Below are 461,373 nucleotides of genomic sequence, written 5' to 3' on the forward strand. Positions count from 1 at the left end.
CCGGCGGCGGACGCGGCGACGTACCGGTTCAACCCGTTCGACCTCACCAAGGTGTGGCCGCACGAGGACTACCCGCCGATCGAGATCGGCAGGCTGGAGCTCAACCGCAACCCGCACAACGTCTTCGCCGAGGTCGAGCAGTCGATCTTCTCCCCGGCGCACTTCGTGCCCGGCATCGGCCCCTCCCCGGACAAGATGCTCCAGGGCCGCCTCTTCGCCTACGGCGACGCCCACCGCTACCGCGTCGGCATCAACGCCGACCACCTGCCGGTGAACCGCCCGCACGCCACCGAGGCGCGCACCAGCTCCCGTGACGGCTTCCTGTACGACGGCCGTCATGGCGGTGCGAAGAACTACGAGCCGAACAGCTTCGGCGGCCCGGCCCAGACGGACCGTCCGCTGTGGCAGCCGTTCACCGGCTTCACCGCCGGCACCGGTAGCCACGAGGCCCCCGCGCACGCGCAGGACAACGACTTCGTGCAGGCGGGCGACCTGTACCGCCTGATGTCGGAGGACGAGAAGGAGCGGCTGATCGCCAACCTGGCGGGCGCCATGGCGCCGGTCTCGCGCCAGGACATCGTCGAGCGGGCGATCGACAACTTCCGCCGTGCGGACGACGACTTCGGCAAGCGGCTGGAGGCCGCGGTCCAGGCCCTGCGCGGCTGACACCAGCACTGGATCGCCTGCCGTGGCGGACGGGCCGGGTTCCCTCGGGGACCCGGCCCGTCGGGCGTGCTCAGGCGGGCACGTGCTGTCGTACGGGTGCCCAGCAGCGGATGATGTCGCGGACCGAGACGATGCCGACGGGCTCGCCGCGGTCCAGGACGATCAGATGCCGGAAGCCGCCGTGCGCCATGGCGCGGGCCGCCTCCTCCAGGGTCCAGGCCGGGGCGGCGAACACGACGTCGGTGGTGGTGTGGTCATGGGCGCGTTCGGCGTCCGGGCTCTGGCCGAGGCCGACGGAGATCAGGATGTCGCGTTCGGTGAGGATGCCGATGCCGCCCGCGTCCGGGTCGTGGACCACGGCCGCGCCGACTCGGCGGGTGGACATGAGTGCGGCTGCCTGGCGAAGGGTGTGGGTGGGGCCGATGGTGAGGACCACGGTGCTCATGGCGTCACGTACGAGCATGGATGGAGCCACCTCCTGAAGTGCCCCCGCACCGATTGTTCATGGATTCACAAATTCACAAGTGGGGGGACTCTCAGAGTGACAGGTAAAGAGGGGGTCAACAAGGGGGCGCTCAGTAGCGCTCGTTGAGGTACCCCAGCAGCTCGTCGTGGAGCAGGCCGTTCGAGGCGGCCGCGTTGCCGCTGTGCGGGCCGGGGCGGCCGTCGAGGCCTGTGAAGGAGCCGCCCGCCTCCGTCACGATGATCGCGTTGGCGGCCATGTCCCACAGGGACAGCTCGGGCTCGGCGCAGATGTCCACCGAACCCTCGGCGACCATCATGTACGGCCAGAAGTCGCCGTACGCGCGCGTGCGCCACACCTCGCGCGTGAGATCGAGGAAACCGTTCAGCTTGCCCTGCTCCTCCCAGCCGCCGAGCGAGGAGTACGCGAACGAGGCGTCCGTCAGTTTCGAGACCTGCGAGACCCGCAGCCGGGACGCCGAGGACAGGCTGCGGCCGGCGAAGGCGCCGTGCCCCTTGGCGGCCCACCAGCGCCGGCCGAGCGCGGGTGCGGACACGAGGCCGACGACCGGCTGGAACCCGCCCTCCACGGCCTCCATCAGCGAGATGAGGGTCGCCCAGACCGGGACGCCGCGCACGTAGTTCTTGGTGCCGTCGATCGGATCGATGACCCAGCGGCGGGGCCCGGTGCCCTCGACGCCGTACTCCTCGCCGAGGATCGCGTCTCTCGGACGGGCCCGCTGCAACTGGCTCCGGATCAGCTCCTCGGCGCCCTTGTCCGCCTCACTCACGGGCGTCATGTCCGGCTTCGTCTCGACCTTGAGGTCGAGGGCCTTGAATCGGTCCATGGTGGTGGCGTCGGCGGCGTCGGCGAGGACGTGGGCGAGGCGAAGATCGTCGAGGTAGTCCGGCATGGGACGAACGCTATCTGCCGTGGTCGGGCTGGGGCTACTAGGCCGGGGGCTCATGGGCGGGTTGCCCACGGTTGGCGGGGTGCCGACGTGCATACGATCGGTGCGCGCGACCCGCGACCGCCCGCTCGGGCCTCGAACACCCGCGCACCCCGGCCGAATGGCGCCCCCGCACGCCTTCGCGAACCCTTGACAGTGACGCTGTGCGCGTCAAATCTGGGCGCAGAGCCGCTCGTCTCCGGGAGGCGATGATGCCTGCAGCGCGGGAATCCCTGCTGGACTCCGCTTACACGGCGCTGGCGCGCCGGCCGTGGTCCGCCGTGCGGATGGTGGACGTGGCCGCGGCGGCCGGAGTGTCCCGGCAGACGCTGTACAACGAGTTCGGCAGCAAGGAAGGGCTCGCGCGTGCCCTGGTGCGCAGGGAGGCCGACGGCTACCTCGCCGGCGTCGACCGAGCCCTCGCCACCCCGAGCGACGCCCGCGACCGACTCACGGCCGCCGCGGAGTGGACCGCCGGCCTCGCCCGGGACAACGCCCTGGTGCGGGCCATGCTCACCGGCTGCTGGAGCGATCGCCTGCCCTCGCCGACCCTGTCCGCCGTCCCGTCCTCCTCGGCGGTACCGGCGCAGCGCCGCGCCGACGGCCCCCTGCCGTCACCCGGCGACTTCGTGGCCATCGTGCGCGACCGCGCCGTGGTCGTCCTGACCGGGCCCGGCACCGCCAAGCCCGACACCGCCGAGCTCGCCCGCTCCTGCGAACTCGTCGTGCGGCTGGCCCTGTCCTGTGTCGCCGCCCCGCCCGGCGAAGGAGGCGTCTCCGACCTCGTACGCAGCGCGCTGTACCGGCAGTTGCCGGGCTGAACCGGCGTGGCCGGTACGGGTCTCAGTGCGCCGATCCGGACAGCTGGAGGCCGATGACGCCCACGATCACCAGCGTGATCGACAGGATCTTCAACGTCGACACCAGATCCCCGAGGAAGATCATCCCGTAGATCGCCGTGCCCGCCGCGCCGATCCCCGTCCACACCGCGTACGCGGGCCCCACGTCGAGCTTCCTGAGCGAGATCGTCAGCAACCCGAAGCTGCCGAGGGCGAAGATGCAGAAGGCGACGGTCGGCCAGAGCCGGGTGAACCCGTGCGACAGTTTCAGACAGACGGCGAAGCCGGTTTCGAGCAGCCCCGCCACGATGACCAGCAGCCACGCCATGTGCTGTCCTCCCGTATCCCCACGTACTGTGACCGCTTCGTCAGGCTTGGATCCGGCTCGGTGCGATTATGCCTTTACCGGACTCACAGCAAGACAAACAACGCGAAGGTCAACCGCCTTCCTCAGTCGCCTTCCGTGCGTTCACGCGTGGCCAGCAACCGTCGCAGCGAGTAGAGCCGCGCGGGATCGGCGTGACCCTGTGCGACCCAGTCGTCCAGCGCGCAGTCCGGTTCGTCATGACTGCACGCACGCGGACAGCCCTCGGTTCCCGATTCCAGGTCGGGAAACGCGTGGATCACACGCGAGGGATCGACGTGCGCCAGGCCGAACGAACGCACCCCGGGGGTGTCGATCACCCAGCCCTCCATCTCCGGCAACGGCAGCGCAAGCGCCGACGTCGTCGTGTGCCGGCCGCGTCCCGTCACCGCGTTCACATGTCCTGTCGAACGCTGCCGGTCCTGCGCCACCAGCGCGTTCACCAGTGTCGTCTTGCCGACTCCCGAGTGCCCGACGAACGCCGTGACGCGGCCGCCCAGTTGTTCGCGCACCCGGTCCGCGGCGCCCCCGGTCTCCAGTTCCTCCCGGCTGGTGACGACATACGGGATGTCCAACGCTCCGTACAGCTCCAGGATTTCGTCCGGTGATGCCAGGTCCGACTTGGTCAGCACCAGCAGCGGTTCGAGGCCTCCGTCGAACGCCGCGACCAGACAGCGGTCGATCAGCCGGGGCCGCGGCTCGGGGTCGGCGAGGGCGGTGACGATGGCGAGTTGGTCGGCGTTGGCGACCACCACCCGCTCGAACGGATCGTCGTCGTCGGCGGTGCGGCGGAGCACCGATTCGCGCTCCTCGATCCGCACGATGCGCGCGAGCGTGTCCTTCTTGCCTGACAGGTCGCCGACCAGTGCCACCCGGTCCCCGACCACCGCGGCCTTGCGGCCGAGTTCGCGTGCCTTCATCGCCATCACGACGCGGCCGTCGACGAGGCAGGTCAGCCGTCCCCGGTCGACGGTGAGGACCATGCCCTCGGCGGCGTCCTCGTGCTTTGGGCGGATGTTCGACCGGGGCCGGGTGTTCCGGCGGCCGGGGCGGGTGCGGATGTCGTCCTCGTCGGTGTGCTTGCCGTAGCGGCGCATGGCGGTGTCCCTACGCCCCGAGCATCCCGGTCCACAGCTCCGGGAAGTCCGGCAGGGTCTTCGCCGTCGTCGCCACGTTCTCGATCCGCACTCCCTCGACCGCGAGGCCGATGATCGCGCCGGCGGTCGCCATGCGATGGTCCTCGTAGGTGTGGAAGACGCCGCCGTGCAGCCGGCGCGGGGTGATGTGCAGGCCGTCGGCGGTCTCGGTCACGTCACCGCCGAGTTCGTTGATCTCCTTGGTGAGCGCGGCCAGGCGGTCCGTCTCGTGCAGCCGCAGGTGCGCGACCCCGCGCAGCGTGGAGGGGGAGTCCGCGAGGGCCGCCACGGCCGCGATGCCCGGTGTGAGTTCGCCGACCTCGCTCAGGTCCACGTCGATGCCGTGGATCGCACCCGAACCGGTGAACACGAGCCCGTACTCGGTGAGTTCGCAGGAACCGCCCATCTCGGTGAAGATCTCGCGCAGCCGGTCACCGGGCTGCGTGGTGCGGGCCGGCCAGTCCGGTACGAGGACCTTGCCGCCGGTCACCAGCGCGGCGGCCAGGAACGGCTGGGCGTTGGACAGGTCCGGCTCGATGGTCAGGTCGCGGCCGAGCAGAGCGCCAGGCGTGACCCGCCAGACGTTGGGCTCGCCGCCCGACTCCGGGGTGTCGACCTGGGCACCGACGGCCCGCAGCATGTCGACGGTCATCCGGATGTGCGGCATGGACGGCAGCGAGGAGCCGATGTGCCGGACCTCGACGCCCTGGTTGAAACGCGGGCCCGACAGCAGCAGGGCCGAAACGAACTGGGAGGACGACGAGGCGTCGATCTCCACCGTGCCGCCCTCCAGCGCACCCCCGCCGTGGACGGTGAGCGGCAGCGCGCCCCGGCCGTCGTCGTCGATCCGGGCACCGAGGGCGCGCAGGGCGTCGATCACGCCGTGCAGGGGACGCTCGTAGGACCTGGGGTCGCCGTCGAAGCGGACGGGGCCGTCGGCCAGCGCGGCGACCGGCGGCAGGAAGCGCATGACCGTGCCGGCGTTGCCGACGTCGACCGTGGCCGGGCCGCGCAGGCCCGCGGGGAGCACCCGCCAGGCCTCGCCGGTGCCCTCGGGGCCGACGCCCTCCTCGATGCCGACGCCCATGGTGCGCAGGGCACCGGCCATCAGCAGGGTGTCGCGGGAACGCAGCGGGCGGCGCAGCCAGCCGGGCTCGCTCGCCAGGGCGGCGAGGACGAGGGCGCGGTTGGTGACCGACTTGGACCCCGGCACGTGGACCGTCGCGTCGACGGGTCCGCTCGCGTGGGGGGCGGGCCAGAGGGCGGTGTGTGCGGCGGGGTTTTGGGCCATGGGTTCACTTTATAAGGAGCGTGTGGTTCGGGTGCGGCACCGTTGGGGCTGGTCGCGCGCACGCGGCGGAGCCGCACATCGATACAGGTCCCGCGCCCCTGGAGACGCTGCCCCTCCGGGGCGCGTCACAGCTCCAGCAACCACCTTCCCCCGCCTATCAGCGAGCACAGCGACACCGCGTGGAACAGGAACAGCCACAGGCCCGCCGGCACATGCGTCAGCCGGGACAGCTGGTCCGCGTCCGAGTCGCCCGCGCCGCCCCGCGACCTCTTCGCCTGCAGTTCGAAGGCGGGCCGCACTCCGCCCACAAGGAGGAACCAGACCACGGTGTACGCGAACGCCGCCTGGACCTGGGGTCCCGCGAGCCACGAGACCACCACGAACGTGCCGCCCGTGAGGAACACCGTCAGGGCGCCGTACGCGTTGCGGATCATCACCAGCATCGCCACCAGCAGGGCCGTCGCCAGCCACAGCAGCAGGGTGATCCGGCCGGTGGCCAGCAGCGCGGCGCCGCCCAGGCCCAGCAGCGGGGGAGCCGTATAGCCCGCCGCCGCGGTGAGGATCATGCCGATGCCGTGCGGCTTGCCCCGGCTGACCGTGAGGCCGCTGGTGTCGGAGTGCAGGCGTATGCCGGTCAGCGTCCGGCCGGTCAGCAGCGCGACCAGGCCGTGGCCGCCCTCGTGGGCGATGGTGATGGCGTTGCGCGAGAGGCGCCACAGGCCGTGCGGGACGACCACGACGAGCGCGACGACCAGTGTGGCGATCACCACCCACAGATCCGGGTCGGGCTGGGTACCGGAGACCTCGTCCCAGAGGGAGGCGAGCGAGGCGGATGCGGTGCTGTCCATGTAAGGCTTTGGCTCCCTTGGGGTCGGACGGAATCTGGCAGTGTGGCACGCGTGCGTGGGCGTTGGCTGAGACGCCGGCCAGGCAGCGATCGTTCCTGGGCGCCGAACGCGCAGGTCACGGCGTTGGGAGTCGGCAACGATCCGAGAAGTACGGGGTCACTGCCCGTCGGTGTACCGGCGGGCCAGGGCGATCAGGGCGGCCCGGCCGCTCCGGTCCGTGCGGTTCCTGAGACTCGCGAGGTGTTTCTCGACGGTCCGCGGCGAGAGGAAGAGGTGCTCGGCGATCTCCTGGTTGCCGAGCCCCCGGCCGAGCAGGCGCAGCACCTCGTACTCCCGCGCGGTCACCCCCGCCCGCCGCAGCTCCTGCGGAATCGTGCCGTGCCCCTGGCGGCGGCGGGAAACGGGCGAGCCCGACTCCCGCAGCAGGGCGCGGCAGGCCGCCGCCACCCGTGTCGTGCCCCGGTCGTGGAAGAACTGCTCGGCGGCGGACAGCCACTCGACGGGGTGCCCCCAGCCGTCGGCGAGCGCCGCGGAGGCGCCAAGACGCAGACACAGGTGACGGGCCAGGGGTATGGCGTCGGTCCCGGCCAGTGCCTCCTCGGCCGCCTTGGCCGCCTCTCCGGCCCGGCCCTCGCGGCCCAGCAGCACGGCTCGGGACCAGCCCGCGAAGGGCCGGTCCCAGTGGACCTGACTGAGCCGGTCAGCGACCGCCCCGTCCAGCTCCGCCCAGCCGGCCGCGCCCCGCACGGTGCGCAGGAGCAGGTACGGGCCCAGGAAACCGGTGACCCCGCGGGTGCTGGGCAGTGCGCGCATGGCCCGGTCCGCCTCGGTGAACTCGGCCAGCGCACGGTCGGGCTCCTCCCGCAGCAGGGAGCAGATGCCCTGGGCCCAGCCCCACACCGAGGTGTCGGCGTAGCCCCAGAGCGCTCCGGCGCTCCGCCCGGCCAACGCGCCCTCCATGGCGTGCAGCGCGGCCCGGAGCTTCTCCCGCTCTCCTCGGGAGGCGGCGATGATGGCGTCCACTCCGACGCCGATCAGCTGAACCTCCCCCAGCCGCAGTCTGCGGGCCGTCGTCCGCAGCCGTCCGGCGGCCTCCAGCGCCTGGTCCTGCTCGTCGCGCAGCACATGGGCCTGCGCCAGATGCATGTCGGCCCAGGCCGTCATGAGCACGGCACCGGTCTCCTCGGCCGCCCTCCGCGCGGCCAGCAGCCGATCGGTCCCGGTGATCCGGATCCGGTCCAGTACGCCGAGTTCCAGCAGGCCGCGTATCCGCCAGACCGGCAGCGCATGGGCGTCGGCCGTGGCCACCAGGCGTTCGAAGACCTTCTCCGTCTCGGCCAGGTCCAGGGGCCGCAGGCAGTACCCCAGCATGTTCAGCGCCTTGCAGCTCACCTCCGGCAGCCCGACCGCCTCCGCGGTCGCCACGGCCCCTTCGGCCAGGGCCCTGGCGCTCTCCAGCCGGTCCGGGCGCTGCGAGTTGAGCACCAGGTGCGCGGCGACCGAGTCCAGGGCGGCGCGGGACGCCGGGTCCGGCTCGGCTCCGAGCAGCTCCCGTGCCCGCCGTACGGAGGTCAGGCCCGCCTCCCACTGCTGCGCGGTGGCCGCGGCCCTGGCCCGGATCAGGAAACCCGCGGCGCGGCGGGCGGGCGGCGCGCCCCACACGGTCAGCACACGGTCCAGCCGGTCGCCGAGTTCCGGTACGCGCCGGACGTCGCCCGTCAGGACGAGCGTCCCCAGGAGCTCCTCCAGCAGCCCGGCCACGGCCTCGGGCGGGGCGTCCGCCGCGTCGGCGGTCAGTTCCAGGCCCCGGTCGAGGAGTTCCACGGCGGTCAGCAGAGCGCCCCGCAGGACCGCCTGCCGGCCCGCCCTGGTGAGCAGCACGGCCGCCCGTGCCCGCTGCCCGCCGGTGACGCACAGCTCGGCGGCCAGGCGGTACAGGTCGTCGCCCGGGTCACCGCCGATCAGGCCGTCGGTCTCCCCGGCCCGCCCGGCGCCCCGCGGCAGCGGCCCCGTCGCGTCGGCGGACTCGATCGCGTCGGCGGCGGCGAGGCAGAGCGCCGCGCGCTCCGCGGGCAGCAGCCGGTGGGTGATGGCGTCGGCGGTCAGGGCGTGCCGGAAGGAGTGCCAGCCGGGCTCCTCCGCGGTCGCGCCGTCGGTGACCAGATGGGCGTGTGCCGCCTGCCGCAGCCGGCGGAGTGCCGTCGGCCGGTCGATCCCGGCGACGCGGGCGGCGATGTCCACGGGGAAGCGCCTGCCCAGAACGGCAGCGGCTTCCAGAAGGGCGACGCCGGGCGGGCCCAGGCGGTCCACGCGCTGCAGTACGGCGGCGGCGACCGTCGCGGGCACACCGGAGTCCAGCGAGCCGGTCACCGCCCAGCCGTCGCCCCGCCGCCGGACGAGGCTGCCGCTGTCGACCATGGCGGTCAGCAGCTCCTCCACGACGAAGGGCACGCCCTCGGAGACGGCGTGCAGCCGGTCCAGTACGGCTTCCGGCACCTGGCCCGCGTCGTCGTGGCCCAGACAGCGGGCCGCCAGTTCCGCGGTGTGCGCGGGGCCGAGCCCGGCGAGGCGCAGGGTACGGGCCGTACGGCGGGACGCGGCGGCCTCGGCGAGGTCGAGCGCGGGACCGGGCCCACCGCGCAGGGTGGCCAGCAGGACGGCCCGCCGGCCGGGAAGGTTGTCCGTGAGGTAGTCGACGATGGTGAGCGTGTCGGCGTCCGCGTCGTGCAGGTCCTCCAGCACCAGGACACAGCCGCCGGAGCGTCCGAGGCTCTCCAGGAGTCGCAGTACCGCCTCGGCGTAGCCCACCAGCGGCGCACCGTCCTGCGGCGCCAGCCCGCACAGCCGCGACAGGAGCGGTTCGTAGGGGCCAAGGTCTCCGTCCCCGGGTGCCCCTTCGCCACGCAGTCCGGAGAACACGGCCTCCGCGAGCGGCCGCAGCGGCACCGCGCGCCCGGCCGACGCGGCCCGCCCGCGCAGCACCCGGAATCCGGAGCCGATGGCGGCGGCAGCGGTCTCCTCGACGAGGCGTGACTTGCCGATGCCCGGCTCGCCCAGCACGAACACGGACGAGCCCCGCCCCTCGCCCGCCGATGCGACCGCCGCGGTCAGAAGGTCCCGCTCCGGTTCTCTGCCGACCAGTGCCGATGACGACAACGACGACACTCAGGCCCCCTGCGCCCTTTTCCGGGATGTCCCCGCCGGTCCCCGTCGAATACTCCTTCGAGCGCGTACAGCGTAGTACCCACAAGTCACAGGGGCCGCACAACTACATGGGGGCTCTTCCCCGATGTACGCGGTGGCCGGCGGGCGGCACGCTTTCCTCCAGCAGGGCACGGGGGACAGGGCATGACTCGGGGGACATGCCCTGCCTGCTGTTCTTTCTTCGATCGGGGGTTGCCGACATGTCTTCAACGCCGCGTGGCGTCGGATGGATCACCGCCGGGCTTCTGGGCGTGGCGCTGTGCGGGTGCTCGTCGCTCACCGCCGGTACGGGAGGGGATTCCGGCGGATCGTCGTCGACGGGCTCGGCGGCGGACGGCCCGGACGTACCGGCGTTCGCCGGGGACCTGGAGCGGGTGTGCACGGAGGGGCTCGGCTTCTCGGGGCTGCCCGCCTACGACCGTACGAAGAAGGCCGTGCACCCGGCGATGCTCATGAACAGGTCCGGTGACGACTGGTCGCAGTCCGAGCCGTCCGCCGGCGACTACCCCAAGGGCTGGTTCCTCGGCTACTCGGCCAAGCCGGCCAGTGCCGAGCTGGTCGTCTGCGTCGAGCGCACCAAGGCGACCGCGACCGGCAAGGTGTGCGACATGGAGGGCGACGGCGGCAAGCCGTTCAAGGTGCGCACGTACAACACCTCGTACCTCCTGAAGGTCGTCGAGGCGCGCACCGGCAAGGAGCTGTACCGGCACACGGGGGAGGCCAGGTCCGACGAGTGCCCGGTGTACATGCTCACCTCGAAGGGCGAGGACGCGGACAAGTACTACAACGAGGTGCGGCCCAAGGACTTCCGCAAGAACGTCCGGCCCTTCATCGCGCCGTAGGCTGCACCACGGCCGTCCCGTCCACGCCCCTCCCGCGGAGGACCGCATGCCCGTCACGACCACCACCGTCGACCTCACCGGGCTCAGCGCCGCCCGCGGCGGCTCCCGTCGGCTCACCGGCCACCTCACCCGGCCCGCCGGGCCGGGCCCCTGGCCCGGTGTCGTCGTGGTGCACGAGGCGCTGGGCGTCAATGACGTGATGCACCGTCAGACGGACCGACTGGCGAGCGCCGGATACCTCGTCCTGATGCCGGACCTGTTCACCGACGGAGGGGCCGTCCGCTGCCTGGTGCCGACCTTCCGGGCGGCCCTGTCCGGACAGGGCCGTGCCTTCCGGGACATCGAGGCGGCCCGCACCCGCCTCGCCCAGGATCCCGACTGCACCGGGCGGATCGGCATCATCGGCTTCTGCATGGGCGGCTCCTTCGCCCTCCTCGCCCTGAGCGACGGCGAGTTCGACGCCGCCTCCGTCAACTACGGCCGTCCGCCCAAGGATCTCGACAAGGCACTCGACGGCGCCTGCCCCGTCGTCGCGAGCTACGGAGCCCGCGACCGCACGCTGCCCGGCGTGGCCCCCAGGCTGGAGGCGGCGCTCGACCGGCTCGGCGTCGTCCACGACGTCGAGGAGTACCCGGAGGCCGGGCACTCCTTCCTCAACGACTCCGAGGTCGGACCGCGCGCCCTGCGTCCGCTGATGCGTGTCGCCGGGATCGGGCCGCACCCGGAGTCCGCCGTCGACGCCTGGCGGCGCATCGACGACTTCTTCGCCGCACACCTCACAGCGGACGGCCGCAAGGGCTGACCGACGGCGGAGTGCCGTGGCCCGTGCGGAAGCGGTCTGCCACCCTTGGACGTCAGCTCGGAGGGGTGATTGCAGATGTGCGGACGGTATGCGGCCAGTCGTGGGCCCGAGGATCTCGCGGGAATCTTCGAGATCGAGAAGTGGGAGCCCGAGGAGACGCTCGAAGCGGACTACAACGTGGCTCCGACCAAGGAGGTCCACGTCGTCCTCGACCGCCCACTGAAGGACGCGGACGACCCGCGGCCGGTCCGGCAGCTGCGCAAGCTGAAGTGGGGACTGGTGCCCAGCTGGTCCAAGACCCCCGAGAGCGCCTTCAAGATGATCAACGCGCGCGCGGAGACGGTGCACGAGAAGCCGTCCTACCGGCGGGCGTTCACCTCCCGGCGCTGCATCATCCCCGCCGACGGCTACTACGAGTGGGTCACCGGCAAGCAGGAGCGGGACCTGGAGGTCGAGGGGAAGCGGAAACGACCCCGCAAGCAGCCGTACTTCGTGCTGCCCGCCGACGGCTCGGTGTTCGCGATGGCCGGGCTGTACGAGTTCTGGCGGGACTCCACACTGCCCGACGAGCACCCGCAGGCCTGGTGGGTCACCTGCTCGGTCATCACCACGGAGGCCGAGACGACCCCGCTGGCCGTCGCGCCCGAGGAGGGCCCGCACACGCTCGCCGAGATCCACCCCCGAATGCCGCTGATGCTGACCCCGGACCGGTGGGACGCCTGGCTGGACCCCTCCCGCAAGGACCCCGAGGAACTGCGCACGCTGCTCACCCCGCCGCCCGTCGGACTGATGCGCGCCTACCCCGTCTCCACGCTGGTCAGCAACGTCCGCAACAACGGCCCGGAGCTGCTGAAGGAGCTGGACGGCCCGGAAGAGGGCACACTTTTCTGACGTGACGACCGAGTCTGATGTGACGACCGAGATCATCGGTACGGATGCGGGGGACGCCCGCATCACCTGGCACCGTGCGAAGAAGGCACGGCTGGTGCTGGCCGCGAGCCACGGCGCCGGAGGCGGCATCGGGGCGCGTGACCTCGTGGCACTCGCCGAGGTCCTGCCCGCCCACGGCGTGACCGTCGCCCTCGTCGAGCAGCCCTGGCGGGTGGCCGGCAAGAAGGTGGCGCCCGCGCCGAAGACGCTGGACGTCGGCTGGCGGGGCGTGTGGCCGGCGCTCGCCGCACCCGGGCTGCCCGTGATCTCCGGCGGCCGCAGCGCCGGCGCCCGTGTCGCCTGCCGTACGGCCGTCGAACTCGGGGTGCACGCCGTGCTCGCCCTCAGCTTCCCCCTGCACCCGCCCGGCAGGCCCGAGAAGTCCCGCGCCGAGGAACTGCTCGGCGCCGGGGTGCCCACCCTCGTCGTCCAGGGCGGCAACGACCCCTTCGGCAGCCCCGAGGAGTTCCCGGCCGGTGACTACGAGCTGGTCGAGGTGCCGTACGGCGATCACGGGTTCGCCGTGGCCAAGCGGGCGCCCCTCGGCCAGGACGAGGCCGTGGCGATCGTCACGGACGCGGCTCTGAAGTGGGCAGGGTCACTGGGGTAAAGCTTCGGGAATGTTGCGGACCCGGCCTTGGTTGTGGCGGACACGGGTGCTGAAGCACCAGCGCCGACGTCGTGGGAGAGGAAGTCCGCCGCATGGGTTCGACCCACTGCCAGAGCCGCAGCAGCCGCGCCGACCTGGACTGGACGGTGCTGCACGCGGCCAAGACCGCTCCTATTCGAGGGGCGGCGGGTACGGCAGGTCGTCTATCCTCCGATTCAGGTGGGACCGGTTTCGGCCCTGCCCGCAATCTTGAGGAGGTGGGTCCGGTTCCCGGTACCGACGCAGGGACCGACAACGGCCAGGCGGAGCAGCCCGAGGGCCAGGGCACGGGCGTGGACACGTCCGCGGAGTCGACCGCCGAGCGCAGCGCGCGCTTCGAGCGGGACGCACTCGAATTCCTCGACCAGATGTACTCGGCCGCACTGCGCATGACGCGCAACCCGGCCGACGCGGAGGACCTGGTGCAGGAGACGTACGCCAAGGCGTACGCGTCCTTCCACCAGTTCCGCGAGGGCACCAACCTCAAGGCGTGGCTGTACCGGATCCTCACCAACACCTTCATCAACTCGTACCGCAAGAAGCAGCGCGAACCCCAGCGCTCCGCGGCCGAGGAGATCGAGGACTGGCAGCTCGCGCGCGCCGAGTCGCACATGTCGACGGGCCTTCGCTCCGCGGAGTCACAGGCACTCGACCATCTGCCGGACTCGGACGTGAAGGAAGCACTCCAGGCCATCCCCGAGGAATTCCGAATCGCCGTGTATCTGGCCGACGTCGAGGGCTTTGCGTACAAGGAGATCGCGGACATCATGGGGACACCCATCGGTACGGTGATGTCCCGGCTGCACCGGGGCCGCCGTCAACTGCGCGGCATGCTCGAGGACTACGCCCGCGAGCGCGGGCTGGTCCCGGCCGGCGCCGGAGAGTCGAACGAAGCGAAAGGCTCGGGCTCATGAGCTGCGGAGAGCCGCACGAGACGGACTGCTCTGAGGTACTCGATCATCTCTACGAGTTTCTCGACAGCGAGATGCCGGACGTCGACCGCGACAAGTTCAAGCAGCACTTCACGGAGTGCTCGCCGTGCCTGGAGAAGTACGGGCTCGAAGAGGCCGTGAAGAAGCTGGTCAAGCGGTGCTGCGGACATGACGACGTGCCCACCGACCTGCGTGCCAAGGTCCTCGGACGGCTCGACCTGATCCGTTCCGGACAGGCCGTGCCCGAGCACGACGTCACGGCAGCGCCACAGGAATCCTGAACGCACGCCCGTCACTCGAACGTGCTAATCCCCCGGTCGTAGGACCGTGAACCTCCCTCGCCGCCCTAGGCTCCCTGCCTGAAGCGCGCGGCCGGGGAGGGGCGTATGGAGTCGACACCCTTACGGGCCCGTGTCTGTATCGGCATGGTCGCCCTCGGCGGCCTGTGCTCCATGCACGCGCTGGTGTCGACGCACATCCCCTGGTGGGCCGTGGCCCTGCTGGCCGCGCTCTACGCCGGGGGCGAGCGACTGTCCGGCTCGTTCTACCCGGTGCTGCTCGCCGGTGCCTTCCTGCTGCCACCGTCCGCCGCCGCGCTGGTCGCGGTGCCGGGGGCGCTGATCGCCCCGGCCGGCGGCCGGCCGCAGCCGCTGCGGCGGGTGTGGCGCGCTTCCCAGCTGGCGGTCGCGGTGTGGCCGGCGGCTTGGGTGTACCGGCAACTGGGCGAGCGGGACGCCGTGACGGCGGCCGACTTCCCGCATGTGCTCGTGCACGCCGGTGCCGCGGTCCTGGCGTTCTGCGTGGTCCTGACCGCGCTGGACGGCGGGATCCTCGCGCTCGCCGAGCGCCGTCCGCTGCGCCGGACCTGGCACGAGCTGTTCCTGAGATCGCTCGCGCCGATCGCCGTACACGGTCTCGCCGGACTGATGATGGCCGTGCTGTGGCGCAGTGCCTACGGCCCGGTGTCCGCGCTGCTCGTGCTGCTGCCGATGTGCGTGTCGTGGTGGGCTTTCGCCCAGTACCACCGGGAACACGCGGCCCACCAGGCCACCATCAGGGCACTCGTCCAGGCCGTCGACATCAAGGACGGCTACACCCGCGGCCACAGCGAGCGCGTCGGCCGCGCCACCATGATGATCGCCCGTGAGCTGGGCCTCGCCGACGAGCGCGTCGAGGTGCTCCGCTTCGCCGGGATCCTGCACGACGTCGGCAAGCTGGGCGTACCCACCCGGCTGCTCCGCAAGAACGGGCCGCTGACGCCCGAGGAGCGTCGGGTCATCGAGCTGCACCCCGAGTACGGACACGAGATGGTCCGCGGGATCTCCTTCCTCGGCGAGGCACGGGCCGCCGTACTGCATCACCACGAACGGCTGGACGGCACCGGTTACCCCTACGGGCTGAGCGGGAGTCAGATCCCGGAGTCGGCACGGGTGGTGGCGGTCGCTGACGCCTTCGACGCGATGACGTCGACCCGGTCCTACTCACGTGCCCGGCCGGTGTCCGTCGCCCTGCGCGAGCTGGAGAAGTGCGCGGGCTCCCAGTTCGACCCCCGGATGGTCGGCGCCCTCACCCGCGCCGTCGACCAGCACGGCTGGCACCCCGCCGTGACCGCCGACGAGACCGCCGTGCCCGCGCTTCGCCCGCAGGCCGCGGGCGCGCCCGGAGCGCCCCGATGAGCGGCCCGCGGCCACCGGTCCTGCTCACCGCCGTCCACGGCAGCGCCGCCCTCCTCGCCACGGGCGCTCTGCTCGGCATGCTCGGGAGCGGCCTGGTCGACCGTGGCACCGCCCTCGCCTTCGGGGCTCTCGTCACCCTCGGTGAGCTCACCCGCTGGACCGGCGCCGAAGGCAGGGAGGCCGCACCGCTCGGAGCCGCCGCCGCGCTGTCGTACGCCCTGCTGGGGGAGAGCGGCGGCGAGCCCACCCGGCACGGTGTCGCCCAGGTCGTCGGAGTCGTCCTGGCCGCCTCGCTGCTCGGCAGCGTCCCGCACATCGCGCGCGGCCGTCCCGTGCTGGACCACCTCGCCCGGCGCATGCTCACCGTCGGATTCGCCGCCGCCTGCTTCCAACCCCTGTTCAACCAGGGCACGTTCCACGGCTGGGGCACCTCCTACGCCCTGCTCCTGCTCGCCATCCTCACCCTCACCGCCCTGTGCGACGCCGTGCTCGCGGCCGCGCTGGCGCACGCGCGCACCCGGTGGCCGTTCGGGCCGCTGCTGCGGGACGAGCTGCGGGCGACCCTCGGGGTCGGATCGGCCGTCTGCGCGACGGGCGCGGTGATGGCGCTGGCGGTCGCCGTGGTCGGGCTGTGGGCGCTGCCCGTCTTCTCGCTGCCCCTGCTGCTCACCCAGATGTCCGTCCGCCGGTACGCCGCCGTGCGGGCCACCTACCGGCAGACCATCGCCTCCCTCGCCCGGGCCACCGAGATCGCCGGGTACACCCCGGTGGGGCACGCCCGGCGGGTGGCCGCGCTGAGCCGGGAGGTCGGGCGGGAGCTGGGCCTGTCGGAGGCCGAGCTCACCGTGCTGGAGTACGCGGCCCTCATGCACGACATCGGGCAGCTCAGCCTGGTCGACCCGGTGCCGGCCGGTGCCACCGCCGTGCTGCCCGTTGAGGAGCAGCGCAGGATCGCGCTGCTCGGCGGGGCCGTCGTACGGCAGACCGGGGTGAGTCCGCAGGTCGCGACGATCGTGGAGCGGCTCGCCGACCCCGGTCCGGAGCAGCCGGTCGCCGCGCGGATCGTACGGGCGGTCAACGCCTACGAGGAGAAGTCCCGGGACGCGGGGCCCGAGGGGCCGCTGAAGGCCCTGGAGGAGCTGCGGCTGGGCACCGCCGGGGACTACTCGCCGGAGGTGGTGGGATCACTGGCGATGGTCCTGTCCAGAGACTGTCTGACAAGGCCTGGTGCTGGGTAACCCATGGGTAATGAGCGCCCTTCCAGCCGTACGTGGTTGGATGCGAATGAGAGTGTGTCCGGGGGCGAGCACTAGCCAGCCCACTCCACGGAACTGGCAGGCGGGAATCGTGAGGATCTTCGGCAAGGGACGGCACCGGCCCTCCGCCTCCTGGCGGCAGGCCACCGACCGGGCGTTCACGCTCATCGGCGACGGCCGGTACGAGGACGCGGGCGCGCTGCTTACACGTGCCGCCGATCTGGAGCCCTGGCTTTCGGAGTCCTGGTTCAACCTCGCGCTGCTGCACAAGTTCCGGCACGACTGGGAACAGGCCCGGGCGGCCGGACTGCGTGCCGTGGCGCTCCTTGACCGGGAGACCGGGGCGCCCGACTGGTGGAACGTCGGCATCGCGGCCACCGCGCTCCAGGACTGGCCGCTGGCCCGGCGGGCCTGGCAGGCGTACGGGCTGCGGGTGCCCGGTGGGGCCACCGAGTCCGGTGAGCCGGTCGGCATGGACCTCGGCAGCGCGGCCGTACGGCTGTCCCCGGAGGGGGAGGCCGAGGTGGTGTGGGGGCGGCGTCTCGACCCCGCCAGGATCGAGGTGCTGTCGATCCCGCTGCCGTCCTCCGGGCGGCGCTGGGGCGAGGTCGTGCTGCACGACGGCGTGCCCCACGGCGAGCGGACCACGGCGGCCGGGCACGCCTTCCCCGTCTTCGACGAGATCGAGCTGTGGGCACCGTCACCCGTGCCCACCTGGGTGGTTCTCCTGGAGGCCGCCACCGAGGCCGACCGGGACGCGCTGGAGCAGCTCGCTGCGGACGCCGGGTTCGCGGCGGAGGACTGGTCGTCGTCCGTGCGGCTGCTGTGCCGGATGTGCTCCGAGTCGCGGATGCCGTCCGACGAGGGCGACGGGGAGCATCTGGATCCGCACGACCACAGTGAGCCGGGGCACCCCGGGCCGCTGGGGCATCGGACCGACGGGCAGCTGTGGGTGCCGGAGCGCGAGTGCGGGGTGGCCGCGCCGGCTGCGCTGGTTCGGGGGTTGCTGGACGGGTGGGTTGCGGACAGCCCTGACTCCCGGGACTGGCGGGATCTCGAAGAGGTTTGTTAGGACCGTTGCCCACCGCGGGTTCGTCGTGGTTGCTCGCGCAGTTCCCCGCGCCCCTGCCGGGGCGCGCTCCCCGTACCCTGTATCAGCATCACACCCTCTTTTCTTGTGCAGGAAGGCATACGTCGGTCATGGCCCAGCAGGACACCGAGCAGCAGCACGCGGGCGTGCTCCCCGTGGACGACGAGGGGTTCGTCGTCGACACCGAGGAGACGGAGGAGCGCGAGAACGCCTGGCATGAGCGCGGCACCTCCCGGCCGATCACCGTGGTGGGGAACCCGGTTCTGCACAAGGAGTGCAAGGACGTCACCGAGTTCGGCGCCGAGCTGGACCAGCTGGTGGCGGACATGTTCGCCTCGCAGCGCACCGCCGAGGGCGTGGGCCTGGCCGCCAACCAGATCGGCGTCGACCTGAAGGTCTTCGTCTACGACTGCATGGACGACGAGGGCAAGCGGCACGTCGGCGTGGTGTGCAACCCGAAGCTCGTCGAGCTGCCCGCCGACCTGCGCCGGCTGGACGACAGCAACGAGGGCTGCCTGTCCGTGCCGACCGCGTACGCGCCGCTCGCGCGGCCCGACTACGCCGAGCTGACCGGGCAGGACGAGAAGGGCAACCCGATCAAGGTGCGCGGCACGGGCTACTTCGCTCGGTGTTTGCAGCACGAGACGGACCACCTGTACGGCTACCTCTACATCGACCGGCTCTCCAAGCGCGAGCGCAAGGACGCGCTGCGGCAGATGGCCGAGAACGAGCCCCGCTACCCCGTGGTCGCCAACGACTGAGACGGCCCTTCGGCCCCACAAGTCACTTACGCACGGCGCCTGGTCAGGTTCCCCCTCCTGACCAGGCGCCGTTCGCATGTCCGTCGCATGTTCGAACCCATACACGCAAGTTGTGATCCAGATCCAGTCACAAAGAGGGAGAATCTCGGCACTCAGGGGTAGTGAAAGAAGCAAATGCGTTCCCAAAACGGTCAGTTATGGTGCTGAATGGAAGTGCGGGGATACGCGACGGCGCACGCCCGGCACAGCGGGAGGGGCGTGCACGACTGCACAACTGGCGGCTGAGAGGAGTTTGTTCGTGCATGCTTTCTCGGACAGCACCACAGCGACACCGACGGCGGTCCCGGTTCCACCGTCGCTCTCTCTCCCGATGATCGAAGCGGCCTTTCCGAGGCAACTGCATCCGTATTGGCCCCAGCTCCAGGAGAAGACCCGCGCCTGGCTGCTGGAAAAACGTCTGATGCCGGCCGACAAGGTCGAAGAATATGCCGACGGCCTTTGCTACACGGACCTGATGGCGGGGTACTACATTGGCGCCCCCGACGAGGTGCTCCAGGCGATTGCGGACTACAGCGCGTGGTTCTTCGTCTGGGACGACCGGCACGACCGCGACATCGTCCACGAGCGCCCCGCCGCCTGGCGGCGTCTCAGAGGCCTCCTGCACATGGCGCTCGACTCCCCGCAGGACCATCTGCACCACGCGGACCCGCTGGTCGCGGGGTTCGCGGACAGCGTGACGCGGTTGTACTCGTTCCTGCCCGACTCCTGGAACATCCGGTTCGCCCGGCACTTCCACGCCGTGATCGAGGCGTACGACCAGGAATTCCACAACCGCATCGAAGGGATAATACCCACCGTCGAGGAATACCTCGAACTGCGCCGGCTCACATTCGCCCACGCGATCTGGACCGATCTGCTGGAGCCGAGCGCAGGAATGGAGCTTCCGGACTCCGTACGACAGCATCCGGCATTTCGGCGGGCGGCCCTGCTGAGTCAAGAATTCGCCGCCTGGTACAACGATCTGTGTTCATTCCCGAAGGAAATAGCGGGCGACGAGGTGCACAATCTCGGAATCAGTCTCATCACCCACAAGGGGCTGACGCTCGAAGAGACGGTGACGGAAGTCAGGCGACGGGTCGAGGACTGCGTCTCCGATTTCCTGGTGGCCGAACGAGAGGCCCTGCAATTCGCGGACCTGCTCGCCGACGGCACCTTGTGGGGAACGCAACTCGCTGCCGCCGTGCGCGCCTGTGTCGGCAATATGCGCAACTGGTTCAGCTCCGTCTACTGGTTCCACCACGAGTCCGGCCGTTACCGGGTCGACAGCTGGGACGACCGGTCCACGCCCCCGTACGTCAACAACGAAGCGGCAGGTGAGAAATGACCGTCGAGTCGGTACGTTCCGAGGCCCAGCCGGTTGCGGCTGCCCAACTGCGTGAACCGCCCCTCGCGGGCGGGGGAGTTCCGCTTCTCGGCCACGGCTGGCGCATGGTGCGCGGCCCGCTGGCCTTCATGACGACGCTGCGCGATCACGGCGACGTCGTACGGATCAAGCTCGGACCGAAGACGGTGTACGCCGTCACCACGCCGGAACTCACCGGCGCGCTGGCGCTGAGCACCGACTTCGAGATAGCCGGGCCGCTGTGGGAGTCCCTGGAGAGCCTGCTCGGCAAGGAGGGCGTGGCCACCGCCAACGGGCCCCGCCACCGGCGTCAGCGGCGCACCATCCAGCCCGCGTTCCGGCTCGACGCGATCCCCGGGTACGGGCCGATCATGGCCGAGGAGGCGCATGCTCTGACCGGGCGCTGGCAGTCCGGCGAGACCATCGACAGCACCGCCGAGTCCTTCCGGATCGCCGTGCGGATCGTCGCCCGGTGTCTGCTGCGCGGCGCGTACATGGACGAGCGGGCCGACCGGCTGTGCGCCGCGCTCGACTCCCTCTTCCGCGGTATGTACCAGCGGATGGTGATCCCGCTCGGGCCGCTTTACAAGCTGCCTCTCCCAGCCAACCGCACATTCAACCGAGCCCTGGCCGATTTCCATCTCCTGGTCGACGAGGTCGTCGCCGAACGCCGGGCATCCGGTCAAAAGCCGGACGATTTGCTGACGGCATTGCTGGAGGCGAAGGACGAGAATGGCGACCCCATCGGGGAGCAGGAGATCCACGATCAGGTCGTCGCGATATTCACCGCGGGCGCCGAAACCGTGGCCTCCACGATCTTGTGGCTGCTCCATGTGCTCGCGGAACATCCGGAACACGCGGACAAGGTGCGCGCGGAGGTCGAATCCGTCACCGGCGGGCGGCCCGTGGCATTCGAGGACGTCCGCAGCCTGCGGCACACGAACAATGTCGTGGTGGAGACGATGCGTTTGCGCCCGGCGATCTGGATTCTCACGCGACGGGCGGTGACCGATACGTCACTCGGTGGCTATCGCATTCCGGCCGGAGCCGACATCGTCTACAGCCCCTACGCCGTCCAGCGCGACCCGAAGTCGTACGCGCGCAACCTCGACTTCGACCCCGATCGCTGGCTTCCGGAACGCGCGAAGGAGGTGCCGAAATACGCCATGAGCCCGTTCGGTGTCGGGAACCGCAAGTGCCCGAGCGACCACTTCTCCATGGCGATGCTGACGCTGATCACGTCGGCCCTCGCCACGGAGTACCGCTTCGAGCAGGCGTCCGGCTCCGACGACGCGACCCGGGTCGGGATCACGCTGCACCCGCACACCCTGCTGCTGCGGCCTATGCGGCGCTCGGCCCCCGGAACGTCCGCCGGTACGCCTGGGGTGTCGTCCCCAGCGCCGTGACGAACTGATGGCGCAGCGCGGCCGCGGTGCCGAAGCCCGTTCGGCCCGCGATCGCGTCCACCGTCTCGTCCGTCGCCTCCAGCAACTCCTGCGCCAGCAGGACACGTTGACGCAGGATCCAGCGGTACGGAGTCGTCCCCGTCTCCTGCTGGAAGCGGCGGGCGAAGGTGCGCGGGGACATGAGCGCGCGCTCGGCGAGCTGCTCGACCGTGACGTCCTCGTCGAGGTGGCGCTCCATCCAGGTCAGCACCTCGCCGACCGTGTCGCACTGGGAGCGCGGCAGCGGGCGCTCGATGTACTGGGCCTGTCCGCCGTCCCGGTGCGGCGGCACCACCATGCGCCGGGCGATCTTGTTGGCGACCTCCGGCCCCTGCTCCTGGCGCACGATGTGCAGACAGGCGTCGATGCCGGCGGCGGTGCCGGCGCTGGTGACCACCGGCCCCTCGTCGACGTACAGCACATCGGGCTGGACGATCGCTCCCGGGTGCTGTCGGGACAGCTCATCGGCGTGCTTCCAGTGCGCACTGCACCGCCGCCCGTCGAGCAGCCCGGCCGCGCCCAGCACGAAGACGCCGGAGCACACGCTGAGCACCCGCGCACCCCGCTCGACCGCTCTGACCAGGCAGTCCAGCAGCTCGGGCGGATAGTCGCGCACGACATAGTCGCGGCCGGCCGGCAGCGCGATCAGGTCGGCCTCCTCCAGCCGCTCCAGACCGTACGGCGTGGAGACGGTGAGTCCGCCGACATGGGTGCCCAGCGTCGGCCCCTCCGCCGAGACGACGGCGAAGTCGTACGTGGGCAGCCCTTCGTCGCTGCGGTCGATGCCGAACACCTCGCAGACGACGCCCAGTTCAAAGGGGTGAACACCGTCGAGGAGGACGGCGGCGACGTTCTTCAACATACTGCCAGTGTGCCTCGCCAGTGGCAGTAAATCGAGGGTACGCGGCAGTCCTGCCACTGTTCGTAAGGAGTGTCCGGCGCGACAGTGGTGTCATGAATACAGAACAGACACAGACACTGCTCGCCATGGTCGTCGTGCTGGGAATGTTCGCACTCCTGGTCCTCCCGTCACTGATCGGGATCGTGCACGACCGGCGCATCGACCGTCAGATCAGGGAGGCCCAGGAGCGCGACCGGGCCGAGGCTCAGAAGTCCTCGTCCAGGTCGACGGTGCCCTCCACCGCGACCTGGTACGCCGACGGACGCCGCTCGAAGAAGTTGGTGAGCTCCTGAACACCCTGGAGCTCCATGAAGGAGAAGGGGTTCTCGGAGCCGTACACCGGAGCGAAGCCGAGCCGCGTCAGACGCTGATCGGCGACACACTCCAGGTACTGCCGCATCGAGTCGGTGTTCATGCCCGGGAGGCCGTCACCGCACAGGTCGCGCGCGAACTGCAGCTCGGCCTCGACGGCCTCCCTCAGCATGTCGGTGACCTGCTGCTGGAGCTCCTCGTCGAAGAGCTCCGGCTCCTCCTTGCGGACGGTGTCGACCACGTCGAACGCGAAGGACATGTGCATGGTCTCGTCGCGGAACACCCAGTTGGTGCCGGTGGCCAGACCGTGCAGCAGGCCCCGGCTGCGGAACCAGTAGACGTACGCGAAGGCGCCGTAGAAGAACAGGCCCTCGATGCACGCGGCGAAGCAGATCAGGTTCAGCAGGAAGCGACGCCGGTCGGCCTTGGTCTGCAGGCTCTCCAGCTTCTCGACCTCGTTGATCCACCTGAAGCAGAACTCGGCCTTCTCGCGGATCGAGGGAATGTTCTCGACGGCGTCGAAGGCGGCCGCCCTGTCCTCCGGGTCGGGGAGGTAGGTGTCCAGCAGCGTCAGATAGAACTGGACGTGCACGGCCTCCTCGAAGAGCTGGCGCGACAGGTACAGGCGCGCCTCCGGGGAGTTGATGTGCTTGTACAGCGTCAGCACCAGGTTGTTCGCCACGATCGAGTCGCCCGTCGCGAAGAACGCGACCAGCCGGCCGATCATGTGCTGCTCACCCTCGGACAGCTTCGCGAGGTCGGCGACGTCCGAGTGGAGGTCGACCTCCTCCACGGTCCAGGTGTTCTTGATGGCGTCCCGGTAGCGCTCGTAGAAGTCCGGGTAGCGCATGGGACGCAGGGTCAGCTCGAAGCCCGGGTCGAGGAGATTGGCGTTACGGGTACTCATTACTGGCAGGCCTCGCAGGACTCGGGGTTCTCAAGGGAGCAGGCGACGGCGTCGGGCTCGGCGACCTGCTGGACGGGGATGGTCTTCTCGGACTGGGCGGCCTGGCCCTGGGCGGCGCGGGCGATGCGGGTCGCCGGGCGCGAGCGCAGGTAGTACGTCGTCTTGAGGCCCGACTTCCAGGCGTACGCGTACATCGAGGAGAGCTTGCCGATGGTCGGCGTCTCCAGGAACAGGTTCAGGGACTGCGACTGGTCGAGGAACGGGGTGCGGGCCGCCGCCATGTCGATCAGGCCGCGCTGCGGGATCTCCCAAGCAGTGCGGTACAGCGCCCGGACGTCCGCCGGGATCCAGGCGAAGTCCTGCACCGAGCCGTTGGCCTCGCGCAGCGCCTCGCGGGTGCGGGCGTCCCAGACGCCCAGCGCCTTCAACTCGTCGACCAGGTAGGAGTTGACCTGGAGGAACTCGCCGGAGAGCGTCTCGCGCTTGAACAGGTTGGACACCTGCGGCTCGATGCACTCGTAGACACCGGCGATGGAGGCGATGGTGGCGGTCGGCGCGATGGCGAGCAGCAGGCTGTTGCGCAGGCCCGTTGTCGTGATCCGCTCGCGCAGCGCCGCCCAGCGCTCCGGCCAGGTGAGCTCGACGCCGTAGTGGTCGGGGTGCAGCACACCCTGGGCGGTACGGGTCTTCTCCCAGGCCGGCAGCGGTCCGCTGCGCTCGGCGAGGTCGGCGGACGCCTCGTACGCGGCGAGCATGATCCGCTCGGCGATGCGCGTGGAGAGCTCTTTCGCCTCGGCCGAGTCGAACGGCAGCCGCAGCTTGAAGAAGACGTCCTGGAGGCCCATCGCGCCAAGGCCCACCGGCCGCCACTTGGCGTTGGAGCGGCCCGCCTGCTCGGTCGGGTAGAAGTTGATGTCGACGACTCGGTCGAGGAAGGTGACGGCCGTGCGGACCGTCTCGTCCAGGCGCTCCCAGTCGATCTCGCCGCCGGTCACGAAGGCGCCGAGGTTGACCGAACCCAGGTTGCAGACCGCCGTCTCGCCGTCGTCGGTGACCTCCAGGATCTCCGTGCAGAGGTTGGAGGAGTGCACGACATGGCCCGGCAGGGCCGTCTGGTTGGCGGTGCGGTTGGCGGCGTCCTTGAAGGTCATCCAGCCGTTGCCGGTCTGCGCGAGGGTGCGCATCATGCGGCCGTACAGATCGCGGGCCGGGATGGTCTTGCGCGCGAGCCCTCGCTCCTCGGCCTTGCGGTAGGCCGCGTCGAACTCCTCGCCCCACAGGTCGACCAGCTCGGGCACGTCGGCGGGGGAGAACAGGGACCACTGGGCATCGGCGTTGACCCGGCGCATGAACTCGTCCGGGATCCAGTGCGCGAGGTTCAGGTTGTGCGTACGGCGGGCGTCCTCACCGGTGTTGTCCCGCAGCTCCAGGAACTCCTCGATGTCGGAGTGCCAGGTCTCCAGGTAGACCGCGGCCGCGCCCTTGCGCCGGCCGCCCTGGTTCACGGCGGCGACCGAGGCGTCCAGCGTCTTCAGGAACGGGACGATGCCGTTGGAGTGCCCGTTGGTGCCGCGGATCAGCGAACCCCGGGAGCGGATGCGGGAGTACGACAGGCCGATGCCGCCGGCGTGCTTCGACAGGCGGGCGACCTGGTGGTAGCGGTCGTAGATGGAGTCGAGCTCGTCCTTGGGGGAGTCCAGGAGGTAGCAGGACGACATCTGGGGGTGCCGGGTGCCGGAGTTGAAGAGCGTGGGGGAGGACGGCAGGTAGTCGAGGCGGCTCATCAGGCCGTAGAGCGCGGCGACTTCGTCGACGGAGCGGGTGGTGTCGTCCTCGGCGAGACCGGCGGCGACACGCAGCATGAAGTGCTGGGGCGTCTCGATCACCTTGCGGGTGATGGGGTGCCGCAGCAGGTACCGGCTGTGCAGGGTGCGCAGGCCGAAGTAGCCGAAACGGTCGTCGGCGGCCGTGTCGACCAGGGCGTCCAGGCGGGCCGCGTGCAGACGCGCGAACTCGGCCGTGCGGTCGGCGATGAGGCCCTCGCGGTGGCCGACCGCGACCGACTCGGTGAAGGACGTCACACCCTGCGAGGCGGCCTCGGCGGCGATGGAGATGGTCAGCAGCCGGGCGGCGAGCCTGCTGTAGGCGGGGTCCTCGGAGATGAGACCGGCCGCCGCCTCGGTGGCCAGCTCGCGCAGCTCCGCCTCGTCGGCCCGGGCGGACCGGCCGCGCAGCGCGGCGGCGGCGACCCGGCCGGGGTCGGCGTCGGGGAGGTCGGCGGTCAGCTCGGCCAGGAGCCGCAGCAACGCGGTTCCGGGGGCGTCCGCGTCGGTCGGGACCGATGGGACGACTGAGGCCGGATCTGCTGGCGCGATGGTCACGTGGGGGCTCTCCCTCGCTCGGCACGGGGGCCTTGCGGAGGGCAGGGGGCAGCACACGAGCGCACGCGGCGTCGCGTCCACCGGCCCATTCCACGAGGCCCGGACGTCAGGGCGCACCGGCCGGTCGGCCGGGCGCGCTGTCGGCAGGTCCTCGGACTGACTCCTGTGCACAACTGTGGGAACAGACATGCACAAGTACACCGTTGCGGGACAGTTCCGGATTCGCACCGGATTCCCCTGCGGCGACAGCGAGCATGAGCATACATCTTGTGCTCACCCGCCACGCCACCCCCAGATGTTGTGTCGCGCTGGTTTCAGAGCGTCAACTCATAGGTGAGGAGAGTGATGTCGACGAGCTGCGGGATCGGATTCCAGTCCCGCTCGGGTGTACGAACGAAACCCAGCCGTTCGTAGATGCGGTGGGCGCCGTGCATGGTGCGCTGGGTCGACAGGACGATCCGTACGCAGCCCTCCGTGGCCCGGGCGCGGTCGACGCAGGCGCGGACGAGGGCCTCGCCGGCGCCGCGTCCGCGGCCCGCCCGGTCGACGGCGAGCATCCGGATCTCGGCCTCGCCGGAGCGCGCGATGTCGGCCATGGGGCCGCCGCTCGGCACGAAGGTCACCCCGCCCAGCAGCCGGCCGTCCGCGACGGCCACGAGCACCTCGGCGGCGGCCGCGCGCTTGGCCACGTCCCTGAGCTCGCCGAGGTACTCGTCGCTCTCGCCGAAGTCGAGGAGTCCGTCGTGGAGATAGGCCCGGGCGGTGATCTCGCCGAGCGCGTCGAACTCGTCGGGTTCCGCCGGGCGGATCGCGATGTCCATGGGCCCGAGTCTGCCGGACGGCCGGGTGGGCGGGCCCGGGGTTTTCCGCCGAGGGCCGCCGGGTTGCGGGGAGTTCCGGGAGTGCTTCCATGGAGATAGGTGTCGGCGCCCCGCGGTCGCTCCGTTTCGAGAGCCGTTCTCGGAAGGAGACGAACGATGACGAGGGTCGTCGGCAGTCCGCCCGGCAAGAAGCGGCCGCGCAACGCGCCGATGGCGACGCTGGCTCCGAGGCGGGCGGCCGACCGGGTCAGACAGGGGTTCGTGGGCCACCGGCACAAGATGGCGATCCGCCTGGAGGCACGCGGTGGAACCGCCCGCCCCAAGAAGTGGCGCCGGTGGTTCACCTACACCAACGTCACCCGGGCCATCTGGACGGTGGCCGCGCTGGCCGTGCTCGCGTGGGTGGTGGAGGGCCTGTACATCGTGATCGCGGGCCACACGACCGGCTTCGAGAAGTGGCGGCAGGACAACGACGGCTTCGAAACGGTCATGCGCTTCGTCGGCCCGGTGCTCGCCGCGTCGCTCGCCGCCACGCTCTTCCTGTTCTGGTGGTACCGGTGGACCAAGCGGCGCTATCTCGCCAAGGCACGGGACGACCCTCACGGGATGGTCCTCACCGCCGGCCCGGACACCGCGGAGATCGTGGGCCGGGAGGAGATCGCCCAGGTCATCGCCGAGCGGCTGCGCGAGCGCGCCACGCGCCGGCCCTATCTGCTGGTCGGCGGTGTCGGCGTCGGCAAGACCGCCGTCCTGGTACGGCTCACCGAACTGCTGGCGGAGCACAACGCCGTACCTGTGCCGATCCGGCTGCGGGACGCGAACGGCGCCACCGACCTGAACTTCGAACGCATGGCCAAGCAGCGCTTCACCGAAGAGGCACCCAGGGGCATCCTCGCCCGCGGCAAGACCGAGCGGGTCTGGCAGCAACTCCTCGCCGACGACAAGCCGGTCGTCATAGCCGACGGACTGGAGGAGGCGCTCCTCGGCGACGGCCTCGAACAGAACCGGGACAACATCATCCGGCGGGCCATCGAGCGTGCCTACGAGGAGAGGCTGCCCCTGGTCATCGCGTCCCGGCCGCACAGCCCGCTGGAGAGCACCCCGGCCGCGATCGTGGAGCTGGAACCGCTCAGCGAGGAGGAAGCGCTGCGGTTCGTGCAGGCACGCGTCCCGGAGACGGACGAGCGCCGCGTCGACTGGATCGTGGAGACGGCGGAGGTGACCGAGTCGCCCGTCTACCTCCAGATCGCCCGTGAACTGCACCGCCACGGCGCCCTGGAGCACGACCGGCCGGACAACGACCCGCAGCACATGAACACCCGCAGCCGTGACCGCGGCATGCTGCGGCTGTGGCTGCTGGAGACCTGGGACGAGGCGCTGTGCGAGGGCCGGCTGCGCCGGGACGTCGCCCTCAGCCGGCGCGAGCGCAGAGACGCCGTCGAGGTGGTCTCCGCCCTGGCCTGCGTGGGGTTGCTCCAGGACAAGCTGGAGGTCGGCCTCGGGGAACTGCTCGACTCGGACGTCCACCCCGGTCCGATGCGGCGCGCGCAGGCCCGCGCCGAGCACCTGTGGGCCGGCGGACGCGGCTTCGACCGGTACGGCAGGCGCGGGAACGTCTTCTCCGAGTGGCACCGGCAGCAGATCTGGGACGTGCTGTGCCGGCGGATCGGCGCGGACGAGAGGAAGCGGCTGCGCGGGGGCAACATGGACCAGTGCCGCGCCGCCCTCGCCCGCATCGCGCGCAACGCGGACAGGCTGGGCCTGGTGGAGGGCTTCGAGCGCAGGGTCCGTTTCCCGCACAGCATCATCCAGGCCTACTTCGGCTACCGCGTACTGCGGCAGCTGGGGGAGCGGGGCGCGGGGGAACTCGTCGAGCACGTGCTCCAGCCGCCCGGACCCAGCCGTGAACTGCTCATGGCCCTGGTGCTGTTGTCACGCCGCCGGGCCGCAGGGGTCAGGGCCCGCCGGGAAGGCGTCCGTGCCGAGGTGACCAAGGAGATCGAGGAACGGCTCCGCCGCTCACGGGTGCGCGGGCACACCCTGGCCCACCGGCTCTGCCGGGCCGCGGAACGCCGCACGGACGATCCGAAGGCACTCGACCTCTACGCGGCCGCCGTGGAGATCGAGAGCGTGGAGGACGCGCCGCGGCTGCTCGGCCACATCCTGGACGAGGTGCTCGGGACCTGGGCCGGTTTCAAGGGCGACCGGCGCAGCCTCGACGACGCCAAACTGAGGCTGCTCAGGCAGCTCGGGGCCGCCTTGCGGAGCGTCTCCGACCGGATCGACACCACACCGCTGTACGAGCAGTTCGTACAGATCGGCGTGAAGGAGCCCTCCTACTCGATACGCCTGGCTGTCGCCCAGGAGTTCGGCACCGGCGGCAACGCGGCGTTCGCCGTGATCCGCGGCCGGATCGGGCTGAGCACCGACCCCGTGGAGGAGTACAACGACCGGCTCGGCGAGCTGCGGGCCTGGAAGCGGCGGGAGTACGAGCAGTGGGCCGAGCGCATGGCACGGGCACGGGCCGCGGGTGTGCCCTCCCGGGCCAGGACCGAGCGCATCGCCCGGCTCCAGGAGGACCGGCGCACGCTCAACCAGGAGTACCGCAGAAAACGGGTCGTTCTGTTCCGGGAGTTCGTGATGCGTGCCTGGATGATCCCCATGCTGCTGGGCTCCGTCGACGAGGCGCACCGTGACGAGGCCCGCGAACGCCTCACCAAGTGGCTGCGCCACCTGGACCCCAAGGCCACCGGCGGCACCCCCGATCTGCCGCTCGCCCTGGAGGCCGCGCTGGCCCAGGGCTTCAAGTACGCGGCCAACCGCCGGATCCGGCATCCGCAGGCCGACCAGGGCGGTCGCGACGACCTGATCCGGCAGGCGGAGACCGTGCTCCAGCAGTCCCGCTGCTGGTACGCGCAGGTCATGCTGCTCCAGGCGCTGTGCCTGTGGGAGCTCCCCGACATCGTGGGCGTCCATGAGCAGCAGGCGCACACCACGCCGGGCGGGGACGGGCACCACGGCGGACGCGAGCCGCGCCGGACGCTGGGCGGGGCGACCGCCGTGCAGACCGTGGAGCGCTGGCTGTCGATGGCCGGCACCGTGAACCGGCCACCCGGGCATCCCGAGGCGAACGGCGCCTCGCCCCGGCAGTCCCTGCATCCGTTCGTCGCCGAGGCGGGCGACCTGGTGGCCCTCGCGCTGGAGACCGGGCAGCCCGAGCGGTACCTCTGGATCGACGAGAAGGGCGTCGCCGACAACATCGGCGCCCGCACCGGCAGCCGCGAGTGCTACCGCAGGCACAACCTCTGGATCCCGCCCTCGGTCGGCTGGAGCACCCTGGACGCGCGTGCCCAGTGCCTGGTCGCCGATGTGCTGGTGATGCTGAACCTCATCGAGCGGGACGGGCATCCGGACGAGGTCGAGGAGCGGATGACCCGCGCGGAACAGCCGGGGACGTCGCTGCCGCCCTGCATCAGCGGCGACCGCGGCCCGCTGCGCCCCGGCCTGCGGGCCGGCATGGGGGACCCGCCCACACCCGGCGCGACCTGCCTGCCCGACTGCAAGTTCCAGCTCTGTCCCTACCCGCCCCGGGGCTGTGTGCCGCGCGGGGAGATCCGGGAGCCGTTCTGCCGTCAGCAGCAGGCCCTGCTGCCGGGACGGATGCGCCGCCATCTGCCACGGCTGCTGCACAGGAAGACACCGAGCTGGGTCAGCATGCGCGTCCGCGAACTCGACGCCTTCTGGCAGCAGATGGCCGGGCGTACCCGCAACTAGTGCGGTACGCCCGGCCGTCGTGCGGGTCAGTCCCGCGTCAGTGACCGGTGCCCGCCGTCGCCGGGGGCAGTTCGACCTGGACTCCGGGGTCGCCGGCGTCCGCCGTGTAGTCCTCCGGCTTGGTCTCGTCGACGCCGTCCGGGGCCTTCGCCGCCCTCAGCACGAAGGTGAGCACGACCGTGACCACCACGTTGAGCACGAACGCCGTGAGACCGATGTAGCCGATCTCGCCGATGCCCGGGATCTCCTTCGCCGAGCCGCCGAAGTGCTTCTGGGTCGGGGAGGCGACACCGTACGCGGCGACCGTGCCGTAGATCATGCCGACCGCCCAGCCGGCCAGCAGGGCCCAGCGATGGAACCAGCGGGTGAACAGGCCGCCGACCAGGGCCGGGAAGGTCTGCAGGATCCAGATGCCGCCCAGCAGCTGGAAGTTGATCGCGACCGTCTTGTCCATCGTCAGCACGAAGACCAGCGCGCCGACCTTCACCAGGAGCGACACGATCTTGGAGACCTTGGTCTCCTGCGCGGGCGTGGCGTCCGGCTTGATGAAGTCCTTGTAGATGTTGCGGGTGAACAGGTTCGCCGCCGCGATCGACATGATCGCCGCCGGCACCAGCGCGCCGATGCCGATCGCCGCGAAGGCCACGCCCGCGAACCAGTCGGGGAACATGGTCTCGAACAGCTGCGGGATCGCCAGCTGGCCGTTCTGCACCTTGATGCCGGCCGCGATCGCCATGAAGCCCAGCAGTGCCAGCAGACCCAGCATCAGGGAGTACAGCGGCAGGATCGTGGTGTTGCGGCGGATCACCTCACGGCTGCGCGAGGACAGCGTCGCGGTGATCGAGTGCGGGTACATGAACAGCGCGAGCGCGGAGCCCAGCGCCAGCGTGGCGTACGTCCACTGCCCCGCCTCGGCCGGCACCAGCGCACCGCGCGGCGCGCCCGTGGCCGGGTTGGTCTGGCTGTACGCCTCGCTCGCCCTGGCGAAGATCTCGTCGAAGCCGCCCAGCTTGATCGGGATGTAGATGATCGCCACCGCGATGACGATGTAGATCAGCGTGTCCTTCACGAATGCGATCAGCGCGGGGGCGCGCAGACCGGACGAGTAGGTGTACGCGGCCAGCACACCGAAGGCGATGAGCAGCGGCAGGTCCTTGATGAACCAGTTGGTGTTCTCGCCGCCGCCGACGCCCATCACGTCCAGGACGGCCTGGATGCCGACGAGCTGGAGCGCGATGTACGGCATCGTCGCCAGGATGCCGGTCACCGCGACCGCCAGCGACAGTCCCTTGGAGCCGAAGCGTCCGCGCACGAAGTCCGAGGTCGTCACATAGCCGTGCTTGTGGGACACCGACCACAGCCGGGGCAGGAACGTGAAGATCAGCGGGTAGACGAGGATCGTGTACGGCACCGCGAAGAAGCCCGCCGCGCCGGCCGCGTAGATCGCCGCCGGGACCGCCACGAAGGTGTACGCCGTGTACAGGTCGCCGCCGAGCAGGAACCAGGTGACCCAGGTGCCGAACGACCGTCCGCCCAGGCCCCATTCGTCGAGGCTGTGCTCGTTCTCGGCCTTGCGCCAGCGCGCGGCCAGGAAGCCCATGACCGTGACGGCCAGGAAGAAGAAGATGAAGACGCCGAGTGCGACGCCGTTCACGCCGTCGTTCATTCCGCCGCACCGCCCTTCTGCGAGGCACGGGCGCGCTGGTCACGCTGCCACAGCTTGTACGCCACCATCGTCAGCAGGGTGGAGAGCAGCACCCACAGCATCTGGTACCAGTAGAAGAACGGGATGCCGGCGAACGCCGGATCGGTCTTGGCATACGAACCGACCCACAGCATCGCCACGAACGGCGCGACGAGACAGAGCGCGATGACGACCCGTACGGGCGTCACCACCGGCTCTCTGTTCACTTCTGGGGCATCTGACATCTGACGGCTCCGTCCCCTCACTGATCACCTGAGAAACGCCCGGGCAATGTAGGTGACGGCGCAACGACAGCGGAAGACCTTGTCCGCATATCGGATGTGGAGGATTGGTGTGCATGGCAACCGTCGCGCGGGGGTGCGCTCAGCAGCAGCGGAACCCCCCTCGCGGGTCCGCCTCCTGACGGTCCGTCCGCATCCGCTCGAAGTCGCGCCGGGAGGGCACCCGGGCGTCCGGATGCCCCTGCCGTACATGGGCGACATAGCGGTCGTACGCCGACTCGTCGGTCAGCTCCCGCAGATACCAGCGGACGCTACCGAGTGCTCGCCGAAGCGACCGCATCGCGCTCCTCCTCCTTCTCCGCCTTGGTCGGGAACAGCCCCGCCGGGGCGGTGATCCTCGACTCGACGTACGGAGCCTCGCTGAGCGTGGACAGGGCCGGGCGGCGGATGTGCCGGACGCAGACGCGGGTGGCGTCGGCGATCACGACGACGATCAGGAGTGCGAGGAACGCCGTGAGGACGCCGTCCACCGTGGAGTTGGTGACCACGGTGTGCATGTCGTCCATGGACTTGGCGGGCGGCAGCACCTCGCCGCGGTCGATGGCGTCCTGGAAGACCTGGCGCTGCTTGAAGAAGCCGACCTTCGGGTCGCTGGAGAACACCTTCTGCCAGCTGGCGGTCAGGGTCACCGTCGCGTCCCAGACGAGCGGAACCCCGGTGATCCAGGCCCACTTCAGGCGCCCGGACTTCACGAGCAGGGTCGTGCAGACGGCGAGCGCGACGGCCGCGAGGAGCTGGTTCGAGATGCCGAAGATCGGGAAGAGCTGGTTGATGCCGCCGAGGGGCTCGTGGACGCCCACCCACAGGAAGTAGCCCCACAGGCCGCACACGATGGCGCTGGTGATGGCCAGTCCCGGCTTCCAGCTGACGTTCTTGAAGGGCCGGTGGACGTTGCCCAGCATGTCCTGGAGCATGAACCGGCCCACCCGGGTGCCGGCGTCCAGCGCGGTCAGGATGAACAGCGCCTCGAACATGATCGCGAAGTGGTACCAGAAGGCGCGCAGGCCGCCGCCGGTGACCTGCGAGAAGATCTCCGAGACGCCGATGGCGAGGGTGGGCGCGCCGCCGGTCCGGGAGAGCAGGGACGCCTCCTCGACGTTCTCCGCCGCCCGCGCGAGGGCCTCGGGTGAGATCTGGTAGCCCCAACCGCCCACGACCTGCGAGGCGTTCTGCACGGTGTCGCCGATGACCCCGGCGGGCGCGTTCATCGCGAAGTACAGGCCAGGGTCGATGATGCTCGCCGCGACCAGCGCCATCACGGCGACCGACGACTCCATCAGCATGGAGCCGTAGCCGATCATCCGGACCTGCGTCTCCTTCTGGATCATCTTCGGCGTCGTGCCGGAGGAGATGAGCGCGTGGAAGCCGGACAGGGCGCCGCAGGCGATGGTGATGAAGACGAACGGGAACAGCGATCCCGCGAAGACCGGGCCGTCGCCGCGGGAGGCGAAGTCCGTGATCGGGTCCATCTTCAGCGTCGGCAGGGCGACGATCACGCCGAGGGCGAGCAGGAAGATCGTGCCGATCTTCATGAAGGTGGACAGGTAGTCGCGCGGCGCGAGCAGCATCCACACCGGCAGGATCGAGGCGATGAAGCCGTACGCCACCATCCAGACGACCAGCGTGGCGGGCGCGAGGGTGAAGGTGTCGGCCCAGGACGACTCGGCGACCCAGCGGCCCGCGACCAGGGCGAGCAGCAGCAGGGCGACGCCGATGACGGAGACCTCGGTGACCCGGCCGGGGCGCAGCACCCGCAGGTAGAAGCCCATCAGCAGGGCGATCGGGATCGTCATCGCGATGGAGAAGGTGCCCCAGGGGGACTGGGCGAGGGCGTTGACGATGACCAGGGCCAGCACGCCGAGCAGGATGATCATGATGACGAACGTGGCCACCAGCGCGGCCGCGCCGCCGAACGGGCCGATCTCCTCGCGCGCCATCTGCCCGAGCGAACGCCCGTCGCGGCGGGTGGAGAAGAACAGCACCACCATGTCCTGGACCGCGCCCGCGAAGATGACGCCGGCGATGATCCAGATCGTGCCCGGCAGATAGCCCATCTGCGCGGCCAGCACGGGTCCGACCAGCGGTCCGGCGCCCGCTATCGCCGCGAAGTGGTGGCCGAGCAGGACCCGGCGGTCGGTGGGGTGGAAGTCGATGCCGTTGTTCAGGCGTTCGGCCGGGGTGGCCCTGGTCCGGTCGACCTTCAGGACCTTGTACGCGATGAACTTGGCGTAGAAGCGATAGGCGATGGCGTACGAGCCGAGGGCGGCCGCGACCATCCAGGCGGCCGAGACCTCCTCGCCCCGGGACAGCGCGAGCACGGTCCACCCCGACGCACCGATCAGTGCGACCAGGGTCCAGATGACGACGGTTCGGGGGTTCGCGGTACGCACCGGGTGGTCCTCCCGTCCATGCGGCGACGGGAGGAACGTAGAACAGGAAAGGTGGATGCGCTACACCGCGTGCATCAGTACAACTCGCCTAATCCTGCGGTCGCTTGAGTCGCGCCACGAACTTGTACCGGTCGCCGCGGTACACCGAGCGCACCCACTCCACCGGCTGTCCGTCCCGGTCCAGGGAGTGCCGCGAGAGCATCAGCATCGGCAGGCCCACGTCCGTGCCGAGCAGGCCGGCCTCGCGGGGGGTGGCCAGCGAGGTCTCGATGGTCTCCTCGGCCTCGGCGAGGTGGACGTCGTAGACCTCGGCGAGCGCGGTGTAGAGGGAGGTGTACTTCACCAGGCTGCGGCGCAGCGCGGGGAAGCGCTTGGCGCTGAGGTGGGTCGTCTCGATGGCCATCGGCTCGCCGTTGGCCATGCGCAGCCGCTCGATGCGCAGCACCCGGCCGCCTGCCGTGATGTCGAGCAGGTCGGCGAGCCGGTCGTCGGCCGTGATGTAGCCGATGTCCAGCAGCTGGGAGGTCGGCTCCAGGCCCTGGGCGCGCATGTCCTCCGTGTAGGAGGTGAGCTGAAGCGCCTGGGAGACCTTCGGCTTGGCGACGAACGTGCCCTTGCCCTGGATGCGCTCAAGGCGCCCCTCGACGACCAACTCCTGGAGGGCCTGGCGGACGGTCGTGCGCGAGGTGTCGAACTCGGCGGCCAGGGTCCGCTCGGGCGGGACGGGAGTACCCGGCGCCTGGGTCTCCGTCATGTCCAGGAGGTGCTTCTTCAGGCGGTAGTACTTGGGCACGCGGGCGGTACGGACTGTGGCGCCGTTCTCGTTCTCCGCACTGCTGACGTCGGTGCTCATGCTTCGCCTTCCCGGCTCCGGATGCGGGTCACATCGTGATCCCTTCTATATACCGTCGCCGTCTCTTTTGGTCTAGTCCACAGTGCCAAGTGGTCTAGCGGACGAGGGTACTCCGGCATCGCTGTTTTCGCTGCCTTCTTACTTAAAGGTTCCTTCATATGTAGGTCGCATAACGGCTGGTCAGACCCCATTCCGCGCCCCTTGACACGCTTTCTGGTCTGGTCCAAGCTCCCCGTACTGGTCTACACCATTGGTCCAGGTCCCGGCCCAACGCTCGTGCGGGGAGGCAGGGGGGTTTGTGGCATCCCTGAGGAGGGTGGCGTGAAGCGCAAGCTGATTTCCGCGATAGGTGTCGCGGGCATGATGATCTCCCTGGCGGCGTGCGGGGGCGACAACGGCGACGGCGGCGACAAGGCCGGCGCCAACGGGTACGCGGGTGAGACGCTCACGGTGTGGGTGATGGACGGCTCCTCCCCCGACCAGTGGCAGAAGGACGTCCAGACGGCCTTCGAGAAGAAGACGAAGGCGAAGGTCAAGTTCGAGGTCCAGCAGTGGAACGGCATCCAGCAGAAGCTGACCACCGCCCTGTCCGAGGAGAACCCGCCGGACGTCTTCGAGATCGGTAACACCCAGACCCCGGCCTACGCCAAGACCGGCGGCCTCGCCGACCTCGCCGACCTCAAGACCGAGATCGGCGCCGACTGGACCGCGTCGCTGAACGAGTCCTCCATCTTCGAGGGCAAGCAGTACGCGGCGCCCTGGTACTTCGCCAACCGTGTCGTCCTCTACAACAAGAAGGTCTGGGCCGACGCGGGCATCAAGGACACCCCCAAGACCCGCGACGAGTTCTACGCCGACCTCAAGCAGATCGGTGAGAAGACCGACGCCGAGCCCATCTACCTGCCCGGCCAGAACTGGTACCACTTCGTCGGCCTCACCATCGGCGAGGGCGTCCAGCTGGTGAAGGAGCAGGACGGCAAGTACGTCTCCAACCTCGACGACCCGAAGGTCGCCGCCGCCATGGAGACGTACAAGAAGTTCCAGGCGCTGTCCAAGGCGCCCAAGGACAAGGACGAGGCCACCCCGCAGCAGGGCGAGGTCTTCGGCAAGGGCAACGTCGGTGCATTCATCGGCATGGGCTGGGAAGCCGGCATCGCCATCAAGGCCAACCCGAAGATCGAGAAGGAGATCGGCTACTTCACCATCCCGGGTGCCACGGCCGACAAGCCCGAGGGCGTCTTCCTCGGCGGCTCCAACCTCGCGGTCGCCGCGGGCAGCAAGAAGCAGGATCTCGCCAAGGAGTTCCTGAAGATCGCCCTGTCCGACAAGTACGAGGGCGAGCTGGCCAAGCTCAACGGCGTCATCCCGAACAAGGAGGCCCTGCAGAGCAACCTGAAGGGCAACGTCGTCGCCGAGGCCGCCGCGCCGGCCGCCGCCGGCGGTGGCACCACGCCGCTGATCCCGGAGTGGGCGGCCGTGGAGAACGCGCCCAACCCGGTCAAGACGTACATGACCGCCGTGCTGAACGGTAAGTCGCCCGCCGAGGCGGCCAAGCAGGTCGAGGACGAGTTCAACAAGCGTCTGGCCCAGCAGCAGTAGACGCACCGGGGGAGGGGGGCCGCTCATGGCGGCCTCCTTCCCCGCGTATCGGCAGGTCTAGGAGGAAGAGAACGCGAGCATGACCGTGCAGACCGAACGGCCGCCCTCCGGCCCGGCGGATGTCCACAAGTCGGCGGGCGGCGGGGGATCCGGAAGGCCGAACCCGAGAGCGTCCCGCATCGGAGCGCTCGCCCCCTACCTTCTGCTGCTGCCCGCCTGCGCGGCCTCCGTGCTGCTGCTCGGCTGGCCGCTGCTGAAGGACCTGCTGCTGTCGTTCCAGAACCTCAACATGGGGCAGCTGATCCAGCATGTCACCGAGTGGAACGGCATCGACAACTACACGGAGGTCCTCACCGGCGAGGAGTTCTGGCGCGTCACCCTGCGCTCGATCCTGTTCACGGCGGTCAACGTCGCCCTGACCATGTTCCTGGGCGGGCTCGTCGGCCTGCTGCTCGCGCGGCTCGGCAAGCGCATGCGGTTCACCCTGATGATGGGCCTGGTGCTGGCCTGGGCGATGCCCGTGGTCGCCGCCACCACCGTCTACCAGTGGCTCTTCGCCCAGCGCTTCGGCGTGGTCAACTGGGTGCTGGACAAGCTCGGCTGGCACTCCATGGCCGACTACAGCTGGACCAGTGACCAGATGTCGACGTTCTTCGTCGTCACCGTGCTCATCGTCTGGATGTCCATCCCGTTCGTCGCGATCAATCTCTACGCCGCGACGACGACCATCCCGGCCGAGCTCTACGAGGCCGCCGCCCTCGACGGTGCCGGCGCCTGGAAGAGCTTCACGACGGTCACCCTGCCGTTCCTGCGGCCCTTCCTCTACGCGACCACGTTCCTGGAGATCATCTGGATCTTCAAGGCGTTCGTGCAGGTCTACACCTTCAATCAGGGCGGCCCCGACCGCCTCACCGAGATCCTGCCCGTCTACGCCTACATCGAGGGCGTCGGCAACCAGCACTACGGCATGGGTGCCGCCATCGCCTTCCTGACCATCCTGATCATGATCGGCCTCACCGCCTACTACCTGCGAATCGTGCTCAAGCAAGAAAAGGAACAAGAGGAGGCCGGGCTGTGAAGCGTTCGCTCTTCGGCCGCGTCTGGCCCAACGCCACGGCCGTCGTCCTGTGCATCGGCTTCGTCTTCCCCGTGTACTGGATGATCGCCACGGCCTTCAAGCCGACCGGAGACATCACCTCCGAGGACCCGGTCTGGTTCCCGACCGACATCACCCTCGAACATTTCAAGACGGCGACCGGCGCCGACCACTTCTGGACGTTCGTCACCAACTCGCTGACCGTCACCGTCCTGGCCGTTGTGTTCTCGCTGGTCATCGCGCTGGCCGGGTCCTTCGCCCTGGCGCGGATGCGGTTCAGGGGGCGCCGCGGCTTCATCATCGGCTTCATGCTCGCCCAGATGGCACCCTGGGAAGTCATGATCATCGCGATGTACATGATCGTCCGGGACGCCTCGATGCTCAACAGCCTCGTGCCGCTGACGGCCTTCTACACGATGATGATCCTGCCGTTCACCGTCCTCACGTTGCGCGGCTTCGTCGCGGCTGTGCCCGCGGAGCTGGAGGAGTCGGCCATGGTCGACGGCTGCACCCGTATGCAGGCATTCCGCCGGGTCATCCTGCCGCTGCTCGCGCCGGGCCTGATGGCCACCTCGATGTTCGGTTTCATCACCGCCTGGAACGAGTTCGCCCTGGTCCTGGTGCTGAACAAGGACGCCGAGGCCCAGACGCTGCCGCTGTGGCTGACCAGCTTCCAGACCGTCTTCGGCAACGACTGGGGTGCCACGATGGCCGCCTCGACCCTCTTCGCCGTCCCGATCCTGATCCTCTTCGTCTTCCTGCAACGCAGGGCTGTCAGCGGCCTGACGGCCGGCGCCGTGAAGGGATAACGCCACCCCGATGACGACATTCGCCAGCGGTACCGACACCCTCACGCGCGACGCGCTGACGGTTCTCCAGCCCGGCTTCACCGGCACCACCGCCCCCGACTGGCTGCTGCGCCGACTCGGCGAGGGCCTCGCCTCCGTCGGCCTGTTCGGCCGCAACATCGCCACGCCCGAGCAGGTGACCGCGCTGACGGCCCAGTTGCGGGCCGAGCGCGACGACGTCCTGGTCGCGATCGACGAGGAAGGGGGTGACGTCACGCGGCTGGAGGTCAGGACCGGCTCCAGCTTCCCCGGCAACCACGCCCTCGGCGCGGTGGACGACGTGGAGCTGACCCGTGAGGTGGCCGCCGAACTCGGGCGCCGCCTCGCCGCCTGCGGCGTGAACCTCAACTGGGCCCCGTCCGCGGACGTGAACTCCAACCCGGCGAACCCGGTGATCGGCGTGCGCTCCTTCGGCGCCGACACCGCCCTGGTCGCCCGCCACACCGCCGCCTACGTCACCGGCCTCCAGTCGGCCGGCGTCGCGGCCTGCACCAAGCACTTCCCGGGCCACGGCGACACGGCGGTCGACTCCCACCACGCCATGCCCCGTATCGACGCGGACGCCTCGGTCCTCACCGAGCGCGAACTCGCCCCGTTCCGCGCGGCGATCGCCGCCGGCTCGCGGGCGGTGATGAGCGCGCACATCCTCGTCCCCGCCCTGGACCCGGACCACCCGGCGACCCTGTCCCGCACGGTCCTGACCGACCTCCTGCGCGGCGAACTCGGCTACACCGGCCTCATCGTCACCGACGGCATGGAGATGCAGGCCATCGCCGCCACCTACGGCATCGAACGCGGCAGCGTCCTGGCCATCGCGGCCGGCGCGGACGCGATCTGCGTGGGCGGCGGGCTCTCGGACGACGAGACGGTACGGCGCCTGCGGGACGCGCTCGTCGCGGCGGTCCGCTCCGGCGAACTCCCCGAGGCCCGGCTGGCGGAGGCGGCGGAACGCGTCCGCGAGCTGGCCCGCTGGACGGCGACCGTGGCACCGGCGGCCGACGGCACCGGGCGCGAGGACATCGGCCTCGTCGCGGCCCGCCGCGCCCTGCGGCTGACCGCCCCGTCCCCGTTCACCCCGCTCACCGAGGCGCCTTTCGTCGCCGCGTTCACCCCGGTCGCGAACATCGCGGTAGGCGACGAGACCCCGTGGGGCGTGGCGGCCGAACTGTCCCGCCTCCTCCCCGGCACGGAGACGGGTGGCTACACCGGCGAGGAAGCGGCCCGGGCCGCCCTCGAAGCGGCCGGCGACCGCCGGGTCGTGGCCGTGGTCCGCGACGAACACCGCCACCCCTGGATGGCAGCCGCCCTGGACGCCCTCCTCGCCTCCCGCCCCGACACGGTCATCGTCGAGATGGGCGTCCCCCAGGCACCGGCGCGAGGCGCCCTGCACATCGCCACCTACGGAGCGGCCAGGGTGTGCGGGCGCGCGGCGGCGGAGGTCATCGCGGGGAAGTGAGACCGCTCGACATCCGATGGTTGCAGCCCTGCTCGCGAATGTAGTACTTCTTATACATGAGCGAGCAGGTGCACAACAGGTTGGCGATGGTGCGTGCCGAGCGCAAGGTGTCGCGCCAGAGCCTGGCCGAGGCAGTGGGTGCCCACTACCAGACCATCGGCTACATCGAGCGGGGGCAGTACAACCCCAGCCTCGACCTGGCACTGAAGATCGCGAAGTTCTTCGATCTGCCGGTCGAGGCGCTGTTCTCCCTCGAACCGTTCCGCCCGCTCACGGACGAGGTCTACGGGAGGAAACAGCCATGACGACGACGCGGATGACGCGCTACGACCGCAGCATGCTCCGGGTGATGAACGACCGCCGAGGCCGCCCCCTCTACGCCACGGCACCGCGCCGGCGCATGGTCGTCGCCGCCCATGTCGCGCTCACCGTGGCCGTCGTGGCGCTGCTCGCCCACTTCTGCCTCTCGCGGGCGGAGCCGACCTGGGCCGCCGTCGCGGGGGCGGTGCTCCTGCTGCCCTGGATGGTGGCGACGGGCGCGATCAACGGCGCCACGCGCGGCCTGCTGGAACTGCGCGAACGAGCCCTGGACGAGCGGCAACTGGCCGAGCGCAGCCGGGTCCTCGCCCGCGCCCACCGTCTGATGACCTGCCTGCTTGCCGGGTCCGTGATCGGCCTGCTGGCAGCGGGCGCCCTCGACGGCGACGCCCTGCGCACCTACACGGCCCCCGCCCTCGCCGCCGTCCTCGTGGCCCACTGGCTGATGCCCCTGTGGGTGGCAGGCCTGACGGCCCAGGACGAGCCGACCGAGGACGAGCCGACCGCGCTTTAGGGCAGCAGGCCGGCGGAGAACGCTCTTGGGTGGGCCCATACGCCGACGGGTGCTCCTGGAGAGGGCCATGCGGCGCGGGCTCGGGCGGGGCGGGCCCGCGCGTCGTCGGGTGCTCCTGGAGAGGGCCTTGCGGCACGGGCTCAAGCAGAGCGGGCCCATGCGGAACGGGCGCTCTCGGTGGTGGGGTCCGTCGCCGAGAGCGCCCGTCGGCGCACCCGGCCGCCTCGGCTCGCGTGCCGCAGTCGCAGCCGCAGCCTCGCTCAGATCCCCTGCCAGTCCGGCTTGTTGACGTAGGTGTGCCGGAAGTAGTCGGCCAGCTTCAGCTTCGACGCGGCGGCCTCGTCGACCACGACCGTGGCGTGCGGGTGCAGTTGCAGCGCCGAGGCCGGGCATACGGCCGCGACCGGCCCCTCGACGGTCGCCGCCACGGCGTCCGCCTTGCCCTCGCCGGTCGCCAGCAGCACCAGGTGCCGCGCCTCCAGGATCGTGCCGATGCCCTGCGTGATGACGTGATGCGGCACCTGTTCGATGTCCCCGTCGAAGAACCGCGCGTTGTCGATCCGGGTCTGCTCCGTCAGCGTCTTGATCCGAGTCCGCGAAGCCAGCGACGAACAGGGCTCGTTGAACCCGATGTGCCCGTCGGTCCCGATCCCCAGCACCTGGAGGTCGACGCCCCCGGCGGCGGCCAGCGCGGCGTCGTACGCCTCGCACGCGCCCTGCACGTCCTCGGCCGTACCGTCCGGCCCCATGAACGCGTCCATCCCGATCCCGAGCGGCTCCAGCACCTCGCTCCGCAGCACCGAACGGTAGGACTCGGGGTGCTCGGCCGGCAGCCCCACGTATTCGTCGAGCTGCGCGATCCGCGCCCGCGAGACGTCCACGGCGCCGGAGTGCACCTTGGCCGCCAGCGCCGCGTAGATGGGCAGCGGCGTCGACCCGGTGGCCACGCCGAGCACGGCGTCGGGCTTGCGCCCGAGGAGCTGAGCCATGGCCTCGGCTATCAGCTCGCCACCCGCCTTGGCGTCCGGAACGATGACAACTTCCACGCTGGGCCTGCCGATCTGAAGAGGGTCTCGATGGGCACCCTGAAGGGGGCATGTGGTTTAGACCAATCTAACAGAGCGGACCCTACGAGGCCCAGGTGAACGCAAGCCTCACGGACATTTCGATGCGGACATTTCGAGAGCCCGTCGGGCAGGCGTCATGCCCTGTGGGGGAGTGGAATGGAGAGTGTCCGTCCGAACCCGTCCCACCGAACTGTCCGTCCCAACTCCGTCCCACCGACCTGTCCGTCCGAGCGGTCGGCCGCCGGGCACATCCCGAGCGACGAGGCCGCAACCCAGCCAACACCGAGCACCGGCCACAGCCGACAGCCGACAGCCGGCAGCCGGCAGGCACAACCGACAACCGGCAGGCACAACCGACAACCGGCAGGCACAACCGGCAGCGCCGGCCGGCGCGAGAGCAGGAAGGGCCCATGACCACCGTGACCCCGTACCCGCCCGACCCCCAGGCCCCGCACAACGAGCTTCCCGGCCGGATCATGGCCCGCGAGATGGCCGAACAGCCAGCCGTGCTGCGCCGGATCCTGTCCCAGGGCGCCCCCGCCATTCACCAGGTCGCCCGCGAGATCGCCGCCCGCTCCCCGCGCTTCGTCCTGCTCACGGCCCGAGGCACCTCCGACAATGCCGCTCTCTACGCCAAGTACCTCCTTGAGATCCGCCTCGGCCTCCCCTGCGGTCTGGCCTCGATGTCGACGATCACGGCCTACGGCGCCCGCCCCGACCTCACCGACGTCCTCGTCATCACCGTCAGCCAGTCCGGCGGCTCCCCGGACCTGGTCGCCTCGACGCAGGCCGCCCGCGAGGCCGGCGCGATCACCCTCGCGGTGACCAACAACCCCGACTCCCCGCTGGCCGGCGTCTCCGAGTACCACCTCGACATCATGGCCGGACCCGAGCGGGCCCTCCCCGCGACCAAGACTTATACGGCCTCCCTCCTCGCCCTCTACCTCTTCGTCGAAGGTCTGCGCGACGGCGACGGCTCCGCAGCCGAGGCCCTCCCGGACATCGCCGAGCAGCTGCTCGCCCGGCAGGACGAGGTCCGCACCCTCGCCGCCCGCTACCGCTTCGCCGAGCGCATGGTGATCACCTCCCGCGGCTACGGCTACCCCACGGCCAAGGAAGCCGCCCTCAAGCTGATGGAGACCAGCTACATCCCGGCGCTCTCCTACTCCGGGGCCGACCTCCTGCACGGCCCGCTCGCCATGGTCGACAACGTCTCCCCGGTCATCGCGGTCGTCCCCGACGGCAAGGGCGGCGAGGCGCTCCGGCCTGTCCTCGACCGACTCCGGGGCCGCGGCGCCGACCTGGTCGTCATCGGCCCCCGGCAGCAGGTCGAGCAGGCCTCGGCCGGCTTCGTCCTGCCCACCGAGGACGTCGCCGAGGAACTCCAGCCGATCCTGGAGATCCTCCCGCTCCAGCTCCTGGCCTACGAGGTCACCATCGCCCGCGGCCAGGACCCGGACGCACCGCGGGCTCTGGCGAAGGTGACGGAGACTCGTTGACGCCGGACGCCGGACGCCGGACGCCGGACGCCGGACGCCGGACGCCGGACGCCGGACGCCGGACGCCGGACGCCGGACGCCGGAAGGAGGAAGCCGAGAGCCGGGAGCGGGACGCCGGGTCGTGCCGACGGCGACCGGCAGCGCAAGCCAAGGCACCCCGCAGGCCACGGCACCCCGCAGGCCACGGCACCCCGCGAGCCAGGCCACCCCGCGGGCCAGGGCACGGCAGGCCAGGCCAGAGCAGGACCAGCGGTAGAGGCGCAGCGGCGGCCGCGTCGGAGCCGGCGTCGGGCTCGGACAGGCCGGGACGGCCCCAGCTGTCGCCACCCCTAATGCAGGCTCAGCAGCGATCCCCCCGTCGCATCGATGTGCTGCCCCGTGACCCAGCGGGAGTCGGGTGACGCCAGGAACGCCACCACGTCCGCGACGTCGGACGTGGTCCCGACCCTGCCGAAGACCGAGACGCCCTCGGCATGCGCACGTATGCCGGGGTCGGCGAGCGCCCCGCTCGTCAGGTCCGTGTCTATGAAGCCGGGCCCGACCGAGTTGGCCGTGATGCCGCGCGGCGCCAGCTCGGCCGCGAGAGAGCGGGTCAGGGTCGTGACCGCGCCCTTGGCCATGTGGGTGGCGGCGATCGGTGCGATGGCGGCGTCCGTGGCCGCCGTGACGTTGATGATCCGGCCCTCGTCGCGCAGCCGTCGCAGGCCGTGCTTGACGATGAAGAACGGTGCCTTCGCGTTGACCGCCTGCGTGCGGTCGTAGGCCTCCTCGTCCGTCTCGCCGATGGAGGCGAAGAGGGCCATCCCCGCGTTGTTGACCAGGACGTCCACGCCCTGTGCATGGCGATCGAAGGCCTGCCACAAGGTCTCGGCGTCACCGGGCACGCCCAGTTCGGCGCGGATCGCGAACGCGCTGCCGCCCACGGCCTCGATCGCGGCCACCGTCTCCTTCGCCGCCGCCTCGTTGCTGCCGTAGTGCACGGCGACCCGTGCCCCGTCGCGCGCCAGCCGCTCGGCGATCGCCCGTCCGATCCCCCTGCTCGCCCCCGTGACCAGTGCCGTCCTGCCCGTAAGCACGCCCATGTCGACGCCCCCTCGTCATTGTCTAGCGGTCGCTACAGAAAGAACGTACAACAGTCGACCGACGTTTCTCTAGCGCCCGCTATAAAATGCACTCCATGGTGAGCGGCAAGGAAACGAAGCTGACGGAACAGGGGGAGGCGGGGGCGCGGGAGGCCGCTGGCAAGACTCGGGGCACGGCGCCGACGAGCGACCATCCCCTCGGGGCCGCGAAGACCCGTGACCACCCCCTCGGCGCCGCGAAGACCCGCGACCGCCCCCTCGGTGCCGCAAAGGCTCATGACCGCCCCGTCGGCACGGCCAAGACCCGTGGCCGCCCGCGGTCCTTCGACCGCGAGACCGCCCTGGAGAAGGCGATCCTGGCCTTCTGGGAGCGGGGCTACGAGGCGACCTCCGTCTCCGACCTCACGCGCGCCATGGACATCGGCGCACCGAGCCTCTACGCCGCGTTCGGCGACAAGCGCTCCCTCTTCGAAGAGGTCGTCCGCGTCTACTCCTCGCGCTACGCCGCGTTCGCCGACCACGCCCTCGCCGAGTCGCCCACCTCGCGGGACGCCGTAGAGCGCACCCTGCGGGAGGCCGCCGGCGCGTACACCGAACCCGACCGTCCGCACGGCTGCCTGATCGCCCACGCGGCCATCAACTGCACCACCCCGGAGGTCGCGACCTCCCTGCGGGACCGCCGCAACGCCACCATCGCCGCCTTCGAGGGCCGTATCGAGGAGGACATCGCCGCAGGGGCCCTCCCCGCCGGCACCGACGCCGGCGCACTGGCCCGGCACACCGGCGCGATGATCCAGGGCATGTCACAACAGGCGCGCGACGGGGCGAGCCGGGAGGAACTGGAGGCACTCGTGGAAATTGCCATGGCCATCTGGCCCCGCACATGAACCCACACGGGTTAGGCTGCGTGATGTATGCCAGGGCGTCCTACCAGTTCTCCAACTGGTCCGGAGCCCGCGAAGAAAACGTCAACAGCAAACACGCTCCAACGCATGGACACACCAGAGTGGTCTAGTCCACAATGCGAAGGAGTGCGTGGCTACGAGAACGCACCGACTTCCGTCTTCCCCGCACAGGAAGGCGGACCGAGGAACCGGAGCTCTCTGCCCTGACTGCCCCGGGTCCTCATCCTCGGCCGACCGGGACCGCACACCCCACGGCCGATATTGCTCCGGGCTGCGGTGCCGGGAGGGTTGAGGGTCCCTCCCAGGCGCCGCGGCCCGCGGGTGTTTTCAGGGCCTGATCCCTTCCCCGGTGGCTGGTTTCCAGCGATGTCCGTACCGCCAGGTACGCTCGGCCCCGTGCCCTCCATGAACGAACTCGTACGCCAGCACACGGCCCTCGACGACTCCGACCTCGAGTGGCTCCACCTGCTGGTCTCGGAGTGGCAGTTGCTCTCCGACCTCTCCTTCGCCGACCTCGTGCTGTGGGTCCCCACCAGTGACGGCACCCGCTATGTCTCAGTGGCGCAGATGCGGCCCAACACCGGCCCGACCTCGTACCAGGACGACATGGTCGGCCACCTCGTCCCGCGCGGCCGGCGCCCGATGCTGGACGCCGCGCTCGACGAGGGCCGGATCGTGCGGGAGGGCGACCCCGAGTGGCGCGAGGAGGTGCCGGTCCGCGTCGAGTCGATTCCGGTACGACGGGACGGGCGCGTCCTGGGTGTCATCGCGCGCAACACCAACCTGCTGACCGTGCGCACCCCGAGCCGGCTGGAGCTCACATACCTCCAGAGCGCCTCGGACCTCGCGCAGATGATCGCGGCCGGATCGTTCCCGTTCGCCAATCAGCAGGTCGACATGGACGCCTCGCCGCGTGTCGGCGACGGCCTGATCCGCCTCGACGCCGACGGCCTCGTCCAGTACGCCTCGCCGAACGCGCTGTCCGCCTACCATCGCCTCGGCCTCGCCTCCGACCTCGTCGGCCAGCACCTGGGCATGACCACCGCCGAACTCGCCCCGACCCACGGGCCGGTGGACGAGGCGCTCGCCAAGGTCGCCAGCGGATGGGCGCCCCGCGAGTTCGAGATCGAGGCGAACGACGGGGTCATCCAGTTCCGCGCGATCCCGCTCAAGCCCAAGGGCACTCGCATCGGTTCGCTGGTCCTGCTCCGGGACGTCACCGAACTGCGCCGCCGCGAGCAGGAGTTGATCACCAAGGACGCGACCATCCGGGAGATCCACCACCGGGTGAAGAACAACCTCCAGACGGTCGCGGCCCTGCTCCGTCTCCAGGCCCGGCGCATCGAGTCCGAACGCGGCCGCGAGGCACTGGAGGAGGCGGTCCGGCGCGTCGGTTCGATCGCGATCGTGCACGAGACGCTCTCCCAGAACCTCGACGAGCGCGTGGAGTTCGACGAGATCGCCGACCGGGTGCTGGCGATGGTCGCCGAGATCTCGCCCGGCAAGGTCAACGGCCGGCGCACCGGCCGGTTCGGCATCCTGGACGCCGAGGTCGCCACTCCGCTGTCGATGGTCCTGACCGAGATCCTCCAGAACGCCCTGGAGCACGGCTTCCGCGAGGGCGAGACCGGCACGGTCGAGGTCGCGGCGGTCCGCGGCGGCACGACGAAGCAGGTGCGCCTCCTGGTCACGGTCCAGGACGACGGCGTGGGCCTGCCCGAGGGATTCGACCCGCACACCGCGGGCAACCTCGGCCTCCAGATCGTACGGACCCTGGTCGAGGGGGAGTTGGGCGGCACGTTCGACATGGTCCCGGCGCCGGAGCGGGGGACCAGGGTGATACTCGACATCCCGGTGCGGGCGCACAAGTAGGTCCGGGGTCAGGGTGCGCGCACAGACCCCGGGTCCGGGGTGTGCGGACAGCAAAGAGCCCCAGCCCGTTCGGGGGCTGGGGCTCAACATGCTCGTTGCCAGCATTCGCTGCGCATCGGGGGTACTGCGCGCTGCGGCTCGGGGGCGGGAGATGCGTACTCGCTGTACGCGCCGCCAAGCTCAGGCTGTTTTAGCGGGGCGGGTGTGTCAGGCGGAGGCCTGACGGGCCCGGTTGCGGGCGGCGCGGCGCTTCATGGCGCGGCGCTCGTCCTCGCTGAGACCACCCCAGACGCCGGAGTCCTGGCCGGACTCGAGCGCCCACTGCAGACACTGATCCATAACGGGGCAGCGGCGGCAGACGGCCTTGGCTTCCTCGATCTGCAGCAGCGCAGGACCGGTGTTGCCGATGGGGAAGAAGAGCTCGGGGTCTTCCTCGCGGCAAACGGCGTTGTGACGCCAGTCCATGGCTGCTACCTCTCCTTGGTATTACGTGCTGATTGCTTGTGAATGTGAACGCTTTCACGAATCCCTCAACAAGTGAAGGGCCGACCGCCAGGTTCCCTGGCGAGGTCCTGTGATTTGAAGAGGGGTTCCGGTGATCAGTGGAGGCCGGTCTTGCGGGCCGTCCCGATCGCCACGTAGAGACTCGCAAACCTCAGCGACGGATACAACCCCTTCCGGAAAGTTTTTTTTGATTCCTCGGTGTCGACTAGGTCACAGCCGTACTTCCATGGGGTGGATCCTGGCCTAAACGTTCGAGTGAAAGGACTTTAGCCCGTTCCGCTCACACAATCACACGCAGTGCACGGCGTACGCCTGTGAACGTCACGCTCGTACGCAGCCCTAGGTGGTCGCCGTCCATCTGAAGGGGCAACGGCACCTTCGAATGCAAGGTGAACTGGTCAAGGTCGTGGAGCGTGACCGCATGCTTCCCGTGAGCCCCCCGCTCGGGGGACGAAGTGAGCAACTGGGTCGCATAACGGGCAACCGCGACCGTGGACATCCGGCTGAGACCGAGTACGTCGAGGCCCGTATCGAACGAAGCCTTAGGTGCCGCGTACACCGGACGATTACCCAGATACGTCCACGGAGCGGTGTTGCAGACTATGGACAGCACCAAATCGGTCACCGGGTCCTCGCCCGGCCGCTCCAGTGTGATAGTGCCGTGCCGGCGGTTGGGCTCCTGGATGAACTGGCGTACCACCTGGCGCAGATAAAGGGCGTGCGTGGACTTCTTTCCGCGCTCGCGCTGCTGCTCGACCCGGCCGACCACGCCCGCGTCGAAGCCGAGCCCCGCGCAGAAGGTGAACCATCTCTCCGGGACGCCCTCGTCCTCGGTGCCCGGGGTGCCCGCCGCGATACCCATGCCGACCGTACGTTCGCTGCCCTCGCGCAGCGCGTCGAGCAGGGCGCCGGTCGCCTCCACGGCGTCGTTGGGCAGGCCGAGCGCTCGGGCGAAGACATTGGTGGAGCCGCCGGGGACCACGGCGAGGCCGGGGAGGCCCTCCGGGTCGGGGCCGTTGTGCAGCAGTCCGTTCACGACCTCGTTCACGGTGCCGTCGCCGCCGAGGGCGACCACCAGGTCGATCTCGCCGCTCTCCGCCGCCTGCCGGCCGAGGTCCCGGGCGTGGCCGCGGTACTCGGTGGTGACCGCCTCCAGCTTCATCTCGCTGGCGAGCGCATGGATCAGGACATCGCGCGTACGTGCGCTTGTGGTGGTTGCTGCCGGATTGACCACGAGAAGTGCACGCATGGGTTGCAGCGTACCTACTGGGGGGTACCGGGCACAGGCCGAGGTAGGGATCAAGTAAGAGATGGAGCGTGAGCCTCGACACGGGTGATCGCGACGGCCGGTTCATGCGGGAGCCTCCGCCGAGGTGGCCGTAACGGGGACGGCTACCCTTCAGGGGTGACCAAGGAGCAGAACCCCACCACCCCGGAAACCGCCGGCCCGCGCCCGCGGCGGCTGACGTACGCGGCCGTGCTGACCGCGCTGGAAGGCGTCGGCCTCGCCGTCGGGGGAGTCTGGGTGCTCGTGCTGGGGCTGACCGGTGATCCGGACGACCGGCAGCAGGCCGTCACCCTCGGCGTGACCCTGGTCGCGCTCGCGCTGCTGCCGCTGCTCGCCGCGCGAGGGCTGTTCGCCCTGCGCAGCTGGAGCCGGGGGCCGTCCATCATCACGCAGATCCTGGCGCTGCCGGTGGCCTACAGCCTGTTGCAGGCCGACAGCATCGCCATCCCGGCGGGCATCGCGATCGCTGCGATGGCGATCGCCACGCTCGTGTTCCTGGTCAATCCGGCGACGACCGAGGCCCTCGGGATCCGCGGGCCCGGCAACGCACCGGATCAGAAGTAGCCGACGGCCGCTGTTCCTCGGCGGCCGCTACTCCTCCACCAGCAGCTTCTCCCGCAGCTGTGCCAGGGTGCGGGCCAGCAGGCGGGAGACGTGCATCTGGGAGATGCCGACCTCCTGCGCGATCTGCGACTGGGTCATGTTGCCGAAGAAGCGCAGCAACAGGATCCGCTTCTCGCGCGGCGGGAGGTCCTCAAGGAGTGGCTTGAGGGACTCGCGGTACTCGACGCCCTCCAGCGCCTCGTCCTCCGCGCCCAGGGTGTCCGCGACCGCCGGGGACTCGTCGTCGGTGTCGGGGACGTCCAGGGACAGCGTGGAGTACGCGTTCGCGGACTCCAGGCCCTCCAGGACCTCCTCCTCCGAGATCGCCAGCTTCTCGGCGAGCTCGTGGACGGTCGGGGAGCGGCCGTGCTGCTGGGACAGCTCGGCGGTGGCCGTGGTGAGCGCGAGGCGCAGCTCCTGGAGGCGCCGCGGGACGCGCACCGCCCAGCCCTTGTCGCGGAAGTGGCGCTTGATCTCACCGACGACCGTCGGGGTCGCGTAGGTCGAGAACTCGACGCCGCGGTCGGGGTCGAAGCGGTCGACCGACTTGATCAGACCGATGGTGGCGACCTGGGTCAGGTCGTCCAGCGGCTCGCCGCGGTTGCGGAAGCGGCGTGCGAGGTGCTCGACGAGCGGCAGGTGCATACGGACCAGCCGGTTGCGCAGCTCCGCGTACTCCGGGCTGCCGTCCTGCAGCTTGCGCAGCTCGACGAACAGGGCGCGAGCCCCGCTGCGGTCCTGTGGGTCGTGCTGCGTGGCCTGCGCGCTGTGCGCGGCCGTCGCCTGCTGATCGGCGTCTCGCTGGTGCTCGCTCATCGTCCCGCCCGTCGCCCTCTCCCGAGCCCTCGCCTCCGTCCTCACTCTCGACTTCGGTCGAGCGGGAGGACCCCCGGGGACTGGGGAGACCCCGATTCGCCCGCCCAGAGGCGCGCCCTGCACAGCACCGTCGTCCCCCGGGCCGCCCTGGAGGCCGGTCACCACGGAGTCGTCCTCCGGGTGCGGCCGGGCCTGCTCGGGGATGCCGTCGATGCCGTCCGCCATGCGTCGGGAGACGCTCGGGCCGTCAGGGCCCGCTCCCGCACTCCCGGTCCCGCCCGAGCTGGGGGGAGTGTCCGGCAGCTCCCGTGTGCCGCGCTCTTCGTCCCGCACCGGCCCGTCCCCGTTCCTCACGCCGGCCCGGGTCCCGCGCCGCGCTGTTTGTAGAGGCTGATCGAAACGGTTTTGTCCTCGTCCACGGCGGAGGAGACCTTGCCCGCGAGGGCCGACAGCACGGTCCAGGCGAAGGTGTCCCTGGAGGGGGCGTGGCCGTCCGTGGTCGGGGCCGAGACGGTGACTTCGAGCGAGTCGTCGACGAGCCGGAAGACGCAACTGAGCACGGAGCCGGGCACGGCCTGCTGGAGCAGGATCGCGCAGGCCTCGTCCACCGCGATGCGCAGGTCCTCGATCTCGTCGAGGGTGAAGTCCAAGCGGGCGGCGAGGCCGGCGGTCGCCGTACGCAGCACCGACAGGTAGGCACCCGCGGCCGGCAGCCGGACTTCCACGAAGTCCTGGGTCGCGGGCTCGCCTGCGATCTGGGACACCCTCACCTCCAAGGTGGTACAAGCTTTTCGGGGCCGAGGGTCGCCCCCCGGGGTAACGCGATGTGTGGTTCAGCGGTGACGCTATCGCGCTCTGAACTTTCCTGTCCCCAGGACCCCAACCCCTTGCTGTCACTCATAGTAAACACACGGATACGCTCCGTGGCTAGGGGGTCTGCGGGCCCAATTGGGAAGAGCGCGCGCCGGTTTGACGTACCCAGACGTCAGAGGGTCGAACCGTCCGGATCCCCAGTCGTCCAGCGTACGTCGGTGTCACACCAGTACGTGGTCGACAAAGCACCAGCGCCATTCCTCGCCGGGCTCGAAGGTCCGCATGATCGGATGCCCGGACTCCTTGTGGTGCTCCGTGGCGTGCCGGCCCGGCGAGGAGTCGCAGCAGCCGACGTGACCGCAGGTGAGGCACAGCCGCAGCTGCACCGGGTGCCAGCCCTCCGCCAGGCACTCGGGACAGGTCTCGCCGAGCGGACCTGGTTCCGGGTGCGGCAGCGCGTCGGCGTGCGTGCACTGTTTCATGATTGCCAGGTTACGACGGCCACGCGCACACCCGCGCGGAAAATCGACGGCAGGCGGGCGGCGACGACGAGCGAGGACGGGCGAGGACCATGGACGGGCGCGTCGGCAGGGCCGCGCGCGGGCGCGGGTGTCGTGCCCTGTTGAGTGGTGGGCAGCGGCGCGGTGGCGCCGGTGACGGTGCGGGTGAGGGTGGGCGAGTCGTATGGATGTGATGCCGCTGCTGTTGCTGGTGGCCGGGAGTGCCGCCGTGGCCGCGGCCGCTCGGCGCTCGCCGGTGCCGGCGCCGCTGCTGCTGGTCGCGGCCGGGCTGGCCGTGTCGTACGTGCCGGGGGTGCCCGAGTACACCCTCGACCCGCACATCGTGCTGCCGCTGGTGCTGCCGCCGCTGCTGCACAGCGCGGCGACGGACAGCTCGTATCTCGATCTGCGGGCGCAGCTGCGGCCCGTGATGCTGCTGTCGGTCGGATACGTGCTCTTCGCGACCTTCGCCGTCGGCTGGGTGGTCTATCTCGTCATCCCGGAGCTGCCGCTGACCGCGGCACTGGTGCTGGGCGCGGTGGTGGCACCGCCGGACGCGGTCGCCGCGACCGCGGTCGCCCGCCGGGTGGGGCTGCCGTCCCGGATCACGACGATCCTCCAGGGCGAGTCCCTGGTGAACGACGCCACCGCGATCACCGCCTACCGGGTGGCCCTCGCGGCCGCCGTCGGGGAGGGCGCCACCTGGGCCGGCGGCATCGGGGAGTTCCTGCTCGCGGCGTTCGGCGGCATCGGCGTGGGGCTGGTGCTGATGGTGCCGATCCACTGGCTGCGCACCCATGTGAAGGAGGCGCTGCTCCAGAACACGCTCTCGCTGCTGATCCCGTTCGTCGCGTACGCCGCGGCCGAGCAGGTGCACGCCTCCGGAGTGCTGGCCGTCGTGGTCGTCGCGCTTTATCTGGGGCACCGCGCGTGGGAGGTCGACTTCGCCACACGGCTCCAGGAGGAGGCGGTGTGGAAGATGGTCGCCTTCGTGCTGGAGTCGGCGGTGTTCGCGCTGATCGGGTTGCAGCTGCCGGTGGTCCTCAAGGGCCTCGGCGAGTACGAGGGCACCCGCGCCGCCTGGTACGCGACCGCCGTCTTCCTCGTGGTCGTCGTCTCGCGGTTCGTGTGGGTGTATCCGGCGACGTTCCTGCCGCGCATGATGTCCGCGCGGATCCGGGAGCGTGAGGCGAATCCGACGTGGCGGGGCGCGTTCGTCATCGCCTGGGCCGGCATGCGAGGGGTCGTGTCGCTGGCGATCGCCTTCTCGATCCCGCTCACCGTGCACGGCGGCGAGGAGTTCCCCGAGCGCAACCTCATCCTGTTCCTGACCTTCACGACCGTCATCGGCACCCTGGTCGTCCAGGGCGTGACGCTGCCCCCGCTGATCCGCGTGCTGAAGCTGCCCGGCCGGGACTCGCAGGCCGAGACCCTCGCCGAGGCGAACGCCCAGGCACAGGCGTCCCGTATCGCCGAACAGCGTCTGGAGGAGCTCCTCTCCGACGAGCGCAACGCACTGCCCGAGCCATTGGCCGACCGGCTGCGAGCCGTCCTGGAACGCCGCCGCAACTCCGTCTGGGAACGCCTCGGCCAGGCCAACCCCATCACCGGCGAGTCCGTCGACGACACCTACCGCAGGCTCTCCCGCGACGTGATCGGTGCCGAACGCGCGGTCTTCGTGCGGCTGCGCGACGGTCGCTACATCGACGACGAGATGCTGCGCACGATGCTGCGCAGGCTTGACCTGGAGGAGGCGGCGGCCTACCGGGAGGCCGAGTGAGGGCCGGTCACGCGGGGAACGGCGATCCGGTCACGACCGCCGCGATCGCCGTCCCGCGCGGGAAGGCGCCCTCCTCGGCGAGCGCGACGAGTCCGTACAGCAACTTGGCGACATAGAGACCCTCGACGGGTACCGAATGCCGCTGTTCGAAGTCCTGCGCGAAGGCGTCCAGTTCGGGAGCCGTGCGGGCGTACCCCCCGAAGTGGAAGCGGTCGTCCAGCCGCCAGTCGCCCCGGGGCCCGCCGAACGCCTCGGCCTGCAAGCGCCGTACGTCGGCCTCCAGGAAGCCGCCCTTGAGGACGGGCACGCCCAGGGCGCGCTGACCGGGGTCGAGGCCGGCGGCCAGGCCGGCCAGTGTGCCGCCGGTGCCGCAGGCGACCGCGACCACGTCGGCCTGCCCGCGCAGCTCCTCGCCGAGCGCCCGGCACCCCCGCGCGGCAAGGGCGTTGCTGCCGCCCTCCGGGACGACGTACGCGCCCTCGGCGTCGGCCGCGTGCAGGACGGCGGCCAGAGTGCTGGGCTCGGTCTTGTGGCGGTAGGTCGATCTGTCGACGAAGTGCAGCCGCATGCCGTCGGCCACGCACCGGGCCAATGACGTATTGAGGGGGCGATCGGCCAGCTCCTGGCCGCGCACCACCCCGACCGTGGGCAGAGCCAGAAGGCGGCCCGCGGCAGCGGTGGCGCGCAGATGGTTGGAGTAGGCGCCGCCGAAGGTGAGGACGGTGCGACCGGCGGCGGCTTCGAGGTTCGGCGCGAGCTTGCGCCACTTGTTGCCGATCAGCTCCGGATGGATCAGGTCGTCCCGCTTGAGCAGCAGACGCAGGCCGCGGCGGGCGAAACGCTCGTCCTCCGGCTCCTGCAAGGGAGAGGGGAGCCGGGGGCGGAGGGTGGTGAGGTCGGGCGTGGTGTCGGGGCTGGGCACCTGTTCATTGTCGCGCGCACGCCGCCCTTGCCCTGCTTCGGGCGCACGCCGTGATCACCCTGCTCCTAACGCACGCCGATGGAGCCCTACCCCAGCCGCTCGCCGATCCGCGCGCGCATCGAGGCCATCGTGAACCCGCGCGGATCCACCTTCCCGGGCTGCCATTCCAGATGGCCGATCACCGAACGTTCCGTCCAGCCGTGATGGCGGCAGATGGCCGCCGACACACGCTCGATCGCCTCCAGCTGGACCGCGGGCCAGGGATCGTTTCCGTCGCCCAGGTTCTCGCACTCGAAGCCGTAGAAGTGGCGGTTGCCGTCGGTGTTGGCCTCGTTGTCGGGCGGCAGGGCCGTCTCCGCGATGACCGCGCGCAGCACGTCGTCGTCGCCGAGACCGGCGTGGTTGGCGCGGCCGTAGCCGACCAGGTGGACCCTGCCGTCCTTGGTGATGACGCCGTGGCAGAGGGGGCCCGGCAGCCCCTCGTAGCCGTTGCGGCAGAGCTCCACCGTCTGTGCGCTGCCCCTGGTCACCGTGTGGTGGATCATCACGCCGTGGACGGGGCCCCACGGGCCCACGTGATTGCGGTTGTGGTGCTCCCAGTCGCCGACCTCGACGACGGTCGCACCCTCTGTACGAAGTCTCTCCAGGAACCTGCTCGCGGACATGGGTGTGGCCATGGCCGCTCCCTTCGTGCCGTGGCGTCGGCCGCCGTGCGCGGCCGCCTCGTACCCGTGCTGTACCGAAAACGGGCAGACGGGACTCCTCGTGTCGCACGGTGTGCGAGCGGTTTTGGACAGTTGCAGACGGGACCATCAGGGACCATCAGTGGACAAGGTCCCTCTATTTGCCCAGTGGTCAGTGATCCATTCCCGCTCTTTCGTGTAATAGCACCGGCACGCTCTGTGATGAAAGGCTCGGTGCCGCACATGGCGATGCGTGGCGTCAGATCGGCGTCGGCGCATGACCGGGAGGGCAATTCCTTATGTCGGTAGGCGAAGAGGTCCGCACTGAGCAGGGCAAGCCGCAGCAGAGTCTCGGCACGGCGGCCGCGCGGAACCTGGCCACCACCACCAAGTCCGCGCCGCAGATGCAGGAGATCAGTTCCCGCTGGCTGCTGCGCATGCTGCCCTGGGTGAACGTCCAGGGCGGCACGTACCGGGTGAACCGGCGTCTGACCTACGCCGTCGGCGACGGCCGCGTCACCTTCGTCAAGACCGGTGATCGCGTCGATGTCATCCCGGCCGAGCTGTGCGAGCTGCCGGCGCTGCGGTCGTACGAGGACGAGGAGGTGCTCTCCGAGCTCGCCCAGCGCTGCCAGCAGCGGGAGTTCACGGCGGGTTCCGTGATCGCCTCGTTCGGCAGTCAGGCCGACGAGGTGCTCCTGATCGCGCACGGCAGGGTGGAGAAGCTCGGCACCGGCCCCTACGGGGAGGACGAGTCCCTCGGAGTCCTCGCCGACGGCGCCTACCTCGGCGATCAGGCCCTCCTCGACGCCGACGCCATTTGGGAGTACTCCGTCCGCGCGGTCACCGCCTGCACGGTGCTCGTGCTGCCCCGCCAGGACGTGGAACGGGTCGCGGAGCGCGCCGACTCGCTGCGCGAGCACCTCGAACAGCTCCGGGCGATCCCGGAGCAGCGCACCAACAAGTACGGCGAGCGGGAGATCGACCTCGCGGCCGGCCACAGCGGCGAGCCCGACATCCCGCACACCTTCGTCGACTACGAGGCCAGGCCCCGTGAGTACGAACTGAGCGTCGCCCAGACCGTGCTGCGCATCCACTCGCGCGTGGCCGACCTCTACAACCAGCCGATGAACCAGACCGAGCAGCAGCTCCGGCTGACCGTGGAGGCCCTGAAGGAGCGCCAGGAGCACGAGCTCATCAACAACCGCGAGTTCGGGCTGCTCAACAACTGCGAGTACGACCAGCGGCTCCAGCCGCACGACGGTGTGCCCAGCCCCGACGACATGGACGAACTGCTGTGCCGGCGCCGCGGCACCAAGCTGTTCCTCGCCCACCCGCGCGCGATCTCCGCGTTCGGGCGTGAGCTCAACAAGCGCGGACTGGTGCCCGAGACCATCGAGATGGCCGGCAACCGCATCCCCACCTGGCGCGGTGTGCCGATCTTCCCGTGCAACAAGATCCCGGTCACCGACGCACGTACGACCTCGATCATCGCCATGCGCACGGGCGAGTCGGAGCAGGGCGTCATCGGCCTCCAGCAGTCCGGCATCCCGGACGAGATCGAGCCGAGCCTGTCGTGCCGGTTCATGGGCATCAACGAACAGGCCATCATCAAGTACCTGGTCACGGCGTACTACTCGGCCGCGGTCCTGGTACCGGACGCCCTCGGTGTGCTGGAGAACGTCGAGATCGGGCGCTGGCGGTGACCATTCACGCCCGGCGCCGCCCCGCCCGGACACTCGTCGGAGCGGTGCCGTGTCCCGGGTCCCCGGCGTGGGTAGACCCTCGGGGTAGGCGCCCAGCCGTAGCGGAAGTGCCACTGTCCGCCGACTCTCCGAGGCGATGCCATGGGTGAGTTCATGACGGAGACGCAGCAACGCCCCCCGGGGGCGCGGCCGTCCATCGAGACGCTCGAGAGGCGGGGGCCCATCGCGACCGACGGGGACGGCACACCGGGTCTGCTCGACGGTCCCGAGGCGGCGGTGATCCTGGAGCGTGCGCGGGCCGCGGTCGATCCCGAACTGCGTGCCGCCATCGAGTCGTTGCCGCCGTCCATGCGCCGGATCGCGCTCTACCACTTCGGCTGGGTGCAACCGGACGGCAGCCCCGCGGCGGGCAACGCGGGCAAGGCGATCCGTCCCGCCCTCGTCCTCACGGCGGCCGCCGCGCTCGGCGGACCGGGGGCGCGGGCGGCGGCCGTGCCGGTGGCGGTCGCGGTGGAGCTGGTGCACAACTTCACGCTGCTGCACGACGACGTGATGGACCAGGACGCCACCCGCAGGCACCGGCCCACCGCCTGGGCCGTGTTCGGCCAGGCCGACGCGATCCTCGCCGGGGACGCCCTCCAGGCGCTGGCCCTGCGGCTGCTCGCCGAGGATCCGCACCCGGCGTCCGCCGCCGCGGCGGCCCGGCTCGCGGACTGTGTCGTCGAGCTGTGCGCCGGACAGCACGCCGACACGGCGCTGGAGCGGCGCGGCCCGGCCGAGGTGGGCCTCGAAGAGGTGCTCGCCATGGCCGAGGCCAAGACCGGTGCGCTGCTGGGGTGCGCCTGTGCCGTCGGCGGACTGTACGCGGGCGCGGCACCGGAGGACGTGGCGGCGCTGGACGCGTTCGGCCGTGAGGCCGGGCTCGCCTTCCAGCTCATCGACGACGTGATCGGTATATGGGGCGACCCGAGCCACACCGGGAAGCCGGCCGGTGCGGATCTCGCCGCCCGCAAGAAATCCCTGCCGGTGGTCGCCGCGCTGACCTCCGGCGGTCCGGCCGCGGCGGAGCTCGCCGAGCTGTACGAGCTGCCGTACGACAAGGAGGACCTGCATCGCACGGCGCTCGCGGTGGAGCGGGCGGGCGGCCGTGACTGGGCACAGGCCCAGGCCGCCGACCGGATGGCCCGGGCCATGCAGGAGCTGGCCCGCGCCGTGCCGGACCCGGAGGACGCGGGAGGGCTGCTGGCACTGGCCGAGTTCGTGACACGACGCAGCAACTGAGGGCTGCGGTGGCCGCCCACCGTGCGAGAACGGCGGGCGACGGCCGTACCCCGTGACACCGCGGCGGTCGACGACCGCGCTCGTCGAGGGCGCGGAAGCCGGCGGTCGCAGCGACTCCGGAGCACCGGGGCCGTACGGTTCCTGACCCCGTACGGCCGTCCGGCGGCTTCGGACCGGCGGGTCCCGCACATCCCCACGGTGTGCGGGGCCCGTTCTTTCGTACCGACGCGCGGCCGGATCTCGCCGGGGCGGCCGGATCTCGTCAAAATGCCGCCCCGGACGCCGTGTTCCCACCGTTCGCCCTACGATCAAGGCCGGTTGAGACGAAGGGGCGGGTACACATCATGGGCGTCGCGATCCGGTCGGCGGGCGAGGAGGACCGGGAGCTGGTCGTACGGCTGCTGGACGCGGCCTTCCAGGACGACCCGGTCAGCGGCTGGGTGTTCCCGGGTGACGAGCACCGCCGCACCACGCACCCCAGACTGATGGCGGCCTTCACCGACATCGTCCTCGCCCACGGCCGGATAGACGTCACCGAGGACGGTACGGCGTGCGCGTTGTGGATGTCGGTGCCCGCCGAGGCGCACGGGCAGGACGACGAAGGTCCGGTCCAGCTGCGCGAGGCGGTCGATCCGGCCAACGAGCGCGTCGAGCAGATAGGCCGGCTGACGGCCGCCATCCACCCGGAGGGCGAGGCCCACGAGTACCTGTGGATGATCGGCACCGCGCCCGAGCGGCAGGGCGAGGGGCTCGGCACCGCGCTCATCACGGCCGTCCTCGACCGCTGCGACCAGGAGGGCGTGGCCGCCTACCTGGAGGCGTCCAGCGCGCGCAGCCGGCACCTGTACGAGCGGCTCGGCTTCGCGCTCAAGGGCAGCCCCCTCGACCTCCCGGACGGCCCGCAGATGTGGCCGATGTGGCGCGAGCCGCGCGGCTGACCGGCCGTCACCCGTGGTCCCGCGCGGCTGACCGGCCGTCACCTGTGGTCCCGCGCGGCTGACCGGCCGTCACCTGTGGTCCCGCGCGGCTGACCGGCCGTCACTCGCGGTCCCGCGCGGCCGACCGACCGTCACTAGTGAGCCCGCGCGGCCGACCGGCCACCACCGTCGTCATCGCCGTGCCCGCCGCCGCTACTTCTCCGGCACGATCGTCTCGGCGATCCGCTCCACCAGCCCGTCCGGCACGCCCACTCCTGGCAGTACGCCCTCCAGCACGTCCGGCAGGGTCAGATGCTCCAGGAGCAGTCCGAGCATCGCGAGGTACAGGACGGTGACGACCTCGTCGCCGCCGGGCAGCCCGGCGCCGCGATGGAACTCGATGGCCTCGTCGAGGTCGCCGCGCACCGACTTGGTGAAGGAGGAGCGCAGCTCGGGGTGGCGGGAGGCCTCCAGCCGCATCTCCAGCATCGCCAGATAGCCCGTGCGGTCGCGGGTCGCGCGGGCCATCAGGTCATGCATGAAGGCGGTGACCAGGGAGCGGTCCTTGGGCCGGGCCAGCAGCCCGGCGATCACGTCCGGGTCGGGCGCGAGCCGCACATGCAGCCGGGTGTCGATCTGCCGGAGCAGGTCGTCGCGCCCGGTGAAGTAGTTGGAGGCGGTGCCGACCGGCACCCCCGCCTCGGCGTCCACCGCGCGGAACGTCAGCCCGCGCGCCCCCTGACGAGCGAGCACCTCGACGCCCGCGTCGACCAGAGCGGCCCGGCGTTCCGGATTGCCCGCCATTCGGAATCCCCTCTCTCACTTCAAGCCGTTCCAGGAAAAGCCCTTGCAACCACTACAGGCGAAGTACTACAACTGAAGCACTACAACCGAAGTGGTTGTGGGACACCCTACGAAAAGAGACCGGTTTGCGAAAGCTCACCTACTTCATCGCCTGCTCGATCGACGGCTTCATCGGGGACCCGAGCGGCGACGCGACATCGATGTACCGCTTCGTCGACGAGGAGTTCCTGGAGTTCCTCAAGACGGACCACCCGGAGACCGTGTCGACCCCCGGCCGGCGCGCCCTCGGCTTCGACGACCTGCCCAACCGGCGGTTCGACACGGTCATCCAGGGCCGCAGCAGCTACGACCTGGCCCTCAAGGAAGGCGTCACCAGCCCCTACGCCCATCTGCGCCAGTACGTCGCCTCGCGCACCCTGACCGAGTCGCCCGACCCGCAGGTCGAGATCGTCGCCGACGACGTGGTCGGCAAGGTCCGCGAGCTGAAGGCGGAGGACGGCGAGTTGGGCATCTACCTGTGCGGCGGCTCGCAGCTCGCCGGCGTGCTGTTCGACGAGATCGACGAACTCGTCATCAAGACCTACCCCATCGTCTACGGCAGCGGCATGCCGATGTTCGGCTCGGACTTCGCCGTCACGGAGTTCGTCCACGAGGAGGTGCGCGCATTCGGCAACGGAGCCGTGGTTCGTACGTACAGCAGGAAGCGCTGAGCCCTGACCCGCCCTACTCTGAGGACATGGGCAGCCAAGAGCACGTCTGTCCCGACTGCGGACAGCCCGTCGACACGGTCGTCAAGCGCCACAAGACACTGGGCGCCTGGGTCCCCACCTGGGTGGGCGGCCCGTGCCGGAATCCCGATTGCGCCACCTACGTCGACGAAGGCGCCGCCGAGCACGAGGAGCGGCACGGGCCCGACGAGGAGCCCGAGCAGCCCGGAACGGCCGCCGCGAAAAATTCCTGAACCCCATGTCGAGAATCCCGGCCCGGCTCCGACGTCCCCTGTGAGAGCCGCCCCCGAGGGTGGCCCGAGCCGACGCAAGCGAAGGAGCGGACTGATGAAGTACCTGGTCATGGTGCAGGGCACGCAGGCGGACTACGAGGCGATGCAGGGCAAGGGGTCCGAGGGGTCCGTGGCCTGGAGCCAGGAGGACATCCAGGCGATGTTCGCCCATATGGGCGCCATCAACGACGACCTCGCCGAGAGCGGCGAGATGATCGACGCACAGGGACTGGTCGAGCCCGCGAAGACGCGGCACGTCACCCTGGGCGACGACGGCAAGTCGGTGATCACCGACGGACCGTACAGCGAGACCAAGGAGCTGCTGGCCGGCTACTGGGTGCTGGACTGCGCGAGCCTGGAGCGGGTCACCGAGATCGCCGAACGCGTCCTGCAGTGCCCCCAGCCCGCCGGGGCCCCCGTGTACCCGGTGGTGATCCGGCCCATCGGCGAGGCCCCGGCCGACATCGGCTGAGCCGTACGACAAGTCGCACACCGAGCCGTACATGAGCGTCACACCCGAGACCGAGGACCTGCTGCGCCGGCACGCGCCGCAGGTCCTCGGCGCGCTGGTGCGCCGGTACGGCCACTTCGACTTCGCCGAGGACGCCGTACAGGAAGCACTGCTCGCGGCGGCCGAGCAGTGGCCGCGCACCGGTGTGCCGGACAATCCGCGCGGCTGGCTGATCAGGGTCGGTTCCCGTCGGCTGACCGACGCCCTGCGTGCGGAGGAGGCGCGCCGGGCCCGGGAGGAGAAGGCCGCGGCGCTCGCTCCGCGGGACGCCTTCACGGCCCCGCCACCCGGGGCGGACCGCGCGCCCCGCGAGGACGACACCCTCACGCTGCTCTTCCTCAGCTGCCATCCGGACCTCACCCCGCCCGCGCAGATCGCCCTCACCCTCCGCGCGGTCGGCGGTCTGACCACGGCGGAGATCGCCCGCGCGTATCTGGTGCCCGAGGCGACGATGGCCCAGCGCATCAGCCGGGCCAAGCAGAAGGTCCGCGGGGTGCGCTTCGGGCGCCCCGACAACTGGGAGAACCGGCTGCCCGCGGTCCTCCAGACCCTGTACCTGATCTTCAACGAGGGCTATACGGCCACCTCGGGCACGAGCCTGACGCGGCGCGAGCTCGCCGGTGAGGCGATCCGGCTGACGCGCGAGGTGCAACGGCTGCTGCCCGACCACGGCGAAGTGGCCGGTCTGCTCGCCCTGATGCTGCTCACCGACGCCCGCCGCGAGGCGCGCACCGGCCCCTACGGCGAGCTCGTCCCGCTCGACGAACAGGACCGCGACCGCTGGGACAAGGCCGCGATCGACGAGGGCGTCGACCTGGTCACGCGGGCCCTGACCCGGGGGCCCGCCGGCCCGTACCAACTGCGTGCCGCCATCGCCGCCGTGCACGACGAGGCGCCGTCCGCGCAGGAGACCGACTGGGAGGAGATCCTCGGTCTCTACGACGTCCTGGTGCGCATCCTCCCCGGGCCGGTCGAGCGCCTCAACCGCGCGGTCGCCGTCGCCATGGTCCGCGGACCGCGTGCCGGGCTGGCCGAACTGGCGTCGCTGGAGGACGAGCTGGGTGCCGGGCATCGCCTGGACGCGGTCCGCGGGCATCTGCTGGAGCGGGCCGGCGCCCATGACGAGGCGCGCGCCGCCTACGAGGCCGCGGCCGCGAAGACGCTGAGCCTGCCCGAACAGCGCTATCTGCATGCGCGGGCGGCACGGCTGAGGCCGTAACCTCACGCCATGCCCGAAGACACCCACATCCTCCACATCACCGAACGCTCCCTGTGGGAGGCGGCCCGCGAGCGCGGCACGTACGAGATGTCGACCCGCGGCCGATCCCTGAAGGACGAGGGCTTCATCCACTGCTCCACCCGCGCCCAGCTTCCGTCCGTCGCCGCCTTCCTGTACGGCTCCTACGACGGCCCCGACGACCTCGTCGTGCTGGTCGTCGACCCGGCCCGGCTGGACGCACCACTGCGATACGAGGCACCGAAGCCCGGCGGCGAGGAGTTCCCGCACGTGTACGGGCCGATTCCGGTGGCGGCGGTGGTGGATGTGGAGGTGTGGCGGTAACGGAGCGGGCGGTCGCTCGGCTCTGTCAGGACGCGTCGGCGCGGGGCAGTCCGCCCGTTTCCGGGTCGCGGGCCGTCAGACAGTACGTGGCGCCCGTCGGGTCGTGCATCACCGTCCAGTGGGGGCCCTGGGTGATGAACGTCGCGCCGAGTCCCTCGTGGCGGGTGCGGGTGGTCGGGATGTCCGCGCAGGCCAGGTCCAGGTGGGCGGATGCCGGTCGGTCCTCGTCGAGGCGTTGGAGCAGGATACGGATCGGGAGTCCGGTCGGTGGCCGCAGTACGTGGAACTCGGGGCGGGAGCCGGGTGTCGACGCCCAGTCGGGCAACAGGCCGCTCCAGAAGGTGACTTCGGTTCCGTGGGCGGACGGCGGCACGTCCAGGCAGACCTGGTCGAGCCGGTTGCCGCGCACCACGGGCGGCCGTACCGACTCCCCGTACCAGGGCACCGCGCAGAACAACTGCCCGGCGGGGGACCGCAGTACGGCCCAGTCCTCGTGGTCGGCCACGAGGGCGGCGCCCTGTGCGAGCGCCGACTTCACGAAACGCCGTACGTCGTCCACGGCGAAGTCGAGATGCGCGCCGCCCGGACCCGAGTCGACGCCCTGCACCTTCAGGCAGGGGTCCGCCCGGCCGCCGGGCAGCAGGGTCGCGAACTCGCCCTGATCACCACGGAGTTCCGACAGCTCGGTGTCCGTCACGGCGGTCCAGAACGCCTGCGCCCGCCCGAGGTCCGCGGCGGGGCGGTCGATGAACGCGTAGGTCCAGCGGATGCTCATGGAGTGATCGTAGAACCCGCTCAGGTGTTCTCCGGCGGCCCGATCCGCTCGTACACCGTCACCCGCCGGCCCCGGACCCGCACGTCCGCGACGACCTTGAAGTGCTTCTTCAGTACGGCGGTCTTCGCCTTGTCGCGCTCGGCCGTCACCGCCCGTGCCACCTCGGGCACGTCGGTGACCAGCAGGATCCGCCGCTGGGCCAGCATCGCGGCCCGGATGCGCGCGGGGTCCGCCTCCTCGCCCTTCAGCGTCCCCGAGGCCACCGGGCCGCGTACGAGCGCCACGTCCCGCAGGCCCGCGAAGGCCTCGGGGGAGACCAGGGCGGTGTCGCGCCGGGCCGCCGGTACAAAGACCACCGCGTCGCCGGTCTCCTTCAGCCGCCGTACGTCCGTCGCGACGGCCAGGACGTCGTCCACCCGGCTGTCCGGGGAGCGCTTGGCCAGCGACTGCGGCAGCAGCGCCACGAACGCGACGGCGACCACGACCGGGACGAGCCATGCGGAGGCGCGCGGATGGCGGGGCCCGGCCGCCCGGGTCGCCGTGCCCAGCGCCGTGCCGATCAGCAGGGCCAGGCCCAGCATGCTGAACAGGATGTAGCGGTCCAGGAAGAGCGGCCGGACCAGGGAGAGCCCGAGCAGGCCGAGCTGCGGCACCGCCAGCAGCGGCAGCCCGACGGCCGCGACCGACAGCCGCCCGGTGTGCGGCCGGTCCAGCAGGGCCCCCAGCCCGCCGATCGCCAGCAGGACCGCCGGGCCGATCAGCATGTGCCAGGTCAACGGGGGGATCCAGGAGACCTGTTCGGACTGGCGCCGGCTGAACAGGATCAGCGGCAGCACCGCCGCGACGGCCAGGGCCGATGCCACCGCCCAGCCTGTCCACGTCCGTCGCCGGGCCCGCGTCCACACCAGCGTCGCCAGGTGCGCGGGCAGGATCAGCAGCGACAGCCAGTTCAGCAGCCCGCACACCGCGACCGTCCCGGCGTACCCGAGCCAGTGCACGGCACGGCCGCGTCCCTGGAGGACGGTCACCAGCAGCAGCGTCGAGAACCCGGCGCCCGCCGCGACCAGCGCGTACGGGCGTCCTTCCTGGAGATGGAACTGCACGGCCGGCAGCAGTCCGAGCGCCAGCCCGGCCGCGAGGCCCGCCCGGATCCCGGCCAGTCGGCGGCCGATCTCGGCCACGCAGACAGCCGCGACCGCCATACCCAGGACGGAGGGCAGACGCAGCGCGGTGGTGCCGGGGCCGAAGCACTCGAAGACGGCGTGCATCAGCAGGTAGTAGAGGCCGTGCACCGCGTCGACCTGCGCGAGCATCTGCCAGATGTCCCCGGTGGACCGCCGCGCGACCTGCCAGGTGGCGGCCTCGTCACGCCACACGCTGTGCTGCCGGGACAGACCCCACAGACCGAGGGCGAGGGTCCACAGGAACGGGACCAGCCGGAGGGGAGCCCTGCCGAGCAGGCGGGAATTCGCGCGTATCGGGGCCGAGTTCAAGCGGGCGTTCTCCAAGGGATCGACGTGCAGTCCGGCGGGGGCCGGCCGCCGGGTGAGGTGATCCCACTCGCCCGCTCTCGCGGAGCACGGCGAAAACCGTCACGGCCGCAGGCCGGGACGGGATCCGAGTGCTGGTCCGCTTCCCCCGTACGCCACCCGGGCACAGCTCGGCACAAGGGGTGGACATGCCAGAACCTACGGGACCGCGGCGATCTCCGGCCACCGCTCGGCACGTGAAGACAATCACCGCCGATGCATGGAACCTTGAGCGCGGCCGGCCGTCGTATAGGTCCGTTTCATCAGTGAATCGGCGGTTCTTCGGTCAGGTTCGTGCGAACAGCACGACGTCCACGAAGTACAGCCGCCAGAAGCGGGAGTAGTCCCGCCAGAGCCACGGCACGCGGTCGTCCTCCCAGACCACCTTCAGCCCCCGCTCACCCGCCGCCCGGCGCAGCGCGGAGGCGGAGCTCTCGTCCGCGGCACCGCCGAGCCGGCGCTCCTTGGCGACGCCGGACCAGCCGTAGGGCGAGGTGATCAGCACATGGCCGCCGTCCGCCGAGGTCTGGGCGGTGAGCATGTCGAGGAGCCGGGCCGGGTCCGGCACCAGGTCGATGAGGTTGACCGCGCAGGTGAGGTCCGACGGGCCGCCGGTCGTGCGGTTCAGGCCGGATCCGACGACGAAGTCCGCATGCCGGGGGTCGGCCCCGATCGTCAGTGGGCGCTCGTCGTGCAGATCGCCCTCGCTGTAGGCGCGGTAGCCGGCCAGCCCGCTCGGTGCGGAGAGGACGGCGCGACGCGCGGCCAGTACCGACAGGAACGACGTGTCGATGCCGAGCGTGCGGCATCCGCGCTGCGACAACAGGGCGGAGAGGCCGCCCACACTGCTGCCGACGTCGAGGGCGCTCCTGGGCCGCACCCGGTCGAACAAGGTGGCCGCGGCGGCCCACAGGTCGCGCCCCGCGCTCGCGGCCAGCAGGGTCGCGACGAGTTCGTCGGTGGCCCCGTCGATCGCGTGCCGGTCGTAGTGCGCGCCCAGGAACGCGTTCACGTAACGGTCTTCGAGCTTCATGCTGCGGTGGACGTGCCGGGCGTCGACGGTGCCGGGGGCGCGGGCGGTCAGCCAGCGCTCCATGTCGGGGGTGGGCCGGTGCTCGGGGAGGTTCACCATCACCCCGAGGTGGTCCTTGAGATAGGGGGCGAGGTCGTCGACCAGGATCAGCACGCCGGCGACCACCGGGTAGACGGTGCCGCAGGACTCGCAGGAGACGAGGCCCTCGACGACGTCCTTCTCGCCCGTGCCGAGGGTTGCGGTGTCCCAGGCGTCGAGGGACAGGGTGGCCGGAGCGCAGTCGTCCTTGGGGCACCGTACGCGGGTGAGAGTCGACTCCTTCATCGCCGGGCTGTCTCCGTTTCGTGCGGCTCGCCGCCGAAGGCGTGCGGGAACTTCCGCAGATAGATGTCGTCGAGTTGCTCGTCCGGCAGGTCGAGGAACGTCGTGAGCACCCGGTCGCGCGCCGCGACGAGCGCGCAGCCGCAGATCAGCGCGCCGAGGGCGATGAGCGCCCACAGTTCACTGGCCGTACGGGAGATGAAGCCGCTGCTCAGCGCGCCGAGCGGCATCACGATCCCGGACAGGAAGGACGACGTGGCGACCATCCGATTGCGGTGCGAGGACGGCGTCGCCAGCAGCCGTACGGTCCCGGTGTTGGTGGTGATCATGCACAGACCGGCGCCGGACAGCGCCAGGAGCAGCGCACTCGCGGCGGTGAACACGAGCGCGTCGCCGAACCCCACGGCCATGGCCACCAGTCCCGTCCCCACGAAGCCCGCGCCGAGGACCGCGAAGCCGGCCAGTACCGTGCGGCGGCGGCCGAACAGCCGGTCGCTGAGCCCGACCAGGGCGGCACTGCCCACGAACAGGCCCACGGCGAAGGCCGATTCGACGATGCTCAGCACCCAGGTCTGCTGGGGGTAGCGCTGGGCCACCAGCACCGGCACGATCACCGCGAAGACGGGGTACAGGGCGAAGTTGACGACCATGGTCAGCATCGCCAGCCGCCACTCCGGCGGGACGCGGCGGATGGAACGGAAGCCGTCCCGGGTACCGGACGCCCAGGCGGCGAGGCCCCGTTGCGGCTCCTGCCCCGTCCGGTGCTCGTCGGCCGGCGTGGGCAGGAGGACGACCATGAGCGCGGACACGGCCACGACGGCGCATGCCGTGCCCAGCACCGCCGCATGGCCGAGCGGGCCGATCAGCGCACCCGCCGCGATCGGCCCGGCGAACGAGGAGAACGACATCACCGTGCTGCGGATGCGAACGGCACTGGCCACCGACGACGTCCGCACCATGGAGCGGATCATCGACATGAGCAGCGGCTCGCGCACACCGAGACTGACGCCGAGCAGCGCGATGCCCAGCACGACCGCCCACAACTGGTAGACGCCGGAGAACGCCAGCCAGGTCAGCACCCCGCTGACCAGTGCCGATCCGACGAAGCAGCACAGCACGACCGTACGCGGCGCGAACCGGTCCCCGAGCCAGGCCAGGGTCCCGCGCGACAGGACGTCCGCGCCGATGGCGAGTGCGAGCAGAGCACCCAGCAGGGCGTCGTTCCCCGTCTCCGCCAGCACCCACCAGGCCAGCGCGATCTCCACGCAGCGGGTCGCGACGGTCCCGCACAGCGCGGCGGTCTGGAGGAGCGCGAAGTCCCGGACTCCGCTCTGCGACCGGCCCGTCGGGCCGGCCTGTGGATCAGCGAGCAAGTCCGTCACCGAGTTTCCGCCGGGTGGGCCGGCTCCTTGAGCAGTTCGTCGAGCCTTTGCGCCAGCGCGTCCTTGACCAGGTCGCCGGTCTCGCTGCCGTGCGGGCGCCGGTCCATCTCGACCAGGCAGCCTTCGAGATAGCGCGTGAGGTACCGGAGCCTCTCATCCACCCCGCCCTCACCGCCTGCCCGTCGCCGAGAGAGGGCCCAGGCAGCGGCCGCCGCGAAGTGCGCGGCGAACACGACACCTCGGTACGTCTTGCCGTCGGTGCCGGACGGCAGGACGTAGTCGTTCGGCGCCCCGGGGGCCTGGAGGTCGTAGACCTCGGCGATGAAGTTCAGCCAGATATGGGCGTGCTCGTGGATCAGGGTCTCCCGCAGCGTCTCCTCGTCCCGGAACGCGCCGGGGCCGAGGTAGATCGTCTGCGGTACGAGGACGGAGGTGCTGCTCGTGCTGGTCGCCATGCGCCGGTACCGCTTCGGCATCGCGAACAGGGGCCGCCAGTCCGGCATCGCCCCCACGACCAGCTGCGAGGCGTCGTCCACGGACGTCACCTCGGCCGCCGGGAGTTCGTCCCAGGCCACGTCCTCGACCCTGGACACCGCGTGCCGGTCGAAGATCCGCTTGGCGTTCTCCGGGTCGAGGTAGGCCGCGAGCGACGGGTGGGCCTCGGGGTCGGCGCTGCGCCGTACCAGGGCCACGGCGGTCAGCAGCGCCTTCGGCCTGAAGGCGGCGTCGACGAACGGCACGCCCCCGATCTCGGCGAGGAATTCCCGGGGATTCACTTCTGCGTCTCTCCTTCCGCAGCGGTCCAGGGCCGTTCGGCCAGGAAGGCTTCGAGGTCGTGGGTCTTGAGCCGGAAGCGGTCGAACTCCCTCATGTCGCCGCGGGCGTCCCGGTGACCCAGCTCTTCCAGGCTCCGCGCCAGCGCCGGCAGGGTGCGCTCGCCATACCAGCGGTTCCTGAAGTCGTCGAGCACCTTGTCGAGCCGGGTGCGGGGGAGGACCTCGGTCTGCGCCAGATGCGTGAGGTAGGCCCGGATGTGGACCAGTGGTTCCGAGACCGCCCGGAACGGCGGCTCCAGTCCGTGCACCAGCGCCACTTCGTCGTCGGCGAACTCCGGGTCGTCGACGAACCGCTGGAACACCGAGCCGTAGCCGCGCATGCCGAGCGTGTGCATCTCGGCGGCCCGGATCGCGCCCATGGAGCACAGGCCCCACACCCGCCAACCGAGTTCCAGGGCGTTGCGCAGTTCCCGGTGGCCGACGGAGGGATAGCTGTGGAAGGTGCCGTCCGCCAGGAGGATCACGCCGGGCTCGGCGTGCGCGGCGTGCTCGGCAGGATCGGCGTACTCGGCGACGAGCCGGTCGACGGAGGTGCGGCGGGCCGGCGGGTGGACGCGTACGTCCTGCGGAAGCGGGGTCCGCAGACCGTGCGCGGAAGGCCCGACGAAGAGATGGACGTGCGTCACGACAGGGCTGCCTCCGTCCGGCTGTCGCGCGTCGCGTGGGCCGCGAGCCGCCGTCCGACGCGTTGCAGGGCGGGCTGGAAGGATTCGAGGCCCGGCGCGATGACGCGTACGACCCGCAGCTCGACCTCGGGCACGGGCGTCAGATCCACCGTCAGCACCTGCCGTACGCCTGCCGATTCGGTACGGGCACGCAGCAGCTCCAGCGCGGCGTGCAGCGAGCCGATGTCGTGGCTGTGGTCGGGTATCTCCGCCATGGTGAGCGCGCCGGAGGGGTCGCACACCTTCCGGCGCAGTTCGGCGGTCGCCCGGAGCTCCGCGTCCCGCGCGGCCCGGTCGAAGTAGTCGTGGCGGTCGATGATGTCGTCGCGCCCGCCGTGGATATGGGAGAGCCGCGACTGCGCGGCCTCGGAAATGGCCCGTACGGCGGCGATGTCGCGGTTCACATGGAGGCCGGCGCCGAACGAGATGGCCACGGGCGCGGTGTCCTCCGGCTCCAGCAGATAGGCCTGGAAGAACGGAAGTCCGAACGCGTTCGGTGTCGTCCGCAGAGCGACGTCGAGACCCGCACCGCGCACCCGTCCGACGAGATCGGCGACATGCCCCGAAACGCTCTCGATTCGCACCGGCAGGGAAGTGTCCCGGATGAGGTGGAACGCATGGACATCGCGCTCCAGGAGTTCCGCGAGGCCGTGGACGGTGGCTTCGAGTGTGCTGTTGCCCGAGCTGAGTCCGTTCGTGCTGCTACCGAACAGGCGCTGCCCGTCGGGCCAGTAGAAGGGCGAGAAGACCAACTCGGCCGGCACGAATACCGGAATCCCTGTTTCCATGTCTCGCGCCGCGACACAGGGCAGCTTGTCGCTCGCAATCGCCTTGCGGCCCAGAATGGGGCAGAGGTCGACGAAGTCGAAGAGCGCGCCGTCCTGCGCGGCGATCTCCCGCGGAGACAGAAGCCTTATGTCCCATTTCTCAGGGGTGAATTCAGCCGCGGCGAACTCGATCGCCTCCATGTACGCCCCGACCTGAGCCTCCCGCGGCCGGAGCCCTTTCCCCGCGTTCACGCAGAGCGAGCCGCGCTGGGCCGAGGGCCGGATGCTCGCGTACACCGGGATTCCCACCCGGTCGAGCCAGGTGGTGTCGGTGACCCGGGTGATTCCCAGTCGCGGGGCCACCGCCCGTGCCTTTGCCAGCGTGTCGTCGAGCGAGCACTCGCGCAGGCTGGAGGTCATTCGATGCACAGCAGCCAACCTTCTACCCGATCCGGTGCCGTCAGTACTGCGGGGAGGCCTTCGAACAGGCCTCCCCGCAGGTCCGCACTACGCGGTGAATCAGGCCTCGTTGAGGTTGTTGGCCTCGTGCGCGACGAAACCGGCGCGCATGACGCCCTCGTCGTTCACGAGCATCGAGAAACGCTCGGTGGTCTCCTCGTCGAGGAAGAGCGAGTTGTCGATGGACTGGTCCTGGTCCATGGCATTCCTTCCGTTCGGCTGATCAAACAATGCCGGACGAGGGAACGTCGAAAGTGCATTGATTCCCCCGTTCCTGATCGCTGACCGTAAGTGCCTCAGGAGCGCACCGTCAACGCCCTGTTGACCCTGCGTGGCCGGATTGCTTAGGTCTCGGGCGAGCTGCATTTGCCCGCTTTTGTTGAGCTCCCGCATATGACTCCGGGAGGTCGGAGGCTTGGTTGATGCTGCAACTTGTGCGTGATCCATGGACTGTTCGTGGCTCATTTCCGAGAGGTGCCGGCCGGGTGCGGAGTATTTCTGGAGTATTTCTTCGCACGCGTGGGAGGTTGGGGTTGAATACGCCTGGGTAGGCATGGTGCCTTGCCTTGTCCACGGGATGCATGGGATACGAAACTTTGCTGGATCCTGACCTTTTGGCGATTGCCTTCCGGGAGCGGGGGAGCCTACGGGCCGACTTCGTGGAGATATACGCCGAGCGGTCGGCGGCATCCGCGATGACGATGAAGGACGGCCGCATCGTCGACGCGACGTCCGGCCGGGAACGAGGCGCCGGGGTCCGTGCGCGGCTGGGCCCCACCACCGGCTTCAGCCACACCTCGACCCTGTCCCCGACCGCCGTCCTGCGCACCGTCCGTGAGGCCACGGCATCGCTGGACCCCGGTCGGGTTCCCGGCGCCGGCGACGGCGACGGTTGTCGGGCCCCCGCCGCGGGCGCCACCGACGTCGTGGACGGCACACCGGACCCCCGGGAGACGGACGGTGCGGGGAATCGGAGCCGGCACGCCGAACTGCTCCACGCCGTCGCGGACTTGGCGGCCGCCGAGACCGGCAAGGTCGTCTCCGTGTCCGCGGTCCTTCGCACCGAGCGACGCGCCTCGCAGGTCGCCAACTCGGGAGGCGTGCACGTGTCCGGTGACACGGCTCGCGAGCGGCTCGCGGTCACCGTCGTGGTCGGCGCACCCTCGGCACCCGTCAGCGGGCGGGCGTCCCTCGGGCTCAACACCCCTGCCGCCCGGCTCACCGAGGAGCATGTGCGCTCCACGGTGGCCGAGGCCGTACGCCGGGCACACGCACGGGAGTCGGCCGCTCCGGCACCGGTCGGCGAGATGCCGGTCGTCCTGGCGCCCGGCACGGGAGCCGTGCTCATCCACGAGGCGTGCGGGCACGGACTCGAGGCCGATCACCTGACCCGGCGCAGCTCGGTGTTCCACGACATGCTGGGCAAGCGGGTGGCGCCCCCTGGGATGTGGCTCGTGGACGACGCCTCGCTCTCCGGCGCCTGGGGCAGCTTCGCCTTCGACGACGAGGGCCACGACGGGCGGCGCACCGTGCTGATCGAGGACGGGATCCTGGTCGACTTCCTCTGGGACGAGGTGCATTCCCTGGGCCGGGACGGCGCCGCACCGGCCAACGGGAGACGGCAGAACTACCAGTGCCTGCCCATGCCCCGGATGTCGAACCTCCTCGTCCCGGCGGGTGACACCGCACCGCAGGACGTCATCGCCGACACCGCTCACGGCATCTATGTGGCCCGGTTGGGCAGCGGCCGGGTCAACACCGCCACGGGGGACTTCGTCTTCGCCGCGAAGGAGGCGTACGTCATCGACCGCGGGCGGCTCGGCGAGGCGATCGCGGACTGCAGCCTGATCGGCAACGGCCCGGAGGTGCTGCGCGGGATCGACGCCATCGGCACCGACTTCGCCCTCGGACCGCCGGGGACGTGCGGCAAGGACGGCCAGACGCTCCCCGTCGGCTACGGCCAACCCACGCTGAGAGTTCGGCAGGGGCTCAGGGTCGGAGGTACCGCGCGATGACGTGGCAGGCCGATGGTGCCGTCGTACGGATCGGGCGTGAGGTCGTCTCGTGGGCGCGTCCCGGGGAGCGGGTCGAGGCCTTCGTGGCGCGGGGCATCGACTCGCAGATCGTCGTCCGTGAGCAGACCGTCGAATCCGTGACGCGGTCCGACAGCGGCGGGGTCGGCGTCAGGGTCATCGCCGACGGCCGCGTCGGCTTCGCGTACTCGGGCAGTCTGGACCCCGCCGCACTCGGACAGGTCCTTGCCGACGCACGCGACAACGCCCTGTACACGGACGTCCGGGGCGACGCCGTACTGCCCCGCCCGGACGGTGTGCCCGCCGCGGACATCGACCTGTGGAGCGAGGACTGCGCGGCGCTCTCCACCGAGGCCAAGACCGCCCTGTCGCGCGAACTGGAGCGTGCCGTCACGGCGTCGGCCAAGGTGCGCGGCGTGAAGTCCGTGCGCTGGGGAGACGCGGCGGCCGAGTCGGCGGTCGTGTCGACGGAAGGCGTGGAGAGCTACTCGCGGCGGACGTCCTGCTTCGTCTCCACCTACGTCCTCGGTGATCCGGGCACCGGAGGGACCACGACCTCCACGGGCTACACCGTCGGACGCTCACCCGCCGAACTCGACGTGGCCGCCGCCGCCCGAGAGGCACTCGCCGCCCTTCCCGAGGCGGCGTACCGGCAGCCGCGCTCCCAGCGCCTGCCCGTCCTGTTCGACCCGTCCGTCACCGCGGCGTTCCTCGCGGTCGTGAGCGGAATGCTCAACAACCCCGCCACGCACGCGGATCAGGCCCTCACGGCGGCGGAGCCCGGCCACCGCGTCGCGCCCGAGCACGTGACCCTGGTCGACGACCCCACCGACCCCTCGGCCTACGGCGCGGCACGCCACGACGCCGAGGGCCTGGCGACCCGACGGAACGTCCTGCTGGACCGGGGGTGCCTGGCGCAACGCCTGCACGACTCGACCAGCGGGCACCGCGCGGGCGTGCCCTCCACCGGATCCGCCGTCCGAGCCGGTTACAAGAGCCTGCCGCGGGCCGGCGCGCGGGCATTGAGCCTCGTACCCGGAGACCTCGATCGCGCCGCGCTCCTGTCGGGCGTGACCCATGGCTTCCTCGTCCAGGCCATCAGCGGACTCCAGGCCGGCACGGACCCCCTGAGCGGCAGGTTCTCCGCCGCGGTGAGCGGCCGGATGGTCCGTGACGGCGAACTCGCGGAGCACGTCCACCACTGCACCCTCGCATCGAGCGTCCCGGAGGCGCTCGGCGGCCTGCTCGCCGTGGGCTCCGACGTCAGGTCCTTCCCCGGCAACGCCCGGGGGATGACCGTACTGATCGCCGACATGTCACTCGGGGCCCGCTAGCCGGCCCGCCCGCGGCCCCGCAGACACGGCAGGGGCCCGACCGATGAACCGGTCGGGCCCCTTGAGGAAGCCAGGAAGCCCTGGGTCAGGCCTTCTTGGTCTCCCAGAAGATCTTGTCGATCTGGGCGATGTAGTCCAGCGCCTTCTGGCCGGTCGCCGGGTCGGTGGACGCCTTGGCGGCCGACAGGGCCTTCAGGGCGTCGTTGACGAGCTGGTGCAGCTCGGGGTACTTCTCGAAGTGCGGGGGCTTGAAGTAGTCGCTCCAGAGCACCGAGACGTGGTGCTTGGCGAGCTCGGCGCGCTGCTCCTTGATGACGGTGGCACGCGCCTGGAAGTGCGGGTCGTCGTTGGCGGCCATCTTTTCCTGCACGGCCTTCACCGACTCCGCCTCGATGCGGGCCTGGGCCGGGTCGTACACGCCGCAGGGCAGGTCGCAGTGCGCGCTGACCTTGACCTTGGGGGCAAACAGGCGGGAAAGCATGGAGCATTCCTTCCTCGTGATCGTCTTCTCAGGTGGGACATTACTCCCTGCAAGACGGGTTTTCGCGAGTGCCCCCATGGGCTTAGGACAAAAGTCCGGGGTGAGACTGAGACTGGTGGAGGACCCTACCGGGGAGGTGCCGGGGATGCCGGAGTTGTCGCAGGAGACCGAGCGCGGGCGGGCGGACCGGCCCTTCGGATGGGCCGAGGTGACCGGGCCGTCGATGGTGCCCACGCTGTATCACGGCGACCTGCTCGTGGTGTCGCACCGGGGACGGATCCGGCCGGGGGACGTCATCGTGCTGCGGCACCCGTTCCAGCAGGACCTGCTCGTCGTCAAGAGGGCGGCGGAGCGCCGCGAGGGCGGCTGGTGGGTGCTCGGGGACAACGCGTACGCGGGCGGTGACAGCACCGACTACGGGGTCGTCCCGGACGAGCTGATCCTGGGCAAGGTCCGGCTGCGCTACCGGCCGCGCAAGCCGGATCAGCGCTCCCCGTTCGCGCTGGCCCGCTGGGCGCTCTCGGCCGTGCGGCCGCTGTTCGCCGACCGGTCCGCCTCCAGGCGTTTGCGGGCGCGGTAGGCGGCCACGTTGGCGCGGGTCGCGCAGCGGTCCGAGCAGTACCGCCGGGAGCGGTTGGTCGAGGTGTCGAGATAGGCGTTGCGGCAGGGCGCGGCCTCGCACAGGCCCAGGCGGTCCACGCCGTACTCCGTCAGGTGGAACGCCAGGCCCATCGCGGCGATGGCCGCGTAGCCCGCGGTCGCGTTCGACGGGTGGTCCGCGAGATGCATGTGCCACAGCGGGCGGCCGTCGTCGTCCCGGAAGTCGTGGCCGGAGATCTGCGGGCTCACCGGGAACTCCAGCAGCAGCGAGTTCAGCAGGTTCACCGCCAGTGCCTCGTCGCCCTGGTCCGCCGCCTCGAACACCGCCCGCAGCCGGGCGCGGACCGAGCGGAAGCGGGTGACGTCGGCGTCGGTGGCCCGGCGGCCCGCCTCCTGGCTGACGCCGAACAGGTCGCGGACGGCCTCGACCGAGGTCAGCGAGTCCTTGCCCCGGGCCGGGTCCTCGCTGTTGACGAGTCGTACGGCGTAGTCCGAGTAATAGGCCAGTTCCACTTGTAGTCCTTACGGAGGCGTTCTATCGTCGGGGTGCGGTCGGGTAACAGCTGATCGTGCTTCCAGGGTATTACGTGATGTGCGCGACGGAGGGGCTCGATGACGGACACGGACACCACCACCACGAACGCCGACTGGTCCGCCTGGCAGGAGAGCTGGGACCGGCAGCAGGAGTGGTACATGCCCGACCGCGAGGAACGCTTCCGGATCATGCTCGACATGGTCGAGGCCCTCGTCGGACCCGCCCCGCGCGTGCTCGATCTCGCCTGCGGCACGGGAAGTATCACGGCCCGGCTGCTCGCGCGGTTCCCCGAGGCCACCAGCACCGGCGTCGACCTCGACCCGGCGCTCCTCGCCATCGCCGAGGGCACCTTCGCGGGCGACGAGCGGGTCTCGCTGGTCACCGCCGACCTCAAGGACCCGCACTGGACGGCGAAGCTGCCGCACGACTCCTACGACGCCGTCCTGACCGCCACGGCCCTGCACTGGCTGCACCGTGAACCCCTCGCGGCCCTCTACGGTCGGGTCGCGGAGCTGGTCCGCGACGGCGGTGTCTTCATGAACGCGGACCACATGATCGACGACTCGACGCCCCGGATCAACGCCGCCGAGCGCGCCCAGCGCCACGCCCGTATGGATCAGGCCAAGGCGCGAGGCGTCCTCGACTGGGCCGAGTGGTGGCAGCTGGCCGCCCGGGACCCGCTGCTGGCCGAGCCCACCGCCCGCCGCTTCGAGATCTACGGCGAGCACGCCGAGGGCGACGCGCCGTCCGCCGAGTGGCACGCAGGCGTGCTGCGCGAGATGGGCTTCGGCGAGGCCCGGGCGGTGTGGTGCTCGCCCTCGGACGCACTGGTGCTCGCGCTGAAGTAGCGGCCCCGACGGCAGCCGCACGGCCGCGTTGAGGCGGTACGAGAAATTCGTACCGCCTCTTCTGCGTCCAAAAAGCCCTCCCACCGCACTGGAAGGAGTGAGACGGTCCCTGCCGGAGGGGCGGGAGAGGGGGCGCGATGACGGGGGGCGCGGAAGCGTCACTGCATGCCTTCGTCGAGGGCAGACGGACGGCCTTGTTCCGCAGCGCCTATCTGCTGTGCGGCAACCCGGACGAGGCGGAGGACCTCGTCCAGACCACGCTGGTCAAGGTCGTCCTCGGCGCACGCCGGCACTCGCGCCTGGACAACCTCGACGCCTACGCGCGCCGGACGCTGGTGAACACCTTCATCGCCGGGCGCCGCCGCTTCTGGCGCCGCGAGCAGGCGTACGGCGAGCTGCCGGACGTGCCGGAGCGGTCGGTGGACAGCGACACCGGCGTCATGGTCCGCGCCGCCCTCGCGCAGCTCGCGCCCAGGCAGCGGGCGGTGCTGGTGCTGCGCTACTGGGAGGACCTCAGCGTCTCCGACACCGCCGAGCTGCTCGGCATGCGCGAGAGCACGGTCAAGAGCCACACGGCGAGGGGGCTCGCGGCGCTGCGGGCCGCGGTGCGGGAGGAGCACGTATGAGACGGCACGACGACGTGAGCGACGTACCGCGTGCGACGGAGCTGCTGGGGCGGGCCCTCCAGGGCGTTCCGATGCCGTCGGGGTCCGGTGCGGACGCGGTGTTCGCGCGGGCCGCACGCGTGCGCCGGCGCCGGCGGGGCGCGGCGACCGGGACCGCGGCAGCCGTCGCCCTGGTGAGCCTGGTCGGTACCGGGGTGCTGCCCTGGAACGGCCCGGAGGGGCCGGGGACCGCGCTCAGTGGCGCCACGTCCAGGGCGGAGCGGCTGGCGAGCCTGCTGCCGCCCGGGAGCGGCGAGATCCGCGAGGTCGGGAACGTCGTGGGCGAAGGGCCGTACGACGGGCTCTACGCCGTCCGCCGGGACGGCGGCGTCGGGTACCTCAACATCCAGGTCCTGTCGAGCCGGCGGGAGGACTGGCCGGTGTGCTCCTCGGACGTCCCGGGGGCGTCGGCGACCTGCGTCCCCGAGACCCTGCCGAACGGCGACGTGCGCGAGTCGACCGAGCCGGTGCGGGAGAGCCGCGGGGAGGGGTCCTGGCGTTCCGTGCGGCTGTTCACGAAGGGCTACGCGGTCATGATCAAGGCCGCCGACGGGTTCGACGCCAGGTGGGCACTGGGCCCTCGGCTCGACGCCCCGCCGCTGACGGCGGACCAGCTGCGTGCGGTGGTCATGTCGCCGCGGCTGCTGCCGTAGGCCGGGCACATGGCGAAGGGGCGGTACGAGGATCTCGTACCGCCCCTTCACCGTCGTACGGTCAGAGCACCTTGGACAGGAACGCCTGAGTCCGCTCGTGCTGCGGGTTGGTCAGGACCTCGCGCGGGTCGCCGGACTCGACGACCACGCCGCCGTCCATGAAGACCAGGCTGTCGCCCACCTCGCGGGCGAAGCCCATCTCGTGGGTGACGACGACCATCGTCATGCCGGACTCGGCGAGGTCGCGCATGACGTCGAGGACGTCGCCGACCAGCTCCGGGTCGAGAGCCGAGGTCGGCTCGTCGAAGAGCATCAGCTTCGGGTCCATCGCCAGCGCCCGGGCGATCGCCACGCGCTGCTGCTGGCCGCCGGAGAGCTGCGAGGGGTAGTTCCCGGCCTTGTCGGCGAGGCCGACGCGGTCGAGGAGCTCCCTGGCACGGTCCTTGGCCTGGCCCTTGCTCACGCCCTTGACCTGGATCGGCGCCTCGACGACGTTCTCCAGCGCCGTCATGTGCGGGAACAGGTTGAATCGCTGGAACACCATGCCGATGTCCCGGCGCTTCAGCGCGACCTCGCTGTCCTTGAGCTCGTAGAGCTTGTCGCCCTTCTGGCGGTAGCCGACCAGCTCGCCGTCGACGTACAGCCGACCGGAGTTGATCTTCTCCAGGTGGTTGATGCACCTCAGGAAGGTGGACTTCCCGGAACCGGAGGGGCCGATGAGACAGAACACCTCACCCTGCTTCACCTCCAGGTCGATGCCCTTGAGGACTTGCACGAGCCCGAAGGACTTGTGGACGCCCTCGGCCTTCACCATGGCGGTCATGCGGTGCCTCCCGTCGACGAGGAGCGGTTCGACAGGGACAGCAGGTTCGCCCTGATCTTCTGGAACGGAGTCGCCGGCAGACTGCGGCTGGACCCGCGGGCGTAGTACCGCTCCAGGTAGTACTGGCCGACGCTGAAGATCGACGTCAGCAGCAGGTACCAGGCCGCGGCCAGGAACAGCATCTCGGCGGGGGCACCGGACGTCTGGCCGATGTCCTGAGCCACGCGCAACAACTCGGAGTACTGGACGACCGAGACCAGCGAGGTCGTCTTCAGCATGTTGATGACCTCGTTGCCCGTGGGCGGCACGATCACGCGCATGGCCTGCGGGATGACGATGCGGCGCAGCGTCTTGGAGTGGCTCATGCCGAGCGCGTGCGCGGCCTCGGTCTGGCCCTCGTCGACCGCGAGCAGACCGGCACGGCAGATCTCCGCCATGTAAGCGGCCTCGTTGAGGCCGAGGCCCAGCAGCGCCGTCAGGAACGGGGTCATGAAGTCCGACCACTCGTTCTTGTAGAACGGGCCGAGGTTGATGTACTCGAAGACCAGGCCCAGGTTGAACCAGACGATGAGCTGGACCAGGACCGGCGTGCCGCGGAAGAACCAGATGTAGAACCACGCGATGGACGAGGTCACCGGGTTCCGCGACAGGCGCATGACCGCCAGCACGATGCCGCCGATGATGCCGATCGCCATGGACAGCACGGTCAGCAGCAGCGTCTTGCCCACACCGCTGAGAACGCGGTCGTTGAAGAAGTAGTCCGGGATCGCGCCCCAGTTGATCTTGCCCTGGGAGAACGCGTACACGACGGCGCCCAGCAGGGCGAGCGCGACGACGGCGGTGACGTACCGCCCGTAGTGCCGGACCGGGATGGCCTTGATCGCCTCCGCGCCGGCCGGCGGGGTGTCCGCCGGGCCGTCCGTCTTGTCGATGTCAGTCACAGGTGTTGCCTTTCAGTGCCCGCTGTTGGGTGCGGTCACTTGCCGCCGTTGACGGTGGCTTCCTTCACCGATCCGTCCTCGACGCCCCACTTCTTGATGACCTTCTCGTACTCGCCGTTCGCGATGATGGCGTCGAGCGCGGCCTTCAGGGCGTCCCGCAGCTGCGTGTTGTTCTTGGCGACCGCGATGCCGTACGGCGCCGCCTCGACCTGCTCGCCGACGAGCTGGAAGTCGTTGCCGCCACCGGAGGTCTTCACGGCGTACGCGGCGACGGGGAAGTCGGAGGAACCGGCCGCCGCACCGCCCGCGCGCAGGCGGGTCTGGGCCTGCTGGTCGTTGTCGAAGGCCTCGATGGTGATCGTCTTGCCACCGGTGCACTTCTTGGCCTCGGCCTTGGCCAGGTCCTCGGAGACCGTGCCGCGCTGCAGGACGATCTTCTTGCCGCACAGGTCCGACCAGGTCTTGATGTCGGTGTTCTTGCCCTTCTGGGTGTAGATCGAGACACCGGCGGTGAAGTAGTCGACGAAGTCGACGCCCTCACCGACCTTCTTGCCGGTGTCCGAGTCGATGCCCTCCTGGCGGTCCTTGGTGTCGGTCATCGCGGACATGGCGATGTCGTAGCGCTTGGAGCGCAGACCGGTGATGAGGCTGTCGAACGTGCCGTTCTCGAACTGGAAGGTCACGCCCAGCTGCTTGCCCATGGCGTCGGCGAGGTCGGGGTCGATGCCGACCGTCTTGCCGGAGCTGTCCTTGAACTCGACCGGCGCGTAGGCGATGTCCGAGCCGACCTTGATGACGCCCTTGTCGCGGATCGCCTGCGGCAGCTTGTCGGCCAGGGGCGCGGTGCTCGCCGACCCGGTGTCGTTGCTCTCGGAGCCGCTGTCGTTCGTCTGGTCACCGCAGCCGGTGAGAATCAGGGCGCCTGCGACCGCGATCGAGCCGACCGCTGCGAGCCGGGAGCGTGCTGCGGTGGTACGACGGGTGGTGCTTGCGGTCATGGTGGGTTCCTCCGGCGGATGGGTGGAGTTGCCGATGGGGCCGGCACCTGCCTTGGGACCGGCAGGGCCTTGTATTCCTAGGTCGACGAGAGCACACACCTTCGAGTGCCGCGACCTCGTGTGATTACGGCATCTTGCCATTCGGACTAAGGCATTCAGGGCGCTCGGCATGTCAAAATCGGATAACGGGTTACCCCCGAACCACCGCAGTTCGTTACATCCTGACAACACCTTCTGCGGGAATCTGTCCTTCCGGCCGGAAGATCTTCGGTGCGTCTCGGGATGCGGACCGGTCGTGCGTAGGTTTTGCGGCTGACGGGCACCCTTCGCGGTTTCTGACATCGATTGTCCGCTTATTTGGTCACGAATGACACCGGTGTCATCGCCGGGTCGTGTCTGATTCGTGTCCGTCGGTCCGAGTGTTTCCATTCCCGTCATGTGATCTTGCACGTATTGGACTCGTCGTCAGCGGCGTCCGTCCGGTAAGAAGGTTCTTTACACCCCTCATCCGGGGCTCAGGGCGCGTGTGCGGCGCGCCCGTCGCGTACTGGTCCGTACGTCGTACGTCGTACGTATCAACGAGCAGGGCCTTACGCGGTCCCGCCCACTTCTCACCAGGAGTGGTCCCACCCTCAAACCATGAACACTTAAGGGGTCAGACAAAGTGGCAGCGGAGATTGTCAATCCTCGCAGCGGGAGCAATACCGATCAGGACGGCGGGGTCGAGCCCCTCGATTCCTTCGATCCGGCGTTCGCGCTGCACCGTGGCGGCAAGATGGCCGTGCAGGCCACCGTGCCGGTCCGCGACAAGGACGACCTGTCCCTGGCGTACACGCCCGGCGTCGCGCGGGTGTGCACCGCCATCGCCGAGCAGCCGGAGCTCGTCCACGACTACACGTGGAAGTCGTCCGTCGTGGCCGTGGTCACCGACGGCACCGCGGTGCTCGGACTGGGCGACATCGGTCCGGAAGCCTCCCTCCCCGTGATGGAGGGCAAGGCGATCCTGTTCAAGCAGTTCGGCGGCGTGGACGCGGTCCCGATCGCGCTCGCCTGCACGGACGTCGACGAGATCGTCGAGACGGTGGCGCGCCTCGCCCCGTCCTTCGGCGGCGTCAACCTGGAGGACATCTCGGCACCCCGGTGCTTCGAGATCGAGCGCAAGCTCCAGGAGCGGGTCGACATCCCGGTCTTCCACGACGACCAGCACGGCACGGCCGTCGTGACGCTGGCCGCGCTGCGCAACGCCGCGCGGCTGAGCGGGCGGGCCATCGGTGACCTGCGCGCCGTCATCTCGGGCGCCGGCGCGGCCGGTGTCGCCATCGCCAAGATGCTGGTCGAGGCCGGCATCGGCGACGTGGCCGTCGCGGACCGCAAGGGCGTCGTCTCGGCCGACCGTGAGGACCTCACCCCGGTCAAGCGCGAGGTCGCCTCCTTCACCAACAAGGCCGGCATCACCGGGTCGCTCGAGGCGGCTCTGGAGGGTGCGGACGTCTTCATCGGCGTCTCCGGCGGTACGGTCGCCGAGGAGGCCGTCGCCTCGATGGCGAAGGGCGCCTTCGTCTTCGCCATGGCCAACCCGAACCCCGAGGTCCACCCCGACGTCGCGCACAAGTACGCGGCCGTCGTGGCGACCGGGCGGTCCGACTTCCCGAACCAGATCAACAACGTGCTGGCGTTCCCGGGCATCTTCGCCGGCGCGCTGCAGGTGCGTGCGTCCCGGATCACCGAGGGCATGAAGATCGCGGCCGCGGAGGCGCTGGCGGGTGTCGTCGGGGACGACCTCGCCGCGGACTACGTGATCCCGTCGCCGTTCGACGAGCGGGTCGCTCCGGCCGTGACCGCGGCGGTCGCGGCCGCGGCGCGGGCCGAGGGTGTCGCCCGGCGCTGACCGCGCTCGGGCCGACAGGCTCGGAATCGGCCCCGCCCATTCGGGCGGGGCCGATTCTTTTGCCCGCCGAAGCGTCCGTTCGGGTGAGCACTCCTTGGCAAGAGGGCGTGTGTCACAGCCCCCTCCCGTTCCGTCGGCTGCAAACGCCACCTATCGTCGACGCCATGTTCGCCGTCTACGCTGCCCGAATCGACCGCGACCAGCCGCTGAGCGGCCTCGAGTTGGGGGAGCGTCCCGCTCCCGAGGCCCGGCCCGGCTGGAGCACCGTCAACGTCAAGGCCGCTTCCCTCAACCACCATGACCTCTGGTCGCTCCGGGGCGTCGGCCTCCCGGAGGACCGGCTGCCGATGATCCTCGGCTGCGACGCCGCCGGCGTCGACGAGGACGGCAACGAGGTCGTCCTGCACTCCGTGATCGGTCAGACCGGTCACGGGGTCGGCCCCAGGGAGCCCCGTTCCATCCTCACCGAGCGCTACCAGGGCACGTTCGCCGAGCAGGTCGCCGTGCCGACCTGGAACATCCTGCCCAAGCCCAAGGAACTGTCCTTCGCGGAGGCCGCCTGTCTGCCGACCGCCTGGCTGACGGCGTACCGCATGCTGTTCACCAACGCGGGTGTACGGCCCGGGGACTCCGTGCTGGTGCAGGGCGCCGGCGGCGGGGTGGCCACCGCCGCCATCGTGCTCGGCAAGGCCGCGGGACTGCGGGTCTTCGCCACCAGCCGTGACGAGGCCAAGCGCAAGCGGGCCCTGGAGCTGGGTGCCGTGGAGGCCGTGGAGTCGGGGGCCCGGCTGCCGCAGCGGGTCGACGCCGTGATCGAGACCGTCGGCGCCGCCACCTGGTCGCACTCCGTCAAGTCGCTGAAGCCGGGCGGCACTCTGGTGATCTCCGGTGCCACCAGTGGTGACCGGCCCTCGCACGCCGAGCTGACGCGGATCTTCTTCCTGGAGCTGAAGGTCGTCGGCTCCACGATGGGGACCAAGGACGAGCTGGAGGACCTGCTCTCCTTCTGCGCGGCAACGGGTGTGCGGCCCGTGATCGACGAGGAGCTGCCCATGGACCGGGCCCGGGAGGGCTTCGAGCGGATGGAGTCGGGCGAGCTGTTCGGGAAGGTCGTACTCACCAACTGACGGCTCTCGCCGAGGCGCTTGCGGCGGGTCCGGGGTTCTGCCCCGGGCCCGCCGTTCCATTTGTCAACTAGGGTTGACGGTGACCGGTGTGTCAACCTAAATTGACATCATGACCGAAGCAACAGATCTCGCCGAGCGGGCGGGAGATCGCGATCCGCGGATCGGACTGCGGGCCGTCGCGGCGCTGCGCCGGCTGCTGGAGCAGTTGGAGGCGGTCCAGGTGCGCAGTGCGCGCAACCAGGGGTGGTCGTGGCAGGAGATCGCCGCGGAACTCGGGATCAGCAGGCAGGCCGTGCACAAGAAGTACGGGAGGCGTTGATGTTCGAGCGGTTCACGAAGGATGCCCGTGCCGTGGTGACGGGCGCGGTGGAGCAGGCCGAGAGGGGCGGGGCGCCGGCCGTCGACGCCGAGCACATGCTGCTCGCGCTGCTCGACAAGGAGGGAGGCCGTGCCTCGTTCGCGCTCGCCGCGCTCGGGGGCGGCCAGTGGCTGGAATCCGTACGGGACGCACTGGGCGAGGCCCGGCGGCGGGGCGGTCTGTCGCAGGCCGAGGCCGAGGCGCTCGCCGGGCTGGGGATCGATGTCGGGGAGATCGTGGCCCGGGTGGAGGAAGTGCACGGGGTCGGGGCGATGTCCGGCGACCGGGTGGGACCAGGGGCTGACACTGGGGCGGGCAAGGGTTCGCGGTCGAGGCATCGGCCGTTCGGCCGGGATGCGAAGGACGTTCTGGTACGGGCCCTGCGGGTGGCCACGTCCCGCCGCGACCGGCACATCGGCGACGAACACATCCTGCTGGCCCTCACGACTCGCCCCGGCGTGCCGGCAGAGGTGCTCGCCGATCACGGGGTGACGTATGAGGCGGTCGTGCGGGTGCTGTACGGCGGGGGAGAGGCCAAGGCCGGGTGAGTGACGGGCGGGGCGGGCTGCCCCTGCGGGGCGGCTTGACGTGGTTGGCCTTGGCCTCGGACTCGGACTGATACGGGCGGTGCGGGCTGCGGGCGGGTGCGGGTTGTGGGTGGTTGCTCGCGCAGTTCCCCGCGCCCCTTGAGGGCGTGCAGCTGACGCCCATTCAGGGGCGCGGGGAACTGCGCGACCAGCCCCCACGCACCCGCACCCGCACGGCCCCCGCAGTCGCGGTCGTGCCGCCCGGCGTCGGTGTCACGGCTTCGGTGTGCGCAGCAGCGCTCCGATGTGGGCCGCCGCCGTCGACAAGTGGCGCCGGGCGTCGCGGAGTTGGTCTCCCGTCACACCGTGGTCCCGTGCCGCGTCGCGGATGTCGTCGCGGAAGCGGTCGAGCAGGCGGTCCAGATCGCGGGCCGGGTCGCCGCTGGGCGGCTCATGGGCCCAGGTGGGCTCGTAGTCGGCGGGGAAGTCCTCAGGCGTCTCGGAGTACTCGGGCCGCTGCTGCGCCGACTTGGGAGCGCCCTGTGCGCCGCCCTGCCGGCCGAAGCCGAACTCCTTGCCGAACTCCCTGCCGTAGTCCTTGCCGAAGTCGCCGAACTCCTTGGCCAGTTCCGTCAGGCCCTCCCGCACACCCGTCGGCCAGTCGCCCCGCGCGAAGTGGTCCTGGACGTGTTCCTGGACCCGGCGGGCGATGCGCTGGACCTCCTCCTGGGCCTGGGCCCGGGCGTGGTCCTGTGCCTCCTTGGCCTGGCGCCGGGCGCGCTGGGCCTCGTCGCGGGCACGCCGGCTCTCGTCCTTGGCACGGCGGGCCTGCTCCTTCCACTCCTGCTTGGCCCGGCGCATCTCCTCCTTGGCGGCGCGCCACGCCTCCTTGTCCGTGAAGTCGGAGAAGTCTCCGAAGGGTGTCTCCGCCTTGGCGCCGTTCCCCTTGCGGGCCTCGGAGGCCGCCGCCCGCACCTCGCGCCGCAGGTCGCCCGCCGCGCCACGCACATCGGCCTGGATCTCGGCGGCCAGTTCGGCGACCGACTCCCTGATCTCCAGCTCAAGGTCGGCCAACTCGCCGCTGCGGTCGGCCAGCTCGGCGCGGCCCGCGTCCGTGATGGCGTACACCTTGCGGCCGCCCTCGCTGGTGTGGGTGACCAGACCCTCGGCCTCCAGCTTGGCCAGGCGGGGGTAGACGGTGCCGGCCGACGGTGCGTACAGCCCCTGGAAGCGCTCCTCGAGGAGGCGGATCACCTCGTAGCCGTGGCGCGGGGCCTCGTCCAGCAGCTTCAGCAGATAGAGACGGAGGCGGCCGTGGGCGAAGACGGGAGGCATGTCAGAGCACCTTCTTGTCGGTCGTGCCGTCGGCCGGGGCGCCGGTTTCCTCGTCGCCCCCGCCGGAGACGGAATTGTCCCCCGAGCTGTGCCGGGTGCCGTTCACCGGGTCGGCCGTCGGGTCCGCGGCGGCCTCCGGGTCCTCCCACGCCTCCGCCTCCCACGGCTCCTCCTCGCGCGGCGGGCGGCGCAGCAGGGCGATCGAGCCGGAGACCGTCGTCGCCCGGAGCTTGCCGGTGCCGTCGCCCAGGCGGCCGGTGATCTTGTGGGCGCCCCACTGGCCGTGCACCCGCAGGCCCTCGAAGGCGTTGGAGATCGTGCCGCTGGCGGTGTTGGCCTCGACGTCGGCGTCCGCCGGGGCCGGCAGACGGATGGCGATCTCGCCGGAGACGCTGGTCAGCCGGACGTCGGTCGGGCCGCCCGGGTCGAGGTCGATGATCATGGAACCGCTCACCGAGTCGGCCTTCACGGCGGAACCGGATCCCTCGACGACCGTGAGATCGCCGGAGACGGAGTTGAAGCGGAGGTCGCCGGTGACCGCCTGTGCCTCCAGGTTCCCCGAGACGGTGTCCGCGCGGACCTGGCCGGACAGACCGACGAGGGTCGTGTCACCGGTGACCCCCTTGACGACCGACGGGCCGCGGATCCCGGAGACCACCGCTCCGGCGCCCACCACGCCCACCTCGACGCGGGTATCGGCCGGCACCGCCAGGGAGACCACCGCGCTGCGGCGCCAGCCCTTGCGGTCGAGCCACTTGAGGAAGCCCTTCCAGGGCAGGTCCTCGTAGGCCACCGTCAGGGTGCCGTCCTGCTGGGTCACCACCAGGGGCGGCCCCTCGATCTCGGAGACCTCCAGACGGGCGGAACCTTCGTCCGTCCCCACGACGTTCACCGTTCCGTTGACGATGCGCACGTGGAGCTCGCTCACCGGCTCGTCGAAGGTGAGCTTCCTGCGCTCTGCTACGGACCACTCGGGCATGGTGCGGACCTCCTGGGCGACCGGACACGGCCGCACGGGCCGGATCTGACACGAAGACAAGACGGAGACGCGAACCGCGACGAGTCACGGCACACGACCTACCACGCCGCATGACGACTCACGACGACACGCGCCATATCGCGTCTTCCAAGAAACACGATATATCGCGGACGTCGAAAGTCAAGGCACTCGTTCTGGTGATCACAAATCACGCGAGGTGGACAAAGCGGCCTAGCGTGTTGTCATGTCGACGGAACAGCCCCGGTCCACCGGCCAGGCCCGCCCCGCCCCAGGCGCCCTGCTGATCTGCCGCGCCGGACCAGAGTCCGTCGCCCCCGTCGCCCGGCTGCTGCGCGAGGACATGCTGCTCGCCCCGGCCGGCGACGAGTGGAGCGTGCTCGTGCCCGAGGGCGGCCCCTGGCTGGACGGCGACGAGCCCGTGGACCGCGTCCTCACCGGCTGGGCCACCGCTCTCGCCGTCGGCGCACCCTGGCCCGTCCTCGCCCTGTGGTGGGACGCCGACCGCGCCGGCTACACCCTCGCCTCGGGCTTCCGCCGCCCCGTCGGCTACATCTGGCTCGCCAACGGCACCCCGGCCGGCGAGGACGAGGCCATGCACACTTTCGCCGCCCGCCTCGGCCTCGACCCGGTCCTGGACGTGCAGTCCCTCGACGGACTGACCCGCCCCGACTCCGCGGCCGACGCACGGGCACGCATGCGTGGCCTGATCGCCGTCCTCACGCGCGCGGGCGTCACCCTGCCCGAAGGACTCGTCCCCGGCGAGGGCACCGAGGCCCTCCAGGCCGCCGCCCGCGACCAGCCGCACATCCGCCTGATCGAGTGGTCGGGCTGGCGCGATGCCGTCCGCGCGGAACTGGACGCCGTGGAAGGCAGCCGCCTCGGCCCCTGGCTTCCCTGGGCCGGCGGCCCCAAATCCCGCCCCCTGGCCCTGGCCCAGGTCGTGGTGGGCCTGCCCCTCGCGGTCTGGGCCCTGCGGCACCGCAGCGCCGGCTGGGCCGCGGCGGGCGCGGTACTGCTGGTCGACGGCGCGCTGGGGCTGGCGTACAGCGTGGTGCGACCCCTGGACTGAGGGCCGTACGAAAACAAAAAGGGCGCCCCGAATCGGGGCGCCCGGGCGGAGGACCGCGCTGCTACACGTCGTCGTCCTCGTCGTCCAGCCGCGCCAGCCACGTCGCCAGCCGCTCCACCGGCACCTCGAAGTCCGGGTTCAGGTCGACGAAGGTGCGCAGCTGCTCGGCCAGCCACTCGAAGGAGACCTCCTCCTCGCCGCGCCGCTTCTCCAGTTCTTCGATGCCTCGATCGGTGAAGTACATGCAGCGAGGATAAGTCCTGCCCACCGGCACGTGCTCACGCCCCGGAGTCCTTCGCCGTCCAGCCCAGCTTGACCACGATGTGCCCTTCGACGCCCGCCTTCGTCAGTACCGCTCCGGCGCTGGCGTTGAGCTTCACGCCGAACTCCAGCTCCACCGTGCTGGGCCGGGCCGCCTGGAAGGTGCGCAGGGTCGTCTCGGCGGCCCGTCGGATGGGGGCGAGGGCCTCCTCCAGGGAGACCGTGGCCTCGTGCATACGGTTGCCGACGCGGGAGGCGCGGACCATGCCGGGCTCGTCGTCCTCGACCTCGACGACCAACCGACCCTCGCCCTCGTCGTCGTCCATGGCGATCCGCAGCAGTTCGGCCATCGTTCCCCCGTTGCGTCGCGACCCGCCCGGCGGCCGGTCGGTCCGTGCGTCCGTACCTCTCAATTTACCGGTGTGGCGGGGGAGTTGACCGGGAACGCCGGAAGGCCCGGCCCCCAGTCGCGTGGACTGGGCACCGGGCCTTCCGAACGGATCGCCGCGGAGCACGCGGAGGCTTACGCCTCGAACACCTCGCGCACCAACTGCTCCTGCTCCGCCTGGTGGCGCTTGGCCGAGCCGACCGCCGGGGACGAGCCGTGCGGGCGGGAGATCCGCCGCAGACGCTCGCCGTGCGGGACGTCGGCGCCGACCGCCAGGTCCAGGTGGTCGATCAGGTTGAGCGCGATGAACGGCCAGGCACCCTGGTTCGCCGGCTCCTCCTGGGCCCACAGGTACTTCTCGGCGTTCGGGTACTTGGCGATCTCGGCCTGGAGCTCGGCACCCGGCAGCGGGTACAGGCGCTCGATCCGGATGATCGCCGTGTCCGTGATGCCGCGCTTGACCCGCTCGGCCTCCAGGTCGTAGTACAGCTTGCCCGCGACGAAGACGACCTTGCGGACCGCGGCCGGGTCCACCGACGCGTCGCCGATGACCGGGCGGAACTGACCCGACGTGAACTCCTCCGTCTTCGACGCGGCGGCCTTGAGGCGCAGCATCGACTTCGGGGTGAAGACCACCAGCGGCTTGTGGTGCGGGTTGTGCACCTGCCACCGCAGGAGGTGGAAGTAGTTCGACGGCAGGGTCGGCATCGCGACCGTCATGTTGTTCTGCGCGCACAGCTGGAGGAAGCGCTCGACTCGGGCCGAGGAGTGGTCCGGTCCCTGGCCCTCGTAGCCGTGGGGGAGCAGCAGGGTGACGCCGGACGTCTGGCCCCACTTCTGCTCCGCCGCCGAGATGTACTCGTCGACCACGGTCTGCGCGCCGTTGACGAAGTCGCCGAACTGCGCCTCCCACATCACGAGCGCGTCGGGGCGGGCCAGCGAGTAGCCGTACTCGAAGCCCATGACCGCGTACTCGGAGAGCAGGGAGTTGTAGACGTTGTAGCGGGCCTGGTCCTCGGCGAGGTACTGGAGCGGGGTGTGCTCCTCGCCGGTCTCCCGGTTGATGAGGACCGCGTGCCGCTGGCCGAAGGTGCCTCGCTGCGAGTCCTGGCCGGAGAGGCGGACCGGGGTGCCCTCCAGGAGGAGGGAGCCGACGGCCAGCGTCTCGCCCATGCCCCAGTCGATCGTCCCGTCCTCGACCATCGTCGCCCGGCGCTGGAGCTGCGGCAGCAGACGCGGGTGGACGTGGAAGGTGTCGGGGATGTTGACCTGGGACTCGGCGATCCGCTTCACGGTCTCCGAGGAGATCGCGGTGCTCACGGCGACCGGGAACTCCGCCTGCGGGTCCGAGACGGGACCGGCGGCCGGCTGGGCCGTGACGGCCTCGCGGACCTCGGTGAAGACCTTCTCCAGCTGGCCCTGGTAGTCCTGGAGCGCCTGCTCGGCCTCTTCCAGGGTGATGTCGCCGCGACCGATGAGGGACTCGGTGTAGAGCTTGCGCACCGAGCGCTTCTTGTCGATCAGGTCGTACATCAGCGGCTGGGTGAAGGCCGGGTTGTCCGACTCGTTGTGACCGCGGCGGCGGTAGCAGATGAGGTCGATCACCACGTCCTTGTTGAACGCCTGACGGAACTCGAAGGCGAGCCGCGCGACGCGGACCACGGCCTCCGGGTCGTCGCCGTTCACGTGGAAGATCGGGGCCTCGATCATGCGGGCCACGTCGGTGGCGTACATGGAGGAGCGCGAGGACTCGGGCGCCGCCGTGAAGCCGACCTGGTTGTTGATGACGATGTGGACCGTGCCGCCGGTGCGGTAGCCCCGCAGCTGCGACATGTTCAGGGTCTCGGCCACCACGCCCTGGCCCGCGAAGGCCGCGTCGCCGTGCAGGGCGACGGGCAGGACGGTGAAGTCCGTGCCGCCCTTGTTGATGATGTCCTGCTTGGCGCGGGCGATGCCCTCGATGACCGGGTCGACCGTCTCCAGGTGGGAGGGGTTCGCGGCCAGCGAGACGTTGATCTGCTCGCCGTCCAGGCCCGTGAAGGTGCCCTCGGCGCCCAGGTGGTACTTCACGTCGCCGGAGCCGTGCATCGACTTCGGGTCGAGGTTGCCCTCGAACTCGCGGAAGATCTGGGCGTACGACTTGCCGACGATGTTGGCGAGGACGTTCAGGCGGCCGCGGTGGGCCATGCCGATGACGACCTCGTCCAGGCGGGACTCGGCGGCCGAGTCCAGCACCGCGTCGAGCAGCGGGATGACGGACTCGCCGCCCTCCAGGGAGAAGCGCTTCTGGCCGACGTACTTCGTCTGCAGGAAGGTCTCGAAGGCCTCCGCGGCGTTCAGCCGGCGCAGGATGCGCAGTTGCTCCTCGCGCTCCGGCTTGGTGTGCGGGCGCTCGATGCGGTCCTGGATCCACTTGCGCTGCTTGGGGTCCTGGATGTGCATGAACTCGATGCCGGTGGTGCGGCAGTACGAGTCGCGCAGGACACCGAGGATGTCGCGCAGCTTCATCAGGGACTTGCCGGAGAAGCCGCCGACCGCGAACTCGCGCTCCAGGTCCCACAGGGTGAGGCCGTGCTCGGTGATGTCGAGGTCGGGGTGCTTGCGCTGGCGGTACTCCAGCGGGTCGGTGTCGGCCATGACGTGGCCGCGGACCCGGTAGGAGTGGATCAGCTCGAAGACGCGGGCGGCCTTCGTGACGTCGTCGTCGTGGCTGGCGTCGATGTCCTTGAGCCAGCGGACCGGCTCGTAGGGGATGCGCAGCGCCTCGAAGATCTCGTCGTAGAAGTTGCCCTCGCCGAGCAGGAAGTTCGCGACGACCCGCAGGAACTCGCCGGACGCGGCGCCCTGGATGACCCGGTGGTCGTAGGTCGACGTGAGCGTCATGACCTTCGAGATGCCGAGCTTGTTCAGGGTGTCCTGGGAGGTGCCCTGGAACTCCGCCGGGTAGTCCATGGAGCCGACGCCCATGATGACCGACTGGCCGGGCATCAGACGCGGGACGGAGTGGACGGTGCCGAGGCCGCCGGGGTTGGTCAGGGAGACCGTGACGCCGGTGAAGTCGTCCATGCCGAGCTTGCCGTCGCGGGCGCGGCGGACGATGTCCTCGTAGGCCTGCCAGAACTCGAAGAAGTTCAGGGTCTCGGCCTTCTTGATGCCCGCGACCACGAGCTGGCGGTCGCCGTTGGGCTTGACCAGGTCGATGGCGAGGCCGAAGTTGATGTGCTCCGGCTTGACCAGGGTCGGCTTGCCGTCCTTCTCCGCGAAGGAGTAGTTCATCGACGGCATGGCCTTGATGGCCTGCACCATCGCGTAGCCGATCAGGTGCGTGAAGGAGATCTTCCCGCCCCGGGCGCGCTTCAGGTGGTTGTTGATGACGATGCGGTTGTCGAACAGCAGCTTCACCGGGACCGCGCGCACGGACGTGGCCGTGGGCACCTCCAGCGAGGCGTTCATGTTCTTCGCGACCGCGGCGGCCGGGCCGCGCAGCGTGACGAGCTCGGGGCCCTCTGCAGAGGCGGCGGCGGGCTCGGCCTTCTTCGGCTGAGCGGGCTTCGCGGCCGGAGCGGGTGCGGCGGGCTTCGCCGGAGCGGCGGCAGCGGCCGGGGCCTGCGCGGCGGGCGCGGGCTGCGCGGCCGCGGGGGCCGGCGCGGGCACCGACGGGGCGGCCGGAGCAGCCGGGGCGGCGGGCGCGGGCTTGGGGGCCGTGGTGGTGTCTGCGGCCCCCGCGGCCGCAGTACCCGCCGGCGCCGCGGCGCCGGCGCCGGGCTTGTAGTCGGCGAAGAAGTCCCACCAGGCTCGGTCTACCGAATTCGGGTCCTGGAGGTACTGCTGATAGATCTCGTCGACGAGCCACTCGTTCGGACCGAACGCGGCCGCGGGGTTCTTGCCCGCTTGGTCGGTGTCGGTCGAGATGCTCGAGTTACTGGGGGACTGTGGCGACACGGCGGCAACCGCCCTCTTCCGCTTCACAAGGTGATGGACAGCGGGAATAAAGGCTACGCCCCCATGGCCGGGAAGGTCAGGTCGAGCAAGGTCATCGTCGCGTAAGTCACATCAGAAAGCGTGTTTCGGGCCCGGAAATGGCGGGAAACAAGCGTGGTTCCGCTTCAGAAGGGATGGGGGCACCGAGACCCGGCGCACCGAAAGCGCAGGTCTGGACCTGATCACACGTGTCCGTCAGGCAGGACGACGTGGATCTTGAGACTCCGCTTCGAACTTTACGTCAACTTTGAACGGAAGGCTGCCCTGGAAGTGTGACAAGAATCCGGCAGCCCCGATCGGATTCGGCCACACCGATCCCGCCTCCGTGCAGATCCACGGCCCAGCGCGCGATGGCCAGCCCGAGCCCCGTGCCGCCGTCGCTGCCCGGCCCGTGCGGCCGGCGCACCGCGCCCCGGTTGAAGCGCTCGAAGACCTTGTGCCACTCCGACTTCGGGATGCCCGGACCCTCGTCCAGGACCTCCAGCTCCAGCGACTCCGGGAGCGGCCCGCGCCGCGCCTTCACCGTCACGCGGCCGTGCGGCGGGCTGTGCTTGATCGCGTTGTCGATGAGATTGGCGACGACCTGGTGGATGCGCTCTGGGTCGGCGTGCGCGGTCAGCTCCGGCGGGGAGACGTCGAGGTGCAGATGGACGTCCGTACGGGTGTGGCTGCCGGAGCCGGAGGCCATGCCACCGCGCGCGGAGGCGACCATGTTGGCCTCCTTCAGAACGCCGGACAGGTACGGCCAGACCTCGAAGCGCCGCATGCGCAGCGGTACGACGCCGTTGTCCAGGCGGGACAGGTCCAGCAGCGTCTCCACGAGCCGGCCCAGGCGCTCGGTCTGCTTCAGGGCCGTGCGCATGGTCTCGGGGTCGGCCGGGGCGATGCCGTCGACGACGTTCTCCAGGACGGCCCGCAGTCCCGCGATGGGGGTGCGCAGCTCGTGCGAGACGTTCGCCACCAGCTCCTTGCGCTGCTGGTCCTGGGCCTCCAGCTCGTCGGCCATCAGGTTGATCGTCTCGGCCAGGTCGCCCAGCTCGTCCCGGCGGTTCTCCTTCACCCGGCGGGTGTAGTCGCCCTGCGAGATGGACCGGGCCACCGTGTTCATCTCGTCCAGCGGCGCGGTGAGCGAATGGGCCACGAACTGCGTAATGAGCAGTGTGGCGATCATCGAGAAGACCGTGATGAAGCGGAGCTCCGTCTGCGTGCGCACCGCGATCATCGACAGTCCTGTCGTGATCAGCACCGCGATGACTACAAGAGCGCCCAGCTTGGTCTTGATCGAGAACGGACTGACGCCGCCCCAGGGTTCCCCGGGGCTTCTCCGCGCGGCCGGCCCGTCGCTCATGGCGTCGGTGTCTCCAGGGCGTAGCCCACACCGTGCACCGTGCGGATCCGCTCGGCGCCGATCTTCCGGCGCAGCGCCTTGATGTGGCTGTCGACCGTGCGGGTGCCGGAGGCGTCCGCCCAGTCCCAGACCTCGGCGAGCAGCTGCTCGCGCGAGAGGACCGCGCGCGGCGTGTTCGCCAGGCACACCAGCAGGTCGAACTCGGTCGGCGTGAGGTGGACGTCCTCGCTGCGCACCCGCACGCGCCGCTGCGCGTGGTCGATCTCCAGCTCGCCGAGCCGCAGGATGCCCGACCGCGGGGTGGTGGCGGCCAGCGCGGCCCGCTCGACGCGGCGCAGCAGTACGTGCACGCGTGCCGCCAGCTCGCGCATCGAGAACGGCTTGGTCATGTAGTCGTCGGCGCCCACGCCGAGCCCGACCAGCATGTCGGTCTCGTCGTCACGCGCGGTCAGCATCATCACCGGGACCGGCCGCTGGGCCTGCACGCGACGGCAGACCTCCAGACCGTCGAAGCCCGGCAGCATGATGTCGAGGATCAGCAGGTCGGGCTGCCATGCCTCGGCCGTGTCGACCGCCGCCGGACCGTCTCCGGCCGTCTGTACAAGGAATCCCTCGGCACGCAGGCGGGCCGCGATGGCGTCCACGATGGTCGGATCGTCCTCGACCACGAGAACCCGGCGCTGCGCGCCCGGGGTCGCCGCCGTGCCGTTGTGGGAGGTGTGTGTCTGCTCCATCGCCCGCCCCAAAGTTGCTTTCCGGAATCCGTGGGGTGATCCCGCTGACTGGCTATGCCTGCTCATGCTTGCGATTGACGCTTGAATGATCCGCGTCAGGGAAGCAGAGTACGGGGAGTCACCGCGCCACGGCTATCCAGGTCGTACGGCGAGGTGTACGACGTCCGGAACGCCCCGGGCAACGGGGATCTCTTCGGTACGCACCTGTTGGAATCCGGCATTACGCAAGGTTTCTTCGAATTCCGGAGAGGGTTGTGCGGACCATACCGCGAGTACCCCTCCCGGCCTCAACACCCGTGTGCAGGCGGCGAGTCCGTCCGGTGAGTAGAGGCTTTCGTTGCCCTCGGTGACCGTCCATCCGGGGCCGTTGTCGATGTCGAGACACAGTGCGTCATACGTGTCGGAAGTCTCATGTACGTACCCCACGAGATCCGTTTCCAGAATCTCGGTGCGAGGGTCGGCGACGGCGCGGGCGGAGAAGTCCGCCAAGGGGCCGTCGAGATGCCAGCCGATAATCGCGCTCTCGCGCTCGACGACGGCGATCCGTCCCGGGCGGCGATCGGCGGCGGCGTGTGCGAGCGAGAAGCCGACGCCGAGTCCGCCGATCAGCAGGTGCGGTGCCGGCCGTCCGTCCAGCGCGTCGAGTGCGGCGTCGACCAGCAGCCGCTCCGAACGGCCGTCGGAAGTGTCCATGAGGAAGCAGCCGTTGGCGATGATCTGAAGCAGTTCGCCGTGCCGCCGCAGCACGATCTCGCCGTGCGGGCCCTCGCGGCGATCCAGGACTTCGGGGATGTCGTACGAAGTGGGCATCCGGCCATCCTCGCAGCTCAACTCGGGCCGCCCCAGAGAAATACCGCAGCGGGCGGGCCCGACCGCAGCGGAACACGGGGGCCTCGGGCGACCTCGGGGAGTACCGCGGGGCGCTCCGGGTTGACGCGGACCATGGGCGTGCGGGGGAGGGAGCCTCGACCTGCTCGGCGCCGGGGCGGTTCCGGTGGCGTGCGTCTGTGCGGGCGCGTCTGGTGAGGACGCGAGAGTTTCTTGAGAGGTTGCTGAGAATCGGCTGTCGTGTGGCGAGGGTCACAGACATGGGGGGCGAGGCGGGCCAACGCTGAGGGGAAACGGAAGGAGCGCCTCAGCGTGGAACGGACTGTGGCGGCGGGTGCGACGGGGCCGGCCCCGGAGCGGGCTCCTTCGAGTGAGGCCGGCCGTACCGGTGACGCGGTTCTTCCCGATGTGGCGGGGCTGCTCGACGGGATGCCGCAGCAGCGGGTGCCGGTGGGTGCGTCCGCCGTGTCCTCCCCGGCGCCGGGCCTTGCAGGGGCCGGCGCGGGCGTACGTGAGATCGCGGCGCCGCGGGCCGGAATCCTCGCCCTCCGCCCCTGGCGTCTGCTCCCCACCCCCACCGGTACACCGTTCACCTTCGCCTACGCCGTCGTCCTGACGGCGACCTCACTGATAGCCGCGTACGCCGACCCCGCCCTGGTCCACGCCCTCCACCAGGGCTCCAGCACCGACGTGGCGCACCTCGTGCACACGCCCCTGACGGTGCTGCTCGCCAGTGGGCTCTGGACAGCCGGCGGGATCGTGACGCCGTACACGATCTGCTTCCTGCTGGTGCTCACCGCGCTGGAGCGGCGCATCGGCGGTGCCCGCACGGCCGTCGTCTTCCTGCTCGGGCACGTCCTGGCCACCCTCGTGACCGAGGTGCCGGTCGGGCTCGCGGTGCTCGCCGGGCACCTTCCCGACAGCTCGCTGCACCGCCTCGACTACGGCGTCAGCTTCGGCGTCGCGACGAGCATCGGTGCGCTGACCGGGCTGCTCAGGCCGTGGCTGCGGTGGCCGGTGCTGGCGCTGTTCGGCGCGCTGCTGGTCCAGGACCTGCTCGGCCTCACCGATCCGCTGACCAACTGGGGGCATCTGATCGCCCTGGTCATCGGGGTCGGGCTGTGGCCGCTCGTGCGGCGCTGGCGCGCGGCCTCCGCGCACTGACCCTTCCGCATCCCGCACGCTCTGGTTCTTCCGCAGCCTCCACGCGCCGGCCCGTCCGGGTGTCCGGAAGCTCTGGGCCCTGTCGGGCGTTCACCTACAAAAGCCGAGGTCACGGCCTGTGCAGTAGCTGATCGCTCACAGCGAACGGAGGCCGGGGAACATTCGAGCCGCCCCAAGCATTGAGTCGGCATAACTCAACTTGACTGCCGAAGGGGAGATCATGGCTTCGACGTCCACTTCGCTCACCCTGCCCGTGCTGCCGCTCGACGACGAGGTAGTGCTGCCCGGAATGGTGGTCCCTCTGGACTTGAACGACGCCGATGTACGCGCCGCGGTGGAGGCCGCCCAGGCCGCCGCCCGCTCCACACCCGGAAAGCCCCGGGTGCTGCTGGTGCCACGCATCGACGGGACGTACCCGGGCACCGGTGTGCTCGGAACCGTCGAACAGGTCGGCCGGCTGGCCGACGGCGACCCGGGCGCCCTGATCCGCGGTCGTGGCAGGGTGCGCATCGGCGCCGGGACGAACGGACCGGGTGCCGCCCTGTGGGTCGAGGGGACGCGCATCGACGAGAGCGTGCCCGAGCCGCTGCCCGGACAGGTCGGCGAACTGGTGAAGGAGTACAAGGCCCTCGCCACCGCCTGGCTGCGCAAGCGCGGCGCCTGGCAGGTGGTGGACCGTGTGCAGGCCATCGACGACGTCTCCCAGCTCGCCGACAACTCCGGCTACTCGCCGTTCCTGACCACCGAGCAGAAGATCGAGCTGCTGGAGACCGCCGACCCGGTCGCCCGCCTCAAGCTCGCCACCCAGCAGTTGCGCGACCACCTCGCCGAGCAGGACGTCGCCGAGACCATCGCCAAGGACGTCCAGGAGGGCGTCGACAAGCAGCAGCGCGAGTTCCTGCTGCGCCGCCAGCTCGAAGCGGTCCGCAAGGAGCTGCGCGAGCTCAACGGCGAACAGGACGGCGAGGAGTCCGACGACTACCGCGCCCGCGTGGAGGCCGCCGACCTGCCGGAGAACGTCCGCGAGGCGGCGCTCAAGGAGGTCGACAAGCTGGAGCGGTCCAGCGACCAGTCCCCCGAGGGCTCCTGGATCCGCACTTGGCTGGACACCGTCCTCGAACTGCCGTGGAACGAACGGACCGAGGACGCCTACGACATCCAGGGCGCCAAGGGCGTGCTGGACGCCGAGCACGCCGGCCTGGAGGACGTGAAGGAGCGGATCACCGAGTACCTGGCGGTGCGCAAGCGGCGCAGCGACCGCGGCCTGGGTGTCGTCGGCGGCCGGCGCGGCGGTGCCGTGCTGGCGCTGGTCGGCCCGCCCGGCGTCGGCAAGACCTCGCTCGGCGAGTCCGTCGCGCACGCGATGGGACGCAAGTTCGTCCGGGTCGCCCTCGGCGGCGTCCGGGACGAGGCGGAGATCCGCGGCCACCGGCGTACGTACGTCGGCGCGCTGCCCGGCCGGATCGTCCGGGCCGTCAAGGAGGCCGGTTCGATGAACCCGGTGGTCCTCCTCGACGAGATCGACAAGGTGGGCTCCGACTTCCGCGGCGACCCCGCGGCGGCCCTCCTGGAGGTCCTGGACCCGGCCCAGAACCACACGTTCCGCGACCACTACCTGGAAGTCGAACTCGACCTGAGCGACGTGGTGTTCCTGGCGACGGCGAACGTCCTGGAGGCCATCCCCGAGGCGCTCCTGGACCGGATGGAACTGGTCCGCCTCGACGGCTACACCGAGGACGAGAAGATCGTCATCGCCCGTGACCACCTGCTCCCGCGCCAGCTGGAGCGGGCCGGCCTGAACAAGGACGAGGTCGCCATCGGCGACGACGCCCTGCGCAGGCTCGCCGGCGAGTACACGCGCGAGGCGGGTGTCCGTAACCTGGAGCGCTCCATCGCACGGCTGTTGCGCAAGGTGGCCGCCGAGCACGAACTGGGCGACCGGAAGCTGCCGTTCACGATCGGCCAGGACGATCTGCGCGCGCTGATCGGCCGGCCGCACCACGTGCCCGAGTCCGCCCAGGACCCGGCGGAGCGCCGCACCGCGGTGCCCGGCGTGGCGACCGGTCTCGCGGTCACCGGTGCGGGTGGTGACGTGCTGTTCGTGGAGGCGTCGCTGGCCGACCCGGAGACGGGCGCGGCGGGGCTGACCCTGACGGGCCAGCTGGGTGACGTGATGAAGGAGAGCGCACAGATCGCCCTGTCCTTCCTGCGCTCGCACGGCGCCGAACTGGAACTGCCGGTCGCCGACCTCAAGGACCGGGGCGTGCACATCCACTTCCCGGCGGGCGCGGTGCCGAAGGACGGTCCGAGCGCCGGCGTCACGATGACGACGGCACTGGCGTCGCTGCTCTCGGGCCGTCTGGTCCGCACGGACGTGGCGATGACGGGCGAGGTCTCGCTGACCGGCCGGGTCCTGCCGATCGGCGGCGTGAAGCAGAAGCTGCTCGCGGCGCACCGCGCGGGCGTCACGACGGTCGTGATCCCGAAGCGCAACGAGCCCGACCTGGACGACGTCCCGGCCGAGGTGCTGGACAAGCTCGACGTCCACGCCGTGACCGACGTCCGCCAGGTCCTGGAACTGGCCCTGGCGCCGGCCACCAACGGCGCCGCCCCCGAGGTTCCGGTCGCGGCGTGACGGACGTGATCGGACAGGCAAGGCCCGGGTCCCGTGAGGGAGGCCCGGGCCTTCGCCGTGACAGGGGGTCTAGCCGTTGGCGAGCGCCACGACTCTGTCGAGGGCTCCGTTGAATCTGTTGTGGTCTCCGACGGTCGGGCCGGAGGACGTGTACTGCCACATCGTGTAGTAGCTCCAGCCGGCCGGGAGTTCCCCGACCTCGGCCGCGTACCGGGCGACCCACAGCGGGTTGGCGGTGGCGAAGCCGCTGTGGTTGCCGGTGCACTGCTTCCACCAGCTCGTCGCCGTGTAGATGACGGCGTCGCGGCCGGTGCGGGCCTTGTACTGGTTCAGGAAGTCGCGGATCCAGGTGACCATCGCGGACGTGGACTTGCCGTAACAGGCGTCGCCGTACGGGTTCCACTCGATGTCGAGGACGCCCGGCAGGGTCTTGCCGTCGCGGGACCAGCCGCCGCCGTGGTCGACGAAATAGTTCGCCTGGGTTGCGCCATTGGTGGTGTCCGGGGTCGCGAAGTGGTAGGCGCCGCGGATCATTCCGACGTTGTAGGAGCCGTTGTACTGCTGGGCGAAATAGGGGTTGGTGTAGTAGGTCCCCTCGGTGGCCTTCACGTAGGCCCACTTCACCCCGCTGTTCCACAGGGTCGACCAGGCGACGTTGCCCTGATGGCTGGAGACGTCGACGCCTTCGGTCTGAGCGGCCAGCTCAGAGACTGGGGCACCGTCCACGCCGTCGTGGGCGGCGACGCCCATGCCCATGTGCGCGGAGCCGCGGGGCGGGGTGTCGTCGGCCGACGCGGAGGCGGGCCGGGTGGTCAGCACGAGGAGGGTCAGGGTCAGGACGGCTGCGAGCAGAGCCCCGGCGACGTGGGTGTGCCGGGGGCGGAGCGGTTCGGGTCTGTGCACGGGCATAGCGTGCCTCCGAAGGCTCGGTGACGCTCGGTGGGGAAATCGCGCGTGTCCGTGACCGACCGTCGCCGGACACGTGTGGCGTGGGCATGTCAGTCACGTTCTGATAGAGAAGCTAGGCAGCGAGAAGAGCAGGTGGAAGGGGGTCCGGAGGCTGCCGTTGGTCTACGCCTGCGAAATACTGACGGAGCTGCGGCAATGACGGCGGTTGGCGGAAACTTTCAGGACCGGGAAACCGAGGCAGGGGCTGACGTGCACGAAGACGGAAACGGCGACGGGCCGCGAGGCGGATCCGGCGTGTCCGGTGGTGGTCTGGACCAGCCTGAATTCCTCGACCTGGAACGCGAGCTGACGGTCCTGTTCCGGCGCGCCCGGGCCAAGCAGGGCGAGATGGCCCGCGAGGTCCACCCCGACCTGGAGTCCGCCGCGTACGGCCTGTTGGTCCGTCTGGACGACGCCGGCCGCCAGCGGGCCACCGAACTCGCCGCCTACATCGGCGTCGGCAAGGCCACCATGTCGCGGCAACTGCGCGCCCTGGAGGACCTGGGCCTGGTCGCCCGCGAGCCGGACCCGGCCGACGGCCGGGCCTGGCTGGTGCACCTCACGGAGGTGGGGCGCGGACGGGTCGCCAAGGTCCGCGAGGCCCGGCGTGCCCGCTACGTGGAGCAGCTCTCGCACTGGGACCGCCGCGAAGTGGCGGAGCTGGCCCGACTGCTGAACCAGCTCAACCTGGGAATGGAGAAGTAGGGACGGAGGGAAGGGGAGAAGGGGGGCGGCGGCTCAGAACTCGACGTACACGACCGTCGCGTCGTCGTGCGTCTTGCTCCGCCGCAGATACGTCCGCTCCTCCGCGTCGGCCGCCTCCAGCGCCCGCACCCGTTCCACCAGGGCCCGCGCCCCCTCCTTCCGGATGAACCGGAACAGGTCCTCCCAGTCCCCCTCCCGGAACTTCTCCACCCACCTCGCCGCACCGTCCGTGAGCGCCGCCAGCGCCCGGACGTCGGCCCGCGGCAGCACCCCGGTGACCGCCCGCGCCGCGACCGACGGATCCGCCGCGGCCGTGAAGAAGCCGCCCTCCTTGTTGCGGACATGAGCGTCGATCAGGGCGTCCGTGGCGAGCGAGGCGCGCGGGAGGCGGGCCAGGCGGTCGTCCAGGTATGGCGTGATCGGGCCGTCCGGGGACTCCGTCAGCAGGGCCGAGTCCGACAGGACCAGGTACTCCACCGTCTCGGCGGACCAGCGCGCCAGAACCACGGTTGCCTGTGGTGTTCGTGGGTGAGAAAGGTCACAGGTTTGTGAGTGTGACTCAGCGGTACGCGTGATGGCGCGGGCGAGCGCGTCCGCGAGGGGAACATCGGGGAGTGAAACGGTCAGTTCGGTCAGGGCTCCGCCGAGCCGCGCGGTGAACCAGGGAACGGAATGCAGACAGCCCGTCTCACCCCGCGGCGGGGTCACTCCGTCCAGGACGACCAGTGCGCCGCCCTGTCCCGAGGCGGAAAGGCCGACACTTGCGAAGTCCTCGTTGGGGCGGGCCGGAACGCCGGGCTCCGAAACAAGCTCAGTTCGCATCCGGCCAGTCTGCACGAGCCCTTCACAAGGTTTGCGAAGGGGGCGCATCAGTTGCCGGACGGGTGCACACGCGCAGGTCAGACGCCTGATTTGAGATGGAATGCAGTGCTCCGGGGAGGCGTGGCGGCGAATCCTGCCATCGCCCGCCGCAGACGTCCAACCGGCCTGCCGCACAGGGCATGTGACTGCGCCAGAGGAACTTGCCCGCCAACTCTCCTCCGGGGTTCACTCCTTCGAGTGGCGGGGCAGGTGATGCGCGGCCGTCGCCCACCGGCACTGGGAGGGTCGGGGTCCGGTGAGGACATCCCCTGCTCAAGCCAAGTCGAGAGCTTGGGGGAGGGGTGTACGTACCGTCGAAGGAAATTGACGGAGCGTCATCCGGACCCATGGGTATCACGAGTCAGGAATGCGAGCACCGGTGCAGAAGATGCGGCCACGTCGCTCAGGCAAGCAGACGGCCTCCGCGGGAGGCCCGCAGCCCGCTCCCGGCACCAACGCCGACATCGCGCCCGCGGGCAAGGGGCGCCCGACCCACGTGCGGAACCGGCTGATCGTCGCCGTGGCGGTCGTCGCCGCCGCCATCGCCGGCGCCGGAGTCCCCTCGATCGTCGCCGCCTCGGGACAACTGCACGACTCCCAGGCACTGGTGACCCTCGCCGAACAGACCGAGGACGCGCTCACGCTCGCGCACTCCCTCGCCGACGAGCGTGACGAGGTCACCGCCTACATCGCCGCAGGCCGCCCCAAGTCCAAGGCGCCCAGCGAGCAGCGCAGCGCCCGTGTCGACCGGCAGGTCGAGGAACTGCGTGCCGACACCGACGCCCCCGCCTCACTGCGTGAGGACCTCGACGGCATCGCGGCCCTGCGCCGCTCCTCGCTCACCGGCAAGGCCACCGCGCTGGAGTCCCACCAGGCCTACTCTGCCGCCATCACCGAACTCCACCGGCTCGCCGAGCGGCTGGCCGAGCAGATGCCGCCGCGCGCGGGATCCGGCGCCTACGCGCTGGCCGAGCTGGACTCCGCCGTACAGCAGGCCGCGGCCGCCCGCGGGCTGCTGCTGGCCGCGCTCAGCGTGCCGACCACCACCGAGACCGTCATCGACCCGGTCACCGGCATCGCCACCACCCAGGAGACCTCCTCGGGTGCCGACGCCAAGCAGCGCGACGCGCTCAGCGCCGCCGCCCAGCAGGCCCGGCTGCGCTCCGACGCCGCCCTCGACGACTTCCGCGACACCGCCCCCAAGAGCGCGCGCACCTCGTACGACTCCACGGTCACCGGCCCCGAGGTCGACACGGCCGAGCGGTATCTCGCCTCCCTCACGGACCAGTCCACGCTCTCCGGCCGGGACCTGGCCACCGACACCCAGCGGGCCGAGGCCGCCCTCTCCGCCCGCGTCGACTCGATGCGCGGCGCCGAGTCCGCGCTCTACGACCGGCGCACCAAGGCCCTGGAGCAGCTCCGCGACGACGACGTCACCGCGCTGGAGATCCGGATCGCGATCCTCGGCGCGCTGATGCTGCTCGCCGTCGGCGTCGCCACCGGCATGGCCCGCAGCCTCACCCGGCCGCTCGCCGTGCTGCGGCTCGGCTCCGCGCGGCTGGCGGGGGCCGAGGACCCGGCGTCGGAGGAGCCCGTCAAGTTCACCGGCCGCAAGGACGAGTTCGCGCAGGTCGTCAACTCCGTCAACGCCCTGCACGCGCACGCCGTCGCCCTGCACGAGCGCATCGCAACCCTGGAGTCCGACCGCAAGCACCTGGTCGGGCAGCGGCAGAAGATGGCCGACGCCCGCGAGGGGCTGCGCGCCGAGCTGAGCGAGTCCGCGGCCCAGCTGGAGCGGCTGCGGGGCAGCATCGGCGGCTCGTTCGTCAATCTGGCCCTGCGCACCCTCGGCCTGGTCGAGCGCCAGCTCGCCGTCATCGAGGGGCTGGAGGAGCGCGAGCAGGACCCCGAGCGGCTCGCCACCCTCTTCAAACTCGACCACTTCGCCACGGTCATGCGCCGGCACAGCGAGAACCTCCTCGTGCTGGCCGGCACCGAGCACGTCCAGCAGCACGCCGGGCCGGTCCCGCTGGTCGACGTCGTCCGCGCCGCGGTCAGCGAGATCGAGCGGTACGAGCGGGTCCGTATCGCCGCGCTGCCGCCGCACGCGCACGTCGCCGGGTTCGCCGCGGACGACCTCTCGCACCTGCTGGCCGAACTGATGGAGAACGCGACGTCGTTCTCCCCGCCCGACCTTCCCGTCGAGGTCTCCGCCTGGCTGCTGGAGAACGGCGAGGTCATGCTCTCCGTCCAGGACGAGGGCATCGGCATGACCGCCGAGCGCCTCGGCCGCCTCAACACCCGCCTCGCCGAGTTCGACCCCGAGGCCTCCTACGACCAGGAGGGCGAGCAGGGTCTCGGCCTCGGCCTCTACGTCGTCGCGCGCCTCGCCCACCGGCACGGCGTCCGCGTCCAGCTCCGCGAGCAGAAGCAGGGCGGAATCGCGGCGGTCGCCGTCCTGCCCAAGGGCCTGCTGGCCCCCGCCCCCACCGCCGCGGTCCCCTCGGACACCCCGCACCACACCACCGGCCACGCCTTCTCGCTCCCGGGCGCCGACGCGGAGGCCAACTCCAACGTCCTGCGCGGCCGCCAGAAGAACGCCGACCCACTGGTGGCGATGGCGGAACGCGCGGTACGGGAGACGGAGGAGGCCGAGGAGGGGGTACGGGAGTCGGGGCCGAGCGCGGAGGAAGCGGCCCGGACGTCGAGCCCGAGCGCCGACGAGGTCGCACGGGAGTCCGGCCCGACCGCCGACGAGGCCGTGCAGGAGTCCGCGGGCGCCGAAGAGGCCGCACCGCAGGCCGGGCGCGCCGACGCGGCCATCGAGGTCGAGCCGGAGCGCGAGCACCCCGCCGAGACCACGATGGAACTCCTGATCCCGGTGCAGCCGACGGCCGAGGCTCCGGTGCGGGCCGCGGCCGAGGACTCGGTGCGGCCGACGGCCGACGCCCCGGTGCAGCCGACGGCGGAGGCCCCGGTGCGGCCGACGACCGACCTCCCGGTGCGGCCCGCGGGCGACCTGCCGGTGCGGCCGACCGGTGGCGACGCGGTCGCCGACGGTGCGGACGGCACACAGGGGCCACCCGCACCCGGCGGCGAGAGCCGCACAGGTGGTGCGGGCGGGAACCCGTACGCCGAAGGCGGGGCCGAGGCCGAACACACCCGCACCCCGGACGAGGAGCAGCTCACCGACAAGGGCCTCCCCAAGCGCACCCCGAAGATCACCACCCCCACCCAGGCTCCGCGCCAGCGAACCGGCGGTGTCGACGCCGAGGCCCTCCGCAAGAGGCTCGGCGGCTTCCGCCAGGGCGCCCAGGCCGGTTACCGCGACGTAGCGGCGGAGATCGCCGAACAGACGGCCCAGAACAAGGCGCCGGACGCCGAACCGGCCGTATCCGAGGAAGCCACGGGGGGCACTGTCGAGGAGGCAAGCAGTTGACCGCGCCCAGTACCTTCGGACTGAGCAGTGAAGCCCGCAACCTGCACTGGCTGCTGACGAACCTGGTCGAGGAGGTGCCGGGCATCCAGTCAGTGGCGGTGGTCTCCTCCGACGGCCTGCTCCTGCTCTCCTCCGACCCGGATCGGAATGACGCCGCCCGGACCAAGTCCCCGCAGCCCAAGGGACCCCGGGGATCGTCGGCCGACCTGGCCACCGTCGTCTCCGGCATCGGCAGCCTCACCATCGGCGCGGCCAAGCTGATCCAGTTCGGCGGCGTGAAGCACACGATGGTCGCGATGGACGAGGGCAGCCTGTTCGTGATGTCCATCAGCGACGGCTCGCTCCTCGGAGTGCACGGCTCCGCGGACTGCGACATGAGCGTGGTGGCGTACCACATGGCGCTCTTCGTCGGCCGGGCCGGCCATGTCCTCACCCCCGAACTCCGCAGCGAGCTAAGGAAGTCGCTCGAGGACGCCTCGGCAGGGAGCACCCGATGAGCAACGCCCCGAAGAACAGGTCCCAGCTCCCCGTCCGCGGCGGTGAACGAAAACCCGCGCGCGTACGGCCCTACTCGCTCACCGGCGGCCGTACCCGGTTCGGTCACGTCCTCCTCGTGGAGACGTTCGTGGCCGCGCTCGAAGCCCCCCAGGAGCGCAAGGAACTGACGAATGGTTCCCTCAGCACCAAGGTGATGCCGGAGCTGCAGGCCATCGTCGAACTGTGCCGCCGTATGCGCACGGTGGCCGAGATCGCCGCGCTGCTGAAGATGCCGCTCGGCGTGGTCCGCGTGCTTCTCAGCGACCTCGCGGACCAGGGAAAGATCCGGGTGTACGGCACGGGAACCGGCCACGGCACGGGCCGGCCGGACCGCGCTCTGCTGGAAAGGGTGCTGAGTGGACTCCGTCGTCTTTGAAGACACCGATGAGGACCTGAAGTCCTGGCAGACGGACCGCAACCGGGCCCCCATCGCCACGAAGATAGTCGTGGCCGGTGGCTTCGGTGTCGGCAAGACCACGCTGGTCACGGCCGTCTCGGAGATCACGCCCCTGCAGACCGAGGCGCTGATGACCGAGGCGAGCGAGGAGACCGACGACCTCACCGCCACGCCCGGCAAGCTCACCACCACCGTGGCCATGGACTTCGGCCGCCTCACGCTCGACGACGACCTGGTGCTCTACCTGTTCGGCACGCCGGGCCAGCAGCGGTTCTGGTTCATGTGGGACGACCTGGTGCGCGGCGCGATCGGTGCGGTCGTCCTGGCCGACACCCGGCGGCTGAAGGACTGCTTCCCGGCGCTGGACTACTTCGAGAGCTGCGGGCTGCCGTACGTCGTCGCGGTCAACCACTTCGACGGCAGCGACCTGTTCGAACCGGCGGACGTGCGAGAGGCATTGACGATCCCCGCGCACATACCTGTAATGATCATGGATGCGCGGCGCCGGATCTCGGTGATCGAGACCCTGCTGGCCCTCGTCGGCCATGCCCTGGACGAGACCCCCGAGTAGCCACGTCCTGCCCGAGCCGTCCCCGATCCCCGTAGGAGACACCACCCGCATGCGGAAGATACTCGTCGTCGGAGCCGGCCAGGCCGGACTCCAGATCGCCCTCGGACTCCAGTCGAACGGGTACGAGGTCACCCTGATGTCCAACCGGACGGCGGACGAGATCCGCTCCGGCCGGGTCATGTCCACGCAGTGCATGTTCCACACGGCGCTCCAGCACGAGCGCGACCTCCAGCTGAACTTCTGGGAGTCCCAGGCCCCGAAGATCGAAGGGCTCGGCGTATCGGTCGCGGCCCCCGGCTCCTGGAGCGAGGGTCCCGCGGCCCGCGCGATCGACTGGCTCGGGCGCTTCGACGCGTTCGCGCAGTCCGTCGACCAGCGCGTGAAGATGGCCGGCTGGATGGAGACCTTCGCCCAGCGCGGCGGCCAGCTGGTCATCCACGGCGCGGCGGTCGGCGACCTCGACTACTTCTCCCGGACGTACGACCTGGTGCTGGTGTCGGCCGGCAAGGGTGAGCTCGTCCAGATGTTCGAGCGGGACGCGCGGCGCTCCCCGTACAGCGAGCCGCAGCGCGCGCTGGCCGTGTCGTACGTCCACGGCCTCGGCCCGCGTCCGGAGCACCCGGACACCGAGGGTGTGCGCTGCAACCTCGTCCCCGGCGTCGGCGAGCTCTTCGTCATGCCGTGCCTGACGACCTCCGGACGCGCGGACATCCTGTTCTGGGAGGGCATACCCGGCGGTCCGCTCGACGTCTTCGACGGCGTGAAGGACCCGGCCGAACACCTCTCCCTGACCCTGGGACTCATGGAGCGGTACGTGCCCTGGGAGTACGCCCGGGCCACCAAGGTCGAACTCACGGACGCCGGCGGCACGCTCAGCGGGCGGTACGCGCCGACCGTGCGCAACCCGATCGGCCGGCTCCCCGGCGGCGGGCTCGTGCTCGGCGTCGCGGACGTCGTCGTCGCCAACGACCCCATCACCGGCCAGGGTTCCAACTCCGCGTCCAAGTGCGCCGCCGCCTACCTCGCCTCGATCCTGGAGCACGGGGACAAGGAGTTCGACGAGACCTGGATGCACGCCACGTTCGACCGCTACTGGGACACCGCGCAGCACGTCACCAAGTGGACCAACGCCATGCTGGCGCCGCCGCCGGAGCACATCCTGAACCTGATCGGCGCCGCCGGCCAGCTCCAGCCGGTCGCCGACCGGTTCGCCAACGGGTTCAACGACCCGGCTGACTTCGAGAACTACTTCTATGAGCCGGAGAAGACCGCGGCTTATCTCGGTGAGGTGGCCGGGGCTTGACCTGCGGGCGTACGGCGCCCAGGACCGGGTGGGACGCGATCGGGGAGATCTTGATCTTCTCCCCGGTGCGCGGGGCCTGGACCACCTCGCCCTTGCCCACGTACAGGGCCACGTGCGTGGCGTCCGGGAAGTAGATGACCAGGTCGCCGGGGCGCAGCTCGGTCAGCGGGACGTGGTCCAGCCGCGCCCACTGCTCCTGGCTGGTGCGCGGGATGCGCGTCCCGGCATGGGCCCACGCCTTTGACGTCAGTCCCGAGCAGTCGTACGACTTCGGGCCCTCCGCGCCCCACTTGTACGGCTTCCCGAGCTGTCGTTTCGCGTAGCGGATCGCCCGGGCGCCCTCGGAGGACGGCTTCTGGTCGTCCTGGGCGAGGGCGCCCGAGGCGAGGAACGCCTGCTGCGCCTCGGCCGTGTCCTCGTTCTCCAGCTGGGCCAGCGCGGCGAGCTGCGCGGGAGTGAGGGAGGCCAGGAGTTCCTCCACTCTGCGCAGCTTCTTCAGGACGGCATCGCGGTCCTTCTTCTGTCGTTCGGCGAGGACGAGTTGGCTGTCGAGGGCCTCGCGGGCCTTGCGGGCCAGATCGGCGGCCTCGCGTTCGCTGCCGGTCAGTCGGCCGACCGTCTCGGCGCGCTCGCGGGCCAGGCGGCCGATGACATGGCCCTGGTCGAGGGCGTGCTGCGGGTCGGCGGCCAGCAGCAGCCGGACGTACGGGGAGATGTCGGTGGTGTTCTGGTACTGCTGCCTGGCCAGCCGGCCGGCCGCGCCCCTGCTGTCGTGCAGGGACAGGCGGGCGCGGGCCAGGGCGGTGTCCAGGCGGGCCACCTCGGTGCGCTGCCCCCGCAGCTTCTCCGCGGTGGCGTTGTAGGTCTCCGTGGCCTGCTCGGTCTCCCGGTACAGCTGCTGAAGTTCCGTCAGGAGGTCTGCGGTGGAGCGCTCCTGGGGTTCGAGGGGTTCGCGGGGGCTGAGTGGTGCGGGGGCCGTGGGGGCTTTGGGGGGCTGGAGGGTCGGGGGTGCCTGGAGGATTCGTGGAGTCGCCAGTGTGGGTGTCGGGGCGAGGAGGGTGACGGCCGTCGCGGCCGCCGCCGTACACACCAGACGCAGAAGCCTTCCTGACACGTCATCACCTCCGATGCGGGCAGGCTCTCCGCTCCGCATCGTGAGCATCGGACGGTCACTCCGGGTTCGCGCGTCGGATGTGCGCGGTTCGGCGCAGCGAGGTCACTCGTCCGAGTCGTGCGGCTTGCCGGGCGGCGTGGTGTCTGGCTTGGACCATGGCCACTTCAGGCGGCTGCTCTGCCCGCCCTCGGGGTCGTACTCGTACTTCCAGCGGCGGCTGAGGCCGGGGCGGGCGCCCTGCGTGCGCGGTACGCGGCGATAGACGAGGACCGTGGGCGGGCCGCCGTGCGGGTCGGGGACCGGGATGCGGTACGTCTTGGGCGGGTGGCTGGTGATGCCCAGCAGGACGGGGAGTACGCGGCCGTCCATGGGGCCGCCCTCGAAGGGGGTGTCTTCGGTCTTCACTGCACCAGTGTCGGCTATAGGCCGTCGGCGAGCTTCTGCGCCAGGGCGGCCGTCTGGGAGTCCCGGGCCGCCGTCACGGCGAGCGCCGCCGCGAACTGGTCGACCAGCCAGTCGCGCAGGTCCGGCATCGGGGGCTGCTTGCCCTCGTCGAGCCAGATCAGGGAGGCCGCCTCGACCGTGGTGATCCACACCCGCACGGTCATGCGCAGGTGGAGGCCGGGGTCGGCGACGTCGAGGTGGCTGAGGATGTGCTCGGCGGCGGCGCGGCGTACGCCGTCGACGATGGCGGTGGTGCGGGAGGTCTCCACGACGCTGCCGCCCTGGAGCAGGGCGCTGAATCCGGTGTCGTGCTGGTCGACGAAGGCGAGGTAGCGGTCGAGGGCGCGGGCGAGACGGGCGAGGAGGGGGCCGTCGCGGGGTTCGTCGAAGCAGTTCTGGAGCTCTTCGGCGGCGGAGCGGAGGGCGGCCTCGTAGAGCTGTTGCTTGCCGCCGGGGAAGTAGCGGTAGACGAGGGGGCGTGAGACGCCGGCCGCTTCTGCCACGTCGTCCAGGGACACTTCCTCGGGGGTGCGGTGGGCGAAGAGGCCGAGGGCGGAGTCGAGGAGTTGGCTGCGGCGCTCCTCGACGCTGAGGCGACGGTAGGCGGGGGTGGGGGCCGAGGGCGTCATGACCAGCAGCGTAGCTTCCGGCGGGTGGGCCGGGGGTGCCTGCGGCGGCCTGTGGCGGAGAGTGGGGGGTGCGCGTGGCGCGTGGCGGTGCGTTGTGGGTCGGGGCCGCGCCGGGGGGTGTCCGTCCTCGGTCGGGCGGTCGGCCGGCATCGGAAGGGTGCTGTTCGTTGACGCCCGCCGCTGCGGGCGGACACCCCCCGGCGCGTCCCCTTGCCGCCGTACGCGGCTGCCGGGCTTCGTCGCGTCCCCTTCGCCGTGGCGGCTGCCGGGGTTCGTCGCGTCCCCTTCGCCGTGGCGGCTGCCGGGGTTCGGCACGTTCCCTTCGCCGTGGCGGCTGCCGGGACTTCTACGCCAGTAGGCCCGATGACTTCCACAGGCGGCGGCCCACTCCTCGCAGTACGCCTATGTCGTCCAGGAAGTCGGTGAGGCGCTTGGCGCCTGTCTGCATGACCTCTCGGCGGTGGCCGCTGGCCTTCACCTGGGCCAGGGCCTCGCGCTTGTCGAGGCCGATGTTCGTGTAGACCTCGGGGTTGACGAAGGCGACCGAGAAGACGCGGGCGAACTCGCCGGAGGTGACGCGGGTGAACTCCTGGGACCACCTCGGGGCGGTCAGCATCTGGCGGCGGAGTTCCTCGCGGGCGTAGCGGACGTGGCGGGCCTCCTCGACCACGTGGATACGGGTGACGCCGCGGATGAGGGTCTGTACGCGCTCGTCCGGGAAGGTCAGGCGCTGCATCCAGTCGAGGACCTCCTCACCGAGCAGCGTGGCAGTGAAGGAACCCGGGGTGGTCGAGATCGTCTTGAACAGGCGGCCCAGGTGCTGGTGGGCCCGGCTCACGGGGTACCAGGGGGTGCCGCCGTGGGAGATCAGGCGGGCGAACATCTTGGAGTGGCGGCACTCGTCCTCGATCTCGGTGAGTGCGTAGCGGACGTGGGCGCTCGTCGCCGACTTGTCGTAGATGTGGCGGACCAGGAGCTGCATCAGGATGATCTCGAACCAGATGCCCAGCGAGGCCAGCGCGGCTGCCTCGTGCTGGGAGAGGAGGATGCGCTGCTCCTCGCTCATCCGCTTCCACATCGGGGTGTCGTACAGCGAGACGAGCTCCGGGGGCCAGAACCACTTGCCCTCCTCGAAGGGCGCCTCCCAGTCCAACTCCTTGTCGGGGTCGAAGGAGTGCTTGGCGGAGGAGGCAAGGAGGCGTTCTGCCACCTGTTCGCGGTCCTTGAGCAGCCCGAGCGCGTCGCGCAGGCCGTCCAGCGCGTCGGCTTCCGTCAGGGTCGTCATCGGTCCCTCACCTCTGTTACCGGGGGTACGTCGTCCGACTCTTATGAGACTGCCTGTCAGCAAGGGCGTCAATCCCTTGCGCAGGACTTGTTGACCCCGCGTCTACCACGTGTGAGCCTGCCGAACATGCCGACATACGACCTGTACGCGAACGATCCGGGAGAACCTCTCTGGCAGGTGCCGGCCGCCGGCTCGGCCCGTTTCGGCTGGGAGTACGACAACGGGCGCGAGCGGCTCCTGGCCCTGTACCAGAAGGGCAAGGACAAGCAGTGGGACGGGCAGCGCAGGATCGACTGGGACCTGGAGGTCGATCCGTACGACGCGCTCGGCACACCGGAAGAGGCCATGGCGCTCTACGGGACGCCGTACTGGACGAAGATGAACGAGCGCGAGCGGGGCGAGCTGCGGCAGCACTACGCCTCCTGGCAGTTCAGCCAGTTCCTGCACGGTGAGCAGGGCGCGATGATCTGTGCGGCGCGGATCGTGGAGTCGGTGCCCGACATGGACGCCAAGTTCTACTCGGCGACGCAGACGATGGACGAGGCGCGGCACGCCGAGATCTACGGACGTTTCCTGCACGAGAAGATCGGGATGCTCTACCCGATCAACGACAACCTCCAGTCGCTGCTCGGTGACACGCTGCGCGACAGCCGGTGGGACATGCCGTACCTCGGGATGCAGGTGCTGATCGAGGGGCTGGCGCTGGCCGCGTTCGGGATGATCCGCGACACGACGACCAAGCCGCTGCCCAAGCAGATCCTGGCCTATGTGATGCAGGACGAGGCGCGGCACGTGGCCTTCGGGCGGATGGCGCTGCGGGACTACTACAAGCAGCTGACCGATGCCGAACTGCGTGAGCGCGAGGAGTTCGTCATCGAGGGCTGCTATCTGATGCGCGACCGGCTGCGGGGCGTCGAGGTCCTGGAGAACTTCGGCATCCCGAAGGCCGAGGCGGAGCAGATCAGCGAGCGCTCGGAGTTTCTCCAGCTGTTCCGGCGGCTGCTGTTCTCGCGGATCGTCCCGTGCGTGAAGGACATCGGTCTGTGGGGGAAACGACTTCAGCAGGCCTATGTCGACATGGGGGTGTTCGAGATGGGCGACTCCAACCTGGATCTGCTGATGGCTCAGGACGAGGAGATCGCCGAGAAGCTCGACGCCGAGCGGTTCGCGGAGGAGGAGCGGGAGCGGGTGGCGGAGGTCGAGGAGGCGATCGAGGCCGGGGCGGCCGACGGCCGGGGCCGAGGGTTCTAGACCGAGCACCCCAGGTCGTCCGGGACGTCGCCCGGTACCGGCTGTGCCCCCTGCGGCTGGAACGACGTGCGCAGGGTGAAGGCGTACGGGGTCGGGCCGTTGGTGCGGAGGTGGAGGAGGCGGGACTCGGCTTCTGCGACCGTCGGGCGGTGGCCGGCGGGGACCCACCACAGGGCCGTCATCGCCTCCTGGACGCGCTCGAACCACTCGCGGCGGCGGGCCAGCATCTCGCGGTGCCGTCCCTGGTACATGTACGCCGTCAGGGCGTTCGTGTCGCGCCACACCGTCAGGTTGATGATCAGCCACTCGTCGCCGAAGACCGGCACGTCCGTCGCGTCGCCGGAGTCGTCCTTCAGTCGCCAGACGAAGCCGTCCGCGGCCTCGGCGTCGGCGTTCACGGGGTCGAGGTTGTCGACGAAGTCCTTCAACTGCGGTGAATCCAATGGGGCCTTGAGACGGCCGATGTTGACCTGGGCGAGTTCGAAGGCGGGGTCCGGGGTGGTGGATGTCGGCATGGACCGAACGATAGGTCGGCTGGCGGCGGTGGCCCAGGGGGCGTCTCAGTACGTGGGCACATGTCCCTCTTTCACAGCCGCGACGGGGTTCGGGTGAGTACCTGTGTACCGCTGTCTTACGGGCGGGAAACCGTGCCCTGACCGGCCCGCCCGTAGCTTCACGGAGCATGACGGGGAACGTACTGACTGCCCTTCGACCGATCGTCCGCCGCCCTTCCGCGCTGCCCGGCTGGAGCTCCATCCGGGGCCGTATGGCCATAGTGCTGGCCGTTCCGACGTGTCTGCTGCTCGCTCTCACCGGGCTAGGCGTCGCCGACCGGGCCGCCGACTTCTCCGCCGCCCGGGACACCGAGGCGCATGTCGGGGTGCTGCTGAGGGTGCAGGGGCTGGTCCGGGAGGTGCAGCGCGAACGCGGGCTGACCAACGGGCTGTTGGGGGGTGAGAAGGGGTACCGGGACGATGTCGTCGCGCAGCGGGCCCGTACCGACCGGGCACGGGACGCGCTGAGCGCCTCGCTGGAGTCCGAGAGCGGTCCGCTCGTCTCCGCCCTGCGTGCAGCCGACATTCCGCTCGCCGCCCTCGCCGCCACGCGCGAGCACGTCGACGCCGGCATCGCCGAGCGCGCCGCCACCCTGCGCACCTACACCAAGGCCGTCACAAGGCTCGTCGACGCCGAGTCGGCCGGTGTCCCCGACGGCGACCGGCGTATCGCGCAGGGCGTGCAGGCCCTTCAGGCCCTTGCCCGGGCCACGGAGGCCGTCGCGCTCGAACGCGGTTCCCTCAACGGGGTGTTCGCGGCGGGGCGCTTTCGCTCCGGTGAGTACCTCGACTTCACTGAGGTCCGCGCCACCCGGGTGGCCGCGCTGGGGCAGTTCCGGCAACTCGCCCGGGGAGAGCAGGAGTCCGCGCTCGACGACGCCTTCGGCACGGGCGCCGCACGCCGGGTCGCCGGGTACGAGACGCGGGCCGGGCGAGGGGCCGACGGGTCCCCTCTCGACGTGGCCCCCGCCCGGTGGTGGGCCGACATGACGACCCTCGTGGACGATCTGCACGGCGTGCAGCGGGAGGTCGGTGACGACGTCCGTGCGCGGGCCGCCGACGCCGGGTCCGCCGCCACACGGCAGCTCGGCGGGTTCCTCGCCCTCGGGGTGCTGATCCTGGGCGTGGCCGTCGCGCTCGCCGTCTTCTCGGCCCGCTCCATCACCCGCCCGCTCGGCGCCCTCGCCGACGAGGCGGACGCCGTCGCCGGGGCCCGGCTGCCCGAGGCGGTCCGGCGGATCCAGGAGGCCGACCCCGGCAGCCCGCACGACGACGGGGCCGGGCGGACCCGACTCCCCGGCGGCGCACGGGAGATCAGCCGGCTGGCCGCCGCCCTGCGCAACGTGGAGGACACCGCCGTCGGCCTCGCCGCCCAGCAGGCCGTCCTGCGCCGCACCAGCACCGAGTCGCTGGCCAGCCTCGGCCGCCGCAACCAGAGCCTGCTCAACAGACAGCTCGGCCTGATCACCACCCTGGAGAGCCAGGAACTCGACCCGGACGCCCTCGCCGAGCTCTTCGAACTCGACCACCTGGCCACCCGGATGCGCCGCAACGCCGAGTCCCTGCTGGTGCTGGCCGGTGAGGAGTCGCCGGCCCGGTCCTGGAAGGGCACGGTCGCCGTCACGGACGTGGTGCGCTCGGCGGTCGCCGAGGTCGAGCAGTACCGGAGGGTGGCCGCCGTGGACGTCCGGCAGTGCGGCATCCGCGGCCACAGCGTCGCCGAACTGTCCCATCTGATCGCCGAGCTGGTGGAGAACGCGCTGATGTTCAGCCCGCCCCAGCAGCCCGTCGAGGTCCACGGCTGGCCGGACGGCAGCGAGTACTGCCTGGCCGTGGTGGACCGGGGCATCGGGATGACACCGGAGCGCCTGGCCGAGGCCAACGCCGTGCTGGCGGGGAAGGGCGACTCCCTGCACACCGCCCCGACCCGGTTCCTCGGCCACCACGTCGTCGGCGCCCTCGCCGCCCGCCTCGGTGCCCACGTCGAGCTCCGCCCCACCCAGGGCACGGGCGTCACCGCCTACGTCGCCCTGCCGGCCGCCCTGATCCAGGAGCCGACGTCAACCGCGGTCGCCCGAGGGTGACTTCAGCACCGCCTCCATCACCGCGCGGGCGATCGGCGCGGCGTCCCCGCCGCCGCTGATCTCCCCGCGGTCCGCGTCCGCGTCCTCCACCACCACCGCGACCGCCACCTTGGGCTCCAGATCGCGGTCGCCCTTGGCCCAGGAGACGAACCAGGCGTACGGCGTACCGGAGTTGCCGAGGCCGTGCTGGGCCGTGCCGGTCTTGCCGCCGACCGTCGCGCCCGGGATCCAGGCGTTGGTGCCGGTGCCCTCGCGCACGACGTCCACCATCAGTTCCTTCAGGAGCCTCGCGGTCGACGGACGCATCGCCTGCCGGCTCGGGCGGGACCCGGCCGTCGCCACCGTGGAGCCGCCCGCCCGGGTCGTGCGCTCCACCAGATACGGCGAGCGCACCTGGCCGCCGTTGGCCACGGCCGCCGCGACCATCGCCATCTGGAGCGGGGTGGCGCGGGTGTTGTACTGCCCGATCGAGGACAGCGCGAGCTGCGCCCGGTCCACCTCGGAGTCGAAGGTGCTCTCGGCGACCGAGTAGGGGATCTTCAGGTTCGCGTCGTTGAAGCCGAAGGCGTCCGCCGTCCGCGCCATCCCGGCCACGCCCGTCCTGACCCCGAGGCGCGCGAACACCGTGTTGCAGGACCACTCGAACGCCTTGCGCAGCGGAACGTCCTCGCAGCCCTCGGACTCGTTCGTCAGCGAGGTCCGGGTGCCCGGCAGGGTGTACGGGTCGGGGGAGTCGGTCGGCTCGTCCAGGTCCTCGACCACCCCCGCGTCCAGCGCCGCGGCCGCCGTGACCACCTTGAACGTCGAGCCCGGCGGGTACGTCTTGCGCACCGCCCGGTTCAGCATCGGCCGGTCCCCGTCGCGGTTGAGCGACGCCCAGGAACGGGTCACCGAGGCGCCGTTCCCGGACAGGGCGGACGGGTCGTAGGAGGGGGCCGAGACCAGCGCCAGGATGCGACCCGTCGACGGTTCGATCGCCGCCACCGCGCCCTTGCGGCCCGCGAGCCCCTCGTACGCCGCCTCCTGCGCCGCCCGGCGCAGCGTGGTGACGACGTCACCGCCGGGGTTCCGGTCGCCGTTGGCGCCGCTCCACGGGAACGGGGAGAGCAGTGGGTCCGTGCCGGCGAGGACTCCGTCCTGCGCGTGCTCCAGGAACGTCGTGCCGTATTCCTGCGAGGCGAAGCCGGTGACGGGCGCGTACATCGGGCCGTTCGTGTACGTCCGCTCGTAGCGCAGGTGCTCGCCGGTGTCGTGGGAGCCGGTGACCGGTTCGCCGTCGACCAGGATGTCGCCGCGGGGCTGGCCGTAACGGGAGATCGTGGTGCGGCGGTTGGCGATGTTGTCGTCGTAGGACGGGGCCTCGATGACCTGGATGCGGGTGGCGTTGACGAGCAGCGCGACCAGCAGCAGGGCGCAGAAGATCGCGGCGTGCCGGATGTGCCGGGTCATCGGGCGGCCTCCTCGCCCTTGGGCACGCCGAGTCTGCTGCGGGCCTTGTCGCTGACCCGGATCAGCAGCGCCACGATCGCCCAGTTGGTGACGACCGACGAGCCGCCCTGCGCCAGGAACGGCATCGCCATGCCGGTCAGCGGGATCAGGCCGGTCACCCCGCCCGCGATCACGAACACCTGGAGCGCCACGATCGAGGCGAGCCCGACCGCGAGCAGCCGGCCGAAGGGGTCGCGCAGGGCGAGGCCGGCCCGGTAGCCGCGCTCCACCAGCAGGCCGTAGAGGATGAAGATCGCGGACAGTCCCGCGAGGCCGAGTTCCTCCCCGGCCGTCGCCAGGATGAAGTCGGACTTGGCCGCGAAGCCGATCAGGATCGAGTGGCCGAGGCCCAGTCCGGTGCCGAACGTGCCGCCCGCCGCGAAGGCGAACAGCGACTGCGACAGCTGGTTGGGGCCCTCGCCCGCGGCGATCGACGCGAACGGGTGCCGCCAGTCCTCGACCCGGCCGTGCACATGCGGCTCCAACTCGCCGACGGCGATCGCGCCGAGCGCCGCGAGCAGCAGGCCGAGGGCGATCCACCCGGTGCGCCCGGTGGCGACGTACAGCAGGACCACGAACAGGCCGAAGAACAGCAGTGAGGTGCCCAGGTCGCGTTCCAGGACCAGCACGCCCACGCTCAGCAGCCAGATCGCGACGATCGGTCCGAGGACGCGGCCGGTGGGCAGTTGGAGCTTCTCGATGCCGAGGACGCGACGGCCGGTGTACGCCAGGGCGTTGCGGTTGGCGGCCAGGTACGCGGCGAAGAACACCGCGAGCAGCACCTTCGCGAACTCGCCGGGCTGGATGGAGAATCCGGCGATCCGGATCCAGATGCGGGCGCCGTTCACGGAGGGGAAGAAGATCGGCAGGGTGAGCAGGACGAGCGCGGCGACCACACAGACGTAGGAGTAGCGCTGGAGCACCCGGTGGTCGCGCAGCAGTAGGACCACCACGATGAACAGCGCCACTCCCAGCGTGGACCACACGAGTTGGGTGGGCGCAGCCCGGTCGCCCGGTGTCTCCAGGTCGAGCCGGTAGATCAGCACCAGGCCGAGGCCGTTGAGGAGCACCCCGATCGGCAGCAGCAGCGGGTCCGCGGACGGGGCGCGCAGGCGTACGGCCAGATGTGCGACCAGCGCGAGCACACCGAGCCCGGCGCCGTATCCGGCGGCGCCGGGCGGGACGGTGCCGCTACGGGCGAGGCCGACCGCGCAGTAGCCGTACACGGAGAGCAGGACGGCCACCACGATGAGGGCCAGTTCGATGCCACGGCGCCGGGGGAGCGGTGCGGCGGGAGCGGGAGCGTCCGCTGCCACCAGGGTGGTTCCGGCCTTGGTCATGTCCGGAACTTACCCAAATAGTCCGTCTTGTGTGCCTAATGGATCAGCACCAGCGCGGCGTGTGCCGGGTCTCGATGAAACGGGCCGAGCCCCAGGCCCAGGTGCCGTCCGCGAGCAGGTACCAGAAGCGGTTGCCCTGGACGCTCTCGCCCTCGGTCTTGCAGAAGATCCTGACGATGTCCCCCTGGTGGACGACCCGGATCACCTGGCTGCCGCGGTTCGGCGCGGAGCGCAGCAGCAGCGAGCTCGCGGTGACGCGGCCCCGGGTGAACTGCTGGCTCTGGTTGCCGCCTTGGCTCCAGTCCCCGCCGGATCCGCCCCAGTCGCCGCCCCCGTCCCCGCCCTGGCCTTGCTGGCCGCCCCCGTCTCCTCCCTGGCCTTGCTGGCCGCCCCCGTCTCCTCCCTGGCCTTGCTGGCCGCCCCCTTCTTCTCCTTGGCCCCCGCCCCAGTCGCCGCCCTGGGACTCGCCGGTCGAGCCGCCGTTCTGGGAACCCCACTCGTCGTCGGCGACGGCGGGAGTTGCGGCGGCCGCGGCGGCGAGGACGCCGGCGGCTATGGATATCGCGAGTCGGGATCGCAGTGCCATGTGTACCTCCAGGACAAGGGAACGAACCTGACTAATCGCCACATTAGGGGGCTGATCGGGCGTTCGCTCGTCCTAATGGGCCATAGGAGAAGCGCTGCGGAACTGCCGCGGGAAGGGCGGTGCCTATCGCAGGACGAGCGTCGCGACCGCGCCGCCGTCCGTCGCGTTGCCGAACGACAGCCGCGCCCCGAGCACCTCGGCCTGCCCCAACGCGATGGTCAGCCCCAGGCCGTGCCCCTTCGCCCCGCCCTCGGTACGGAACCGCTGCGGGCCGTGCGCGAGGAGGTACTCCGGATAGCCGCCTCCGTGATCCCTGACGGTGACCTGCGGACCGTCCACCGTCAGCGACACCGGCCCGCGCCCGTGCTTGTGCGCGTTGGCGACCAGATTGCCGAGCACCCGCTCCAGCCGGCGCCGGTCCGTCTCCACCACGACGTCCCGCAGGACGACGACCTCGGTCTCGGTGCCGGACGCCCGCACCACCCGCTCGGCCAGCGCCGCGAGCGGCTCGCTGTCCGGCTCGGAGCGCTCGCGCCCGCTGTCCAGCCGCGAGATCTCCAGCAGGTCCTCGGTCAGAGTGCGCAGCGCGGACACCCGGTCCTGCACCAGCTCCGTCGGCCGCCCCGCCGGCAGCAGCTCGGCCGCCGCGTGCAGCCCGGTCAGCGGAGTGCGCAGCTCGTGCGCCACGTCCGCCGTGAACCGCTGCTCGGCGAGCAGCTTGCTCTGCAACGAGGAGGCCATGGAGTCCAGCGCCGCGGCGACCACGGCCACCTCGTCCTGCGGCCGCGTCGAGTCCTCCTTCGTACGGGGGTCGTCCACCCGCGCGTCCAGGTCGCCCGCGCTGATCCGCCGGGCCACCCGGGCGGTGGCGTGCAGCCGCCTGGTCACCCGAGTCACCGCGAACGCGCCCACCAGCGCCGTCACCCCGATCGCCAGCGCCGACGACCACACGATCGCCCGGTCGAGACCGTCGATGGTGCGGGCCTGCTGCGAGTAGTCCACCTCGACCGCGAGGGCCCTCTCGCCGTCGGCCGGACCCGCCGCCCACATCGTGGGCCGGCCGCGGTGATCGGCGACCATGGTGCCGCGCTCCCCGGACACCGCCACCCTCCGCAGGGACTCGGGCAGGTCCGGCGGGTCGAGTTCGACGCCGGGCCCGGTGGGGTCTCCGGCCTCGAACGCCGCCGTCGCGTCCTCCAGCCGGGACAGCGCGAGCTCGCGGGCCTGGCCGACGGTCTGGTTGGTCACCGAGACGTGCACGAGGATGCCGAGCAGCGCGGCCAGCGCACAGCACATCACCGTGATGAAGACGGCGGCCTTCACGGCCAGCGTGCCCGCCCACTGGGGCAGCGCGAGCCTCATGGCGTGCTCGCCGAGGGGGTGAGGGAGGGGGAACCGGACGGCGAAGGGGACGGATGGGCCGTCTTCTTGCGGTGTCCGGTGCGCAGCATCTCGTCGTGCGTGAGCAGCATCGCCTTCTCGTCCGCGTCCCAGGTCCACTGGAGCCGGTACTCGTACCCGGCGACCTCGGACGGCGAACGGATGATCACCGAGCGGCCGGCCAGCTCGACGCTGCTGATGGCGTCGTCCCAGCTCATCACCTGCATGAGCCGGTGCTTCTCGACGGTGTAGACACGCACCGCGGTCGTCTTGCCGGGCATCAGCCGGAAGCCGAGGGTGAGCTCGGGCCGCCCGTCGCCGGTGAGGTCCCGGTAGTAGGGCCGCAGCACCGGGCACTTCCCGTGGCCGGCGCCGCCCCCGCACTGCGCCATCAGCCTGCCGGTCTCGCGGTACTGCGCGTTCTGGCCCTCGTAGTCCCCAGGGCTCTTGTCCATCTCCTTGCGCACGACCGCCACCGGGTTCACATCACGGATGTCGTCGCCGGGGAGCATGACGCCCTTCACGGCCTCCCGGTTCACCTCGCCGATCTCATAGGCGGGGCGGGACGCCGGCGTCAGCCTCGGCCAGAGCTTGTCCGGGCTGACGGCGGTCTCGGTCGGACCGGCGCCCTGGAGCTCCCCGGCGTCACCGCAGGCCGTAGCCGCCGCCAGCAGCAGTGCGACCAGGGCACTGAGCGCGACGATGCGCGTGAGGCGGCTGCGGGGCACGGTTCTCCTGGGGCTCGGGGTGTCGTCGGCCCGTACACCCTATTCGTACGGAAGTCCTTTTTGCGCACCCGGTGGGCGTACGGGCGACGGGCTACTCGGCTAGCTCTTCCAGGAGCCGGGCGGTCGACAGTCCGGCCCGGAGGTAGTCGACGAACAGCTCGTTGTGCAGGGCCCACGGAGAGCGGCGGGAGCGTATCAGCCGGATCGCCTGCTCGGCGGAGTGGCTCCGGCGGACCAGGGCGTGGGCGACGACGAGCCCCGAGCGGTTGTAGCCGTGGTAGCAGCGGACGAGGACCCTGCGGCCCGCGTCGACGGCCTCGCACGCCGCCTCCGCCAGCCGGATCACCCCGGCGAGCTGGGTGCCGTCCAGCGGCCCGTCCGGGATCGGCCACACATGGTGCTCCACGCCGGGATCGGGACCGTGCCCGGGCAGCCTGAGCAGCGTCTGCACGAGATCGAACTCGTCCCTGACGACGGCGAACTCCAGTTGCCCCGAGCGGCCCCGGAACTCGTGCCCGCCCATCCACAGGCCGGGCACGATCTCGCTCCAGGGGCTGTCCGGAGCGGGTACGTCGGGTTGCTTCCTGCGGGTACGCAACGGCGCCTCCCCAACCACACCTCGCGAGGGGTGTGCCCAACTCCTCTCAAAGGTAACCGGGTTCTTGCCCCCGCAGCACCCCGCCTGTTCCCATGGTCGTGGGGTGATGGTGCATGAACGGACTGCGCGTCATACCGACCTGGCGGCACGGCCGGGAACGGCTCTACGTCTGTCTCACCGACGGGCGCAACCTCGCCTGGTACGACCGTGAGGCGGGCCGGATCAACCTGCTCAGCGACGCGAGCAGAGAGGATGTGCTGGAGGCCCTCGGCCCCTTCATCACCGGCTCGGTGACGGTGGGCCCGCCCCCGGTGCCCACCCCCGCCGAGCTGGCCGGGCTGACCCTGCACCCGGACGACGACCTGGCGCCCAACCGTCCCGGCGAGGCCCTGCTGATCGCCCTGGACCGGGACCCGGGACCCTCCCACCGGCTGCGGCCCGACCCGCGGCGCCGGGCGCTGACGGCCGAGCAGACGGTCGGGGAGGCGCTGGACCGGCTGGACGGCGCGGGCTGGCACGCGCTGCACTCCGTGCCGCTGCCCGGCGGTGACCGCATCCATCACCTGCTGATCGGTCCCGGCGGGCTGTTCGCGCTGCACACGCTGTACGCCCGCAGGGCGAGGGTCACCGTCGCGGACCCCATGGTCGCCCTCGGCCGCCGTGAGACCCATCCGCTGCTGCGCCGTGTGCGCTCCGACGCCGACCGGGCGTCCTACGCCCTGACCGCCGAGGTCCGTCCCGTGCTGGTCCTGGTCGCCCCGGCCGCCGTGGCGATCACGGCATCGGTGCGGGAGGTCCGGGTGCTCAGGGACACCGAGGTGGACGGGCTGAGGCGGGCCGGCGGGGTGCTGAAGCCGGCGGACGTGGAGGCGCTGCACGCGATGGCCCGGGACCGGCGGGTCTGGCTGGCCGCCGGCTGAACGGTGCGAGTCGGTTCCGGGTTACCGTCCGCGGGGGCTGCCGCCCCCGGACCCCGCTTCGGCCCTGAACGGGCCTCGTCCTCAAACGCCGGACGGGCTGAGTGGGGCCGGTCCCCGTCCATCAAGGCAGCGTGCCCGCCCGGTCCGCGTCCAGGAGCGGTGCCAGCAGGTCGCCGTAGTCCTGGAGGCGCGGTGCCAGGTCGGGTGCGGAAAAGGTCAGGGCGTCGGGGGAGCGGCAGTCCACCACCTCCTCCCAGGTGACCGGCGTCGACACCGTCGGCTCGCGGCGGGCGCGCAGGGTGTAGGGGGTCGCCGTCGTCTTGCGGGCCGCGTTCTGGCTCCAGTCGACGAAGACCTTCCCGGGCCGCAGGCTCTTGGTCATCCGGTGGATCGCGAGTCGCGGCAGCGCCTTCTCGGCCTCCACGGCGAGGTCCTTGGCGTACTCGGTGGCCCGTTCGGAGGAGGCCGGGCGGATGGTCGCGGCCAGATGGAGGCCCTTCGAGCCCGACGTCTTGGCGTACGCCTCGATGCCGTCGGCGGCCAGCCGCTCCCGCAGCCACAGGGCGACCTCGCAGCACTCCACGACGGTGGCCGGTGAGCCCGGGTCCAGGTCGAAGACCAGACGGTCGGCCTCGCCGGGCGCGTCGATCACCCACTGGGGCGTATGGAACTCGGTGACGAGGTTGGCGGCCCACATCAGGCTCGCGAGGTCCTGCACGAACACCATGCGCGCCGGCCCCTCGACCCGGGGGACCTCGGCGGTGGTGACCCACTCGGGGGTGCCGGGCGGGACGTTCTTGGTGAAGAACACCTGGCCGTCCGGACCGTCCGGATAGCGCAGGAAGGACACCGGCCGGTCCCGCAGATGCGGCAGCAGTACGTCGGCGGTGGTCGCGTAGTAGTGCAGCACCTCGCCCTTGGTGAACCCGGTCGCCGGATACAGCACCTTCTCCAGGTTGCTGAGCGCGAGGCGCCGCCCCTCCACCTCTGTGATCGGCGTCATACGATGAGAATCACATGAAATCGGCCTGAACCGCCTCGAAAGGTTCTGAACGTGCGATCCATATGGAACGGCGCCATCTCCTTCGGCCTGGTCAGCATCCCGATCAAGGTGGTGAACGCGACCGAGAGCCACTCGATCTCCTTCCGCCAGATCCACACCGAGGACGGCGGCCGGATCCGCTATCGCAAGTTCTGCGAACTGGAGGACCGCGAGGTCGGCCAGGCCGAGATCGGCAAGGGGTACGAGGACGCGGACGGCTCGATCATCCCCATCACCGACGAGGACCTGGCCCAGCTGCCCATCCCGACCGCGAAGACGATCGAGATCGTGGCCTTCGTCCCGGGCGACCGCATCGACCCGCTCCAGATGGACGCGGCGTACTACCTCGCCGCGAGCGGCGCCCCGGCAGCCAAGCCGTACACGCTGCTGCGCGAGGCGCTCAAGCGCAGCAACAAGGTCGCCATCGCCAAGTTCGCCCTGCGCGGCCGGGAACGGCTGGGCATGCTCCGGGTCGTCGGCGACGCCATCGCCATGCACGGTCTGCTCTGGCCCGACGAGGTCCGCGCGCCCGAGGGGGTCGCGCCGGACGCCGGTGTCACGGTCCGGGACAAGGAGCTCGACCTCGCGGACGCCCTGATGGACACCCTCGGCGAGGTCGACCTCGACGATCTGCACGACGAGTACCGCGAGGCCGTCGAGGAGGTCATCGCCGCGAAGGCGGCCGGCGAGGCCCTGCCCGCCGCCCCGGAGCCCGCCACCGGCGGCAAGGTCCTCGACCTGATGGCGGCCCTGGAGAGCAGCGTCCGCGCCGCCAAGGAGTCGCGCGGCGAGGAACCCGAGGAGGCCGAGGTCAGACGCCTGCCGCAGCGCAAGTCCGCCCGCGCGGCCCCGAAGCAGACCGCCGGCAAGAAGTCGACGTCCGCCGCCAAGAAGACCGCCGCGAAGAAGACGACGGCCTCGGCCAAGAAGACGACGTCGAAGTCGGACCGGTCCACGAAGAAGACGGCTGCCAAGAGCACGGCCAAGAGCACCGCCAAGAAGACGGCGGCGAAGAAGACGACTGCACGCAAGCGCACGGCGTGACGGCGGCGGCCGGCCTCACGGCGGTTGCCCGGTGAGGCGGCCCGCCTCACAGCAGCCGTGCGGTGATGAACCCGACCAACTCCTCCTGCCTCGGCGTGAGATAGAAGTGATTGCCCTCGAAGACCCGGACGTCCAGCCCCTCGGTCGTGACGTCCGACCAGGCCGAGAGGTCCTCCACCGGGCACGCGGGATCGCTGTCGCCCCCGCAGGCCGTGACGGGAACGTCCAGCCTGTGCAGGTGTGCCGGGCGGTACGCCGCGAGCAGCCCGAAGTCCCCGCGCAGCGCGGGCATGATCACGCTCCGCAGCATGGGGTTCTCGTAGAGCGCGGCGCCCTCGGGGTCCAGCCTGCGGACGTGGTTCAGGATGTCGGTGTCCGTCGGTACCGGCCGGGGCGCCAGCTCCTGCGCGAGACGCGGCCTGGTCCGGCCGGACACGATCAGCCGGGTGAGGGTGCGGCCGGGGATCCCCTCCAGCCGGCGGGCCACCTCGTACGCCACCGACGAGCCCATGCTGTGGCCGAACAGCGCCAGCGGCAGATCGTCCGTCAGCTCCGCCAGCAGCGCCGACGTGATCGCGTCCGCCAGCTCGTCCATCGTCGCAGGACACGGCTCGGACAGCCGGTCCTGGCGGCCGGGGTACTGCACCGACAGCACCTCGATCTCCGGCGGTGTCAGCGCGGCCCAGCTGTGGAAGGTGCCCGCCGCGCCGCCCGCGTGCGGGAAGCACACCAGCCGGACCTTCGCGCCGGGCGTGCTCACGCCCCGCAGCCAGCGGGTGTGGATGTCGGGGGCGGTCACGACTCCGCCTCGAACTCGGCGAGCAGGGCGTCCAGGGCGCCGTCCGCCCCGCCGCCCTCCTTGATCTCCACGATGCGGATCGTCATCTCCTTCAGCGTGATCGGTTCCAGGAACAGCTGGATCGGTACGTCGATGTCCAGCTCGTCGCGGAGCCGTCCGGCCAGATGCACGGCCGTCAGCGAGTCGCCGCCCGCCTCGAAGTATGTCTTCTCCAGACCGGCGGGGCCGTCGAGGTCCAGCGCCTCGATCACCAACCCGGCGACCTCGGCCTCCAGTTCGCTGCCCGGCGCGGGCGCCGCGCTCTCGGCCGGCTCATGCGCGGCCGGGCCGCGCAGCGTCAGCGCGCCATGGCTCTCGCCCGCGAACGGATACGCCGGGAGCCGGACCCGGCGCACCTCGCCGTCGAGCGTCGGCCAGGCCGCCTCCTCGCCCCGCAGCCACGCCTCGCCCGACGGGTCCCGCACCGGATCCGGTCGCCCCTCGGCCAGCGCCATGAGCTTGTCCGACGCCTCCCGCGCGCCGGCGGCGACCACGTAGGCGCGCACGGGCATCCCGACCCGGCCGGTGCGCAGGGTGTGCGCGACGTCGGCCAGGGCGGGGGCGTCCGCCTCGCGCAGACGTGCCGCCAACCGGGATGCCACGAGCGCGAGTTGACGCTCAGTGCGGGCCGACAGCGGCAGGACCGTCGGGCGGGCGCCGACCGCCGCGCGCGGCTCGCGTGCCGGTGCCTCCTGCACCACCACGTGCACGTTCGTGCCGCCGATACCGACCGACGTCACGCCGGCCAGCCGGGGCAGGTCCGGCCTGGCCGGCCACTGACGGGCCTCGGTCACCAGCCGCAGCGGCGAGTCCGCGAGGGCGGCGACCGGGCTCGTGACGTCCACCGTCGGGGCCAGCGTCGCGTGCTCCAGCATCAGGACCGTCTTGATCAGCGCCGCCGCACCGGCCGCCGCGTCCGCGTGCCCGATGTTCGACTTCACCGAGCCGAGCGCTATGCCATCGGGGCCGGCTCCGGCGGTGAACGCCGCCCTCGCCGCCTCCAGTTCGATCCGGTCGCCCAGCTCGGTCCCGGTCCCGTGCGCCTCCACGTACTGCGCAGCCGACGGTTCCAGACCCGCCGCCGCCCACGCCTGAGTGATCGCGGCCGTCTGCTGGTCCACGCCCGGAGCGGTGAAGCCGACCTTGCCGGCCCCGTCGTTGGTGACGGCCGTGCCCCGGATCACCGCGCGCACCGGGTCGCCGTCGGCCAGCGCGTCCTCCAGCCGCCGCAGCACCAGCACGCCCACCCCGCTGCCCGGCACCGTGCCGGCCGCCTTCTCGTCGAAGGGGCGGCAGCGGCCGTCGGGGGAGAAGACGCCGCCCTGGTAGTGGACGTAGCCCTGTCTGCGCACGGTGCCGATGGCGACGCCGCCCGCGAGCGCGGTGTCGCACTCGCCGAGCAGCAGGGCCTGCACGGCGAGATGGACCGCCGTCAGCGACGTCGAGCAGGCCGTCTGGACCGTCATGCTCGGCCCGTCCAGCCCCAGCCGGTAGGAGATCCACGGCGCCAGGAACTCCCGGTCGGTGAGGATACGGACCTGGAGCGCGCCGATCGACCCGGCGAGCGCCGGGTCGGTACCGGCGGCCAGCGCGTGCTCCGTCGGGCTGCCGCCCACGTAGACGCCGGTCCTGGAAGGGGCGTTCAGCGGGGCGTACCCGGCGTCCTCCAACGCCGACCAGGCGGTCTCCAGGAGCACCCGGTGCTGCGGGTCCAGGGCCGCCGCCTCGGTGCGGTTGAAGCCGAAGAGCTCGGCCTCGAAGCGGTCCGCGTCCGCGAGATGCCCCTGCGCCGGGACGTACGCGGGATTGCGCAGCTCGGCCGGGTCCGCCCCGTCGGCGAGCAGTTCCTTCTCCGTGAACGCGGACAGCGAGCAGACGCCGTCGCGCAGGTTGGCCCAGTAGGCGTCGAGGTCGGGGGCGCCGGGGAAGCGTCCGCTCATCCCCACGACGGCCACCGCCGGCTCAAGGTCGTGCTGTGCGGCTTCCTCGGTCGTCATCGCGTCGTGCCCTTCCTGGAACGGAGCTTGTGCAGGGCGGCCCGGCGGTCGCTGCCGCGCCGGGCCGCCTCCTCGTGGGGCGCCCCCTGCTCGGCCGCCCGGTCGAGATGGGCCGCCACGGCGGCGACCGTCGGGTGCCGGAACAGGTCGATCAGGGTGAGGTCGGTGTACTCCGGGTGTTCCTGGAGCGCCGCGAGCACGGCCAGCAGCCGTACCGAATTGCCGCCCAGGTCGAAGAAGTTGTCGTGGACGCCGACCCGGTCCAGGGTCAGCACCTGCTGCCACACCCGGGCCACGCGCCGCTCGGCCGCGCTGTCCGGCGCGGTGTACGACCCGCTCAGCTCGGGGCGCGAGGAGGGCGGTTCGGGCAGCCGGGAGCGGTCGATCTTGCCGGAGCGGTTGAGCGGCAGCTCCGGCAGCCGTACGAAGACCTCCGGGACCATGTAGCCGGGCAGCCGGCCGGCGAGCAGGGTCCGCAGCACCTCGTCCGAGGGGGCCGGGTCCTGCCCGACCACGTACGCCACCAGCCGCTGCTCGGCGCCCTCGCCGCGCACCGCCGCCGCGGCCACCGTGACCTCCGGATGGCCCGCCAGGACGGCCTCGATCTCGCCGAGTTCGATCCGGTAGCCGCGCAGCTTCACCTGCGAGTCGCTCCGGCCCAGGTAGTGCAGGACGCCCCGCGCGTCGATCCGGCACAGGTCCCCGGTGCGGTACATACGAGCGCCGGGCGGACCGTACGGATCGGCGACGAAGCGCTCGGCCGTCATGCCCGGCCGGCCGAAGTAGCCACGGGCGAGGGTGGCGCCGGCGACGTACAGCTCACCGGTCACGCCGACCGGGGCCGGGCGCAGTCGGCCGTCCAGGACGTAGGCGCGGGAGCCGGGCACCGCGTGGCCGATCACCACCGGCTCGCCCGGCCGCAGATCGGCCGTGGTCGAGTACACCGTCGCCTCGCTGGGGCCGTACGCGTTGACGATCCGGCGGCCCTCCTCACCCAGCCGCTCGACCAGCTCGGCCGGGCACGCCTCGCCGCCGACCGCGAGCGTGCGCAGGTCGGGCAGCGCGCCCGGGGCACGGGGCAGCGTCATCGCGGCGGACGGCGGCAGGAACACGTAGGTGATGCGGGAGTCCCGCAGCCGGGCCTGAAGCGCCTCGCCGAGCCGTTCGTCCTCCTGCGCGATGTGCAGCTCGGCGCCCGCGACCCACGGGAAGAACAGGTCGGACACGGCCACGTCGAAGCCGAACGACACGAACTGCAGGACCCGGTCCGTCCCGGTCACCGGGAACACGGGGCGGACGTTCACCGCGAGGTTGAGCAGCGCCCGGTGCTCCACGGCAACGCCCTTGGGGACGCCGGTGGAGCCGGAGGTGTAGAGGACGTAGGCGAGGTCGTCGGGGGCGCATTCCACGGGGGTGAGCGGGGGCGGCGACGATTCCGTCTCCTGGTCCACCCGTAGTTCCGGTACGTCGATTCCTGCCGCGCCCGTGGTCTCCGCCGCCGTCAGCAGCAGTGAGGTGCCCGAGTTGGTGATCATGTAGGCCAGGCGGGCCGGGGGGTGTGCCGGGTCGAGCGGCACGTAGGCGCCGCCGGCGCGCAGGACCGCGAGGGCGGCGATGCCCATGTCGGCGCCGCGGGGGAGGAGGAGACCGACGCGGTCTCCTCGGCGCACGCCGTGTGTCTGGAGGCGGGCGGCGAGGCGGTCGGCCCGTGTGAGGAGTTCGGCGTAGGTCAGGTGCAGGTCGCCGCAGACGAGTGCGGTGGCCTCCGGCCGGGTGGTGGCGCGACGGGCCACCAGGTCGGGTACCAAGTGGGCGGCTGCGGGATCGTTGTGGCTGGTCGCGCAGTTCCCCGCGCCCCTTTGGGGCGCTGTCAGCATGCGCTCCTTTTCGGCCGCCGGGAGTATGTCGATCGTCGACAGCGGGGCGTCCGGGCGGTCCAGCAAACCCTCCAGCAGGGTTTCGAAACAGCGCACCCAGCGTCGTACCGTCTCCGCGTCGAACAGGGCGGTGCGGAAGATCAGGTACGCGGCGAGGTCCTCGCCCCAGCGTTCCACCTGAAGGTGGAAGTCGAACTTCGCGGTGTCCAGGCCGACATGGACCCGGTCGACCTCGGCGCCCGCCAGCCGCAGGCTCAGCTCGGTGTCGTCGTCGTAGCCGAAGACCACCTGCACGACCGGGTCGTGGCTGATCTCGCGGGCCGGGGCCACCTCGTCGACGACCGCCTCGAACGGGGCGTCCTGGTAGGGCTGGGAGTCCAGCAGCGCGGTGCGCAGACGGTCGATCAGGTCGTGGTACGACGGGTCGCCCGACAGGTCGACGCGCAGCGCCAGCGTGTTGGTCAGCATGCCGACCATGTCCTGGAGCTCGGGACGGTCCCGGCCGGAGACGGGGAAGCCGATCACCAGGTCCTCGGAGCCGGAGAGCCGGCTCACGAACGCGGCGTACGCGGCGAACACCGCCATGAACGGGGTGCCGCCGCGCGTCCGTGCCGTCCCGGCGATCCGCTCGCGCACGCGGGCCGGCAGCGTGAACCGTTCGGTGCCGCCCGCGGCCGTGCGTACCGCCGCGCGCGGCCGGTCCAGCGGCAGCGCGACCGTCTCCGGAGCACCCCGCAGCCGCTCGGCCCAGTGCGCCACCGAGCCGGCGTACTCGCCCGCCGCCTGCCGCTCCCGCTGCCAGGCCGCGAAGTCCGGGAACTGCAGGGGGAGTTCGGGCGGGCTGTGGGTCAGGCCCTTGGTCTCGTTCTCGTACCCGGCCGACAGCTCGCGCAGCAGCACACCCAGCGACCAGCCGTCGCAGACCAGGTGGTGGGCGACCAGCAGCACACGGTGGCTGCCGTCGGTCATGGCGTACAGCGTGCAGCGCAGCAGCGGTCCGGCCGACACGTCGAAGGGGCGGGCCGCCTCCACGCGCATCCGCGCCTCCACGTCGGCCACCGGCACGTCGTGCTCCGCGCGCGGCTCGACCCGGCCGGCCGCGGACACGATCTGCAGCGGCACCCCGTCGGGGCCGGTGCGGAAGACCGTGCGCAGCGACTCGTGCCGGGCGACGAGCGCGTCCAGCGCCCGCCCGAAGGCCGCCGCGTCGAACGACCCGCGCACGACGAAGGCCGCCGGCACGTGATAGGTCGCGGCACCCGGGTCCATGTGGTCGAGGACGAGCAGCCGGGCCTGCGCGTCCGAGGTCGGGAACTCGTACTCCTCCGGCTCCCCGAGGGCCTCGTCGTACGCCCCGGCCGTGCCGATGTCGTCAGCGGTCATCTGCCTGTGCTCCGTCCCCCCGTGCGGTCCCCGGCCGGTTCCGCCAGGTCTGCCAGTACGTTCTCCACGACCGCGGCGATCTCGCCGACCGGTCCCGGTGTGAGCACATCGCTGTGCTCGCAGTCGAGTTCGTGCACGTCCACAGCGGCCGCGCACGCCCGCCACGCCGCGCTCTTCTCCCCGGTCGTCGCCTCGGCGGCGCGGGTGGCGGAGAAGAGGGTGACCCGGCCGTCGTACGGCGACGGCCGCCAGGCGCGCGCCATCTCGATGTACCGCTCCATGGCGCCGACCAGCGCGCCGATGCGCGGCCGGTCCAGGTCGGCGAGGAGCGCGCTGTGCGCGTGAACGCGGGCCACCACCTCGGCCCGGTCCAGCGGGCCCGGTCCGGCCGGGACGCCGGGCAGCGCGTTGCGCAGCAGGTTGCCCAGCGCCGCCTGCTCCACGACCGCTCGGTCCAGCGGCACCCGCGCCACCTCGGGCGACTTCGGCATCGCGTCCACGACGGCGACGAGCGCGACCTCCTCGCCCGCCGCGCGCAGCCGCACCGCCAGCTCGTGCGCCAACGGTCCGCCGAAGGACCGCCCGAGCAGCAGATACGGCCCGTGCGGGCGCACCGCCCGGAGAATCGGCACACAGCTCTCCGCCAACTCGCCCAGCGACGCGGGCAGTTGTCCGCCGTGCAGCACCGGCGTCTGGAGCGCGTACACCGGCCGCCCGGGGGCGAGATGCGGCAGCAGGGCCGCGTAGGCCCAACCGAGGCCGAGCCCCGGGTGCAGACAGAACAGCGGGGGCAGGTCGCCCTCGCGGCGCAGCGTCAGCAGCGGGGCGTACGCGTCCTCCTCAGTACGGCCCGCGGTCAGACGGGCGGCGAGCGCGGACGGCGTCGGCGCCTCGAACAGCGTGGCGGGTGACACCCGGGTCCCCAGCTCCGTGTGGATGTTCGCGGTCAGCCGCAGGGCGAGCAGCGAGTGGCCGCCGTGCCCGAAGAAGTCGCCGTCGGGACCGATCGCGTCGACGCCGAGAGCCTGCGCGAACAGCGCGCACAGCCGCTGCTCAGGCCCCGGCCGGGCGATCCGCCCGTGCCCCGACCGAGCACGCTCCGGCTCGGGTTCGGGCAGCGCGGCCCGGTCGACCTTGCCGTGCCCGGTCAGCGGGACGGAGTCCAGGCGCGCCCACGCCGACGGCATCAGATGCGCGGGCAGCGTGCGCGCCGCGTGCTCGCGTACGAGGTCCAGGTCACCGCCCACGACATAGGCGACGAGCCGTTTGCCGCCGCCGGGTCCCGGGCGCGCGGCGACCACGGCCCGCTCCACACCGGGGCAGGCGGCCAGCGCGGCCTCCACTTCGCCGGGCTCGATCCGGAAGCCGCGCACCTTGACCTGGTCGTCGCCCCGGCCCACGAACTCCAGCTCACCGCCGGGGAGGCGGCGCACCAGGTCGCCCGTGCGGTACATGCGGGTGCCGGGCGGCCCGTACGGGTCGGCGACGAAGCGCTCGGCGGTCTGGCCCGAACGGTTCAGATAGCCGTGGGCGAGCCCGCTGCCCGCGACGTACAACTCGCCCACCGCGCCGGCCGGTACCGGGCGCAGCAGACGGTCGAGGACGTGGGTGCGGGAGTTGTCGAGCGGCCGTCCGATGGGCACGGTGGCGCCGATCGCCCCCGTCACCGGGTGGGCCGTGGCGAACACGGTCGTCTCGGTGGGCCCGTAGCCGTTGATCACCCGCGTGCCGGGGCACCGCTCGCGCACCCGCCGGACCGCCTCGGGGTCGAGCACGTCCCCGCCCGCCCACACCTCGCGCACACCGCCGAGCACCTCGGGCGCGATCTCGGCGACGGTGCGCAGCAGTTCGGCGGTCAGCCACAGCCCGGTGACCCGCCCCTCGGGCAGCAGCCTCTTCAGCAGATCGGGAGTGACGGGTCCGGGCGGCGCGAGCACGACCGTGCCGCCGTTGAGCAGCGGAACCCAGGTCTCGTAGGTCGCGGCGTCGAAGGTGTGCGGGCTGTGCAGCAGCACCCGCTCGTGCGCGCCGCCCGCGAAACGGCCGTCGGACGCCAGCTCCACGACGGCTCGATGCGGGGTGACGATCCCCTTGGGCTCACCCGTCGACCCGGACGTGTACATCACGTACGCGGCGGACTCGGGGTGCACGGAGGGGGGCAGGGGAACGGTCGACTCCGGGCGGCCCGAGGTCGCCAACACCTGTGTCCCCGCCGGAAGTTGTACGTCCCCGTCCGCCACCGCCACCCTCGCGCCGGCCGCCCCCACCAGCGCCGCCAGCCGTCCGGCCGGAGCCCCCGGATCCAGCGGCAGACAGCACCCGCCCGCCTTCAGCACCGCCAGTTGTGCCACGACCATCGCCACGGAACGGGGCAGCGGCAGCGCGACCGTGTCGCCGGGCCGAACTCCCGCCTCCCGCAGCCGCCCGGCCAGGGCGTCGGACGCCGTGTCGAGACGGCCGTACGTCAGCACCTCGCCGTCGGACTCGACGGCGGGCGCGTCGGGTGTGCGGGCCACCTGCTCGGCGAAGCGGCCGGGGATGCTCAAGGCGCCGGACGGCGCACGAGTCGGGCCCTCGGCCTGCGCGAGCAGTTGCCGCCGCTCCTCCCGCGGCAGGACGTCGAGCCGGTCGGCGGGCGTGTCGTGCGCGGACGTCAGCGCCTCGAAGGCACGCACCAGGCGCGCGCCGACCGTGGCGGCCGGGACGCCCCCGCGGCAGCCGACCCGCAGCAGCATCCGTTCGGCGGCGACCACGGCGATCGTCACCGGGTAGTGGGTCGCGTCCCGTGTCCCGATCAGCTCCACCGCCGGGGCGGGGCCTTCGGCGCGCGGGAAGTTCTCGAAGGCCAGGACGGTGTCGAAGAGTTCGCCCGCCCCGGCCGCCCGCTGCACCTGCGACAGCCGTACGTGGTGATACGGCGCCAGCCGCAGCTGCTCGCTCTGCACCCGGGCCAGCAGTTCGTCGACGCCTTCGCCCGCACGCAGTGCGATCCGCACCGGCAGCGTGTTGATGAACAGCCCCACCATCCGCTCGACGCCCGGCAGATCGTGCGGCCGGCCCGAGACGACCGCGCCGAAGACCAGGTCCTCGGCGCCGGTCGTGCGGGCCAGCACCAGCGCCCACGCCGTCTGCGCCACGGTGTTGACGGTGACGCCGGCGTCGGCCGCGCGCCGGGTGACCGCCGCCGTCAGCTCGGGGGTGAGCTCGACGTCGACCGTGTCCTCCGGGGCGTCGGGGTCGTGCTGAGCCGACGGCACGGGCCGGGTCAGCCCTCCCAGCGCCGCCTGCCAGGCCGCCTCGGCACGGTCGTGGTCCTGGCCCTTCAGCCAGACCAGGTACTGCTTGAAGGGCACGGCGGGCGGAAGTTCGCCGTCCTGTGCCGTCAGCGCTTCCAGATCCCGGGCGAGCAACGGCAGCGACCAGCCGTCCAGCAGGATGTGGTGGAGGGTCAGCAGCAGCTCGGCGCCCTCGTCGTGCCGGACCAGGGTGGCCCGCAGCAGTGGCGGGCGGGCCAGGTCGAAGCGTACGCGGCGGTCCTCGGCCATGAGCCGGGCCAGCTCCGCCGCCACCTCGTCACGGGTCTGCCCGGTGCCGTCGATCTCCGTCCACGGCAATCTCACCGCCCGCGGAACCACCTGCACCGGCCGCTCCACGTGCTCGTGCCGGAAACACGCCCGCAGGTTCGGGTGCCGCTCCAGCAGTCCCGCGACCCCGGCCCGCAGGGCCTCGCCGGTGACGCCGGGCGCGATCCGGAACCGGGCCTGCACCAGATACGGGTCCGGCCGCTCCGGATCGCGCAGGGCGTGGAAGAGCAGGCCCTCCTGGGCGGGGGAGAGCGGCAGCACGTCCGCGATACGGCCGCCCATCAGTCGTCCCCTTCTTCGTCGAGGTCCTCGAACCCCAAGTCGTCCTCCAGCAGGGCGAGCTGATCCGAGGACAGGTCGACCAGTGGGAAGTCGGAGCTGGTGTGACCGCCCGAACCGTCCCGGCGGGCGTGCTCGACCAGCACCTCGATCGCCTCGCACCACAGCCGCGCGAGCGCGAGCACCTCGTCCTCGCCGAGCACCCCGCGCGCGTACGAGAACGCCGCGCTCAGACAAGGCCGCCCGGCTCCCCGCTCCAGGACGACCGCGTCGATCTCCACGGCGTGCCCGAGCGGCAGCGCCTCAGCGGCCATGCCGAGCAGCTCGCCGTCGGCCGTGTCGCCGCCGGAGAACCGGCCCAGGTAGTTGAAACGCAGGTCGGGGACCGGCAGCAGGGCCAGCTTCGGGGCCGTGTCCGCGTTGAGATGGCGCAGCAGACCCCAGCTCAGGCCGCCCGACGGCACGGACCGCAGCCGCTCCTTGACCTGCTTGAGCGCCGCACCGGCCGCGTCCCGCGCGGGCTGCCAGAAGTCCGCGCCGAGCGCCGCGCCCGCGTCCAGACGGACCGGGTACTGGGTGGTGAACCAGCCGACGGTACGGGAGACGTCGGCCGGCCGGGAGAGCCCCTCGCGGCCGTGGCCCTCCAGAGCGACCAGCAGACCGGTGCCGTTGCCCCGGTGCCGTACCGCCGCCGCGGCCAGCGCGGTCAGCAGGACCGCGTCCGGGCCGCAGTGGAAGACCTCCGTCACCTCGGACAGCGCCGCCCCGGTGACCTCCGGCGTCAGTTCGACGGTGAGCACGGCACGGCTCGCCCCGGCACCCCGGCCGCCCGCGATCCGCGCGTCCGGGCCGCCCAGCATCCCCTCCCACCGGACCGACTCCACGTCGGCCGTCCCGGGCCGCACCGCCTCCTCGGCCAGCAGCCGGGCCCAGCGCGCGAAGGACGTGCCCGGCGGCTCCGGCAGCCGCTCCCCGGCCAGCGCGGCGGCCAGTTCGGGGCCGAGCAGCCGCCAGGACACCCCGTCGACCGCGAGATGGTGCACCGTCAGCAGCAGCGGACCCGGCCGCTCGGCGTCCCCGTCGAACCAGGTCGCCCGCACCATCTCGCCCCGCTCCGGGTCGAGGCGTACCGCGGCCGCAAGTTCGTCGGCCAGCTCCCGGACATCGGCGCCGGCGGGCACCTCGACGCGCGCCACGGTCACCTCGGGGTGGGCCTCGCCGATCTCCAGCTCCCCGTCCACCAGCCGCATCCGCAGCACCCCGTGCCGCTCGACCAGCGCACGCACGGCCGCCTCGACCCGCTCCGGGCCCGCGCCCGCCGGCACCGGGAACAGCATCGACTGCGTGAACGCCGACGCGTCCCCGCCCTGTTCGCGCCACCAGCGCATGACCGGCGTCAGCGGGAAACGTCCCGTGCCGGCGTCCTCGCCGAGTCCCTCGGTCTCCCGCGCGGTCAGCGCGAGCGAGGCCGGCGTCCGGGCTGTGAACACATCACGCGGCGTGATGCCGAGCCCCGCCCCGGCCGCCCGCCCGGCCAGCTGGATCGCCATGATGCTGTCGCCGCCCAGCCGGAAGAAGTCGTCGTCGGCGCCGGCCCGTTGGACGCCGAGCACCTCCTCGAACAGGGCGCACAGGGCCACCTCGCGCACGCCCTCGGGTGCCCGCCCGGCGCCGTCCGGCCGGCTCCCCGGCGCGGGCAGCGCCGCCCGGTCCAGCTTGCCGTTGGGGGCCAGCGGCAGCGCGTCCAGCACCACCACGTCGCCGGGCACCATCGCGGCGGGCAACCGCCCGGCGGCGTACGCCAGCAGCGCGTCCGGCACCGGCCCGTGACCGTCACGACCGACGACGTACGCGACCAGCCGCGGCCTGCCCGGCCGGTCCTCCCGCACGACGGCCACCGCCCGCTCGACCGACGGATGCCCGGTGAGGACGGCCGCGATCTCGCCCGGCTCGATCCGCTGCCCCCGGATCTTCACCTGGTCGTCGGAGCGGCCCAGGTACTCCAGCTGCCCGTCGTCCCGGCGGCGGGCCAGGTCCCCGGTGCGGTACATGCGCGTGCCGGGCGCCCCGTACGGGTCGGCCACGAACCGCTCGGCACTCGCCGCCGCCCGGCCCAGATACCCGTACGCCACACCCGGCCCCGCCAGATACAGCTCACCGCACACCCCCGGCGGCACCGGCCGCAGCCGCTCGTCGAGGACGTACGCGCGCGTGCCCGGCAGCGGGGCGCCGATCGGCGGGGGCGTCCCGTCGCCGGTGAGCGGCCCGGAGACCGTCGCGGCGACGGTGAACTCGGTGGGACCGTACGCGTTGTGGAACCGCCGTCCACCGACGGCCCAGCGGGCCACCAGCTCCGGCGGACACGCCTCCGCACCCACGGCCAGCGACCGCAGGTCCGGGTACTCCCCGGCGGGGAGGGTCGCCAGCACCGACGGCGGCAGCATCGTGGCGCCGATCCGCAGCCCGGTCAGCACCTCCGCCAGCCCCTGCCCGACGAGCGGCCCGTCCGGCGCCACGACCAGCGTCCCGCCGGACCCGAACGCCATGCACATCTCGGCCACGGAGATGTCGAACGCGGGCGACCCGAGTTGCAGAACTCTGGTCTCCGGCGCCAGCGCCATGGCGTCCACGAGCCCATGAGCGAGGGCGGCAAGACCGGTGTGCGGAACGAGAACGCCCTTGGGACGCCCGGTGGACCCGGAGGTGTGTATGACATACGCCGGCGTCGACCCCCTCAAGGGGCGCGGGGAACTGCGCGACAAGCCACGACGGCGCGGCACCCGCTCGACTTCACCGCGTGGCAATTCCAGCGATCCGCTCAACACCAAGGTCGGCACATCGGTATCGATCGGCACCCCCCGCTCACCCACAACCACCAGCACCGGCTTCGCGTCCTCCAGCGCTACCCGGATCCGCTCGCCCGGATAGTCCGGATCCACCGGCAGATAGGCGGCGCCGGCCCGCTGCACCGCCAGCAACGCAGGCACCATCGCCGGGGTGCGCCCCAGCGCGAGAGCCACGACCGCACCGGCCCCCGCCCCGTGCTCGGCGAACGCCTCGGCCAACCGGTCGACCCGGTCCACGAGTTCGGCGTAGGTCAGCGCCAGCGCCCCGGCCTCCAGCGCAGGCGCGTCCGGGGTGCGGGCAGCCTGCCGTGCCACCAGGTCGGGCAGCGACACCGGCTCGGGTGCGTCAGGGCCGACGCCGAGCTCCAGCAGCCGCGTCCGGCCCGCCTCGGACAGCAGACCGACCTCGGCGAGCGGCACCTCGGGGTCGGCGGTGAAGCGGCGCAACAGCTCCAGATAGGCGTCCGTCCAGTGCCGTACGACGTCCGCGTCGAACAGTGCCGTGCGGATCTCGAAGCTGCCGTCCATCGTGCCGTCGTCGGCGTCCCGGACGATGCCCACGAGGTCGTGCTCACCACCGGTGTGGATCCGCTCGGGCTCGCTGAACTCCCTGAGCGCGGCCACGCTCCGCTGCTGCGTGAGGTGCATGAACACCCACTGGAACAGCGGCGAGCGCCCGACGCTGCGGTCGGGCGCGACCGCCGACACGATCCGGCCCACCGGTACGTCCGCGTTGGCCATCAGCTCGGGGAAGTCGGCCGCGAACCGGGCCAGCACATCGGCGAAGGAGTCCCCGGGCCGGATCCGCCAGCGGGTCGGGATCGCGTTCATGACGTACCCGATGACCCGCTCCAGGCCCTTCGCGGCCCGGTTGGCGGTCGGGGTGCCGAGCACCATGTCGTCGGCGCCGGTGAGGCGGTGCGCCAGGACGGCGAAGGCCGCCATCAGGACGACGTACACGGACGCGCCGCGCTCGCGGGCCAGCGCCCGTACGGCCCGGGCGGTCGGGGCGTCCACGCGGAACGGGATCTGGGCGATCTCCCCGGACGAGCCCGCACCGGCACCGGGCACGGTCAGCGGCCCCGGCGGCTCGGAGAGGTAGCGGCGCCAGAACGCCAGCCGCGCCTCGAAGACGCCGGACGCCTCCAACTCGCCCTGCCAGGAGGCGAAGTCGGCGTACTGGACGCGGGGCCGGGCCGGCATCGGCGCGCCGTCGGAGCGCAGCGCGCGGTGGGCCTCGGCGAACTCGGCCTGGAGCACGTCGAAGGACCACCAGTCGGCGATGACGTGATGCAGGCTCAGCATCAGCGTGGCCCGCCGGTCGTCGACCGTGACCAGACGGGCCCGCATCAGTGGTTCGCCCGCCAGGTCGAAGGGCCGGCGCCGGAAGGTCTCGAAGGCCTCGGCGATGGCGACGCCGGTGCCCCGCAGGTCCTGCCGCTCCAGCCGGAACCGCTCCTCGGGCGGGAAGGTGACGCTCAGCGCGCCCGGCTCACCGTCGATGCGGGCCCGCAGGACGTCGTGGTTGCGGCGCACCAGCGTCAGCGCCGTCTCCAGCAGGTCCGGGTCCGTCGGGGCGTCGAAGTGGTAGGCGCAGCACAGGTTGAGCGCCGGAGTGCCGGGATACAGCGACTCGTACACCCACAGGTCCTCCTGCGCCGGGCTGAGCCGCACCGGACCTTCCCCGTCGCGCGCCGGCACGACCGCCGGGATCAGCCCGAGCTGCCCGGACTCCACCAGCCGCCGCATCAGCCGGATCCGCTGCCCACCGCTGAGCGCGCCGAACCGCTCGGCCATCGACGCACCGGCCGCCGCCGCCCCCGTAGTCCCCGTCACGCCACGTCCTCCCGGACCATCGCGAAATCCCCTGTCACGCCACGCTCTCCCGGAAGGCCGTGAAGCCCCTTGTCGTCACGCCACGGCCTCCGGGTAGGCCGTGCATCCCCTTGCAGTCACGCCACGTCCTCCCGGAAGACCGTGAAATGCCGTGTCACGCCACGTCCTCCCGCAAGTCCGCGAAATGCCGTGTCACGCCACGTCCTCCCGCAGCTCCGCCAGCCGGTGCAGCCCGGCCAGCACCTCGTCGCGGCCGAGGCCGAAGTCCACGAAGCAGGCGACCTCGTCGCAGCCCAGTTCGCGCAGGTCGGCGAGCATCTTCCGGCAGGTCGCGGCGGAGCCGAGCAGACTGCCCCAGGTCAGATAGCGGTGGAAGGCGAACTCGGCGAGCAGCGCGGTCTGTTCCTCGGTGAGCTCCGCCGTCGCCCTGTCGGCCGTGCGGTTCGCGGTGGTCTGCCGCACGTAGGAGCGCAGGTACCGCTTCAGCGGCTCGGCGGCCAGCCCCCGTGCCTCCTCGTCGTCCGCGCCGACGAACGTGTGCGCCATCAGCGTCACCCGGCCGTGCGCGTCGGTGCCGCCCTGGTCGGGGGCGGCGGCGCAGGCGGCCCGGTAACGGGCGATCCGCTCGGCGAGTTCCTCCCGGCTCTGTCCGACGGTCGCCCCGAGCACCCCGGCCCGCAGACCTCCGGCCGCCTCCCAGGTCGCGGGGTTGCCGGAGCTCGTCAGCCACAGCGGCAGGGTGTCCTGCACGGGCCGGGGCTGCGGCCGGACGGTGACGGTGGCGCCGGTGCCGTCGGTGAACTCGGCCTCCTCGCCCGCCCACAGCCGCCGCAGCAGCGGGATGTCCCGCAGGGTCCGCTCCCGGCGGTCTTCGTAGTTGCCGGGCGCGAGCACGAAGTCGGCGGAGTGCCAGCCCGTCGCGGCCGACAGCCCGATCCGGCCGTGCGAGAGGTTGTCGACGACCGCCCAGTCCTCCGCGACCCGCAGCGGATGGTGCAGCGGCAGGATCACGCTGCCCGCCCGGATGTTGATCCGCTCGGTCGCCACCGCGAGGGCCGCGCTGAGCACCGGCGGGCTCGGAAACACCTGGCCCACCTGCTGGAAGTGCCGCTCGGGCGTCCAGATCGCGTGGAAGCCGAGCCGGTCCGCGGTACGGGCGACGGTGAGGATGTCGTCGTAGGCCTCGCTGTGCCGGGGCGCGGCCGCCGGGTCCGCGGGGCTGTCGGCGCCGAAGAACATCACGCTCAGGTCCATGGCACCTCGTTCTGGCTGGTTTCGGTACGGCCGGCGCGGCCGGGCTGCCGGGGAACGCGCGGCCGGCGCGGGATCGGCGCCGGTGCGGCGGGGGCTTCGGCCGGCGCCCGCTCCAGCTCGGCGGCGAGCGCTGCGACCGTGGGCGAGGTGAACAGCTGGGCGGCGGTCACCGTGCGCCCGGCGCCGGTCAGGCGGGCCGCGACCCGCACCGCGCGCAGGGAGTTGCCGCCCAGCCGGAAGAAGTCGTCGTGCGGGCCGACGCGTTCGACGCCGAGGACGTCGGACCACACGGCGGCGATCTCCCGGTGCAGCGCCGAGTCCGCCGGGCCGTCGTCGGCGGGGGCGGGGGCGAGCACCGCGTCCCGCGCCGGGTCCGCCCGCCGGGACGGCTCGGGCAGCGCAAGCCGGGACAGCGGCAGGTCCGGCCCGTCGGCCGCCGCGCGCAGCGCCTCGACGACCGCGTCCGCCAGCCCGTCCACGAACTCCGGCTCCAGACACGAGGTCCGGTACTCGAAGACCAGCGTCATGCCGTCCGGCGCGCCCGACGGTGAGTGGTCGTCCGTCACGTCCACCAGCAGCTCGAACCGGGCGGTGCCGGTGCGCAGCGGCTCCACGCCGGTCGTGGCGCCGGGCAGGTCGACCTCGGCGCGGGCGTTGTTCTGCAACGCCAGCACCACCTCGGTGAACGGCTGCCGCCCCGGCGGACGTACCGGACCCAGCGCGTCCACCACCTCCTCGAACGGCACGTCCTGGTGGGCGAACGCGTCCAGCGCCGTCTCCCGGATCCGCGCGAGCAGCTGCCGGGCGGTCGGGTCGCCGGAGGCGTCGGTGCGCAGCACCAGCATGTTGACGAAGAACCCGACGACGTCGTCCACCGTGCCGTCGTGCCCGCGCCCGGCGATCGGCGACCCGACCGCGAGATCCTCGCCCGCGCCGGTCCGCACCAGCGCGGTGGCCAGGGCGGCGTGCAACGCCATGAACAGCGTGGCGCCCTGCTCCCGCGCCGCATCGACGATCCGCGCGTGCGTCGGCGCGTCCAGCCGCCGTACGACGGTGTCGGCGGCCCGGCCCGGCACGGCGGGCCGTCCGGGACGGCGGGGGAGCAGCGGACCGCCGGGCGCCAGACCGGTCAGGGCCTTGCGCCAGAAGGCGAGTTGTTCCGACGCGACCGACCCGGGATCGTCGGGTGCGCCGAGCCGGTCCCGCTGGCGGCGGGCGAAGTCGGCGTACGGCACGGGCGGCGCGGTCGCCTCCGGCACTGCTCCGGCGGCGCGGGCGGCGTAGGCCCGCGACAGGTCCCGGAACAGCGGCGGCAGGGACCAGCCGTCACCCGCGATGTGGTGCAGCACCAGCAGCAGCGCATACTCACCCGGCCGGTCGGAGACACCGAACAGCACGGCGTGCAGGGGCAGTTCGGCGGCGAGGTCGAAGCGGTGCCGGGCGGCCTCGGCGACGGCCCCCGCCAACTCTCCGGAACCGACCTGGACCTCCCGCAGCCGCGGCCGTGCCTCGGCCCCGTCCAGCACCCGCTGCCTCGGCTCGCCGTCGCTCTCCTCGAACACCGTCCGCAGTACCGCCTGCCGCGCCGCCACGTCCCCGAGCGCCGCCCGCAGCGCCTCCGCGTCGACCGCACCGCGCAGCCGCACCAGCACCGGCAGGGTGTACGCGGTGCCCGCGTCGACCCGGTCCAGGAACCACAGGCGCCGCTGGGCGTAGGAGAGGGTCAGCGTGTCACCGGCCGGGACCGGGGCGGGCGCGTCGGCCGGGTCGCTCTTCCCTGCCGTCTCCTCTACGTGCGGCAGTAACGCCGCCGGCGTCCGGCACTCGAACAGCGTCCGTACGCCGACCCGCGCGCCCAGCGTCAGCCGGATCCGGCCCAGCAGCCGGGCCACCATCAGCGAGTTGCCGCCGAGCTCGAAGAAGTCGTCCTCGGGGCCCACGGACGCCACCCCCAGCACCTCGGAGAACAGCCCGCACAGCGCCTCCTCCACCGGCCCCGACGGACGCCGTCCGGCCGCCGAGTCGAGGGAGCCGGTGACCGGGCCGGGCTCCGGCAGGGCGGCGCGGTCCAGCTTGCCGTTGGGGGTGAGCGGCAGGGCATCCAGCAGGACGAAGGCGGCCGGGACCAGATAGTCGGCCAGCAGTCGAGCCGCGTGCGCGCGTAACTCCCCTTCCGAGGGCCGCCGCAGGTCCCCGTCACGGGGGACGACGTACGCGACCAGCCGCTTCTCGCCCGTGCTGTCGGGCCGGGCGATCACGGCGGCCCGGACCACGCCCGGGTGACCCGCCAGAACCGTCTCCACCTCGCCCGGCTCCACCCGGAACCCGCGGATCTTCACCTGGGAGTCGGCCCGCCCGAGATACTCCAGCACCCCGTCCGCCCGGCGCCGCACCAGATCCCCGGTGCGGTACATCCGCTCGCCCGAGGGCCCGTACGGGTCGGCCACGAACCGCTCGGCCGTCAGCTCCGGCCGGCCGCAGTAGCCGAGGGCGACACCCGCCCCGGCGGCGTACAGCTCACCCACCCCGCCGTCCGCGACGGGCCGCAGCCGCTCGTCCAGCACCCTGAGCCGCTTGCCCGCGAGCGGGCGCCCGATCGGCACCGGCCGGCCCACTCGCACCTCCTCGGCGGTGACCGGATGGACGGTCAGGAAGACCATGCCCTCGACCGGGCCGTAGCCGTTGCTCAGCCGCAGCCCGGGGTGGCGCCGAAGCGCGCGGGCCGCGTGCGCGGGCGACAACGGCTCGCCGCCGACGATCAGTTCGCGTACGCCGTCCAGGGCCCGCGGATACTCGTCGACGACCACGTGGAACAGCGAGGCCGACAGGTACAGCGAGGTCACGGCGTGCCGGTCGACCAGCTCGGCGATCACCACCGGGTCCGGCCGCTGTCCTGGGTGCAGTACGCACAGGCCGCCGTTCAGCAGCGGCCCCCACAGCTCGAGCGCGAACGCGTCCCAGGACACCGGGGAGCACTGCAACCACACCGCGCCGGACCCGAAGGACGCGAAGTCCTGCCCGGTCAGCGTCCCGGTGATCGCGGAATGGGGGGCGACGATGCCCTTCGAACGTCCGGTGGAGCCGGAGGTGAACATCACGCAGGCGGGGTCGTGCGGCCGTGCGGCCACGGCGCCGGGTTCGATCGGCTGAGACTGCTCCGCGTCCTCCACCGCCACCGACAGGGCCGCGGTCACCGGCTGCCGGTCCCCGCGGCGGCACACCACCACACCGACCCCCGCGTCGGCCACCATCCCGCGCAGCCGCTCCGCCGGAAGGTCCGGGTCGAGCATCACATGGCCGGCACCGGCCTTGAGCGTGCCGAGCAGTGCCACCACCATCTCGGCGGACCGCTCCAGGTACACGCCCACCAGGGCTCCCGGCCGGACACCGTGCCGCCGCAGCAGCCCGGCCAACCGGTCGGCACGTGCGTCGAGTTCGCCGTAGCTCAGCCGCTGCCCGCCGTGCACCAGCGCGGTCGCCGCCGGTGTCCGTCGAGCCTGCTGAGCGAAGAGTTCATGCACACCGTGCAACGCCCCCGTCGATCCCATCTCAGGCGTCTGCGCCCGCGGGGGCGGGACATATGTCCGTCCAGTTGGCCTCGACGTGGGCGAGGCACTCGGCACGGCTGCTCGCGGTCAGCGCCACGTCCCACCCGCCCGGCACGGCGATCCCCTCGGGCCACAGCGAGTACTGGCCCTCGGCGTTGCTGAGGACGAGATAGGTCCCGTTCTCGTCCTCGAACGGATTGGTGGTCATGGTCAGCCCTCCACGAGTGCTTTGTTCTCGGGGTTGTCGGGTTTGTCGGTGCTCTGCGGGGCCTCGGGATCGCCGGGCCGCGCGGAGCCGTCGCCGTCGGTGGGTTCCGCGGAGTCGTCGGCGACATCCGGCAGCAGCGAGTCGATCTCACGAACCGTGCGCCGGGACATGCTGAGCACCGCGACGGTGACGCCGCACAGCCCGGCGATGAGCAGCATCGCGGCCATGCCGCTGCCGGGCCCGTCCCCGAGGAGCGGCCCGAGCACCACGAAGATGCCGGCGCCGTCCGCGGCCTGCGGCTCGAAGACATGGTCGGCCAGCGGACCGGAGACCGCGGTGGCCAGCGGGACGGAGAGCTGCGACAGGAACACCACCGCGCCGAAGACCCGGCCGTGCCACTCCTGCGGAACCTTCGTCTGCACGATCGCCTGCATCGTGCCGTTGATCATCGGCATCAGCGCCGCGCCCACCAGGATGGCCGCGCACCAGCCGACCACCTCGCCGGCCAGCGCCATCGCCACCTGGGCGGACAGACACATGCCGATGATCCCGAGCAGCATGCCCCGGGCCCGGTTCCGCGGCCCGCTCCAGGCCGCCATCAGCAGCCCGCCCGCGACCCCGCCGACCCCGATCGCGGTGTTGACGCTCGCCAGCGCCGAGGTCTCCCCGCCGGAGCGCGCCAGCACCATCGGCTGTACGGCGGCGAAGCCGAAGACCATGACCAGGTTGACGAAGCAGAAGGCCAGCATCAGATCGCGCAGGCTCGGGAAGCGGAACAGGAAACGCATCCCCTCGACGGCCTCGGCGACCAGCTTCTTGCGCGGACCGCCGGCCGCCTTCGCCGTCGGCCCGTTGTCCCCCTTCATCCGTACGACCCGGATCGCGGCCAGCGCGAGAGCGAAGCTCACCAGGTCGGCGACGAGGATGAAACCGATCCCGGAGAACGCCACCAGCAGCCCGCCGAGTGCCGGGCCGCCGACGTCTGCGGTGCTCTTGGCGCTCGCCAACAGGCTGTTCGCACGCTGGAGTTGGCGCTTGTCCACCAGCAGCGGCACGGCCGCGCCGAGCGCCGGGAACTGGAACGCGGCGGCACCGCCGAGCAGCATGACCGCCCCGTAGACCTCCCAGGTGTGCAGGCCGCCGGTGAAGTGCAGGACGGCGAGCAGCGCCACGACCAGCAGCCCGCCACCGTCGGCGAGTTGGAGTGCCGTACGCCGGTTGACGCGGTCGACGAAGGCTCCGGCGAGCGGACTCAGCAGTACCTGGGGGAGCAGAGCGCACAGCGAAAGGGTGGTCAGCGCGGTCGCGCGGCCGGTGGCCGACCAGGTCTCGAAGACGAAGGCGAACCGCAGGACGGAATTGCCGACCAGGGACACCGCCTGCCCGCTCCAGACGAGCATGAAGGGCCCCATGCCGGTGAACCGGCCGGTCTTCCCCCCGTCGTGCGCGGTGTCGTCCTGCGAGCGCGCCGCATCGGCCACGTGCGTACCCCCGTCGAATGTGGCTTCCGGTCAAGAACCCTAGTTCGAAGAAGCGGGCCGCACAGCCCTGATCATGAAAGGCGACCGAGAAGCCCTCACGGACGGCTCGCCACGGCCGAGAGGGACACGGCTGAAAGGCCCGTACCGGGACAAGGCACGGCCACCTCGTAGGCACCTACGAACGTTTGACGACACAACGACATTCAGGATGTCCCGGACGAGAGGTGTCGTTCCCGGACACCTCCGCCGCTTTCCAGCAGCGAATTCCGTGCCCCGTCCCTCCGTCAAGGGGGCCATTCTCCCGGTCGTTGACCGATGGACTGGCCCCACCAACTGCGGTCTCCCTAGGATGTGTTGTCGGCGAGGTGATCTCCTCGGCCGTCCTGCCCCTGGGGGAAGCCATGGAGCCTGGAAAGCTGTCCACGTCGATCGATGCCACGGTCCCCACGGCCGCGCGCATGTACGACCACTACCTCGGAGGCAAGGACAACTACGCCTCGGACCGGGCCGCCTGCGAGGAGCTGGACAAGGTCGTCCCCAGCACCCGGGCCCTCGCCCTGAACAACCGCCGCTTCCTCCAGCGGGTCGTCGGCACCCTGGCCGGCGACTTCGGCATCCGGCAGTTCCTCGACCACGGCTCCGGCCTGCCCACCCAGAACAACGTCCACCAGGTCGCGCAGGCCGTCGACCCCGCCTCGCGCGTGGTGTACGTCGACAACGACCCGATGGTCCTGGTCCACGGCCGCGCCCTGCTGGACCAGAACAACAACACCGCCGTCATCCACGCCGACATGCGCGAGACGGACCAGATCTTCTCCCACCCGGACACCGAGCGCCTGATCGACTTCTCGCAGCCGGTGGCGGTGCTGTTCAACTCGGTGTTCCACTGCATCCCGGACAGCGACACCGACGGCCCGCTCGCCGTGGCCCGCAGGGTGCGCGAGCGTCTCGCGCCCGGCAGCTTCATGGTGATGTGCCAGCTGGTCAGCGAGGACCCCGAGGTCCGCAAGTTCGTCACCGACTTCATGGACCAGGCGACGCAGGGGCACTGGGGCCGGGTACGTCAGCAGCAGGACGTCGCGGAGTACTTCGACGGCCTGGAGATCCTGGAGCCCGGCCTGGTGGAGGTCTCCACCTGGCGCCCGGACACCGAGGTGGCACCGCGGCAACTCACCCAGGAGTGGATCGAGTTCGGCGGCGTGGGCCGGCTGGTGTAGGGGCCGGAAGCCGGGGGGAGCGGGCCGGCTGGTGCAGGGACCGGAGGCCAGGGGAGCGGCGTCATCACCGCCGCTCCCACAGCCGCTGTTGCTTATGCGTACCGCTTCATCGTCTCGCGCAGCCGCTCCAGCGACTCCCGCGGGTTGAGGGCCTCGTCGCCCAGGCGGTCCAGGGCGAGGCGGTACTCCTCGGTCTCGTCGCGGTCCTCCAGGAAGGCCGCGCTCTTGATGTGCTCCAGATAGACGATGTCGGGCAGATCGACGCCGCCGAACCGGAGATAGGTGATCGGCATGGCGGGCGCCGAGGCGTTCGTGACGTCCAGCGGCACGATCTGCACGGTCACATGCGGCCGCTGAGCCATCTCCACGAGGTGCTCCAGCTGAGCGTGCATCACCTCACGGCTGCCCAGGACCCGCAGCAGCACCGACTCGTCGACGACCGCCCACAGCTGGGGCGCGTCCGGGCGGTGCAGCAGCTGCCGCCGGCGCATCCGCAGCTCGACCCGCCGCTGCACCTCACGGGGCGGCGCGGTCGGCAGCCCACGCTCGACGACCGCCCGGGTGTAGTCGTCGGTCTGCAACAGGCCCGGCACGTACTGGAGTTCAAAGGTACGGATGGAAGTCGCGGCCTCCTGGAGTCCGACCAGCCGGTCGAACCACTCCGGCATCAGCCGCTTGTCATAGCGCTGCCACCAGCCCGGCTCACCGGCGCGCCGCAGCAGCTGAAGCAGTACCGACGCCTCGTACTCCTCGGTGCCGTAGTGCTCCAGCAGGGCCCGCACGTCCGCCTCGGTCGGAGGCCGACGGCCCTTGCCCGCCTCGATGCGCGACAGCTTGGCCGGACTGAATCCCACGGCCCGCGCGACCTGGTCCTGGGACAGGCCGAGGTCCTCGCGAAGGCCGCCCAACTGGACGCCGACCAGCATCTTCAGCAAGGTCGGGGCGGGCTCGGTCCGGTCCAGATAGGGTTCGAGACGGGAGATGCGAGGTGACTCGGGCGACATCCTGACTCCCCGTAGACCGGCAGACGACAGACCGCATTATCGCATCCCGTCGCCTCGCGGCGCCGGTACCGCGAGAAGTGGAAGGCTCAACTTCCGTTTGCGGGCGGCGTTTCGCCCTCCACCGGTCACGCGTTCAGGGGGCAGATGCCCGTGTCGCGCGGGCCGTCTCATGTGGGCCTGCCTGGGTCTGCTTGGGTCTGCTTGGGTCTGCTTGGGTCTGCCTGGGTTTGCCGCACGCAGGCCCGCCCCGTGTCGGCCGGTCCGTCTCAAGCCAGGTGGTCGAACTCACCATCCTTCGCGCCGGCCAGGAAGGCCGCGATCTCGGCAGGGGTGTAGACGAGGGCCGGTCCGTCGGGGTGGCGGGAGTTGCGCATCGCGACGCTGCCGTCGCCCAGGGCGGCAACCTCGACGCAGTTGCCCTCGGCATTGCTGTGCCGGCTCTTGATCCAGCGGACGCCCAACGAGTCTGCCCGTACGCCGTTCGGTGCTGTTGGCACTGCACTCTCCTTGCTCACGTTCCGTCACGTGCGTGCCCGAAGCCACAGCGGACCCGGACCGCACCACGAGCTCCACGCCGACATCTCACGCGAAATTTCCCGTGAAATTGCACGGAGACGCCGTTGGCGTGGATAATAGCCCGTGGCGTCAAGTGCAGCGCGGACGCCCCGTCCTGACCGTGTATCAGGGGAGACGTTGTGTCGTTACCTGCGTACGAAGGGCTCCGACTGCCCCGTGGCGCTGCGTCACATGAGGCGTTGAGGACAGCGCCACCGGCACACAGCGGCCCCCCGGGCCCACGCCGGCTGGCCACACCGGAGTCCGAGCACACAGCACCCCGCTCCGCAGTCCTACGCCTGGTCGGCGCCGAACGGGGCTGCGCCGAGGCCCGCGACTTCGTCCGTCGCACTCTGAGCAGCTGGGAGCTCGACCACTGCGGCCCCGACGCCCTGACGGTGGTCACCGAGCTGCTCGCCAACGCCGTACTGCACGCCGCCCCGCACTCCGCGGCCCGCCCCTCGGCCGACCCCGGCATCTGGCTCCGGCTCAGCGTCCGCCGCCCGGCCCACCTGGTCTGCGCGGTCACCGACCCGAGCGACCGCCCGCCGGTGTACCCGCACACATCCGACCCCTTCGACGAGCACGGTCGCGGACTGCGCATCATCGACAGCCTGTCCGAACACTGGGGCTGGACCCGGCGGCATCCCCTGGGCAAGACGGTCTGGGCGATGCTCCCGACCGCCGGCGGCTCCTGATCCGTCACGAGTCCTGCACCGCATCCGCAAATGTGCGCGCGCATGTGAAGAATTGACCGAGTGCCCGAACAGAACGCCAGCCCACCATATTTGGGATGTCCCCGACAGTGGTGTAACACGGTCGCATTCGTCTGACGCAGAACTAGGCAGAAAGAAGTCACCGCACAAAGCCCGAATCCCGGCGCAGTGCGGTGCCCAGTCGGCCAATCAACGCGTCAGATCGGAATTCCTTTGAACACCGACCCGGTATCCGGATACCAGACGTACGACCAGCACCCGCCCCAGGACCGCACGGCCCGCAACCGGGCCACCGCCCGCAGAGCAGCCCTCACCATCTGCACGATCGCCGACGTCGCGGCCGGTCTGCTCGGCCTGTGGATCGTCCTGTACCTCCTCGACGCGAACCAGGGCAACGCCTTCGTGGAGTTCGTCCACGGCGCGGCGGACCTGCTCTCCGGATGGGCACGCGACATTTTCACGATGGACACAGAGGGCCTACGAGTCATCCTCAATTACGGCCTTCCCGCCGTCCTCTATCTGGCCCTCGGCCACGGAATTGCCGCTCGCCTGAACAGGGCCTGACGGCAATACCCACCGGAAGGACAGCACAGTGACACGCACCCCCGCCGAAAACGATCACCTGCCAATCTATGAAGACCTGGTGCGCGAACGCGGAGACGTCGTAACGGAAGCCCAAATAGCAGCCGCACACACCCAACACCAGGCAGCGGCACTCCTGCCGGAGGACGACGCGGGGCAGTGGGGTCGGGAGCGGGGGTATGGGGGCGGGGGCCGATAGCGCTCGACGCGGCCGGGGGATGCGAGCGGCCGAGCAACCACCAGGGGCGCGCCCCGCACCCACCCGATGCGAGCGCGCCCCTGCAGTCACGCACGTCACTCCCCGATGGGGCAATGTCAGGCCTAGTCCGTATATACCCGGATCAGTTCGGCGATCACGGCATGCGTCAACGGATCGGAATGCCGCACCCGCATCCTGATACGGGTGCCGGTCCGCAGGCGGCCCTCGAAGCTACCCACCGGCACAGTTGTCATGGCGCTCCACGGCTCCAAACGGACCCGCCAGCTGTCGGATTCCCGCCGCATGACGACACCATCGACCTCGGAACCCGGCCGCAGGGTTCGCAGGGCCACCTGGCCGGGGTCCTCAACCACTTGCTTCAACGACAGGCTCAGTTCCCCAGTGACTTCATGAACTCCGACTACCACGAGCTCGCAACGGTCGCCGGTGACGAGCGGGAAGTCCCGGGCGTCACCGCCGCCGAAGAACCACTTCCCCTCCCAGGAGAGCTCGGTGTTCAGGACCAGTCCGCGCAGTCCTGTCTGCGATGTCCCAGTGTCTTCTCGCTCATCGCCGAGAGCGAATCGAATGCCGTGGTACGCCTTCTCCAAAACGGTCCCCCACAGCCGGTCCCCTACCGCGAGACCCTCGGGAAGCCGGCCTCCTGGGACATCGCTCCGCTCGGCGGGTCGGACCGAGACCCGCAAACCGCGATTTCCCCTTTTGATGGCGGTGACGACGATGTCGAGTTCCGTATTCTCCTCGATCGCGTAGCTCCGTGAGCTGCGGTACTTGGGCTCCCAGCCGACGCTTGCAGGGAGGTCTTGTGATCCCATCATGCCGAATACGCGTTCGTACTGTGGGACGGAGAGTCCGGCCGCCTCGGTCAGGTCGAACAGGAATCCCTGTACGGTCTTGGCGGTAATCGCGGCCCGGACGAGCTGTCCCTGCCGCAGGTTGCCCCTGCTGACGACTCCCCTCACCCGAGACACCGAGACACGCTGCTTCTCGCGGTCGACCCGAGTGACGCGGACCCGCTGGAGGCCCTCGGGAACACGCATTCCCGGATCCTCTGTCAGCCAGGGCATCTGGGCGGCGCTGAGCGGCATGTAGGCCGTGACGGCAGGCTCCTCACTCAGTCGCACCAGGTATCCGTGCGGCCCCACGTCGAGACGCACGGGTCTGGCCGTCAGCTCGCGCCGTCGTGCGAGGGCGTCCTCAAGGCGGTCGAACACTTGCTGCTGGTCCCTGACCTCAGGCGCGTTGTCGCCTGGGGCCATCGCGCTCAGTTGCACGGCGCGTCCGTCGAGCCCAACGATGGTCACGGTTCCTGTCCCTGTGGCCACCGACTTGATCGCGCGATCAATTCCGGAGACCACCTGGCCTTCACGATCGCCCGCCCATTGCACGCGCACGCTCACCGGCTGAGTGGCGGGTACGCGGATACCGATGGGGCGCTGGGCGGAGACCGGCCCAAGGGTGAGCCGGGCGCCGTCGCGCGAAATGCCTACCACTGTCTGTGGGACGAAGTGCATGACGTCGAGGAACAGGCCGTCGTCCAGTGCCCCCTCAGGCCAGCCGAGCTGGGGGTGGGGCAGGTCCTGGACGCGGCAGAGTTGAGCCAGCAGCCACACCGAAGGGGCGCTCAGGAGGTCCGCGGGAAGACGCGTCATAGCTCCGGACGCCCATTCGAGCATCCGCAGACGCCGCTCTTGGGTCACTCCCTTGACCACGGTGGCCAGTTCCCGGTCGCAAGCGTCCAGGTAGTCATGCTCTGTGACATACCTCCACACCACGCGTTCCTCGATGCGCAGCAACGGGGACAGCAACTCCAGGCCATCGTGCATCTTCGGTCGCAGTTGGGCGACGTCGAGGTCGACCCCGTCCTCCATGACGGCCTCGCGCAGTGCTTTGCGCAGGGCGGTACGGACCGTGCCGTGCAGCACGAATCCGTCGGCGGCCACACTCTCAACCAGGTGGGATTCACACAGTCGTGCTTCGGCAGCGAGGCCGCCGAGGGGCACGGCCGCGCGGCGGACGTCGCGCAGTAGCACGAAGGGGACAAAGGGCGCGGCGCTGACGAGCGCGGCCAGGCACCTGACCTCGGGATCGGTCCGCATTGCCTCTGGTAGGCGCCGGGCCAGTGCCTCGGCCAGGGAAGGTGTCACTGCTCGACCACTACCCAGTGCTCCGGACGACGCAGGATCGTCCGATCGGGCAAAGTCCCGAACCAGACGGCGCGGGCATGATGGCCATGTCTGTTCAAGGCGGCGATGAGGTGCTCGAACTCATTAACGCGTCCGGTCGGGTCAGGGCCGTAAAGCCCCGAAACGAGCACGACCGCAGTGGCACGGCGAGGGATGCGGTAATCCTCCCACTCCCACACGGGGCCGGTCCCGCACCCCTGAGCGAGGCTGTGGCGGAAGGAGATTCGGTCGAGACCAGAGTTGCCGGAAGTCAGCATGACGTCGAGCAGAGCCTGGAGGTCGAAGCCGAGGGGCCCGGTGAACAGCCCGATGTCATGAACGATCTGGATCGGCAGGGCCACTCTGCTCCTCGACAGGAGCGGCAGCGCGCGGACCGGCTTCCGCTCGGCCAGCAGCTTGACGACCGCCTGCACGTCGATGCGCTGGCCGGGCACCTTGCGCAGCAGAAGGTCGCGTATCCGCCGCCCGTCCCAGGCGGCGGCGTACTCTGCGACGCGGGTTTGGAGCAGTGATGCGTGTTCGCCGGCGCTCCGCGGCCGCTCGATGCGATCCACCTTGACGTCGCGCTGTGTCTGGAGGATCTCCACGCTGGGCAGGACATACGGAACGAGGCCGCCGTTCCGTACTCCTCCTGTTTCGGAATCGACCGCCTGCTCGCCGCCTCCCCAATCCCAGCCGATCCCCTCCTCGGCAAGGTCATCGGCGAACGGATCCTCCCAGTGGTGATCCAGCGGCACCAGTAAGGACTCGGCTGGGTCATCGACGGGATCCGATTCCTGCCCAATGGGACCTGAATCCACGCGCAGTTCGGCCTCTTGGTTGCCGGAGTACTCGTGGAGCACACTTTGATCGAGGCGATAGCCCACGATTTTCAGAGCGGCGTCCAGATCGACCAGGTGTTCGCGGGCCGCGAGTACGCGAGTTGCATCGGCGTAACCCATCTCAGGCCTCCGCCCGATGCTGGTCACCATGACGCGAACAAGTTCCTGCGAAGGCTGGGCTTTTCTACAACGAGTCTTTCAATGAGCTGCCACTGCTGCAGGTCCGCGTCGGCTCCGAGCGTCAGCATGACGCTAACAAGGTCGAGAAATTCTGCGGTGCTCGCGTGCTCCTTGGCGCTCTTGGTGAACCGATGCGCCAGCAGCTGCACGCGTTCAAGCAGACTCGCGTCGGCTGCGATGGCGGGGAAGTGCAGCTTCGCGATCTCTTCGAGCCGCTCCGCGTTCGGCCCCTCAACTGCCAGGACCACACAGCGACGGACGAACGCGTCGGGGAGATCTCGCTCACCGTTGGTGGTGATGATTACCAGGGGGCTCTCCGGAGCCCGGTCGGCACCGTTCTCGACGGGCTCGTTGATGTCGGTCACATGGAACTGGCGACTGCCCAGCGGAACCAGCAGACCGTTGCAAAAGGAGCTCTCCGCCTTGTCGATCTCGTCGATCAGCAGGACAGCTCCGGCTCCCTGGGGCTCGTAGTCCTTGAGGTAAACGGGCATACGGCATGGCCGGCCCGTCGTCGCGTTCTTGTCGCCCCCTCTCCTGGCAGCCGAGACGGGATCCAGCGCCCACCAGAGGGGGCCCGGGGCGACGTAGTCGTTGAGCGGCGGAACCTGCCCGTCACCCGTGGCGAGCTGGGCGTCCCGCAGCCGGGCGATCACGTCCACGTTCCATAGGAGATCTTGGGGCGAGGACTCGTCTGTGACTACGAACTCGAGGTAAGCGAAGTCAAGCGTGCGTGCGACGAAACTGGCGAGGCTCGACTTGCCGCAACCCGGTGGGCCGGCCAGTAGAAGCGGCCGACCCGTGATCAGGGCTACCTGCACCGCAGTGATGATCTCGGGCGTGGGTGAGTAAACGGAACCGTCGCGCTGGTCGCCCTTGCGAGGGTGAGGACGCTGGGGGACGTCCGCCATGTTCGTGACGGCGCTCAGTAGTGCAGCGAGCTCGGGTGACACCTCATTCTTCACTGTCTACCTCGATCTTCTTGCCGCCTGAGAGCTCTGACATATCACCGACGAACTTCCTTGCTGCCCGCTCGTCCTCGCGGGGGAACGGATCGAACGCCGGAGTGATCGACGATGTCATCCACGCCGCTGACCCGGCATGGTTCAACACGATCATGACGATTCCCGGAAATCTGTTCTGCAACTCTCGAGTGACTGCCACAGTAGTCGCGGGGTTGACGGTGTCGGAGCGGAGCACTGCGTACAACTGACCGGGACGCCGACGCAGCGCGGCCGTGACCTCCTCCGGCGGCGTCTCGACAGGGAAGTTCAACTCCCTGCGCAGAGTGGCGTCGGACTGGCCGACCAGGTCCTGGATGGTGCTCTCGCCGTGCACGTCGATCAGCCGCACGACGCGCGCCTTGCGGTTGCCCGCTGAAGCTCGGCGCGCAAGGAGTTCTCCAAGCCAGAGAAAGCGGGTGGCCAGACTCACCGCCCGCCCTGTGCCCGGCACTTCGACCGAAGCCGACCGGACCGTACGCGCCGCCCGCAGGTGTGCCCATAGCGGGAGCGCGTGCTCGACGATGCGGTCCCGGAGTTCGGCAGGAAGCTGGTACGCGACATCCTCGATCACGTCGTAGACCACGTGACGGTCAGCGGACCAGAGGGCAGCGGCGATCTCCCATCCCGGCTCCGACGACCGTTCCCACGCCACCAGGTCCAGGTCGAGTGTCTCAGCTGCGCGTCGGAGGGCCTTGCGCGACGCATGTTCGAGGCACAGAGCCACATCGTCGATCCATCTGTTCTCGGGAGAGTAGATGTCCAGCTGCCACGCGGCGGACTCCGCCACAAGGTGCTGCGCAATCCGCTCGGCGGTTTCCCGTGCAGCCCGTTTGTTCCGCTTCTTCGAAGCATGAAGGGCCAGTTGGACGTCGATCCCCGTCTCCCGGCCGAGCGCGCTGTCCCGAACTTGCTCGGCATCTACCTGCAGAAGGACGGGCACCACATGCAGGTCGTGCTCGACGTGGCGAAAGGTCAATATATTTACCTCACGGCGCATGTATCCCGCATCTAAGGCGTCTGCGTCGATCAGAACCACCGCAGCCTGGCAGCCGTTGAGCGCACGGTAGATCGTGGGGTCGATGGAATCGCCGGGACGGAGGTCTCGGCGATCCCACCAAACAGAGAAGCCGGCGCTGTGCAGCAACTCCTCTAAGTTTTCGAGGATCTCTGTCAGGTAGTCCTTGCGAATCCCCTGCGCTTTGAATCCTGCAGGCCCCAGTTCCTCCGCCGTGCGCCGCCGCGAAGTGTGGCTCAGGAAGACCATGCCGCGACCCCCGAGCCGCGAAGCCCGCTCAGCCATCCGCTGGGCTGGCAGACCCTGTCGCAGGCTGGAAGCCGTCACCAGCGGTCTACCGGTCCGCAGCCTGAGACGCCCCCCCATGCACACCATCTCGTCCGCATACGTGCGCCCCCCGTACTCTCACGTCGTCCCGTTATCGAGGCGTACCCCCACCTCTTCGTGAGAGCTATAGCGTAGTCATCTGATGCCCTTTCACAAGCGATTCGCCCAGACCCTTCACCCTGAACTGGCCGCCTCCGAATCGGCCGGCTCTGTGCCGGGATCGATGCCGTGCTGACCGATCTGTGCGCCCACCGGAGACGGCACCTCGTCGCACGACGTGATGTGGCACATGAGCCAGCCGTAGGTCCGTTCCACGGCCCAGCGTTTCGGGATGGGGGTGAATCCCTTGGTTCCGGGGACGCGTTGGACGATTTCGAGGTCGATGCCGAGGGTGGCGGCGTGCTCGGCGAAGTGCTTGCGTTAGCCGCCGTCGACCCAGGCCTTGCGCAGGGTGGGATGGTCGGTGGCTGCCTGCTCGAGCAGGGCGCGACCAGCGGTGGAGTCCTGGACGCCGGCGGTGACCAGTACCGCGAGCAGCAGGCCGAGGGTGTCGGTGATGATGCTGCGCTTGCGGCCCACGATCTTCTTGCCCGCGTCGACGCGCTGCGTCCTGGCAGGGACGGAGGTGGAGCTCTTGACGCCCTGGGCGTCGATCATGCAGGCCGAAGGGTGGCGGTGCTTGCCTTCCTGCTGGCGCACCAACTCCCGTAACAGGCCGTTGAGCTGGGCGAAGATGCCGTCGGTCTGCCATTTGGCGATGTAGCCGTAGACCGTCTGGTGGAATCTCCCCGAACACGGCTGGGGCTCGGCGCTCCTTTACCGGACACGTCCGTCGGTGGGAAAGCAGTGGACCGACTCGGGGGAGACCCATGACGACCGCGGGCTGAAGAACCGACCGAGCGAGGACGTCAGGCGAGTACCCATCACGCCGCACCTCGTCACCGTGCTCCGCGAGCACCTGGCCACCTTCGGCACGGCGGACGACGGGCGGCTGTTCTTCAGCGAGAAGGGCGCGGTCGTCCCGTCCTCGACCTACTACCGCGTGTGGCAGGAGGCCCGACTCCTCGCGCTTCCGCCGGCCGCCGCGGTAACGCCCCTCGCGAGTCGGCCATACGACCTTCGGCACTCGGCGCTGTCGACGTGGCTCAACGCGGGTGTCGACCCGACTGAGGTGGCCGAGCGCGCCGGCAACAGCGTTGAGGTCCTGCTGACCCGCTACGCGAAGTGCCTCGACGGAAGACAGGACGTCGCCAACCGCCGGATCGAAGACCTGCTTCGCGAGTACGAGTAGGCACGTCTGCCCGCTTCCAAGGCCCCTGGCATCGCGTCCAGGGGCCTTGTCGTTTCTCCGGCGCTCAGCTCGTCGGATAACCGATCTCAGCAATGTCCTCGGCGAGGTGTGCCAGGGAGATTTTCGGGTTCAAGGCGCGCAACCACCTCTTCGGTCAGTGGACGTGAAGAGAAGACGTGACGTACGGCCTCCAGGTAGACCTCAACCTCGTAGTAGTCCTCAGCCCATCGCTGAAATGCTTCCGGTGAGCGATCTACCAGGAGTTGAAAGAGATGCCCGGAGCCGTCTGGATCGTCGGTCGCCTCATCAGGAAAGTCGACCGCCCCTGTCTTCCAAGCGTCGTCCGCCAGCTCTCGCCACATACAAGCAGTGACGATGGGCATTCCGTCCTCGTCCGAGAACGCCGGCTCCTCGACGTACGGACGGAAGACGTCGGGAACCTGGTCGAGGACTCCAGGCCATGGCTCGTCTTCCATGTACGGGCTCATGGGCGATTCGTGGTCGAACCCCCGGACGTAGGCACCGGCGGGTGAGAAGACGATCGAGTACTCGTCGCCCGATCCGCTGCGCATCGAGGCCATCGACTCCGTCTCGGACCAATGGTCGTCGAAGCAGTGGTAGCGGTTCTCCCACTCGGGGCTCAGGACTGCCTCCAGGACGGCCATGGAGCGGCTGTGCTCACGGAGGACTGCTATCTCGGGCAGTTGCGGAGCAACGTCATGAACGGTCACTCGCACATCCAAGCGCAGGCATCTGACAGGCCAGGCGCCTGCCTGACGGGGCATTGTCACCAAAGCTGAAGGCTGCAGACGGCGCGGCTCTCCTGGCGCAACCCTTCAAGATCCCGTCCACGCCTCGTCCACAGCACCCGACATACGGTCGCTTCGGGCGGCATACGCCTGCACATACGCGAAGACCCCGTCCTCAGCTAATGCGCTGATGGCGGGGTCTTTGGGCACCTCATACAGGGTGCCCCCGGCAGGATTCGAACCTGCGCACACGGCTCCGGAGGGCGCGCCTATACGGAACCAGCAATGCTGTCTGACCTGCGCGTTCTCGCTGGTGTGGATCGGGTGGCGCGGACCTCTATCGCATACCGTGCGCACGACGGCTCCGAACCGTTCTGCCGGGTTCAGGCATCGGCCGGCCGCCGAGTCTCTGTCCGCAGTACGAACGCCGTCATGTTCGAATGGTCCGCCGCTTGCCCCGTCCCCGCAGCACCGTGCGCCCCTCGTGCCCCCTTGAGAGAAGGCCGCGATTGAGATCAGCTTTCCCTTGTATGTAGTGACAGGGGAGTTGTGCTCGGCCGCGCCCGACCCAACTAGAGGGGGAGCAATGGCGATCAAGTTGGTGTCCGTTTCGCCTAGACAGGACGAGCTGACCGACAAGGCCATAGCCCTGGGGGATCGCTACACCAAGACGCTGGGGCTTCTGAAGCCTCCTGCCTACCGCAAGGCAGCTGAGGACGGTGGCCTCCTGGTCGCCGTCGAGGCGGACGAAGTGATCGGCTACGCGCTGTTTGGACTGCCTAAGCGGAGTGCGCACATACGACTCGCCCACCTGTGCGTGGCTGAGGAACAGCGCGGTCGGGGAATCGCACGCCGACTGGTTGAGGGCATCAAGGAGCGGTATCCGCAACGCCTCGGGATCAAGGCCAAGTGCCGACGGGACTACAACCTCAGCGGGATGTGGAGGCACCTGGGCTTCGTCCCGCACGGCGAGGTCCGAGGGCGAGGCCGTGACGGCGAGATCCTGGACGGCTGGTGGTTAGACCTTGGCCATCCAGACTTGTTCACGGAGATGGAGAGCGACGCTCTCCTGGTGGTGACAGTCGACCACGGCGTGTTCGCTGATCTGCGCGGCCTCGTCGATACGAGCGACGCAGAAGAATCCCGGGCTCTGGAAGCGGGCTGGATGACGGATCTCGTCGAGCTTGCCTATACGCCCCAGCTGGTCCACCAGATCCGGGATGTCACAGACACGGCAGAACGTCAGCATCAGCGGGCGGCGCTGACTGGCCTGCGTAAGCTCTCGCCCGACACGGCGACGGTGGAAGAGCGCAGTCATGAACTGCTGCAGGCCGCTGCACAGGCAGCCCCGGACCTGACCGACGAAGCAGATCTCCGTCGATGCCTGCGGTATGTGGCCGAGACCTCATGCGCCGGCCTGCAAGTCCTGGCGACCCGTGATCCGCTGCTGTCCCGCCTTGCTGACGTAGCTTGGAAGGTCGCCCGAGTTCGTGTCGTATCGCCTTCCACCGTGACGCTGCACGTGGATGAGTTGCGGCAGGCGCAGGTGTACCGTCCGGCCGATCTGATGGGGACGGAGTTCCGGTCAGGAGAGGTGGCACCTGGCGCGGAGGACGAACTGGTCGCCTTTTTCCATCAGTGGGGTGGGGACGACGGTTCGGCTTTCGCCGAGCGCCTGCGGTCGCTGAATGGGGGCGCGGTCGCTTGGCGCCGCGAGCTGCTCCGGGATGGTCAGGGTCACCCGGTCGCCCTCTACGCGTGGGCGCTGGACGGCCGAACCCTGGTTGTTCCGGTCCTTCGTACGGCCAGCCACCCTTTGGAGGAGACCCTGGCTCGGCAGCTCCTCTTCCTGATCAAGCGGCTCGGCCGGGACTGCGGTGCAGAGATCATCCGCATCAGTGATCCGCATCCCTCCGAGGCCGCGAAGTCCGCGGCAGGCGACGACGGGTTTTTCGACCATATCGGCAGGCTCGTCGCCCTCCTCGTGAACGTGTGCGGGACGGCCGCTGAGGTGGAATCGGTGGCCGGTGGACTGGCCCGCGAGCTGACTGTGGATACGACCGCGCTTCGGGCCAGCATGCCCGCGGAGGTGGCCGCTGTGGTGGAGCGTGCGTGGTGGCCGGCAAAGGTCATCGACTCGGAGCTGCCGTCCTTCCTGGCGCCCATCAAGCCGCGCTGGTCGACCGAGCTCTTCAACGTGCCCGCCATGCTCATTCCACGGAGTGACACCCTCGGCATCAGCAGAGAGCACGTCTATTACCGCTCCTCTGGCCGTCGTGGGGAGAGTGTCCCGGCTCGCCTGCTCTGGTACATCAGCGAGGGCAACTCCCCGGGCGAAGGTCAAATGGTGGTGGGCAGTTCGCGACTCGACGAGGTACTCATCGACACGCCCGACGCCCTCTTCTCGAAATTCGAACACCTGGGCGTATATGGTCTGGCTGAGGTTCAAGAAGCTGCCGACGCCTCCGGTCGCGCCATGGCGCTGAGGTTCTCGGACACCGAGATCTTCCCGAAGCCGGTGACGCTGCGGCGATTGACCTCCCTGGCGAGGGAGCTGGGACTACCGTTGTCGCTGATCTCCCTGTCGAAGATCAGTAACAAGCTGTTCCAGGCGGTCTATCAAGAGGGGCACCGAACGACGTGAACGATCCGGAAAGCGCGATGCTGCTGTCTGTCCACCCGCGCTTCGCCACCGCGATCCTGGCCGGCAGTAAGACGGTGGAGGTCCGCCGCCAACGCGTCGCCGCACCGCCCGGAACCCCAGTTCTGCTGTACGCGACTGCGCCCACGATGGCCCTGGTGGGCATGGCGCGTATCGCCTCGGTCCACGTGGCCTCTCCCAAGGAGGTGTGGTCGGCCCACCGTGCGCAGACGGGAATCACCCGACGCGAGTACGACGCTTACATGAGCGGCGCCACTCAGGCGAGTGGCCTCACGTTGGAAGATCCTGTCTCCTTCGACGAGCCGGTGGCCCTCAGTGCGCTGCGATCCGCGGGTACCTTCCACCCTCCGCAGAGCTATCGCTACATGAAAGGCAATGAGCTTCGGCAGGTGGCCGTGGCAGGGCCTGTTGTAGGCGCTGCCCTCCGCGAGGCTCTGGGAGACCTGGTAGCCATCTAGGAGTTGTCGCCTAATGTCACGTCCACGTCAGCTGGGACGCGAGGGTGACGGTCGCTGGATCGCCTTCAAGCTGTAGCCCTGTCGCCGATGACCCGCAACGGCCAAGTCTTGGGTCAGCCGGGGCCGGCGCGGGACACGCGGATCGCGTTCATGGCCACCGGAACGAGCGGGTGACCGAAGGAACCCAATCGCTCGGGCACGTGCCGCCAGACCGCACTGGTGCGAACTTCCCCAGGAGCCCGTACGGGACCGTCCGGTCGTCAAATCGCTTGTGCCCCAGCAATGACTCGGGCAGTAACGGGCAGGTGAACTCCTGATCGACATCGGTCAGTACATGGCGGCGTATCACTCGACCGCGATCCACCGCCCAAGATCATCTAACGACAGACTCATAGGGCAGGGTGGTCATGGCCGTCCGTCTCGGTTTCGCAAACGCCGATGCCGCTGCTCCCTGGGTCCTGCTTGCGTGCGCTGCGATGCTGAGCACCCACATCCGGACGCCCGGGCGATTAGATCCCGGCGCTGTGCAGGTACAGATCAGCAACTGGACCTTTAGTCCTGAGCGTTGCGGACGAGGAAGCACTGGTCCGCCGTCGCAACCCTTGGGGCGAGGGGGCATTGTAGCGCCCAAGTCGCCGTGTGTGTTGAATAGTTGACGCTAAGAAAGGCGCGGGTCTAGCCTGGTCAGGTACGAGCCCTTCATTACCTCGCGAAACAGCATGCGGCAGAAGGCCGAATGCCACTTGGGCAATCTGACTGGCGGACCTCAGAGACTCGTTGAGTCTCAGCAGGCCATCGAGGAAGAACCCGGGGAGCGCGGTGATGGAGAGACGCAGCGCGTATCGCCCGAATCCATATGCCCAGCCGTGTCGCAATCCGGCTGGAGCGATCAGTTCGAAGCGGTGCAGCCGCATATCGTCCTGATTCCGTTCGGATTCGAGCGAAAGGCCGGGAACAGCCATTAACACCCGTCAGCCGGTCGACCATACCTTCTACGTCGACGAGTCCGGCATCCCCAACACCGGCCTTGCGCTCTACACCGCGCTCGGTGTTCCTACAGGGCGTGCTCCCGAAGTCCTTCGCATCTGGAGAGACCTACGTGACCAGTGGTACCACGAGTACGGGGTACCCACAGACTTTGAACTGCACGCCACCAACTTCCTCTCAGGTCGAGGTCGTCCGGGCGGCCGTAACCCTGCCAAGATCGAGCGGTACCGCATGGCTCAGGCGGCCCTCGACGTCATTGGCGCGCAGCCCTCGCTCAGCATCGTGACCGTCTACACCGAGGAGCCGGCGCATTGGGGCAGGGCCAAGCGGCAGGCGTACGAGGGACTACTGCGTCGCCTCGACGGACGGCTTGCCGAGGTCGGTGAACGAGCTGCGCTGGTCGTCGACGGGGACGGCTCAGAACGCCTCTACGAGCAGGTCCATCAGCAAGTGGGCCCTCGATGCATTCCGTTCGCGGCCGCCGAAGTTCCGGCACATAACTCGGCGTTGATCCAGATGGCTGACGTGGTGGCCCATACCGCTTGTCAGGCTATCGCGCGGCAGCACTCCAGGAGGTTCATGTGGAGCTGGTACAGCCGGCACCTGCCGAAAGCCCCCGCGCCGGAACGGTACTGATCGGACGGCGCTACGACGAAACCCCGGCCAGAGGCCGGGGCTCGTGTAAGCAGACCTGGCGCGCGCACACCGCGCGGCCCTGACTGCATCTCCCAGTCTAACGGCCAGACCAGTAACCAGCTAGTAGCGCCATCGACCGATCTGCGAATCTCGGCAGGCTTTTGAAAGGAAGAACATGTCCGTTGCCAACGAATCCCAGGTTCAGGGCGAGGAAGGAGTGGAAGGCACCGCCCAGCCATCCTCCAGCCTCGTGACTCCGACGAACGGTCCCGAGACGATCTCGTTCCGATACTCGGGTGAGGAGTTCACGGTCTCGGGATTCGAGCGTACCCTCCCAAGTCCCTCCAGTGCCGCTGAGCGCTCCCAGCTCGTGAAAGCGGGCTTGGCGGCGGACGGTGCTTCGCTCGACGAGGACGCATGGCACGCAGTGGCTCGCGCCATCGTCTCGCCCGAAGCGGCGGCAGCGCAGTTGCGCTCTCCCAAGGGGCAGGCTTCCGCCCTCATCGAGGAGCATGTTGAGGGAGCGACGCTCCGATCGATCCACACCAGAGTGTGGTTGACCGAACTGTTTCCGGGACACCAGCCGCGGACCAGCCAAGGAGCGCTTCCCGTCGACGACCCCGAGGTCTACGGCGACGTGGACGAGCATGGACGACCCTATGCCCGGGTCGTCTATCGCTACAGCGACCGCAAGCATTTGCAAGCCCACCTGGCACAGACCATCGAGCAGACCCGGCACGCCAACCCGAACCCCTATGACCGGTCGATCCTGGCCCGTCGTATCACCCGCGCCGTCATTGCCCACCCATGCCGGATCGAATTCACCGACGGCAGTGAACACATCGACGTACTTGCCGTGCGCGACGGGATCACCCGTCTGACCAGCGCTTGGGCTCTCCTCACCGAGGGTGAGACACCGTACGCCGACGACATCGCCGCGACCGCCCTCGAAGTCCTTTCAGCCGAAAAGCCGCAGCGACGCGGTGCGGCGGAGAAGGCACTCAGCCAGCGTATGGCGCTCGGCCGACAGGAAGCACTCAACCGCTTCCTCGCCGAATTCCAGCGCGGTGTGAACGAGACGCAGCCGACGGATCGCTCTGTGCGTCTCGGGCAAACCCTCGTAGTGCCCGCCCAGGTCACGGTAGGAGTTCATCGCCACGGATCCGCGGGACTCTCCGCCGAAGAGGTTTTTGACGACGCAGTCCGCTCAATCCTCGCCTCGATCCATGTCGAATTCCGGCATTGGGAGGCAGCAGCGCAGAACGTGGAGGTCGGCACGCGGGCGATCAGCCGCGTCCGCCTTCCTGGACTGCCGCAGAACAACCTCCTCGACGGGATCATCGGTCTCGCACTTGGGCGCCGGAAGCCCACGGATCTGCCAAATGTCTTCCATGACGGCAGCATCCCGGGAACACCTCTGTGGCGGGCCGTCTACCTGGTGCACTTCCTTACCCGGCCCGACGTCTTCGACCAGGTCAAGAAGTTCGCCAAGGACATCAAGGGCACCAGCAAGATGAAGAACTCTGGATACGCAGAACTTCTCGGCCCAGTTATCGACCTTCCCTGGCGGGGCTACAAGGCGGGATCGCTGCAACAGGCGCGGAATGCCTGGGCGAACGGTGGAGTACTCACCAAGGGCGTCATGGGCGACTGGCAGCCCATCCCCACGGCAGACTTCACCGAACTCGTCAAACAGGCGTTGAACGGCAACGACAGTGCACGGCAGACACTCGCCGTGGCGGGGGGCGTCGCCCTCATCACGGACAAGCTCATCACACGGAACGTCGGGTCAGCGGTGGGTAGGACGGTGCCTTTCCGCGCCAACACGGACCAGATCGTCGCCGGACTAGCAGACTCTGAGGAGGGTCTGTGGACCCTCGCCTTCGCTGCCCGGGCCTTCGATGCCGAGCGGGAATGCCTCAACTCCTTCACTGATACACAACTCCTGGCACGCAACACGGCCACGATGTACTCCATCCCTGCAGTCGATCTCACCGTCGAGGACAAGGTCCGCAAGGACGCTGGCGGCGTCGCCGCCGAACCTCTTGACCAGTGGCGTGTCGTTTCCATCTCCGACCCAGAGAAGGCGCGCGAGGCAGAAGACAAGCGGAACCAGCAGAAGCAGGACGCTTCCCCTGAGCAGTCGGTCCCCGACCAGTTGGCGGCCGAGCGACGCGCCCTACGTGACGCCGTGGCCGACGCGAGGCAGGCAGTGAAACGGCTGATGAGTCTCGCCGCTGCCCCCGAGGCGCGAGCCAGCACTGTCCACCCGTTCGGATCACCCGACGAGCTGGATCGGATCATCAAGGAAGTGCGCAAGCTGGCTGGGGAACTTCTCGTAAACCCCCAGGCTGCGGATCACGAGGACGAAGAGCAGGAAGAGGACGAGGATATCGACGACGTTGCATAGCCGCGCCCCCGGCCGTTCAACTCAGCCAAGCAGAGAGGGCCCAGACGCATGCCCTATGACCAACCCGAGGGGGAGACTCGTTCCCGAGGACTCGAGCCGCTGGAGCCCTACCCAGGGACCGACGGCGTCCCCTGGCGCTGCCGCTGCCCTAACGGCCATGAGGTCGAGATGATCCTCAACCGTCTCCGCGCGGGGACGACGTCAGGCTGCCCCGCATGCGGCCGGACCGAAGCAAGTCGCCGCCGTCGCGAGGCCGCAGAGGTCAAACACACCACCGCCATGCGGGCGGCCGGGTTTGAACCGCTGGAGCCCTACCCCGGCAGCGGAATGCCGTGGCGGTGCCGGCACCTCGCATGCGGGAACATCGTCACTCCGAGACCCGCATACATTGCTGACGGCCGAGTCGGGTGCACGGAGTGCGCGAAGGAAAGCCGCCGGATCATCCTCCAAGAACGTGCCGGCGGAGCCGAACGAGCCGAGGCTGACATGCGGTCAGTCGGACTCGAACCGCTGACGCCATACAGCAACAGCGGGACGCCCTGGCGCTGCCGCTGCACCGCGTGCGGGCACGTTGGCGCACGGCGGCTGTCCTACATCCGCAACCTGATCAAAGCCGGGACAGCGTCGGGCTGCGCCGTCTGCAACCACAAGGCCCGAGGGGAACGACAGCGTCGGGCCCAGGCCGCCCAGGCCGAATCCTTGATGCGAGCGGCCGGATACGAGCCTTTGGAGCCCTACTCCTCCTCCTCGACCCCCTGGCACTGCCGCCACACGACGTGCGGCGAAGAAGTCCGGGTGAGAGCCTCCAGCGTTCGCCAGGGCTACGATCCGTGCCCTACATGCCGGGCCGAGGGGTACAAGCAACGGGGGATTGCCCGTCGCACCAACTCGGGGGACGCCGTTGCCCTCATGCAGGCGAACGGATTCGAGCCACTGGACCCCTACCCCGGCGCCTCCGTGGGCTGGCGCTGCCGCTGCACCACGTGCGGGAAGGAGTCCCGCCCCCTGTACTCCGGAGTGAAAGGCCGCGGGCACGGCTGCGGACACTGCGGAGGAAACGCACCGCTGGACCCCGAGGTGTGCGCCAGCGAAATGCGCCAGCACGGCTTCGAACCCCTGGAGCCCTATCCCGGAAGCGACAAGCGCTGGCTATGCCGCTGCCCCAACGGCCACCAGGTGCACCTACGACTGACCGGTGTCCGCACCGGCAAGGGGTGCCGGCTGTGTGCCACCCACGGCATCGACCTGGCCGGACCGTCGAAGATCTACGTGATCACCCACGGGAGCTGGAACGCCATCAAGATCGGCATCGGCGCCTGCACCGGCTACAACTCTCGCCTGCTTCAGCACGAACGCCAGGGCTGGCAACTGCACCAGGCCGGCGACTACACCACGGGTGCGGCCGCCTATGACGTCGAGCAGGCCGTGCTGAACCGCCTGCGCGAGGCCGGACTGAGCCCCTTCCTCACCAAAGACATCATGCCGAACGGCTGGAGCGAGACCTGCTCCGCAGACCGCGTCACAGCGGACGAGATCTGGGCCATGGTCGAAGAGGAGACCCAAAGCACGCAGGAACCCTACGCGCCCCGCGTCGGCGGCCGGCCCCGCGCCGCATTCCGTTTCGACGCAGACGCCGCGGCTGCCGAGATGCGGGCGTGCGGATATGAGCCACTCGTACCGTATCCCGGTCGTACCAACGCGACCTGGCCCTCACGCTGCATGACCTGCGGGCACGAGGGGCGTCCGACCTTCAACGCCGTCCGCAACGCTGGCCAGCGCTGTCGCGTCTGCCGGGCGAAGGAGACCCAGGCGAAACGCGCAGCAGCGACCGCGCCCAAGGCCGACAAGGTGATGCGCGTGGCCGGACTCGAACCGCTGGAGCCCTACCCCGGCAGTGGAAAGCCATGGCGGTGCCGCTGCACAGCATGCGGTCGAGAGACCACTCCCACATACTCCAACGTCAACAGTGGCTCGAGCGGCTGCCGGTCCTGTGCCCTCAACTCAGTCGACGACGAGCGCGCATCAGCCGAGATGCGCGCGGCCGGGTTCGAACCGCTGGAGCCCTACCCCGGCCGCACCACAGACCCGTGGCGCTGCTGCTGTTCATGCGGGAACGAAGTCAGGATGCGCCTGTCCTCCGTCCGGTCGGGAACGACCGGCTGCAAGAAGTGCCCCCGGGCCGGCGGCCGAACCGACTCAGCAAAAGCCGCTGCGGAGGCGCGCGCAGCCGGATTCGAACCGCTGGAGCCCTACCCGGGGAAGACCACCGACCGCTGGCGCTGCCGCTGCCCGTGCAACATGGACGTCACGCTGACCCTGACCAGCATCAGGCGAGGCCGTACCGGGTGTGGGAAATGCTCCTGAGGTGCGAATCGACACTCATGTCCGCCCCTCCCCCCATCCCGACACTCGATCGTGTATTCGCTGCTTGCCGAGCCGCTGCCACCGCGGTGGCAGCCGTGCCTTGGAGTCGCCGAACGGGCACGCACCCTCGCGCCCATCCTCGGCGAGGGCATGCCGCTACAGATCGGCGAAGGAGGCGTGACCTGCGAAGTTCCGCCCGGGGCCGTCGTGCCGCGCTGATCTCTATCGCATACCGTGCGCAGGGACCGGCGAGGTTGTGTCAGTAGCCTGATCTACCGTGTCGCTCATGGCACCTGCTGAGATCACGCGCGCGGGGATTCTCCAAGCGATTGCAGAGCACGATCGGATCGGACGGGACACGTTCCTCGATACCTACGGGTTCCGTGCGGCTACTTCCTACCTACTCGTTCACGAGGGGCGGGAGTACGACTCCAAGGCCATAGCCGGCGTTGCACACCTGTATGACTTCGGCGAGGCCCTCAAGCCCTCGCAGTTCAGCGGTGGACTCAAGCACGCTGTGGCCTGGCTGAAACGGGAGGGCTTCACCGTCGTAGAGCCGCCGAAGACGTTTCTCAGGCGAGTAGGGGACGTCCGGCCGGCGCGTCGGCCGGGTGGTACAGCGCTGCATCGTCCCGTGCTGCTCCTGCGGGCCATCGGCCAGGTCGTAGCTGGTGCACCCCGCATGCAGTCGTGGTCGACCACGCGCGATGCGTTGGCACCCTTCCTGGAGAAGTACGCCGGGGCCAAGGACGGCAAAGAGGGCGCCATGTACCCGTTTTGGGCGCTCGTGAAGGATGACCTGTGGACCGTGGATCCCGTCCAAGACCTCACGCTGACCAGCCAGGGCCGCCGTCCAACTCTCGATTCGTTGAATCGCGTCGACCCTTCGGGCGGGCTACGCGAGGACGACTACGACCTGCTGCGTTCGCAGCCCCAAGTTGCTGCCGAAGCCGCAGCAGGACTCATCCTGCGCTACTTCTACCCCCTGCCGGCAGGCCTGTTGGAAGACTTTGGCCTTCACGACCTGCTCGCTGGCAGGTGGGCCGATGCCCTACGCCCACAACTCGGGGAGAGCTTCAAGGACCGTGACGCCATCTGGCGCGCATACGGCGGACAGAAGATGGCAGGCATCGGCTGCCTCGCTGACGGCATCCTGAGCATCTTTTCGGACGACAAGGGGCCCTATGCAGACGGTCGCCTGCCCGACACAGACTGGATCGCTTACGTAGGCGATGGCCTCTCTGGAGATCAGCAGATCACGGACGGCAACGAACTCATGGCGGAGTACCAGTCTGCTGGCCGCCCCTTGCGCTACTGGCACAAGCCATTCCAAAAGCAGTTCAGCTTCGAAACCTGGGCCGTTATCGTTCAACGGCGGCTGCGATGGGGCGTAGGCGCCGACGGCCAATGGCGCCGTGAGTTCCTCTGGATTCTGGCCCCCGTGCCCTCCCCTGAGCGCGAGAGCTGGACTCTCGACGTACTCGAGGCACTCGAGGCCGACACCGGTGCGCTTCACGACGACACAGTCAGCTATCGTCCTGGCGACCTGGACCCCGAGGAACGCGACACCACGGAGACCGACGAAGACGCCTACAAGCGCTTGGCAAAAGCCGCAGAATCCAATGCCAAGCGGCGGGAGCAGACCAAGAAACCGTCGCTCGTTGAGCGCTTCATTCGCGACCCAAGCGCCAGAGCAGCAGTGATACGACGCAGCAGAGGCGACTGCGAAAGTCCCCAATGCGCCGGCCACCCCAAAGAACGCACCACTGCGGGAGAGCCGATCTTGCAGGTCGACCACGTACAGGACCTTGCCAAGGGCGGGGCCGACCTCCCTTCGAACATGATCGCCCTGTGCCCGAACTGCCATGCGCTGAAAACCTACGGCGCCAACCGTGACAAGCTTCGACGCGTACTCGTGACTACTGCCCGCCGGCTACACGCCGAGGCTCTTGGCTAGCGGTACGGGCAAACACATTGCCTCCAGCTTTGATCTGCGCGACCAACGGACCAATGGAACCAAATCATGATCCCTTCTCTCATCGTCTGAGAAGGGACCGTGATTTGATCAGGCATAACGCCGGGCGTCGCACGTCAGCCGGAGAGGTACTCCATTACCGCTGCGGTTGCCTTATTCATCACTCGACGTGATCTCACGGTGCCGACATATTTGGCTTCTTGCAGATTACTCTCGGACGCTGCCAGGATTTTCCCAACAGTGTCGAAGCCGAGTTCCTTGCACTTCCTCTTGGCGAACTCAGTCAGGTCCAATAGGTCGACGCTTCGATCAAGCTGGGACTTGATGAAATCCCTCTGTACCTCATCCATCTTTTCAACGTCGAGCCTTGCGATGCTCTCATAGGCTTCGTGGTTTGCCCCGAATTCCACAAAGCGCTTAATTGAAATGGAACCCCTGAGTCGGTTTGTGGCGGAGACGGGGTCAGCGTCGGGTGCTGTCCGTGTCCCGATGTTGAGCATGTATCGAGTCCCGGTCTGGGCGCGCGTTCCGACTACCCAGGTCCCGGTTTCATGCAGAATCCCGCTGTAGCAGAGTAGGCGCAGAGCCTCTTTCACCGCGGAAGGGGCGTCACGATGGATCCACAAGAACACGCGCTTGTCCGTATCGCCCGTCTGTCGTGTCCCTTTGTGCAGCGTTGAGATGACTTCACGCTCTAGGAACTCGCGACCCCAATTGATCACCGCGCGGTGACCAATGTAACGGTCGGCCAGAGCTGAGTGCTCAGCCCAGATCGTGTCTCGGTAGTACTCCTTCATGGCGCGCTGAGCGTTGTTCGTATTCAGGGGTGAAGTAGCAGATACAGTCTTCAGTAGTGTCCGTGGATTTCCGCTAGAGGCAAACGCCAGCGCATCGAACACTGCCCCATGGCGATTGATCGACTTCTCTAGTTCTGGATCCTGGCGAATCACAATTTCGCGCATCGAAGCGAGATATCCGGGATCGAGAATGTTGCGATTAACGTTGATCAATTCGGCGTCATGGCTCATTTGGAATGACTCGCCGAAATATGTGACCCCAGGGTACACCGCAGCTTTTACCGAGAGGTATGGGCTGCGCAGGTCACGCATCACCGTGAAGAACTGTCGCTGTTGCTCAGGGATGAAGACATGTGCTGCTTCGTCGATGAGTAGTACGACTCTCCTCACGCCAGCTTGATCGCACAGGTCTTCGACGGCGTCCTTAATCATCTCAGGGTCAATACCGGAGTCCGAATCAACTGGCGCTGTGTCGTTCTTCCAAGCGTCCTGCAAGCTCTTGTATAGCGTCTCGAGTTTAGCGGCAATAGCTTCGTCATCTGCCCCACTTGCGAGCGATGCGAACACACTGCTGCTGCTGTGCAATAGCCCCTTCTTGCGCGCCTCGCGAATGATCCTATTGCAAATCTTGGCAAGCATCCAATGCTTGAACTTTTCCGGGTCAGACGTCTGAAGGAGTCCGGCTGCATTGAATGTGATGTAAACAGCGAGAGTCTTGTCCTTGGGGAACTCCTCACCCATCTCCTTCTGGGCTACTTTCAACAAGAAGGACTTGCCGACACCGCGTGCTCCCTGGAGTACGATGGTCTTCTTGCTCTTCAAGGCGTCGATTGTCTGTCGATCAAAATCCGTTTCGACGAAATACTTGCCGACGTCCTCCAGGGTGAGGTCTTCCGTTCGAATGCTCAGTTCGTTTTTGCTCATGAGTGCGTCCCCTCCACTGGAAGGCCTAGCAATTGCCTTACGGACACAAGGTGAGAGAAATGATCCTCGAGGGAACCTTCGACGATTCCTTTCGAAGGTTGAGAGAGGTCCTTGTAGTATCTGACCATAAGGCAATGCATAGTCGCGCTCAGGGCAGATTCAGCGACTGAAAGCCACTCCCTCGTGATATCTTCACGATAAGAGATTTCGGTGGGAAGCATCTGGGAAGTCGACACGTTACCGTGGATGTACTCAGAGCATCGGCGATACGTCTGCTTGAGATTGGCAAGCATCTCGTCTTGCTCTTCCATGGCTTCTGGGCAGAATTCTTCAAGGAACGGACTGGAATAAAGTCCGCTATCGGTTGACGTGATTGCCTTCCAGCTTATGTCGAGCTTTCCGCTCACCCACTGGCGTCGTTTGAATTCGTGGGAACTTAGGTATGTCGCGCCTACCGTTACTTCAAGGAATGACCTCAGGGTGGAAAAAGCCTGGCGATAGAGGCCGCTCATTGCGGCGTAGAAGGCAAGCCCGAAATCTCGATGCGCTGATTGGAATTGTTGAGTCTCTGGTTTTGATTCCAAGGCTTCGAGCCAAGCGGCTAGATCGGCCTCAAGATGCAATACCCGATTCACTTCGAGCTCATTGGATCCTGTTGCTTGCTCGATGTGGTCCATGCAGGACTTGTGTAGCTTGAGCATCATTTTTTCAACGCTCGAAGCATTTTCGGCGCTCCGCTGCGACATAATGACAAGATAGCATTGGTATCCCCCGTGTCGCCCGGTTTTCGAGAATAGCAGCTTCAAGAACTAAAGGTGCATATGGGATGTATTATCTGACTTGCCGCTATGGTCTGATCGCTGCGCGGGTCAGGATTTGGGTCTGTGAGGCGGCGGAGGTCCCTTCAATGGACAGGGCGGTGGAGTCTGGTCTGCACCATGACCTCGTATGCATGGGAAGCTGAGGTGGGACGATTGGCTGACAGAGAGGGGGAGTGTGTGTCGCAGCAGGCCAGCCCTCGGGGGACCTTCTTGCAGATCGCGGAGGTGGTGAAGGCCCAGATCCAGGCGGACCCGCAGATGGCGCAGCTTCCGGCCGCCGCAGACCTCATGCATGAGCATGGTGTCTCGCGAGGGGTGGTGCTCCGCGCGTTCAAGGAGCTTGAGGCGGATGGCTTTGCTGAACCGGTGCGGGGTGGCCGGTGGCGGGTAGTACGCCAGGGCGAGCACGTCGACCGGCGCCCGCTGGAGGAGCGAATTGCCGACATCATTGCGGCCGAAGGGTTCGAGGTGGGGGCCAAGTTCCTCAGTGCGTCCGATCTGATGGGCAGGTTCGAGGTCTCCCGACCGACCGTGACCAAGGCTCTCGACAAGCTCGAAGCCGCCGGCGTGCTAGCGAGTGAAGGTCAGGGCAAGGTGCGGACGGTCCGCGCTGTGCCGAACCGGGAGGAGCGTTCATAGGTTGTCGACGTTGACGGAGTGGGCCTACCCGCTCGCAGAATCACTGCTCGCTGAGCCGCTGCCGAGACGGTGGCGGCACTGCTTGGGCGTCGCCGAGAGGGCGCGGACCATCGCGCTCATCCTCGGAGAGGACGCCGAGCTTCTGGAAGCCGCGGCAGTGCTGCACGACATCGGCTACGCGCCCGACCTCGCCAAGACCGGCTTCCACCCCCTCGACGGCGCTCGCTACCTCCGGGACGTTGCGAACGCCGACGAGCGGGTCGTGCACCTGGTGGCCCACCACTCCTGTGCGTGGATGGAGGCCGATGCGCGTGGCTTGCGCGAAGAGCTAGAGGGGGAGTTCCCCCGCGAGAGCGCGCACCTGAACGACGCTCTCTGCTTCTGCGACATGAACACGACGCCCGACGGCACGCCCACGAATCCTGTGGATCGGATCAACGAGATTGCCGGTCGCTACGGGCCCGACAGCATGATCGGAACGTTCATCCGTCGCGCAGAACCTGAGATCCTGGCGAGCACCGCGCGCGTACTTGTGAGGGTCGCCGACGCCAAGCGTCAGCCGATGTAGGGCGCTGTCCGGGCCCGGTCCATCGCGTGCTCGATACGGAGCCGCATCGTGGGGTGGACGTCCAGCTCCCGCAGGTCCGTTGGGGCAACCCAACGGACCTGTGTCGTCTCGTTGCTCGTACGCAGCTCACCGCCGACCGGGCGCGCGCGGAAGCAGATGCTGAACTGTTGACGGATCTCGCCGTCGTCGTACTGCATGACGTGACCGGGGTCCGTGTAGATCCCGGACATGTCGACGACCTCGGCCTTGATGCCCGTCTCTTCCCAGACCTCACGGACCACCGTGTCACTGATGGACTCGCCCACGTCGTGGCCGCCGCCGGGCAGCGCCCAACGCCCGTTGTCGGACCGCTGGATCATGAGCACTTGGCCCGCGTCGTTTTGGACGAACGCCACGACCGAGGGCACGACCGAGTTGGCCGGCGGGGCGTCCGGGTCGTGCAAGTAGTCGATGCGTCCCATGCTCTCAAGCTCCCGTGATGTCGCGTTCGGTTACTGGCCTGGCGCCTTCCCAGGTCTGCTGAACGCTATTAGCAAAGGTGTCGAACAGACCACTTCCGGGGAGGCGGCGTAGGTGGAACACGGGGGCCATGTACGCGCCGATGCCGTAGACGTGCGTGTTGGCCAACATCTCGTCATCGGCGCGGTAGATCGAGTTGTAGAGCACCGTGTCGTGGAGGCGGAAGGTGATCTCGGGATGGCTGGTGAACAGCGGGCGGTAGTTGACCAGCGCGTTGCGGATCTTGCCGCCCATGATGCGGTGACCTTCGTCGATGCCGCGCCGGATGACGGCTTCGCACTCTGGATCACCCATCAGTACTCGGATGCGGACGCCGCTTTCTGCCTTCTCCTTCAGCGTTGAGAAGAAGAGAGGGTCCTCCGCGAGGTAGATGCCGGCGTACACGAGGATGTCGATGCGTTCGGTGGCACGCTCGCACATCTCGCGCCACAGGTTCGACGGGACCGTGTGGCGATGCTGGTAGACGGTCTCGATCTCGGCTTTCGCCAAGTCGGATGCGCTTTCGGCGTTGCGGTCGTCGTCCCAGAGGGTCAGTACGTCGACCTGGAGCGCTGCTGCCGTTGCGTACTGGTGGCGCCGGTACGGCACCTTGCCCTGAGTGATCCACCGCTCAACGGTCTTTGGGTTGACCTTGATCTCTTCAGCGAGGCTCTGAATGGTCATGCCTCGCGCCAACAGGGCTGTCCGCAGACGCTCGTTGGACATCTGAGCCCTCCGTGGGACATCTAGGGAGCTCTTGACGGTAGCGAGATCAACCGGAGCTGTCCACGTACGGGGTAACCAACTCCCCTGACCTGGGGCGATCCTGATTGTGCGTCAAGAAGGCCCGGCGCAAAACCAAGAGGTTCCGTAGCTGTACTTGACGGGGCCCTATGTAGTACCTGTAAAACAGGTACTACATAGCGAACGTCCGGAGAGCCCCGTGAAACGGGTTCGAAGGAAACGTCTGTGCCTTGAGAACTCAACAGCGTGACAAGTCGCCGGGGTGAGAGTCCCCGTTCCCGCGGCGGCCCGGGTGACGGCCGCCGGCGGCCACTTCCCCGCGCACCGGCTCTGGAGAACAGCCGTCGGGATCATCCCTTCCTCACGGGAGGACAACCCGACGGGTGCCACCCGGTGCGCGCCGCCCTGCTGGCGTCAGAGCAGTGACGATGACGCACCCGACCTACCTGGCTCGGGACCGGTCCGCCGCCGCAAGCGGCGGGCCGGTGAAGCCGGTCTCTCTTGCCTCGCCCCGCTGGTCTGCACGTTCGGGTTCGACTCCCGACCGGGCCACTCCGGCCCGCCGCTTGCGGCGCTGGCCGCTTCTCGGGTCTGCCGCCCTCTCGCCAACGATTCGCGGCCCCCGGCTCTCTCCGTCCCTTCGACTCAGGAGTACGCCATGCGTATCCGCAACTTCGTCTCCGGCCACCCGGCTGACACCACGCACGACTTCCTCGAACTGGCCCTCGGTACCCCGGTTGAGCTGTGGCTGGGCGTCGAGGGTGAGAGCGAGGAGGAGCGCGGGGCGCGTCTGGACGCGGCCCGCGACATCCTCGCCGACTACCCCGAACTGCCGGACCGCGCGGTACAGGTGGCCGCCAAGGCGCTGGACGAGGCGGGCCTGCTGCGCCTGTCGCCGCTGCCCGTACCCAGCGCCGCCCTGCGCCGCAGCCTGCGGACGGGGGTCGCCGCGTGAACACGAAGCTGACGCTGGACGACCTGGCCGCGCCGCTGTCAGTGCTGCGCCTGTTGGCCGTCGACTTCGGGCATCTGCCGGCGCCGACCGTGAACGTCACGCCCATCTACCCGGACCAGCTGGAGCTTGCGCTCCACTCCGACCTGACCGACTTCGAAGCCTGGCGCGAGGCGCTGGGTGTCGCTCCCGACAACGTGGACTACCACGTGCAGGGCGACGGCCGAACGGGCGTCCTGCGCAGCACCTTCACCTACGCGGGCGTCGAACTGGAACTGGTCGGCTACGGCGACGTCGCTGCCCCGGTGCTCGCAGAGGCGGAGGCGGCATGAGCGCCCCCGCTCGCGTCGACGCCACTTTGACGCCCGTCGAGATGCCGTCGACGCCCGTCAACGTGGACCGTGCCATCACGGCGCTCGCGTCGGTGCTCACGGTGGTGCTGACCGCAGTGGCGTTCTGGCTCTCCTACGAGCACTTGCAGGAGGTTGCCGCCCGGCACGGCATGGCGGAAGCGGTGGCCCGCTCGTGGGCCTGGCCCGCCACGGTGGATCTGTTCATCGTGATCGGTGAGCTTCTGATCTTGCGTGCTTCGCTCGCACACCGGGTCGACTGGTGGGCAATCGCCCTGGTCACCGCCGGGGATGGCGCCTCCATCGCGCTGAACGTGGCCGGGGTCGGGCAAGACGCCGAAGCCCTCGATTACGTGGTTGCTGCCGTTCCGCCGGTGGCCGCCCTGCTGGCGTTCGGCGCCCTGATGCGGCAGGTGCACACCTACCTCACCCACCGGACGATGATGGGCGTCAACGCCCCATCGACGGGCGTCGAAGCACCGTCGACGCCCGTCAAGGCCAGCGTCGACGCCCCGCAACCCGCGTCGGATGCACCCACGCTGCCCGCGCCCGATTCGGTCCCCGCCGGTGGGCCGGAGCCGCTGGTCGTCGAGGCTGCGTCGACGCCCGTCACCGTAGAGCCGGTGCCCGTCGCCCCGGCGTCGACGCCCGTCAATCTGTGCATGCCGGTCGTCTACGTGAACCGGGTGGATCAGTTGGTGCGGGCGCTGTACGGCACCGACTTCACGCAGCCGAGTACGACCCGCATGACGATGGCGATGGCCGGTGCGGGGCTCGGGGCGTCGGAGTCGACGGCCCGCACCGCGCGCAGTCGGGTCAAGGCCCGTGAGCCGTACCTGGCCGACTTCCCCACCGCACTCGCCGGTTGAGCGAGAGGGCGCGGTCATGTCGTTCTCGTTCGCCAAGTGCTTCGACCCGACCGGCGCCCGCCACGGGATACCGACGTTCCCGTGGCGCTGCGCTCCCGACGGTTACGCCACCCTCCGGCAGTTACGGGCCCGTGGCCTGCGCCCGGGCGGTCAGCCGATCGCCGCGCAGGTCCTGCGCCCGCGCTATCGGCGCGGCCCGCTGGTCGCCTACCTCTACCGCATCGACCAGGCCAAGCCCGTGCGGCCGATGACCCCGGCCAAGCGCGCCGCGCTCGCCAAGGCCAACACCGCCCGCCGCACCTGCCCGCAGTGCCGCACCGACGCGGGCTACGTCATCCCCACCTCGCTCGGGGTGTGCGTGCCCTGCGCCTTCCCCGACGACGAACAGCGCGCCGCCTGAACTACCCCTTCAACCAAGGAGTTTCGCCGTGTCCCCTCGTACCCGCACCCGCCGCGCCGCGGGTGTCACCACCGTCCAGATACCGCGTCAGCGCGGACGCCGCCGCGGCGCGCAGCCGTTCGTGGTCGTCGTCCCCGAACAGCCCTCCCTGACCCGCGAGGCACTCGGCTTGGTGGGTGGCGCGCTGTGGAAGGGACGTCTGACGCTGGCCCCGACCGGCATTACCGTCCTGGCCTGCATCGTCACCGCTGTGCTGTACGTCATTGCGCCGTGGTCCGGGCTTGTCCTGTCGCCGCTCGCGGTGGCGCCGGCGGTGTGGTTCGGCATCGTCCAGCGCCGCCGCCCCGCGCGGGGCTCCACTCGGGCCTGGCGCATCGCCCTGAGCGTATTCGCCACGGTCACGTTCGCGTGGGCGGCGCTGGCGGCTGGGTTCGGCCCGCTCACTGGCCCGCTGGCTGTGGTGTGGCTCTTCATCTGGCTCACAGCCCAGACCGTCTGGCCTTTCGTCCGCCGTACCCGCTGACCGTAAGGAGACTGCCTGATGGCTCAGACCACCAACGGCCAGCGTCGGCAGGCGCCGGCGAACAATCGCCCCGGCGTGAACCCCCAGAACAAGGGCGCCAAGTTCGCCAACGCCGGCGCCGCCGTGGGCGGGTTCGTCGGCGCGGTGGGCGGCTCGTTCGTCCCGCCCATCAACGTCACCGTCAACAACAACCGCAGCCGGGGCCAGGGAGGCGGCGGTGGCCGCTCGCAGGCCCAGTCCCTGCTGCCGCCGCCCGACTTCGGCTCCCCGGCCCTGGTGCGGAACTACTGCAACACCCTGCGCGCGGCCGGCGTGACGCTGTCCATCGAGGTGGCCATGGGTGCCGAGATCCTCGAAGGCATCCTCGCGGCCGTGCCGGACCCCGAGGGGCGTACGTTCGGCTCCCGCATCCGGGCCCGGAAGGTGGCCCGCAAGATGCGCAAGTCCGCCGATGACCTGCGCAGCGCGGCCAAGAACGCCGCCGCCTGCTACTCCGCGTTCCAGCAGGAGTTCGAGGAAGAGATCAACCGGGTGCGGCACCGTGCCCGGGGCCCGCAGCAGCCGGTCATGAACTGGGCTCAGCAGTAAGGAGGTTGGGCCATGGCCCGCGATCAGAACAGCATGACGGCCTACCCCGACGGCATGCCCGGCTATGTCGTGGACCCCCACGGCGGGCCGGAGAACGGCACGGTGCGCGCCTACCTGTTGCACAAGGCCAAGCCGCACATCCCGCCGTGGCTCGGCTGGGCCGGAACCGGTCTGGTCGGCGCGTTGGGGCACTGGCGGTGGCCGGATAATGCGGCGGCCGGTGTCGGCCTGACCCTGGCCTCGGTGGCGCTGACCGGCGTCACCTGGGCCGCGGGCAAGAACATCACCAAACAGCGGCGCCTGCACTCCGCGGTGACGGTCGCGTGCGGGTCGGCGTGGGTGACCGCCGCCTGCCTCGCGGGCCCGACGGCCGGTCCGGTTGACGATCTGTACCTGATGGGCGGCCCGGCGGTGGCCCTATCGTGGAACGTGCGTGTCGTCCTGCGCAACAACGTCGACGGCGCCCCGGGCAGCGCCGACGGGGGCCTGCTGGCCAAGGTCGGACTCGCGCGGGCGCAGATCGGCGCGGCGAAGGTGGAACCCAACCGGGTCACCGCGCCGCTCGCGCTGCAACCCGGCGAGCAGACCACCGACGACGTCACCAAGGCACTGGCACGGATCGCATCCGCGCTCGACCTGCCCCGCACCGCCATCCGCTACAGCCCCGACCCCGACTCCGAACGCCGCGGTGACCTGGTCATCGTGCCGGAAGACATGCTGGCGGAGGTAGTGGAGTGGGAGGGCCCGTCGAATCTGGGCGGCTCCATCGCCGAGCCGCTGGTCGTCGGCCGCTACGACGACGGCGCCCCGCTTCTCCTCTGGCTTCCCGGAGATCCGGATGCGGGCCGCAACTCCACACACGTGCTGGTAGCGGGCGGCACCGGGTCCGGCAAGGGCGATGCCGCCCTGAACCTGCTCACCGAGATTCAGTCGCGGACCGACGTCATCGTGTGGTTCTCCGACCCCAAGGCGTTCCAGGACTTCGCCCCGCTGCGGGCCGGTCTGGACTGGGCTGCGGAGGGTGGCTCGCAGACGGAGGTCATGGTGGCCGCCGTCGAAGCTGCCATCCCGGCGCGCACGCGCTGGCTCGGCACGCACGGCTACCGTCAGTGGGTGCCCGAGGCGGCGCAGGTGCAGAACGACCCGGAGCACACCTGTCGTAGCGACGGCCGGGCCTGTGGCTGTGCGGGGATGCCGTTCCTGGTGGCCTGGTTCGAGGAGGCCGCCAACACCCTGCGCGCGATGGGCGATGACGCGTTCACCGGTATCGCGCAGGAAGCCCGGTCCGCCGGAATCTCCCTGATCGTGTCGTTGCAGCGCCCGTCCTACGACCAGATGTCCACCTCCACCCGCGCCTCGCTCCCCTCGGTCATCGCGCTCGGCTGCGACCCGCGCGATGAGGGGTTCTCGCTGCCGGAGACGGTCATCGATGCGGGCGCGCACCCCGGGGCGTGGGGCAATCGGCGACCGGGCTACTGCTACGTCGTCTCGCCGGGCATCGACGAAGCCCGCTACCCGTCCCCGGGACGTACCCGGCGCTTCAGCCTCCGGGCCGTGCCGGTCATGGAACGCCTCGCGGCGTGGGCGCAGCACAACGGCGCGGTCGCCGACCCGGTCACCGCGGGTGCGGCCTCCGGCGTCGCAGGGCGCGCCTACGTCGGCCGCCCGGCCACCGGTGAGGAGCGGACCGCGCTGACCGTTGTGGATGAGGAGGAGCCGGACATGGACCACGGCGGCTTGTTCGGTGACCTCGAGGACGGCGACATCGACCCCGAGGCGGAGCTTCCGGAGCCGGAGGAGGGCGATGACGCCCCGATCTTCGGGCAGGACACCGGCCGCAAGCCGGGGCCGGAGGAAGCCCGTCGGCTGTTCGCCGACGCGCTCGTCGAGTTCGAGTCCGGGGGCCGCATGATCGTGGGCCCGCGCGACTTCATGGACTGGTGCGACCGGCACAACCTGTCGCGCCCGTGGGTGTCCGCTCGCCTCAAGGAGGCTGCGGAGGAGGGCCGGTTGGAGGCGACGAACACCACCGGCCGGTGGCGAATCGTTCCCGCCCTGACGGCCGCCTGACGCCTGACACCGTCAAGGCCCCCTGACACCCAAACCCCTAGGCAAACCCGCTGTCAGAAACGCGTGACGCCCCTGGCGTGACACCGCTGACAACCCTGCCTGACACCCGATCCCGCGGGCCCGCACGCCATGCCGGCATGCGCGTGCCCGCGTTCCCGAAGGGAGGCTCGATGTCCCACCGCGACGCGCCGGGGATCATCACCCCGCACATACCCGCCGACGCCTACCGCCGCGCCGAAGCCACCGGCGCTCCGGTCGTCATCGTCGTCCAGGGCACCACCCACCACGGCATCCCGTGGCGCCGAATCCTGCTCCCCTTCGCCGTCGCCGGCGCCGCCGCGCTCGGCACCTGGGGACTGGTCGTCGCCCTGTGCGCGCTGCTGGACGCCATCGCCCACACCGCCACCGTCATCGCCGGAGCCGCCGGACCCATCGGCGTCGGCGGTATCACCCTCAAACTCACCCGCCCCAAGCACTGACCCAGGGAGACAGCATGTCGTTCGGAGAGACCCCGGTCACGATCACCGGCAACCTGACCGCCGAGCCGGAGCTGAAGTTCACCGACTCCGGCCAGGCACTCGCCAAGTTCACCGTCGCCTCCACCCCGCGCACCTTCGACAAGGACTCCGGCCAGTGGAAGGACGGCACGTCCACGTTCTTCCGCTGCGCCGCCTGGCGTTCGCTCGCCGAGCACGTCGCCGAGTCCCTCACCAAGGGCTCGCGCGTGGTGCTGTCCGGTCGAATCCGTCAGCACAACTGGCAGACCGAGCAGGGCGAGAACCGCTCCATGCTCGCCGTGGAAGTCGACGACATCGGCGCCTCGCTCCGCTTCACCACGGTCGTCATCAACGGCAAGACCGGCGACAAGCCGGACGCCTCAGGCGACCCGTGGAACACCGACGGCAACACCGCCAAGCCCCCGTTCTAGATGCGCCCGGGGCGGTCGCCCTCTCGCCAAAGAATCGCGACCGCCCCGGCTCTCCCGTCCCTTCGACAGAACCGGAGACCTCCAGCATGACGCATGACGCACGACCCGCGCTGCTGTCCGCAGCGCTGCAAGCCGCCGCCCGCGGCTGGCACGTCCACCCGCTTCGCCCCGGCGGCAAAAGCTCCGCCCTGCACGGCGAACGCACCTGCCCCCAGACCGGCGAGTGCGCCGACGGACACATGAAGTGGGAACAGCGCGCCACCACCGACCCCGACCGCATCCGCGCCGCGTGGACCGCAGGCGCGTTCAACGTAGGCATCGCCACCGGCCCCTCCGGCCTGGTCGTCGTCGACTTGGACGTGCCCAAGGAGAAGAGCGTGAAGGGCAGTTCGGACGCGCCTTGCGGCGCGACGTCCTTTGCGGCGCTCTGCGAGCGCGCCGGACAGCCAGTCCCCCTCACGTACGCGGTGCGGACGCCCAGCGGAGGGCTGCACCTGTACTACGAGGTACGGCCGGACGTCCGGTTGTTCAACACCGCCCGTACCGTGGCCGCGAACGTGGACACGCGGGCGTGGGGCGGGAACATCGTGGCCGCGGGCAGCATCACCCCTCAGGGCGCCTACGAGGTCATCAATGGCGCCCCGGTGGCCAAGCTGCCTGCCTGGCTTATGAGCCTGCTCCAAACCCCGGCCACGCCGGACCGGGCGCCTGCTCCACTGCTCATCCCGGGCCAGGCCACCCGTCGCGCCGAAGTTGCCCTGGCGCGCGAGACGGCCGCCGTCAGGGGGACGTCGGAGGGTGGGCGCAACAACCGGCTGTTGGCGGGCGCCCGCTCCCTGGGGCGCTTCGTTGCATGGGGCGAGATCACCCGAGACGTGGTCGAGACGGCTTTTCAGGCGGCCGGCGAGGCGGCCGGACTGTCGTCGGGCGAGTGCCGGACCACCATCCACAGCGCCCTGGACTGGTCGATTCGCACTTGCCGGCCGCGGGAGACTGCATGACCGCCACCCCGCCCCGCGCGGGCCTGAAAAGCAGCCCCGACACCGTCGATCAGCCGGACTCCGCCATCACCGCGGTACGCCTGGCTCCGACGTGCGGCCGAGAGAAGGTCGCCCGTCAGGGCGTCCTGTCAGCCCTTCCCCCCGACCAGCCCCCGAGCGCCCCGCCGCCCGGTGACGGTCGCTTCCCCGTGGCCTGGCTCCACATCCACGCCCCCTACGGCGCCACGCCCACCGCCACCTCCAAGTGCCTGTGCGGCCGTGACCACAGCGCCATCGGCCGCCGCAAGGTACTGGATCTGATCACCGACCACGCAGCCCACAGAGACGCCTGCCCGCTTCGCACCACCCAGGCAGGGAGGAACGCGGCATGACCAGCCCCAACACGCCCTCACCGTCGATCGACGGCGCGGCCCTGCTCGATGAGGTCGAAGTGTTCCACCGTCGCTTCAACATCTTCCCCACCGAAGCTGCCTACGTGGCTGTGACCCTGTGGGACGCGCACGCCCACTTGCTTGACTGCTTCGACTCGACTCCGCGCATCGCCTTCCTGTCCCCGGAACCGGGGTCGGGCAAGTCCCGCGCACTGGAGATCGTGGAAACCCTCGTACCCAACAAGATGGCTGCGGTGGATGCCTCAACATCTGCGCTCTTCCGCGCTGTTTCGGGCATCGAGGGCGAGCGTCCCACGATCATCTTCGACGAGATCGACACCGTATTCGGGCCCAAGGCGGGGGAGAACGAGCAACTCCGCGGGTTCCTCAACGCCGGACACCGGCGAGGGAGGCTCATGTACCGGTGCGTGGGTGACGGCGCCAACCAGACCGTCCAGGGCTTCCCGTCCTACGCGGCTGTGGCCATGGCCGGGCTCGGCTCGTTGCCGGACACGATCCTGACCCGCTCGGTCATCATCCGCATGCGTAAGCGCGCTCCGAACGAGAAGGTGGAGCCCTACCGCGAGCGCATCAACGAGCGGGAAGGGCACGCCCTGCGGGATCGCCTCGCCGAATGGGCAGACACCGTGCGCGAACAAGTCGCCGACGGGTGGCCTGCGATGCCGGAGGGCATCACGGACCGACCCGCAGACGTCTGGGAACCCTTGCTCGCGGTTGCCGACGCCGCTGGCGGTGCCTGGCCGGAGCGTGCGCGTCTCGCCTGTGTGGATCTGGTCCGGGCGGCGCAGGACAACAGCGAAACCTCCCTGGGAGTCCGCCTGTTGACAGACCTGCGCGACCACGTTTTCAACGGCGCCGACCGTGCGCCCACGGCGGTCATCCTGGATCGGCTCAACAGCTTGGAAGACGCCCCCTGGGGTGACCTCAGTGGCAGGCCCCTGGACTCCCGGCGGCTCTCGCGCATGCTCAAGGAGTACATGCAGGCGGACAACAAGCCGATCAAGGCTCGCAACATGCGGACCGCGTCCGGACTGCTCAAGGGCTACTACGCGGCTGATCTGCGCGACGCATGGATGCGTTACTGCCCGCCGCCGCTTCCGCCCCTCCCGGCATCCGCTACATCCGCTACACCGGCCAGGTCCGACGCTGAGCCGCTTCTGACCAGCGTCAACGCGTAGCAGACCGACCACTTACCAGCCGCTACACCGCCCTCCCGGGCCGCTACATCCGCTACATCCCCGGGGCGGTGTGGCGGCTCTATCCGCTACACGCTACGCATCCGCTACACGAAACAGGCCCCTGACCTGCGCTGTAGCGGATGTAGCGGATGTAGCGGACCTGGGGGAGGGCGGCGTGGCCAGTGCGACGAGGAGAGATGGCGTGGGCAAGCCGCGCGACGAACTGCTCACCATCCCGCAGGTAATCGAAGAGATCGGAGTTCCCCGGGCCACGTTCTACCGGTGGCGCTCCTGCCGGAAAGGGCCGAAATCCATCAAACTCCCGAGCGGCGCAGTACGGATTCGTCGCTCCGAACTCGAACGGTGGCTGACTTCGCTGGAGGAAGCCGCGTGACAAGCAAAAACCCAGGGGTCGGGCAGAGCGTGAGTCCGGCCCCTGAGGGGTTCTCCTTCGATGTGCGTCTCTGGAAAGTGACGAAGGCACAGAGCAAAACCCGCCCCTACCAACTGCGTTGGAAAGTCGGAGGCAGGGTCAGCAGCGCCACATTCGCCACGACTGCACTTGCCGACGGGCGTCGGTCCGAACTGTGGCAAGCCATGCGCAGAGGGGAAGCCTTCCGGATTGCGGACGGACTCCCCGAGTCTGAGGTACGAGCGGCCGAAGCAGCTGCGACGGTTCGCAGCGATCCGTCGTGGTTCGAATTCGCCCGTGAGTACATACGGGTCCGCTGGCGGACCGCCGCTGCGAAGACGCGCGAAGGACTGGCAGACAGCCTCGCCACCGTGGCGCTCGCCATGATGGGGGAGGGGGACGACGCGCCCACGCCGGAGGACGTTCGGCGAGCCATGCGATGGGCCGTCGTGCCGGCTCACAAGGACGAGGAGCCGCCGGAGGACTTGGAGGCGGCGTGCGCGTGGCTCACTGCCCACTCGCTGCCTCTGTCGGCTCTCACAGACTCCAAGGTCATCAGGGACGTTCACTTCCGGCTGTCCTTCAAACTGGATGACACTCCGGCCGCGACCGACACGTATAAGCGAAGACGACGTGGCTTCAACACCGCAATGGAATACGCGATTCATGAGGGCTACCTCGAAGAGAATCCGCTCAACAGGGTGCAGCGGTCCACCAGCAGAAGTGGAGACGCAGTAGACCCGCGGACTCTCGTGAACGAACTGCAAGGAAGGCAACTCCTCATTGCAGTCTCGTACGTGGGATCAGTTCACAGGAATCGTGGGCGTCGACTGGTCGCCTTCTTCGCCTGCTTCCTGTACGCGGCGATGCGACCTGCTGAAGTCGTCGGTCTCCGGCTGAACGACTGCCACCTTCCGGAACATGGGTGGGGGACGCTCACGCTTCGCGAGACGCGGCCTATCTCGGGAAAGAGGTGGACGGATTCGGGGGAGCGCCACGACCGACGCGGGCTGAAGGCGCGGGAGCCCGGTTCGGACCGGCCGGTGCCGATTCCGCCCGTACTGGTGGCCCTACTCCGGGCGCATGTGAAGGAGTTCGGCACGGCCAAGGACGGCCGGCTCTTCCCGAACGAGCGTGGCGGATTGCTCGGGACTTCCAGCTACTGGCGTGTGTGGCAGGAGGCCCGGCCGTTCGCCCTCACCCCGCACAAGGTGGCCTCCCCACTGGCCCGCAGGCCGTACGACCTACGGGCCACCTGCATCACGAACTGGCTCCGCGCCGGCCTCCCTATAGCTGAGGTGGCCCGGCGCGCCGGCAACTCCCCGGAAGTCATCTACCGCCGCTATGCCGGCGTCATAGACAACAGCGAGGAGGAGAACAACAAGAAGATCGAGAAGACGATGGGGTGGGTCATGGAGGATGACTCTGACGCTTAGCGCATCGTCCTCACACGTTCGCTGAGGTCACTGCTACGGAACTCATGAGAGCGGGAGCCGATGCCTCGGTTCCCGCTCTCCAATACCGATGCGCCCTGGCCAGCGGCTGGTCTCTCCTGTCCTTCACAAGCGCCCGGCGGAATTTGGACCTGCTCTCACGACATGGTCCCCAGACGGACACACAAGGGTGGGCACCCCTTGATGGTTGTCATGTTCAGCCGGACAGGAACCGCTTCATGTTGATCCCGAGGGTGGTTGCCCCGAGGAAGGTGGCTCCTCCTGCTCCGAGTGCCCCCGAGAGCTGTGTACCTGTGCTCCAGAAGAGGCCTGTGGTAGCCAGAGCGAGGGTCAGGGAGCCGATGACGATGATCGCTGCCCACAGGCCACGCTGAGATGAGTCAGGACTGCTCATTTGCCGCATTCTCCTTCATGTGCTTACTGGTGTGGAGCCGACGAAAAGAGACTCTCAGAAGGTAAAACTGCAGGTCAAACGGCATGTTGCGTCACTGTGATTGAGATCTAGGAAGTTAGTGACGGGGCTAAAATGCTATACTGGCTGATGAGTTCGGCATTTGTGCTCTAGCGTTTTGCTGGCTGCAGCGGAATGTATAAGGGAAGAACAGCCAGGACCCCCATGACACCAGTACCCCCGCACCCCGGTCTCTCCTGCAGGATGGCAAAAGTGGATGGAGATGGGCTAGCTCGTGCCGTAGCTGAGGCTGAGCTTGCGCAGGTAGCGAGCAAGGCGCAGCGGACTGGCAACGTGCCGTTTCCCCCCGCCTTCGTCATCGCGAAGGAAGGGCAGGCCAGCAAGGCGCCCCTGGCCAGGATGGTTCAGGGCGGGCAAGGGGGGTTTGTTCGACTACGCCTCTATTTGTGCATCACAATGATGGCGACGAGTGAGCCCTTCAACCTCCGGAAGCCACCGACTCCGCGAGGGTGGGCTCGGATGCTGGCGCTCGACTCGCAGGGGGCTGATCGGCGAGTTCAGCGCAATCTGAAGTGGCTTGCCGAGAACAACTTCATCAAGTTGGAGCCCCGCTGGGGAGGGCCTGCAGAGATCACGTTGCTCAGTGCGGTCGGAGACGGACAGCCGTACGTTCGGCCCATCGAGGAGCTGTCTAACAAGGGGCGATACGTCGGCGTCCCTGTGGAGTTCTGGACGAACGGTTGGATCCTGGAGCTGTCGACAACGGCAGTGGCGCTACTCCTGGTGCTTCGAGATGCGTTGGGCGGACGAAGTTCTCCGGAGTACATCCCGACCTACAAGCAGAGGCGTTATGGCCTGTCCTCTGATACTTGGACCAAGGCCATCAAGGAACTGCGGGGCTACGGCCTGTTGGTTGTCGGGCGGGAGTCCCAAGGGAGTACCTATGACTACGAGCGGATGCGGAACACGTACCTGTTGGACTGGGACCGGCTGAAGGAGCGCCCACAGCCTCGTGAGCCCTCGGTCGGGTGAGATGGTCTATCGCAGGTCTATCGCGACCACCACGAACCAACGACAAAGGGCGGGACCCAGTGAGACTGGGTCCCGCCCTTTTGTTTCGGCATCTGCTCTGGTCAGACCGTGATCTAGGTCGATGACCGGCAAGTGCCCCCGGCAGGATTCGAACCTGCGCACACGGCTCCGGAGGCCGTTGCTCTATCCCCTGAGCTACGGGGGCGTGTCGGGCGCCTTGCTTGGCGGCGACGGGTAGAACCCTACCAGCTTCGGTGGGGTGTTCATGAACGGGTTTCCGGGGTCGTGGCACCCGGTGCGACCTGGGGTGCGTCGCCCGCAGGGGGGTGGAAGTCGGGAAAACCCGGACGCGGTGGCCGGTCCGGACCTACTCTCGAGTTGTGCCAGGCGCTTCCGGCCGGGTCCTTGTTGTGGACGACAACAAGGTCATCCGGCAGCTGATCAGGGTCAATCTCGAGCTGGAGGGGCTCGAGGTGGTGACCGCGGCCGATGGTGCCGAGTGTCTGGATGTCGTTCATCAGGTGCGGCCCGACGTGATCACCCTGGACGTGGTCATGCCCCGACTGGACGGGCTGCGCACCGCCGCTCGGCTGCGCTCCGACCCCCGTACCCGTGATCTGCCCCTCGCCATCATCAGCGCCTGCACCCAGTACGAGGTCGACAGCGGCCTTGACGTCGGCGTCGACGCCTTCCTCGCCAAACCCTTCGAGCCCGCCGAACTCGTGAGCCTTGTACGGCGGTTGATCGAGCGGAGGGGGAGCGGGAGCGGAGAGGGCGACGGGTGCCCCGAGGGCAGGGGGGCCGATGATGCCGTGCTCGGAGGCATCCTGGGCGCCGGCGAGGCCGCCGGGCGGACCGGAGGCTGAGGCGGGCAGGGCGGCGGCAGAAGCGGTTGAGTGGCCGAGTGGCTGCCCGGTCGGTCGCGTCTTCCGTAGCGTCGGAACGGAGTAACCGACCGCGCCATCCCCCATAGGTCCAGTGCCACGCCGGGACCCATAGGTCCAGCGCCACGCCGGAGCCCTCCCGCTGCACCCCACCCCAGCTCCCCACCCCGTCCACATCGCGGAACCCAGCCCAAACCCATTCGCATACCCACCCCCCTCCTCCCATACGCTTGTCCCCGTGACCCCCGTCGAGCTCTCCCGTTCCGTGCTGTGCGCGGTGCGTCGTGCTGTCGACGAGGGGGAACTGGACGTCGCCGTGCCCGAGCGGGCCGTGGTCACCGTGCCGGGGCCCGGTGGGTGTGGGGACTACGCCACCAACATCGCGCTCCAGCTCGCCCGGCCGGCCGGGCAGCCCGCCCTGCGTGTCGCCGAGATTCTGCGGACGCGCCTCGCGGGGACGGACGGTGTCGCCGACGTCGTCGTCACCGGGCCCGGGTTCCTGAACATCCGCCTCGGCGGCACCGCGTCCGTCGCCCTCGTCGAGGAGATCCTTCGGCGCGGCGACCGGTACGGATACGCCAACGGTCCGTCCGCGGACTTCGTGCCGCTGTCCTGTCCGCGTGAGGTCCGGGCCGTTGTCGTGATGGACGCCGTCGCCCGGATCCTGCGTTCGCAGGGCGCCGCCGTACGAACCCGCTGCGAGGCCGAGCTCCCTCAGGAGTGGCTCGACATCCTGGGCGTACGGGTGGACACAGTCGGCGGCAGGTCCAGCAGGCCCGGTGATTCCAGCAGGCCCAGCAGGCCCAACAGGCACGGTGAGTCCAACACGGTCGGCCTCCCAGGCGATGACGCCGGCTCCCGTGTCACTCGGCACCAGCCCGTTCCGCCCGACGACCTCCCCCACCACGCCGTCCGCCCGGTCCCCGCCCCGCTCGACCCCCTCTTCCTCGGACGCGACGCCGCCCGCTGGGCCCTGCTCCACCCCGCCGAGCACGACCGGCCCCGTGTCACCGACGAGCATCTCGTCCAGCGCGAGAGCAATCCTCTCTTCCGCGTCCGCTACGCATACGCCCGCACCCGGGCCCTCTCCCGCAACGCCGCCGATCTGGGATTCAGCGCCGAGCCGGGATCCGTAGAGCCGTTCACAGGGCAATTCACGGATCAGCTCACTTCGCAGTCCCCGGCACCGCTCAGCTCCCACCCCCTCCAAACCGCCCTCGCCGACCATCCCCGAGTGCTCGCCCAGGCGGCAGCCCACCGGGCTCCCGACCGCCTTGCCCGGCATCTCGTCGCCGTCGCCGACGCTGTGCTTCCGTTGCTGGCCGTCGTGCTGCCGCGGGGTGCGGAGAAACCCTCGGCCGCCCACCGTGCCCGGCTCGCGCTTGCCGAAGCCGCCGGGGCGGTGCTGGCCGGCGGCCTGTCCCTGCTCGGTATCGACGCACCCGAACATCTCTGAGAGAGCCCACGACAGTCATGAGCCGTTCCGCACACCCCGCCGGGCCCCGTCACGCCGATGTCCTGCCCGAGGGTCACTACTCCGCGCCGCCCGCCGACCTCAACGCCCTCGACGCGAAGGTGTGGGCGCAGACCGTCGGCCGTGACGCCGACGGCGTGGTCACCGTCGGCGGCGTCGACGTGAAGACCCTCGCCGAACAGCACGGCACGCCCGCCTACTTCATCGACGAGGCCGACTTCCGCGCCCGCGCCCGCTCCTGGCGCAGCGCCTTCGGCAACGACGCCGACGTCTTCTACGCCGGCAAGGCGTTCCTCTCCCGCGCCGTCGTGCGGTGGCTGCACGAGGAGGGGCTCAACCTGGACGTGTGCTCCGGCGGCGAGCTCGCCACCGCCCTCTCGGCGGGCATGCCGGCCGAGCGGATCGCCTTCCACGGCAACAACAAGTCCGTCGAGGAGATCACCCGGGCCGTGGAAACCGGTGTGGGGCGGATCGTTCTCGATTCCTTCCAGGAGATCGTGCGTGTCGCCCACGTCGCGCAGGGGCTCGGCAAGCGGCAGCGGGTGCAGATCCGTATCACCGTCGGCGTCGAGGCGCACACGCACGAGTTCATCGCCACCGCCCACGAGGACCAGAAGTTCGGCATTCCGCTGGCCGGCGGGCAGGCCGCCGAGGCGGTGCGGCGGGCGTTGAAGCTCGACGGGCTGGAGCTCATCGGGATCCACAGCCACATCGGGTCGCAGATCTTCGACATGTCCGGCTTCGAGGTCGCCGCGCACCGCGTCGTCGGGCTGCTCAAGGACATCCGTGACGAGCACGGTGTCGAGCTGCCCGAGATCGACCTCGGCGGCGGTCTCGGCATCGCGTACACCAGCGCCGACGACCCGCGCGAACCGCACGAGATCGCGAAGGCGCTCACCGAGATCGTCACCCGTGAGTGCGAGGGCGCCCGGCTGCGCACGCCTCGGATCTCCGTCGAGCCGGGGCGGGCCATCGTCGGGCCCACCGCGTTCACGCTCTACGAGGTCGGCACCATCAAGCCCCTGGACAACCTCCGTACCTACGTCTCCGTCGACGGCGGCATGTCCGACAACATCCGTACGGCGCTGTACGACGCCGAGTACAGCGTCGCGCTCGTGTCACGGACCTCCGACGCCGAGCCCATGCTCGCGCGGGTCGTCGGCAAGCACTGCGAGAGCGGGGACATCGTGGTGAAGGACGCGTTCCTGCCGGCCGACCTGGCACCGGGTGACCTCATCGCCGTACCGGCGACGGGCGCCTACTGCCGGTCCATGGCCAGCAACTACAACCACGTGCTGCGGCCCCCGGTCGTGGCCGTGCACGAGGGCGAGTCCCGGGTGATCGTCCGGCGGGAGACCGAAGAGGATCTTCTTCGGCTCGACGTCGGCTGAGCAGCGAATACAGCAGCGAATACAGCAGCGAACACAGCGGGGTGGAAGATCTCCTGTCTTCCACCCCGGTACAAATGAAATAGATGTCTCACGATCCGGACGAAGGGCAGAAACTCCCGTCCGGTGAGTGAGACTGGTGCAACCGTAGACGGTATGAGGAAACGAGGTCGGATGATGCGTACGCGTCCGCTGAAGGTGGCGCTGCTGGGCTGTGGGGTTGTCGGCTCAGAGGTGGCGCGCATCATGACGACGCACGCCGACGACCTCGCCGCCCGGATCGGTGCCCCCGTCGAGCTCGCGGGCGTGGCCGTACGGCGGCCCTCCAGGGTCCGTGAGGGCATCGACCCCGCGCTGATCACCACGGACGCCACCGCCCTCGTCAAACGGGGCGACATCGACGTCGTGGTCGAGGTCATCGGCGGTATCGAGCCGGCCCGCACCCTCATCACCACCGCCTTCGAGCACGGCGCCTCCGTCGTCTCCGCCAACAAGGCCCTCCTCGCCCAGGACGGCGCCGCCCTGCACGCCGCCGCGGAGGCGAACGACAAGGACCTCTACTACGAGGCCGCCGTCGCCGGCGCCATCCCGCTGATCCGCCCGCTGCGCGAGTCCCTCGCCGGCGACAAGGTCAACCGGGTGCTGGGGATCGTCAACGGCACCACGAACTTCATCCTCGACAAGATGGACTCGACCGGCGCCGGCTATCAGGAGGCCCTCGACGAGGCCACCGCGCTCGGGTACGCGGAGGCCGACCCCACCGCCGACGTCGAGGGCTTCGACGCCGCCGCCAAGGCCGCGATCCTCGCCGGCATCGCCTTCCACACGCGTGTGCGTCTCGACGACGTCTACCGCGAGGGCATGACCGAGGTGACCGCGGCCGACTTCGCCTCCGCCAAGGAGATGGGCTGCACCATCAAGCTGCTCGCCATCTGCGAGCGGGCCGGTGACGGCGCCTCCGTCACCGCGCGCGTGCACCCCGCGATGATCCCGCTGACCCACCCGCTCGCCTCCGTGCGCGGCGCCTACAACGCCGTGTTCGTGGAGTCCGACGCCTCCGGGCAGCTCATGTTCTACGGCCCCGGCGCGGGCGGTGCTCCCACCGCGTCCGCCGTGCTCGGCGACCTCGTCGCCGTCTGCCGCAACCGACTCAGCGGGGCAACGGGGCCCGGCGAGTCGGCGTACGCCGCCCTGACCGTGTCGCCCATGGGTGACGTCGTCACGCGCTACCACATCAGCCTCGACGTCGCCGACAAACCGGGTGTTCTCGCCCAGGTGGCGACCGTGTTCGCGGAGCACGGAGTGTCGATCGATACGGTGCGCCAGCAAGGACGGCAGGACGGAGGCGGCGAGGCATCCCTCGTCGTCGTCACCCACCGTGCGTCCGACGCGGCCCTCGTCGGGACCGTCGAGGCGCTGCGCAAGCTCGACACCGTGCGGGGTGTCGCCAGCATCATGCGGGTTGAAGGAGAGTAACCAGCAATGACCCACCAGTGGCGCGGAATCATCGAGGAGTACCGGGACCGGCTGCCCGTCTCCGACACCACGCCGGTCGTGACGCTCCGCGAGGGCGGCACGCCCCTCGTGCCCGCGCAGGTGCTCTCCGAGCGCACGGGCTGCGAGGTCCACCTCAAGGTGGAGGGTGCCAACCCCACCGGGTCCTTCAAGGACCGCGGCATGACCATGGCCATCACGCGGGCCAAGGAGGAGGGCGCCAAGGCCGTCATCTGCGCCTCCACCGGCAACACCTCCGCCTCGGCCGCCGCCTACGCCGTGCGCGCGGGCATGATCTCGGCCGTACTCGTCCCGCAGGGCAAGATCGCGCTCGGCAAGATGGGCCAGGCCCTCGTGCACGGCGCGAAGATCCTCCAGGTCGACGGCAACTTCGACGACTGCCTCACGCTCGCCCGCGAGCTGAGCGACAACTACCCCGTGGCGCTGGTGAATTCGGTCAACCCGGTGCGCATCGAGGGGCAGAAGACGGCCGCCTTCGAGATCGTGGACATGCTGGGCGACGCCCCCGACATCCACGTCCTCCCGGTGGGCAACGCGGGCAACATCACCGCGTACTGGAAGGGGTACAAGGAGTACGCCGCCGACGGTGTCTCCAGGCAGACCCCGCGCATGTGGGGCTTCCAGGCCTCCGGCTCCGCGCCGATCGTGCGCGGCGAGGTCGTCAAGGACCCCTCGACCATCGCCACCGCGATCCGCATCGGCAACCCGGCCTCCTGGCAGTACGCCATCGACGCGCGGGACGAGTCGGGCGGCTTCATCGACGAGGTGACGGACCGTGAAATCCTGCGCGCCTACCGGCTGTTGGCCGCTCAGGAGGGCGTCTTCGTCGAGCCCGCGTCCGCCGCGTCGGTCGCCGGTCTGCTGAAGGCCGCCGAGCAGGGCAAGGTCGACCCGGGCCAGCGCATCGTGTGCACCGTCACCGGCAACGGCCTCAAGGACCCCGACTGGGCCGTCGCCGGCGCCCCGCAGCCCGTCACCGTCCCGGTCGACGCGGCGACGGCGGCCGAGCGGCTCGGGCTGGCGTAAGCCGGGCCACGCTCCGTCGCAGCAGGCTCGCGCAGGCGACCACGAGGCGCCCTGCCTGGGGAACTTCCCTACAAGGGGTGCACGGGGGGCATACGACACGCATCGTGCGCCTCCTGTGCGCCCTATGTCGCCACAGAACCTACCTTCGATACGCTGTACTGAACCCGCCCGCCGCATATGCCTCCGCATAGGTGCGGTGCCGCGCCGTCTCCGCGGCCCGGAAGCGGTCCCAGAGGTTCTCGTACTTCATCGAATGTCTTCGACAATCGACAATCACCGCAGCTCAAGGAGAGTCATCGAGCGATGGCCGGTCCAGCCTTCCGCGCCGCCGCCGTCCGGGTGCGCGTCCCCGCCACCAGCGCCAACCTCGGTCCGGGCTTCGACGCCCTCGGCCTGTCGCTGGGGCTCTACGACGACGTGGTCGTCCGGGTGGCCGACTCCGGGCTGCACATCGACATCGCGGGTGAGGGCAGCGAGACGCTGCCGCGCGACGAGAACCACCTGCTCGTACGTTCCCTGCGCACCGCCTTCGATCTGCTGGGCGGCCAGCCGCGCGGCCTGGAGATCGTCTGCGCCAACCGCATCCCGCACGGCCGCGGCCTCGGCTCCTCCTCCGCCGCCATCTGCGCCGGCATCGTCGCCGCGCGTGCCGTGACCATAGGCGGCGAGGCCCGGCTCGACGACGCGGCCCTGCTCGAACTCGCCACCGAGATCGAGGGTCACCCCGACAACGTCGCCGCCTGTCTGCTGGGCGGATTCACCCTGTCCTGGATGGAGGCCGGCGCCGCCCGGGCCATCAGGATGGAACCCGCCGATTCCATCGTTCCGGTGGTTTTCGTTCCCGGTAAGCCGGTCCTGACGGAGACCGCGCGCGGTCTGCTGCCGCGCACCGTCCCGCATGTCGACGCCGCCACCAACGCGGGCCGTGCCGCCCTGCTCGTCGAGGCCCTCACCCGGCGCCCCGAGCTGCTGCTGCCCGCCACCGAGGACCGTCTGCACCAGGAGTACCGCGCTCCCGCGATGCCGGAGAGCGCCGCGCTGGTGGAGCGGCTGCGGGCCGACGGAGTGCCGGCGGTCATCTCGGGCGCGGGACCAACTGTGCTGGCACTGGCCGACGAGGACAGCGCCGACAAGGTCGCCCATCTGGCAGGCGAGGGGTGGGCCGCGAACCGGCTCGACCTCGACGCCCAGGGAGCGAGCGTGCTGCCGCTTGCGACCTGACACACGGTTGCCGGATTTCGAGAGGGGGAATGTTTGTTGGATCCGGTAGTGTTAACCTCAAGTCTGCACCCGACCCCACCATGGCGAGGTGCTTCGTGTCCCCGTCCGGGACAGACATTCTTCCGGGAGCCTCCCAAGCCGCACTGTGTTCCGTACGACGTACGCGGGCAGTACCTCGTACACGAGCACTGAGCGACTCGACGGGCACGCTCCGGAACCGGCGCGACCGAGCCGCGTGACACCGACACTCAGTGCCACGGCTCTGGGAACCGCCATCACCAGAAATTTCTCCGCCATTTAGGGCGGACCACCGCCCCGGCGCGGTCCACACACCAAGGACCTAAGCCGGACAGCACAACCGGTCGCCGAGCCAGACAGGCCGACGTCCGCTCCAGGGAAGGACCCTTCGTGAGCGACACCACCGATCTGATGGGCGCACGTGTCGAGGAGACCGCTGCCGCGCCCGCCACGGACGCCTCCGCGCCTGCCGGCGGTGCCGGCTCCCGGCGGCGCCGCGGTACCGGCCTCGAGGGCATGGTGCTGGCCGAGCTTCAGCAGGTCGCATCCGGCCTCGGTATCAGGGGCACGGCGCGCATGCGTAAGAGCCAGCTGATCGAGGTCATCAAGGAGGCGCAGGCCGGGGGAGGTGCCGCGGCTCCGAAGGCGGAGGCCGCCACCGAGACCAAGCCCAAGCGCCGCGCCACCTCCAAGGCCCGTACCGGCGAGGACGCCGAGAAGAAGGCGGAGAAGGCGGCTGAGGCCCCCGCCGAGAAGGCCGTGGCCCAGCAGCAGATCGAGATTCCCGGCCAGCCGGCCGGCGGCCCCTCCCGCGACGGGAACGAGGACGCGCCGGCCGAGCGCCGTCGTCGCCGCGCCACCGCGGACGCGGGCAGCCCGTCCGCCGCGCCGGAGACGGTCGCCGCCGAGGCCAAGAACGAGCCGAAGGCCGAGACGCCCGCGCAGTCGCAGGGCGACGCCAAGAGCGACGCCGACGGCGGCGAGGGCCGTCGTCGTGACCGCCGTGAGCGCGGCCGCGACCGTGACCGCGGTGACCGTGGTGACCGCGGTGACCGTCGCAAGGGCGACGACCAGCAGGGCGGCGGCCGTCAGGACCGCCAGCAGGGCCAGCAGCAGGGCGGTGGCCGTCAGGACCGCCAGCGCGACAACGGCCCGCAGGACGACGACGACTTCGAGGGCGGCCGTCGTGGCCGTCGCGGCCGCTACCGGGACCGTCGTGGCCGTCGTGGCCGTGACGACGTGCAGGAGCCGCAGATCGCCGAGGACGACGTCCTGATCCCGGTCGCGGGCATCCTGGACATCCTCGACAACTACGCCTTCATCCGTACGTCGGGCTACCTGCCGGGCCCCAACGACGTGTACGTCTCCCTCGCCCAGGTCCGCAAGAACGGTCTGCGCAAGGGCGACCACATCACCGGCGCGGTCCGTCAGCCCAAGGAAGGCGAGCGGCGCGAGAAGTTCAACGCGCTGGTCCGCCTCGACTCCGTCAACGGCATGGCGCCCGAACACGGCCGCGGCCGCCCGGAGTTCAACAAGCTCACCCCGCTCTACCCGCAGGACCGCCTCCGCCTGGAGACGGACCCGGGCGTCCTCACCACGCGCATCATCGACCTGGTGTCGCCGATCGGTAAGGGCCAGCGCGGTCTGATCGTGGCCCCGCCGAAGACCGGCAAGACCATGATCATGCAGGCGATCGCCAACGCGATCACGCACAACAACCCCGAGTGCCACCTGATGGTCGTCCTCGTCGACGAGCGTCCGGAAGAGGTCACCGACATGCAGCGGTCGGTGAAGGGCGAGGTCATCTCCTCGACCTTCGACCGTCCGGCCGAGGACCACACCACGGTCGCCGAGCTCGCCATCGAGCGTGCGAAGCGCCTGGTGGAGCTGGGCCACGACGTCGTCGTGCTGCTCGACTCGATCACCCGACTGGGCCGTGCGTACAACCTCGCCGCCCCGGCCTCCGGCCGCATCCTGTCCGGTGGTGTCGACTCGACCGCCCTGTACCCGCCGAAGCGCTTCTTCGGTGCGGCCCGCAACATCGAGGACGGCGGCTCGCTGACCATCCTCGCCACCGCACTGGTGGACACCGGGTCCCGCATGGACGAGGTGATCTTCGAGGAGTTCAAGGGCACCGGCAACATGGAGCTCAAGCTCGACCGGAAGCTCGCCGACAAGCGCATCTTCCCGGCGGTGGACGTCGACGCGTCCGGTACCCGTAAGGAAGAGATCCTGCTCGGCAACGAGGAGCTGGCGGTCACCTGGAAGCTGCGCCGGGTGCTGCACGCGCTCGACCAGCAGCAGGCGATCGAGCTGCTGCTCGACAAGATGAAGCAGACCAAGTCGAACATCGAGTTCCTGATGCAGATCCAGAAGACGACGCCGACCCCCGGCAACGGCGACTAGACGCTCCGCTACGAGAGCCGAAGGACCACTCCTGTACTTCGGCCGCGGGCCGTCTGTGGCTGATCGCGCAGTTCCCCGCGCCCCTGGAGGGCGTTGAGGCCGCCCCACGTCATATCAGTGACGTGGGGCGGCCTTTTGGCGCAGATAGGAGCGGGCGTATCTGTGCGCCCCTTCCTACTCTTGTGTCTCTGGGGGGACTTTCTTGACCACCAATCCGTCCGGCAGTGGTCGTCACAGACGCCGGATACGTTTCGGGCTGCCCGTGGCCGCCGCCGGCCTCGCCGCGGCGGTCGCCACCGCGCTGCTGACCTCGTCCGCGGGGGCCGCGACCGCGCTGCCCGAGCCCACCGTGAAGCCCGTGACCGGTTCGGCCTCGTCGGCCGAGCTGGAGCGGCGCGTCGCGGGCGCCGTCGCCGGTGACGACACCGCGGGGGAGACGTCGAAGAAGTCGTCGTACGGCGCGAGCACGACCGACGCCGCGGGTGACTCCACCGTGAGCCCCATGGTCATCGGCGGCACCACCACCAGCATCACCTCGGCGCCCTGGATGGCGCAGCTCTGGTACTACGACGACCAGGGCACCGCCGACGAGGCCGACGACACGGGCTTCTTCTGCGGCGGCGCCGTCGTCGCGCCGACGAAGATCCTCACCGCCGCGCACTGCGTCAAGGGCTACGACTGGTACAACTACGGCGCCGTCGTCACCGGCACCAACCAGCTGCCGACCACCGACGACGCCGGCAACAGCGACCTGCACGGCGGCACGGTCTCGCTGCCGTACCGGCAGTGGAACCACCCGTCGTACAGCGCGACGACGATCGACAACGACATCGCCGTGATCACGCTGGCCAACCCGGTCAAGGCGACGCCGATCCGCATGACGACGTCCGGCGACACCGCCTCGTACGCCGCCGGCACCAGCGCCAAGGTCTACGGCTGGGGCCGCACCAGCTCCACCAGCCAGGACATCTCGCAGTCGCTGAAGTCGGCGACGCTGCCGATCCAGTCCGACACCACGTGCGCGGGCTTCTACGGCGGCGACTTCGTCAAGGGCCACATGGTCTGCGCGGGCAAGCCGGCCACCGGCAGCGACACCGGCACGGTCTCCGCCTGCAACGGCGACTCCGGCGGGCCGCTCGTGGTGAACGGCCGTATCGCGGGTGTCGTCTCCTGGGGCGTGCAGGACTGCGTCGCCAAGGGCGCGTACAGCGTGTTCGCCAAGGTCACCTCCTACGTCGGTGCCGCCTACCCGCGCATCGACGACACCAACATCAGCGGTGACCACCGGGCCGACCTGTGGCTGCGCAACGCCTCCACCAAGACCGGCTACTCCAAGAACTCCAACGGCACCACGTTCGCCGCGCGCGAGTCCTGGGGCGACTGGAGCGGCGTGAACCTGGTCCTGCAGACCGATCTCGACCGGGACGGCTACCAGGACCTGCTGTTCCGGCGCAGCTCGGACGGCGACATGTTCTGGTCGCACTTCGTGCCGTCCAGCGGCACCTGGGCCACCAAGCAGATCGCCGACAACTGGAAGACCCGCACCCGCGTCGTCGTCCCGGGTGACGTCACCGGCGACTACCTGCCCGACCTGCTCTCGGTCGACTCCGCCGGCTACCTGTGGATCTACCCGGGCAAGGGCAACGGCACCTTCGGCACCCGTGTGAAGGTCGGCTCCGGCTGGAACCAGTACAACTCCCTGCGCGGACACGGCGACTTCACCGGCGACGGCAAGACCGACCTGATCGCGCGCAGCTCGTCCGGCGGCTACATCTACCTGTACAAGGGCACCGGCAAGTCCGGCACGGGCGCCTTCTCCACCCGGGTCAAGGTCCGCACGTGGTCGACGTACAACGGCTTCGACGCCGTCGGTGATGTCACCGGCGACGGCAAGGCCGACTTCATGGCCCGCAACTCCTCCGGCACGCTCTACCTGTACCCGGGCACCGGAAAGGCCACGAGCGAGATCTTTGCCACACCGAAGTCCGTCGGTACCGATTTCAAGCAGTACGACATCCTCGGCTGAAAGCCCAGGTGACACCGGCACCCCCGGTGTCGTCGACTACGCACTGTGCCCATCGCCTCCCAGGCGGTGGGCACAGTGCGTTGTGCAACCCTTTCCCGGGTTTCCCCGTCTGACCCGACGGGGTGACGATGGTGCGGTAAGGGCCTTTTGGCCATGCCTGACCCTGACAGCAGGGGGTAACCGACCGGACGAGAACCGAGGAGCAGAGTGACCGCCGAGAGCACGCCGGAGCCCGGCATACCGGGCGAGAACGGGACCAACGGCCCGCGCAACCGCGCCAAGGGCCGTCGCCGCAAGCCGCGCGAGAAGCGCAAGGGCCTGCGGATCATGGCCTGGACGGCCGCCGGGATCGTGGTCCTGGGCGGAACCGGCGCCGGGTACCTCTACTTCAAGCTCAACGGCAACCTCAAGAGCGTCGACATCGACCAGGCTCTCGGCACCGACCGGCCGCAGAAGGTCGACAACGGCTCGGAGAACATCCTCGTCCTCGGCTCGGACACCCGCTCCGGCGGCAACAAGAAGCTCGGCGGCGGCGCCGACGACGGCAGCGCGCGCTCGGACACGGCGATGATCCTGCACGTCTACGAGGGCCACAAGAAGGCCAGCGTGGTCTCGATCCCGCGCGACACCCTCATCGACCGCCCCGAGTGCACCGACACCGACGGCAACACGCACGACGCGGCCTCCGGCGTGATGTTCAACGAGGCGTACTCCACGGGCGGCGCCGCCTGCACGGTGAAGACCGTCGAGTCCGTCACCGGCATCCGGATGGACCACTATCTCGAGGTCGACTTCTCCGGCTTCCAGAAGCTGATCGACGAGCTCGGCGGCGTCGAGGTCACCACCACCAAGGACATCAAGGACCCCGACAGCCACCTCGACCTCAAGGCCGGCACCCACCAGCTCGACGGCGAGCAGGCCCTCGGGCTGGTCCGCACCCGCCACGGCGTGGGCGACGGCTCCGACCTCGGCCGCATCCAGCTGCAGCAGGCCTTCGTCAAGGCGCTGCTGGAGCAGATGAAGGACATCAACCTGTTCGGCAACCCCAAGCGGCTGTACGACCTGGCCAACACCGCCACCAAGACGGTCACCACCGACTCCGACCTGGGCTCGGTCAACAAGCTCATGTCCTTCGCCAATGGCCTCAAGGGCATCAGCTCGAAGAACATGACCATGGTCACCCTGCCGGTCCGGTACGACCCGGCGGACCCGAACCGCGTGATCGTGGCCGAGGCGAAGGCCAAGCAGGTCTGGACGGCCCTGAAGAACGACAAGCCGATCCCGAAGTCGGCGACCGAGGGCACGGCCAAGGGCGATGCCAACGGTGTCGTGACGGCGACGCCATCGCCGAAGGAGTAGAGGCGCAACCGGCTGCGGAATAGATCGGAGCGGCCCCCGGTTTTGGGGGATGGCCCCAGTCCTGGCAGACTGGTACGTCGGCTCCGGTTCACGTCTCCGCATCCCGCGGTGGCGACCCGGCGCCCTCCCGAAACTAGGAGACACCTTGAAGCGCGACATCCACCCCGAGTACGTCGAGACGCAGGTCAGCTGCACCTGTGGCGCGTCGTTCACCACCCGTAGCACGATCGCCAGCGGCACCATCCGTGCCGAGGTCTGCTCCGAGTGCCACCCGTTCTACACGGGCAAGCAGAAGATCCTCGACACCGGTGGCCGTGTGGCCCGCTTCGAGGCCCGCTTCGGCAAGGCTGCTGCCGGCTCCAAGAAGTAGCGAGCTCCAATTCGCCGGTCCACGGCCGCGCCCTGTCTCAGGCGCGCCGGGACCGGCGTTTTTGGTCGCCCGCCCTTCACAGACGTATTTCACACAGGAGCCCAAGATGTTCGAGGCCGTCGAGGAACTGGTCGCTGAGCACGCCGACCTGGAGACGAAGCTCGCCGACCCTTCGGTGCACGCCGACCAGGCGAACGCGCGCAAGCTGAACAAGCGCTACGCCGAGCTCACCCCGATCGTCGCCACGTACCGCTCCTGGAAGCAGACCGGCGACGACATCGACACGGCGAAGGAACTCGCCGCCGACGACCCGGACTTCGCGGCCGAGGTCAAGGAGCTGGACAAGCAGCGCGAGGAACTGACCGAGAAGCTGCGGCTCCTGCTCGTCCCGCGTGACCCGAGTGACGACAAGGACGTCATTCTGGAGATCAAGGCGGGCGCCGGCGGTGACGAGTCCGCGCTGTTCGCGGGGGACCTGCTGCGCATGTACCTGCGGTACGCCGAGCGCGTCGGCTGGAAGACCGAGATCATCGACGCCACCGAGTCCGAGCTGGGCGGCTACAAGGACGTCCAGGTCGCGGTGAAGACCAAGGGCGGCCAGGGCGCCACGGAGCCCGGCCAGGGCGTCTGGGCCCGGCTGAAGTACGAGGGCGGCGTGCACCGCGTGCAGCGGGTGCCGGCGACCGAGTCGCAGGGCCGTATCCACACCTCCGCGGCCGGTGTGCTCGTCACGCCCGAGGCCGAGGAGATCGACGTCGAGATCAACCCGAACGACCTCCGCATCGACGTGTACCGGTCGTCAGGCCCGGGTGGCCAGTCCGTCAACACCACCGACTCCGCCGTGCGCATCACGCACATTCCGACCGGAGTCGTCGCCTCCTGCCAGAACGAGAAGAGCCAGCTCCAGAACAAGGAGCAGGCGATGCGTATCCTGCGCTCCAGGCTGCTCGCAGCGGCGCAGGAGGAGGCCGAGAAGGAGGCCGCCGACGCCCGCCGCAGCCAGGTCCGCACCGTCGACCGCTCCGAGAAGATCCGTACCTACAACTTCCCGGAGAATCGCATCTCGGACCACCGCGTCGGCTTCAAGTCGTACAACCTGGACCAGGTCCTGGACGGCGACCTCGACGCGGTGATCCAGGCCTGCGTCGACGCGGACTCGGCGGCGAAGCTGGCGGCCGCGTAAGGGCGTAGGGGACGGACGTACGCACGGACGAGTACGACACGGAGGACTTGCGTGCAGCAATTCATCGGGGGGCGGACCCCAAGCCCCCGCAGCGTGCTGCTCGCGGAGGTGGCACAGGCCACCCAGCGGCTGGCGGACGCCGGCGTGCCCTCGCCGCGCACCGACGCGGAGGAGCTCGCCGCGTTCGTGCACGGCGTGAAGCGCGGCGAGCTGCACTCCGTGAAGGACTCGGACTTCGACGCCCGGTACTGGGAGGTCATCGCCCGCCGTGAGCAGCGCGAGCCGCTCCAGCACATCACCGGGCGTGCGTACTTCCGCTATCTCGAACTCCAAGTCGGGCCGGGCGTGTTCGTGCCGCGGCCCGAGACCGAGTCGGTGGTCGGCTGGGCCATAGACGCGGTGCGCGCGATGGACGTCGTCGAGCCCTGCATCGTCGACCTGTGCACCGGTTCGGGCGCCATCGCGCTCGCCCTCGCCCAGGAGGTCCCGCGCTCGCGCGTGCACGCCGTGGAGCTGTCCGAGGACGCCCTGGTGTGGACGCGCAAGAACGTGGAGGGCTCGCGCGTCGACCTGCGCCAGGGCAACGCGCTGGACGCCTTCCCCGACCTCGACGGCCAGGTCGACCTGGTCATCTCCAACCCGCCCTACATCCCGCTCACCGAATGGGAATACGTCGCTCCGGAGGCGCGGGACTACGATCCCGATCTCGCCCTGTTCTCCGGCGAGGACGGCCTCGACCTCATCCGCGGCCTGGAGCGGACCGCACACCGTCTCCTGCGGCCCGGCGGCGTCGTCGTCATCGAGCACGCCGACACCCAGGGCGGTCAGGTGCCGTGGATCTTCACCGAGGAGCTGGGCTGGGCCGACGCGGCCGACCACCCCGACCTCAACAACCGCCCCCGGTTCGCGACGGCCCGCAAGGCGCTGCCGTGACCGCCCCGCAGACTCTTTCCCGGAAGTACGTGTACTTCGTGTACGAGGAGGCCCGCTAGATATGGCACGGCGATACGACACCAACGACGCGACCGACCGCACGACCGGTCTGCGTGAGGCCGCGTCCGCCGTCCGCCGTGGTGAGCTCGTGGTCCTTCCGACCGACACGGTGTACGGCATCGGCGCCGACGCGTTCACCAAGGAGGCCGTCGGCGATCTGCTGGAGGCCAAGGGGCGGGGCCGCAACATGCCCACCCCCGTGCTGATCGGCTCCCCGAACACACTCCACGGTCTCGTCACCGACTTCTCCGAGCTGGCCTGGGAGCTGGTCGACGCGTTCTGGCCGGGCGCGCTCACGCTCGTCGCCAAGCACCAGCCGTCCCTCCAGTGGGACCTCGGTGACACCCGGGGCACGGTTGCCGTGCGCATGCCACTGCACCCGGTCGCCATCGAGCTCCTGACCGAGGTCGGCCCGATGGCAGTCTCCTCGGCGAACCTCACCGGACACCCGGCGCCGGAGGACTGCGACGCGGCGCAGGAGATGCTCGGCGACTCGGTCTCGGTGTACCTCGACGGCGGCCCGACCCCGGGCAACGTCCCGTCGTCCATCGTCGACGTCACGCGCGAGGTGCCGCTGCTGCTGCGCGCGGGTGCCCTCTCGGCGGAGGATCTGCGGAAGGTCGTACCCGACCTCGAGGTGGCCAATTGACCGCCCCTGAGTCCCCCGGGCTCTCGGCCGCGCCCGAGCAGGGGGTACCCCCATGCGTGGCATAGGCAACGGGGAAAGCGCGGCGGAGATCACGACCACCTTCGTGGGACTGCCGCGCGACAGCTTCCGCATCCTCCACGTCAGCACCGGAAACGTGTGCCGCTCGCCGATCACCGAGCGGCTGACCCGTCATTTCGTGACGCAGCGGCTCGGGGTGCTCGGCGGCTCGCTGATCGTGGAGAGCGCCGGCACCTGGGGCCACGAGGGCGCGGCCATGGAGTCCAACGCGGAGACGGTCCTCGCCGACTTCGGCGCGGACGCCTCCGGCTTCGTCGGCCGCGAGCTCCTCGACGAACACGTCATCATGGCCGACCTGGTCCTCACCGCCACCCGCGACCACCGCGCCCAGGTCATCTCCATGGGCCATTCGGCGGGCCTGCGCACCTTCACGCTGAAGGAGTTCACCCGCCTGGTCCGCGCCATAGACCCCGCGACGCTGCCTCCCCTGGAGGACGGCGTGGTCCAGCGAGCACGCGCCCTGGTGCGCGCGGCGGCGGCTCTACGCGGGTGGCTGCTGGCGCCGACGGCCGAGGCCGACGAGGTGTACGACCCGTACGGGGCGCCGCTGACGTTCTTCCGCTCGGTGGGCGAGGAGATACACGAGGCACTGGATCCGGTGGTGACGGCGCTCACGGGAGTACCCGCGAGGACGTGACAGCCGGGCGCCCGGGGCGCACCGGGCCTACATTGGACGTACGTCACCGCCGACGCACGCCCGGAGCCCACCATGTCGGTCACCCCTACCCTCGAGGCCGATGTCCTGCGCCGTCAGGACCCCCAGCTCGCCGACATCCTGCTCGGGGAGCTCGACCGGCAGTCGACGACGCTCCAGCTCATCGCCGCGGAGAACTTCACGTCGCCCGCCGTGCTGGCGGCCCTCGGATCGCCGCTGGCCAACAAGTACGCCGAGGGCTACCCGGGCGACCGGTACCACGGCGGATGCGAGATGGTCGACGCCGCCGAGCGGCTCGCCGTTGAGCGGGCCAAGGCACTGTTCGGGGCCGAGCACGCCAACGTGCAGTCCCACTCCGGGTCTTCGGCCGTCCTCGCCGCGTACGCCGCGCTGCTGCGCCCCGGCGACACCGTCCTCGCCCTCGGCCTGCCCTACGGCGGACACCTCACCCACGGCTCGCCCGCGAACTTCTCCGGCCGCTGGTTCGACTTCGTCGGCTACGGGGTCGACGCCGAGACCGGGCTCATCGACCACGACCAGGTGCGCACCCTCGCCCGCAACCACCGCCCCAAAGCCCTGGTGTGCGGGTCCATCGCCTATCCGCGGCACATCGACTACGCCGTCTTCCGTGACATCGCCGACGAGGTGGGCGCCTATCTCATCGCCGACGCCGCCCACCCCATGGGGCTCGTCGCCGGGGGAGCGGCGCCGAGTCCGGTGCCGTACGCCGATGTGGTGTGCGCCACCACCCACAAGGTGCTGCGCGGCCCGCGCGGCGGCATGATCCTGTGCGGCTCGGATCTCGCCGAGCGCGTCGATCGCGCCGTCTTCCCGTTCACGCAGGGCGGCGCCCAGATGCACACCATCGCCGCCAAGGCCGTCGCGTTCGGCGAGGCGGCAACGCCGGCGTTCGCGGTGTACGCCCATCAGGTGGTGGCCAACGCGCGCACCCTGGCCGCCCACCTCGCCGAGGAGGGCCTCGTCGTCACCACCGGCGGGACCGACACCCACCTGATCACCGCCGATCCCGCGCCCCTCGGCGTGGACGGCCGCGATGCGCGCGGCCGGCTGGCGGCGGCCGGAGTGGTCCTGGACTGCTGTGCGCTGCCGCACGGCGACGCCCGCGGTCTGCGCCTGGGCACCGCGGCCGTGACCACCCAGGGCATGGGGGAGGAGGAGATGGTGTGGCTCGCGGCGCTGCTGGCGGGAGTGCTGCGGGGCGAGAGGGAAAGTCAGAAGGCCCGTGAAGAAGTGCGGGAGCTCACCGGTAGATTTCCGCCGTATCCCGGTTGAGGCGGGGTAGACGCACCCGAGCACACAGCCACACGTGCAACCATCGTCGCTACCCGGAAGTCCCCACACATATGCGTCGCGTATGCGTACGTCGCTAGTGTGTGGGGCTGAGATGGCCAGCGAGACTTGTGGGGAAGCCCGTGCGTGAATACCTGCTGACGCTCTGCATCACGGCCGCGGTGACGTATCTGCTGACAGGGCCGGTACGTAAGTTCGCGATCGTGGCCGGAGCGATGCCGGAGATCCGGGCACGTGACGTGCACCGGGAACCAACTCCGCGGCTCGGCGGTATCGCCATGTTCTTCGGCCTGTGCGCAGGCCTGCTGGTCGCCGACCACCTCACCAACCTCAGTACCGTCTTCGAGAAGTCGAACGAACCGCGGGCGCTGCTCTCCGGAGCGGCGCTCATCTGGCTGATCGGCGTCCTGGACGACAAGTTCGAGATCGACGCCCTGATCAAGCTGGGCGGCCAGATGATCGCGGCCGGCGTCATGGTCATGCAGGGTCTGACGATCCTGTGGCTGCCCATCCCCAGCGTCGGCAACGTCGCGCTGACCCAGTGGCAGGGCACCCTGCTCACCGTGGCCCTGGTCGTCATCACCATCAACGCGGTCAACTTCGTCGACGGCCTGGACGGCCTCGCCGCCGGCATGGTCTGCATCGCGTCGGCGGCGTTCTTCCTCTACGCCTACCGCGTGTGGGTGTCGTACGGCATTGAGGCCGCCGCGCCGGCCACCCTGTTCTCGGCGATCCTGATGGGCATGTGCCTGGGCTTCCTGCCGCACAACATGCACCCCGCGCGCATCTTCATGGGCGACTCCGGCTCGATGCTGATCGGCCTGGTCCTCGCCGCGGGCGCGATCTCCATCACAGGTCAGGTCGACCCGGACGCGCTGAAGCTGTTCGCCGGCTCCGAGAAGGCGGCCGTGCACCAGACGGTGCCGGTCTACATCCCGCTGCTGCTGCCGCTGACGATCATCGCGATCCCGGCAGCCGACCTGGTGCTGGCCATCGTGCGCCGCACCTGGCGCGGTCAGTCGCCGTTCGCCGCCGACCGCGGCCATCTGCACCACCGGCTGCTGGAGATCGGCCACTCCCACAGCCGGGCGGTGCTGATCATGTACTTCTGGTCGGCGCTGATCGCCTTCGGCGCGCTCGCCTACTCCGTGAACTCGGCGTCGATGTGGATCGTGCTCGGCGTGGTGTTCCTGAGCTTCATCGGCCTGGTCCTGCTGCTCCTGCCACGCTTCACGCCGCGTGCCCCGCGCTGGGCCGAGGCCTTCGTGCCACCGCGCTACCGCCGGGGCGGGGCCGTCGCCGAGCCCGCGGCCGGCACACCGCAGACCGCGATCGCCGAGTCCGAGGAGCAGCCGCGCACCCCGGTCGCCGCCGGGGCCGGCCGCGTCAACGGAGCCACCGCCCTGGGCGCTCGTTCGCGGCCCCTGGACAGGCGTAAAGCCGGAACGTCGCGCTGACGGTCAAAGTAAGAGAAGCCCCAAGGTAAGAATCTGACTAGAGCATTGCCAACTCATGGGGGAGCGAAGCATCCCAATACCAGACAAGTCGGCAGCGTTCCTGCACAGACGCGCACCTTCACTCTCATGTGTGACTGCGGGCACACCTCCCAGGTAAAGACCTCATCAAATAGTTTGTGATACGGTTCACGAGAACCCGGGACAGAGCCGAAGGACCGAAGTGCGACGGTCCACCCGGCGTGAGGTTCTCTCTCAGCCCGGGACTACGCTCGTCCATGACGACACCCTGCCCCCACCGTGAAAGCGGAGTTGCCGCCATGCCGTCCAATGACGCCCGCACCCTGCTCCAGGCCGCTGTTCCCACAGCCGTCGCCGGCGCTGTTGCCGCCGTCGTCAGTGGCGTGGTCGCCGGTGGCAAGGGAGCGATCGGGGCCGTCGTCGCGACGCTGGTCGTGATCCTTTTCATGGGGCTCGGTCTCTACGTACTTCAGCGCACTGCCAAATCGCTTCCGCATCTGTTCCAGGCAATGGGTCTGATGCTGTACGCGGCGCAGATCCTGCTGCTGTTCATCTTCATGGCCGCGTTCAAGAACACGACGCTGTTCAACCCCCGGGTCTTCGCGTTCACACTGCTCGGCACCACCCTCGTGTGGATCGCCATGCAGACGCGTGCCCACATGAAGGCCAAGATCCTCTACGTCGAACCCGATTCGGACACCTCCTCCAAGGGCGGGAAGTCCGAAAAGACGGGGCACTCGTCGTGAGAGGTAGGGGCGGGATAAAGGGGCGGAAGAAGTCCTGCTATCGTCCGGTGCCAACTGCGGCATCGCGGGCGCGGGCATCCGAGCTGACGCCTGCTCAATCGCGAGGCGAGATGCCCCACAGCCGCCCCCACATCCGTAACACCAGTCCCGTGCCGAACCGCGGCTGCGCGCCGCGCCGACACAACGAGGTTGCCGTACCTATGCGCCACGCTGAAGGAGCCCGCGGTGAGTGCTGACCCGACGCAGGTGCTCGCCTTCGAGACCGACTGCCACATCTTCGACGGCTGTGGATTCCCGGCTCCCGGCCTGCACTCGTTCCTGTTCGAGCCCCTCTGGGGCGACGGAACCAGCAACGTGTACTTCGACAAGACGATGTTGCTGGCGCTGCTCGGCTCCGTCGTCATCATCGGCTTCTTCTGGGCGGCCTTCCGTAAGCCGCAAGTCGTCCCGGGCAAGCTGCAGATGGTCGCCGAGGCCGGTTACGACTTTGTTCGGCGCGGGATCGTCTACGAGACGATCGGTAAGAAGGAAGGCGAGAAGTACGTACCGCTGATCGTCTCGCTGTTCTTCTTCGTCTGGATGATGAACCTCTGGTCGATCATCCCGGTCGCCCAGTTCCCGGTCACAGCGATCATCTCGTACCCGGTGGGCCTGGCGCTGATCGTCTATGTGCTGTGGGTCTCGCTGACCTTCAAGCGTCACGGTTTCGTCGGTGCCCTCAAGAACTTCACCGGTTACGACAAGTCGCTCGGCCCGGTCCTGCCGCTGGCCATGCTGATCGAGTTCTTCTCGAACCTGCTCGTCCGGCCGTTCACGCACGCGGTGCGACTCTTCGCGAACATGTTCGCCGGTCACACGCTGCTGCTCCTCTTCACGATTGCCAGCTGGTACCTGCTGAACGGCATCGGGATCGCCTATGCGGGTGTCTCGTTCATCATGGTCATCGTCATGACGGCCTTCGAGCTGTTCATCCAGGCGCTGCAGGCGTATGTCTTCGTGCTTCTGACCTGCACCTTCATTCAGGGCGCGCTCGCCGAGCACCACTGAGTGCCCGCCCCCTCAACCCCGCAGACGTCCGGTGGCCAACCCCCACCGGTCCGTACAGAAAAGGAAGAACTGGCATGTCCCAGACCCTTGCCGCTGTTTCCGGCTCGCTCGGCTCCATCGGCTACGGCCTTGCTGCCATCGGTCCCGGCGTTGGCGTCGGCATCATCTTCGGTAACGGCACCCAGGCCCTGGCCCGTCAGCCCGAAGCTGCCGGCCTGATCCGCGCCAACCAGATCCTCGGCTTCGCCTTCTGTGAGGCGCTCGCCCTCATCGGTCTGGTCATGCCGTTCGTCTACGGCAAGTGATCTGCGGATCCACAACCAGCCGACTAGACGAAAGGCACTGATATGAGCCAGCTGCTCGTTCTGGCGGTCGAGGAGTCGGAGAATCCCCTCGTCCCGCCGATCCCCGAGCTTGTCATCGGCCTGATCGCCTTCGTCATCGTCTTCGGCTTCCTCGCCAAGAAGCTGCTCCCGAACATCAACAAGGTTCTGGAAGAGCGTCGCGAGGCCATCGAGGGCGGTATCGAGAAGGCCGAGGCCGCGCAGACCGAGGCCCAGAGCGTTCTGGAGCAGTACAGGGCGCAGCTCGCCGAGGCCCGGCACGAGGCCGCGCGTCTGCGCCAGGAGGCGCAGGAGCAAGGCGCCACGCTCATCGCGGAGATGCGCGCGGAAGGCCAGCGGCAGCGCGAGGAGATCGTCGCCGCCGGTCACGCCCAGATCGAGGCCGACCGCAAGGCCGCCGCGTCCGCGCTGCGTCAGGATGTCGGCAAGCTTGCCACCGACCTGGCCGGCAAGCTCGTCGGCGAGTCCCTCGAGGACCACGCCCGGCAGAGCCGCGTCATCGACCGCTTCCTCGACGAGCTCGAGGAGAAGGCCGAGGCCGGACGATGAACGGAGCGAGCCGCGAGGCCCTGGCAGCCGCACGCGAGCGACTCGACGCGCTGACGGACAACACGTCCGTCGACGCCGGACGGCTTGCCGACGAGCTGGCCGCCGTCACCACGCTGCTCGACCGCGAGGTGTCGCTGCGTCGGGTCCTGACCGACCCGGCGCAGGCCGGCGAGGCCAAGGCCGAGCTGGCCCAGCGCCTGCTCGGCGGCCAGGTCGGCGGCGAGACCGCCGACCTCCTGGCCGGCATGGTGCGCTCCCGCTGGTCGCAGTCCCGCGACCTGGTGGACGCGCTGGAGGAGCTGGCGGACACCGCCGACCTCACGGCCGCGCAGAAGACGGGCACGCTCGACGACGTCGAGGACGAGCTGTTCCGGTTCGGCCGGATCGTCTCCTCGAACACCGAGCTGCGCGCCGCGCTGACCGACCGCGCCGCCACCACCTCGGCCAAGAGCGCGCTGCTGCGCAGCCTGCTCGGCGGCCGGGCCAAGGCGACCACGGAGCGTCTGGTGACGCGTCTTGTGACCGCGCCGCGTGGACGTAGCCTGGAGTCGGGACTGGAGTCCCTTTCCAGGCTCGCCGCCGAGCGCCGGCAGCGCCTGGTGGCGGTCGTGACCACGGCGGTTCCGCTGAGCGACACGCAGCGGCGGCGCCTGGGCGCCGCTCTCGGGAAGCTCTACGGCCACACGATGCACCTGAACATCGACGTGGACCCCGAGGTCGTCGGCGGTATCCGGGTGCAGGTCGGTGACGAGGTCATCAACGGCTCCCTCGCGGACCGCATCGAGGACGCCGGCCGCCGACTGGCGAGCTAGCACCAAACTTCATAGCAGTACGTACTTACGACGGCCCATGTTGGGCCGTGCAGAGGATTCACCTCGTTCAGGGGGGAGTCCCCATCCCCCCAAAGTGAAACTTCGGGCCCAACAAGGAGAGCAGGGAACCCAGATGGCGGAGCTCACGATCCGGCCGGAGGAGATCCGGGACGCGCTGGAGAACTTCGTCCAGTCGTACAAGCCGGACGCGGCCTCGCGCGAGGAGGTCGGCACGGTCACCCTTGCCGGCGACGGCATCGCGAAGGTCGAGGGTCTTCCCTCGGCCATGGCCAACGAACTGCTGAAGTTCGAGGACGGCACCCTCGGCCTCGCGCTGAACCTGGAAGAGCGCGAGATCGGCGCCGTCATCCTCGGTGAGTTCAGCGGCATCGAGGAGGGTCAGCCGGTCTCCCGTACCGGTGAGGTCCTCTCCGTGGCCGTCGGCGAGGGCTACCTCGGCCGAGTCGTCGACCCGCTCGGCAACCCGATCGACGGCCTCGGCGAGATCGAGACGTCAGGCCGCCGCGCCCTCGAGCTTCAGGCTCCGGGCGTCATGGCCCGTAAGTCGGTGCACGAGCCGATGGAGACCGGCTACAAGGCCGTCGACGCGATGACCCCGATCGGCCGTGGCCAGCGTCAGCTGATCATCGGTGACCGTCAGACCGGCAAGACCGCCCTGGCCGTCGACACGATCATCAACCAGCGCGACAACTGGCGCACCGGCGACCCGAACAAGCAGGTCCGCTGCGTCTACGTCGCCATCGGCCAGAAGGGCTCGACGATCGCGTCGGTCCGTGGCGCGCTGGAGGAGAACGGCGCGCTCGAGTACACGACCATCGTCGCCGCCCCGGCGTCCGACCCGGCCGGCTTCAAGTACCTGGCGCCGTACACCGGTTCGGCCATCGGCCAGCAGTGGATGTACGAGGGCAAGCACGTCCTCATCATCTTCGACGACCTCTCGAAGCAGGCCGACGCCTACCGCGCCGTGTCCCTGCTGCTGCGCCGCCCGCCGGGCCGTGAGGCCTACCCGGGTGACGTCTTCTACCTGCACTCCCGTCTGCTGGAGCGCTGCGCGAAGCTCTCCGACGACATGGGCGCCGGTTCGATGACGGGTCTGCCGATCGTCGAGACCAAGGCGAACGACGTCTCGGCGTTCATCCCGACCAACGTCATCTCCATCACCGACGGCCAGTGCTTCCTGGAGTCGGACCTGTTCAACGCCGGTCAGCGCCCCGCGCTGAACGTCGGTATCTCCGTCTCCCGAGTCGGTGGTTCCGCGCAGCACAAGGCGATGAAGCAGGTCTCCGGCCGTCTGCGTCTGGACCTGGCCCAGTACCGCGAGCTGGAGGCGTTCGCCGCCTTCGGTTCCGACCTGGACGCCGCGTCGAAGGCACAGCTGGAGCGTGGTTCGCGTCTGGTCGAGCTGCTCAAGCAGGCTCAGTACCAGCCGATGGCCACCGAGGACCAGGTCGTCTCGGTCTGGGGTGCCACCACCGGCAAGATGGACGACGTTCCGGTCACTGACATCCGCCGCTTCGAGAAGGAGCTCCTGGAGTACCTGCACCGCAAGGAGCAGGGCCTCATGACCTCCATCAAGGAGGGCGGCAAGATGTCGGACGACACCCTCACCGCTGTTGCCGACGCGATCGCCGACTTCAAGAAGCAGTTCGAGACCTCGGACGGCAAGCTTCTCGGCGAGGACGCTCCGGCCGCCGCCAAGTGACGTAAGGAAGGGACCTGACTCATGGGAGCCCAGCTCCGGGTCTACAAGCGTCGCATCCGATCCGTCACCGCGACCAAGAAGATCACCAAGGCGATGGAGATGATCGCCGCCTCGCGTGTCGTCAAGGCGCAGCGCAAGGTGGCGGCCTCCACGCCGTACGCGACCGAGCTCACCCGCGCGGTCACGGCGGTCGGTACCGGCTCGAACACCAAGCACCCGCTGACCACGCAGGCCGACACGGTCGTGCGGTCCGCGGTGCTGCTCCTGACGAGCGACCGTGGTCTCGCCGGCGCCTTCAACTCCAACGCCATCAAGGCGGCGGAGCTGCTGACCGAGCGTCTTGAGGCCGAGGGCAAGGAGGTCGACACGTACATCGTCGGCCGCCGTGGTCTGGCTCACTACAACTTCCGCGAGCGCAAGGTCGTGGAGTCGTGGTCGGGCTTCACCGACGAGCCCACGTACGCGGACGCGAAGAAGGTCGCGGGCCCGCTGATCGAGGCCATCGAGAAGGACACGGCCGAGGGCGGCGTGGACGAGCTCCACATCGTCTACACCGAGTTCGTGTCGATGATGACGCAGCAGGCCCTCGATGCCCGCATGCTGCCGCTCAGCCTCGAAGAGATCGCGGAGGAGACGCCGAAGGGCGAGATCCTTCCGCTGTTCGACTTCGAGCCCTCGGCGGAGGACGTCCTCGACGCCCTGCTGCCGCGCTACGTGGAGAGCCGTATCTACAACGCGCTGCTCCAGTCGGCTGCCTCCAAGCACGCCGCCACGCGGCGGGCGATGAAGTCGGCAACCGACAACGCGGGAGAGCTCATCGAGACGCTCTCGCGGCTTGCCAACGCGGCCCGCCAGGCCGAAATCACCCAGGAAATCAGCGAGATCGTCGGTGGCTCCGCAGCCCTGGCCGACGCGACCGCGGGGAGTGACAGGTAATGACGACGACAGTTGAGACGGCCGTTGCCACGGGCCGCGTCGCCCGGGTCATCGGCCCGGTCGTCGACGTGGAATTCCCCGTCGACGCCATGCCGGAGATCTACAACGCCCTTCACGTCGAGGTGGCCGACCCGGCCAAGGACGGCGAGAAGAAGACGCTGACCCTGGAGGTCGCCCAGCACCTGGGTGACGGCCTGGTCCGCACCATCTCCATGCAGCCCACCGACGGTCTGGTCCGCCAGGCCGCCGTCACCGACACCGGTGCCTCCATCACCGTGCCGGTCGGCGACTTCACCAAGGGCAAGGTGTTCAACACCCTCGGTGAGGTGCTGAACGTCGACGAGCAGTACGAGGGCGAGCGCTGGGGCATCCACCGCAAGGCGCCGAACTTCGACGAGCTCGAGTCGAAGACCGAGATGTTCGAGACCGGCGTCAAGGTCATCGACCTTCTCACCCCGTACGTCAAGGGTGGAAAGATCGGTCTGTTCGGCGGTGCCGGCGTCGGCAAGACGGTGCTCATCCAGGAGATGATCTACCGCGTCGCCAACAACCACGACGGTGTCTCCGTGTTCGCCGGTGTCGGTGAGCGCACCCGTGAGGGCAACGACCTCATCGACGAGATGAGCGAGTCGGGCGTCATCGACAAGACCGCGCTGGTCTTCGGTCAGATGGACGAGCCCCCGGGCACCCGTCTGCGCGTGGCCCTCGCCGGTCTGACCATGGCGGAGTACTTCCGCGATGTGCAGAAGCAGGACGTGCTGTTCTTCATCGACAACATCTTCCGCTTCACGCAGGCCGGTTCCGAGGTGTCGACCCTGCTCGGCCGTATGCCCTCCGCGGTGGGCTACCAGCCGAACCTGGCCGACGAGATGGGTCTCCTCCAGGAGCGCATCACCTCGACCCGTGGTCACTCGATCACCTCGATGCAGGCGATCTACGTCCCCGCGGACGACCTGACCGACCCGGCCCCGGCCACCACCTTCGCCCACCTCGACGCGACGACGGTTCTCTCCCGTCCGATCTCGGAGAAGGGCATCTACCCGGCCGTGGACCCGCTGGACTCCACGTCCCGGATCCTGGACCCGCGCTACATCGCGGCGGACCACTACAACACCGCCATGCGCGTCAAGGGGATCCTTCAGAAGTACAAGGACCTCCAGGACATCATCGCGATCCTCGGTATCGACGAGCTCAGCGAGGAGGACAAGCTGGTCGTCCAGCGTGCCCGCCGCGTCGAGCGCTTCCTGTCCCAGAACACCCACGTCGCCAAGCAGTTCACCGGCGTGGACGGTTCGGACGTGCCGCTGGACGAGTCGATCACCGCGTTCAACGCGATCATCGACGGTGACTTCGACCACTTCCCGGAGCAGGCCTTCTTCCTCTGCGGTGGTATCGAGGACCTGAAGAAGAACGCGAAGGAGCTGGGCGTCTCCTGACGCACCGGTCTTCGTGAGCCATTGAGCTCTTGATGAGGGGGCGGGGCACGTCCCGCCCCCTCTTCCATGCCTACTAGACTTGTAACCAACACCCGGCACAACCGCCGGGTGGTGACCCGAGGAGCCACCTTGGCTGCTGAGCTGCACGTCGCGATGGTCGCGGCCGACCGTGAGGTCTGGTCCGGCCAGGCCACCTTGGTCGTCGCGCGCACCACGTCCGGCGACATCGGCGTCATGCCCGGTCACCAGCCGCTGCTCGGTGTGCTGGAGTCGGGCCCGGTGACCATCCGTACGAGTGATGGCGGGACCGTCATCGCCGCGGTGCACGGCGGTTTCATCTCGTTCGCGGACGACAAGCTGTCGCTGCTGGCCGAGATCGCCGAACTGTCGGACGAGATCGACGTCCAGCGCGCGGAGCGGGCGCTCGAGCGCGCGAAGGGCGACGACGACGCGTCCGCCGAGCGCCGCGCGGAGGTCCGCCTGCGGGCGGCGACGGCGCGCTGACCCCCGGGGTCACCTTCCGGGCCGTCTAGGCTCTGGGGGAGCGCACGCGATGACGTCACTCAGCCGCGGCTGGGACCGGAGCAATCCGGTGCCGGTCGCGGCTGTGGCAGATATGGAAGTTTTTTCCGTTCCGTTACCTAGGAGACGAGGAGGTCGGTGCCGATGGTCCTCGCTCTGACTGTGTGCGGAATCGTCGTCGCCCTTGTGGTGCTGGGGTTGTTCGTCTTCGGCCTGCGCCGCAGACTCATCCAGCGCTCGGGCGGCACTTTCGACTGTTCGCTGCGCTGGGACGTGCCGGAGAAGACCGACACCAGCGGCAAGGGCTGGAGCTACGGCGTCGCCCGTTACAACGGCGACCGCATCGAGTGGTACCGCGTCTTCTCCTACGCCTACCGCCCGCGCCGCGTCCTGGAGCGCTCCGCGATCGAGGTGGCCGGCCGGCGTCTGCCCGACGGCGAGGAGGAACTGGCGCTGCTCTCCGACGCCGTGATCCTCACCTGTCTGCACCGGGGCACGCGTCTCGAACTCGCCATGAGCGAAGACGCGCTGACCGGTTTCCTCGCGTGGCTTGAGGCAGCCCCGCCCGGTCAGCGCGTCAATGTCGCTTAATCTGCCTGCTAGTTGAGCCCGTTGTTGATGGCGGTCACCAGCTCACCGTTGGTGGTGTCGCCGCTGAACTCCCAGAAGAAGGCGCCGCCCAGGCCCTGGTTCTTGGCCCATGACATCTTCCCGGCGATCGTCGACGGGGTGTCGTAGGACCACCAGTTGTTGCCGCAGTAGGCGTACGCGGTGCCGGCGATGGTGCCGTTCGCCGGGCAGGAGTTCTTCAGGACCTTGTAGTCCTCGATGCCGGCCTCGTAGGTGCCGGGCGCGGCTCCGGTCGCCGTGCCGCCGGGGGCGGCCTGGGTGACGCCGGTCCAGCCGCGGCCGTAGAAGCCGATGCCGAGCAGCAGCTTCTTGGACGCGACGCCCTTGGACTTGAGCTTGGCGATGGCGTCGGCGGAGTTGAAGCCCGCCTGCGGGATGCCGGCGTACGACGTGAGCGGCGAGTGCGGCGCCGTCGGGCCCTGCGCGTTGAAGGCGCCGAAGTAGTCGTACGTCATCACGTTGTACCAGTCGAGGTACTGGGAGGCGCCGCCGTAGTCGGCCGCGTCGATCTTGCCGCCGGAGGAGCCGTCGGCGGTGATGGCCGCGGTGACCAGGTAGTTCGGGCCGAACTCCGTGCGCAGCGCGGACATCAGGTTCTTGAAGGCCGCGGGGCCGGAGGTGTCGCAGGTCAGGCCGCAGGCGTTGGGGTACTCCCAGTCGATGTCGATGCCGTCGAAGACATCGGCCCAGCGCGGGTCCTCGACCACGGACTTGCAGGACTTGGCGAACGCGGCCGCGTTCTGCGCCGCCTGGCCGAAGCCGCCGGAGTAGGTCCAGCCGCCGAAGGAGTACAGGATCTTGATGTGCGGGTACTTGGCCTTCAGCTGACGCAGCTGGTTGAAGTTGCCGCGCAGCGGCTGGTCCCAGGTGTCGGCGGTGCCGCTGACGGACTGGTCGGCTGTGTAGGCCTTGTCGTAGGCGGCGTAGGTGTCGTCGACGGTGCACTGACCGTTCTTGACGTTGCCGAACGCGTAGTTGATGTGCGTGATCTTCGACGCGGAGCCGGAGGTCACCAGGTTCTTGACGTGGTAGTTGCGGCCGTAGACGCCCCACTCGGTGAAGTAGCCGAGCTTGACCTTGTCGCCGGTGGGCGGCGGGTCGGTGGTGCCGCCGGTGGTCCGCACCGCGCGGGCGCCGCTGACCGGGCCGGTCTGGTCGGCGGTGTCGCGGGCCTGGACGGTGTAGGAGTAGTCGGTGCCGGCGGTCAGGCCGGTGTCGGAGTACGACGTCGTGGTCACGGTGGCGACCTTGGCGCCGTCGCGCAGGACGTCGTAGTTCTTGATGCCCTTGTCGTCGGTGGCGGCGCTCCAGGACAGCTTCACCGAGGTGTTGGTGATGTCGGAGGCGCTCGGCGTGCCGGGGGCGCTCGGGGCGCTGTCACCGGGCTCCGTGGTGCCGCCGTCACAACTGCCGCCGTTCAGCTTGCAGTTGGCGGGGGAGCCGGAGCCGGCGCCGTTGAAGCCGAAGGAGACGGAGGCGCCGGGGGCGAGGGTGCCGTTCCAGGACTTGTTCTTGGCGGTCCAGTGGGTGCCGGAGGAGGTGACGTCGGCGTCCCAGGCGGAGGTGACGGAGGTGCCGGAGGGGAAGTCCCACTCGACCGTCCAGGAGCTGAGGGACGTGGTGCCGGTGTTCTTCACCGTCCATTTGCCCTCGAAGCCGGAGCCCCAGTCCTGGGTCTTGGCGTAGGTGGCGGTGGCGGATGTCGCGGCTTCGGCCGGGCTCGCGAGGCCGACCAGGCCCGCCAGCGGAAGCAGCAGGGTCGCGAACCCCGCCACGGCTCTGTGTCTGAAGCGCATGCTGCGCCTCCTTGTTGGGAAGTCAGGGGGCATGACTGAGCCTCACGCCCACTCATGGTGCGGTGAGAATAGAAAGGTCTGGACCACAGGTCAATAGGTCTGGACCAGTTGCTCATCGGCCTGCGGGGCCGGTCGCCTAGATCCCCAACTCCTGCGCCAGTACGGCCGCTTGGACGCGACTTCGCAGCTCCAGCTTGCCCAGCAGACGGCTGACGTGTGTCTTCACGGTCGCCTCCGCCATGTCGAGCCGGGCCGCGATGCCGGCGTTCGACAGGCCCTCGCCGAGGCAGGACAGCACCTCGCGCTCACGGCGGGTGAGACTGTCCAGGACCGACGGGTCGGCCGTCGTCTCCCGTACGGGCTTCGCCGCGAACTCGGCGATCAGCCGCCGGGTGACGGCCGGGGCGACGATGCCCTCGCCGCGTGCCACCGTGCGCACCGCCTCCAGCAGGTCGCGGGCCTCGGTGTTCTTGAGCAGGAACCCGCAGGCGCCCGCCCGCAGCGCCCCGAAGACGTACTCGTCGAGGTCGAAGGTGGTCAGCACGAGGACGTCCGCGAGCCGTTCCTCGACGACCTTGCGGGTGGCCGAAACCCCGTCCAGACGCGGCATCTGAATGTCCATCAGCACCAGATCGGGCCGCAGTTCCCGGGCCCGCTCCACCGCCTGCTCACCGTCCGCCGCCTCGCCGACCACCTCGATGTCGGGAGCGCTGCGCAGAATGAGGACCAGCCCGGCGCGGACGGCGGACTGGTCCTCGGCGACGAGCACTCGGATCATGCGGGGTCTCCTTCGGTCAGCGGAAGCCTGGCGCGTACGACCCACATCTTGCCGTCGGCCGAGCCCTCGGGCCCGGCCTCGAACTCGCCGCCCAGCAGCGCGACCCGCTCCCGCATACCGATCAGGCCGGCGCCGGAACCGGGCGCCCGCGGCCCGTCGCGGTCGCCGAACGGGCTGGTCACGGCGACGGTCAGACAGCTGTCCCGCTGGGCGAGCGCGACCGTGACCCGGCCGGGGGAGGCGTGCTTGAGGGCGTTGGTCAGGCACTCCTGGACGATGCGGTAGGCGGCGAGCTCGACGGGGGCGGGGACGGAGCCGGGCGCGGAATCGAGGTGGACGTCGAGGCCGTTGGTGCGGGCGCCCTCGGCCAGGGCGTCGAGGCCGTCGAGCGTGGGGGCGGCCGCCGGCTCGGTGTCGCCGCCGGCGTCCCGCAGGATGCCGATGAGCCGGCGCATCTCGGCGAGCCCCTCGACGCTGTTCTCGCGGATGACCGACAGCGCCTCCTGGGAGGTCTTCGGGTCGTCGATGGAGAGCGCGGCCGTGGAGTGGATGGCGATCGCGGAGAGATGGTTGGCGACCATGTCGTGCAGCTCGCGTGCCATGCGGGCGCGCTCCGCGGCGACGGCCTGGGAACGGTCCATCTCGGCGAGCAGCGCGGTCTGTTCCGCCCGCAGCCGGGCGGCCTCGGCGGCGTCACGGTGGTTGCGCACGATCCAGCCGGTGCCGGCCGGACCGTACGCCACGATGCCGACGACCACCCCGATCAGCAGTGCCTCCGGGGTGCGCCACACGGCGAACGGCACCAGGGTCGCGGCCACCGTGAGCAGGCCGGTGATCCACTGGATGCGGCGGGCGGAGGGGAGCGGGCCGTACAGCACGGCCGCGTAGACGATGTCGGTGAACATCAGGACCGTGGCCAGGTTGCCCTGGGTGAAGACGTCCGCGCAGATCGCCACCGTGCCGATCAGCAGGGCCGTGCGCGGGGCCGTCCGGCGCATCAGCTCGCAGCCGGCCATCACGACGAGCGGCAGCAGGATCGGCCAGGGGCCGTCGAAGAGCGTGATGGGGTCCCGGGAGGGCCGCGTGGCCAGACCGATGCCCACCAGCAGCAGACCGCCGAACAGCCCGCCGACGGCGACGTACACGTCGAAGCGGTGCGGACGGGGAAGGGCCATGGCTTCATCCAACACGGTGGGCTCCGCCCGCGCGTGATTCCGGGGAAGGGTCCTGGACTGCATCTTTCGATGTACCGCGAGTTCGTCAGTGCCGACGACGAAAGCGACCGGTCCCGACGGGAGCCTGGAAGGGTGACCGAAGGGAGCATGTTGTGATCGTCGCCCTCATCATCGCCTGCGAGGTCGGCTTCTGGGTGCTGCTGGCGCTGGGCCTGGCCGTCCGCTACCTGCTGAAGCGGCGCCGTACGAGTGTGGTCCTGCTGCTGTGCGAGCCGCTGCTTGAGCTGGTGCTCTTCGTGGCGACCGCGGTGGACCTGAAGAACGGCGCCGAGCCGGGCTGGGAGCACGGCCTGGCCGCGCTCTACATCGGCTACACCGTGGCGTACGGCCACTACACGATCCGCTGGCTGGACGGCCACGCCGCGCACCGCCTGGGCGGCGCCCCACGCCCGCCCAAGCCTCCGCAGTACGGCATGGCACGCGCCCGGCACGAGGGCGGCCTGTGGCTTCGTACGCTGCTCGGGGCGGCCGTGGCCTGTGCACTCCTCCAGGGCGCCGTCTGGTACGTCGGGGACGGTGACACCTCGTCCCTGCGGTCCTTCCAGTGGGTGGCACTGCGCGCCGCGGGCATCCACGGCCTGGTCGCGCTGGCGTACCTGATCTGGCCCAAGCAGCCGAAGGGCGAGCCTGCTTCCTCCGACCGACCGGTCCGGTCACAGGAGAAGGCCCGCCGATGACCGCCTAGCGTTCTCCGCCTGGGACCCAGAGGACGTCGCCCTCGGACTTGTTCGCCGTCCTCGCCAGGATGAACAAGAGGTCGGACAGGCGGTTGAGGTAGGTCGCGGTCAGGGGGTTCATGGTCTCGCCGTGGGCCTCCAGGGCCGACCACGTCGAGCGCTCGGCGCGGCGGACGACCGTGCAGGCCTGGTGGAGCAGGGCCGCGCCCGGGGTGCCGCCGGGGAGGATGAAGGAGCGCAGCTTCTCCAGCTCCTCGTTGAAGCGGTCGCAGTCCGCCTCCAGCTTGTCGATGTAGAACTGCTCGACGCGCAGCGGCGGGAACTCCGGGTTCTCCACCACCGGCGTCGACAGGTCCGCACCCACGTCGAACAGGTCGTTCTGCACCCGGGTGAGGACCTTGACGACCTCCTCGTCCAGGCCGCCCAGCGCGATCGCCGTGCCGATCACCGCGTTCGCCTCGTTGGCGTCGGCGTACGCCGAGATCCGCAGGTCGGTCTTGGCGACCCGGCTCATGTCGCCGAGGGCGGTGGTGCCCTGGTCGCCGGTCCTGGTGTAGATGCGTGTCAGATTGACCATGAGGCCAGCCTAGTTACGCACCGGCCGTTCGGAAGACGCGTGTGCCGACCGTCACGGCGAGCGCGGCGAAGGCGACGGCGACCAGAACGCCGTACAGCATGTGTGCTGTGGTGTAGGAGCCGACGTACGCGTCCCGCACCGCGTCCACCAGATAGCGGAACGGTACGAAGTGGGACAGGACGTCCAGCCACCTCGGTCCCAGCGTCATCGGGAGCATCAGGCCCGACAGCAGCATCATCGGCATCGTCATGGCGTTGATCGCCGGCCCGAACTCCTGCGGGGTGCGGACCTTCATGGCGAGCGCGTAGGACAGCGAGGCCAGCGACACCGTCAGCAGCCCGACGAACGCGAAGCCGATCAGGACGCCCGGCAGCGGAGCTCTCAGTCCCATCGCCAGCGCGGCCAGGACCAGCAGCACCGCCTGGAAGACGAACACCGTGGCGTCCCGCAGTACCCGTCCCAGCAACAGGGCGAGGCGGCTGACCGGCGTCACCCGCATCCGCTCCACCACCCCCTGGCCCTTCTCGATGATGATCGAGAACCCGGCGAACGACGCCCCGAACAGGCCGAGTTGGAGCAGCAGCCCGGGGACCAGCACCTGCCAGGAGCTGCCCCGGCCGCCCAGCGGCAGATCCGTCAGCAGCGGACCGAAGAACAGCAGGTACAGCAGCGGCATCAGCACCCCGAAGAGCAGGGCGAACCTGGAGCGCAGGGACTGGCGGAGATAGCGGCCGTAGATGAGGGCCGTGTCGTGCAGCAGCATCTTCTGGGGATTCCTATACGGCTACGGGGGCGGCGTCGGCCGGGGTGGCGCTGCGGCCGGTGATGGCGAGGAAGGTGTCCTGGAGCGAGGCGTCGATCGAGCCGCCGTGGCGCAGCTTCAGCGCGCTCGGCGTGCCCTCCGCGACGACCACGCCCTTGTCGACGACGACGAGCCGGTCGGAGAGGGCGTCGGCCTCGTCGAGGTAGTGGGTGGTCAGGAACACCGTGGTGCGGTGTTCGTCGCGCAGCCGCCGGATCAGGTCCCACAGGTCGGCCCGGCCGCCGGGGTCCAGTCCCGTCGTCGGCTCGTCGAGGAACAGCACCTTCGGGCGGTGCGTGAGCGCCATCGCGATGTCGAGGCGCCGCCGCCGGCCGCCGGAGAGTGTGCCGGCCTTGCGGTCCAGGAGCTCGGTCAGGTCCAGGTCGCGGGCCAACTCCTCGGCCCGCCCGGCGGCCTGCGCCTTGGTCAGGCGGTAGAGGCGGCCCTGGGTGATCAGCTCCTCCCGCACGGTGATCTGCGTGTCCACCCCGCCCGACTGGGCCACGTACCCGCACACCCGGCGCACCCCCGCGGGGTCGGTCGCGAGGTCGTGGCCGGCGACGGTGGCGGCGCCGCCGGTGGGCGCCAGCAGGGTCGTGAGCATGCGCAGGGTCGTCGTCTTGCCCGCGCCGTTCGGGCCCAGGAAGCCGAGGATCTCGCCCTCGCGCACGGTCAGGTCGATGCCGCGGACGGCCTCCACCGGGCCGAGTTTCGTCCGGAAGGTACGGGCCAGTCCGGCCGTACTGATGATGGTCATGGCCCCAGAAAAACAGAGTCTCTTAAATTTTGCAATGACCCCAAATTTTAAGAGAGACCACTGAAGTTAGGATGAGGACCATGGCGGAAGGGCTCAGGGAGCGGAAGAAGCGCGAGACGAGACAGCGGATCTCGGACATCGCCACCGGACTGTTCCTGGAGCACGGCTTCGTGACCGTGACCATCGCGGAGGTGGCGGAGGCCGCCGACGTCTCCGTGAACACCGTCTACAACTATTTCCCGGCGAAGGAGGACCTCTTCTTCGACCGCTCCGCCGGCGTCGTCGAGCAGCTCTCCCGCTGGGTGCGCGGCCGGGCGAAGGGGGAGTCGGCCGCCGCGGCGGTGCTGCGCGAACTGCGTGCCGACGTCGAGTCGGTCTCGCCCCGGGTCGGCCTCATGGAGGGCTACGACCGCTTCATGCGCTGCATCCAGGAGGCGCCGCCGCTGCGCTCCCGGCTGTGGAGCATGCAGCAGGAGATCCACGAACACCTGGAGGCGACCCTGCGCGAGGAGGCCGGTGCGGACGCCGCCGACCCGCTGCCGGGGCTGATCGCCGGTCAGATCGCCTGGATCCACCAGACCGTGTTCGTCCACATCGGACGGGAGATGGTGGCCGGGCGCAATCCGGGCAAAGTGTCACGAGAGGCGCTCGTGCTTCTCGACGACATCGAGGAGCTGTTGAGCCCGAACGTGCTCAACTACGCCGTCCGAGCCGTGGAATGACCGGCGCCGGTGTGATGTCCGTCAGATGAGACGTGACTCGCGTTACTAACCGCTCACACAGTCCCCGACGAGCGCTAAGGTCCGCCGCAGAAGCCAATCGTAAGCAGCGTGTAAGCGCACACTCGCGGTACTGCTGCCGTGATTCAAAGGGGAGTCGTCAGTGGCACGCAAGCTCGCCGTCATCGGGGCCGGTCTCATGGGTTCCGGTATCGCCCAGGTCTCTGCTCAGGCGGGTTGGGACGTGGTCCTGCGCGACGTCACCGACGAGGCCCTCACGCGTGGCACCGACGGCATCAAGGCGTCGTACGACAAGTTCGTGAGCAAGGGCAAGCTGGAGGCGCACGACGCCGACGCGGCCCTCGCCCGCATCACCGCCACCACCGACCTGGACGCGGTCGCCGACGCGGACGTCGTCGTCGAGGCCGTCTTCGAGAAGCTCGAGGTCAAGCACGAGATCTTCCGCGCGCTCGACAAGATCGTGCGCGAGGACGCCGTGCTCGCCTCCAACACCTCCGCCATCCCGATCACCAAGATCGCGGCGGCCACCGCGCACCCCGAGCGGGTCGTCGGTGTGCACTTCTTCTCGCCGGTGCCGATGATGCAGCTCGTCGAACTGGTCCGCGGCTACAAGACGAGCGACGAAACCCTCGCCACCGCGCGTGAGTTCGCCGAGTCCGTCGGCAAGACCTGCATCGTCGTGAACCGCGACGTCGCCGGCTTCGTCACCACCCGGCTGATCTCGGCGCTCGTCGTCGAGGCCACCAAGCTCTACGAGTCGGGTGTCGCCACCGCCGAGGACATCGACCTCGCCTGCAAGCTGGGCTTCGGTCACGCCATGGGCCCGCTCGCCACGGCCGACCTCACCGGCGTCGACATCCTGCTGCACGCCACCGGCAACATCTACACCGAGTCCCAGGACGAGAAGTTCGCGCCGCCGGAGCTGATGCGCCGGATGGTGGACGCGGGTGACATCGGCCGCAAGAGCGGGCAAGGCTTTTACAGCTACTGAGGTTTCGTAGACCACCGCACAGCCCTCTCACCCATCACGCGATGGGGTGAATTCGGTATCGGTTCGCTTACAGACGGCAACCTCTGGCCGCTCAACGCAGTCAGAGGTTGCATCACCGGCCACAGCGAAGACTCATAGCAAACACAGACACAGGCACCTACGCAGACCACACACGCGGAGCACGAACGCACGCTTAGGGGAGCGATATGCACATCAGGGGCGACCACGCCGAACTGGTCGTCGGGGGCCGCCTCGACGTCCGCAGCGCGGCGGACGCCCGTACGGTCCTGCACTCGGCCGTCGACGACGGAGTCGGCGATCTGGTGCTGGACCTGTCCGAGCTGGAGTTCTGGGACGCCACCGGACTCGGGGTGATCATGGGGGCCCACCGGCGGGCCGGCCGCTGCGGCCGGCGCCTGGTGCTGCGCGGCGTGCCGCCGCAGATGCAGCGCCTGCTGGTGGCCACCCGGCTGCACCGGATCCTGGCGATCGAGGGCGGCATCGGGGTGGAGTCCCTGCCCCGGGTGTGACACCCGGCACGGGTGGGGCGGGACAGTGGGGCGTTCCGGTTGCGAAGCGCACGTCGCGCCCAATCCTCACGAGACTGTGATGTCTCGGACGGCGCGGTACCCCGACCTGTCGTAGATACTGTGCGAAGGTTTAGGGTTCGGCTGCCCGCTGCCTAGACAAACCCCTTCGAGCGGGCCCGGACCAGAAGCGACAGCGCGGTGTGCAAAGGCCGGGAGGGGCCGCGAACTGCACACGACGCTTTTGGGGGGCTTGAAACCTATGGACCCGAACACCCGGGGACCCGAGGAGTACGGCCATGACGCCGACGGCCAGTCGTCGCGCCCGCGCCCGCCCAGGGACCCCCTCACACCCGACTTCGGCCAGCACTCGCCCGCACTCGCCCGCACGGTGCAACTGGTCTCCGGTGACTACCTGCTCACCGTCAACCCCGTCGACGGCAGCGAGATCGAGATCTGCCCGCAGGCGGAGCGTCCCGGGCGGCCCGAGAAGCTGACCCCGGCCGAACGCGCCGAGGTGGACCGAGCCGCCAAGCCGCCGGTCCCGCCCGGTCCGACCCGTCCCGCCGAACCGCTCCTGGCCCGCCAGGACGAGCGCGAACAGCTGGTACGGATGCTGGCCCGCGGTCGCTCCGTGCGTCTGGTCGGCGCCCGTGGCACGGGCCGCACCAGCCTGCTCGACCTCGTCGCCGAGGACTGCGTGGACCTCGCCCCCGACGGCGTCGTCCGCCTCACCGGCTTCCACCGCGCGCCCACCGATCTGCTGTACGACCTCTTCTACTCCGTGTACGGCGCACCCCTGTACCGCCCCGAGCGGGGCGAACTGCTCTCGTGCGTGCGTGAGATCGGCGCCGTCGTCGTCCTGGACGACATCGAGTTCGGCGGCGCCGCGCTGGAAGAGCTGCTCGACGCGACCCCCGAGTGTGCCTTCCTGCTCTCCGCCACGCCCGAGGTGCCCGCGCCGTCCGCCGACTCCGGCATCGAGGAGGTCGCCCTCGAAGGGCTCGACCGTGCCGCGAGCGTGGAACTCCTGGAGCGCGGCATCGGCCGGGTCCTCACCGAGGACGAGGCGAACTGGGCCGGCGACCTGTGGTTCGAGTCCGAGGGCCTGCCACTGAGGTTCGTCCAGGCCGGGGCGCTGCTGCGGCAGCGGGACCGGCTGCGGGCCGGCGCGGACGCCGTCGACGAGTACGGCGTCTTCGACGACGCCCCGCCGTCCGACGCGCCTTTCGACGCCCCGGTCGACCCCGAGGGCGGCGAGGAGGCACCGCTGCCGTCGCTCGGAGAGGCCGCGGGACCGGCACAGCTGCTCGCCTCGCGGCTCAGCACCTCCGCCCGGACCACCCTCAGGTTCGCCGTCGCGCTCGGCGGCGAGGTGCCGCACCAGGCGCATCTGCCCGCGCTCGTCGGGGACACCCACGCGGACGCCGCGCTGGGCGAGCTGGCCGACTGCGGGCTGGTCTCGCCCGTCGGCTCCCGCTACCGGCTCGCCGCCGGGGTGCAGGTCCAGCTGGAGGCCGCCGGGTACGCCGACGACGCCCAGGACGACGCCCGCACCGCCGTGCAGCACTACGCCTGGTGGGCCGGGCACCCCTCGGTCACGCCGGAGCGGGTCTCCGCCGAGGCCGACGCCGTGCTCGCCGCACTGGGCGTGCTCGTGCCGGCAACGACACCGCCCGCCGAGGGCGAGGAGAGCCCGACCGTACAGCTGGCCCGCACGGCGGCGCCCGCGTTCGCGGCGGGACTGCACTGGAACGCCTGGGAGCGGGCCCTGCGCGCCGGCGCCGAGGCCGCCCGCCTCGCCGGTGACGTGTCCGAACAGGCCTACTTCCACCACGAGTTGGGCGTCCTCGCGCTCTGCGGCGACCAGCTGGACCGGGCCCGCACCGAGCTGGAGACCTCCATCGGCCTGCGCGGCGCCCTCGCCGACAAGCGCGGCACCGTCGCCGGGCGCCGCGCCCTCGCGCTGGTCTCGGACCGCTCCGGTACGGCGCCGGGACTGGCCGCGTTCGGCGCGACCGCGGGCGAGGAGGTGCCGGACGCGCGCTACGAGGAGTCGCAGTCGCCGCCCGGCGGAGTGCGGACCCCGTTCCCGCCCGTCGGTGACACCGGGACGCTGGTCACCCACCGGGCGTCCGCGCCGTCGGCCCCGATGTCCTCGCACAAGGGCCGCGGCGGCATCCGGAACTTCGCGCGCCGCAACCTCGTCGCGGCCGGCGCGGGCGCGCTGCTCGTGGCGGTGCTCGGCACGGTGGTGACACTCGGCGCCACGTCCGACAACGACCCCAACGCCCCGGCCAACCAGGTCGGCGTCAACCCGTCCGCCAGCCAGGGCCCCGGTGACGACAGCCTGGGCGCGGACAAGGTGGAGAGCGACGACAAGGGCGACACCGGCACGGCCACCAGCCGGCCGACGGATCCGGGTCCCGACGGCACCCTCGGCACGGCGGACGACCCGACCCCGACGGACGATCCGACGGACCCGTCGGACGACCCGACCGGGACGCAGGGTTCGAGCGGCGGCTCCACGCACTCGCCGACGAAGCCGCCGTCGTCCCCGACGAAGCCGCCGTCCTCGCCGACCAGGCCGCCCAGCCATACGCCGACGGACGACCCGACGACCGAGGACCCCACGGAGGAACCGACAGAGGAGCCGACGGAGACCCCGACCTCTCCGACGGAGACCCCGACCTCCTCGACCTCGGCCAGCGGTCCGGCCTCGTCCAGCCCTGCGGAGACCACCAACTCGGCGAGCGCCCCGGCGTCCACGCGGGTCGACACCCCGAGCACGGACGCGGACGCACTGATCTGACCTACGGTCGGTGACCCGAGCGGCGGTGGGCGATCCTGGCCCACCGCCCGTGATCCGAGTGGTGGTTGGTGAGCGGGCCCACGGCTGGTGAGCAGGGCGATTGTCCGGGGTGCGACGACCGTCGTGGCCCGGGACCCGTCCCCGGCCAAAACTTGTCCGCCGCGACGGCACGCGGCCCCTCTGGCGCGTTTCGGCGGTGCCAACCGGCCTCGGCGTCGGTTCGGCACCGCCGGACAACGTCGTGGCGGCAGCAGGGGAGCGGTGATGCGCCGCGGCCCTAGAACAGCCGCAGCTTGTCGTCCTCGATGCCGCGCATCGAGTCGTAGTCCAGGACCTGGCAGCCGATGCCGCGGTCCGTGGCGAGGACCCGGGCCTGGGGCTTGATCTCCTGGGCCGCGAAGATGCCGCGCACCGGGGCGAGATGCGGGTCGCGGTTCAGCAACTCCAGGTAGCGCGTCAGCTGTTCCACACCGTCGATCTCACCGCGCCGCTTGATCTCGACCGCGACCGTCGCGCCCTCCGCGTCCCGGCACAGGATGTCGACCGGCCCGATGGCCGTCATGTACTCGCGGCGGATGAGCGTGTAGCCCTCGCCCAGCGTCTCGATGCGGTCGGCGAGGAGTTCCTGGAGGTGCGCTTCCACGCCGTCCTTGATCAGGCCGGGGTCCACACCCAGTTCGTGGGACGAATCATGGAGGATTTCCTCCATCGTGATGATCAGCTTCTCGCCCGCTTTGTTGGTGACCGTCCAGACGTCCTGCTGCTCGCCGTCCCCCTCCTTCAGAGTGCAGGGCGGCGACATCCAGTTGAGGGGCTTGTAGGCCCGGTCGTCCGCGTGGATCGAGACGCTGCCGTCCGCCTTGACCAGGATCAGACGGGGCGCCGAGGGCAGATGGGCGGTGAGCCGGCCCGCGTAGTCGACGGAGCATCGGGCAATGACGAGACGCATGGTCGGCAACGCTACTCGACGGGTCCCTGTCGACGCGATTCGCCCTGGGGGAGTCCGTAAGACCCCGGACTGCCCCTGTTCATTTCTGGCCGATTGTGAGCCCAACGGGGCCCGCCCATGTACGCATTCTCCTGGTGCCGTCACCGTCTGTTGCCTACCGTATTAAACGGGAGGTCGCGAGGCGTGTACACAGAGTGTCCGGTATCGCGAACTCCCTCATCTGTCCGGCAACCCCTGCTGCTGCGGGGGTGCGAGAGGAGAACCCATGTCGCTCGACGTCTCACCGGCCCTACTCGAACAGGCCGAGCGAGGCGAGGTCGACGAAGCCGCCTTCGTCGACTGCGTCCGGACCTCCCTGCCCTATGCATGGGAGATGATCAGCTCCCTGGTGGCCCAGCTGAAGGTCGACGGCGGTTCGTTCGCCGACAACCAGACGCCCCCGCCGGACGAGCAGGCACGTGGCCAGCTGCTGCGTGCGCTTGCGAGTGACGCGATACGCGGCGCGCTGCAGCGGCACTTCGGGGTGCGACTGGCATTCCAGAACTGCCACCGGGTGGCGGTGTTCCCGCTTGACTCCTCGGTCGACGAGACGCTGTCCCGCTTCACCTCGGTGCGCAGCCAGGTGCTGAACCAGTCCCCGGAGTTCAGGGACTGCTGACGCATTGAGTCGCTTGCTTGCCGCTCCATACGCGGGAGGTGCATTCAGTACTGGGGCGGCAAGCCCTCTGGCGGTCCGGGGTGTTCGGTGCGCACCGGCCGACTCAGCCGAGGTGCGGCAGCACTTCGGTGCCCAGCCGTCGTACGTTCTCCTCGGTCGCCGCCAGGTCGCCGGAGCCCTCGACCAGCAGGGCGAAGCGGGAGATCCCGGTCCGCTCACTGGTCGCCGCCAGGCGGTCGGCGCACAGGCGCGGCGTGCCCACCGGGTGCAGCCCGCAGAGGAGTTCGGTGTACGCCAGCGGGTCGCGCATCGAGCGCCTGCGGCCGTCGACCGTCACATGGGCGTCCAGGCCCTGGCGCAGCCAGCCGGGCATCGCCTTGGTGAGGGTCTCCACCGCGTCCGTGCGCCGGTCCGCGATCTGGCAGACGCCGGCCGACACATGGGCCGCGCCGCGGATCTCGTCCACCGGCCGCCCGGCCGCGCGGGCGTGCTCCCGCCACAGCGCGACCATCTCGGCCTTCTCCTCGTCGCCCACGTGCATCCCGAGCAGCATCGGCAGCCCGCGCTCGGCCGCGAGCCGCACACTGCGCGGCGAGGTGCACGCGACGACGACCTCGGGGCCCTCGACGTCCGAGAGGCACTCCGACGGCCGCGGTACGACGGCGACCTCGCGGAAGCCGAACCGCTCGCCGGCGGCCGCGACCGAGGGCTCGCGCAGCCAGCGCATCAACAGATCGAGCGACTCCGGGAACCCTTCCTCGTACGCCTTGAGGCCCTGCCCGAACACCTCCAGGTCGACCCACGGCCCACCGCGCCCCACGCCCAGCGAGAACCGCCCGCCGGAGGCGATGTGCAGCAGTGCCGCCTGCTCGCCGAGGGCCACCGGGTGGGCGGTGGGCAGTACGCTCACCGCGGTGCCGACACGCAGCCGGCTGGTGCGGCCGAGCAGCAGGGCGGCCAGGGTGATCGCGGACGGACAGGTGCCGTACGGCACGAAGTGGTGCTCGGCCAGCCAGACCGAGTCGAGCCCCGCCTCCTCGGCGACCTCGGCGGAGCGGACCGCGCGGTGCAGCGCCTCCCCATCACCCTGGCCCGGGAACCGGGCCGCGAGTACGAAACTTCCTACGCGCATTGCTGTTTCCTGCTTCCTTGGCTCCGACGCGGAGCTCCCCCACCGGGCATAACCGTCTGACACGTGCCGAGGACACGGCTTGGCGAAGAGATTTGCGGATTGTCTGCAGAATCAATGGCCGACGTGAGGGACTTGTGGGGGTTGGTGCCGTACGACTACCCCTGTCCGTGCCGCGTAGGCTGGATGCGACCCGTGCATCCTGTATAGCCCCGTGAGGTGTTCCGTGTCCCCGCGTCGCAACCGACCCAAGGATTCCGGCTCGTCCGGCCACAGTGCCGAGGACGACCGGCCCGGCCGCTACGGCGGCTGGCAGTCCTCGGAGAGCTGGGACGACGAGGAGTGGAACGTACGGCATGTGGCGGGTGCGAGTGCGCAGGGCAAGGCGTACCGCTGCCCGGGCTGCGAGCAGATGATCCCGGACGGCGTCCCGCACGTCGTCGCCTGGCCCGACCACGCGGGCGTGGACGACCGGCGCCACTGGCACAAGGCGTGCTGGAACGCGAAGGACCGCCGCACCACACGGGTGCAGCGGTCCAGGAACGCGCCGAGGTTCTAGCCGGCCGGTCTCACACGTCGCGCTTCTCCAGCAGCGCCCAGGCGCCTGCGAACGCGGCGGCCGTGACGCCGAGCATGATCCACAGCGGATCCCAGCCGGACGGGCCTGACTCGGAGAGGGACTGGGCGTAGAAGACGCTCAGCTGGTTCGGGATGGAGTACTCGAACAGCGCCTGCTGAAGGTCCTTCAGCGACTCCGAGAACATGAAGAGGGCGATGACCAGCGGGGCCAGCAGGACGCCGATCATGATCGTGATCGCGCCCGCCGAGTGCCGGATGATCGAGCCGACGACGAGCGAGAGCAGCCCGAGCAGCGCGATGTAGAACGAGATGCCGACGGTGCCCTTCAGCCACTCCTCGCCGGTCGGCTCCCGGGAGCCCTCCAGGAAGGCCACGTCCGCGAGGGCGACCAGGACGGCCGACGCCAGCGTCACCACGAACGCGACCACGAAGAACACGATCGACTTGGCCGCCAGCACCCGGCCGCGCGTCGGGCACGCGGTCATCGTGGTGCGGATCATGCCGGTGCCGTACTCCGAGGCAGTGGTCAGCACGCCGAGCGTGATGATGCAGATGCTGCCGAGCAGCAGTCCGAAGAAGCCGAACGACAGCGGGCTCTCGCCGGAGAGGCTCTCCTCCGAGGCGTTGCCGGCGATCAAAGCGGCGACCGATAGGCCGATGCCGATCACGAGCACGACGAACACCCCGAGCGTCCACATCGTGGAGCGCACCGAGCGGATCTTCGTCCACTCCGAGGCGAGCGCGTGCCCGAGGTGCGTGCGGACCACGGGGATCGGCGAGGTGTAGGTCGGGTACGGGGTGCCGGGCGCCGCCTGCCAGTTCGGTGCGGCGGTCTGCGGCATCGGGGGCTGGGGCGTGCTCATCGGGCGTCCTCGGGCTGGGTCGGGGCGGCGGGCGTGGCGGCAGGAGCGCTCGCGGGCGCCTGGGCGGGGTTCTGGGCGACCGGCGGCGCGGGCTGCGCCGGAGGAGCCGCCGGAGCCGGGCCCGGGGCCGTCTGAGGCGCCTGCGGGGCCGCCTGGGCGTACGGGTTCGGCGTTCCGGCCCCCGGAGCCGCCGGAGCGCCGTACGGCCCGGGCTGACCCGGCTGTGCGGCGTACGGCTGCCCGCCCTGTTGGGGCGGCGGCGGGGCGTACCAGCCCGGCTGGCCCTGACCGGGCACCGGCATCGGCGGCTGCGCGCCCGGTGGCAGCGGCTGCTGCAGCCCTTCCTTCTGGTCGATGGTGGAGCGGTAGTCGACCGCGCCCTGCGTCATCCGCATGTACGCCTCCTCCAGCGAGGCCTGGTGCGGCGACAGCTCCCACAGACGTACGTCGGTGTCGTGCGCGATGTCGCTGATGCGGGGGAGCGCCAGCCCGGTGATCCGGAGCGCGCCGTCCTGCTCGGGCAGCACGTGCCCGCCCGCCTCGGTGAGCGCGCCGGCCAGCTTCTCGCGCAGCTGCGGCTCGGTGTCGGGCGTACGGACCCGGGCGAAGCCCGCGGAGTTCGCGGCGATGAAGTCCTTGACGCTCATGTCGGACAGCAGCTGGCCGCGCCCGATGACGATCAGGTGGTCGGCGGTCAGCGCCATCTCGCTCATCAGGTGGGAGGAGACGAAGACGGTACGGCCCTCGGCCGCCAGCGACTTCATCAGGTTCCGCACCCAGAGGATGCCCTCGGGGTCGAGGCCGTTGACCGGCTCGTCGAACAGCAGCACCTGGGGGTCGCCGAGGAGCGCGGCGGCGATGCCGAGCCGCTGGCCCATGCCGAGCGAGAAGCCCTTGGAGCGCCGTCTCGCCACGTCCTGGAGGCCGACCACGCCCAGCACCTCGTCCACCCGACGGGCGGGGATGCCGGACAGCTGGGCCAGGCTGAGCAGGTGGTTGCGCGCGGCGCGTCCGCCGTGCACCGCCTTGGCGTCCAGCAGCGCGCCGACCTGACGCGGGGCGTTCGGCAGCCTGCGGTACGGGTAGCCGCCGATCGTGACATGCCCCGAGGTCGGATTGTCCAGGCCGAGGATCATGCGCATCGTCGTCGACTTGCCCGAGCCGTTCGGGCCCAGGAAGCCGGTGACGGCGCCGGGCCGCACCTGGAAGGACAAGTTGTACACAGCGGTCTTGTCGCCGTAGCGCTTGGTCAGGCCGACTGCCTCGATCATGCTCCGCACCCATCGAAAGGTTCAGGACAGCGGGGCACACGCCCCCCGTAAGGGTTAGGAGGATACCGAGGCGCTGACGGTTCCACTCAAGAGCAAGTAAAACCTCGCACCGTGGTCTCCTCGCTACGCGTCCCGTTTCTTGAGCGTGGCGTAACCGCCGGCGAGCGCGGCGATCACCCACAGCACCATGATCCCGAGCCCGCCCCAGGGGCCGTAGGGAGTGTCGTTGTCGACCGGGGTGACCACCTGCATGATCTTGCTGCCGGCCTGGTCGGGCAGGTAGCGGCCGATCTTCTCGGTGGCCGAGACGTTCCCGAGGATGTTGGAGATCAGGAAGAAGAACGGCATCAGGATGCCCAGCGACAGCATCGGCGAGCGCAGCATCGCGGCGACGCCCATCGAGAACATCGCGATGAGGGCCATGTAGAGCCCGCCGCCGATCACCGCCCGCAGCACGCCCGGGTCGCCGATCTCGGCCCGGTACTCGCCGAGCATCGACTGCCCGAGGAAGAAGGCGACGAAGCTGGTGGCCAGGCCGACGACCAGGGAGAGCCCGGTCGCCACCGCGATCTTGCTGAACAGGAAGGTGCCGCGCTGCGGCACGGCCGCCAGCGAGCTGCGGATCATCCCGGTGCTGTACTCGTTGGAGACGACGAGCACCCCGAACACGATCAGCGCGAGCTGGCCGAGGCCCATCCCGGCGAAGCTGGTGAAGGTCGGGTCGAAGGACAGCTGGTCGTTGCGGCTCATGTCGTCGAACTCGTTCTTCGACAGGGCCGAGATCAGCATGCCGAGGGCGATGGTGACCACCACCGCGAGGGACAGCGTCCACATGGTGGAGGCGACGGACCGGATCTTGGTCCATTCGGAGCGGACTACCTGGGTGACCACCATGCTCAGCTCCTCCTCCAGTCGGCGCCCCACTGCTGCTGTTGCGCCCGGGCCGGGGCCTGCGCCTGCGCCTGCGGCGGCGCCTCGGCGTGCGCGTGGTACTCCACCGACTCCGCGGTCAGCTGCATGAACGCCTCCTCCAGGGAGGCCTGTTGCGGACTCAGTTCGTGCAGCACGACCTGGTGGCGCGCCGCCAGCTCCCCGATCTGCTCGGACTTGCCGCCGTCCACCTCCAGCGTGCCGTTGCCGTTCTGCACGGCGGTGATCCCGGCCTGCTGCAACACGTCGAGCAGCCGCTCGCGCTGCGGGGTGCGGATACGGACGTACGCCCGTGAGTTGCGCGCGATGAACTCGGGCATGGACGTGTCGGCGAGCAGCCGCCCCTGTCCGATGACGACCAGATGGTCGGCGGTCAGGGCCATCTCGCTCATCAGGTGGGAGGAGACGAACACCGTCCGGCCCTGGGCGGCCAGCGACTTCATCAGGTTCCGGATCCAGTGGATGCCCTCGGGGTCGAGGCCGTTGACCGGCTCGTCGAACATCAGGATCCGTGGATCGCCGAGCAGCGCGCCCGCGATGCCGAGCCGCTGGCCCATGCCCATCGAGAAGCCCTTGGTCTTCTTCTTGGCCACCGCGGTCAGCCCGACCGCGTCCAGCACCTCGCGCACCCGGCTGTCCGGGATGCCGTTGCTCTGGGCGAGGCACAGCAGATGGTTGTGGGCGCTGCGTCCTGGGTGCCAGGCCTTGGCCTCCAGCAGGGCGCCGATATAGGTGAGCGGGTCCTTCAGCTGGTCGTAGTGCTTGCCGTCGATACGGACGTCACCGGCGGTGGGCCGGTCCAGGCCCAGGATCATGCGCATCGTGGTCGACTTGCCCGCGCCGTTGGGGCCGAGGAACCCCGTGACGATGCCCGGTCTCACCGTGCACGTCAGGTTGTTGACCGCCACCTTGTCGCCGTACCGCTTCGTCAGCCCCTCGAGCTCGATCATGCCGCCCACGCTAAAACGGGACAAAGCCCTCTGCCACCCCAGTGGCAGAGGGCTTTGCGAAAATTCAGCAGGCGTGTGCCGGATCTTTACCGGGACTGCTGAGCGGGCACCCCACGCGTGATCGGCTCGTCCTCGGCGGCCGGCGCACCGGTCGCGGCCACCGCGGCACCGGTCAGCGTCGCCAGCATCTCGCGGACGTTCGTCAGCTGAGCGTTGATGCTGTCGCGGCGGTTGGTGAGAGCCGCGAGCTCGCGCTCGGATTCCGAACGGATCCGGTCGGCCTTGGCGTTGGCGTCGGCCACGATGTCCTCGGCCTGGCGCTGAGCCGTCTCCACCGTCTGACGGGCACGGCGCTCGGCGTCGGTGCGCAGCTTCTCGGCCTCCAGGCGCAGCTGCTCGGCGCGGTGCTCGATCTCGGCGAGACGCTTCTCGGCCTTGGCCTGACGCGAGGCCAGGTCGCGCTCGGACTGCTCGCGGCGCTTGGCGAGGTTCGTCTCGAAGTCGGCGGCGGCCTGCGCGGCCTTGGCGCGGGTCTCCTCGAAGAGAGCGTCGGCCTCCTCGCGCTTGGACTGAGCGTCCTTCTGCGCCTCGGCACGCAGCTGGGAGGCGTCGCTCTTGGCCTTCTCGACGATCCGGACGCCTTCGTCCTCGGCCTTGGACTTGCGCTCCGCAGCGAACGATTCTGCGTCGTTACGAACCTGCTGGGCCGCCGACTCGGCGAGCTCGCGGTGCTGCTCGGCGGCGCGGCGGGCCTCCTCGCGCAGATCCTTGGCCTCTTCCTCGGCGAGGCGGAGGATCTTCTCGACACGCGCGCCGAGGCCGGCGTACGACGGCTCTGCGTCGGTTACCTGGGCCTGGGCGTTCTGCGTCTCGAGGTGGAGCTCCTCGATGCGCTTTTCCAGAGCGGTGATGCGGGTGAGAGCGCTGTCACGGTCGGAGACGAGCTTGGAGATCCGTTCGTCCACCTGAGCGCGGTCGTACCCACGCCGCACTAGCTCGAAGCCGTAGGGGGAAGTGTCGCTCATGGGGTTCCTGTCGAAAGAGACCGGTGAGGTGATAAGTGGAATCCTAGGGGCCGAAGCGGTGTGTCATCGAGCGGATACGTGTTTGATCTGGAGAATGAGACCCCTTTTGAGTGGCTAACCGTCGGACGGCTTGCCAAAAACCGGGTCAAAGGCCCCCAGGAGACACCGGAACCCGCCCGACCCGCTAGCCCTCTGACGACTTGCCACCCGTTCGGGGTGCTCCGACTGTCGCACCCGCCTTGACCCCGCCGTCCTTGGCGCCGCCCGGTGCCTCGAACGACTCCAGCGCCTCCAGGACGTCCTGGACCCGCGAGATCTCGGCGTTGATGTCCTCACGCCGCCGCACGAGGACCTCCAGCTCGCGCTTGCCCTCCTCGACCGTGCGCTTGGCCTCGCGGATCGCCTCGGCCTTGAGCTCCTCGGCCTCCTTGATGAGGGTCGAGCGCTTCTGCTCGGCCTCCTTCAGCAGCCCCTCGGCCTTCTTCACGGCGGCGATACGGACCTTGCCGGCCTCGGAGTTGGCCTCCGACACCAGCTCCTTGGCCTTCGCCTGGGCCTTGGCGAGCTGCTCCTCGGAGGCCTTGATGAGGGCGTCGCAGCGGTCGCCGGTCGACTTCATCGTCTCCGAGGCCTCGCGGCGGGCCCGCTCGTGCAGGTTCTCGATCTCGCTCGTGATGCGGTCGCGCAGCTCCTCGGCGCGCTCCCTTATCGACGTGGCGTCCCGGCGGGCGCCGACGAGCAGCTCGTCCGCGTCCGTGCGGGCCTTCTCCACCATCGAATTGCCCTCGACGGTCGCCTCGGAGACCAGCCGGTCGGCCTCCTTGCGGGCCGCGCCCACCATGGTGTCGGCCTGGCCCTCGGCGTCCGCGGTCGTCTTGTGCGCCTGCTGCTGCGCCTCGGTGAGGAGCTTGTCCGCCTCGGCCGTGGTCTCCGTGATGAGCGTGTCGACCTGCTCGGCGACGTCCTGGCGCCGCTTGCTGGCGTCCTTGCGGACCTCGTCGAGGGTCCGCTCGGCCTCCTCACGGGCCGCGTTCACCAGCCGCTCCGCCTCCGCGGAGGCCTCGGCCTTGAGGCGCTCGGAGTCCCGGCGGACCCGCTCGGCGTGCTGCTGGGCCGACCCCACCGTCTCGGCGGCCTCGGCGCGCAGCCGCTCCGACTCCGACGTGGCGTCCCCGACCAGCTTCTCGGCCTTGGCGAGCGCGTCGGCGCGCACCCGGTCGGCCTCCGTGATCGTCTCCGACTGGAGCCGCTCCGCCTCCGAACGGGCCTCCGTGATGAGGGTGTCGGCCTGCGTCGCCGCGTCGGACCGGATCCGGTTGGCGTCCTCGCGGGCGTCCGCCCGGGTGCGGGACGCGGCCTGGTCGGCCTCGGCGATCTTGTCGGAGGCCTCGGTGCGGATGCGCTGGGCGTGCTCGGAGGCGTCCGACCGCAGCCGCTCCGCCTCGGCGATGGCCTCCCCGACCGTGCGCTCGGCGAGGGACTTGGCGGCCGCGGCCTCCTCGTTCGCCTCGCGGCGCACACGGCCCGCGTCCTCGCTCGCCCGCTCCCGCTCGGCGTAGGCGTCCGCGCGGACCCGGTCCGACTCCTCCTCGGCCTCCCGGCGCGTACGGTCCGCCGCGTGCTCGGCGGCGCTGCGCAGCCCGGTGATCTCCTCCTGGGCCTGCTCGTGCAGCCCGGTCACGGAGTCACGGACCTGCTGGGCGTGCTGCTCGGCCGCCGACACCATCTCGGTGGCGCGCCGGTCGGCCTCCTCGACCAGCCGTACCGCCTCGGCCTGCGCCTCCTCCACGCGATTGCGCGCGGAGGCCAGCAGCTCCTCGCTCTGCTCGCGGGCCCGCTCGCGCTCCTGGTCGGCCTCCTGGCGGGCGGAGCCGAGGAGTTCCTCGGCCTCGCGGCGGCGCCGGAGAGCCTCCTCCTGGGCGGCGGCCAGCGTCTCGGACGCCTCCGTCGCGAGCCGCTCGGCGGCGGCCTGTGCCTCGGCACGCACCCGGTCGGCGGTGTCCTGCGCCTCGGACTTCAGCCGCTCGGCCTCGGCCGCGGCCTCCGACCTGAGGCGTACGGCGATGGCCTCGCCCTCGGCACGGGACGCGGACGCGTCCGACGCGGCCTCGGTGCGCAGCCGGTCGGCCTCCTCCTCGGCCTGCTGCTGGAGGGTGCGGATCCGCTCGGCGGCCTCACCGCGCAGCCGGTCCGTCTCCTCACCGGCCTCACGGCGGATGCGCGAGGCCTCCTCGCGGGCGTCGGCGAGCGCCTGCTCGGCCGCCGCGAGCCGCTGCTCGGCGTCGGTGTGAAGGCGCGTCAGCTCCTCGGCGGCCTCCTCCCGGCGGGCCTCGACGCCGCGCTCGGTCTCCTCGCGCAGCTCGCGGGCGGCCTGCTCGGCGTCGGCCTTGATGCCCTCGGCCTGCTCGACGACCTCGTCGCGGTGGCGCTCGGCCTCCTGGCGGGTGCGCTGAAGGGTCTCCTCGGCCTGACGGCGCAGCGTGGTGGCGCGCTCGATGGCCTCGGTGCGGACCTTCTCGCTGTCCGACGTGGCCTTCTGACGCAGGTCGTCAGCGTCCTGCCGGGCCTTGGACAGCAGCTCCTCGGCGGTCTTGGCCGCCTCCTCGATCTGCTGGACGGCCTCCTTGCGGGCCTCCGCGCGGATCTTCTCGCCCTCGGCGACGGCCTCGGAGCGCAGGTGCTCGGCCTCGCCGCGCAGCCGGCGTGCCTCCTCCTGGAGCTCGACCGTCTTGGCGCGGTACTCCTTGGTGTCGTCCTTCGCCGAGCCCTTGAGCTGTTCGGCGATGTCGTGCGCCTCGGCGCGCAGCCGGTCCGCCTCGGCCTCGGCCTCGGTGCGGATCCGCTCGGCCTCCTCGGCCGCGGCCTTGGTGGTGTTCTGCGCGTCCTCCTGCGCCTTGTTGAGGACGTCCTCGGCGGTCTTGGCCGCCTTCGAGAGCTGGGTCGCGCTCTCCTCGGCGGTGATCGTGCGGGCCTTCTCGGCGGCCTCGGCGACGATCTTCTCGGCCTCGGCGCGGGCGTCGGCGACGACCTGCTCGGCGTCCGCCTTGGTGGACTCGGCGTCCTTGGTGGCCTCGCTGACCAGCCGGGCGACCTGCTCCTTGGCCGTCCGCATGCGCTGTTCGTTGGCCGACTCGGCGCTGGTGAGCGCCTTCTCGGCGGCCGTCGTGGCCTCGGCGACCAGCTTCTCGGCCTCGGACTGCGCCTTGCGCAGCGCCTCCTCGGCCTCCGACATGCGCTGCTCGGCGGCCCGGCTCAGCTCGGTGGCCTGCCGGCGGGCGGAGTCCGACTCCGAGGCGGTGGAGGTACGCAGCTGCTCGGCGTGGTCGGTGGCCTCCTGGGCCTGCGTCGAGGCGGCGTTCAGCAGCCGCTCGGCGTCCGTGCGGGCCCGGAGCAGGATCTGCTCGGCCTCCGCGCGGGCCTCCTCGGCCGCGCCCGTCAGGCGCTGGCGGGCCTCGCCGGTGAGCCGCTCGGCCTCGGCGCGCGCGGCCGACATGGCCTGGTCGGCCTCGGCACGCGACTCGTCGAGGAGGCGGCGGGCCTGCGACTCGCTGCGGGCGCGCAGCTGCTCGGCCCACGCCACGTTCTCGTTGACGTGCGACTCGACGGTCTGACGGCGCTCGGCGAGCTCCTGGTCCAGCTGCTGGCGGCGGGTGACCGCCTCCTGGTGCAGCTCGGCCTGGAGCCGGGCCGCCTGCTCGGCGTGCTCCTGGAGGATGCGCTGCGTCTGTGCCCGGACCTGGCTGAGCTCGCGCTCGGCGTCCTGGCGCAGCTGGTCCGCCTGGACCTGGGCGTTGCGCAGCAACTGCTCGGCCTGATAGCCGATGTCCCCGCCGTCGAAGGCGGGCCGGGACATGATGGTCCGCCGCGCCTCGTGCAGCTTGGCGCGCAGCACCTCGACCTGGTAGCCGAGGTCCTCGGCGTGCTGGATCGCCTTCTCTCGCTCGGTCTTCAGCCGATCCATCTCGGCCTCGAACCGAGAGAGGTGGTCGACGTCAGCCGCCGGCTCTCGCTCCTGGCGTTCGTAGCCCCGCACTGCGCGGTCCCATCCGTCCCCTGGTCGCAAGTCTGGCCATACGGGCTCCGTCCGTCCGCCGAACGGGGCCCCCGGGGAATGGTGTCAGATCAACGGCGGAGCATGGGCTGCTGCCCCGACGCTCGCCCCCCGAAACCCGGACCCCGGCATGCGGCCACCCCGTGTCGAGGAGCGACCGCCCCCAACCCTACCGGCCCATATGTACGAGGGTCAGTGCTCAGGTGACTCAACAGGCGCCGAAGTGACCAGTTCTGTCAGTACTCCGTGGCAATCCTTGGGGTGCAGGAAGGTGATTCGTGACCCCATGGAGCCACGTCGGGGCTCTTCGTACAGAACGCGTACGCCCTTGGAGCGGATGTCGTCGGCGTCCGTGTCGACGTCCGCCGTACCGAAGGCGATGTGGTGGACACCCTCGCCGTTCTTGTCGAGCCACTTGGCGACGGTGGAGTCCGGGCGGGTGGGCTCGAGAAGCTGCAGGTAGGAGGCGCCGCCGTCGGAGGTGTCATTGATTTTGAGCATGGCCTCGCGGACGCCCTGCTCCTCGTTGACCTCCGAGTGGTACACCTCGAAGCCGTACGTGGCCCGGTAGAACTCGACAGTCTTGTCGAGGTCGAAGCAGGCGATCCCGATGTGGTCGATTCGAGTCAGCATGGAATTCAGTGCAGCGCTCCCGCGGTGGTTACGCAACGTGCCAGCGATCACACCGACAGCCCGGTGACGGCACGGAGTGCCACTCAGTACATTCGAAGTAAACCCTCGTTCACTCCTCGGCTGCTCAAGCTGGAAGGGGATCGCACCTCATGTCTTCTGGAAACGGCACGACCTCCGTGATCGTCGCGGGTGCCCGTACCCCGATGGGACGGCTGCTCGGCTCACTGAAGTCCTTCTCCGGAGCCGACCTCGGCGGCTTCGCGATCAAGGCCGCCCTCGACCGTGCGGGTATCGGTGGCGACCAGGTTCAGTACGTGATCATGGGCCAGGTGCTCCAGGCCGGGGCAGGGCAGATCCCGGCACGCCAGGCCGCGGTCAAGGCCGGCATCCCGATGAGCGTCCCGGCGCTCACCGTCAACAAGGTGTGTCTGTCCGGCCTCGACGCCATCGCCCTCGCGGACCAGCTGATCCGCGCCGGTGAGTTCGACGTGATCGTCGCGGGCGGTCAGGAGTCCATGACCAACGCCCCGCACCTGCTGCCGAAGTCCCGTGAGGGCTTCAAGTACGGCGCGATCGAGATGCTCGACTCGATGGCCCACGACGGCCTGACCGACTCCTTCGAGGGCATCGCCATGGGCGAGTCCACGGAGAAGCACAACACCCGCCTCGGCATCCTGCGCCCCGAGCAGGACGAGATCGCCGCGCTGTCCCACCAGCGCGCCGCCGCCGCCCAGAAGAACGGTCTGTTCGAGGCGGAGATCACCCCCGTGGAGATCCCGCAGCGCAAGGGCGACCCGGTCCTGTTCAGCAAGGACGAGGGCATCCGCGGCGACACGACGGCGGAGTCGCTCGGCAAGCTGCGCCCGGCGTTCGCGAAGGACGGCACGATCACGGCGGGCTCGGCGTCGCAGATCTCCGACGGCGCCGCCGCGGTCGTCGTCATGAGCAAGGCCAAGGCGCAGGAGCTCGGCCTGGACTGGATCGCCGAGATCGGCGCGCACGGCAATGTCGCGGGCCCGGACAACTCGCTGCAGTCCCAGCCCTCCAACGCCATCCAGCACGCCCTGAAGAAGGAGGGCCTGGAGGTCTCCGACCTCGACCTCGTCGAGATCAACGAGGCCTTCGCCGCGGTGGCCGTGCAGTCAATGAAGGACCTCGGCGTGTCCACGGAAAGGGTGAACGTCAACGGCGGAGCCATCGCCCTCGGTCACCCGATCGGCATGTCGGGTGCGCGGCTCGTCCTGCACCTGGCGCTGGAGCTGAAGCGGCGGGGCGGCGGCATCGGCGCGGCCGCGCTGTGCGGTGGCGGCGGCCAGGGTGACGCGCTGATCGTGCGGGTACCCAAGGCCTGAGTTCTCCTTCAGTAGGACCTCTTTGTGAACGGAGCTGTGATGCAGGACGTCTCCACCCTGGTGGCCCAGGCCAGGGAAGGCCGGCCGCGGGCCGTGGCCCGGCTGATCTCCCTGGTGGAGGGGGCGTCCCCGCAGCTGCGGGAGGTCATGGCGGCGCTGGCCCCGCTGACGGGCAACGCCTATGTAGTGGGCCTGACCGGCTCCCCGGGCGTCGGCAAGTCGACGTCCACCTCCGCCCTGGTCACCGCGTACCGCAAGCAGGGCAGGCGGGTCGGCGTCCTGGCCGTCGACCCGTCCTCGCCCTTCTCGGGCGGTGCCCTGCTCGGCGACCGGGTGCGGATGTCGGACCACGCCTCCGACCCCGGCGTCTACATCCGCTCGATGGCCACCCGGGGCCACTTGGGCGGCCTCGCCTGGTCCGCCCCGCAGGCGATCCGTGTCCTGGACGCGGCCGGCTGCGACGTGATCCTGGTCGAGACGGTGGGTGTGGGCCAGTCGGAGGTGGAGATCGCCTCCCAGGCCGACACCTCCGTCGTCCTGCTCGCCCCCGGCATGGGCGACGGCATCCAGGCGGCGAAGGCCGGAATCCTGGAGATCGGCGACGTGTACGTCGTCAACAAGGCCGACCGCGACGGGGCCGACGCCACCGCCCGCGAGCTCAACCACATGCTCGGCCTCGGCGAGTCCCGCGGCCCCGGTGACTGGCGCCCGCCGATCGTGAAGACGGTCGCCGCCCGTGCCGAGGGCGTCGACGAGGTCGTGGAGGCCCTGGAGAAGCACCGGGCCTGGATGGAGGAGCGCGGCGTCCTGGCCGAGCGCCGCCGCGCCCGCGCCGCCCGCGAGGTCGAGACGATCGCCGTCACGGCCCTGCGGGAGCGGATCGCCGACCTGCACGGCGACCGCCGCCTCGCGGCACTGGCGGAGAAGATCGTCACCGGTGAACTGGACCCGTACCGCGCGGCGGACGAGCTGGTGGCGGGGCTGACGGGTGCGGTTGAGGGCGCCGACGGTTCGGCAGGGTCCTGAAGGGGCGCGGGGAACTGCGCGACCAGCCACGACGTACTCGCGGACGCAGGACGGCACATCTCGGCACTCCCAGCGGAGCGCTGCTGCTAGGTTGATCCGCATGTACCTCCTCTCGGCATAGGGCACGCCCGCCCGCGCACGGTGAACGACCCCCTCGGTCGTGACCGGCGTGGCGCTTCGGCGTCCCCTTTTCCGCCTCGAGTCGAGGAATCCCCGTGTCTTCCACATCTGTGGCGCGGCCTTCGTATGCCGCCGTCCTCCGGATCCCCCATGCCCGCCGCACCTTCGCCGCCGCCCTGCTCGGCCGGCTGTCCTACGGTGTCGCCCCGCTGTCCGTGATGCTCGCGGTGACCCGGGCCTCCGGGTCGTACGCGGTGGCCGGCGTCGTCATGGCGCTGTTCTCCGGTACCAGCGTCTTCCTGTCGCCCGCCCGGGCGACCCTGATCGACCGGCACGGGCCGCGCCGGGCGCTCGTGCCGATGGTGGCGGCCCACTCGGCGCTGCTCGTACTGCTAGCCGCGCTCGTGTGGCGGCCGGGCGCCGCCTCCCCGTTCGTCCTCGGCGTCGTCACCGCCTTCGCCGGTGCCTGCACTCCGCCGCTCGGGCCCACCATGCGTGCCGTGTGGGGGCGGCTGGCCCCGGACCGGGCGCTGATGCAGCGGGCCTACAGCCTCGACGCCGTCGCGGAGGAACTGCTCTTCGTCTCGGGGCCGTTGCTGGTGGGCGTGCTCGTCGGGTTCGCCCCACCGGCGTTCGGGGTGCTCCTCGGGGCGGCGCTGATGGTGGTGGGGACGGCCGGGTTCGTGTCGTCGCCGGTGGTGCGCGCGGTGCCGGCCGGCAAGCGCGAGACGGGGCCTGGCGCGGCCGGGCGGCGGGTGCTGCGCGGCCTGGGGCGGCCGGTGCTCGCCGCCGCGGGCGTCGGCCTCGCCCTGGGCGTGCTCGATCTGCTGGTCGTCGCCTTCGCCGAGACAAGCGGCCACGGCGCGGGCAGCGCCGCCTGGGTGCTCGCCGCCCTGTCCGCCGGAAGCGCCGTCGGCGGGCTGCTCAACGGGGCCGTGGCATGGCGGTCCGCCGCCGGGACACGGCTGGCCGCGCAGAGCGCCGGACTGGGCCTTGCGCTGTGCGGCGCGGCACTGGCCCAGGGCCTCGGCACCCTCGCCGTGGCGGTCGCGGTCGCCGGTGTCTTCGTGTCCCCGCTGGTCACCACCGCGTATCTCATCGCCGACGAGACGGCCGCGCCCGAGGCCCGGGTCCAGGCCGGCGCCTGGGTCAACACGGCCGTCAACGCGGGCGGTACGGCCGGTGCCGCGGCGGCCGGTGTACTCGTCGGGTCGCTGCCCGCGGGCGTGTGCTTCGCGGTGACCGGGGGCGTGATGATGCTGACGGCACTGGCCGTGGCGCGGGGTGCGACGGGACGCGAGAAGGGGTACGGGATGTCCCGTACCCCTGAGGTCACGCGATGACGTGAGGCGAGGCGGCGTCAGTCGTCGAGGTCCTGGGTGACCTTGCCCGTCCCCAGGTCGACCTTCCACTCGCCCTTGGTGGTCTCCACGCTCCAGGCCGCGGGGCCGTCGTCGTCGAGGTCGACGTCGGTGACGGTGCCCTTGGCGGCAGCGGCCACGGCGGCCTCGCGGGCGTCGACGTCCGCGCCCTTCAGCGCGGCCAGGTCCTCGCGGGCGTCGTCGTCATCGTCGTCGTCGCGGTGGGCGCCGAGGACCTTGCCGTCGCTCGCGGAGACCCGGACGTCGTGTTCGGTGCCGTCGCCCTTGACGACGTTCACCTCCCACGCCCGGGAGCCGTCGTCGTCCAGGTCGGCGCCGACGGCCGTGCCCGGCGTGTGCTTCAGCGCCGCGGCGATGGCGTCGGCCGCGGTGACCTTCGCGCCGGCGGCGTCCGAACGGACCTCGACGCTGTCGTCGTCCCGCTTGTCGTCCCGGTCGTCGGCGCGGTCCTCGGCGGAGTCGTCCGCGCTGTCGTCCCGGTCGTCGCTGATCCGGACGCTCGACTGCCGCTGCGTGGCAGCGCCGTCGTCGTCACCGGCGGCGGCGTAGGCCGCGACGGTGCCGCCCCCGATCAGGGCCGCTGCGGCGACGGTGGCGATGACGATGTTGCGCTTCATTCCGGTTCCTCCCGAGTCGTTGTCGTTTCGACACCGCTCAATCTGCCGAACCGACGCTGAGGGGAACCTGAAGGACCCTGAAGAGATCTTCAGCTTGGCTTTGCGAACCTTTACGCATGCGCCTGTTGATCGTGGAGGACGAGAAGCGGCTGGCCCTGTCGCTCGCCAAGGGACTGACGGCCGAGGGATACGCCGTGGACGTCGTCCACGACGGCCGCGAGGGGCTGTACCGCGCCTCCGAGGGGTCGTACGACCTCGTGATCCTCGACATCATGCTGCCCGGCATGAACGGCTACCGCGTCTGCGCCGCCCTGCGCGCCGCCGGCCACGAGGTGCCGATCCTGATGCTCACCGCCAAGGACGGCGAGTACGACGAGGCGGAGGGCCTGGACACCGGCGCCGACGACTACCTCACCAAGCCGTTCTCGTACGTCGTCCTCGTCGCGCGTGTGAAGGCGCTGCTGCGGCGCGGGGGACAGGGCGCCGGGGCCTCGCCCGTGCACGTCCACGGCGACCTGAAGGTCGACACCGCCGCCCGCCGGGTCTTCCTGGGCGAGGCCGAAGTGACCCTCACCACGAAGGAGTTCGCGGTCCTGGAACAGCTCGTGACGCGGGCCGGCGAGGTGGTCTCCAAGGCCGGGATCCTGGAGCACGTCTGGGACTTCGCGTACGAGGGCGACCCCAACATCGTCGAGGTGTACATCAGCACCCTGCGGCGCAAGCTGCGCCCCGGGCTGATCCGGACGGTGCGCGGCGCCGGCTACCGGCTGGAGAAGGAACGATGAGAAGGATCTTCGGCTCGGTCCGGTCCCGGGCCACGCTCGGCGCCACCCTCGTCGTTGCGGTGGCACTGGTCGCGGCGGGGGCGGCGGTGCTGCTGTCGCTGCGGTCCAACCTGATGGAGCAGGCCGGCAACGAGGCGCAGCGCACCGCGCAGAACGTCGTCGCCCAGCTCGCCGCCGGGAAGCCCTACGACCAGCTGGACCTGGACGACGAGAGCCCGGTCCAGGTGGTCGACGCCAACGGCACGCTGGTCGCCGCGAGCGACGAGCTGGAGCGGATCAGCGGCACGGCCACCGACGCCGTCAAGCCGCAGCCGCAGTCCGGCGGAACGGGCACGGGAGCCGGCGCGGACGACGACGATGACGACGCCGACGACGACTCCGGCCGCGGCGAGGCCGGTGAGATCGGCGAGGGGACCGAGTTCAGCGACGGCTCGGCGACCATCGACGGCGAGAGCGCCGACTACCGCTTCGCCGCAGTCCCCGTGGAGGCCGGCGACCGAGGGCGACTGACGGTGTACGCCGGTGGTTCGCTGGACGCCGAGCAGAGTGCCGTGAACACCGCGCTCACCGTCATGCTCATCGGCTTCCCGCTGCTGCTCGGCGTCGTCGCCGGCGTCACCTGGCTGGTCACCCGGCGCGCCCTGCGTCCGGTCGAGGGCATCCGGGGCGAGATGGCGGCGATCACCGCGTCCGAGGACCTGGCGCGCCGGGTTCCGGTGCCGGGCACCCACGACGAGGTCGCCCGCCTCGCGCTGACCACGAACGAGACCCTGGCCGCCCTCCAGACGTCGGTGGAGCGCCAGCGCCGCTTCGTCGCCGACGCCTCGCACGAGCTGCGCAGCCCGATCGCCTCCCTGCGCACCCAGCTGGAGGTCGGCGTCGCGCACCCCGAGCTGCTCGACCTCGACGGCGCGGTGGAGGACACCGTACGGCTCCAGGGTCTGGCCGCCGACCTGCTGCTGCTCGCCCGTCTGGACGCGGGGGAGCGGCCGGGTGACGCGCGGTTCGACCTCGGTGCGCTGGCCCGTGAGCAGGCCGAGGGGCGGGCGGAAGTGACGGTCGAGGCGCGGTCCGCGCAGGTGGCGGGGTCGCGGGGGCAGGTGGGGAGGGTGCTCACCAACCTGCTGGACAACGCCGCGCGGCACGCGCGCTCGGCGGTCACCCTGACCGTGCGCCGGGAAGGGGAGTGGGTCGTCGCGGCGGTCGCCGACGACGGGGACGGAGTGGCCGAGGCCGACCGGGAGCGGATCTTCGAGCGGTTCGTCCGGCTCGACGAGGCCCGCAGCCGTGACGACGGCGGGGCCGGGCTGGGTCTTGCCATCGCCCGTGACGTGGCCGTACGGCACGGGGGCACGCTCACCGTGGGCCGGGCGCCGGCGGGCGGAGCCCTGTTCGAACTCCGCCTGCCGCAGGCTCAGTAGGCGCCGGGTTCGCCGGCGTCCGTGGGGGTCCGCCCGGGTTACGGACGTCCCCGCTGGCCGCGCAGGTGCTCCGCGATCGGCTTGAGGGCCTTGTCGAGCTCCGTCAGGGAGTCGGGGGAGAGCAGGTCGATGAAGTGCCGGCGGACGGACGCCACGTGGTGCGGCGCGACCTTCTGCATGGTCTCCATGCCGTGGTCGGTGAGGACCGCGTAGAGCCCGCGGCGGTCGGACTCGCAGTTCTCACGCCGGACCAGGTTCGCGTTCTCCATCCTGGTGATCTGGTGGGAGAGCCGGCTCTTGGACTGCAGGGTGGCGGAGGCGAGGTCGCTCATCCGCATCCGGACGTCCTCCGACTCGGAGAGGTTCACCAGGATCTCGTAGTCGTTCATTGTCAGGCCGAACGGCTGGAGGTCTTTTTCGAGCTGGTAGCTCAACAGCCTGTTGACCTCCAGGTGGGTGCGCCAGGCGCACTGCTCCGCATCGGTCAGCCAGCGGGTGGCCGTTTCGGTCTCCATGAATGAAGTCTACCTAAGAAGTTGAAAGGCGAACTAGTGAGGGTTTTCGTGTGGCACGACCGTGTGCGCACACGTTCGATGTCACACTCCGCAGACTACCGCTCACAGCCCGAAGCGACGCTGGAGGTCCCCCAGCTGTCCGGGAAGGCGCGGTACCCCGGCCGGTTGTGAAGGCCCTGTGTGCGACCCTCCGCCACCGGGCACTCCGGCGTCCGGCGGGACCACCCCCGTGGCCTGCTCGGCCATGAGGGTCTCGGACGACTGCAGCAGGACGGTGCCGGCCCCCACGAACTCGAACTGATGCTCCTCCCCGGAGGCCCCGCCAAGGCCCGTCAGTGCACGTAGACCGCCCATTACGCCGGTCATGTAGCCGTGGTCGTAGTGGTGGCACGGCGAGGGGCAGTCGGCCCAGCCGACGAGCGCCTGCGGATCCACCCGGATCGGCGGTTCCATGAACACCACCGGCCCGTTAGATGCAGCCACGAACTTTCCGGTTCCGATGAGTGTCAGAAAACCCGGCACGATCGATTGCTTGAGTGCAAGAGTTGGCTGAAAAGCGAGCAGGTTGCCCGAGCGAATGGTCAGATTGCCGTCTTCGAGGTCGTACGAATTCACGTCGAAGGCCCGGTCGGCCAGCAGCATCTTCCCGGAGCCCTCCGCCACGACCCAGTCGCTCGCGTGCAGTGGCGAATGAAAGGAAGTACGGACAAGTCGGTCGAGTCGGCCGTGCCCGACGCCGTTGAAGTCGATCGAGCCGTAGTAGGCGATCATCTTCCCCTTCTGCAGGAACCACTGGCTTCCCTTGAGTTCCACGCAGAAGGTGTAGGCGTTGACGTTGTCGTCGACGGGCAGCGAGGCCGGGTCGAGGACCGTGGGGCCGCCGGGGGTTCCGTGGGTGCTCACAGCTTTTCCTCCGACGCCTGGACGTAGACGGCACCGTTGCCGCTGAGCTCCAGCTGGAACGCCTCGCCGGAGCCGCGGCCCACCATGTCGCGCCAGCCGAGCGCGGTGGACAGCTTGTTGCGCACATCGCCGTGGTGGGCGACGTAGGCCTGGGGGTCGACGTGGACCGGGCGCTGCGGGGTGATCGGGATCTCGAAGACGCCGCCGTGCGCCATGACCGCCACCGCGCCGTGCCCCTTGAGGGTGGTGGTGAACAGCCCCTGTCCGGAGACCTGGCCGCGCACCATGCCCATGACGCCGCCCTGCGAGCCGAGGAACATCGTGCCCTGGTGGAGCGTGCCCTCGAAGGCGAGGAGGCGGTCCGCCTCGACGCACAGGGTGTCGCCGGCGAGGTGGATCACCTGCACATGGTGGCCGCCGTGCCCGAAGAGCACGGTGCCGCTGCCCTCGACGCTCATCAGCGGGGTGTCCTCGTTCGCCACCCGGCGCCCGATCATCGACATGATCCCGCCCTGGCCGCCCGCCATGTTGGGGGTGAAGGACACCTCGCCCTTGTAGGCGAGCATCGCGCCGCGCTGGCTGAACAGCTTCTGGCCGGGCATGACCGTCGCCTCGACCATCTTGGAGTTGATCTCGCGGAAGGCCATGTCACACGTCCCCCGCGATCGTGTTCCGCTCGCTCGGCTGTACGTACACCAGACCGTCCCCCTCGAACCGGATCTGGAAGGCCTCGCCCCCGCCCTCGCCCATGAGCGTGCGGAACGTCACACCGGACTGGAAGGACTGCCGCAGATTCCCCTGGTGGGCCACATAGGCACCCGGGTCCACGGTCAGCGGGTACTGCGCGCTGACCCGCAGCACCACGGCCGGTCCGTCCGACATGAGCGCCGCCTGCCCGTGCCCCTCGACGGTGGTGGTGAACAGGCCGTTGCCCTGGGAGGCGCCGCGCAGCCCCGTGAAGGACGTGCCGGTGCGCAGCCCCGCGTCGGTCGCGAGCAGGTTGCTCGACTCGACGTACAGCTTGTCGCCCTGGAGGTTCACGAGGTTGATCTCGGAGGCACGGTCCGCGAACCAGCACGTCCCGTGCCCCTTCACCTCCATCACCGTCATCTGCTCACCGGTCAGGCGCCGGGTCACCATGCCGCGCAGACCCTCACCGCCGCCGCTCATCTTCTTGAAGGCCATCTGCCCGTCGTACGCGACCATCGAGCCGTTCTTCGCCTTCACGGCGTCCCCGGTCATGTCGACGGCGAGCACCTTGCTGCCCTGGAGTCGGAACATCGCCACGGAGCGAAGGTAAACCGCGGGTGCCCGCCACCGACAGATCCCAAAGGTTGACTTTCACCCCTGAGGGGACCCTTAGGTCCCGGCTCGGCAGGTTTCGTCCATTCGCAGCCGGATGACGGCCGTCCCGCCGCGCAGGTCCACCGTCGACCTCGGTGGCGCCCCGTCCTCCCCGTCCTCCCCGTCCTCCTCGTAGCCCCGCATCACCAGGGCGCTGCGCCGCTCCTCCGGCTCGCTCTGCTTGCCGGGGGAGAGGGAGGCGTGCAGCTGATCGACGTCCTTGTCACCCTCCCGGACCCCGGGCCCGGAGCACCGGCAGGGGTTTGCCACAATGGACGAGCGTTTGTGCTTGCGTTCACAAGCTGAGCCGAGCCGACCGACGTCTCTCCCGACCGACCCCACCGAAGGTGACCCGTGGACATCAAGACCGCCACCGCCCTCCGCCGCCTCCGCCTCGTCTCGGCCCCCGAGGCGGTGTCGTTCCTGCTCCTGCTCGTCTGCTCGGTGCTGAAGCGGACCACGGACTTCAACGCGGTGCCCGTGATGGGCATGGTCCACGGCGTGCTCTTCGTCCTGTACGTGATCTTCTGGGCGGACGCCTGGAACCGCACCAAGTGGCCGCTGAAGACCGCGGCCCTCTACTTCGTCCTCTCCGTCCTGCCGACCGGCGGCTTCTTCGCCGACCGCAGGCTCCGGCGTGAGGCCGAGGACGCGGTCATCGCCTCCCGGGCCCGCAAGGAAGGGGTCGTGGGCGCATGATCGTCGCGTTTTCCGTGACGCCGCTCGGCGTCGGCGAGGACGTGGGGGAGTACGTCGCCGACGCCGTCCGAGTGGTCCGCGAGTCGGGTCTGCCCAACCGCACCGACGCGATGTTCACCTCCGTCGAGGGCGACTGGGACGAGGTCATGGACGTCGTCCGGCGTGCCGTCGCCGCCGTAGAGGCGCGGGCGCCGCGGGTGTCCCTGGTCCTCAAGGCGGACATCCGTCCCGGTGTGACGGACGGCCTCACCTCCAAGGTGGAGACGGTCGAGCGCCACCTCGCCGAGTAGGCGGGCGCGGGAGCCGTCCGGCGGCCCCGCGACCCGTGCCTGTCCCCAAGTCCCCGCCATGTGCGGGGACTTCGGTGTTTCCGGGGCCGGGCGGGAGCCGGCGTCCGGCGTCATCCGGATGTGCTCATGGACACGCATCCCGGCCTGCCCGGCGGGCAGTTCCCTCAATTGGCCCGCGTGGCTCGCGGACCCAAAGGCCCTGACCCACGATGAAGGCTCAGGGCCGAAACCCACGTTCGCGCTGGTGGACAGGGACGGCCGCCACTTGCTCCCGCGAAGGAAGGGTCTGCCGGATGACCACTTCGCCCTACACGTCCCAGTCGGCGTTCGACGGCTCCAGGATGCGCGTCCTCCTGCTCGTCGACCTCCACGAGGGTGCCCAGCAACAGTTCCTGGACGCGTACGAGCAGATGCGTGACCGTGTCGCCTCGGTTCCCGGTCACCTCGGTGACCAGGTGTGCCAGTCCGTGGAGAACCCCTCCCAGTGGGTCATCACGAGCGAATGGGAGACCGCCCCGCCGTACCTCGCCTGGGTGAACAGCGACGATCACCTCGAGACGGTCCGGCCGCTGCAGAGGTGCGTCAAGGAACTGCGCTCGATGCGCTACGGCATCGTCCGCGAGACCGGCGTCGACCGGCCCCGGGCCGGCGCACTGCAGTCGGCGCCGCGCGAGGGCGACGGCGTGATCCGCCATGCCCTGACCTTCACCGTCAAGCCCGGCTCCGAGTCCAAGGTCGCCGAGATCCTCGCCGGGTACGCGCCGCCGGAGTCCCGCGTCGACGCCACCACGCGGCTGCGCCGCACCACCCTGTTCATGCACGGCAACCGGGTGGTGCGCACCGTCGAGGTGGAGGGCGACCTGACCGCGGCGCTGCGCCATGTCTCCCGCCAGCCCGAGGTGCGGGCCGTCGAGGAGGCCATCAACCCCTATCTGGAGCAGGACCGGGACCTGACCGATCCCGAGTCCGCGCGGAACTTCTTCATCCGTGCCGCCATGCCGCCCGTCCACCACGTGGCGCGCGGCGGCCCGGAACCCGGCGACCTCAGGCGCGAGGCCCTGTACTACCCGGCCAAACAGGGCTGCGGGATGGCGCTGGCCCGGCTGCTCGCCCGGCAGGACGAGGCGGCCGCGGCCGACCCCGCGTCCCCCGTCCACCGCAGCACCGTCTTCCAGCGCGAGGACATCGTCGTCCGCCTCATCGACGTACAGGGCGATCCCGAGACCGATCCGGTGATGGCGCTCGGCATCCAAGGCCCCAGGAAGGCCGCCGTTCTGGCCCGTCTGCTGGACGGCGAGGCGCTCGGCGTCACCGGACAGCTCACCGGCGCACGGGACGCCAACCGCCTCCTGGCGCACGCCGGCATGGCGCTGATCACCGACCGCAGGGCCGCGCAGTCCTGACGGCGCGGGGACCGACACCTCATCGAACGACCTGGAGACAAGACCATGGACAAGATGCGCCCGCGCGTCGTGGACCTCAACGAGATCGAGCCCAACCGCAAGCGCGGCGGCGACCTTCGCACCCTGCTCACCCCTGTCACGGTGGGTGCGACGAGCGGCTTCATGGGCCTGGCCATCATGCGGCCCGGCGAACGCATCAGCGAGCACTACCACCCGTACTCCGAGGAGTTCATCTACGTCGTCGAGGGCCGGCTTGAGGTCGACCTGGATGGCGAAACGTTTCCTCTCCGTGCCGACCAGGGCCTCATGATCCCCATCGACATGCGGCACCGCTTCCGCAACGTCGGTGACGAGGAAGCCCGGATGATCTTCCATCTGAGCCCGCTGGCGCCCAACCCGAAGCTCGGCCACGTGGACACCGAGGCCCCGGAGATCAGCGACGACGTCAAGCCCTACCCGCTCGTCCAGGCGGAGGGCGCGCAGCCGGAACGCCCAGGGGTGCTGTCATGACCCGGCGGCGCGTGGCGGTCACCGGCATAGGTGTGGTCGCCCCCGGCGGGATCGGGGTCCCGGCGTTCTGGGACCTCCTGTCCAACGGCCGTACGGCGACCCGCGGCATCACCCTGTTCGACCCCGAGGGCCTGCGCTCGCGGATAGCCGCCGAGTGCGACTTCGACCCGCTCGCGCACGGCCTCGACGCCGACATCGGCGAACGTGCAGACCGGTACATACAGTTCGCCCTGGCCGCGGCCCAGGAGGCCGTCACCGACAGCGGCGTCGACTTCGCCGCGGAGGACCCCTGGCGCGTTGCCGTGTCCCTGGGCAGCGCGGTGGGCGGCACCACCCGGCTGGAGCACGACTACGTCCTGGTCAGCGCGGGCGGACAGCGCTGGGACGTCGACCATCGCGCCGCCGAGCCCCAGCTGCACCGGGCGTTCTCGCCCAGCACGCTGGCGGCCGACGTCGCCGAACGGTTCGGCGCCCAGGGCCCGGTGCAGACCGTGTCCACCGGCTGCACGTCCGGGCTCGACGCCGTGGGCTACGCCTTCCACACCATCGAGGACGGGCGCGCCGACATCTGCCTCGCCGGGGCCTCGGACTCCCCGATCTCCCCGATCACCATGGCCTGCTTCGACGCCATCAAGGCCACGTCGCCCAACAACGACGACCCGGAGCACGCCTCCCGCCCCTTCGACGCCCACCGCGACGGCTTCGTGATGGGCGAGGGCGCGGCCGTCCTCGTACTGGAGGACCTGGAGCACGCACGCGCCCGCGGCGCGCACGTCTACTGCGAGATCGGCGGCTACGCCACCTTCGGCAACGCCTACCACATGACCGGTCTGACCAGTGAGGGCCTGGAGATGGCGAGGGCCATCGACGAGGCGCTCGACCACGCGCGCGTGAACCCGACGGAGATCGACTACGTCAACGCGCACGGCTCCGGCACCCGCCAGAACGACCGGCACGAGACCGCAGCAGTGAAGAAGTCCCTGGGCTCGCACGCCTACGAGACGCCCATGAGCTCCATCAAGTCCATGGTGGGCCACTCGCTGGGCGCGATCGGCGCGATCGAGGTCGTGGCCTGTGTCCTCGCGCTGGCCCGGCAGGTGGTGCCGCCGACGGCCAACTACGAGACCCCGGACCCCGAGTGCGACCTGGACTACGTCCCGCGCACCGCGCGCTCCCGCCGGCTCGACAACGTGCTCTCCGTGGGCAGCGGCTTCGGCGGGTTCCAGTCCGCGGTGCTCCTGACGGGGCAGAGTGGGAGGAGTCGACGATGAGTGGTCCACGCGCCCGGCGGACAGCCGTCACGGGCATCGGCGTGGTCGCCCCGAACGGCCTGCACGCCGACACGTACTGGAAGAACGTCAAGGAGGGCGCGAGCGTCCTGGACCGGGTCACCCGGGAGGGCTGCGAGCACCTGCCGCTCCGCGTCGCCGGCGAGGTACGGGGATTCGACCCGACGGCGCTGATCGAGGAGACCTTCCTCGTCCAGACCGACAAGTTCACCCACTTCGCGCTCGCGGCCGCCGACGCCGCCCTGAAGGACGCGGGACTCGCCCAGGACGCCTGGGCCGACGCCCCGTACTCCGTCGGCGTCGTCACCGCGGCCGGGTCCGGCGGCGGCGAGTTCGGCCAGCGCGAACTCCAGAAGCTGTGGGGCCAGGGCTCCCGGTTCGTCGGGCCGTACCAGTCCATCGCCTGGTTCTACGCGGCCAGCACCGGCCAGATATCCATCCGCAAGGGCTTCAAGGGCCCCTGTGGTGTGGTGGCCAGCGACGAGGCGGGCGGCCTGGACGCCGTCGCGCACGCCGCCCGGTTCGTCGCCCGTGGCACGGACGTGGTCGTCGTCGGCGCCGCCGAGGCCCCGCTCGCCCCGTACTCGGGGGTCTGCCAGCTCGGCTACCGCGAGCTCAGCACCGTCGAGGACCCGGCCCGCGCCTACCGCCCCTTCACCTCGGCGGCCTGCGGCTTCGTACCCGCCGAGGGCGGTGCCGTGCTGGTCGTGGAGGACCTGGAGCGGGCCCGGCGCCGGGGCACGGCGGTCCGCGCCACCGTCGCCGGACACGCCGCCACCTTCACCGGCGCCTCGCGCTGGGACCGGTCGCGAGAGGGGCTCGCGCACGCCATCCGCGGTGCCCTCGACGAGGCCGGCTGCGCCCCGGAGGAGATCGACGTGGTCTTCGCCGACGCGCTCGGCGTCCCCGAGGCCGACCGCGCCGAGGCGCTCGCCCTCGCCGACGCCCTCGGCCCGCACGGCACCCGCGTGCCGGTCACGGCCCCGAAGGCCGGCATCGGGCGGTCGTACTGCGGCGCGCCGCTGCTGGACATCGTGGCCGCGGTGCAGGCCATGGAGCACGGGCAGATCCCGCCGACGCCGGGTGTCTTCGACATCTGCCACGACATCGACCTGGTGACCGCCACGGCACGCCCGGCCGAGCTGCGCACGGCCCTGGTCCTCAGCAGGGGACTCATGGGCTCCAACGCGGCACTGGTCCTTCGCCGGGGCCCGGCGAAGGACGCCTAGAAAGACAAGGAGAACCCTCATGACCACCGAAGTGAACCAAGTGACCTTCGCGGACCTGGCCGCGCTGATGAAGAAGGGCGCCGGCGTGACCGTCGACCCGAAGGAGCTGAAGAGCCGGGCGGACGCCCCCTTCGGCGAGTTCGGACTGGACTCGCTCGGCCTCCTCGGCATCGTCGGCGAGCTGGAGAACCGGCACGGGCGGGCGCTGCCCACCGACGCCGAGCGCTGCAAGAGCCCCCGCGCCTTCCTCGACCTCGTCAACGGCGCCCTCACGACAGGAGCCTGAAGTGCCCGGACACACCGAGAACGAGATCACCATCGCCGCCCCCTTCGACCTCGTCTGGGACATGACGAACGACCTGGACCGCTGGCCGCAGCTGTTCAGCGAGTACGCCTCCTGCGAGGTGCTCTCCCGCGAGGGCGACACGGTGACCTTCCGACTGACCATGCACCCCGACGAGAACGGCAAGGTCTGGAGCTGGGTCTCGGAACGGACCGCCGACCGCGAGAAGCGCATCGTGCGGGCCCGCCGCGTCGAGACCGGACCCTTCGCCTTCATGGACATCGTCTGGGAGTACGAGGAGACGCCGGCCGGCACCCGGATGCACTGGACGCAGGACTTCGCCATGAAGCCCGAGGCGCCGGTCGACGACGCCGGGATGACGGACATCATCAACCGCAACTCGCCCATCCAGCTGGCCCTCATCCGCGACCGTGTGGAGGCGGCATGCACCACGGCCTGATCGTCGCCAGGATGTCCCCGCACTCGGCCAAGGACATCGCCGGTGTCTTCGCGGACTCCGACAGCGGCGAACTCCCCCACCTCGTCGGCGTGCGGCAGCGCTCCCTGTTCCAGTTCGGCGATGTGTACATGCACTTCATCGAGTCCGACCAGGACCCGGGACCGGCGATCGCCAAGGTGGCGGGGCACCCCGAGTTCGTCGGCATCAGCAAGCGGCTCGAACCCTTCGTCAGCCCCTACGACCCGGAGACCTGGCGCAGCCCGAAGGACGCGATGGCCCGGTGCTTCTACCACTGGGAGAAGCACTGACCGAACGCCAGGAGGCCGCCGCCCGGAACCCGGGCGGCGGCCTCCTTCGTTCGTCCGGCTACCGCCGCGCGAGCGACGGCATCAGGCGCAGCGCGTTCTCCCGGTTGATGCCCTGCAGCAGTTCCTCCGACAGACAGGCGTCGCCGTCCAGGGCGGGCACCACGCTGTCGACGATGACGTGGGAGGGCGTGGGCGGCCAGTCGGTGCCGAACAGGATGCGGTCCGGGTCGACCGTCGCCAGCAGCGTGGGCGTGGCCGAGGGGGACATGGGGCCCGCGGTGTCGAAGTAGAACCGGTGCAGATGGTCACGGACCCGGCCGGGCTCGATCGGGGGTGTGATCCGCCCGCCGAACAGGTCGAGCCGGGTGGCCATGTAGGGGAGGAAGCCCCCGCCGTGCGGAAGGATGAAGCTCAGGTTCGGGTAGCGGTCCAGGGTGCCGTTGCGGATGAGGTTGATGGCCGCGCGCGTGGTGTCCAGCAGGAAGTCGCACACGAAGGGCGGCATCCCGGGCAGCCCCGCGGCGCCGTCCTTGCCGGCCGGCACGTCCATGGGGTGCGTGCTGATGACGGCGTGCCGCTCGTTGAGCTCCTGGAGCAGCCGGTCGTGCGACTCGTCGCCGAGGAAGACGCCGTCCATGCTGGTGCGCGTGCTCACCCCGATGGCGCCGAGCTCGTCGAGGCCGTGCCGCACGCTCCACGAGGACAGCTCCAGGTCGTCGAGGAAGACGGGCGTGAAGAAGGCGAACCGGCCGGGGTGGGCCTCGACGACTTCGGCCGCCGCCCCCAGGGCGACCCGGGCGCTCTCCTGGCGCTCGGCGCGCTCCCGCAGCCGGCCCAGCATCGCGACGGTCATGACGGAGGTGCCGATCCCCGTCTTGTCCATGACCTCCAGTGCCGCGTTCACGTCCCAGCGGGTCCACCAGGGCAGCTTGTCGCGGCTGACCGCACCTCGTGCCTCCGCCCAGTCCAGCCAGGCCGGGGCGGTGAAGTGATGGTGGACGTCGATGCGTCCGGCAAGGCTCATAACAACGTCCTCGGGGTGGGGTGTCGAAAGGGGAGAGGGGAGCGTGGGCCTCCGGCGCGGCGCAGGCCCGTGGGGTTCAGTCCCGGCAGAGCACGCCCTGCATCACGTTCGTCAGCACGCGATCGGCGTCCGGCATCGCCGCGTCCGCCCGCCAGGCCACGAAGCCGTCGGGGCGCATCAGCACGGCACCGTCCTCGGACGTGCCGTGCAGCTCCGCCCAGTCGGCGTCCGGTTCGGGGACCAGGTCGTGATCGGGGCCCGTTCCCACCAGGTACGCCTCGATGGGGACGCCCAGGTTCGCGGAGGCCCGCTCCACGGCGGTCCGCCACTTCTGCCCGCCGGACCCGGCGAGCAGCACGAAGGAGCGCTCGTACAGATCGAGCGTGGAGATCCTGGTGCCGCCTCGCATGACCCACATGTGGGGCGCGCGGCTTCCCGGCTCGCCGCCGAGCTGGAAGGCGTCGGGGACGATCGGCCGCTCCGGCGGGGCGCCGACCACGGCGGTGGACGCGTAGCGGTAGCACAGGGCGACCGTCATCAGGTCCCCCGGATCGTCGTTGCGTCCGGCGCCGGGGGAGAAGCCCGGGTGCTGCTCGTCGGCCGCCTGCACGCACGCGCGCGTGCCGGTCGCGAGGGCGACGGGCCGGCGTTCGAGCTCATAGCTGTCGAGCAGCGAAGGGCAGGCCCAGCCGTGCAGCACCGCGGCGAGCTTCCAGGCGAGGTTGTGGCCGTCCTGGATACCGGTGTTCGAGCCGAAAGCCCCGGTGGGCGGCATCTCGTGGGCCGAGTCGCCGGCCAGGAAGACCCGGCCCTCGCCGTAGCTGTCGGCGACCCGCTTGGAGGCGTGCCAGGGTGCCTTGCCGGTGATCTCGACGTCGATGTCGGGGACGCCGACGGCGGCTCGGATGTGTGCCGCGAGCCGTTCGTCGGTGAAGTCCTCCAGCTCCTCGCGCCGGTCGGGGCGCCAGGGCACGTGGATCACCCAGCGTTCCTCGTTGTCCACCGGCAGCAGGGCGCCCTCGCCCTCCGGGTCGGTGACGTAGCAGACGACGAATCGTTTCTTTCCGACGTGGTCCTTCAGGGCCCTGCTGCGGAACGTGACGCTGACGTTGTGGAACAGCTCGCCCGGCCCCGACTGGCCGATGCCCAGGTGGCCCCGGATGGGGCTGCGGGGTCCGTCGGCGGCCACCAGGTACTGGGCGTTCACCGTGTACGTCTCACCGGTGTCGCGGTTCCTGATCCGGGCCTCGACGCCGTCCCCGTGCTCGGCGAAGGAGAGCAGCTCCGAGTGGAAGCGGATGTCGGCACCCTGCTCGCGGGTGTAGTCAAGCAGCACCGGTTCGAGATCGTTCTGGCTGCACAGGCACCAGTCCGAGGAACTCACCCGGGAGATGTCCATGCCGCCGGAGATGTCCCCGATGATCCAGCGGCGCTGCTCCCCGGCAAGGGTGTCCACCTGAAGGATGCCGTCGTTGCCGGACAGGACGCGGGCCGCGTCCCGGATGCGTGACTCCAGACCGGCGGTCCGGTAGATCTCCATGGTGCGCACGTTGTTGCCGCGGCCACGTGGGTGCGTCGATGTCGCGGCATGGCGTTCCACGAGCATGTGCTCGATACCGAGGCGGCCCAGGAAAACCGAAGTGGAAAGACCCACCAGGGATCCGCCGACGATGAGAACTGGTACAGATTCCGCTTGGTGTCCGCTCACGAGGTCGATGTTTACCAAGTCGGGCTGCCACATATACGTGTTGCGGCGAGCCGACCCATATGGCGCAGCGCCGTTTGCGGCGCGGTACGGCCCGGGAAACGGTGGCTCTGACCGACCGAAATTCACGCCGACCCGGGGACCAGTCATGACGCAAGCGTTCGCATCCGAGGAATCCGAGGCACTGTCGCCCGAAGAGGCCGCGGCAGCGGCCTCGTCGTGCAGCCGGGAGTTCCGCGCCAACCCGCACCCCGTCTACGCCGCGCTGCGCGAGAGCGCGCCCGTGTGCCCGCTGTCGCCGCCGCACGGGGTGCAGACGTACCTGATCACGCGTTATGACGACGCCCGTGCCGCGCTCGCCGACCCGCGGCTGAGCAAGGACATGTACGGCGCCATCGACGCCTACCACCGCATCTTCGGTGACTCGTCGATCGCGCTGGACGACAACATGCTCTTCTCCGACCCGCCGAAGCACACCAGGCTCCGCCGGATCGTCGGCAACACCTTCACCCCGAAGCGGGTGGAATCGCTGCGGACGCGCGTCCAGCAGATCACCGACGAACTGCTCGACCGGTGCCCGACGACCGGGCCGGTGAATCTCCTCCCGGAATTCTGTTTCCCGCTTCCGCTCCAGGTGATCTGTGAACTCCTGGGCGTTCCGGAGAACGAGCGGAAACAGGCACAGGAATGGTCCGCCACCGTCGCACAGACCGGATTCGGTCCGGAGGCGCGCGCCAAACTGGAGATCGCCGAGGGAAATCTGCGCGACTATCTGGTGGACCTGTGCGCGCGCAAGCGCAGCGAGCCGGACGGCGGTCTGCTCAGCGCGCTGGTCACCGCCCAGGACCAGGAGGGCTCGCTCACCGACCACGAACTCGTCTCGACTGCGTGGGTCCTGCTCTTCGCGGGCCACAAGTCGACGGCGTACCAGATCGGGAACGCGGTCTACCACCTGCTCAGCCGGCCGGACCAGAAGGAGCTCGCGCTGCGGGACGCGAGCGCGATGAACGCGGCCATCGAGGAGATCTTCCGGTTCGAGACCTCGGTGGAGAACTCCACGTTCCGGCACGCGAAGGAAGACGTCGTCATCCGGGACACGCTCATCCCCAAGGGCGCGCTCGTGCAGATCTCGATCACCGGTGCCAACCGCGACCCGGAGATGTTCAGCGCCCCGAACGAGCTGGACGTGAAGCGCCCGAACGTCCAGGCCACGCACCTCGCCTTCGGCTACGGCCCGCACTACTGCGTCGGCGCGCCCCTGGCCCGGCTGGAGATGCAGATCGCGCTGGGCACGCTCTTCGCCCGGCACCCCCGCATGGCCCTCGTCGGCGCCCCCGAGGACGCGCGCTGGATGACCGTGCCGTTCCCCGCCTTCCGCGGACTGGCGGAGCTGCCCGTCGTCCTCGACCCGTCATGACCGCGCCGACCTCGGCCCCGGCGCGGGTACGGGTGATCCGGCTGCTGCGCGTGCGCGACGGGATGGAGGCGGAGTTCGTACGGTCGTACCAGGACGTGCGTGCGGGGGCCGAGCGGTTCCCCGGGCACCTCGGCGAACAGCTGTGCCGATCCCTGGACGACCCGGCCCAGTGGCTGCTCACCAGTGAGTGGGCCGACCTCGACGCCATCGGGCGCTGGCGTACCGCCGACGCCCACCGGAATCTGGTCGAGCCGATGAACGCCTGCCTGCACGACGACCGCTGGACCGGGGTCTTCCAGGTGAAGGAGATGGCCGCGCAGTGAACAACGGCACCGGGCGGTGCCGATACCGACCGAAAGGCGAGACAGGGCTGACCAGCATGTGACCGGCCGGTAAGGTCGGTCGCGTGCCGAAGCCGCTCAGCCTTCCCTTCGATCCCATCGCCCGCGCCGACGAGCTCTGGAAGCAGCGCTGGGGGAACGTGCCCTCCATGGCCGCCATCACCTCGATCATGCGCGCCCAGCAGATCCTGCTCGCCGAGGTCGACGCGGTGGTCAAGCCCTACGGCCTGACGTTCGCGCGGTACGAGGCGCTGGTGCTGCTCAACTTCTCCAAGGCCGGCGAGCTGCCGATGTCCAAGATCGGCGAGCGGCTCATGGTGCACCCCACGTCCGTGACGAACACCGTGGACCGGCTGGTGAAGTCTGGCCTGGTGGACAAGCGGCCCAACCCCAACGACGGGCGCGGCACGCTCGCCTCGATCACCGCCAAGGGCCGCGAGGTGGTCGAGGCGGCCACCCGCGACCTGATGGCGATGGACTTCGGGCTCGGGGCGTACGACGCCGAGGAGTGCGCGGAGATCTTCGCGATGCTGCGCCCCCTCAGGGTCTCGGCGCGCGACTTCGAGGAGAGCTGACCCGGGGCAAGATCTCCCGGAACCGGTGGTTACGCTCTTCCCCATGAAGAAGAGCGTCCTGACCCGCTACCGGGTGATGGCCTACGTCACCGCCGTCATGCTGCTCGTGCTGTGCACCTGCATGGTGTTCAAGTACGGCTTCGACATGGGCGAGGACGTCACCTTCGCCGTCTCCCAGGTGCACGGCTTCCTCTACATCATCTACCTGGTCTTCGCCTTCGACCTCGGCTCCAAGGCCAAGTGGTCGTTCGGCAAGCTGCTGTGGGTGCTGCTCTCCGGGACCATCCCGCTGGCCGCCTTCTTCGTAGAGCGCAAAGTCACACACGACGTGGAACCCCTGATCGGGGAGCCTGCCCCGGCCGTCGCCAAGGCCTGACCGCACCGCCGTACGCACGCGTACGGCGGTCCCCCATCGACATTTACTTGGACGTCCTAGTAAATTCGTAGGTATGGACGCTGACGCCATCGAGGAGGGCCGCCGCCGCTGGCAGGCCCGGTACGACGCCGCGCGCAAGCGCGACGGTGACTTCACCACGCTCTCCGGGGACCCCGTGGAGCCGGTGTACGGGCCCCGACCGGGTGACGAGTACGAGGGCTTCGAGCGGATCGGATGGCCCGGGGAGTACCCCTATACCCGCGGGCTGTATCCGACCGGCTACCGAGGGCGGACGTGGACCATCCGGCAGTTCGCCGGGTTCGGGAACGCCGAGCAGACCAACGAGCGCTACAAGATGATCCTCGGCAACGGCGGAGGCGGTCTCTCGGTCGCCTTCGACATGCCGACGCTCATGGGCCGCGACTCCGACGACCCGCGCTCGCTCGGCGAGGTCGGTCACTGCGGGGTCGCCATCGACTCGGCCGCCGACATGGAGGTCCTGTTCAAGGACATCCCGCTGGGCGACGTGACGACGTCCATGACCATCAGCGGACCGGCGGTGCCCGTCTTCTGCATGTACCTGGTCGCCGCGGAGCGCCAGGGCGTCGACCCGGGCGTCCTCAACGGCACGCTCCAGACCGACATCTTCAAGGAGTACATCGCCCAGAAGGAGTGGCTCTTCCAGCCCGAGCCGCACCTCCGACTCATCGGCGACCTCATGGAGCACTGCGCGGCCGGCATCCCCGCCTACAAGCCGCTGTCCGTCTCCGGGTACCACATCCGCGAGGCCGGGGCGACGGCCGCGCAGGAGCTGGCGTACACGCTGGCGGACGGATTCGGGTACGTCGAGCTGGGCCTCTCCCGCGGCCTCGACGTGGACGTCTTCGCCCCCGGCCTGTCCTTCTTCTTCGACGCCCACGTCGACTTCTTCGAGGAGATCGCCAAGTTCCGGGCCGCCCGCCGCATCTGGGCGCGCTGGATGCGCGACGTGTACGGGGCGAAGAGCGACAAGGCCCAGTGGCTGCGCTTCCACACCCAGACCGCCGGCGTCTCGCTGACCGCGCAGCAGCCGTACAACAACGTGGTGCGTACGGCCGTGGAGGCGCTCGCGGCGGTGCTCGGCGGGACGAACTCGCTGCACACCAACGCCCTCGACGAGACGCTCGCGCTGCCCTCCGAGCAGGCCGCCGAGATCGCCCTGCGCACCCAGCAGGTCCTCATGGAGGAGACCGGCGTCGCCAACGTGGCCGACCCGCTGGGCGGTTCCTGGTACGTCGAGCAGCTCACCGACCGGATCGAGGCCGACGCCGAGAAGATCTTCGAGCAGATAAAGGAGCGCGGGCTGCGCGCCCACCCCGACGGGCAGCACCCCATCGGGCCGATCACCTCCGGCATCCTGCGCGGGATCGAGGACGGCTGGTTCACCGGCGAGATCGCCGAGTCCGCCTTCCAGTACCAGCGGTCCCTGGAGAAGGGCGACAAGCGGGTCGTCGGCGTCAACGTCCACCACGGGTCGGTCACCGGTGACCTGGAGATCCTCCGCGTCAGCCACGAGGTGGAGCGCGAGCAGGTCCGGGTGCTGGCCACGCGCAAGGCCGCCCGCGACGACGCCGCGGTGCGCGCCGCGCTGGACGCCATGCTGGCCGCCGCCCGCAGCGGCGCCAACATGATCGAGCCGATGCTCGAGGCCGTGCGCGCCGAGGCGACCCTGGGCGAGATCTGCGACGTGCTGCGCGACGAGTGGGGGGTGTACACCGAGCCGGCGGGCTTCTGACGCGCGCCGAGGGAGGGCGGTCCGGCCGCCCTCCCCGCTACTCCCCGGCGGACTCCGCCTCGGCTCCCGTGAGCCCCAGCAGCAGTACCTGGGTGAAGCCGCGCACCCACTCCTCGTCCGCCGGGTGACTGCTCACCAGCGTGCGGTGCACCACCGCGCCCGCGACCATGTCGAAGATGAGGTCGACCGTGCGCGCGGTCTCCGAGGGGTCCGTCTCCGGCGGCAGTTCGCCCCGGCACTGGGCCCGGGCCCGCCCCTCCACCACCAGCCGCTTCTGACGGTCGACGATGGACGCGCGGATGCGTTCGCGCAGCGCGTCGTCCCGGGTCGACTCCGCGACCACCGCCATCAGGCCACTTTTTGCCTCCGGCCGGGCCAGGATCGCCGCGAACTGGAGCACCACGCCCTCGATGTCCGCGGCGAGGCTGCCGAGGTCGGGCAGGCGCAGTTCGTCGAAGAGCTCGGCGACCGCGTCCACCACCAGCTCGTTCTTCCCCGACCAGCGGCGATACAGGGTCGTCTTCGCAACCCCCGCGCGCGTGGCCACGTCTCCGAGGGTGAGCTTGGACCAGCCCAGCTCGACCAGCGCCTCCCGCGTCGCCGCCAGGATCGCGGCGTCAGCGGCGGCGCTGCGCGGGCGTCCCGGACGGGCGGCGGCGGTGCGGCTCTGCATCCCATGACCATAACCGGGTGGTTCGTGTGCGGTCGTGAGGGAGATCACGGGAAGGTGGTGTTCCGCGGGGCCCCGATGCCATTACGCTACGACTCGTAGCGAAAGCGACGACCACAGGCGTGGGGTGGGGACCCGGCGCCGAACAGCACCTGCCGGGCCCGGCTTTCAGACCGCTTTTCACAGTGCGCGCCGAACGGGGGAGGATAGACGCATGCAGCCACGGAACATGTCCATGAGCGGAGTCGTCGACCTCGCCGCGGTGAAGGCGGCCCAGGAGGCCAAGGCGAAGGCGGAGCAGGCGCGGGCCCAGGCCGCCCAGCAGGGCGGGGCGGGTGCCGTCTCGCCCGCCGACCTCGTCATCGATGTGGATGAGGCGGGGTTCGAGCGCGAGGTCCTCCAGCGCTCCGCCGAGGTGCCCGTCGTCATCGACTTCTGGGCCGAGTGGTGCGAGCCCTGCAAGCAGCTGAGCCCGCTGCTTGAGCGGCTCGCCGTCGAGTACAACGGCCGCCTCCTCCTCGCCAAGATCGACGTCGACGCCAACCAGATGCTGATGCAGCAGTTCGGCGTGCAGGGGATCCCCGCGGTGTTCGCGGTCGTCGCCGGACAGGCGCTGCCCCTCTTCCAGGGCGCCGCGAGCGAGGCCCAGATCCGCGAGACGCTCGACCAGCTCGTCGCCGTAGCCGAGCAGCGCTTCGGCCTGACCGGCCTGACCGTCGACCCGGACGCCGAGCCGGGCGGCGCCCAGAGCGCCCCCGCCGCGCCGGCAGGTCCCTACGACGCCCTCCTCGAAGCCGCCGTGCAGGCGCTGGACGCGGGCGACTTGGCCGGTGCCGTCCAGGCCTACAAGAGCGTTCTGAGCCAGGACCCGGTGAACTCGGAGGCGAAACTGGGGCTCGCTCAGGCCGAGTTGCTCCAGCGCGTGCAGGGCGCCGACCCGCAGCAGGTGCGCAAGGAGGCCGCCGACCGGCCCACCGACGCCCGGGCGCAGATCGCCGCCGCCGACCTGGATCTGGTGGGCGGTCACGTCGAGGACGCCTTCGGCCGGCTCATCGAGACCGTGCAGCGCACGGTGGGTGACGACCGGGACACCGTACGACTCCGGCTCCTGGAGCTCTTCGAGGTCGTGGGCGGTGACGACCCCCGGGTCGCGGCGGCCCGCAGGGCGTTGGCGCGTGCGCTGTTCTGAGGGTTCCGTGAGCGGGGCGGCAGCCCCGTTCTGACCAGTCACTAAACGCACGGGCGCATGTTGCGCGAGTGAAAGATTTGTCGACAGAGCGTCAGAGCGGCCGCGCTTTACCAAATCTTGGTAATCGCGGCCGCAGTTACTGCGGGTAAGTCAAAGCCGTCGTTCTGTCGGTTTCTGTCTGGTGATTCCTGGATTTGTCCGGTCACTTGAAGCCACCCTGCGTCGTCGCCCGAGACCGGCGGGTCGTTGTTCGGTTATCCGGCCGTTACTACCGAGTAACGAAGCCCCTTGTGCGGGCGGCGAGAATGCACCACGATCGGCCACGCTCGGTCCGTTCCCGTCCCCCGACAGCCGGTTGGGTCGCGGGAGTTCCTGGGTCCCCACCGAGCAGAGTCGGCGGCAGTGGCGCCGGCTCTTGGACAGGGGGGTCTTCGCCCACCCGGCGAAGCCTGTCCGGCAAGGTTGTGCGTGATGCGTGTCAGGCGCGACCAGTGGTTGTCGCTCGGGGGTGATCGCCGGTAGTTCGGGCGCAATTCGCGCCACCGATCGCAGGCGCTCTCCTTCCCGAGGACGTAGCACTTCTCCCATCCCTGACCGGCTGAGCCGACAGTGGCGGCCAATGTCAGGAGATGTACGTCCGAGAAGGAGGAAATATGGAGTCCCAGGTGCGTGGCGGGACCAGATGGAAGCGGTTCGCTGTGGTCATGGTGCCCAGCGTTGCCGCCACGGCTGCGATAGGTGTCGCCCTCGCGCAGGGCGCTCTCGCTGCTTCGTTCAGTGTCTCCGGCCAGTCGTTCAAGGTCACGACCGACAAGCTCGTCGGTTCGGGCTTCTCGCAGTACGGCGCTCTTGACGAGGGCTACACGCTCTCCGGCAAGAAGACGGTTCACCCCGTCGCCGTCTCGGGTTTCAAGTCCGCGACGATCAGCAACATGTGTCAGTCCGTGGTCACGCCCGACATCCCGATCCTCGGGAACGTCAGCCTGATCCTGCGGGCGGGCGAAGACCCGAACAAGCCGGTCGAGGCCAAGAACCTCTACATCGACGTCGCCGACCTCGAGGCCGACGCGACGTTCGAGAACATCGACATCGGTGTTGCCGCCAAGGACGCCAACAAGGGTCCGGGCATGAAGGGTGGCGGCGAGCAGGCCAACCCCTTCGGCTTCGCCCAGCAGGCCGACAAGGCCACGCTGAGCAACGTGAAGCAGACGGCGTGGGCGACCACCGCCGGAACCTTCAAGCTCAGCGGTCTGAAGATGTCGCTGTCGACGGGTGTCAAGGAGTGCTACTAAGCACTCTCTGACGGGCGGGGGAGCCGATGGCGCCCCCGCCCGTCCACTCTCCGCCCGCTTTCTTCACGAGTGGGCCACAGAGCCACGACACATCACCGCATCACCATCGCACCACCACCACAGCAATGCCGTACCAGGGAGCTGTTTTCGATGAGCGCCGAGACTCCTGCCGCGCCCGGCCATGACGAGCACTACCTCCGGGTATATCGGCGCAACTTCCGTGCCTGGCGCGGTACGCGGCCCTTCTGGGCCGGTCTGTTCGTCATGCTCGGCGGACTGCCCATCGCCTACTTCCCTTACGCGAACCTCCAGATCGGCCACCTGACGCTTGCGATGCAGACCGCGGGGGGCTCCAGCTCCCTGATCATCGGTGTGCTGCTCGTGGTCCTCGGCTTCACGCTCTGGTTCCAGAAGCACGTCCGCACCTTCGCGGGCATCGCGGCGATCCTGCTGGCACTGGTGTCCATCCCGCTGTCCAACCTCGGCGGCTTCCTCATCGGCTTCCTCTTCGCCCTCGTGGGCGGGGCGATGGCCGTTGCATGGGTGCCCGGCGGGGACGCCGACGCAACTCCGGCGAAGACGGACACGACGGGCGAGGGCGGCGCACCCGAGGGTGCCGCCGACCCCGACACCGCCATCCTCAAGCCCGTGGTGGGCGAGCCGAACGATCTGTCAGGAACGAGCCCGGCGAACGGGGCGAACGGGAGGCACAGTGCCGGCTGACGAGGTGACCCACGGGACTGAGGTGGACAAGTCCCGTGTGAGAACCGGGCCGCGACACGCGGCGCCCAAGAAGCCGCTGTTCACCAGGTTCCAGATGCCGGCCGGCAAGGCGATAGCCCTGGCGGCGATGCCGACGGCGGTCCTCATGGGAATGGGGTTCACACCGACGCTCGCCCAGGCCGACAGCGACGCCACGAAGCCGACGGCCAACAGCCTCACGGCGGACGAGTACAAGGACTGCGTGGCGGCACTGGAGGACGAGGCCTCGGCGTCCGCGTCCCCGAGCCCCAGCGAGTCCACGGACAAGGACGAGACGGCGGAGCCCACTCCGTCGGCCACCGACGGCCAGGACTCCGAGGACTCCTCCGACTCCTCGGGTTCCTCGGACTCTTCGGGTTCGTCGGGCTCCGCGGGTGACTCCTCTTCGTCGGATTCAGGTTCCGACGACGCGGCCGAGCCCTCGCCCTCGCCCTCCGCGAGCAAGTCGAGCGAGGCCCAGTCCGGCGACACGGCCACGGAGTCCCCCTCGCCGTCCGAGAGCGGCGGCGGCCTGCTGGAGGGCATCGGCGACGCCATCGAGGGCATCTTCACCGGCGGTTCGGCCGGGGAGAGCGCGAGCCCGTCGGCGACGCCGTCCGCGAGCGCGAGCGAAGAGGCGGCGTCCGGTTCCTCGGACTCCGCGGACTCCTCGGACTCGTCCGGCAAGGAGACGTCCGACCCGGTGAAGGAGACCACCGACAAGGTCACCGACACCGTCGAGAACACGGTCGGGGACGCCACCGACAAGGCGTCCGAGGCGGCGAAGGACGCCACCGAGGCGGCGAAGGACGCCGCGGCCGAGGCCACCGCCTCGCCGAGCCCCTCCGCGAGCTCCGGCACGGACCCGGACGACTGTCCGGCCGCCACGGACGAGGAGGGCGGCGTCGACAACACCGTGCCGCTGCCCGACGACCCGTGGTTCCTGAACGCCAGCTCGCTGCTGCTGAAGGGCGCCGACTACCAGGGCATCGTCGAGGTGAAGACGGCCAACGGCACCAAGAAGAAGGTGCTGAAGTACGTCATCTCCGACGGCACCGACATCGGCGATCTGCACCAGACGGTGCAGGACAAGCAGTCCGGCAAGACGTACCACGTGCAGGCGGCCCAGGGCTCGACGTCGACCATCCGCAACGGCAAGACCGTGATGTACACGGAGAGCATCTCCGGGAACCTGCTCGGTCTGATCCCGGTCACGTTCGACCCGGAGCACCCGCCGCCGCTGAACATCCCGCTGATCTACTTCACGAAGGTGAAGGTCACGCAGGCCGGCCAGTTCGGCGGCACCCTGCACGTGCCGGGGTTGCACAACTTCACCACCGACTGAGCCGGGCGTCTCGACCAGACGCCGCCACAAGCCCGTTCGGGAGCCGCACAAGCGCCGAGGGCGCCCCCTGTCACAGGAGGCGCCCTCGGCGTCGTTCAGGGCCCTTGCGGGCCCTCTGCGGGGTCAGTCCCGCGGGCCGCCGCCGAGATGGTGCACCCGGACCATGTTGGTGGTGCCGGGCACGCCGGGCGGGGAGCCGGCCGTGATGACCACGATGTCGCCCTCGTTGAACAGACCGAGCTTGACGATCTCCTGGTCCACCAGGTCGACCATCTCGTCGGTGCTGTTGACGAACGGCACCACGTGCGGCTCGACGCCCCAGCTGAGCGTCATCTGGTTGCGCGTGGACTCGTCCGTGGTGAACGCGATGATCTGCTGGGCGGCGCGATAACGGCTCAGCCGGCGGGCGGTGTCGCCGGACTGGGTGAAGGCGACCAGGCCCTTGCCGCCGAGGAAGTCGGCGATCTCGCAGGCGGCACGGGCCACCGAACCACCCTGCGTACGGGGCTTCTTGCCCGGCACGAGCGGCTGGAGGCCCTTGGCGAGCAGTTCCTGCTCGGCCGCGGCGACGATCTTCGACATCGTCTTGACGGTCTCGATCGGGTACGCGCCCACGCTCGACTCGGCGGACAGCATGACCGCGTCGGCGCCGTCCAGGATCGCGTTGGCCACGTCCGAGGCCTCGGCGCGGGTCGGGCGGGAGTTGGTGATCATCGACTCCATCATCTGGGTCGCCACGATCACCGGCTTGGCGTTGCGGCGGCACAGCTCGATGAGCCGCTTCTGCACCATCGGGACCTTCTCGAGCGGGTACTCGACGGCGAGGTCGCCACGCGCGACCATCACGGCGTCGAACGCCAGCACGACGTCCTCCATGTTGGCGACCGCCTGCGGCTTCTCCACCTTGGCGATGACCGGGACGCGGCGGCCGACCTCGTCCATGACCTTGTGCACGTCCTGCACGTCGTTGGCGTCCCGCACGAAGGACAGGGCGACCATGTCGCAGCCCATGCGCAGCGCGAAGCGGAGGTCCTCGACGTCCTTCTCCGACAGCGCCGGCACGTTCACGGCCGCGCCGGGCAGGTTGATGCCCTTGTGGTCGGAGACGACGCCGCCCTCGATGACGATCGTCCTGACCCGGGGGCCCTCGACCTCGGTGACCTTCAGCTCGACGTTGCCGTCGTTGATGAGGATCTGGTCGCCCTTGTCGACGTCACCGGGCAGGCCCTTGTAGGTCGTCCCGCAGATCTGCTTGTCGCCCGGGACGTCCTCGGTCGTGATGACGAACTCGTCACCGCGCTCCAGCTCCACCGGGCCCTCGGCGAAGGTCTCCAGGCGGATCTTCGGCCCCTGGAGGTCGGCGAGCACACCGATGGCCCGGCCGGTCTCCGCGGCGGCGGCCCGCAGGCGCTCGTACCGCCCCTGGTGGTCGTCGTGGGTGCCGTGGCTGAAGTTGAAGCGGGCCACATTCATGCCGGCCTCGATCAGCGAGACAAGCTGTTCATGGGAGTCGACCGCGGGGCCGAGAGTACAAACGATTTTCGAACGGCGCATGGGACGATCCTATCGGTTTGTTTCGCCGCGGAATATTCCGTCTGGTGGAAGATACAAATGAGCTGTGCTTTGCTCAGCCGTGTTACTCAGTCGTTGCCCGCACGGTGCGCCCGCATATCGGTGCCGCCGACCAGTGCGTAGGTCTGTGTCGCGATCTCCAGTTCCTCGTCCGTCGGCACCACGGCGACCGCCACCCGCGCGTCCGCGGGCGAGATCAGCCGCGGCTCGTCACCGCGTACGGCGTTCAGTTCCGGGTCCACCGCGAGGCCCAGCTGGTCCAGGCCGGCCATGGCGGCTTCCCGCACCGGTGCCGCGTTCTCGCCGACGCCGGCCGTGAACGCGATCGCGTCCACCCGGCCGAGCACGGCGTAATAGGCGCCGATGTACTTCTTCAGTCGGTGAATGTAGATGTCGAAGGCCAATTGGGCCCGCTCGTCACCTTCGTCGATCCGGCGGCGGATCTCCCGCATGTCGTTGTCGCCGCACAGGCCGATCAATCCGCTCTTCTTGTTGAGAAGAGTGTCGATTTCCGCGATGGACATATCGCCAACACGCGCCAAATGGAAGATGACGGCGGGATCCGTGTCACCCGATCGCGTACCCATCACGAGCCCCTCCAAGGGGGTCAGCCCCATGGAGGTGTCCACGCACCGCCCGCCCCGCACGGCCGACGCCGACGCGCCGTTGCCCAGGTGCAGCACGATGACGTTCACGTCCTCGGGGGCCTTGCCCAGCAGCTTCGCGGTGGCCCGGGAGACATACGCGTGCGACGTGCCGTGGAAGCCGTACCGGCGTATGCGGTGCCGGTCGGCGGTCTCCACGTCGATGGCGTAGCGGGCGGCCGACTCCGGCATCGTCGTGTGGAACGCGGTGTCGAAGACGGCGACCTGGGGCAGGTCCGGGCGCAGCGCCTGCGCGGTGCGGATGCCGGTGAGGTTGGCCGGGTTGTGCAGCGGGGCCACCGGGATGAGCCGCTCGACCTCGGCGAGCACGGCGTCGTCGACGACGGTGGGTTCGGTGAAGTGCTTGCCGCCGTGCACCACGCGGTGGCCGATCGCGGCCAGCTCGGGGGAGTCCAGGCCGAGGCCGTCCTTGGCCAGCTCCGCCGCCACGGCCTTCAGGGCGGCGTCGTGGTCGGCGATCGGGCCGCTCCACTCGCGGCTCTCGCCGCCGGCCGCCAGCGGGGTGTGCTTGAGCCGGGAGACCTGCTCGCCGATGCGTTCGACGAGGCCCACGGCCAGTCGGCTGCTGTCACGCATGTCCAGCAGCTGGTACTTCACCGACGAGGAGCCGGAGTTGAGGACGAGGACGCGGGACGCGGTCACTGGACGGTGGCCTTCTCGTGGAGGGACGGTGCGGTGGACCGGGGCTGGGACTGGATCGCCGTGATGGCGACGGTCGTGACGATGTCCTGGACGAGGGCGCCCCGGGACAGGTCGTTGACCGGCTTGCGCAGGCCCTGGAGCACCGGGCCGACGGCGATGGCGCCGGCCGAGCGCTGCACGGCCTTGTAGGTGTTGTTGCCCGTGTTGAGGTCGGGGAAGATCAGAATCGTCGCCTGCCCGGCCACTTCGGACTCCGGCAGCTTGGTCGCCGCCACGGACGGCTCCACCGCGGCGTCGTACTGGATCGGCCCCTCGATCATCAGGTCGGGCCGCCGCCGGCGCACCAGCTCCGTGGCCTCGCGCACCTTGTCGACATCGGCGCCCGAACCCGACGTGCCCGTCGAGTACGACAGCATCGCGATGCGCGGCTGGACACCGAACCCCTCGGCGGTGGCCGCCGACTGGATGGCGATGTCGGCCAGTTGCTCGGCGTTCGGGTCCGGGTTCACCGCGCAGTCGCCGTAGACGAGGACCTTGTCGGCGAGGCACATGAAGAAGACCGACGAGACGATGCCGGCGTCCGGCCTGGTCTTGATGATCTCGAAGGCGGGCCGGATGGTCGCCGCGGTCGAGTGGACGGACCCCGACACCATGCCGTCGGCCAGCCCCTCCTCGACCATCAGGGTCCCGAAGTAGTTCACGTCGGAGACGACGTCGTAGGCCAGCTCGACGGTGACGCCCTTGTGGGCGCGCAGCTGGGCGTACTTCTCGGCGAAGGAGTCGCGCAGATCGCTGGTGGCCGGGTCGATCAGCTGGGTGTCGCCGAGGTCGATGCCGAGGTCGGCGGCCCGCTTGCGGATCAGGTCGAGGGGGCCGAGCAGGGTCAGGTCGCACACCCCGCGCCGCAGCAGCACCTCCGCCGCGTGCAGCACGCGCGGCTCGGTGCCCTCGGGCAGCACGATGCGGCGGATGTCCGAGCGGGCCTGCTCCAGCAGCTTGTGCTCGAACATCATCGGCGTGATCCGGTCGGAGTTCGGCGCCGAGACCCGCTTCAGCAGCTCGCCGGTGTCGACGTACCGCTCGAAGAGGCCGAGCGCGGTCTCCGCCTTGCGCGGGGTCGCCGCGTTCAGCTTGCCCTCCAGGGAGAAGAGTTGCTCGGCGGTGGGGAAGCTGTAGCCGGGCACCGACAGCACCGGGGTGCCGGGGGCCAGGCGCGAGGCGAGGGTGAGGATCGCGTCGCCGGGGCGCTCGTCCAGGGTGAGCAGCACACCGGCGATCGGCGGGGTGCCGGCGCTGTGCGCGGCCAGCGAGCCGACGACCAGGTCGGCGCGGTCGCCCGGGGTGACGACCAGACAGCCCGGGGTCAGGGCGTTCAGGAAGTTCGGCAGCATCGCCCCGCCGAACACGAAGTCCAGCGCGTCGCGCGCGAGCCCCGAGTCGTCGCCGAGCAGGACCTTCGCCTCCAGGGACTGGGCGATCTGCGACACCGTCGGCGCGGACAGGGCGGGCTCGTCCGGGACGACGTAGCACGGCACCGGCAGCCGGGAGTCCAGCAGCCGGGCGATCTCGTCCCGGTCGGAGCGGGCGACCCGGTTGGTGACCATGGCGAGCACGTCGCAGCCCAGGTTCTCGTACGCCCGGTAGGCGTTGCGCGTCTCGGCGAGCACCGACTCGGTCGTCTGCTTGCGCCCGCCCACGACGGATATCACCGACGCGCCGAACTCGTTGGCGAGCCGGGCGTTCAGGGACAGCTCGTCCGGGAGCTGGGTGTCGGCGAAGTCGGTGCCGAGGACGAGTACGACGTCGTAGTCGCGGGCGACCGCGTGGAACCGGTCGACGAGGGTGGATACCAGTTCGTCCGTGCCGCGCTCGGCCTGGAGGGCGGACGCCTCGTGGTAGTCCATGCCGTAGACCGTCGCCGGGTCCTGGGAGAGGCGATAACGGGCGCGCAGCAGCTCGAACAGCCGGTCCGGGGAGTGATGCACCAGCGGCCGGAACACCCCCACCCGGTCGACCTGCCGGGTCAGGAGCTCCATGACTCCCAGTTCGACGACCTGCCGGCCGTCGCCGCGGTCGATGCCGGTCACGTACACGCTGCGCGTCACGCGTGGTCTCCCTTTCGTCGTGCGTTGTTCCGGACGGGTTCCCCTGGGGGGCGGTTCCAGGGTCGCAAAATCGCCCAGTGAGGTGAGCGAAACCCTCTTGACAATACCTTTGGCGATGGATAAGGCGCCCGTCAGGTTGCCGGGTCGGACGGTGCCCTCGGGGACGTGAAACAATCGGACTGGCTCACCGGTGTCAACAGCGAGCAGGAGACACAGCACGATGCGTATCGGAGTTCTCACCGCAGGCGGCGACTGCCCCGGCCTGAACGCCGTGATCCGGTCGGTCGTGCACCGCGCCGTCGCCCAGTACGGCGACGAGGTGATCGGCTTCGAGGACGGCTTCGCCGGCCTGCTGGACGGCCACTACCGCCACCTCGACCTGGAGGGCGTCAGCGGCATCCTGGCCCGCGGCGGCACGATCCTCGGCTCGTCGCGCCTGGAGCGCAACCGGCTGCGCGAGGCCTGCGAGAACGCCCCCGACATCGCCCGCGACTTCGGCATCGACGCCCTCATCCCGATCGGCGGCGAGGGCACCCTGACCGCGGCCCGCATGCTGTCCGACGCCGGACTGCCGGTCGTCGGCGTGCCCAAGACGATCGACAACGACATCTCCTCGACGGACCGGACCTTCGGCTTCGACACCGCCGTCGGCGTCGCCACCGAGGCCATGGACCGTCTGAAGACCACCGCCGAGTCGCACCAGCGTGTGATGGTCGTGGAGGTCATGGGCCGCCACGCGGGCTGGATCGCGCTGGAGTCCGGGATGGCTGCCGGCGCGCACGGCATCTGCCTGCCGGAGCGCCCGTTCGACCCCGCCGACCTCGTCAAGATGGTCGAGGAGCGCTTCTCCCGCGGCAAGAAGTTCGCGGTGATCTGCGTCGCCGAGGGCGCCCACCCCGCCGACGGCTCCATGGACTACGGCAAGGGCGAGATCGACCAGTACGGCCACGAGCGCTTCCAGGGCATCGGCACGGCGCTCGCCTTCGAACTGGAGCGCCGCCTCGGCAAGGAGGCCAAGCCGGTCATTCTCGGCCACGTCCAGCGCGGTGGCACGCCGACCGCGTACGACCGTGTGCTCGCCACCCGATTCGGCTGGCACGCGGTGGAGGCCGCGCACCAGGGCGAGTTCGGGAGGATGACCGCGCTGCGCGGCACGGACATCGTGATGGTGCCGCTGGCCGAGGCGGTCACCGAGCTGAAGACGGTGCCCAAGGACCGGATGGACGAGGCGGAGTCCGTCTTCTAGTCACGGGCCCCGCCCACCGGAGAACGGCCACCGGGGTCAGGGGCTGTTCTCCTGGACCATCGTCCAGAAGCGCTCCACGATCCCGTCCATGAACTCACGGCCGGCCGCGCTGGAGTCACCGCTGCCGCCGCCCCAGCTGAGGGTGGCGGTCATCTGGCCCTGGTAGTGCTGGTGCAGTTCCTGGAGCGTGATCTCCAGCAGGCGCCGGTCCAGCGGCACCATCTTGCCGACCGGGCGCACATACGCCTGCCAGCGCGTCGTCACCGCACTGCGCAGCAGATCGGCCAGGCGGGCCTCGCGGCCGGTGACGGTGATGAAGTCGGGGATCGTCAGACCGAGGATCTCGGCGAGGGCGGCGGACTGGCGGTCCGTGCCGCGCCAGTCGTCGTTCTCCTCCATCCGCAGATACGTCTGCACCTCGTGCCCGACGGCACGGGCCACGTCCTCCGGTGCCAGACCGCGGGCGATGCGGTGCTCGCGCAGGGTCCGGGGCTTGCCGAGCAGTTCACCGGGCGAGCACCACAGCACGCCCGCCAGGGCGGTGAGCTCGTTGCTGGTGGGAGCCGCCAGTTCGCGTTCCCAGGCGATGACGAGGTCCTCGGTGACATAGGGCAGGCCGTACGAGACGCGCATGCCGTAGGCGACATGTCCGGGGCCCATGCTCAGGGCCGCGCGGAGTCTGCGGGCGGCGGGGGCGTTGAACGGGGGAGTGGGCGGATTGCGGTGGCTGGAGCGGTTGTAGGGCTGGTTCGGTTGGGCTGGGGGTCGACGCACGCGCCACAACGTAGGCCCGCCGAGATGGGGTGACTACGGTCTGTTCGGCCAGGATCACGGATTGTAGGAAGCTACGGCTACTGGTGGGTTCGCCGCTGGCCGAAGATCGTCTGTCGGTGACGTGGGGCGGAGATCAGGATGGCGCCGGGGCGTCACCGTGGCGGCCCCGGAAGGTGGTGACCGCCGGTGAACGGCAAGCTCAACGGGCATATTCGCGAGCGTCTCCTCGCGCCGAACTTCTGGCACCTCGCGACCGTGGACCCCGACGGGATGCCGCAGGTTTCGCCCATGTGGGCGGACATCGAAGACGAGTACGTCATGGTCAATACGTCCATGGGGCGGGTGAAGGTGGACAACCTGCGGCTCAATCCCAACGTTTCCCTGTCCCACCACGACCCGGAGAACCCCTACGACCGGGCCGAGATCCGGGGGCGGGTCGTCCGGTTCGTGGAGGGCGACGTGGCGGAACGGGCGATGGACCGGCTCGCAAGTAAGTACATCGGGCAGGACCGCTACCCCTGGCTGCTGCCGGGGGAGCGGCGTGTGATGCTGCTGATCGAGCCGGTGCGGGTGCGCCGGGTCGTGGGCGTGGAGGCGTTCCGGGCGGGAGTGCTGCCCGACGTCACCCCTTGACCGCCCCGCCCAGCGCGAAGCCGCTGCCCAGCCGCCGTGAGATCAGCACGTACAGCAGGATCACCGGCGTCGAGTAGACGATGGAGAACGCCGCGAGCTGGCCGTACGCCACCATCCCGCGGTTGCCGAAGAAGTCGTTGATGCTCACGGACGCCGGCATCTGGTCCGGCGTCAGCAGGAGCATGAACGGGACGAAGAAGTTGCCCCACATCATGACGAAGGAGAAGACCGTCACCACGGCCACTCCGGGGCCCATGAGGGGCAGCACGATCCGCACCAGCGACTGGAGCGAGGACGCGCCGTCCGTCCAGGCCGCCTCCTCCAGCTCCTTCGGCACCCCGTCCATGAAGTTCTTCATCAGCCAGATGGCGAACGGCAGTTGGGAGGCGGCGAAGAAGAAGATCGTGCCCTGCATGGTGTCGATCAGGTTCACCCGCACGAACAGGGCGTACACCGGAACCATGATCGCCGTGATGGGCAGGCTCGTCGCGAACAGGATCGTCAGCAGGAACGGGCGGTTGAAGCGCGAGCGGAACCGGGACAGCGGATAGGCGGCGAGCGCCGCGCACACCACCGTCAGGGCCGTCCCGCCGCCGCACAGCAGCAGGCTGTTGAGCAGCGGGGTGAAGGTGATCTCCGGGGTCAGGACCGCGTCGAAGTTGTCCAGGGTGATGCCGTCCGGGACCTTCACCCGGAGGTCCGCGCCGCTGTCCAGGGACGACAGCACCACCCACACGAGCGGCAGCACGAACGCCGCGGCCACCACCAGCAGACCGGCGTCGGCGGCCAGCCGGTGCGTGCTCCGCCGGGATGCGGGGGAACGGGCCATGCGCGTCACACCTCCGTCCGCAGCAGACGCAGGTAGACCACCGAGAACAGCGAGCCCACCACCAGCAGCAGCAGGGCGACCGCGGTGCCGTAGCCGATCATGCTCTTCTGGAACGCCTCCTCGTACATGAACAGCGGCAGGGTCTGGCTCTTGCCGCCCGGGCCGCCCCTCGTCATCACCCAGATCAGCCCGAAGACGGACAGCGTCTGAAGGGTGATGAGCATCAGGTTGGTGCCGATGGAACGGCGGATCATCGGGAGCGTGATGTGCCACATCCGGCGCCAGCCGCCGGCGCCGTCGACCTGCGCCGCCTCGGTGATCTCCTTCGGGATCTCGTTCAGGGCGGCCGAGTAGACCAGCATCGAGAACGCCGTGCCCCGCCACACGTTCGCGAAGGACACCGCCAGGATCGGCAGCGTGAACAGCCAGTTCTGGGTGGGCAGTTGCAGCCACTCCAGGATGGCGTTCAGAGTGCCCTCGCGGCGGAAGAAGGCGTACAGCAGGAACCCTGCGACGACCTCCGGCAGCACCCAGGCCGTGACGACGATGCCGCCCACCAGGGTGCGGACCGGCTTCGACGCGCGCTGCATCAGCGCGGCCAGGGCCAGGCCCAGGGTGTTCTGGCCGATCAGGGCCGAGATGACCGTGAAGACGAGGGTCATCCAGACCGCGTTGAGGAACGCCTCGTCACCGAAGGCCGTACGGAAGTTGTCGAACCCGACGAACGACTCCTCGGCCTGGCCCGTGAGCTGGAGGTCGGTGAACGCGATGAAGGCGCAGTAGGCGATGGGGCCGGCGAGAAAGAGGAGCAGCAGGACGACGGCGGGGGAGACGGGCAGCGCCCGGGCGAGGCTGCGGTGCAGCGGGGCGGGCGGCGGGCCCGGCGGCCGGGAAGCCGGCGGGCCCGCCGGGGACTTGCCCGTCGTCGGACCCGTCGCCGCGTGCGGTGCTTCGGCGGTCATGGGCGGTGGTCCTCGTCGTCCCTCACTTCTGGATCACCTGGTCGTCCGTCGCCGACTTCAGCTCCTCGTCGTACCCCTTGGCCGCGTCGTCCACCGACATGTCACCCGTCGTCACGCCCTCCATCGCCTCCTGCACCGCGGTCGAGACCTTCGGGTACGCCGGGAAGGCGGGCCGGTAGTGGGTGCTGGCGACCAGGTCCGTGAAGAACTTGATGCCGGGCTGGGCGTCCGTGTACGACGGGTCGTCCGCGACGTCCTTGCGCACGGCGATGCCGGAGTTGGCGATGTACCACTTCTGCGCGTTCGCCTTGGTCTGCATCGTCTTGATGAACTCGAAGGCGAGGTCGGGGTTGCCGGCCTTGGCCGGGATGGACCACGTCCAGCCGCCGGACATGCTCACCTTGCCGGGCGCCTGGCCGTTCTGCGTGGGCATGGCGGCGAGCCCCAGCTCCTCGGACCACTCCGGCCACTCGTGACCGCTGCCCGGCAGCCAGTCCTGCGGCAGCCAGGAGCCGTCGAGGGCGATGCCGAGCTTGCCCTTCGGCAGCCACTCGCCGCGCACCCGGGTACCGACGTTCGGGTCGAGGGCGTCGGAGACCTCCGGGCCGAGCTTCTCCTTGTAGACGGTCTCGACGAAGGACAGGGAGTCCTTGAAGCCCTTGCTGCCGGCCACCCACTTCTTGGCGGACTTGTCGTACAGCGGGTCCGTCGTGCCGTCGTTCGTGCCGTACAGCAGCATCTCGAAGGTCTGCATGGTGGCTGCCTCGCCGACGGGCTTGCCCGTGTACACGTTGAGCGGGATGGCGCCCGGGACCTTCTCCTTGACGGTGCGGGCGGCGTCGAGGACGTCGTTCCAGGTCTTCGGCTGCCAGTCGGCGGGCAGACCGGCCTTCTTGAATACGTCCTTGCTGAACCACAGCCCACGGGTGTCGGTGCCGTCCGGGACGCCGTACGTCTTGCCGTCCTCGCCCTTGGCCGCGGCCTGCGCCGTGTCGATGAACTGGTTCCAGTCCTGCCACTTGGCGAGGTAGGGGTCGAGAGGCTTCAAGTACCCGCTGGTGATGTCCGAGTTGATGAGGAAGGTGTCCTCGTAGACCAGGTCGGGAGCGGTCTTCGGCGAGCGGAGCATCTGCTGGAGCTTGGTGTAGTACTCCGAGTCCGGGGCCTTGATGGGGACGAACTCGACCTTCTTGCCGGGGTTCGCCTTCTCGAACTGCTTCTTGATGTCCGCGAGATAGGTGTCCATCACCTTGATGGAGTTGTCCGTGGACTGTTTGTAGGAGACCTTGACGGTGTCCGGGTCACTGCCGGAACCGCCGCCGCACGCGGTGAGCGTGCCGGCGGCGGCGAGAGTGAGGGCCAGGAGTGTGGAGAGGGAGGCGGTGGGGCGCACGGGCATGACCTCCTGCAAGCGCACTTCGTCGTGGCGCGGGGATGGCTGCCCGGTGAACCTAGGTTGAGTGGTCTAGTCAGGTCAATGCCTCTGCGGAGGTTGGGTGTTGCGGATCGCGCCCGCTACCGGCCCGGCACCCACCGGTACACCAGCTCCGGTCGCCCCACCTGCCCGTAGACCGGCTTGCGTTCGGCCCGGCCCGCCTCGACCAGATGCTCCAGATACCGCCGGGCCGTGATCCGGGAGATCCCCACCGCCTCGGCCACGCCCGCCGCCGTCAGCCCCTCGCCGGCGTCCCGCACCACGCCGGTCACCCGCTCCAGCGTCGGCGCGCTCAGTCCCTTCGGCAGCGCCGCCGGCCCCGGCGCCCGCAGCGCGCCCAGCGCCCGGTCCACCTCGTCCTGCCCGCTCGCCTCGCCGACGGCCGCGTGGAACTCGGCATAGCGCACCAGCCGGTCCCGCAGCGTGGCGAACGTGAAGGGCTTCAGCACGTACTGCACGACCCCCAGCGACACCCCCTCGCGCACCACCGCCAGATCGCGTGCCGACGTCACCGCGATCACGTCCGCGTGATGCCCCGCCGCCCTGAGCGAGCGCGCCAGTTGCAGCCCGTGCACATCCGGCAGGTGCAGGTCGAGCAGCAGCAGGTCCACCGGCGTCCGCTCCAACGCGCGACGCGCCTCCGCGCCGGTGTGCGCCTTGCCGACCGCGACGAACCCGGGCACCCGCCCGACGTACATCATGTGCGCGTCCGCCGCCACCGGGTCGTCCTCCACGACCAGGACACGAATCGCCTGCTCGGCCGCCGCCGTCATACGTCACCTCTCGAAACCGCCGCGCCCTGGGAGGCGGCGCCGTCCGCGGGCCCGGAGCCGCCCCTCGGGCCGGTGCGCTCTGCGGAGCCCGAGCTTGCACTCTCCGCGACCCCCGAACCCGCCGGGGTGCCCGCCCCGTCCACCAACGGCATCCGCACCTCGAACACCGCCCCGCCTCCGTCGGCCTCCGCCACCGCCAGCACACCTTGATGCCGGCTCACGGCCTGCCGGACCAGCGCCAGCCCCAGCCCCCGGCCGCCCGGCCCGGCCGGCTTCGTGGAGAACCCGCGCTGGAACACCGTCTCACCGAGCGCGGGATCCACTCCGGCGCCGGTGTCCGAAACCCGGAGCACCAGTTCGCCGCCCTCGGCGTACGCCGTCACCGTCACCCGTGCCCCCACGCTTCCCTGTGCCGCGTCCACGGCGTTGTCGATCAGGTTGCCCAGTATGGTCACCAGGTCCCGGGCGGGCAGGGTGTCCGGCAGCAGACCGTCGTCGAGCCGGCTGTCCTCCGACACGACGAGCTCCACGCCCCGCTCGTTGGCCTGCGCGGTCTTGCCCAGCAGCAGCGCCGCGAGCACCGGCTCACTGACCGCCGCGACGACCTGGTCGGTCAGTGCCTGCGCCAGCTCCAGCTCGGCGGTCGCGAACTCCACCGCCTCCTCGGCGCGGCCCAGTTCGATCAGCGAGACCACCGTGTGCAGCCGGTTCGCCGCCTCGTGCGCCTGGGACCGCAGTGCCTGGGTGAAGCCCCGCTCGGAGTCCAGCTCGCCCATCAGGGACTGGAGTTCGGTGACGTCCCGCAAGGTCACCACCGTGCCGCGCCGCTCACCGCCCGACACCGGCGAGGTGTTCACCACCAGCACCCGCTCCGCCGTCAGATACACCTCGTCCACCCGGGGCCCGGACGCCAGCAGCGCCCCGGTCAGCGGGGCCGGCAGCCCGAGCTCCGCGACCGACCGCCCCACCACGTCGCCGGCCACGCCGAGCAGCTCCCGCCCGCCGTCGTTGATCAACGCAACCCGGAACTGCCCGTCCAGCATCAGCAGCCCCTCACGCACCGCGTGCAACGCCGCCTGGTGGTAGTCGTGCATCCGGCTCAGCTCGGCCGCGTTCATGCCATGGGTGTGTCTGCGCAGCCGGGCGTTGATGACGTACGTGCCGATCGCGCCCAGCGTGAGCGCGCCCGCCGCCACGCCGATGAGCGCCGTCAGCTGGTCCTGCACCCGCGCGCTGATCGCCTCGACCCGGATGCCGGCGCTGACCAGCCCCACGATGTGGGCCGGATCCCGCCCCCCGTCGTAGATCGGCACGACCGCCCGCACGGACGGCCCGAGCGTGCCGGTGTACGTCTCGGTGAAGGGCTCCCCGCGCAGGGCCCGCTCGGTGTGGCCGCGGAAGTGCTGGCCGATCTGCTCCTCGTCGGGGTGCGTCCAGCGGATGCCCTTGGTGTTCATGATCGTGACGAAGTCGACCTCGGCGTCGTGCTGGACACGCAGCGCGTACGGCTGCAGCTCGGCAGTGGGGTCGGGGGTGCGGATCGCCTCCCGCACGGACGGGGCGTCGGCGATCGACTGGGCCACCGCCTTGGCCTGACGCCCGGCGGCGTCCTCGGCCTGTCCGGTGTCACTGAGGTAGGTGAAGACCGCGTACCCGGCGACGAGCACCGCTATCAGCACGGCCTGCATGGCAAAGAGCTGAGCCGCCAGGCTGCGGGGTCTCGGGACGGGGATGCGCATGTCGTCAGTCTGCCTCCATGGCTGATTGTGAACTAAATGAACGGAAGGGTGACCGCCCTCACACCGCGGGAGATAGTCACCGCATCGCTGAAATACGACCCCGTTCCCCCGGGGCTCGGCAGCCGATCAGCGACCCCCCCCACCCCGGACGTGAGCCGCACGCCGGTGACAAAACCGACGAAGACGTCAAGGAGGGCAGCCGTGGCCGCCGCCAGTTCCCCCGATACGGCACCTGCCGCACCCGTCGCCAAACGGGACCGCACGCACTACCTCTACATCGCGGTGATCATCGCGGTCGCCCTCGGTATCGCCGTGGGCCTCGCCGCTCCCGACTTCGCGGTCGAGCTGAAGCCCATCGGTACCGGCTTCGTCGCCCTGATCAAGATGATGATCTCGCCGATCATCTTCTGCACGATCGTCCTGGGCATCGGCTCGGTACGCAAGGCCGCCAAGGTCGGCGCCGTGGGCGGTATCGCCCTGGTCTACTTCCTCGCGATGTCGCTGGTCGCGCTGGCCATCGGCCTCGTGGTCGGCAACATCCTGGAGCCCGGCACCGGCCTCGCGGTCACGGACGCCATCAAGGACGCCGGTCACGCGCAGGTCGACGCCGAGGCCAAGGACACCACCGAGTTCCTGCTCGGCATCATCCCGACCACGATCGTCTCGGCCTTCACCTCGGAGTCCGTCCTCCAGACGCTGCTCGTCGCCCTGCTCGCCGGTTTCGCGCTCCAGGCCATGGGCAACGCCGGTGAGCCGATCCTGCGCGGTGTGCAGCACATCCAGCGGCTCGTCTTCCGCATCCTCGCCATGGTCATGTGGGCCGCGCCGATCGGTGCCTTCGGCGCCATCGCCGCCGTCACCGGTTCCGCCGGTCTGGACGCGCTGAAGAGCCTCGCGGTGCTGATGCTCGGCTTCTACGTCACCTGCTTCCTCTTCGTCTTCATCGTGCTCGGCGCGCTGCTGCGGATCGTCGCGGGCCTGAACATCCTCACGTTCTTCAAGTACCTGGGCCGTGAGTTCCTGCTGATCCTGTCGACCTCCTCCTCCGAGTCGGCGCTGCCGCGCCTCATCGCGAAGATGGAGCACCTGGGTGTCAGCAAGCCCGTCGTCGGCATCACCGTCCCGACCGGCTACTCCTTCAACCTCGACGGCACCATGATCTACATGACCATGGCGTCCCTGTTCATCGCCGACGCCATGGGTACGCCGATGTCGATCGGCGAGCAGATCCCGCTGCTGCTCTTCCTGCTGGTCGCCTCCAAGGGCGCCGCGGGTGTCACCGGTGCCGGCCTCGCGACCCTGGCCGGTGGCCTCCAGTCGCACAAGCCCGCCCTGGTGGACGGCATCGGCCTCATCGTCGGCATCGACCGCTTCATGAGCGAGGCCCGCGCCCTGACGAACTTCGCGGGCAACGCCGTCGCCACGGTGCTGATCGGCACCTGGACGAAGGAGATCGACCGCGGGCGGGTCGACCAGGTCCTCGCGGGCGAGATCCCGTTCGACGAGAAGACCCTCCTGGACGACCACGACGCCGGGCCGGCCGAGGTGCCGGAGCAGGGCGGCGAGAAGGAACTCGCGAAGGCGTAACCGCTCCGCTGGGAGAGCCGGAAAGGGGCTCGGGGTGCTGCGGTCCGTCGGCTGCGGGTCGCCCGTGGCCGGTCGCGCAGTTCCCCGCGCCCCTGGAGGGCCTTCGGCCCATCAATACTCCGGACGTCCGGCCCCGCCTGAACCGGGGCCGGGCGTCCGGCCATTGCGCCGGGCGGTTGAGTTGTCCCCCGTCACTCAGCCGCCCGGTCAAGCGTTTCCCGGGCTCCCGCCGCCCCCACAAATGCTTTGACCCGCCGCCGCCTCGGCCGCACGCTGGGAGACCTCGATGCGGGCCGTCCACCGGGACCAGGAGGCGGGCATGGCGGAAGAGGCCGGATCACAGGGGCAGGCGCGGGTGCGGGCCCCACGGTCGCTGGACCAGGTGAGCGAGCTGTTCGAGGAGTTCCTGTCGGCGGTCGCGCGCACCTCGCGCGACGAGCAGGAGGACGGCCGCAACCTCAGCACCCGGCTGATGGCCCACCTCGGCTCCACGCCCGCGGACCGCCCGGTCGTGAAGGCTGCGTATCCGCCGTACGAACTGCCCAACGTCCATCTCGCCCTGGAGCGCTGGTTCGACGCCGGTCCCGGCCGCTCCTACGAGCTGATCGGTCTGCGCGGCGGCCGGCACCGCGGTGACCTCACCCTCGGCGACATCCTCGACGCCTCCGACCGCTTCGACCGGTTCGTCATCGGCGCCGTCGACTACGCCCATCTGCCCGTCGCGCCGGACACCGAACTGGCCTGCGTCTCCTGCGGGTTCTACCTCGGCCGCGAGGGCGACGAACGGTTCGCGGTGCTGCTGCGCGGCCCGCAGGACGAGTACGGGCGCAGCAAGGTCGAGGTCGAGGTCCTAGCGCGGGACAAGGAGTTCGCGGACCGGCTGCTCGCCGAGTTCGACACCCTCGCACGCGAGGAGAACGTCTTCCGCGGTCAGGTCCTCTCCTTCGAGGGCTCGGAGTTCGGGCACGGCCTCGGACCGTTCCGCTTCCACCGCCGCCCCGACCTCACCCGCACCGACATCGTGCTGCCCACCGGTCTGCTGGAGCGACTGGAACGCCAGGTCATGGGCGTCGCCCGGCGCCGCGAGCAGCTGCGCGCGGCGGGCCAGCACCTGCGCCGCGGACTGCTCCTGTACGGCCCGCCCGGCACCGGCAAGACCCACACGATCCGCTATCTGCTCTCCCACCTGCCGCAGTTCACGGTGGTGATCCTCGCCGGCACCGGCATCTCCGCCATCGGCCCCGCGTGCGCGCTGGCCCGGATGCTCCAGCCGGCGCTCGTCGTCCTGGAGGACTGCGACCTGATCGCCGAGGCCCGCGACTACGGCGGCGGCGACCAGCCCCTGCTCTTCCAGGTCCTGAACGAGATGGACGGCCTCGGCGACGACGCCGACGTCGCCTTCCTGCTCACCACCAACCGCGCCGACCTGCTGGAACCGGCCCTGGCCCAGCGCCCCGGCCGGATCGACCTCGCCGTGGAGATCCCCCTGCCCGACGGCGAGGGCCGCGCCCGGCTGCTCGACCTCTACGGCGCCGGACTCGGTCTCGGCAAGCACGTCCTGGACGAGGTGGTGGCCCGCACCGAGGGCACCACGGCGTCCTTCGCCAAGGAGCTGGTGCGGCGTTCCGTACTGATCGCGGCCGAGCGCGAGTCCCCCCGCACGGAGCCGGACGACGTCCGTGTCGCCCTCGACGAACTCCTCTCCGACCAGGACCACCTCACCCGCCGCCTGCTCGGCGTGCGGGGCGAGGACGCGGGGGAGCCGGTGCCGCAGGACTGACCGTCGGCGGGCGTCAACCGACCGGCACGGCCGCGTCGTTCAGCAGATCCAGCTCCTGTGCGTCCAGCACCAGGTCGGCCGCGGCCGCCGAGTCCCGGATCGTCTCCGGGCGGCTCGCCCCCGGAATCGGGATCACTCCAGGGGAGCGCGCCAGCAGCCAGGCCAGGGCCACCCGCTGCGGGCTGACGCCGTGCGCCCGCGCCACGGCACGGAACGCGCCGGGCCGGGCGTCCGCCGGCTGCGAGGGCCCGTCGAGCGAGCTGCGCGAGATGCCGCCGAGCGGGCTCCACGGCAGGAACGCGAGCCCGAGTTCCGCGCACAGGCGGAGCTCGGCCTCGCTGTCCCGTACGGCGGGCGAGTACCGGTTCTGCACCGACACCAGCCGGTCGCCGAGGATGCGGTGGGCGGCGCGGATCTGGTCGGCGTCCGTGTTGGAGACGCCGGCCAGGCGGATCTTGCCCTCGTCGAGCAGCTCGCGCAGCGCGCCGACCGACTCCTCGAACGGCACGTCCGGGTCGGGCTTGTGCAGCTGGTAGAGCCCGATCGCCTCGATGCCGAGTCGCCGCAGCGACGCCTCGGCTGCGGACTTCAGCCGGCGCGGGTCGCCGTCCACCGTCCAGCTGCCGTCGGCGGGCCGGCCGCGACCGCCCTTGGTGGCCACGAGCACGTCGTCGGTGTCGCCGCCGTACGCGGCCAGCGCGCGGGCGACGAGGAGTTCGTTGTGCCCCGGCTCGGCGCCCGGCAGATGGTACGAGTCCGCCGTGTCCAGCAGCGTCACCCCGGAGTCGAGGGCGGCGTGCACGGTGGCCAGGGCGCGCGTTTCGTCGGGGCGGCCCTCGATGGACAGCGGCATCGCGCCGAGGCCGATCGCGCTCACGCGCAGGGAGCCGAGCGTGCGGTGGCGCATGTCAGCCGCCGTCCTTTCCGAGGGTCTCGGCGACGGCCTTCGGGAGCCACTGCCGGGCGTGCGTGAAGCGGAAACCGAGCCGGGTGGCACGGGAGTTGTCCATGCCGTAGGCGCGGGCGAAGGAGAAGGGGGAGACCTCGCCGACCTCGACGGGCTGGAACACGGTCCGGCCGTCCGGGTGGTGCGCGGCGATCTCGGCGCACAGCTCCTCGGTGGTGAGCGGCCCGTGCGAGGCGGCGTTGACCGGGCCGGTGAAGTCCTGGCCCACCGCCCAGAACAGGAAGTCGGCGATCTCCTCGACATGGATGTACGTCGCCGGATGGTTCACCATCGGCACGGCGATCGGCGTCCCGGCGCGGATCCGGCTCGCGTAGTGCTCCACGCGGCCCGTGAAGTCGTCGTCCCCGCCCAGCACATGGGCGACCCGCACCGCCGTGCACGGGAACCCGGGATCGGCGGCGAACACGGCCTCCGCCTGCCGCTTGCCCTCGCCGTAGTGGGTGTCGAGGAACTCCGTTTCGTCCCAGGGGAGTTCGAGGTCGACGGGTACGGCCGCCGGGTCCACGTCCGACTCGCGCACGGGGGCGATCGAGTCCTCGTACTCGTACACCTCCACCGTCGACGTCAGCACATAGCGACGGGTGCGGCCGGCGAACACCCGGCGGGCGATCGACGCCTGGCGCGGGGTGTAGCAGACCTGGTCGACCACGGCGTCGAAGGTCCGTGAACCCAGCGCCGCCGTCAGGGACCTCTCGTCGTCCCGGTCGGCGACGAGGTGGACCGCGTCGGTCGGCGGCGCCGACGAACCGCGATTGAGGACCGTCACCCGGTCCCCGGCGGCCAGCAGCCGGGCGATCAGCCGCTTGCCGAAATAGCGGCTGCCGCCGATGACGAGTACCTCTCGTGCCTTTACCTCTCGCGCCTTTCGCATGACCATGATTCTCCCGGCCTCACACCGCGTTCTGAAGGGGAAGACATGGGAGATCCGGCCGCCGCGCCAAAAGAACCTCGGCATCCGCGTCCGTCCGCCGTCGAAACATCGGTGGCCTTCGACGCCCTGGACCGGCAGATCCTGGAACTGCTCCAGACCGACGGCCGGATCAAGCTCAGTGAGCTGGGCCGGCGGGTGCGGCTCAGCCCGGCGGCCGTCACCGAGCGGGTGCGGCGGCTGGAGGCGGCGGGCGCGATCACGGGGTACGGCGCCCGGATCGCCCCCGCCCGGCTCGGCTACGGCATCCAGGCCTTCATCCGGGTCAACCCGCACGGCGGCTACACCCTGCGCCACCCCCGCACCCTGGAGCTGATCGACCGCCCGGAGATCGTCGAGGTCCACCACGTCGTCGGGGAGGACTGCTGGATCCTCAAGGTCGCCGTCGAGGACACCGTCCACCTGGAGGAGATCCTCGAACAGACCTCGGCGCTGGGCCGCACGACCACGTCGATCGTGCTGTCCTCGCCGCTGCCGGGAAAGCCGCTCCTGCCGCGGTTGCCCTGACGTCGGCGTCAAGGATTACGTTCGTACGCATGCGAATCGGCGAGCTGGCCGCGCGGGCCGGGACCACGACGCGCACCTTGCGCTACTACGAGTCGCGGGGACTGCTGCCCGCGCGACGCGGCGGCAACGGCTATCGGACCTACGACGAGGCCGATCTGAAGCTGCTGCGGCAGATCAGGACATTGCAGGACTTCGGGTTCGACCTGGAGGAGACCCGGCCCTTCGTGGAGTGTCTACGGGCCGGGCACCCCGAGGGCGACTCGTGTCCCGCCTCGCTCGAGGTCTACCGGCACAAGCTCGACGAACTCGACGAGCTGATCGGCGAGCTGCGGGCCGTGCGGGCAAAGATCGGCCTGCGGCTGTCGATGGCCGAGGGAGAACCACCGTTGTGCGAACTGGGAGGGCAGGAGCTGTGATCAGGGCGGCGGGCGTGGCAGAGGTGACGGACGCGGACTTCGAGGCGGAGGTGATCGGGGCGGAGCTGCCGGTGCTGGTGGAGTTCACCGCGGACTGGTGCCCGCCCTGCCGGCAGATGGGGCCGGTGCTCACGGCCCTGGCCGCGGAGGAGGGGCAGCGGCTGAAGGTGGTGCAGCTGGACGTGGACACCAACCCGGACACCACCAACGCGTACAAGGTGCTGTCGATGCCGACCTTCATGGTCTTCCGCGCCGGTGAACCGGTGAAGTCGATGGTGGGTGCACGGCCCAAGCGGCGGCTTCTGGAGGAGCTCGCCGACGTGCTGTGATTCCGTCCCGAACACAAGAAATCCCCCGGGCAATTGCGCCCGGGGGATTTCTTTGCGTATATTCAATGGTTCGCGACTTCGCGTGAATTCGGTCGCGGTGAAGTTCAGTGAGCACAGTATATCCGGGCGGGAGCAGAATTGTCAAACACCGAATTTCAAGACGGTGAAATGCGACGCGAGCAGGAATTCATCGACGATCTGTACGCGCGCGTGGACGCGCTGCGCGGTGACACGGAGGACTCCGTCGGGGACGCGCTCGCCCAGGGCAACACGCCCATGCAGGCCCGCCTTGAGCGGGACATCCTGGTCGCCGAGCGCTCGGGGCTGCTCGCCGCGCTGAACGCCGTGGACGGCTCGCTCTGCTTCGGCCGGATCGACCTCTCCTCCGGCATCACCCACCACATCGGCCGTATCGGCCTGCGCACCGACGACGCCGAGCGCACGCCGATCCTCGTGGACTGGCGGGCCGACGTCGCCCGGCCCTTCTACCTGGCCACCGGCCACACCCCGATGGGCCTCAGGCGCCGGCGGCACATCACCACCGACGGCCGTACGGTCACCGCCCTGCACGACGAGATCCTCGACCTCGGCGACCGGGAGCGCACCGGCCACGAGGACCCGACAGGCGACGCGGTCCTGCTCGCCGCGCTGAACACCGCGCGCACCGGCCGGATGAACGACATCGTGCAGACCATCCAGGCCGAGCAGGACGAGATCATCCGGGCACCGCACCGAGGGGTGCTGGTCGTGGAGGGCGGTCCGGGCACCGGCAAGACGGCCGTCGCCCTGCACCGCGCGGCCTACCTCCTCTACGAACACCGGGAGCTGCTCGCCAAGCGGGCGGTCCTGATCGTCGGCCCCAACCCCGCCTTCCTCGGCTACATCGGCGAGGTCCTGCCCGCGCTGGGCGAGACGGGCGTGCTGCTCGCCACCGTCGGCGAACTGTTCCCCGGCGTGCGGGCGACCGCGGCCGACACCCGGGAGGCGGCCGCGGTGAAGGGGCGCGCCGACATGGCGGACGTGCTCGCCGAGGTCGTACAGGACTGGCAGGCGCTGCCCGACCCGGTGATCGCCATCGAGCACGACCGCGAGATCCTCATGCTCGACGACGGCCTGGTGAAGGTGGCGCGCGAGAAGGCCCGCGCCGCGCGGCTGCCGCACAACGCGGCACGCGAGCACTTCGAGGGCCACATCCTCAACACCCTCACCGAGCTGTACGCCGAGCGGGTCGGGACCGACCCCTTCGACGGCACGAATCTGCTGGACCCCAGCGACATCACGCAGATCCGTGACGACATCGCCGAGAACCCCGAGGTCTGGGCCGCCATCGACCAGCTGTGGCCACGGCTGACCCCGCAGCGACTGGTCGCGGACTTCCTCGCCGACCCCGTGGGCTACCTCCCCGACGAGGACGTCGCCGCGATCCGCCGGCCCGTGACCCGGGCGTGGACGGTGTCGGACGTACCGCTGCTCGACGAGGCCGCCGAACTGCTCGGCGAGGACGACCGGGTGCGGCGGGCGCTGGCCGAGCGGGAGCGGGAGACGCAGGTCGCCTACGCACAGGGCGTGCTGGACGTCTCGTACGCCTCGCGCACCTACGAGTTCGAGGACAAGCACGAGGAGGACTCCGAGGTCCTGTCCGCGCACGACATCATCGACGCCGAACGGTTCGCCGAGCGCCACGAGGAGGACGACCACCGCAGCGCCGCCGAGCGCGCGGCGGCCGACCGGACCTGGGCGTTCGGGCACATCATCGTCGACGAGGCGCAGGAGCTGTCGCCGATGGCGTGGCGGCTGCTGATGCGGCGCAGCCCGACCCGCTCGATGACCCTGGTCGGCGACCCGGCCCAGACGGCGGAGGCGGCGGGCGTCGGCTCGTGGCGGAAGATCCTCCAGCCGTACGTCGAGGACCGCTGGGAGCACACCCGCCTCGGCGTCAACTACCGCACGCCCGCCGAGATCATGGACCTCGCGGCGGCGGTCGTCAGGGCCGAGAACCCGGACTTCGAACCGCCGAGTTCCGTACGGTCCACCGGTGTGCGTCCCTGGGTGCGCGCCACCGACGACCTGCCCGGCGCGGTCGCGAAGGCCGTCGAGGAGCTCACCCCGGCCGAGGGCCGGCTCGCGGTCATCGCCCCGCGCCACCTGCACCGGAAGCTGGCGGCCCACCTGGACGGCATCACGCCGGACACCGAGCCCGACCTGACCCGCGGCGTCGTACTCCTCGACCCCCGTCAGTCCAAGGGCCTGGAGTTCGACTCGGTGCTGGTGGTGGAACCGGGCCTGTACGGCACGAGCGACCTGTACGTGGCGCTGACACGGGCGACACAGCGGCTGGGGGTGCTGCACACGGGTCGCCTGCCGCAGGCGTTGGCCGAGGGCGCGTCGGAGTGACGGCAGGGCTTCGCCCGCGCCGTGGCAGGTGAGGCGGGCTGCGCGACCAGCCGCCGTGAGGGCTGGTCGCGCAGTTCCCCGCGCCCCTTCGGGGCGCTGCCCTCTAGGCCGGGCGCAGCCAGACCGTCGCCAGCGGTGGCAACGTCAGGCGGATGCTCGCCGGGCGGCCGTGCCAGGGCTGGGGTTCCGGCTTGATCGGGTCCGGGTTGGTGACGTCGCCGCCGCCGTACTTCGCCGCGTCGGTGTTCACCGCCTCGTGCCAGGCCGGGACGTCGTCCGGGACACCGAGCCGGTACTCGTCGCGCACCACCGGCGACATGTTCGACACCGCCAGCAGCGGAACGCCCTCCGCGTCGTAGCGCAGGAACGCGAACACGTTGTCGTCGGCGGCGTCACCCACCACCCACTGGAAGCCCGACGGATCGGTGTCGCGCTGCCACAGCGCCGGCGTATGGCGGTAGACCGTGTTCAGATCGCGGATCAGGTCCCGCACCCCGCGATGGTCGGGCTCCGCCCCGTACGCCGGGTCCAGCAGCCACCAGTCCGGCCCGTGCGCCTCCGACCACTCGGCGCCCTGCGCGAACTCCTGCCCCATGAACAGCAGTTGCTTGCCCGGGTGCGCCCACATGAAGCCCAGGTAGGCACGGTGGTCGGCCCGCTGCTGCCACCAGTCGCCCGGCATCTTCGACACCAGCGACCGCTTGCCGTGCACGACCTCGTCGTGGGAGATGGGCAGCACGTAGTTCTCGCTGTACGCGTACACCATCGAGAACGTCATCTCGTTGTGGTGGTACCTGCGGTACACCGGCTCCTTGGCCATGTACTCCAGCGAGTCGTGCATCCAGCCCATGTTCCACTTCAGGCCGAACCCCAGGCCCCCGAACCCGCCGGGCCCCGACACATGCGTCGGACGCGTCACGCCGTCCCAGGCCGTCGACTCCTCCGCGATCGTCACGACCCCCGGCACCCGCCGGTACACCGTCGCGTTCATCTCCTGGAGGAACGCGACCGCGTCGAGGTTCTCCCGCCCGCCGTGCTCGTTCGGCACCCACTGGCCCGGCTCGCGCGAGTAGTCCAGGTAGAGCATGGACGCCACCGCGTCCACCCGGAGCCCGTCGATGTGGAACTCCTCGCACCAGTACAGGGCGTTGGCGACCAGGAAGTTGCGCACCTCGCGCCGCCCGAAGTCGAACTCCAGCGTGCCCCAGTCGGGATGCGCCGAACGCAGCGGATCCTCGTGCTCGTACAGCGGACGCCCGTCGAACTCCGCCAGCGCCCAGTCGTCGCGCGGGAAGTGCGCCGGCACCCAGTCCATCAGCACGCCGATCCCGGCCCGGTGCAGGGCGTCGACCAGGTACTTGAAGTCGTCGGGCGTACCGAGACGGGCGGTGGGCGCGTAGAAGCCGGTGACCTGGTAGCCCCAGGAGCCGCCGAAGGGGTGCTCGGCGACCGGCATCAGCTCGACATGGGTGAAGCCGAGGTCCTTGACGTACGCGGGGAGCTGCTCGGCCAGTTGACGGTAGGTGAGTCCGGGCCGCCAGGACGCCAGGTGGACCTCGTACACCGAGAACGGCGCCTCGTGCACCGGCACCGAACCGCGCCGCTCCAGCCACGCCGCGTCGCCCCACTCGTGCTCCGAGGCGTACACGATGGAGGACGTGTTCGGCGGGGCCTCCGTCCGGCGGGCCATCGGGTCGGCGCGCAGTGTCTTCGAGCCGTCGGGCCGGGTGATCTCGAACTTGTACAGCTCGCCCTCGCCGATGCCGGGCACGAACAGCTCCCAGACACCGGTGCCGCCGAGCGAGCGCATCGGATAGCCCGTGCCGTCCCAGAAGTTGAACGTGCCGGCCAGGGACACACCGCGCGCGTTCGGCGCCCACACCGTGAAGCGGGTGCCTGTCACGCCCTGGTGCGTCATCGGCTCGGCGCCGAGCGCCCGCCACAGCTCCTCGTGCCGGCCCTCGCCGATCAGATGCAGATCGAGCTCGCCGAGCGCGGGCAGGAAGCGGTACGCGTCCTCGGTGTCCTGCACCGACCCCTCGTACGCCACGAGGAGCCGGTAGCCGGCCGGGACCTCCCGCAGCGGGAGCAGCCCCGAGAAGAACCCCTCCCCGTCGTCGTGCAGCTCGGCCCGCAGGTTCCCCACGACGACGGTCACCGACAGGGCGAACGGCCGGAAGGCGCGGAAGGCGACACCGCCGGGCACCGGATGCGCGCCGAGCACGGAGTGCGGGGCGTGATGGGTGCCGGTGAGCAGACGATCGCGGTCGACGGCGTCGAGGGCCGGGGAGACGGCGACCTCCACGGGCTCGGCCGGCTTCGGGACCGCCTTCTGCGCGGGGATCTTCTTCTGCGCCGCCTTCTGCGCGGGGATCTTCTTGGCGGCCTTCTTCGGAGCTGCGGCCTTGGCCGGTGTGCTCTTCGCGGCCGTGCCCTTCGCCGCCGTGGTCCTGGCGGTCGCCTTCTTCGTCACCGCCTTCTTGGCGACGGCCTTCTTCGCTGTGGCCTTCTTGGCCGCCGGCTTCCGCACCTCGGCCTTCTTCGCCTCGGCCTTCTTCCCGGCAGCCTTCTTCGCGGCGGTCTTCTTCTGCCCGGCCGCCTTCGCCGTGGCCTTCTTCGCCGTCCCCTTCTTCACGGCCTCCGCGGCCTCGGCGGCCCTGGTCGTCGCCCTTTTGGCGACGCTCGTCTTCTCGACCGGCTGCGCGGCCGTGCTCTCGGCTTCCGAACCGCTGGAGGGAGTGGTGCGGGGGGTCACGGGCGGGGCCTCCTAGGCGAAGGTGGGGATGAGGGGCTGAGGGAAGAGGGCGGGGCGCCGGAGTCCGCGGCGAGCCGGCCTATGGCGGACAGCGGCACCGGGAGCCAGTCGGGGCGGTGACGGGCCTCGTAGACGACCTCGTAGATCGCCTTGTCGGTCTCGTACGCCCGCAGCAGCACCGGATCGGTCCGCGGATCGGCGCCGCTGACCTGCGCGTACCCGGAGCAGTACGCGGCCCGGCAGGCCTCGGCCCAGCCCGGCACCGGCAGGTCGGCGGAGTGGGCCGCGTAGTCGAAGGAGCGCAGCATGCCCGCCACGTCCCGCACCGGCGGCTGCGGCAGCCGGCGTTCGGCCAGCGGCTTCGACGGCTCGCCCTCGAAGTCGATCAGCCACCAACGGCCGCCCGGCGAGCGCAGGCACTGCCCGAGGTGCAGATCGCCGTGGATGCGCTGGGCGGTCCAGGTGCAGCCCTCGGCGGCGAGCGCGGCCAGCGCCTCGAACGCGGAGCGCAGCGCGGGCGCGTACGGCCGCAGCGCCGGCACCGCCTGAGCGGCCGCATCCAGCCGCTCGACCATGCCGTCCACCAGCTGCTGCACCTGCGCGTGCCCGAGGGTCACCGTCGGCAGCGTACGGGCGAGCGCGGTGTGCACCTCGGCGGTCGCGCGCCCCAGCGCCCGCGCCTCGGCGGCGAAGTCCTCGCCCTTGGCCAGCTCCCGCAGCGCCAGCTCCCAGCCGTCCGCCGCGCCCTGCACGAAGGGCTGGAGCACGCCCAGCACGTACGACTCACCGGCCAGCTCCGAGCGGAACCACGCCGTCGGCGCGGGCACCCGGTCGCAGTCCTCGCGGGCCAGCGCGAGCGGCAGCTCCAGGTCGGGATTGACGCCGGGCACGATCCGGCGCAACAGCTTCAGGATGAACGTATCGCCGTATACGACGGACGAGTTGGACTGTTCCGAGGTGACCGGGCGCGGCACCAGGCCGGACCGGATCTCCTTCTCGCCGTCCCGTTCGAAGCGCAGCGCGCCGATCCGGGCTCCGGTGCGCATCGCCTCCAGGAGCAGTTCGGCGGGGCGGGCGTCGCACAGGGCGTCGTACACCGTGCGTCCGGCGAGCGGGCCCTCGGTCACGTGCCCGATCAGCGCGGGCGCGAGCCGGGGCGGCAGTGCCTCTCGGTCCCCTATGAGGAGCTGGTAGCAGTCGGCGGGCTGCTCGGGTGCGCCCGGCACCGGCGCGAGCGGCTGGTGGGCGCGAAGGAGCAGGTGGTTCAGGCCCAGCTTGCCGCCGGGCGGCAGCAGTTCGGTGGCGGCGACCAGCGAGAACCCGGTGACCGGACGCCCCTTGCCCGCGAACCAGCGCTGTCGTGGCAGCCACTCCCGTAGCAGTGGATCAAGTGACGCAAGGAGGCCGGGCGAAGTGGTGACGGTACGTGTGACGGCTTCCGACATGGCGTCGCGTCCTTTCCCCGGGGGGTCGGGGTGTTACTCATGCGTGCCCCGGGCGGGGCGGTGGAAACCGCCCCGCCCGGGCTCTCAGGCGGCGTCCTTGCGCAGCCGGAACCAGTAGAAGCCGTGGCCCCCGAGGGTCAGCAAGTACGGGAGCTCACCGATGGCCGGGAATCGCACCCCGCCGAACAGCTCGACGGGATGTCGGCCGCCGAACGGTCGCAGATCCAGTTCCGTCGGCTGCGCGAACCGCGAGAAGTTGTGCACGCACAGCACCAGATCGTCCTCGTACTCGCGCAGGAAGGCGAGGACCGCCGGGTTCGACGACTGGAGTTCGGTGTAGGTGCCGAGGCCGAACGCCGGGTTCTGCTTGCGGATCTCGATCATGCGGCGGGTCCAGTGCAGCAGCGACGACGGCGACGCCATGGACGCCTCGACGTTCGTCACCTGGTAGCCGTGGACCGGGTCCATGATCGTCGGCAGATACAGCCGTCCCGGATCGCAGGACGAGAAGCCGGCGTTGCGGTCCGGGGTCCACTGCATGGGGGTGCGGACGGCGTCGCGGTCGCCGAGCCAGATGTTGTCGCCCATGCCGATCTCGTCGCCGTAGTACAGGATCGGCGAGCCGGGCAGCGACAGCAGCAGCGCGGTGAACAGTTCGATCTGGTTGCGGTCGTTGTCCAGCAGGGGCGCCAGCCTGCGCCGGATGCCGATGTTGGCGCGCATGCGGGGGTCTTTGGCGTACTCCGCCCACATGTAGTCGCGTTCTTCGTCGGTGACCATTTCGAGGGTCAGCTCGTCGTGGTTGCGCAGGAAGATGCCCCACTGGCAGCCGGACGGGATGGCCGGCGTCTTGGCGAGGATTTCCGAGACGGGGTAGCGGGATTCCCGCCGTACCGCCATGAAGATCCGGGGCATGACGGGGAAGTGGAACGCCATGTGGCATTCGTCGCCGCCGCTGCTGTAGTCGCCGAAGTAGTCGACGACGTCCTCCGGCCACTGGTTCGCCTCAGCCAGCAGCACCGTGTCCGGGTAGTGCGCGTCGATCTCCTTGCGCACCCGCTTCAGGAGCTCGTGCGTTGCCGGAAGGTTTTCGCAGTTCGTGCCCTCCTCGGCGTACAGATACGGCACGGCGTCGAGCCGGAAGCCGTCGATCCCCAGGTCCAGCCAGAACTTCAGCGCCGAGAGGATCTCCTCCACCACGGCCGGGTTCTCGTAGTTGAGGTCCGGCTGGTGGGAGAAGAAGCGGTGGAAGAAGTACTGCTTGCGGACCGGGTCGAAGGTCCAGTTGGAGGCTTCGGTGTCGACGAAGATGATGCGGGCGTCGGAGTACGCCTTGTCGTCGTCGGCCCAGACGTAGTAGTCGCCGTAGGGGCCGTCGGGGTCTTTTCTGGATTCCTGGAACCACGGGTGCTGGTCGCTGGTGTGGTTCATGACGAAGTCGATGATGACCCGCATGCCGCGCTGGTGGGCGGAGTCCACGAAGTCCACGAAGTCGGCGAGGTCGCCGAATTCGGGCAGCACGGCGGTGTAGTCGGAGACGTCGTAGCCGCCGTCGCGGAGGGGTGATTTGAAGAAGGGCGGCAGCCACAGGCAGTCGACGCCGAGCCATTGCAGGTAGTCGAGTTTGGCGGTCAGGCCCTTGAGGTCGCCGACGCCGTCGCCGTTGCTGTCCTGGAAGGAGCGGACCAGGACCTCGTAGAAGACGGCGCGTTTGAACCAGTCGGGGTCACGATCCTTGGCAGGGGTGTCCTCGAAGGTGTCCTGAACGGGCTCGTTGACGATCATTTTGTGGGTGACCCTCCGATCTGCGGGGTGGACGGTCGCAGGACGGTGAGGATGTGCGCGGGACGAGTGCCCGGTTCGAGACGCACGTAATTCGCCCTGCCCCAGTGATAGGTCTCGCCGGTGAGCTCGTCGCGCACCGGCACCGACTCGTGCCAGTCCAGGCCGAGTTGCGGCATGTCCAACGAGACCGTGGCCTCCTGGGTGTGGTGGGGGTCGAGGTTGACGACCACCAGAACCGTGTTCGAACCGCTTCGCTTCGAGTACGCGATCACCGCGTCCTGGTCCGCGTGGTGGAAGTGGAGGTCACGCAGCTGCCGCAGGGCCGGATTCGCCCGCCGGACGGCGTTGAGGCGGGTGATCAGGGGTGTGATGGTGCGGCCTTCGCGTTCGGCGGCGGCCCAGTCGCGGGGGCGTAGCTGGTACTTCTCGGAGTCGAGGTACTCCTCGCTGCCCTTGCGCAGTGCGGTGTTCTCGCACAGTTCGTAGCCGCTGTAGATGCCCCAGCTTGGGGAGAGCGTCGCGGCGAGGACGGCCCGCAGCTCGAAGGCGGGCCGACCGCCCTGCTGGAGGAACTCGTGCAGGATGTCGGGGGTGTTGGCGAAGAAGTTCGGCCGCATGTAGGCGGCCGCCTCCCCCGACAGCTCGGTCAGGTACTCGGTGAGTTCCTGCTTGGTGTTGCGCCAGGTGAAGTACGTGTACGACTGCTGGAAGCCGATCTGGGCCAGGGTGTGCATCATCGCCGGCCGGGTGAACGCCTCCGCCAGGAAGATCACGTCCGGGTCGGTGCGGCCCACGTCCGCGATCACCTTCTGCCAGAACACGACCGGCTTGGTGTGCGGGTTGTCGACCCGGAAGATCCGCACCCCGTGGTCCATCCAGTGCCGCAGCACCCGCAGCGTCTCGGCGATCAGACCGTCCATGTCCGCGTCGAACGCGATGGGGTAGATGTCCTGATACTTCTTCGGCGGGTTCTCCGCATAGGCGATCGTGCCGTCCGGGCGGTGGTGGAACCACTCCGGATGCTTGTCCACCCAGGGGTGATCCGGCGAGCACTGCAGGGCGAAGTCGAGCGCGACCTCCAGACCGAGTTCGCCGGCCCGGGCGACGAACCGGTCGAAGTCCTCGATCGTGCCGAGGCCGGGGTGGACGGCGTCGTGGCCGCCCTCGGGCGAACCGATCGCCCACGGCACGCCGACGTCGTCGACGCCTGCGGACAGGGTGTTGTTGGGGCCCTTGCGGAAGGTCGTGCCGATCGGGTGGATCGGTGGCAGGTAGACGACGTCGAAGCCCATCGCCGCGATCCCCGGCAACCGTCCGGCCGCGGACTCGAAAGTGCCGTGCGCACGCTCGGCGGTGCCTTCGGAACGCGGGAAGAACTCGTACCAGGACCCGTACAGGGCCCGCTCCCGCTCCACCAGCAGCGGCAGCGGATCCGACGCGGTCACCAGATCCCGCAACGGATAACGCCCCAACACGGCGTCGACCTCGGGCGTCAGCGAGGCCGCCAACCGCCATGCGGCCGGTCGGTTTTCGTCCCGCAGGGCCTCGACGGCCGCGAGGATCACGCGCCGTCCCTTGCTCTTGGGCACGGCCGCGGCGGCACGCTCGTACAGCCGCGCGCCCTCCTCCAGGACCAGGTCCGTGTCCATTCCGGCGGGGATCTTGATCTCGGCGTGGTGCCGCCAGGTACTGATGGGGTCGCCCCACGCCTCCACGTGGTAGGTCCAGCGGCCCGGCTCGCCGGCGGTGACGTCGGCGCCCCAGCGGTCGGTGCCCGGGGCGAGTTCACGCATCGGGGTCCAGGGGCCTGGGCGGCCGTCCGGGTCGGTCAGTACGGCATTGGCGGCCACGGAGTCGTGGCCCTCGCGGAACACGGTCGCCGAGATCTCGAAGGTCTCGCCGGTGACCGCCTTCGCGGGCCTGCGCCCTTGCTGGACGACCGGGCGGACGTCGAGAACCGGTATACGTCCGACACCGCCCGTCGCATCGGCCGTGGAGGGTCGCTCCGGAGCCGGCGGGCCGGGGTCGGCGGCGGTGGTGCGGGGGACTGGGGGCGCTTCGGTGCGAGGCGTCGGGGGTGTGGACGACTGGTGGTGCATGGCGGGCATGACCGCTCCTGTCCGCGTCAACGTTGGTGGGCGGATGGCTGTGGGGAGGTGGGTCCTGCGTGGTGACTTGTCGCTGTGCGGCTGGGCCGCGTGGGGTGCACGCCCGGGGGCGCACGGGTGGGGCGTACCGGAGGAGCCTTCCCACCCTATTCGTGTGGGCAATCCGGCACTTTGTTAACTACTCACGCGTATGTCTACGCACAAGACCGGCCCCGTTCGTGAGGAACGGGGCCGGTGTCCGCACTTCGCCGCGAAGTGGCCGCTACGAGCCCGGTACCTGCAAGAGTTTGTTCGGTGAGCCCATCCCGCGGCCGGAGACCTTGCCGGAAGCGGCCTGTGCCACCAGCGCCTTGGAGACCTGTGCCGGGGACGCCTTGGGGTGGTCCGCCAGATACAGCGCGGCCACGCCCGCGACGTGCGGTGATGCCATCGACGTACCGGAGTAGGTGGCCCGGCCGGTGTCGCTCGCGTACGACGCGGAGGTGATCGACACGCCCGGGGCGAACACGTCCAGAACCGACCCGGTGTTGGAGAAGCCCGCCCGCGCGTCCTTCTTGTCGGTGGCGCCGACGGTGATGGCCTCGCGCACCGCCGCGGGGGAGTACAGGCCGGCCGGCAGCCCGTCGTTGCCCGCCGCCACCGTGTAGGTGACTCCGGCCGCGACGGAGTTGCGTACGGCGGCGTCCAACTGCGCGTTGCGGTTGCCGCCGAGGCTGACGTTGGCGACCGCCGGCTTCCTCGCGTGCCTGGTCACCCAGTCGATGCCCGCGATGACCTGGGCGGTCGTGCCGCCGCCGGCGTCGTCCAGGACGCGTACGGCCACGACCTTCGCCTTCTTGGCGACTCCGTACTGCTGGCCCGCGATGGTGCCGGCGACATGGGTGCCATGGCCGTTGCCGTCACCGGCGCTCCTGTCGTTGCCGACGAAGTCCCAGCCGTAACTCGCCCGGCCGCCGAAGTCCTTGTGCGAGACGCGGATGCCGGTGTCGATGACATAGACCGTCACGCCGGCGCCCGCGGACTCGGGCCAGGTGTAGCTCTTGTCCAGCGGAAGATTGGCCTGATCGATGCGGTCGAGACCCCAGGACGGCGGGTTTTTCCGCGTGTGCTCCAGGGTCACCCGGGTGTCCTGGACGACGGAGGCGACCCGGGGGTCGGCCGCGAGCCGTTTGGCCTGTCTCTCGTCGGCCCGGACGGCGTAACCGTTGAGAACCGTGCCGTAGGTGTGGCTTATTTTCGCCCCGTACTTTTCGGCGAGGCTCTTTCCGGCCGTCGACGGAGCTCTCGTTGCCCCCTTGAGTGTCACCACGTAACTGCCGCTGACGGAGCCGGGGTCCCCGGCGCCGAGTATCTGCCCCTCCGGAGCGGCGTGCGCGGGCATGGTGGTGGCCGAAAGCGCGACGACGCAGGTCATCGCGGTCAGACCACCCGCCCGGCGCAGACGCCGCGTGCGCGTCCGTGCCATGGTGTGAGTTCCCCTCCTCGACTCGGCGCACGGCGGCCGGGAATCGCCGGGTGCACCAGGCGAGGCCGGTACGCCACTGTCACCCTCTCGTGAGCTGAGAAGTCGCCACAAGGACGCCTACGGGGGCGGAATCGGCCATATCGGCTATGGGGGATGTGTAAAGGTTGCGCTTGATTTCGGACGGAGATACTCGGTCCGCTTCGCTCGGGCGTCGCAAAAACGCCCTGTGGTTACGAAGCCCCGCATACCGATACCGTCGGTGGCGATGACGGGACCCACACCGCCGTGTGTCCCCTGCCACGTGCTGCCCGAGGTGAACCGTGAAGGCGATCCGTCGATTCACCGTCCGACCTGTCCTCCCCGAACCCCTCCGGCCCCTCAGCGACCTGGCGCGCAATCTGCGCTGGTCCTGGCATGCGGAGACCCGTGACCTCTTCCAGTCCGTGGACCCCGAACACTGGGCCGCCTCGGGCAACGACCCCGTACGGCTGCTGGGTAGCGTGCCGCCCGCGCGGCTCGCGGAACTGGCTGAGGACCGCCACTTCCTGCGCCGGCTGGCCGAGGTCGCCGGTGACCTCGACGACTACGTCACCGGTGGACGCTGGTACCAGGACCAGTCCGCCGAACTCCCTGCCGCCGTCGCCTACTTCTCGCCCGAATTCGGCATCACGGCCGCCCTGCCCCAGTACTCCGGCGGCCTCGGCATCCTCGCCGGGGACCACCTGAAGGCGGCCAGCGACCTGGGCGTGCCGCTCATCGGCGTCGGGCTGCTGTACCGGCACGGCTACTTCCGCCAGACCCTGTCCCGGGACGGCTGGCAGCAGGAGCACTATCCCGTCCTGGACCCCAACGAGCTGCCGCTTGCGCTCCTGAAGGAACCCGACGGCACCCCCGCCCAGGTCTCGCTCGCCCTGCCCGGCGGCCGGTCTCTGCACGCCCGTGTCTGGCTGGCCCAGGTCGGCCGGGTGCCGCTGCTGATGCTCGACTCCGACGTCGAGGAGAACGACCTCGGCGGACGCGGGGTGACCGACCGGCTCTACGGCGGCGGCAGCGAGCACCGGCTCCTCCAGGAGATGCTGCTGGGCATAGGAGGGGTGCGGGCGGTGCGGGCGTACTGCCGGCTGACCGGCCACCCCGAGCCCGAGGTCTTCCACACCAACGAGGGACACGCCGGCTTCCTCGGTCTGGAGCGCATCGCGGAACTGGCCGCCGCGGGGCTGGACTTCGATCCCGCGCTGGAGGCCGTCCGCGCGGGCACGGTCTTCACCACCCACACGCCCGTCCCGGCCGGCATCGACCGCTTCGACCGCGAGCTGGTCGCCCACCACTTCGGCCCCGACGCCGAGCTCCCCGGCATCGACGTCGAGCGCATCCTCCAGCTCGGCATGGAGACGTACCCCGGCGGCGAGCCGAACCTGTTCAACATGGCCGTGATGGGCCTGCGCCTGGGCCAGCGGGCGAACGGCGTCTCGCTGCTGCACGGCAACGTCAGCCGCGAGATGTTCTCGGGCCTGTGGCCGGGGTTCGACCCGGACGAGGTGCCGATCACCTCGGTCACCAACGGCGTCCACGCCCCGACCTGGGTGGCCCCCGAGGTCTTCCGCCTCGGCGCCCGCCAGATCGGCGGCCGGCGCACCGAGGACGCGATGACGGTGGGCGGCTCGGAACGCTGGGACGCGGTCGGGGAGATCCCGGACCGGGACATCCATGAGCTGCGTCGGGTGCTGCGCGAGCAGCTGGTCACCGAAGTGCGGGAGCGGCTGCGCGCGTCCTGGCGCCAACGGGGCGCGGGGACGGCCGAACTGGGCTGGATCGACGGCGTCCTGGACCCCGACGTCCTCACGATCGGATTCGCGCGCCGGGTCCCGTCGTACAAGCGCCTCACCCTCATGCTCCGCGACCGCGACCGGCTGATGGACCTGCTTCTGCACCCCGAGCGGCCGATCCAGATCGTGGTGGCCGGCAAGGCGCACCCCGCGGACGACGGCGGGAAGCGGCTGGTGCAGGAACTCGTGCGGTTCACCGACGACCCACGGGTGCGCCACCGCATCGTCTTCCTGCCGGACTACGGCATGGCGATGGCCCAGAAGCTCTACCCCGGCTGCGACATCTGGCTGAACAACCCGCTGCGCCCGCTGGAGGCGTGCGGCACCTCCGGGATGAAGGCGGCCCTGAACGGCTGTCTCAACCTGTCCGTCCTGGACGGCTGGTGGGACGAGTGGTTCCAGCCCGACTTCGGCTGGGCGATCCCCACGGCGGACGGCACCGGCACGGACCCGGACCGCCGCGACGACATAGAGGCCGCGGCGCTGTACGACCTGCTGGAACAACGCGTCACGCCCCGCTTCTACGAGCGCGGGGAGAGCGGCCTGCCCGACCGCTGGATCGAGATGGTCCGCCAGACCCTCACCCTGCTCGGGCCGAAGGTCCTGGCGGGCAGGATGGTCCGCGAGTACGTGGAGCGTCTCTACACGCCCGCCGCGCACGCCCACCGGGCGATGACGGCGGACGCGGCGCGTGAACTCGCCGTCTGGAAGGCGCGGGTGCGCTCCGCCTGGCACGACGTGAGCGTCGACCATGTGGAGACGTCCGTGTCGACGGTGACCGCCACGGCCGAACTCGGCACGACCCTCACCCTCCGCGTCCGCGTCGGCCTCGGCGACCTCGCCCCGGACGACGTGGAGGTCCAGGTGGTATCGGGCCGGGTCGACCCGGAGGACCACATCGCGGACGCGTCCACGGTGCCGCTGAAGCCGGTGGTCGGCCCCGACAGCGACGGCCGCTGGACCTACGAGGGCCCCCTGTCCCTGGCCCGCACGGGCCCCTACGGCTACACCGTCCGCATCCTCCCGTCCCACCGCCTGCTGGCGTCGAGCGCGGAACTGGGCCTGGTCGCGGTGCCCGCCGAGGACCTGGGGGAGGGGGCGGGGGTTCTGATGCGGTGACGCGGCGGCAGCGCGGGCGCGGGGCTCGCGGGGACCCGGTGTGACTCAGTACTCCTTGTTCTCGCGCTCGCACAGCTGCCGCAGCACATTGCCGCACCGCCGCGCGTACGCGTGCTGCAACCCCCGGGTGGCCGGGCCGCCCGCGCGGGCGTACCACTTGGCCGCGCGGCTGAAGGCGTGGACAGTCAGCCAGACCGTGCCGTCGCCGGTGCGGTCCACGACGAAGGACTCCTCGCCGCACTCCGGGTGGCCGGCGAGGGTGCCGTAGGCCCAGCCGGTGCGGCGGTGTTCCTCGACCGTCCAGACGACGCGGCAGGGGGCCTTGATGACGCCGGCGAGGGTGACCGTGACGTCGACGTCGGGGGCCGCGCGGTCGGCCGCCGTTTCCATTCCGACGCCCATCGTGCGGTGCATCTCCCAGGTCATGACAGCCTCGGCGGCCCTGCGGAAGACGTCTTCGCCCTCGCCGATGCGGGTGCGCACGTTCATGGGGTGGAAGCCGGGCGGGCAGAAGCCACTCTCCCGGGTCGCGCCGACGTCGTCGTACGTGAAGGACATGGGTCCCAAGAGTAGGGCGGCACCCGGGGATGCCTTCGTCCCGGGTGCCGCCCCTGCGCGCAACTATGTGTGCGTCAGCTCACGTTGATGGCCGACCAGGCGGCCGCCACCGTCTTGTACTCCGTGCTGGTGGAGCCGTACAGGGCGGACGCCGCGCTCAGCGTCGCCGTGCGGGCCGCCTTGTAGTTGGTGGTCGAGGTCATGTACTCGGTCAGCGCCTTGTACCAGATCGCGGCGGCCTTGGCGCGGCCGATCCCGGTGACCGTCGAGCCGTTGGACGTCGGGGAGTTGTAGCTCACCCCGTTGATCGTCTTGGCGCCGCTGCCCTCCGACAGGAGGTAGAAGAAGTGGTTCGCGGGGCCCGAGGAGTAGTGCACGTCCAGGCCGCCCAGCGACGAGGACCAGCTGTCCTTGGACGCGCCGTCCTTGCTCGGCTTGTCCATGTAGCGCAGCGGGGTGCCGTCGCCGTTGATGTCGATCTCCTCGCCGATGAGGTAGTCACCGACGTCGGAGGAGTTGTTGGCGTAGAACTCGACCGCCGTGCCGAAGATGTCGGAGGTGGCCTCGTTCAGGCCGCCCGACTCGCCGGTGTAGTTCAGGCCCGCGGTGTTGGAGGTGACGCCGTGGGTCATCTCGTGGCCGGCCACGTCCAGCGAGGTCAGCGGGTTGGTGTTGCCCGTGCCGTCGCCGTACGTCATGCAGAAGCAGCTGTCGTCCCAGAACGCGTTGACGTACGCGTTGCCGTAGTGGACGCGGGAGTAGGCGGCCTTGCCGTCGTTCTTGATGCCGCTGCGGCCGAAGGTGTTCTTGTAGAAGTCCCAGGTCTCCTGAGCGCCGTAGGCCGCGTCGACGGCGGCGGTCTGGTCGGTGGAGGAGCTGGAGGCGGTGCCGGTGCCCCAGGTGTCGTCCGCGTCCGTGAACAGCGTGCCGGCCGAGGAACTGGTGCTGCGGGCCTTGTTGTACGTCTTGTGGCCGCCGCGCGTGGTGTCGTAGAGCTGGTACGTCGAGCCCGACTTGGTCGTGCCGAGCGTGACCGTGCCCGAGTACAGGCTCTTGCCGCTGCCGGTCTCGATGCCCTGGTACTCGAAGAGCTTCTTGCCGGTGGCGGCGTCGGTGACGACGTGCAGCTCGTTCGGGGTGCCGTCGTCCTGGAGGCCGCCGACGACGGTCTCGTAGGCCAGGGTCGGCTTGCCGTTCGCGGCCCAGATCACCTTGCGGGGGGCCTTGTCCGCCTCGGTCTTCTTCGAGCCGGCCGACTTGGCGAGCGAGACCGCCTGGCCCTCGGCCTTGGCCGCGGTGATGGCCGGCTTCAGCGAGGCGACCTCGATGGTGGCCTTCGTCGCCTTGGTCACGCCCTTTCTCGCGCCGGACGCCGACTCGTGGACGACCAGGTCGCCGCCGAGGACCGGCAGGCCCGCGTAGGTGCGCTCGTAGCGGGTGTGGACGCTGCCGTCGGCGTCCTTGACGACGTCCTTGACGACCAGCTTCTCCTGGGCGCCGAGGCCTATCTCGTCGGCGGTGTCGGCCGCCTTGGCCTGCTGGTCCTTGATGAGGGTGGTGCGGGCCGCGGGGGCGAGCGCGACCGGTACGGCGAGCGGGGCGGCCTGCGTGCCGGGGGCCGCTGCGGCCGAACCACCGGTGGTCAGCGCGGTGGTGAGGAGTGCCCCGGCGGCCACGGTGGTGGCGATGGCCAGGGTGGTGCGCTTGCGACGCGCGTAGAGGGGGGTCACACGAGCTCCTTTTGTGGGGGAGGTGCATTGGTGCTGGTGCGGCGGGTGAGGGAAGCGTGCCACCTGGGTCGCGTACATGTCAGGAGTGCTCGGTGATGTTGGCCAAGATTTGACTGAAGAGTGAACGTTTCAGAAATATGAACGGGCGCCGTCCCGGCGGGAGTTGAACCCACCGAGACGGCGCCCTGTCGGAGACCGACCGCGAACCGGCTTACGGGAAGGTGAGCTTCCAGCTGTTGATGTAGCCGGTGTCGATGGCCGCGTTGTCCTGGACCCGCAGCGTCCAGACGCCGTTGGCGACCTCGGAGGACGCGTTCACCGTGTACGTGGTGTTGAGGTTGTCCGAACTGCCGCCGGTGCCGTACCCCTTCAGCGTGTACACCGTGCCGTCGGGGGCGAGCAGATCCACCTTGAGGTCACCGATGTAGGTGTGGACGATGTCCACGGCGACCTGGAGGTTGGAGGGCGCGTTGCCGGTCCGGCCGGAGACCGTGATCGGCGACGTCACGGCCGCGCCGTTGTCCGGGATCGACACGTCGGTGCCGCTCTCGAACGACGTACCGCCGCCGCCTCCGGGGCGGGTGCCCACGGCGACGCCGGCCCAGGCGTCCTGCACGGCCTTGTACTCGGCGCTCGTGGTGCCGTACAGCTCACCGGCGGCCGCGAGGGTGCCGGTGCGGGCGGCCGCGTAGTTGGTGTTCGAGGTGAACTTGGTGGTCAGCGAGCGGAACCAGATCTTCTCCGCCTTGTCGCGGCCGATGCCGGTGACCGGGAGGCCGTCCGAGGTGGGCGAGTTGTAGGTGACACCGTTGATGGTCTTGGTGCCGCTGCCCTCGCTCAGCAGGTAGAAGAAGTGGTTCGCCGGGCCCGACGAGTAGTGCACGTCGATCGAGCCGATGCCCGAGTACCAGGCGTCCTTGGACGCGCCGTCCTTGCTCGGCTTGTCCATGTAGCGCAGCGGCGTGCCGTCGCCGTTGATGTTGATCTCCTCGCCGATGAGGTAGTCACCGACGTCGGAGGAGTTGTTGGCGTAGAACTCGACGGTCGAGCCGAAGATGTCGGACGTCGCCTCGTTCAGACCGCCGGACTCGCCGCTGTAGACGAGGCCCGCGGTGTTGGAGGTGACGCCGTGGGTCATCTCGTGGCCGGCCACGTCGATCGACGTCAGCGGGTTGGTGTTGCCCGAGCCGTCGCCGTAGGTCATGCAGAAGCAGCTGTCGGACCAGAACGCGTTCACGTAGTTGTTGCCGTAGTGGACGCGGGAGTAGGCGCCGACGCCGTCGCCCCGGATGCCGCTGCGGCCGTGCACGTTCTTGTAGTAGTCCCACGTCAGCGCGGCACCGTAGTGCGCGTCCGCGCCCGCGGTCTCCAGGTTGGACGCGGCGCCGTTGCCCCACACGTCGTCGGGACCCGAGAAGAGGGTGCCGGTGCCGGAGGTGCCGCGGTTGAGGTTGTACGTCTTGTGGTTGCCGCGCGCGCCGTCGGTCAGGTTGTACGTCGACCCGGACTGCGTGGTGCCGAGCGTCACCGTGCCGCTGTACATCGTGTTGCCGGTACCGGTCTCGATGGCCTGGTACTCGTACAGCTTCGCGCCGGTGGCGGCGTCGGTGACGACGTGCAGCTCGTTCGGGGTGCCGTCCTCCTGGAGGCCGCCGACGACGGTCTCGTAGGCGAGGGTCGGCTTGCCGTTCGCGGCCCAGATCACCTTGCGCGGCGCCTTGTTGACGTCCGGGCTCTTGGCGTCCTCGGCCTTCGCCGCGGCCAGCGCCTGCTTCTCGGCCTTGGCGGCCGGGACGGCGGCGGTCGTGGTCGCCGGCTTGATCGCGGCGCGGGTCGCCTTCACGACGTCCTTGGTCGCGCCGGACTTCGTGGTCTCGACGACGAGGTCGCCGCCGAGGACGGGCAGACCGTCGTAGGTCCGCTCGTAGCGGGTGTGGACCGTGCCGTTGCCGTCCTTGACGACATCACGGACGACCAGCTTCTCCTTGGCGCCCAGGCCCAGTTCCCGGGCGGTGTCCGCCTTGGTGGCGTTGGCGTCGCGTATCAGCTCGGCGCGCTGGGCGGGGGACAGCTTGACGGCCTCGGCGCCCGGTATGACCTTGCCCGCGGCCGACGGTGCCTTCTCCGGGGCTGCGGTGGCGGCGCCCGCCTGGACGGCGGCGGCGATCAGGGCGGAGACGCCGACGAGAGCGACGGCGGCGGCCCGGCGGTGGGGGGTGTGGGGGGTGCGTCTGTGGGAGGAACTGTCTCTCAACACTGACTCCTTCTGCGCGGCCGCGGATCACACGGCCAGGGGAGACCGGCCGGCGGGTGGGCCGTCCGGGCAGATCGGGGTGGTACGCAGAACGACGTGCGCGTGCGGGAGCTCGGCCGCGGACACCGCCGTGTGACGGTGCTGTGGGGTTGCTGTGTCGCGGCCGTGGGAAGAGTGGCAGGTGGTTGCGGTTTCTGTCAGGACCGCGTCAGAAAGTTGGCCGGAAATCGTTCGTTGTCCGGGAGTTCACGTTCGATAAACGGACCAGTCGCCTCAGACGTCGATGCGCCCGAGGTCGCGCAACCACGCCGCGGCGTTGCCGTCCGACGGTGCCCGCCAGTCGCCGCGCGGCGAGAGCGAACCCCCCGCCGAGACCTTCGGACCGTTCGGCATCGCGGAACGCTTGAACTGTGCGAACGCGAAGAAGCGACGGCAGAAGACCTCCAGCCAGCGCCGGATCTCGGCCAGGTCGTACGCCACCCGCTTCGCCTCGGGGAACCCCGGCGGCCAGGCGCCCGCGTCCGCCTCGTGCCAGGCGTGCCACGCAAGGAACGCGATCTTCGACGGCCGGAAGCCGTACCGCAGGACGTGGAAGAGCGTGAAGTCGTGCAGCGCGTACGGCCCGATCTTCGACTCGGTGGACTGCATCTCCTCGCCCGGCACCAGTTCGGGGCTGATCTCGGTGTCCAGGATCGCGGCCAGCGTCTTGCCGGTCTCCTCGTCGAACTGCTCGCTGCCGATGACCCAGCGGATCAGATGCTGGATCAGCGTCTTCGGCACACCGGAGTTGACGTTGTAGTGGCTCATCTGGTCGCCCACGCCGTACGTGGACCAGCCCAGCGCCAGCTCGGACAGGTCACCGGTGCCCAGCACGATGCCGCCGCGCTGGTTCGCGAGCCGGAACAGGTAGTCGGTGCGCAGGCCCGCCTGCACGTTCTCGAAGGTGACGTCGTACACCGGCTCACCGGCCGCGAACGGGTGGCCCATCTCCTTCAGCATCAGCCGCGCGGTCGGCGTGATGTCCAGCTCGGCCGCGGTCACGCCGAGCGAGTTCATCAGCTTGTGGGCGTTGTCCTTGGTGTGGTCGCTGGTGGCGAAGCCGGGCAGCGTGAACGCCAGGATGTCACCGCGCGGGCGCCCGGCGCGGTCCATCGCCCGGGCGGCGACGATCAGCGCGTGCGTGGAGTCCAGGCCGCCCGACACGCCGATGACGACCTTCGGGCCGCCGATCGCCGAAAGACGCTGCTGAAGGCCCGCGACCTGGATGTTGTACGCCTCGTAGCAGTCCAGCGCGAGCCGGTCGGCGTCGGCCGGCACGAACGGGAAGCGCTCCACCCGGCGCTTCAGCCCCAGATCCGCCGTCGGCGCGTCGAGTCGGAACGGCACCCGCCGGAAGTCGTCCGTGCGCTCGGCGTGCGCGCGGCGGTTGTCGTCGAACGTGCCCATCCGCTGCCGCTCCTGCCGCAGCAGGTCGAGGTCGACGTCGGCGACCGCGTACTGGTCGCCGAGCGCGAAGCGGTCCGTCTCGGCCAGCAGCAGACCGTTCTCGTAGATCATGGTCTGGCCGTCCCACGACAGGTCCGTCGTCGACTCCCCCAGACCCGCCGCCGAGTACACGTACGCCGCCAGGCAGCGCGAGGACGCCGACCGGCACAGCAGCCGGCGGTCCTCGGCCCGGCCCACCGTGATCGGGCTGCCCGAGAGGTTGGCGAGCACGGTCGCGCCCGCCAGCGCCGCCTCCGCGCTCGGCGGCACCGGCACCCACATGTCCTCGCAGATCTCCGCGTGCAGGACCAGCCCCGGGACGTCCTCCGCCTCGAAGAGCAGATCCACTCCGAACGGCACCTCCGCGCCGCCGACCCGGATCGTCCCGCCGCGCTCGTCGTCGCCGGACGCGATCTGCCGCTGCTCGTAGAACTCGCGGTAGTTCGGCGGATACGACTTCGGCGCGACGCCGAGGATCCGGCCGCGGTGCACGATCACCGCGCAGTTGTAGATCCGGTGGCGGTGGCGCAGCGGCGCGCCGACGACCAGCACCGGCAGCAGGTCCGCCGACCCGGCCACCACGTTGCGCAGCGCCTGCTCCACCTCGTCGAGCACCGGGTCCTGCAGCAGCAGGTCCTCGATCGAGTAGCCGGTCAGGCCCAGCTCGGGGAAGACGGCGACCGCGACGCCGTCGCGCGCGCACGCCTGCGCCTGCCGCAGCACCGCCTCCGCGTTGGCGAGCGGATCGGCGATGACGGTGTGGCCCGTACACGCGGCGACCCGCGCGAAGCCGTGCTGGTAGATCGACCAGAAGTTCAATGCACTGCGGCTTTCTACTGTGGCTTTCTTCAGCGTGCCAGGGATCTCCTACGGCAACGAGCATAGATCGCCTGTTCAGGCGGGCCGCTCCCCGTGCCAGGACCGCCACAGCGCCGCGTACGCCCCGTCCGCCGCGACCAGCTCGTCATGGGTGCCCAGCTCGGTCAGGCGGCCGTTCTCCATCACGGCCACCCGGTCCGCGTCGCTCGCGGTGTGCAGCCGGTGCGCGATGGCGATGACGGTACGGCCCTCCAGTACGGCCGCCAGGGCGCGCTCGGTGTGCCGGGCCGTCGTCGGGTCGAGCAGGGCCGTCGCCTCGTCCAGGATCAGGGTGTGCGGGTCGGCCAGCACCACCCGGGCCAGCGCGAGCTGCTGGGCCTGCGAGCCGTCCGTGGCGCGGCCCCCGTCGCCCAGCGCCGTGTCCAGGCCGTCGGGCAGCCGCCGCACCCAGGAGTCCGCGCCGACCGCGGTCAGGGCGGCCCACAGGTCCTCGTCCGTGGCGGACGGCTCGGCGATGCGCAAATTGTCGCGGACCGTGCCGAGGAAGACATGGTGCTCCTGGGTGACCAGCACGACCTGCCGGCGCAGCTGCTCCGGGCCCAGCGCGACGACCGGCACACCGCCGACCGTCACCGAGCCCGCGGTCGGCGCGTCCACGCCCGCGAGCAGCCGGCTCAGGGTCGTCTTCCCGGCGCCGGACGGGCCGACCACCGCGAGGCGTTCCCCCGGCCGGACGGTCAGGTCGACATCGCTGAGGACCTCGCCGCCCCGGTCGTAGGCGTAACGCACGCCGGTCACGTCGATCCGGTCGTCCGCAGGCGCCGGCGCGTCGGTCTCCGTCGCCCGCGGGGCCCGCGCGAGCCCCTCGACGCGGGCGAACGAGGCGCCGCTGCTCTGGAGTTGCTCGATCCGCATCAGGATCTCGTCCAGCGGACCGGCCATCTGCTGCTGGTACAGCGCCGCCGCGACCACCGTGCCCAGGCTGATCGTGCCCTGCGCGTGCAGCGCCCCGCCGACGAGCAGGACCGTCGCCACCGGGACGAGATAGGCGATCTCCACCGACGGGAAGAACACCGAGCGCAGGAAGAGGGTGTACAGCCGGGTCCGGCGCGCCGTCTCCAGCGCGTCCCGGCTCGCCGCCACCCGCCGCCGCTCCAGCCGCAGCGCCTCCACCGTGCGGGCGCCGCCCGCGGTCGCCGCCAGGATCTCCGCGACGTCCGAGGTGGCCGCGCCCTCGGCGAGGTACCCGGTGCGGGCGCGGCGCAGATACCAGCGCAGCACCGGCCACAGACCGGCCAGCCCGAGCAGACCGCAGGCGCCCAGCAGGGGGTCCAGCACGAAGACCGCGCCCAGCAGGAACAGAACCTGCACGAAGTTGATGAGCAGCTCGGGCCCGGCGTCGCGCAGGGTGGTGCCGACGGCCGCCACGTCGGCGGTGCCGCGCGCCGTCAGGTCCCCGGTGCCGGCCCGCTCCACGACCGACGCGGGCAGCGCGAGCGTGCGGTCCACGAACTCCTCGCGGACGCGGGCCAGGGTGCGTTCGCCGAATCGGTGGCCGATGTAGCGGGCCCAGCGGGCCAGCAGCAACTGGGCCGTCGCCGCGATCAGGATCGCCAGGGCCAGCTTGTCGACCGTCGTCACGCCGTGGCCGGCGCGGACCTCGTCGATGATGCGGCCGACCAGCCAGGGGGCGGCGAGGCCGGCGATCGCCGCGGCGGCGTTCAGTGCGAGTACGGCGGTGAAGGCCCGGGCGTCGGCTCGGACGAGGCGGGCGGTGGCTCGGCGGACTGCCTTGGGTTCTGCGACGGGGAGGGTTGTGCGGGGGAGAGCTCGGGGCTTCGTGCCGTTCGCCGGGCGCTGGTGCGTCGTGGCTTGTCGCGCAGTTCCCCGCGCCCCTGAGGGGCGTTGCCGTGCAGTCACCTCATGACCTCCTCGGCGTTCTCGTCCCGGGCCACCAGGGCTCGGTAGCCGGGCTCGCCGTCCAGCAGTTCCGTGTGCGTGCCTGTGGCCGCCACCTTGCCGTCGACCAGGTAGTGCACGGTGTCCGCTCGGTCCAGGACGAGGGGGGACGTGGTCGTGACGACGGTCGTGCGGCCGGTGCGCTCGGCGTGCAGGCGCTCGGCGACCCGTGCCTCCGTGTGGGCGTCCAGGGCCGACGTCGGCTCGATCGCCAGGAGGACCTCCGGGTCGGCCAGCAACGCGCGGACCAGGCGGACGCGCTGGCGCTGGCCGCCGGAGAGGTTGCGGCCCTGGGCGTCGATCGGGGTGTCCAGGCCGTCCGGCAGGCCTCGCACGATGTCGTCGGCGACCGCGGCGCGCACCGCCCGCGCGACGGCCGCGTCGTCCGGATCCCCCGCGCCGCCGACCAGCTCGCACAGCGGACCGGCGAACAGGTCCGACTCGTGGTCGGCCACCAGGACCCGTTCGCGCACCTGCGGCAGGGCGATCTCGTCGAGCGCCACCCCGCCCCAGGTCGCCGCCGACGGCACATACCGGCCGAGGCGGTCGACGACGGCCACGGTGTCGGCGGGCAGCGCCCCGGCCAGCGCGGTCAGGCGGCCCGGCAGCACCCGCACGCCGGACTCGGGGTCGTGCAGCACCGCCGGTTCGGCCGGCGCGTCCCGCGTGCCGGTGTCCGCCATCGGCTCCAGCCGCAGGAACCGTACGACCCGCCGCGCCGCCACCACGCCACGGCTGACCTGATAGCCGCACTCGATGAAGAACGCCACCGGCCCCACCAGCACCGCGACATAGCCGTACACCGACACCAACTCGCCCACGGTGATGTCCCCCTGGGCGGCCAGCCGCGCCGCCAGCCAGGTCACCACGGCCAGGAACAGGGTCGGCAGCCCCACCCCGAGCGCCTGCACCCAACTGGTCACCGCCCCGACCCGGTAGCCCTGCGCCCGCAGCCGCTGCGAGTCGTGGTGGAAGGCGTCGGCGACCAGGCCCTTGCCGCCGAGGCCGTTGAGGACGCGCAGGCCGCCCGCGAGGTCGGCGATCCGCGCGGTCAGCACGCCCTGCCGCTCCCTGTACTGCGTCTCCGTCGCCTGCAGCCGCCCCAGCAGCGGCCCGATGAGCACGCCGACCAGCGGCATACCGAGCAGCACCACCACGGCGATCGGCACCGACACCGACACCAGCAGTCCGGCGATCACCAGATAGGCGACGATCGCCCCGACCCCGGGGCCGACGACCGTCAGGGACTGGCTGATGGTCTGAACGTCGCCCACGCCGATCGTGACGACCTCCCCGGCCCCGATCCGGCGCGGCAGTGTGGCGCCCAGTCGTACCGCCTGCCCCATCAGCACCTTGACCGTGCGGAAGTTGGCGTCCATCCGCACCCGCGTCATCGTGCGGTGCCGCATGATGCTCAGCCAGGCGTTGAACATGCCCACCGCGAACAGCGCGCCCGTCCACCCCGCCAACGCGCCCTGGTCACCGGTCGTCAGCCCGTCGTCGACGGCACGGGACATCAGGTACGGCGTCGCCGCCAGCAGCACCATCCACACACTGGAGATCAGCGCCCCCACGACCGACCGCGTCTTCTGGCGCATGACCAGCCACCACAGATACCGCCATCCGCCGCGACGGTCGGGCTCGCCCGGCTCCTCGTACGCGTCGATCATCGTCCCCGTGCCCCGTTCGTCGTCCCGCTTGCCGCTGTGTTACGCCAGGCTGTCCCGCCACGCCCGGTGCAGATCCGCGAACCTGCCCGTCCCGGCGACGAGTTCGTCCGGTGAGCCGTCCTCGACGATCCGCCCGTGCTCCATGACCAGCACCCGGTCGGCGATCTCGACCGTGGACAGGCGATGGGCGATGACGACGGCCGTACGTCCGTGCAGGACCGTCGTCATCGCGCGCTGCACCGCCCGTTCGCCGGGGATGTCGAGGGAGCTGGTCGCCTCGTCGAGGATCAGCACGGCCGGATCCGCGAGCAGCGCCCGCGCGAACGCCACGAGCTGCCGCTGACCGGCGGAGATACGGCCGCCGCGCTTGCGTACGTCGGTGTCGTAGCCGTCCGGCAGGGAGCTGATGAAGTCGTGCGCGCCGATGGCCTTCGCGGCCTGCTCGATCTCCTCGCGGGTGGCGTCCGGGCGGCCGATGGCGATGTTCTCGGCGACCGTGCCGGAGAACAGGAACGCCTCCTGCGTCACCATCACCACCCCGCGCCGCAGTTCGGCCACGGGCAGCTCGCGCAGGTCGACGCCGTCCAGCAGGACTCGGCCGGCGGAGGGGTCGTAGAACCGGGCGAGCAGCTTGGCCAGCGTCGACTTGCCGGCGCCGGTGGAGCCGACGACCGCGACGGTCTGCCCGGCCGGCAGCGTGAGGTCGAAGCGGGGCAGCACCTCGCCGCCGGTGCGGTAGCCGAACCGGACGTCGTCGAAGACGACCTCGCGGCCGGGGTGCTCGGAGCGCAGCGCGGGGAGCTGCCGGGGGGTCTGCGGCTCGGGGACCGACGGCGTCTGCGCGAGCAGGCCGGCGATCTTCTCCAGGGACGCGGCCGCCGACTGGTAGGAGTTCAGGAACATGCCGAGCCGGTCGATCGGGTCGTACAGCCGCCGCAGATAGAGCACGGCAGCGGCCAGCACACCGAGGGCGAGCGTGCCGCCCGCGACGCGGTAGGCGCCCCACAGCACGATCCCCGCGACTGCCGTGTTGGCGACGAGCCGGGAGCCGACGACATAGCGGGCCATCTCCAGCAGGGCGTCGCCGTTCGTGCGCTCGTGCCGGGTGTTGAGGACGTGGAAGTCGGCGTCGTTGGCGGCCTCGCGCCGGAAGGCGCGCACCGGGCGGATGCCGTTCATCGTCTCGACGAACTTGACGATCACGGACGCGATGGCGGTGGACCGCAGCGTGTACACGCGGGCCGCACGCCGCCGGTAGAGCCGTACCAGCAGGTACAGCGGCACGAAGGAGGCCACGGCGACCACGCCGAGGTCGACGTCCAGCCACAGCAGCATCGCCGAGATGTAGACGAAGGACAGGATGACGGTGACGAGTTCCTGGAGGCCCTCGTTCAGGAGCTCGCGCAGGGACTCCACGTCCGTGGTGGAGCGGGAGATGAGCCGCCCCGAGGTGTAGCGCTCGTGGAAGTCGACGCTCAGGGCCTGGGCGTGCCGGAAGATCCGGCCGCGCAGGTCGAGCAGCACGTCCTGGTTGACGCGGGCGGCCGCCAGGATGAACGCGTACTGGAGCACGCCGGAGACGACCGCGCACCCCAGATAGCCGACGCCGACCCCGACCAGCGGCCCGAGGTCGTCGCGCCGGAACGCCGGCACCGCCGAGTCGATGGCGTACGCCACCAGCAGCGGCCCCGCCTGCACCGCCGCCTGCTGGAGCAACAGCAGCAGCGTGGTGAGGGCGACGCGGGCCTTCATCGGGGCGAGCAGTGAGCGCAGGAGCGCGATCGTGGCGCCCGGGGGAGTGGGCAGGACGTCGTGGTCGAAGGGGTCGACGTTCTTCGGGGGTTCCTCGGCGGGCTGTTCCTTGCCCGGTGCGGTGGCGGTGGTCGCCGTCATCGGTCGGTCTCCTCGTGTCCGGCCATCAGGTGGGCGTACTCGGCGTTGCCGCGGAGCAGTTCTTGGTGGGTGCCCACGGCCGTGATGCGGCCGTCGGAGAGCAGGGCGACGCGGTCCGCCAGCAGCACGGTGGACGGGCGGTGGGCGACGATGAGGGCGGTGGTCTGCGCGAGCACGTCCCGCAGGGCCGCCTCGACGGCGGCCTCGGTGTGCACGTCCAGGGCGGACAGCGGGTCGTCGAGGACGAGGAACCGGGGCCGGCCGACGACCGCCCGCGCGAGCGCGAGGCGTTGCCGCTGGCCGCCGGAGAGGCTGAGGCCCTGCTCGCCGACCTGTGTCCCGGTCCCGTGCGGCAGATCGTGCGCGAACGCGGCCTGCGCGACGCCGAGCGCCCGCTCCAACTCGGGCTCGCCCGCGCCCGCTCCGGCCCCCATGAGAACGTTGTCGGCCACGCTGGCCGAGAAGAGGGTGGGTTCCTCGAAGGCGACGGCCACGAGTTCGCGCAACTCCTCGCGGGTCATCGCCGTGATGTCCTGCCCGTCGAGGGTGATCCGGCCGGACGTCAGCTCGTGGAGACGGGGAACCAGCGCCGTGAGGGTGGTCTTGCCGCTGCCCGTCGTGCCGACCAGGGCCATGGACTCGCCGGGGCGGATGTGCAGGTCGATGTCGTCGAGAGTGGGAGGGGAGTCTTCGGGGGCGTCGGGATAGCGGAAACGGACGTTGTGGAACCGGAGGCCGTCGTTGTCGGCTGCGGGTTCGTCGGGGCCGGTCGCGCCCCGCGGCGGAGCCGCATATTGACGCAGCCCCGCGCCCCTGAGGTGCGTTTGCGTTTCCGGCGATTCATCCATGACCTCGAAATACCGCTCCGTCGCCGTCGCCGCCTCCTGGCTCATCGCCAGCAGGAACCCGATGGAGTCCACCGGCCATCTGAGCGCGAGCGCGGTCGACAGGAACGCCACCAGGGTGCCCGCCGACAGCTCCCCGTCCGCCACCTGCACGGCACCCAGCACCAGCGCCGCCCCGATGGCCACCTCCGGCAGCGTCACGATGACGCCCCAGATCGTCGCCAGCAGCCGGGCCTTGCGCAACTCCGTGCCGCGCAGCGTCCCCGACAGCTCCCGGAACGCCCGTGCCTGACTGCGGTGCCGTCCGAAGCCCTTGATGATCCGGATCCCGAGCACGCTCTCCTCGACGACCGTCGTCAGATCGCCGACCTGGTCCTGAGCGCGCCGCGCCACCTTGGCGTACCGCTTCTCGAAGATCACGCAGGTGACCATCACGGGCACGGCCGGGATCAGGATCACCAGCCCCAGCGTCCAGTCCTGGAGCAGCATGATGATCACGCCGACGAGGATCGTGACGCTGTTGACCAGCAGGAACGTCAGCGGGAAGGCGAGGAACATCCGCACCAGCATCAGATCCGTCGTGCCGCGTGACAGCAACTGCCCCGACGCCCACCGGTCGTGGAACGCCACCGGCAGCCGCTGGAGCCGCCCGTACAGATCCGCCCGCATCGCCGCCTCGACGCCCGCCAGCGGCCGCGCGACCAGCCACCGCCGCAGCCCGAACAGCAACGCCTCCGCGAACCCGAGCAGCAGCAGACACAGCGCCCCCAGCCACACCCCGGCTGGATCCCGGTCGGCGACCGGACCGTCCACCATCCACTTCAGGACGAGCGGGATGACCAGCGACAGACACGAGGCGAGGACCGCCACGCCCGCGGCGGTGAACAGCCGCACGCGCACCGGCCGCACGTACGGCCACAGGCGCAGCAGCGTACGTACGGCGGATCGTCCGGACCTGTCCTCGGGGGTTGCACGTGTAGTCACCATCAGCAGCGAGCCTACGGATCCCCACTGACACTGCCCACCGAGTTTTGGCCGGTCCGCGATCGGCCGCTGGTCCTACGACCTGGGGAAAACCGACGGGTCGTACGGCCGCCATCAACCGATCGGAGGATGTCTGTTCGAGCGCGACGGCCGATGTGGCGGTGCCCGTCCCGCCGGGACCCTGATGCCATGTCCGTCATCGAAGTCACCGACCTGCGCAAGTCCTACGGCGGCCGCGCCGTCGTCGACGGTGTCTCCTTCTCCGTCGAGGAGGGCGAGATCTTCGGCATCCTCGGCCCCAACGGCGCCGGCAAGACCACCACCGTCGAGTGCGTCGAGGGCCTGCGCGTCCCCGACGCCGGGCGGGTGCGGGTCACCGGCCTCGATCCCGTCGCCGACCACGACCGCGTCTCCCACGTCCTGGGCGCCCAGCTCCAGGAGGGCCGCCTCCAGGAGAAACTGACCGTGCGCGAGGCGCTCCAGCTGTACGCGTCCTTCTACCCGGACCCCGCCGACTGGCGCCCCCTCGCCGAACGCCTGGGTCTGGCCGAGCGGCTCGGCACCCGGTTCGGCAAGCTCTCCGGCGGCCAGAAGCAGCGCCTGTTCATCGCGCTCGCCCTCGTCGGCAACCCCCGGATCGTCGTCCTGGACGAGCTGACGACCGGCCTCGACCCACGCGCCCGGCGCGACACCTGGCAGCTCATCGAGGACGTCCGCGCGAACGGCGTGACCGTCCTGCTCGTCACCCACTTCATGGAGGAGGCGCAGCGGCTCTGCGACCGGATCGCCGTGATCGACAAGGGCCGGGTGGCCGCCCTGGACACCCCGGCCGGACTGATCCGCCGCTCCGCCCGCGCCACCGTCATCACCTTCACGCCGTCCGAGCCGCTGGACGAGTCCGAGATCGGCGCGCTGCCCGCGCTCGCCTCCGTCGAGCACAAGGACGGCCGGATCACCCTGGCCGGCAGCGACGAGACGGTCAACGCCGTGATCACACTGCTCGCCCGCCGCCGCATCACCGCCCACCAACTGCGCGTCAGCGACGCCACGCTGGACGACGCCTTCCTGGATCTGACGGACACGACCGTGACGGACCCGAGCATGACGGAGAGCACGCCATGAACACCGCCGTACTGCGCACCGAGGCCCGGCTGCTCGCGCGTGAACCGGGCAGCCTCTTCTGGATCCTGGCCTTCCCGCCCCTGCTGCTGGCGATCCTGGGCGCCGTCCCCGCCTTCCGTGAGCACCAGGACGGCCTCGGCGGCCTGCGCATCGTCGACACGTACGTACCCGTGACCGTCCTGGTCGGCATGATCGTCGCCGGCGTGCAGTCGATGCCGGTGGGCCTGACCGGCTACCGGGAACAGGGCATCCTGCGCCGGATGTCCACCACCCCGGTCCGGCCCTCGGCGCTGCTGTCGGCCCAGATGCTGGTGCACGCCCTGGCGGCCCTGCTCTCCGCGCTGCTGGCCCTCACCGTCGGACGGCTCGTCTACGACGTACGACTGCCCGGGCAGCCGTACGGCTATCTGCTCGCGCTGGTCCTCGCGGTCCTCGTCGCGCTCGCCCTCGGCTCGGTGATCTCGGCGGTGTCCGGCACGGTGAAGATCGCCGGTGCCGTGGGGACGGCGGTGTTCTTCCCGATGCTGTTCTGCGCGGGGGTGTGGCTGCCGGTGCAGGCCATGCCCGATCTGATGGCCGACATCGTCGGGTTCACCCCGTTCGGCGCTGCCGCGCAGGCCCTGAACGCGGCCACGGCGGGCGACTGGCCCGGCTGGTCCCACCTCGCCGTGATGGCGGTGTGGACCGTCGCGCTGTCGACGGCGGCCGCGCGCTGGTTCCGCTGGGAGTAGGCGGCCGGCCGTGCAGACTGGTGGCATGACCGCGGCGGACACCGACATCGAGCGGCGCTGGGAACTCATCCGCAGCAAGGGGCCCTACGGGCTGCTCGCGGTCGGCACCCTGCTGTCGGTCGCCACCGCCGAACTCATGCCCGGCCAGGCGGAGCGGACCGCCGTCGCGGCGCTGGTCGCCGCCGGGTTCGTGCTCCAGCTGTGGTGGGGCAGGGCGAGCCGCACCCGCCCGGGCCCCTCCACCGCAGGCACGGTGTACTACACACTGCGCTGGGCGCTCGGCTTCGTGCTGACCTGGCTGAACCCGTTCTTCGCGTTCTACGCCGTCACCGGCTACTTCGACTCCGACGAGCTGCTCCCCGGCCGGCGGCTGCGCATGCTCGGCCCGTTCGCCTGCTCCATCGCCGTCTCCGGCTCGCAGGCCGGCGGGCTGCCGTTCCACCAGCCGGTGCAGTGGGCGGTGTTCGCCGGGCTCCTGGTGGTGAACAACGTCATCCTGACGGTCGTCGGCCATCTCACCAGCCAGCAGGAGGAACGCTCCCGCGCCCGCGCCGAGACCATCGCCGAGCTCGAACGCACCAACACCGCCCTGCACCAGGCCCTGGAGGAGAACGCGGCCCTGCACGCCCAACTCCTCGTGCAGGCCCGCGAGGCCGGCGTCGCCGACGAGCGCCGTCGGCTCGCCGCCGAGATCCACGACACCATCGCCCAGGGCCTGACCGGCATCATCGCCCAGCTCCAGGTCGTCGCGAACGCCCCCGACCTGCCCACCGCCCGCTCCCACCTCGACCGCGCCGCCGACCTGGCCCGGCACAGCCTCGGCGAGGCCCGCCGCTCGGTGCACAACCTCGCCCCCGTGGCCCTGGAGAACGACGGGCTGCCGCAGGCCCTGAAGGGCACGGTCGCCGAGTGGTCCGAACGGACCGGCGTCCGTGCCGACTTCACCGTCACCGGCACCGCGGAACACCTCCACGACGAGGTCTCCGCGACCCTGCTGAGGATCGCCCAGGAAGCCCTGTCCAACTCCGCCCGGCACGCCCGCGCCACCCGCGTCGGCGTCACCCTGTCCTTCCTCGGCGACGAGGTCATCCTCGACATCCGCGACGACGGCGAGGGCTTCGACCCGCTCGCCCTCCGCGAGCGCAGCAGCACCGGTGGCTTCGGCCTGCCCGGCATGCACGCCCGCGCCGAGCGCATGGCCGGCTGCCTCACCGTGGAGACCGAGCCGGGGCGCGGCACCGCCCTGTCCGCTCGCGTACCGTTGGTGCGCCATGAGTAGCGACGAGTCGTCCATCTCCCTGTTGATCGTCGACGACCATCCCGTCGTACGGGACGGTCTGCGCGGCATGTTCGAGTCCGCGCCCGGCTTCGTCGTGCTCGGCGAGGCGGCGAGCGGCGAGGAGGCCCTGGAGCGGGCCGCCGCACTCGACCCCGACGTGGTCCTGATGGACCTGCGCATGCCGGGCGGCGGCGGGGTCGCGGCCATCGCCCACCTCACCCGCACCGGCGCCCGCGCCAAGGTCCTCGTGCTGACGACGTACGACACCGACTCCGACACGCTGCCCGCCATCGAGGCGGGCGCGACTGGTTACCTGCTGAAGGACGCCCCGCGCGACGAGCTGTTCACCGCGGTCCGCGCCGCCGCAGAGGGCCGCACGGTCCTGTCCCCGGCCGTCGCCTCCCGCCTCGTCTCGGCCGTACGCACTCCGAGGGCCCCCGGCAACGAGTCGCTCTCCGCCCGCGAGCGCGAGGTCCTCGCCCTGGTCGCCAAGGGCACCCCGAACCGCGAGATCGCCCGCGAGCTCTTCATCAGCGAGGCGACCGTGAAGACGCACCTCACCCACCTGTACGCCAAGCTCGGCGTCAACGACCGCGCGGCGGCGGTCGCGACGGCGTACGAGCGGGGGATCCTCGGCTAGGACGGGTACGGCAGCAGGGTGTTCGCGGTCCTCTCCCAGGATGCCTTCAGCTCGGCGAGCAACGCCGGCTCGTCCGGGGCCCGATCGGCCTGCTCGCGCTTGTCGTGGGCCAGGTCGTAGAGGTGGTCCTTGCCGTCGGCGTCCCGGTAGTACTTCCAGTCGCCGCGCCTGAGCGCCCGGCCCGCCCGCACCCGCCAGAACAGGTCCCGCTCCGGCAGCTCCTCCCCGCGCAGCAGATACCCGGCGAGACTCGTGCCGTCCAGCGGGTACGCCGGGTCCGGCCGTGCCCCGCCCAGCTCCAGCAGGGTCGCCGTCCAGTCGGGGGAGAAGACCGGCTCGTGGCTGACCTGCCGGCCGTCGACCCGGGCGGGCCAGCGCAGGATCGACGGGACTCGGATGCCGCCCTCCAGGAGCACGAACTTCTCGCCGCTGAGCGGCCAGTTGTAGGAGTAGCGCTCGCCGCCGTTGTCGCTGGCGAACAGCACGACGGTGTTGTCCTCCTGACCCGAGCGGCGCAGGGCGTCGAGCACCTCGCCGACCGCCGCGTCCAGGCTCTCCACCATCTCCGTGTACTTCTCGACCGAGCCGCCGTCGTAGTGGTTGAGCGCGGCGACGACCTCCCCCTGCGACTTCGCGGCACGGATCCTCGCCGCGATCTCGGCACCGGTCTCCGCGTCGCCCTCCGCGAGCCACGGCCAGTGCGGGGTGGTGAAGTTGAGGTTCAGCAGCCAGGGGCGGTCGTGCTCACGGCTGACGTACTCCACGGCCCGCTCGGTCACCACGGTCGTGTAGTACCGCAGGTCCTTGTACTCGGCGTCGCCCTCGTACAGGTCGTACTCGCCGAGCTGGCCGAGCTTGGAGAAGTACTCCAGGACGCCGCCGAAGTTGCCGAAGAACTCGTCCCAGCCCGACTTGGTGGGGCTGTGGTCGGGCAGCCAGCCGCAGTGCCACTTGCCGATCAGCGCGGTGGCATAGCCCGCCTTCTTCAGCAGGGAGGCCAGGGTGGGGTGGTTCGGGTCGAGCCCCTGGGTCCTGTTGCCGACGGGCTCGGCGAGCCCGCCCTTCGTACGGCCCGGATACCGCCCCGTGTACAGGCTGAACCGGGTCGGGGAGCAGGTCGCCGAGCCGGAGTAGGCGTCGGTGAACCGCACGCCCTGGCGGGCCAGCCGGTCCAGGTTGGGGGTCCGGATGTGCGGGGCGCCGTAGGAGGACAGATCCGCCCAGCCGAGGTCGTCGCCGAGGACGACGAGGAAGTTGGGCCGCCTGCCGGACGAGCCGGGGCGGGCCCGGAAGGGCCGTTCGGAGGGACGCTCGGAGGGGCTCGCGGCGGCGGCTTCGGCGGCGGTGGCCGTGGCGGCGACGGCGGTCACGGCGCCACCGCCGACGAGGCCACCGAAGGCACGGCGGGATATCTCGGGCATGCGCCTCAGTCGATCAGCGCACCGGCCCCATGACCAGGAACCGGCCGCGGAGTTCACGACCTTGCAATGCCCTCTCAATGAGCCGCAACGTCGGCTCGGTCAACCCGCAGCAACAGCACCGCACGGGCCGGCACAGTGATCGCCGTCCCCGCCCGGTGCTCCACGCCCGGCGCCTCGCCCTGCTCCTCCCGCGAGGTGTCGACGACGACCTCGTACCGCTCGGCCCACGGCGGCCCCGGCAGCACGAAGCTCGCCGGCCGGTCCCCGGCGTGCAGGACGGCCAGGAAGCTGTCGTCCACTATCGGCGCCCCGCGCTCGTCCCGGCCCGGGATGTCCCGCCCCGACAGATACATGCCCAGCGTCGCGGCGGGCGCGTACCAGTCCCGTTCCGTCATCTCCGAGCCCCGGGAGGTGAACCACGCCAGGTCCCGCAGACCGTCCGCCGAGTGCGCCCGCCCCGAGAAGAAGGCCCGGCGGCGCAGCACCGGGTGCCGGTGCCGCAGCTCGATCAGCCGCGCGGTCAGCTCGAACAGGGCCTTCCAGCCGGGGTCCTGAAGCAGGCTCCAGTCCAGCCAGCTGATCTCGTTGTCCTGGCAGTAGGCGTTGTTGTTGCCGCGCTGGGTGCGCCCCAGCTCGTCGCCCGCGACCAGCATCGGCACCCCCGTCGACAGCAGCAGCGTCGTCAGCAGGTTCCGCAGCTGCCGCCGCCTGAGCGTGCGTACCCGCTCGTCGTCGGTCTCGCCCTCGGCACCGCAGTTCCAGGCCCGGTTGTCGTTCGAGCCGTCCCGGTTGCCCTCGCCGTTCGCCTCGTTGTGCTTGCGCTCGTAGGACACCAGGTCCCGCAGCGTGAACCCGTCGTGCGCGGTCACGAAGTTCACCGAGGCGTACGGCCGGCGGCCGCCCCACGCGTACAGGTCGCTGGACCCCGACAGGCGGTACCCCAGATCCCGCACGTCCGGCAGCGCGCCCCGCCAGAAGTCCCGTACGGCATTGCGGTAGCGGTCGTTCCACTCCGTCCACAGCGACGGGAAAGCACCCACCTGATAGCCGCCCGAGCCGACGTCCCACGGCTCCGCGATCAGCTTCACCCGCCGTAGCACCGGGTCCTGCGCGATGACGGCGAGGAACGGCGACAGCATGTCGACGTCGTGCATGGAGCGCGCCAGCGCGGCGGCCAGGTCGAAGCGGAAGCCGTCCACGCCCATCTCGGTCACCCAGTAGCGCAGGGAGTCGGTGATCAGCCGCAGCACGTGCGGCTGGACCACGTGCAGCGTGTTCCCGCAGCCCGTGTAGTCCGCGTACCGGCGCGCGTCCGACTGCAACCGGTAGTACCCACGGTTGTCGATGCCCTTCAGCGACAGCGTCGGCCCCAGCTCGCCCGCCTCCGCCGTGTGGTTGTAGACCACGTCGAGGACGACCTCGATCCCGGCGGCGTGCAGGGCGCGGACCATCCGCTTGAACTCGCCGACCTGCTCACCGGTCGTGCCCGAGGCGGCGTACGCGGCGTGCGGGGCGAAGTAGCCGACGGAGTTGTAGCCCCAGTAGTTGCGCAGGCCCTTGCGCAGCAGATGGTCCTCGTGCGCGAACTGGTGCACCGGCAGCAGCTCGACGGCTGTCACGCCCAGCTTGACGAGGTGCTCGATCGCCGCGGGGTGCGCGAGACCGGCGTACGTCCCCCGCAGCTCCTCCGGAATCCCCGGGTGCAGATTGGTGAACCCCCGGACATGCACCTCGTAGATCACCGAGTCGGCCCACGGGGTCTTCGGCCGCCGGTCGTCCGCCCAGTCGTCGTCATCGTGGACGACGACGCCCTTGGGGACGAAGGGCGCCGAGTCCCGCTCGTCGCGCACGGTGTCCGCGACATGCTGCTGCGGCCAGTCGCGGACATGCCCGTACACCTCCGGCGGCAGGCTGAAGTCGCCGTCCACCGCCCGGGCGTACGGGTCGAGGAGCAGCTTCGCCGGGTTCCAGCGGCCGCCGGTCCACGGGTCCCAGCGGCCGTGCACCCGGTAGCCGTAGCGCTGACCCGGCATCACACCCGGCACGAAGCCGTGCCAGATCTCGTGCGTCAGTTCGGACAGCCGGGCCCGCGTCTCCCTGCCCTGTTCGTCGAACAGGCACAGCTCCACCGACTCAGCCCCGCCCGCCCACAGCGCGAAGTTGGTGCCCGCCACCCCGTCCGGGCCGACCCGGAAGCGGGCGCCGAGCGGCACGGGCGTGCCCGGCCACACGGGCACCCCGGGCGCCTTGAGCCGCGCGCCGTTCACGACGGCGGCCGGGCGCCCCTCCTCAGCGGCGACCACCCCGGCCACCGCCTCCTGCTCGGCTGCGCTCGACACCTGTGGCCTCCCACGGCTCACGCGACGTGGAAGGAGAGCACGCGGTCGTCCCCAGGCCCTGTCGTCAGATTCCCGCCTGCCCGGCGGCGTCTGGCACGCACGCTCGCCACGTTGCCGAACCGCCCACGTGGCTCCGCCACGAGCGCGCTCCGGCGCCTTGCGATCGCACGCACCAGACACCGCCGGGCCCGCCCTACGGGCGGACGTCGGGAATCTGACGACAGGGCCTGGCCGCGGCTCCCCGTCGCGTCGTCCTCCCACATGTTCTGCCCACCGCGTGGCTCGCACTCACGTTTCCCCAGGGCCGCCCCGGTCGTTGGGGTCTTCGTGAGGCACGTACAAGGGCGCGCGCGGCGCGCGGGGGCCGCATTGGCCGCCGTACTGACATGGGCAGGGCTGCTGAGCGGGGCCGCCGGATGCACGACGGACGGCGGCACCGTCGACCAGAAGGCGCCGGCGCCCGAGGACGTCATCCGGGTCACCCCCGACGACGGCTCCAAGGGCGCGCGCCCCGACGAGAAACTGCTCGTCCGGGTGCCCAGCGGACGCCTGGAGTCGGTGAAGGTCGTCAAGTCCCAGGACGCCCAGGACACCCCGGTGCCGGGCCGGATCTCCGAGGACGGCCTGCGCTGGGAGCCCGAGGACCCCCGGCTCGCGCTGGCCGCCAGATACACGGTCGACGCGGTGGCCCTCGACGCCCACGGCCGCCGCGGCGCACGGCACACGACCTTCACCACGTACGTCCCCGACGAGCGGTTCGTCGGCTACGTCGCCCCGGAGAACCGCTCCACGGTCGGCACGGGCATGATCGTCTCCCTGGAGTTCAACCGGGAGATCGAGGACCGGGCCGCCGTCGAACGCGCCGTCGAGGTCACCGCCGAACCGGCCGTGGACATCCGCCCGCACTGGTTCGGCAAGTCCCGCCTCGACTTCCGCCCCCGGAACTACTGGCAGCCCGGCACCCGCGTCACCGTCGCGCTGCGGCTGCGGGACGTCGAGGGAGCACGCGGGGTGTACGGCCTGCAGCACAAGACGTTCTCGTTCACCATCGGCCGCCACCAGACCTCCCTCGTCGACGCCACCGAGCACACCATGCAGGTCCGCCGCGACGGCGAACTCCTCGCCACCGTCCCCGTCACGGCCGGCGCCCCGAAGATGACCACCTACAACGGCAAGATGGTGGTCACCGAGATGTTCGAGCTCACTCGGATGAACGGCGCCACGGTCGGCTTCAAGAAGAAGGACGGCAAGGGCGAGTACGACATCCCCGACGTCCCGCACGCCATGCGCCTGACCGACTCCGGCACCTTCCTGCACGGCAACTACTGGGCGGACTCCGCCATCTTCGGGCACAGCAACGTCAGCCACGGCTGCGTGGGACTCAGGGACGTCAAGGGCGGCGGATCCGAGACGCCGGCGGGCTGGTTCTTCGACCGCAGCCTGGTCGGCGACGTCGTCGAGGTGGTCCGCAGCAATGACAAAAAGGTCGCTCCCGACAATGGCCTCGGAGGATGGAATATGGGTTGGAAGGAGTGGAAGAGCGGTAGTGCGGTGAAGTAATCCGACAGGGGGGTGAGTTGCGGCGCACGGCCCGGCCGTCGGGCGGCCGGACGATGTTGGAACGGAACGGTGACAAACGCGCGGCGCCGACAGGCCTGACCTTGTGGTTAATATGCGCCGATGCGCGCAGTGGACGCGCGGGGGCGCGGGTCGGACCAGGCCCGGGGAGGGGAGAAAGACTTGAACGTGCGGCCGATATCGGGGGCGTCGGTTGACGGGCGCGGAGGGCGCGGGCGCACCGGCCTCGCGGCACTGGCCGGCGTCCTGCTGATCGCCGTCACCGCGTGTGGCGGGGGCGGCGGATCGGACACCGGTGCCGGGGACGGCAAGGGCGGGGACTCCAGCACCGCGGAGGCCAAGAAGTCCCGTGCGGTCGTGACCATAGCGCCGGGCGACGGCGCCAAGTCCGTCGACACCAGCGGCGCGCTGAAGGTGACCGCGGCCAAGGGCAAGCTGACGGACGTCGAGGTCAAGGACGCCAAGGGCAACTCGATAGACGGGAAGATATCCGGCGACGGCGGCACGTGGACTCCGTCCACGCACCTCGCCGCCGCGACGAAGTACACGGTGCACGCGGTCGCCAAGGACGCCGACGGCCTGGAGGCCGCCAAGGAGGCCGACTTCACCACGCTGACGCCGAAGAACACCTTCATCGGCCGGTTCACTCCGGAGGACGGCTCGAAGGTCGGCGTCGGAATGCCGTTCTCACTGCGCTTCGACCGGGGCATCACCAACCCCGAGGACGTCGAGAAGGCGATCACCGTCAAGACCGAGCCGGCCGTGGAGGTCGCGGGCCACTGGTTCGGCAACGACCGCCTCGACTTCCGTCCCGAGAAGTACTGGAAGTCCGGCACGAAGGTCACCGTCGAGCTCAACCTCGACGGCGTCGAGGGCCGTGACGGCGTCTACGGCGAGCAGGACAAGAAGGTCACCTTCACGATCGGCCGCAACCAGGTCTCGGTCGTCGACGTGAAGACCAAGAAGATGAAGGTCACTCAGGACGGCAAGGTCGTCAAGACCATCCCCGTCACCACCGGCAAGCCCGGGTACGACACCTGGAACGGCCAGATGGTCATGACCGAGAAGTTCGTCGAGACCCGGATGAACGGCGACACGGTCGGCTACGACGGCGAGTACGACATCGATGACGTCCCGCACGCCACCCGCCTGACCGACTCGGGCACCTTCATCCACGGCAACTACTGGGGCGGCGGCGCCTTCGGCAACTACAACGCCAGCCACGGCTGCATCGGCCTGCGCGACGTCAAGGGCGCGTGGGACAAGAGCACGCCGGCCGCCTGGTTCTTCAACCACTCGATGATCGGCGACGTGGTGGTCGTGAAGAACTCCGCCGACGCGACGGTCGCGCCGGAGAACGGCCTCAACGGCTGGAACATGTCCTGGGAGAAGTGGAAGGCATAGCTTCCCCCTTTGCGGACACACGGCCCCGGTGCACGACCTCGATGTGAGGTACGGCACCGGGGCCGTCAGCGTTAGTCCCCGTGCTGCGTCTGCCTGGGGGCAACCCCCAGACCCCCGGCCGTGTGTGACTGACCGCACTCCAGCCCGTGCCGTTAGTCCCCGTTAACCTGCCTCCATGACCGTGAATCTCGAAGTCGCCGAAGGTGTCGGTACCCTCCGCCTCGACCGCCCGCCCATGAACGCGCTGGACGTCGCCACCCAGGACAGGCTCAAGGAGCTCGCCGAGGAGGCGACCCGGCGTGACGACGTGCGGGCCGTGGTGATCTACGGCGGGGAGAAGGTGTTCGCGGCGGGCGCGGACATCAAGGAGATGCAGGCCATGGACCACACCGCGATGGTCCTGCGCGCCCGGGGCCTCCAGGAGTCGTTCACCGCGGTGGCCCGGATCCCGAAGCCGGTCGTGGCGGCCGTGACCGGCTACGCGCTCGGCGGCGGCTGCGAGTTGGCGCTCTGCGCGGACTTCCGCATCGCCGCGGACAACGCCAAGCTGGGCCAGCCGGAGATCCTGCTCGGCCTGATCCCGGGCGCCGGCGGCACCCAGCGGCTGGCCCGGCTGATCGGCCCGTCCAAGGCGAAGGACCTGATCTTCACGGGCCGTATGGTCAAGGCCGACGAGGCGCGGGAGCTGGGCCTCGTGGACCGTGTCGTCGCCGCGGACCAGGTCTACGCCGAGGCGCACGCCTGGGCCGCGAAGCTGGCGCAGGGTCCGGCGATCGCGCTGCGCGCGGCGAAGGAGTCGATCGACACGGGCCTGGAGACGGACATCGAGACGGGCCTCGCGGTCGAGCGCGGCTGGTTCGCCGGACTGTTCGCGACGGAGGACCGGGAGCGGGGTATGCGCAGCTTCGTCGAGGAAGGGCCGGGCAAGGCCAAGTTCCTCTGAATCTCACATCTGAAACTCGCCCGAACCACTTGCAATTGACGGAGTGTCTGATCCGGGTCCCTCGATGGGGCGGTTTATGGCAGCCTTAAGGCAACCTTAAGCGTGCCTTGTCGAGGGAGCCCGTCGATTGCCTCCAGCAGACCCTTCGTCGCAGGTCAGGCGGGCTGTTGAGGACTCCGAACTGCCATCGGCATATGCCAACGGGCCGGTGCGGAATGAAGGCTTCCGGGGGGTGTATTCCTCCGGAACGGCCCCGGAGGACCGTGCGGGCGGCCATGATGGGGGCATGGCGGGGCTGGAGGGTGTCGAACACCCGCGGGGAAACGGCCGTGCGACTGCGGCGCGCTGGTCGCCGGCGGTCGAGGACGAGGCTGCCTCAAAGGCGCTGGAACTGTTCGGTAATCCTACGGAGGCGGAAGTTCCGCTCCCCTCCCGACCCGAATCCGCCGCGACCGCGCGCCGGCTCGCGCAAGTGGTGGTTCTGCGTCAGTGGGGTCTCACCCCCAAGATGACCGAGGACGCGGTCCTGCTCGTCTCGGAACTCGTCGGCAACGCCGTCCGCCACACCGGCGCCCGCGTCTTCGGCCTTCGGATGCGCCGCCGCCGGGGCTGGATCCGTATCGAGGTCCGCGACCCGTCCCGCGGACTGCCCTGTCTGATGCCGGTCCAGGAGATGGACGTCAGCGGCCGGGGCCTGTTCCTCGTCGACAAGCTCTCCGACCGCTGGGGCGTGGACCTGCTGCCGCGCGGCAAGACGACGTGGTTCGAGATGCGGGTGGCGGACCGCTAACGGGCGGGATCGAAGGGGCGGCGTTCCAGGGCTGGTCACGGCGACCCGTACCTTGGGGCCAATCGGGTAAATGGCATGGTTTTCGGCGCAATACTCATTAAATAGTGCGGCGCCCCCACCTCGCCGCACCGGAAGACTGCCGATGAACCACACCTACCGCACCCTCCTCGCCGGCCTGGCCCTCCTCGCCCTCGCCGCCTGCGGCACCGGCTCCCCCAAGGGCGAGGACCGCACCGGGACACCCCGCGGCACCCAGGCCGCCGTCCCCGCCCCCGTGAAGGACGAGCCCGTCAAGGGCCTCCCCGGCATGCCGCCCGTCCTCGACCCGAAGGACGTCTACGCCGCCGACCGCCCGAACCGGCTCTCCCCGGTCGTCAAGGACTTCCCGTCCCGTGTCTACGTCCCGAACAGCGAGTCCGACACCGTCTCCGTCATCGACCCGAAGACGTACGAGGTCATCGAGACCGTCCCCGTCGGCCACCAGCCCCAGCACGTCGTCCCGTCCTGGGACCTGAAGACGCTCTGGGTCAACAACAACCGCGGCCACACCCTCACCCCCATCGACCCGAAGACCGGCAAGGCGGGCGAGGAGGTGGAGGTCCACGACCCCTACAACCTCTACTTCACCCCCAACGGCAAGTACGCCGTCGTCATGGCCTCACTCGACCGCGAACTCGTCTTCCGCGACCCCCACACCATGAAGCGGATCAGGACCGAACCGGTCACCTGCTACGGCGTCAACCACGCCGACTTCTCCCTCGACGGCCGCTACTTCATCGTCTCCTGCGAGTTCAGCGGCGAACTGCTGAAGGTCGACACCGAGAGGATGAAGGTCGTCGCCCAGCAGAAGCTCCCCTTCGACGGCGCCATGCCGCAGGACGTCAAGGTCTCCCCGGACGGCAAGCGGTTCTACATCGCCGACATGATGGCCGACGGCATGTGGGTGCTGGACGGCGACAAGTTCGACACCCCGAAGCTCCTGCCCACCGGCAAGGGCACCCACGGCCTCTACGTCAGCCGCGACTCACGCGAGATGTACGTCTCCAACCGCGGCGAAGGCACCGTCTCCGTCTTCGACTTCACCCGGAACAGGCTGACCCGGAAGTGGCACCTCCCCGAGGGCGGCAGCCCCGACATGGGTGGCGTCTCCGCCGACGGCAAGGTGCTGTGGCTCTCCGGCCGCTACGACTCCGAGGTGTACGCCATCGACACCCGCACCGGCGCCGAACTCGCCCGTATCCAGGTGGGCGAGGGCCCGCACGGCCTCGCCGTGTACCCGCAGCCGGGCCGCTACTCCCTCGGCCACACCGGCATCTTCCGCTAGCCGCCACCGGGCCGGACACCCTTCGCCGGCTACCGCGTGTGCAGCAGCAGCTCCGCGCCCACCTGCCGATAGCCCGCCGCCTGGAACGTCCGCGCACTGCGGGCGTTCCCCGGCGTGACCTGGGCCCACAGCGGTTCCGTGACGAGATGCCGGGCCGCGGTCACCAGCAGGCGCCCCAGCCCCCGGTGCCGTACCCCCTCGTCCACCTCCACCGAGACCTCCAGCCGCCCGGCGACCCCGCGCCCCATCACCAGCACCCCGCCGTCCGCCGCCCACGCGCGCACGTCGTCGCGCCGGCGTCGGGCATAGCCGACCCGGGAGTGCCCGGCGTCCTCGATCTCCCTCAGCGCGAGCGGCGGCGTGCCCGGCAGCGGTTCGGCGACCAGAACCGCGTCGACGGTCTCCGCCCCGCGCCCGGTCCGCTCCATCAAGGCGGCCAGGAAGCGCGGGTTCATCGGCGCGGCCAGCGCGTCGCAGTCCACCTCGCGCAGGGTGTCGTACACCCACGCCGGGTCCTCGTCGGTGAGGACGACCGAGTGCGCGGTGAAGGCGAGGACACCCGCGTCGCGCAGGGAGGGCTGGGGGAGGACCGTCGTACGGCCGTCCGCGGGCGGGAAGACGCCCCGCGCCACCGAGTCGAGAATGTCCCGCAGGGTTTCCACGAAGCCCTGTCCCTCCCGTTCGACTCCTTGAGTCTCCACCCAGTGGAAGGCCCACACTCGCAAACATGCTGCACCATCCGGGGGGACACCCCCCAGACCCCCCGTACGACGGCACCGGACTTTTCACCATCGGCGAGCTGGCCCGGGCCACCGGACTGACCGTACGGACCATCCGCTACTGGTCCGACGAGGGCGTCCTGCACCCGGTCACCCGCTCCTCCGGCGGCTATCGCCTCTACGACGCCGAGTCCGTCGCCCGCCTGGAGCTGATCCGCACCCTGCGCGAACTGGGTCTGGGCCTGGACGACGTACGGAAGGTGGTCAGCGGCGAGAAGGACGTGGCGTCGGTGGCGGCCACGCATGTCGCCGCCCTGGACGCCCAGATCCGCTCTCTGAAAGTGACCCGTGCGGTGCTGTCGACCGTGGCGCGACGCGGGTCGACCGCAGAGGAGATGACCTTGATGAATCGACTGGCGCGACTGTCGGCCGCCGAGCGGCGGCGCGTCCTGGAGGAGTTCGTGGACGAGATGTTCCACGGACTGGACTCCGCGGACCCCGTGGTCCGCGACCGGATGCGGGAGATGGCCGTGGATCTGCCGGACGACCCGACGTCCGAGCAGGTGGACGCCTGGGTGGAGCTGGCCGAGCTGATCCAGGACCCGCGGTTCCGGGCGCGGATGCGCAAGGTGGCCGAGTTCAACGCGGCCGGGCGCGGGCCGGAGACACCGGCCGGGGCGTCGATGTGGTTCTCCCGGAAGCTGGTGCACCTCGCCGCCGAGGCGCTCGGGCGGGGCGTCGACCCCGCGTCGCCCGAGGCCGGGCGGATCCTGCGGGACCTGATCGGCGACGCCGATCCGGCCATGGTGCTGGAACGCCTGCGGTCGAGTGTGAGCGACGAGGTCGCCCGTTACCGCGAGTTGCTGTCCGTCGTGAAGGGCCGCGGGCCCGAGTCGGCGTACCGCGCGGAGTTCGCGTGGGTGGTCGCCGCACTGGAGGCGTGCGTGGGCGGCTAATCTGACCGCGGCTAATGTGACCTGCGGCAGCAGGCCAGCACAAACACGACAGACGCGAGTAGACGCGAGTAAAGGGGCGGACCGGTGGCGCACATCGACATCGAGGAAGCACGCAAGCAGTTCGAGCGCATCGATGCGGACGGTGACGGCACCATCACCGCCGCCGAGTTCAAGACCGCACTCGCACAGGCCGGCGACTGGAACGTCACCGAGGCGGTCGCCGAGGCGATCATCAAGAGCCGCGACCTCAACGGCGACAAGCTCTTGTCCTTCGACGAGTTCTGGGCCTTCCTGAACAAGTAGCAGGCCCATGAAGGGGCGCCTCCTCCAGAGGAAGGCGCCCCTTCAGGCGTTCTCGGCCCACTCCCGGAGTGCCGCCTTGCTGGAGAAGTTCGCGACGTTCCTGTCCAGCGGGTTGTCCGTGTACTGGTGGAAGCGCCACTTCGCCTGGATGCGGGGCTTGCCGGCCGTGACGTAGTCGGCGATCCACAGGCCGTGCCCGGCGTAGGAAGTGGTGTCGACGTTGAGCCAGTAGTGACGGTTGCAGTAGAGCACGACCGGGTTGTTCGGGCGCTTCTCTCTCAACTTGCGGATGAAGAGGTCCTTCTCCGCGTTGCTGGCGTGAGTGCCCTCGCTCGTGGTCTCCCAGTCGACGGCGAGGATGTCGCCCGCCTTCTCGGGGGCCTTGCTGACGAAGTAGTCGGCCTGGGCGGAGAGGTTGCCGGGCCAGAGGAAGTGGTAGAAGCCGACGACCAGGCCGGCGTCACGGGCGCGTTTCGTCTGGGCGGCGAGTTTGGGGTTGATGTAGGAGCGCCCCTCCGTCGCCTTGATGAAGACGAAGGAGAGGCCGTCGGTGTCGTAGGACGAGGACTGGTACGCGCTTACGTCGATGCCGCGCAGCATGGGGGGACTCCCTGATGTACCGGTGGGGGGACAGGAGTTGGACTGGGTGTATGCCCCACCGTGGCACGGCTGACGCGTTCCTGACGTGGAATTGTCAACATTCGATGATGTTGACCGCCAGCCCTCCCCGAGCCGTCTCCTTGTACTTGACCGACATGTCGGCGCCCGTGTCCTTCATGGTCTTGATGACCTTGTCGAGGGACACCTTGTGGGAGCCGTCGCCGCGCATCGCCATGCGAGCGGCCGTTACCGCCTTCACCGCGGCCATGCCGTTGCGCTCGATGCAGGGGATCTGGACGAGGCCGCCGACGGGGTCGCAGGTGAGGCCGAGGTTGTGTTCCATGCCGATCTCGGCGGCGTTCTCGACCTGTTCGGGGCTGCCGCCGAGCACCTCGGCGAGTGCGCCGGCCGCCATGGAGCAGGCGGAGCCGACCTCGCCCTGGCAGCCGACCTCGGCGCCGGAGATGGAGGCGTTCTCCTTGAAGAGCATGCCGATCGCGCCCGCGGCGAGCAGGAAGCGGACCACGCCGTCCTCGTCGGCGCCCGGCACGAAGTTGATGTAGTAGTGCAGGACCGCCGGGATGATGCCCGCCGCACCGTTCGTGGGGGCCGTCACGACGCGGCCGCCCGCGGCGTTCTCCTCGTTCACGGCCATCGCGTAGAGCGTGATCCACTCCATGGCGAGCGCCTTCGGGTCGCCCTCGGAGCGCAGCTTGCGGGCGGTGTTCGCGGCCCTGCGGCGGACCTTCAGGCCGCCCGGCAGGATGCCCTCGCGCGCCATGCCGCGGGACACGCACTCGCGCATCACCCGCCAGATCTCCAGCAGGCCCTCGCGGATCTCGTCCTCGGTGCGCCAGGCCCGCTCGTTCTCCAGCATCAGCGACGAGATCGACAGACCCGTCTCCTGCGTCAGGCGCAGCAGCTCGTCGCCCGTGCGGAAGGGGTACTTCAGGACGGTGTCGTCGAGCTTGATCCGGTCCGCGCCGACGGCCTCCTCGTCGACGACGAAGCCGCCGCCCACGGAGTAGTACGTCCTGGACATGAGCTCTTCGCCGGAGGCGTCGAACGCCCACAGCGTCATGCCGTTCGCGTGGTAGGGCAGGGCCTTGCGGCGGTGCAGCACGAGATCCTTGTCGAAGTCGAACGGGATCTCGTGGTCGTCGAGGAGCCTCAGGCGGCCCGACGACTTGATCTTCTCCACCCGCTCGTCGGCGGTCTCCACGTCGACGGTGCGGGGCGAGTCGCCCTCCAGGCCGAGCAGCACCGCCTTGGGGGTGCCGTGGCCGTGGCCGGTGGCGCCGAGCGAGCCGTAGAGCTCGGAGCGTATGGAGGCGACGGAGGACAGTACGCCCTCGTTGTGCAGGCGGCGGGCGAACATGCGTGCCGCGCGCATCGGGCCGACCGTGTGGGAGCTGGACGGGCCGATGCCGATCGAGAACAGGTCGAAGACCGAGATGGCCACGGGGACTCCTCAATACGGGGTGGTGCAGAAGGCTTCCGCGGGGTGCCCCGCCCGCTCACTGACCAGTGTGCGGGACACCCCACGGAAAGGAACTACTTGTTCAGAACGGGGTAGAGCGGGTGCTTGTCGGCGAGTGCCTTGACCCGGGCCTTGAGCGCGTCGGCGTCGTAGGCGGGCTTGAGGGTCTCGGCGATCACGTCGGCGACCTCGGTGAAGTCCTCAGCCGTGAAGCCGCGGGTGGCCAGGGCCGGGGTGCCGATCCGCAGGCCGGAGGTGACCATCGGCGGGCGCGGGTCGTCGGGCACGGCGTTGCGGTTGACGGTGATACCGACCTCGTGGAGGCGGTCCTCGGCCTGCTGCCCGTCGAGGTCGGAGGCGCGCAGGTCGACCAGGATCAGGTGCACGTCGGTGCCGCCGGACAGCACGTTCACACCCGCCTCGCGGGCGTCCGGCGCGGTCAGCCGCTCCGCCAGGATGCGGGCACCCTCGATGGTGCGCTGCTGGCGCTCCTTGAACTCCTCGGACGCGGCCACCTTGAAGGACACCGCCTTCGCGGCGATCACGTGCTCCAGCGGGCCGCCCTGGAAACCGGGGAAGACCGCGGAGTTCAGCTTCTTGGCGAACTCCTTGCTGCGGGCCAGGATGATCCCGCCGCGCGGGCCGCCGAGGGTCTTGTGGGTGGTGGAGGTCACCACGTCGGCGTGCGGGACCGGGTTGGGATGCAGACCGGCCGCGACCAGGCCCGCGAAGTGCGCCATGTCGACCCACAGGTAGGCGCCGACCTCGTCCGCGATCCGGCGGAACGCGGCGAAGTCGAGCTGGCGCGGATACGCCGACCACCCGGCGATGATCACCTTCGGGCGGTGCTCCTTCGCCAGGCGCTCGACCTCGGCCATGTCGACCAGGCCGCTGTCGGTCTCGACGTGGTAGGCGACCACGTTGAACTGCTTGCCGGAGAAGTTCAGGCGCATGCCGTGGGTGAGGTGGCCGCCGTGCGCGAGGTCCAGGCCCAGGATCGTGTCGCCGGGCTGGGCGATCGCGAACAGCGCCGCCTGGTTCGCGGAGGCACCCGAGTGCGGCTGCACGTTGGCGTACTCGGCGCCGAACAGCTCCTTGACCCGGTCGATCGCGATCTGCTCGGCGACATCGACGTGCTCACAGCCGCCGTAGTAACGCCGGCCGGGGTAGCCCTCGGCGTACTTGTTCGTGGCGACCGAGCCCTGCGCCTCCATGACCGCGACCGGAGCGAAGTTCTCCGACGCGATCATCTCCAGCGTCGACTGCTGACGCTCCAGCTCGGCATCCAGAGCCGCCGCGATCGCCGGATCCAGCTCATGCAGGGGTGTGTTCAGAAGCGACTTGTCAGACGTGTCAGACATAAGGGATACGACTCCTCAGCCGGCGGTGTGGGCGACGTACTCGTCGGCGGAGAGCAGGTCGGCCGGCTCCTCCGTGATGCGTACCTTGAACAGCCAGCCACCCTCGAAGGGGGCGGAGTTCACGAGCGCCGGGTCGTTCACCACGTCCTCGTTGATCTCGGTGACCTCACCGGTGACGGGGGAGTACAGGTCGGAGACGGACTTGGTCGACTCCAGCTCGCCGCAGGTGTCACCCGCGGTCACGGTCGAGCCGACCTCGGGGAGCTGGGCGTAGACGACGTCGCCGAGCGCGTTGGCCGCGAACTCGGTGATGCCGACCGTCGAGACGCCGTCCTCGGCGGTCGACAGCCACTCGTGCTCCTTGCTGTAGCGCAGCTGCTGGGGGTTGCTCATGGCCTGAATTCTCCTGTACGCGCGGGAGTGGTGATGAATGAGGGACCGCTGGATACGTGAGTGATCAGCGGAAATGTGCGCAGAGTCACGCGCCTGCCGCTGTCAGTCTCTTCTTGTGGCGTTACTTCTGCCGCTTGTAGAACGGCAGCGCCACGACCTCGTAGGGCTCGTGGCTGCCGCGGATGTCCACGCCGACCCCGGCGGTGCCGGGCGCGGAGTGCGCGGCGTCGACGTACGCCATGGCGATGGGCTTGCCCAGGGTGGGGGAGGGCGCACCAGAGGTGACCTCGCCGATGACCTCGCCGCCGGCGACGACCGGGTACCCGGCACGCGGGACGCGACGCCCCTCGGCGATCAGGCCGACCAGCACGCGCGGCGGGTTCTGGGCGGCGCGCTCGGCGGCCTCGGTCAGCGCCTCGCGCCCGACGAAGTCGCCCTCCTTCTCGAACTTCACCACCCGGCCGAGCCCGGCGTCGAAGGGGGTGAGCGCGGTGGTCAGCTCGTGGCCGTACAGCGGCATGCCCGCCTCCAGGCGCAGCGTGTCCCGGCAGGACAGCCCGCAGGGGACCAGGCCGACGCCCTCGCCGGCCTTGGTGAGCGCCTGCCACAGCTCCACGGCGTGCTCCGGCTTCACGAACAGCTCGAAGCCGTCCTCGCCGGTGTAGCCCGTGCGGGCGATGAGCGAGGGGACGCCGGCGACCGTGCCGGGCAGGCCGGCGTAGTACTTCAGGCCGTCGAGGTCGGCGTCGGTCAGCGACTTCAGGATGCCGGGGGACTCGGGACCCTGGACGGCCAGCAGCGCGTAGGCGTCGCGGTCGTCGCGGACCTCGGCGTCGAAGCCGGCGGATCGTTCCACCAGGGCGTCGAGCACGACCTGGGCGTTGGAGGCGTTGGCGACGACCATGTACTCGGTCTCGGCGAGCCGGTAGACGATCAGGTCGTCGAGGATGCCGCCGTCGGCCTGGCAGATCATGGTGTAGCGGGCGCGGCCGACACCGACGGAGGCGATGTTGCCGACGAGGGCGTGGTTCAGCAGCCTGGCCGCGTCCGTGCCGGTCACGGTGATCTCGCCCATGTGCGAGAGGTCGAACAGGCCGGCCTTGGTGCGTACGGCGGTGTGCTCGTCGCGCTCCGAGGCGTAGCGCAGGGGCATGTCCCAGCCGGCGAAGTCGGTCATCGTGGCGCCGAGCGAGCGATGCAGGGCATCGAGCGCGGTACGACGGGGTTCGGTGCTGCTCATCGGTCCGTTGTCTCCCAAAGGCATGACAGGCGAGGTCGTTCCTCCCCATCTGTCATCGGAACCTGAGAGGTTCGCCATGATCCCGGAGACGGTGATCATGGCTTGCACCTTGGGTGGAGCCGCTGTGCACACAGCGACCCGCTTTTCAGATGTGCCTCGCCCGCGCGGTAACGGGGCCTGAGAGATTCAAGGGAGGGACTTGCTCCTTCGGCGCCCCAGCGATGCACTGCTGGGGACTCTCCCGCGCGGATTCAAACGGCCGGTATGCAGTTGGCGCCGCCATCATTGCATGCCGGACCCCGTCGGGGGCAGGCCATCTCTGTAACCGGCTTGTGGCAGGAAGCGAACGAAAAGGAGGAGATCCTCTATTACCTTCTCTTTACGCTCAGTGGGGATGGGGACTCCTGACCCCGGAGGAGGACGATGACGGTGAACCGCACCACGGCGTACGCCACGACCTCGGGCATCGCGCTGCCCAAGCAGCCCGCGGCACCCGGTGTCGAAGCGCACGTCGCGTGTCCCGCACCCGTGGTCCGCGATCTGCGCGACCGCTCCGGCCACAGCCCGCACGCGCTGCTCTTCGGCCCCGAGGACCTCGTCGTCATCACCGGCCTGCCCGGCAGCGGCAAGTCGACCTTGATGCGGCGGACGGTGAAGGGCCTGCGCATCGACTCCCAGGACACCCGGGACCGCTGGGACGCCCGGCTGCCGGGCTTCCTCCCGTACGCCGTCTACCGCCCCCTGGTCCGCCTCGCGCACTACGCCGGGCTGCGCCGCGCGCTGCGCTCCGGCGAGGGCGTCGTCGTGCACGACTGCGGCACACAGGCCTGGGTGCGCGGCTGGCTGGCCCGCGCGGCCCGCCGCCGGGGCGGCACCCTGCACCTGCTGCTGCTCGACGTGACGCCGGGCACCGCCCTGGAAGGCCAGCGCGAGCGCGGCCGGGGCGTCTCGCGGTACGCCTTCCTGCGGCACCGCCGGGCGGCCTCCCGGCTGCTGCGCTCGGCGGCGAAGGGCGATCTGCCGCAGGGCTGCGGTTCGGCGGTGCTGATCGACCGGGACGCGGCGGACGTGCTGCGCCGGATCGGGTTCGCGGGCTGACCCGGAGCATGCGGCGGCCGGCCCGGAGTGCCGGGGTCCGGCCGGCCGTGTGCGCGGGCGGGCCGCCCGTAGCCCTGCGGCGGGCGGACACCGGCTAGCCTTCTGAGCCTCAGACGTGGTTCACAGCAGGCGGTCAGACAGATGGACTTCCCAGCGGATCTCCCCGCGGACTTCTCGGCCCGGGCCCACCTCCACCCGCACGGAGGCTGGCCCGGCAATGAACTGGAGGAGGTGCTCTCCGCCTCCCTCGGCATGCCCTCGGCGGGCGCCCGGATCGTCGAGGTGCTGGGCCGCAGCTTCGTCTGGGTGCCCCTGCCCAACGGCGGCGGCCCGGACAGCGGCCCGCTGGACCTGCCCACGGTGGAGATCGGGGGCCAGGCATACGTCCCGGTCTTCAGCTCCGAGGAGCAGTTCCGCCAGGTCGTCGGCTCCCACATGGCGTTCACGGTCGCGCCGGCCGTGGAGTTCGCGCGCGGACTGCCGCCGCACGTGGGCATCGCCCTGAACCCCGACGGCGTGGTCGGCGTCCCGCTGCCACCGGCGGCCGTCGCCGAGCTCTGCCGGGTGGGCCGCACCCCGCTGGACGGCCCGACCTCCGGCGGCCGGGTCAAGCTCTACGAGCCGGACTGGCAGGAGGACCCGATCGACTTCCTCGCCGCGGCGTCGGCCGAGTTCGCCGCGACCGGCGTGGTCGCGACGGCGCGCCGCTGCCTGGCGACGATCGAGACGGCCGCCCCGGTGATGTTCATAGGCGTCGAACTCTCCCACTGGGAGGGCGACCTGCGCGCCGCCCCCACCGAGGCCCTGGCCCGGGCTCTCACCCGCGCCCCCCTGCCCTGGCAGGTCAACCTGGTCCTCCTGGACGTGGCCCAGGACCCGGTGATCGAGTGGATGCGCGCGAAGGTACGGCCCTTCTACACGCGCGACTCCTGACACCCGGCAGGGGCAGCGCCCCTCCAGGGGCGCGGGGAACTGCGCGACAAGCCACACACGACCCGCAGCAAGCAGCCCACAATAGGACCCGAGCTCCATCCGGCTCTCCCAGCGGAGCGCCTAAGCTGGGGCTCACAAGCCATGTTTCCCGAAGGGGCGGTAAATCGTGAGCGCGAGCGGCACAACCTCGACCGGGCAGGTCGAGCACATGCTGCGCCAGGTGACGCCCGGGCGCTACGACGCCTACGAGGCCCTCCTGCGGGCCCTCGCCACCCCTTCCGCCGGCCAGGTCTGGATGCTGCTCTGGCACGGCCAGGCCGGGTCCCCGGACGCCCAGTACGGAAACATGGAGGTCGAAGGGTACGGCTACGCCCCGTGCGTCACCTCCGCCCAGGAGCTCTCCGCCAGCGGCTGGAACCGCAGCTACGAGGTGGTCGACGGCGTCGACGTGGCCCGCACCCTCTATCCGGACCACTACGGCCTCTGGCTGAACCCGCACGCCCCTGGTGGCGGCGTCGGCATCCCCTGGCTCGACCTGCGCCGTATCGCGACGGGCCTGGACCGCCAGCCCGCCGGTCCGCTGCGGCTGTCGGAGCCCGCCATCGAGATCCCGCAGTTCTACGCCCTGCTCGCGCAGAACGCCCACCGGACCCAGGCCGTCCGCTCGTTGCGCCGCGCCTGGGTGCAGCCGGCGCTCGGTGCGCCGTATCTCGCCATCGGCCTCGATGTGTACGACACCAGCCCGTCGGCGGTGGACTCGGTGCGCTCGATGATGCTCCAGTCGATCGCGGCGGTCCCTGACGGGCTGCCGGTGTCGACCGTGGCGATGTCCGACGAGGACGATCCGATCGCCATGTGGATGCGCGCGAGCGCCCGTCCGTTCTACGACCGCGAGGCGCACGCCGCACCCGCTCAGGCCCCCGCCGGAGGCTACGGTTACCCACCGGCACAGGGCCGTTACTGATCATCGAACGCGCTAACCTACCGTTCAGTCGGTTTCCCTACTTCGTAGGTGCGCAGGGGTGTTGACTGCGGTTTCCTAGGCAAATCTCCGCGCGTAGATGTGATCGGAAGGTCCCGGTCCGCCCTCATACGCCCCAACTGACTCGCGTCCGCCGGGCGTTACCCGCTGTTCGGATAACGGAACCCCCCAGACAGCATCACGGTTGCGCATACTTTCCCGGTCACCTCTGGCAACAGATCGCCAAAGCGTTGAAGACTCCCCGCAAGACATGGGCCGGTCGGTCCTGTGTACGAGAAAGCAACCGCTACAGCGGCAGCCATGGGGGTCGACAACCGTCGGCCGAGAGGGGTCAATCTCACCGTGACCGCACCGATCGAGACAACGGGAGCGGAGGCCGAAGCGCAGCCCGAGGCCGTGCTCTCCGGAGTCAAGAAGAGCCAGATCGAGGGGCGTTCGCTCTCCCAGATCGCCTGGATGCGCTTCAAGCGGGACAAGGTCGCCATGGCCGGCGGCATCGTCGTCATCTGCCTCGTGCTGATGGCTGTGCTCTCCAAGCCGATCCAGTGGGTCTTCGGCATGGACCCCAACAAGTTCAACCAGGACCTGATCGACCCGGCCCTGCTCGCCCCCAAGGGCGGCTGGGGCGGAATGAGTTGGGACCACCCCCTGGGCGTCGACCCCCAGTACGGCCGCGACATGCTCGCCCGCATCATCGACGGCTCCTGGGTCTCGCTGCTGGTCGCGGGAGGCGCCACGCTCCTGTCCGTGGTCATCGGCACGGTGCTCGGCATCATCGCCGGGTACTACGGCGGCTGGATCGACAGCGTTATCAGCCGGCTGATGGACACCTTCCTGGCGTTCCCGCTGCTGCTGTTCGCGATCTCGATCTCCGCCTCCGTGCAGGACGGTTTCTTCGGACTCGACGGCCTTCCGCTCCGCATCTGCGTGCTGATCTTCGTGATCGGCTTCTTCAGCTGGCCGTACATCGGCCGCATCGTGCGCGCGCAGACGATGACGCTGCGCCGGCGAGAGTTCATCGAGGCTTCCACGAGCCTCGGCGCCCGCGGGCCGTACATCCTGTTCCGCGAGCTGCTCCCCAATCTCGTCGCGCCGATCCTCGTCTACTCGACGCTGATCATCCCGACGAACATCCTCTTCGAGGCTGCGCTGAGCTTCCTCGGAGTCGGTATCGCTCCGCCGCAGGCCTCCTGGGGCGGCATGCTCAGCAACGCTGTCGATCTGTACACCGCAGATCCGCAGTACATGTTCGTGCCCGGATTGGCGATCTTCATCACCGTCCTGGCCTTCAACCTGCTGGGTGACGGGCTGCGTGACGCCCTCGACCCTCGCAGCAAGTGATCCATCGATAGAGGGGGCTTTCCTCAGGTGAAGACGAGAAGGGTGACCGCCGCGATCGCGTCGGTCCTGGCGCTCTCGCTGGGTGCTGCCGCATGTGGTGGCGGGGACGACAGTGACGGCAACGGCGGAGGCAACGGCAAGAAGGACGCCGCGCTGTCCTCCATCGTCAACGCGTCCACGAAGAAGGGGGGGACGGTCACGTACGAGCACTCGGACGTTCCGGACTCCCTGGACCCGGGCAACACGTACTACGGCTGGGTGCAGAACTTCTCCCGCCTCTACGCGCGTGCGCTGACGACGTTCAAGCCGGCCGCCGGCAAGGAGGGCCTCGAGGTCGTTCCCGACCTGGCCGAGTCCCTCGGTAAGCCGAGCGCGGACGCCAAGACCTGGACGTACAAGCTCCGGCAGGGCGTGAAGTTCCAGGACGGCACGCCGATCACGTCCAAGGACGTGAAGTACGCCATCGAGCGTTCCAACTTCGCGCCCGAGGCGCTGTCCAACGGCCCGACGTACTTCAAGGCGTACCTTGACGGCGGCGACAAGTACAAGGGCCCCTACAAGGACAAGTCCGCGGACGGCATCAAGTCCATCGAGACGCCGGACGACAGCACGATCGTCTTCAAGTTGAAGCAGCCCTTCGCGGACTTCGACTACCTGGCGACGTTCTCGCAGACGGCTCCGGTGCCGCAGGCCAAGGACACGGGCGCGAAGTACGTCCAGAACATCGTGTCCTCCGGCCCGTACCAGTTCGAGTCCTACGAGGAGGGCCGCAGCGCCACCCTCGTGCGCAACAAGAACTGGGACGCCAAGACGGACCCGATCCGCAAGGCGCTGCCGGACAAGGTCACGATCAAGTTCAAGGTCAACCCGGTGACGGTCGACAACGACCTGCTCTCGGACAAGATCACGGTCGACGCGGCGGGCACCGGTGTCCAGCCGGCGACCCAGCCGAAGGTGCTGACGGGCAAGAACGTCGCCTCGACGGACGCCTCCTACGCCGGTGCGACGCAGTACATCGCGCTGAACGTGAACGTGAAGCCGTTCGACAACGAGCACTGCCGCAAGGCCGTGCAGTGGGCCACGGACAAGCAGTCCGTCCAGGACGCGATCGGCGGCTCGCCGAAGGGTGACGTGGCCTCCACGCTGCTGCCCCCGTCGGTGAACGGCTACACCAAGTTCGACACCTACGCCACCGAGGGCAACAAGGGTGACGTCGCCAAGGCCAAGGAAGAGCTGAAGGCCTGCGGCAAGCCGAACGGCTTCGACACGATCCTGACCGCGCGTTCCGACCGTCCCGCCGAGGTCGCCTCGGCCACGGCGGTGCAGAACTCGCTGAAGAAGGTCGGCATCAACGTCGAGATCAAGCAGTTCCCCTCCGGCAAGTACTTCTCGAACTTCGCCGGTGTCCCGAGCTACGTCCACGAGCACAAGCTCGGCATGCTGTCGATGGCGTGGGGTGCTGACTGGCCGACCGGCTACGGCTTCCTCGACCAGATCATCAACGGTGCGGCCATCAAGCCTTCCGGTGGCAACAACCTGATGGAACTGAACGACCCGAAGATCAACAAGGCCCTCACGGACGCGATCGCCAACACCGACGACGCCGCCCGCACCAAGGCCTGGGGCGACATCGACAAGATGGTCATGGACAACGCGTCCGTCGTCCCGCTGATCTACCGCAAGAACCTGCTGTTCCGTCCGGAGTCCGCGGCCAACGTCACGGTCACGCAGGCCTACCTCGGCATGTACGACTACACGCTGCTGAGCTCCACCAAGTAGTGGCCGTCAGGCCGGATTCCCTGAAAGGCAGGTGAAGGCACCGGATGGCCGGGGCGGGCACAACCCGCCCCGGCCGTCCGGAGCCGTACAGCTGTGGCTGCGTACATCATCCGACGCGTCTTCGGCGCGGTGCTGTTGCTGCTGGTGGTCAGCGCAGTCACCTTCGCGATCTTCTTCCTCGTGCCACGGCTCGGTGGCCAGACCGCCGACCAGCTGGCCACTCAGTATGTCGGCAAGGACGCCAACCCCGAGTCCGTCGCCGCCATCAAGCGGAACCTCGGGCTGGACCAGCCCATCGCCGTCCAGTACTGGGACTACATCAAGGGCCTCGTGGTGGGCGCGGACTACAAGTTCGGTCCCGACGCCACCCGTTGCGACGCCCCTTGCTTCGGCTACTCCTTCAAGAGCCACGTCGAGGTGTGGCCCCAGCTGACGGAGCGGATTCCGGTCTCCTTCTCGCTGGCCGTCGGTGCCGCCGTGATCTGGCTGATCTTCGGTGTCACGACCGGCGTCATCTCGGCGCTGCGCAAGGGCAAGCCCATCGACCGCATCTCGATGTTCATCGCCCTCGCCGGCGTCTCCCTCCCGATCTTCTTCACCGGCCAGGTGCTCAACGCCCTGTTCGTGTACGAGATCCCCATCTGGGACGCCATCGAGTACGTCCCGTTCACCGAGAACCCCGCCGACTGGGCCTGGCATCTGATCCTGCCCTGGGTCAGCCTCGCCTTCCTCTTCTCCGCGCTCTACGCCCGACTCACCCGGGCGGGCATGCTGGAGACGATGGGCGAGGACTACATCAGAACGGCAAGGGCCAAGGGCCTCAAGGAGACCACGGTCGTCGCCAAGCACGGCCTGCGCGCCGCGCTGACCCCGATCGTCACCATCTTCGGCATGGACTTCGGCACCCTCGTCGGCTCCGCCGTACTCACCGAGACCGTCTTCTCCTTGCAGGGCATCGGTGCCTACGCGGTCCAGTCCATCAAGGACAACGACCTGCCCATCGTGATGGGCGTGACCCTGGTCGCCGCGTTCTTCATCGTCTTCTGCAATCTCGTCGTCGACCTGGTGTACGCCGCCATCGACCCCCGGGTGAGGTACTCGTGAGCAAGCTCGAGAAAGCGGCACTCGGCGAACCCGCCGCCGCCGCCCCGTCCGACACGGACGGCGCCTTCCTTTCGGTACGCGATCTGCGTATCCACTTCAACACGGACGACGGTCTGGTGAAGTCCGTCGACGGCGTCAGCTTCGACGTGCGGCGGGGCAGGACCCTGGGCATCGTCGGCGAGTCCGGCTCCGGCAAGTCCGTCACGTCGCTCGGCGTGATGGGCCTGCACCGCTCGGCCAACGCCAAGGTCACCGGCGAAGTCTGGCTGGACGGCCAGGAGCTGATCGCCGCCGACCCCGACGACGTACGCCGGCTGCGCGGCCGCAAGATGGCGATGATCTTCCAGGACCCGCTGTCGGCGATGCACCCGTACTACTCGGTCGGGCAGCAGATCATCGAGGCGTACCGGGTCCACCACAAGGTCAGCAAGAAGGAGGCCCGCACGCGGGCCATCGAGATGCTGGACCGCGTGGGCATCCCCGAGCCCAACAAGCGCGTCGACGGCTTCCCGCACGAGTTCTCCGGCGGTATGCGCCAGCGCGCCATGATCGCCATGGCGCTGGTGAACAACCCCGAGCTGCTCATCGCCGACGAGCCGACCACCGCCCTGGACGTCACCGTGCAGGCGCAGATCCTCGACCTGATCCGGGACCTGCAGAAGGAGTTCGGCTCCGCGGTCATCATGATCACGCACGACCTCGGTGTCGTCGCGGAGATGGCCGACGACCTGCTGGTGATGTACGGCGGCCGGCCCGTGGAGCGCGGCCCCGCCGAATCCGTCTTCGCCGAGCCCCGCCACCCCTACACCTGGGGCCTGCTCGGCTCGATGCCGCGCCTGGACCGCGAGGACACCGAGCGTCTCATCCCGATCAAGGGCTCCCCGCCCTCGCTGATCAATGTCCCGTCCGGCTGCGCCTTCAACCCGCGCTGCCCGTACGCCGACATCCCGAAGGACAACGTCACCCGCACGGTCCGCCCCGAGCTGACCGAGGTCGGCGAGCGACACTGGGCCGCCTGCCACATGGGCCAGGAGCAGCGGGAGCGTATCTGGACCGAAGAGATTGCGCCGAAGCTGTGAGCGACGAAAAAGCGGTGAAGATCCCCGCGCAGAAGGACAACCTCACGAAAGCCGGCGTCGCCGACGGCGAGGTCCTGCTGAAGGTCGAGGGCCTTCAGAAGCACTTCCCGATCCGCAAGGGGCTGCTCCAGCGGCAGACCGGCGCGGTGCGCGCGGTCGACGGCATCGACTTCGAGGTCCGCAAGGGCGAGACGCTGGGCGTCGTCGGCGAGTCGGGCTGCGGCAAGTCGACGATGGGCCGGCTGATCACCAGGCTGCTCGAACCGACCGGCGGCAAGGTCGAGTTCGAGGGCCGGGACATCACGCACCTCGGCGTCGGGCAGATGCGCCCGATGCGCCGTGACGTGCAGATGATCTTCCAGGACCCGTACTCCTCGCTGAACCCGCGGCACACCATCGGCACGATCGTCGGCGCCCCCTTCAGGCTCCAGGGCGTCTCGCCGGAGGGCGGGGTGAAGAAGGAGGTCCAGCGGCTGCTGTCGGTGGTCGGGCTGAACCCCGAGCACTACAACCGCTACCCGCACGAGTTCTCCGGCGGTCAGCGTCAGCGCATCGGCATCGCGCGCGCCCTCGCGCTCAACCCGAAGCTGGTCGTGGCCGACGAGCCGGTCTCCGCCCTGGACGTGTCGATCCAGGCGCAGGTCGTGAACCTGCTGGACGACCTCCAGCAGGAGCTCGGCCTCACGTACGTGATCATCGCCCATGACCTGTCGGTCGTACGGCACGTCTCGGACCGCATCGCGGTGATGTACCTCGGCAAGATCGTCGAGCTCGCCGACCGCGAGTCGCTCTACACGGCGCCGATGCACCCGTACACCAAGGCCCTGATGTCGGCGGTGCCGATCCCGGACCCCAAGCGCCGGGGCGTCAAGAGCGAGCGGATCCTGCTGCGCGGCGACGTGCCCTCGCCGATCTCCCCGCCGAGCGGCTGCCGCTTCCACACGCGCTGCTGGAAGGCGACGGAGGTCTGCAAGACCACGGAGCCGCCGCTGCTGGAGCTGCGGCCCGGCCAGCGTGTGGCGTGCCACCACCCCGAGAACTTCGAGGACCAGCAGCCGCAGGAGACCGTCCTGCTGTCGGTGGCCAAGGAGGCGGCGGAGCTGGTGGCCGACGAGGTGCTCGCGGAGTCGGCGGCCACTTCCGCGGCGGTTGCGGCGGAGGTGACGGCCACGGAGGCCGAGGACGCCGTGTCCGAGGAGACCGTGTCCGAGGAGATCGTTTCCGAGGACGCACCGGCTGCCGAGGGCGTGGCCGCCGAGGCTGGAGCGGCTTCCGAGGAAGCCGGGGAGTCTTCCCCCGAAACCAGCGAGAAGTAACCCAAGCCAGGCCCCCGCCTTTCTTTGTAAGGCGGGGGCTCTGTGCTGGGTGAGAATGTACGGGTGCTCCAGCAACTGTTCAGCCCGTCCGTCCAGCACACGCTCGACCTGATCGGCATCTTCGTCTTCGCGATCTCCGGCGCCCTGCTGGCCGTCCGCAAGAACTTCGACGTCTTCGGCATAGCCGTACTCGCCGAGGTCACGGCCCTGGGCGGCGGGCTGTTCCGGGACGTGGTCATCGGGGCCGTGCCGCCGGCCGCGTTCACGGACCTGGGGTACTTCCTCACCCCGCTGCTGGCCGCGCTCCTGGTCTTCTTCCTCCACCCGCACGTGGAGCGCATCCAGACCGGCGTGAACGTCTTCGACGCGGCGGGCCTCGGCCTGTTCTGCGTCGCCGGGACGGCGAAGGCGTACGACTACGGCCTCAATCTCACCGCCTCCGTCGCCCTCGGCCTCGCGACCGCCGTGGGCGGCGGTGTGCTGCGTGACGTCCTGGCCAACGAGGTGCCCTCACTGCTGCGCTGGGACCGTGACCTGTACGCGGTCCCGGCGATAGTCGGCGCCACGATGACCGTCCTGTGCATCCACTACGACGCCCTGACCCCGCTCACCAGCACGCTCGCGGCCGTCACGGCCTTCGTGCTGCGTCTGCTGGCGATGCGATTCCACTGGCGAGCTCCGCGTGCCTGGAACCGGCGGTCGACGGTGCGAGAGGAGTAGTCCCGGGCGCCGTACCGGTGCGGTGCCCGTCGCCCATCACCTCGCTCAGCCAGCGGAACGCGGGCACGACCTGCGGCTTCCACAGCGCCATGGTGTGGCCGCCGGCGTCGGTCGGGACGAACACGACGTTCACGGTCGTGGGCGCCTTCGCGATCCGCTGGAGGGCCATGGCAGCCTCGTAGCCGTCGTTCGGCTGGCCGGACAGGTACAGCGCGACGCGCGGCGGGACGCGGGAGTCCTTCAGCAGTTCGTAGGGGTTGTTCGCGGCCCGCAGCGCCGGGGACCTGCCGGCGAGCGACTGGGGCACCGCGGCGGGGTCGTTGTAGCCGGACATGCTGACCGCGGCCCGGTAGCGGTCGGGGTGGGCGACGGCGAGCTTGGCCGCGCAGTGCGCGCCCGCCGAGTACCCGGCCACGGCCCAGCCGTCCGGCGCGGCCTGAGCCCGGAAGTTGTCCCGGACCATCTTCGGCACGTCGATGCTGAGCCAGCTGTCGGCGTTGGCCTTGCCCGGGATGTTCGCGCAGCCGGTGTCCTTGCCGGGCAGCAGCGTGGTGCGCGGCGAGACGATGATGAACGGCTCGATCTGCCCGCTGCGCATCAGCGGCGCCAGCTGCTGCGGCGCGTCCATCGTGCCGTACCAGGCCTTCGACGAGCCGGGATAGCCCGGCAGCACCTCGACGACCGGGAACCTGTGGTTGCGGTAGGCGGGCTGGTGGTACTGCGGCGGCAGCCATACGTTGACCTCCGCGTGCACCCCGGACACCCGGCCCTTGAGGTGCGTGACGAGCACCCCGCCCTCCGCGCGCATGCCCGGGCCCTTGGCCTGCTTGAAGGTCTGCCGGAGTCTGGGCAGCTTCTCCAGCGCGATCCCGCCCGTGCCGCTCGCCCCGAGGTCGGCGGCCTCGTGCACATGGTCGCTGGTGCCGAGCAGGTCGCCCCAGTTGTCGTACAGCTGGTTGGAGTTGTTGACCAGCGTGAAGACCAGCGCCACGGCCGTGCCCTGGGCGAACAGCACCATCAGCACCCGGGCGGCGCCCCGCACGATCCTGGGGCCGCCCACCCGTGACCACAGGGCGAGCGGCAGCGCCACGGCGACGACGCACAGGACGACGAGCGTGTAGAGGAACGGGGTCCCGGTGAGACTCATGTCCTGATAGAGGGGGAGATCGGGCGTCGGGTTTCGGGCGAGCCGGACACTTGCCGAAAAGTTGCCCGGATCTCACCAGATTACAAAGCTACCGCTTAGTAGTTAGCTGTTGTACCGTTCATCCATGCCAGAAGCAGCCTCTGCCACGACGGCCCAGCGGGCCACGATCGGCGACAGCGAGTTCGACCGCGACACCGCGCTCACCCACCGCGAATCCGGCGTCTACGACATCGACCTCTCGGCCGGCTGGACCATCATCAGCGCCGTCAACGGCGGCTATCTGCTGGCGGTCCTCGGCCGCGCCCTCGCGGACGCCCTGCCGCACGCCGACCCGTTCACGATCTCCGCGCACTACCTCACCGCCTCCCAGCCGGGCCCGGCGGTCGTCCGCACCGACGTGGTGCGCACGGGCCGGACCCTGTCGACCGGCCAGGCCTCGCTCTTCCAGTACGACGAGCAGGGCCGCGAGGTAGAGCGGATCCGCGTCCTCGCCTCCTACGGCGACCTGGACTCCCTCCCCGACGACGTCCGTACGACGGCCAAGCCGCCCGTGATCCCGCCGATGGAGCACTGCTTCGGCCCCGAGGACGGCCCCGCCCCCGTCGACGGCAGCTCGGCCATCGCCGACCGTCTGATGCTCAAGCTCGACCCGGCCACCCTGGGCTGGGCGCTCGGGCAGCCCTCCGGCCGGGGCGAGATGCGTGCCTGGTTCGGCCTGGCCGACGGCCGGGACGCCGACCCCTTCTCGCTGCTCCTCGCGGTGGACGCGCTGCCGCCGACCGCCTTCGAGATCGGCATCTCCGGCTGGGTCCCCACGGTCGAGCTGACCGCCCACATACGCTGCCGCCCGGCTCCCGGCCCGCTGCGCGTGTCGATCACCACCCGCAACCTCGCGGGCGGCTTCCTGGAGGAGGACGCCGAGGTCTGGGACAGCGCCGACCGGCTCGTGGCCCAGTCGAGGCAGCTGGCCCGGGTGAGGCTGGCGCGCTGAAGCGCCGTCAGGCCACAGGCCGCGGACAGCGCATCCTCAAGCAGGCCCTAACCGGGGTTGGTTGAGTTCCCGCTCCAGGACTTTTCTCATCTTCCATGGAGCGGTCTCTCATGAAGCGTGCGCGTCTCCTCCCCGCCGTGGCCCTGCTGGCGCTCTCGCCCCTGGCCCTGGTGGCCTGCGGGTCCGGCGACTCGTCGTCGACGTCGAACAGCGGAGGCTCCGGGCAGCAGCAGTCGTGCCGACAGCCGTCGGGCGCGCCCTCGGGCATGCCGAGCGGGGCGCCGTCGGGTGCGCCCTCGGCCGGTGCGGCCGGTGCCTCCGGTGTGCCGTCGGGGGCGCCGAGCGGTGCTCCCAGCGGCGTTCCGAGCGGTGCGCCGAGTGGTGCTCCGGGCGGGGGGCAGGGTGGTCCCGGCGGCGGGTCGGGCGGCGGCTGCGGCGGTGGTCCCGGTGGGGGCCAGGGCGGCGGGGCCGCACCCAGCGGTGCCCCGAGCGCGGCGGCCTCCGCGACCGAGGGCTGACGCGCGACGCGGTACGGCACGCATCAGGGCGGTACTCCCGGTGACCGGGAGTACCGCCCTGCTCGTACTGCCGACGCTCAGTCCAGCCAGTGCTCCCGGCCGATGCTGATCAGCCGCATCCTGCGGGTCGCGGCCTGGGCGACGCGGTGCCGCTCGCCCTCCGGGGCCTCCAGCACGTCCAGGAACAGCGAGGCCGTGATCAGCATCTGGTCGACGTAGAGGTGGGCGAGCATGAGGAGGTCCTCCTCGTTCCAGCCCTCGGAGAGCGGGTCCTTGGCGAGCGCCTCCTTCACCTCGCCCGCGAACCGGGCCAGTTGGTCCTGGATCGCCTCCCGCACGGACTGCACCCCGCCGTGCCGCTCGCGGGCGATGAAGCGCACATGCGCCGGATGCGTCTCGACATGGCCGGCGATCAACTCGACGGCCCGTTCTATGCGTCGGTCGCTGTCGCCGACCGAGGAGACGATCGTGCGGATCATCGGGTGCAGACTGCCCAGCGCCTCCTCGACGAGGGCGACGCCGAGGTCGGCCGTGGAGCGGAAGTGCCGGTAGAAAGCCGTCGGGGCGACGCCGACGGCGCGGGTGACCTCGCGCAGGCCCAGGCTGCTCAGGCTCTGCTCCTCCAGCAGTCCAAGCGCCGCGTCCAGCAGCGCCTGGCGGGTCTTCTGTTTCTGGGCCTGCCGAAGGCCGAGGGTGTGACTCATACCATGCAGTTAACAACTGTTCTCTGGAATTGAAAAGCCGTGCGGCACGCTAGACTTGGGGTCAGTGAACAACTGTTACTACAACTGTTCACCGAAACGTAACGAGAGAGATCGCCACAAGAGATCTCGGAGGGGGATCCGACCCATGCTGTTCCTCGTCGCCGCGCTCCTGCTGCTGGGCGTGGTGCTGGGCGCCGTCGCCCACGCACCGCTCGCCTTCACGGTCGTCGCCGCCGGTGTGATCGCCGTCTGGCTGGCCGTCTTCGCCGCCCGTGAGCGGCACGCCCGCCGCAACTGACTCCACCGATCGACTTCGCCGACCCGGACCGAACCGACACATCAGGAGCTGACACCCCATGCATCTCACCGCACCGGCCACCGCCCGCCCCGGCGCGCGCAGCCGCACCCGCGACGCCGACGGCATGGCCGTCGCGTCCTTCATCCTCGGCCTGCTCGGCCTGCTGGTCTTCAACGTGTTCCTCGGCCCGACCGCCATCGTCCTGGCCGCCGCGTCCCTGTGGCGTGGCACCGGCCGCAAGGGCCGGGCGTACCTGGGCATGGGGCTGGGCGTCGCCGACCTGCTGGTCCTGCTGGCGTTCATCCAGATGGACAGCACGCTGTCCTGGAGCTTCTAGGGGCGGTCGTCGCACGGGCGACGAGGGCACCGACTCCAGCGGGGAAGCCGTAGGGGCACCCCCGGCCGACGCCGGCCGACCTTGACACAAGGCCCCTTACCGGCGCCCTCTAGAATCGTGGCCACCATGGCTTACCTCGACCACGCCGCGACGACCCCCATGCTCCCGGAGGCGGCAGAGGCACTGACCGCCCAGCTGAGCGTCACGGGCAACGCCTCCTCCCTCCACGCATCCGGCCGCCGCGCGAGGCGCACCGTCGAGGAGGCCCGCGAGACCCTCGCGGAATCGCTCGGCGCCCGCCCCAGCGAGGTCGTGCTGACCTCCGGCGGCACCGAGGCCGACAACCTCGCGGTCAAGGGCCTGTACTGGTCCCGCCGCGACGCCGACCCGGCGAGGACCCGCACCCGCGTCCTGGCCAGCCCCGTGGAACACCACGCCGTCCTCGACGCCGTCCACTGGCTCGGCGAGCACGAGGGCGCCACGATCGAGTACCTCCCGGTCGACTCCCACGGACGCGTCCACCCCGACGCCCTGCGCGAAGCGATCGCCCGCGACCCCCACGATGTCGCCCTGGCCACCGTGATGTGGGCCAACAACGAGATCGGCACCGTCATGCCGATCCGTGAACTGGCCGACGTGGCAGCCGAGTTCGACGTCCCCCTGCACGCCGACGCCGTCCAGGCCTTCGGCCAGGTCCCCGTCGACTTCGCCGCGTCCGGCCTCGCCGCCATGACCGTCTCCGGCCACAAGATCGGCGGCCCGTACGGCATCGGCGCCCTGCTCCTCGGCCGCGACCAGACCCCGGTACCCGTCCTGCACGGCGGCGGCCAGGAGCGCCACGTCCGCTCCGGCACCCTCGACGTCCCCGCCATCGCCTCCTTCGCGGTCGCCGGCCGCCTCGCCGCCGAACAGCGCGAGTGGTTCGCCCGGGAGATCGGCGCCCTGCGCGACTCCCTGGTCGAGGCGGTCCGTACGGCGGTCCCGGACGCGATCCTCGGCGGCGACCCGGCACCGGACGGCCGGCTCCCCGCCAACGCCCACTTCACCTTCCCCGGCTGCGAGGGCGACTCCCTGCTCCTGCTGCTGGACGCCCAGGGCATCGAGTGCTCCACCGGCTCCGCCTGCACCGCGGGCGTCGCCCAGCCCAGCCACGTCCTGCTGGCCACGGGCACCGACCCCGACCTGGCCCGTGGCACCCTGCGCTTCTCCCTCGGCCACACCTCCACTGAGGCCGACGTGGAAGCGGTCGCCAAGGCGATCGGCCCGGCGGTGGAACGGGCCCGGGCCGCCGGTCTGACATAGAGCGCCGGCCGGTCTCACGGGGAGCTCCGGCCGGTCCCACCGGGAGCTCCGGCCGGTCCCACGGGGAGCGCTAAGCGGGCGCCGTGCGCGCCGTCCGTACGAGCTTCATGTACCGGTCCCAGTCCCAGTGCTTTCCGGGGTCCGTGTGGTCGGTGCCCGGCACCTCCACGTGGCCGATGATGTGCTCGCGGTCGACGGGGATGTCGTAGCGCGCGCATATCCGGGCCGTCAGCCGCGCCGACGCCTCGTACATCTCGTCCGTGAGGTCCTGCGGGCGCTCCACGAAGCCCTCGTGCTCGATGCCGACACTGCGTTCGTTGTAGTCGCGGTTGCCCGCGTGGTACGCCACGTCCAGCTCGCGGATCATCTGCGTGATGTGGCCGTCCTTGCGGACGATGTAGTGCGCTGCCGCCCCGTGCTCCGGGTCCTGGAACACCTTCACCGCGCTGTCGAAGCTGCCCTGGGTGACATGGATGACCACCATGTCTATGCCGTAGTCGTCGGGCCGGTCCGCCCGCCGCCAGTTCGCGTCCGACGCCGCCACCCAGCGCGCGCCCGCGAAGTCGACCTCGCCCTCCTTGCGCGGCTTCTCCACGCCCGGCACCCGCCACCACAGCCGCGCCAGCTCGTCCCGGGCCAGCACGGCCGAGCCCACCGCGGCCGCCGTCCCGCCGATGAGCAACGCACGACGCCCGACCCTCCGGTCGCCGTCCCTCGGAGCCTTCCGCTGTCCCATGTGATCGTCAACGGATACTCGGCAGCCCTGGTTCCCGCGCCCCCGTACCCTGGAAGCGTTATGACTGACACCGCGCAGCCCTCCCGCCCCCTCCGCGTCCTCGCCGCCATGTCCGGCGGGGTCGACTCCGCCGTCGCCGCCGCCCGCGCGGCCGAAGCGGGCCACGACGTCACCGGCGTCCACCTCGCGCTCTCCGCGAACCCTCAATCCTTCCGCACGGGCGCGCGGGGCTGTTGCACCATCGAGGACTCCCGCGACGCCCGCCGCGCCGCCGACGTCATCGGCATCCCGTTCTACGTGTGGGACCTCGCCGACCGCTTCCGCGAGGACGTCGTCGAGGACTTCATCGCCGAGTACGAGGCCGGCCGAACCCCGAACCCGTGCCTGCGCTGCAACGAGAAGATCAAGTTCGCGGCACTCCTCGACAAGGCGCTGGCCCTCGGCTTCGACGCCGTCTGCACCGGCCACTACGCCACCGTCGTGCTGAACGACGACGGCACCCGCGAGCTGCACCGCGCCTCCGACATGGCCAAGGACCAGTCGTATGTCCTCGGCGTCCTGGACGAGAAGCAGCTGGCGCACGCGATGTTCCCGCTCGGCGACACGCTGACCACGAAGGACGAGATCCGCGCGGAGGCCGAGCGCCGTGGCCTCGCGGTCGCCAAGAAGCCCGACTCTCACGACATCTGCTTCATCGCCGACGGCGACACCCAGGGCTTCCTCGCGCACCGCCTCGGCAAGGCCGAGGGCGACATCGTCGACGAGTCCGGCGCCAAGCTCGGCACGCACGAGGGCGCCTTCGGCTTCACCATCGGCCAGCGCAAGGGCCTGCGTATCGGCACCCCGGCCCCCGACGGCAAGCCGCGCTACGTCCTCGACATCTCGCCGGTGAACAACACCGTGACGGTCGGCCCGGCGGCCTCCCTGGACGTCGATGCCCTCACCGCCATCAAGCCCCGCTGGTGCGGAGCCGCCCCGACCGGCCCCGGCACCTACACCGCCCAGCTGCGCGCCCACGGCGGCGAGACCGAGGTGACCGCCGAGCTGATCGACGGCTCCCTGGAGGTCACGTTCACCGAGCCCGTCCGCGGCGTCGCCCCCGGCCAGGCGATCGTCCTGTACGACGACACGCGCGTGGTGGGCTCGGCGACGATCGCGTCCACGGTGCGGGCGACACCGACGGCCGTCTGAGGCGACGGCCCGAACGCCGCCGGGGTCGCCGGCTCACCATGGCCGACGGCGCGGCCTGGTCACCACGGCCGACGGCGCCGCCTGGTCACCACTGCCGGCGAGCAGCCCGGTCAGTTCGGTCGGCCGGGCCGCCGCGTCAGTTCGCGAAGAACTCCGTCAGCACCGGCGCGAGCACGTCCGGCTCCACCATGTGGGTCTGCCCCTCCAGGCTCCGGTACGACCCGCCGGGCACCGTCTGTGCGACCGCGCGTGCCGCCTCGCGCATCCACGTGGGGCTCGCGCTGCCCGCGACGGCCAGCACCGGCGCGGTGATCGACGCGAGCCGGTCCCGGGGCACCAGACCGTCGCCCATGACGGCGTTGTCGTGGGCGAGGCTCGGCGCGATCGTCTCCATCCCGGCCCACATGGGGGACTGGCGGGCGCCCTGGATCATCTGCTCGGCCATCCCGGTCAGCCGCAGGAACAGCTCGACGGCGTCCCCGCGGCGGCCCTCTTCCAGCGCCTCGGTCAGCCGCTCGGTGTACTCCGCGCGCTCCTGGGCACCGCCCTCGTACACGGCGAACGGCACCTCGTAGACCGCGACCTGACGCACCGGCAGCCCGCTCGCCGCCGCCCGGAGCACCAGCGCGCCGCCCGAGGAGGTGCCGTACAGCGCCGCCTCGCCGCCCACCGCGTCGATCAGCGCGGCGAGGTCCTCGACCTCGCGCTCCACGGCGTACGGCGACGCCTCGCCGCTCGCGCCGCGCCCGCGCCGGTCGTACACGGCCACTCTGAAGTGTTTCGACAGGGGCACGGCCAGCGGCGCCACCGTGCCCCCGGTGGACATCGCCCCACTGACGAGGATCACCGCCGGGCCGTCACCGCTGATCTCGTACGCGATGGAGGTGCCGTCGGCCGACTTGGTGTTCTTATCCATGTCTGTGGAGATTGCCGTACGACGCGAAACTAATCGCTCACGACACTTCGACTTCGTAGAAGCAGAGGTGGTCCTTGATCTCCGCCACGTCCGGCTTCGGGTCCGGGTAGGACCAGACGAGGTCCGCGGCGCCCGGCAGCGACCAGTAGGACGCCGTTCCCTTGAAGGGGCAGTAGGTGTGGGTGTCGGAGGGAGTCAGCAGCTCCAGCCGTACGTCCTCGGCGGGGATGTAGTAGCGCGCGGGACAGCCCGTCTCGCGCAGGACGAGCGCGCGGTCGCTCTCCGCGAGGACCTGGTCGCCGTGCACCGCCCGCACGCGTCGCGTGCCCTGCTCGATCGTGATCGTGTGTCCATCAGCCATATCCGAAGAGCGCTCGCGGGCGCCGGGTTCTTCCCGCGTACGGTGGCTGCATGCGAATCTGCGTCTTCCTCTCCGCCGCCGACCTCGACGACCGTTACACGCGACCCGCGCGCGAGTTCGCGAAACTGCTGGGCAAGGGCGGTCACACGCTCGTCTGGGGCGGTTCCGACGTCGGGCTGATGAAGGTCGTCGCGGACGGCGTGCAGGAGGCGGGCGGCCGGCTCGTCGGGGTCTCCGTTCAGTTCCTGGCGGCCAAGGTCCGCCCGGGCGTGGACGAGATGGTGATCACCAAGGACCTCGCCGAGCGCAAGCGGCTGCTGCTGGAGAAGGCCGACGCCGTGGTGATCATGGTCGGCGGCACGGGCACGCTCGACGAGGCCACCGAGATCCTGGAGCTGAAGAAGCACGGCCACACGGACAAGCCGGTGGTCCTGCTCAACACCGCGGGCTTCTACGACGGTCTGAAGGAGCAGTTCCGCCGTATGGAGGACGAGGGCTTCCTGCCCCGCCCGCTGACCGAGCTGGTGTTCTTCGCCGAGGAGCCGGTCGGGGCGCTGGCGTACCTGGAGGCTGTGACATCAGCGGCTCCCGCCGCGGACCAGGGCGTGGAGTGATTCCCCGCTGATGCGAGCATGGCGGGCATGGCTACACATGTGATCACCGGAGCCGGATCCGGCATCGGCGCGGCCGTCGCCCGCCGCCTGCACGCGCGCGGGGACGAACTCGTGCTCCACGCGCGCGACGCGGGCCGCGCGAAGGAACTCGCGGCGGAGTTCCCCGGCGCTCGGACGCTGGTCGGCGACCTGGCCGACCCGGACAAGCTGTCCTGGGCCTTCTCCCACCAGTCGCTCCCTGACCGGGTGGACTCCCTGCTGCACATCGCCGGGGTCGTCGACCTCGGCCCGGTGGGCGACCTGACCCCGAAGACCTGGCGCCACCAGCTCAACGTCAATCTCATCGCCCCTGCCGAACTGACCCGGCACTTCCTCCCGCAGCTCCGCAGCACCCGCGGCCACGTGATCTTCGTGAACTCCGGCGCCGGCCTGAACGCGCACGCAGACTGGTCCGCCTACGCCGCGTCGAAGCACGGCCTGAAGGCTCTCGCCGACTCGCTCCGCCACGAGGAGCACGGCAACGGCGTCCGGGTCACCACGGTCTACCCGGGCCGCACGGCGAGCCCCATGCAGGCCAAGGTCCACCAGCAGGAGGGCAAGGAGTACGACGCCGCGAAGTGGATCGACCCCGAGTCGGTGGCCACGACGATCCTGATGGCCCTGGACCTGCCGAGGGACGCCGAGGTCAACGACCTGACGGTGCGGCCGGGGCGCTGAAGGACTCAGCCCCCGGCGTCTGAGGAGCGGGTTCGGGGGGCGGAGCCCCCGAAGGATGGGACGGGTAGGGGCGGCAGGGGCGGAAAACATAGGCTTCGGGGCGTGAACGCAAACCCCACCTTCGCCCCCGCCACCGGCATCGGTTCCATGCCGGGCGGCGACGCCCGGGAAGCCGCCAGGACCGTCAGCGGATCCTTCGAGGACTTCCCGTTCCTCGCCGAACAGCCCGCCCGCGGGCCCGGCGCCGACATGATCGGGCGGACCGCCGGGATGCTCGTCGAGCTGTACGCGCGCGTGGAGCCCAGCGGCTGGCGGATCGGGGACCGCCCGGGGCGGGACACCAGGCGGGCCAGGTCCTGGCTGGGGGAGGACCTCGACGCGCTGGAGGAGTTCACTCAGGACTACCAGGGGCAGCTCAAGGTGCAGGCCGTGGGGCCCTGGACCCTGGCCGCCGCGCTGGAGCTGAGGAACGGCGAGTCCGCGCTCGGCGACCCCGGCGCCTGCCGCGACCTGGCCGCCTCGCTCGCCGAGGGACTGCGCCAGCATCTCGGCGAGGTCGGCCGCCGCGTCCCCGGCGCCCAGGTCGTGCTGCAACTCGACGAGCCGTCCCTCACCGCCGTCCTGCGCGGGCAGGTGAGGACCGCCAGCGGATACCGGACATACCGCGCCGTGGACCGGCAGCTCGTGGAGGCCACGCTCCGCGACGTCGTCGGGGTTCACGGAGACGGCCCTGTCGTGGTCCACTCGTGCGCACCGGACGTCCCGTTCGCCCTGTTGCGCCGGGCGGGCGTGGCGGCGATCTCCTTCGACTTCTCCCTCCTCACCGAGCGTGACGACGACGCGATCGGCGAGGCGGTGGAATCGGGTACCCGGCTCTTCACCGGTGTCGTCCCGGGCACGGACGGCCCATTGTCAGACCCTGCCGGTAGCGTCATGGGTGTCAGGACGCTGTGGCGCAGGCTGGGGCTGTCACCGGGGCTTCTCGCGGAGGCGGTCACGATCACGCCGTCGTGCGGACTCGCGGGGGCCTCTCCCGAGTACGCGCGCAAGGTTCTCGCCCATTGCGTCCGGGCGGCGAGATCCCTCGCGGACAACCCAGAGTAACGGGAGGAAACACGGTGGCCGGCGACAAGCAAGCGGAGACGACGGTGCCCACCGAGGCACGGGAGCAGCACGCGAAGCTCGCTGAGCAGATCGAGGAGCACCGCTTCCGGTACTACGTGAAGGACGCCCCGGTCGTCAGCGACGCGGAGTTCGACGACCTGCTGCGCACCCTCGAAGCGCTGGAGGACGACTATCCGGAGCTGCGCACCCCGGACTCGCCGACGCAGAAGGTGTCCGTCGAGTTCGAGACAGATCTGGCCGAGGTCGAGCACCGCGAGCGCATGCTCTCCCTGGACAACGTCTTCGACGACGCCGGGCTCGCCGCCTGGGCCGAGCGCGTCCACAAGGACGTCGGCACCCCCGGGTACCACTTCCTGTGCGAGCTCAAGGTCGACGGCCTCGCGGTGAACCTGACGTACGAGAACGGCAGGCTGACCCGCGCGGCCACCCGCGGCACGGGCCGGATCGGCGAGGACATCACGCCCAATGTGATGACGATCGCGGAGATCCCGCACCGCCTGGCCGGCGACCACGTCCCGGGGCTCGTGGAGATCCGTGGCGAGGTCTACTTCCCGATGGAGGCGTTCGAGGCGCTCAACGCCCGCCGGGTCGCGGCCGGCGAGAAGCCGTACGCCAACCCGCGCAACTCCGCCTCGGGTTCACTGCGCCAGAAGGACCCGAAGGTCACCGCGACCCTTCCGCTGCACATGGTCGTCCACGGCATCGGCGCCCTGGAGGGCTTCGAGGGCCTGTCCCGGCTGTCCGGGGCGTACGACCTGCTCAAGTCCTGGGGCCTGCCCACCTCCCGGCACAACAGAGTCGTCGACGACCTCGACGGCGTCCGCGAGTTCATCGCGTACTACGGCGAGAACCGCCACTCCGTGGAGCACGAGATCGACGGCGTGGTCGTCAAGCTCGACGAGATCCCGCTCCAGGGCCGCCTCGGCTCCACCTCGCGCGCCCCGCGCTGGGCCATCGCGTACAAGTACGCGCCGGAGGAGGTCAACACCAAGCTCGTCAACATCCGAGTCGGCGTCGGCCGCACCGGCCGGGTCACGCCGTACGCGCAGGTCGAGCCCGTGACGGTCGCGGGCTCGGAGGTCGAGTTCGCCACCCTGCACAACCAGGACGTGGTCAAGGCCAAGGGCGTCCTCATCGGCGACACGGTGGTGCTGCGCAAGGCCGGTGACGTCATCCCGGAGATCCTCGGCCCGGTCGTCGACCTGCGCGACGGCAGCGAGCGCGAGTTCGTGATGCCGTCCGAGTGCCCGGAGTGCGGTACGGCGCTCAGGCCCATGAAGGAGGGCGACGTCGACCTGCGCTGCCCGAACGCCCGCTCCTGCCCGGCCCAGTTGCGTGAGCGGCTGTTCTACCTCGCGGGCCGCAAGGCGCTGGACATCGAGCACTTCGGCTATGTCGCCGCCGCCGCGCTCACCAAGCCGCTGGAGCCTTCCGAGCCGCCGCTGATGGACGAGGGTGACTTGTTCGACCTGAGCGCCGAGCAGTTGCTGCCCATCAGGGCGTACGTCCTCGACCAGGACAGCGGCCTGCCCAAGCGGGACCCGAAGACCGGCGAGGAGAAGATCGCCACGGTCTTCGCCAACCAGCAGGGCGAGCTCAAGAAGAACGCGGTATCGATGCTGGAGTTCATCGCCGCAGCCAAGGAGCGCCCGCTGGCCCGCGTCCTCACCGGCCTGTCGATCCGTCACGTCGGCCCGGTCGCCGCCGAGGCGCTGGCCCGTGAGTTCCGCTCCATCGACCGCATCGAGCAGGCGAGCGAGGAGGAGCTGGCGAACACCGACGGCGTCGGGTCGATCATCGCCGCCTCGCTCAAGGAGTGGTTCGCCGAGGAGTGGCACCAGGAAATCCTGCGCAAGTGGCGGGCGGCCGGCGTCCGCATGGAGGAGGAGGGCTCCGGCGAGGACGAGGGGCCGCGTCCGCTGGAGGGGCTCACGGTCGTCGTCACCGGCACACTGGAGCACTTCACGCGCGACGGCGCCAAGGAAGCGCTTCAGAGCCGCGGAGCGAAGGTAACCGGTTCCGTTTCGAAAAAGACATCTTTCGTAGTGGTGGGCGACAACCCCGGGTCCAAGTACGACAAGGCAATGCAGCTGAAGGTGCCTGTCCTGAACGAGGACGGCTTCAATGTCCTGCTGGAACAGGGGCCGGAAGCGGCGGCCGAAGTTGCCCTCCCCGCGGAGGAGTAACGGTTGAAGGCCCCCCGATCGGTGCATACCAGATGCATACGGGTGGCTGGGGCGCATTCGGGCAACCGTCGACGACCGCTGCCCGTGGAAGCCTTCTGCGGCCTACTGTTGAGATGTGCGCCTGCCGTGCCCAGCTGCGGTCGGGGCATCCCCTTGCTCTTGAAGGGCTTTGAAGGGTGAGGGGAAGGGCTTTCCAACGCGGTGCCGTTGAAGGTCGATTTCGGGCATCGGGCCGCGTGGCGTGGGCACCGCCGGCTGTGAGAGGGACGGGAATGGAACCGACCGAGAGCGCCGCCCCGCACTCACGGTTGCGCCGGCTGGCCGGCGCATGGCGAGAGCGGGCGGTGCGGACCGCGGAGCGTTCGCGGGCGGAAAGAGTCGCGGGGGGCGCCGCGGGGGCGCGCACCGTGCCGGACGCCCGCACCACCGTACAGATCGGCGTCGAGCCCACCGCCGGGCCGGCGCACCCCGACCACGAACGCCACCTGTCCTGGCCCGCGCTGCCCGCGGCGGTCGTCGCGGCGGCCGGGTTCGTCCTGGGCGCCGGGTTCTACCGGGCGTTCACCGACCATCACGCCCTCTTCCCGTCGGGCACGGTCGGCTGGTCGCTGGCCGTGCTGACCGGCGTCATCGTCGGTCATCTGGTGGCCCTCGGCCGCGCCCGCTGGTGGGGTGGCACCGGCTCCGGCGCCGCCCTCACCCTCGCCGTGCTGATGCTCTACGGCTGGGTGCCCGCGGGCATGGTCAGCCTCACGGTGGTCGTCCTGGTCGGCGTGGCCCGCCGCAACCGCTGGCGCCAAGGTGTGCTGCACGGTGCGGCGGACATCCTCGGCATCGCCGCCGGCGCCCTGGTGCTGGCCGCCTTCGGCCGGGTGCCCACCGTCGAGAACCCCTGGAACCCGGACACCTGGACGCTCTACACCGCGCCCGGCGTGGTGCTCGTCGCCGCCGCCTACCTCGCTGTCACGCGCGTCCTGCTCTGGTACCTCCAGGCCCCGCGCGGCGGCCTGCCCACCGTGGAGCGCACCGCGCTGGTCCGGCAGGGCCTGGTCGCCGTCGCGCTGCTCGGCATCGCACCGCTGGTGTGTGTCGTCGCCATCGCCAAGCCGCTGCTGCTGCCGCTTTTCGCCATTCCGCTCGTCGCTCTCGACTCCACCCTGTGGATAGCCCGGGCCCGGGCGGAGGAGCAGTTGCGCGATCCGCTGACCGGGCTGCCCAATCGGCAGTGGCTGCTGGAACGCATCTGGACCGCACTGGACGACGCCGAGCGCATCGGCGCCCGGTCCGCTCTGATGCTGATCGACCTCGACCGGTTCCGATCGGTCAATGACACGCTCGGTCATCTCGCAGGTGACCGGCTGCTGTTGCAGATAGCGGACCGGCTGCGGCTGGCCCTGCCGCGCGGGGCGGAGGCCGCGCGGCTCGGCGGTGACGAGTTCGCCGTCTTACTGCCCGTCGCCGATTCCACGACGTCCGCGACCCGGGTCGCCCGCGGTCTTGTCACCGCCCTGAGCTCCCCGCTCGACCTCGACGGCCTCACCCTGGTCCTGGAGGCCAGCGCCGGCGTCGCGGTCTTCCCGGACCACGCCCTCGACGCCGAGGGCCTGCTGCGGCGCGCGGACGTGGCGATGTACCAGGCGAAGCGGGACCGTACCGGCGTCGAGGTCTACGAGTCCAAGCGCGACTCGAACACCCCCGACCGGCTCGGGCTGCTGGGCGATCTGCGCCGAGCCCTCGACGCGCACGAGGTCGAACTGCACTATCAGCCCAAGGTCCGCTTCGACGGCCAGGTGGCGGGCCTCGAGGCCCTGGTCCGGTGGGTGCACCCGGAGCGCGGGAAGGTGCCGCCGGACGAGTTCATAGCGATCGCCGAGTCGTCCGGCCTCATGCCGCATCTGACGGAGTACGTCCTTGAGACGGCGCTCGCTCAGGTCGCCCGCTGGCGGGCCCAGGGGCTGCATGTCCCCGTGGCGGTCAACGTCTCCCCGCGCGACGTGCACACCCCCGGCTTCGCGGGCTCCGTCGCCGCGCGGCTCGCCCGGCACGGTGTTCCGGCGGGAGCGCTCCAACTGGAGATAACGGAACACGTCCTGCTGGAGGACCCGCAGCGGGCCGCGGACACGCTGGCCGGACTGACCGGGCACGGCGTGAAGATGTCCCTGGACGACTTCGGCACGGGCTATTCGTCCCTCGTCCACCTCAGACGGCTGCCGGTGAGCGAGCTGAAGATCGACCGGTCGTTCGTGGCCCGGCTCGCGGTGGACAACGAGGACGCCGAGATCGTGCGCTGCACCGTCGATCTGGCGCACTCGCTGGGTCTGCTCGTGGTCGCCGAGGGGGTCGAGGACGACGAGACCTGGGAGCGGCTGCGCGACCTGCGCTGCGACGCCGTACAGGGCTGGCTGGTGGCCGCCGCGATGCCGCCGGAGGAGGCCACGGCATGGCTGCTTGCGCGCGGGTCGCGGGGCTGGCAGCGGCCGCGCGCGGCACTGCCGGCCGCCGAGTAGACCTCTCTCTGAGTGCCGCGAGGGTGGTGTGGCGGCTGCGGCGCCGTCGTGGCTCGTCGCGCCCACGCGGCGGTAGCCGCAAATGGACACAGCCCCGCGCCCCTTCAGGGCGCTGCCGTGAAGTGTCCGATCAGCAGGGCCAACCTCTGCTCATGAGCCTGCTCCGGAAGCCGTCCGCTGCGCATCAGCGTGACCAACCCATGTAGCCCTGCCCAATACGTCTCCGTCAGCACCCCCAGGTCCTCGCCCTCCCCGGCGATCGGCTCCACCGCCGCCGCGAGCTCCCCGAAGGCCCGCTTCAGCGGCTCCGGGGCCTCGTCCGTGGCGAACGGCAGGTCCACCCGGTACGTGAACATGGCGTCGTAGAGCGCCGGTCGGCGTCGGCCGAAGGACGTGTACGTCTCGCCCACCGCCGTCAGCGCCGCGCGGGTGCCCTTCGCCGCCGTACGGGCCGCGTGCAGTTCGTCCGCGAGGTCGGCGCAGCCCTGTACGGCCACCGCCGCCATGATCGCGTCCTTGCCCTTGAAGTGGCTGTAGAGGACGGGCTGGCTGTACTCGATCTCCGCCGCGAGGCGGCGGGTCGTCACCGCGTCCCAGCCCTCCGACTCCGCGAGTTCCCGTGCGGCCGTGACGATGAGCCGCTCCCGTTCCGCTCGTTCGCGCTCCTTGCGCGTCTGGATCGTCATGCCAGGAATTCTAGCAGTGCTAGCGCATCTGTCGATGCTCTGCTAGCTTCGCTCTTGTCCCTAGCAGTGCTAGCGAGGAGTCAAGTCATGACCGTGACCGCGTACACCCTGGCCGTCGTCCTCAACCTGTTCTGCCTGTTCCTCGGCTACCGGTTCCTGCTCCAGCCCGCCTCGGCCGCCACCGGCTACGGCGTCCCGGCCCGGCCGGAGGGCGACGCCGGCGCCTATCTCTCCGTCAAGGGCCTGCGGGACGGCACCTTCGGCGTGGTGGGACTGGCGCTGCTGTTCTTCGTCGGCGCCCGTGCCGAGGCCTGGTTCATGCTCGCCGTGGCACTCGTCCCGCTCTTCGACACACTGATAGTGCTGCGCAACGGCGGCACGAAGGCGACGGCCTTCGGGATCCACTTCGCCACGGCGGTCGTCGTCCTCATCAGTGCCGTCCTGCTGTTCCTCGTCTGAGCACGCCAACACCGATCTCGCACCGGGGGTTCGAGACATGTCGCTGTTCGTTCCGAAGTTCGACGAGTCCGTGATCGTCCGCGCGGCGGAGGCCGAGCTCGTCGGCCGGGCGCCCACCACCGTCCGGCTGCTGGCCGACAGCGGTCAGACCGGAGGGGCGCTGTCCACCCAGCGCGTCACGCTCACCGGCGGCGCGGACGGCGCCAAACCGCACCGGCACGACAACTCCGCCGAGATGTTCTTCCTGCTCGACGGCGCCGCCGAGATCCTCTCCGGCGACGACGTCGTCACCGCGGGCCCCGGCGACCTGGTCGTCGTGCCGCCCGGCAAACCGCACGCCTTCGCCGCCGTCCCGGGCGCCGACGCCGACCTGCTCATCGTCATCACACCGGGCGTAGAACGCTTCGAATACTTCCGCCACCTCCAGCGCATCGCCCTCGGCGAGGCCACCGTCGAGAGCCTGCTGGAGGTGCAGGACCGCTACGACAACCACTTCATGAAGAGCGAGGTCTGGGACGGGCGCCGCGGGTGACCACGACCGGGGCGGGGGAAACCGTTTCACGGCCATGGGTCCCCGCCCCATAGGATTGGCCCCAAACCACACGCACTCACCCCAGAGGATCGCTGCATGCCTGGCATCACGCGCGAGGAGGTCGCCCACCTCGCCCGGCTGGCGCGTCTGGAGCTGAAGCCCGAAGAGCTCGAGCACTTCGCGGGACAGCTGGACGACATCATCGGCGCGGTCGCACGCGTCAGTGAGGTCGCCGACCAAGACGTACCGCCGACCTCGCACCCGCTCCCGCTGACGAACGTCATGCGGGCGGACGAGGTCCGTCCGTCGCTCACCCCCGAGCAGGCGCTCTCCGGCGCCCCGGCCCAGGAGCAGCAGCGTTTCAAGGTGCCGCAGATCCTGGGGGAGGACTAATCGCCATGACGGACATCATCAAGCTCACGGCCGCCGAGACCGCCGAGAAGATCGCCTCCGGCGAGCTCACGGCCGTACAGGTCACCGAGGCCCACCTCGCCCGGATCGAGGCCGTCGACGAGAAGGTGCACGCCTTCCTGCACGTCGACCGCGAGGGCGCCCTCGCCCAGGCCCGTGCCGTGGACGACAAACGCGCCAAGGGCGAGAAGCTCGGCCCGCTGGCCGGCGTCCCGCTCGCGCTGAAGGACATCTTCACCACCGAGGGCATTCCGACGACCGTCGGTTCGAAGATCCTCGAGGGCTGGATCCCGCCGTACGACGCCACCCTCACCAAGCGCCTCAAGGCCGCCGACGTCGTCATCCTCGGCAAGACCAACATGGACGAGTTCGCCATGGGGTCGTCGACGGAGAACAGCGCCTACGGCCCGACCGGCAACCCGTGGGACCTCACCAAGATCCCCGGCGGCTCGGGCGGTGGCTCCTCCGCCGCGCTCGCCTCCTTCCAGGCCCCCCTCGCCATCGGCACCGACACCGGCGGCTCCATCCGCCAGCCGGCCTCCGTCACCGGCACGGTGGGCGTGAAGCCGACGTACGGCGCGGTCTCCCGCTTCGGCATGGTCGCCTTCTCCTCCTCCCTCGACCAGGGCGGCCCCTGCGCCCGTACGGTCCTGGACGCGGCCCTGCTGCACGAGGTCATCGCCGGGCACGACCCGCTCGACTCCACCTCCATCGACGCCCCGGTCCCGCCGGTCGTCGAGGCCGCCCGCAACGGCAGCGTCGCGGGCATGCGCGTCGGCGTGGTCAAGCAGTTCCGCGGTGAGGGCTACCAGGCCGGCGTCATCCAGCGCTTCGACGAGTCCGTCGAGGTGCTGAAGGAGCTGGGCGCCGAGATCGTCGAGCTGGACTGCCCGTCCTTCGACCTCGCCCTGTCGGCGTACTACCTGATCGCCCCGTCCGAGTGCTCCTCCAACCTCGCCCGCTTCGACGGCCTGCGCTACGGCCTGCGGACCGGCGACGACGGCACGCACTCCGCCGAGGAGGTCACCTCCCTCACCCGTGAGGCGGGCTTCGGCCCCGAGGTCAAGCGCCGCATCATGCTCGGCACGTACGCCCTGTCGAGCGGCTACTACGACGCGTACTACGGCAGCGCCCAGAAGGTGCGCACGCTCATCACGCGCGACTTCGAGAAGGCCTTCGAGCAGGTCGACGTGATCGTCTCCCCGACGACCCCGACCACCGCCTTCGCGATCGGCGAGCGTGCCGACGACCCGATGGCGATGTACCTCGCGGACCTGTGCACCATCCCGACCAACCTCGCGGGCAACGCGGCCATGTCGCTGCCGTGCGGTCTCGCCCCGGAGGACAACCTCCCCGTCGGTCTCCAGATCATCGCCCCGGCGTTGAAGGACGACCGTCTTTACAAGGTCGGGGCGGCCGTCGAGGCGGCCTTCGTGGAAAAGTGGGGGCACCCGCTCCTGGAGGAGGCACCGTCGCTGTGAGCAAGCTGTCGAAGGCCAAGGACTTCAAGAAGTCCAAGTCCGGTCTGTACCTGTCCATGGCCACCACCGCGTTCGGTGCGCTCAGCGTCGCCAAGCAGGCCAAGAAGGCCCGCACGGAGAGCGACACGCTGCGCCTGATCGACGCCGCCGTGTCCGCCGCCGCCATCGCCACCGGCCTCGCCATCCTCTACCGCGAGCTGAAGCGGCTGGGCGACGACGACGTCCTGCTCGGCTGAGAGGGAAGTTTCACCGTGACCACCACGACCGACCTGGTGTCGTACGAGGACGCTCTCGCGTCGTACGACCCCGTCATGGGCCTCGAGGTCCATGTCGAACTCGGCACCAAGACCAAGATGTTCTGCGGCTGTTCGACCGCCCTCGGTCAGGACGCCAACACGCAGACCTGCCCCACCTGCCTCGGCCTGCCCGGCGCGCTCCCGGTCGTCAACGCGACCGGCGTCGAGTCCGCGATCAAGATCGGTCTCGCGCTGAACTGCGAGATCGCCGAGTGGTGCCGCTTCGCCCGGAAGAACTACTTCTATCCGGACATGCCGAAGAACTTCCAGACCTCCCAGTACGACGAGCCGATCGCCTTCAACGGCTTCCTCGACGTGCAGCTGGAGGACGGCGAGACCTTCCGCGTGGAGATCGAGCGCGCCCACATGGAGGAGGACACCGGCAAGTCGACGCACGTCGGCGGAGCGACGGGCCGTATCCACGGCGCCTCGCACTCGCTGCTCGACTACAACCGCGCCGGCATCCCGCTCATCGAGATCGTCACCAAGCCGATCGAGGGCGCGGGCGAGCGTGCCCCCGAGGTGGCGAAGGCGTACGTCCGTGAGCTGCGCGAGCTCATCCGGGCGCTCGGTGTCTCCGAGGCCCGTATGGAGATGGGCCAGATGCGCTGCGACGTGAATCTGTCGCTGCGCCCGAACGGCACCGAGAAGTTCGGCACCCGCTCGGAGACGAAGAACGTCAACTCGCTGCGGTCCGTGGAGCGCGCGGCCCGCTTCGAGATCCAGCGGCACGCGGCCGTGCTGTCGTCCGGCGGCACGATCATCCAGGAGACCCGCCACTTCCACGAGGACACCGGGTCGACGACCTCGGGCCGCGTGAAGGAGGAGGCCGAGGACTACCGGTACTTCCCGGAGCCGGACCTGGTACCGGTCGCCCCGTCCCGCGCGTGGGTCGAGGAGATCCGCGCCGGTCTGCCCGAGCTGCCGCTGGTGCGCCGCAACCGCCTCCTCGCGGAGTGGGGCATCTCGGCCACCGAGATGCAGGCGATCCTCAACGCCGGTGCACTGGACCCGATCGTCGCCACGATCGAAGCCGGTGCCGACGCCGCCTCCGCCCGCAAGTGGTGGATGGGTGAACTGGCGCGCAGCGCCAACGAGTCGGGCAAGTCGCCGGACGAGCTGTCGATCACGCCGGTCGAGGTCGCCCGTGTCTCCGAGCTGGTCTCGAAGGGCGACCTGAACGACAAGCTGGCCCGTCAGGTCATCGAGGGTGTCCTCGCGGGCGAGGGCACCCCGGACGAGGTCGTCGACAAGCGCGGTCTGAAGGTCGTCTCCGACGAGGGCGCCCTGGGTGCCGCCGTCGACGAGGCCATCGCCGGCAACCCGGGCATCGCCGACAAGATCCGCTCCGGCAAGGTCGCCGCGGCCGGCGCCCTGGTCGGCGCGGTCATGAAGGCGACCCGGGGTCAGGCCGACGCGGCCCGCGTCAAGGAGCTGATCCTTCAGAAGCTGGGCGTCAGCGAGGGCTGACCCGGTAGCCGTACATCCCGAGGGGGACGCGTCGACCGTGATGCGTCCCCCTCGGCGCGTCATCCGACGCGGCGGCCCACCAGCCGTACGAAGCCCAGCGCGCGGCCCTCGTCACGCCGCACCATCTCGCCGACCCGGCGGGCCATCGTGCGGTGGAACTCCTCCGGGCTCTCCTCGGCGATCACCTCGCACCACAGCAGCCAGTCGCGCCAGCCGTCGTCCAGCCAGTCGGCGGCCTCGACCTCGACGGCCCCGCTGCGGGTCCAGTGGCGGCGCCACCAGTTCGCGGAGTGGAAGCACCAGTAGCCGGGCTCCCACCACGGCGCGAGGTGCTCCGGCGGTTCGAGGCCGTCCGGCTCCTCGCGCAGCGCGGGCACGACGACGCCGATCCGGCCGCCCGGCTTCAACAGCCGGGTGAGCGTGGGCAGATAGAGATCGTTCGTGCCGAAGTACTGATACGCATCGACGCTCACGATCGTGTCGAAGCTGCCCTCGGCGAACGGCAGGTCGTGTGCCTCGACGCGCACCGGCAGCACCCGGTCGGCGAAGCCGGCCTCCGCCACGCGCCGGGCGTTGTCGTCGGGAGCGATCCACAGGTCGGCGGCGGTGACCTGGGCGTCGTACTCCCTGGCCAGGAAGACGGAGGTCATCGCCCGGCCGCAGCCCAGGTCCAGGACACGGGCGCACGGGCGCAGGGTGTCCAGGCCGAGGGCGGGGGCCAGCCACTCCAGCAGCCAGAGGGCGTTGGGGCCCATCTGGTTCTCGACGACCCAGCGAGGGTCGTAGCTGTTACTGCGCGGGTAGCCGGGGTGGGTCAGCCGCTTGGCGAGATCCTCGTCCGAGGTCCTCGTGGTGATGTCTGGCATCGGTGAACGGGCTCCTTGAGTCCGGGGAAGCGGAAAGGGATACGGAGGAGCTCGGTCCGACGCTCAAACAATGCACCTGCCCAGGTCGGCGGCGGTGTGCCGCGAGATGGTCGACCTCCGGACGCTAGCAGCGGGCCGCACGGCCCCGCATCGGGTTTCCCGACGCGACGCGCTACGCTCGCCCGCCATGAGTGGACGCGGTGATTCCGAGATATCCGGGACGGGGGAGGAGCAGCACGCCGAGAGTGGCCAGGACGTCGAGGCCGTTGAGGACGTCGAGGACCTTGAGGACCTTGAGGACCCCGACGATCCGGAGTACGTGGCGCGGCGGGCCCGTTGGACGGCCGCCGGGAGCGGAGCGTTGCTGGCTCTCGCCGGGCTGGCCGCCGCGGTGCTGCGGGTCACGGGCTCGGCCCCGGCTCTCGTCCCGGTCGCCTATGCCTTCGGGGCCGGCTTCTGCGCGTTCGCCGCGTTCCTCGGCTCCCGGGGGCGCACCCGGCGGGCGCTGTGGGTGCTCGTGGCCGGAGTGATGGTGATGGCGTTCGGGGACCAGTTCGACTGATGTGACAGTCCCCACTCGGCAACGACAGAGTGGCCGTTACTGTCCTGTGATCTGCCTCCCACTCCTGTGAATAACCCCACGAACAGGGCAAACGATCTCCCCCGCCTGCGAGAGTTTGCTTCACATCGCTCATGCGTTCTTTGCGGGCCGTTCACTTTCTGAACAACTGTTCCCGGTCAAAGATCCATAAATCGCCCCCCGGGAGCACGTTCGTGGCAGCTCTAGCACGCTGGTGTGTCCAACGCCGCCTCGTCGCCGTACTGCTCTGGCTCCTTGCCTTCGGCGGGGTGACCGCGGCCGCCGCCGTGACGGGCACCGCGTACTCGAACGACTACGAGGTCCCGGGCACCGAGTCCGGCCGTGCCACCCAGCTCCTTCAGGACGGCTTCCCCGGCCTGGGCGGCGACAGCGACACCGTCGTCTGGCACACCCCGTCCGGCACCGTCCGCGCCACCGACGTCGAACAGACCATGACGCGGACCCTGGACGAGATCGCCGAACTGCCCGGCGTCGCGGCCGTCGGCAGCCCCTACGACAAGCCGGGTTCCGCCCAGATCAGCGAGGACGGGCACACGGCGTACGCCACCGTCACCTTCGACGACAGCGCCGAGAACATCGACCAGGGCGAGGCGCAGGCGGTCGTCGACGCGGCCAAGGACGCCGGGACCGACGGGCTCCAGGTGGAGCTGGGCGGCAGTGCCATCGGGCTCACCGAGTCGAGTGGCGGGCACATCGCGGAGATCGTCGGCGTGGCCGTCGCCGCGGTCGTGCTGTTCCTCGCCTTCGGCTCGCTCGCCGCCTCCCTGCTGCCCATCGCCACCGCCCTGGTCAGCGTCGGCACCGCCTACGCAGGCATCGCCCTCCTCGGGCACGCCATGACGGTGGCCGACTTCGCGCCGATGCTCGGGATGCTCATCGGGCTCGGTGTGGGCATCGACTACGCCCTGTTCATCGTCACCAGACACCGGCGCGGACTGAAACGCGGGCTGTCCGTCACCGAGTCGATCACGAACGCCGTGGCGACCACCGGGCGGGCGGTGGTGTTCGCGGGAGCGACGGTGTGCATAGCCCTCCTCGGGATGCTGATCCTCAGGCTGAGCTTCCTCAACGGCGTCGCGATCGCCGCCTCGCTGACCGTGGTCCTCACGGTCGCCGCCTCCGTGACCCTGCTGCCCGCCCTGCTGTCGTTCATCGGCATGCGCGCCCTCAGCCGCCGCGAGCGGCGCCGGCTGGCCGAGCACGGTCCCGAGCCCGAGGTGCCCACCGGGTTCGCCGCACGCTGGTCGGCGTTCGTGGAGCGCCACCCCAAGGCGCTCGGCGCCATCGCCCTCGCCGTCATCACGGTCCTCGCACTGCCCACCCTCGGGCTGCGCCTGGGCACCTCCGACCAGGGCAACGGCCCGCAGACCTCCACCACCCGCCAGGCCTACGACCTCCTCGCCGACGGCTTCGGACCCGGCGTGAACGGACCGCTCACCCTGGTCACCGACGTCGACGGCGGCGACGACAAGCTCGCCCTGGACAACCTCGACGCCGCTCTGCGCAACACGGACGGCGTCGCGTCGGTGACCCCGGTGACCTACAACGCCGGCGGCGACACCGCGTACCTCACCGTCGTACCCGAGTCCTCCCCGCAGTCGCAGCAGACCAGCGACCTCGTGGACCGGCTGCGCGGCGACGTCCTGCCCCGCGCGGAGACCGGCACCTCGCTCGATGTGCAGGTCGGCGGCATGACCGCCGGCTACGACGACTTCGCCGACGTGATCGTCGGCAAGCTGCCGCTGTTCGTCGGGGTCGTCATCGGCCTGGGCTGTCTGCTGCTCCTGCTCGCCTTCCGCTCGGTCGGCATCCCCCTGAAGGCCGCCGCGATGAACGTGGCCGCCGTAGCAGCCGCCTTCGGAGTGGTCGTCGCGATCTTCCAGTGGGGCTGGGGCAGCGAACTGCTGGGGCTGGGCCGCGCGGGCCCGATCGAACCGTTCCTCCCGGTGATCATGGTCTCGGTGCTCTTCGGCCTCTCCATGGACTACCAGGTCTTCCTGGTCAGCCGGATGTACGAGGAGTGGCTGGAGACCGGCGACAACCGGCGCGCGGTCCGGGTCGGCCTCGCCGAGACCAGCCGGGTGATCAACTCCGCCGCCGTCATCATGATCTCGGTCTTCCTCGCCTTCGTCCTCAGCGGCGACCGGGTGATCGCCATGTTCGGCATCGCGCTGGCCGCAGCCGTGGCCCTGGACGCCTTCGTCCTGCGCACGCTCCTCGTCCCCGCCCTCATGCACATGCTCGGCGGCGCCAACTGGTGGCTGCCGCGCTGGCTCGACCGGCGCATGCCCCGCATCAGCATCGAGCCGCCCGAGTCCCGCGCAGCCCATGAGAGGCTGGCCGCCGCGACGGACGCCGAGGTGGCGGACGTGCTGGCCGAGGAGGAGCGACAGCGGGATGTACGCGATATCGCTGGGTGACGACGGAGCCGAACTGCGCCCGCTCGAGCCCTGGCACGCCGAGGAGTTCCTGGCCCACCTGGAGCGTGGCCGGGAGTTCATCAACCAGTACATCCCCTTCGGGGCGCAGGCCACGGACGTGGACTCCGCACGCGAGGCGCTCCAGCGCTACGCCGACATGCGCGCCGCCGACACCGGATCACTGCACGGCCTGTGGCTGGACGGGAAGCTGGTCGGCGGGGTGCTGTTCCTGAACTTCGACGCCGCGAACGCCAACTGCGAGGTCGGCTGCTGGCTGGAACCCGCCGGCACCGGACGCGGGCTCGTCACCCGCGCGATGCACGTGCTCATCGACTTCGCGATCGAGCGGCGCGGCATCCACCGCGTCGAGTGGATCGCCGCCGCCGGGAACACGCCGAGTCTGAACGTGGCACGACGGCTCGGCCTGACCCGTGAGGGCGTGCGCAGGGAGAGCTACCCCTATCGTGGGGTGCGGCACGACCTCGAGGTGTGGTCGATTCTGGCCCCCGAGTGGCGTGAGGCACGCGCGCGTGCCGCTCACAAGGATCATTAAGAAAGCTCTCAGACAGCGTCCGTACGGTGCGAGGCATGGGAACGAAGACAGTGGACGAGACCGGGGCCGAGACGGGCACCGACGCGAAGACCGACGAGGAGAAGGTGGACGTCACCAAGACGGCCGACGCCACCGACTCCACCGCTGCCGACGAGGCGGCGGAGACCGAAGAGACCGATGAGGAGGTGGCCGCCGAGGCGACGGAAGCGGCCCCCGCCGCTGTCGGCCAGGGCGCCGGAGCGGTCGTCTCCGCGGCGCTCGGCCTCGTCTCCCTGACCGGCGGATGGATCGGGACGGTCGCCGCCGCGCGCGAGACCCTCATCGGCCAGCTGGAGACCGCCTCCAACGCGAGCGTGTCCCAGCAGATCAAGGAGGTCTACGGCGACGCCTGGCAGACCTCCGCGCTGTGGGCCGGCGTGTTCGCGCTGGCCGCGCTGATCGTCGGCGTCGTGGTGCTGGCCCGTCCCGCTTTCGGGGCGCCCGGCAAGCCGCAGGCCGTGTGGATCAAGTCGGTCGCCTGGGGCGGTGTCGCACTCGGCGTCATCGGCCTCCTGCTGGCCGTCCTCAAGTACACCGACGCACTGCTCGGCCTGCCCTCAGCAGGCTGAGTCACCGCAGGTCCGAAGGGGCCTCAGAGCCGCCGTAAGCACCTTAGACGGCGCCCTGAGGCCCCTTACGCATATCTGAGGCCCCCACGGCGGGCCAAGATGCGGAACTCTCCCGATGTGGCGGACCCCCCTGGGAGAGGAAGGTTGAGGCATCGCGGAAAGCGACGCAAGAAACCACCTCTCACCAGGGAAAACGAGGAATCGACCATGTACGGGTACGAACTCCACCACATCCGTTCCGCCGAACTGATCCGCCGGGCCGAGCACGAGCGCCTGGTCCGCGAGGTGGTCCGTGGCCGCCGCGCGGCCCGCCGCCAGGAACGCGCGACCCGCGCCGCCGCGGAGTCGGAGTCCGATACGTCCAGCCTCCGCAGGCACCGGCCTCCACGCGCCGCGTGACGGCCGGTGCCGGGCAGCCGGATCCGACACTTCCGACGTCCGGCCCGACCTTGGGCCCGACGCCGGGCCCGACCCTGAGCCCGACGCCGGGCCCGGCGAAAACCGGTGCCCTCCTGTCGGTGCCGCGTGCGATGCTCGCCCCCGTGGAGAGCAGGTCCGTAAGTCCCGTGTTCGTCGGCCGTACGGCCGAGTTGGAGACCCTGAACGACGCGCTCGCCCGTGCTGCCGCGGGCGAGCCGCAGGCATGGGTGCTCGGCGGTGAGGCGGGGGTCGGCAAGACCCGGCTCGTCGAGGAGTTCGCGTCCGCCGCCGCCCGCGAGGGCGCCGTCGTCGTGCTCGGCGGCTGCGTCGAGATCGGCGCCGACGGCCTGCCGTTCGCCCCGTTCTCCACCGCGCTGCGCGCCCTGCGCCGCGAACTGCCCGACGAACTGGCCGCCGCGGCCGCCGGGCAGGAAGAAGAACTGGCCAGACTGCTCCCCGAACTGGGCGAGAGCACCCCCTCCGGCGGACCCGACCGCTCCGACGAGGAGGGCATGGCCCGCCTCTTCGAACTCACCGCCCGCCTCCTGGAACGCGTCGCCGCGGGCCGCACGGTCGTCGTGGCCCTGGAGGACCTGCACTGGGCCGACGCCTCCACCCGCCACCTCCTCGCCTACCTCTTCCGCACCCTGCGCACCGGCCGCCTGATCGTCCTCGCCACCTACCGCTCCGACGACATCCACCGCCGCCACCCGCTGCGCCCCCTCCTCGCCGAACTCGACCGGCTGCGCACCGTCCGCCGGATCGAACTCGGCCGCTTCAACCGTGCCGAGGTCGGCCGCCAGATCGCCGGCATCCTGGCCTGTGAACCCGACCCGGCCCAGGTCGACGAGATCTTCGAACGCTCCGACGGCAACGCCTTCTTCGTCGAGGAACTCGCCGTCGCCGCCCACGAGGGCAGCTGCACCGGCCTCACCGACTCCCTGCGCGACCTGCTCCTGGTCCGCGTCGAGAGGCTGCCCGAGAGCGCCCAGCGGGTCGCCCGGATCGTCGCCGAGGGCGGCTCCACCGTCGAGTACCGGCTGCTGGCGGCCGTCGCCCAGCTCGCCGAGGACGACCTCATCGAGGCGCTGCGGGCCGCCGTCGGCGCCAACATCCTCATCGCCGCGCCCGGCGACGACGGCTACCGCTTCCGGCACTCCCTGGTCCGCGAGGCCGTCGGCGACGACCTGCTGCCCGGCGAACGCTCCCGCCTCAACCGCCGCTACGCCGAGGCCCTGGAGGCCGACCCGACGCTCGTCCCGGCCGGCGAGCGCGTCATGCGGCTGGCCAGCTACTGGTACCACGCCCACGACCCCGCCAAGGCCCTCCCCGCCGTCCTCGACGCCTCCGTCACCGCCCGCCGCCGGCACGCCCACTCCGAGCAACTGCGGCTGCTGGAACGCGCGATGGAGCTCTGGGACTCCGCCCCCGAGGACACCCGCGCCACGCTGCGCCCCGTCGACTACACCGAGGTCTACCCTCCCTGCGGCTGCGACCCCGCCACCACCCCGCTGCGCTACCTGGACCTGATGGCCGAGGCCGCCGTCGCCGGCCGGCGCTGCGGGGAACGCGAACGCGCCCTGAAGATCACCAAGCGGGCCCTGCACCTGCTGGAGGACGACGGCGAGCCCCTGCGCGCAGCCTGGTTCTGGGTCCAGCGCTCCCGCCTGATGCAGGCCATGGCTCGCGGCGACGGCTGGAAGGAGCTCGGCACCGCCCAGGAGCTGGTGCGCGGCCTGCCGCCGTCCGAGGTGCACGCCGAGGTGCTGGCCACCGCGGCCAACTGGTCGATGCTGCGCGCCCCCGGCCCCGACGCCATGTCGGCCGCCGAGCGCGCCGTCGAGTACGCCCGCATGGTGGGTGCCGAGGACATCGAACTCAACGCGCGTCTCACCCTCGGCGGCCTCATGGTCGACGCCGGTGAGATCGATGCCGGACTGGCCCAGATGCACGAGGTCAAGAAGCAGGTACTGACCCGTGGCCTCACCACGGTCGTGGGCCGCAGCCATGTGAACCTCCCTTCCGCCCTCGAAGCCATCGGCCGTTCGCAGGAGGCCGTCGCCATCCTGCGCGAGGGCCTGCGCCTCACCCAGGAGTGGGGCCTGCGCGACTCCGAGGCCTGGATGTGGACGAACCTCGCCGAGTCGCTGATCTCCCTGGGCCAGTGGGACGAGGCCGCCGAGGCCGCGGTGAACGCCCAGCGCACGGGACAGTCCGCCAAGCCGCACGGCGGCGCCTCCAACCGCCTCGCCCAACTCGCCCTCGCCCGCGGGGAGACAGCCGAGGCCGCCCGCCATCTCGCCGCCGCCCGTGCCTCCTACGGCACCCACGACCCCATGCCCCAGAACAACCTGCCGATGTCCCTCCTCGCCCTCGGCACGGCCGCCGCCGAAGGCCGCCTCCTGGACGCTCGCGCGGAGGCCGACCGGGCTCTGGACGCCGGCTTCCCGCCCGGCACGCACCGCTACGCCTGGCCGGTCCTGCTGGCCGCCGCCGTCGCCGAGTCCGACGCCCGCGCCCAAGCGCTGCCCACCGCACAGGAGGGCCGCGCCGCCTTCCTGCAACGCCTCTTCGAGGCCGTCCGCAAACTCACCACCGGCGCCCCCGTATGGCTGGCGTACGAGAAGTGGACCCGGGCCGAACTCGACCGGGCCGACGGCCGCACCAGCACCGACATCTGGTCCGACGTGGTCACCGCCTTCGAGGCCCTGGAACGCCCCTACGACCTCGCCCAGGTCCGCCACCGCCTGGCCGAGTGCCTGCTCGCCGTCGGCGGCGACGACGAACGCGCCCGCGCCACCGAACTGCTCCGCCTCACCCGGGCCACCGCCACCCACCTCGGCGCCCGCCCGCTCGCCGACGCCGCGGCCCACCTGGCCCAGCGGGCCCGCCTCAGCCTGACCGCGGCCCCGCACCTGCCCACGGCCGACCCCGCCGACTCCCTCGGCCTCACCACGCGCGAACGGGACGTCCTGCGCCTGGTCTCCGCCGGCCGCACCAACCGCCAGATCGCCGAGGAACTCTTCATCTCCCCGAAGACGGCCAGCGTCCATGTGTCGAACATCCTCGGCAAGCTCGGCGTCTCGGGGAGGGGCGAGGCCGCCGCCGTGGCCCACCGGCTGGGGCTGTTTCCGGCCGAGACACTCACCTCGGGGATGAGCGGCTGAGGCATACGCTGTAAGGGACGTCGACTCCGGGAGGCTCCGTGTTCAACGCGTTCGAGGAACTCTTCGCCCCCGGCCGCAAGCACACCCGCGACGAACAGAACCGCCTCGAACTGACCCGCGAGGACGTCGGCGACAACGACCCCGGACGCGGTCCGATAGACCTCGCCTCCGGGAAGGTCGTCGTGCGACCGCCCGAGCCGCCGCCCGAGGGGGACGAGGCCGACGGAGCCAGAGGGGACGAGGCCGGCGGGGCCGAGGGCACAGAGGGAGCCGAAGGCAAGGCGTAGCCAGGAATCGGCGCCGCTCAGGTCACCTGGAGCTCCAGGATCCGGTCGTCCCCGTCCTTCGGGTCGCCCCGCCCGTCCGTGTTGCTGGTCACCAGCCACAGCTTGTCGCCGCCCGCCGCGACGACCGTCCGCAGCCGGCCGTACTCACCCTCCAGGAAGGCCTGTGGATCCGCCGAGGCCTCCGTGCCGTTCAGGGGGATGCGCCACAGGCGCTGGCCCTTCAGGCCGGCCATCCAGACCGAGCCCTCGGCGTAGGCGATACCGCTGGGGGAGGCGTCGTCGGTGCCCCACTGGGCCAGGGGGCTGTGGAACTCGCTGTCGTCCGACTTGCCCTCGGCCTCCGGCCAGCCGTAGTTGTCGCCCGGCTTGATCGCGTTCAGCTCGTCCCAGGTGTCCTGGCCGAACTCGGAGGCGAACAGACGCTGCTTGGAGTCCCAGGCCAGGCCCTGCACATTGCGGTGGCCGTAGGAGTACACGGGGGAGTCGGGGAAGGGGTTGCCCGGCGCCGGCTCGCCCTCCGGTGTCAGCCGCAGGATCTTGCCGCCCAGGGACTTCTTGTCCTGGGACAGGCCCGTGTCACCGCTCTCGCCCGTGCCCGCGTACAGCATCTTGTCCGGGCCGAAGGCGATTCTGCCGCCGTTGTGGATGTAGCCCTTGGGGGTGCCCTTGAAGATCGTGTCGGGTGCGCCCAGCTGATCGCCGGCCGCCCGCTGCTCGTCGTACACCATGCGGACGATGCGGTTGTCCGAGGCGGAGGTGAAGTACGCGTAGATCATGTGGTCGGAGGCGTAGTCCGGGGACAGCGCCAGGCCCATCAGGCCACCCTCCCCGGCCGGGGAGACTCCTGGGACCTCGCCCAGCTCGGTCTTCTTGCCGGTCTCGCCGTCGACACGGGTGATCGTCGCGTCGTCGCGGGAGGAGACGAACAGGTCGCCGTCGGGGAGCGGGGCCAGGCCCCAGGGCGTGTTCAGGCCCTCGGTGACCGTGCGCACCACCTTCACCGTGCCCTTCGCCGGTGGGGTCTCGGCCGACTGACGGGTGGGCGGGGCCGTGGTCCCGCTCGGCGCCCGGTCTCCGCCCTTGTCCGGCGAGGCCCCGTCGCCGGAGGAGCAGCCGGCCGTCAGCAGGAGTGCGGCCGCGGCCAATACGGCCGACACAGCTCGACGTTGCACGATCACGGTCCCTTCGATGCGGCGGGTTCTACTGTTCTTACACCGCTCGCGCCTCAGAGGTTCCCGATCCACGAACCTCGCACCGGCGCCGCCCCGGCCGTCGCGTGCCGGGGCCGTGGAACCCCCGCGGCCTCAGTCCCAGGATCCCTGTGCCCCCGGCAGCTCCGCCACCTCGGCCAGGTCCTCCGCGGACAGCCGCAGCGCCTCGGCGCCCGCGTTCTGCGTCACCCAGCGCTCCTGCTTGGTGCCCGGTGTCGCGACGACGTGCCGGCCCTGGGCGAGGACCCACGCCAGCGCCACCTGCGCCGGTGTGACCTCCTCGCCGTGCCGGGCCGCGACGCGGCGCAGGCCGGCCACGATCGGCTGGTTCGACGCCATCATCTCCGCGGTGAACCGTGGGTGCCGGGCCCGTACGTCGTCCGGCTCGAAGCCCTGGCCCGGAGTGAGCGTGCCGGTGAGGAAGCCGTTGCCCAGCGGCATCGCCGCCAGGAAGCCGATCCCGCGGGCATCGCACCACGGCAGCAGCGCCTCCAGCGCCTCGGGCGACCACACCGACAGCTCGGCCTGCACCGCGCTCACCGGAAAGACCTGCTGCACCCGCTGCAACTGCCGGATCGTCGCGTCGTGCAGACGGGTGCCGAGCCGGCGGCCACCCCGCGCGCCCACCGCGCACAACCCCAACGCCCGTACCTTTCCCGCCCGGACGAGCTCCGCCATCGCGCCCCACGTCTCCTCGACGGGGACCTCGGGGTCGGCGCGGTGCAGTTGGTAGAGGTCGATCACGTCCGTCTGGAGGCGCCGCAGGGACGCGTCGCAGGCCCGCTTCACATAGCCGGGGCGGCCGTTGGCCACGATGTGCTGTTCGCCGACGAGCAGTCCGACCTTGGTCGACACGAACGCGTCCTGCCGGCGCTCCTTCAACACCCGCCCCACCAATAGCTCGTTGGTGAACGGGCCGTACATGTCGGCCGTGTCCAGCAGCGTCGAGCCGAGATCGAGCGCCCGGTGCACCGCCCTGACCGACTCCTCGCCCCGCTGCCGCGACGAGCTGTAGGCCCAGCTCATCGGCATGCACCCGAGCCCGACGGCTCCCACCGCGAGTGCCGCCGCGCCGATCGTCCTGCGCTCCACCTGGCCGTAACCCTCCCTCTTCCGGCACCCCAACCTAACCTCTGCGCTCCGGATCGCCCGACCTAGGGCCCGCCCGACGGGTGCTGCCGGGGCCGCGGGCACCCCGCCCCGCTCACCAGCGACGATCGGGTGCCGATACCTTTCCTCGGCCTGACCCGCCGGAAGGCTCTAGCCTCCTGACCATGACTGCTGACGTGTGGCTCCCCATCCCGCCGGAAGACATCGAAGGTCTGCCCGAGGGCCCCGCCTACCGCTTCTGGAACGGCGCCGAGGAATTCCCCGCGGACCCGGCCCGGTGCGCCTTCTACGTCGTCCCGTACATGAAGCCGCCCGGGCTCGGACAGCGTCCCCTGCCGCAGATGACGCACCTGGAGGTCGTGCAGACGCTCTCCGCCGGCACCGACCACGTCGAGCCGGGCCTCAAGCACCTGCGTCCCGGCGTACGCCTGTGCAACGCGCGCGGGGTGCACGAGGCGAGCACCGCCGAACTCACGCTCACCCTGATCCTCGCCTCGCTGCGCGGCGTCCCCGACTTCGTGCGGGCGCAGGACAGGGGGGAGTGGCTCGGCGGCTTCCGTCCCGCGCTGGCGGACAAGAACGTCCTCATCGTGGGATACGGCTCGATCGGTGCGGCCATCGAGGACCGGCTCGCACCGTTCGAGGTCGCGCGGGTGGCGCGCGTCGCGCGCTCGAAGCGCACCACGGCGCGCGGCGAAGTGCATCCGCTCACCGAACTGCCCGCTCTGCTTCCGGAAGCAGACGTCGTCATCCTGTCCACGCCCTTGACGGAAACCACCCGTCACCTGGTCGACGCCGGCTTCCTCGCCCGGATGAAGGACGGCGCGCTGCTGGTCAACGTCGCCCGCGGCGGCGTGGTGGACACCAAGGCGCTGCTGGCCGAACTGGAGACCGGGCGCATCACCGCGGCACTCGACGTCACCGACCCCGAGCCGCTGCCCAGCGAGCACCCCCTGTGGCGGGCCCCGGGCCTGCTGATCAGCCCTCATGTGGGCGGCCCGACGTCCGCGTTCCTGCCGCGCGCCAAGCGGTTGCTGGTGGACCAGTTGACTCGTTACGTGAACCGGGAGCCGTTGCGCAACGTGATCCTTACGACGGGCGCGACGCACACGTGACGCTTACGGGTTGAGTATCGCCGGGACGCCGCGCGTGTCGCGCGTAACAAGCCCATAATCCGGTTCGAGTACGGTCCGCAACCCCACGGAAGCGGTGCGTACTCGCATATGCGCTGGTCGTCACGGAGCGTAGAGGTGCTATGTCCCTGAGTGACGAGACTGGTGTATCGTCCCGACAGGGGCAGCGCCGCGCAGCTTGGGGCGCCGGGGATGGACATTTCAGATTTGTGAGGGGGGCGACGGGCGATGCACGGCCTATGGGCGAGCGATCCGACGCGACGGGGCCGCCGGCGGCGACCCTGGCGAGCTGCCGCGCGCAGACGCGGCCACCACGGCATCCACGGCTGCCGTCACAACAATCACCAGCGCAGGCACAACAGCCGCAGGCGGCAGGCGCACCCGGTGCAACGGGACCCTCGGGAGTCGCGAGCGGCACGGACCGGGAGGGGCCGGTGAGCTCGCCACCGCCCTCCACGACGACGCTCGACGGAGCGCTGCGGGCACAGCGGCCGTCGGCTGTGACGCTGCCTCGTCCCTCGTCGAGCGGCAACGGCTCGGGACTGTTCCCGCAAGTGACCCTGGCCCTGGTGTGCGCGGGATACGCCGTCGGTTCCGCGCTCGGCTGGGGTTCGGAGCAACTGGCGCTGATCATGGGCGACTTCGGGCTGGCGGCCGCTGCGGCAGCGGCCGCCGTGTCCTGCTTCCGCTACGCCAGAAGCCGCCGTATCCGCTTTCGACCCGCATGGCTGCTGTTCGCCCTCTCCTCGGCCATGGCGGCCCTCGGCAACCTGGTCTGGGGGTGGTACGAGGTCGTCCTGGAGCGGCCCGTCCCCAGCCCTTCCTACGCCGACGGCTTCTTCCTGTGCTTCGCGCCGCCCGCCATCGTGGGGCTCCTGGTGCTCGCCAAGCGCCCGGTGACCAAGGCGGGCTGGGTCTGCCTGGGGCTGGACGCCTGGCTGATCGGCGGCTCGCTGCTGACGCTGGCGTGGAGCCTCGCCCTGGCCCAGGCCGCCAAGATCGACGCCGGCGGCGGGGCGAGCGTGGCCCACACCGCGCTCTCGCTGGCCTACCCGCTGCTCGACATCGCACTGGTCAGCATGGTGCTCGCGCTGCACTTCCGGCGCTCCTCGGCCAACCGCACCGCGGTCAACACCGCGATCGGCGCGCTCGCCCTGACCGTGATGTGCGACGCCCTGTTCACCTCGCCGCTGCTGCACAACAGCTACCGCTCCGGCCAACTGCTCGACGCGGGCTGGTTCGCCGGCTCCCTGCTCCTGGCGTACGCCCCGTGGGCCACGCCCCGGCACGGCTCCGAGGAGTGCGACCGGCACGGCTCGACGGGGCACACGCGCGTGGTCCACGAGCATGTGCCCGGACAGCGTGGCGGGGGCCATCACCCCAACCCCGCACAGGGAGGTGATCACACCCGGTACCCGGTCACCCGGCCGATCGCCGGCTCCCTGGCCGCGCTCACGCCGTACCTCGCCGCCGCGGTGTGCACCCTGGGGATCCTCTACAACGTCCTCAACGGCCGCAGCGTCGACCGCGTGGTGCTCATCACCGGTGGCACCGTCGTGCTGGCGCTCGTGGTGCGCCAGGGCATCATGCTGCTCGACAACATCACCCTCACCCAGGAACTGGCGCAGAAGGAGAACCACTTCCGCTCCCTGGTGCAGGGCTCCAGCGACGTCATCATGATCGCCGCACCCAACGGCATCCTCCGGTACGTCTCCCCGGCCGCCGCCGGGGTCTACGGCCGCACCGCCGAGGATCTGGTGGGATCGGAACTGGCCAATCTCATCCACCCGGAGGACCTGGGCTGCGTGGTGCACGAGGTGCGCCGCTTCCTCGCCGCCAGCCCGCTCGAGGAACCCACTACGCGCATCGAGTGCCGTTTCCGGTCCGGCGGTGGGGGCACCTCCCGCTCAGGCGAAGCCGAGAGTGGGGGAGGCTGGCTCAACGTCGAGTCGACCGTCAACCGGCACCACGGCGGCCTCATCTTCAACAGCCGGGACGTGACCGAGCGGGTGCGCCTCCAGGCGCAGCTCCAGCACAACGCCGAGCACGACCCGCTCACCGATCTGCCCAACCGGGCCCTGTTCACCAAGCGGGTCCAGCATGCCCTGTCCGGCCGCCGGGCCTCCGACCGCGGCCTCGCCCTGCGCAACACCGCCGTCCTGTTCATCGACCTCGACGGCTTCAAGGGCGTCAACGACACGATCGGGCACCAGGCCGGGGACGAACTGCTGGTCCAGGCCGCCCGCAGACTCCAGGAGGCGGTCCGGCAGGGCGACACCGCGTCCCGGCTGGGCGGCGACGAGTTCGCGGCCCTGATCGTCGGGGACAACACCCGCGACCGCACCGCCCGTGAACGACACATCCTGGAGCTCGCCGACCGCCTCAGGATGACCCTGTCCCAGCCGTACCTCATCGACGGCAACGATGTCCGGGTCAACGCCTCCATCGGCGTCGCCTTCGCCGAACCGGGCCTCGGTGCGGGGGAGTTGCTGCGCAACGCGGACCTGGCCATGTACCGCGCGAAGGCGGGCGGCAAGGGCCGGGTCGAGCTCTACAAACCGCAGATGCAGCAGGACGTCGTACGCAAGGCGGAGCTGGCCACGCGGCTGCGTGCCGCGCTGCACGACGGCGAGTTCGCGCTGCTGCACCAGCCGGTGGTGTGCCTGGAGGACGGCCGGATCACGTCGGTCGCCGCCCAGGCGCGCTGGCGGTCCTCACAAGGGGTGCTGTTCACGCCCGCCGAGTTCCTGCGGGTGGCCGAGGACAGCGACAAGACCGCCGAGCTGGGCCGCTGGATGCTGGAGGAGGCCGTCGAGCAGGCCGCGGAGCGCACCGCGACCGGGCTCGCCGTGCCCATCGCGGTCCGGATGAGCGCGCGCCGGCTGCTGGACCGGTCGATGCCGCTCGGCTCGATCGAGGCGCTGCTGACCCGGCACGGGCTGCCGTCCGGGTCGCTCGTCATCGAGCTGTCCGACCTGGACCCCCGGATCGCGCTGGACGACCTGGAGCGCCGTCTGAGCGGCCTGCGCAGACTCGGCGTCCGGGTGGCCCTGGACGGCTTCGGCAGCGGGTACGCCGCGATCACCGCGCTGCGCAGACTCCCCGTCGACGTGCTCAAGCTCGATCGCGGGCTGGTCGAGGGCGTCGTCGAGTCGGCGCGGCTGCACAAGATCACCAGCGGGCTGCTGCGGATCGCCGGCGACCTCGGGCTCCAGTCCGTGGCCGACGGCGTGGACCTGCCCGAGCAGGTCGTCGCACTGCGGGCGATGGGCTGCACGCACGGGCAGGGCATGGCGTTCTCCGGGCCGCTGGACGAGTACCGGCTGCGCCGGGCGCTCAGTTCCGGCCACTATCCGGTGCCGCACGGGCCGGCGGAGCCCGCGTTCGCCGGCGGGGGCACGGCGGTGTACACCAGTGGTGTCCCCGCCGTTCTCGGAGGCGGCAGTGCCCTTCGTTCACATAATGAGACTCCCGTCCCACCCACTTGACACCGGGTGTGCGCCGGGGGGAGGGTCAGTGCCATGCGCACCCGAATTCTCGTACTTGGAAAGCGCGTCGGCTGAAGCTGGTGACGTCCGGACAGACCCGGAACTCCCAGCGACCACCACCGACGCGCTCCCCTCGCTTGCCTTACGGCACGAGGGGTTTTTTGTTGCACGGGCACCAGTCGTGCAGCATCGAAACTCCGCTCAAACTTCGCAAAAACCCTCAGCATCGAGAAGAGAATGCCGATGACCGAGCAGGCCTCCGGGGCCCATCATCCGCAGCCGCGGCCCCGATCCGGAGGACACCAGTCCGCCCCCGAGCACGTCACGGGTGCGCAGTCCCTCATCCGTTCGCTCGAGGAGGTCGGCGCCGACACGGTATTCGGCATTCCCGGTGGCACCATCCTTCCGGCGTACGACCCGATGATGGACTCCAAGCGGGTGCGTCACGTGCTGGTCCGCCATGAGCAGGGCGCCGGACACGCGGCCACCGGTTACGCGCAGGCCACCGGCAAGGTCGGCGTCTGCATGGCGACCAGTGGCCCCGGTGCCACCAACCTGGTGACGCCGATCGCCGACGCGATGATGGACTCGGTGCCGCTCGTGGCGATCACCGGTCAGGTCGTCTCCAAGTCGATCGGTACGGACGCCTTCCAGGAGGCGGACATCGTCGGCATCACCATGCCGATCACCAAGCACAGCTTCCTGGTCACCAAGGCGGAGGACATCCCCCGGGCGATCGCGCAGGCGTTCCACATCGCCGCCACCGGCCGCCCGGGACCGGTCCTGGTCGACATCCCCAAGGACATCCTCCAGGCGAAGACCACCTTCTCCTGGCCGCCCGTCATGGACCTGCCCGGCTACCGGCCCGTCACCAAGCCGCACGCCAAGCAGATCCGCGAGGCCGCCAAGCTGATCACCCAGGCCAAGAGGCCCGTCCTCTACGTCGGCGGCGGTGTGATCAAGGCCGGCGCCACCGCCGAGCTGAAGGTCCTCGCCGAACTCACCGGAGCGCCCGTCACCACCACCCTGATGGCGCTCGGCGCATTCCCCGACAGCCACCCGCTGCACGTGGGAATGCCGGGCATGCACGGTGCGGTCACCGCCGTCACCGCGCTGCAGAAGGCCGACCTGATCGTCGCCCTCGGAGCCCGCTTCGACGACCGTGTCACCGGCAACCTGGACAGCTTCGCCCCGTACGCCAAGATCGTCCACGCCGACATCGACCCGGCCGAGATCGGCAAGAACCGCGCGGCGGACGTGCCGATCGTCGGTGACGCCCGCGAGGTCATCGCCGACCTGGTGCAGGCCGTCCAGAAGGAGCACGCCGAGGGCCACAAGGGCGACTACACCGCCTGGTGGAAGGACCTCAGCCGCTGGCGGGACACCTACCCGCTCGGCTACGACCAGCCCGAGGACGGCTCGCTGTCCCCGCAGCAGGTCATCGAGCGCATCGGCCAACTCGCCCCCGAGGGCACGGTCTTCGCGGCCGGCGTCGGCCAGCACCAGATGTGGGCCGCGCACTACATCCAGTACGAGAAGCCGGCCACGTGGCTGAACTCCGGCGGCGCCGGAACCATGGGCTACGCGGTCCCCGCGGCCATGGGCGCCAAGGCCGGGGTCCCGGACCGGACCGTCTGGGCGGTCGACGGCGACGGCTGCTTCCAGATGACCAATCAGGAGCTCACCACCTGCGCCCTGAACAACATCCCGATCAAGGTCGCCATCATCAACAACGGCGCCCTCGGGATGGTCCGCCAGTGGCAGACCCTCTTCTACAACCAGCGCTACTCCAACACGGTCCTGCACTCCGGACCCGACGACGTCAACCCGGAGGCCAGGGGCACCCGCGTCCCCGACTTCGTGAAGCTGTCGGAGGCCATGGGCTGCTACGCGATCCGCTGCGAGAACCCCGCCGACCTCGACAAGGTCATCGAAGAGGCGAACTCCATCAACGACCGCCCGGTCGTCGTCGACTTCATCGTCCACGAGGACGCCATGGTGTGGCCGATGGTCGCCGCCGGTACCTCCAACGACGAGATCATGGCCGCCCGGGACGTGCGCCCCGACTTCGGCGACAACGAAGACGACTGAGCGAGAGAGACGTAAAAGACCATGTCCAAGCACACGCTCTCCGTCCTGGTGGAGAACACGCCGGGCATCCTCGCCCGGATCGCCGCCCTGTTCTCCCGCCGCGGCTTCAACATCGACTCGCTCGCGGTGGGCGTCACCGAGCACCCCGACATCTCCCGCATCACCATCGTGGTGAGCGTCGCCGACCTGCCGCTGGAGCAGGTGACGAAGCAGCTCAACAAGCTCGTCAACGTGCTGAAGATCGTCGAGCTGGAGCCGGGCTCGGCCGTTCAGCGCGAACTCGTCCTGGTGAAGGTGCGCGCCGACAACGAGACGCGCTCCCAGATCATCGAGATCGTCCAGCTGTTCCGCGCCAAGACCGTCGACGTCTCCCCGGAGGCCGTCACCATCGAGGCCACCGGCTCCAGTGACAAGCTGGAGGCCATGCTGAAGATGCTGGAGCCGTTCGGCATCAAGGAGCTCGTCCAGTCCGGCACCATCGCGATCGGCCGCGGCGCGCGCTCGATCACGGACCGCTCGCTGCGCGCGCTCGACCGCTCGGCGTAGGGCGTGTTCGGACGGTCGGGTGACACCGGCCGTCCGGATCCCGCCCGTATGGCGAGACCCCGAAACTTCCCTTCCCCCCGCCGTCATACGGTGGGACGCAACACCTGCACACAAGGAGAGAACCCAAAGTGGCCGAGCTGTTCTACGACGCCGACGCCGACCTGTCCATCATCCAGGGCCGCAAGGTCGCGGTCATCGGTTACGGCAGCCAGGGCCACGCCCACGCGCTGTCGCTCCGTGACTCGGGTGTCGACGTGCGTGTCGGTCTGCACGAGGGCTCCAAGTCCAAGGCCAAGGCCGAGGAGCAGGGCCTGCGCGTGGTGACGCCGTCGGAGGCCGCCGCCGAGGCCGACGTCATCATGATCCTGGTGCCGGACCCGATCCAGGCCCAGGTCTACGAGGAGTCCATCAAGGACAACCTCAACGACGGCGACGCCCTGTTCTTCGGGCACGGCTTCAACATCCGCTTCGGCTTCATCAAGCCCCCGGCCGGCGTGGACGTCTGCATGGTCGCCCCCAAGGGCCCGGGCCACCTGGTGCGCCGCCAGTACGAGGAGGGCCGCGGCGTTCCCTGCATCGCGGCCGTCGAGCAGGACGCGTCGGGCAACGCCTTCGCGCTCGCCCTGTCGTACGCCAAGGGCATCGGCGGCACCCGCGCCGGCGTCATCAAGACGACCTTCACCGAGGAGACCGAGACCGACCTGTTCGGTGAGCAGGCCGTTCTCTGCGGTGGTACGGCCGCGCTGGTCAAGGCCGGTTTCGAGACGCTGACCGAGGCCGGCTACCAGCCGGAGATCGCGTACTTCGAGTGCCTGCACGAGCTGAAGCTGATCGTGGACCTCATGTACGAGGGCGGCCTGGAGAAGATGCGCTGGTCGATCTCCGAGACCGCCGAGTGGGGCGACTACGTCACCGGCCCGCGGATCATCACCGACGCCACCAAGGCCGAGATGAAGAAGGTCCTCGCCGAGATCCAGGACGGCACCTTCGCCCAGGCCTGGATGGACGAGTACCACGGCGGTCTGAAGAAGTACAACGAGTACAAGCAGCAGGACTCCGAGCACCTGCTGGAGACCACCGGCAAGGAGCTGCGCAAGCTCATGAGCTGGGTCAACGAGGACGCGTAAGCCTCGGCCGACGGGACCGGAGCATGGCGCTCCGGTCCCGTTGTCCATCCCGTCGCATCACGGACGGGTGATCCTTCCGAAGAGGCGCGGGACGACTCCCGCAGCGCCACTAGACTGCCGTACTACATACGCGTCAGGCCCACAGCGTCGTGCGTCTTCCACGCGGCTCAAGCGGCCCTCCGGGTCGCGACACCCCTCCACCGCCTGCGGCCGTCGGGACGGCCGTCCGCATTGGACTTGTGAGGACTCACGTGAGCTCGAAACCCGTCGTACTCATCGCTGAAGAGCTTTCGCCCGCGACCGTGGACGCCCTTGGTCCGGACTTCGAGATCCGGCACTGCAACGGCGCCGACCGGGCCGAGCTGCTGCCCGCCATCGCCGACGTGGACGCGATCCTGGTCCGCTCCGCCACCAAGGTCGACGCCGAGGCCATCGCCGCGGCCAAGAAGCTCAAGGTCGTCGCGCGAGCCGGCGTCGGCCTGGACAACGTCGACGTCTCCGCCGCCACCAAGGCAGGCGTGATGGTCGTCAACGCCCCCACCTCGAACATCGTGACCGCCGCCGAGCTCGCCTGCGGTCTGCTGCTCGCCACCGCCCGCAACATCCCGCAGGCCAACGCCGCGCTGAAGAACGGCGAGTGGAAGCGCAGCAAGTACACGGGCGTGGAGCTCGCCGAGAAGACCCTCGGTGTCGTCGGCCTCGGCCGCATCGGCGCGCTCGTCGCCCAGCGCATGTCCGCCTTCGGCATGAAGGTCGTCGCCTACGACCCCTACGTGCAGCCCGCGCGGGCCGCGCAGATGGGCGTGAAGGTGCTGACGCTGGACGAGCTGCTCGAGGTCTCCGACTTCATCACCGTCCACCTGCCCAAGACCCCCGAGACCCTCGGCCTGATCGGCGACGAGGCGCTGCGCAAGGTCAAGCCGAGCGTGCGCATCGTCAACGCCGCGCGCGGCGGGATCGTCGACGAGGAGGCGCTGTACTCCGCCCTCAAGGAGGGCCGGGTCGCCGGTGCCGGTCTCGACGTGTACGCGAAGGAGCCCTGCACGGACTCCCCGCTGTTCGAGTTCGACCAGGTCGTCTCCACCCCGCACCTCGGCGCCTCCACCGACGAGGCGCAGGAGAAGGCCGGTATCGCCGTCGCCAAGTCGGTGCGCCTCGCGCTCGCCGGTGAGCTGGTCCCGGACGCGGTCAACGTCCAGGGCGGCGTCATCGCCGAGGACGTCAAGCCGGGTCTGCCGCTCGCCGAGCGCCTCGGCCGTATCTTCACGGCGCTCGCCGGTGAGGTCGCGGTCCGCCTCGACGTCGAGGTGTACGGCGAGATCACCCAGCACGATGTGAAGGTGCTGGAGCTGTCCGCCCTCAAGGGTGTCTTCGAGGACGTCGTCGACGAGACCGTGTCGTACGTCAACGCCCCGCTGTTCGCCCAGGAGCGCGGTGTCGAGGTGCGGCTGACGACCAGCTCGGAGTCGGCCGAACACCGCAATGTGGTGACCGTGCGCGGCACGCTCGGCAGCGGCGAGGAGGTGTCGGTCTCCGGCACGCTGGCCGGCCCCAAGCACCTCCAGAAGATCGTCGCGGTCGGCGAGTACGACGTGGACCTCGCGCTGGCCGACCACATGGCCGTGCTGCGCTACGAGGACCGTCCGGGTGTCGTCGGCACCGTCGGCCGCATCCTCGGCGAGGCCGGGATCAACATCGCCGGCATGCAGGTGTCGCGTGCGGTCGCCGGCGGCGAGGCGCTGGCCGTCCTCACCGTCGACGACACGGTCACGCAGGCGGTGCTGACCGAGGTGGCCGAGGAGATCGGCGCGACCTCGGCCCGCTCCGTGAACCTGGTCTGATCGCACTCAGACGCCGGACGGACTGAGCTTGCTCGGTTCGTCCGGCGTTTCGCATGTCTGCTCCCGGACCTCGACCCGCCGCAGCGTGACGGCCGCCAGCACCGCCGCTCCCGCCAGCAGCACCGCACCCGCGATCGCCGCGCCCTGCATCCCGCTGGTGAACGCCTCCCGCGCGGCAGTGGCCAGGCCCGGGGTGCGATCGGCGACCGCGAGTGCTCCGCCCAGCGTCTCGCGGGCGGCCTCCGGGGCCGAGTCCGGGATCTCGTGGCGGTAGATCGCCGTGCCGATCGAGCCGAGTACCGCCATGCCGAGCGCCCCGCCGAACTCGCCGCCGGTCTCCATCAGGGAGGACGCGGAGCCCGCCCGCTCCAGCGGGGCCGTGCCCATCGCCAGGTCCATGATCTGGGACATCACCACGACGCCGCCGACCGCGAGCACCGCGCAAGCGACCAGCACCAGCACCATCGAGTCCGTCCCCGCCAGCGACAGCACCCCGAAGCCGGACGCGGCGATCAGGAAGCCCCCGGTGACGACGGAGCCGCGGTTGACGCCCTTCTGCACGAGCTGGGTCGCGACCGGGGCCGCCGCGCCGATCGGCACCGACGGCAGCAGCGCCCACAGAGCCGCTTCCAGGGCGCTCTTGCCGAGCACCGACTGGAGGTACTGCGTGGTGAAGTACGCCGAGCCCATGATGCCGAACGCGGAGACGAGATTCAGGGCGACCGAGGGAGCGAAGCCGCGGCCGCGGAACAGGGCCGGGGAGATCATCGGTGAGGCCGCCGTGCGCTGGCGGTGCACGAAGAGGGCCGCGAACAGCAGGCCGACGGTGATCGAGACGACGTAGCGGACGTTCCAGCCCTCGGAGGGGATCTCCTTCAGGCCGTAGATCATGGGGAGTACGGCCGCCATCGACAGCGGGACGCTCAGCCGGTCGAAGCGGCCGGGCTCGGGGTTGCGCCACTCGGGGAGCAGGATCGGGCCGAGGAGCAGCAGGAGCGCCATCGCGGGCAGGTTGACCAGGAAGACCGAGCCCCACCAGAAGTACTCGACCAGCAGCCCGCTCATCACCGAGCCGAGCGCGATCCCGGCCGTCATCACGCCGGACCACAGACCGATCGCCTTCGCGCGCTGGGCGGGGTCGGTGAACATCGTGCGGGTCATGGCCATCGTCGACGGCATCAGGGTCGCGCCGCCGATGCCGAGGAGCGCGCGGGCCGCGATCAGCATCTCGGCGCTGTTCGCGTACGCCGCCGCCAGTGAGGCGGTGCCGAAGGCGGCGGCGCCGATCAGCAGGAGCCGGCGGTGGCCGATGCGGTCGCCGAGCGACCCCATCGTCATCAGCAGCCCGGCCAGGACGAAGGCGTAGATGTCGAAGATCCACAACTGCTGGGTGCCGCTCGGCTCCAGGTCCGCGCTGATCGCCGGGATCGCGAAGTAGAGGACCGAGACGTCCATCGAGACCAGCAGCAGCGGCAGCATCAGCACGCCGAGCGCGGTCCATTCGCGGCGGCCGGCACGGGCCGGCGGAGGAGTGGTGCCCGTCGGGTTCGTTGTCATGACGGTGAATGTACGCGCGTCTTAAACGCTTGTCTAGAACGCATGTATAGGACGCGCGTATGGGACGGTTGTATGAATCGGCGGTAGGGTGTCCGCATGGGACACCGTGAGGATCTGCTGGAGGGCGCCAGGCGCTGCCTGCTCGAAAAGGGCTTCGCGCGCACGACGGCGCGGGACATCGTCAAGGAGTCGGGGACCAACCTCGCCTCGATCGGCTACCACTACGGCTCGAAGGACGCGCTGCTCGCGCAGGCGTACGTATCGCTGGTCGAGGGGATGGGCGACGCCTTCGAGGGCGACGGGACCACCGGGCTCACCACCGAGCCCGGCTCGGCCGAACGGTTCCAGGAGGTGTGGTCGAACATCATCGACACCATGCGCGCACCCGGTTCGCTGTGGCGGCTCAGCATGGAGATCGTCGTCATGGGCGATCAGCTGCCCGAGCTCCGCGACCATCTGGTGGCGGCCCAGCGGGAGGCCGCGCGCGGGCTGATCCCGCTGCTCATGGGCGGTCGGGAGGAGGATGTCCCGGAAGACGTCGTGGACACCCTCGGCGTGTTCTACGTGACCCTGATGACGGGCCTCATCGCCCAGTGGCACTTCGACCCGAAGACCGCTCCCGGCGCGGAACAGCTCACCGAGGGACTGCGTCAGGTCATCGAGGCGGCCACGAGGAAATGACCGGGGCCGGGTTCGCAGGCCCCGGCCCCGCCTGTCGTTGCGGTCGTGCGCCGCGCGCGGATGATGGATCCCATGCAGCCCGACATGCCCGAGGCGGACGCCGGGGCGGAGGTTCTGATCGTCGGCGGCGGGCCCGTCGGGCTCACCGCCCGGGCGCTGCTCGAACGCTGGGGCGTGCGGACCCTGCTGGTCGAGAAACACCGTGAACTGTCGCCGTTCCCGCGGTCCCGGCTGATCAACGTGCGCACGATGGAGATCTTCCGGCAGCTCGAACTCGCCGAGCGGGTCACGGCGGCCGCGTTCGCGCCGGAGTACGGCCGCATCCGCTTCCGGGACACGCTGCACGCCCCCGATTTCGCCTCGGCCGCGATGATCGGGGTCAACGGGCCCGTACCGGAGAGCCCGGTGACCGGCGTCGTCACCTCGCAGGACCGATTGGAGCCCACCCTGCTCGCCGCCGCCGCCTCCGAGGTGCGGTTCGGGGTCGAACTCGTCGACCTGGCCGAGGAGAACGGGAGCGTCGTGGCCCGGCTCGCCGACCGCGGCAGCGGCGAGCACACCCGCGTCCGCGCGCGTTACGTACTGGCCGCCGACGGCGCCAACTCCACCGTCCGGGAACGGCTCGGCATCGGCACCGAGGGCCCCGGCGCGGTCGGCCGCGTCACCACCGTCGTCTTCGACGCCGACCTCGGCCACTGGTCCGCCCGGCAGCCCGCCGGCGTCTACCTCACCTCGCAGGGGTCCTTCCTGCCGCTGTACCCCGAGGGCGGCTGGGCCTGGTTCACGCCCACGCCCGAGGAACCCGACGGCACCGACTGGCCCCGCCTCGTCGCGCGCTCACTCGGTGCCGACGCGAAGGTCGACGTCCTGCGCGTGCAGCACTGGGCGGTGAACGCCTTCGTCGCCGAACGCTTCCGGCGCGGCCGGACCCTGCTGGCCGGCGACGCCGCGCACGCGATTCCGCCCGCCGGCGGGCTCGGCATGAACCTCGGCGTGGCCGACGTGCACAACCTCTGCTGGAAACTGGCGGGCGTGCTGCGCGGCTGGGCCGGACCCGCCCTGCTGGACAGCTACGAGAAGGAACGGCGGCCCGTGGCCCACCGCACGCTCGGCCAGGCGCTGGAGAACTCCAAGATGATGTTCCAGGTGCAGGACGTGCGCCGCGAACAGCTCGGCGCGGGCGCCGGACAAGCGCCGGACCGCATCGAACCGCCCTGGTCGGAACAGTACTTCGCGCAACTCGGCCTGGTGCTCGGCGTCGCCTACCGCTCCGGCGCCGTCCTGACCGGCGACGGCAAGGCGACGATGCCGCCGGAGACGGGCACGACCTACGTCCCCACGGCCGAACCCGGCCACCGAGTGCCGCACCTCTGGCTCACCGACGGCCGCTCCACCCTCGACGCGTTCGGCGAGTGGTTCACCCTGCTCACCTCCGCCCCCGCCGACTGGCGGTCACCCGCCACCCCGCCCTGGCCGCTGCGCGTCGAGCCGCTGCCCGCCGAGCACACCGACCAGTGGGACCTGCCCCCGCAGGGAGCGCTGCTCGTCCGCCCCGACGGCCACATCGCCGCCCGCTGGAGCGACGGACCACCGGGCGACGGCACCCTCCACGACGCCCTCACCGCCATCACCTCGCGCTGACCGGACCGGCTACAGCCGCGCCCCCTTGAGCGCCATGTGCAGCAGCAGCCGGTCCTCCCCGTCGTCGAGGTCCAGGCCCGTGAGCTGCTCGACGCGGGAGAGGCGGTAGTACAGGGTCTGGCGGTGGATGCCCAGCTCCGCTGCCGTGCGGCCGGCCTGGCCCGCGCAGTCGAGGTAGACCTCGGCGGTGCGGGCGAGCTCCTGCTGGGCGGGGGAGAGGAGCGGGGCGATGACAGGGTCCTGGACCGTCTGCGGGGACAGCGAGGTCAGCAGGCGGTACGGGCCGATGAGCGACCACTCCGCCACCGGGCCGAGCCGCGGTTCCGCGAGGGCGGCGCGAGCCGCGGCCGACGCCTCCTGCCAGACCGTGCCCAGCTCCGCGAGGCCGGTGCGTGGCTCGCCGAGACCGGCCGCCACCTGGGCCCCGCCCTTCTTGGGCGGCCCGGCGGCCGGGGCCTCCTTCAGCAGCCGGGAAGCCGCCGCCTGCGCCGCCGTACGCACCTCGGGCGAGCGCAGCCGTACGAGCACGGCCAGGCTCTGCCCGGAGGCGCCCCACGGCACCGTGCACAGCGCGGTCGCGTGCGGCACCGTCCGCACCGACGGGGCGTCGTCGGGGTCGGCCGACGGCCACGGGGCCAGGCAGACGACCGTATGGACGCCGTCCGCGCGCGGGCCGAGGGCCGTGCGCAGCTCGGCGATCGCCATGTCGCCCTGCCAGCCGCGCTCGGCGGTCAGCGCGGCCCGCAGCTCCCGGCTCAGGTCGGCCCCGTGCTGCGCCTCGTCCGCGAGCAGCGCGCCGATCCGGGCGGCCACCTCCATCGCCGCCGTCAGCTGCTGGTCCGTGGGCCCGGGATCGTCGTCCAGGAGCCAGACGTAGCCCCTTACGACACCCCGGTGGCGTACCGGCAGGCAGATTCGTCCGCGGTACACCCCCGCCTCCGGAGTGCGCGGGATCCGTACCGGCCCGGTCGCGCGTGTGATGCCGAAGCCCTCGAACCAGGTCCGTACGGCCGACGTGGAGCGGCGCGTCAGGATCGAGCGGGCGCGCACGGGGTCCAGGGCCGACGCGTCGAGCTCGTCCTCGCTGTCGTAGGCCCCGAAGGCGATCAGCTCGAAGTCCCGGTTCTCCAGCGTCGCGGGGGCGCCCAGGAGCTCCGAGATCTCGTCGACCAGCTCCTGGTAGTCACCCTTGAATTCCGACGTCACCCGGGCATTCTCCCGCATTCTCCGGGGCTCTTCATACATCTGTCTGAGATATGCGGCACGGATGCGTGACAGCTGTCGATGGCCGACGATCGGAGGGATCCTTAGGTTTCACGGTGGTTCTCCGTGCCGTACCCGACTGGTTGGGATTCGGCTGCTTTTCTCCTGTCTGTGGAGGTGCCCCGTGCTGGGTCCCGTGATTCTTGCCGCGTCGCGCAGCGACCGGATGCGACGCCTGATCTCGGCGGCCCCGGTGACCAAGCAGGTCGTCGACCGCTTCATCCCGGGCGAGACGGTCGACGAGATCGTGCCGATCATCCAGGACCTCAGCGACCGGGGTCTGGAGCTGACGATGGACGTCGTCGGCGAGGACATCACCCGCCCGGAGCAGGCCGCCGCCGCCCGGGACGCCTATCTGGCGCTCGTCGACCGGCTGGCGGAACTGGAGCTGGGCACCAGGGCCGAGATGTCCGTGAAGCTGTCGATGTTCGGGCAAGCGCTGGAAGGCGGCCACGAGCTGGCCCTCGCCAATGTCCGCCCGGTCGTCGAGGCCGCCGCCGCGATCGGCACCACCGTCACCCTCGACGCCGAGGACCACACCACCCTCGACTCGATGTTCGCCATCCACGAGGAGCTGCGGAAGGACTTCCCGCAGACCGGCTGCGTCATCCAGGCCTACCTCTTCCGCACCGAGGCCGACGCCCGCCGCCTCGCCGAGAGCGGCAGCCGGGTCCGCCTCGTCAAGGGCGCCTACAAGGAGCCCGCCGAGGTCGCCTACCAGCAGAAACACGAGATCGACAAGGCGTACGTCCGGATCCTGAAGATTCTGATGGAGGGCGCCGGGTACCCGATGATCGGCTCCCACGACCCCCGCCTGATCTCCATCGCCCAGGAACTCGCGCGCACCGCCGGACGCAAGCTCGACGAGTACGAGTTCCAGATGCTGTACGGCATCCGCAGCGACGAGCACCTGCGCCTCGCCGCCGAGGGCCACCGCATGCGCGTCTACACGGCCTACGGCACCGACTGGTACGGCTACTTCATGCGCCGCCTCGCGGAGAAGCCGGCCAACCTGCGCTTCTTCGCCCGCAGCATGCTCACCCGAGGTTGAGAAATGACGCACACGCAGAGGCTTTTCTGCCGGGGGTCCGGGGGTCGCCCCCCGGGAAAGCACAGTTTCGCCCGAAGCATGATCAGCAAGGGCTGAGCCCGAACACCCGCTCAAGTTCAAGGAGTTACGGATCTCATGGACGCTGTGACCCAGGTCCCCACCCCCGTCAACGAGCCGGTGCACGGCTACGCCCCCGGCTCGCCCGAGCGCGCCCGGCTGGAGGCCAAGCTCAAGGAGCTGGCCGAGAACCCGATCGACCTGCCGATGACCATCGGCGGCGAGAAGCGGTTCGGCGCCGGCGAGCGCGTCGACGTGGTGCAGCCGCACAACCACAAGGCCCGCATCGGCACCTACGGCAACGCCACCCAGCAGGACGCCCAGGACGCCATCGACGCGGCCCTGGCCGCCGCGCCGGCCTGGCGCGCGATGTCCTTCGACGACCGCGCCGCGATCATCCTGCGCGCCGCCGAGCTGCTCGCCGGCCCCTGGCGCGAGACGCTGGCCGCCTCCACCATGCTGGGCCAGTCCAAGACCGCCCAGCAGGCCGAGATCGACACCCCCTGCGAGCTCGTCGACTTCTGGCGCTTCAACGTCAAGTACGCCCGTGACCTGCTCGCCGAGCAGCCCCCGGCGAACTCTCCGGGCGTCTGGAACCGGCTCGACCACCGCCCGCTCGAGGGCTTCGTCTACGCGATCACGCCGTTCAACTTCACGGCCATCGCGGGCAACCTGCCGACCGCCCCGGCTCTCATGGGCAACGTCGTCGTCTGGAAGCCGTCCCCGACGCAGACCCACGCCGCCGTGCTGCTGATGCAGCTCCTGGAGGAGGCCGGGCTGCCCAAGGGCGTCATCAACCTCGTCACCGGCGATGGCATCGAGGTCTCCAAGGTCGCCCTTGAGCACCGCGACCTCGCCGGCATCCACTTCACCGGCTCGACCAAGACCTTCCAGTACCTGTGGAAGACGGTCGGCAACAACATCGAGAAGTACCGCTCCTACCCGCGCATCGTCGGCGAGACCGGCGGCAAGGACTTCGTCGTCGCCCACCCGAGCGCCGACAAGGCGGTCCTGAAGACGGCCCTGACCCGCGGTGCCTTCGAGTACCAGGGCCAGAAGTGCTCGGCGACCTCCCGCGCGTACATCCCGGCGTCGATCTGGAACTCCGGCTTCAAGGAGGAGTTCGCGGCCGAGGTCGACTACATCACCATGGGTGACGTCACCGACCTGTCCAACTTCGTCGGCGCCGTCATCGACGAGCGTGCCTTCGCCAAGAACAAGGCCGCCATCGACCGCGCCAAGCAGGACGACACCTGCACGATCGTCGCGGGCGGCTCCTACGACGACTCGGTCGGCTACTTCGTCCGCCCGACCGTCATCGAGTGCAGCGACCCGGAGAACGAGGTCTTCACGACCGAGTACTTCGGCCCGGTCCTCGCCGTGCACGTCTACGAGGACGACAAGTACGACGAGATGCTGGACCAGATGGAGTCGGTGTCCGCCTACGCGCTGACCGGCTCGGTCATCTCCGCCGACCGCGCCGCCACGGCGCACACCATGGACAAGCTGCGCTACGCGGCCGGCAACTTCTACATCAACGACAAGTCGACCGGCGCCGTCGTCGGCCAGCAGCCCTTCGGCGGCGGCCGTGCCTCCGGCACCAACGACAAGGCCGGCGCCCCGCAGAACCTGATGCGCTGGACGCTGACCCGCGCCATCAAGGAGACGCTGGTCGCGCCGACCGACTACGCGTACCCGCACATGGGCTGACGGCAGGGCGGCATGCAAGAGGGGCCGGGCGTCTCGCCCGGCCCCTTCGCTGTGCTCCGGCGCACCGGACGGAGCACTAGCCGGGCATTTCCGTCCGCTCCCACCACTCGTACACGGTGAGGCTGCCCTCGGACGTGTCCGCCCGGCGCGCGGTCGGTCTGAAGTGTTCGTAGCCGTTGCGGAGCTCGATCTTCACGTCCGGCCCCGGGGACGGGGCGGGGACGATCCGGTCGGGCAGGTCGTCCGGGCCGCCCTCCAGGAACACTTTCGCCGTGTCGTTCATGACCTCACCGTTCCCCTCGCCGTGACCGTCTGTCCCGTGCGGCGCGGAGGATCAGCCGAGTGGGCGATCGCCGGCCGCGCGGATACTGGTCGGATGACCGCACCCGTATCCGCCGCCGCGCCCCGCACCGCACATACCGCCGACCTCACCCCGGCCGAACTGCACGCGATCCGCGCCCTGTTGGACGACGCCTTCGACGGCGACTTCTCCGACGAGGACTTCGAGCACGGCCTCGGCGGCATGCACGTCCTCGTGCACGACGACGCCGGACTGCTCGTCGCCCACGGGTCCGTGGTCATGCGGCGGGTGCGGCACCGGGACAGATGGCTGCGGGTCGGATACGTCGAGGCGGTCGCCGTACGGCCGGACGCGCGCCGCACCGGCCTCGGCGGCCGGGTGATGGCCGAGCTGGAGCGGGTGGTCGACCGGGCCTACGACGCGGGGATGCTCTCCGCGAGCGACGAGGGGGCCGCGCTGTACGCCGCCCGGGGCTGGCAGGTGTGGAGCGGGCGGGTCTGCGGGCTCGGGCTCGACGGCGTCGTCCATCTCCCGGACGAGGAGGGCGGCACCTTTGTGCGGACCGCACTCGCCGGGCCGCTGGATCCCGCATTCGAGCTGGTCTTCGACTGGCGGGACGGGGATGTGCTGTGACAGGCCGCCGGTAGAAAGCGCAGGTCAGCGGCGTGTGACCCACTGCACCGTCTCAGATAGTAGGAAGTCCGAGTAATTGTGGAGACAGACGCGCCCTCCTCCCTTAGCTTTGTAGGAGCCGAACGTCTCGCTCGATCAAGCGAATGGCGGTCGTGAGCCGGGCCCCGTGCAGGCAACCCCTGTGGCCCGCTCCCCGCCCCACCCGGCGTCTCGAAACCCCTCTGTGCACTCCCCGATTGTCGAAGGAGTCGATTTCCCATGGCCGAGACGACCGCCCGCCGTCGAGTCCGTCACATCTCCCGTACGAACGAGTCCGACCGCAAGAACGCGGCCGCCGCCCTCCAGCGCGCCCTCGACCGCAGGGACAACGGCGGCAGCACCGGCCACCAGGCCGCCTGACGCCTCGGAGCACCCAAGAGCCGGGAGCCGCACCCGATCGAGGTGCGGCGCGCGGGCTCACGCCCCGCGCCGCACCTCGAACCGGTCGATGCGCTCCCCGGTCTGCGCCAGCGCCGACACCTTCAGTCGCGGCTTCGCGCCGGCCTCCGCCTCCACGCTGAGGAACGAGAAGCCCCGGTAGCGCACCCGCGACCACTGCACGCTCTCCGCCTTGGTGTTCCGTGACTTGGTCCACCTGAACGTGTCGACCGACTCCCGGTCGGCCACGTGCCCCTCGTAGCTCTCCTCGACGCCGGGCGGGAAGCCGTACAGCTCCTTGCCGCCGCCGCCCGCCGTCACGTACACGATGCCGTCGCGCGTCGGGTCCGTCCGCGCGCCGATGGGCACCTGCCTGCCGACCTCGCCGTTCTTGATGGCGTCGGTCCGCTCGTAGACGTGGTTGTGCCCGTTGATCACCAGGTCCACCTGGTGCCGGGCGAACAGGGGCACCCACTCGGCCCGCACGCCCCCGTCGGACGCGTGCGAGGACGTCGAGTAGGCGCAGTGGTGGAAGAAGACGACGATGAAGTCGACGCCCTTCGCCGCCCGCAGTTCACCGAGCCGCTCGTCCAGCCACTTGGTCTGACGGCCGCCCGTGTGCCCCTGGTTGGCGGGGATCTCGTACGACACGTCGTTCGCGTCCAGCGCCACGAAGGCGACGTTGCCGTAGGTGAAGGAGTACACGCCCGGAGCCTTGCGGGCGTCGAAGCCGCTGTCCGGCAGGGACCAGCGGGCCAGCTGACCGCCGTAGCCGTCCGGCGAGTACCAGGCCTCCATGTCGTGGTTGCCCGTCGTCACCATCCACGGCACCGTCCTTGCCACCGACTCGGTCTGCTTGAGGTAACCGTCCCAGTAGCCGGGGTCGTAGGCGTCCGACTCCTCGCCCAGCCCCTTGACGTTGGCGTAGCAGATGTCGCCGGCGTGGAGGTGGAAGGCGGGGTTCTGGCCCAGCAGGAGTTTGTCGTTGGTGGCGGCCGCCTCGCTGACGCCCTGGTCGCCGAAGGCCGTGAAGGTGAAGGTCTCCGGGCTCGCGGGAGCCGTGCGGAACGAGGCGATCGTCGCGCGGTTCCTCGGTGCCGCCGGGTCGAAGCCGTCATGGCCCACGCCGTAGTAGTACGTCGTGCCGGGGCGCAGGGAGTCCAGTGCCGCGTGGACGTAGTACTGCTCCAGCGCCGCGCGGATGCCCCGCAGCTCGGGGGTGTACAGGTCGCGGATCTCGGCGTCGATCCTGCGGCTGAGGTCCTCGGGACGCAGGCCGATCCGGATGAACGGCTTCTTCACCGCGGCCGGCACCTGCCAGGAGATCCGCATCTGCGACTTCGGGTCGGCGCCGAAGGCGAGATGGCGGCCGAAGGGCGTGACGGCGGAGCCCGGCACCCTGGTGGAGACGGACGGGGAGGGCCGCGTGCCCGCGGTGCCCGAGCCCGGCTCCGACCCCGAGCAGCCCGTCAGCAGTCCGCCCGCGACCGCGCCCGCGGTCACCAGCGTGCGGCGCCGGGTCAGCTTGGCGCGCAGGTACTCGTGCTGCTCGGCCATGCTCATGCGGCGGGCCAGCTGCGGAGGGATGCCGAAGTCGGGAAGGTCCATGATGGGAAAGTTCCCAGCGAAGGCCAACGCCCGTCCTACATACGGGTGAACGGCGGTCGAAGCGCAGGAACCTTCGCCCGTCCGGCTGTCCGCATGGCGGACACCGCATGTCATCCCATGGGACGAGGAGTAGGGTGCCGACATGTCTCGCAGCCTCAATCTCGCAGTGATTCCCGGTGACGGCATCGGCCAGGAGGTCGTGACCGAAGGTCTGAAGGTCCTCTCCGCCGTCCTTCCGCAGGATGTGAAGCTGGAGACCAAGGAGTACGACTTCGGTGCCCGGCGCTACCACGCCACCGGTGAGACCCTCACCGACGCCGATGCCGAGGCGCTGAAGCAGCACGACGCCATCCTGCTGGGCGCCATCGGCGACCCGTCGGTCCCCTCCGGCGTCCTGGAGCGCGGCTTCCTGCTCAAGCTCCGCTTCCTCTTCGACCACCACGTCAACCTGCGTCCGTCGAAGCTGCTCCCGGGTGTCGCCACCCCGCTCGCCGGCCAGCCCGAGATCGACTTCGTCGTGGTCCGCGAGGGCACCGAGGGCCCGTACACCGGCAACGGCGGCACCATCCGCAAGGGCACCGAGCACGAGGTCGCAACCGAGGTCTCCGTGAACACGGCCTACGGTGTCGAGCGCGTCGTCCGGGACGCCTTCGCCCGCGCCCAGGCCCGCCCGCGCAAGAAGCTGGCGCTGATCCACAAGAACAACGTGCTGGCCTTCGCCGGTCACCTGTGGACGAACGTCTTCAACAAGGTGGCCGAGGAGTTCCCCGAGGTCACCACCGAGTACATGCACGTCGACGCGGCCACGATCTACCTGGTCACCCAGCCCGAGCGCTTCGACGTCATCGTCACCGACAACCTCTTCGGCGACATCATCACCGACCTCGCCGCGGCCGTCTCCGGCGGCATCGGCGTCGCCGCGAGCGGGAACATCAACCCCAGCGGCGCGTTCCCGTCCATGTTCGAGCCGGTCCACGGCTCGGCCCCGGACATCGCAGGCCAGGGCAAGGCCGACCCGACGGCCACGGTCCTGTCCGTCGCGCTGCTCCTGCGCCACCTCGGCCACGACGCCGAGGCCACCCGCATCGAGGACGCCGTCTCGGCCGACCTCGCGGAGCGCACCGGCAAGCCCGCCCGCAGCACGTCGGAGATCGGCGACGCGCTGGCCGTACGAGTAGCCGGCTGACCCCGCGCCCACTCGAACCCTTTCGAAGCCGCCGGGTCACATCACCCCCGGCGGCTTCCACATGTCCGCCGCCGGGTGGCACCATCGATCCCCGGGTCGCGATTTCTCGCCGATCACGCCGAACAGGCCGATTTCTTCCACGGCTGCCGCTTGCGATAATCGAACGCGGAGCCGCGGAATGAGGGAATGCTCGGACGTCCTAGCACTGGCCACTGGCAGTACTGGCGTGAGCGCGGCCCGCCACAACCTAACCGGTGAAGGACACCTACTCATGACGACGCCCACGATCGAGCTCAAGCCCTCCGCCAGCCCGCTCGCCGCCGCAGAGCGCGAGGCGATACTGGCCAACCCGGGGTTCGGCCGCCACTTCACCGACCACATGGTGACGATCAAGTGGACCGAGGGCCGCGGCTGGCACGACGGCGAGCTCGTGCCGTACGCGCCGCTCTCCCTCGACCCGGCCACCATGGTGCTGCACTACGCGCAGGAGATCTTCGAGGGTCTGAAGGCCTACCGCCAGCCCGACGGGACCGTCGCCTCCTTCCGTCCCGAGAAGAACGCCCGGCGCTTCCAGTCCTCGGCCCGCCGGCTCGGCATGCCGGAGCTGCCCGTCGAGACGTTCATCGAGGCGTGCGACGCGCTGGTCGGGCAGGACGCGGACTGGGTGCCGGCGCACGGCGGTGAGGAGTCCCTCTACCTGCGCCCCTTCATGTTCGCCACCGAGGTCGGCCTGGGCGTGAAGCCGGCCAGCGAGTACCTGTTCATCGTCATCGCCTCACCGGCCGGCGCCTACTTCCCCGGCGGCGTGAAGCCTGTGTCCATCTGGGTCTCCGAGGACCACGTCCGGGCCGTGCCGGGTGGCATGGGCGACGCCAAGACCGGCGGCAACTACGCCGCGTCCCTGCTGGCCCAGGCCGAGGCCGCCGCCGAGGGCTGCGCCCAGGTCTGCTACCTCGACGCGGTGGAGCGCAAGTGGGTCGAGGAGCTCGGCGGCATGAACCTGTACTTCGTGTACGGCGACAAGATCGTCACGCCGTCCCTCACCGGCTCCATCCTGGAGGGCGTCACCCGTGACTCCCTCCTCCAGGTCGCCCGTGACCTCGGCTACGAGGCGGAGGAGGGCCGGGTCTCCGTCGACCAGTGGCAGCGCGACTCCGAGAACGGCACCCTGACCGAGGTCTTCGCCTGCGGCACGGCGGCCGTCATCACCCCGGTCGGCCTCGTCAAGCGCACGGGCGCCGAGTGGCGGCAGGGCGACGGCGAGCCCGGCGAGGTCACCCTCAAGCTCCGCCAGGCCCTCCTCGACATCCAGCGGGGCACTGCCGTGGACCAGCACGGGTGGATGCACAAGCTGGGCTAGTTCTCGGCCGTGACCGTCAGGGCCGCCACCGACTCCGTGTCCGTGGCGGCCCTTTCGCGTGCCGGAGCGGACTCGCCGAGCGTCAGCAGCAGGTACGCCACACCGCCCACCAGCCCCGACAGCAGGAAGCTGCAGTCCACCCCGCCCGTCAGGGACAGCAGCGGACCCTCGTACGACGGCAGGGACACGGCCAGCAGGCCGACCGCCGCGCCCAGCGCCCAGGAGACGGTCGCCGGGATGTTCCAGCCGGAGCGGTACCAGTAGATCCCGCCCCGTGCGCGGCGGTTGAAGACCTGGAGGGCGTCCGCGTCGTACACGCCCCGGCAGCGGGCGAAGCCGATCAGCGTGATGACCGCCCACGGGGTGCCGACGGCCGTCAGCAGCAGCACGAAGGACGTCATCGCGTCCTGCGCGGTCGAGGCGTAGTGGCCGACGAAGACGCAGATCGTGGCGACGACCGCGACCGTGTAGGTGGCGCGGGCGCGGGAGGCGCGCGGCAGGATGGCGTCGAGGTCGAGGCCCATGGAGTAGAGCATCAGGCCCGCGTTGCCGACCGAGCCGGCCGACGCGGCGAGCAGCAGCGGCACCAGGTACCAGGCGGGGGAGGCGTCGACCAGGGGGCCCGCGTAGTCGAGCGCGGCCCGTGCCGCGTACGCCGTGAAGGTGCCGAACAGCTGCGGGACCAGCAGCCCCAGGATCAGGCCCAGCCAGGTCGCGTGCAGCACCCGGCGCGATGTGTGGCGGGCCGGGGAGATGTAGCGGGTGTAGTCGCCGAGCAGGGTGATGAAGGCGATCGGCCCCGACAGTCCGGCCGCTACCGTCGCCAGCAGCCACGTCGGCCAGAACCCGCCCAGCAGATAGCCGCCGGCCTCGGGCAGCGCGTCGGTCGTGAAGTGCGGGGCGTAGGCGATCACGCCGAGGGCCAGCAGGGCCGTCATGCCGACCGCGAGGACGCGGGACATGGCGAGCAGCACCCGGTAGCCGTACACCGCGCCCGCGACGGTCGCCGCGGCCAGCAGCCCGTAGACCACGCCGTACGACACCCCGTTCGCCGGCAGCCCGACCAGCCGGCCGAGCGCGCCCACCATCACATCGCCGCCGATCCACACGGTCAGGGCCGTGTAGCCGAGGGCGAGCAGCAGGCCGACCACCGAGCCGACCAGTCGGCCGCGCACGCCGAACTGGGCGCCGGAGGAGGTGGACAGGTTCGTCGCCGTGCGCAGGGAGATCAGGGCGAGCGGGGCGGTGAGGGCCGTGCCGACCAGCGTGCCGACCACGATCGAGCTCACCGACGCCCACCAGCCCAGGCCGAAGGACGGGGGCAGCCAGCCGAAGACGATCACGCCGAGGCAGAGGTTCGACCCGAGCAGGATCGAGACGAGATCCCGGGGGCCGCTGGTGCGTTCCTCCTCGGGGATGGTGTCGACTCCGCGCTGTTCCATCGGCATGGGTGGCTCCCTCGGTTTGAGTGACGTTCAATCTGAAGTGCCCGAGGTTTGCTGTCAACCTTTCGATCCATGGAATTTCATGTTTAGAGTGATGCTCTAACTTCGAGTCTGGCAAGGAGGTGCCGCGTCGTGAGACTGACCCCCACGGAACGTGACCGGCTGCTGCTCTTCGGAGCCGCCGAACTGGCCCGGGCACGCAGGGCCCGAGGGCTGCGGCTGAACGTCCCGGAGGCGACCGCGCTCATCGCGGACACCGTGTGCGAGGCCGCCCGGGACGGGGCGCGGCTCGCCGAGGCGATCGAGCGCGCCCGCGGTGTGCTCGGGCCGGACGACGTGCTGCCCGGCGTCGCGGACGTCGTCACCGAGGTGCACGTGGAGGCGGTCTTCGACGACGGCTCACGGCTCGCGGTCGTGTCCGACCCTCTCGGCGGCGGACTCGGCCCAGAGGCCCCCGGCGCACTGCTGCCGGGCCCGCAGCACGCCGAACCCGAGGCGGCCGTGCGGCTGACGGTCACCAACACCGCGACCGTGCCCGTCTCCGTCACCTCCCACTTCCACTTCTTCGAGGCCAACCCGCGCCTCGACTTCCCGCGCGAGCGGGCCTACGGCATGCGGCTCGCCGTCCCGGCCGGGTCCTCCGTGCGCTTCGGGCCGGGGGAGAGCGTCGAGGTCGGCCTCGTGCCGATCGGCGGCGAACGCGTCGCCATCGGGTTCGCGGGCCTCGTCGACGGACCGCTGGACGCCCCCGGCGCCCGCGCGGAGGCGCTGCGCCGCGCCGCCGCCTGCGGCTACCTCGGCGTATCGGAAACACCTGATCAGGAGGGCCGGCGATGAGCCGTCCGGGAGGCCACCCCGCCGAGGCGCGCCGCCTCACCCCGCACGAGTACGCGGCCGCGCACGGCCCCCGCGCCGGCGACCGCGTCCGGCTCGGCGACTCCGGGCTGACGATCCGGGTCGAGTCCGACTCGCAGCGCTACGGCGAGGAGTTCCTCGCCGGGTTCGGCAAGACCGCCCGGGACGGCCTGCACCTCAAGGCCGCCGCCGTCCGCGACACCTGTGACGTCGTCATCAGCAACGTCGTGGTCATCGACGCGGTGCTGGGGATCCGCAAGGTCTCCATCGGCATCAGGGAGGGCCGGATCTGCTCGATCGGCCGGGCCGGGAACCCCGACACCCTGGACGGGGTGGACGTCGTCGTCGGCACGGGCACCTCGATCGTGTCCGGCGAGGGGCTCATCGCCACCGCCGGGGCCGTCGACACCCATGTCCATCTGCTGTCGCCGCGCATCATGGAGGCGTCGCTCGCCTCCGGGGTGACCACGATCATCGGCCAGGAGTTCGGGCCGGTGTGGGGCGTCGGCGTCAACTCGCCCTGGGCGCTCAGGCACGCGTTCAACGCCTTCGACGCCTGGCCGGTCAACATCGGCTTCCTCGGGCGGGGTTCGTCCTCGCACGAGGCTCCGCTGATCGAGGCCCTCGCCGAAGGGGGCGCGTCCGGCTTCAAGGTGCACGAGGACATGGGCGCCCACACCCGCGCCCTGGACACGGCACTGCGGGTCGCCGAGGAGCACGACGTCCAAGTCGCCCTGCACAGCGACGGGTTGAACGAATGCCTGTCGGTCGAGGACACCCTGCGTGTCCTTCAGGGCCGCACCATCCACGCCTTCCACATAGAGGGCTGCGGCGGCGGACACGTCCCCAACGTGCTGAAGATGGCCGGGGTCCCGAACGTCATCGGCTCCTCCACCAACCCCACCCTGCCCTTCGGACGGGACGCGGTCGCCGAGCACTACGGCATGATCGTCTCCGTCCACGACCTGAAGACGGACCTGCCCGGCGACGCCGCCATGGCCCGCGACCGCATCCGCTCCGGGACGATGGGCGCCGAGGACGTGCTGCACGACCTGGGCGCGATCGGCATCACCTCCTCCGACGCCCAGGGCATGGGCCGGGCCGGCGAGACCGTCCGCCGCACCTTCGCGATGGCCGGGAAGATGAAGGCCGAGTTCGGCGCACCCGACGAGCACGACAACGAACGCGTCCTGCGCTACATGGCCAAGCTGACCATCAACCCGGCCATCGCCCACGGCCTCGCCCACGAGGTCGGCTCGATCGAGGTCGGCAAGCTGGCGGACATCGTGCTGTGGCGCCCGGAGTTCTTCGGCGCCAAGCCGCAGCTGGTGCTCAAGTCAGGCTTCCCGGCGTACGGCGTGACCGGCGACCCGAACGCCGCCACCGACACCTGCGAACCCCTCGTCCTGGGACCGCAGTTCGGGGCGTACGGCGCCACGCCCGCCGACATCTCCGTGGCCTTCGTGGCGCAGGCCGCCGTCGACCAGGGGCACGACACGATGCCGACCCGGCGCCGCAGGGTCGCCGTGCGCGGCACGCGCGGCATCGGGCCCGCCGACCTGCGCCGCAACTCCCGTACCGGAGCCGTCGACGTCGACCAGCGCACCGGCCTGGTCACCCTCGACGGCGAGCCGCTGCACTCCGAGCCGGCCGAGTCCGTCTCCCTCAACCGCCTCTACTTCCTCTAAGGACCCCGCCATGTCTGCTGCCGCCGACGGCTTCCGTATGCCCGCCGAGTGGACCCCGCACGAGCGCACCTGGATGGCCTGGCCGGGGCCGAACGTGACCTTCGAGGACGCCGAGGAGCTCGCGGCGGCCCGCCTGGCCTGGGCGTCGGTCGCCCGTGCCGTGCGGCGCTTCGAACCCGTGACGGTGGTGTGCGGTCCGGGACAGTCCGAGGAGGCCCGGACGCTGCTCGGCCCGGGTGTGGAGACCGTCGAACGGGACCTCGACGATGCCTGGATGCGCGACATCGGCCCTACGTTCCTCACCGACGGCGCCGGTGAACTGGCCGCCGTCGACTGGACGTTCAACGGCTGGGGCGCCCAGGACTGGGCCAGCTGGGAGCACGACGCGAAGATCGCGGCACACGTCTGCGATCTGGCCGGCTCGACGAGGACGTACGCCTCGAAGCTGGTCAACGAGGGCGGGGCGATCCATGTCGACGGCGAGGGGACGGTCCTGCTCACCGAGACCGTCCAGCTCGGCCCCGAGCGCAACCCGCACTGGACGCGGGAGGAGGTCGAGGCCGAGATCCACGGCATGCTCGGGACCCGCAAGGCGATCTGGCTGCCCCGCGGCCTCACCGGCGACTACCCTCCCTACGGCTTCGGCACCCTCGGCCATGTCGACATCGTCGCCGCCTTCGCCCGGCCCGGCGTGGTCGTGGCCCATGCGCAGCCGGACCCGGCGCACCCCGACCACGAGGTGACCAAGGAGATCGTCGGCCTGCTGAAGTCGCAGACCGACGCGCGCGGCCGCCGCCTGGAGGTCGTGGAGGTCCCCGCGCCGACCGTCCTGGAGGCCGACGGCCACTGGGCCGACTACTCCTACATCAACCACTACCTCTGCAACGGCGGCGTCGTACTGTGCGGCTTCGACGACCCGCGCGACGAGATCGCGGCCGGCATCTTCCGGCGCCTCTTCCCGGAGCGGACGGTGACCCTCGTCGACGCCCGTACGATCTTCGCGGGTGGTGGAGGCATCCACTGCATCACACAGCAGCAGCCGAAGATCTAGGAGCCGCAGATGGCCGGTGGGCGCAGGCAGGCGCCGCCCCGTGACGAGGTCCTCGCCGCCGCCATGGAGATGATCGCCGAGCGCGGTCTGGAGAAGCTCACCATGGCGGCGCTCGGCAGCCACGTCGGCATGAGCAGCGGCCATCTCCTGTACTACTTCCACTCCAAGGACGAGCTGCTGCTGCGCACCCTGGAGTGGAGCGAGGGCCGGCTCGGCACCGAGCGCGGCCGGCTCCTCACCCGGTCCGACTCCGCCCGCGAGCGGCTCGACGCCTACGTCGACCTGTACGTCCCCGTCGGCCATCGCGACCCGCACTGGACCCTGTGGCTGGAGGTCTGGAACCGCTCGCAGAACGCCGACGACGACGCCCGCGCACGCCAGGCCGCGATCGAGGGCGCCTGGCACCGCGACCTGGTGGCGCTGCTCGCCGAAGGGGTGTCGAGGGGCGAGTTCCGGCCGGTCGACCCGGACCGGTTCGCGGCCCGGCTGCGGGCACTCCTCGACGGCTTCTCGATCCACGTCGCCATCGGGCTGCGGGGCACGGACCGAGCGCAGATTTTGCGCCACGTAAGGGAGTTCCTCGACGACAGCCTCCTCGCGGACTCCTGAACCCGCGCCCCGGTTGTACTCAATATGGGGGATTGACCATGTAACGCGCGATGCGTTTGCCTCGTGGGGAGCCTTCGGCGAGGGCCGGGGGAAATCGTCCACGGGGGAACAACCATGCACAGCACCAAGCGAGTCCGCGCGCTCGCCGTCGCCGTAGCCCTGGCCGCCACCACGGCGGCGCTGGCCGGCACACAGGCGAGCGCCGGGCCCCGCGTCCCGACCGTCGAGCGGGTCACCGTCTCGGCGACGGGGGAGCAGGGCAACGGCGACTCCTACGCGCCGGAGTTCAGCGCCGACGGCCGCTTCGCGGCGTTCACGGCGGACGCGTCCAACCTGGTGTCCGGCGACACCAACGAGGTGTCGGACGTCTTCGTGCGCGACCTGCGCACGGGCGCCGTCGAGCGGGTCAGCGTCGCCTCGGACGGCACCCAGGCCGACCAGCGGTCGACCGTGCAGGGCATCAGCGCCGACGGCCGCTACGTCCTGTTCCGCTCCAACGCCAGGAACCTGGTCCACTGGGACACACCGCCCGCGGACGCGGGAGCCGACGACATCTACCTGCACGACCGCCGCACCGGCACCACGAAGCGGATCAGCGTCGCCTTCGACGGGGGTTCCGCCTACGCGGCCGGCGCCGCCATGTCGACGAACGCCCGCTACATCGCCTTCAACGCCAAGGCCGACCGGATGGAGGAGGGCGCCGCCGACCTCTTCGGAGCGGTGTACGTCCTCGACCGCACCACCGGCACGACGAAGCGGATCAGCAACCCGGACCGGCCCACCGACCCGGCGCTCTTCCAGGACGTGAGTGCGGACGGCCGGTACGTCCTCTACACCCAGCTCGTCCCGCGCAGCGCCAACGGGGTCACCTGGGTGCACGACCGGCGCACCGGCGCCGAGGAACGCGTCAACGTCAAGGCCGACGGCTCCCCGGCCCCGCGCTACGCGATGCCCGCCACCCTCTCCGGGGACGGCCGCTCCGTCGCCTTCCAGAACTGGGACGAGGACCTGCTCCCCGGCGGCGGCCCCGACGCGTCCGACATCTACGTCCGCGACCTGCGCACCGACGTCACCCGGCGGATCGACGCCGGCCCCGACGGCGAGAGCACGCCCGACCGCCCCGTGCTCAGCGACGACGGCCGGTACGTGGGCTACGAGGCAACCCCGCGCCTGCCCGACGGCACGCTCGGCCCGGCCAACGTCTACCTCCGCGACCTGCGTACCGGCAGCACGCGCCTGGTCAGCGCGGCCCTCGCCGGCGGGCCCGTGACGGACGCGTCGGTCTGGGTGGAGTCGGTGAGCGCGGGAGCGGAGCGCATCGGAATCAGCACCGCCTCGTCCCAGCTCGTCGCCGGCGACACCAACGGTGCGAGCGACGGCTTCGTCCGCCGGGCGCGATGATCAACGCAGTGCTCGCATCCTGAGACGGACGGTGAGCCCGGGGGCGGTCTGTGCCAGACTGCCCCCGTGCTCTCGTTCGCCATGATTATTGGCAGCAGGCGCGCCGGTCCGCAGTGACCACCACGTACGACCAGGTACGGGTGGACACCGTCGTCCTCGACCCGCGCGCAGACCTCTCGCACCCGCGAGGGGTTTTTCGCTTTTCTGGCCCACCTTCAGCCGGGAGCAGAGCGCGAGGGATCATAGGAGGACGGTGGAGCCGGTCATTCCGGTAAAGACCGCGATCCAACGGGATCCAACAGCAGGAGCCTTGACACCATGACCGCAACCAGCGAGCTCGACGATTCGTTCCACGTCTTCGACACCACCCTGCGCGACGGCGCGCAGCGGGAGGGCATCAACCTCACCGTCGCGGACAAGCTGGCCATCGCACGGCACCTGGACGAGTTCGGTGTGGGCTTCATCGAGGGCGGCTGGCCCGGCGCCAACCCGCGCGACACCGAGTTCTTCGCCCGCGCCCAGCAGGAGATCGACTTCAAGAACGCCCAGCTGGTCGCCTTCGGCGCCACCCGGCGAGCGGGCGGCAAGGCGTCCGAGGACCCGCAGGTCAACGCGCTGCTGGAGTCCGGCGCCCCGGTGATCACCCTGGTCGCGAAGTCGCACGACCGCCACGTCGAGCTGGCCCTGCGAACGACCCTGGACGAGAACCTGGAGATGGTCCGCGACACGGTGTCCTACCTGCGCGCCCAGGGCCGCCGGGTCTTCATCGACTGCGAGCACTTCTTCGACGGCTACCGCGCCAACCCCGAGTACGCGAAAGCCGTCGTCCGTACGGCGTCGGAGGCCGGCGCGGACGTCGTGATCCTCTGCGACACCAACGGCGGCATGCTCCCCGCCCAGATCCAGGCCGTCGTCTCCACCGTCCTCGCCGACACCGGCGCCCGGCTCGGCATCCACACCCAGGACGACACGGGCTGCGCGGTCGCCAACACCCTCGCCGCGGTCGACGCGGGCGCGACCCACGTGCAGTGCACCGCCAACGGCTACGGTGAGCGCGTCGGCAACGCCAACCTCTTCCCGGTCGTGGCGGCCCTGGAGCTCAAGTACGGCAAGAAGGTCCTCCCCGACGGCCGGCTGCGCGAGATGACGAGGATCTCCCACGCCATCGCCGAGGTCGTGAACCTCACCCCCTCCACCCACCAGCCCTACGTCGGCGTCTCCGCCTTCGCGCACAAGGCCGGACTGCACGCCTCCGCGATCAAGGTCGACCCGGACCTCTACCAGCACATCGACCCCGAGCAGGTCGGCAACACCATGCGGATGCTGGTCTCCGACATGGCCGGCCGCGCCTCGATCGAGCTCAAGGGCAAGGAGCTCGGCATCGACCTCGGCGGCGACCGCGAACTGGTCGGCCGGGTGGTCGAGCGCGTGAAGGAGCGCGAGCTCAAGGGCTACACCTACGAGGCGGCCGACGCGAGCTTCGAACTCCTGCTGCGCACCGAGGTCGAGGGCAAGCCGCTCAGCTACTTCCAGGTCGAGTCGTGGCGAGCGATCGTCGAGGACCGCCCCGACGGCAGCCACGCCAACGAGGCCACGGTCAAGCTCTTCGCCAAGGGCGAGCGCATCGTCGCCACGGCCGAGGGCAACGGCCCGGTCAACGCCCTCGACCGCGCGCTCCGAGTGGCCCTCGAAAAGATCTACCCCCAGCTCGCCAAGCTGGACCTCGTCGACTACAAGGTCCGCATCCTGGAGGGCGTGCACGGCACCCAGTCCACGACCCGGGTGCTGATCTCCACGTCCGACGGAGCGGGCGAATGGTCCACGGTGGGCGTGGCCGAAAACGTCATCGCCGCGTCCTGGCAGGCCCTGGAGGACGCCTACACCTACGGCCTGCTGCGCGCAGGCGTGACTCCGGCGGAATAGGGACACACGGACACACGCGTACGGCGGCTGCGGTCCCGCAGCCGCCGACGGCGCAAGGGGACGTGCTACTGAAGACGCCACTTCTGGTTCGCGGCCCCGGTGCAGCTCCAGATCTGCGCGCGGGAACCGTTCGCCGAGGAGTTGCCGGTCACGTCCAGGCACTTGTTCGCGGCACGGTTGACCACGTCCCCGGTGGAGGCGTTGTACGACCACGCTTGCGCACCCGAGCCGTTGCAGTCGTACAGCTGGACCTTCGCCCCGTCCGCGGTCGAGCCGGAAGTGACGTCCAGGCACTTGCCCAGCGCCCGCACCGCCCCGTCCGCCTGCACGGTCCACCGCTGGGCCGTGGAGCCGTTGCAGTCGTAGAGCTGCACAGCCGTCCCGTTGGCGGCCGAACCGCCCGCCACGTCAAGGCACTTGCCCGCGAGACCCACCAGCGCGCCCGACTGCGACGGCCCCTCGGTCTGCGTACCCGCCCAGGTGAAGGTCGCCGACGTCTTGCCCGGCAGCGAGTAAGTCGCGTGCTGTGAACCCCAGTTGATCGTCACCGTCTTGGCGGTCGACGCGTCGTTGTACGCGATCAGCGCCTTCGACCCGTCAGGATTGCGCCATGCCACGTTCGGCACCGACGACGACGCCGTGGACGCGACCCGCTGCGCACCCGGCTTCACGAACTTCGTCAGATGGCCCATCGTGTAGTACTCGACGGTGTAGTCCACCTGTCCGTGCCGAGAGTCCCCGTTGTGCACGGTGATCAGCCCGTCGCAGGTCCCGCAGCCCCCGTTGTGCGGCCCCCGGTTCTGGTCCACCGCGAGCGACCACTTCGTCACCGACTTCGCCCAGTTCCGGGTGTAGTCGATGATGTTCATCATGTCCTCGCGCTGCTGGTTGGCGATCCAGGTGCCACCCGAGTGCTCGGTACCGAAGGCGTCCAGCTGCGGGTACTGGTTGTGCACCTGGGTCTGCTTGGCCACGTCACCGCCGTACCCGTGCCAGGCGATCCCGCCGAAGTTCGGGTGGTTGCGCACCGCCGCGTCGTCGACCGTCTGCGCGGCGTAGGCGTCGTAGGTGTCCCAGTTCCAGTCGTGCGCCAGCACCTTGGTGGACAGCCCGGCCGCCTGGAGCTTGGGCAGCAGCTCGTTCTTGGTGAAGTACGCGAGTCCGCTCGCGTTCCAGCTCATCGACGGATAGCCCGCGCAGCAGGTCGGCTCGTTCTGCGCGCTGACGTATGCGATCGGAACGCCCTGGGCCTGATAGGCCTGCGCGTACTTCACGAAGTACGAGGCGTACGCCCCGTAGTGCTCCGCCTTCAGCCAGCCGCCGTTGAGCTGCCCGTTGTCCTTCATCCAGGCCGGCGCCGTCCACGGCGAGGCCATCACGGTGAGCTGCGGATTGAGCTGACGCGCCTGCTTTGTCAGCGGCACGACGTCCTGGAGGTCGTGTGCGATCGAGAACTCGGACAGGTCCGGATCGGTCTGCCCGGCCGGCACGTCGTCGTAGGTGTAGCCGAAGCGTGCGAGGTCCGAGCCGCCCATGGGGTTGCGCAGGAACGACAGCCCGATGCCCTCCGTCGGGGAGAACAGCTTGCGCATCGTGTCGTCCTTCGTGGCCTGCGACAGCGCACCGCTGCCGTCCATCAGCCAGGCCGCGGTGTCCGTGAAGGACGCGCCGCCGCCGGTGAAGGTCTGATAGCGGGTGTTCTCGTCGACGGTGATGTTCTCGCCGCTGCCGCCGGAGCCCGCCTGGAAGGCGAACGGCGTCTGCTGCTGGAGCCCGCGGACCACATGGCGGCCGCCGGAGTCGTCCGTCGTGGTGAGCCAGGCGGTGACCTGCTCGCCCGCGGCCTGCGCGGGCGTGGCCGCCGAGAAACCGGCGGTGGTGAGGAGCCCGGCGACAAGCAGCCCGAGCGTCCGAGTGGATCTCCTCATGGAGCGCAGCCCTTCTTCAGGTGGGGGTGGTGGGGCATGCGAGGCGTGAGTAAATGACGGCTTCGTGTACGCGTCAAGAGGTCGCGCGTTCATGAGATGAAGGGACAAGGCCATTGATCCGGCCAGGACTCCAGGGCGTACCGGTTCTGACGTGAAGTCTTGACGGCAGACGATGTCCCCAGTTAACTCAAGTCGTGAGGTAAGTCATAGGCGGACCATGAGAGACGAGGGACGTTCCATGCGAAGCACCGCCCAGCTCGTCTCCACCACCTCGCCTTCGCAGAGCCCGCCCATGACCGGCCCGCCCTTTACCGCGTTCACCTCTCGCACGGACGGCGTACCGCGCGGCCTGAGCCGCCGTACGGCACGCGGCGGGATGCCGTGCGGCTGCCGGTCCCGGTGGGTTCCAGCCACCGGGACCGGCGCCTTTGCCCGGGCCATCAGGTAGCGTCGAGAGTATGAGGACTCCGCTCTTCCGGGGCCTCATGCGCTCGCTGATCGTGCCGGCCGCCGCCGCACTCGCGGTGCTCACGGCAGGCGCGCCCGGCGCACATGCGGCCACGGACCTTTCGCAGGTCGCCGAGGCGCTGCGCGACGGTCCCGTGTACGTGGACCCCGCGGCCTCGGACCAGTTGTCGTCGACGGACGCCGAGGCGCTCGCCGACAAGATCGAGGACGCCGACAAACCGGTCTTCGTCGCCGTCCTCCCGGCAGATCAGCCGACGCAGAACCTGCTGCTGAACCTCCGTACGGAGACCGGCATCACCGGCCTGTACGGCGTCCGCGTCGGCGACCGCTTCGACGCGGCTGCCGACGCGTCGGTGATGTCCCGGCAGTCCGTGGACAACCTGGTCGCCTCGGTGCAGTCGGCCGGTGACCCCAAGGCCCAGCTGAACGACTTCGTCGACTCCGCGCTGCGCAACGTGCGCGGCACCGCGCCGGCGAGCTGGAGCGACGGCGGCGGCGCGGGCGTCGACGTCAGCGGTCTGATCGCGGTGGGCGCGGTGGTGCTGGCGGGCGGCGCGGGCGCGTACGCCCTGGTCCGGCGCAACCGCAAGCGCCACGAGGCGGAACAGCGGGCGGCGCTGGAGAAGCTGCGGGTCGTGGTCGACGAGGACATCACCGCGTTCGGCGAGGAACTGGACCGCCTGGACTTCCATCCGGCGGAGCCCGGCGCCGACGACGCGATGCGCGCGGACTACGAGCGGGCCCTGGACTCCTACGACCAGGCGAAACGGCTGATGGACTCCGCCCGCAGACCGGAGGACGTCAAGGCGGTCACCCAGGCCCTGGACGACGGCAGGTTCTCCCTCACCCAGCTGGCCGCCCGCCGGGAGCACCGGCCGCTGCCGGAACGCCGGCCGCCGTGCTTCTTCGATCCGCGGCACGGCCCGTCCGTGGCCGACGAGACCTGGACGCCGCCCGGCGGCACCAGCCGCGAGGTCCCGGTCTGTGCGGCCGACCGCACCCGGCTGTCCGAGGGCCGCGACCCCGTGGTCCGCGAGGTCGACACCGAGCAGGGCCGCCGCCCGTACTGGGAGGCCGGACCCGCCTACGGCCCCTGGGCCGGCGGTTACTTCGGCGGCGGCCTCCTGCCCGGCCTGCTCGTCGGCACCCTGCTCGGCTCCATGATGGCCACCCCGTCCTACGCGGCCGACTACGGCGCGGGCTACGGCTACGGCGGCTACGAGGGCGGCGACGTCTCCGGCGCCGACTTCGACAGCGGAGACTTCGGCGGCTTCGACGGCGGGGGATTCGGGGGCGGGGACTTCGGTGGCGGCGGGGACTTCGGCGGGGGATTCTGAGGCGGCGGCGGACCGGGACCTCTGAGGAGGCGGCGGACCGGGACCGTACGGCACGGGCCCGGCGTCCGAGGACACCGGGCCCGTATCAGTGGTGGTTCAGCGGTGCTGCGAGGTCAGAGCGAGGACGCCGCCGAGGCGATGGCGGAGGCGAAGGTGGAGACCTCCGTGTAGACACCGGGGGCGTTGGGGCGGGCGCAGCCTATGCCCCAGCTGACGATGCCGACCTGGATCCAGGCGTTGCTCGCGTCGCGGCGGAACATCGGGCCGCCGGAGTCGCCCTGACAGGTGTCGACGCCACCCGAGGGCAGACCGGCACAGATCTCCTCGTTCGCGATGAGGCCGCTGTAGCCGCTGTAGGAGCGGCACTGGGCGTCGCTGACGAACGGCACGTTGGCCTTGAGCATGTAGCGCTGCTGGGCGCCGCCCTCGGTGGCCGCGCCCCAGCCGGCGACGGTGAAGGTGCCGGTGTTGTACTGCGTCGTCGTGGCGATCTTCAGCGTCGGCAGGTTGATCGGCTGGGCGAGCTTGATCAGCGCCCAGTCCTTGCCGTCGCCGTTGTAGCCGGGGGCCCGGTACACGTACGTGGAGCGGACCTGCACCCGGCCGCTGGTGGACTGGAGGTCCACGACGCCCGCGGTGGCGGTGATGGAGGTGTTGGCGCCGGTCGCGCCCACGCAGTGCGCGGCGGTGAGCACGATCTGCTGGGTGTAGAGCGCGCCGCCACAGCCCATGGAGAGCCGGACCATGAACGGGAACTCGCCCTGCGTGGCACGGGTTCCGCCGACGACACGGGAGTCGGCGGCCTGCGCGGCCGAGACGGGCTGAAGGCTGACGATCGCGAGAGCGGCGGCGCCGAGGGCCGCGCATCTCTTGAGCGCGGTGAGGAGCTTCTTCAACGTGATGCCTTCCGTGGGGGGTTGGACATACGAACGTGGAGAGAGCACGGAAATGTCGAGAGCATGCCAAACGGGGAGTGATGATTTGCTGGCATGCCTCGGTCAATTCCTTTGCTGGATTATGGGAATCCTGTGACTGCCACCACAAGGGGCAAAATCCGGCCACCCCCCGTTCAGGCACGGGGGTGCCCGCCCGGGCCCGGTCGCGCGTACCGCTCCCCGGCGGCATGCCACCAGCCCGGCGGGGAGGGGCCGTTGACGACGGAGGTCGGCTGCTCGGGGTGCAGTCCGAGCAGCCGGAGGGCACCGGCGTCGACATGGACGGTGATCCACGCACGCCAGTGCCCGTCGGTCCCGGGCGCGCACACGCGATCCCAGCGGACCTCGCCCGCGGTGAACGGCATCCAGTCGATGCCGCGCTCACGCAGTCATGCGCGCACGGCGGCCAGGGGGTGGAGGCTCCCCTTCTCGAACTCGTACGAGGCGATGGCGAGCCATGCGGGACCCGGGCGGGACGTGGCGGTCATGCCGACGATGATGCCCGAGTGCGGCATCCGGGCGCGCGCCGATTTCGCCGTGCGGCCAGGCCGGCCGTCAGCAGCGCCACCGCGACCAGCGCGGCGCTGACCCACACCGGTGACCTGTACCCGAGGCCCGCCCCGATCGCCGTACCGCCGAGCCAGGGCCCCAGCGCCGCACCGACGTTGAGGGCCGCCGTCGCGAAGCCGCCGGACAGGGTGGGGGCGTCGGACGCGGCGCGCAGCGCCTGGGAGATCAGCGTGGAGCCGACGCCGAAGGACAGGGCCCCCTGCACGAGGACGAGCCCAAGTGCAACGGCCGGTGTCCCGGCGGCGAGTGCGAAGGCGGCCCATCCGAGGCAGAGGGCGCCGCCGCCGGTCAGGACAGCCCCGGGGCGGCGGTCGGCGAGGCGCCCGCCGACGGTGACCCCCACGAACGACCCCGCACCGAACAGCGCGAGCACGACGGGCACCCACCCGCTTCCCAGCCCCGTCACCTGCGTGACCAGGGGCGCGAGATAGGTGAAGGTGCAGAAGGTCGCCCCGTTCACGAGGGCGCCCAGGAGCAGGGCGACGCCGAGCCGTGGGTCGCGCAGCGACCGCAGTTCGGCGCGCAGCGAGGGACGCTCCGAGTCGGCCGCGCCCGCGGGAACGGACCGCGCCACGGCCACCACGGCGGGCAGGGACAGCAACGCGACGGCCCAGAACGCGGCGCGCCAGCCCCAGAGTTGACCGAGCAGCGCCCCTGCCGGGACACCCGCGACGCACGCCAGCGTGACCCCGCCGAGCAGGGTGGACGTGGCCCGCCCCCCGGCCTCAGGCCCGACCATCCCTACGGCCGTGACGAGCGCGACGGCCAGGAACCCGGCGTTGGCCAGCGCTCCGACGACGCGGGTGGCGACCAGCACGGTGAAGCTGTCGGTCACCGCCCCCACGACATGGACGGCGAGGAACACCGCCAGGAACCCCAGCAACGCGCCCCGCCGCGACCAGAGCCGCGCGAGCCCGGCCATGAGCGGCGCCCCGGCCACCATTCCCAGGGCGAAGGCCGAGGTGAGCGCCCCGGCCGAGGGCACGGAGACCCCCAGGTCCCGGGCGATGTCCGGCACAAGCCCGGACAGCATGAATTCGGACGTCCCCTGTGCGAACACGGCGACGCCCAGCAGAAAGAGAGCGAACGGCATGAAGAAACTCCGCAACCCGAAGGCGAGGTCGAAAACGGCACGTCGAAGCGGCCGTCCGGTGGCGGAGTGAGCCCGGAAGCGGGCGGGCCCGAGGGCGAGCGCGAACGCTCGTCAGGCCGACGTCACGAGCAGCCACCGGAGAGCCGGTGGCCGGAGTCTTGAGGCTTCGGGGCTGGACACGCAGGCAGGCTATGCGGATCCGGGAGCGGCGAGCGACCGGTTTTCAGTGAGCGGCGACCGGTTTTCCGCGGGTCGTCACCGCTCTCCAGCCGGGCCCCGCGGCCGTCGCGCTGTACGACGGCGACGGCCGCGAGGCCGACGGCCAGGCCGAGGCCGGTCTGCACACCGAACGCCTCACCGAACATCACCGCACCCCACACCGCCGTGACCGGAGCCATGAGGAACATGAGCGCGTTGACCTTGGTCACCCCGGAGCGGCGCAGGATGAGCCAGTACAGCCCGTACCCGCCGAAGGTGGACAGCACCACGAGCCAGCCGACCGCCGCCCAGAACCCGGCCTCGGCGGGCGGCGCCGCCGCTCCCGCCCCCACGGCGAACACCGTGAACAGCACGGCACTGGTCGCGCAGTGCACGGTCAGCGCCACCCCGGGCGCGACCCGGGTAGGCGAGCGGCTCTCCAGGAACGTGGCCGCCACCAGCGAGAACATGCCGAGGAACGGGACGAGATAGGCCCACGCGGCGACACCGTTCGCGGCCATGGCGTCGGCCGTGGTGACGAGCGCGACGCCGGCCACCCCCAGACACAGACCGAGCCACTGCCGACGTGAGACGTACTGCCCCAGCAGCGGCCCGGCCAGCGCCCCGGCGACGAGCGGCTGGACACCGTCGATGAGGGCCGTGGTGCCGCTGGAGACGCCGAGCTGGATGGCGTAGTAGACGGTCAGCAGATAGCCGCTCTGCGACAGCACACCGATCGCGGCCTGCCGTACGACGTCCCGCGCGGCGAGCCCTCGCCAGGACGCGCGGCCCAGGGTGGCGGCGACGACGAGCAGGATCACGGCGAGCGGCAGGAACCGCCACATCAGGACCGTGACCGCGGCGGCGCTGCCCGCGCCGAGTTTCGCCCCGATGAACCCGGAGCTCCAGCACAGGACGAACGCGATCGAGAGCAGGGCGTTCACGAGACCACATCCAGTAGACAGATCGGTATATCCGGCTCTGCCTTCGACTATACAGATCGGTATACTTTCCGGCATGGGTATCGCAGAGCAGCCGCAGCGGGTGACGATGACGCGCGCCGCGCGGCGCGTCCTGGAGGCCGCCGAGCGGCTGTTCTACGAGCGCGGCATCCACGCCGTCGGCGTGGACCTCATCGCCGCGGAGGCGGGGGTGACCAAGAAGACCCTCTACGACCGCTTCGGCTCCAAGGAGCGGATCGTCGTGGAGTACCTGGCCGGCCGGGACGAGCGTTGGCGGGCCTTCCTCGCGCAGTACCTCGACGACCGGCTCGACGCGGCGCACGCGACACCGCGAGCACGCGTCCTGGCGGTGTTCGACGCCTCCCGCGCCTGGTCGGCGCGGTTCGGCGCCAAGGGGTGCAGCATGGTCAACGCGCACGCCGAGATCAGCGACCCGACCCACCCCGCGTTCCCGGTCATCGCCGGGCAGAAGGAGTGGATGCTCGCGCTGTTCACCGGCCTGGCGCGGGACATCGCCCCGGCCGACGCCGAGCGTCTGGGCCGGACGCTGATGCTGCTGCACGAGGGAGCCCTCGTGGCCCACGGCCTGAACGTGTTCCCGGATCCCGTGGCACACGCCCGCGACGAGGCGGCGGCCCTGCTCGACGCCGTGACGGCCGGAGCCTGAGGTCGTACGGCCTGCCGAATGCCGTACACGCCCGATTCCCATGCCGTGCGAGGCCCGAACCAGGACAGGATCCGACCTCTTTCCCGCCTAACGTGCCCTCATGACCTCCTCCGACGGCACCCAGCCCCTCGCCTTCGAGTCCGCAGAGGCCCTCGACAGCTGGCTGGCCGGCCACCCCGCCCCGCACCCCGGCCTATGGATCAAGGTCGCCAGGAAGGACTCCGGGATCCCCTCCGTCACCGCCGCCGAGGTGAACGACGTGGCCCTGTGCCACGGCTGGATCACGGGGCAGCGCAAGGGGCTCGACGGCTCTGCCTACCTCCAGCGGATCACTCCGCGCCGGCCCGGCAGCGTCTGGTCGATGGTCAATGTGCGGCGGGTGGCGGAACTCGTGGCCGAGGGCCGGATGCGTCCGGCGGGCCTCGCCGAGGTGGCGGCGGCGAAGGCGGACGGCCGGTGGGCGGGTGCGTACGAGTCGCAGGCCGTCGCGGAGGTCCCGCCCGAGCTCGCGGCGGCGCTGGCGGAGAACCCCCGCGCCGGGGCGGCCTTCGGGAAGCTGGGCAGGTCCGAGCGCTACCAGGTCATGCTCGGCCTCCTACAGGCCCGGACCGAGCGCGGCCGGGCGGCCCGGGTCGCCGCGATCGTGCGGGAAATGGCGAAGCGCCGGTGAGCTTGCTGCTCACCGGCGCTTCGAGGGGTGCGTGGCGTCACGCGTTCCGGATCGCCGAGATGTCGAAGTTCAGCTTGATCTTGTCGGAGACCAGCACGCCGCCCGTCTCCAGCGCGGCGTTCCAGGTCAGGCCCCACTCGGAGCGCAGGATCTCCGCCTTGCCCTCGAAGCCGACGCGCTCGTTGCCGAACGGGTCCTTCGCGGCGCCGTTGAACTCCAGGTCGATGGTGATCGACTTGGTGGTGCCGAGGATCTCCAGGTCGCCGGTGATGCGGTAGTCGTCGCCGCCGAGGGCCTCCGCCTTGGTGGAGCGGAAGGTCATCGTCGGGAACTCCTCGATCTTGAAGAAGTCCGCGCTCTTGAGGTGGCCGTCACGGTCCGCGGAGCCGGTGTCGATGCTCTCCATCTTGATGTCGAGGGACGCGGTCGACGCCGAGGGGTCGCTGCCGTCCAGGTGCAGCGAGCCGCTGAAGTCGAGGAATTTGCCCTTGACGTTGGTGACCATGGCGTGCCGCGCGACGAAGCCGATCGTGGAGTGCGCCGGGTCGATCGTGTACTCACCGGTCAGCGCGGCCAGGTCGGGGCTGACGGCGGCGGCAGCGGTCGCGGTGGCGGTCTCGGCCGTGTCCTTGCGGTTGAAGATGCCCATGGTGTGCTCCTCGGGAGGTGATGTTGAATCTTGAACTACTCAACGCGAACCACCGTAGACCTATTCCGTTCAGCTTTCAACATCTTCTGGGGTGTGTCTGTGGAGTTACTCGCCGTCACGTGATAGGTCATGGACATGACTCCGTCGCGCCGTGCCTTCCTGTACGCCGCCGCCCTCACCGCGACCCTCGCCCAGGCCGCCGGAACCGCTGCCCGCGCCGACGCCGACCCCTACGACGCGCTCCGCCGGCGCTGGCTCGACATCGCCCTCGGCACCGGCTACGACCCGGCGATCGAGCCGTACGCCTCCCGGCTCGCGGAGACCGGCACCCTCGCGCGCGGCTTCCGCGCCACGATGGCCCCCGCCCCGGACTCCCTGTGGCCCGGTCACCCCTTCGACCCACCCGCCGGCATCACCCAGAGCTACGGCCGCCTGTGGACGATGACCCAGGCATACGGCCGGCAGGGCACCGGCTCCACCGCCGACCCCGGCCTCCTCGCCGACATCCTGCGCGGCCTCGACCACCTCTCCTCCACCGTCTACAACCCCTCCACCACCCGCTACGGCAACTGGTGGGAGTGGCAGATCGGCAGCCCCCGCCTGCTGACCGACATCACGGCGGCGCTGTACGACCACCTCGGCGACGCCCGCGTCGCGGCTGCCTGTGCGGCCGTCGACCACTTCATCCCCGACGCGATGCTCACCGACTACTCCGGCACCTCCACCGGCGCCAACCGCGTCGACCTGTGCCGCAGCGTCGCCCTGCGCGGCATCCTCGGCCGCGCCCCGGCGAAGATCGCACTCGCCCGGGACGCGCTCTCCCCGGTCTTCCCGTACGTCACCAAGGGCGACGGCCTCTACGCCGACGGCTCCTTCGTCCAGCACACCTGGGTCGCCTACTCCGGCACCTACGGCCAGGTCCTCCTCGACGGCCTCGGCCGGCTCTTCGCGCTGCTCGCCGGATCCGAGTGGGAGGTGACCGACCCGAACCGGCAGATCGTCCTGGACGGCGTCGAGCGGGCCTACGCGCCCCTCATCCACGACGGCCTGGTGATGGACGGCGTCAACGGCCGTGCGATCAGCCGGGGTTACCTCAAGAGCGACGACCGGCAGGTGATGCGCAGCGACCACTACCACGGGCAGGGCATCATCGCCGCGATCGCACTGCTCGCGGACGGCGCGAGCGCGGCGGAGCGCGAGCGCTGGTACGGCCGGATCAAGGGGTGGATCCAACGGGACGCCGTCACACCGATCTTGACGGCTCGTCAGTTCGACGTCGCCGACCTCGCCCGCCTGCACGCCGTCGCCGAGTCACCGGTCCCCGCGGCCGCCGAACCCGTCGGCCACCACCTCTTCGCCGCGATGGACCGGGCGGTGCACCGCCGCCCGCGCTTCGTCGCGAACATCGCCATGGCCAGTGACCGCATCGCCCACTACGAGTGCGGCAACGGCGAGAACCCGCGCGGCTGGCACACCGGCGCCGGAATGCTCTCCTGGTGGGCCGACGGGCCCGGCGATCAGTACACCGACTGGTACTGGCCGACCGTCGACTGGTACCGCCTCCCCGGCACGACCGTCTCCACCCGCCGCCTCCCCGACCGGGCCGGCGGCGAGTGGGGTGCGCCCAAGCCCGCGGTGCGCTGGGTCGGCGGCACCACCGACGACGAGTACGCGGCGATCGGACAGCACCTGAAGGGACTCGGCTCGACCCTGGAGGCCCGCAAGTCGTGGTTCTGCGCCGCGGACGCCGTGATCTGCCTGGGCGCCGGGATCACCTGCACGGACGGCGTGCCCGTCGAGACCGTCGTCGACAACCGCAACCTGGGGGAGAGCGGCACCCAGGCCCTGCTGCGCGGCCCCGGCTGGGCGCACCTCGCGGGCCACGGCGGCTGGGTGGTGCCGTACGGCGAACTGCGCACCCTGCGCGAGGACCGCACCGGAGCCTGGGCCGACATCAACACCACCAGCACCACCGAGCGCCGCACCCGCCGCTGGCAGACGCTGTGGCTGGATCACGGCACCGACCCGACGGACGCGTCCTACGTCTATCTGCTCATGCCCGGCGCCCGCCGCGCGGAGGTGGCCGCCCGTGCCGCCGACCGGACATGGCTGTCGGTCCTCGCCAACGACGCCGGCTGCCAGGCGGTCCGCGTCCCCTCCCTGGGGCTGACGGCCGCGAACTTCTGGCAGCCGGGCACGGCCGGTGACCTCACCGCCTCCGCGGGTGCGAGTGTGCTGCTCCGGCGCCGGGGCCGTACCGCTACGCTCTGCGTGAGCGAGCCGCCGCGCACCGGCGAGCCGCTGGAGATCGTCTGGGACCATCCCGTACGACGGATCCTGCGGGCGGACGAGTCGGTCGAGATCCTCGCGACAGGACGCCGACTGCGCGTCCGCGTCACTCCGGGGATGGTATGTGCGACCCATCGATGTGAGGTGGCTCTCGCGTGACGGCTTTGTGCGACCTCCACAACGCGGACGCCCTCTGAGCAGTCGGAAAGGCTGCATGCGGTCAGGGTTCTGTTCAGTGGCACCAGGAAATGGGTCCGGAGACTGTACGGAGTCAACGGCTCGCTTTCGCGCGCGTCCTTCGTAAGGTCACTACATGACCGTTTTGGATGAGGCACCGGGTGAGCCGATCGACGCCCGCGGGCGGACGGCCGAGCTGCACGAGATCCGTGCGCAGGCGCTGGCCGGCCCGAGCGAGAAGGCGACCGCGGCGCAGCACGCCAAGGGCAAGCTGACCGCCCGGGAGCGCATCGAGCTGCTCCTGGACCCGGGTTCCTTCCGGGAGGTCGAGCAGCTGCGCCGGCACCGGGCCCAGGGGTTCGGCCTGGAGGCCAAGAAGCCGTTCACCGACGGTGTCATCACCGGCTGGGGCACGGTCGAGGGCCGCACGGTCTTCGTGTACGCGCACGACTTCCGGATCTTCGGCGGCGCGCTGGGCGAGGCCCACGCCACGAAGATCCACAAGATCATGGACATGGCCATCGCGGCCGGTGCGCCGCTGGTCTCCCTCAACGACGGCGCAGGCGCCCGTATCCAGGAGGGCGTCTCGGCGCTCGCCGGCTACGGCGGCATCTTCCAGCGCAACACCAAGGCGTCCGGCGTCATCCCGCAGATCTCGGTCATGCTCGGCCCCTGCGCGGGCGGCGCGGCGTACTCGCCGGCCCTCACGGACTTCGTGTTCATGGTCCGCGAGACCTCGCAGATGTTCATCACCGGCCCGGACGTGGTCAAGGCGGTGACGGGCGAGGAGATCACCCAGAACGGCCTGGGCGGCGCCGACGTGCACGCCGAGACCTCCGGCGTCTGCCACTTCGCGTACGACGACGAGGAGACGTGCATCGCGGAGGTCCGCTACCTCCTCTCGCTCCTCCCGCAGAACAACCGTGAGAACCCGCCCCGCGCGGAGTCCACGGACGCGCCCGACCGCCGCAGCGAGGTGCTCCTCGACCTGGTCCCGGCGGACGGCAACCGTCCCTACGACATGGCCAAGGTCATCGAGGAGATCGTCGACGACGGCGAGTACCTCGAGGTCCACGAGCGCTGGGCGCGCAACATCATCTGCGCCCTCGCCCGGCTCGACGGCCAGGTCGTCGGCATCGTGGCCAACCAGCCGCAGTCCCTCGCGGGTGTCCTGGACATCGAGGCGTCGGAAAAAGCTGCGCGCTTTGTCCAGATGTGTGACGCTTTTAACATTCCGATCGTCACCTTCCTGGACGTCCCCGGGTTCCTTCCCGGTGTCGACCAGGAGCACGGCGGCATCATCCGGCACGGCGCGAAGCTCCTCTACGCCTACTGCAACGCGACGGTGCCGCGGATCTCGCTCATCCTGCGCAAGGCGTACGGAGGTGCCTACATCGTCATGGACAGCCAGTCCATCGGTGCGGACCTCACCTATGCGTGGCCGACCAACGAGATCGCCGTGATGGGCGCGGAAGGCGCCGCCAACGTCATCTTCCGTCGGCAGATCGCCGAGGCCGAGGACCCCGAGGTCATGCGGGCGCGCATGGTCAAGGAGTACAAGTCCGAGCTCATGCACCCGTACTACGCGGCCGAGCGCGGCCTGGTGGACGACGTGATCGACCCCGCCGAGACCCGCGAAGTCCTGGTCCGCTCCCTGGCGATGCTGCACACCAAGCACGCCGACCTGCCGTCCCGCAAGCACGGCAACCCCCCGCAGTAACCCACCGGTACCGCTGCGGAAACCTCTCTCACGGAGACTGACACCCATGAACCTCCCTGATATCCGCGTCGAGAAGGGCCACGCCGAGCCCGAGGAAGTCGCCGCCATCACGGCGATCCTCCTGGCCCGCGCCGCCGCCCGGCCCACCGCCGCGCCGACCCACCGAGGCCGCCCGAAGGCGGGCTGGCGCCGCCTGGAACGCGAGCCGGGCTTCCGCGCCCCGCACAGCTGGCGCTGACTTCTGCTTGTGACCACGGCCCCGCTCTCCCCGAGGGAGAGCGGGGCCGTGGTGCGTCCCGCCCGCAGAGGGGCCTCCACGCGTATCCCGCAGCACTCGCGGCCCATTTCCTCACGGCCCGTCAGGTCGGCCCGCAGAGAGGGCTTCGAGCGCGCCGGACGGTCCCGCCCACGAACGGCGAACGGCCCCCGTCCCTCCCGCAGGAGGAACGAGGGCCGCAACCGAAACGGGCCGGAGAGGGAGGCCGCTAGCGCAGGCGGGCCATCAAGGCGTGTTCGACCAGGGTGATCAGGGCCGACTTCGCGTCCGCGCGGTGGCGGGCGTCGGTCGTGATGATCGGGGTGTCGGGGCCGATCTGGAGGGCCTCACGTACCTCGTCCGGGTTGTACGGCTGGTTGCCGTCGAAGCCGTTCAGTGCGATCACGAAGGGGAGACCCGAATTCTCGAAGTAGTCGACCGCGGGGAAGCAGTCGGCGAGACGTCGGGTGTCCACCAGGACGATCGCGCCGATGGCGCCGCGTACCAGGTCGTCCCACATGAACCAGAAGCGGTCCTGACCGGGCGTACCGAAGAGGTACAGGATCAGGTCCTGGTCCAGGGTGATGCGTCCGAAGTCCATGGCGACCGTGGTGGTCGTCTTGTCCCCGGTGTGAGTGAGGTCGTCGATGCCCGCCGAAGCTGACGTCATCACGGCCTCTGTGCGCAGCGGGTTGATCTCCGAGACGGCGCCGACGAACGTGGTCTTGCCCACGCCGAAGCCGCCCGCCACCACAATCTTCGCGGAGGTGGTGGAGCGGGAAGGACCGCCGCTAGAGCTTGCGAAGTCCACTGAGCACCCTTTCGAGCAGTGTCACGTCTGGCTGGCCGCCGGCGTTCTCGTCGCCGCCGGGCTGATGGATCGCGACCAGTCCCGCCTCCGCCAAGTCGGCGACGAGGATCCTGGCCACGCCGAGAGGGATCGTCAGCAGGGCCGAGACCTCGGCGACCGACTTGATCTCACGGCAGAGGTTGCAGATCCGCTGATGCTCGGGCAACTGGCCCTGCATCTGATGCGGCTGCGCGGTGGTGTGCACCAGCGCCTCGATGGCGAGCTGGTAGCGCGGGCGCGTCCGGCCGCCGGTCATGGCGTACGGGCGCACCAGGGGGTTGTTCGACGCCCCGGCGGGCGCCGGCTCAGGGGCGCGTCGCTGCGGCTGCACCGGCTGGATGCGCGGTGCCGGGGGCTGGTCGTACGGCGAGGGCCCGGGGCCCTGCGGCGCGTACGGCTGCCTCTGGCTCGGCTGGGAGGGGAAGTTGTACCGGTTCTGGGAACCGTCGTTCTGGCCCTGGGCAGGGCCGTACGACCAGTTGCCCGATGACGAACCGTCTGGGGGTGTTGCCACTTTCTCTCCTCCTCCGACTGTGCCTGGCACCCATCATGTGGAGCCGCGTCCCGAAACCTTACGGCCACGGGACGCCAAAACGCACCGCTGTCTGTTAGTTGAGCAGGCTCCCTTGGAGCTCCGCACGCAGATCCGGCGTCAGGACCGTACCGGCACGGTCGACCAGAAGCGCCATCTCGTACCCAATGAGGCCGATGTCCGCCTCGGGATGTGCGAGCACGGCGAGGGAGGAACCGTCGGAGATGGACATCAGGAAGAGGAATCCCCGCTCCATCTCCACAACCGTCTGGTTCACGCTGCCGCCCTCGAAGATGCGGGAGGCGCCTGCCGTCAGAGACGTCAGACCGGAGGCGACGGCCGCGAGCTGGTCGGCGCGGTCGCGCGGAAAGCCTTCGGACATCGCCAGAAGGAGTCCGTCGGCGGAGACCACCACCGTGTGCGACACCCCGGGGGTGTTGTCCACGAAGTTGGTGATCAACCAGTTCAGGTTCTGTGCCGCCTGGCTCATCGGGCTCACACTAACGCTCCTGGTTGTAGGTGCTGTCAGGACCGAAGCCCTGGCCGTTCGTTTCACTTCCCGCACTGCGGCCCCGCTGGACGCCCCGGCGCAGGTTGCTCAGCCTGCCCCGGACGTCCTCGGGAGCGCGGGAGACCTGTGGGCCGCCCTGAGGGGTGGCTTCGGCGGCTCCCTGGACCAGATTGGCCTTGGGTACCCGCCGCGGCAGGCCGGAGGAGGTGACCCCGCCCGCCTTGGGCTTGCGAAGAGCCGAGGCCTGCTGCCAGCGCTCGTCGTTCTGTGAGCGCCAGGAGTCGTCGCCGTTGTTCTCCGGTACGGGCGCCGGCGTCGGCGCTTCCTGCCGCGCGGGCCGTGCGCCGTTGCTGCCGTTCGCGGGAGCACCGCGGCGCGGAAGCCCGGCGTCGGTCATCGTGTGGCCGGCGGCGGGGGCCGCTCCCGGACGGTCGAAGCCTACGCGGTCGCGCTCACCTGCGTCATCGGCCTGCGCGGATTCCGCCTGCGGAGCGTACTGGTCCGGGTAGCCGTTGCGGTAGCCGTCCTGCTGCGGCCAGTCGTCCTGGTGACGCCGCTGCTCGAAGGCCGGGAAGGAATCCGGGGCGGACGGACGGGCCGCCGGCTCCTCACGAGCGGGCTCCGCGTAGGAGGGCTCGGGGTAGCCGCCGCCGGACGAGAAGGTGTCGTTGCGCGGGAGGCCGCCGTTCGGCGCGTAGTACGTGTCGTCGTACGTCTGCTGCCGCTCGTCGTACGACGGCATCTGCTGTTCGTCGTACGACCCCTGCTGCTGGTCGTCGTACGCCTGCTGCCGGTCGTAGCCCTCGCGCTGGTCGCCGAAGTCGTTCGAGCCGTTGCCGTAGGCGGGCTGGGCCGGGAAGTCGTCCGCGTAGGCGGTCAGCTCCGGGGTCTCGCCCGGGCCGTGGATCTCGGCCTCCAGAGCCGCACGGCGCTCCTCACGCATCAGGGAGCGGCCGACCGGGTCCAGGTCGCGCAGGTCGTCGGGGACCTCGGTGTAGCGGCTGTCGTCGAAGCCGAGCTCGGCGGCCGTACGCATCGGCTGCTGGTTGAAGTTCTCACCCTGGAAGTGCTGCTCCGGGATGATCTGCGAGACGGTGAACTCGTCGACCGGCGCCTGCTGCTCGCCGCCGCCACCGTGGGTGATGGCGTCCGGCAGCATGACCAGCGAGGTGGTGCCGGCCTGCTCGCCGGAGGGGCGCAGCTGGACACGGATGCCGTGCCGGTCGGACAGCCGGCCGACCACGAACAGGCCCATGCGCTGGGATATCGCGGCGTCGACGGTCGGCGGGTTGGCCAGCTTGTGGTTGATGTCCGCGAAGTCCTCGGCGGTGAGGCCGATGCCCTTGTCGTGGATCTCGATCATGACCCGACCGTCGGGGAGACGGGTGGCGGTCACACGAACCTTGGTCTGCGGGGAGGAGAACGTCGTCGCGTTCTCCAGCAGCTCGGCGAGCAGGTGCACGAGGTCGGTCACGGCGCGGCCGTGGATCTCGGCCTCCGGGACGCCGGAGAGCTCGATGCGCTCGTACTGCTCCACCTCGGAGGAGGCGGCGCGCAGGACGTCGACCAGCGGGACCGGCTGGTCCCAGCGGCGGCCGGGCTCCTCGCCGGCGAGGACGAGGAGGTTCTCGCCGTTGCGGCGCATACGGGTCGCGAGGTGGTCCAGCTTGAAGAGGTTCTCCAGCTGGTCCGGGTCGGCCTCGTTGTTCTCCAGGTCGGTGATCAGGGTCAGCTGGCCCTCGATCAGCGACTGGTTGCGGCGCGACAGGTTGGTGAAGATCGCGTTGATGTTGCCCCGCAGCAGAGCCTGCTCGGCGGCGAGCCGGACGGCCTCGCGGTGGACCTGGTCGAAGGCGCGGGCGACTTCGCCGATCTCGTCCCGGGTGTTGATCGGGATGGGCGCGACCCGGGTGTCGACACGGCCGGGGTCGGTGCGCGAGAGCTGGTCGACCAGCATCGGCAGACGCTGCTCGGCGATGCCGAAGGCGGCGTTGCGCAGCTGGCGCATCGAGCGGGACATCTGCCGGGCCACCATGCCGGCCAGGATGAACGCGGCGAGCAGGGCGACCACGACGGCGGCACCGGTGATCAGGGCGTCGCGCTTGGCGTCGTCGGAGATGACGGAGGCCTCGTTCACCGCGGTGTTGGCGAGGTCGTTCTCGATGTCGCGGTAGGCGTTGTACTTGAGGGTGTTGACCGCCCACCAGTTCTCGGCGGTGATGCCCTGCGAGGCGAGCGCGGCGCGCTCACTGGTGTCCGTGGAGCTCAGCTGGGCCAGCGCTCCGACCATCTTGACCGGGTCGGCCGGCGGCGCCACGTAGTCGGGGTTCTTCTGCGCGGCCGCCTTGGCCATCGCAGCACCCTCGGCCTTGATCTCCTTGGTGGCGTCGACCAGCTTCTGGTTGTCCTCCTCGGTACCACCGCTGGTGTACTCCTGGATGGCGATGCCCTCCAGGTAGGCGTACGAGGACAGGGCGATCCGCTGGCGGGACAGGTCCGTGGCCTTGGGGCCCGGCTTGACCAGCATGTGCATGCCGATGGAGCGCTCCAGCGAGAGAGCGCCCTTGGTCAGCGAGATGGCGTAGACGGTACGGCCGTAGCTGGTGATGTTTCCGGTGCCGAGGCCGAGCTCGTTGGAGAACTCGAGCAGACGGTGCTCGACCTCGACGTAGCCCTCTTCGGTCTCCACGCCCTGGAGCTTGTTGGTGTAGGCGGCGGCGCGCAGGTCCGTCAGCTCGGGCTCGACCTCGCGGAAGCGCTCCAGACGGCGCTCCAGGTTTGCCCGGTCCGGCATGTTCTGGGCGGCTTCGTCGAAGGCGTCGGCGGCCTTGTCGGTCGCGGCGCGGACCTTGACGACCGTCGGGTCGTCCTCGCCCTTGCCCTGGAGCAGGGGAGCGGCGGACACGTCGCGCTCGACCAGGAGGGCGTCGCCGTAGGTGAGGGCGGCGGCGACCAGGCGTGCGGTGTTCTCCGCGTCCTCGGCCTCCTGCCAGGTGTCGATCGAGCTCTTCACCTGGAAGCCGCCCATGACGAGGCCGACCATCACGGGTATGAGCAGGATCGCGTTCAGCCGGGTCGGCACGCGCCAGTTGCGCGGCGAGAGGCGGCCGCCGCTCGGGGCGGGCGCCGCCGTCGGTTCCGATCCGGGCACAGGGGCGGGCGCCGCTCCGCGCGGCGGCGGGGTGAAGTTGCCCCGGGCCGACGGCTCGGGACTGTTCTTGCTTCGCCTCACTCGACCAACAACCTTCCGGCGGGGTCGGCACCAATCGTTGTGCCGCTGTGTCTCAGAGCCCAGTCGCCATCGAGTACGTGCTACTGCTGAGTACGTCTTTGACTATTGGGCAGTTCTCGCATTCCAGCACGTCGGCCTGCGCTCTTCCAAACAGTGGAAGGAGCAGATTTCGAGCCGTGAATGCCCTAGATAAAACGGTCATAAAGAACGAGCCCCGCCAAAAGGCGGGGCTTTTGTGCGCGCAGCGAGACCGCTCGAACGCGACGAGTGGCCGTACCACCCGATTCCTCTGCCGAAACGTTATGAACAACGGAGCCGACCGTGTCAAAGGCCACAGCCGGCTCCGGCACATCTACGACAACTGCCGTATGGCGCTACCGACTTGCCCTACCGCAGCCGGGCCATGAGCGCATGTTCGACCAGCGTGATCAGCGCACTCTTGGCATCGGACCGGTGCCGGGCGTCGGTCGTGATGATCGGCGCGTCCGGACCGATCTGCAGTGCCTCGCGCACCTCGTCGGGCGTGTAGGGCTGGTGCCCGTCGAAGCCGTTGAGGGCGATCACGAACGGCAGGCCGCTGTTCTCGAAGTAGTCGACCGCGGGGAAGCAGTCGGCCAGGCGCCGGGTGTCCACGAGCACCACCGCGCCGATGGCTCCGCGCACCAGGTCGTCCCACATGAACCAGAAGCGGTCCTGACCGGGCGTACCGAAGAGGTACAGGATCAGGTCCTGGTCCAGGGTTATACGGCCGAAGTCCATGGCCACCGTGGTGGTGGTCTTGTCACCGGTGTGCGTGAGGTCGTCGATGCCCGCGCTGGCGGACGTCATGACGGCCTCGGTGCGCAGCGGGTTGATCTCCGAGACGGCGCCGACGAACGTGGTCTTGCCCACGCCGAAGCCACCCGCCACCACGATCTTGGCGGAGGTGGTCGCCCGACCCGGTTCAGAGCTTGCGAAGTCCACTGAGCACCCTTTCGAGCAGCGTCACGTCCGGAGCGCCACCGTTGTTCTCGTCGCCACCCGGCTGGTGGATGGCGACCAGGCCGGCTTCGGCGAGGTCCGCGACGAGGATCCTGGCCACGCCCAGCGGCATGGACAGCAGAGCGGAGACCTCGGCGACCGACTTCACTTCACGGCACAGGTGGCAGATCCGCTGGTGCTCCGGGAGGAGCCCCATGAGCGCTGCCGGGTCGGCCGTCGTGCTGATCAGGGCCTCGATGGCCAGCTGGTACCGCGGCCGGGTCCGGCCACCGGTCATCGCGTACGGACGTACCAGCGGCTGGTCGCCCTCATCCTCGTACGGCTCCGCGTACGGATCATGAGAGGCGGTGGGCGGGGTCATGAATCCTCCGGGCTGGGACAGCAAGTCGGTCAGTCAAGCCGTCTGGGTGAGGGCCAGTGGGGGGATTGTGGCGGCCGGACGGTGATTTGGTGAGACGGGTTGGATCCGGGCGATCAGTGGAGCAGACTGCCTTGCAGTTCGGCGCGCAGGTCGGGCGTGAGAACGGCGCCCGCGCGGTCGACCAGCAGCGCCATCTCGTAGCCGACGAGGCCGATGTCGCATTCGGGGTGAGCCAGTACGGCGAGGGACGAGCCGTCCGAGACCGACATCAGGAAAAGGAACCCCCGCTCCATTTCCACGACGGTCTGTGCGACGTTGCCGCCCTCGAAGATCCGGGACGCGCCCGCCGTCAGCGAGGTCAGGCCCGACGCGACGGCCGCCAGCTGGTCGGCTCGGTCGCGCGGGAAGCCCTCCGACATCGCCAGCAGCAGACCGTCGGCGGACACGACGACGGTGTGGGACACACCCGGGGTGTTGTCCACGAAGTTGGTGATCAACCAGTTGAGATTCTGTGCCGCCTGGCTCATCTGGCTCAACTAACGCTCCTGCTGGTGAGTGGGGCTCGGGAAGCTGCCGGTCTGACCGGTACCGGTACCGGCCTGACGACCCTGTGCGATACCCCGACGGAGATTGGTCAGCCGACCGCGTACGTCATCGGGCGCACGCGAGACCTGCGGACCGGTTTGGTGCTGTTGCTGCTGAGCCGTACCCGCGACGAGGTTCGCCCTGGGCACCCGGCGCGGCAGGCCGGAGGTGGTGACACCGCCCGCGGCCGGCTGCCGGACGCGTTCAGCCTGCCGGACGAGATCGTCGTTCGGCGAGCTGCGCCAGGCGGTCGACGCGGGACGCTGGGGAGCAGAGGACTGCTGCGGCCGCTCGGCGGGAGCCTGCGGCTCCTGGTGCGGAGCGGACGTGGGGGCGGAGCCGCCGGCATCGGGCTGACGTCCCTGCGGACCGCCGTGGAACCAGTTGGTCTCCAGCGTGTCGTACAGCGGGGTACGTCCGTCGCCGGGACCCGTCGCGGGCGGCAGGGCCTCGGGCTCCTGGCGCGGCCGCTGCTGCGGACGCGGCGGGACCGGGGGCTGCGCCGGGCCGACGAGGCCGGGGTTGCCGCCGTAGGTGCCGTTGACCTGGGGCCGCTCGAACTGGCCGGTGGAGTCGCCGTTCTGGCGGCCGGGCAGGGCGTGCTGCCCCGTCGAGCTGCCGTCGTACGCCTGCGGTGCGGCGAACTGGCCCGTCTGCGACGGGTTGTTCTGGCCCTGCGAGCCGTAGACGTCCGGGCGGACGAACTGACCCGGGTTCTGCGATCCGTTCGCGCCGTTCTGCGGCCCGTTGGGGCGGGCGAACTGGCCCGTGTTCTGCGGGTTGTAGCCGCCGGGGGCCGGGGCGTCGAAGTCCGGGCGGGCGAACTCCGAGGTGGAGCCGGCGCCCTGCCGGTCGTCGATGCGCGGCATCCGGGAGGTCTGTGCGGGGTCCTCGTCGTGCCCGCGCGGGGCGTCGAGCGAGGCGCGCGGCACCGGCGGCTGCGCGTTCTCGTCGCTCCAGCTGGGGCGGGAGGGCTGGCCGGCACCCGGCAGCTCGGCACGCGGACCACCGCGCGGCGGCAGCTGCGGCGTACGGCCACGACGGCCCTTCTCGCCACCGGAGGGCGGCGACTGCGGAGCCTGGGAGCCGCCCTGGCGGGACTGCTCGCGGCCACGGTTGCCACCGAAGGCGTCCTGGCCTCCGAACGCGTCCATGCCCGGGGACTGCATGCCCTGCCCAGCACCCGGGGCCTGGCCGCCGAAGCCGGCGCCCGCACCGGCCGGAGCCGGCCGGCCCTGCGGCGGGGTACCAGGACCCTGCTGACCGCGCGGTCCACCCTGCGGACCGCCGTCACGGCCGGGCAGCGCGGCCCGCGGTCCCTGACCGGCACCGAGCCGGCCACCGCCGGGCGCACCGGCGCCGAGCGCGCCACCCTGGGCACCGCCGCCGGCCTGGGCCTGACGACGCGCGGCTGCCACTCCGGCGGCGGCCTGCGCGGCGGCCGGACCACCGGAGGCACCGGGGCCGTTCGGGCCGGGCTTGCCGCCGGCCGGCTTCTTGCCGCCCTGGGCGACGTCCACCGGGAGCATGACCAGCGCGGTCGTACCACCGGAGTCGGAGGGGCGCAGCTGGATACGGATGCCGTGCCGCTGCGACAGACGACCGACCACGAAGAGGCCCATGCGGCGGGAGACGGAGACGTCCACGGTGGGCGGCGAGGCTAGCCGCTCGTTGATCGCCGCGAGGTCCTCGGGGGAGAGGCCGATACCGGTGTCGTGGATCTCGATCAGCACACGGCCGTCGGGCAGCGCGTGACCGGTGACCTTGACCTTGGTCTGCGGCGAGGAGAAGGAGGTCGCGTTCTCGAGCAGCTCGGCGAGGAGGTGCACGAGGTCGTTGACCACACGGCCGGCCACTTCGGTGGTCGGTACGGCGGCCAGCTCGATGCGCTCGTACTGCTCCACCTCGGACGCGGCGGCGCGGAGCACGTCGACCAGCGGGACCGGGCGGGTCCAGCGACGGCCGGGCTCCTCACCGGCGAGGACGAGGAGGTTCTCACCGTTACGACGCATGCGGGTCGCGAGGTGGTCGAGCTTGAACAGCGAGGACAGCTGGTCCGGGTCGGCCTCGCGGGACTCCAGTTCGGAGATGAGCGAGAGCTGACGCTGGATGAGGCCCTGGGAGCGACGCGAGAGGTTGGTGAACATCGCGTTGACGTTGCCCCGCAGCAGGGCCTGCTCGGCGGCGAGGCGGACCGCCTCGCGGTGCACGTCGTCGAAGGCCGCGGCCACCTGGCCGATCTCGTCCTTGGAGTGCACACCGACCGACTCGACGGAGGTGTCGACGTCCTGCGGGTCCGACTCGGAGAGCTGCTTGACCAGCTCGGGCAGGCGGTCCTGGGCGACCTTGGTGGCGGTCTCCTCCAGGCGGCGCAGCGAGCGGATCATGGAGCGGGCGACGACGAAGGCGCCGACGAGCGAGACACCGAGCACGATCAGGATCAGCGCACCGGAGATGATCGCCTCGCGCTCGGAGGCGTTGCGCAGCTCGCGGGCCTTCTGCTCCATCTCCTCGAGCAGCGTGGTCTCGATGGCGCGCATGCCCTGGAGCTTGGTGGTGCTGTCGTCGACCCAGTCGCGGTAGGAGCGGCGGTCCAGGTCGGCGAGGCCGTTGGGGTTGCCGAGGGCGCGGCCGGCGTACTTGTCGGTGGCCGCGATCGTCGGGTTGCCCTCTTCGATGGGCTTGAGCAGCTCGGCGGACTCGGCGCCGTAGATGCTCTTGAACTGACGCAGCTCGGACTTCTGGCTCGCCAGCGCGGAGGACGCGTACAGGCGGTCGTTCTCGGTGAGGTCGCCGCGCGAGGTGTTGTTCGCGGGGAGCGCCGCGGCCAGGACCGCTCGCTGGATGGAGGCGTACTCCTTGGCGGTGGAGAAGGCGGACAGAGCACGCGTGCTCTGGATCATCTCCGGGTTGCTGGTCGCCTCGGCCATGTCCTGGGAGAGGCTCAGCAGGTTGGTGATCAGCCGGTGGTAGGCCTCGACCGTCTGGGTGGAGTTGCCGTCGGCCTCATACGCCGTGTTGCGGATCCTCGCGATGTCGTTGAGGTCGCCGACGAGCTGGACGAGGTTGTCGCGGACGCCCTTGAGGTTGCCGTCCTTGCTGTTGTCGTCGATCTCCTCGGAGGCCTCGATGAAGCCCGACATGGCCCGGTCCGTCTTGTCCCGGTAGCCCTTGACCGTGTAGTCGGAGGCCTTGGCGCCGTGCGCGAGGGGACCGGCGGACTGGTCGCGCTCCTCCTGGAGCGCGGCGGCCAGCTCGGTGGCCCGCTTGGTCATGTCCGTCAGCAGCCGCATGTTCTCGAGCTGCTGGATGTCGTCCATGTTGTCGCTGATGCGCAGGGCACCCAGCGAGGTGGCCGCGACCACCGGGAGCGTCAGCAGTGCGACGAGGCGTGTGGAGATACGCCAGTTGCGCAGGGCTATTCGCGATCCCGGGCCGGGACTCTTCGGAGCCTTGGCCGGCGGTGCGGTGGGGTTCGCCGTGCTCGAAGACGCCGACACGGCGGGGCGCCCGGAGCGCTCACCGCCGTCCACGGACGCGGTCGGGCCCGGGTTCTGGGCGTGCTGGGCCGAGGGACCTCGGTCGGTCCCGCCGTGCTCCGGCTCCGCCGAAGCGCTGCCATCCCTCTTGAAACGTCCCTGCACTAGCGTCGCAACCTCTGGACCAGGCGTCCTTCCGCGTGAACGGACGGACACGGTGTCGGCGTATTAGAGAGCGTCCTGAACACGCTCCCTGATGGTCGTGAGTGACCGGCGCTGGTTCCCCCTATCTCGCCGCCACTCGGCGCTCGGTGCGCCCCCTGTGCGCCGGCTAGATCCTGCGGCGGTCCGTGAGATTCCAGCACAGCGCAGGATCTCCAACAAGGCCCGTAGGCCGAGCCGTGACATACGTGACGCCACGTGAGTGCGAGATTACCTGCCGTAGAAACTAATCTCCCTCATAACGGACTTTTGCCCGCGAGCCGCTCGTGCGCGAAAGGTGTCCCAGTCGCCATGATCAGGAGCGGAATGACGGGTTCAGGGGGTTAATGTCCGTTTCGTCGGGCTGAAATACGAGTCTGAATTGACCGGTTTATCCGTCGGGTCGTGAGCAAACTCACATACCGATCAAGCGGTCTTCGCGGCTTCTCGCGGGAATTGCATGTTTAGCCTGACGTTTTACAAGAGGGATGATTCTGCCAACCCCGCGACGACAGGACCCAGTACAGCCGTGAAGACGACGATGATCCGCACGATAGCCAACCCGCGGCGCACGACGCTGGCCCACCTCGCCGACGCCGAGGGATTGCACATCCCGCAGCAGCCGGAGCACTCCGTCGATCTTCCCGCCCAGACCGCGAACCCCCGGCGCACCATCCTCGAAACGGTCCCCGTCACCGCCGCCGCCCAGTAGTACGCGGGACCTCGGCCGATCGTTCAATCACGTACGAACCGTCGGCCGCTGCGACGGCTTCCGCGCGACGGCCCGCGACCGTGATGGCGCCCGCGACAATGGGCGAGGCGCCCGCCCCTCCCCGCGCTAGCCTGGAGCGTCAGACTCCAGCCGGCTCAAGTGAGGGGCGCAAGATCCCGTGCGCATCGCCAGATTCTCCATCGACGGGAACGTCGCCTTCGGCGCGGTCGAGGGCGACAGGCCGGACGAGCTCGTCCTCGACATCATCAAGGGCATCCCGTTCGCGGAATTCGAGCTCTCCGGCACGAAGGTCCCGCTGAGCAAGGTCAGGCTGCTGCCCCCGGTGCTCCCCAACAAGGTCGTGGCCTTCGGCCGCAACTACGCCGAGCACGCGCGCGAACTCGGCAACGAGGTGCCCGACGCCCCGTTCGCCTTCTTCAAGCCCTCCACCGCGGTGATCGGCCCCGGCGACGAGATCCAGTACCCGTCCTTCACCGAGGACCTCCACCACGAGGCCGAACTGGCCGTCGTCATCGGCCGTATGTGCCGCGAGGTCCCGCGCGAGCGCGTCAAGGACGTCGTCTTCGGCTTCACCTGCGCCAACGACATCACCGCCCGGGACGTCCAGAAGCGCGAGAAGCAGTGGGCGCGGGCCAAGGGCTTCGACAGCTCCTGCCCGCTGGGCCCCTGGGTGGAGACCGGCCTGGACCTTCAGGCCGCGTCCGACCTCACCATCCAGCTCACCGTCAACGGCGAGCAGCGCCAGCTCGGCCGCACCAGCGAGATGATCCACCGCATCGAGGATCTGATCGTCAACATCACCGAGGCCATGACGCTGCTCCCCGGCGACGTGATCCTCACGGGCACCCCGGCAGGGGTCGGCCCCCTCAACGTCGGCGACGAGGTCGCCGTCACCATCGAAGGCATCGGCACTCTCACCAACAAGGTTGTCAAGCGTGGCTAGCGCACCCGGCTCCCCCGTACGCGTCCGTTTCTGCCCCTCGCCCACCGGTAACCCGCATGTGGGCCTGGTCCGCACCGCCCTGTTCAACTGGGCGTTCGCCAAGCACCACCAGGGCACGCTGGTCTTCCGTATCGAGGACACCGACGCGGCCCGCGACTCCGAGGAGTCCTACACCCAGCTGCTCGACTCGATGCGCTGGCTGGGCTTCGACTGGGACGAGGGCCCCGAGGTCGGCGGCCCGCACGCGCCCTACCGCCAGTCGCAGCGCATGGACCTCTACAAGGACGTCGCGGCCAAGCTCCTGGACGGCGGCCACGCCTACCACTGCTACTGCTCCCAGGAGGAGCTGGACAGCCGCCGCGAGGCCGCCCGCGCCGCCGGCAAGCCCTCCGGCTACGACGGCCACTGCCGCGACCTGACCGACGCGCAGGTCGAGGAGTACAGGGCCCAGGGCCGCGCCCCGATCGTCCGCTTCCGCATGCCCGACGAGACGATCACCTTCACGGACCTGGTCCGCGGCGAGCTGACCTTCACCCCGGAGAACGTCCCGGACTACGGCATCGTCCGCGCCAACGGCGCCCCGCTGTACACGCTCGTCAACCCCGTCGACGACGCCCTGATGGAGATCACCCACGTCCTGCGCGGCGAGGACCTGCTCTCCTCCACTCCGCGCCAGATCGCCCTGTACAAGGCGCTGACCGAGCTGGGCATCGCCAAGCAGACCCCGGCCTTCGGCCACCTGCCGTACGTCATGGGCGAGGGCAACAAGAAGCTCTCCAAGCGCGACCCGCAGTCCTCGCTGAACCTCTACCGCGAGCGCGGCTTCCTGCCCGAGGGCCTGCTCAACTACCTCTCCCTGCTGGGCTGGTCGCTCTCCGCCGACCAGGACATCTTCACGATGGACGAGATGGTCGCGGCCTTCGACATCGCGGACGTGAACCCCAACCCGGCCCGCTTCGACCTCAAGAAGTGCGAGTCGATCAACGGCGACCACATCCGCCTGCTCGACGTGAAGGACTTCACCGAGCGCTGCCGCCCGTGGCTCCAGGCCCCGTTCGCCCCCTGGGCCCCCGAGGCCTTCGACGAGGTGAAGTGGCAGGCGATCGCCCCGCACGCGCAGACCCGTCTGAAGGTCCTGTCGGAGATCACGGACAACGTCGACTTCCTCTTCCTCGCGGAGCCGGTCTTCGACGAGGCGTCCTGGACGAAGGCGATGAAGGAGGGCTCGGACGCCCTGCTGCGCACCGCCCGCGAGAAGCTGGACGCCGCCGACTGGGCCTCCCCGGAGTCCCTGAAGGAGGCCGTCCTGGCCGCCGGTGAGGTCCACGGCCTCAAGCTCGGCAAGGCCCAGGCCCCGGTCCGCGTCGCCGTCACCGGCCGCACGGTGGGCCTGCCCCTGTTCGAGTCCCTGGAGGTCCTGGGCAAGGACACGACCCTGGCCCGGATCGACGCGGCACTCGCGAAGCTGGCCGCATAGCACTCTCGCAGCGGGGCGGCGTCCGGTTCGGACGCCGCCCTTCGCATGTCCGCCCAGCCGTCACCCGGAGTTCACCCGCCCGGCCAACTGCCGCTCTCCGAGGGCACGTTGGATGTCCCCCGTGTACATGATCAGCATGTGCACCTTGTTCTCAGGGGGAGGGAACGTGACTCGTTCACGAAGACTTGCCACGGTTGCGCTCGGCGGAGCGGTGGCTCTGACGTGTGCGCTGCCGACGGTGCCCGCGCAGGCCGCGGACTCGCCGGTGGGGACGGTCCGGCTCCGCACGGAGAAGCGGATCGAGATCGACTACCAGTGGGCCGGCGCGTCCGGATTCCAGTACCACTCGTACGTCGGCAACTCCACCGCCTGGGTGGGCTACCCGGACGTCGTACCGCCCGCGCACGCGGGCCCCGACGACCTGGCCACCGGCATCGACGTCGTCAACACCCGCGGCGCTTCCACCGTGACCCAGCGGCACCGCTCCACGAACGTCACCGCCACCGTCACGATCCCGGCCGGCCAGACCTACGCGGCCGCCGTCGGCTGGAGCGTGCTCACGCGGGACACCGCCGGCACCCTGCACGTACTGCGCGCCGCCGCCGACGGCACCACCACGGACCTCCCGGTCGCCGGACTGCCCACGGACGCTCAGCCCACCGCCTACGTCACCGGCGGCTCGGTCGGCCGCCTCGCGGTCCTGTACACGCTGGACGGCACGACCTCGGTCGGTCTCGTCGACCTCGCGGATGCAGCGTTCCGCACCTACGTGAGCGGCATCTCGGCGCACCCGGAGGTCGTCTTCAACGACCGGTGGCTGGTCGCGGGCTCGAAAGCGATCCGGGTCGACGCCGGGCCAGGCACGCAGCCCACCTCGTACACCCGCGGTCCCGGCCACCTCGAAGCCGTCGTCGGCGACCAAGTCCTCACCGGCAACCCGGACTTCGTCCCGGGCGGCACCCAGCCCGCGCTGACCGCCGGCTCACTGGTGACCGGCGCCGTCACCACCGTGCTCAGCGCGTCCTTCGGCGGCATCGGCCCCACCTTGGACGGCGGGGCGCTCGCCACCGCCGGGCCCTCCGGCATCGACTGGAACGTCCACCGCGTCACGCCCGCCCAGGACGGTGGGGTCACCACCGAGAAGGTCGCCCAGATCCCCGCCTACGCCATCGGTGTCAACGGACTGGCCCTCGCCGGCGGCGAGTTGTTCCTCTACGGCGCCACGACCCCCGGCGGCTACTCCCGCTTCAACAGCTTCCAGCTGGACGCGACGGGCAGGCCCACGGGTCAGCAGACCCCTCGCAGCCCGGCCCTGACCGCGAGCACCTGCCTCGCCGGCGACGCCGCCTGTCCACAGATGGAGGCTCTGGGCGACGGCCGCGCCTCCTACCTGTCGACCGATTCCGAGGGCAAGGAGTCCGTCTCCAACATCGGCCTCGACACCACGACCATCCGCAATGAGCCCACGGGCGACTCAGGCGGCCGTATCCCCAGTGGCAGCGGCCGATACGTGCTCTACAACGGCGGCTCCGGCACCCAGCGGGTCGTCGACCTCCCGAACGGCACGACGGAGGGCACCACCGTCCTCACCGGCCCCCGCACCGCGGCAGCCGTCTGGGGCCAGGTGCTGTGGACCCCCGGCACCCCCCAGGGCGCGGTCGCCGGCAAGCACCTCAAGACCGGCCGGACGGTCAGCACCGTGGCCACCGGCGCGCCCTGCACCCCCACCGACATCCAGGCCGTCAACACCTGGCTGTACTGGTCCTGCGGCTCCACCGCGGGCGTCTACGACCGGGCGACGGGCCGCAAGATCACGGTCCCGGCCGACAACGGCCCGGCCCGCCTCGCCGACGGCTACCTGATCCGTGAGAACCGCACCACGCACGAGCTGCTGCTCACCGACTTCCACACCGGCACGGCCGCCACCCGCACCCTGGTCAAGCTGCCCACGCAGGACTGGAACACCGGAGGCAGCAACGGCCGCTGGACCGTCGACCGCTTCGGCGGGCACATCGCCTACCTCGACGGCACCAACGGCGAGGTGTCCATCGTCAACAGCGGTGTCCCCGCCTCGGCGCTCGCGCAGATGGAGGCCCAGACGGACGCGGTGCCCTTCGGCCCGACCATCAGCGTCCCCTGGCGGCCCGTCTGGCAACTCAACAAGCCCGCCACCTGGACACTCACCCTGAGTAACAGCGGCGGCACGGTCGTGCGCACGCTGACGGGCAGCACCCAGGGCGCCGCCGTCCGCCCGGCCTGGGACGCCTACGGGGAGGACGGCCGCCGGGTCATCAGCGGCACGTACGCCTGGAAACTGACCGCCCAGCCCCGCGATGCCGAGGGTCCGGCCCTGACCGTGACCGGGACGACCACGGTCAACTGACGGACAGGCTCCCGACGTCCGGGTTACCGTCGGATCATGAGCATTCGCGCGGTGGTGTGGGACGTCGACGACACCCTCTTCGACTACACCGCCGCCGACCGCGCCGGAATGCGGGGACATCTGCTGGCCGAGGGCCTGCTCGACGGCTACGACAGCGTCGAGCAGGCCCTCGTGCGCTGGCGCCGGGTCACCGATGCCCAATGGGCGAGGTTCTCCGCGGGCGAGGCGACCTTCCAGGGCCAGCGCCGCGATCGCGTACGGGTCTTCCTGGGCGCGGAACTCACCGACGCCGAGGCCGACGAGTGGTTCGAGCGCTACATCGGGCACTACGAGGCGGCCTGGGCCCTCTTCCCGGACGTCCTGCCCGTCCTCGACGCCCTGGCCGCCAGCCATCGGCACGCGGTGCTGTCCAACTCCAGCCTGACCGTCCAGGACCGCAAGCTGCGTGTCCTCGGCGTCCACGACCGCTTCGAGACGATCCTGTGCGCCGCCGAGCTGGGCGTCTCAAAGCCGGAGGCCGGCGCCTTCCACGCCGCCTGTGCCGCCCTCGACCTCGCCCCGCACCAGGTGGCGTATGTCGGAGATCACCCGGAGATCGACGGGCGCGGTGCCGCGGACGCCGGGCTGCTGTCGGTGTGGATCGATCGTGACGGGGCGTACACCAGCGACGACGGCCCCGGCGGACCGCGCCGGATCGCCTCCCTCGCCGAACTCCCCGCGATCCTCGGCGCCGATACCCGTTTTGGAGCCCCGTCCACCTTCAGGTAATGTTCTTCCTGCGCCGCCGGGGAGCGGGCCGAAAGGCCGGAAACCGGAGGAGCGAACTAGAACAAAGTCCCCGCAGGGACTTGCGTTCCAGTGGCCTATGGTGTAATTGGCAGCACGACTGATTCTGGTTCAGTTAGTCTTGGTTCGAGTCCAGGTAGGCCAGCTCGCAGAGCTCATCTGCAAAGCCCCCGTTGTGTAGCGGCCTAGCACGCTGCCCTCTCAAGGCAGTAGCGCCGGTTCGAATCCGGTCGGGGGTACAGATCCTTCCCGCGAGGACGGTTTCGGGTAGCTCCCGCCGACTTCGATGCAGGATCGCTAGGGCCCCCGTTGTGTAGCGGCCTAGCACGCCGCCCTCTCAAGGCGGTAGCGCCGGTTCGAATCCGGTCGGGGGTACGAACTGGTCTAAACCACATTGGTCTATGGTGTAATTGGCAGCACGACTGATTCTGGTTCAGTTAGTCTTGGTTCGAGTCCAGGTAGACCAGCTCGGATCTGCGGCGGTGTTGTTTTGAACGCTCGTAAGATCCACGCCCCCGTTGTGTAGCGGCCTAGCACGCCGCCCTCTCAAGGCGGTAGCGCCGGTTCGAATCCGGTCGGGGGTACAAACAGTGAAGGCCCTCCACTTCGGTGGGGGGCCTTCGTCGTGCCTGCGTCACTCCTGCTCACCGAAGCCGTACCGCCGCGCGGACTCCTCCTCCTGGGCGAGCCGGTGCAGGGCCTGGAGCATCGGCTCGACCAGGACCGCCCCCAGCACCGCCGTCTCGACCTTCTCCGCCTCCGAGCCATGGGTCTCCACGAAGTCCAGGTCGAGGGCGGCCGCCCCGTGCATCAACCTCGCGTACGCCAGCAGCAGTTGCGGGTCCCAGTCGTAGCCGAGCCGTCTGAGCGCGGCCATCGCCACCACCAGCGAACGGTAGGAGGGCGAGATGGTGACCAGGGCCTGGGCGTTCGACCAGCCCAGGGACTCCAGCAGTTGATCGGCCACCTCGTGCGCGGACCGGACGTACTCGTCCTCCTCGTCCGGCTCGGGCACCTGCGGCAGGGCCCACAGGGCCGCGCCCATACGGATCGTGCGGGGGAGCGAGTCGTCGTCGACATGGCCGAGCACCTCGCGGACCGTCGCCACCGGCACCCGGCCGACCTGGATCATCGCGCGCACCAGGCGCAGCCGGCGCAGATGCTCCTCGTCGTACTCGGCGGTGCGGGCGTTGATCTGCCGGCCCGGCGCCAACAGGCCCTCGCGCAGGTAGTACTTGATCGTCGCGATGGGCACCCCGCTGCGCTCGCTGAGCTCGGCCAGCCGCATGTCTTGCGCCTCTCATTGGGAAGTGCCACTATCCAAGCACCGCGCAGAAGGATAGTGCCGCTATCCGACGAGGGAGTCATGGGGGACGCCATGTTCGCGAAGCCGGTGCTGGGTCGTACGACCGCGGATGCCGAGGGCGATGTGGTGGTGCTGCTGATCGGGATGCGGATCAACCACTTCTGGGCGGTGCACCAGTGGCTGCCGGTCATGCTGTCGATGTTCCGCATGCTGGGGGAGCTTGCGCGGGACAGCGACCGGGGGCTGCTGGGGCGCGTGCTGCTCACGGCCTCGCCGCGGACGTACTACATCGTCCAGTACTGGGAGTCCAAGGAGAAGCTGTACGCGTACGCCGCGGCGCCGGACATGTTCCATCACAAGGTGTGGGGGATCATCAACCGCAAGGAGCGGGCCGGGAAGGCGCGCGGGCACGTGGGCATCTGGCACGAGGCGTACGTGGTGCCCGAGGGGGCGTACGAGTCCATCTACGCGGACATGCCGGCGTTCGGGTTGGCGGCGGCGCACGGTCAAGTGCCCGTGGAGCGGCGGGGCCGGTATGCGAAGGACCGGTTCGCTCACAGGTCCGGGACTGCAACGTCCTAGGGGCGCGGGGAACTGCGCGACCAGCTACGACGGTGTCGCGGACGGCGGACGGCCGGTGGGGGCAGACTCTGCGCCGTTGGGGCTTCGGGTGCGGGGTGGGTGCGGGCCGTATGGGGCTGGTCGCGCAGTTCCCCGCGCCCCTGAGGTGGGTCACCTGACCGTCGTGGAAGGGCCGCCGCGGCGTTGAGGCCGCCCTGTCCCGACGTACGGTGATGCCCTCAGCCCGTGCGGCGCAGAGCCTCGGAGAGGCGGGATGCCGCGTCGATCACCGCTTGGGCGTGCATGCGGCCGGGGTGGCGGGTGAGGCGCTCGATGGGGCCGGAGACCGAGACGGCGGCGACCACGCGGTTCGACGGGCCGCGCACCGGCGCGGAGACGGACGCGACACCCGGCTCGCGCTCGCCGATCGACTGGGCCCAGCCCCGGCGTCGTACGCCGGAGAGCGCGGTGGCCGTGAAGCGGGCGCCCTGGAGGCCGCGGTGCAGACGCTCCGGCTCCTCCCAGGCCATGAGGATCTGCGCCGACGAACCGGCCTTCATCGTGAGCGTCGAGCCGACCGGGACCGTGTCCCGAAGGCCGGACAGGCGTTCCGCCGCGGCGACGCAGATGCGCATGTCGCCCTGACGGCGATAGAGCTGCGCGCTCTCGCCCGTGATGTCACGGAGGTGGGTGAGCACCGGTCCCGCGGTGGCGAGGAGACGGTCCTCACCCGCAGCCGCGGCCAGTTCCGCCAGGCGAGGGCCGAGAATGAAACGGCCCTGCATGTCACGCGCCACCATGCGGTGGTGTTCCAGAGCCACGGCCAGTCGATGGGCCGTGGGTCGTGCCAGTCCGGTGGCCGAGACGAGCCCTGCGAGGGTGGCCGGACCGGACTCCAGGGCGCTCAGGACAAGGGCTGCCTTGTCCAGAACGCCGACGCCGCTACTGTTGTCCATGCAACGATACTCGCGTCTCACTCTGTGAAACGCAAGTTCAATTTTCCGTGGAACACGCCACTCTGGAAGAACGAAGGCAGAGCGGCCCGTGAACCGAACGGGCCTGGCGGCGGACGCCCGGAAGCAGGGGCGCGGGCGCCGGTCGCCTTCTCAAGATCTCTAGTTGGGCCGGTGGACCGTATGCCGGCCGGAGGGAAAGCGATGGGTAGGACACTCGCGGAGAAGGTCTGGGACGACCATGTCGTCCGGCGCGCCGAGGGCGAGCCCGACCTCCTCTTCATCGATCTGCACCTGCTGCACGAGGTGACCAGCCCGCAGGCCTTCGACGGCCTCCGCAAGAGCGGTCGCCAGGTGCGCCGGCTCGACCTGACCATCGCCACCGAGGACCACAACACCCCGACCCTCGACATCGACAAGCCCATCGCGGACCCGGTCTCCCGGGTGCAGCTGGAGACGCTGCGCAAGAACGCCGCCGAGTTCGGCGTGCGCCTGCACCCGCTGGGCGACGTCGAGCAGGGTGTCGTGCACGTCGTCGGCCCGCAGCTCGGCCTGACCCAGCCGGGCATGACCGTCGTCTGCGGTGACTCCCACACCTCCACCCACGGCGCCTTCGGCGGTCTGGCGTTCGGCATCGGCACCTCCCAGGTGGAGCACGTGCTGGCCACCCAGACGCTGCCCATGGCCCGCCCGAAGACCATGGCCATCACGGTCAACGGCGAGCTGCCCGACGGTGTCACCGCCAAGGACCTGATCCTGGCGATCATCGCCCGGATCGGCACCGGCGGCGGCCAGGGCTACGTCCTGGAATACCGCGGCTCCGCCATCGAGAAGCTCTCGATGGAGGCCCGGATGACCATCTGCAACATGTCGATCGAGGCCGGCGCCCGCGCGGGCATGATCGCCCCGGACCAGACCACCTTCGACTACCTCGAGGGCCGCCCGCACGCGCCCAAGGGCGAGGACTGGGACGCCGCCGTCGCGTACTGGAAGACGCTGAAGACGGACGCGGACGCCGAGTTCGACGCCGAGGTCGTCATCGAGGCCGCCGAACTGTCGCCGTTCGTCACCTGGGGCACCAACCCGGGCCAGGGCGCGCCGCTTTCGGCGTCCGTCCCCGATCCTGCTTCGTACGAAGACGCTTCGGAGCGCCTCGCCGCCGAAAAGGCCCTGGAGTACATGGGGTTGGAGGCCGGGCAGCCGCTGCGCTCCATCAAGGTGGACACCGTCTTCGTAGGCTCCTGCACCAACGGCCGTATCGAGGACCTGCGCGCCGCCGCCGAGCTCGTGCAGGGCCGCAAAGTCGCCGACGGCGTACGGATGCTGGTCGTGCCCGGCTCCGCGCGGGTCGGTCTCCAGGCCGTCTCCGAGGGCCTGGACGTCGTCTTCAAGGAGGCCGGCGCCGAGTGGCGGCACGCGGGCTGCTCGATGTGCCTGGGCATGAACCCGGACCAGCTGGCCCCGGGTGAGCGCTCCGCGTCCACCTCCAACCGCAACTTCGAGGGACGGCAGGGCAAGGGCGGCCGTACGCATCTGGTGTCGCCGCAGGTCGCGGCGGCCACCGCGGTCCTGGGCCACCTGGCCTCCCCGGCCGACCTGTCCGACGCCGAGACCCGTACGCCCGCTGGAGTCTGAGAAGTCATGGAAGCATTCACCAAGCACACCGGCCGGGCCGTCCCGCTGCGCCGCTCCAACGTCGACACCGACCAGATCATCCCTGCTCACTGGCTCAAGAAGGTGACCCGGGACGGTTTCGAGGACGGGCTGTTCGAGGCCTGGCGCAAGGACCCGGAGTTCGTGCTCAACCGGCCCGAGCGCGAGGGCGCCACGGTGCTGGTCGCCGGCCCCGACTTCGGCACCGGCTCCTCCCGTGAGCACGCCGTCTGGGCGCTGCAGAACTACGGCTTCAAGACCGTCATCTCCTCGCGCTTCGCCGACATCTTCCGCGGCAACTCGCTCAAGAACGGCCTGCTCACCGTGGTTCTGGAGCAGAAGATCGTGGACGCGCTGTGGGAGCTCACCGAGAAGGACCCGCAGGCCGAGGTCACGGTCGACCTGGAGGCCCGTGAGGTGCGCGCCGAAGGCATCACCGCCCCCTTCGAGCTGGACGAGAACTCCCGCTGGCGGCTGCTGAACGGCCTCGACGACATCTCGATCACCCTCCAGAACGAGGGCGACATCGCCGCCTACGAGGCGAAGCGGCCGTCGTTCAAGCCGCGGACGCTCCAGGGCTGAGCCGAGAGCCGTCCGCAAGGCGACTTTCGGACACCGCAACACCCTCCCAGTACCCCCGATCAGCCCGATCGGGGGTACTGGCATGTCTGCACCCGAACGGTCCTGCGGCAGATACGTGCCCCGCTCAACTTCCCACGTTAGGGCGGGTGTTGTGGGGGTACGCGAGTGGTGCGACGGTGACTTCCGCAAGTGCCCGGAAGGCCATTTGAGGCCGGAGTTGCACCCCTGGCAGGCGACAACTCGCCCCAGATGGCACAATCTGTGCATGGAACACGACGGCCAACTCGAGCTCTATGCGGCAGTCGCGGACCAACTCAAGGAAGCGCACACAAGAGTGCGTGCACTGCAAGTCCCGGAGGGCGTACGGATGGCGCTGACCCGGAAGCTGCTGGTCATTACGGCCGCGGCCAAGCACGACGTCGCCGAAGCGACAAGGCGTCTGGAGCGGTTCATGGCGGATCTCGACGCGGGGCGATTCCCCGAAGAGGAACGCTGAACACCTTCGAGACAGTCGAGTCTGTTGCGGCACAAGGGTGATTAGCCCGTTTCGTGTTTGATTTGCGGTATATATCTGCCTAACGTGCGAAAAAGCTTGAACACTTTCGTTCTGGCGATGTCTCCGAAGGGGAAGACGTGAACAAGGCGCAGCTCGTAGAAGCGATTGCCGACAAGATGGGCGGCCGTCAGCAGGCCGCCGATGCTGTCGACCACGTACTGGACGCGATCGTCCGCGCGGTTGTCTCGGGTGAGCGGGTCTCCGTCACCGGCTTCGGTTCGTTCGAGAAGGTCGACCGTCCCGCCCGGTACGCCCGTAACCCTCAGACCGGCGAGCGGGTTCGGGTCAAGAAGACCTCCGTTCCGCGCTTCCGTGCGGGTCAGGGCTTCAAGGACCTGGTGAGCGGCTCGAAGAAGCTCCCGCGGGGCGGCGAGGTCGCCGTCAAGAAGGCGCCCAAGGGCAGCCTGACCGGTGGTGCCTCGGCGACGGTCAAGAAGGCCGCCGCGAAGAAGACCACCGCGGCGAAGAAGGCCGCCGTCAAGAAGACGACGGCGAAGAAGACGACGGCCAAGAAGACCACGGCCGCCGCCAAGAAGACCACCGCGAAGAAGACGACGGCCAAGAAGACCACGGCCGCCGCGAAGAAGACCACCGCGGCGAAGAAGGCCACCGCCAAGAAGGCGACGGCGAAGAAGGCCCCGGCGAAGAAGGCCACCGCCAAGAAGGCGCCGGCCAAGAAGTCGACGGCGCGCAAGTCCACCGCCAAGAGGACCACGCGCAGCAGGTAGGACCGCACAGGGGCACTCACGCGCCGGGCCGGACTCCGTACGGAGTCCGGCCCGCGGCGTGTTCCGGTGCCTGCACCGGGTTCAGAAGGTCTGCAACGTCACCAGCGTGATGCGCAGGGACTCGCCCTTGCCCTCCGTCTCGATGCGGACCCGCTGCCCGGGGCGCAGCAGGCGGAGGCCGCCCGCGTCGAAGGCCGGGGCGTCGAAGGGGACCGGCGTGCCGTCGTCCAGCAGAACGCTGCCGGTGCGGGTTTCGGCGTCGTAGGTGTATGAGGTGGCCTGCATGGTCGTCACCCTACGACGGGTTGTGTGTCGGGTGCGGTGCCGTGGGGGCCGTTCGTGCCCGCACATCAGGCCCAGCCCCGCGCCCCCAAGGGTGCGGCGGTCACTGTTCCTTGATCAGCAGCCGTGCTGCCATCGCCGCCGTGCGCGGGCCCACGCCCAGGAGCAGTGCGGCCCGCAGATCCGCGCCGGTGTCCACGTCCTGGCGTACGGAATCCACCTCGTCGAGGAGCAGTTCCACCGCACCGGACGCGCGATGACGAGCGCGGGAATCCGTGCCGAATGCCGGGCGCAATTCATGGCCGGGGGAAGCGGCCAGCAGAGTCGTGCCGATCTTTGCCGCATCGGGGAGAAAAGCGCGCGGGAATTCCGCCGCCGCGTCCAGTACCCGGGCCAATTCCAGCGGGCGCAGCGCCGGAAGATCGGCGTTCAGGGCGGCTATCGGGGTTTCGGGGCGGGAAGTGCGTACGACCGCCGCCGCGTGTGCCAGCGCGGCGTTCAGGCCGCCGCCGGGTTCGTCGGCGACGATGTGCGCGCCAAGGGCGCCCAGCTCGCGCCCGGCCAGGGCGTCGTCCGTGACGACGGCCACATCCTTCACCGCCGGGCAGGCCAGCGCCGCGGCCACGGTGTCCAGCGCGAATGCGAGGGCCAGGCCCGGGCGCAATCCGTCCGCCGCGGTGTCCGAAAGCCTGCTCTTCGCCCGGGCCAAGGGCTTCAGGGGTACGACCAAGGTCCACTGCACTGGCGTTCCGTCCCTCTCTAGTCGCGGTCATTGTCACTCAGCCGTCACCAGCGCCATCTGGCGGTCGCGGCCGCGAGGCGTACGGTGTTCTCGACAGACCGGCGGCCTGGGGCGAGACTTGTGCGGCCCCCAGGCCCGACGTCCTTTGATACCTAGAGGAAGGTGCACGCGTGCCCCGCCGCAGAATCGGCTTCTGGTACCGCTTCGCAGCGGTGCTCTGCAAACCGCCGCTGGTGGTTCTGATCAAGCGGGACTGGCGTGGAATGGAGCACATTCCGGCCGAGGGTGGATTTATCACCGCGGTGAACCACAATTCGCACATCGATCCCTTCGCGTACGCGCACTTTCAGTACAACACCGGCCGGGTTCCGCGATTCCTCGCGAAGAGCGGTCTTTTCAAGAAGGGATTCGTCGGCGCCGCGATGCGCGGCACCGGGCAGATCCCCGTCTACCGGGAGACCACGGACGCGCTGAGCGCCTTCCGCGCCGCGATCGAAGCCGTGGAGCGCGGTGAATGCGTCGCCTTCTATCCGGAGGGCACCATCACCCGCGACCCCGACCAGTGGCCCATGACCGGCAAGACCGGCGCGGCGCGCGTGGCCCTCCAGACGAAGTGCCCGGTGATCCCGGTCGCGCAGTGGGGCGCCAACGAACTGCTGCCGCCGTATGCCAAGAAGCCCAACCTCCTTCCGCGCAAGACCCACCAGGTGCTCGCGGGCCCGCCCGTGGACCTGACGGAGTTCTACGACAAGGAGATGACCCCGGACCTCCTCAAGGAGGCGACCGAGGTCATCATGGCCGCCATCACCCGCCAGCTGGAGGAGATCCGCGGCGAGAAGGCGCCCGAGACGACGTACGACCCGCGCCAGGAGCGCATCGAGCAGCGCCGCAGGACCGCCGCGCAGAACAACTCGCAGGCGAAGGCCGAGCAGGAAGAGGGGCAGGGCACGTGAGCAAGCCCGTCAAGGCGGCAGTCCTGAGTGCCGGTTCGTGGGGCACGGCATTCGGCATCGTCCTCGCCGACGCCGGCTGCGACGTCACCCTGTGGGCCCGCCGCCCCGAGGTCGCCGACGCCATCAACTCGGCCCGCACGAACCCCGACTACTTCCCCGGCGTCGAGCTCCCGCAGGGCATGCGGGCCACCACCGACCCCGCCGAGGCCATGGCCGGCGCGGACTTCACGGTGCTGTCGGTCCCCTCCCAGACCCTGCGCGCCAACCTCGCCGAGTGGACGCCGATGCTGGCGCCGGGCACGGTCCTGGTGTCGCTGATGAAGGGCGTCGAACTCGGCACCACCATGCGGATGAGCGAGGTCATCGAGGACGTCGCCAAGGTCGGCCACGACCGCATCGCCGTGGTCACCGGCCCCAACCTGGCCCGTGAGATCGCCTCCCGCATGCCCGCCGCGGCCGTCGTGGCCTGCACCGACGAGTCCGTCGCCCAGCGCCTCCAGGCCGCCAGCCACACGCCGTACTTCCGCCCGTACACCAATACGGACGTGGTGGGTTGCGAACTGGGCGGAGCCGTGAAGAACGTCATCGGCCTCGCCGTCGGCATCGCGGACGGCATGGGCCTCGGCGACAACGCCAAGGGCTCGCTGATCACCCGCGGTCTCGCCGAGACGACCCGGCTCGGGGTCGCGCTGGGCGCCGACCCGCTGACGTTCTCCGGACTCGCCGGCCTCGGCGACCTGGTGGCGACCTGCTCCTCGCCGCTGTCGCGCAATCACACCTTCGGCACCAACCTCGGCAAGGGCATGACCCTCCAGGAGACCATCGCGGTCACCAAGCAGACCGCCGAGGGCGTCAAGTCCTGCGAGTCCGTGCTGGATCTGGCGCGCCGGCACGGCGTCGACATGCCGATCACGGAGACGGTCGTCGGCATCGTGCACGAGGGCAAGCCTCCGGTCGTCGCCCTCAAGGAGCTGATGTCGCGCAGCGCCAAGCCCGAGCGACGCTGAGCGACGCCCGGGGAACGCCACCCTCCGGACGCTGACTCGGACCCTACGGGCGGGTACGCTCAACGCGATATGAGCACCGAGAACCTCCCCCAGAGCCCAGACCAGCCGCAGCGCAAGCCGCGTGTGGCCGTCGTGTTCGGCGGCCGCAGCTCCGAGCACGGGATCTCCATGGTCACCGCCGGCGCCGTCCTGCGCGCGATCGACCGGACGAAGTACGACGTCCTGCCGATCGGCATCACGCAGAGCGGCCGCTGGGTGCTCACCGCCGACGAACCGGAACGCATGGCGATCACCGAGCGCCGTACGCCCAACGTCGAGCAGCTGGCCGAGACCGGCGAGGGCGGCGTGGTGCTCCCCGTCGACCCCGCGAACCGCGAAGTCGTCTACACCGAGCCCGGATCGGTGCCCAAGGCGCTCGGCGAGATCGACGTCGTCTTCCCGGTGCTGCACGGCCCCTACGGCGAGGACGGCACCCTCCAGGGCCTGCTGGAGCTCTCCGGGGTGCCCTACGTCGGCTCCGGCGTGCTCGCCTCGGCCGTCGGCCAGGACAAGGAGTACATGAAGCGGGTGTTCCTCTCCTTCGGGCTCAGGGTGGGCCCGTACGTGGTGATCCGGCCGCGCGAGTGGGAGCAGGACGAGTCCGCCGCCCGCAAGAAGATCATCGACCTCGCCGGCGACCACGGCTGGCCGCTGTTCGTGAAGCCCGCCCGCGCGGGCTCGTCGATCGGCATCACCAAGGTCGAGGACCTGTCGGGCCTGGACGACGCGATCGCCGAGGCGCAGCGGCACGACCCGAAGATCCTCGTCGAGGCCGCTCTGCGCGGCCGGGAGATCGAGTGCGGGGTGCTGGAGTTCGAGGACGGCCCGCGCGCCTCCGTCCCGGCGGAGATCCCGCCGCCGGACGCGCACGCGTACTACGACTTCGAGGCCAAGTACATCGACTCCACGCCCGGCATCGTGCCGGCGCCGCTGACGCCCGAGGAGACGGCCGACGTACAGCGCCTGGCCGTGGACGCCTTCGAGGCGGCCTCCTGCGAGGGCCTGGTGCGCGCGGACTTCTTCCTCACCGAGGACGGGGAGTTCGTGATCAACGAGATCAACACGATGCCCGGCTTCACGCCGATCTCGATGTACCCGCAGATGTGGCAGGCAAGCGGGATCGGTTACGCGGACCTGGTGGACCGGCTGATCGAGGCCGCGCTGCGGCGCTCGACCGGACTCAGGTAGGCGCCACCGAGGTGGTCAGTCGGCGATCCCCTCGGGGATCGCCTTCTTCACGGCCGGGGCCAGATCGATCAGCACGCTCGAACTGTCACGGCCCTTCGGCACGGTGACCTCGACGTACGCGCGACGCAATGCGCTGGTGAACCGGTAACCCCCGTCGGCGTCCTCCTCCATCAACCACCTGACGCCGTTCACACCACCGGCCACCGCGTCGTCGTCCCTGCCCTCGGCCACCGCGGGGTCACTCATCTTCGACGGCCGTACGACACCGCACCGCAGTATGATCGCCGGGTCTCCCCAGCCCGCGGTCAGCGTCGACGCGGGCGAGGGATCCTCACGGTCGGCACCGTCCACCTCGGCCGGCAGCGCCTTGTCGAGGTTCCGGCACAACTTCGTGGCCTTCGTACCGGGGCTGGGAACCGCCGCCGACGCGCTGCCGTCTGCTGATGAGCAGCCCGCGGTGGTGACCAGCAGGACGAACGCGGGCAGCCCGACGACAGCAAAGCGCCGGTGACGGAAAGAGTTCACCGGCCAAGGGTAGACGGGGGCTACAGATGTACGACCGGGCAGGTCAGTGTGCGGGTGATGCCGTCCACTTGCTGGACCTTGGCGACCACCAAGCGACCCAGTTCGTCGACGGTGTCGGCCTGTGCGCGCACGATGACGTCGTACGGTCCGGTGACGTCCTCGGCCTGGATGACTCCAGGGAGCTTGCTGATCGTCTCGGCGACGGTCGACGCCTTGCCGACCTCCGTCTGGATCAGGATGTACGCCTGTACCACGGAACCTCCAGGGCGGCCACGAGGATCATGTGGGGAAAAGGAACGCCACGGTATCGCGTCGCCGCTCGTCACGGGGAGACCCTCGATGGCCAGGGACCCCGCGCCGTGGTGCGGGGACGACCGAAGTTGACGTACATCTCGACCGTAGCGAGCACCGCAGGGACGCGCGACCGGGTGCGGACCGGGACAGAAGGGGCGTAAGGGCAATGAAGGGCACTGTTGGTGAGCTAGGGGAGTTCGGGCTCATCAGGGAGCTCACCTCCCGTCTCACCACCACCCCGGCGGTCCGGGTCGGTCCGGGCGACGACGCCGCGGTGGTGGCCGCGCCCGACCGCAGGGTGGTCGCCAGCACGGACATCCTGCTGGAGGGACGGCACTTCCGCCGCGACTGGTCCACGGCCTACGACGTCGGCCGCAAGGCCGCCGCACAGAACCTCGCGGACATCGCCGCCATGGGGGCGGTGCCGACCGCGCTGCTGCTCGGCCTGGTCGTGCCGGCCGAGCTCCCGGTCACCTGGCCGAGCGAGCTGATGGACGGCATCCGCGACGAGTGCCAGGTCGCGGGCGCCTCGGTGGTCGGCGGCGACGTCGTACGCGGCGACACGATCATGGTGTCGATCACCGCGCTCGGCGATCTGCGCAACCAGGAGCCCGTCACGCGGGCCGGCGCGCAGCCCGGCGACATGGTCGCCGTGACGGGCTGGCTGGGCTGGTCCGCGGCCGGATACGCCGTGCTCGCCCGGGGATTTCGCTCGCCGCGCGCCTTCGTGGAGGCGCACCGGCGTCCCGAGCCGCCGTATCACGCGGGGCCGGCCGCCGCCGGGCTCGGCGCCACCGCGATGTGCGACGTGAGCGACGGGCTGATCGCCGACCTCGGGCACATCGCCGAGGCCAGCAAGGTCCGTATCGACATCCGCTCGGGCGCGATCGACATCCCGACCCAGATGAACGACATCGGGCAGGCTGTCGGCGTCGACCCCATGCAGTGGGTGCTGACCGGGGGAGAGGACCACGCGATCGTGGCGACCTTCCCGCCGGACGTGAAGCTGCCGGCCCGCTGGAAGGTCATCGGCGAGGTCCTCAACCCCTCGGCGCTGCCCCAGGTCACGGTGGACGGGGCGCCGTGGACCAGGAAGGGCGGCTGGGACCACTTCGGCGGGGACATCGAGTCATGATCCCGCGCGTCCTCACGGTGGCCGGCTCCGACTCCGGAGGCGGCGCCGGCATCCAGGCCGACCTGAAGACGATGCTCGCGCTCGGCGTGCACGGCATGAGCGTGATCACCGCGGTGACCGCCCAGAACTCCCTCGGTGTGCAGGGGGCCTGGGAGCTGCCGGTGGAGGCGGTGCGGGCGCAGTACCGCAGCGTCGTCGACGACATCGGCGTCCAGGCGGTCAAGACGGGCATGCTCGCCTCCGCCGAACTCGTCGAGGCGGTCGCCGAATTGATCGGCGCAACCGATGCGCCCGCCGTGATCGACCCGGTGGGCGTCTCCAAGCACGGCGACTCACTGCTCGCGTCGTCCGCGCTCGAATCGGTGCGTACGAGGCTGCTGCCCGTGGCGACCGTCGCGACGCCGAACCTCGACGAGGTGGCGCAACTGACCGGGGTGCACGTCGAGTCCGAGGAGCAGCTGCGGCAGGCCGCCGCGGCCGTGCTGGAGTACGGGCCGCGCTGGGTGCTGATCAAGGGCGGTCATCTGCCCGGGGACGCCGTGGACCTGCTCACCGACGGCTCCGCGGAGCACTGGCTGCGGGCGCCTCGGCACGACAACCGCCACACCCACGGGACGGGCTGCACGCTCGCCTCGGCGATCGCCTCGGGCCTGGCGAAGGGGCTCGCCGTGCCGGAGGCGGTGACGGCGGCGAAGGAGTACGTCACCGGGGCGATCGAGGCCGGGTTCGCGCTCGGCGGGGGCATCGGTCCCGTGGATCACGGGTGGCGGTTCCGCACCGGGGCGTAGCTCTCGGGCGGCCGCTCTTGGTCACCGGGAGTCGCCGGGCACAGCAAAGAGCCGGTCCACCGAGGTGGACCGGCTCTTTGCAGCGAACCAGCAGTGGCCGCGCGCTCAGCTGTGGGCGTCAGCGCGAGACCTTGCCGGCCTTGATGCACGAGGTGCAGGCGTTCACGCGCTTCGGCGTCCCGCCGACCACGGTACGGACGCGCTGGATGTTCGGGTTCCAGCGACGGGACGTACGGCGGTGCGAGTGCGAGATGTTGTTGCCGAAGCCCGGCCCCTTGCCGCAGACGTCGCAGTTGGCAGCCACGGGTCACTCCAAAGACTTCAGATGCTCTTACGGATAATCCCGGCATGCCGGGATCGAGATCACGAGTAGAGATCTGAGTGGCGTTGCCAGGGGACGGCCCGATTTTCATCGGGCAACCGGAGCAGCATACAACGACTGCGCCAGTCCAACGAAACTACCATGGCTGATCAGGGGCCCGCTCCCGGCCCTCTTCCGGCGCCCACCGGCTCTGGGTCTACGCTGCGTGCCACGTTCGGCCGTTCAAGGAGGCGCAGGTGGCGCAGGTGCCGCAGACATTCTTCGATGCTCTCGCGGTGCGCACCTGGTGCGGCCTCGCGCTGGAGTCGCTCGGTCGCGCCCGCGAGGAGATCGACGCGATCAACGTCTACCCCGTGGCCGACGGGGACACCGGTACCAACCTGTATCTGACCGTGGAGTCGGCGGTCGCCGCGGTGGAGGCCGTGTTCACCGCCTACGACGTGGGCAGGCCGACCCTGGCTGACGCCGCCCGCGCCATGGCGCACGGCGCCCTCATAGGCGCCCGCGGGAACTCCGGCACGATCCTCGCCCAGCTGCTGCGGGGTATGGCCCAGGTGCTCGCCGACGGTGAGACGGCTCACACCGACGGGTCAGGTCTGCGGCTCGCCCTGCGCCGGGCCTCCGACTCCGCCCGTCAGGCCGTGGCCCACCCCGTCGAGGGCACCGTCCTCTCGGTCGCCTCGGCCGCCGCCGACGCGGCCCACGGCGCCGCGGGCGACGACTGCGGCGCCGTCGCGCGTGCGGCCTACGAAGGGGCGCGTACGGCGCTGGCGGCGACCCCTGGACAACTGGCGGTCCTGGAGCGCGCGGGGGTGGTCGACGCCGGGGGGCGGGGGCTGCTCGCGGTGCTGGGCGCGCTGGTGGAGACGTTCACGGGGGAGGCCGTGCCCGTGGTCTCGGGGTCGCACGCGCGCGTGGCGTCGGCCGCCGCCGGCGACGGCGCCCCGCTCACCGAGGCCGAGGACTGCGCCGACGTCCTGGACGCGGGCGGGCCCGCCTTCGAGGTGATCTACCTCCTGGAGGCCGAGGACGCGGCCGTGGCCCGGCTGCGGGAGCGGCTCGACGGGCTCGGGGACTCCCTCGTGATCGTCGGCGGCGACGGACTGTGGAACGTCCATGTCCACGTCGACGACGCCGGGGCCGCCGTGGAAGCCGGCGTCGAGGCCGGGCGGCCGTACCGGATCCGGATCACCCACTTCGGGGCGGGTGACGCGCACACCACCGGTGAGCGGCTGCCCCGGGAGCGCGTCCAGCGGGCCGTCGTCGCCGTCGTGCCCGGCGAGGGCCTGGCGGGGCTGTACGGCGAGGCCGGCGCGACCACCGTCCTCGCCCGCCCCGGGGAGCCGCCCGCCAGCGGGGAGCTGGTGGAGGCCGTACGGCGGGCCCACGCGCGCGAGGTCGTGCTGCTGCCCAACGACGCCGAACTGCGGCACACCGCGGCCGCCGCGGCCGAGCAGGCCCGCACCGAGGGCATCCGCGTGGCGCTGATCCCCACCCGCTCCGCGGTCCAGGGCATCGCGGCGCTCGCGGTGCACGAGCCGGACCGCCGATTCGACGAGGACGTCGTGTCGATGACCTCGGCGGCCGGGGCGACCCGCTACGCCGAGGTCGCCGTCGCCGAACGCCAGTCCTGGACCATGGCCGGCATCTGCCAGGCCGGCGACGTCCTCGGCCTCATCGACGGCGACGTCGCCGTGATCGGCACGGACGTCACCGCCACCGCCGAGGGCGTCCTCGACCGCATGCTCTCCGCGGGCGGCGAACTCGTCACCCTCGTCCTCGGCGACGAGGCGCCCGAGACGATCGCCGAGCACCTCGAAGCACGCGTGCGAGAGTCCTACCTCGCCGTCGACACGGTCGTGTACCGGGGCGGCCGGCAGGGAGCCGTGCTGCTCATCGGCGTGGAGTGAGCCGGGGCCTACGCCCCGTCCTGCTCCCGCACCACCTGAAGCATCTGCTCGGCTTCCTGACACCGCTCCAGCGCCGTCCCGTCGTCCTCGCCGGCATCCGCGTACGCCGCCAGCACCGCACGCGCGCGTGCCGCCGCCGCGGCCGGACGGCCCAGGTCGGCCTCCAGCCAGCCCGCGGCGAGCTCCGCGCCGGTACGGCTGTGCAGGACGTCGTCGCCGAGCGGCGCGAACACCTCGACGGCCAGCGACACCTGGGACAGGGCCCCCTCCAGCATGTCCCGGATCGACTCGTCCTCGGCGTCCTCCGCGGCGGAACGCGCCAGCAGATCGCTGAACTGGCGGTGGGTGTGGCCGAGTTCGGCGACCAGACGCTCGCGCGACTCCTCGTCCTCGGCCTCGTCCAGCGCCGCCCGGCACTCCTCGACCGCGCTCGCCATCAGCTCGGACGCGGTGTCCTCCCGGTCGTCCTCGCCGAGCGCCAGCCACGCGCGTGCACGCAGCGAGCGGACCAGGCCGTGGACGTTGCCGACGGAACGCCACAGCGCGCCCGCGCGCGCGTATGCCCGGTCCGCCTCCGCGGGCAGGCCCGCATGGCCCAGGGACTCGGCCGCGAGGTGCGCGAGCGTGGCGTGGTCGTGCTGCTCGGGCCAGTGCCGGGCGATCTCGGCGGCCTGCAGCCGGCGTTCGGCCGCCGCCCGGTGCTCGCCCAG

General features: G+C 70.3%; 408 protein-coding genes, 6 tRNA genes, 2 pseudogenes and 3 riboswitches (2 of these 419 only partly in view). Of the genes and pseudogenes, 241 read left to right on the forward strand and 175 right to left on the reverse strand.

From position 1 onward, the window contains the following. Nucleotides 1-666 carry the final stretch of a catalase gene (locus PGH47_RS28240; RefSeq protein ID WP_271665728.1) on the forward strand. It extends 789 nt beyond the left edge of the window, so 666 of the gene's 1,455 nt are visible here — the last part of the coding sequence; its start codon lies beyond the left edge, outside the window; its stop codon occupies nt 664-666. Nucleotides 667-736: 70 nt separating this feature from the next. Here the strand turns inward: PGH47_RS28240 and PGH47_RS28245 are convergent, their stop codons facing one another. Next, nucleotides 737-1,129: a CBS domain-containing protein gene (locus PGH47_RS28245; protein WP_107903025.1), complete on the reverse strand. Its 393-nt coding sequence runs from the start codon at nt 1,127-1,129 to the stop codon at nt 737-739. Nucleotides 1,130-1,241: 112 nt separating this feature from the next. After that, nucleotides 1,242-2,042: a histidinol-phosphatase gene (gene hisN, locus PGH47_RS28250; RefSeq protein ID WP_271665729.1), complete on the reverse strand. Its 801-nt coding sequence runs from the start codon at nt 2,040-2,042 to the stop codon at nt 1,242-1,244. Nucleotides 2,043-2,290: 248 nt separating this feature from the next. On the opposite strand from hisN, the gene PGH47_RS28255 reads away from it, so the two are divergent. After that, nucleotides 2,291-2,899: a TetR/AcrR family transcriptional regulator gene (locus PGH47_RS28255; protein WP_271665730.1), complete on the forward strand. Its 609-nt coding sequence runs from the start codon at nt 2,291-2,293 to the stop codon at nt 2,897-2,899. A 22-nt stretch (nt 2,900-2,921) separates the two neighbouring features. Here PGH47_RS28255 and PGH47_RS28260 read toward each other — a convergent pair whose 3' ends face one another. From PGH47_RS28260 to PGH47_RS28280, 5 genes are all read right to left on the reverse strand, one after another. Continuing rightward, a complete protein-coding gene (locus PGH47_RS28260; protein ID WP_030949867.1) occupies nt 2,922-3,245 on the reverse strand; it encodes a DMT family transporter in 324 nt (107 codons plus the stop codon). 122 nt (nt 3,246-3,367) lie between these two features. Further along, complete coding sequence (gene rsgA, locus PGH47_RS28265) at nt 3,368-4,378, reverse strand: ribosome small subunit-dependent GTPase A (RefSeq protein WP_271665731.1); 1,011 nt, start codon at nt 4,376-4,378, stop codon at nt 3,368-3,370. Between the two features lie 10 nt (nt 4,379-4,388). Next, nucleotides 4,389-5,708 carry a 3-phosphoshikimate 1-carboxyvinyltransferase gene (gene aroA / locus PGH47_RS28270; protein ID WP_271665732.1) on the reverse strand — a complete coding sequence of 440 codons (1,320 nt, stop codon included), beginning with the start codon at nt 5,706-5,708 and terminating at the stop codon, nt 4,389-4,391. A gap of 125 nt (nt 5,709-5,833) precedes the next feature. Further along, complete coding sequence (locus PGH47_RS28275; protein WP_107903015.1) at nt 5,834-6,556, reverse strand: M50 family metallopeptidase; 723 nt, start codon at nt 6,554-6,556, stop codon at nt 5,834-5,836. A gap of 156 nt (nt 6,557-6,712) precedes the next feature. Further along, a complete protein-coding gene (locus PGH47_RS28280) occupies nt 6,713-9,712 on the reverse strand; it encodes a helix-turn-helix transcriptional regulator (RefSeq protein WP_271665733.1) in 3,000 nt (999 codons plus the stop codon). Nucleotides 9,713-9,960: 248 nt separating this feature from the next. Between PGH47_RS28280 and PGH47_RS28285 the strand changes: the two genes are divergently transcribed. The 12 genes from PGH47_RS28285 to PGH47_RS28340 all read left to right on the forward strand — a co-directional run bounded on the left by PGH47_RS28285 (nt 9,961) and on the right by PGH47_RS28340 (nt 21,506). Beyond that, the gene (locus tag PGH47_RS28285) at nt 9,961-10,602 is read left to right on the forward strand and encodes a hypothetical protein (RefSeq protein WP_271665734.1); all 642 of its coding nucleotides are present in this window, start codon (nt 9,961-9,963) and stop codon (nt 10,600-10,602) included. Between the two features lie 46 nt (nt 10,603-10,648). Then, nucleotides 10,649-11,404, forward strand: coding sequence for a dienelactone hydrolase family protein (locus PGH47_RS28290; protein WP_271665735.1), 756 nt, complete (start codon nt 10,649-10,651; stop codon nt 11,402-11,404). 75 nt (nt 11,405-11,479) lie between these two features. Beyond that, the gene (locus tag PGH47_RS28295; RefSeq protein ID WP_271665736.1) at nt 11,480-12,295 is read left to right on the forward strand and encodes an SOS response-associated peptidase; all 816 of its coding nucleotides are present in this window, start codon (nt 11,480-11,482) and stop codon (nt 12,293-12,295) included. 19 nt (nt 12,296-12,314) lie between these two features. Beyond that, nucleotides 12,315-12,944, forward strand: a complete 630-nt coding sequence (locus PGH47_RS28300; RefSeq protein WP_271668175.1) for an alpha/beta hydrolase family protein — start codon at nt 12,315-12,317, stop codon at nt 12,942-12,944. 257 nt (nt 12,945-13,201) lie between these two features. Further along, nucleotides 13,202-13,897 carry an RNA polymerase sigma factor SigR gene (gene sigR, locus PGH47_RS28305; protein WP_126898287.1) on the forward strand — a complete coding sequence of 232 codons (696 nt, stop codon included), beginning with the start codon at nt 13,202-13,204 and terminating at the stop codon, nt 13,895-13,897. Further along, on the forward strand, nt 13,894-14,196 hold the full coding sequence (rsrA, locus tag PGH47_RS28310; RefSeq protein ID WP_107903001.1) for a mycothiol system anti-sigma-R factor: 303 nt from the start codon (nt 13,894-13,896) through the stop codon (nt 14,194-14,196). Before sigR ends, rsrA begins: the two co-directional genes overlap by 4 nt. 105 nt (nt 14,197-14,301) lie before the next feature. Further along, a complete protein-coding gene (locus PGH47_RS28315) occupies nt 14,302-15,591 on the forward strand; it encodes an HD-GYP domain-containing protein (protein ID WP_271665737.1) in 1,290 nt (429 codons plus the stop codon). Continuing rightward, the gene (locus PGH47_RS28320) at nt 15,588-16,829 is read left to right on the forward strand and encodes an HD-GYP domain-containing protein (RefSeq protein ID WP_271665738.1); all 1,242 of its coding nucleotides are present in this window, start codon (nt 15,588-15,590) and stop codon (nt 16,827-16,829) included. Before PGH47_RS28315 ends, PGH47_RS28320 begins: the two co-directional genes overlap by 4 nt. Before the next feature lie 109 nt (nt 16,830-16,938). Continuing rightward, nucleotides 16,939-17,919, forward strand: a complete 981-nt coding sequence (locus PGH47_RS28325; protein WP_030960437.1) for a tetratricopeptide repeat protein — start codon at nt 16,939-16,941, stop codon at nt 17,917-17,919. A 128-nt stretch (nt 17,920-18,047) separates the two neighbouring features. Next, nucleotides 18,048-18,698, forward strand: coding sequence for a peptide deformylase (gene def, locus PGH47_RS28330; RefSeq protein WP_271665739.1), 651 nt, complete (start codon nt 18,048-18,050; stop codon nt 18,696-18,698). A 298-nt stretch (nt 18,699-18,996) separates the two neighbouring features. Then, nucleotides 18,997-20,082, forward strand: a complete 1,086-nt coding sequence (gene cyc1, locus PGH47_RS28335) for an epi-isozizaene synthase (protein WP_271665740.1) — start codon at nt 18,997-18,999, stop codon at nt 20,080-20,082. After that, nucleotides 20,079-21,506, forward strand: a complete 1,428-nt coding sequence (locus PGH47_RS28340) for a bifunctional albaflavenone monooxygenase/terpene synthase (RefSeq protein WP_271665741.1) — start codon at nt 20,079-20,081, stop codon at nt 21,504-21,506. The genes cyc1 and PGH47_RS28340 overlap by 4 nt, the downstream gene beginning before the upstream one ends. Here PGH47_RS28340 and PGH47_RS28345 read toward each other — a convergent pair. Then, complete coding sequence (locus tag PGH47_RS28345) at nt 21,442-22,407, reverse strand: helix-turn-helix domain-containing protein (protein ID WP_093747239.1); 966 nt, start codon at nt 22,405-22,407, stop codon at nt 21,442-21,444. The genes PGH47_RS28340 and PGH47_RS28345 overlap by 65 nt on opposite strands. 92 nt (nt 22,408-22,499) lie before the next feature. Here PGH47_RS28345 and PGH47_RS28350 point away from each other — a divergent pair, with 92 nt between their 5' ends. Next, nucleotides 22,500-22,739, forward strand: coding sequence for a hypothetical protein (locus PGH47_RS28350; protein WP_271665742.1), 240 nt, complete (start codon nt 22,500-22,502; stop codon nt 22,737-22,739). Here the strand turns inward: PGH47_RS28350 and PGH47_RS28355 are convergent. From PGH47_RS28355 to PGH47_RS28365, 3 genes are all read right to left on the reverse strand, one after another. Continuing rightward, nucleotides 22,652-23,665 (reverse strand): ribonucleotide-diphosphate reductase subunit beta, encoded by a 1,014-nt coding sequence (locus PGH47_RS28355; protein WP_271665743.1) that lies wholly within the window; start codon nt 23,663-23,665, stop codon nt 22,652-22,654. The two genes, PGH47_RS28350 and PGH47_RS28355, sit on opposite strands and share 88 nt — an antisense overlap. Next, nucleotides 23,665-26,046 (reverse strand): ribonucleoside-diphosphate reductase subunit alpha, encoded by a 2,382-nt coding sequence (locus PGH47_RS28360; RefSeq protein ID WP_271665744.1) that lies wholly within the window; start codon nt 26,044-26,046, stop codon nt 23,665-23,667. Before PGH47_RS28360 ends, PGH47_RS28355 begins: the two co-directional genes overlap by 1 nt. A gap of 125 nt (nt 26,047-26,171) precedes the next feature. Beyond that, nucleotides 26,172-26,308: riboswitch (cobalamin riboswitch) on the reverse strand. Between the two features lie 52 nt (nt 26,309-26,360). Then, a complete protein-coding gene (locus PGH47_RS28365; RefSeq protein ID WP_271665745.1) occupies nt 26,361-26,867 on the reverse strand; it encodes a GNAT family N-acetyltransferase in 507 nt (168 codons plus the stop codon). A gap of 156 nt (nt 26,868-27,023) precedes the next feature. Between PGH47_RS28365 and PGH47_RS28370 the strand changes: the two genes are divergently transcribed. Further along, nucleotides 27,024-30,641: an ATP-binding protein gene (locus PGH47_RS28370; RefSeq protein ID WP_271665746.1), complete on the forward strand. Its 3,618-nt coding sequence runs from the start codon at nt 27,024-27,026 to the stop codon at nt 30,639-30,641. A 37-nt stretch (nt 30,642-30,678) separates the two neighbouring features. On the opposite strand, the gene mctP is transcribed toward PGH47_RS28370, so the two are convergent. The 5 genes from mctP to PGH47_RS28395 all read right to left on the reverse strand — a co-directional run bounded on the left by mctP (nt 30,679) and on the right by PGH47_RS28395 (nt 35,870). Further along, entirely contained in the window at nt 30,679-32,307 is a 1,629-nt protein-coding gene (gene mctP / locus PGH47_RS28375) for a monocarboxylate uptake permease MctP (protein WP_126898296.1), read from the reverse strand. Next, nucleotides 32,304-32,570 carry a DUF3311 domain-containing protein gene (locus PGH47_RS28380; protein ID WP_271665747.1) on the reverse strand — a complete coding sequence of 89 codons (267 nt, stop codon included), beginning with the start codon at nt 32,568-32,570 and terminating at the stop codon, nt 32,304-32,306. Before PGH47_RS28380 ends, mctP begins: the two co-directional genes overlap by 4 nt. A gap of 139 nt (nt 32,571-32,709) precedes the next feature. Continuing rightward, nucleotides 32,710-32,907 carry a YbdD/YjiX family protein gene (locus tag PGH47_RS28385; protein WP_271665748.1) on the reverse strand — a complete coding sequence of 66 codons (198 nt, stop codon included), beginning with the start codon at nt 32,905-32,907 and terminating at the stop codon, nt 32,710-32,712. Further along, nucleotides 32,879-35,017: a carbon starvation CstA family protein gene (locus PGH47_RS28390; RefSeq protein ID WP_271665749.1), complete on the reverse strand. Its 2,139-nt coding sequence runs from the start codon at nt 35,015-35,017 to the stop codon at nt 32,879-32,881. The genes PGH47_RS28385 and PGH47_RS28390 overlap by 29 nt, the downstream gene beginning before the upstream one ends. An 88-nt stretch (nt 35,018-35,105) precedes the next feature. After that, complete coding sequence (locus tag PGH47_RS28395; RefSeq protein ID WP_030947772.1) at nt 35,106-35,870, reverse strand: GntR family transcriptional regulator; 765 nt, start codon at nt 35,868-35,870, stop codon at nt 35,106-35,108. A 321-nt stretch (nt 35,871-36,191) separates the two neighbouring features. Between PGH47_RS28395 and PGH47_RS28400 the strand changes: the two genes are divergently transcribed. The 6 genes from PGH47_RS28400 (at nt 36,192) to PGH47_RS28425 (ending at nt 41,701) form a co-directional block, all read left to right on the forward strand. Next, nucleotides 36,192-37,469: an extracellular solute-binding protein gene (locus tag PGH47_RS28400; RefSeq protein ID WP_271665750.1), complete on the forward strand. Its 1,278-nt coding sequence runs from the start codon at nt 36,192-36,194 to the stop codon at nt 37,467-37,469. Between the two features lie 79 nt (nt 37,470-37,548). Further along, nucleotides 37,549-38,547 carry a carbohydrate ABC transporter permease gene (locus PGH47_RS28405; protein WP_271665751.1) on the forward strand — a complete coding sequence of 333 codons (999 nt, stop codon included), beginning with the start codon at nt 37,549-37,551 and terminating at the stop codon, nt 38,545-38,547. Continuing rightward, nucleotides 38,544-39,374 (forward strand): carbohydrate ABC transporter permease, encoded by an 831-nt coding sequence (locus tag PGH47_RS28410; protein ID WP_269643665.1) that lies wholly within the window; start codon nt 38,544-38,546, stop codon nt 39,372-39,374. The genes PGH47_RS28405 and PGH47_RS28410 overlap by 4 nt, the downstream gene beginning before the upstream one ends. Before the next feature lie 10 nt (nt 39,375-39,384). Continuing rightward, complete coding sequence (locus PGH47_RS28415; RefSeq protein WP_271665752.1) at nt 39,385-40,869, forward strand: glycoside hydrolase family 3 protein; 1,485 nt, start codon at nt 39,385-39,387, stop codon at nt 40,867-40,869. Between the two features lie 56 nt (nt 40,870-40,925). Beyond that, nucleotides 40,926-41,174, forward strand: coding sequence for a helix-turn-helix transcriptional regulator (locus PGH47_RS28420; RefSeq protein ID WP_030949243.1), 249 nt, complete (start codon nt 40,926-40,928; stop codon nt 41,172-41,174). Continuing rightward, nucleotides 41,171-41,701, forward strand: coding sequence for a hypothetical protein (locus tag PGH47_RS28425; RefSeq protein ID WP_271665753.1), 531 nt, complete (start codon nt 41,171-41,173; stop codon nt 41,699-41,701). The genes PGH47_RS28420 and PGH47_RS28425 overlap by 4 nt, the downstream gene beginning before the upstream one ends. A 260-nt stretch (nt 41,702-41,961) precedes the next feature. Here PGH47_RS28425 and nagB read toward each other — a convergent pair whose 3' ends face one another. Beyond that, on the reverse strand, nt 41,962-42,747 hold the full coding sequence (nagB, locus tag PGH47_RS28430; RefSeq protein WP_030949248.1) for a glucosamine-6-phosphate deaminase: 786 nt from the start codon (nt 42,745-42,747) through the stop codon (nt 41,962-41,964). Nucleotides 42,748-43,178: 431 nt separating this feature from the next. On the opposite strand from nagB, the gene PGH47_RS28435 reads away from it, so the two are divergent. Next, nucleotides 43,179-44,267: an SIS domain-containing protein gene (locus PGH47_RS28435; RefSeq protein ID WP_271665754.1), complete on the forward strand. Its 1,089-nt coding sequence runs from the start codon at nt 43,179-43,181 to the stop codon at nt 44,265-44,267. 329 nt (nt 44,268-44,596) lie between these two features. Here PGH47_RS28435 and PGH47_RS28440 read toward each other — a convergent pair whose 3' ends face one another. Continuing rightward, nucleotides 44,597-45,349, reverse strand: coding sequence for an SDR family oxidoreductase (locus tag PGH47_RS28440; protein WP_271665755.1), 753 nt, complete (start codon nt 45,347-45,349; stop codon nt 44,597-44,599). 95 nt (nt 45,350-45,444) lie between these two features. On the opposite strand from PGH47_RS28440, the gene PGH47_RS28445 reads away from it, so the two are divergent. After that, entirely contained in the window at nt 45,445-46,236 is a 792-nt protein-coding gene (locus PGH47_RS28445) for a TetR/AcrR family transcriptional regulator (RefSeq protein ID WP_271665756.1), read from the forward strand. 423 nt (nt 46,237-46,659) lie between these two features. Continuing rightward, nucleotides 46,660-48,126, forward strand: a complete 1,467-nt coding sequence (locus PGH47_RS28450; protein WP_126898329.1) for a sensor histidine kinase — start codon at nt 46,660-46,662, stop codon at nt 48,124-48,126. Nucleotides 48,127-48,333: 207 nt separating this feature from the next. Here the strand turns inward: PGH47_RS28450 and PGH47_RS28455 are convergent, their stop codons facing one another. Together PGH47_RS28455 and PGH47_RS28460 are read right to left on the reverse strand one after the other, a co-directional pair. After that, nucleotides 48,334-48,591 carry a WhiB family transcriptional regulator gene (locus tag PGH47_RS28455; protein ID WP_006142322.1) on the reverse strand — a complete coding sequence of 86 codons (258 nt, stop codon included), beginning with the start codon at nt 48,589-48,591 and terminating at the stop codon, nt 48,334-48,336. A gap of 319 nt (nt 48,592-48,910) precedes the next feature. Then, nucleotides 48,911-49,879, reverse strand: a complete 969-nt coding sequence (locus PGH47_RS28460; protein WP_271665757.1) for a diacylglycerol/lipid kinase family protein — start codon at nt 49,877-49,879, stop codon at nt 48,911-48,913. A gap of 156 nt (nt 49,880-50,035) precedes the next feature. Between PGH47_RS28460 and PGH47_RS28465 the strand changes: the two genes are divergently transcribed. Then, nucleotides 50,036-50,482, forward strand: a complete 447-nt coding sequence (locus PGH47_RS28465) for a hypothetical protein (RefSeq protein WP_107902950.1) — start codon at nt 50,036-50,038, stop codon at nt 50,480-50,482. Nucleotides 50,483-50,509: 27 nt separating this feature from the next. On the opposite strand, the gene PGH47_RS28470 is transcribed toward PGH47_RS28465, so the two are convergent. From PGH47_RS28470 to PGH47_RS28480, 3 genes are all read right to left on the reverse strand, one after another. Then, a complete protein-coding gene (locus PGH47_RS28470; protein WP_271665758.1) occupies nt 50,510-51,670 on the reverse strand; it encodes an RNA polymerase sigma factor SigF in 1,161 nt (386 codons plus the stop codon). 17 nt (nt 51,671-51,687) lie between these two features. Next, nucleotides 51,688-52,101, reverse strand: coding sequence for an anti-sigma regulatory factor (locus PGH47_RS28475; protein ID WP_004925829.1), 414 nt, complete (start codon nt 52,099-52,101; stop codon nt 51,688-51,690). Between the two features lie 270 nt (nt 52,102-52,371). Beyond that, nucleotides 52,372-52,632 carry a UBP-type zinc finger domain-containing protein gene (locus tag PGH47_RS28480; protein ID WP_030949271.1) on the reverse strand — a complete coding sequence of 87 codons (261 nt, stop codon included), beginning with the start codon at nt 52,630-52,632 and terminating at the stop codon, nt 52,372-52,374. Between the two features lie 202 nt (nt 52,633-52,834). Between PGH47_RS28480 and PGH47_RS28485 the strand changes: the two genes are divergently transcribed. Further along, nucleotides 52,835-54,430 (forward strand): Na+/H+ antiporter, encoded by a 1,596-nt coding sequence (locus PGH47_RS28485; protein ID WP_271665759.1) that lies wholly within the window; start codon nt 52,835-52,837, stop codon nt 54,428-54,430. A gap of 7 nt (nt 54,431-54,437) precedes the next feature. Here PGH47_RS28485 and PGH47_RS28490 read toward each other — a convergent pair whose 3' ends face one another. After that, nucleotides 54,438-55,352: a 1-aminocyclopropane-1-carboxylate deaminase/D-cysteine desulfhydrase gene (locus PGH47_RS28490; protein WP_271665760.1), complete on the reverse strand. Its 915-nt coding sequence runs from the start codon at nt 55,350-55,352 to the stop codon at nt 54,438-54,440. A gap of 86 nt (nt 55,353-55,438) precedes the next feature. Then, entirely contained in the window at nt 55,439-56,029 is a 591-nt protein-coding gene (locus PGH47_RS28495) for an N-acetylmuramoyl-L-alanine amidase (protein WP_271665761.1), read from the reverse strand. Between the two features lie 305 nt (nt 56,030-56,334). On the opposite strand from PGH47_RS28495, the gene PGH47_RS28500 reads away from it, so the two are divergent. The 3 genes from PGH47_RS28500 (at nt 56,335) to PGH47_RS28510 (ending at nt 59,960) form a co-directional block, all read left to right on the forward strand. Then, the gene (locus PGH47_RS28500; RefSeq protein WP_271665762.1) at nt 56,335-57,741 is read left to right on the forward strand and encodes a family 2B encapsulin nanocompartment shell protein; all 1,407 of its coding nucleotides are present in this window, start codon (nt 56,335-56,337) and stop codon (nt 57,739-57,741) included. Nucleotides 57,742-57,894: 153 nt separating this feature from the next. Beyond that, nucleotides 57,895-59,022 (forward strand): family 2 encapsulin nanocompartment cargo protein polyprenyl transferase, encoded by a 1,128-nt coding sequence (locus PGH47_RS28505; RefSeq protein ID WP_443048545.1) that lies wholly within the window; start codon nt 57,895-57,897, stop codon nt 59,020-59,022. Nucleotides 59,023-59,366: 344 nt separating this feature from the next. After that, nucleotides 59,367-59,960, forward strand: a complete 594-nt coding sequence (locus PGH47_RS28510) for a GNAT family N-acetyltransferase (protein ID WP_271665764.1) — start codon at nt 59,367-59,369, stop codon at nt 59,958-59,960. Between the two features lie 192 nt (nt 59,961-60,152). On the opposite strand, the gene PGH47_RS28515 is transcribed toward PGH47_RS28510, so the two are convergent. Beyond that, complete coding sequence (locus PGH47_RS28515) at nt 60,153-60,743, reverse strand: TetR/AcrR family transcriptional regulator (RefSeq protein WP_125525512.1); 591 nt, start codon at nt 60,741-60,743, stop codon at nt 60,153-60,155. 125 nt (nt 60,744-60,868) lie between these two features. Between PGH47_RS28515 and PGH47_RS28520 the strand changes: the two genes are divergently transcribed. From PGH47_RS28520 to PGH47_RS28540, 5 genes are all read left to right on the forward strand, one after another. Continuing rightward, complete coding sequence (locus tag PGH47_RS28520) at nt 60,869-61,453, forward strand: dihydrofolate reductase family protein (RefSeq protein ID WP_271665765.1); 585 nt, start codon at nt 60,869-60,871, stop codon at nt 61,451-61,453. Between the two features lie 26 nt (nt 61,454-61,479). After that, nucleotides 61,480-61,704, forward strand: a complete 225-nt coding sequence (locus tag PGH47_RS28525) for a hypothetical protein (RefSeq protein WP_269640618.1) — start codon at nt 61,480-61,482, stop codon at nt 61,702-61,704. 94 nt (nt 61,705-61,798) lie between these two features. After that, nucleotides 61,799-62,215 carry a YciI family protein gene (locus tag PGH47_RS28530; protein ID WP_271665766.1) on the forward strand — a complete coding sequence of 139 codons (417 nt, stop codon included), beginning with the start codon at nt 61,799-61,801 and terminating at the stop codon, nt 62,213-62,215. Between the two features lie 31 nt (nt 62,216-62,246). After that, nucleotides 62,247-63,473 carry an RNA polymerase sigma factor gene (locus PGH47_RS28535; protein ID WP_271665767.1) on the forward strand — a complete coding sequence of 409 codons (1,227 nt, stop codon included), beginning with the start codon at nt 62,247-62,249 and terminating at the stop codon, nt 63,471-63,473. A 9-nt stretch (nt 63,474-63,482) separates the two neighbouring features. After that, a complete protein-coding gene (locus PGH47_RS28540; RefSeq protein ID WP_271665768.1) occupies nt 63,483-63,815 on the forward strand; it encodes a DUF952 domain-containing protein in 333 nt (110 codons plus the stop codon). Between the two features lie 25 nt (nt 63,816-63,840). On the opposite strand, the gene PGH47_RS28545 is transcribed toward PGH47_RS28540, so the two are convergent. From PGH47_RS28545 to PGH47_RS28580, 8 genes are all read right to left on the reverse strand, one after another. Then, the gene (locus tag PGH47_RS28545) at nt 63,841-64,590 is read right to left on the reverse strand and encodes a VOC family protein (RefSeq protein ID WP_271665769.1); all 750 of its coding nucleotides are present in this window, start codon (nt 64,588-64,590) and stop codon (nt 63,841-63,843) included. A 20-nt stretch (nt 64,591-64,610) separates the two neighbouring features. Further along, nucleotides 64,611-66,083 carry a glycosyltransferase family 39 protein gene (locus tag PGH47_RS28550; RefSeq protein WP_271665770.1) on the reverse strand — a complete coding sequence of 491 codons (1,473 nt, stop codon included), beginning with the start codon at nt 66,081-66,083 and terminating at the stop codon, nt 64,611-64,613. Between the two features lie 322 nt (nt 66,084-66,405). Continuing rightward, nucleotides 66,406-67,476 carry a methyltransferase domain-containing protein gene (locus PGH47_RS28555; protein WP_271665771.1) on the reverse strand — a complete coding sequence of 357 codons (1,071 nt, stop codon included), beginning with the start codon at nt 67,474-67,476 and terminating at the stop codon, nt 66,406-66,408. Then, complete coding sequence (locus tag PGH47_RS28560) at nt 67,473-68,855, reverse strand: MFS transporter (protein WP_271665772.1); 1,383 nt, start codon at nt 68,853-68,855, stop codon at nt 67,473-67,475. The genes PGH47_RS28555 and PGH47_RS28560 overlap by 4 nt, the downstream gene beginning before the upstream one ends. Then, the gene (locus tag PGH47_RS28565) at nt 68,852-69,631 is read right to left on the reverse strand and encodes an aKG-HExxH-type peptide beta-hydroxylase (protein ID WP_271665773.1); all 780 of its coding nucleotides are present in this window, start codon (nt 69,629-69,631) and stop codon (nt 68,852-68,854) included. The genes PGH47_RS28560 and PGH47_RS28565 overlap by 4 nt, the downstream gene beginning before the upstream one ends. Continuing rightward, complete coding sequence (locus PGH47_RS28570) at nt 69,628-70,317, reverse strand: TfuA-like protein (protein ID WP_271665774.1); 690 nt, start codon at nt 70,315-70,317, stop codon at nt 69,628-69,630. Before PGH47_RS28570 ends, PGH47_RS28565 begins: the two co-directional genes overlap by 4 nt. Then, a complete protein-coding gene (locus PGH47_RS28575; RefSeq protein WP_271665775.1) occupies nt 70,314-71,543 on the reverse strand; it encodes a YcaO-like family protein in 1,230 nt (409 codons plus the stop codon). Before PGH47_RS28575 ends, PGH47_RS28570 begins: the two co-directional genes overlap by 4 nt. Before the next feature lie 99 nt (nt 71,544-71,642). Further along, complete coding sequence (locus tag PGH47_RS28580; RefSeq protein ID WP_163016824.1) at nt 71,643-71,783, reverse strand: hypothetical protein; 141 nt, start codon at nt 71,781-71,783, stop codon at nt 71,643-71,645. A gap of 413 nt (nt 71,784-72,196) precedes the next feature. Between PGH47_RS28580 and PGH47_RS28585 the strand changes: the two genes are divergently transcribed. Next, nucleotides 72,197-73,597, forward strand: coding sequence for a TldD/PmbA family protein (locus tag PGH47_RS28585; protein ID WP_271665776.1), 1,401 nt, complete (start codon nt 72,197-72,199; stop codon nt 73,595-73,597). Continuing rightward, the gene (locus PGH47_RS28590; protein WP_271665777.1) at nt 73,594-74,949 is read left to right on the forward strand and encodes a TldD/PmbA family protein; all 1,356 of its coding nucleotides are present in this window, start codon (nt 73,594-73,596) and stop codon (nt 74,947-74,949) included. Before PGH47_RS28585 ends, PGH47_RS28590 begins: the two co-directional genes overlap by 4 nt. Before the next feature lie 85 nt (nt 74,950-75,034). Here PGH47_RS28590 and sodN read toward each other — a convergent pair whose 3' ends face one another. Then, nucleotides 75,035-75,430, reverse strand: coding sequence for a superoxide dismutase, Ni (gene sodN / locus PGH47_RS28595; RefSeq protein WP_020123534.1), 396 nt, complete (start codon nt 75,428-75,430; stop codon nt 75,035-75,037). Between the two features lie 145 nt (nt 75,431-75,575). Between sodN and sodX the strand changes: the two genes are divergently transcribed. Further along, nucleotides 75,576-76,010 (forward strand): nickel-type superoxide dismutase maturation protease, encoded by a 435-nt coding sequence (sodX, locus tag PGH47_RS28600; RefSeq protein WP_271668176.1) that lies wholly within the window; start codon nt 75,576-75,578, stop codon nt 76,008-76,010. Here sodX and PGH47_RS28605 read toward each other — a convergent pair. Beyond that, a complete protein-coding gene (locus tag PGH47_RS28605; protein WP_030945828.1) occupies nt 75,914-76,543 on the reverse strand; it encodes a CGNR zinc finger domain-containing protein in 630 nt (209 codons plus the stop codon). The two genes, sodX and PGH47_RS28605, sit on opposite strands and share 97 nt — an antisense overlap. 99 nt (nt 76,544-76,642) lie before the next feature. Between PGH47_RS28605 and PGH47_RS28610 the strand changes: the two genes are divergently transcribed. The 3 genes from PGH47_RS28610 to PGH47_RS28620 all read left to right on the forward strand — a co-directional run bounded on the left by PGH47_RS28610 (nt 76,643) and on the right by PGH47_RS28620 (nt 78,731). Beyond that, on the forward strand, nt 76,643-77,413 hold the full coding sequence (locus PGH47_RS28610; protein WP_271665778.1) for a class I SAM-dependent methyltransferase: 771 nt from the start codon (nt 76,643-76,645) through the stop codon (nt 77,411-77,413). A 137-nt stretch (nt 77,414-77,550) separates the two neighbouring features. Beyond that, a complete protein-coding gene (locus PGH47_RS28615) occupies nt 77,551-78,039 on the forward strand; it encodes a SigE family RNA polymerase sigma factor (protein ID WP_269640626.1) in 489 nt (162 codons plus the stop codon). Next, nucleotides 78,036-78,731, forward strand: coding sequence for a hypothetical protein (locus tag PGH47_RS28620; protein WP_271665779.1), 696 nt, complete (start codon nt 78,036-78,038; stop codon nt 78,729-78,731). Before PGH47_RS28615 ends, PGH47_RS28620 begins: the two co-directional genes overlap by 4 nt. A gap of 61 nt (nt 78,732-78,792) precedes the next feature. Here PGH47_RS28620 and PGH47_RS28625 read toward each other — a convergent pair whose 3' ends face one another. Genes PGH47_RS28625 through PGH47_RS28635 form a run of 3 tightly spaced genes read right to left on the reverse strand, consistent with a single transcriptional unit; the run spans nt 78,793 to nt 81,493 of the window. Then, entirely contained in the window at nt 78,793-79,554 is a 762-nt protein-coding gene (locus PGH47_RS28625; RefSeq protein WP_271665780.1) for an amino acid ABC transporter ATP-binding protein, read from the reverse strand. Then, entirely contained in the window at nt 79,551-80,495 is a 945-nt protein-coding gene (locus tag PGH47_RS28630) for an amino acid ABC transporter permease (RefSeq protein WP_271665781.1), read from the reverse strand. The genes PGH47_RS28625 and PGH47_RS28630 overlap by 4 nt, the downstream gene beginning before the upstream one ends. Before the next feature lie 35 nt (nt 80,496-80,530). Beyond that, the gene (locus tag PGH47_RS28635; RefSeq protein ID WP_271665782.1) at nt 80,531-81,493 is read right to left on the reverse strand and encodes an ABC transporter substrate-binding protein; all 963 of its coding nucleotides are present in this window, start codon (nt 81,491-81,493) and stop codon (nt 80,531-80,533) included. A 664-nt stretch (nt 81,494-82,157) separates the two neighbouring features. Here PGH47_RS28635 and PGH47_RS28640 point away from each other — a divergent pair. The 4 genes from PGH47_RS28640 to PGH47_RS28655 all read left to right on the forward strand — a co-directional run bounded on the left by PGH47_RS28640 (nt 82,158) and on the right by PGH47_RS28655 (nt 85,414). Further along, on the forward strand, nt 82,158-83,381 hold the full coding sequence (locus tag PGH47_RS28640; protein WP_271665783.1) for an NAD(P)-dependent malic enzyme: 1,224 nt from the start codon (nt 82,158-82,160) through the stop codon (nt 83,379-83,381). 164 nt (nt 83,382-83,545) lie between these two features. Beyond that, nucleotides 83,546-84,508 carry a zinc-binding dehydrogenase gene (locus tag PGH47_RS28645; protein WP_271665784.1) on the forward strand — a complete coding sequence of 321 codons (963 nt, stop codon included), beginning with the start codon at nt 83,546-83,548 and terminating at the stop codon, nt 84,506-84,508. A 109-nt stretch (nt 84,509-84,617) separates the two neighbouring features. Beyond that, complete coding sequence (locus PGH47_RS28650) at nt 84,618-84,827, forward strand: helix-turn-helix domain-containing protein (protein WP_107902895.1); 210 nt, start codon at nt 84,618-84,620, stop codon at nt 84,825-84,827. Then, nucleotides 84,827-85,414, forward strand: a complete 588-nt coding sequence (locus PGH47_RS28655) for a Clp protease N-terminal domain-containing protein (RefSeq protein WP_271665785.1) — start codon at nt 84,827-84,829, stop codon at nt 85,412-85,414. The genes PGH47_RS28650 and PGH47_RS28655 overlap by 1 nt, the downstream gene beginning before the upstream one ends. Nucleotides 85,415-85,666: 252 nt before the next feature. Here the strand turns inward: PGH47_RS28655 and PGH47_RS28660 are convergent, their stop codons facing one another. Both PGH47_RS28660 and PGH47_RS28665 read right to left on the reverse strand, forming a co-directional pair. Continuing rightward, nucleotides 85,667-86,728 (reverse strand): PadR family transcriptional regulator, encoded by a 1,062-nt coding sequence (locus tag PGH47_RS28660; RefSeq protein WP_271665786.1) that lies wholly within the window; start codon nt 86,726-86,728, stop codon nt 85,667-85,669. Nucleotide 86,729: 1 nt separating this feature from the next. Then, nucleotides 86,730-87,707: a DUF4097 family beta strand repeat-containing protein gene (locus tag PGH47_RS28665; RefSeq protein ID WP_125529202.1), complete on the reverse strand. Its 978-nt coding sequence runs from the start codon at nt 87,705-87,707 to the stop codon at nt 86,730-86,732. A 244-nt stretch (nt 87,708-87,951) separates the two neighbouring features. Here PGH47_RS28665 and PGH47_RS28670 point away from each other — a divergent pair, with 244 nt between their 5' ends. Continuing rightward, on the forward strand, nt 87,952-88,797 hold the full coding sequence (locus PGH47_RS28670) for a hypothetical protein (RefSeq protein ID WP_271665787.1): 846 nt from the start codon (nt 87,952-87,954) through the stop codon (nt 88,795-88,797). 61 nt (nt 88,798-88,858) lie between these two features. On the opposite strand, the gene PGH47_RS28675 is transcribed toward PGH47_RS28670, so the two are convergent. The 6 genes from PGH47_RS28675 to PGH47_RS28700 all read right to left on the reverse strand — a co-directional run bounded on the left by PGH47_RS28675 (nt 88,859) and on the right by PGH47_RS28700 (nt 96,319). Then, nucleotides 88,859-89,041, reverse strand: a complete 183-nt coding sequence (locus PGH47_RS28675; RefSeq protein ID WP_030952558.1) for a DUF6104 family protein — start codon at nt 89,039-89,041, stop codon at nt 88,859-88,861. 34 nt (nt 89,042-89,075) lie between these two features. Then, nucleotides 89,076-89,408, reverse strand: coding sequence for a CU044_2847 family protein (locus PGH47_RS28680; RefSeq protein WP_271665788.1), 333 nt, complete (start codon nt 89,406-89,408; stop codon nt 89,076-89,078). A gap of 173 nt (nt 89,409-89,581) precedes the next feature. Further along, nucleotides 89,582-93,388 (reverse strand): multifunctional oxoglutarate decarboxylase/oxoglutarate dehydrogenase thiamine pyrophosphate-binding subunit/dihydrolipoyllysine-residue succinyltransferase subunit, encoded by a 3,807-nt coding sequence (locus PGH47_RS28685; protein ID WP_271665789.1) that lies wholly within the window; start codon nt 93,386-93,388, stop codon nt 89,582-89,584. Between the two features lie 280 nt (nt 93,389-93,668). Further along, nucleotides 93,669-94,775: a HAMP domain-containing sensor histidine kinase gene (locus PGH47_RS28690; protein WP_126903016.1), complete on the reverse strand. Its 1,107-nt coding sequence runs from the start codon at nt 94,773-94,775 to the stop codon at nt 93,669-93,671. Beyond that, nucleotides 94,772-95,509: a response regulator transcription factor gene (locus tag PGH47_RS28695; RefSeq protein WP_030956984.1), complete on the reverse strand. Its 738-nt coding sequence runs from the start codon at nt 95,507-95,509 to the stop codon at nt 94,772-94,774. Before PGH47_RS28695 ends, PGH47_RS28690 begins: the two co-directional genes overlap by 4 nt. A gap of 132 nt (nt 95,510-95,641) precedes the next feature. Then, nucleotides 95,642-96,319, reverse strand: coding sequence for a spermidine synthase (locus PGH47_RS28700; RefSeq protein ID WP_271665790.1), 678 nt, complete (start codon nt 96,317-96,319; stop codon nt 95,642-95,644). Nucleotides 96,320-96,649: 330 nt separating this feature from the next. On the opposite strand from PGH47_RS28700, the gene PGH47_RS28705 reads away from it, so the two are divergent. Together PGH47_RS28705 and lon are read left to right on the forward strand one after the other, a co-directional pair. Beyond that, the gene (locus PGH47_RS28705; RefSeq protein ID WP_443048547.1) at nt 96,650-97,501 is read left to right on the forward strand and encodes a rhomboid-like protein; all 852 of its coding nucleotides are present in this window, start codon (nt 96,650-96,652) and stop codon (nt 97,499-97,501) included. Nucleotides 97,502-97,721: 220 nt separating this feature from the next. Continuing rightward, nucleotides 97,722-100,136, forward strand: coding sequence for an endopeptidase La (gene lon / locus PGH47_RS28710; protein WP_271665791.1), 2,415 nt, complete (start codon nt 97,722-97,724; stop codon nt 100,134-100,136). Nucleotides 100,137-100,205: 69 nt separating this feature from the next. Here lon and PGH47_RS28715 read toward each other — a convergent pair whose 3' ends face one another. After that, nucleotides 100,206-101,045, reverse strand: a complete 840-nt coding sequence (locus tag PGH47_RS28715) for a lysozyme (protein ID WP_271665792.1) — start codon at nt 101,043-101,045, stop codon at nt 100,206-100,208. A gap of 249 nt (nt 101,046-101,294) precedes the next feature. On the opposite strand from PGH47_RS28715, the gene PGH47_RS28720 reads away from it, so the two are divergent. Then, a complete protein-coding gene (locus PGH47_RS28720) occupies nt 101,295-101,789 on the forward strand; it encodes a MarR family winged helix-turn-helix transcriptional regulator (RefSeq protein ID WP_030953210.1) in 495 nt (164 codons plus the stop codon). A gap of 33 nt (nt 101,790-101,822) precedes the next feature. On the opposite strand, the gene PGH47_RS28725 is transcribed toward PGH47_RS28720, so the two are convergent. Continuing rightward, a complete protein-coding gene (locus PGH47_RS28725; protein WP_271665793.1) occupies nt 101,823-102,611 on the reverse strand; it encodes a protein phosphatase 2C domain-containing protein in 789 nt (262 codons plus the stop codon). A gap of 418 nt (nt 102,612-103,029) precedes the next feature. Here PGH47_RS28725 and PGH47_RS28730 point away from each other — a divergent pair, with 418 nt between their 5' ends. The 5 genes from PGH47_RS28730 to PGH47_RS28750 are packed head-to-tail and all read left to right on the forward strand — an operon-like array spanning nt 103,030 to nt 108,897. Then, nucleotides 103,030-106,089 (forward strand): sensor histidine kinase, encoded by a 3,060-nt coding sequence (locus PGH47_RS28730; RefSeq protein ID WP_271665794.1) that lies wholly within the window; start codon nt 103,030-103,032, stop codon nt 106,087-106,089. Continuing rightward, a complete protein-coding gene (locus PGH47_RS28735; RefSeq protein WP_107902876.1) occupies nt 106,086-106,586 on the forward strand; it encodes a roadblock/LC7 domain-containing protein in 501 nt (166 codons plus the stop codon). Before PGH47_RS28730 ends, PGH47_RS28735 begins: the two co-directional genes overlap by 4 nt. Next, nucleotides 106,583-107,002: a DUF742 domain-containing protein gene (locus tag PGH47_RS28740; RefSeq protein WP_271665795.1), complete on the forward strand. Its 420-nt coding sequence runs from the start codon at nt 106,583-106,585 to the stop codon at nt 107,000-107,002. Before PGH47_RS28735 ends, PGH47_RS28740 begins: the two co-directional genes overlap by 4 nt. Further along, a complete protein-coding gene (locus PGH47_RS28745; protein WP_163016822.1) occupies nt 106,983-107,594 on the forward strand; it encodes a GTP-binding protein in 612 nt (203 codons plus the stop codon). Before PGH47_RS28740 ends, PGH47_RS28745 begins: the two co-directional genes overlap by 20 nt. A gap of 49 nt (nt 107,595-107,643) precedes the next feature. Beyond that, complete coding sequence (locus PGH47_RS28750) at nt 107,644-108,897, forward strand: styrene monooxygenase/indole monooxygenase family protein (protein ID WP_271665796.1); 1,254 nt, start codon at nt 107,644-107,646, stop codon at nt 108,895-108,897. Here the strand turns inward: PGH47_RS28750 and PGH47_RS28755 are convergent. The 4 genes from PGH47_RS28755 to PGH47_RS28770 form a co-directional block, all read right to left on the reverse strand. Continuing rightward, on the reverse strand, nt 108,815-110,011 hold the full coding sequence (locus PGH47_RS28755) for a C40 family peptidase (protein ID WP_271665797.1): 1,197 nt from the start codon (nt 110,009-110,011) through the stop codon (nt 108,815-108,817). The genes PGH47_RS28750 and PGH47_RS28755 overlap by 83 nt on opposite strands. Before the next feature lie 102 nt (nt 110,012-110,113). Beyond that, the gene (locus PGH47_RS28760; RefSeq protein WP_271665798.1) at nt 110,114-110,416 is read right to left on the reverse strand and encodes a hypothetical protein; all 303 of its coding nucleotides are present in this window, start codon (nt 110,414-110,416) and stop codon (nt 110,114-110,116) included. A gap of 14 nt (nt 110,417-110,430) precedes the next feature. After that, entirely contained in the window at nt 110,431-111,084 is a 654-nt protein-coding gene (locus PGH47_RS28765; RefSeq protein ID WP_271665799.1) for a TetR/AcrR family transcriptional regulator, read from the reverse strand. Nucleotides 111,085-111,430: 346 nt separating this feature from the next. After that, nucleotides 111,431-112,369 (reverse strand): AurF N-oxygenase family protein, encoded by a 939-nt coding sequence (locus PGH47_RS28770; protein WP_093747272.1) that lies wholly within the window; start codon nt 112,367-112,369, stop codon nt 111,431-111,433. Between the two features lie 126 nt (nt 112,370-112,495). Here PGH47_RS28770 and PGH47_RS28775 point away from each other — a divergent pair, with 126 nt between their 5' ends. Further along, a complete protein-coding gene (locus PGH47_RS28775) occupies nt 112,496-113,620 on the forward strand; it encodes a ferritin-like domain-containing protein (RefSeq protein WP_271665800.1) in 1,125 nt (374 codons plus the stop codon). On the opposite strand, the gene PGH47_RS28780 is transcribed toward PGH47_RS28775, so the two are convergent. Beyond that, on the reverse strand, nt 113,617-114,135 hold the full coding sequence (locus tag PGH47_RS28780) for a DUF3291 domain-containing protein (protein ID WP_271665801.1): 519 nt from the start codon (nt 114,133-114,135) through the stop codon (nt 113,617-113,619). The genes PGH47_RS28775 and PGH47_RS28780 overlap by 4 nt on opposite strands. Before the next feature lie 167 nt (nt 114,136-114,302). Here PGH47_RS28780 and PGH47_RS28785 point away from each other — a divergent pair, with 167 nt between their 5' ends. Next, nucleotides 114,303-116,258, forward strand: a complete 1,956-nt coding sequence (locus tag PGH47_RS28785) for a sensor histidine kinase (RefSeq protein WP_271665802.1) — start codon at nt 114,303-114,305, stop codon at nt 116,256-116,258. On the opposite strand, the gene PGH47_RS28790 is transcribed toward PGH47_RS28785, so the two are convergent. From PGH47_RS28790 to PGH47_RS28815, 6 genes are all read right to left on the reverse strand, one after another. Further along, entirely contained in the window at nt 116,235-117,707 is a 1,473-nt protein-coding gene (locus PGH47_RS28790) for a penicillin-binding transpeptidase domain-containing protein (protein WP_271665803.1), read from the reverse strand. The two genes, PGH47_RS28785 and PGH47_RS28790, sit on opposite strands and share 24 nt — an antisense overlap. After that, a complete protein-coding gene (locus PGH47_RS28795; RefSeq protein WP_107902857.1) occupies nt 117,704-119,086 on the reverse strand; it encodes an FtsW/RodA/SpoVE family cell cycle protein in 1,383 nt (460 codons plus the stop codon). The genes PGH47_RS28790 and PGH47_RS28795 overlap by 4 nt, the downstream gene beginning before the upstream one ends. A 43-nt stretch (nt 119,087-119,129) precedes the next feature. Beyond that, the gene (locus tag PGH47_RS28800; RefSeq protein ID WP_271665804.1) at nt 119,130-119,672 is read right to left on the reverse strand and encodes an SH3 domain-containing protein; all 543 of its coding nucleotides are present in this window, start codon (nt 119,670-119,672) and stop codon (nt 119,130-119,132) included. Nucleotides 119,673-119,795: 123 nt separating this feature from the next. Further along, on the reverse strand, nt 119,796-121,034 hold the full coding sequence (locus tag PGH47_RS28805; RefSeq protein WP_271665805.1) for a sensor histidine kinase: 1,239 nt from the start codon (nt 121,032-121,034) through the stop codon (nt 119,796-119,798). Further along, nucleotides 121,031-121,780, reverse strand: coding sequence for a hypothetical protein (locus PGH47_RS28810; protein ID WP_271665806.1), 750 nt, complete (start codon nt 121,778-121,780; stop codon nt 121,031-121,033). The genes PGH47_RS28805 and PGH47_RS28810 overlap by 4 nt, the downstream gene beginning before the upstream one ends. 91 nt (nt 121,781-121,871) lie before the next feature. Next, nucleotides 121,872-122,378: a protein-tyrosine phosphatase family protein gene (locus PGH47_RS28815; RefSeq protein ID WP_271665807.1), complete on the reverse strand. Its 507-nt coding sequence runs from the start codon at nt 122,376-122,378 to the stop codon at nt 121,872-121,874. Nucleotides 122,379-122,491: 113 nt separating this feature from the next. Here PGH47_RS28815 and PGH47_RS28820 point away from each other — a divergent pair, with 113 nt between their 5' ends. Further along, nucleotides 122,492-123,298 (forward strand): nuclease-related domain-containing protein, encoded by an 807-nt coding sequence (locus PGH47_RS28820; protein ID WP_271665808.1) that lies wholly within the window; start codon nt 122,492-122,494, stop codon nt 123,296-123,298. Nucleotides 123,299-123,419: 121 nt separating this feature from the next. On the opposite strand, the gene ligD is transcribed toward PGH47_RS28820, so the two are convergent. Then, nucleotides 123,420-124,301 (reverse strand): non-homologous end-joining DNA ligase, encoded by an 882-nt coding sequence (gene ligD / locus PGH47_RS28825; protein WP_125529981.1) that lies wholly within the window; start codon nt 124,299-124,301, stop codon nt 123,420-123,422. 51 nt (nt 124,302-124,352) lie between these two features. On the opposite strand from ligD, the gene ku reads away from it, so the two are divergent. Further along, entirely contained in the window at nt 124,353-125,384 is a 1,032-nt protein-coding gene (gene ku / locus PGH47_RS28830; protein ID WP_271665809.1) for a non-homologous end joining protein Ku, read from the forward strand. 46 nt (nt 125,385-125,430) lie between these two features. On the opposite strand, the gene PGH47_RS28835 is transcribed toward ku, so the two are convergent. From PGH47_RS28835 to PGH47_RS28875, 9 genes are all read right to left on the reverse strand, one after another. After that, a complete protein-coding gene (locus tag PGH47_RS28835; RefSeq protein ID WP_271665810.1) occupies nt 125,431-126,183 on the reverse strand; it encodes a thioesterase II family protein in 753 nt (250 codons plus the stop codon). Continuing rightward, on the reverse strand, nt 126,180-128,219 hold the full coding sequence (locus PGH47_RS28840) for a beta-ketoacyl synthase N-terminal-like domain-containing protein (RefSeq protein WP_271665811.1): 2,040 nt from the start codon (nt 128,217-128,219) through the stop codon (nt 126,180-126,182). The genes PGH47_RS28835 and PGH47_RS28840 overlap by 4 nt, the downstream gene beginning before the upstream one ends. After that, nucleotides 128,216-131,479, reverse strand: coding sequence for a non-ribosomal peptide synthetase (locus PGH47_RS28845; RefSeq protein WP_271665812.1), 3,264 nt, complete (start codon nt 131,477-131,479; stop codon nt 128,216-128,218). Before PGH47_RS28845 ends, PGH47_RS28840 begins: the two co-directional genes overlap by 4 nt. After that, the gene (locus PGH47_RS28850) at nt 131,476-135,345 is read right to left on the reverse strand and encodes a non-ribosomal peptide synthetase (RefSeq protein ID WP_271665813.1); all 3,870 of its coding nucleotides are present in this window, start codon (nt 135,343-135,345) and stop codon (nt 131,476-131,478) included. Before PGH47_RS28850 ends, PGH47_RS28845 begins: the two co-directional genes overlap by 4 nt. After that, on the reverse strand, nt 135,345-140,024 hold the full coding sequence (locus PGH47_RS28855; protein WP_271665814.1) for a non-ribosomal peptide synthetase: 4,680 nt from the start codon (nt 140,022-140,024) through the stop codon (nt 135,345-135,347). Before PGH47_RS28855 ends, PGH47_RS28850 begins: the two co-directional genes overlap by 1 nt. Nucleotides 140,025-140,216: 192 nt before the next feature. Next, nucleotides 140,217-141,278, reverse strand: a complete 1,062-nt coding sequence (locus PGH47_RS28860) for a MupA/Atu3671 family FMN-dependent luciferase-like monooxygenase (RefSeq protein WP_271665815.1) — start codon at nt 141,276-141,278, stop codon at nt 140,217-140,219. Next, nucleotides 141,269-144,799, reverse strand: coding sequence for an amino acid adenylation domain-containing protein (locus tag PGH47_RS28865; protein ID WP_271665816.1), 3,531 nt, complete (start codon nt 144,797-144,799; stop codon nt 141,269-141,271). Before PGH47_RS28865 ends, PGH47_RS28860 begins: the two co-directional genes overlap by 10 nt. 28 nt (nt 144,800-144,827) lie before the next feature. Further along, nucleotides 144,828-145,034 (reverse strand): MbtH family protein, encoded by a 207-nt coding sequence (locus tag PGH47_RS28870; protein ID WP_271665817.1) that lies wholly within the window; start codon nt 145,032-145,034, stop codon nt 144,828-144,830. Between the two features lie 2 nt (nt 145,035-145,036). Beyond that, entirely contained in the window at nt 145,037-146,515 is a 1,479-nt protein-coding gene (locus tag PGH47_RS28875; RefSeq protein WP_271665818.1) for an MFS transporter, read from the reverse strand. 401 nt (nt 146,516-146,916) lie between these two features. On the opposite strand from PGH47_RS28875, the gene PGH47_RS28880 reads away from it, so the two are divergent. Next, entirely contained in the window at nt 146,917-147,732 is an 816-nt protein-coding gene (locus tag PGH47_RS28880) for an SAM-dependent methyltransferase (protein WP_271665819.1), read from the forward strand. Nucleotides 147,733-147,824: 92 nt separating this feature from the next. Here the strand turns inward: PGH47_RS28880 and PGH47_RS28885 are convergent, their stop codons facing one another. Both PGH47_RS28885 and PGH47_RS28890 read right to left on the reverse strand, forming a co-directional pair. Next, nucleotides 147,825-148,736 (reverse strand): helix-turn-helix domain-containing protein, encoded by a 912-nt coding sequence (locus tag PGH47_RS28885; RefSeq protein ID WP_125527902.1) that lies wholly within the window; start codon nt 148,734-148,736, stop codon nt 147,825-147,827. A gap of 266 nt (nt 148,737-149,002) precedes the next feature. Then, on the reverse strand, nt 149,003-149,233 hold the full coding sequence (locus tag PGH47_RS28890) for a DUF397 domain-containing protein (protein WP_107902826.1): 231 nt from the start codon (nt 149,231-149,233) through the stop codon (nt 149,003-149,005). Nucleotides 149,234-149,491: 258 nt separating this feature from the next. Here PGH47_RS28890 and PGH47_RS28895 point away from each other — a divergent pair, with 258 nt between their 5' ends. Beyond that, complete coding sequence (locus PGH47_RS28895; protein ID WP_271665820.1) at nt 149,492-149,989, forward strand: ATP-binding protein; 498 nt, start codon at nt 149,492-149,494, stop codon at nt 149,987-149,989. A gap of 225 nt (nt 149,990-150,214) precedes the next feature. Next, nucleotides 150,215-150,571 carry a hypothetical protein gene (locus tag PGH47_RS28900; protein WP_443048619.1) on the forward strand — a complete coding sequence of 119 codons (357 nt, stop codon included), beginning with the start codon at nt 150,215-150,217 and terminating at the stop codon, nt 150,569-150,571. A gap of 339 nt (nt 150,572-150,910) precedes the next feature. Here the strand turns inward: PGH47_RS28900 and PGH47_RS28905 are convergent, their stop codons facing one another. The 5 genes and pseudogenes from PGH47_RS28905 to PGH47_RS28925 all read right to left on the reverse strand — a co-directional run. After that, the gene (locus tag PGH47_RS28905) at nt 150,911-152,956 is read right to left on the reverse strand and encodes a hypothetical protein (protein WP_271665822.1); all 2,046 of its coding nucleotides are present in this window, start codon (nt 152,954-152,956) and stop codon (nt 150,911-150,913) included. Then, nucleotides 152,953-153,966 carry a hypothetical protein gene (locus PGH47_RS28910; RefSeq protein ID WP_271665823.1) on the reverse strand — a complete coding sequence of 338 codons (1,014 nt, stop codon included), beginning with the start codon at nt 153,964-153,966 and terminating at the stop codon, nt 152,953-152,955. The genes PGH47_RS28905 and PGH47_RS28910 overlap by 4 nt, the downstream gene beginning before the upstream one ends. Further along, entirely contained in the window at nt 153,960-154,907 is a 948-nt protein-coding gene (locus tag PGH47_RS28915) for an AAA family ATPase (protein ID WP_271665824.1), read from the reverse strand. Before PGH47_RS28915 ends, PGH47_RS28910 begins: the two co-directional genes overlap by 7 nt. A 43-nt stretch (nt 154,908-154,950) precedes the next feature. Beyond that, the gene (locus PGH47_RS28920; protein WP_271665825.1) at nt 154,951-156,264 is read right to left on the reverse strand and encodes a toll/interleukin-1 receptor domain-containing protein; all 1,314 of its coding nucleotides are present in this window, start codon (nt 156,262-156,264) and stop codon (nt 154,951-154,953) included. A gap of 360 nt (nt 156,265-156,624) precedes the next feature. Next, a pseudogene (locus PGH47_RS28925) lies at nt 156,625-157,116 on the reverse strand (transposase); the annotation flags it as partial. Between the two features lie 10 nt (nt 157,117-157,126). Between PGH47_RS28925 and PGH47_RS28930 the strand changes: the two are divergent. Then, a pseudogene (locus PGH47_RS28930) lies at nt 157,127-157,633 on the forward strand (tyrosine-type recombinase/integrase); the annotation flags it as partial. Between the two features lie 86 nt (nt 157,634-157,719). Here PGH47_RS28930 and PGH47_RS28935 read toward each other — a convergent pair. Then, the gene (locus tag PGH47_RS28935) at nt 157,720-158,298 is read right to left on the reverse strand and encodes a hypothetical protein (RefSeq protein ID WP_333938109.1); all 579 of its coding nucleotides are present in this window, start codon (nt 158,296-158,298) and stop codon (nt 157,720-157,722) included. 670 nt (nt 158,299-158,968) lie between these two features. Here PGH47_RS28935 and PGH47_RS28940 point away from each other — a divergent pair. The 6 genes from PGH47_RS28940 (at nt 158,969) to PGH47_RS28970 (ending at nt 169,856) form a co-directional block, all read left to right on the forward strand. Beyond that, nucleotides 158,969-161,026: a GNAT family N-acetyltransferase gene (locus PGH47_RS28940; protein WP_271665826.1), complete on the forward strand. Its 2,058-nt coding sequence runs from the start codon at nt 158,969-158,971 to the stop codon at nt 161,024-161,026. Further along, a complete protein-coding gene (locus PGH47_RS28945; RefSeq protein ID WP_271665827.1) occupies nt 161,023-161,502 on the forward strand; it encodes an ASCH domain-containing protein in 480 nt (159 codons plus the stop codon). Before PGH47_RS28940 ends, PGH47_RS28945 begins: the two co-directional genes overlap by 4 nt. Before the next feature lie 960 nt (nt 161,503-162,462). Then, the gene (locus tag PGH47_RS28950) at nt 162,463-163,125 is read left to right on the forward strand and encodes a DUF3800 domain-containing protein (protein WP_271668178.1); all 663 of its coding nucleotides are present in this window, start codon (nt 162,463-162,465) and stop codon (nt 163,123-163,125) included. Between the two features lie 175 nt (nt 163,126-163,300). After that, a complete protein-coding gene (locus PGH47_RS28955; RefSeq protein ID WP_271665828.1) occupies nt 163,301-165,535 on the forward strand; it encodes a hypothetical protein in 2,235 nt (744 codons plus the stop codon). Between the two features lie 1,092 nt (nt 165,536-166,627). Next, complete coding sequence (locus PGH47_RS28960; RefSeq protein ID WP_271665829.1) at nt 166,628-167,899, forward strand: hypothetical protein; 1,272 nt, start codon at nt 166,628-166,630, stop codon at nt 167,897-167,899. A gap of 286 nt (nt 167,900-168,185) precedes the next feature. Beyond that, nucleotides 168,186-169,856 carry an HNH endonuclease gene (locus PGH47_RS28970; RefSeq protein WP_271665830.1) on the forward strand — a complete coding sequence of 557 codons (1,671 nt, stop codon included), beginning with the start codon at nt 168,186-168,188 and terminating at the stop codon, nt 169,854-169,856. Between the two features lie 134 nt (nt 169,857-169,990). On the opposite strand, the gene PGH47_RS28975 is transcribed toward PGH47_RS28970, so the two are convergent. Further along, nucleotides 169,991-171,595 (reverse strand): ORC-CDC6 family AAA ATPase, encoded by a 1,605-nt coding sequence (locus PGH47_RS28975; RefSeq protein ID WP_271665831.1) that lies wholly within the window; start codon nt 171,593-171,595, stop codon nt 169,991-169,993. After that, on the reverse strand, nt 171,592-172,341 hold the full coding sequence (locus PGH47_RS28980; protein WP_271665832.1) for a hypothetical protein: 750 nt from the start codon (nt 172,339-172,341) through the stop codon (nt 171,592-171,594). Before PGH47_RS28980 ends, PGH47_RS28975 begins: the two co-directional genes overlap by 4 nt. A gap of 252 nt (nt 172,342-172,593) precedes the next feature. Here PGH47_RS28980 and PGH47_RS28985 point away from each other — a divergent pair, with 252 nt between their 5' ends. Together PGH47_RS28985 and PGH47_RS28990 are read left to right on the forward strand one after the other, a co-directional pair. Beyond that, a complete protein-coding gene (locus PGH47_RS28985) occupies nt 172,594-173,055 on the forward strand; it encodes a GntR family transcriptional regulator (protein WP_271665833.1) in 462 nt (153 codons plus the stop codon). A gap of 1 nt (nt 173,056) precedes the next feature. Further along, complete coding sequence (locus PGH47_RS28990; protein WP_271665834.1) at nt 173,057-173,623, forward strand: HD domain-containing protein; 567 nt, start codon at nt 173,057-173,059, stop codon at nt 173,621-173,623. Here PGH47_RS28990 and PGH47_RS28995 read toward each other — a convergent pair. Continuing rightward, nucleotides 173,611-174,084, reverse strand: a complete 474-nt coding sequence (locus PGH47_RS28995) for an NUDIX domain-containing protein (RefSeq protein ID WP_271665835.1) — start codon at nt 174,082-174,084, stop codon at nt 173,611-173,613. The two genes, PGH47_RS28990 and PGH47_RS28995, sit on opposite strands and share 13 nt — an antisense overlap. A gap of 4 nt (nt 174,085-174,088) precedes the next feature. Further along, nucleotides 174,089-174,847 (reverse strand): XRE family transcriptional regulator, encoded by a 759-nt coding sequence (locus PGH47_RS29000; protein WP_271665836.1) that lies wholly within the window; start codon nt 174,845-174,847, stop codon nt 174,089-174,091. Between the two features lie 676 nt (nt 174,848-175,523). Here PGH47_RS29000 and PGH47_RS29005 point away from each other — a divergent pair. The 15 genes from PGH47_RS29005 to PGH47_RS29075 all read left to right on the forward strand — a co-directional run bounded on the left by PGH47_RS29005 (nt 175,524) and on the right by PGH47_RS29075 (nt 187,426). Beyond that, nucleotides 175,524-175,820, forward strand: coding sequence for a hypothetical protein (locus PGH47_RS29005; RefSeq protein ID WP_443048554.1), 297 nt, complete (start codon nt 175,524-175,526; stop codon nt 175,818-175,820). Next, complete coding sequence (locus PGH47_RS29010; RefSeq protein WP_271665837.1) at nt 175,817-176,149, forward strand: hypothetical protein; 333 nt, start codon at nt 175,817-175,819, stop codon at nt 176,147-176,149. The genes PGH47_RS29005 and PGH47_RS29010 overlap by 4 nt, the downstream gene beginning before the upstream one ends. After that, nucleotides 176,146-177,036: a DUF2637 domain-containing protein gene (locus PGH47_RS29015; RefSeq protein ID WP_443048555.1), complete on the forward strand. Its 891-nt coding sequence runs from the start codon at nt 176,146-176,148 to the stop codon at nt 177,034-177,036. The genes PGH47_RS29010 and PGH47_RS29015 overlap by 4 nt, the downstream gene beginning before the upstream one ends. 16 nt (nt 177,037-177,052) lie before the next feature. Next, nucleotides 177,053-177,436 carry an RRQRL motif-containing zinc-binding protein gene (locus PGH47_RS29020; RefSeq protein WP_271665838.1) on the forward strand — a complete coding sequence of 128 codons (384 nt, stop codon included), beginning with the start codon at nt 177,053-177,055 and terminating at the stop codon, nt 177,434-177,436. A gap of 28 nt (nt 177,437-177,464) precedes the next feature. Next, entirely contained in the window at nt 177,465-177,959 is a 495-nt protein-coding gene (locus tag PGH47_RS29025) for a hypothetical protein (RefSeq protein WP_271665839.1), read from the forward strand. Between the two features lie 18 nt (nt 177,960-177,977). Further along, nucleotides 177,978-178,547, forward strand: coding sequence for a plasmid transfer protein TraA (gene traA, locus PGH47_RS29030; RefSeq protein ID WP_271665840.1), 570 nt, complete (start codon nt 177,978-177,980; stop codon nt 178,545-178,547). Between the two features lie 54 nt (nt 178,548-178,601). After that, complete coding sequence (traB, locus tag PGH47_RS29035) at nt 178,602-180,617, forward strand: plasmid transfer protein TraB (protein WP_271668181.1); 2,016 nt, start codon at nt 178,602-178,604, stop codon at nt 180,615-180,617. Nucleotides 180,618-180,787: 170 nt separating this feature from the next. Then, a complete protein-coding gene (locus PGH47_RS29040) occupies nt 180,788-181,096 on the forward strand; it encodes a hypothetical protein (protein ID WP_271665841.1) in 309 nt (102 codons plus the stop codon). 14 nt (nt 181,097-181,110) lie between these two features. Continuing rightward, nucleotides 181,111-181,545: a single-stranded DNA-binding protein gene (ssb, locus tag PGH47_RS29045; RefSeq protein WP_271665842.1), complete on the forward strand. Its 435-nt coding sequence runs from the start codon at nt 181,111-181,113 to the stop codon at nt 181,543-181,545. 86 nt (nt 181,546-181,631) lie between these two features. Next, the gene (locus PGH47_RS29050; protein ID WP_271665843.1) at nt 181,632-182,546 is read left to right on the forward strand and encodes a bifunctional DNA primase/polymerase; all 915 of its coding nucleotides are present in this window, start codon (nt 181,632-181,634) and stop codon (nt 182,544-182,546) included. After that, nucleotides 182,543-182,917, forward strand: coding sequence for a hypothetical protein (locus tag PGH47_RS29055; protein ID WP_271665844.1), 375 nt, complete (start codon nt 182,543-182,545; stop codon nt 182,915-182,917). Before PGH47_RS29050 ends, PGH47_RS29055 begins: the two co-directional genes overlap by 4 nt. Next, entirely contained in the window at nt 182,914-184,116 is a 1,203-nt protein-coding gene (locus tag PGH47_RS29060) for a DUF3631 domain-containing protein (protein WP_271665845.1), read from the forward strand. The genes PGH47_RS29055 and PGH47_RS29060 overlap by 4 nt, the downstream gene beginning before the upstream one ends. Before the next feature lie 202 nt (nt 184,117-184,318). Beyond that, entirely contained in the window at nt 184,319-184,510 is a 192-nt protein-coding gene (locus PGH47_RS29065; protein WP_126274364.1) for a helix-turn-helix transcriptional regulator, read from the forward strand. A gap of 203 nt (nt 184,511-184,713) precedes the next feature. After that, a complete protein-coding gene (locus PGH47_RS29070) occupies nt 184,714-185,964 on the forward strand; it encodes a tyrosine-type recombinase/integrase (protein ID WP_333938112.1) in 1,251 nt (416 codons plus the stop codon). A gap of 949 nt (nt 185,965-186,913) precedes the next feature. Continuing rightward, on the forward strand, nt 186,914-187,426 hold the full coding sequence (locus tag PGH47_RS29075) for a hypothetical protein (RefSeq protein WP_271665846.1): 513 nt from the start codon (nt 186,914-186,916) through the stop codon (nt 187,424-187,426). 133 nt (nt 187,427-187,559) lie between these two features. Here PGH47_RS29075 and PGH47_RS29080 read toward each other — a convergent pair. Further along, nucleotides 187,560-187,631, reverse strand: a tRNA-Arg gene (locus tag PGH47_RS29080). 175 nt (nt 187,632-187,806) lie between these two features. Between PGH47_RS29080 and PGH47_RS29085 the strand changes: the two genes are divergently transcribed. The 26 genes from PGH47_RS29085 (at nt 187,807) to PGH47_RS29210 (ending at nt 216,163) form a co-directional block, all read left to right on the forward strand. Then, the gene (locus tag PGH47_RS29085) at nt 187,807-188,292 is read left to right on the forward strand and encodes a response regulator (RefSeq protein ID WP_271665847.1); all 486 of its coding nucleotides are present in this window, start codon (nt 187,807-187,809) and stop codon (nt 188,290-188,292) included. Nucleotides 188,293-188,548: 256 nt separating this feature from the next. Next, nucleotides 188,549-189,766 (forward strand): ArgS-related anticodon-binding protein NrtL, encoded by a 1,218-nt coding sequence (gene nrtL, locus PGH47_RS29090; protein WP_271665848.1) that lies wholly within the window; start codon nt 188,549-188,551, stop codon nt 189,764-189,766. A gap of 17 nt (nt 189,767-189,783) precedes the next feature. Beyond that, nucleotides 189,784-191,175: a diaminopimelate decarboxylase gene (gene lysA / locus PGH47_RS29095; RefSeq protein WP_271665849.1), complete on the forward strand. Its 1,392-nt coding sequence runs from the start codon at nt 189,784-189,786 to the stop codon at nt 191,173-191,175. Between the two features lie 174 nt (nt 191,176-191,349). Beyond that, on the forward strand, nt 191,350-192,648 hold the full coding sequence (locus tag PGH47_RS29100) for a homoserine dehydrogenase (protein WP_126900128.1): 1,299 nt from the start codon (nt 191,350-191,352) through the stop codon (nt 192,646-192,648). 6 nt (nt 192,649-192,654) lie between these two features. After that, nucleotides 192,655-193,713, forward strand: a complete 1,059-nt coding sequence (gene thrC, locus PGH47_RS29105; protein WP_271665850.1) for a threonine synthase — start codon at nt 192,655-192,657, stop codon at nt 193,711-193,713. A gap of 303 nt (nt 193,714-194,016) precedes the next feature. After that, nucleotides 194,017-194,934 carry a homoserine kinase gene (thrB, locus tag PGH47_RS29110; protein WP_030947226.1) on the forward strand — a complete coding sequence of 306 codons (918 nt, stop codon included), beginning with the start codon at nt 194,017-194,019 and terminating at the stop codon, nt 194,932-194,934. Between the two features lie 408 nt (nt 194,935-195,342). After that, a complete protein-coding gene (gene rho, locus PGH47_RS29115; protein ID WP_271665851.1) occupies nt 195,343-197,358 on the forward strand; it encodes a transcription termination factor Rho in 2,016 nt (671 codons plus the stop codon). 244 nt (nt 197,359-197,602) lie between these two features. Beyond that, a complete protein-coding gene (locus tag PGH47_RS29120) occupies nt 197,603-199,384 on the forward strand; it encodes a trypsin-like serine protease (RefSeq protein WP_443048620.1) in 1,782 nt (593 codons plus the stop codon). A 207-nt stretch (nt 199,385-199,591) separates the two neighbouring features. Next, on the forward strand, nt 199,592-200,743 hold the full coding sequence (locus PGH47_RS29125; RefSeq protein WP_271665853.1) for an LCP family protein: 1,152 nt from the start codon (nt 199,592-199,594) through the stop codon (nt 200,741-200,743). 145 nt (nt 200,744-200,888) lie between these two features. After that, nucleotides 200,889-201,113: a 50S ribosomal protein L31 gene (rpmE, locus tag PGH47_RS29130; protein WP_030944953.1), complete on the forward strand. Its 225-nt coding sequence runs from the start codon at nt 200,889-200,891 to the stop codon at nt 201,111-201,113. A 106-nt stretch (nt 201,114-201,219) separates the two neighbouring features. Further along, on the forward strand, nt 201,220-202,296 hold the full coding sequence (gene prfA / locus PGH47_RS29135; protein WP_107902783.1) for a peptide chain release factor 1: 1,077 nt from the start codon (nt 201,220-201,222) through the stop codon (nt 202,294-202,296). 93 nt (nt 202,297-202,389) lie between these two features. Next, nucleotides 202,390-203,229, forward strand: coding sequence for a peptide chain release factor N(5)-glutamine methyltransferase (gene prmC / locus PGH47_RS29140; RefSeq protein ID WP_269638392.1), 840 nt, complete (start codon nt 202,390-202,392; stop codon nt 203,227-203,229). Between the two features lie 61 nt (nt 203,230-203,290). Further along, nucleotides 203,291-203,938, forward strand: a complete 648-nt coding sequence (locus tag PGH47_RS29145; protein ID WP_030944961.1) for an L-threonylcarbamoyladenylate synthase — start codon at nt 203,291-203,293, stop codon at nt 203,936-203,938. Nucleotides 203,939-203,990: 52 nt separating this feature from the next. After that, nucleotides 203,991-204,653, forward strand: coding sequence for an arsenate reductase/protein-tyrosine-phosphatase family protein (locus PGH47_RS29150; protein WP_030944966.1), 663 nt, complete (start codon nt 203,991-203,993; stop codon nt 204,651-204,653). Nucleotides 204,654-204,725: 72 nt separating this feature from the next. Continuing rightward, nucleotides 204,726-205,964 carry a serine hydroxymethyltransferase gene (glyA, locus tag PGH47_RS29155; RefSeq protein WP_271665854.1) on the forward strand — a complete coding sequence of 413 codons (1,239 nt, stop codon included), beginning with the start codon at nt 204,726-204,728 and terminating at the stop codon, nt 205,962-205,964. A gap of 140 nt (nt 205,965-206,104) precedes the next feature. Continuing rightward, nucleotides 206,105-207,439, forward strand: coding sequence for an MraY family glycosyltransferase (locus tag PGH47_RS29160; RefSeq protein WP_030944970.1), 1,335 nt, complete (start codon nt 206,105-206,107; stop codon nt 207,437-207,439). A gap of 317 nt (nt 207,440-207,756) precedes the next feature. Further along, nucleotides 207,757-208,203 (forward strand): hypothetical protein, encoded by a 447-nt coding sequence (locus tag PGH47_RS29165; RefSeq protein ID WP_030944972.1) that lies wholly within the window; start codon nt 207,757-207,759, stop codon nt 208,201-208,203. A 225-nt stretch (nt 208,204-208,428) separates the two neighbouring features. Beyond that, nucleotides 208,429-209,250 carry a F0F1 ATP synthase subunit A gene (gene atpB / locus PGH47_RS29170; RefSeq protein ID WP_271665855.1) on the forward strand — a complete coding sequence of 274 codons (822 nt, stop codon included), beginning with the start codon at nt 208,429-208,431 and terminating at the stop codon, nt 209,248-209,250. A gap of 74 nt (nt 209,251-209,324) precedes the next feature. Beyond that, nucleotides 209,325-209,555, forward strand: coding sequence for an ATP synthase F0 subunit C (atpE, locus tag PGH47_RS29175; RefSeq protein ID WP_024884520.1), 231 nt, complete (start codon nt 209,325-209,327; stop codon nt 209,553-209,555). Between the two features lie 42 nt (nt 209,556-209,597). After that, entirely contained in the window at nt 209,598-210,143 is a 546-nt protein-coding gene (locus tag PGH47_RS29180; RefSeq protein ID WP_271665856.1) for a F0F1 ATP synthase subunit B, read from the forward strand. Beyond that, nucleotides 210,140-210,955 carry a F0F1 ATP synthase subunit delta gene (locus PGH47_RS29185; protein ID WP_271665857.1) on the forward strand — a complete coding sequence of 272 codons (816 nt, stop codon included), beginning with the start codon at nt 210,140-210,142 and terminating at the stop codon, nt 210,953-210,955. The genes PGH47_RS29180 and PGH47_RS29185 overlap by 4 nt, the downstream gene beginning before the upstream one ends. A gap of 133 nt (nt 210,956-211,088) precedes the next feature. Continuing rightward, nucleotides 211,089-212,678 (forward strand): F0F1 ATP synthase subunit alpha, encoded by a 1,590-nt coding sequence (atpA, locus tag PGH47_RS29190; RefSeq protein WP_107902768.1) that lies wholly within the window; start codon nt 211,089-211,091, stop codon nt 212,676-212,678. A gap of 21 nt (nt 212,679-212,699) precedes the next feature. Next, nucleotides 212,700-213,614 (forward strand): F0F1 ATP synthase subunit gamma, encoded by a 915-nt coding sequence (locus tag PGH47_RS29195; protein ID WP_271665858.1) that lies wholly within the window; start codon nt 212,700-212,702, stop codon nt 213,612-213,614. Then, entirely contained in the window at nt 213,614-215,050 is a 1,437-nt protein-coding gene (atpD, locus tag PGH47_RS29200; protein ID WP_107902763.1) for a F0F1 ATP synthase subunit beta, read from the forward strand. The genes PGH47_RS29195 and atpD overlap by 1 nt, the downstream gene beginning before the upstream one ends. Before the next feature lie 129 nt (nt 215,051-215,179). After that, the gene (locus PGH47_RS29205; protein ID WP_107902761.1) at nt 215,180-215,554 is read left to right on the forward strand and encodes a F0F1 ATP synthase subunit epsilon; all 375 of its coding nucleotides are present in this window, start codon (nt 215,180-215,182) and stop codon (nt 215,552-215,554) included. A gap of 162 nt (nt 215,555-215,716) precedes the next feature. Next, the gene (locus PGH47_RS29210) at nt 215,717-216,163 is read left to right on the forward strand and encodes a DUF2550 domain-containing protein (RefSeq protein ID WP_030944997.1); all 447 of its coding nucleotides are present in this window, start codon (nt 215,717-215,719) and stop codon (nt 216,161-216,163) included. Nucleotides 216,164-216,171: 8 nt separating this feature from the next. Here the strand turns inward: PGH47_RS29210 and PGH47_RS29215 are convergent, their stop codons facing one another. The 3 genes from PGH47_RS29215 to PGH47_RS29225 all read right to left on the reverse strand — a co-directional run bounded on the left by PGH47_RS29215 (nt 216,172) and on the right by PGH47_RS29225 (nt 219,951). Continuing rightward, a complete protein-coding gene (locus PGH47_RS29215; RefSeq protein WP_126900116.1) occupies nt 216,172-217,998 on the reverse strand; it encodes a glycoside hydrolase family 18 chitinase in 1,827 nt (608 codons plus the stop codon). A 136-nt stretch (nt 217,999-218,134) separates the two neighbouring features. Continuing rightward, entirely contained in the window at nt 218,135-218,776 is a 642-nt protein-coding gene (locus PGH47_RS29220; RefSeq protein ID WP_030945003.1) for a response regulator, read from the reverse strand. Continuing rightward, nucleotides 218,773-219,951: a sensor histidine kinase gene (locus PGH47_RS29225; protein ID WP_271665859.1), complete on the reverse strand. Its 1,179-nt coding sequence runs from the start codon at nt 219,949-219,951 to the stop codon at nt 218,773-218,775. The genes PGH47_RS29220 and PGH47_RS29225 overlap by 4 nt, the downstream gene beginning before the upstream one ends. A gap of 152 nt (nt 219,952-220,103) precedes the next feature. Here PGH47_RS29225 and PGH47_RS29230 point away from each other — a divergent pair, with 152 nt between their 5' ends. After that, nucleotides 220,104-220,688, forward strand: a complete 585-nt coding sequence (locus PGH47_RS29230) for a hypothetical protein (RefSeq protein WP_271665860.1) — start codon at nt 220,104-220,106, stop codon at nt 220,686-220,688. A gap of 4 nt (nt 220,689-220,692) precedes the next feature. Here the strand turns inward: PGH47_RS29230 and PGH47_RS29235 are convergent, their stop codons facing one another. The 3 genes from PGH47_RS29235 to PGH47_RS29245 are packed head-to-tail and all read right to left on the reverse strand — an operon-like array spanning nt 220,693 to nt 222,824. After that, nucleotides 220,693-221,265: a cob(I)yrinic acid a,c-diamide adenosyltransferase gene (locus PGH47_RS29235; protein ID WP_271665861.1), complete on the reverse strand. Its 573-nt coding sequence runs from the start codon at nt 221,263-221,265 to the stop codon at nt 220,693-220,695. Between the two features lie 13 nt (nt 221,266-221,278). After that, nucleotides 221,279-222,028, reverse strand: coding sequence for an ABC transporter permease (locus tag PGH47_RS29240; protein WP_271665862.1), 750 nt, complete (start codon nt 222,026-222,028; stop codon nt 221,279-221,281). Between the two features lie 13 nt (nt 222,029-222,041). Continuing rightward, entirely contained in the window at nt 222,042-222,824 is a 783-nt protein-coding gene (locus PGH47_RS29245) for an ABC transporter ATP-binding protein (protein WP_271665863.1), read from the reverse strand. An 80-nt stretch (nt 222,825-222,904) separates the two neighbouring features. Here PGH47_RS29245 and PGH47_RS29250 point away from each other — a divergent pair, with 80 nt between their 5' ends. The 4 genes from PGH47_RS29250 (at nt 222,905) to PGH47_RS29265 (ending at nt 227,894) form a co-directional block, all read left to right on the forward strand. Continuing rightward, nucleotides 222,905-223,546: a TetR/AcrR family transcriptional regulator gene (locus PGH47_RS29250; protein WP_271665864.1), complete on the forward strand. Its 642-nt coding sequence runs from the start codon at nt 222,905-222,907 to the stop codon at nt 223,544-223,546. A 160-nt stretch (nt 223,547-223,706) separates the two neighbouring features. Continuing rightward, the gene (locus PGH47_RS29255) at nt 223,707-224,555 is read left to right on the forward strand and encodes a 3-hydroxyacyl-CoA dehydrogenase family protein (RefSeq protein WP_271665865.1); all 849 of its coding nucleotides are present in this window, start codon (nt 223,707-223,709) and stop codon (nt 224,553-224,555) included. Between the two features lie 206 nt (nt 224,556-224,761). Then, nucleotides 224,762-225,085: an STAS domain-containing protein gene (locus tag PGH47_RS29260; RefSeq protein WP_019760944.1), complete on the forward strand. Its 324-nt coding sequence runs from the start codon at nt 224,762-224,764 to the stop codon at nt 225,083-225,085. A gap of 259 nt (nt 225,086-225,344) precedes the next feature. Beyond that, a complete protein-coding gene (locus PGH47_RS29265) occupies nt 225,345-227,894 on the forward strand; it encodes an ATP-binding protein (protein ID WP_271665866.1) in 2,550 nt (849 codons plus the stop codon). A gap of 277 nt (nt 227,895-228,171) precedes the next feature. Here the strand turns inward: PGH47_RS29265 and nucS are convergent, their stop codons facing one another. Continuing rightward, entirely contained in the window at nt 228,172-228,843 is a 672-nt protein-coding gene (nucS, locus tag PGH47_RS29270; protein WP_271665867.1) for an endonuclease NucS, read from the reverse strand. Nucleotides 228,844-229,108: 265 nt separating this feature from the next. On the opposite strand from nucS, the gene PGH47_RS29275 reads away from it, so the two are divergent. Then, nucleotides 229,109-229,501: an SCO5389 family protein gene (locus tag PGH47_RS29275; RefSeq protein WP_030959211.1), complete on the forward strand. Its 393-nt coding sequence runs from the start codon at nt 229,109-229,111 to the stop codon at nt 229,499-229,501. 103 nt (nt 229,502-229,604) lie between these two features. On the opposite strand, the gene PGH47_RS29280 is transcribed toward PGH47_RS29275, so the two are convergent. Next, nucleotides 229,605-230,633: an LLM class flavin-dependent oxidoreductase gene (locus PGH47_RS29280; protein WP_271665868.1), complete on the reverse strand. Its 1,029-nt coding sequence runs from the start codon at nt 230,631-230,633 to the stop codon at nt 229,605-229,607. Nucleotides 230,634-230,856: 223 nt separating this feature from the next. On the opposite strand from PGH47_RS29280, the gene PGH47_RS29285 reads away from it, so the two are divergent. Further along, the gene (locus PGH47_RS29285) at nt 230,857-231,189 is read left to right on the forward strand and encodes an ATP/GTP-binding protein (RefSeq protein WP_271665869.1); all 333 of its coding nucleotides are present in this window, start codon (nt 230,857-230,859) and stop codon (nt 231,187-231,189) included. 10 nt (nt 231,190-231,199) lie between these two features. Here PGH47_RS29285 and PGH47_RS29290 read toward each other — a convergent pair whose 3' ends face one another. From PGH47_RS29290 to mce, 7 genes are all read right to left on the reverse strand, one after another. Next, nucleotides 231,200-232,072 carry an ABC transporter permease subunit gene (locus PGH47_RS29290; RefSeq protein ID WP_271665870.1) on the reverse strand — a complete coding sequence of 291 codons (873 nt, stop codon included), beginning with the start codon at nt 232,070-232,072 and terminating at the stop codon, nt 231,200-231,202. Further along, entirely contained in the window at nt 232,069-233,343 is a 1,275-nt protein-coding gene (locus tag PGH47_RS29295) for an ABC transporter ATP-binding protein (RefSeq protein ID WP_271665871.1), read from the reverse strand. The genes PGH47_RS29290 and PGH47_RS29295 overlap by 4 nt, the downstream gene beginning before the upstream one ends. 123 nt (nt 233,344-233,466) lie before the next feature. Then, nucleotides 233,467-234,237: an ABC transporter permease gene (locus tag PGH47_RS29300; RefSeq protein ID WP_271665872.1), complete on the reverse strand. Its 771-nt coding sequence runs from the start codon at nt 234,235-234,237 to the stop codon at nt 233,467-233,469. Nucleotides 234,238-234,239: 2 nt separating this feature from the next. Then, nucleotides 234,240-235,223: an ABC transporter ATP-binding protein gene (locus PGH47_RS29305; protein ID WP_271665873.1), complete on the reverse strand. Its 984-nt coding sequence runs from the start codon at nt 235,221-235,223 to the stop codon at nt 234,240-234,242. 86 nt (nt 235,224-235,309) lie between these two features. After that, nucleotides 235,310-236,248 carry a cellulose-binding protein gene (locus PGH47_RS29310; RefSeq protein WP_030954674.1) on the reverse strand — a complete coding sequence of 313 codons (939 nt, stop codon included), beginning with the start codon at nt 236,246-236,248 and terminating at the stop codon, nt 235,310-235,312. 184 nt (nt 236,249-236,432) lie between these two features. Continuing rightward, complete coding sequence (gene scy / locus PGH47_RS29315; protein ID WP_271665874.1) at nt 236,433-240,281, reverse strand: polarized growth protein Scy; 3,849 nt, start codon at nt 240,279-240,281, stop codon at nt 236,433-236,435. Between the two features lie 210 nt (nt 240,282-240,491). Next, entirely contained in the window at nt 240,492-240,932 is a 441-nt protein-coding gene (gene mce / locus PGH47_RS29320; protein WP_030957920.1) for a methylmalonyl-CoA epimerase, read from the reverse strand. 149 nt (nt 240,933-241,081) lie between these two features. On the opposite strand from mce, the gene PGH47_RS29325 reads away from it, so the two are divergent. From PGH47_RS29325 to PGH47_RS29335, 3 genes are all read left to right on the forward strand, one after another. Beyond that, complete coding sequence (locus tag PGH47_RS29325; RefSeq protein ID WP_030957918.1) at nt 241,082-242,284, forward strand: acetyl-CoA C-acetyltransferase; 1,203 nt, start codon at nt 241,082-241,084, stop codon at nt 242,282-242,284. Between the two features lie 39 nt (nt 242,285-242,323). After that, the gene (meaB, locus tag PGH47_RS29330) at nt 242,324-243,310 is read left to right on the forward strand and encodes a methylmalonyl Co-A mutase-associated GTPase MeaB (protein ID WP_271665875.1); all 987 of its coding nucleotides are present in this window, start codon (nt 242,324-242,326) and stop codon (nt 243,308-243,310) included. A gap of 215 nt (nt 243,311-243,525) precedes the next feature. Further along, complete coding sequence (locus tag PGH47_RS29335; RefSeq protein ID WP_271665876.1) at nt 243,526-244,773, forward strand: MFS transporter; 1,248 nt, start codon at nt 243,526-243,528, stop codon at nt 244,771-244,773. 17 nt (nt 244,774-244,790) lie between these two features. Here the strand turns inward: PGH47_RS29335 and PGH47_RS29340 are convergent, their stop codons facing one another. Then, nucleotides 244,791-245,429: a PepSY domain-containing protein gene (locus tag PGH47_RS29340; RefSeq protein WP_271665877.1), complete on the reverse strand. Its 639-nt coding sequence runs from the start codon at nt 245,427-245,429 to the stop codon at nt 244,791-244,793. Nucleotides 245,430-245,545: 116 nt separating this feature from the next. Here PGH47_RS29340 and PGH47_RS29345 point away from each other — a divergent pair, with 116 nt between their 5' ends. Together PGH47_RS29345 and PGH47_RS29350 are read left to right on the forward strand one after the other, a co-directional pair. Further along, complete coding sequence (locus PGH47_RS29345; RefSeq protein ID WP_030950107.1) at nt 245,546-246,214, forward strand: response regulator transcription factor; 669 nt, start codon at nt 245,546-245,548, stop codon at nt 246,212-246,214. After that, nucleotides 246,211-247,635: a sensor histidine kinase gene (locus PGH47_RS29350; RefSeq protein ID WP_271665878.1), complete on the forward strand. Its 1,425-nt coding sequence runs from the start codon at nt 246,211-246,213 to the stop codon at nt 247,633-247,635. Before PGH47_RS29345 ends, PGH47_RS29350 begins: the two co-directional genes overlap by 4 nt. Nucleotides 247,636-247,673: 38 nt before the next feature. On the opposite strand, the gene PGH47_RS29355 is transcribed toward PGH47_RS29350, so the two are convergent. The 5 genes from PGH47_RS29355 to PGH47_RS29375 form a co-directional block, all read right to left on the reverse strand. Beyond that, nucleotides 247,674-248,150: a MarR family winged helix-turn-helix transcriptional regulator gene (locus tag PGH47_RS29355; RefSeq protein WP_271665879.1), complete on the reverse strand. Its 477-nt coding sequence runs from the start codon at nt 248,148-248,150 to the stop codon at nt 247,674-247,676. Between the two features lie 102 nt (nt 248,151-248,252). Continuing rightward, nucleotides 248,253-249,053, reverse strand: a complete 801-nt coding sequence (locus PGH47_RS29360; protein WP_271665880.1) for an AIM24 family protein — start codon at nt 249,051-249,053, stop codon at nt 248,253-248,255. Then, nucleotides 249,050-249,700: an AIM24 family protein gene (locus PGH47_RS29365; RefSeq protein WP_271665881.1), complete on the reverse strand. Its 651-nt coding sequence runs from the start codon at nt 249,698-249,700 to the stop codon at nt 249,050-249,052. Before PGH47_RS29365 ends, PGH47_RS29360 begins: the two co-directional genes overlap by 4 nt. Before the next feature lies 1 nt (nt 249,701). Further along, a complete protein-coding gene (locus PGH47_RS29370) occupies nt 249,702-250,334 on the reverse strand; it encodes an AIM24 family protein (protein WP_030950116.1) in 633 nt (210 codons plus the stop codon). Between the two features lie 78 nt (nt 250,335-250,412). Continuing rightward, nucleotides 250,413-250,667 (reverse strand): DUF6191 domain-containing protein, encoded by a 255-nt coding sequence (locus tag PGH47_RS29375; RefSeq protein ID WP_376054267.1) that lies wholly within the window; start codon nt 250,665-250,667, stop codon nt 250,413-250,415. An 84-nt stretch (nt 250,668-250,751) separates the two neighbouring features. Here PGH47_RS29375 and PGH47_RS29380 point away from each other — a divergent pair, with 84 nt between their 5' ends. The 9 genes from PGH47_RS29380 to PGH47_RS29420 all read left to right on the forward strand — a co-directional run bounded on the left by PGH47_RS29380 (nt 250,752) and on the right by PGH47_RS29420 (nt 256,868). Further along, nucleotides 250,752-251,096: a DUF3817 domain-containing protein gene (locus PGH47_RS29380; RefSeq protein WP_271665882.1), complete on the forward strand. Its 345-nt coding sequence runs from the start codon at nt 250,752-250,754 to the stop codon at nt 251,094-251,096. Then, nucleotides 251,093-251,386, forward strand: coding sequence for an MTH1187 family thiamine-binding protein (locus PGH47_RS29385; RefSeq protein ID WP_126899585.1), 294 nt, complete (start codon nt 251,093-251,095; stop codon nt 251,384-251,386). The genes PGH47_RS29380 and PGH47_RS29385 overlap by 4 nt, the downstream gene beginning before the upstream one ends. A gap of 293 nt (nt 251,387-251,679) precedes the next feature. Next, nucleotides 251,680-252,789 carry a SchA/CurD-like domain-containing protein gene (locus PGH47_RS29390; protein ID WP_271665883.1) on the forward strand — a complete coding sequence of 370 codons (1,110 nt, stop codon included), beginning with the start codon at nt 251,680-251,682 and terminating at the stop codon, nt 252,787-252,789. 45 nt (nt 252,790-252,834) lie between these two features. Beyond that, complete coding sequence (locus tag PGH47_RS29395; RefSeq protein WP_107902711.1) at nt 252,835-253,299, forward strand: cupin domain-containing protein; 465 nt, start codon at nt 252,835-252,837, stop codon at nt 253,297-253,299. Continuing rightward, complete coding sequence (locus PGH47_RS29400) at nt 253,296-254,570, forward strand: beta-ketoacyl-[acyl-carrier-protein] synthase family protein (protein WP_271665884.1); 1,275 nt, start codon at nt 253,296-253,298, stop codon at nt 254,568-254,570. The genes PGH47_RS29395 and PGH47_RS29400 overlap by 4 nt, the downstream gene beginning before the upstream one ends. After that, nucleotides 254,567-255,817, forward strand: coding sequence for a ketosynthase chain-length factor (locus PGH47_RS29405; protein WP_271665885.1), 1,251 nt, complete (start codon nt 254,567-254,569; stop codon nt 255,815-255,817). Before PGH47_RS29400 ends, PGH47_RS29405 begins: the two co-directional genes overlap by 4 nt. 19 nt (nt 255,818-255,836) lie before the next feature. Next, nucleotides 255,837-256,103, forward strand: a complete 267-nt coding sequence (locus PGH47_RS29410; RefSeq protein WP_271665886.1) for an acyl carrier protein — start codon at nt 255,837-255,839, stop codon at nt 256,101-256,103. 1 nt (nt 256,104) lies between these two features. Further along, entirely contained in the window at nt 256,105-256,560 is a 456-nt protein-coding gene (locus PGH47_RS29415; protein WP_107902704.1) for an SRPBCC family protein, read from the forward strand. Continuing rightward, entirely contained in the window at nt 256,545-256,868 is a 324-nt protein-coding gene (locus PGH47_RS29420) for a TcmI family type II polyketide cyclase (protein ID WP_030950667.1), read from the forward strand. The genes PGH47_RS29415 and PGH47_RS29420 overlap by 16 nt, the downstream gene beginning before the upstream one ends. 58 nt (nt 256,869-256,926) lie before the next feature. Here PGH47_RS29420 and PGH47_RS29425 read toward each other — a convergent pair whose 3' ends face one another. Together PGH47_RS29425 and PGH47_RS29430 are read right to left on the reverse strand one after the other, a co-directional pair. Then, nucleotides 256,927-257,892: an amidohydrolase family protein gene (locus PGH47_RS29425; protein WP_126899578.1), complete on the reverse strand. Its 966-nt coding sequence runs from the start codon at nt 257,890-257,892 to the stop codon at nt 256,927-256,929. 76 nt (nt 257,893-257,968) lie between these two features. Further along, nucleotides 257,969-259,633: an FAD-dependent oxidoreductase gene (locus PGH47_RS29430; protein ID WP_271665887.1), complete on the reverse strand. Its 1,665-nt coding sequence runs from the start codon at nt 259,631-259,633 to the stop codon at nt 257,969-257,971. 112 nt (nt 259,634-259,745) lie between these two features. Between PGH47_RS29430 and PGH47_RS29435 the strand changes: the two genes are divergently transcribed. The 5 genes from PGH47_RS29435 (at nt 259,746) to PGH47_RS29455 (ending at nt 264,080) form a co-directional block, all read left to right on the forward strand. Beyond that, nucleotides 259,746-261,014, forward strand: coding sequence for a cytochrome P450 family protein (locus PGH47_RS29435; protein ID WP_271665888.1), 1,269 nt, complete (start codon nt 259,746-259,748; stop codon nt 261,012-261,014). Continuing rightward, nucleotides 261,011-261,337: an antibiotic biosynthesis monooxygenase family protein gene (locus tag PGH47_RS29440; protein WP_126899575.1), complete on the forward strand. Its 327-nt coding sequence runs from the start codon at nt 261,011-261,013 to the stop codon at nt 261,335-261,337. The genes PGH47_RS29435 and PGH47_RS29440 overlap by 4 nt, the downstream gene beginning before the upstream one ends. A gap of 83 nt (nt 261,338-261,420) precedes the next feature. Then, nucleotides 261,421-261,930: a MarR family winged helix-turn-helix transcriptional regulator gene (locus PGH47_RS29445; protein ID WP_271665889.1), complete on the forward strand. Its 510-nt coding sequence runs from the start codon at nt 261,421-261,423 to the stop codon at nt 261,928-261,930. Nucleotides 261,931-261,973: 43 nt separating this feature from the next. Next, on the forward strand, nt 261,974-262,306 hold the full coding sequence (locus tag PGH47_RS29450) for a DUF3817 domain-containing protein (protein WP_107902692.1): 333 nt from the start codon (nt 261,974-261,976) through the stop codon (nt 262,304-262,306). A gap of 73 nt (nt 262,307-262,379) precedes the next feature. Next, nucleotides 262,380-264,080, forward strand: coding sequence for an acyl-CoA mutase large subunit family protein (locus tag PGH47_RS29455; protein WP_271665890.1), 1,701 nt, complete (start codon nt 262,380-262,382; stop codon nt 264,078-264,080). A 37-nt stretch (nt 264,081-264,117) separates the two neighbouring features. On the opposite strand, the gene PGH47_RS29460 is transcribed toward PGH47_RS29455, so the two are convergent. Continuing rightward, complete coding sequence (locus PGH47_RS29460; RefSeq protein ID WP_271665891.1) at nt 264,118-264,753, reverse strand: TetR/AcrR family transcriptional regulator; 636 nt, start codon at nt 264,751-264,753, stop codon at nt 264,118-264,120. A gap of 211 nt (nt 264,754-264,964) precedes the next feature. On the opposite strand from PGH47_RS29460, the gene PGH47_RS29465 reads away from it, so the two are divergent. The 4 genes from PGH47_RS29465 to PGH47_RS29480 all read left to right on the forward strand — a co-directional run bounded on the left by PGH47_RS29465 (nt 264,965) and on the right by PGH47_RS29480 (nt 269,317). Beyond that, the gene (locus PGH47_RS29465; protein ID WP_093747309.1) at nt 264,965-265,939 is read left to right on the forward strand and encodes a tetratricopeptide repeat protein; all 975 of its coding nucleotides are present in this window, start codon (nt 264,965-264,967) and stop codon (nt 265,937-265,939) included. Between the two features lie 653 nt (nt 265,940-266,592). After that, nucleotides 266,593-267,231, forward strand: coding sequence for a DUF6230 family protein (locus PGH47_RS29470; protein ID WP_030953506.1), 639 nt, complete (start codon nt 266,593-266,595; stop codon nt 267,229-267,231). A gap of 150 nt (nt 267,232-267,381) precedes the next feature. Beyond that, nucleotides 267,382-267,954 carry a DUF6114 domain-containing protein gene (locus tag PGH47_RS29475; RefSeq protein ID WP_269641319.1) on the forward strand — a complete coding sequence of 191 codons (573 nt, stop codon included), beginning with the start codon at nt 267,382-267,384 and terminating at the stop codon, nt 267,952-267,954. Further along, nucleotides 267,944-269,317: a hypothetical protein gene (locus PGH47_RS29480; RefSeq protein ID WP_271665892.1), complete on the forward strand. Its 1,374-nt coding sequence runs from the start codon at nt 267,944-267,946 to the stop codon at nt 269,315-269,317. Before PGH47_RS29475 ends, PGH47_RS29480 begins: the two co-directional genes overlap by 11 nt. Nucleotides 269,318-269,440: 123 nt before the next feature. On the opposite strand, the gene pyk is transcribed toward PGH47_RS29480, so the two are convergent. The 3 genes from pyk to pta all read right to left on the reverse strand — a co-directional run bounded on the left by pyk (nt 269,441) and on the right by pta (nt 274,301). Next, nucleotides 269,441-270,871 (reverse strand): pyruvate kinase, encoded by a 1,431-nt coding sequence (gene pyk / locus PGH47_RS29485; protein ID WP_271665893.1) that lies wholly within the window; start codon nt 270,869-270,871, stop codon nt 269,441-269,443. Nucleotides 270,872-270,957: 86 nt separating this feature from the next. Further along, nucleotides 270,958-272,196 carry an acetate kinase gene (locus tag PGH47_RS29490; protein WP_271665894.1) on the reverse strand — a complete coding sequence of 413 codons (1,239 nt, stop codon included), beginning with the start codon at nt 272,194-272,196 and terminating at the stop codon, nt 270,958-270,960. Beyond that, complete coding sequence (gene pta / locus PGH47_RS29495) at nt 272,193-274,301, reverse strand: phosphate acetyltransferase (RefSeq protein WP_271665895.1); 2,109 nt, start codon at nt 274,299-274,301, stop codon at nt 272,193-272,195. Before pta ends, PGH47_RS29490 begins: the two co-directional genes overlap by 4 nt. 220 nt (nt 274,302-274,521) lie before the next feature. Between pta and PGH47_RS29500 the strand changes: the two genes are divergently transcribed. Then, nucleotides 274,522-275,547, forward strand: coding sequence for an ATP-dependent 6-phosphofructokinase (locus tag PGH47_RS29500; RefSeq protein ID WP_107902673.1), 1,026 nt, complete (start codon nt 274,522-274,524; stop codon nt 275,545-275,547). A gap of 36 nt (nt 275,548-275,583) precedes the next feature. On the opposite strand, the gene PGH47_RS29505 is transcribed toward PGH47_RS29500, so the two are convergent. Beyond that, nucleotides 275,584-276,330, reverse strand: a complete 747-nt coding sequence (locus tag PGH47_RS29505; protein WP_435887784.1) for a helix-turn-helix domain-containing protein — start codon at nt 276,328-276,330, stop codon at nt 275,584-275,586. Between the two features lie 177 nt (nt 276,331-276,507). Between PGH47_RS29505 and PGH47_RS29510 the strand changes: the two genes are divergently transcribed. Beyond that, nucleotides 276,508-276,954: a PPOX class F420-dependent oxidoreductase gene (locus PGH47_RS29510; RefSeq protein WP_271665896.1), complete on the forward strand. Its 447-nt coding sequence runs from the start codon at nt 276,508-276,510 to the stop codon at nt 276,952-276,954. On the opposite strand, the gene PGH47_RS29515 is transcribed toward PGH47_RS29510, so the two are convergent. From PGH47_RS29515 to PGH47_RS29535, 5 genes are all read right to left on the reverse strand, one after another. Beyond that, nucleotides 276,944-277,783 (reverse strand): carbohydrate ABC transporter permease, encoded by an 840-nt coding sequence (locus PGH47_RS29515; RefSeq protein WP_271665897.1) that lies wholly within the window; start codon nt 277,781-277,783, stop codon nt 276,944-276,946. The two genes, PGH47_RS29510 and PGH47_RS29515, sit on opposite strands and share 11 nt — an antisense overlap. Nucleotides 277,784-277,788: 5 nt before the next feature. Then, on the reverse strand, nt 277,789-278,745 hold the full coding sequence (locus tag PGH47_RS29520; protein ID WP_271665898.1) for a carbohydrate ABC transporter permease: 957 nt from the start codon (nt 278,743-278,745) through the stop codon (nt 277,789-277,791). A 22-nt stretch (nt 278,746-278,767) separates the two neighbouring features. Continuing rightward, complete coding sequence (locus tag PGH47_RS29525) at nt 278,768-280,144, reverse strand: extracellular solute-binding protein (protein ID WP_271665899.1); 1,377 nt, start codon at nt 280,142-280,144, stop codon at nt 278,768-278,770. Between the two features lie 116 nt (nt 280,145-280,260). Next, nucleotides 280,261-280,953, reverse strand: coding sequence for a response regulator (locus PGH47_RS29530; protein ID WP_271665900.1), 693 nt, complete (start codon nt 280,951-280,953; stop codon nt 280,261-280,263). Then, nucleotides 280,950-282,692 (reverse strand): sensor histidine kinase, encoded by a 1,743-nt coding sequence (locus PGH47_RS29535; protein WP_271665901.1) that lies wholly within the window; start codon nt 282,690-282,692, stop codon nt 280,950-280,952. The genes PGH47_RS29530 and PGH47_RS29535 overlap by 4 nt, the downstream gene beginning before the upstream one ends. A gap of 201 nt (nt 282,693-282,893) precedes the next feature. On the opposite strand from PGH47_RS29535, the gene PGH47_RS29540 reads away from it, so the two are divergent. Then, nucleotides 282,894-284,279, forward strand: coding sequence for a cation:dicarboxylate symporter family transporter (locus tag PGH47_RS29540; protein WP_271665902.1), 1,386 nt, complete (start codon nt 282,894-282,896; stop codon nt 284,277-284,279). A gap of 286 nt (nt 284,280-284,565) precedes the next feature. Next, entirely contained in the window at nt 284,566-286,059 is a 1,494-nt protein-coding gene (locus tag PGH47_RS29545) for an AAA family ATPase (protein WP_271665903.1), read from the forward strand. A gap of 13 nt (nt 286,060-286,072) precedes the next feature. On the opposite strand, the gene PGH47_RS29550 is transcribed toward PGH47_RS29545, so the two are convergent. Beyond that, a complete protein-coding gene (locus PGH47_RS29550) occupies nt 286,073-286,966 on the reverse strand; it encodes an aldo/keto reductase (RefSeq protein WP_271665904.1) in 894 nt (297 codons plus the stop codon). A 1-nt stretch (nt 286,967) separates the two neighbouring features. Continuing rightward, the gene (locus PGH47_RS29555; protein ID WP_271665905.1) at nt 286,968-287,897 is read right to left on the reverse strand and encodes an NAD-dependent epimerase/dehydratase family protein; all 930 of its coding nucleotides are present in this window, start codon (nt 287,895-287,897) and stop codon (nt 286,968-286,970) included. 45 nt (nt 287,898-287,942) lie between these two features. Between PGH47_RS29555 and PGH47_RS29560 the strand changes: the two genes are divergently transcribed. The 4 genes from PGH47_RS29560 (at nt 287,943) to PGH47_RS29575 (ending at nt 291,600) form a co-directional block, all read left to right on the forward strand. Further along, the gene (locus PGH47_RS29560) at nt 287,943-288,461 is read left to right on the forward strand and encodes an Lrp/AsnC family transcriptional regulator (protein WP_271665906.1); all 519 of its coding nucleotides are present in this window, start codon (nt 287,943-287,945) and stop codon (nt 288,459-288,461) included. A gap of 29 nt (nt 288,462-288,490) precedes the next feature. After that, nucleotides 288,491-288,877 carry a MerR family transcriptional regulator gene (locus PGH47_RS29565; RefSeq protein ID WP_271665907.1) on the forward strand — a complete coding sequence of 129 codons (387 nt, stop codon included), beginning with the start codon at nt 288,491-288,493 and terminating at the stop codon, nt 288,875-288,877. 14 nt (nt 288,878-288,891) lie between these two features. After that, complete coding sequence (locus PGH47_RS29570; protein WP_037864736.1) at nt 288,892-289,206, forward strand: thioredoxin family protein; 315 nt, start codon at nt 288,892-288,894, stop codon at nt 289,204-289,206. A gap of 168 nt (nt 289,207-289,374) precedes the next feature. Then, entirely contained in the window at nt 289,375-291,600 is a 2,226-nt protein-coding gene (locus tag PGH47_RS29575; protein WP_271665908.1) for a HelD family protein, read from the forward strand. 103 nt (nt 291,601-291,703) lie between these two features. Here the strand turns inward: PGH47_RS29575 and glgB are convergent, their stop codons facing one another. From glgB to PGH47_RS29600, 5 genes are all read right to left on the reverse strand, one after another. Then, nucleotides 291,704-294,355 (reverse strand): 1,4-alpha-glucan branching enzyme, encoded by a 2,652-nt coding sequence (glgB, locus tag PGH47_RS29580; RefSeq protein ID WP_271665909.1) that lies wholly within the window; start codon nt 294,353-294,355, stop codon nt 291,704-291,706. Next, the gene (locus PGH47_RS29585; RefSeq protein ID WP_271665910.1) at nt 294,352-295,800 is read right to left on the reverse strand and encodes a maltokinase N-terminal cap-like domain-containing protein; all 1,449 of its coding nucleotides are present in this window, start codon (nt 295,798-295,800) and stop codon (nt 294,352-294,354) included. Before PGH47_RS29585 ends, glgB begins: the two co-directional genes overlap by 4 nt. 84 nt (nt 295,801-295,884) lie before the next feature. Next, nucleotides 295,885-297,585 carry a maltose alpha-D-glucosyltransferase gene (gene treS, locus PGH47_RS29590; RefSeq protein ID WP_271665911.1) on the reverse strand — a complete coding sequence of 567 codons (1,701 nt, stop codon included), beginning with the start codon at nt 297,583-297,585 and terminating at the stop codon, nt 295,885-295,887. Then, on the reverse strand, nt 297,582-299,693 hold the full coding sequence (locus PGH47_RS29595; RefSeq protein WP_271665912.1) for an alpha-1,4-glucan--maltose-1-phosphate maltosyltransferase: 2,112 nt from the start codon (nt 299,691-299,693) through the stop codon (nt 297,582-297,584). Before PGH47_RS29595 ends, treS begins: the two co-directional genes overlap by 4 nt. Before the next feature lie 262 nt (nt 299,694-299,955). Beyond that, entirely contained in the window at nt 299,956-301,158 is a 1,203-nt protein-coding gene (locus tag PGH47_RS29600; RefSeq protein ID WP_271665913.1) for a S8 family peptidase, read from the reverse strand. Between the two features lie 320 nt (nt 301,159-301,478). On the opposite strand from PGH47_RS29600, the gene PGH47_RS29605 reads away from it, so the two are divergent. After that, nucleotides 301,479-304,103 (forward strand): glycosyltransferase family 1 protein, encoded by a 2,625-nt coding sequence (locus tag PGH47_RS29605; RefSeq protein ID WP_271665914.1) that lies wholly within the window; start codon nt 301,479-301,481, stop codon nt 304,101-304,103. A gap of 45 nt (nt 304,104-304,148) precedes the next feature. Here PGH47_RS29605 and PGH47_RS29610 read toward each other — a convergent pair whose 3' ends face one another. From PGH47_RS29610 to PGH47_RS29645, 8 genes are all read right to left on the reverse strand, one after another. Continuing rightward, a complete protein-coding gene (locus PGH47_RS29610; protein ID WP_271665915.1) occupies nt 304,149-304,661 on the reverse strand; it encodes a DUF1990 domain-containing protein in 513 nt (170 codons plus the stop codon). A 74-nt stretch (nt 304,662-304,735) separates the two neighbouring features. Further along, complete coding sequence (locus PGH47_RS29615; protein WP_125527318.1) at nt 304,736-306,391, reverse strand: M4 family metallopeptidase; 1,656 nt, start codon at nt 306,389-306,391, stop codon at nt 304,736-304,738. A gap of 211 nt (nt 306,392-306,602) precedes the next feature. Continuing rightward, entirely contained in the window at nt 306,603-308,645 is a 2,043-nt protein-coding gene (locus PGH47_RS29620) for a M4 family metallopeptidase (RefSeq protein ID WP_271665916.1), read from the reverse strand. A gap of 273 nt (nt 308,646-308,918) precedes the next feature. Continuing rightward, complete coding sequence (locus PGH47_RS29625) at nt 308,919-310,949, reverse strand: NAD(+) synthase (protein WP_271665917.1); 2,031 nt, start codon at nt 310,947-310,949, stop codon at nt 308,919-308,921. A 75-nt stretch (nt 310,950-311,024) separates the two neighbouring features. Further along, on the reverse strand, nt 311,025-312,869 hold the full coding sequence (locus PGH47_RS29630; protein WP_271665918.1) for an ABC transporter ATP-binding protein: 1,845 nt from the start codon (nt 312,867-312,869) through the stop codon (nt 311,025-311,027). Continuing rightward, the gene (locus PGH47_RS29635; protein ID WP_271665919.1) at nt 312,866-314,578 is read right to left on the reverse strand and encodes an ABC transporter transmembrane domain-containing protein; all 1,713 of its coding nucleotides are present in this window, start codon (nt 314,576-314,578) and stop codon (nt 312,866-312,868) included. The genes PGH47_RS29630 and PGH47_RS29635 overlap by 4 nt, the downstream gene beginning before the upstream one ends. A 39-nt stretch (nt 314,579-314,617) precedes the next feature. Continuing rightward, a complete protein-coding gene (locus PGH47_RS29640; RefSeq protein ID WP_271665920.1) occupies nt 314,618-316,471 on the reverse strand; it encodes an ABC transporter ATP-binding protein in 1,854 nt (617 codons plus the stop codon). Then, nucleotides 316,468-318,303, reverse strand: coding sequence for an ABC transporter ATP-binding protein (locus PGH47_RS29645; RefSeq protein WP_271665921.1), 1,836 nt, complete (start codon nt 318,301-318,303; stop codon nt 316,468-316,470). Before PGH47_RS29645 ends, PGH47_RS29640 begins: the two co-directional genes overlap by 4 nt. A gap of 186 nt (nt 318,304-318,489) precedes the next feature. On the opposite strand from PGH47_RS29645, the gene PGH47_RS29650 reads away from it, so the two are divergent. Genes PGH47_RS29650 through PGH47_RS29665 form a run of 4 tightly spaced genes read left to right on the forward strand, consistent with a single transcriptional unit; the run spans nt 318,490 to nt 322,072 of the window. After that, a complete protein-coding gene (locus PGH47_RS29650; protein ID WP_271665922.1) occupies nt 318,490-319,422 on the forward strand; it encodes an ABC transporter ATP-binding protein in 933 nt (310 codons plus the stop codon). Continuing rightward, nucleotides 319,419-320,153, forward strand: coding sequence for an ABC transporter permease (locus PGH47_RS29655; RefSeq protein WP_271665923.1), 735 nt, complete (start codon nt 319,419-319,421; stop codon nt 320,151-320,153). The genes PGH47_RS29650 and PGH47_RS29655 overlap by 4 nt, the downstream gene beginning before the upstream one ends. A 25-nt stretch (nt 320,154-320,178) precedes the next feature. Then, a complete protein-coding gene (locus PGH47_RS29660; RefSeq protein ID WP_271665924.1) occupies nt 320,179-321,432 on the forward strand; it encodes a sensor histidine kinase in 1,254 nt (417 codons plus the stop codon). Continuing rightward, on the forward strand, nt 321,425-322,072 hold the full coding sequence (locus PGH47_RS29665) for a response regulator (RefSeq protein WP_271665925.1): 648 nt from the start codon (nt 321,425-321,427) through the stop codon (nt 322,070-322,072). The genes PGH47_RS29660 and PGH47_RS29665 overlap by 8 nt, the downstream gene beginning before the upstream one ends. Here PGH47_RS29665 and PGH47_RS29670 read toward each other — a convergent pair. Next, complete coding sequence (locus tag PGH47_RS29670) at nt 322,069-323,493, reverse strand: sulfatase family protein (protein WP_271665926.1); 1,425 nt, start codon at nt 323,491-323,493, stop codon at nt 322,069-322,071. The two genes, PGH47_RS29665 and PGH47_RS29670, sit on opposite strands and share 4 nt — an antisense overlap. A 74-nt stretch (nt 323,494-323,567) precedes the next feature. Further along, nucleotides 323,568-325,832, reverse strand: a complete 2,265-nt coding sequence (gene glgX / locus PGH47_RS29675; RefSeq protein ID WP_271665927.1) for a glycogen debranching protein GlgX — start codon at nt 325,830-325,832, stop codon at nt 323,568-323,570. Nucleotides 325,833-326,159: 327 nt separating this feature from the next. On the opposite strand from glgX, the gene PGH47_RS29680 reads away from it, so the two are divergent. The 5 genes from PGH47_RS29680 to PGH47_RS29700 all read left to right on the forward strand — a co-directional run bounded on the left by PGH47_RS29680 (nt 326,160) and on the right by PGH47_RS29700 (nt 331,871). Then, nucleotides 326,160-327,392 (forward strand): L,D-transpeptidase, encoded by a 1,233-nt coding sequence (locus tag PGH47_RS29680; RefSeq protein ID WP_271665928.1) that lies wholly within the window; start codon nt 326,160-326,162, stop codon nt 327,390-327,392. 180 nt (nt 327,393-327,572) lie between these two features. Beyond that, nucleotides 327,573-328,814 (forward strand): L,D-transpeptidase, encoded by a 1,242-nt coding sequence (locus PGH47_RS29685; RefSeq protein ID WP_271665929.1) that lies wholly within the window; start codon nt 327,573-327,575, stop codon nt 328,812-328,814. A gap of 175 nt (nt 328,815-328,989) precedes the next feature. Then, the gene (locus tag PGH47_RS29690; RefSeq protein ID WP_030967100.1) at nt 328,990-329,757 is read left to right on the forward strand and encodes an enoyl-CoA hydratase/isomerase family protein; all 768 of its coding nucleotides are present in this window, start codon (nt 328,990-328,992) and stop codon (nt 329,755-329,757) included. A gap of 286 nt (nt 329,758-330,043) precedes the next feature. Continuing rightward, nucleotides 330,044-330,547 (forward strand): ATP-binding protein, encoded by a 504-nt coding sequence (locus tag PGH47_RS29695; protein WP_125529455.1) that lies wholly within the window; start codon nt 330,044-330,046, stop codon nt 330,545-330,547. A 142-nt stretch (nt 330,548-330,689) separates the two neighbouring features. Then, entirely contained in the window at nt 330,690-331,871 is a 1,182-nt protein-coding gene (locus PGH47_RS29700; RefSeq protein ID WP_271665930.1) for a YncE family protein, read from the forward strand. 29 nt (nt 331,872-331,900) lie between these two features. Here PGH47_RS29700 and PGH47_RS29705 read toward each other — a convergent pair whose 3' ends face one another. Continuing rightward, nucleotides 331,901-332,533, reverse strand: coding sequence for a GNAT family N-acetyltransferase (locus tag PGH47_RS29705; protein ID WP_271668184.1), 633 nt, complete (start codon nt 332,531-332,533; stop codon nt 331,901-331,903). 65 nt (nt 332,534-332,598) lie between these two features. Here PGH47_RS29705 and PGH47_RS29710 point away from each other — a divergent pair, with 65 nt between their 5' ends. Both PGH47_RS29710 and PGH47_RS29715 read left to right on the forward strand, forming a co-directional pair. Continuing rightward, complete coding sequence (locus PGH47_RS29710) at nt 332,599-333,546, forward strand: helix-turn-helix domain-containing protein (protein ID WP_271665931.1); 948 nt, start codon at nt 332,599-332,601, stop codon at nt 333,544-333,546. Nucleotides 333,547-333,630: 84 nt separating this feature from the next. Beyond that, on the forward strand, nt 333,631-333,849 hold the full coding sequence (locus PGH47_RS29715; RefSeq protein ID WP_271665932.1) for an EF-hand domain-containing protein: 219 nt from the start codon (nt 333,631-333,633) through the stop codon (nt 333,847-333,849). Nucleotides 333,850-333,891: 42 nt separating this feature from the next. Here PGH47_RS29715 and PGH47_RS29720 read toward each other — a convergent pair whose 3' ends face one another. The 5 genes from PGH47_RS29720 to gcvT form a co-directional block, all read right to left on the reverse strand. Next, nucleotides 333,892-334,449, reverse strand: coding sequence for a glycoside hydrolase family 25 protein (locus tag PGH47_RS29720; protein WP_271665933.1), 558 nt, complete (start codon nt 334,447-334,449; stop codon nt 333,892-333,894). A gap of 94 nt (nt 334,450-334,543) precedes the next feature. After that, nucleotides 334,544-335,911 (reverse strand): L-serine ammonia-lyase, encoded by a 1,368-nt coding sequence (locus tag PGH47_RS29725; RefSeq protein WP_271665934.1) that lies wholly within the window; start codon nt 335,909-335,911, stop codon nt 334,544-334,546. A gap of 92 nt (nt 335,912-336,003) precedes the next feature. Continuing rightward, nucleotides 336,004-337,290, reverse strand: coding sequence for a serine hydroxymethyltransferase (gene glyA, locus PGH47_RS29730; RefSeq protein WP_271665935.1), 1,287 nt, complete (start codon nt 337,288-337,290; stop codon nt 336,004-336,006). 15 nt (nt 337,291-337,305) lie between these two features. Further along, the gene (gene gcvH / locus PGH47_RS29735; RefSeq protein WP_107902594.1) at nt 337,306-337,683 is read right to left on the reverse strand and encodes a glycine cleavage system protein GcvH; all 378 of its coding nucleotides are present in this window, start codon (nt 337,681-337,683) and stop codon (nt 337,306-337,308) included. 121 nt (nt 337,684-337,804) lie between these two features. After that, nucleotides 337,805-338,923 (reverse strand): glycine cleavage system aminomethyltransferase GcvT, encoded by a 1,119-nt coding sequence (gene gcvT, locus PGH47_RS29740; protein ID WP_271665936.1) that lies wholly within the window; start codon nt 338,921-338,923, stop codon nt 337,805-337,807. Between the two features lie 39 nt (nt 338,924-338,962). Continuing rightward, nucleotides 338,963-339,078, reverse strand: a riboswitch (glycine riboswitch). Next, a riboswitch (glycine riboswitch) is annotated at nt 339,079-339,177 on the reverse strand. Between the two features lie 169 nt (nt 339,178-339,346). On the opposite strand from gcvT, the gene PGH47_RS29745 reads away from it, so the two are divergent. The 9 genes from PGH47_RS29745 (at nt 339,347) to PGH47_RS29785 (ending at nt 349,275) form a co-directional block, all read left to right on the forward strand. Next, the gene (locus PGH47_RS29745; RefSeq protein ID WP_271665937.1) at nt 339,347-340,021 is read left to right on the forward strand and encodes an AAA family ATPase; all 675 of its coding nucleotides are present in this window, start codon (nt 339,347-339,349) and stop codon (nt 340,019-340,021) included. 141 nt (nt 340,022-340,162) lie between these two features. Continuing rightward, nucleotides 340,163-340,954 (forward strand): enhanced serine sensitivity protein SseB, encoded by a 792-nt coding sequence (locus tag PGH47_RS29750; RefSeq protein ID WP_271665938.1) that lies wholly within the window; start codon nt 340,163-340,165, stop codon nt 340,952-340,954. Nucleotides 340,955-341,120: 166 nt separating this feature from the next. Beyond that, nucleotides 341,121-341,918 (forward strand): enhanced serine sensitivity protein SseB C-terminal domain-containing protein, encoded by a 798-nt coding sequence (locus PGH47_RS29755; protein WP_271665939.1) that lies wholly within the window; start codon nt 341,121-341,123, stop codon nt 341,916-341,918. A gap of 360 nt (nt 341,919-342,278) precedes the next feature. Further along, nucleotides 342,279-343,277 (forward strand): ABC transporter permease, encoded by a 999-nt coding sequence (locus tag PGH47_RS29760; RefSeq protein ID WP_126902437.1) that lies wholly within the window; start codon nt 342,279-342,281, stop codon nt 343,275-343,277. Nucleotides 343,278-343,304: 27 nt separating this feature from the next. Beyond that, nucleotides 343,305-345,056 carry an ABC transporter substrate-binding protein gene (locus tag PGH47_RS29765; protein WP_271665940.1) on the forward strand — a complete coding sequence of 584 codons (1,752 nt, stop codon included), beginning with the start codon at nt 343,305-343,307 and terminating at the stop codon, nt 345,054-345,056. Between the two features lie 93 nt (nt 345,057-345,149). Then, nucleotides 345,150-346,160, forward strand: coding sequence for an ABC transporter permease (locus tag PGH47_RS29770; protein WP_030950353.1), 1,011 nt, complete (start codon nt 345,150-345,152; stop codon nt 346,158-346,160). After that, nucleotides 346,157-347,239, forward strand: a complete 1,083-nt coding sequence (locus tag PGH47_RS29775) for an ABC transporter ATP-binding protein (protein ID WP_271665941.1) — start codon at nt 346,157-346,159, stop codon at nt 347,237-347,239. Before PGH47_RS29770 ends, PGH47_RS29775 begins: the two co-directional genes overlap by 4 nt. Next, nucleotides 347,236-348,555, forward strand: coding sequence for an ABC transporter ATP-binding protein (locus PGH47_RS29780; RefSeq protein ID WP_271665942.1), 1,320 nt, complete (start codon nt 347,236-347,238; stop codon nt 348,553-348,555). Before PGH47_RS29775 ends, PGH47_RS29780 begins: the two co-directional genes overlap by 4 nt. A 63-nt stretch (nt 348,556-348,618) precedes the next feature. Beyond that, nucleotides 348,619-349,275 (forward strand): trimeric intracellular cation channel family protein, encoded by a 657-nt coding sequence (locus PGH47_RS29785; RefSeq protein ID WP_107902577.1) that lies wholly within the window; start codon nt 348,619-348,621, stop codon nt 349,273-349,275. On the opposite strand, the gene PGH47_RS29790 is transcribed toward PGH47_RS29785, so the two are convergent. Continuing rightward, on the reverse strand, nt 349,184-350,422 hold the full coding sequence (locus PGH47_RS29790; RefSeq protein ID WP_271665943.1) for an alpha/beta hydrolase: 1,239 nt from the start codon (nt 350,420-350,422) through the stop codon (nt 349,184-349,186). The two genes, PGH47_RS29785 and PGH47_RS29790, sit on opposite strands and share 92 nt — an antisense overlap. A 124-nt stretch (nt 350,423-350,546) precedes the next feature. Between PGH47_RS29790 and PGH47_RS29795 the strand changes: the two genes are divergently transcribed. Both PGH47_RS29795 and PGH47_RS29800 read left to right on the forward strand, forming a co-directional pair. After that, a complete protein-coding gene (locus PGH47_RS29795) occupies nt 350,547-351,413 on the forward strand; it encodes a thioesterase family protein (protein WP_271665944.1) in 867 nt (288 codons plus the stop codon). Between the two features lie 110 nt (nt 351,414-351,523). After that, complete coding sequence (locus tag PGH47_RS29800) at nt 351,524-351,931, forward strand: hypothetical protein (protein ID WP_271665945.1); 408 nt, start codon at nt 351,524-351,526, stop codon at nt 351,929-351,931. A 77-nt stretch (nt 351,932-352,008) separates the two neighbouring features. On the opposite strand, the gene PGH47_RS29805 is transcribed toward PGH47_RS29800, so the two are convergent. After that, nucleotides 352,009-352,635 (reverse strand): TetR family transcriptional regulator, encoded by a 627-nt coding sequence (locus PGH47_RS29805; protein WP_271665946.1) that lies wholly within the window; start codon nt 352,633-352,635, stop codon nt 352,009-352,011. 64 nt (nt 352,636-352,699) lie between these two features. On the opposite strand from PGH47_RS29805, the gene PGH47_RS29810 reads away from it, so the two are divergent. The 3 genes from PGH47_RS29810 (at nt 352,700) to PGH47_RS29820 (ending at nt 354,572) form a co-directional block, all read left to right on the forward strand. Beyond that, entirely contained in the window at nt 352,700-352,933 is a 234-nt protein-coding gene (locus PGH47_RS29810) for a DUF3099 domain-containing protein (protein WP_255345661.1), read from the forward strand. Between the two features lie 58 nt (nt 352,934-352,991). Continuing rightward, entirely contained in the window at nt 352,992-353,270 is a 279-nt protein-coding gene (locus tag PGH47_RS29815) for a DUF4190 domain-containing protein (RefSeq protein WP_107902568.1), read from the forward strand. 126 nt (nt 353,271-353,396) lie between these two features. After that, the gene (locus tag PGH47_RS29820) at nt 353,397-354,572 is read left to right on the forward strand and encodes a cysteine desulfurase family protein (RefSeq protein ID WP_107905165.1); all 1,176 of its coding nucleotides are present in this window, start codon (nt 353,397-353,399) and stop codon (nt 354,570-354,572) included. A 70-nt stretch (nt 354,573-354,642) separates the two neighbouring features. Here PGH47_RS29820 and PGH47_RS29825 read toward each other — a convergent pair whose 3' ends face one another. Beyond that, the gene (locus PGH47_RS29825; RefSeq protein WP_271665947.1) at nt 354,643-355,308 is read right to left on the reverse strand and encodes an N-acetylmuramoyl-L-alanine amidase; all 666 of its coding nucleotides are present in this window, start codon (nt 355,306-355,308) and stop codon (nt 354,643-354,645) included. 60 nt (nt 355,309-355,368) lie between these two features. Between PGH47_RS29825 and mnmA the strand changes: the two genes are divergently transcribed. Further along, a complete protein-coding gene (mnmA, locus tag PGH47_RS29830; RefSeq protein WP_271665948.1) occupies nt 355,369-356,499 on the forward strand; it encodes a tRNA 2-thiouridine(34) synthase MnmA in 1,131 nt (376 codons plus the stop codon). Between the two features lie 136 nt (nt 356,500-356,635). Here mnmA and PGH47_RS29835 read toward each other — a convergent pair whose 3' ends face one another. Then, nucleotides 356,636-357,415 (reverse strand): alpha/beta fold hydrolase, encoded by a 780-nt coding sequence (locus tag PGH47_RS29835; RefSeq protein WP_271665949.1) that lies wholly within the window; start codon nt 357,413-357,415, stop codon nt 356,636-356,638. A 37-nt stretch (nt 357,416-357,452) separates the two neighbouring features. After that, on the reverse strand, nt 357,453-357,776 hold the full coding sequence (locus tag PGH47_RS29840; protein ID WP_126902448.1) for a DUF427 domain-containing protein: 324 nt from the start codon (nt 357,774-357,776) through the stop codon (nt 357,453-357,455). Nucleotides 357,777-357,826: 50 nt separating this feature from the next. Here PGH47_RS29840 and PGH47_RS29845 point away from each other — a divergent pair, with 50 nt between their 5' ends. The 5 genes from PGH47_RS29845 to PGH47_RS29865 all read left to right on the forward strand — a co-directional run bounded on the left by PGH47_RS29845 (nt 357,827) and on the right by PGH47_RS29865 (nt 364,925). Further along, on the forward strand, nt 357,827-358,390 hold the full coding sequence (locus PGH47_RS29845; RefSeq protein ID WP_271665950.1) for a TIGR00730 family Rossman fold protein: 564 nt from the start codon (nt 357,827-357,829) through the stop codon (nt 358,388-358,390). A gap of 18 nt (nt 358,391-358,408) precedes the next feature. Then, entirely contained in the window at nt 358,409-359,107 is a 699-nt protein-coding gene (locus tag PGH47_RS29850; protein WP_271665951.1) for an SDR family oxidoreductase, read from the forward strand. 102 nt (nt 359,108-359,209) lie between these two features. Beyond that, on the forward strand, nt 359,210-360,211 hold the full coding sequence (locus PGH47_RS29855) for a methionine synthase (RefSeq protein WP_271665952.1): 1,002 nt from the start codon (nt 359,210-359,212) through the stop codon (nt 360,209-360,211). A gap of 14 nt (nt 360,212-360,225) precedes the next feature. Further along, nucleotides 360,226-362,418 (forward strand): NAD-dependent DNA ligase LigA, encoded by a 2,193-nt coding sequence (gene ligA, locus PGH47_RS29860; protein ID WP_107902551.1) that lies wholly within the window; start codon nt 360,226-360,228, stop codon nt 362,416-362,418. A gap of 272 nt (nt 362,419-362,690) precedes the next feature. Then, a complete protein-coding gene (locus tag PGH47_RS29865; RefSeq protein WP_271665953.1) occupies nt 362,691-364,925 on the forward strand; it encodes a putative bifunctional diguanylate cyclase/phosphodiesterase in 2,235 nt (744 codons plus the stop codon). A 104-nt stretch (nt 364,926-365,029) separates the two neighbouring features. Here the strand turns inward: PGH47_RS29865 and PGH47_RS29870 are convergent, their stop codons facing one another. Further along, on the reverse strand, nt 365,030-365,611 hold the full coding sequence (locus PGH47_RS29870; protein WP_271665954.1) for a TetR/AcrR family transcriptional regulator: 582 nt from the start codon (nt 365,609-365,611) through the stop codon (nt 365,030-365,032). An 87-nt stretch (nt 365,612-365,698) separates the two neighbouring features. Between PGH47_RS29870 and PGH47_RS29875 the strand changes: the two genes are divergently transcribed. From PGH47_RS29875 to gatB, 6 genes are all read left to right on the forward strand, one after another. Then, the gene (locus tag PGH47_RS29875; protein WP_271665955.1) at nt 365,699-366,070 is read left to right on the forward strand and encodes a DUF4267 domain-containing protein; all 372 of its coding nucleotides are present in this window, start codon (nt 365,699-365,701) and stop codon (nt 366,068-366,070) included. Between the two features lie 37 nt (nt 366,071-366,107). Beyond that, complete coding sequence (locus PGH47_RS29880; protein WP_271665956.1) at nt 366,108-366,602, forward strand: cupin domain-containing protein; 495 nt, start codon at nt 366,108-366,110, stop codon at nt 366,600-366,602. Nucleotides 366,603-366,698: 96 nt separating this feature from the next. Continuing rightward, entirely contained in the window at nt 366,699-366,995 is a 297-nt protein-coding gene (gene gatC / locus PGH47_RS29885) for an Asp-tRNA(Asn)/Glu-tRNA(Gln) amidotransferase subunit GatC (RefSeq protein WP_007384860.1), read from the forward strand. Between the two features lie 5 nt (nt 366,996-367,000). Then, nucleotides 367,001-368,494 carry an Asp-tRNA(Asn)/Glu-tRNA(Gln) amidotransferase subunit GatA gene (gatA, locus tag PGH47_RS29890; RefSeq protein ID WP_269641752.1) on the forward strand — a complete coding sequence of 498 codons (1,494 nt, stop codon included), beginning with the start codon at nt 367,001-367,003 and terminating at the stop codon, nt 368,492-368,494. Beyond that, the gene (locus PGH47_RS29895) at nt 368,491-368,730 is read left to right on the forward strand and encodes a hypothetical protein (RefSeq protein ID WP_126899122.1); all 240 of its coding nucleotides are present in this window, start codon (nt 368,491-368,493) and stop codon (nt 368,728-368,730) included. Before gatA ends, PGH47_RS29895 begins: the two co-directional genes overlap by 4 nt. 15 nt (nt 368,731-368,745) lie before the next feature. Continuing rightward, nucleotides 368,746-370,260: an Asp-tRNA(Asn)/Glu-tRNA(Gln) amidotransferase subunit GatB gene (gene gatB / locus PGH47_RS29900; protein WP_271665957.1), complete on the forward strand. Its 1,515-nt coding sequence runs from the start codon at nt 368,746-368,748 to the stop codon at nt 370,258-370,260. Between the two features lie 59 nt (nt 370,261-370,319). Here the strand turns inward: gatB and PGH47_RS29905 are convergent, their stop codons facing one another. Next, nucleotides 370,320-371,126: an SAM-dependent methyltransferase gene (locus PGH47_RS29905; RefSeq protein WP_271665958.1), complete on the reverse strand. Its 807-nt coding sequence runs from the start codon at nt 371,124-371,126 to the stop codon at nt 370,320-370,322. Nucleotides 371,127-371,313: 187 nt separating this feature from the next. Here PGH47_RS29905 and PGH47_RS29910 point away from each other — a divergent pair, with 187 nt between their 5' ends. The 7 genes from PGH47_RS29910 to PGH47_RS29940 all read left to right on the forward strand — a co-directional run bounded on the left by PGH47_RS29910 (nt 371,314) and on the right by PGH47_RS29940 (nt 379,182). Further along, the gene (locus tag PGH47_RS29910) at nt 371,314-371,688 is read left to right on the forward strand and encodes a hypothetical protein (protein WP_271665959.1); all 375 of its coding nucleotides are present in this window, start codon (nt 371,314-371,316) and stop codon (nt 371,686-371,688) included. A gap of 212 nt (nt 371,689-371,900) precedes the next feature. Beyond that, a complete protein-coding gene (locus PGH47_RS29915; protein ID WP_271665960.1) occupies nt 371,901-374,147 on the forward strand; it encodes an MMPL family transporter in 2,247 nt (748 codons plus the stop codon). Further along, nucleotides 374,125-374,700 (forward strand): GNAT family N-acetyltransferase, encoded by a 576-nt coding sequence (locus tag PGH47_RS29920; RefSeq protein ID WP_271665961.1) that lies wholly within the window; start codon nt 374,125-374,127, stop codon nt 374,698-374,700. Before PGH47_RS29915 ends, PGH47_RS29920 begins: the two co-directional genes overlap by 23 nt. Before the next feature lie 35 nt (nt 374,701-374,735). Further along, complete coding sequence (locus tag PGH47_RS29925) at nt 374,736-375,308, forward strand: hypothetical protein (protein WP_271665962.1); 573 nt, start codon at nt 374,736-374,738, stop codon at nt 375,306-375,308. A 207-nt stretch (nt 375,309-375,515) separates the two neighbouring features. After that, nucleotides 375,516-375,707, forward strand: a complete 192-nt coding sequence (locus tag PGH47_RS29930) for a hypothetical protein (protein ID WP_271665963.1) — start codon at nt 375,516-375,518, stop codon at nt 375,705-375,707. 131 nt (nt 375,708-375,838) lie between these two features. Continuing rightward, a complete protein-coding gene (locus PGH47_RS29935) occupies nt 375,839-378,895 on the forward strand; it encodes a helix-turn-helix transcriptional regulator (protein WP_271668185.1) in 3,057 nt (1,018 codons plus the stop codon). A gap of 38 nt (nt 378,896-378,933) precedes the next feature. After that, a complete protein-coding gene (locus PGH47_RS29940) occupies nt 378,934-379,182 on the forward strand; it encodes a DUF6191 domain-containing protein (protein WP_271665964.1) in 249 nt (82 codons plus the stop codon). 17 nt (nt 379,183-379,199) lie between these two features. On the opposite strand, the gene PGH47_RS29945 is transcribed toward PGH47_RS29940, so the two are convergent. Next, the gene (locus PGH47_RS29945) at nt 379,200-380,339 is read right to left on the reverse strand and encodes a PQQ-dependent sugar dehydrogenase (protein ID WP_271665965.1); all 1,140 of its coding nucleotides are present in this window, start codon (nt 380,337-380,339) and stop codon (nt 379,200-379,202) included. 147 nt (nt 380,340-380,486) lie between these two features. Continuing rightward, nucleotides 380,487-381,485, reverse strand: coding sequence for an aldo/keto reductase (locus PGH47_RS29950; RefSeq protein WP_107902520.1), 999 nt, complete (start codon nt 381,483-381,485; stop codon nt 380,487-380,489). 182 nt (nt 381,486-381,667) lie between these two features. Between PGH47_RS29950 and PGH47_RS29955 the strand changes: the two genes are divergently transcribed. The 6 genes from PGH47_RS29955 (at nt 381,668) to serA (ending at nt 391,729) form a co-directional block, all read left to right on the forward strand. Continuing rightward, a complete protein-coding gene (locus tag PGH47_RS29955) occupies nt 381,668-382,618 on the forward strand; it encodes a 2-hydroxyacid dehydrogenase (protein WP_271665966.1) in 951 nt (316 codons plus the stop codon). A gap of 452 nt (nt 382,619-383,070) precedes the next feature. Beyond that, a complete protein-coding gene (locus tag PGH47_RS29960; RefSeq protein WP_271665967.1) occupies nt 383,071-386,124 on the forward strand; it encodes a putative bifunctional diguanylate cyclase/phosphodiesterase in 3,054 nt (1,017 codons plus the stop codon). Nucleotides 386,125-386,367: 243 nt separating this feature from the next. Beyond that, a complete protein-coding gene (locus PGH47_RS29965; RefSeq protein WP_030948366.1) occupies nt 386,368-388,215 on the forward strand; it encodes an acetolactate synthase large subunit in 1,848 nt (615 codons plus the stop codon). Between the two features lie 21 nt (nt 388,216-388,236). Continuing rightward, nucleotides 388,237-388,761: an acetolactate synthase small subunit gene (gene ilvN / locus PGH47_RS29970; RefSeq protein ID WP_030051183.1), complete on the forward strand. Its 525-nt coding sequence runs from the start codon at nt 388,237-388,239 to the stop codon at nt 388,759-388,761. A gap of 128 nt (nt 388,762-388,889) precedes the next feature. Then, on the forward strand, nt 388,890-389,888 hold the full coding sequence (gene ilvC, locus PGH47_RS29975; protein WP_271665968.1) for a ketol-acid reductoisomerase: 999 nt from the start codon (nt 388,890-388,892) through the stop codon (nt 389,886-389,888). Nucleotides 389,889-390,139: 251 nt separating this feature from the next. Continuing rightward, nucleotides 390,140-391,729, forward strand: a complete 1,590-nt coding sequence (gene serA, locus PGH47_RS29980; protein WP_271665969.1) for a phosphoglycerate dehydrogenase — start codon at nt 390,140-390,142, stop codon at nt 391,727-391,729. A gap of 6 nt (nt 391,730-391,735) precedes the next feature. Here the strand turns inward: serA and PGH47_RS29985 are convergent, their stop codons facing one another. After that, a complete protein-coding gene (locus PGH47_RS29985; protein WP_271665970.1) occupies nt 391,736-393,286 on the reverse strand; it encodes an MFS transporter in 1,551 nt (516 codons plus the stop codon). Between the two features lie 96 nt (nt 393,287-393,382). Between PGH47_RS29985 and PGH47_RS29990 the strand changes: the two genes are divergently transcribed. Together PGH47_RS29990 and PGH47_RS29995 are read left to right on the forward strand one after the other, a co-directional pair. Beyond that, nucleotides 393,383-393,967 (forward strand): TetR/AcrR family transcriptional regulator, encoded by a 585-nt coding sequence (locus tag PGH47_RS29990; protein ID WP_271665971.1) that lies wholly within the window; start codon nt 393,383-393,385, stop codon nt 393,965-393,967. 72 nt (nt 393,968-394,039) lie between these two features. Then, the gene (locus tag PGH47_RS29995; protein WP_271665972.1) at nt 394,040-395,608 is read left to right on the forward strand and encodes an FAD-dependent monooxygenase; all 1,569 of its coding nucleotides are present in this window, start codon (nt 394,040-394,042) and stop codon (nt 395,606-395,608) included. 9 nt (nt 395,609-395,617) lie between these two features. On the opposite strand, the gene PGH47_RS30000 is transcribed toward PGH47_RS29995, so the two are convergent. After that, on the reverse strand, nt 395,618-396,832 hold the full coding sequence (locus PGH47_RS30000; protein ID WP_271665973.1) for a PucR family transcriptional regulator: 1,215 nt from the start codon (nt 396,830-396,832) through the stop codon (nt 395,618-395,620). A 163-nt stretch (nt 396,833-396,995) separates the two neighbouring features. Between PGH47_RS30000 and PGH47_RS30005 the strand changes: the two genes are divergently transcribed. Together PGH47_RS30005 and pruA are read left to right on the forward strand one after the other, a co-directional pair. Then, complete coding sequence (locus PGH47_RS30005; protein WP_271665974.1) at nt 396,996-397,922, forward strand: proline dehydrogenase family protein; 927 nt, start codon at nt 396,996-396,998, stop codon at nt 397,920-397,922. Between the two features lie 135 nt (nt 397,923-398,057). Further along, nucleotides 398,058-399,689, forward strand: coding sequence for an L-glutamate gamma-semialdehyde dehydrogenase (gene pruA / locus PGH47_RS30010; protein WP_271665975.1), 1,632 nt, complete (start codon nt 398,058-398,060; stop codon nt 399,687-399,689). 76 nt (nt 399,690-399,765) lie between these two features. On the opposite strand, the gene PGH47_RS30015 is transcribed toward pruA, so the two are convergent. Then, nucleotides 399,766-399,972, reverse strand: coding sequence for a DUF5988 family protein (locus PGH47_RS30015; RefSeq protein WP_030950362.1), 207 nt, complete (start codon nt 399,970-399,972; stop codon nt 399,766-399,768). 93 nt (nt 399,973-400,065) lie between these two features. Between PGH47_RS30015 and PGH47_RS30020 the strand changes: the two genes are divergently transcribed. Together PGH47_RS30020 and PGH47_RS30025 are read left to right on the forward strand one after the other, a co-directional pair. Further along, nucleotides 400,066-400,623: a GNAT family N-acetyltransferase gene (locus tag PGH47_RS30020; RefSeq protein WP_271665976.1), complete on the forward strand. Its 558-nt coding sequence runs from the start codon at nt 400,066-400,068 to the stop codon at nt 400,621-400,623. Between the two features lie 258 nt (nt 400,624-400,881). Further along, nucleotides 400,882-401,022 (forward strand): hypothetical protein, encoded by a 141-nt coding sequence (locus PGH47_RS30025; protein ID WP_107902504.1) that lies wholly within the window; start codon nt 400,882-400,884, stop codon nt 401,020-401,022. Between the two features lie 57 nt (nt 401,023-401,079). Here PGH47_RS30025 and PGH47_RS30030 read toward each other — a convergent pair whose 3' ends face one another. Continuing rightward, on the reverse strand, nt 401,080-402,648 hold the full coding sequence (locus PGH47_RS30030) for a purple acid phosphatase family protein (RefSeq protein WP_271665977.1): 1,569 nt from the start codon (nt 402,646-402,648) through the stop codon (nt 401,080-401,082). A 142-nt stretch (nt 402,649-402,790) separates the two neighbouring features. Here PGH47_RS30030 and PGH47_RS30035 point away from each other — a divergent pair, with 142 nt between their 5' ends. Both PGH47_RS30035 and PGH47_RS30040 read left to right on the forward strand, forming a co-directional pair. Further along, nucleotides 402,791-403,834, forward strand: coding sequence for a 3-isopropylmalate dehydrogenase (locus PGH47_RS30035; RefSeq protein ID WP_030950365.1), 1,044 nt, complete (start codon nt 402,791-402,793; stop codon nt 403,832-403,834). Between the two features lie 271 nt (nt 403,835-404,105). Continuing rightward, nucleotides 404,106-405,194, forward strand: coding sequence for a branched-chain amino acid aminotransferase (locus PGH47_RS30040; RefSeq protein WP_271665978.1), 1,089 nt, complete (start codon nt 404,106-404,108; stop codon nt 405,192-405,194). On the opposite strand, the gene PGH47_RS30045 is transcribed toward PGH47_RS30040, so the two are convergent. Further along, the gene (locus PGH47_RS30045) at nt 405,191-406,642 is read right to left on the reverse strand and encodes a cytosine permease (protein ID WP_271665979.1); all 1,452 of its coding nucleotides are present in this window, start codon (nt 406,640-406,642) and stop codon (nt 405,191-405,193) included. The genes PGH47_RS30040 and PGH47_RS30045 overlap by 4 nt on opposite strands. A gap of 129 nt (nt 406,643-406,771) precedes the next feature. On the opposite strand from PGH47_RS30045, the gene ureA reads away from it, so the two are divergent. The 6 genes from ureA to cimA all read left to right on the forward strand — a co-directional run bounded on the left by ureA (nt 406,772) and on the right by cimA (nt 414,166). After that, nucleotides 406,772-407,476 (forward strand): urease subunit gamma, encoded by a 705-nt coding sequence (gene ureA, locus PGH47_RS30050; protein ID WP_271665980.1) that lies wholly within the window; start codon nt 406,772-406,774, stop codon nt 407,474-407,476. Next, nucleotides 407,473-409,182: an urease subunit alpha gene (locus PGH47_RS30055; protein WP_271665981.1), complete on the forward strand. Its 1,710-nt coding sequence runs from the start codon at nt 407,473-407,475 to the stop codon at nt 409,180-409,182. Before ureA ends, PGH47_RS30055 begins: the two co-directional genes overlap by 4 nt. A 10-nt stretch (nt 409,183-409,192) precedes the next feature. Further along, nucleotides 409,193-410,233, forward strand: a complete 1,041-nt coding sequence (locus PGH47_RS30060; RefSeq protein WP_271665982.1) for an agmatine deiminase family protein — start codon at nt 409,193-409,195, stop codon at nt 410,231-410,233. 9 nt (nt 410,234-410,242) lie between these two features. Beyond that, complete coding sequence (locus tag PGH47_RS30065; RefSeq protein ID WP_271665983.1) at nt 410,243-410,842, forward strand: TetR/AcrR family transcriptional regulator; 600 nt, start codon at nt 410,243-410,245, stop codon at nt 410,840-410,842. A gap of 114 nt (nt 410,843-410,956) precedes the next feature. Then, nucleotides 410,957-412,243, forward strand: a complete 1,287-nt coding sequence (locus PGH47_RS30070) for a TolB family protein (RefSeq protein ID WP_271665984.1) — start codon at nt 410,957-410,959, stop codon at nt 412,241-412,243. A 318-nt stretch (nt 412,244-412,561) separates the two neighbouring features. After that, nucleotides 412,562-414,166, forward strand: coding sequence for a citramalate synthase (gene cimA, locus PGH47_RS30075; RefSeq protein WP_271665985.1), 1,605 nt, complete (start codon nt 412,562-412,564; stop codon nt 414,164-414,166). 65 nt (nt 414,167-414,231) lie between these two features. Here the strand turns inward: cimA and PGH47_RS30080 are convergent, their stop codons facing one another. Next, the gene (locus PGH47_RS30080) at nt 414,232-416,094 is read right to left on the reverse strand and encodes a lectin (RefSeq protein ID WP_271665986.1); all 1,863 of its coding nucleotides are present in this window, start codon (nt 416,092-416,094) and stop codon (nt 414,232-414,234) included. A 458-nt stretch (nt 416,095-416,552) separates the two neighbouring features. On the opposite strand from PGH47_RS30080, the gene PGH47_RS30085 reads away from it, so the two are divergent. After that, entirely contained in the window at nt 416,553-417,899 is a 1,347-nt protein-coding gene (locus PGH47_RS30085) for a hypothetical protein (RefSeq protein WP_271665987.1), read from the forward strand. Nucleotides 417,900-418,012: 113 nt separating this feature from the next. On the opposite strand, the gene PGH47_RS30090 is transcribed toward PGH47_RS30085, so the two are convergent. The 4 genes from PGH47_RS30090 to PGH47_RS30105 form a co-directional block, all read right to left on the reverse strand. Further along, the gene (locus tag PGH47_RS30090; protein ID WP_125524974.1) at nt 418,013-418,795 is read right to left on the reverse strand and encodes a serine protease; all 783 of its coding nucleotides are present in this window, start codon (nt 418,793-418,795) and stop codon (nt 418,013-418,015) included. A gap of 173 nt (nt 418,796-418,968) precedes the next feature. After that, on the reverse strand, nt 418,969-419,199 hold the full coding sequence (locus PGH47_RS30095; protein ID WP_271665988.1) for a hypothetical protein: 231 nt from the start codon (nt 419,197-419,199) through the stop codon (nt 418,969-418,971). Nucleotides 419,200-419,318: 119 nt separating this feature from the next. Beyond that, nucleotides 419,319-420,497 (reverse strand): Cmx/CmrA family chloramphenicol efflux MFS transporter, encoded by a 1,179-nt coding sequence (locus tag PGH47_RS30100; protein ID WP_271665989.1) that lies wholly within the window; start codon nt 420,495-420,497, stop codon nt 419,319-419,321. Nucleotides 420,498-420,619: 122 nt separating this feature from the next. Beyond that, the gene (locus PGH47_RS30105; protein ID WP_271665990.1) at nt 420,620-421,639 is read right to left on the reverse strand and encodes a DMT family transporter; all 1,020 of its coding nucleotides are present in this window, start codon (nt 421,637-421,639) and stop codon (nt 420,620-420,622) included. A gap of 73 nt (nt 421,640-421,712) precedes the next feature. Here PGH47_RS30105 and PGH47_RS30110 point away from each other — a divergent pair, with 73 nt between their 5' ends. Both PGH47_RS30110 and PGH47_RS30115 read left to right on the forward strand, forming a co-directional pair. After that, complete coding sequence (locus PGH47_RS30110; RefSeq protein ID WP_271665991.1) at nt 421,713-422,324, forward strand: TetR/AcrR family transcriptional regulator; 612 nt, start codon at nt 421,713-421,715, stop codon at nt 422,322-422,324. A 100-nt stretch (nt 422,325-422,424) separates the two neighbouring features. Further along, nucleotides 422,425-422,994, forward strand: a complete 570-nt coding sequence (locus tag PGH47_RS30115; protein WP_271665992.1) for a YdeI/OmpD-associated family protein — start codon at nt 422,425-422,427, stop codon at nt 422,992-422,994. A 37-nt stretch (nt 422,995-423,031) separates the two neighbouring features. Here PGH47_RS30115 and PGH47_RS30120 read toward each other — a convergent pair whose 3' ends face one another. After that, nucleotides 423,032-423,643, reverse strand: coding sequence for a YceI family protein (locus tag PGH47_RS30120; protein WP_271665993.1), 612 nt, complete (start codon nt 423,641-423,643; stop codon nt 423,032-423,034). A gap of 135 nt (nt 423,644-423,778) precedes the next feature. Between PGH47_RS30120 and PGH47_RS30125 the strand changes: the two genes are divergently transcribed. The 3 genes from PGH47_RS30125 to PGH47_RS30135 all read left to right on the forward strand — a co-directional run bounded on the left by PGH47_RS30125 (nt 423,779) and on the right by PGH47_RS30135 (nt 428,067). Continuing rightward, nucleotides 423,779-426,091: a polysaccharide lyase 8 family protein gene (locus PGH47_RS30125; RefSeq protein ID WP_271665994.1), complete on the forward strand. Its 2,313-nt coding sequence runs from the start codon at nt 423,779-423,781 to the stop codon at nt 426,089-426,091. A 154-nt stretch (nt 426,092-426,245) separates the two neighbouring features. After that, the gene (locus PGH47_RS30130; RefSeq protein ID WP_030948724.1) at nt 426,246-427,829 is read left to right on the forward strand and encodes an acyl-CoA carboxylase subunit beta; all 1,584 of its coding nucleotides are present in this window, start codon (nt 426,246-426,248) and stop codon (nt 427,827-427,829) included. A gap of 46 nt (nt 427,830-427,875) precedes the next feature. Next, entirely contained in the window at nt 427,876-428,067 is a 192-nt protein-coding gene (locus PGH47_RS30135; protein WP_125524965.1) for an acyl-CoA carboxylase subunit epsilon, read from the forward strand. 247 nt (nt 428,068-428,314) lie between these two features. Here PGH47_RS30135 and PGH47_RS30140 read toward each other — a convergent pair whose 3' ends face one another. The 8 genes from PGH47_RS30140 to PGH47_RS30175 form a co-directional block, all read right to left on the reverse strand. Then, nucleotides 428,315-428,896, reverse strand: coding sequence for a GTP-binding protein (locus PGH47_RS30140; RefSeq protein ID WP_026248371.1), 582 nt, complete (start codon nt 428,894-428,896; stop codon nt 428,315-428,317). Then, nucleotides 428,877-429,449: a DUF742 domain-containing protein gene (locus PGH47_RS30145; RefSeq protein WP_030948717.1), complete on the reverse strand. Its 573-nt coding sequence runs from the start codon at nt 429,447-429,449 to the stop codon at nt 428,877-428,879. The genes PGH47_RS30140 and PGH47_RS30145 overlap by 20 nt, the downstream gene beginning before the upstream one ends. Nucleotides 429,450-429,543: 94 nt before the next feature. Further along, the gene (locus PGH47_RS30150; RefSeq protein WP_030948713.1) at nt 429,544-429,957 is read right to left on the reverse strand and encodes a roadblock/LC7 domain-containing protein; all 414 of its coding nucleotides are present in this window, start codon (nt 429,955-429,957) and stop codon (nt 429,544-429,546) included. A 10-nt stretch (nt 429,958-429,967) separates the two neighbouring features. Further along, nucleotides 429,968-433,210, reverse strand: coding sequence for a sensor histidine kinase (locus PGH47_RS30155; protein ID WP_271665995.1), 3,243 nt, complete (start codon nt 433,208-433,210; stop codon nt 429,968-429,970). A gap of 387 nt (nt 433,211-433,597) precedes the next feature. Beyond that, nucleotides 433,598-434,173, reverse strand: coding sequence for a GTP-binding protein (locus PGH47_RS30160; protein ID WP_030948707.1), 576 nt, complete (start codon nt 434,171-434,173; stop codon nt 433,598-433,600). Continuing rightward, nucleotides 434,154-434,552, reverse strand: a complete 399-nt coding sequence (locus PGH47_RS30165) for a DUF742 domain-containing protein (protein WP_003997626.1) — start codon at nt 434,550-434,552, stop codon at nt 434,154-434,156. The genes PGH47_RS30160 and PGH47_RS30165 overlap by 20 nt, the downstream gene beginning before the upstream one ends. Nucleotides 434,553-434,665: 113 nt before the next feature. After that, nucleotides 434,666-435,079 carry a roadblock/LC7 domain-containing protein gene (locus PGH47_RS30170; RefSeq protein ID WP_003973453.1) on the reverse strand — a complete coding sequence of 138 codons (414 nt, stop codon included), beginning with the start codon at nt 435,077-435,079 and terminating at the stop codon, nt 434,666-434,668. A 9-nt stretch (nt 435,080-435,088) separates the two neighbouring features. Then, nucleotides 435,089-438,781 carry a sensor histidine kinase gene (locus PGH47_RS30175; RefSeq protein WP_271665996.1) on the reverse strand — a complete coding sequence of 1,231 codons (3,693 nt, stop codon included), beginning with the start codon at nt 438,779-438,781 and terminating at the stop codon, nt 435,089-435,091. A gap of 565 nt (nt 438,782-439,346) precedes the next feature. Here PGH47_RS30175 and PGH47_RS30180 point away from each other — a divergent pair. The 10 genes from PGH47_RS30180 (at nt 439,347) to PGH47_RS30225 (ending at nt 445,723) form a co-directional block, all read left to right on the forward strand. Further along, the gene (locus PGH47_RS30180) at nt 439,347-439,529 is read left to right on the forward strand and encodes a hypothetical protein (RefSeq protein ID WP_107902464.1); all 183 of its coding nucleotides are present in this window, start codon (nt 439,347-439,349) and stop codon (nt 439,527-439,529) included. A gap of 178 nt (nt 439,530-439,707) precedes the next feature. Beyond that, nucleotides 439,708-440,493 carry a fumarylacetoacetate hydrolase family protein gene (locus tag PGH47_RS30185; protein ID WP_271665997.1) on the forward strand — a complete coding sequence of 262 codons (786 nt, stop codon included), beginning with the start codon at nt 439,708-439,710 and terminating at the stop codon, nt 440,491-440,493. After that, nucleotides 440,486-441,970: a glutamate--tRNA ligase gene (gene gltX / locus PGH47_RS30190; protein ID WP_271665998.1), complete on the forward strand. Its 1,485-nt coding sequence runs from the start codon at nt 440,486-440,488 to the stop codon at nt 441,968-441,970. The genes PGH47_RS30185 and gltX overlap by 8 nt, the downstream gene beginning before the upstream one ends. A gap of 166 nt (nt 441,971-442,136) precedes the next feature. After that, nucleotides 442,137-444,353, forward strand: a complete 2,217-nt coding sequence (locus tag PGH47_RS30195; RefSeq protein WP_271665999.1) for a FlgD immunoglobulin-like domain containing protein — start codon at nt 442,137-442,139, stop codon at nt 444,351-444,353. A gap of 36 nt (nt 444,354-444,389) precedes the next feature. Beyond that, complete coding sequence (locus tag PGH47_RS30200) at nt 444,390-445,121, forward strand: HAD family hydrolase (RefSeq protein ID WP_271666000.1); 732 nt, start codon at nt 444,390-444,392, stop codon at nt 445,119-445,121. A gap of 91 nt (nt 445,122-445,212) precedes the next feature. Continuing rightward, nucleotides 445,213-445,284: transfer RNA gene (locus PGH47_RS30205), tRNA-Gln, on the forward strand. A 21-nt stretch (nt 445,285-445,305) separates the two neighbouring features. Further along, a tRNA-Glu gene (locus PGH47_RS30210) sits at nt 445,306-445,378 on the forward strand. Nucleotides 445,379-445,441: 63 nt separating this feature from the next. Then, nucleotides 445,442-445,514, forward strand: a tRNA-Glu gene (locus PGH47_RS30215). Nucleotides 445,515-445,534: 20 nt separating this feature from the next. Beyond that, nucleotides 445,535-445,606, forward strand: a tRNA-Gln gene (locus PGH47_RS30220). Nucleotides 445,607-445,650: 44 nt separating this feature from the next. Next, nucleotides 445,651-445,723 (forward strand) — tRNA-Glu (locus tag PGH47_RS30225). Between the two features lie 50 nt (nt 445,724-445,773). Here PGH47_RS30225 and PGH47_RS30230 read toward each other — a convergent pair. After that, nucleotides 445,774-446,427: a MerR family transcriptional regulator gene (locus tag PGH47_RS30230; protein WP_030950235.1), complete on the reverse strand. Its 654-nt coding sequence runs from the start codon at nt 446,425-446,427 to the stop codon at nt 445,774-445,776. A 90-nt stretch (nt 446,428-446,517) separates the two neighbouring features. Here PGH47_RS30230 and PGH47_RS30235 point away from each other — a divergent pair, with 90 nt between their 5' ends. Continuing rightward, the gene (locus PGH47_RS30235; protein WP_189749101.1) at nt 446,518-447,027 is read left to right on the forward strand and encodes a DUF4188 domain-containing protein; all 510 of its coding nucleotides are present in this window, start codon (nt 446,518-446,520) and stop codon (nt 447,025-447,027) included. Nucleotides 447,028-447,245: 218 nt separating this feature from the next. On the opposite strand, the gene ndgR is transcribed toward PGH47_RS30235, so the two are convergent. Continuing rightward, entirely contained in the window at nt 447,246-447,962 is a 717-nt protein-coding gene (gene ndgR / locus PGH47_RS30240) for an IclR family transcriptional regulator NdgR (protein WP_107902454.1), read from the reverse strand. Nucleotides 447,963-448,163: 201 nt separating this feature from the next. Between ndgR and leuC the strand changes: the two genes are divergently transcribed. The 4 genes from leuC (at nt 448,164) to PGH47_RS30260 (ending at nt 451,478) form a co-directional block, all read left to right on the forward strand. Continuing rightward, nucleotides 448,164-449,594, forward strand: a complete 1,431-nt coding sequence (leuC, locus tag PGH47_RS30245; RefSeq protein ID WP_126900557.1) for a 3-isopropylmalate dehydratase large subunit — start codon at nt 448,164-448,166, stop codon at nt 449,592-449,594. A 6-nt stretch (nt 449,595-449,600) separates the two neighbouring features. Beyond that, entirely contained in the window at nt 449,601-450,194 is a 594-nt protein-coding gene (gene leuD / locus PGH47_RS30250) for a 3-isopropylmalate dehydratase small subunit (protein ID WP_107902450.1), read from the forward strand. Nucleotides 450,195-450,459: 265 nt separating this feature from the next. Next, on the forward strand, nt 450,460-450,690 hold the full coding sequence (locus tag PGH47_RS30255) for a hypothetical protein (protein ID WP_019755408.1): 231 nt from the start codon (nt 450,460-450,462) through the stop codon (nt 450,688-450,690). A 137-nt stretch (nt 450,691-450,827) separates the two neighbouring features. Then, complete coding sequence (locus PGH47_RS30260) at nt 450,828-451,478, forward strand: HU family DNA-binding protein (RefSeq protein ID WP_271666001.1); 651 nt, start codon at nt 450,828-450,830, stop codon at nt 451,476-451,478. 81 nt (nt 451,479-451,559) lie between these two features. On the opposite strand, the gene PGH47_RS30265 is transcribed toward PGH47_RS30260, so the two are convergent. After that, the gene (locus tag PGH47_RS30265; RefSeq protein ID WP_030955515.1) at nt 451,560-451,763 is read right to left on the reverse strand and encodes a hypothetical protein; all 204 of its coding nucleotides are present in this window, start codon (nt 451,761-451,763) and stop codon (nt 451,560-451,562) included. A gap of 100 nt (nt 451,764-451,863) precedes the next feature. Further along, nucleotides 451,864-452,502, reverse strand: coding sequence for a 2-phospho-L-lactate guanylyltransferase (gene cofC, locus PGH47_RS30270; protein ID WP_271666002.1), 639 nt, complete (start codon nt 452,500-452,502; stop codon nt 451,864-451,866). 170 nt (nt 452,503-452,672) lie between these two features. On the opposite strand from cofC, the gene PGH47_RS30275 reads away from it, so the two are divergent. From PGH47_RS30275 to PGH47_RS30285, 3 genes are all read left to right on the forward strand, one after another. Further along, nucleotides 452,673-453,455 (forward strand): lysophospholipid acyltransferase family protein, encoded by a 783-nt coding sequence (locus tag PGH47_RS30275; RefSeq protein ID WP_271666003.1) that lies wholly within the window; start codon nt 452,673-452,675, stop codon nt 453,453-453,455. Then, nucleotides 453,452-454,462, forward strand: coding sequence for an NAD(P)H-dependent glycerol-3-phosphate dehydrogenase (locus tag PGH47_RS30280; RefSeq protein WP_271666004.1), 1,011 nt, complete (start codon nt 453,452-453,454; stop codon nt 454,460-454,462). Before PGH47_RS30275 ends, PGH47_RS30280 begins: the two co-directional genes overlap by 4 nt. 69 nt (nt 454,463-454,531) lie before the next feature. Beyond that, nucleotides 454,532-455,689: a D-alanine--D-alanine ligase family protein gene (locus PGH47_RS30285; protein ID WP_271666005.1), complete on the forward strand. Its 1,158-nt coding sequence runs from the start codon at nt 454,532-454,534 to the stop codon at nt 455,687-455,689. 15 nt (nt 455,690-455,704) lie between these two features. Here PGH47_RS30285 and PGH47_RS30290 read toward each other — a convergent pair whose 3' ends face one another. Next, entirely contained in the window at nt 455,705-456,214 is a 510-nt protein-coding gene (locus PGH47_RS30290) for a DUF3515 domain-containing protein (protein WP_271666006.1), read from the reverse strand. A gap of 20 nt (nt 456,215-456,234) precedes the next feature. Further along, nucleotides 456,235-456,468 carry an Lrp/AsnC family transcriptional regulator gene (locus PGH47_RS30295; protein ID WP_271666007.1) on the reverse strand — a complete coding sequence of 78 codons (234 nt, stop codon included), beginning with the start codon at nt 456,466-456,468 and terminating at the stop codon, nt 456,235-456,237. A gap of 206 nt (nt 456,469-456,674) precedes the next feature. On the opposite strand from PGH47_RS30295, the gene PGH47_RS30300 reads away from it, so the two are divergent. Beyond that, nucleotides 456,675-457,643: a thiamine-phosphate kinase gene (locus PGH47_RS30300; RefSeq protein WP_107902439.1), complete on the forward strand. Its 969-nt coding sequence runs from the start codon at nt 456,675-456,677 to the stop codon at nt 457,641-457,643. Beyond that, nucleotides 457,640-458,431: a bifunctional hydroxymethylpyrimidine kinase/phosphomethylpyrimidine kinase gene (gene thiD, locus PGH47_RS30305; RefSeq protein WP_271666008.1), complete on the forward strand. Its 792-nt coding sequence runs from the start codon at nt 457,640-457,642 to the stop codon at nt 458,429-458,431. Before PGH47_RS30300 ends, thiD begins: the two co-directional genes overlap by 4 nt. A gap of 118 nt (nt 458,432-458,549) precedes the next feature. Here thiD and rpmB read toward each other — a convergent pair whose 3' ends face one another. After that, nucleotides 458,550-458,735 (reverse strand): 50S ribosomal protein L28, encoded by a 186-nt coding sequence (gene rpmB, locus PGH47_RS30310; RefSeq protein WP_003993230.1) that lies wholly within the window; start codon nt 458,733-458,735, stop codon nt 458,550-458,552. 254 nt (nt 458,736-458,989) lie between these two features. On the opposite strand from rpmB, the gene PGH47_RS30315 reads away from it, so the two are divergent. Next, nucleotides 458,990-460,663: a DAK2 domain-containing protein gene (locus PGH47_RS30315; protein ID WP_271666009.1), complete on the forward strand. Its 1,674-nt coding sequence runs from the start codon at nt 458,990-458,992 to the stop codon at nt 460,661-460,663. An 8-nt stretch (nt 460,664-460,671) separates the two neighbouring features. Here PGH47_RS30315 and PGH47_RS30320 read toward each other — a convergent pair whose 3' ends face one another. After that, nucleotides 460,672-461,373: the 3' portion of a tetratricopeptide repeat protein gene (locus PGH47_RS30320; RefSeq protein ID WP_271666010.1), read on the reverse strand. It continues 2,229 nt past the right edge of the window; only the last 702 of its 2,931 coding nucleotides appear in the window; its start codon lies beyond the right edge, outside the window; it ends in the stop codon at nt 460,672-460,674.

The organism is Streptomyces sp. HUAS 31 (assembly GCF_028198125.1).
Classification (GTDB): domain Bacteria; phylum Actinomycetota; class Actinomycetes; order Streptomycetales; family Streptomycetaceae; genus Streptomyces; species Streptomyces chartreusis.

Coding starts and splice junctions, on each gene's coding strand:
- PGH47_RS28245 (WP_107903025.1), bottom strand. CDS start 1,129: ATGCTCGTACGTGACGCCATGAGCACCGTGGTCCTCACCATCGGCCCC.
- hisN (WP_271665729.1), bottom strand. CDS start 2,042: ATGCCGGACTACCTCGACGATCTTCGCCTCGCCCACGTCCTCGCCGAC.
- PGH47_RS28255 (WP_271665730.1), top strand. CDS start 2,291: ATGCCTGCAGCGCGGGAATCCCTGCTGGACTCCGCTTACACGGCGCTG.
- PGH47_RS28260 (WP_030949867.1), bottom strand. CDS start 3,245: ATGGCGTGGCTGCTGGTCATCGTGGCGGGGCTGCTCGAAACCGGCTTC.
- rsgA (WP_271665731.1), bottom strand. CDS start 4,378: ATGCGCCGCTACGGCAAGCACACCGACGAGGACGACATCCGCACCCGC.
- aroA (WP_271665732.1), bottom strand. CDS start 5,708: ATGGCCCAAAACCCCGCCGCACACACCGCCCTCTGGCCCGCCCCCCAC.
- PGH47_RS28275 (WP_107903015.1), bottom strand. CDS start 6,556: ATGGACAGCACCGCATCCGCCTCGCTCGCCTCCCTCTGGGACGAGGTC.
- PGH47_RS28285 (WP_271665734.1), top strand. CDS start 9,961: ATGTCTTCAACGCCGCGTGGCGTCGGATGGATCACCGCCGGGCTTCTG.
- PGH47_RS28290 (WP_271665735.1), top strand. CDS start 10,649: ATGCCCGTCACGACCACCACCGTCGACCTCACCGGGCTCAGCGCCGCC.
- PGH47_RS28295 (WP_271665736.1), top strand. CDS start 11,480: ATGTGCGGACGGTATGCGGCCAGTCGTGGGCCCGAGGATCTCGCGGGA.
- rsrA (WP_107903001.1), top strand. CDS start 13,894: ATGAGCTGCGGAGAGCCGCACGAGACGGACTGCTCTGAGGTACTCGAT.
- PGH47_RS28315 (WP_271665737.1), top strand. CDS start 14,302: ATGGAGTCGACACCCTTACGGGCCCGTGTCTGTATCGGCATGGTCGCC.
- PGH47_RS28320 (WP_271665738.1), top strand. CDS start 15,588: ATGAGCGGCCCGCGGCCACCGGTCCTGCTCACCGCCGTCCACGGCAGC.
- def (WP_271665739.1), top strand. CDS start 18,048: ATGGCCCAGCAGGACACCGAGCAGCAGCACGCGGGCGTGCTCCCCGTG.
- PGH47_RS28340 (WP_271665741.1), top strand. CDS start 20,079: ATGACCGTCGAGTCGGTACGTTCCGAGGCCCAGCCGGTTGCGGCTGCC.
- PGH47_RS28345 (WP_093747239.1), bottom strand. CDS start 22,407: ATGTTGAAGAACGTCGCCGCCGTCCTCCTCGACGGTGTTCACCCCTTT.
- PGH47_RS28350 (WP_271665742.1), top strand. CDS start 22,500: ATGAATACAGAACAGACACAGACACTGCTCGCCATGGTCGTCGTGCTG.
- PGH47_RS28355 (WP_271665743.1), bottom strand. CDS start 23,665: ATGAGTACCCGTAACGCCAATCTCCTCGACCCGGGCTTCGAGCTGACC.
- PGH47_RS28365 (WP_271665745.1), bottom strand. CDS start 26,867: ATGGACATCGCGATCCGCCCGGCGGAACCCGACGAGTTCGACGCGCTC.
- PGH47_RS28370 (WP_271665746.1), top strand. CDS start 27,024: ATGACGAGGGTCGTCGGCAGTCCGCCCGGCAAGAAGCGGCCGCGCAAC.
- mctP (WP_126898296.1), bottom strand. CDS start 32,307: ATGAACGACGGCGTGAACGGCGTCGCACTCGGCGTCTTCATCTTCTTC.
- PGH47_RS28380 (WP_271665747.1), bottom strand. CDS start 32,570: ATGTCAGATGCCCCAGAAGTGAACAGAGAGCCGGTGGTGACGCCCGTA.
- PGH47_RS28385 (WP_271665748.1), bottom strand. CDS start 32,907: ATGCGGTCGCTTCGGCGAGCACTCGGTAGCGTCCGCTGGTATCTGCGG.
- PGH47_RS28395 (WP_030947772.1), bottom strand. CDS start 35,870: ATGAGCACCGACGTCAGCAGTGCGGAGAACGAGAACGGCGCCACAGTC.
- PGH47_RS28405 (WP_271665751.1), top strand. CDS start 37,549: ATGACCGTGCAGACCGAACGGCCGCCCTCCGGCCCGGCGGATGTCCAC.
- PGH47_RS28415 (WP_271665752.1), top strand. CDS start 39,385: ATGACGACATTCGCCAGCGGTACCGACACCCTCACGCGCGACGCGCTG.
- PGH47_RS28420 (WP_030949243.1), top strand. CDS start 40,926: ATGAGCGAGCAGGTGCACAACAGGTTGGCGATGGTGCGTGCCGAGCGC.
- PGH47_RS28425 (WP_271665753.1), top strand. CDS start 41,171: ATGACGACGACGCGGATGACGCGCTACGACCGCAGCATGCTCCGGGTG.
- PGH47_RS28435 (WP_271665754.1), top strand. CDS start 43,179: ATGACCACCGTGACCCCGTACCCGCCCGACCCCCAGGCCCCGCACAAC.
- PGH47_RS28440 (WP_271665755.1), bottom strand. CDS start 45,349: ATGGGCGTGCTTACGGGCAGGACGGCACTGGTCACGGGGGCGAGCAGG.
- PGH47_RS28445 (WP_271665756.1), top strand. CDS start 45,445: ATGGTGAGCGGCAAGGAAACGAAGCTGACGGAACAGGGGGAGGCGGGG.
- PGH47_RS28450 (WP_126898329.1), top strand. CDS start 46,660: ATGAACGAACTCGTACGCCAGCACACGGCCCTCGACGACTCCGACCTC.
- PGH47_RS28455 (WP_006142322.1), bottom strand. CDS start 48,591: ATGGACTGGCGTCACAACGCCGTTTGCCGCGAGGAAGACCCCGAGCTC.
- PGH47_RS28460 (WP_271665757.1), bottom strand. CDS start 49,879: ATGCGTGCACTTCTCGTGGTCAATCCGGCAGCAACCACCACAAGCGCA.
- PGH47_RS28480 (WP_030949271.1), bottom strand. CDS start 52,632: ATGAAACAGTGCACGCACGCCGACGCGCTGCCGCACCCGGAACCAGGT.
- PGH47_RS28485 (WP_271665759.1), top strand. CDS start 52,835: ATGGATGTGATGCCGCTGCTGTTGCTGGTGGCCGGGAGTGCCGCCGTG.
- PGH47_RS28495 (WP_271665761.1), bottom strand. CDS start 56,029: ATGGCCACACCCATGTCCGCGAGCAGGTTCCTGGAGAGACTTCGTACA.
- PGH47_RS28500 (WP_271665762.1), top strand. CDS start 56,335: ATGTCGGTAGGCGAAGAGGTCCGCACTGAGCAGGGCAAGCCGCAGCAG.
- PGH47_RS28505 (WP_443048545.1), top strand. CDS start 57,895: ATGACGGAGACGCAGCAACGCCCCCCGGGGGCGCGGCCGTCCATCGAG.
- PGH47_RS28510 (WP_271665764.1), top strand. CDS start 59,367: ATGGGCGTCGCGATCCGGTCGGCGGGCGAGGAGGACCGGGAGCTGGTC.
- PGH47_RS28515 (WP_125525512.1), bottom strand. CDS start 60,743: ATGGCGGGCAATCCGGAACGCCGGGCCGCTCTGGTCGACGCGGGCGTC.
- PGH47_RS28525 (WP_269640618.1), top strand. CDS start 61,480: ATGGGCAGCCAAGAGCACGTCTGTCCCGACTGCGGACAGCCCGTCGAC.
- PGH47_RS28530 (WP_271665766.1), top strand. CDS start 61,799: ATGAAGTACCTGGTCATGGTGCAGGGCACGCAGGCGGACTACGAGGCG.
- PGH47_RS28535 (WP_271665767.1), top strand. CDS start 62,247: ATGAGCGTCACACCCGAGACCGAGGACCTGCTGCGCCGGCACGCGCCG.
- PGH47_RS28540 (WP_271665768.1), top strand. CDS start 63,483: ATGCCCGAAGACACCCACATCCTCCACATCACCGAACGCTCCCTGTGG.
- PGH47_RS28545 (WP_271665769.1), bottom strand. CDS start 64,590: ATGAGCATCCGCTGGACCTACGCGTTCATCGACCGCCCCGCCGCGGAC.
- PGH47_RS28555 (WP_271665771.1), bottom strand. CDS start 67,476: ATGAAGGAGTCGACTCTCACCCGCGTACGGTGCCCCAAGGACGACTGC.
- PGH47_RS28575 (WP_271665775.1), bottom strand. CDS start 71,543: ATGACCTCCAGCCTGCGCGAGTGCTCGCTCGACGACACGCTGGCAAAG.
- PGH47_RS28580 (WP_163016824.1), bottom strand. CDS start 71,783: ATGGACCAGGACCAGTCCATCGACAACTCGCTCTTCCTCGACGAGGAG.
- PGH47_RS28590 (WP_271665777.1), top strand. CDS start 73,594: ATGACGTGGCAGGCCGATGGTGCCGTCGTACGGATCGGGCGTGAGGTC.
- sodN (WP_020123534.1), bottom strand. CDS start 75,430: ATGCTTTCCCGCCTGTTTGCCCCCAAGGTCAAGGTCAGCGCGCACTGC.
- sodX (WP_271668176.1), top strand. CDS start 75,576: ATGCCGGAGTTGTCGCAGGAGACCGAGCGCGGGCGGGCGGACCGGCCC.
- PGH47_RS28610 (WP_271665778.1), top strand. CDS start 76,643: ATGACGGACACGGACACCACCACCACGAACGCCGACTGGTCCGCCTGG.
- PGH47_RS28615 (WP_269640626.1), top strand. CDS start 77,551: ATGACGGGGGGCGCGGAAGCGTCACTGCATGCCTTCGTCGAGGGCAGA.
- PGH47_RS28620 (WP_271665779.1), top strand. CDS start 78,036: ATGAGACGGCACGACGACGTGAGCGACGTACCGCGTGCGACGGAGCTG.
- PGH47_RS28625 (WP_271665780.1), bottom strand. CDS start 79,554: ATGACCGCCATGGTGAAGGCCGAGGGCGTCCACAAGTCCTTCGGGCTC.
- PGH47_RS28635 (WP_271665782.1), bottom strand. CDS start 81,493: ATGACCGCAAGCACCACCCGTCGTACCACCGCAGCACGCTCCCGGCTC.
- PGH47_RS28645 (WP_271665784.1), top strand. CDS start 83,546: ATGTTCGCCGTCTACGCTGCCCGAATCGACCGCGACCAGCCGCTGAGC.
- PGH47_RS28650 (WP_107902895.1), top strand. CDS start 84,618: ATGACCGAAGCAACAGATCTCGCCGAGCGGGCGGGAGATCGCGATCCG.
- PGH47_RS28655 (WP_271665785.1), top strand. CDS start 84,827: ATGTTCGAGCGGTTCACGAAGGATGCCCGTGCCGTGGTGACGGGCGCG.
- PGH47_RS28660 (WP_271665786.1), bottom strand. CDS start 86,728: ATGCCTCCCGTCTTCGCCCACGGCCGCCTCCGTCTCTATCTGCTGAAG.
- PGH47_RS28665 (WP_125529202.1), bottom strand. CDS start 87,707: ATGCCCGAGTGGTCCGTAGCAGAGCGCAGGAAGCTCACCTTCGACGAG.
- PGH47_RS28670 (WP_271665787.1), top strand. CDS start 87,952: ATGTCGACGGAACAGCCCCGGTCCACCGGCCAGGCCCGCCCCGCCCCA.
- PGH47_RS28675 (WP_030952558.1), bottom strand. CDS start 89,041: ATGTACTTCACCGATCGAGGCATCGAAGAACTGGAGAAGCGGCGCGGC.
- PGH47_RS28680 (WP_271665788.1), bottom strand. CDS start 89,408: ATGGCCGAACTGCTGCGGATCGCCATGGACGACGACGAGGGCGAGGGT.
- PGH47_RS28690 (WP_126903016.1), bottom strand. CDS start 94,775: ATGAGCGACGGGCCGGCCGCGCGGAGAAGCCCCGGGGAACCCTGGGGC.
- PGH47_RS28695 (WP_030956984.1), bottom strand. CDS start 95,509: ATGGAGCAGACACACACCTCCCACAACGGCACGGCGGCGACCCCGGGC.
- PGH47_RS28700 (WP_271665790.1), bottom strand. CDS start 96,319: ATGCCCACTTCGTACGACATCCCCGAAGTCCTGGATCGCCGCGAGGGC.
- lon (WP_271665791.1), top strand. CDS start 97,722: ATGGCTTCGACGTCCACTTCGCTCACCCTGCCCGTGCTGCCGCTCGAC.
- PGH47_RS28715 (WP_271665792.1), bottom strand. CDS start 101,045: ATGCCCGTGCACAGACCCGAACCGCTCCGCCCCCGGCACACCCACGTC.
- PGH47_RS28725 (WP_271665793.1), bottom strand. CDS start 102,611: ATGCGAACTGAGCTTGTTTCGGAGCCCGGCGTTCCGGCCCGCCCCAAC.
- PGH47_RS28740 (WP_271665795.1), top strand. CDS start 106,583: ATGAGCAACGCCCCGAAGAACAGGTCCCAGCTCCCCGTCCGCGGCGGT.
- PGH47_RS28750 (WP_271665796.1), top strand. CDS start 107,644: ATGCGGAAGATACTCGTCGTCGGAGCCGGCCAGGCCGGACTCCAGATC.
- PGH47_RS28765 (WP_271665799.1), bottom strand. CDS start 111,084: ATGACGCCCTCGGCCCCCACCCCCGCCTACCGTCGCCTCAGCGTCGAG.
- PGH47_RS28770 (WP_093747272.1), bottom strand. CDS start 112,369: ATGACGACCCTGACGGAAGCCGACGCGCTGGACGGCCTGCGCGACGCG.
- PGH47_RS28775 (WP_271665800.1), top strand. CDS start 112,496: ATGCCGACATACGACCTGTACGCGAACGATCCGGGAGAACCTCTCTGG.
- PGH47_RS28780 (WP_271665801.1), bottom strand. CDS start 114,135: ATGCCGACATCCACCACCCCGGACCCCGCCTTCGAACTCGCCCAGGTC.
- PGH47_RS28785 (WP_271665802.1), top strand. CDS start 114,303: ATGACGGGGAACGTACTGACTGCCCTTCGACCGATCGTCCGCCGCCCT.
- PGH47_RS28790 (WP_271665803.1), bottom strand. CDS start 117,707: ATGACCCGGCACATCCGGCACGCCGCGATCTTCTGCGCCCTGCTGCTG.
- PGH47_RS28795 (WP_107902857.1), bottom strand. CDS start 119,086: ATGACCAAGGCCGGAACCACCCTGGTGGCAGCGGACGCTCCCGCTCCC.
- PGH47_RS28800 (WP_271665804.1), bottom strand. CDS start 119,672: ATGGCACTGCGATCCCGACTCGCGATATCCATAGCCGCCGGCGTCCTC.
- PGH47_RS28805 (WP_271665805.1), bottom strand. CDS start 121,034: ATGAGGCTCGCGCTGCCCCAGTGGGCGGGCACGCTGGCCGTGAAGGCC.
- PGH47_RS28820 (WP_271665808.1), top strand. CDS start 122,492: ATGAACGGACTGCGCGTCATACCGACCTGGCGGCACGGCCGGGAACGG.
- ligD (WP_125529981.1), bottom strand. CDS start 124,301: ATGACGCCGATCACAGAGGTGGAGGGGCGGCGCCTCGCGCTCAGCAAC.
- PGH47_RS28840 (WP_271665811.1), bottom strand. CDS start 128,219: ATGACGACCGAGGAAGCCGCACAGCACGACCTTGAGCCGGCGGTGGCC.
- PGH47_RS28845 (WP_271665812.1), bottom strand. CDS start 131,479: ATGACCGCTGACGACATCGGCACGGCCGGGGCGTACGACGAGGCCCTC.
- PGH47_RS28850 (WP_271665813.1), bottom strand. CDS start 135,345: ATGGGCGGCCGTATCGCGGACGTGCTGCCGCTCTCCCCCGCCCAGGAG.
- PGH47_RS28860 (WP_271665815.1), bottom strand. CDS start 141,278: ATGGACCTGAGCGTGATGTTCTTCGGCGCCGACAGCCCCGCGGACCCG.
- PGH47_RS28870 (WP_271665817.1), bottom strand. CDS start 145,034: ATGACCACCAATCCGTTCGAGGACGAGAACGGGACCTATCTCGTCCTC.
- PGH47_RS28880 (WP_271665819.1), top strand. CDS start 146,917: ATGGAGCCTGGAAAGCTGTCCACGTCGATCGATGCCACGGTCCCCACG.
- PGH47_RS28885 (WP_125527902.1), bottom strand. CDS start 148,736: ATGTCGCCCGAGTCACCTCGCATCTCCCGTCTCGAACCCTATCTGGAC.
- PGH47_RS28910 (WP_271665823.1), bottom strand. CDS start 153,966: ATGGTGACCAGCATCGGGCGGAGGCCTGAGATGGGTTACGCCGATGCA.
- PGH47_RS28915 (WP_271665824.1), bottom strand. CDS start 154,907: ATGGCGGACGTCCCCCAGCGTCCTCACCCTCGCAAGGGCGACCAGCGC.
- PGH47_RS28920 (WP_271665825.1), bottom strand. CDS start 156,264: ATGGTCTTCCTGAGCCACACTTCGCGGCGGCGCACGGCGGAGGAACTG.
- PGH47_RS28935 (WP_333938109.1), bottom strand. CDS start 158,298: ATGGCCGTCCTGGAGGCAGTCCTGAGCCCCGAGTGGGAGAACCGCTAC.
- PGH47_RS28940 (WP_271665826.1), top strand. CDS start 158,969: ATGGCGATCAAGTTGGTGTCCGTTTCGCCTAGACAGGACGAGCTGACC.
- PGH47_RS28955 (WP_271665828.1), top strand. CDS start 163,301: ATGTCCGTTGCCAACGAATCCCAGGTTCAGGGCGAGGAAGGAGTGGAA.
- PGH47_RS28960 (WP_271665829.1), top strand. CDS start 166,628: ATGCGCCAGCACGGCTTCGAACCCCTGGAGCCCTATCCCGGAAGCGAC.
- PGH47_RS28970 (WP_271665830.1), top strand. CDS start 168,186: ATGGCACCTGCTGAGATCACGCGCGCGGGGATTCTCCAAGCGATTGCA.
- PGH47_RS28975 (WP_271665831.1), bottom strand. CDS start 171,595: ATGAGCAAAAACGAACTGAGCATTCGAACGGAAGACCTCACCCTGGAG.
- PGH47_RS28980 (WP_271665832.1), bottom strand. CDS start 172,341: ATGTCGCAGCGGAGCGCCGAAAATGCTTCGAGCGTTGAAAAAATGATG.
- PGH47_RS28995 (WP_271665835.1), bottom strand. CDS start 174,084: ATGGGACGCATCGACTACTTGCACGACCCGGACGCCCCGCCGGCCAAC.
- PGH47_RS29000 (WP_271665836.1), bottom strand. CDS start 174,847: ATGTCCAACGAGCGTCTGCGGACAGCCCTGTTGGCGCGAGGCATGACC.
- PGH47_RS29005 (WP_443048554.1), top strand. CDS start 175,524: ATGCGTATCCGCAACTTCGTCTCCGGCCACCCGGCTGACACCACGCAC.
- PGH47_RS29015 (WP_443048555.1), top strand. CDS start 176,146: ATGAGCGCCCCCGCTCGCGTCGACGCCACTTTGACGCCCGTCGAGATG.
- PGH47_RS29020 (WP_271665838.1), top strand. CDS start 177,053: ATGTCGTTCTCGTTCGCCAAGTGCTTCGACCCGACCGGCGCCCGCCAC.
- traA (WP_271665840.1), top strand. CDS start 177,978: ATGGCTCAGACCACCAACGGCCAGCGTCGGCAGGCGCCGGCGAACAAT.
- traB (WP_271668181.1), top strand. CDS start 178,602: ATGCCCGGCTATGTCGTGGACCCCCACGGCGGGCCGGAGAACGGCACG.
- PGH47_RS29040 (WP_271665841.1), top strand. CDS start 180,788: ATGTCCCACCGCGACGCGCCGGGGATCATCACCCCGCACATACCCGCC.
- ssb (WP_271665842.1), top strand. CDS start 181,111: ATGTCGTTCGGAGAGACCCCGGTCACGATCACCGGCAACCTGACCGCC.
- PGH47_RS29050 (WP_271665843.1), top strand. CDS start 181,632: ATGACGCATGACGCACGACCCGCGCTGCTGTCCGCAGCGCTGCAAGCC.
- PGH47_RS29055 (WP_271665844.1), top strand. CDS start 182,543: ATGACCGCCACCCCGCCCCGCGCGGGCCTGAAAAGCAGCCCCGACACC.
- PGH47_RS29060 (WP_271665845.1), top strand. CDS start 182,914: ATGACCAGCCCCAACACGCCCTCACCGTCGATCGACGGCGCGGCCCTG.
- PGH47_RS29070 (WP_333938112.1), top strand. CDS start 184,714: ATGCGCAGAGGGGAAGCCTTCCGGATTGCGGACGGACTCCCCGAGTCT.
- PGH47_RS29075 (WP_271665846.1), top strand. CDS start 186,914: ATGCTGGCGCTCGACTCGCAGGGGGCTGATCGGCGAGTTCAGCGCAAT.
- lysA (WP_271665849.1), top strand. CDS start 189,784: ATGAGCCGTTCCGCACACCCCGCCGGGCCCCGTCACGCCGATGTCCTG.
- PGH47_RS29100 (WP_126900128.1), top strand. CDS start 191,350: ATGCGTACGCGTCCGCTGAAGGTGGCGCTGCTGGGCTGTGGGGTTGTC.
- thrC (WP_271665850.1), top strand. CDS start 192,655: ATGACCCACCAGTGGCGCGGAATCATCGAGGAGTACCGGGACCGGCTG.
- thrB (WP_030947226.1), top strand. CDS start 194,017: ATGGCCGGTCCAGCCTTCCGCGCCGCCGCCGTCCGGGTGCGCGTCCCC.
- prfA (WP_107902783.1), top strand. CDS start 201,220: ATGTTCGAGGCCGTCGAGGAACTGGTCGCTGAGCACGCCGACCTGGAG.
- PGH47_RS29145 (WP_030944961.1), top strand. CDS start 203,291: ATGGCACGGCGATACGACACCAACGACGCGACCGACCGCACGACCGGT.
- PGH47_RS29150 (WP_030944966.1), top strand. CDS start 203,991: ATGCGTGGCATAGGCAACGGGGAAAGCGCGGCGGAGATCACGACCACC.
- glyA (WP_271665854.1), top strand. CDS start 204,726: ATGTCGGTCACCCCTACCCTCGAGGCCGATGTCCTGCGCCGTCAGGAC.
- PGH47_RS29165 (WP_030944972.1), top strand. CDS start 207,757: ATGCCGTCCAATGACGCCCGCACCCTGCTCCAGGCCGCTGTTCCCACA.
- atpE (WP_024884520.1), top strand. CDS start 209,325: ATGTCCCAGACCCTTGCCGCTGTTTCCGGCTCGCTCGGCTCCATCGGC.
- PGH47_RS29180 (WP_271665856.1), top strand. CDS start 209,598: ATGAGCCAGCTGCTCGTTCTGGCGGTCGAGGAGTCGGAGAATCCCCTC.
- PGH47_RS29185 (WP_271665857.1), top strand. CDS start 210,140: ATGAACGGAGCGAGCCGCGAGGCCCTGGCAGCCGCACGCGAGCGACTC.
- atpA (WP_107902768.1), top strand. CDS start 211,089: ATGGCGGAGCTCACGATCCGGCCGGAGGAGATCCGGGACGCGCTGGAG.
- PGH47_RS29195 (WP_271665858.1), top strand. CDS start 212,700: ATGGGAGCCCAGCTCCGGGTCTACAAGCGTCGCATCCGATCCGTCACC.
- atpD (WP_107902763.1), top strand. CDS start 213,614: ATGACGACGACAGTTGAGACGGCCGTTGCCACGGGCCGCGTCGCCCGG.
- PGH47_RS29210 (WP_030944997.1), top strand. CDS start 215,717: ATGGTCCTCGCTCTGACTGTGTGCGGAATCGTCGTCGCCCTTGTGGTG.
- PGH47_RS29215 (WP_126900116.1), bottom strand. CDS start 217,998: ATGCGCTTCAGACACAGAGCCGTGGCGGGGTTCGCGACCCTGCTGCTT.
- PGH47_RS29220 (WP_030945003.1), bottom strand. CDS start 218,776: ATGATCCGAGTGCTCGTCGCCGAGGACCAGTCCGCCGTCCGCGCCGGG.
- PGH47_RS29225 (WP_271665859.1), bottom strand. CDS start 219,951: ATGGCCCTTCCCCGTCCGCACCGCTTCGACGTGTACGTCGCCGTCGGC.
- PGH47_RS29235 (WP_271665861.1), bottom strand. CDS start 221,265: ATGGTCAATCTGACACGCATCTACACCAGGACCGGCGACCAGGGCACC.
- PGH47_RS29240 (WP_271665862.1), bottom strand. CDS start 222,028: ATGCTGCTGCACGACACGGCCCTCATCTACGGCCGCTATCTCCGCCAG.
- PGH47_RS29245 (WP_271665863.1), bottom strand. CDS start 222,824: ATGACCATCATCAGTACGGCCGGACTGGCCCGTACCTTCCGGACGAAA.
- PGH47_RS29250 (WP_271665864.1), top strand. CDS start 222,905: ATGGCGGAAGGGCTCAGGGAGCGGAAGAAGCGCGAGACGAGACAGCGG.
- PGH47_RS29260 (WP_019760944.1), top strand. CDS start 224,762: ATGCACATCAGGGGCGACCACGCCGAACTGGTCGTCGGGGGCCGCCTC.
- PGH47_RS29265 (WP_271665866.1), top strand. CDS start 225,345: ATGGACCCGAACACCCGGGGACCCGAGGAGTACGGCCATGACGCCGAC.
- nucS (WP_271665867.1), bottom strand. CDS start 228,843: ATGCGTCTCGTCATTGCCCGATGCTCCGTCGACTACGCGGGCCGGCTC.
- PGH47_RS29275 (WP_030959211.1), top strand. CDS start 229,109: ATGTCGCTCGACGTCTCACCGGCCCTACTCGAACAGGCCGAGCGAGGC.
- PGH47_RS29280 (WP_271665868.1), bottom strand. CDS start 230,633: ATGCGCGTAGGAAGTTTCGTACTCGCGGCCCGGTTCCCGGGCCAGGGT.
- PGH47_RS29290 (WP_271665870.1), bottom strand. CDS start 232,072: ATGAGCACGCCCCAGCCCCCGATGCCGCAGACCGCCGCACCGAACTGG.
- PGH47_RS29295 (WP_271665871.1), bottom strand. CDS start 233,343: ATGATCGAGGCAGTCGGCCTGACCAAGCGCTACGGCGACAAGACCGCT.
- PGH47_RS29300 (WP_271665872.1), bottom strand. CDS start 234,237: ATGGTGGTCACCCAGGTAGTCCGCTCCGAATGGACCAAGATCCGGTCC.
- PGH47_RS29305 (WP_271665873.1), bottom strand. CDS start 235,223: ATGATCGAGCTCGAGGGGCTGACGAAGCGGTACGGCGACAAGGTGGCG.
- PGH47_RS29310 (WP_030954674.1), bottom strand. CDS start 236,248: ATGAGCGACACTTCCCCCTACGGCTTCGAGCTAGTGCGGCGTGGGTAC.
- mce (WP_030957920.1), bottom strand. CDS start 240,932: ATGCTGACTCGAATCGACCACATCGGGATCGCCTGCTTCGACCTCGAC.
- PGH47_RS29325 (WP_030957918.1), top strand. CDS start 241,082: ATGTCTTCTGGAAACGGCACGACCTCCGTGATCGTCGCGGGTGCCCGT.
- meaB (WP_271665875.1), top strand. CDS start 242,324: ATGCAGGACGTCTCCACCCTGGTGGCCCAGGCCAGGGAAGGCCGGCCG.
- PGH47_RS29340 (WP_271665877.1), bottom strand. CDS start 245,429: ATGAAGCGCAACATCGTCATCGCCACCGTCGCCGCAGCGGCCCTGATC.
- PGH47_RS29345 (WP_030950107.1), top strand. CDS start 245,546: ATGCGCCTGTTGATCGTGGAGGACGAGAAGCGGCTGGCCCTGTCGCTC.
- PGH47_RS29350 (WP_271665878.1), top strand. CDS start 246,211: ATGAGAAGGATCTTCGGCTCGGTCCGGTCCCGGGCCACGCTCGGCGCC.
- PGH47_RS29355 (WP_271665879.1), bottom strand. CDS start 248,150: ATGGAGACCGAAACGGCCACCCGCTGGCTGACCGATGCGGAGCAGTGC.
- PGH47_RS29365 (WP_271665881.1), bottom strand. CDS start 249,700: ATGGCCTTCCGCGAGATCAACTCCAAGATGGTCGAGGCGACGGTCATG.
- PGH47_RS29370 (WP_030950116.1), bottom strand. CDS start 250,334: ATGTTCCGACTCCAGGGCAGCAAGGTGCTCGCCGTCGACATGACCGGG.
- PGH47_RS29385 (WP_126899585.1), top strand. CDS start 251,093: ATGATCGTCGCGTTTTCCGTGACGCCGCTCGGCGTCGGCGAGGACGTG.
- PGH47_RS29390 (WP_271665883.1), top strand. CDS start 251,680: ATGACCACTTCGCCCTACACGTCCCAGTCGGCGTTCGACGGCTCCAGG.
- PGH47_RS29395 (WP_107902711.1), top strand. CDS start 252,835: ATGGACAAGATGCGCCCGCGCGTCGTGGACCTCAACGAGATCGAGCCC.
- PGH47_RS29400 (WP_271665884.1), top strand. CDS start 253,296: ATGACCCGGCGGCGCGTGGCGGTCACCGGCATAGGTGTGGTCGCCCCC.
- PGH47_RS29405 (WP_271665885.1), top strand. CDS start 254,567: ATGAGTGGTCCACGCGCCCGGCGGACAGCCGTCACGGGCATCGGCGTG.
- PGH47_RS29410 (WP_271665886.1), top strand. CDS start 255,837: ATGACCACCGAAGTGAACCAAGTGACCTTCGCGGACCTGGCCGCGCTG.
- PGH47_RS29420 (WP_030950667.1), top strand. CDS start 256,545: ATGCACCACGGCCTGATCGTCGCCAGGATGTCCCCGCACTCGGCCAAG.
- PGH47_RS29425 (WP_126899578.1), bottom strand. CDS start 257,892: ATGAGCCTTGCCGGACGCATCGACGTCCACCATCACTTCACCGCCCCG.
- PGH47_RS29430 (WP_271665887.1), bottom strand. CDS start 259,633: ATGTGGCAGCCCGACTTGGTAAACATCGACCTCGTGAGCGGACACCAA.
- PGH47_RS29435 (WP_271665888.1), top strand. CDS start 259,746: ATGACGCAAGCGTTCGCATCCGAGGAATCCGAGGCACTGTCGCCCGAA.
- PGH47_RS29440 (WP_126899575.1), top strand. CDS start 261,011: ATGACCGCGCCGACCTCGGCCCCGGCGCGGGTACGGGTGATCCGGCTG.
- PGH47_RS29450 (WP_107902692.1), top strand. CDS start 261,974: ATGAAGAAGAGCGTCCTGACCCGCTACCGGGTGATGGCCTACGTCACC.
- PGH47_RS29455 (WP_271665890.1), top strand. CDS start 262,380: ATGGACGCTGACGCCATCGAGGAGGGCCGCCGCCGCTGGCAGGCCCGG.
- PGH47_RS29460 (WP_271665891.1), bottom strand. CDS start 264,753: ATGCAGAGCCGCACCGCCGCCGCCCGTCCGGGACGCCCGCGCAGCGCC.
- PGH47_RS29465 (WP_093747309.1), top strand. CDS start 264,965: ATGCAGCCACGGAACATGTCCATGAGCGGAGTCGTCGACCTCGCCGCG.
- PGH47_RS29470 (WP_030953506.1), top strand. CDS start 266,593: ATGGAGTCCCAGGTGCGTGGCGGGACCAGATGGAAGCGGTTCGCTGTG.
- PGH47_RS29475 (WP_269641319.1), top strand. CDS start 267,382: ATGAGCGCCGAGACTCCTGCCGCGCCCGGCCATGACGAGCACTACCTC.
- pyk (WP_271665893.1), bottom strand. CDS start 270,871: ATGCGCCGTTCGAAAATCGTTTGTACTCTCGGCCCCGCGGTCGACTCC.
- PGH47_RS29500 (WP_107902673.1), top strand. CDS start 274,522: ATGCGTATCGGAGTTCTCACCGCAGGCGGCGACTGCCCCGGCCTGAAC.
- PGH47_RS29515 (WP_271665897.1), bottom strand. CDS start 277,783: ATGGCCCGTTCCCCCGCATCCCGGCGGAGCACGCACCGGCTGGCCGCC.
- PGH47_RS29520 (WP_271665898.1), bottom strand. CDS start 278,745: ATGACCGCCGAAGCACCGCACGCGGCGACGGGTCCGACGACGGGCAAG.
- PGH47_RS29525 (WP_271665899.1), bottom strand. CDS start 280,144: ATGCCCGTGCGCCCCACCGCCTCCCTCTCCACACTCCTGGCCCTCACT.
- PGH47_RS29530 (WP_271665900.1), bottom strand. CDS start 280,953: ATGACGGCGGCGGCCGAGCAGGCGATTCGTGTCCTGGTCGTGGAGGAC.
- PGH47_RS29535 (WP_271665901.1), bottom strand. CDS start 282,692: ATGCGCATCCCCGTCCCGAGACCCCGCAGCCTGGCGGCTCAGCTCTTT.
- PGH47_RS29545 (WP_271665903.1), top strand. CDS start 284,566: ATGCGGGCCGTCCACCGGGACCAGGAGGCGGGCATGGCGGAAGAGGCC.
- PGH47_RS29550 (WP_271665904.1), bottom strand. CDS start 286,966: ATGCGCCACCGCACGCTCGGCTCCCTGCGCGTGAGCGCGATCGGCCTC.
- PGH47_RS29555 (WP_271665905.1), bottom strand. CDS start 287,897: ATGCGAAAGGCGCGAGAGGTAAAGGCACGAGAGGTACTCGTCATCGGC.
- PGH47_RS29560 (WP_271665906.1), top strand. CDS start 287,943: ATGGGAGATCCGGCCGCCGCGCCAAAAGAACCTCGGCATCCGCGTCCG.
- PGH47_RS29565 (WP_271665907.1), top strand. CDS start 288,491: ATGCGAATCGGCGAGCTGGCCGCGCGGGCCGGGACCACGACGCGCACC.
- PGH47_RS29575 (WP_271665908.1), top strand. CDS start 289,375: ATGCGACGCGAGCAGGAATTCATCGACGATCTGTACGCGCGCGTGGAC.
- PGH47_RS29585 (WP_271665910.1), bottom strand. CDS start 295,800: ATGTCGGAAGCCGTCACACGTACCGTCACCACTTCGCCCGGCCTCCTT.
- treS (WP_271665911.1), bottom strand. CDS start 297,585: ATGATCGTCAACGAGCCCGTTCAGGACACCTTCGAGGACACCCCTGCC.
- PGH47_RS29595 (WP_271665912.1), bottom strand. CDS start 299,693: ATGCCCGCCATGCACCACCAGTCGTCCACACCCCCGACGCCTCGCACC.
- PGH47_RS29600 (WP_271665913.1), bottom strand. CDS start 301,158: ATGGCACGGACGCGCACGCGGCGTCTGCGCCGGGCGGGTGGTCTGACC.
- PGH47_RS29610 (WP_271665915.1), bottom strand. CDS start 304,661: ATGTCCTTCACGTACGACGACGTCGGCGCGACCCGGGAGAGTGGCTTC.
- PGH47_RS29635 (WP_271665919.1), bottom strand. CDS start 314,578: ATGATCGACGCGTACGAGGAGCCGGGCGAGCCCGACCGTCGCGGCGGA.
- PGH47_RS29640 (WP_271665920.1), bottom strand. CDS start 316,471: ATGACGGCGACCACCGCCACCGCACCGGGCAAGGAACAGCCCGCCGAG.
- PGH47_RS29645 (WP_271665921.1), bottom strand. CDS start 318,303: ATGGTGACTACACGTGCAACCCCCGAGGACAGGTCCGGACGATCCGCC.
- PGH47_RS29650 (WP_271665922.1), top strand. CDS start 318,490: ATGTCCGTCATCGAAGTCACCGACCTGCGCAAGTCCTACGGCGGCCGC.
- PGH47_RS29655 (WP_271665923.1), top strand. CDS start 319,419: ATGAACACCGCCGTACTGCGCACCGAGGCCCGGCTGCTCGCGCGTGAA.
- PGH47_RS29660 (WP_271665924.1), top strand. CDS start 320,179: ATGACCGCGGCGGACACCGACATCGAGCGGCGCTGGGAACTCATCCGC.
- PGH47_RS29665 (WP_271665925.1), top strand. CDS start 321,425: ATGAGTAGCGACGAGTCGTCCATCTCCCTGTTGATCGTCGACGACCAT.
- PGH47_RS29670 (WP_271665926.1), bottom strand. CDS start 323,493: ATGCCCGAGATATCCCGCCGTGCCTTCGGTGGCCTCGTCGGCGGTGGC.
- PGH47_RS29690 (WP_030967100.1), top strand. CDS start 328,990: ATGACCGTGAATCTCGAAGTCGCCGAAGGTGTCGGTACCCTCCGCCTC.
- PGH47_RS29695 (WP_125529455.1), top strand. CDS start 330,044: ATGGCGGGGCTGGAGGGTGTCGAACACCCGCGGGGAAACGGCCGTGCG.
- PGH47_RS29700 (WP_271665930.1), top strand. CDS start 330,690: ATGAACCACACCTACCGCACCCTCCTCGCCGGCCTGGCCCTCCTCGCC.
- PGH47_RS29710 (WP_271665931.1), top strand. CDS start 332,599: ATGCTGCACCATCCGGGGGGACACCCCCCAGACCCCCCGTACGACGGC.
- PGH47_RS29720 (WP_271665933.1), bottom strand. CDS start 334,449: ATGCTGCGCGGCATCGACGTAAGCGCGTACCAGTCCTCGTCCTACGAC.
- glyA (WP_271665935.1), bottom strand. CDS start 337,290: ATGTCTGACACGTCTGACAAGTCGCTTCTGAACACACCCCTGCATGAG.
- gcvH (WP_107902594.1), bottom strand. CDS start 337,683: ATGAGCAACCCCCAGCAGCTGCGCTACAGCAAGGAGCACGAGTGGCTG.
- gcvT (WP_271665936.1), bottom strand. CDS start 338,923: ATGAGCAGCACCGAACCCCGTCGTACCGCGCTCGATGCCCTGCATCGC.
- PGH47_RS29745 (WP_271665937.1), top strand. CDS start 339,347: ATGACGGTGAACCGCACCACGGCGTACGCCACGACCTCGGGCATCGCG.
- PGH47_RS29750 (WP_271665938.1), top strand. CDS start 340,163: ATGGACTTCCCAGCGGATCTCCCCGCGGACTTCTCGGCCCGGGCCCAC.
- PGH47_RS29790 (WP_271665943.1), bottom strand. CDS start 350,422: ATGAGTCTCACCGGGACCCCGTTCCTCTACACGCTCGTCGTCCTGTGC.
- PGH47_RS29795 (WP_271665944.1), top strand. CDS start 350,547: ATGCCAGAAGCAGCCTCTGCCACGACGGCCCAGCGGGCCACGATCGGC.
- PGH47_RS29800 (WP_271665945.1), top strand. CDS start 351,524: ATGAAGCGTGCGCGTCTCCTCCCCGCCGTGGCCCTGCTGGCGCTCTCG.
- PGH47_RS29805 (WP_271665946.1), bottom strand. CDS start 352,635: ATGAGTCACACCCTCGGCCTTCGGCAGGCCCAGAAACAGAAGACCCGC.
- PGH47_RS29815 (WP_107902568.1), top strand. CDS start 352,992: ATGCATCTCACCGCACCGGCCACCGCCCGCCCCGGCGCGCGCAGCCGC.
- PGH47_RS29820 (WP_107905165.1), top strand. CDS start 353,397: ATGGCTTACCTCGACCACGCCGCGACGACCCCCATGCTCCCGGAGGCG.
- PGH47_RS29825 (WP_271665947.1), bottom strand. CDS start 355,308: ATGGGACAGCGGAAGGCTCCGAGGGACGGCGACCGGAGGGTCGGGCGT.
- mnmA (WP_271665948.1), top strand. CDS start 355,369: ATGACTGACACCGCGCAGCCCTCCCGCCCCCTCCGCGTCCTCGCCGCC.
- PGH47_RS29835 (WP_271665949.1), bottom strand. CDS start 357,415: ATGGATAAGAACACCAAGTCGGCCGACGGCACCTCCATCGCGTACGAG.
- PGH47_RS29840 (WP_126902448.1), bottom strand. CDS start 357,776: ATGGCTGATGGACACACGATCACGATCGAGCAGGGCACGCGACGCGTG.
- PGH47_RS29845 (WP_271665950.1), top strand. CDS start 357,827: ATGCGAATCTGCGTCTTCCTCTCCGCCGCCGACCTCGACGACCGTTAC.
- PGH47_RS29850 (WP_271665951.1), top strand. CDS start 358,409: ATGGCGGGCATGGCTACACATGTGATCACCGGAGCCGGATCCGGCATC.
- PGH47_RS29865 (WP_271665953.1), top strand. CDS start 362,691: ATGGAACCGACCGAGAGCGCCGCCCCGCACTCACGGTTGCGCCGGCTG.
- PGH47_RS29870 (WP_271665954.1), bottom strand. CDS start 365,611: ATGACGATCCAGACGCGCAAGGAGCGCGAACGAGCGGAACGGGAGCGG.
- PGH47_RS29875 (WP_271665955.1), top strand. CDS start 365,699: ATGACCGTGACCGCGTACACCCTGGCCGTCGTCCTCAACCTGTTCTGC.
- PGH47_RS29880 (WP_271665956.1), top strand. CDS start 366,108: ATGTCGCTGTTCGTTCCGAAGTTCGACGAGTCCGTGATCGTCCGCGCG.
- gatC (WP_007384860.1), top strand. CDS start 366,699: ATGCCTGGCATCACGCGCGAGGAGGTCGCCCACCTCGCCCGGCTGGCG.
- gatA (WP_269641752.1), top strand. CDS start 367,001: ATGACGGACATCATCAAGCTCACGGCCGCCGAGACCGCCGAGAAGATC.
- PGH47_RS29905 (WP_271665958.1), bottom strand. CDS start 371,126: ATGCCAGACATCACCACGAGGACCTCGGACGAGGATCTCGCCAAGCGG.
- PGH47_RS29910 (WP_271665959.1), top strand. CDS start 371,314: ATGAGTGGACGCGGTGATTCCGAGATATCCGGGACGGGGGAGGAGCAG.
- PGH47_RS29920 (WP_271665961.1), top strand. CDS start 374,125: ATGTACGCGATATCGCTGGGTGACGACGGAGCCGAACTGCGCCCGCTC.
- PGH47_RS29925 (WP_271665962.1), top strand. CDS start 374,736: ATGGGAACGAAGACAGTGGACGAGACCGGGGCCGAGACGGGCACCGAC.
- PGH47_RS29930 (WP_271665963.1), top strand. CDS start 375,516: ATGTACGGGTACGAACTCCACCACATCCGTTCCGCCGAACTGATCCGC.
- PGH47_RS29935 (WP_271668185.1), top strand. CDS start 375,839: ATGCTCGCCCCCGTGGAGAGCAGGTCCGTAAGTCCCGTGTTCGTCGGC.
- PGH47_RS29955 (WP_271665966.1), top strand. CDS start 381,668: ATGACTGCTGACGTGTGGCTCCCCATCCCGCCGGAAGACATCGAAGGT.
- PGH47_RS29965 (WP_030948366.1), top strand. CDS start 386,368: ATGACCGAGCAGGCCTCCGGGGCCCATCATCCGCAGCCGCGGCCCCGA.
- ilvN (WP_030051183.1), top strand. CDS start 388,237: ATGTCCAAGCACACGCTCTCCGTCCTGGTGGAGAACACGCCGGGCATC.
- PGH47_RS29985 (WP_271665970.1), bottom strand. CDS start 393,286: ATGACAACGAACCCGACGGGCACCACTCCTCCGCCGGCCCGTGCCGGC.
- PGH47_RS29990 (WP_271665971.1), top strand. CDS start 393,383: ATGGGACACCGTGAGGATCTGCTGGAGGGCGCCAGGCGCTGCCTGCTC.
- PGH47_RS29995 (WP_271665972.1), top strand. CDS start 394,040: ATGCAGCCCGACATGCCCGAGGCGGACGCCGGGGCGGAGGTTCTGATC.
- PGH47_RS30000 (WP_271665973.1), bottom strand. CDS start 396,832: ATGCGGGAGAATGCCCGGGTGACGTCGGAATTCAAGGGTGACTACCAG.
- pruA (WP_271665975.1), top strand. CDS start 398,058: ATGGACGCTGTGACCCAGGTCCCCACCCCCGTCAACGAGCCGGTGCAC.
- PGH47_RS30015 (WP_030950362.1), bottom strand. CDS start 399,972: ATGAACGACACGGCGAAAGTGTTCCTGGAGGGCGGCCCGGACGACCTG.
- PGH47_RS30020 (WP_271665976.1), top strand. CDS start 400,066: ATGACCGCACCCGTATCCGCCGCCGCGCCCCGCACCGCACATACCGCC.
- PGH47_RS30025 (WP_107902504.1), top strand. CDS start 400,882: ATGGCCGAGACGACCGCCCGCCGTCGAGTCCGTCACATCTCCCGTACG.
- PGH47_RS30030 (WP_271665977.1), bottom strand. CDS start 402,648: ATGGACCTTCCCGACTTCGGCATCCCTCCGCAGCTGGCCCGCCGCATG.
- PGH47_RS30035 (WP_030950365.1), top strand. CDS start 402,791: ATGTCTCGCAGCCTCAATCTCGCAGTGATTCCCGGTGACGGCATCGGC.
- PGH47_RS30040 (WP_271665978.1), top strand. CDS start 404,106: ATGACGACGCCCACGATCGAGCTCAAGCCCTCCGCCAGCCCGCTCGCC.
- PGH47_RS30045 (WP_271665979.1), bottom strand. CDS start 406,642: ATGCCGATGGAACAGCGCGGAGTCGACACCATCCCCGAGGAGGAACGC.
- PGH47_RS30055 (WP_271665981.1), top strand. CDS start 407,473: ATGAGCCGTCCGGGAGGCCACCCCGCCGAGGCGCGCCGCCTCACCCCG.
- PGH47_RS30060 (WP_271665982.1), top strand. CDS start 409,193: ATGTCTGCTGCCGCCGACGGCTTCCGTATGCCCGCCGAGTGGACCCCG.
- PGH47_RS30065 (WP_271665983.1), top strand. CDS start 410,243: ATGGCCGGTGGGCGCAGGCAGGCGCCGCCCCGTGACGAGGTCCTCGCC.
- PGH47_RS30070 (WP_271665984.1), top strand. CDS start 410,957: ATGCACAGCACCAAGCGAGTCCGCGCGCTCGCCGTCGCCGTAGCCCTG.
- cimA (WP_271665985.1), top strand. CDS start 412,562: ATGACCGCAACCAGCGAGCTCGACGATTCGTTCCACGTCTTCGACACC.
- PGH47_RS30080 (WP_271665986.1), bottom strand. CDS start 416,094: ATGAGGAGATCCACTCGGACGCTCGGGCTGCTTGTCGCCGGGCTCCTC.
- PGH47_RS30085 (WP_271665987.1), top strand. CDS start 416,553: ATGAGGACTCCGCTCTTCCGGGGCCTCATGCGCTCGCTGATCGTGCCG.
- PGH47_RS30095 (WP_271665988.1), bottom strand. CDS start 419,199: ATGCCGTTCACCGCGGGCGAGGTCCGCTGGGATCGCGTGTGCGCGCCC.
- PGH47_RS30100 (WP_271665989.1), bottom strand. CDS start 420,497: ATGCCGTTCGCTCTCTTTCTGCTGGGCGTCGCCGTGTTCGCACAGGGG.
- PGH47_RS30110 (WP_271665991.1), top strand. CDS start 421,713: ATGGGTATCGCAGAGCAGCCGCAGCGGGTGACGATGACGCGCGCCGCG.
- PGH47_RS30115 (WP_271665992.1), top strand. CDS start 422,425: ATGACCTCCTCCGACGGCACCCAGCCCCTCGCCTTCGAGTCCGCAGAG.
- PGH47_RS30120 (WP_271665993.1), bottom strand. CDS start 423,643: ATGGGCATCTTCAACCGCAAGGACACGGCCGAGACCGCCACCGCGACC.
- PGH47_RS30125 (WP_271665994.1), top strand. CDS start 423,779: ATGACTCCGTCGCGCCGTGCCTTCCTGTACGCCGCCGCCCTCACCGCG.
- PGH47_RS30130 (WP_030948724.1), top strand. CDS start 426,246: ATGACCGTTTTGGATGAGGCACCGGGTGAGCCGATCGACGCCCGCGGG.
- PGH47_RS30135 (WP_125524965.1), top strand. CDS start 427,876: ATGAACCTCCCTGATATCCGCGTCGAGAAGGGCCACGCCGAGCCCGAG.
- PGH47_RS30150 (WP_030948713.1), bottom strand. CDS start 429,957: ATGAGCCAGGCGGCACAGAACCTGAACTGGTTGATCACCAACTTCGTG.
- PGH47_RS30165 (WP_003997626.1), bottom strand. CDS start 434,552: ATGACCCCGCCCACCGCCTCTCATGATCCGTACGCGGAGCCGTACGAG.
- PGH47_RS30170 (WP_003973453.1), bottom strand. CDS start 435,079: ATGAGCCAGGCGGCACAGAATCTCAACTGGTTGATCACCAACTTCGTG.
- PGH47_RS30200 (WP_271666000.1), top strand. CDS start 444,390: ATGAGCATTCGCGCGGTGGTGTGGGACGTCGACGACACCCTCTTCGAC.
- PGH47_RS30230 (WP_030950235.1), bottom strand. CDS start 446,427: ATGCGGCTGGCCGAGCTCAGCGAGCGCAGCGGGGTGCCCATCGCGACG.
- PGH47_RS30235 (WP_189749101.1), top strand. CDS start 446,518: ATGTTCGCGAAGCCGGTGCTGGGTCGTACGACCGCGGATGCCGAGGGC.
- ndgR (WP_107902454.1), bottom strand. CDS start 447,962: ATGGACAACAGTAGCGGCGTCGGCGTTCTGGACAAGGCAGCCCTTGTC.
- leuC (WP_126900557.1), top strand. CDS start 448,164: ATGGGTAGGACACTCGCGGAGAAGGTCTGGGACGACCATGTCGTCCGG.
- leuD (WP_107902450.1), top strand. CDS start 449,601: ATGGAAGCATTCACCAAGCACACCGGCCGGGCCGTCCCGCTGCGCCGC.
- PGH47_RS30255 (WP_019755408.1), top strand. CDS start 450,460: ATGGAACACGACGGCCAACTCGAGCTCTATGCGGCAGTCGCGGACCAA.
- PGH47_RS30265 (WP_030955515.1), bottom strand. CDS start 451,763: ATGCAGGCCACCTCATACACCTACGACGCCGAAACCCGCACCGGCAGC.
- PGH47_RS30285 (WP_271666005.1), top strand. CDS start 454,532: ATGAGCACCGAGAACCTCCCCCAGAGCCCAGACCAGCCGCAGCGCAAG.
- PGH47_RS30300 (WP_107902439.1), top strand. CDS start 456,675: ATGAAGGGCACTGTTGGTGAGCTAGGGGAGTTCGGGCTCATCAGGGAG.
- thiD (WP_271666008.1), top strand. CDS start 457,640: ATGATCCCGCGCGTCCTCACGGTGGCCGGCTCCGACTCCGGAGGCGGC.